The following is a 461373-nucleotide window of genomic DNA, read 5'->3' on the forward strand; positions in this document are numbered from 1 at the left end:
TCCCGCACAGCCTGTTCTCTGGGGATATCGTGGATCACGATCTCGAAGATACCGCCCAGCATGCCACTGGCAATAATGTGGCACAAAGACCGATTCAGGTTGGGAATATCATGTCCCAGACAGCGAAGTGTTTCTACATATTTCAGGGTACTTTCTACTTCAATTTCAACCATATTATGAACAAAATTCTCATATCCGGTACCCTCTGCTCCACAGAGCAGCAGCCTCACAGGTTCCCTGTGCTTACAAATGTAGTCCACCATCCAATGAATGTAAAAATCCGACTCTACACCCATATGCTCCGGCTGTTTTTCCGCCGGAAGCTTTGAAAAAGAAGTATGAGCATCCATATATCTACTCATCAGGATGTCGGCATGAGGTTCTACAATAGAAGAGAACAGTGTTTCTTTACTGGAAAAGTAACCATAAAAAGCTCCTGTGGTTACTCCGGCACGTTTTACAATCTGGCGCAGAGAAGCTCCAAGGAAGCCCTTCTCTGAAAACTCTTCCATAGCAGCCTGCAAAATCCTTTCCAATGTGTCTGGTATTTTTTCCTCCATATTGCCTCCACATAACAGCGTTATATAACAATGTTATAATACAACATATTACTTCCTCTGTCAAGCTAAATAACGTTTTTTAACAATACTTACGAATCGCTATGTTGTACTTTCTATTCCTGCTCTGACAGAAATACCTGTTTAAAATTCCTTTTTTTCCATAATTCTGGAACTTAACCCAAAAGAAATGAACAAAATAATACAAAAAATTACAAACCATATGCCAAGAAATACGGCCATTCCCATAGAGGAGGTTTTATCCAGAACTATTTCCACATCCACACCTATTTTTTTCAAACCTTTGACAATCGCACACCCTGCCAGAAACATTCCGCCCAGAACGATAATCATTGCCATCCGCCCCTTGTCTCCGCCGAATTTCAGTTGAGCAGGCACAGTCACTGCTACAATTAACAGTACAAATCCTAAATAAATAATATAGCTCATTATCCAGTCTGTATTTAATTCTGTCACCCCTGTTACTGCCACGTATACCGCTGCTAAAGCTGTTGTAATACACCAGACCCCTGCTCCTAAAAGAAGTGCGAATACATATTTTTCTGTAACGTAAAGTTTCCTGGAAACAGGCAGTGTAAACAGAAAAGAATATCCATTGTCAAATTCATCATAGCTGATTGTTGTCAGTACAAATATAGTGGCAATAAAAGTAAGAAAGCTCACCATATAAGAGGGGCTCTTCCACAGATATGCAAACACAGTTCCCATAATTGCTATGAGTATTATATAAGTTTTTTGTAATTTTGATATACAGAAATCTTTCAGCAGCAATCCTTTCATATTTTTTCTCCCTTCATCATCATCAATACAACTTCGTCAATATTTGCATTTTCTATCACTATCTTAGGATAATTTTCCATATAGTATTGTTTCTGATCTGTCAACAGACGATATCCAAATATTTCTTTTCTCCTGCGCAGAATATACTGTGCGTCCAGATTACGAAACTGTTCTTCATTTACCTTTAAAACCGCGTACCGATCGAGCAGGACGTCTGTCTCTTCATGCATAACAATCTGTCCGTCCTGCATCAAATACAAATCATCACACAGTCCTTCCAAATCTCCTGAAATATGGGAACTTATCAGAATTGCCCTCTCCGTGTCCTCCTCCATGTATTCTCTTAGAACATCCAGCAGATCTTCTCTTGCTGCAACGTCCAGCCCTGCTGATGGTTCGTCGAGTATCAGCAGCTTCGCTTTGTGTGACAATGCCAGAAGAAGCTTCAGCTTTGCCTTCATTCCTGTGGAAAATGTTTTCACTCTTTTATTCACAGGGAGGTGAAACTGCTCACATTGTTTTAAAAATCTTGTTCTATCAAATTCAGTATACAAAGCATCCATCACTCTGCTTATGTCCTTTACAGACAAATATTCACTAAAGCCCGAATCTGCAAGTACCACCCCAATTTCTGCTTTATCTTTATTCGTCAGCCTTGCACTGTCTTTCCCGAAAACCTCTATTTTGCCCCCATCCGTATGTATCAGACCAAGCGCCGCTTTAAAGGCAGTAGATTTTCCTGCGCCATTAGGTCCCACAAGTCCTGTAACAAAGCCTGGTTTTACCTCCAGAGAACACTGCAGCCTAAACTTTTCATATCTTTTCTCCACACTGTCCATTTTCAGCATATCTTATCCCTCCAATATCAGTTCCATCAGTTCCCATATTTCTTTCTGCGTCAGCCCATATCTTTTCGCCTTTCGGATCACTGCTTCTAATTCTGTTTCAATCTCTTTTCTGTATTCCTCCAGCATTCTTTCTTTATTAGCCTTTGCAACGTAGGTGCCTTTTCCATGTACTGTCACAGTAAATCCTTCTTGTTCCAGAAAGTCATACGCCTTTTTCACAGTAAGTGCACTGATTCTTAATTCTTTTGATAAAGTCCGGACAGATGGCAGGTTATCATTTTCTTGTAGTTCTCCGCTTATGATAAGGGCTTTTATTTGTTCTACAATTTGTTCATAGATTGGTACCATCGATGAACTATTTATTATTATTTTCATACGTTTTCTCCTCCATCTACAAACAGTATATAACAGTTTATAACTGTTGTCAACTGTTATATACTGTTTATTTCCATTTAAAAATTATACATACTTCCGTTTTGCGCATGCGCCTCCCGTTCGGCAGGACTTTTCTTTTAAATGGAGAAAAATGTACAAAAGTGCCGCCCAATCATCAAATCAGATGATCGGGCGGCACCCTCTTCTACTCTTTTTCTCACTATTGTTTTATTCTGTCTCAGAAAACTGGTCTTTTCCAACTCCGCACAGAGGACATAGAAAATCGTCCGGCACGTCCTCCCATTTTGTTCCCGGCTCAATTCCGTTATCCGGATCCCCTGCTGCTTCATCATAAATGTATCCACATACATCACAAATATATTTCTTCATTGTACTATACCTCCATTTTCTTTTTCTGTTCCTCATAATAGCATACTCATTTTATTTTTTCAATGTATTCCCCTATAGTTTATCCATACTTGTCTAATTCTAATAAAATTTTTCTACAAATCATCCGTCAGTGCTGTGGATTTCGCATATGCGGTAGAACGCGCCTCAAAGAAATCTGTTTTTACCATATTCGCATTGGCATACTGCGATACCCACTTCATAGATTCTGGTTCTTTTTCATATCCTGGATATAATACTCCATATCCGAGCGACGTCCATCGCAGATTGCCGAGATACTGAATATATTCTGTAATCATCTTTTTGTTCAATCCGGAAATCTCATCTCCGATCACATAATGTCCCCATGCAATCTCCTGGCGCACGCCCTCTTCAAGAAGCTCCCGCAGTCTTGCTTCCATTGCTGTATCAAATAATTCTGGACACTCTTTTTTTAATTCCAGTATTATATTTCTAAAAAGCCACAGATGCGTATTCTCATCTCGGTTAATATAACGGATTTCCTGAGCCGAACCAGGCATTTTACCATTTCTGGACAGATTATAAAAAAACATAAATCCAGAATAAAAATAAATCCCTTCCAGAATATAATTCGCCATCATCACTTCTAAAAGTGTTCCTGCGTCTTTCTTCTTTTGAAATGCGTTATAGCAGTCCCCAATAAATGTATTTCTCTTAAGCAGATGTTCATCTGTCTTCCACTGATATAAAATATCCATCTTCTCCTCCGGAGAACAGATTGTATCCAGCATATAGGAATAGGACTGTGAATGTACGCACTCCTGAAAGGTCTGTATATTTAAACACAGGTTCACTTCATTTGCCGTAATATATTCTCCCACACAGGGAAGGTTTGCCGTCTGTATAGAGTCCAGAAAAACCAAAAAGGATAAGATTTTGTCATATGCTTTTTTCTCCGCCTCTTGTAGTTTCAGATAATCTTTCGCATCCTGTGCAAGATTGATTTCCTCCGGAATCCAAAAATTATTCATTGCCTGTCTATACCAGGCGGATGCCCAGGAATATTTCAGATTATTATAATCATTTAAATTCGTCGTGTTTCCTCCGATCATACGTCTTTTCCGAATGTCTGTGTCACCTCTGGGATTAAACAGAGGCTTACGCACCAATAGCTTTTCTTTCATATTCTCCTCCTAATAACAAGACAATTCATACATTTCTTTTTCTCTAAAGCCTGCCTACGCAAGCAATATTCAGGAAGAACAGGATTCACATTCCTCAACCTCCAGGGACTTAGACCGTACATAATAGATTGTCTTGACTTTCCTTTCCCAGGCAAGAAGATACAACTCTAAAACCTGCCGCATCGTATACTCATTTGTAATATAGAGATTTACAGACTGTGCCTGGTCTATATGCCTCTGCCTTATACCGCACGCCCGCACTGACCATCTCTGGTCGATCAAATGCGCGTTTTTATAATACCAATACGTCTCCATATTCAACTCCGGCGCTGTCCGAGGAAGCATCGCCCCTTTTTTCTCCTCCAGAAAAAACTTCTTCATCACCGGATCTACTCCGGCTGTCGTCCCTGAAATAATAGAAGTCGAGCTGGTTGGAGCAACCGCCAGAAGATATGCATTCCTCATTCCCTGTTTCTTTACTTTTCCTCTTAACTTCTGCCATTTTTCAGAATCATATCCCCTCTTTTCAAAGTAAGCCCCTGTTTCCCAGTCTGATCCTTTGAAATACCGGTAGCTTCCTTTCTCTGCCGCATAATCACTGCTTGCTTCTATAGCGGCATAGTTCAGTTCCTCAAACAGCCTGTCCACAAACGCAAGGTGTTCCTTTGATTCCCATTTTATCTGATTCTTTGCCAACATATGATGGTATCCGCTTACCCCAAGCCCTATTGCCCTGTAATTTCTGTTTGTAATTTCAGCATAAGGAATAGGGTAGAAATTCAGATCGATTACATTGTCCAGCGCTCTCACCGCTGTACGCACTACCTCCCTGATATATTCTAAATTGTGGACAGGAAGGCGTCCCAGCGTCAATGAGGCGAGATTACAAACAACAAAATCTCCTGCCTTCGTTGTCTGCACCACAACTGTGTCTCCCTCTTCTGTCTGTATTTTCGAATCTATATCAGAAATACCAGACATATTCTGTGCGATTTCTGTACACAGGTTCGAACAGTATATCATTCCTCTATGCGGATTCGGATTGGCGCGGTTTACTATATCCCGATTAAATACAAACGGCGTTCCTGTCTCTGCTGCCGATTTGATAATCAGGCGCACAATATCCTTCAGCCGGATTGTTCTTTTTGTGATCCGCGTATCCTGCACACAGTCCCAGTATTTTTCTTCCCATTCCTCCCCATAATAATCTTCCAGACAGTATCCTTTTACTAAAGAAATGTCATGCGGGCACATCAGATACCAGTCCTGATCCAGATTCTCCTTTGCCAGCCTCCAGAAAAGGTCAGGATAGCACACTGCCGGAAATACATCATGGGCTTTTAGTCTCTCGTCTCCATTATTCGTCCGTATTTGTAAAAACTCCGGCAGATCCCTGTGCCATGCATCTAAATAGACGGCGGCTGCTCCGGATCGTACTCCAAGCTGATCTACCGCAACCGCTGTGTCATTTACAATACGTATCCACCGTATCACGCCGCCTGCCGCACCCTCAAAGCCGCGGATAGAACTGCCTGCCGCACGCACCTTGCCAAAGTACAGCCCCATCCCGCCTCCATATTTGCTTACCTGTGCGAAATTATCTATCGAACGAAAGATTCCCTTTAGGCTGTCCGGCACCACATCAATAAAGCAGGAACTAAGCTGCTGGAAAGGCTTTCTCGCGTTTGACAGTGTAGGCGTAGCCATTGTCACCTCCATTTTGGAAAAAATATCATAAAAACGTTTCACCCAACTCATCCGCTTCTTCTTTTCCCTCATGGCAAGATGCAGAGCAATCCCTAAGAACATTTCCTGCGGGCTTTCCAGAGGTACATGCTGGTGTGTCGATACAACATACCTTTTTAAAAGCAGCTCCAAACCGGAAAATGTAAATAATTTATCTCTTTCTTGCACAATATAGGTCTGTGCTGTAAGAAGCTCTTCGCTGCTGTATGCCTCCAGAATATAGCTGCCGTAAAGCCCCTGCCGGACGAGATAACAAACTTTTTCATAAAAATTGTGAATACCTCGTTTTGTTTCTTCCTCTTTCAGATTGCAGTAAAACTGAAACGCAAGCAGCCTTCCGGCAATTTTTTCCCACTCCGGCGCCTCCTGACTTGTCAGCTCTGTGGCCGCTTTTATAAGCATCTTCAGACGTTCTTTTTCTTGCATTCCCGGCTTTAAAAATCCACTGCACCGTTCTTCTAATACATGTAAAGAATATATATCTCCCGGAAAATCTTGCTTGATTCCCTCCAGCACTTCTGCAATTCCCTCTATATTTAATTCTCTTCCCCATTCATTTATACAATCTGCCATGGACGTCCTCCTGATTTTTTATTACAGCCTAAAAATAAGATATACAGCGATTATATACTAGAATTAGATTATTTTCAACATAGACATACAATATATTGTGTGTTTTTTCTTTTTCCATACAAAATATGACTATTCCGAATAAAAATTCAGCCCTGGAACCATATTTTAAAAATATGGTTCCAAAGCTGATATGCTATCCTTCCTCTCATTTTTTTTGTTCTGAATCTTTTCTCTCCTCACGGAGTCCTAGAATTCCTTCTACCAGAATTTTCACGTCATCAAAAATATAATCAAATGCACCTGCCTGGCACATATTGATAAGAATCATTCCAATCGGCACCGCCAGAATCATACCGATTACACTGCTGATTCTGTATCCGATATACAGCAAAAATAAGGTGACAAGAGGGTTTAATCCCATACTATCTCCCACTAGCTTTGGCTGTAGAAGCTGTCTCACAAGCTGGGTAACGACATAGAATATAACCAGTATCACCGTCGATTTATAATCTCCCATAAAGAATTTATACACTGCCCAGGGAATCATCGCTGTTCCCGTTCCAAAAAATGGAAGAAAATCCAGAAATGCAATTAAAAATGCCACAAGCACAAAATAATTGACCCCCAGAATTGCAAATCCTATCAGCAGTATCACAAAAACTACTGCCATAATCTTAAACTGTGCTTTAAAATAGCCTCCTACAGCATAGCGCAGATTATCCATTACAAGTGACATTCTTTTTGTCACTGATTCAGGAGAAACCTTCTTAAGCCATTGAATTACTTCTTCTCTCTGCACAGTAAAAAAATATGCCGACATCACCGCCACAATAAATGCAATCAAATAAGAAGGCACTTTTTTAGCAAAATTTCCTGCCGCTGTCACAGTCGGCTCACTGACCTTAGAGACTAAGTTTCCCATATACTGGTCGAGATTCGCTGCCATAGCATTCCAGCCGTTTTGTATCCCTTCCGGCAACTTTTCAAACACGCCGGACAAAGTACCTCCAATCTGTTTCAACCCACTTTCTAACTGTGCATACATCTCCGGAAAATTTTTGGCCAGATCTCCAATTTCACTTACCAGACGGCTGATACAAAAATACAGGACAAGCACAATTACTGCAAGCACCAATACAACTATAAGGGCGGAGCCTAATTTTTTTACGATCTTTAATCTTCTCTCCAGCCAATTTACAAGCGGCGCCGCGATTGCAGATATAATCCAGCCTATCACAAAAGGCATTAGAACCCCAATTGCTTTTATCCCGATAATTACAAATGCTGCTGTTGCCAGCAGGCTAAAAACCAAGCTTACTGCAACCTGCCAGTACGGGCGTCTACTTTCCATCCATCTCCACCTCTGCCTTACCTAAATATTCTGTCTCGATCAGTTCCCATATTTCTTCCCTTCCCTGTTTCGTCACAGAAGAAAATGGAATCACCTTTGTCCCTGGTATCAGCGAAAGCCCCTCTTTTACCATCCTTATATGTTTCATAACCTGACTCTTTTTCAGTTTGTCCAGCTTTGTAGCTATAATAATCGGAGCAAAGCCCTGCTCTACAATCCACTGATACATCATTTTGTCATTTGCGGACGGCTCGTGGCGGATATCAATCAAAAGAAATACCGCCATCAGCTGTTTCGCTTCATGCAGATACCGTTCTATCAGTTTTCCCCACTGCCTTTTCTCTTCCTCGGAAACTTTGGCATATCCATATCCCGGCAAATCCACCAGATATACTTCTTCATTGATATTATAAAAATTAATCGTCTGGGTTTTGCCCGGAGTAGCCGAAGTTCTGGCATAAGACTTCCGGTTCATCAAGGCATTAATAAGAGAAGATTTTCCTACGTTCGACTTTCCCGCGAAGGCTATTTCCGGTTTCTTGTTTTCTGGAAGCTTACTTGTAATTCCACAGACCGTCTCCAGATTTATATTTCTAATTACCATGACATCTCCCTATTCTTTTTTCTCTTTTCCTGCGTGCTCCGCTATAAGCGCCTTATCTAAGACCTCGTCCATATTTTCTACTGGTATAATTTGAAGCCCCTTTGTGATCTCCGCAGACAGCTCCTCTATATCTGCCTTGTTTTCCTTCGGAATGAGAACCGTCTTAATTCCCGCATTTTTTGCCGCCAGTAGTTTTTCTTTCAATCCTCCGATCGCAAGCACCCTTCCTCTTAAGGTTACTTCTCCTGTCATTGCCAAATCCGCCCACACTTTTCTTCCGGTAATGGCAGAAATCATAGCTGTCGCCATCGTTATCCCAGCAGAAGGGCCATCTTTAGGAACCGCCCCTTCTGGGATATGTACATGAATATCATGCTTCTCAAAGAAATCCTCTGCAATTTCATACCTCCGGCTAACAGAACGGATATAGCTGATTCCTGTCTGCGCAGACTCCTTCATTACGTCCCCCAGCTGCCCTGTCAGCATAATCTCTCCGCTTCCTGGCATTATATTTACTTCGATCTGCAATGTATCCCCGCCTACGCTTGTCCACGCAAGGCCTCTTACAATGCCGATCTCCGGAGCCGGATTTGCCATCTGATAGATATATTTTTCTTTGCCTAAATATTTATGAATATTTTTTTCTGTCACCGCAATTTTTGTTTTCTTTGTTGTCAGAAGCTCCTTCGCTGTCTTCCTGCAGATATTTCCTATTTCTCTCTCCAGCTGTCTTACGCCTGCCTCCTTTGTATAATTTCTCGCTATTTTCCAGATCGCATGTTTGCTGATAGTAAGCTGTTCCGAGGAGAGCCCATGCTTCTTCATCTGTTTTGGAATCAGGTGTTCCACAGCAATATGGAGCTTTTCATTCTCTGTATAACTGCTGATTTCAATCACTTCCATACGATCTAAAAGCGGTCTTGGAATTGTCTGGAGCGTATTTGCAGTAGTAATAAACAATACTTCTGACAAATCCAGCGGAACCTCTAAATAGTGATCCCTGAATTTACTGTTCTGCTCACTGTCCAATACCTCTAAAAGTGCAGAAAAAGTATCGCCTTTATAGTCTGTACTGACCTTATCAATTTCATCCAGAAGCATCAAAGGATTCTTCACTCCCGCCGAACGGATTCCATTGGCAATCCGTCCCGGCATGGCGCCTACATACGTCTTTCTATGTCCGCGTATCTCTGCCTCATCCCGCACGCCTCCCAGGGAAATTCTCACGTACGGTTTTTTAAGCGCTCTGGCCAGTGACTTCGCGATAGAAGTCTTTCCGGTTCCCGGAGGGCCCACAAGACAAAGAATCGGGCTTTCTCCCTTTTTCGTCAGCGTCCGAACTGCAAGGAATTCTAAGATTCTTTCTTTTACCTGTTCCAGACCGTAATGCTCCTCCTCTAATACTTTCTCTGCATACGCAATGTCATTTGCGTCTTTTACAGACTTATCCCAAGGCATCTCTAAAATTGTCTCAATGTACGTCCGTATAACTCCGCTTTCGGCAGGGGAATTTAAAGAGCTTTTAAACCTGCTGATTTCTTTGTTCAGTTTTTCTTTTATTTCTTTTGGCGCTTTTAACTTCTGCGCCGCCTGTTCAAATTCCTCTGCATCAGACAGCGTCGTATCATCTCCCAGCTCTTCTCTTATCAGTTTTAACTGTTCTCTTAAGATATATTCTCTTTGATGCTTATCTACACGTTCTTTTACTTTCTGCTGTATCTCTTCTTTTATATCCATGATCTGGACTTCATTTACCAGCTTAAATGCAAGCAATTCATATCGTTTCCAGAACTCGGTCTCATTTAAAATATCCTGCTGATCCGTATAGTACAGAGGGATATTGGCAGCAATCTCATCAACCAGCTTTTTTAAGTCCTTGATTTCCAGAATCTGAGCTACGGCTTCTTTGGACATCTTCCCGTTTTTAGCTGCATAATCCACAAACATATCTTTCAGTCCCCGAATCAACGCTTCTCCATTCAAATCCTCCGGCACCGTAATATCTGAATCATCCACTACATCCACCATAGCGCGCAGATAAGGCTCCTCATACTCCATACTGTTTAGAATCCCTCTGGATTCTCCTGCAACCAGCACTCGGACAATGCGCTTCGGCAATTTGATAATCTGCTTGATCGTTCCTACAGTCCCAACCGGAAACACATCCTCCTGTTTTGGATTATCTGTTTCTATCTCTTTTTGTGCCGTCAGAAATATCTTCTGTTCCTCTACCATTGCTTCCTGAATTGCCGCGACAGATTTCTCTCTGCTTACATCAAAGTGAACCACCATTCCCGGCATAATGACCATACCGCGAAGCGCCACCATAGGAAGGCTTCTTGTTTCCTTCTTCATATGATTTCCTCCTCGATTTCTTTATGTATACCAAAAAGGCAGGCACATGGTTTTTCCCCTGCACCCGCCTGAAATATTAAGCACTCTCAGATGTCAGAAACGACCGGCGTTCTTCTCCGTCACACTCATATAGCGGCGCGCCTGTTCCCTTCACAACTTCCTTTGTTATACGGCAGCCTTTGATTGTATCATCAGACGGTACCTTGAACATTGTATCCATCATAATGCTCTCCATAATTGCCCGCAGTCCTCTGGCACCGGTTTTTCTGGCAAGGGTAGTTTCCGCTATCGCGGCCAGTGCATCCTTGTCAAATTCCAATCTTACCCCGTCTAATTCCAATAACTTCTGATACTGCTTTACAATCGCGCTCTTTGGCTCTGTCAATATCCGTATCAACGCTTCCTTATCCAACATATCCAAAGACACTGTAACCGGAAGTCTTCCGACCAATTCCGGAATCAATCCAAATTTTACTAAATCCTGCGGCAATGCCTGATGTAAAAGTACGTCAATATTATATTCATGTTTTGACGCAATCTCTGCATTGAATCCAATAGATTTCCGATCCAGCCTTGTTTCTATGATTTTATCGATACCTTCAAAAGCACCTCCACAGATAAACAAAATATTGGTCGTGTCAATCTGAATTAATTCCTGATGGGGATGTTTTCTCCCTCCCTGGGGCGGAACAGATGCAACTGTCCCTTCGATAATTTTTAAAAGTGCCTGCTGCACCCCTTCGCCGGATACATCACGCGTAATAGAGGGATTTTCTGATTTTCTCGTAATCTTGTCAATCTCGTCAATATAGATAATCCCATGCTCTGCCCTTTCAATATCTCCGTCTGCCGCCTGAATAACCTTCAACAGGATATTTTCTACATCTTCACCGACATATCCCGCCTCTGTAAGCGCCGTTGCATCTGCAATTGCAAACGGAACGTTTAAAATCTTCGCAAGTGTCTGTGCGAGCAGTGTTTTTCCACAGCCGGTCGGTCCCAGCATCAAGATATTACTCTTTTGAAGTTCAACTCCTAAATCCTGCTCTGCCATAATCCGTTTATAATGATTATAGACAGCCACTGAAAGCACCTTTTTCGCTTCGTCCTGTCCGATAACATAATCATCTAAAAATGCCTTTATCTCTTCTGGTGTCAGCAGATTAATGTCGTCAAATTCCCGCCGTTCTCCATAATCAAATTCTTCTTCTATGATTTCAGCACAAACATCGATACATTCATCACATATATACGCGCCGTTCGGCCCGGCTATCAGCTTGCGGACTTGTGCCTGTGTTTTATTACAGAAGGAACATCTCACGATGTCATCATTTGGTTTTCCTGCCATATACTCTCACCTCATACCGCCTTTAATGATTGGCGATTACTTCATCTATTAATCCATATTCCTTTGCTTCATCTGCAGACATAAAGTTGTCGCGCTCTGTGTCTATCTTGATGACTTCCAACGGCTGGCCAGTGTTTGCTGCCAGTATCTCGTTTAACTTCTGACGTGTCCGAAGAATATGTTCTGCGGCAATCTGAATCTCTGTCGCCTGTCCCTGTGCACCGCCAGACGGCTGGTGAATCATAATCTCCGCATTCGGCAGCGCGAACCGTTTTCCTTTCTTTCCTCCGGAAAGCAGAAAAGCTCCCATGCTCGCAGCCATGCCGATACATACTGTGGAGACATCACATTTGATATACTGCATTGTGTCGTAAATAGCAAGCCCTGCGGTCACAGAACCGCCTGGACTGTTGATATAAAGCTGAATATCCTTGTCCGGATCGTCCGCCTCAAGAAAAAGAAGCTGTGCCACAACTACGCTCGCCGACACGTCATTGACTTCCTCCCCAAGAAAAATAATCCGTTCCTTCAATAATCTGGAATAAATATCGTAAGAGCGTTCTCCACGACTTGTCTGTTCAATGACATAAGGTACTAAACTCATCTGTCTTCCTCCTGACTTCTGTATGAATCTAAATCCTGTACAAATTATCAAACCTGTCAAAAAGCGGGAATCTTCTTAAAGCAGAATCGGGATGCCTGTAATCCCAGGCACCCCCTTTCTTTAAAGGTTGTCTTATCCTTCTACCGCTGCTTCTGCAATCAGAGTAACCGCCTCTTGAACCGCAATATCCTCTTTCATTTGTTTCTTTTCGTTTTCACCCATAAATTCTTTGAGCTTATCCACTTCCATCTGATAAGATTCAGCCATCTTCTTCAGTTCTTCTTCTAAGCGTTCTTCTGAGACTTCAATGTTCTCTGCAGCAACGATAGCCTCAAGCACCAGCCTTGTCTTAATTCGTTTCTCTGCCTGTGGTTTCATCTCTTCCATCATCTTTTCTTCTGTCATACCCGTGAACTGGTAATACTGTTCTACAGTCAGCCCCTGCTGCATAATACGTCTTGCAAAGTCATCTGCCATCTGTTTGGTCTGCAGTTCAATCATCGCTTCTGGAATATCCATCTGCGCGTTCTCAATCGCCGCGTCTACAGCTTGATTTTCTTTCTTTTCTTTTCCTTCTCTTTCTTTGCGCTCTTTGATTTTCTTCTTCACTTCTGCCTTATAAGCATCCAGTGTTTCACATTCAGAGACATCAGAAGCAAATTCATCATCCAGCTCCGGCAGTTCCTTCACCTTAATCTCTTGCACCGTACACTTAAATACTGCTGCCTTTCCTGCCAGTTCTTTTGCCTGGTAATCCTCCGGGAATGTCACATTGACTTCCATCTCTTTTCCAATCTCAGCGCCAATCAACTGTTCCTCAAATCCTGGGATAAATGCGCCGGAACCAATTGTCAGAGGATACTTCTCACCTTTTCCTCCTTCAAAAGCTTCCCCGTCAACAAATCCTTCAAAATCAAGAAGTACCTGATCTTTATCCTGTACTGCGCGATCTGTCACTTCCACTGTTCTGGCATTGCGCTCGCGCTCTTTTTCAATCTCTTCATCTACTTCCTTCTGCGTTACTCTTGTAGACACCTTGTCTACCTTCAGCCCCTTGTACTCTCCCAGAGTCACTTCCGGCTTCACTGCTACTTCCGCAGTAAAAATAAACGGCTCACCCTTCTTAAGCTGGACAATGTCGATTTTCGGCTGGGATACAAGCTCCAGCTCACACTCATCATATGCTTTTCCATATGCCTCTGAAATCATATGATTTGCCGCCTCGTCATAGAACACTTCCGGCCCATACATTTTTTCAATCATCTGACGCGGTACTTTCCCTTTACGGAATCCCGGCATGCTGATTTTTTTACGTTCCTTTATATATGCCGCCTGAAGTGCTTTTTCTACTTCTTCTGCAGAAACTTCAATCGTTAGTTTCGCCATATTATGCTCTAATTTTTCTACCTGTAAACTCATTTTTTATTTTCCTCCTTGATTTTATCCAGATATATTCGCAGTCATTGAAACAGTATAGCATAAACAACCGCAAATTTCCAGCGTTTTTTACTCATAAACAATGGCTTTTTTCACTTCCTGCGCCTTTTCCTCTCCATACAAAATCGCAACAAGGCGAAGGCCAAAAGCAATCGCGGTTCCCATTCCCCTTCCTGTAGTAATATTTCCATCTGTCACTGCCGGTTCCTTCACGACTAAAGCTCCGGTTAATGCCGCCTCAAAGGACGGATAAGCGCATGCCTTTCTTCCTTTCAGGAAACCAAGTTTTCCCAGGATGGACGGTGCCGCACAGATTGCAGCAATAGGAAGCTTTCTCTCATAAAAAGACAAAAGTAGTTTCTGAAGCGCCTCATGCTCCTGCAGGTGAATGGTTCCAGGCATCCCTCCGGGAAGTACCAGCATATATGTATTCTCAAACGCTGTCTCCTCAAATAACACATCTGCGAGAACTTCTATCTGATGTGCTCCGCGGACTGTGCGGCTTCCAGTCACCGAAACAGTTTTCACCTCTGCTCCTGCCCGCCGCAGAATATCGACCACTGTAAGCCCCTCTATCTCTTCGAATCCATCCGCAAGAAATACACTGACCTCTTTCATAATCGTTCCTCCTTCATTTTTCTCCGGCTTTCTTACTCTATGCTATCGGAACAAAGTGGGCAATCCCACTTCAACTTCCCTGTCCCTCACTCCTCTTGAAGGGCTTGTCCACTTTGCGCGCCGCCGCAATACCGCAAAGCGGTAAAATTTCCTCATTGCGGCGTGTGCATCCCGCCCAGAGGGCTTTTTGTATAATAGGAAATTTATCGAAATTTCCTATTATAGAACAGAGGGGACGGCACGTCGCCTGTCATACCGTCCCCTCTGCTCCGGCTCCATCTTATTTAGTGTATCAAATGCAGCCTTGAAATGCAACGGTTTCGCCTCTTTCCTTGCCAAAAAAGGCTGTATTATATTATGATAAAGTTGGCAGCCTGCCAGAAAGGAGAATCTCAATGGAAATTGAACGCAAATTTTTAATTGATCCAAATGCGCTTCCCTTCCCTCTTACAGACTATCCATCGCACCGGATCGAGCAAGGATACCTCTGCACAGATCCGGTCGTGCGCATACGAAAGGAAGAAGCCGAATATATTCTCACTTATAAATCGAAGGGGCTTATGGTCCGCAAGGAATACAACCTCCCCTTAACACCGGAAGCTTACCAGCATCTAAAGGCTAAAATCGATGGAAAGCTGATTCAAAAAAAACGCTACTTTATTCCTGCCAAAAACAATCTTACGATTGAGCTAGATGTTTTCGAAGGAAGCCTCTCTCCCTTATGTCTCGCTGAAGTAGAATTTCCAGATACCAAGACAGCCGACGCCTATGTCCCTCCCGCATGGTTTCAGGAGGAAGTAACCTATACTTCCAAATATCACAATAGTAATTTGAGCAAATAGCAACAATATGTGTCTATTCGCATTTTATTTTCATTTTGTCGCATAAATATCCATCCATAGGGAAACTTGTTATAATGATGTGGTACCATGAGATTCCTTATAAATGGAGGTAGCAGTGTGTCAAATATACAGCTTGTAAATAACTTATTGAGACTACGAAAAGCACATAATTATACCCAGCAGCAAATCAGTAAGATGCTGAATATTTCCAGACAGGCTTATTCTAATTACGAAACAAGCAAGCGGACACCAGATTTAGATTCTCTGATACGCCTCTCCCAGATATATCATGTTTCTCTGGATGAGCTGGTCAACCAGTCTTGCTATAAAGACGGCATCATCAACGAACGAAAGGGGCCCTACACTGCTGCTATGGAGATCGAATCTGCAGATACGCTCTATTTGACACAAGAAGAGGTCACTCTCATTGAGCACTATCGTGATGCGTCAGGAGACGACCGCAGACTTGTCAGAAAAGTACTCAATGTAACAGAACAGAACTAAATCAAAAATTTTCTATGCTGTCCGACGGAACCGGACAGCATTTTTACTGTAATATACCTATTACCTCGACTTTTCATCTGAAGGGAAGACAATATGCAGCTGCTTTCTTACCGCATCCATTATTTCCATCTCTATACCAGAAACACACAGAGCGCTCTCATCCGGTGTTTTTGCTTTTATCAGATCACACCATCTTTCAATCTCATATATCATATTATTTTCTGACTTTGCAATACAGATTCTTTCCTCCTCTTTCTTTCTGTAAAGAATCCTTAATACTTTCGGATCGACAAGCCGATCGATAATCATAATTCCATCTTCTCCCTGTATTTCGCACTCTGGCATTCCATCTGTAACCTTAGAATAGGAAAGTTCCGCCAACATTCCCTGGTATCCAGCCAGGATCGTCCCTTCTGCATCCACACCATTTTCCAGAAATACTGCATCTGCACAAATTCTTTCCGGCCGTCCAAAGAGCAAAATAAGAGGATGCACACAGTAAACACCGATGTCCATCAGTGCTCCATTAGAAAGCTCCGGTTTGAACGCGTTTTCTATCTTCCCTGCTTTAAACTTATCGTACCTGGAGGAATACTGACAAAAACGAAAGGCCACCCTTCTGATTTTTCCTAATTTATCCAGGTTTTCCTTTACTGCTTTTATTCCCGGATCATATGCCGGACGCATCGCCTCTAAAAGCACTGCATGGTTTTCCCTGGCGGCCCTTTCCATCTTCATAAACTCTGCATGATTACTGCAAATCGGCTTCTCACATAAAACATGCTTTTTATGTTCCAGCATAAGAACAGCCTGTTCACAGTGTGCGTAATTAGGGCTTGCTATATAGACCGCATCAATATCTTTTGCCTCTGCCAGTTCCGTTAAATTCGTATAAACCTTTTCTGCCCCATGTTTTTCTGCAAATTTTCTGCCTGTACTTTCAGAACGAGAGTACGCGGCAGCATATGTAAGACGTTTATCCTGTTTCGCCGCTTCTAAAAATAAATCTACAATAAAGTTCGTACCGATTGTTGCAAAACGTATCATATCTCCTCCTCCAACATTCCTTTATTTTTCTCTTCCAATACTTGAATTGCTTTTAAAAACATCCAGCATACCGGTGTTTTTATGCCGGTTTCCTCTCCCATACGGACCACAGTGCCTGCAAACATTTCGATTTCTGTTTTTCTTTTTCCTTCCAAATCTTGTAAAGTAGAAGGTTTATTGTAATACGGAATTCTTGTCAGCACTTCCTCCTGCCTGCTTAGTTGTTCGTCTGTCAGAACAATTCCTTTTTTCAGAGCTATTTTCTGAACCTCTTTCATAGCCGCCATACGGATTTCATTCGCCGGCCCACTCTTTGTAAATGCGCCAAACGGAATCCCCAGTAATGCACAGGTTAAGTTTTCTCCAATATTGCAGGCAAATTTATACCAGATACCATGCAGCATATCTTCTCGTATTTCAAACGGTATATCACTCTTTTCAAATAATTCATAAACAGCCTGTACCCGCGGTGTATATGGCTGTCTGTTTTCTTTTTCTCCAAAATATACTTTCCCTCCATGGGGATTAAAATCAGCCTTTCCATCTTTCATCACAATGGAAACCCGCATATACGAATACATGACATGTTCCCACCCATAAACTGCCGCAATCTTTTCTTCACTTTCCACTCCGTTCATCACACAGAGTATCTGTGTACCTGCCCCGACAAACTTCCGAATATCCTGTATCGCCTGGCTAAGCCCTGTATCTTTGACTGCCATAATAATCAAATCTACCTTTTCTCCATACTGTGGTTCGCAAATACGAAAGCGATATGTCTCACGATTGACAGTGATCCCCTGCTTTTCCAGCCTTTCTTTCCTTTCTCCCGCCGCAATCACACAGAACTTTTCTTTCCCCAGATACTGCTCAAGTCTCGGCGCAAAAAAAGAGCCCATCGCTCCCAGCCCAATGAGCGCCACACTTTTTATCTCCATTTTCCTTCCTCCTTTTTTCATATTATACACGAAAATTTCTCTTTCGTATACCTCACTCGGCGAAGCCAGCTATTCGGAATGGAATAGAATACGGGATACTTGTATGATATACCTTATCGGACGAATCCCGCTATCCTGTAACAAATATACTTTCATCTTGTATTTTCGTAACTGTTCAGCCATACAGTGTGCGGAAAGCATAAAATATGCTTGCATGTTTTTGCGAGCGTACATCTGTATGAGCTTAAGCGCCCGTCAATGAGTAAAACGGTGGTGTCAGCCACGATAAGCACGCAGTGCGGTTTTACGAATGGCGCGGACTGAACTGTTACGTATTTCCTAAAATTTATTTCAAAACCTATTTGCTTTATTCTGTTTTTTTGCTATAATAGCTAGGAAAACTTTACATGGAGACGTATCGAAGTGGTCATAACGAGCCGCACTCGAAATGCGGTTGTCCTTTTTGGGCACGTGGGTTCGAATCCCACCGTCTCCGCTATCGAAAAATCCAGTAACCATGCAGGTTTCTGGATTTTTCTTTTCACCCAAATCTATTGACGCAAAATATAACATTAGCTATAATACAAAACAGAAATAATGTTATATTTTTGAGGTGGCATATGCAGATGCTTATTAAACAAATAAGAACCTATTTGAATGTGAGTCAGACCGAGTTTGCAGAGCAGCTGACTGTTACCTTTACAACTGTAAATCGTTGGGAAAATGGGAGTGCTGTACCGAACAAATTAGCGTAGTCCAAAATATATGACTTATGTAAGGAAAATCACAATCAACAATGATGGAGGTGCAATATGGCACTTGGAAATAAATTAGGGCTGACCAGTTCTGCCGACCTTGCCCGTGAGGAAGAGCGAATCAGTAAGAAAAAAGCTGCGGAGCTTTTTGAAAACGGAATTCTTGATAAATTAGAAGCTGGGAAGTTTTCTGCTCTCAAGACAATTCATAAATATCTATTTGACGAAATTTATGACTTTGCCGGAAAAATCAGAACGGTAAACATTGCAAAAGGCAATTTTCGTTTTGCGCCGGTGATGTATTTGGAAGCAGCAGTTGAAAATATTGATAAAATGCCGCAGTCAAACTTTGATGAGATCGTAGAAAAGTATGTAGAAATGAATATCGCCCACCCTTTCCGTGAAGGAAACGGACGCAGCACTCGTATTTGGCTGGATTTGATTTTTAAAGCTGAACTTCACAAGGTCGTTGACTGGAGTAAGGTGGATAAAGAAGATTATTTGCTCGCTATGGAGCGCAGTCCAATTAAGGATATTGAAATCAAACATCTGCTCAAAAATGCCTTGACCGATGACATCAATAGCCGTGAGGTCTATATGAAAGGCATAGATCACAGTTACTATTATGAGGGGTACACGACTTTTAAGACGGAGGAATTGTAAAAAGATTGGAGAGAATGACTATGGCAATTAGTAAAAAACTTGAAATGATCTATCACAATGGACAACCGGACGGCATTCGTTCCATTCGTCGGAATCTTTCCACTATGACAACCTATGTCATTCCAAGACCGCTACTATCAGAAGCCAAAAATATCTCTGGTATCAACCGTCCGGGAATATACTATCTCATTAACGAAGATGACGGAAACAAAATTGTTCAGCTTTATATTGGGCAAACTCGGAATGGTATTGCTCGACTGGACGACCATAATCGTTCCAAAGATTTTTGGAATAAGGCAATAATGTTTCTTGCCGAAAGTAAAACCTTTACACTGGATATGATCAGTGGTCTTGAAAAATTTGCAATCATAAAAGCACAGAAATCCAAACGGTATAAGGTTGAAAATAATGTTGTACCTAAATATGAGATTGACGAGTATGATCTTGCGGCAGTCGAGGAAATCTACGATGAAATCCAGTTTATTATGGCAACACAGGGCTATAAGATGAATGATGCTAAAAGTACTATAAACGAAGTGGATATTCTACATACTACCCGTAACGGAATTACAGCTTTCGGGATATATGACGGTGAAAAATTTGAAGTGCTGGAAGATTCACAAATAAACATAGAGAAACCTGCGCGTTTACAAAGATATAATCGTCAAAGGGCAGAACTTCTATCCCAACAATCTATCGTGGATGTTGACGGTAAATATATTTTGAAAGTAACATTAGATTTTAAAACGCCCAGCGGAGCCAGTGATTTTGTTCTCGGCGGTTCAACAAACGGATGGGTTGAGTGGAAAAATAAAGACGGTAAGACTTTGGATGAGTTGTATAGAAAATAGGAGGATTAGGCTTTATGAAATCTAACTTTGAATTTCTAAACAGATATTGGCCTGTGCTGGCACAATTAGGCGCTAATGCCGAAAACTATTTATATTCAGATCCTAATGCTTGTATCTATAAACTTGGAATGTTTGCAGAACGGCTTGTTCAGGAGATATTGGTATTTGAGCATATAGATGAGCCGCAAATAGATAATACCCACGCTAATCGTATTCGTTTGCTGAAGCGTGCCGGTCTTCTCCCTCATGAGATCGATAATACTCTCTATGTACTTCGCAAAACCCGAAACTCCGCAGTACATGCGGGAACAGATTCTGTAGACGAAGCGAAAACACTTCTTTCTATAACATATAATTTAGCGGTTTGGTTTATGGAGATCTACGGTGACTGGGGATATATTGCTGAAGATTTTGTCATGCCCGAAAAAGTACATCAGGCAGATTTAAAATCCATCATAGAAGATCAGGAAAAAAAGATTGCCGAACTGTTGAAAAAACTTGCGCAGGTAACAACAGCGGTTTCGGGTACAACGCAGAAAGAGCGTGCAAAGCGAGCCGAGACGGTTTCTTCTATGATGCAGTGGAATGAGGCACAGACACGCTGTCTGATAGATGAACAGCTTCGTAAAGCAGGCTGGGAAGCAGATACCACCAATCTGCGTTACAGTAAAGGTACTCGTCCTGTGAAAGGCAGAAATATTGTTATCAGCGAATGGCCTACCAACTCTGCTTTTTGCAAAAATGGATATGCAGATTATGCCTTCTTCATTGGAGAAAAACTTGTCGCTTTAATGGATGCGAAAAAGGTTTCGGAAGATGTTGCCTCCACCATTGATGTGCAGGTAAAAGACTATGCAACACACATCAAAAAAGAACATGCAAAGTATATTATAAATTCTTGGGATGACTATCAAGTGCCTTTCCTATTCGCCTCAAACGGCAGAGCTTTTTTGGAACAGCTTCGGACAAAATCCGGCATATGGTTTTTAGACGCACGAAAATCGTCCAATCAATCCTATCCAATCCGAAATTGGTTCAGCCCCAGCGATCTGGAAGAAAAATTGAGTCAGAATATTGATAAGGCAAATGAAAACTTGGCAACTTATAACGATTCTTTTATGGAAGACTCTACCGGTTTGAGTCTGCGTGATTATCAGATCAAAGCGATCAATAAAACAACCGAAGCAATTATCAGCGGAAAACGTACCGCTTTGCTTGCAATGGCAACAGGTACCGGTAAAACCCGCACCGTGCTTGGTCTGATTTATAAAATGCTTGAATCCAAACGCTTTAAGAGAATCCTCTTCCTTGTTGACCGTGTATCCCTCGGAGAGCAGGCAATGGATACCTTTAAAGATGTCAAGCTGAAAGCTTTAATGACTTTGGATGAAATTTATGAAATTAAAAATATTAATGACAATGAAATCAATCTGGAAACTAAAGTCAGTGTTTCTACTGTACAGGGACTGTTAAAACGAACTATTCTATCTGAAACACCTGATTTAATGCCGGGTGCTTTTGATTTGATTATCGTAGATGAGGCACACAGAGGATATATTCTCGACAGGGAAATGACAGAAGAAGAAATTCTCTACGATAATCAGGCTGATTATATGAGCAAATACAAGCAGGTTATTGAGTATTTTGATGCGGTGAAAGTAGCTTTAACCGCTACCCCTGCCCTACACACCACTGAAATTTTCGGTGAGCCGATTTTTACATACAGCTATCGTGAAGCTGTTATCGACGGCTGGCTTGTCGATAACGACCCGCCTTATATCATTAATACAGATTTTATTGAAAACAAAGCGAGATTCAAAAAGGGCGAAACGCTTGCACAGTATGACCCCAACACAAATGAGCTGATTAACGGCTCTCAATTACAGGACGAGATGGATTTTGACGTTTCGGAATTCAATAGAAAAATTGTCCTCCCCGACCATACACGCAAGGTTTTAGAGGAAATATCCAATTACATAAATCCCGAAAGCGACGAAAAGACATTAATTTTTGCTGTAAATGATAACCACGCTGATCGTATTGTCGATACTCTTCGTGATATTTATAAGCCCTACGGTGTTTCCAATGATGCGATTATGAAAATTACCGGTAAAACCGCCGGCGGCAATAAAAAGAAAATTTTGCAGGTAATCAAACAGTTCAAAAACAATCAGTATCCCAACATTGCCGTTACCGTTGATTTACTGACAACCGGCATTGATGTTCCGGCTATCTGCAACCTTGTATTTATGCGAAAGATCAACAGCCGTATTCTATTTGAACAGATGCTCGGTCGTGCCACACGTTTGTGTCCTGAAATCGGCAAAACGCATTTCAATATTTTCGATGCCGTGCGTGTATATGAGGATTTAGATTCCACTTCCGGAATGAAATCTGTTTCTGTAAAGAAAACAATGCCGGAACTGCTCGAAGATCTGTTCCGCAACAGTGAAGAAAATAAACAGCAGATCAAAGATCGTATTCTTGCAAGACTTCAGCGCAAAAGCTATGCTCTTACACCGGCGCAGAAATACGATATTTCTGAGAGATTAGGCGGTATTGACTTGAAAACCTATGCACACAAACTGAAATCCTGCACACAAGATAAGTTTATCGAGATCTGCAAAAAAGATAGAGACTTTTTACTTTGGGTAGATTCGCTCAAGGGTAAGAAAAAAGGTTACTTCTATTCTGAAAAAGCAGACATCTTGAAGAAAACTACCCGTGGATATGGCAACACGAAAAAGCCGGAAGATTATCTGGACGCTTTTACGAAATATATCAATGAAAACAAAGACAAGATTGAAGCAATCCGAATCGCCTGCACCAAACCCAGTGATATGACTAGAGCACAGCTCAGAGAATTGAAACTCGCTTTGGATAATGAAAATTTCACGGAAACCAGCCTGAACGAAGCCGCCAGCGCCGTTACCAATGCACATATTGTGGCGGATATTATCGCCCATGTTCGTAAAGCTGTGCTGAAAACGCCGCTGTTTAACCACGAGGAGCGTATTGTGGCTGCTTTTGACAAACTGAATGCCGCACATCGTTTCAACAAAATGCAGCTTGACCTTTTGGAAAAAATCAAAACCTATATGCTGCACGAAAGTATTTTGAATACGGAAACCTTTGAAGCCCCGGTATTTAAAATGGAAGGCGGTTTTGTCCGATTCAACAAAAAATTCGGCGGAATACTCATGGAAATCATTCGTGAAATCAACACTTATATTTATGAAGGAGCCGCATAATGAGTACCATCGATATTGTTCAAAAACTATGGAATCTCTGCAATGTTCTGCGTGACGACGGTATTACCTATCACCAGTATGTTACGGAGCTCACCTATATTCTTTTCCTGAAAATGCTGAATGAAACCGGCGAAGAAAACACCCTGAAAGCCGATGTGTTGAAGTCATATCAGAATTCTTTGGAGCAGTATGCCCGCAAAAAAGGCAAAGCAGTTGAACAGCTGCCCGAAGAAGAAAAGGAATCCATAAAGCCGCTGCTTTATGACTACTCTTGGGAGCATCTTACCACCTTGGAAGGCATTGATCTGAAAAACTATTATATGAAACTGCTTTCCGAACTGGGCAGCATCGGTATTCCCAAAATCAGCGATATTTACGCAAAAGCTGTTTCCAGCATTGAAGAACCGAAAAACTTACAGAAAATCATTTTGGAAATCAACAAACTGGACTGGTTCGAGGCAAAGCAGGAGGGCCTCGGCGACCTCTACGAAGGCTTGCTGCAAAAGAATGCCGACGAGAAGAAATCCGGCGCAGGACAGTATTTTACTCCCCGTGTGCTCATTGATGTGATGACCAATCTGATTTCTCCGAAACTCGGCGAAAAATGCTTTGACCCTGCCTGCGGTACATTTGGTTTTATGATTTCCGCCTATCAGCACGCTATTGATGGTATGAACCTTTACTCTCTTTCCGATCAGGAAACAGCGGCTTTTCAGGACTCTTTCTACGGCGTTGAACTGGTACACGATGCACACCGTTTGGCTCTGATGAACGCCTACCTGCACAATGTTCCGGCGCATATTTTCTGCGAGGACTCCCTGTCACCAAGCGCCAAAAGGCTGAAAGGTTTTGATGTGATCTTGACTAACCCGCCCTTCGGAACCAAAAAAGGTGGCGAGCGTACCTCTCGTGATGATATTTCGTTTCAGACATCCAACAAACAGCTGAACTTCTTGCAGGTGATCTACCGCAGTTTAAAAGCGGACGGAAACGCCCGCTGTGCCGTCGTTTTGCCGGATAATGTGCTGTTTGCCGACGGCGACGGAACGAGTGTGCGCCGAGAGCTGATGGATTTTTGCAATCTTCACACGATTCTGCGACTGCCCACTGGTATTTTCTATGCGCAGGGAGTCAAAACCAATGTGCTTTTCTTCACCCGTGGCAAAACCGAAAAGGCCAACACCAAAGAGGTTTGGTTCTATGATCTGCGCACCAATATGCCCTCTTTCGGCAAGACAACGCCACTGAAAAAAGAGCATTTCACCGATTTTGTAAAAGCCTACACCGCCAAAGACCGCCGCGCTGTGGAGGACGAACGCTTCAGCGTATTTACAAGGGAACAAATTGCTGAAAAGGGTGATACCCTTGACCTTGGGCTGATTCGTGACGATTCCGTTTTGGATTATAACGACCTGCCCAACCCGGAGGACAGTGCCACGGAAGCCGCCGCCAATCTGGAAGAAGCGGTCGACCTGTTGATGAGCGTGGTGAAAGAACTGCGGGCGCTGGAGGTGCAGGACTGATGGCAAAAGGAAAGAAAAAAGAAAACCTGACACCCGAAGAACGCTTGCAGGCGGCATTGGTACCGGATTCGGAACGACCATACAAGGTGCCGGAGAATTGGTGTTGGGCATACTGGGGTGCTTGTGGCAATTTTCAGGCTGGAAGTGCTTTTAAAAACGAGTATCAAGGTCTAACTGAATATGAAATTCCCTTTTATAAAGTCGGAAGTTTAAAATATTCGAACTCCGATGGCTTTCTATATGATACCAGTAACACAGTAAGCGAAGAAATACGAAACAAATTAAAAGCGGTACTAATTCCTGAAAACTCTATTATATTTGCGAAAATCGGCGAGGCAATCCGTCTAAATAGGAGAAGTATAAATCCAGTTGCATGCTGTATTGACAACAATCTCATGTCTTTTTACGCAAGGACATGCTTAACAAAATATGTATACTTTTGGAGTCTTGGAATTGATCTTTACAATTATACTAATGCAACAACCGTGCCCTCAATAAGAAAGAGTGATTTAGAAAAGGTCCCCTTTCCGCTGTCACCGTATACTGAACAACAGCGGATTGTTGACCGCATAGAAAGCCTATTTGCCAAGCTGGACGAGGCAAAGCAAAAGACACAGGACGCACTAGACAGCTTTGAAACCCGTAAAGCCGCTATCCTACACAAAGCCTTCACTGGCGAACTCACCACTCAGTGGAGAAAAGAACACGGCTTGGGTATGGAAAGTTGGAATGAGACAATTTTAAAGGATGTTTGCAAAGTAAATCCTAAGAAAATAGATGTAAATGGATTGCCTGATGATTTGGAAGTATCATTTTTCCCGATGGCTTCTCTTTCTGAAACATATGGAGAAATCACAAAACCTCAGACCAGATTACTAAAAGATGTAAAGAACGGTTTTACCAACTTTTCAGAGGGTGATGTCGTATTCGCCAAAATCACTCCATGTATGGAAAATGGCAAATCTGCCATTATTGGAAAATTGGTTAATGGGATTGGATATGGGACGACTGAATTTTACGTGCTGCGTTGTAATGAAAAGCTCTACAATAGATATTTATACCATATGGTTCGAGACACTTCATTTCGCAACAAAGCAAAAGCTGTCATGTCTGGAGCAGTTGGACAACAACGCGTACCAAAATCTTTTATGGAAAACTACCCTTTAAATTTGCCTTCTGTTCCCGAACAAGCCGAAATTGTCCGCATCCTTGACGACCTCCTCGCTAAAGAACAGCAGGCCAAAGACGCCGCTGAAGCAGTGCTGGAGCAAATCGACCTTATCAAAAAATCTATCCTTGCCCGTGCTTTTCGTGGCGAACTTGGCACCAACGACCCTGCCGAGGAAAGTTCTATTGAGCTATTAAAACAAAATTTTTGGGAAACAATAAAAAGTGAAAAAGTTAAACCTAAACAAGTTACTAATAAAAAAGCAAAGGTGATTTTTGTGCGTAAAACAATAATGGAAACACTGTCAAGAGGCATGAGCTTAACTCCTGAAAATCTAAAAAGTGAAACGGGACTTCCGATTGATGATTTCTATGCACAATTGAAAGAACTCGTCAATAATGGCAGTGTGGTAGAGAGAAGAGAGAACGGAGAGTCCTACTTGGAGGTCGCAAATGAGAATAGATAAACTGAAAATTAAAAATTTTAAGAATCTGAAAGATTTTCAAATAGATATAGATGAATCACAATTGACTGCTGTATTTATTGGCCGCAACGGTGCTGGCAAATCAAATCTTTTAGAGGCGATTGTCATCATCTTTCGAGATTTGGATCTCGGAGTAGTTACCAAAGATTTTTCTTATGAAATAATTTATAAATGTTCCAACCATACTGTCGAAATAAAAAATGATGCGACAAAAAGTAAACGAGAGTTTCTTGTAGAGGATAAAAAACTCACCAAAACAGCATTCTATAAACAACGTAGGGACTATTTACCGGAACATGTTTTTGCCTATTACTCTGGTCCAAGTAATCGTTTGGAAAAGCATTTTGCCAAACATCAAAGAAATTTTTACGATGCACTGTTAAATGGAGATAACGAGACGCTCCGCCCGCTGTTTTATGCCCGTTTGATTCACAGCAACTTTGTTTTACTGGCATTCTTCTCTTTTTTTGAAGAGAAAAATCAGAGGTTTTTGAAAGAATATTTTGACATAGAAGCTATCGAATCGGTGCTTTTTGTGCTAAAAAAAGCAGAGTGGGTAAAAGGAAAATCCCATTCTAAAGCAGAGTTTTGGGGAGCTCGTGGAGTCGTACGAGATTTTCTCAACAGTCTGTACGAATATGCTTTGGCTCCTTTAAAAGAAACCGAATCTTTTGAGGAAGGGATAAAAACCGTAAAAAAGGAAGTCACATATCTCTACTTAAAAGATCAAGAAAAACTACAAGCTTTTGCAGAAAAATACGGGAACAATGTTGAATTTTTCAAAAATCTCGAGAGCACATATATTTCTGACCTAATGGAGGAAGTTCGTATTAAAGTCAGGAAAACAGATGGGACGATTATCACATTTAACGAGCTGAGCGAAGGAGAACAACAACTTTTGATGGTACTAGGTTTATTGAAATTTACTCAGTCAAAAGAGTCTTTATTTTTATTAGATGAACCGGATACCCACTTGAACCCTGCCTGGAAATTCGACTATTTGACACTTATCAAAGATGTTGTCGGTCAAAACGAAAGCAGTCAGGTCATCATTTCAACACACGATCCAATCGTGATTGGCGGACTAAAGAAAGAAGCGGTAACGATCTTTGACCGTACAACTGATGGAACTACTGTTAGAATACCGGAAGTAGACCCCAAAGGTATGGGGGTGGCAGGCCTGTTGACCAGTGATCTGTTTGGATTGCCTACAGCGCTTGATGCTGAAACACAAAGCAAATTAGATAGAAAACTACAATTACAATATAAAAAGAATCGTACAGCAGAAGAAAATGAAGAACTTTCTCAATTGGCTCAAGAATTAGAGCAGCTTGGATTTTCGAGAACTACGAGAGATCCTCTGTATGGACAATTTCTTGAACATCTTTATTCTCGGCCAGAGTTTCAAGATAAGCCTATTACAGATGATGATCGAAAGAAAATGACGAAACTGATGGATGATATTTTGGAAGAAATATTAGAGGAAGAAAACAAATGATTTTCATTGATCTATTTAACAATCCTCCTTCGCCGGAACTAATTGCTGAGGGAAAAAAACTTACAAAAGAACTGATGCAGCTTCCGCCGGAACAGCGTAATGATTTTATCGATCGGCATGCAGATTATTGGGGAAAACTAAAAGAACATTATATTAAACTATCACATGGGAAATGTTGGTACACAGAAACTCAAGATATAGCGTCAAACTACCATATGGACCACTTTCGCCCCAAAAAGCAACCAAAAGAATTAAAGAAAAACTGCGGAATTGAAACAGCTACCAGTACGGAGGCATACTGGTGGCTGGCATTTGACTGGAAAAACTATCGTTTAGCCGCACCGGTTCCAAATACAAGTAAGCATTCATATTTTCCTTTGAAAAAGGGCACAAAAGCGATTGCGCAGGGACAAAATATTGACACTGAATGGTGTGGCTTACTTGATCCGACGGATGAATATGATGTATCATTGATTGCATTTGAAACAGACGGAAAAGTTTATCCTGCTTGTACTGATATGAATTGTTGGGATGCACAGCGCGTTACTTTATCAAAACGAGTATATAATTTGAATTATCCGTCTTTGGTGGATAAAAGAATTGAGCTCCAACAAATATGTAAGCGGAAAATTCAAAAAATTAAAAATGCGCAGAAACACTATGCTGAAACACATTCCGCTGAATTTCGAGATATGTTAAAAGACTATGTTCGAGAACTAAAGGCTATGACAAAACCAAACGCAGAATTATCAGCCGTAGCGCGAAATTACATACGAAATGATCCTGAAGAATTTATTCGAAATATTGCAGGTTAATAAAACTCTTATATTATGCCAAACTTTATGTTGAACACTTATATCATACGGAAATAGGAATTATCCACGCATTTACTACTTCAGTAACTTTACTGCTATATTATTCATCTGCCGTACCCACTTCATTGGGTTCTCAGCTTTTGCTGTTCGGTAACACCTTCCATTTCAGCATATTCTTTTACCAACCGAAGAAAGAGTGCCTGTGCTTCCCCCTCTACATCAGCGAGATGAGAACGAAGCTTGCTGGAAGTAAGTAGATTGTAACACAGGATTTTATGGTGTTGTTAAACTTCGGCCAGCTAGCTATGATGAAGCTTGCTTTGAGACACTTATAGTGAACAATGAAAGCCCTCTGGTTGAAAGCGTGCTCTCGCTTCCAGAAGGGCTTTTTTATAATATCAAAGTTCCCTGCAGTATTTGAATAATTTTCTCTGTCAGTTCCAATCAGCATACAATCTGATAGTGTAGATCTTAGCCGGCTTCGTCAAGAAATTCGATGCGAAAACGTACAATGGTACTGTGCTTAGGCTTTCTGGAAGATGATACTGTTTTACTCTTTTTTATTCCTACACAAAAAATCAATTTCCTCTCCAAGCTCAAACTGCTGTATCTTATTCTCTTTAATCAATTCTTCCATATCTACATACTGCACTCTCATATTTTTATGAGAAATCCAATAATACCGCAGGGACTCAGCGCACATAACTGCTGTATATACAGTATAATCATAGGGTGTGGTTTTCGTATCATACGGTGTCACTTCCACAGGATCGCCTACTTCTATCAATCCCAGAGGAAATGCCACATGCTGCAGGATATGAAATAAGTTCGTAACCCCCTCTTCCTCCGTACTTCCTTTTACATAATATTTTTTCAAAAATGCCAGCCTCACAAATCTCGATACAGAAGACCAATCCCCCGGCATCCCCAGCGCTCCTGTTCCAGAAAAACACTGTTTAATCTCCTCTCCATTTATATAAAGTGTTTCTCTATCCTTTTCTTCTATCTGAGAATAATTCAGCAAATTTGTACGGTGCCATTCATATCCCGGACTATTGGTTAAAATTCCCATTGTATTGCGATATATCTTTATTCCATCTCTATCTGGCTCAATGATCACCGTCTTGCCAGATTTATCCGTAAAAATCCAGTGAACATTAGGCAAAGCGCCCAGAATTCTCTCTCCAATTAAAGCAACCTTTGTCTCTATATGCTGTATCACCTCTTCTACGCTGGCACATTCTGCCAAAAAATACATTACGGCAAAGACTGGCTGAAGTGGAATTTTTTCTTTTTTATATTCTCTCTCAAAATGTGCAAACTCACGATAATACAGTTGCCCTCCCATCAACCCCTTTTCGTTTATTCCCTCATATAATACAGGCGAATCTTTCAAAAGTAATGTTCCCACTCCTAAAACAGCATGCCGCGATTCTTGTACAGCATTCTCCTTAAGCTCTCCGTCCTTTTCCTCGCAAGTACAAAATCTCGTCTTTTCAGGCAGGTATGTGAGTCTGCTTCCCTGTGCAATTTTGTTAAAATCGTAATTACGTCCCCATAGGTGCTTGCCGTCTTCTGTTTTCCATGCGATAGCGCTGCACCCTGTTTCAAATTCTGTCCTTTCTGGTTTTTCTGGAATTTTCCTATTCTGTCCTTCTATCATACCCTCTGTGCTCTCCTTTTCTACAGCTTTTCTTTGCCTTTGTTCTTACAAACTCAGACTTTTTTGTTATCATATCCACAAAGGACTTAAATCATGCAAAAAAAGAAAGCAGCTTCTCTGTCCCAATTTTGATTTCCTTTTCTTTCTCTTTTACTGTTGCTACAACGGGAATCTGTGTAAGCTCTTCTATCATCCTCCTGTTGTCCTGGTGCATAGCACTACCGTTAAAATGATTCATTATAATTCCCTTGACTTCCATTTTTCTGTCTTTCAAATATGCTGCTGTCAGCGTCGTTACATTGATAGTTCCAAGTCCTGAATCTGCTACAAGGACGACCGGCAGTTTAAACTCCTTGATTAGATCTTCCAAAAGAATTTTCTTGTCTTTCTCCCATAGAATTGGACAGACAATCCCTCCGCTTCCTTCTACTGTCACATATTCACACTGTTTTTTCACATGCATATAATCCGCATATACTTTGTCAAGTCTTACTGGTTTCTTCTCTAGTCTCGATGCCAAATGAGGGGATACTGCTTGTTTATACATATAAGAGACAAGTGTTTCATCACTCTGGGTAATCCCCGAAAATTGTTTTACATATCCGGCATCGCTTTTTTTCACGCTGACTGCTCCCGAAAGCGCCGCCTTATAATACCCTGCCAAATGTCCCTCACGCTGTAGTTTTTTAACAATCAAACCTGTTATATATGTCTTTCCTACATCTGTACCCGTCGCCGTAATAAATACTCCTTTACCCATATATTCGTTCCGCCTTATATCCTAGTCTATTTATCCGTTCCATATCTGAATCAACCGTGTAACCGGCTGTTGTGAGCATATCTCCCGAAATAACCGCATTTGCCCCGGAACGGAAACACCCTTCCCCTTTGTCTTCTAAAAGACCTCTTCCGCCCGCAAGACGTATTGCTGCCTTCGGCAGAATAAAACGGTACACTGCCACAATCCTTCTCATCTCTTCTACCGTAAGCCTTTTATTTGTCTCATATGGAGTTCCAGGAATCGGATTTAGCATATTAATAGGTACACTTAAAATTTCCAGTTCTTTCAGTGTAAATGCCATGTCAATTCTGTCCTCTTCTGTCTCTCCAAGCCCCATAATCCCACCACTGCATACATCTAAGCCAGCCTCTTTCGCCGCCTGGATCGCTTTTACCTTATCGTCAAATGTATGTGTTGTACAGACATTTGGGAAAAAACGTCTTGATGTTTCTAGATTATTATGTATCCGAGATGCTCCCGCTTCTTTCAGCCTGGAAAACTGTTCCCGACTCAAAAGTCCAAAAGAGACACATACTGAAATATCGGTACGCTTTTTTATTTCACAGATCGATTCACACATACGGTCTACTTCTCTATCAGAAAGCTTTTTCCCGGATGTCACAATGGAATACCGAAGCACTCCTTTTTCTGCATTTTCTACTGCCTGACGCACAATTTCTTCCGTATCCAGCAGCGGGTATTCCTCCGCCTTTGTATGATACCAGCAAGACTGTGCACAATATTTACAATCTTCTGAACATCTGCCACTTTTTCCGTTGACAATCGTACAGATATCAAATCTATTGGAGCAAAAATAGTCCCGCAGTTCATCCGCCGCCTTGCACAAAGGAAGTAGCGGTGCCCTATAAAGTGCCAACGCTTCCTGTTTTTTGATATTTTCACCATGTTTTATCTTTTCTTTTATTTTCTCAATTTCTATCTGTTCTTCTCTATATATCACTGTCTTACACTCCTTTTTTAGCTAATGTACTACTCTTTTTCTATCTTTTAATGCAAACCGTACACTATACTCTAGTATCCTCCCACTGCTCTTTTAAGACGCATCCCAGTTCCTGCTGCAACAAGGCAGAGCACAAAATCTCCCGGCATGTCCAATGGAAAGCAAGATAAAAGTACAACTCCAAGTGTGGCAGGAGTATCTGCATAAAAATTTAGAATCAGATATTTATATAAAATCCCTATCGTATAAGTAACCGTAAATCCTGCCAAGCATGCAAGAAAATACTGTTTGTATGTACAATCTGTTCTCTCACATATCCACCCTGTCACAAAAGCAGCTGCGATGAATCCCAGCAGATAGCCAAAGCTTGGTCTGACAATATATCCAATTCCACCTCCTGCAGCAAAAACAGGAAATCCTATCAGCCCAAGAAGCACATAACACCCTACGGATGCAGCACCTCTTTTTCCGCCCAAAACAATTCCTGACAGCAAAACAAAGAAAAACTGTAAAGTAAAATAATCCATATAAGGGACTGGAACCTGAATAAATGCTCCGATTGCCGTCAATGCAGTAAACATGGCGCACAGCACCATATATTTTGTTGATATTCTCTGTATATGTCTCTCTTCCATATCTTTCTCCTCTCTTTTGTTTATTAAAACTATATCGAACGCCGCTTTAATTGTCAACTATTTTATTATTATAGTTTACAATTTAGTCCCTGTTACTTAAAAAGACACAATTTTTAAGTGACAGGGACTGTGTAATCCAGCTACTAAATTGACATTCTGGTTTTTCTATTTTAATACGAACACAGTACAATAATCTTCTGAGGTGTTGTCTGAGGTGGAATGCTAAATGTCGTAGTAGTATAATACACAAGCAAGTCTGCGTTTTCTGGGAAACAAGTATATCTCTGCCCGTTTACGGTCACAATATTTGTAAATGGTGTAAGATTGAGTTTCAAAGCATTGTCTTGTGCAGTCAGATTTTCGTCAAAATAATTTAGCATTACGTTCTGCTCTCTCCTTAAGGATGTAATCAATTCTGCCTGGTACTGAGGAGGAAAAATTGTCGGTGCAGGCAGGCTGGTATCATAAAACGCCGCTACTCTCATTCCCTTCCTCAATCTTACATTGTCGATCACCTGTGTCTCTGGTGAAATGATAAAATTCACTGTCTCCATATTCGTATCTGTCATCACGGAAACCATTTGGGAGCAGCAATCATTTCCACTCGTAACGCTTTGGATTGTTCCAGTTACTTTCTGGTAATTCTCATATGCCATGCGCAAAACCTCTTTTTTCTTTATGTTATGCATGGGTGCGAAAAAGCGTGCGGATCGGACTCTGTTTGCAAGTAAAAGAAAACGGTGAGAAAAAGTACTGCAACACTTTTTCTCACCGTTTTCTTTTACTATTCTTCTGTATGAATTGCCTCCACTGGACAATTATCTCTAGCTTCTTTTACTGTCTCTTCTATTTCCTCACTGATAGCACCGACAGCTTGTGCTACCTGCTCCTCGTCCATCTCAAATACTTCTGGACAGACAGAAGTACATAGACCACATCCAATACAATTTTCATCTACATACGCCTTCATATGTTTACTCCTTTTCCATAATCTCTATTACAGATAATTATGTGTCAAATCCTTCCAGATTATACATCAGCGTGTAGACTTATCTTTACATTTTTATAGCTCTATCTCTTTTAGGTATGGATTTTGCGCCTCATAAAACTTTTCAGCCTCCACTGCCTCTGCGATAGCAGGATCCAGCGGCATCTTTCCGAGTACCGGAATTTCCAGCTCTGACGCAATTTCATCAATATGGCTCTCTCCAAATACCTTCATTTCTTTTCCGCAGTCTGGACATTTTATATAACTGTAATTCTCCACAATTCCAAGTACCGGAATATTCATCTGTTTCGCCATATTATATGCCTTCTTTACAATCATCTGTACCAGATCTTGCGGGGATGTGACAATCACTACACCATCTACTGGAAGAGATTGAAATACCGTCAATGGCACATCTCCTGTTCCCGGAGGCATATCTACAAACAGATAGTCCAAATCTCCCCACATTACATCTGACCAGAACTGCTTTACCACTCCTGCAATTACCGGTCCTCTCCAGATTACTGGGGCAGACTCATCCTCCATCAAAAGATTTACAGACATAATCCTTGTCTCGTCCTTTGCAATACATGGTAAAATTCCGTCTTCAGTACCGCGCGCCATGCTGTGTACTCCGTACATTTTGGGAATAGACGGTCCCGTAATATCTGCATCCAAGATTCCTACCGTATATCCTTTTTCACGCATCATACGCGCCAGAGACGCTGTCACAAGGGATTTTCCAACTCCACCTTTCCCGCTGATAACCCCAATCACCTTTTTTACCTGCGTATACATATTTGCCGGTACACGGAAATCTTCTTTTTTACTTTCACATGTAGACGCATGTTCACATCCCGCGCACGAAGACTCTGAACATCCTCCATTATTTTGTTCTTCTGCCATCATTTCATACCTTCTCTCTGATTTCTTTTCATTTCTTCTTATACCTTATCGGGCAAAGCCCGCCCTCCCGAAGGGAATGTATTACGGTGTGTCCTTGTAAAGAGAGGGTACGTTTACCTGAACACGCATGATTCTTGTAAACGTAAGGCAGTATACAGTATAACATATTTTCTAAAGAATAACACGCTTTTTATCCATGTTGACCTGTGTTTATGCCTCCTCACGCGTAACAATTTTCAGCCATTTATAGCTTCTGTACCGTAGATATGTAATCGGAAATTTCACAATTTCGTCACTCATCAAAATCATATACACAACCGGAACAGGAAAATGCAATACAAATGCTGCAATAAAGCCAATCAATATCGAGCATCCCCACATTGTTCCTACATCCAGCACAAGGCCAAAACGAGTATCTCCGCCCGAACGGAAAATACCTACTACCATTGTTGTGTTCCAAGCCTGTCCTACAACGAAATAAGACATCACAAAAAACATAAATTTCAGATATTCTTTTGCTGCCGCTGTCAGTGACAGCACCGCTGCTGCAATCGGAGCTGCCGCCAGAATCAAGATTCCCCCCGCAAGTCCCATAAGAACACTAAGCTGAATGAATCTTCTCGCATAGGCTTTTGCATGTTCCATTTTCTTTTCTCCGATTGTCTTTCCCAGATAAATCGCCGCTGCACTGGCAAGCCCAAATGCCACAACCGTTGCAAGCTGCCTGGCTACCTGCGCTACCGAATTCGCCGCCACCGCCGCACTGCCCATATGACCTAAAATAGCGGTATTGGCGGCGGTTCCAAGCCCCCACATAATCTCATTTGCCACCACTGGAAGCGAATATTTCATAAAATCAGAAAACAAAGTTTTATCGGTATGCCAGATATAAGTAACCCTAAGCTTTATCTCTTTGTTAAAGATTTTGGCATACCCTGCCACAAGACATACTTCCAATACTCTCGCACACAGCGTTCCAAGCGCCGCACCTTTTATCCCCATTGCCGGACATCCCAACAAGCCAAAAATAAAGATAGAATTTAACACAACATTACACAAAAGCGAAAGCAAATAGACGACGGTTGCAACAACTACCCGTTCTACACTCCGCATAACATACAAATATCCCTGTGTAATCCCCATCAATACATAAGAGAAAGCAACAATACGCAGATACATAGCTCCCTGCTCTATGACAGTCGGATCATTTGTAAAAATCTGCATCAGTAAATCCGGTATCGAAAGCGCCGCTACGGTAAAAAACGCCGTCACAAGAATTGCCGCCTTCACTGTCATACCCAGAATTTTCTCTATCGCCTTTCTGTCTTTCTTTCCCCAATACTGGGCAGTCAATACAGTTGCTCCCGATGTAAGCCCGAATAAAAACAGCGTCATAATATACTGTATCTGCCCTGCCAGTGAAGCACCTGAAAGCACCTTTTCTCCTACTCTGCCCAGCATAATGACATCTGCCGCTGTCACTCCTACGTTGATCAAATTTTGCAACGCCATTGGAACAACCAGTGCAAAAACATTGCGGTAAAATACCTTCCAGTCTATCCCTAGATAATTTTCCTTCTCTTTTAAAAACATACTTTCCCTCTCATCTGTCTCTTTTCTACATCCGCTATTATATCAGTTTTTTAAAAGAGCTGTAAAGTACACCCAAAAGGGTATACCGTAAATTATTCCCTTCAGGAAGGCTGGCTTTGCCCGATAAGGTATACTCCTAATAGTCTAGTGTTTTTCCCTCGAAACTGCAAAGGTCACGCACACAAGCGCCGCTGCAAATACTAGCTGTATTCCAATTCCCTGCAGAACTTCTGTTCTGACACTGCCGGCAATCGTGCCAAATTCTCCCAATATTCCATTCACCTTTTCATACCAATATACCGGAAGAAACTGTGCCGCTGTCTTAACCCCTTTATTTAAATACTCAAGAGGTACAAATGCCCCACACAGAAAACACATTCCAAGCGTAAGCACATTTACCAGACCACTTAAGGATGTGGAATTTTTGATACACATACCGCACAGGTAGGCAAGAGCAAGTGCAACCGTCACCAGAGCAAGAGAATTCACAAGAAACCAGGCAAAGCCTTCACTTCTTATAAATGGCTGCCCGTACAACACGATTCCAGCGATTGTCACAATTCCCCACAGTACCAGTGACAGTATTCCTGCTGCCAGAAGACCTTCTGCACTCTGCCTGCGTTTTGGTATAGCAGATGCCTGCATTCTGCGAGGCAGCTCTCCTTTTCGAAATCCCAGCAAAATATAGCCCAGCATATAGCAGATGACGCTCAATATAAGGTAGGGCATATACTGGTAATAGAATACATGCTCCGGTGTTTTTCCGTCATTTCCACTCAGATCTGCCAGTGTAACATTCGCTTTATCGACCTCATTCATTTTCTCTGCTGTCTCTTCCTCTGTAAACCCTGCTGCCTTATATACTTTTGCATAATTTAAGAAGCTGTTTATCTGCTGATCTATATAATATCCGGCTGAAGAGTCCGGTACCTTTACGACACGCAGGTTCTCATTTCCAGTAATGCATGTCTTTTCAAACTCTTGTGGTATCCACAGAATATACTCTACATTTCTGTAAAACAAATTTTCCTGCAATACTTCCTTATCATTCTCCAGCGAAAGAATCTCATTTGTCCTGCCCAAGTAGTCTTTCAAGCTCTCTGCAAGCTTCCCCTTGTCCTCATCTACAATTCCAATGGGTATACTTTCCGTCCGGTATCCGGACTTGCTTTCTTCCTCTGCCGAACCCTTTACCTTTTGAAAGATACTGGTAACCGCAAAGAAAATAATAAGATACATTACGAACAGCCATATATTCTTCTTCGCAATTTTCATATATGCCTTAAATACTGTCATAACGTTCCCTCCTCACTAATAAAAATGCTCCCAGCACCATTGCTATACATAAGATACCAAGTAAAATAAGATTCTTTGTATACCGTACAGGATCGTCATATACATTGATGCAGTAAAGTGCATCTGAAATCACTGCCGCCGGATTGATACGGTTGAGAAATGGGACATTACGCTCCACAACATCTTTCATTGTCCCGTTAAACAGCCCTGCAAGAAAACTACATGTCATAGAAACCGCAAGCAGAATTCCAATCTTTACGCCTTCTCCCATCTTCCCGATACTGCTGACAAATATTCCCAGAGAGACACCTAACATACTTCCCAGTAAAGCCACTGGAATCATTTGCAGGAAAGCCCCATCAAACTCCAACTTTAACACGTATCTTAAATAGATGAGTAGAACAAGTACGTTGAAGAAATGCAGCGCAAAGGATACAAGCATTTCTATCAAAATATGCTTTATTTTGTGTACAGGACTTACACTTCTTCGCGCTGCCAACGACGTAAGATTTGCCTGCAGGGACAATGCGGCGCCAAATCCAATAAAACAGCCGTACAGACATGCCATTCCAATCAGCGCATAGAAAAACTGTACCGTTCCATCCATAGTCTTCCCACCTAAAGATACCTGGGAAATCCGTGTGTCAAATTCAGACAGACTCTTTACTGTCGCTTCCATTTTATCAGGATGTGCCTGACTTATATTAAGAAGCACCTGTTTCCCATTCTCGTAATTTTCCAGTAATATCTGAAGGATACTCTGTGAAATCCCGTTTCCCCCTACTGTCAGAGAAATCTCTTTCCCTGCATAAAAAATACCGTCTACTTTTCTTTCTTCCAGCGCTTTTTTTGCCTCTGTTTCTGACATTTCCTCTATATGAACCAGTCTGTTCTCTGCATCTGTCTCATCACTTACTTCACTCAAAAACGTAAGAAACGCCTCTTTCATCTGTTCTTCTTCTAAATTTTCCCCCTTTTGTTCCACTACGGCTACCGGAATCGTTTCAAAATCAGCATCTTCCATATTCCCGATCGCCAGATACATAAATGTAGCAAGAATCAAAGGAAAGAGAAACGGCCAGAATACAATATCGAATTTCCGAAGCTTTGCCTTTCCTATATATTTCATTAAATCCAACATGTTTTCTTCCTCCTTTAATCCCGAAGCTGTTTTCCCGTAATTTCCAAGAATACATCATTCAGTGTAGGAAGCTCTGAAAATACCCGTCCAAAGCTAATCTCTCTCTCCTGTAAAAATGTAAGGAGCCGAATCAGATTATGTTTCGCCTTCGTACAGCGCACTGTCAAAATCTGTTCCTTGTACTCCACGTCAAAGACATGTGGAATTTGTTTGATTTCCTGTATTTGTTCTGCCGTCACAAAAACCGCCTCAATCGTCAGTGTCTCGCCTGTCTTTATCATACTTTTCAGTTCCTCTTTCGTTCCTGCCGCAATGCTTCTGCCGTGATCCATAATTGCAATTTTTGTGCAGATCTGCTCTACCTCTTCCATATAGTGGGATGTATAGATAACCGTGGAGCCTTGGCGATTCAGCTCTTTTATCCCCTCTAAAATCTTATTTCTGCTCTGCGGATCCACTGCCACTGTCGGTTCGTCCATGATAATCAGGCGGGGCTTGTGTGCAATTCCGCAAGCAATATTCAGCCTCCGAAGCAGACCGCCGGAAAGTTTTTTCGGATAAGTTTTACGGTATTCTTTCATACCTACAAACTCAATCGCCTCTTCTACAAGCTGCTTTCTCTTTCCTTTTTCTTTGACATACAAGCCACAAAAATAGTCCACATTGTCATAGACATTCAGTTCATCAAACACTGCAACGTCCTGAAACACAATTCCTATCTGCTTTTTCACTTTATAATTATCCGGCGCCATTTCTTCTCCGAAGATTTTAATACTTCCTCTGTCGTATTTTAAAAGCGACAGCATACAGTTTATCGCTGTGGATTTGCCGCTTCCGTTTGGCCCCAGCAGTCCAAATATCTCTCCTTCTTCCACTTCCAGATTAAAATAGTCCAGAGCAACTAAATTTCCGTACCGTTTTACAAGATTTTTTATTTCAATCATTTTATCTGTGTCTCCTTCCTTTTGCTGTCTTTAAGTATACATAGAGAATACTTTTCTTTGTAGTGTAATCTGTCATCCTTTCCATATGATAAATGTCACATATTCCTTTTTTTCTTTGCTCTTCGTTTTCTTTTATACTATAATAGAAACAGAATATAAAAAGGAGGGCATATTACATCATACTATGAAGCATTTCATAAATCTTTGTTTACTGCTGCTGACAGGTATTTTATGCCTTTTCTTTACAGAGGCGGATCTTTCCTATGTATTTTCTTTTTTAATTGCCCTGGTTTTTTGCTGTCTAAGCCGTATCCTCAGGCCGGACCTTTTACTTTCTGTCCTATGTGTCTGCGGTTTTCTGGCTGTTTTAGTCTGTCCCGATTTTTTCTGTTTTTATCCTGCTTATTTCTATGTGATTTTCCTAAAAAAGTGGTATATACTTACTGTCATGGGCAGCATTATCTTTTTCCTGTTCACAGTGGAACATCCTTTTGCTTATCCAGTCCCTTTGCTGGTTCTTTTCGGCATCCTTTTATCCTTCTGGCTGCAATATCAGGCTGCCTGCTATGACTCTTTAGAAAAGCGTTTTTTGCATACACAGGATGACAGCAGAGAGCGAGACATTTTACTGACGGAAAAGAATCGTTCATTGATGGAAAAACAAAATTATGAAATCTATACCGCGACTTTGCGTGAACGCAACCGGATTGCCAGAGAAATCCATGACAATGTAGGACATCTTCTATCCCGTTCTCTCCTTTTGCTGGGTGCTGTTAAAACTACCAATACCGACGCCCGTTTAAATACCGCTGTCGACTCTTTGGAGGATACACTGAATTCTGCTATGGATTCCATTCGAAGCAGCGTCCATGATCTCCATGATGAAGCAGTCAATTTGGAAGAGGCGATCCAAGCTCTGATAAAGGATTTCACCTTCTGTCCTGTCCATTATATCTACGACTGCGGCAGAGAGGTTCCCAGAGAGATAAAATACAGCTTTATCAGTATTACGAAAGAAGCGCTGTCCAACATTATGCGGCACAGCAATGCTACAAAGGCTTCTGTATTAGTTCGGGAGCATCCTGCCCTCTATCAGCTTTGCATTGAAGATAACGGCTCTGCATGTACGCTTGAAACTGATGGTATCGGAATTGCCAATATGGAAGAACGGGTACATTCTCTGCACGGTAATCTGCATATACTGACAGACAACGGATTTAAAATATTTATTACAGTTCCAAAGGAGATAACAATATGAAATTGATACTGATTGATGACGACTGCCTCGTTGTAAGTGCTTTACAGATGATTCTTGCCGCTGTACCTGAATTTGAAATAGCAGCGACTGCGAATGACGGACGGGAAGCTCTTCACCTGTACAGAGAACACCGTCCAGACGTACTCCTGATGGATATACGCATGAAAGAGGTAAGCGGACTGGAGGCTGCGGCACAGATATTAGATGAATTCCCGAATGCAAAAATCTTGCTTCTGACCACCTTTTCTGATGATGAATATATTGTAAAGGCATTAAAATTAGGGGCGAAGGGATATCTTTTGAAACAAGATTATCAAAATATTGCTCCTGCTATACAGGCAGTCTGCTCAGGACAGACTGTTTTTGGCGATCAGATTGTATCCCGTCTCCCTGATTTGATACAGAGACAGACATCTTTCGATTATGCTTCCTGCGATATCAATGAACGTGAATTAGATATTATCCGGCTGATCGCCGAAGGCTTCAGCAATAAAGAGATTGCCTCCCAATTATATTTAAGCGAAGGCACCGTACGCAATTATTTAAGCACCATTCTGGATAAACTAAACTTACGCGACCGCACACAGGTTGCTGTGTTCTATTATCAAAACAGATAAAAAGAGGGAACGAAGGTTCTTGTAGAACAAAGTGGACAAGCCCACTTCACCCCCCTGCCCCTCACTCTTGAGGAACTTGTCCACTTTGCGCGCCGCCGCAATACCGCAAAGCGGTAAAATTTCCTTATTGCGGCGTGCGCATCCCGCCCGGAGGGCTTTTTGTATAATAGGAAATTTATCAAAATTTCTTATTATACAAAAAAATGCCGCAGCACCATTTCAATAATGGCCTGCGGCATTGTCATGCTTTTATTCCTCAAATGCTTCTTTTACTTTATCCATAAATCCTTTTTTCTTAGGTTTCTTCTCATTTTTCTCTGATACAGACTCATTCTGGTGAAGTGTATTTCCCGTCAGTTCATCAAATCTGCGCAATGCTTCTTTTGCCTCCTGGCTTAACTTCTCCGGCGTCTGAATCACCAATGTTACATAATGATCGCCCCTCACTTGCGCATTTCTAAGAGACGGCACCCCTTTTCCTTTCAAGCGTACCTTCGTATCTGTCTTTGTGCCCGGCTTCACTGTATAGAGTACATCGCCGTCTACCGTTGGAATCCTCACATCCCCTCCTAAAGCTGCCTGTGCGAATGAAATCGGAACTGTGGAGAAAATATGCACATCCTGTCTCTGGAAGATCGGATGTCTGGAGACATTTACTTCCACCAGCAGATCCCCTCTTGGGCCGCCGTTTGCGCCTGGCTCGCCTTTGTCACGGATACGCACACTCTGCCCATTGTCAATTCCTGCCGGAATTGTCACTTTGATCTTTTTCCTGCTGGATGTATAACCTGTTCCCGAACAAGAAGGACATCTCTCCTTGATCACCTTTCCTGAACCGCCACAGTTTGGACATGTCTGTACATTCTGCACCGTACCAAAGAATGACTGGGAAGTATATACCACCTGGCCTTTTCCTCCGCATTTTGGACATGTTTCCGGCGTCGTCCCTGGTTTTGCTCCAGATCCATGACACGACTCACATGGATCTTTTAGTATCAAATCCAACTCTTTCTCACATCCAAAAACAGCTTCCTCAAATGTAATTCGGATACTTTTCCTTATATTTGCTCCTCTCATCGGACCATTGCCCGCCCGGCCGCTTCTTCTGCCGCCGCCAAACAAATCTCCAAAAATATCTCCAAAAATGTCACTGAAATCCGCGCCATTAAAATCAAAACCGCCGAAGCCCCCTGCTCCCCCGGCGCCGCCTTCAAATGCCGCATGCCCGAACTGATCATACTGCCGGCGTTTATCAGGGTCACTGAGCACTGCATACGCTTCTGATGCCTCTTTGAATTTCTTCTCCGCCTCGGCATCTCCCGGATTCATATCCGGATGGTACTTTTTTGCCAGAACGCGGTACGCTTTCTTGATCGCAGCATCATCCGCATCACGGCCTACTCCAAGCACCTCGTAATAATCTCTTTTTGACTCTGCCATAATCCTATACTCTACCTTTCACTCTTTCATTCATCTTGTATATACTCAAGAAAGATTCTGCAAAGCTGCACTCTGGCAGCTTGGCAGAATCTTTTAAGGTGCTCTTAGACTTCCTTATAGTCTCCATCTACAACATCATCACCCTGGAAACCATCTGGCGCCGGACCTGCTTCTGGTGTCGGACCGCCTGCTGCTCCCGCACCTGCACCAGCTCCCGCCTGTTCATACATCTTTGTGAAAAGTTTCTGTGCACTTTCCATCAATTTCTCTTTCGCAGCTTTGATCTCAGCTACCTGTGCATCTGTTGCCTCCTCTGGAGTGGATTTTGCAAGGACGTCCTTTAATGCCTGGCAATCTGCCTCAACCGCCGCTTTATCATTTGCATCCAGCTTATCGCCTACTTCCTTAAGCGCTTTCTCTGTCTGGAATACCATAGCATCTGCTTCGTTTCTTGTATCTATCGCTTCTTTTCTCTTCTTGTCCTGTGCCTCGAATTCTGCAGCCTCTTTCACTGCCTTGTCGATATCCGCATCGGACATATTGGAACCTGCTGTAATTGTAATATGCTGCTCTTTTCCTGTTCCCAAATCTTTTGCAGACACATTTACAATACCGTTTGCATCAATGTCAAATGTAACTTCAATCTGTGGGATTCCACGTGGAGCCGGCGGGATTCCATCTAACCGGAACTGTCCAAGAGACTTATTGTCCTTTGCAAACTGTCTCTCACCCTGTACTACATTGATGTCAACTGCCGTTTGATTGTCTGCCGCTGTAGAGAAAATCTGGCTCTTCTTTGTAGGAATCGTTGTATTTCTCTCAATCAGCCTTGTAGCCACTCCACCCATTGTCTCGATAGACAGTGACAACGGCGTAACATCCAGAAGAAGAATATCCCCTGCACCTGCATCTCCGGCAAGCTTACCGCCCTGTACAGAAGCTCCCAGTGCAACACACTCATCTGGATTTAAGGATTTACTTGGCTCTTTTCCTGTCAGACGTTTTACTTCTTCCTGAACGGCAGGAATACGTGTAGATCCACCTACCAGCAATACCTGCCCTAATTCTGACGCTGTCAGGCCTGCATCGGAGAGCGCTCTTTTAACCGGCTCTGCTGTTTTGTCTACCAGATCCCTTGTCAGTTCATCAAATTTTGCTCTTGTCAGGTTCATGTCAAAGTGCTTCGGCCCTTCTGCCGTTGCTGTAATAAATGGAAGATTGATATTTGTCGTTGTCGCAGAAGAGAGCTCTTTTTTCGCTTTCTCTGCTGCTTCTTTCAGTCTCTGGAGAGCCATCTTATCTGTAGACAAATCTACTCCCTCTTTTGCTTTAAAGTCAGCGAGCATATAGTCTGTAATCTTCTGGTCAAAGTCATCACCGCCAAGCCGGTTATTTCCGGCTGTTGCGAGTACTTCAATAACACCGTCGCCAATCTCGATGATAGATACATCAAATGTTCCACCACCTAAATCATATACCATAATCTTCTGTTCTTTTTCATTGTCCAGTCCGTAAGCAAGTGCTGCCGCTGTAGGCTCGTTGATGATACGTTTTACGTCTAAGCCCGCGATCTTTCCGGCATCTTTTGTAGCCTGACGCTGTGCGTCATTGAAATACGCCGGAACAGTGATAACCGCTTCTGTTACCTTCTCTCCTAAATACCCTTCTGCATCTGCTTTTAACTTCTGCAAAATCATCGCAGAAATTTCCTGCGGAGAATATTTCTTTCCATCAATATCCTCTTTATGATCGGAACCCATCTCCCTTTTGATAGAAGAAATGGTTCTGCTCGCATTGGTTACTGCCTGACGCTTCGCCGGCTCACCAACCAGACGTTCTCCATTCTTTGTAAATGCCACAACAGATGGGGTTGTTCTGGCGCCCTCCGTATTCGCAATAACAGTCGGCTGGCCACCTTCCATAACAGCCACACAGCTGTTTGTCGTACCTAAGTCAATCCCTATTATTTTTCCCATAGTAAATGTCCTCCTTCATTGATTTGTAATCTTCTTTATTCTAATATTTACAGTTAATTTGCTACTTTTACCATACTGTGCCTTACCACGCTGTCTCTGTATGTGTAACCTTTCTGAAATTCTTCTGCAATAATGTTCTCGCCTAATTCTTCATCCTCCACATGCATCACCGCATTATGGAAATCTGGATTAAACTCTTTGCCAACCGCTTCGATCGGCTTCACTTCCATGGACTCTAAAGTCGTCATTAGCTGCTTATAAATCTTTTCCATTCCTTCTGCAAACGGACTTGCTTTTTCATCCTCCGCCACTGCCGCGAGTCCTCTCTCAAAATTGTCCACTACAGGAAGGATTTTTTCAATCACATCCTTTGCGCCAATCTCATACATCTGAGACTTTTCTTTCTCTGTGCGCTTTCTGAAATTATCGAACTCTGCCATCTGACGTGTCAGACGATCGGTAAGCTCTTCAATCTTCTCATCCTTCTTGTCTTTCTTTGGCTTCTTTCCGAACAATTTTTTCTTTTCTGGCTTGTCGTTTTCACAAGCCTCCTCTTCTGGAACCGCCTCTTGGTTTTCTTCCGGCTGTTCTTCTTTTTGTGCTTCTTCTGCAGATGACTTGGGCTCTTTTTCTTTCATATCATCATCTTGTTTGTTCTGTTCTTCATTCGCCTTTGCTTTTGCCTCTTCTACTGCTTCTTTTACCATATCTTCTTTGCTCATCTTTTCATCCACTAATTTTTCACCTTCCTATTCTTTCGGCTCTTTGCTGTAAATCGCATCCAACTCGCTTTGCAGAGTTTTCAGCGTATTCATAACATGCTCGTAATCCATACGCTTCGGACCGATGATACCGATGGTTCCTTTCATACCTTCCCCCAGTTCATATGTCGCTGTCACGACACTACAGTCCTTCATTGTCTTGACAGGTGCCTCATCTCCAATATAAACCTGAATACCATGATTTTCCTCACTGGCAAGCGTCTCCGTCACCAAATCGGCAAGCTGCTGTTTTTCTTCAAAAGCACTGATAATTTCCTGGGCACTCTGCTTATCACTTAATTCTGGATATTTAAAAATATTCGTAGCCCCGCTGGTATAGATCTCCATGTCGTCTTCCACATGAATAATCTCTGCCACCGCATCCAGCACATCACCAATGACCTGGCTGTGAATTCCTGCCTGCTCTTTTAAGCGGGCAATCAGTCCCAGTGTAATCTGGTCAATCGACATGCCGTTAAGTGTTGTATTCAGCAGCATGTTCAGCTTCAGAAGGTTTTCATTACTTAAGCTTTCGCCAACTTCAATAATCTTATTCTTGATTACGTTTCCTCCCATTACAATTACAGCCACAATCTGTTCTTCATCCACTTGGGAAAGCTGGATAAATTTCAATGTATTGCGGTTGTTTACAGGAGCAGATACCAACGTCGCATAATTGGTATTCGCTGCAAGCACCTTCGCCGCCTGCTTCAATACCTGATCGACCTTGTCTGTCTTCTCCAGCATTGTATTTCTCAGCTCCGTAATCTCTTGCTCCTTTTCTTCCATCAGCATATCGACATACAGTCGATACCCTTTGTCAGAAGGAATCCTTCCTGCAGATGTATGGGGCTGGAAGATATAACCCAAATCTTCCAAATCCGCCATCTCATTCCGGATTGTCGCAGAGCTTAAATTCAGCTCTGTATATTTGGAAAGGGTTCGTGAACCAACCGGTTCTCCCGTTTCAAGATAGTTCCGGATGATTGCTTTTAATATCGTCAGTTTTCTTTCATTCAATCCTTCGCCCGTTACCATCTTTCTCTCCTTTCCTAAAGTTTATTAGCACTCTTTAGTTTTGAGTGCTAACACCTTACGTATACTAAGATAGCACTAGGGTTTACGTTTGTCAACACTGTTTATATTTTTTTTAGGAAATATGTGACAGGTCAGCCTTTCTATGGATCCAAAAATTGCTCGAATACATAGTTACTGACGTCTATTCCAAATTCTGTCAGAGAAAGAAAGTCTTTTTTTTCTTCCAGAAGTCCGCGTTCTTTTAATTCCTTAATCTGTACTCCATATACCTGTTCTAATTCTTTTTGAAATTTCCGTGCAAATTCAGAACGCGAAACTCCTTCCATTTTCCTGAGCCCCAAAAACATAAACTCTTCCATCTGCTCTTGTATACGCAAAGTTTCTCTTCCTACTCTCACAGAAGAATACGAAACTTTTCTTTTTTCAAATGCATTTAGATATTCTGACAAGCTCTCTGTATTGGCAAACCGCTGTTCATTTATAAGAGAAGCAGCCCCAAGTCCGAGCCCTAAATACTCTTTTCGTTCCCAGTATCCTAAATTATGCCGGCAGGCATATCCCTCTTTTGCGTAGTTGGAAATCTCATACCGCACATACCCATGCTCTTTTAAAATTTCTTTTGTCTTTTTATAAATCCTGCGGTCTTCCTCCTCACCAGGAAGCGGGGGAACCTCTTTTTTGCCTTCCCTATGTCCGCCCTTTACATACCAGTCATAAAACAAAGTGCCTTCCTCTATCATCAGACTGTACGCTGAGATATGCTCCGGATCCAGCTGCGCAGTTTTTCTAAGTGTCTGTTCCCAGTCGGCAGCAACCTGCCCTGGAATAGCTGAAATCAAATCCACATTGATGTTTGTAAAATCAGCTTCTCTTGCTTTTGTATACGTCTCTAGAAAGTCCTCAAACGTATGTATCCGGCCTAAAAGTTTCAATTCTCGATTGTCGGCAGACTGTAATCCGATACTTAAGCGGTTGATACCTGCATTTTTCCATAATTCCAGCTTTTCACGCGTTACTGTACCTGGATTTACTTCTATCGTAATCTCTGGTTCTTTTGCAAATTCAAAATTTTCATACAGCGCACGAAAAATCCGTACTGTTTCTGTCCCTGCTAAAATGGACGGAGTTCCTCCGCCCATAAATACTGTTGCTACTGTATACTCTTGAAACGCTCTACAGCAGCTTTCTATCTCTCTTATCAATGCATTTACATATCTATCGATTGTCTTATCCTCTGCAGCGTTGGACAGAAAATCACAATATGCACATTTTCTGACACAAAACGGAATATGCAAATACAGTTCTAATTCTTTTTTCATATCAATCATCATCCAACTTTAAGACACTCATAAATGCTTTCTGTGGAATTTCCACATTTCCTACCTGGCGCATACGCTTCTTTCCTTCTTTTTGTTTCTCCAGAAGCTTTTTCTTACGCGAAATATCTCCTCCATAGCATTTTGCAAGGACATCTTTGCGCATCGCGCGTATAGTCTCACGTGCGATAATTTTACTTCCAATCGCCGCTTGAATCGGGATCTCGAAAAGCTGACGCGGGATCTCCTCCTTTAATTTTTCGCACATTTTTCTGCCCCTCTCATATGCACTTCCGCTAAATACAATAAACGACAGAGCATCTACTTCTTCTTTATTAATAAGAATATCTAACTTCACCAGTTCAGAGCGCTCATATCCCAGCATTTCATAATCAAAAGAAGCGTATCCCCTCGACCTGGACTTCAATGCGTCAAAGAAATCATAAATGATCTCATTTAATGGAAGGTGGTAGTGAAGTACCGCACGCTTTTCTTCTATATATTCCATGCCCTGGTATATGCCCCGCCGTTCCTGGCACAGATCCATAATCGCACCGATAAATTCAGATGTAACCATGATCTCGGCTTTTACCATCGGTTCTTCCATATAATCAATCTCGGCGGGATCGGGCAAATTTGTCGGATTTGTCAAATCAATGACCTCTCCATTTGTCTTGTGCACTTTGTATATAACACTCGGCGCCGTCGTTACTAGATCCAGATTATACTCTCTCTCCAGACGTTCCTGAATAATCTCCAGATGCAGAAGCCCTAAAAATCCACAGCGGAACCCGAACCCCAGCGCTACAGAAGTTTCTGCTTCAAATTGCAGAGCCGCGTCATTTAGCTGTAATTTTTCTAAAGCATCCCGCAGATCGGGATATTTTGCTCCATCTGCCGGATATAGCCCGCAGTAAACCATCGGGTTTACTTTTTTATAACCCGGAAGAGGCTCGGCGCATGGCTCTTTCGCATTTGTCACCGTATCTCCTACTCTGGTATCTTTTACATTTTTAAGGCTCGCTGTAATATATCCAACCATCCCCGCGCTTAATTCCTCACATGGAATGAACTGTCCCGCGCCAAAATATCCTACTTCCACCACATCTGCCGTAGCCTTTGTCGCCATCATTTTGATTGGGGTGCCCTTTTTTACAGTGCCTTCTTTGATTCTGCAAAATACAATGACCCCTTTATAGGAATCATACACAGAATCAAAGATCAGAGCCTTAAGAGGCGCCTTCGCATCCCCTTTCGGTGCGGGAATTTTCGTAATGATCTGTTCCAGTACCTCCTCTACATTCATGCCCGTTTTCGCCGATATAAGAGGGGCCTCGTCTGCCTCAATTCCGATAACATCTTCTATCTCCTCTTTTACACGTTCCGGTTCTGCACTTGGTAAATCAACCTTATTAATCACCGGCATCACATCTAAATCGTGATCCAAAGCAAGATATACATTTGCCAGCGTCTGCGCCTCTACCCCCTGCGCTGCATCTACTACCAAAATCGCTCCATCACATGCCGCGAGACTTCGAGATACCTCATAATTAAAGTCTACATGCCCCGGAGTGTCTATCAAATTGAAGATATACTCTTCTCCATCCTTCGCCTTATAAACGGTTCTGACCGCCTGTGCCTTGATCGTAATGCCTCTCTCTCTTTCTAATTCCATATTGTCCAGCACTTGAGACTGCATCTCCCGACTTGTCAAAAGCCCTGTCATCTCAATAATCCGGTCTGCCAGTGTTGATTTTCCATGATCAATATGGGCGATAATACAAAAATTGCGTATTTTATTCTGCTCTATCTCTGACACTTTTATGTTCCTCCTGTCCGCTTCCTTGATTCTATCTGCTTTTTCTCCTTAACTTGCGGCTGCATATTTCACCAAAAATAATTCTACCGCCAAATGATCCGTCAAAAGCCCTGTTTTTACTCTCTGTTCAATCTCCGCCGCATCTTCCATAATCAGACGTAACTCTCTGCTTTTAAAATAGTTTGCCTGCTCCATATATTTTCCTGCTGCAAATGGGTGTAGTCCTGCCTTTGCCGCAATTTCTTTCCTGCTGTATCCTTTGTGAAGCAAATCTTTTACATGAAATAAAATCCGGTATTGTCTTGTTAAAAGAAAGAAAATCCGCATAGGCGGTTCCTTTAAAGCGAGCAATTCATAATATAAGTCCAGCGCCTTTTTCTGTTTCTTTTCCGCAACTGCATTGACCATATCGAAAATATGGTTCGTAATCTGTGTAACACAGACTGCATCGATATCTTCCTTTGTAATACTTTCTCTCTCTAACGTATAACAAAACAGCTTTTCAAGTTCCCGCTGTATGTTCTCCATATCCGTCCCTATTTTATTTAAAAGATATACAATACAGTTTTCTGAAATCTGTTTGTTCTCTTTGCGCACAATCCCTGCAACCCACCGTTTCAAGGTTGCTTCGTCCTGCGCAGAAAGCTCCACAATGCGTCCTTTTGCTTTCACCGCTTTATATAACTTACTGCGCTTGTCCACTTCATTTTCCACAAATACAAAAAAGGTTGTCTGCGGCATCTCTTTTACATATTCTGCCAGCTCTGCTCCTGCACTCTTAAAAAAGCCGGTATTCTCAAATACCAGCAGACGGCGCTCTGAAAAGAAAGGCAATGTCTCTGCTAAATCAATCACCTCTTTTACATCCACGTTCTTACCTTCATAATACGCATAGTTCATCGTATCTCCTTCGGGAAGCATCGCTTTTGTAAATCGTTCCTTATACTGCCTTTTTAAATATCCTTCTTCTCCATAAAGCAAATAGACCTGTTTAAATTGTCCTGTTTTTAAATCTTCATTCAAACTCTTCATAACTTCTCTATTATATATGAATTTCTTCCTGTTTGACAAGAGGGCTGTTTCTTCTGTGCCAAAAAACCGGAAGAAATCCACAAATCAAATGAATTTTCTTCCGGTTTTTACTTTTCTAAAATTAAATATCCTGCTTTATTCTCTATCGCCTTTTTCTTCTAGCGGCATATACTGCCGTTCCCGCCACACACACGCCTGACAAAACTACTACCGCCAATATCGGCATCAGATTCATACTATCTCCTGTTTTTGGTGTAACAGAAGATTCTTTTTTCTCAGACTTTTCTGCCTTGTCTGTATCTGCCGGTTTGTATGACGGATCTTTCTCTCCGCATACCTGACACTTGCCCTCTTTATATTGGTGCTTTCCTGTAGCAGGAATCTCTACAGATTTTTCATCTATATACTCATTTCCCTGGAAAGTTACTTTTGCCGTATAAACAGTTTTCCCGTCTTTTCCGCATGTAGCATCCGTTGTATTCACCGTAACCGTTGCCGTTTCTTCTAAAAAATGTTCTGCATCCTGCGTGCAGACGAACTTTGCAGAAGCGCCAGAATAGTCTTCTGTCCAAGTCCAGATCGGAGTTCCCCATGTATGTTTACATATCGTGACCGTACCCGTTGCCGGTGTATTATTTTCTCCGCCTGCTGCGATAAAATAAGTTTTCCCGTCTTCATTTGTATATACTTCCAGACCAAATGCATCATATCCTTCTCCTAATGTGATGCCCGTACTCTTGTCTTTCATTATACCCTCTGTCAGCGCTCCGCCTGCTGTATTGGATATAGTAACAGAGGAAGCCAGGTAAATACCACCATCCCTTACGTTCCGAAGCGTTGCTTTATCCGCCGCATGGGTAACAGCAGTTACCTTTGTATGTTCTCCTGTAATGGAAAGACTGCCTCTGTTTGCAATAACAGCACTTTCTGTCTTGGCTTCTGCTGTGACTGTTCCACCGGTAATTTCAACGCCATAATATCCCAGTAAAGCTACCTCATCAGAAGAAACCTGCACATCTCCGCCCTGTATTTTAAATACTTTTCCCGCATAACTGCCGGTTTGATCCGTCATCTCCACTTTCGTATCTGCTCCGCTGATAGTAATATCTCCCTCACTATACAAACCGCCGCCGGCTATGTTGCTGTTCAGCGTCGTGTTTTCTATCAGAATACCGCCTGTACCGCAGAAAATTCCATAGGGATCAAACCCTGCGCTTGCCACTGTCAGGTTTGCACTACTGTTTCTTAACGTAACTTTGGATGGCACATCTTCATCATCTACATATGTCTGTGCAAATATGCAGACCTCTCCTGCCTGTATGTCTACATTCGCATTCTCTATCTCTATGTTCCCATTCTGCGTATAGATTCCGTTTTGTTCCGATATGACTTGCAGGGTGATTCCTCCCGTTCCGGTAATCCCTCCTGCAGAATACAAAGCTGGAAAATCACCTGTCACATTCGCCGTTATTGTACCTGGCCCGGATAAGCTTAACTGTTCGCCATTTGTATAAATGTTATTCCCTCCGGCCGTATACAAAGACAAAACAGCGCCCTCTTCCACCTGTATGTTCAGTGTTCCTGCACCCCAGCTATAAAGCGCGCTTGTATTTGTTCTCGCCTCTTCACTTCCTATAGACACCTGTCCTTTTACAAGTACTGTAAAATCATTGTCTGTGTCAATCGCCACTGAACCAGACGCAGAAACATTTTCCAGGGTAAGTGTCCGATTCCCTGTATCCAGCGTTGCCGTTCCCTCTCCGACCGTATTTGCTCCCTCGCTCAGCGTCTGATTTCCTATCTTTACGGTTGTTCCTGCCGCCGAAGCAGTTAAAGGAAACATGACTGCCGTTAAGGCAAGCGTAAGAAGCATAGCCAGTCGTTTTTTCCCTTTTCGCCACATAAAAACCTCCTTCTGATCCCTGTTGAACTCGAAGGAGGCTGCCGCCACACTGATATTGTAATTACCTCTGTCTCCTCCAGAACACAAACTGGATCTTACCCCCCCCCCCCTCAAAAAGGTGAGACGAGAGATAATTTAATTTATATATTTTTCCATTTTAAGATACCATATCTCCACTGATTTTTCAACCAGATTATGCCTTGATCTTCCGTAGAATTAGCCTCGCCTAACAATCCTGGCACACCACGTTATCCACAACTTTCAAAAAGCACCCCAATTATACGAAATCCTGTTCCTTATTGATGAAAAATTAAGCTGTAAAACAAAACCTTGGAAGACATATCTATTTTTTATTACAGTTTGCAAAAACTTAAAGTGTATCCCTCTGCTCACAGAATAAGTAACCGCAAAATTTTTCCCAGCATAAAATGAACTAACCTATTATTTATTTTTTGGAGAGAGTGTAAATGAATTGCTATGGCTGTAATTTTTCAAAAAGAAATCAAGCTTGCCCTTCTACGGGAAACGATAATTTTATCCAATATCCACAAGGTCCAGAAGGCCCTCCCGGACCGCAAGGGCCTATGGGACCTCCCGGACCACGTGGTGAACGCGGTCCCCAAGGAATGAAAGGAGACATGGGCTGTCCCGGGCCAGCCGGTCCAAGAGGTATGGCTGGAATCCAAGGGCCACGCGGTCCCCAGGGCGTACGCGGAGACGTCGGTCCAAAAGGAGACATCGGACCTGTGGGGCCACAAGGTGTTCAAGGAAATCCTGGACCTATGGGACCGAAAGGAGATACTGGACCTGTCGGTCCGAAAGGAGATATTGGCCCTATGGGTCCTATTGGGCCAAAAGGAGAAAAGGGTGACAAAGGAGAGCGCGGAATGCAAGGCGAACAGGGGCCTATGGGGGAACAAGGACCTCAAGGAGAGACCGGCCCACAGGGACCACAGGGCAATATGGGCTGCCCCGGGCCCCAAGGGGAACAAGGACCTATAGGCGCTACCGGTCCGCAGGGAGAAAAAGGCGACACCGGACCTACTGGTGCTACTGGCGCTCAGGGCGCTCAAGGGGAGAAGGGCGACACCGGAGCCACTGGCGCTACTGGACCCGCTGGTACTCAGGGACCTCAAGGAGAAAAAGGCGACACCGGAGCCACTGGACCTACTGGTGCTACTGGCGCTCAAGGAGAGAAGGGCGACACTGGCGCACAGGGACTTCAAGGTGAAAAAGGCGACACCGGACCTGCCGGACCTACTGGTGCTACTGGCGCTCAAGGGGAGAAAGGCGACACCGGAGCCACCGGACCTACTGGGCCCGCTGGTACTCAGGGACTTCAAGGAGAAAAAGGCGACACCGGACCTGCTGGCGAGCAAGGACCTAAAGGGGAAAAGGGTGACACTGGCGCTATCGGACTACAGGGAGAAAAAGGCGATATTGGTGCTACTGGGCCTGCCGGCGAACAAGGACCGCAGGGAGAAAAAGGTGATATTGGGCCTACCGGACCCACCGGACCACTTCCAGCAGTCACTGTAGGGAAAGTCGTATCCGGTACCGATGCAAATGTAATATCAAATCCTAATGCTGCAGGAGTTTCCTTAGATTTTACTCTGCCGATCGGACCTACCGGTCCAACCGGCCCAATCGGTGCAATCGGAGTTACAGGCCCTACTGGGCCAGGTCCCATTGTCACTATAAAAGAAAATACGCCTGTTTCTTATAAGCTTTCCTTCACCAGCAACGGACAGACCACTACGACGCCAAACCTATTTCCTACCTTTACAACTTATGCCTTAAATATGTCTGCTACTAACAGTAGTTTTAACCTTCCTATAGAAAACCTGATTCTCAATTATCTAAAAACTGGTGGGAACACTATTCAGCTATCCGTACGCGCAAAGGATACTGCAACGCCTATCACGGCTGATATTATACGGACAACGATTTATGGTTTGGGCAGTCCGGAAGCACAATATTTTGATAATATTCAAATTACCGGCCAGATTGTTTTGGATGGAACCATCTATGCAGATTCACAGGAACAATACTGGCTCACAGTTCGACAGCAGAATCCCGTTTCTTCCTTATGGTCTACCTGTATAGTACGACTGTTTTCTTCTAAAAACGGCGCCAGAGTTTCCATCTGGCTGCGGTGGATTGAATACAATGTTTCCTACACCGTTCCTACAACTACCTGAAATTAAATTTCAAATGCGTAAAGATATAAAAGGCGGAGGCAGTTTTTATAGCTGCCTCTGCTCAAACAAATGTAACATACTATTCTTTTTTCAATATATATCCGCTTAACTGCATGCCTTCCCCATCGCTTTTTATAGTAATCGCGCCGTTATCCTGGGTAGAATATACTTTGCATCCATACTTCTTCAATCTTTTTACTGTTTCTTCATGCGGATGTCCGTACCGATTGTCTATCCCTGCTGAAACCAGAGCAATTGTCGGCCTTATTTCTTCCAGAAATGCTTCCTGGCTGGAGCCTTTTGAGCCATGATGCGCTACTTTAAGAACAGCATATTTTCCCTGGATCCCTTGCTCAAGAAGCGCTGCTTCACTCTGTACCTCTATATCTCCGGTCAGCAAGACTTTAAATTTCCCATACGAAATATCTAATACCATAGAAGCCGCATTTCCTTTCTCTCCACTATATTCTGTTTCTGGATACATACAGGTAATTGTCATTTTTTCCTCCTTAAGTCTGTTCCCGGTTCCCATAATAACGACCCTTGTGTGATTTTGGACGGCAAGATCTGCTATTTCTTCCAGTCTCTCATCCCAAACTCTTTCAGGAGGGAGAACTAAATTTTTTATCCGTATGCCTAGCGGCTGATTTGCCAGCAGCTCCTCTATCCCATTCACATGATCCTCATCCCCATGGGAAACGAAAACATAATCCAGTGTGTCTGTCGCCCTGGACAATAAATATGGTTCGATTCTATATTTTCCTACAGAAGAGACATCACTGCTGCCTCCATCTATCAGATAGCATTTTCCTTCCGGGCCTCTTATAAAAATACCGTCCCCCTGTCCAACATCCAAGATTGTCATCTCTATTCCTGTACATATACGATAGCTGCATATACAGATAAAAAGAAAGCCAAAAGCTGCTCCGAGAACCCCCGCCGATGCTGCCAGCGCTCTTCGTCTTCTCTGTCTCTTACGTGTATCTGTACTGCTACTTTTCCCTTGTTCTTTCTTACAATAAAACCAGATACAAATACCCAGTATCACACTATAATATAACACTATATACACTTTTTGCGGTCTTCCTGTCACGATACGGTTTCCTGGAAGTCTCTCTGCAAGCGAACATATACGGTCATAAAACCACAGAATTCCTTTGCATATAAACAGCACTTTTTCTCCTGCGCTTTCTGCAAACAAAAGCAATACAGAGCCTGTCAGCCCGGCCGCCATAAAAAAAGGCATCAAAGGAATCACTATGACATTTAAAAGCAAAGAATATATGGGAATTTCAAAGTAAAAATATAACATAGGCGCAATTAAAAACAGATTTACAGCCATACTGGCACAGATTCCCTGTTTTAATTTTTCCCTGCATTTTAGCATTCGTTTTTGTTTGCCTTCTTCTCCTTTTTCTTTTCTGCGCATACAGCTTTCCTCCAACATAGGATTTAAAAGGCCAAGCCCTGCAATCGCCCCGAAAGAGAGCTGAAAAGAGGCATCCATTACAGAAAGAGGAGAGGTTATTGCAAGAACAGCCGCTGTCAAAGAAAGGCTTGTCGCTATGTCATAATTTCTTCCGGTTATCTCTGCCCCCATCCGAATTCCAAACATAAGCAAGGCTCTCCGGCTTGAAATTCCTGCTCCGGTCATCACCGTATAAAAAAAGAGCAACAGTACAGCGCTCCCGCCACATATAAAAAACGGAAATCCAAAACGCCTCTGTATTTTATACAGTCCCATTCCGATAAAGGACATGTGAAGCCCAGAGATCGCAAGAATATGACCGATTCCATTTTTCCGGAAGCTCTCCTTCATTGTTTCGTCAAGCCCGTTCTTTTCCCCAAGTAAAATTGCACTGGTACTGTTTCCATAATACTCTCCCATTATTTGGATCAGCTTATGTTTCCAGCAGTTTTTTAGTTCTGTCAGTTTTTCTTTCATCATTTTTGTCTCTGCACTGACAACTTCTATTTCCTCCGCCCATATGAGAGCATGAATTCCCTGTCTGCGGTAATAGAACTCTTGATCAAAATTCCCTGGATTTCTCGCAGATTCAAAAAACGAGACCGTTCCCTCTATAACTACTTGATTTCCTATTTTCACCTGTTTTCTGGATAGATTTGGTTTGATATAAACCAGAATTTTGGATTCTTTTAAGATTTGATTTTGATAGACTGTCTGTGCTTCTTTTATATAGAGCGCCTGCACATTCGTTTTTTCTTCCCGCTTATATACCGTTCCGCTTACAGTGACACGCTCTTTTGAAGCAATCGTTTTTTCTATCGCAGAAGGGTTCCAGTCTTTTGTAAGCCGAAACCCTCCGGATAACACTGTCAAAGTTCCCAGAAGGAAAAGAGACAGCATGCACAATGGTCTTTTTCGCATCTGATACTACTGTTGTGTCCACTCCATATCTGGTTTGAGAGGATGCTTTAAGTCCACCTGTTCCATATAGACTGCATTGGATTCTCCGTTCACTGTAATCTGAACCTCCGAAGCGGACGTCCCCTCAACAAGGGAATTTACAATCGAATAGATCGTGACTTCTGGCAGCACATCGTATGTACTGTTTAAGAATTCACTGTCAAAATTTACATAGCAGATTCCGTCTTTGATTGTCACTCCTAACAGATTCGCTGATGGATTGATTGTCGGATAAGCCCCGCTTTTTTTTGGTCCCTGCATCAGCTTTTCTACAATCAACTTTTCCCTCGAAATATTACTGCTGTATTTCACATCCATTGTCTGTTCCACCAGCTTATCCCCTTTTTCATTGGCAAAATATAAAGTAAGGGACGCGCTCTGATAGGAACTCGGAGAAGATCCGCTATTCTGTACGAAGTCATCTGCATTCATCATTCCGATTTCCTGCCCCTCACTGTCCTTAAGTTCTTCCCCTTCTACGTGGAACCGTACCCCGCTGATTCCGTCAATCTGTAGAAGGGACTGCACAACAGCCGCCCTCACCAATTTTTCTTCCAATCCGTCTATTTTTAAATAATTTTCGTTAAAATCAACATACAGTATGCTTCCTTTCAGCTCACATGACTGCACCTCTACATCTTTCGGCAGCACCGTCGTATATGCAATTTCCTCTGCCGGCCTTTTTAATTCCTTGAGCACCGCTTGTGCAAGGTCTAACGGCTCCTTCCCTTCCATGCTGTATGTCACCTTGACAAGTCCAGTCCTATCTTCATCCAGACAATAGATAAAGGAATCTCCCTCTTTTACATCCGTACGTTTATTACAGGCGAAAAGCAACACTGTAAAGCTTACACAGAATAGAATTAAAATCATTCTTTTTTTCTTCACCGTTTCCGCCTCCCTTAAGCTCCTGTATAAATCAGAGGAATCCTCACCGTAAATGTCGTCCCCTCTCCTTCACTGCTGTACACCTTTACAGACCCTCTGTGCATAATCACCGCATTGCGCACAATCGAAAGTCCAAGCCCTGTGCCGCCCATCTCTCTGGAATGAGACTTATCTACCCGGTAGAAGCGCTCGAAAATATGTTCCTGATCCTCTTTTGGAATCCCAATTCCAGAATCTGCCACCTTTACATAAAAATATTTATGATCCGCATTCAGGGATACATGAACCCAACCATTTTCATGGTTATATTTCAATGCATTTTCTACCAGATTGGAAACTGCCAGTGACAGCTTCATCTCGTCAGCCTCCGCCACGACCGGACGAAAGCTTTCCAGTACCATCTCTACATTTTTCTTCTCTGCGATTGGCTTAAGGCGCTTTAGAATAAGTTCCAGCATCTCATTGATATTCACAGACGCAATATTCAAGGTTGTCCCCTTTTTATCCATCTTTACGAGGGATAAAAGATCGGTGATAATATCATTTTCCCGATCGATTTCCTTTGCAATATCTCCCATAAATTCCTGGTAAAGCTCTACAGGCACTTCTTTTTGTGCCAGCAGAGAATCTGCCAGCACTTTCATAGAAGTAAGCGGTGTTTTTAACTCATGGGAGACATTGGAGACAAATTCCTCTCTGGAATCGTCCAGCTGTTTTAGTCTTCCCAGCATTTTATTGAATGCTTCACTTAACAGCCTTGTCTCGGTAAATGTGTTCTCGTGCAGCACATCCTCTCCGTATCCTTCTGATACATTCTCAATTGACTTTGTAATCTTATGCAGAGGACGTACCATTCTGTCCGCTATCAACACCCCAAATGCAGCGACGAAAATCATCACCCCTGCGATAATCACAAGACTGTTTGTTTTTAAGATTTTTAAGTTATTTGTAATGGTATCTGTAGATACACTTGCCAGCATAACCCCGGTAATCTCTTTTCCTTTGGAATCCATAATCGGAGAAGTCACTTCAATATACTGATTCCTGCTGTCGTAGTCATTTGTACTGTTCCCTTTCATGCACTCCACGACATTTTTAGAAACAATGGTCTTACCCTCATCTAAATCGTATGTATCCTTGATCACCTTCAAATCACGATTGACGATCATGACCCGACCATTATAAATATTGGTAAGCTGTGTTAAATTGGCATTGATAACTTCGGAAGAAGAATCCTTAAGATAGTTGTAACTGTTCAGTTGATTGCTTAGAATTGTACATTGATTCTGAATCTGCGCGGTTCGCACAGATATCTCCCTTGCTTCATAGGCCCTGGTAATTCCCAGATACGCACCTGCGCATGGCAACAGCCCTGCGCAGAAAATCACTAAGATAATACGAAACCGCAGATTCTTTATAATTTTATCTTTCAGTTTAAAACGAACTTTACCCCTGGAAATAATAACCCACTCCCCACTTTGTATGTACATATTTCGGCTCGCTTGGCTTAATCTCTATTTTCTCTCTTAAACGCCGTATATGTACATCCACCGTTCTTGCATCCCCGGGGTAATCATATCCCCATATCAGATTCAGCAGATTTTCTCTGCTGTACACTTTATTTGGATTCATTGCCAGAAGTTCCAATACATCAAATTCTTTTGCCGTCAGATTGATCTCTCTGTCCCCAATGAACACCCTTCTGCTTTCACAGTCAATACGCATAGCCCCTTTGACAATAACCGGACTGTTCGGCATCTCTTTTTTCTTGGATGTACGGCGCATGATCGCCTTAATCCGCGCCTTCACCTCCAGAATATTAAAGGGCTTTGTAATGTAATCGTCTGCCCCGTATTCCAGTCCCAGTATCTTATCCATATCTTCACTCTTCGCGGTCAGCATCACAACCGGCATATCCGAAAATTCGCGGATCTGCTGGCAGACCTGGAAGCCATCCAGTTTAGGAAGCATGACATCTAGAAGCACCAGATCGTATTCACAATTTTTTGCATACTGCAAAGCCTCCTCCCCATCATAGGCACAGTCTACCTCCATACCGTCCTGCTCAAGGCTGAAGCGAATCCCCTTCACAATTAATTTTTCGTCATCCACTACTAAGATTTTCTTACTCATACTCCTCGTCGCCCTATCTCCCTTAACTATACCGTAATCTCATCTTTTATTTTATTAAATACTCCCTCTTTGATTCCCTCAACCTCCATCACGTCCTCGATATTCTGGAAAGCCCCGTTTTCTTCTCTGTATCTTATGATACTTTGTGCCTTCGCATCACCAATTCCGCTTAAAGTTTTGAGTTCCTCCAATCCAGCCGTATTAATATTTATTTTTCCCTGCACACCATTATCCGAACCTCCTGGTTCTTCCACAACCCCGTCCGCAGCAACTATATCTTCAAACGTTCCATCCGCCAGCTCTTCCTTTGTCGGCACATAGATTCGTTCTCCGTCCACAACTTTACGAGCCTGATTCAAAGCCTCCTGCGCCGCCTCTTCTGTCACGCCGCCGGCACATGCGATTGCTTCATATATACGCGCACTGCTGTCTAATTCATATACTCCTGGAGATATGACTGCTCCACACACATAGACAAATGCCGTATCTTCTTCCTGACCGGCACTTTTCTCTTCTTTCTCGTCCTGTTTGTCTACAGTATCTCCGTCCTTTTCTTCTGCTTTTTCCTCCGAAACTCCTTCTGTCTCTAAAGCCGCTTCTTTCAGGGAATCTTGCTGGCTGCTTTCACAGCCGGATAATAAAACACCTGCGAGCACTCCCGTCAGAACCCGCAGAAGAATTGTATGTTTTCGATTGTCTCGCATAATCTTTCCTTTCAGTCTATATAAACTGTCGGAATACCCCTTTATGTCGGACAATCATATTGTAACGAATTCCTGATTAAATTACAATACATAAATTACATTTTTGTTACATCTTTGTTACACTTAAATTCCCACCAGCTTATTCCCACTGAAAAATTGTAATTCCAATGAGTGCAAGTACAAGCCCTCCTACTTTTCTTAAATCCAGCGGTTCTTTCTCCATGCCAAACAGCCCGAAAAGCTCAATTACATACGCCACAATAAGCTGTGCAATCACAATCAGAAGCGCTGCCTTTGCGGGGCCCAGCGCGCCCATACTCTGGATAACCGTCCAAGTAATTCCAGCCCCTATGACACCGCCCAAAAGCATATACTTTGGCTCTACTTTCGCAATTGCCAAAATACTGTCTCTCCCATTGAACAGCCACAAAAGAAGACAGACTGCAAAGGCGCTTAACTGCACCCACGCATTGCTTACCCACATACCTGTCGTTTTTGTCACCTGCGTATTAAATACCCCCTGTACACTCATCAACGCTCCAGAAAGAAGCGCGATCAAAAAACCAGCCATTAGGTGATACCTCCTTATACTTTCTAAGTTATTCGGATAGTATTTCCCAATGTCTGGCATTTTATCCTCGTCGAAAGAACGGTCTTTCGTCCGAGAATTCTTATTGTAATTTTCTTAAGGCACGCCTTAATTTTTCTATCATTTCGTCAATATGCTTTTCTTCTGCGATTAATGGCGGAAGAAAACGAATTACATTTCCCTGTGCCTGAATCACAAGCAGACCTTCTTCAATCGTCTTTAAATTTATCTCAGAAACCGGACGCGAAAAGACAAGTCCCTGCATAAATCCCTTCCCTCTGCGTCCTGTCACAAACTCAAATTCTCCTGCCACTTCCTCCAATCTTTTTTCCAGATAAGGCGCCGTCTTTTTTACATGTCCGACAATGTCCTCCCTCTCAAAAATCTCTATCACCTTTTTTACCGCCGCACAGGACAGTGGATTTCCACCGTAAGTTGCCCCATGATCCCCCGGCTTCAAAGAAAAATCTGCCACCTCCTGCGTCATTGCAAACGCGCCTACGGGTATTCCGTTTCCAATCGCTTTTGCCATTGTCAGAATGTCCGGCTTTACACCGAAATCCTGCCATGCGAACATGCTGCCTGTCCGCCCCATTCCGCACTGTACCTCATCACAAATCATCAGAATCCCGTTCTCATCACAAATCTTCCGGATACCCTCCATAAATTCCTGTTTGGCCGGATGAATACCGCCTTCCCCCTGCAACGGCTCTAATATAATCGCACAGGTTTTTTCATTTACCAGCGCCTTCACACTGTCTAAATTGTTAAATTCTGCAAACCTTACTCCGGGCAGTACAGGTTCAAAGGGCTCTCTGTACGCTTCATGCCCTGTCACAGAAACAGCGCCAAAGCTTCTCCCATGAAAAGAATGTTCCATAGCAATGAATTCAAAACGGCCTGTCTTTTTCGTATACGCATACCGCCGCGCCGCTTTGAGCGCCCCTTCGTTCGCCTCGCTTCCACTGTTTGTAAAAAACACCCGATCCATACCGGAAATACGATTTAGCTCCTTCGCCGCTTCTCCACAGTTTACATGATAATATAAATTAGAAATATGGCAGATTTTATCTATCTGCGCTTTCAAAGCTTCATGCAGTTCTTTATTATTGTATCCCAGACCGCAGACCGCAAATCCTGCCGCAAAGTCTAAATACTCTTTTCCCTCTGTATCATACAGATACATCCCGTCTCCGTATTCCAGCGCAATCGGAAAACGATTATATACATGAATCAAATTTTCTTCTGCTGCTTGTATCTTACTGTTCACCATGATAATACCTGCTTTCTTTTCCGTGTAATATGGCTGTTCCGATTCCCCTGTTTGTAAAAATCTCCAAAAGGAGGCAGTGTGGAATCCTTCCATCCAGAATATGGACTCTGGACACTCCATTTTCGATGGCGTCCACACAATTTCTAAGCTTTGGAAGCATACCTCCTTCGATATACCCTTCCTCCATCAGTTTTTCTGCCTCTTCCACCCACAGCTCTGAAATCAGCGTTGACGGGTCCTCTGGATCCTTGTATACTCCCTCAATGTCCGTCAGAAAAGCAAGCTTTTCCGCATTCATTGCACGTGCAATCGCACATGCCGCATCATCTGCATTGATATTGTATGTCTGAAATGCATCGTCTAATCCTATCGGGCAAACGATCGGCAGAAAATCCTTTTCCAGCAGATCATACAAAATTTTTGCATTGACTTCTTTTATCTCTCCCACATATCCGATGTCTTTCCCCTGTGCATATTTCTTATCTACCTTCAGTAAAGCCCCGTCTTTTCCGCTGATTCCGATCGCGCGCACGCCAAGCTGTTCTACCATCTGTACCAGACTTTTGTTTACCTTGCCAAGCACCATCTCTGCCACTTCCATAGTGTCCGCATCTGTCACACGCAGACCGTTTATAAACTGTGGTTCCATTCCCACCTTTCCGACCCATTTACTTATCTCTTTTCCTCCGCCGTGAACGATAATGGGCTTGAATCCTACCAGTTTTAAAAGTGTGACATCTTCGATCACCCTCTTCTTCAAGCTCTCGTCCACCATTGCGCTTCCGCCATATTTAACGACGATAATTTTGCGGTTAAAACGCTGAATATAAGGCAGCGCCTCAATAAGTACCTGTGCCTTCTCCAAATACTTCTGCATATTTTCGTTCATGTTTTCTTTCACATATTCTCCCATTCTTCTCACCTCAGCTCCTATAATCTGCATTGATGTCAATATATCCGTGAGTCAAATCACATCCCCATGCAGACGCCCTTTTATCTCCTTCTTTTATATCCGCAGTCACAGTGATCTCCGGAGAGGATAAAATCTCTGTTGCTTTTTCTTCGCTATAATCCACTGCCACACCATTTTTAATAATCGCAATCTTTCCGGCTGCACTTTCAAATACTAAGTCCACCTTCTCCGGATCAAACTCTGCCCCTGCATATCCCATTGCACAAAGGATTCTCCCCCAGTTCGCATCGTGTCCTGCGATTGCCGCTTTTGTCAAATTGGAACACACAACCGCCTTTGCCAGTACTTTCGCCTGTTCCTTTGTCTTCGCTCCTATTACTTTTGCTTCAAAAAGAGCAGTCGCACCTTCTCCATCCCCTGCGATCTTCTTCGCTAGATATTCATTTACATAGTGAAGTGCCTCTTTAAATTTTTCATACGCTTCTGTGTCCAGTTTGATTTTTTCATTCCCCGCCATTCCATTTGCAAGCAGAAGCACCGTATCATTCGTAGACGTATCCCCGTCTACAGAAATCATATTATACGTATCTTCCACATCCGAACGCAGCGCTGCACACATTGCTTTTCTGGAAATTACGGCGTCTGTCGTAAGAAAGGAAAGCATGGTACACATATTGGGATGTATCATGCCGGAGCCTTTCGCCATCCCGCCAATTGTAACTGTCTTCCCGCCAATCTCAATGGTAACTGCGATCTCTTTTTCACAGGTATCTGTAGTCATAATCGCTTTTGCCGCTTCTGTCCCATTCTCGATCGCACTGCCTTTTTTCTTAGAGAGCAGTTGTATTCCTTTTTTGAGTTTTTCTATAGGAAGCTGCATCCCAATAACACCGGTAGAGCCTATCAGTACCCCATCTTTATCGACTCCCAGGATATTCGCTGCCTCTTCTGCGGTCGCCTTGCAATATCCGTATCCTTCTGCTCCGGTACAGGCATTGGCGATTCCGGAATTAATGACAATCGCCTGGGATTTTTGCTTTTCGTCCACGATTTTCTTATCCCACTTCACCGGCGCTGCCTTTACAATATTGGTAGTAAACGTCCCTGCTGTTTTACAGGGCTTTTTACTATATATAAGCGCCATATCTGTCCTGTCCTGATATTTAATCCCCGCTGCTGCCGCTGCCGCCTCGAACCCCTTCGCCGCAGTTACACCACCTTTTATTACTTCCATTTTTCTTTTCCTTTCTTTTTCATCTACATTTTTCTATCCCTTAGCGTCGGTGTGCAAGGGGCAACATGCTCCTTGTACACCGGCGCTATTCTTGCTCATTAAACGCAGTAATATTTTTCTCATTCAATGTAAAATCGTAATAGTTTAAGTCCTTTCGTTCAGTCCAGCCGATAGTATTCCAAAACGCATTCCCTATGTCATTTTTCGTAAATGCTATCAGAGACACCTTGTTGATTTTTTCATCACGCAATGCGTGCATTGCCTGTACTACCATTGCCTTCCCAATGCCGCGTCGCCGATACGCCTCATCTACACACACATGATAGAGACATCCTCTGCGTCCGTCATGCCCACACAGAATACTTCCTACAATCTTTCCATCCTCTACAGCAACGACACTTGTCGTTGGATTTCGTTTCAAAAAGCGCTCTACCCCGATTTTTGAATCATCAATACTGCGAATCCCAAATCCTTTGATTTTTTTCCACAGCGCATATATGCCATCGTAATCTTCTATTTTCATTGCACGTATCATCTTTTATTCTTTCCTTTCCGGAAGCAGCACCTTTGCCCTGCATATTTCACCACTTCCTCGGCTACGGGAACATTGGCACCAGGTCAAGCCCTTCCTTTTCTTCTATACCAAACAGCAGATTCATATTCTGCACTGCCTGCCCTGCTGCTCCCTTTACTAAATTATCTATCGCACCCATCATAATGATACGTCCGGTTCTTTTATCTATCTGAAAACCAATATCTACATAATTGCTTCCTTCCACCCATTTCGTCTCTGGACAGGCGCCTTCTTCCAGTACTCGGATAAAGGTTTCTTTTCCATAGTAATGCTCGTACACAGATGCCACTTCCCCTGCGCTGACTCCTTTTTTCAGGCTCGCATATTCTGTCACAAGAATTCCTCTGTTCATCGGTACAAGATGCGGAGTAAAATTCAGCACTACTTTTTTGCCCGATGCATACCCCAACTGTTCTTCAATCTCCGGAGTATGCCTGTGCGTCGCTACTCCATATGCTTTCATATTTTCATTGACTTCACAGAACAGATTTGCTGTCTTCGCTCCTCGGCCTGCTCCGGACGTCCCTGATTTTGCATCGATGATCAATGTATCCATGTCAATCAAGCCTTCTTTTGACAGCGGATATGCCGTCAGAATCGAGCAAGTGGTGTAGCATCCTGGATTTGCCACAAGACGTGCCTTTTTCACCGCTTCTCTGTTTATCTCACATAAGCCGTAAACTGCCTCCTTAATAAATTGCGGCGATTTATGCTCGATTTTATACCATTCTTCATATGTACTTACATCCTTGATTCTGAAATCCGCACTCAAATCGATAATTTTTGTCTTGGACAAAATTTCTTCACTGACAAGTGAAGCACAGAACCCCTGCGGCGTCGCCGTAAAAATGACATCCGCCTTGTCTGCGAGCTCCTCCATGTTGTCGTCCATACAGGACGCATCCACTATTTGAAACATATTTTTATATACACTGGCATAGGGTTTCTCTATATAGCTTCTGGAGCCGTACCATACAATCTCTGCCTCTTTGTGTCTGCTTAAAATCCGGACAAGCTCGGCGCCTGCATAGCCTGTCGCTCCAATAATTCCTACCTTTATCATTTATAAGCACCCTTTCTTTTTCATATTTTTTAATAATAAACCTCATTTAATAGGAAGTAAAGTGTTTTTCATCAGAAAATCCCTTTCACATTTACGCATAATTATACATCTATTATGTATATTATGCAAGTATTTTCTTTTAAGAAACGGAGTTTCCCACAGAACAAAGTGGACAAGCCCACTTCAACTCCCCGCCCCTTAATCTTGAGGGGCTTGCCCACTTTGCGCCCCGCCGCAATACTGCAAAGCGGTAAAATTTCCTTATTGCGGCGTGCGCATATTGCCCGAAGGGCTTTTATATCATAGGTCAGTCCGAAGGACTTTCCTATGATATAAAAAACAGGAAAACCATTTGTGGCTTTCCTGTTCCGCGGCGCTGTCGTAAAAGCGGATATTATTCAGTTATTCGTTTCTGCCTTTATTTTGTAACAAAGTCATTACGCAAACTGACTGTAATACAAGTCCGCGTAAGCTCCCTTTGCCTTTAACAAATCTTCGTGCGTTCCCTGCTCGATAATATTTCCGTTTTGCATAAACAGGATTAAATCCGCGTCTATAATCGTCGAAAGTCTGTGCGCGATTACAAAGCTCGTTCTGTTCTTCATCAGCTCTTTCATAGCCTTACCGATTTCAATCTCTGTGCGGGTATCTACGCTGGACGTCGCTTCGTCCAGAATGATAACTGCCGGATTGCAAAGAAACACTCTGGCTATAGTCAGAAGCTGCCGCTGACCGATAGAAATATTTTCCGCGTCGTTGCTTAAAACTGTATCATATCCATGCGGCATGGTACGGACAAAGAAATCTACTCTGGCGGCTTTTGCCGCCGCTATGATTTCCTCGCGGGCAGCGCCGGGCTTGCTGTAGGCGATATTTTCCGCAATCGTGCCGCCAAACAGCCATGTATCTTGCAGCACCATTCCAAAATTGCTTCTCAAATTGGAACGGGTCATATCCCTTATGTCGATTCCGTCTAAAATGATTTTTCCGCCGTTTAATTCATAAAACCGCATAAGCAAATTAATAAGCGTTGTCTTTCCGGCTCCTGTGCTGCCGACAATTGCCACCTTCTGCCCCGGTTTTACAGAGAAGTTGATATTGTGCATTAAGATATTATCCTGCGTATATCCAAACCGGACATCCTGGAATTCCACCGTTCCTTTTGCCTGCTCCACAACAGAGGGGAAAGCGGGTTCCGACGAAAGCTCTTCCTCATCTAACAGCTTGTAAATCCGTTCCAGAGAAGCTAAAGCAGACTGCATACTGTTTACCATATAGGCGGCCTCTGTGAGTGGCTCCGAAGCCTGGTTTACATACTGGAAAAACGCCTGAAACACACCGACAGTCAATCTTCCCTCCAGCAGCATTTTTCCCGCGAGTACCGCAATCAGCACTTGACCGAAACGGTTAATCATGCGAATTGCCGGATTGATCGCGTTTATCATAAAGTCCGCTTTTTTGGTAGCCTCTGCCAGTTCTTCAGTTGCCTTATGCATATTTTCAGAGCTGATTTCTTCCTGATTAAATGCTTTTATAATAACCCGGCCGCTGTATGCCTCTTCTACCCGCGCGGTCACATTACTCACGCACTGCTGCCGTTTCATGGCAGATTGCAGTGTTTTTGCCGACACAAAATTAGTAGCTGCCAGCGCTATTCCTGTAAACGCCAGAAAAACAAGCGTCAATAGAATACTAAAACGGAACATCATCACCAGAGAGCCGATTACCATGCCGACGGCTGTAAATAGTTTCAACATTCCCGTTTGCAGGGCCTCCGCTGTTTTATCCAAGTCATTCACTGTCCGGCTAAGAATCGCCCCGGTTTTAGTGCGGTCAAAGAAGGCGAGTGGAAGCCGGTTTAGCTTTTCGCTGATTTCCGTCCTTAGCCGAAGATTAAGGTTTTCCGCAAAACTTGCCATAAGGAACGATTGAAGAGTGTAAAACAGCGCCGTTGCCAGATAGAGCAACAACAAAAATACTATATCCCTGCCTCCCGCCGCCCATGTAACTTGAAATGCCGAGCCGTTTGTAATCGTCTCTTTGATGTTGTTCCAAAGCAAATCTACGATATACGCGCTATACAGCGGCGCAATAATAGAAAGAAACGTATACAGGATGACCGATACAAGCACGACCGCTAACCGCTTATGCTGATCGCCCGTAGAACGCCACAGCCTTCTTATCGTTTGCCACGCATGATCCGGCCTTTCAAAATCCATTTCTTCTGTAAGAACTTGTGCATTGTTATTATTCTCACTCATGGCTTACGGCTCCTTTCATTTGAGATTTTGCAATATCCTGATAAACAGGGCAGGTCTGCATCAGAAAATCGTGATTGCCAATTCCGACAACCCGTCCTTCTTCCAACACAATAATCTGTTCTGCGTTCATAATCGTGCTGATCCGCTGGGCGATAATCAGTACCGCCGCGTCTTTGACTTCATTCGCAAGGGCTTTCCGTAACGCCGCGTCTGTCTTAAAGTCCAGAGCAGAAAAGCTATCGTCAAAAATATAGAGATCGGCTTTCTTTGTCAATGCCCGCGCAATCGAAAGACGCTGCTTCTGCCCGCCCGAAAAGTTTGTGCCGCCCTGTGATACGCGAGAGTAAAGTCCGTCGGAGAGATCGTAAACAAATTCGGACTGCGCAACCGACAAAGCATGCTTCATTTGCTGTTCGGTAGCCCGTTCATTTCCATGCCTCAGATTGTCGGCAATCGTGCCAGAAAACAGCCATGCTTTTTGCGGCACATAGGAGATATGCTCTCTTAATTCTTTCTGCGTCATGCCGCGAATATCCTTTCCATTCATAAGGACAGATCCGGAAGTCACATCATGAAACCGCAAAATTAATTTTGCAATCGTAGACTTTCCACTGCCTGTGCTGCCGATAATCGCAGTCGTTTCCCCTCTTCTGCAGGTAAAATCCAAAGCTTCTAAAGTATTCTCACCCGCGTCCGCAAAGCGAAAGCCTGCATTTTTAAACCGTACAACTTCTTTCGTTTGACCCGGAATATTATCAACAGACGCAGTTCCATCCTGGATCTCCGGCGCAAGATGCAGCACGTCTGAAATTCTCCGAACACAAATCATGGCGCGGGGAATTAAGATCAGCACCATCTGGGCCATAATGATATAAAAAAGAATCATCATGGCATATTGTGTCAGAGCAGTAATATCGCCAATTTCCATAAATCCCGCGCCAATCCGATTTCCGCCCACCCAAAGGATGACAACAATGATAAGGTTAATTGCAAACAGTGCAACGCTCTCCAATCCGGCAAACAGCCGGTTTGCGCTGATTGCCGCCCCGGCATAATCCTCAAAAGATTTTCTCATTCGCTTTTCTTCATACTTTTCTTTATTAAAAGCGCGGATCACTCGTACACCCGTAACATTTTCCCGGAGAACAACATTCATTCGGTCAAGGAATTTTTGCAGCTTATCAAAAATCACCGAGGCTTTACGAGTGACAAAAATCGCCAGAAGCAAAATAAACAGCGTCGCGCCAACCAATAAAACTCCCATCATGGTATCAATCGAAAACGCCATGACAATTCCCATGATACAAACCGCGGGAACAGGCAATACCATCTGTATAAACCATACGACGCCTTGTTGAACGACATTTACATCGTTCAGCGTGCGGGTAATCATAGAGCCGGTTCCGAACTGTTCAAAATCATAAGAAGAAAAGGTAAGCGATTTATCGTAAAGAGCGTTCCGCATATCCCGTCCAATTTTAGAAGAAAGGTCTGCGGCGAGATAACTCCCCAACAGCGCGCCCAGACTGGTAACGATTGTTACGATCAGCATAAGTATTCCGCCGCGGATTAAGTAGTCCATCTTGCCGCCACTCACCCCGACATTTATCATATCTGCTGTGATGGTCGGAATAAGCAGACCGCCCGCAACATCTAAAAACATAACAAGTAATGTAAAGAAGCATCTCCATTTATACGGTTTTATGAACCGCAGAATCGTTTTCATGCTGTGTTTCCTCCTGAATTCAGTAATCTGCCATGGAAAATGTACTCAAAGCTCATTTAATTTTGTCCTCAAGCTTTCCACATAAATATTTGTCAAGCGCAAGAGTTCTTTTTGTTCTGCGTCTTTCAAGGCGGTAAAGGCCGCATTTTCTTTTTGAACGACCGGCACAATATATTTTGCAATAAACTGTTTCCCTGCCTCAGTTAAAAAAATATGTTTATCCCTGCCTGCCCCCTGTTCAAGATAAATATACCCCTCCTGTACCAGCTTCCGAATAGAAGAATTAACCGTCTGTTTATTTGCAAAAAACTCATAACAAATGTCTTTTTGCAGACAGCCGTCGCCTAAATCATAAAGGGTATAAAAGATAGAAAAGGCACTGTCTGAAATTCCCATCTTTGAAGCTACTTTATGATATAGTTCGTCGCACTCTTTGTTAATTTTATTAAAGTCCATCAACAATTTATTTAGTTTTTCCTGCATACCCTTACCTCCTTAGTATGATTTCATACTTGTACGACTGCTATTATAGTATGAAATCATACTCGTGTCAAGTATGTTTTCATACTTAAAATGTGAAAATTTTTTTAACCGAAAAATCAGGTTTTGTCTGTGTACAAAAAAGAAAAAGCCCGCAAAACATAAGTTTTACGGTACTTTCTCTCACTTCTCAAGCCTGCTGTAGCAGGCATCCCATATATACTGTATGGTTTAAATTTTAAAACAACCTCTAATTTCGTATCTGTCCATCTCCGAATATAATATATTTTGTGGTTGTCAAGGCTTCTAATCCCATCGGGCCTCTTGCATGGAGTTTTTGTGTACTGATTCCAATCTCCGCGCCAAATCCAAACTCAAATCCATCTGTAAATCTGGTAGAGGCATTTACATATACTGCCGCCGCGTCAATTTCATCCTGAAATTTTAATGCATGGTTGTAATCCTGTGTTATGATTGACTCTGAATGTCCTGTGTTATACTGATTGATATGCGCAATCGCCGCATCAATAGAATCCACTATTTTGACAGAGATAACTGCATCCAGATATTCTTTTCCCCAGTCCTCTTCATCTGCCGGAACAATGTAACTGCTGGTAAGGCAGGCCCTCTCATCTCCCCGTATTTCTACTCCATGCATTTTCAGGCGCTCTACAACATCCGGCAGTATGTTCATCGCATGTTCATGGATGACAAGAGACTCACATGCATTACACACCCCCATCCTCTGTGTCTTGGCATTTTCGATAATGTCCACTGCCATTTTTCTGTCTGCAGATTCATCCACATAAATATGGCAGTTGCCTGTTCCTGTCTCAATCACCGGAACCGTACTGTTTTCTACTACGTTCGCAATCAACCCGGCGCCGCCTCTTGGAATAAGCACATCGATCAGCCCATGCATTTTCATCATATCTTGCACCACTTCCCTGCTCGTATCCTCCACTAAAAGAATGAGATCCTGGAGCAGCTTCTCTTTTCTAAGTCCTGTCTTAATCGCATGCACAATTGCCTGGTTTGAATAAATCGCATCACTCCCACCTCTTAGTATGACTGCGTTTCCAGTCTTAAAACACAATCCAAACGCATCTGCTGTTACATTCGGACGGGATTCATAGATAATTCCTACTACTCCGATAGGCACTCTCTTCTTCCCTATCCGCAGTCCATTCGGCCTGGTTTTCATAGAAAGAACTTCTCCCACCGGATTTTCCAGGCAAGCTACCTGTCTTAATCCTTCTGCCATATCCTCTATCCGCTTTTCGCTAAGTTTCAGCCTGTCCAGAAGGGACTGTCTTGTCCCCTTCTTGGCAGCCGCTTTTATATCCTTCTCGTTTTCTTCCAAAATAAATTCTTTTTGAATGAGCAGTTCTTCCGCCGCCGATATAAGCCCTGCATTTTTCTGTGCAGTCTTAAGCTTTGCAGCTTCTACAGAAGCTGCTTTGGCACGCTTTGCAAGTGTTTCCATATATTTTTCCATCTTATTTACCTCCCTTTGGGCAGCCTTCCTGGCTTTTTTTGTCCTTTTCTTCTATCTGTTCTTTTGCCGTCTCTTTTTCTTTACTTTCTGCATATACAGCCGGTTTTTCTGCTCCCTTTCTCTGCCGTTTTGCCTGCCTGCGGTACTGTGCTTTTTCCGGCGCTATTTCCGTCTTCATCTCCCGACGGTGCTGCTTTGACAAGAATAACGTCCCCACCTTCTTGCCTGCCATAATATCATTGATTGTATAGATATTATCTCCATTGGCAATCACCATATCCGCGCCGATACCCGTTGCGATTTTTGCGGCTTTAATTTTCGTCGCCATCCCCCCAGTCCCATATTCACTGGAGGCACCCTTCGCCATTTGTTCCAGTTTGCCGTCAATGCCGGACACTGTATGTATAAATCTCGCGTTTGGATTCTTTTTCGGATCATCTGTATATAGCCCTTCTATATCTGACATTAAAATCAACAGATCCGCATCAACCAGTTTTGCCACATAAGCCGCAAGTGTATCATTATCTCCAAAATTTCCATAGGCAAGTTCATCTACTGAAATTGCATCATTTTCGTTTACAATCGGCACCACCTTCATACGGAACAGCTCATCAAACGCTTGTCTGGCATTTCTTCTGCACTCCTTGTTTGTAATCGACTCTTTTGTGAGGAGCACCTGAGCCGTCAGCTGGCTGTATTCATTAAACAACTTTTCATAGATCATCATCAATCTGCCCTGTCCGACTGCTGCGCATGCCTGCTTTGCCGCTTCTGTCTCCGGTTTATGCTCAAGTCCCAGTACGTTTCTGCCGATTCCTACGGCTCCTGATGAGACAACGATCACCTCTTTTCCCTTATTTCTTAAATTAATCAGTATTCTTACAAACTTTTCCAGCTTGTCTAAATTGATGTTCCCTGTCTCATCATATGTGATGGTCGTTGTCCCAACTTTAATTACAATCCTTTTTTTCCCACTCAGTATCTCTTTTCTGTCCATCATAATTTCCTTTCTCACCATACAAATCAATCCTGCAAAATTGCGCAGTGTGCATCTTATACAATAAAAAAGGATGGAAGCATAAAGCTATACTTCTATCCTTTGTGTTCCCTGATTCCAAATGATTTGTACAACTGTATCTTCTTTCGTCGCCTGCGTATTTTGTTTTCTACTATGCCCACACCCCAAAGGGAATATATGTGCACGGCACAAAAACAACACTGTCAGCAAGCGGCAGAGTCCAAAATTATCCATGATGACAAAACTACTCTCTCTTTTATCCATCATTGAAACCCCAATCATTTGTACCTGTTGTTAGTCATTCACTTATGTTTCTATTTTACTCATAAAAGGGTATTTGTCAACTCTTTTTTATTTTACCAAACTCTTTTGAAGGCTCTTTTTGTCTTTCTTTACACTTGAATACGCTCTGCTACTTCATTTCCAATCGCAATCCTTGTATCTCTTGTTCCGATAATCAGACTGTCTGTACATCTCTGGATTACACGTATGGTACTTCCTGCCTCGATCTGATGGCTGCGCATAAATTCTAAAACCTCCGGTACTCCAAACATCCATTTAATCGTATAGCTTTCTCCTGCTTTTGCTTTCGATAATGCCTGCATAGGTATCCCTCCTTTTCTTTATTTTAGAAGTCCCATGCAGGGTTAGTCAATCGCAATTTGGGTTGCCTGCAACCAACATTTTTTAAGTTTAAACTGTCTGACTCTCCTCTGACGGGGACAACTTTTCAAAGATATTTTGTCCATATCTTTTTTTGTTATCCCTTGTAGTTCCTTTTGCCATTATGTGTCTTTTTTTGCACGCTCTTTTCCATACGATAATTGATAAGTACAATTCCTTTTCTTATTACCTGCTGCTCTTTTATGACATGATAGCCTCGCTTTTCAAAAAATTTTTTTGCAGTAATGGAAGCATGCGTTGTAAAATGGGCAGACATACAGTTTTCCTCCAGATAGTCACAAAGCATTGACGCAATCTTCCTTCTCTGAAAGTCTTTGTGGACATATAATCTATCCAGATAACCGTCCGCCGTCATATCTGCAAATCCAACGATATTGCCGTCTAATTCCGCTACGATCGTATCATGCTTTTTAAACGACTCATCCCATGCGTCCAGATCGAAATGACCATCTGCCCATGCGTCTACTTGTTCCTGCGTGTAATCTTTCCGATTTACAGTATGTACAGTATCGTAAAACAACGCAGCTACTTTTTCTATATCTTCTTCACAATATCTGCGAAGTACAATCTTTTCTTTCTGCCGCCGTTCTTTTTCCATCCTGACACAGCCCCTCCTTACAGCCTTTTCGCCGCATACATACCGGCTGCGATTCCAGCAAGGCACAGTCCTACGCTGCAAACAATATACAGCGCACTTAAAAAGTACTGCTTTTCCTGAAGGAGCTGATATGCCTCTAGTGAGAACGTAGAAAATGTTGTAAATCCACCGCAGACTCCTGTTTTTAAAAATAAAAGAAGAGACTGCGGCATGCCTTTTCGTGCGGCGGCTCCTGCAATAAAGCCAATAACAAAAGCGCCGCATACATTTATTGCCAGTGTAAGAACCGGAAATGCTGTTCTACATGGAAGCAGGCTGACAGCATATCGCAGTACAGCCCCCAAAGCGCCTCCCATACCTACAAATATAAATCCTGTCAATGCCATTTCCTTTTTCTCTTTCTATACAAATACAATATAATCTGATTTGCGAGGCTCTGCCGGCACTGCCTCCTCATCTGCATACCCTAATATACAGTTTCCGATTCCTGCATATTGTTCTGCGTCAAGTCCCCATGCCTTCAGCAGTTCTTTTCCCTCCTCTGCTTCGAACATCTCTTTTGCCCTGTGAATCCAGCAAGAACCTACCCCCAGCGCATACGCTGCATTTAACAGGTTCCCCATAACGAGGCTTCCGTCCTCTATATACGTAGGACGACTTTTATCAGCCAGCACAATAAGAACTGTCGGCGCTCCGTAAAAGGTATCCTCTTCTTCGCTGCCTGGCTCGAACCTGGCGTTTAGCTTTGACAGTTTTGAAATCGTCTCTTTGTCCTGGACGACTACGATCTTTGGAGACTGCATTCCCATACCCGTAGGAGCATATGTGCCTGCCTCCAGTATCTTTTCCAGCTCTTCTTTTTTAATCTGCTCTGTTTTATATTTTCTGACGCTTCTTCTGTTCTTCAAATCATATAAAGTAGCTTCCATCTTTTCTTCCTCCTTTTCTATCTTGCCGCCTGATAGATCTTATAAATGTCTTCCCTGTCTAATTTTTTTACACAGCCGATCGTACGTTTTTCATAAAAACTACATTTATCCGCCAATTCCTTTATCTGTTCCTCCGTAAGAGTAACCCCCAGCTCCTGTATCGACACCGGCATATCGATGGAACGATAAAAATCCTCCATCGCCTCAATTCCCTTTTGCGCAGTCTTGGCAACATCTTCCCCCTGCTCCACCTGCATGACATTCTGCGCGAACTGTGCAAAGCGCTCCGGACGTGCATCCATAACATACCGCGCCCAGCTTCCCCATACGGCTGCAAGCCCTGCGCCATGTGCTACATCAAACATTCCGCCTAGCTCATGCTCTAGCTGGTGGCTCGCCCAGTCGCCTCCGTCTGTTCCGCACCCCATGAGCCCATTGTGCGCGAGACTTCCGGCCCACATCACTTCTGCCCGCGCATTATAATTCTCTGGATCTTCTTTCAAAATTTTTGCATTTTTCATAACAGTGCGGATCAGATGTTCACTGAACCCATCCGTCAGCTCCATATTTTCCACCTGATTAAAATACCGTTCCATTGTATGCATCATAATATCCACACATCCACACGCCGTCTGATACGCTGGCAAGGTCATGGTAAGTTCCGGATTCATCACCGCAAACTTTGCACGACAGCAGTCATTATTACAGCCTCTTTTCTTCCATCCGTCCTCATTTGTGATAACAGAGGAATTGCTCATCTCTGAGCCTGCCGCTGCAATGGTCAAAACTACACCGATCGGCAGACAATTCTTTGGTTCCCGTTTTTTCTCATAGAAATCCCATACGTCTCCTTCATTTGTGACTCCGTAGCCAATTGCCTTTGCAGAATCAATCACACTGCCCCCGCCTACGGCGAGGATGAAATCTACCTCTTCCCTCTTGCACAGCGCAATCCCTTCATATACAAGTGACAATCTGGGATTCGGCACAACACCTCCCAATGAGATATAGGAAATTCCGGCTTCGTCCAAAGAAGCATAGATTCTGTCCAGGAGCCCGCTTTTCTTCACACTTCCACTGCCATAATGCACCAGTACTTTCTTGCAGCTATATTCCTTTACAAGAGTACCAATCTGCTTTTCTGTTCCTTTCCCAAAAACAACCTTTGTCGGCGTATAATACAAAAAATTTTCCATACCTATTCCTTCTCCTTTTCTTCATGTATTACATTTATCTGACACGCTTTCATAGCCTGAAGCGCTGTCTCGTGGCTTTTTACCGTCACTCCGGCGCACAGGGACGCATCTACCTGTATCTTAGTCTCCGGCAAAAACGCCTTGATAAGAAGCGCGTTGGAAATCACACAGATATCTGTACAGACTCCCGCCAGCGTAATACAGTCTATTTTGCCGCCTCTTTCTTTTACCCCCTCCAGATACTGTCCAAGTTCTATGCTTCCAAAGGTTGGTTTGTCAAACATTGTCCTCTCAAATACAGCTCTTTTATCTGCTGTACGTTTCTCTGCCTGCTCTTTCATTGCCTGTACAATCTCAGAGTGCAGCTCCCAGCCTTCTGTGCCTTTTACGCAATGTACCACCGGAAGCTTTTTCCCTTCCATCGTATCCAGATAGTCTTCCCCGTGGGTATCTCTTGTCGCCAAGACCAGACCGTCAAAATTTTTAATCTGTTCTGCAAGCTTAGGCACCAGCTCGCATGCTTCTTTCGTTCCCAAAGCACCGTCGATAAAGTCATTTTGCATATCTACCACAATCAATACATTCATATGTCATCCCTCCCTTTTTTCAAATCGTAATAAAAAATATACTGCTGCATTACTCCGGCAAATCCTTTATACCGCGCAAACGGAAATCCTGTTTTATACTCCTGTTCCAGCACTTTATGTATATGAGTATCTACTGGAAATGCGTCCATCTTATGAAGGGCAAACAGGCAAATACAGTCTGCCACCTTTGCCCCGATCCCGCACAGCTTCATCAGTTCCTTTTTCGCATCCGCGTATTTGAGCTCTTCAAGATTTTCCAGCAAGACTTTGCCTTGTGCTACAGCACATGCTGTATCCTTTAAATAGCGACTTCTGTATCCTAACTTCATTGTTCTGAATTCTTCTTCCGAAACTTCGGACAGCCGCCGCGCCGTTGGAAATGTATGGTATATTTTGCCCTCCGGACTTTTTTTCTCCTCCCCGTACCGGCTGCAAAGCGCCTGAATCAAGCGCTTGATTCGCGGAATATTATTCTGCTGTGAAAGAATAAAAGACACAATCATCTCCCATACATCCTGTTTGAGAATCCGGATACCTGATCCAAACTCTGCCGCTTTTTTCAGATATATATCCTGTTTCTCTATAGAATCGATATACTCCTGGTATCTGACCTCTAAATCAAAATAGGTTTTCCAGAATGCTTCATATTCTTTTTTTGTACAATAAAGGTCTGTCTTGTCAGGGTACTGCTTCATCTTCAAATACCTGCCGCCTGCTATGACCTCATAGATGTCCTCCTCTGTTTTATCCAGACGAAAGCACTGTCCTGACTCGCATATTTGTTCAATCCGAAAACAATCATTTGGTAGCTCTATCTTCTGCATATGTATCTGACACTCCTCCTCTGACAGTATACCACAAACGAATCCGATTGTGATATAATAAAACGAATGGATTAAGAAGGAGGAAAATAATGTTTCAAATTGCAGTATGTGAAGACAATCCGGCTGTGCAAAAGCAATTCGAAGAATATTTAGAGGAAGCTGCCGCACATCCGCAGTATGATATTTTTTCTTCCGGCGAGGAGCTGTTGAAATACCAGGATAAAAACGTTTCTTCTTACCAGATCTATTTTCTGGATATATCGCTTCCTGGTATCAATGGAATCGAGACAGCCTCCCAGATACGCAGAAAAAACCCTTATGCACTGCTGATTTTCGTTACAGACTACAAAGAGTATGTATGGCAGGTATTTGAAGTACTTCCTTTTCGTTTTCTTACGAAGCCTGTGGAAAAGTCTTCCTTTTTTGAAGTACTTTATGCGGCATACCGCCATTTAGACAGCCAGAATCAACTGTTTACCTTCCATATCAAGCGCGATGTCTGGCAGATACCATTTTCAGATATTTATTACTTTGAGTCTGCACTCAGGCAAATTGTCCTGGTAACCAGTAAGGAAACTTACCGATTCTATGGAAAAATCAGCGCCCTTGCCGACACACTGGATGAAACCCTCTTTGTTATGCCGCACCATTCTTATCTGGTAAATATGGAATACATCCAGACTGTCACAGATACCTCTATTCTTCTACAGTCCGGACACATGATTCCCATCAGCAGGCGGCTAAAAGCAATGGTGCGTCAAAAACATCTTCACTATCTCAAATGGAGAATTGGAAAATGAATCGTATTCTTATTACGTATCCTCTCTACGACTTTTTCACAGATATATTTCTCTGTACAGTAGAGGGCTGTATACTGATCGAACTGATGAATCGTCTCTATGGAAAAATACAAAAATATAGAAAGACGGCCTACACACTATTTGCCCTGGCTGTCTTGTTCATGCTGGTGGTTACCCATTGGATTTTTCCTTCCTACGGATGTACCTATCTGGTGGTTCCTGCCAGCTTTCTTCTGCTGCCCTTTTATCCTGGCTCCCGACGTAAAAAAGCTTTATTTTCCTTCTGTCTGGCAACAGTGAATCTGCTCTACCTTCTTGCTTTAAACGACATCACAAATGTGCTGCCCAAACTATCCCTGGCACTTTTCTATCTCCTGCTTTATCACATAGGATTATGGGCGCTGCTCTTTCTATGTTTAAAGCTTTGCCGGCAAATTTCCACAGACATCCCTCTGCGGCTTCTTTTGCTTCTGTTTGCCATCCCTCTTTGCACTCTTGTTGCCTCCCCTATACTGCTTATCTTCTTAAGCAGTGCCATTGATACAGACAGGACACTCTCAAGCCTGCTGCATTTTGTACTACAGCTGCTCTTTCTTTCTATCAATCTGCTCACCTTTGAGCTGTACCGCAGATTCAGCCTTTTCACTGTAAAAGAAACAGAGTATGCACTTCTTTCTTCACAGACGCGACTGCAAGAGCAACATTACAGGGAACTAGAGGAAAATTTCAAAGAAATCAGCAGTATACGCCATGATATGAAAAACCATTTCCGCACTGCTGCCCTTCTCTATGAGAACAATCAAAAAGAAGAACTGCTTCAGTATGTATCCGACATTACTGGAAAATTAGAGGAAACAGAAGCCTTGATTCACACTGGAAATTCGCACTTAGATTCCATTCTGAATCTGAAACTAAAAGAATTAAAAAGAGCCGGCATCACCTGTGTATCTGAACTGGCTGTACCTTCCGGACTTATTTTGCCCTTTTCTGACATGGTAGTTATCTTCGGGAACCTTCTGGATAATGCGAAGGCCGCGCTCTTATCTGAGTCCGGTGCAGACAAGCGGCTGACGTTTTCTATTTTGTACCAGAATACCTCCCTTTTTATCCACATAGAAAATCCTGCCCCTTCCCTGACAGAAGTTCCGCCTCTGGGAACCGGTCTTAAAAATGTAAGCCGAACGGTACAAAAATATAACGGTACAATAGAAATTTCCCTGCATAATGGAAATTATATTGCCAATCTTCTTTTATATGGAGTAGAATCTAACAAAAACCCCTAAGCAGGAAAAGGAGTAAATAAATATGCCAAAAATACTGATTATCGAAGATGACACAGACATCAACAATATGATCTATGAATTTTTAATAGAAAACCAGTTTCAGGCCGTACAAGCCTTTTCTGGCACAGAAGGCCGTCTGATCTGGAATCTGCAATCTGATTTCAGTCTGATTATTATGGATTTGATGCTCCCTGGTATTTCAGGGGAGGCGCTTCTTCAGGAAATTCGAAACACCAGCAAGATTCCCGTCATTGTCTTATCTGCCAGAAGCGCGCTTGGAGATAAAGTAGAGCTGCTCGCAGGAGGGGCAGATGATTATCTGACCAAGCCCTTTGAACTAGAAGAGCTGCTCGCCCGTATCCATGTACAGCTCCGGCACAAGGCAGATACTTTTTCTCCCCGTCTTCTGGAATATAAGCAATGGACAATCGACTTAGATTCCCGCCGACTGCTCGCAGGCGGGCAGTCAGTGGAACTGACTGCACATGAATTTGATATTCTGGCTCTGCTCATGCAAAGACCTACAAAGGTATTTACCAAACAGGAAATTTACGAATCTGTCTGGGGAGAGATGTATGCGATTGAAGACAAAACTATCAATGTCCATATTAGTAATATACGTTCTAAGCTAAAAGCATGCTGCGCCGAAGACTATATACAGACCGTATGGGGAATCGGCTTTAAACTTTCTTAAACTTTTCTTTGCGCTTTCTGGAAACTTATGCCGCATAATAGTCTTAACATGCAAAGGAGGATTACAGAATATGAATGTAGTAGAATTATCGTCTATATCTAAAGTCTATGGCAGAAAAAGAGCAGTAGATCATCTAGATATGACTGTACAAAAGGGAGATATTTACGGTTTTATCGGAAGAAATGGAGCCGGAAAATCCACTACCTTGAAAATGATATGCGGACTTGCCGCGCCTACGGCAGGAGACATCCGTTTGTTCGGCAAGACTGTCAAAAATGACACCGTCCGCAAGCGTACCGGAATGTTGATTGAAAATGCCGGACTGTATCCAGGGCTCTCTGCAAGAGAAAACATGCTGCTAAAAGCCAAATGCTTAGGACTTGTCGATGCAGTGCAAAAAACAGAGGAACTATTGTCCTTTACCGGCCTTGCAGACGTCGGAAAGAAAAAGACAAAGCATTTTTCTATGGGAATGAAGCAGCGCCTCGGCATAGCCCTCGCGCTGCTCGGCAATCCAGATCTTCTCATCCTGGATGAACCTATAAACGGACTGGATCCAGAAGGAATACGGGAAATTCGTTCCATGCTGGTAAGCTTAAATGAAGAGCGCGGAATCACCATCATCATCAGTTCCCATATCCTAGGAGAATTAAGCAAGATCGCGTCCCGCTACGGAATCATTAAAGACGGCCAAATGATCCAGCAGCTTCCTGCGGAGGATCTCGCAAAAAACTGTCGGGATTACCTTCTTGTAAAAGTCAGCGACACAAAGTCTGCTTCCGTTCTCTTAGAGGAACAGCTTTCGCTTACTGACTATAAAATATATCCGGACGGGGAAATCCATATTTATGCTCCCTGCGATCCGCAGCTTGTCAGCCAGACTTTCTTAGAAGGTGGTATTTCTATACAGGAATTGTACCGTCATCAGCAGGATTTAGAGTCCTATTTCTTGAATCTGATGGGAGGTGAGGAGCATGTTTGATATGATGCGCATGGATTTCAGAAGAATATTAAAAAGTAAATCTGTCTACATCTGTCTTCTGATTTTACTTGTCACCATCGTCGGTTTCCTTTTTATATTCAAGCTTTCCATCGACGAACAAATGCGTTCTTCTATAGAAGCAGGCGGAGCCGTTTTTATGATGAACGGAGAAGAAATGAACGGGGAGCAGCTTGCCGCTGCATACACCAAAATCCCTGCCATTGATATTCTCTCTACCACAATATTCCGAGGAGGATTCTTTTTCATCATCATTGCAGTCCTGACCTCTTTGTTTATCTGCTCCGATTTTGACAGTGGATTCGCGAAAAATATTTTTTCTCTCAGGAACAGACGATTTACCTATGTACTCAGCAAATGGATTGCCATGCAGAGCGTTTCTCTCGTTTTTATTTTATTTTTAATCGGAGAATTTATACTATTCTGCCATATGTTCGGTCTGCCATTTATGGAGACTCCTTTTGAAGAATACGCAAAATTTACCCTGATTTTCTGGCTGACAGGAGGCGGCTTTTCTGCCATGCTGGCCTTTGTGTCTGTCCTGTTCCGAAATAAGGCTGTCTCTGTCGGCGCTGCGCTGCTCCTTGCCAGCGGTACTGTCCTGACGATTATCGACAGCATCACAACGGCTCTGAAGCTTGATTTTATCCATTATGACTTTACACTCTATGGATGCATACAGGACATTTCCTTCCCTGTCACAGCAGAGAAGCTGTCCCTTTGCCTTGGCGCCGGCTTAGTCTGGACTTTTGTATGGCTGGTTTTGTCCATCTTCATCCTACAGAAAAAAGATATTTAGGAGGTTTTATTTATGCTGCCGGTTCTCACTTTATCGTTACTTTTATTATTGCTCTTTTCTTATCTGGTACGGATCCATCTGCAAATCCGAAAATGGACAGAAGAATTAGAAGAAACCGAAACCGGCAGTAACTTACGCCTCACGCTGAGCGTGCGCACACCAGGCTTCAAACGGCTGTGTCGTGCCTTCAATACGCGCCTTACAAAAGAACAGAAGGCATATGTAAAGCAACAGGCAGCGGGGAAGGAGTTAAAATATACAATTTCCTGTATTTCCCATGATATCCGCACCCCCTTAACCGGCGCTTGCGGATATGTAGAATTGCTAAAGCGTACTTTTGGGTACACTACAACGCATGCCCTTCAGGATAGTGAGTCTCAACGAATAAGGCATGCAAACGATCCGCAGAAAGCAGAATATTATCTGAACATTATACAGAACCGTTTAAAAGATCTGGAAACACTTTTAGATGAACTATTTCTATATACGAAAGTGACACAGGAGGAATATGAGCTTAATTTAACCCCCATTGCCCCCTATCCTATCTTATGCGATCTTCTCGCCTCCTTCTATGACCGTATTGCATGCGCAGGACTTCTTCTGGATCTGCAATATCCGCAGGAGTCTCTGCTTGTATATGGAAATGAGGAGGGGATACGAAGAGTCTTTTCTAATTTATTGAAAAATGCACTCACCTATGGTGAGCAGACCCTCTCTATTGTCCAGGAGGGGGCCTCCCTTACTTTTGCCAATTTCGTCTCCACAGGTATACAAATCGATACAGAACGCCTTTTTGAACGTTTCTATAAGGCGGATACTGCCCGGCACAGTACAGGTTCCGGGCTTGGATTGTCGATTGTAGAACATCTGATGCAAAAAATGGGCGGAAATGTATCCGCCCACCTTTCTGAAAACATATTGAAAATCACAGTTTCTTTCTGTCAAACACCAGCACAGATGCCGTCAGAAGAAGAAGCGACATCAAAACGGTAATGCCCATCTGCCATGCAGTTGTCTCCGTCTGTATATGTCCGTTTAAGATTTCCGTACTGTCCGTTATCAGTCCCACCGGCAAAAATTTTGTCGCTTTTGGAACCATACCAGCAATCATCTGTATCACAACGGCTCCTCCTGTAAAAAGCAGGCAGCCATAAGAGGAGTGGAATAAAACACTTCCTAACATAACCAAGGATAAAAGCAGTACAGAAAACAGCCACATTCCCAAAAGGGCGGCAAACACCCCTTCGATATACACTGCCTCTCCCCAGAAAAACCATGTATATGCGGCACAAATTCCGGCACAGATTAGATAGAGAGCTGTGACAGACAAGCATGCACAAGTAAATTTTGCCAATATCACATATTTTCTCGGCAGCCCTTTTGCCAAAACAGGAATCAGTGTTCCCCTGGTATATTCATTTGACATCACCGTGCTGTACAATATAACCGTCACAAAGAACCCGATCTGGGAAAAATTCTTAAAAAACTGAAGCCAGGCGTCCGCCGCCACTGGATCGGCAAGCTTCATCTCCATTCCGGAGGGCATAAATGCATGGATGATTTCGGGCATATATCTGGCGCTAATCGGGCTAAGGCAGGCCAGCAGAAGAAAGACCATTCCTAAAATTAGAAAACGGTATGTCCGGATTGATTCTATCCACTCTTTTTTAACAAATGCAGTATATCCTTTCATCGTTCTGCCTCCTTGCTGTTTTTCTTCATTGTATTGCCTCCATAAATACCTTCTCCAGAGACGGCTGAATCATTTCCAACCGGATCGGACAGATTTCTTCCTCCTGCATCACTTCCATCCACCGCATGATTTCTCTCTCCGGATGCTCCTCGTATATTGTAATCTGCCTCTCTGTGATCTCTGCTTTGTCCTTTTCAATCCCTGCTTTCTTAAGAAATCTTACCAGATTTTCTTCCTCCAAAAATTCTGCCAGAAGCCCTCTTGTCCCATGTGTTTCTCTTACCTGTTCCAACTCCCCTTCTATAATAATCTTCCCTTCATTTAATATTGCAATCCTGTCGCATATCCTCTCTACATCCGAGAGAACATGGGTAGAAAAAATTACCGTCGTCCTTTCTCTGACAGCCGCCATGATGTCTAAAATTTCCTTTCTTCCCACCGGATCCAACGCCGAAGTTGGTTCGTCGCAGATCAATAGCTTCGGATCATTTAACAGTGCCTGTGCAATTCCCAATCTTTGCTTCATTCCGCGTGAAAACTGTCCTGTTCTCTTTTTTACCCCTGTAAGTCCTGTCATCTCCAGCAGTTCCTTTATTTTCTCTTTTAACTGTACACCGGACATACCGCTGATTCTCCCGCAGAACTGCAAATATTCTTCTGCATTCATATAGCTGTAAAACTCCGGCACATCCGGCAGGTATCCGATATAACGGTTTGTCTTCGTCTCGCCGTATTCCACTTTTTCCTGCATCACATGGATACTACCCTCATCTGGTTTAAGAAGCCCTAGTATCATCTTCATAGTGGTTGTCTTGCCTGCCCCGTTTTTTCCAAGGAATCCGTATATACAATGTTCTGGGACATACATAGATACATCCTCCAGCACCTTGTGACTGCCAAACTGCTTTTTCAGTCCTTCTGCCTCAAGAATATTCATTCTTCCTCTCCCCTTCCAAATGCAAAATACACAACTGGCCCGATAATCTGTATAAACAGTACAATCAATATCCAGACAACTTTATTTCCAAAACGGTAATGGGGGTGTCTGACCACATGTACCAGTGCTGTAATCGCCAGTATCCATTCTATTATAATAATCGGAAGAAGCACCGGAAGGTACTCTAAAATCATTTCTAAATTCATTGTATCTGCCTCCTTGTCTCTCATAAATGTGTTTTCAGTTTTTCTTTTAGGTTTTCAAATTTTTTCTCCCCCTTTAGGCAGTCAAATGCAGGGTTGGAAAGCTCATGGTTCAGGGATTCCTTTATCATCTGTTCTGTCCTGGGAGCATCTTCGCCAAGTGTCAGTTCTTCTATCCATCTGTCGATACAGTCAAAATACGTATCTCCATGCAGTCTAAGCGGATATTCCTGCCGTATCGCACAGGCAACATACTTATCCAGCATATGCAGCGCCTCTTCTTTTTTTCCGCAGACACAGTAATATACTGCTGCCGTCAGATAAAACTTCTCTGTCTCATTAAACTGCAGCTTCTGCATAGAAAATAATTCAATCAGCTTATCATTTCTCTCTATCATTTCTTCCGCCTGCCTGGAATATGCCTTTTCCAGCCTGATCAGTCCGGTTGTATACGCCAGTAAAAGACTCAAGTGCTGATAGGCGCACACCTGCATGATCTCTTTTGCCTTTCCTGTATTGCCCTTCATCTCCCATGCCGCTGCGATACAAAAATATTCCTGACTCAACGGACGAATGGTTTCGTCTGTCATCTCCAGCACCTCCTGTGCATCTCCCATCTGTAGATAGCAAATCAGCTTCATCTCTCTGGCATCCCTTGCAAGATACACATCTGCGGACTCTTTCTCCACCTTATCTGCCAGGCTGATAATATATGCCATTGTCTCCTGCGGATTTTTTGACAGAGTATAATAATTTAAAAGCAGAGCTGCCATCTGGTATAGAAACGGAAAGCAGGCAGCATATTTTTTCATATAGTCCTGTAAATCCTCCATTACCGCCTCAAATGGTTCCTTTGAAAATCTTGCAGACATTTTCCTGTATACAGCGCGTATTTCCTCTTTGGTAAGCTGTGGTTCATAGCCAAGCAAATCATCTACACTCATATTAAAAAGAGCTGCCAGACAAGGAAGAAATGTAATGTCCGGAAAACTAAGTCCCTTCTCCCATTTATTGACTGCCGGCGTGGATATACCCAGATAGGATGCCAGCTCCTCCTGCGTCATGCCTTTTTCCTTTCGCTTTTTCCTGATATTTTCATGTATCTTCATCATTGACCCGCCTCCTTTGTATATGAAAAGAATAGCAGAGGAAAACAGATTTTTATATAGATTCTTTGTTAATTTGCATAATTTTATTTAACCAATAGTTAATTTTTATCTTTGTTGTATTCATAACATTTCCTGAATAAATGTTGTTTTTATGCATTTTAATATGCATATTATACATTTTTGTAACAGTTCAGCCATACAGTGTGCGGGAAGCATAAAACATACTTGCATGTTTTTGCGAGCGTACATCTGTATGAGCTTAAGCGCTCATCAATGAGTAAAACGGTGCGGCAGCCACGATAAGCACGCAGTGCGGTTTTACGAATGGCGCGGGCTGAACTGTTACACATTTTTTCGTAATTTTATATTTCCTATTGCATAATTATAAAATTTAGTGTATAGTATGTGTTAGTTCATTAAGACAAAACAGCAATCCGGTCATTACCGGAATTTTGAAAAAACTGTTTCGTTTAAAAAGATAGATTAGGAGGCAAATGAAATGAGTAAAGAAAAAGTTGTTTTAGCGTATTCCGGTGGTCTTGACACTACTGCCATCATCCCTTGGTTAAAGGAGAATTTCGATTATGAAGTAATCTGCTGCTGTATCGACTGCGGACAGGGAGAAGAATTAGACGGGCTGGAGGAAAGAGCAAAATTATCAGGCGCTTCTAAATTATATATTGAAAATATTGTCGATGAATTCTGTGATGACTATATTATGCCCTGTGTAAAAGCCGGAGCTGTCTATGAAAACAAATATCTGCTCGGCACCTCTATGGCGCGACCGGTCATTGCAAAAAAACTGGTCGAAATTGCGAGAAAAGAAGGCGCTGTTGCCATCTGCCACGGTGCAACCGGAAAAGGAAATGACCAGATTCGTTTTGAACTCGGAATCAAAGCGCTGGCACCTGACATCAAAATCATTGCCCCTTGGCGTATGACAGATGTATGGACTATGCAGTCACGTGAGGAAGAGATCGCATACTGTAAACAGCATGGAATTGACCTTCCCTTCGACGCAAAACACAGCTACAGTCGTGACCGCAATCTATGGCATATCAGCCATGAAGGGTTGGAGCTGGAAGATCCGGCAAATGAACCCAACTATGACGATTTGCTCGTTCTTGGCGTAACACCGGAAAAAGCGCCGGAAGAAGGCGAATATGTAACTATGACCTTTGAGGCAGGTATCCCAAAGACCTTGAACGGCAAAGAAATGAAGGTTTCTGAAATTATTACCGAGCTTAATGCGCTCGGGGGCAAGCATGGAATCGGAATCATCGATATTGTAGAAAACCGCGTCGTAGGAATGAAATCCCGCGGAGTGTACGAGACACCAGGAGGTACAATCCTCATGGCAGCCCATGAACAGTTGGAAGAACTGGTACTCGACCGCGCTACATACGAAGTAAAGAAAGATCTGGGAAATAAATTTGCACAGATTGTATACGAGGGAAAATGGTTCACTCCGCTGCGCGAAGCAATTCAGGCATTTATAGACGTGACGCAGCAGTATGTGACAGGGGAGGTAAAATTCAAGCTGTATAAAGGCAATATTATCAAGGCAGGGGAAACTTCTCCTTACTCTTTGTACAGTGAATCTCTGGCAAGCTTCACAACCGGGGAACTTTACGACCACCATGACGCAGAAGGCTTTATCAATCTGTTCGGACTTCCATTGAAGGTGCGCGCCATGAAAATGCAGGAAAGTAAAAATCAGCAATAAACACAGGCGGGGGAATGCCCCGCCTGCTTTTTTAATAATTATAGCATAGCTGTTATGAAACTTTTCAAACCGCAGTAAACGCCCACAGATTCTGAATCTGATATTTTATTTCATCATACTCCCACAGTTTGCTGCTGCGCTTTTCACTGTTAGAATCATTCACTTTGATTTTTCCGTCTTCTATGCCTGTGAGCACAATAAAATGTCCTGTTGTCGTAAAGTCTCCTGGCCGCATACTGCATATAATCGGATGTCCGTTCTCAAGCTCCGTAAAAATCGTTTCTTCATCGGCTCCAATCTCTTCTCCTGCAACGCCAAATGCATATCCACCCTCTGTCATAAGCTGCCAGCTCGTACCACTCTCTCCTGCATAATACCCGTTATTCTGTGCATACTGTGCCACCTCGCAGGGTGTAATGCTGCTATTTCCTGTCAACCCAGCGGCAACCATAGCAAGCGCCGTAGGGCCGCAGCCGCTGACCGCCAGAACAGTGTCTCCATATCCAGTATATCCCCAACGCTCATCCCACTGTAAAAGCAGAGGGATTTCTCCTTTTGTAATCTCCCCGACATCCTCCGCCGACTCTGTATCTTTTTTCTCTGGATAGTGCAGTACAAAATCGGCTGTCTCTTCATTGCCTGCCAACATATCAAGAAGGTCTTCTGGATATTGTTCAGGATGCTTTAATATTTCCTGTATTCTCTCGTCAGACTTAGCCATTTCTTTTAATTCTTCCAGCGTATCACGATTACTGATTTTGCTTCCTGCTCCTATAGTGGACGCAGTCTCTATCGAATTTCCCTGCAGCCATCTGTCATAGACGACCAGCTTCCCCCATCCGGCAAAAGCAAGCAGAAGTATACATACAAGCAGTATTCTGCCTGTACTCTTTAATCTTCGCTTCCTTCTCTTTTTTCTGTAATATGTTCTTTTGTCCATTTTTTGCCTCCTTCAGTTTGATTATATTCCCCCTTTTTTATATTTTTTATAACCTATTCTTAAGAAATTATGAGGATTTTGCAAGTCTACTCATAGAACAAAGTGGGCAAGCCCACTTCAACTCCTCTGCCCCTCACTCTTGAAGGGCTTGTCCACTTTGCGCGCCGCCGCAATACCGCAAAGCGGTAAAATTTCCTTATTGCGGCGTGCGCATACTGCCCGAAGGGCTTTTTGTATAATAGGAAATTTATCGAAATTTCTATTATGATTCGGGTGTCAAAAGGTAACTTTTGCAAATGCTTCCGGCAATTTTCATAAAAAGATAACTTGCCAGACGACTTTATGCGCGATGGAGATGAAACTCAAAAATCACGGAAGCCTTTGCTGACGTGATTTTCGTATTAAGAGGTTCATCGGAATGCTCCGCGCACCGGAGTCTGAAAAGTTACTTTTTGTGAAAATTGACAACAGAATTTAAATAAGTTACCTTTTGACACCCGAATCTATTATACAAAAAAATAAGGGTGTTTCAAAAGCCATCTGCCAGCTTCTAAAACACCCTTATACTGTTTATGCCTCTTCTCTGTCGTTCGTCAGCTTTGCCTTATCCAGGAGGAAGAACAGAAGTCCCATAAGCATACCTACTACACAGGCAAGCACCATACCAGTAAGCTGAATACTTCCAAACTGTACTTTAATTCCTGACAGTCCGGTTACGAATATTACAGAGGTCATCGCCATATTTCTAGATTTCCCGTAGTCTACCTTGGATTCTACCAGAATCCGGATACCAGAAGTTCCAATCATTCCATACAACAGAAAGGAAATACCTCCTATGACAGGCCCCGGGATGGTATTAATCAGCGTCGTCATCTTTCCAATAAAAGAACAGATAATCGACAACACCGCTGCTCCACCTATCACATAGACGCTATACACTCTCGTCATCGCCATTACCCCGATATTCTCTCCATAAGTCGTCGTTGGAACTGATCCGATAAAACCAGAGAGCATCGTCGAAAAATTATCTGCAAACAAAGAACGATGAAGTCCTGGATTTTTCAAAAGATCTCTGCCTACAATCTTGCTGGTCACAATCTGGTGGCCTATGTGTTCAGACGCGATAACCAGTAGAACCGGAAGAATAATTACAATTGCTTCCCACTTAAATTTCGGAAGAGAAAAATTAGGAACAGCGAATACGGAAGCCGCAGCCACTTCACTAAAATCTACGATTCCGCAGAAAATTGCCGCTGCATATCCTACAATAATCGCGATCAAAATAGGGATAACTGCAAAGAATTTTCTAAACAGAACAGAACCAAGCACAGCTGTCAAAAGCGTCGCAAGAAAAACAATCACATTTTTCATATCTATACTGCTATCTGTCAGCCCTGCATTGGAAGCAGCCGTCCCTGCCAATTCCAGTCCTATTAAAGCGACTACCGGCCCCATCGCGGCTGGCGGCAGCACAACATCAATCCACTTGGAACCGAATTTATAAATAATCAGAGCCAGGATACATCCACAAAATCCAACGGCAACAAAGCCTCCCAGTGCATAGTCATATCCCCATTTTTCGATTACAATACCTGCAGGCGCCAAGAACGCAAAGCTGGAGCCTAAATATGCGGGTGCTTTTCCCTTCGTGATAAAAATAAAGAGCAGTGTTCCGATTCCATTCATAAACAATACCACTGCCGGATTGATTCCAAATACGAATGGAACGAGAACAGATGCCCCGAACATTGCAAACATATGCTGAATACTTAAAGGTACGAGCATTTTAAATGGTACCTTTTCCTCCACCTGGATGATTCTTTTGTTTTCCACTATTTAAGTCCTCCTCTTATCTCATTGTGCCTTAAAACACTTTATCTTTTCTATTTTATCATAATGTCACTTTGATTTCCATACATCATGCAAGATTCTCTTCACATTTTTATACCATATTTTATCCAGCTGCCTTTCTGAAAACCCCTTGTTTTTCATAACCTCCCATACATATCCCATATCCTGGATTCCCGCGATCCCTTCTGGCAGCTCTGTTCTTTCAAATCCGTCAAAGTCCGTTCCAAAAGCGACTGCTTCCTCCCCCGCATGCTGCATCATATACAAAGCATGCTGCGCAATATGTTCAACACTGGCATTCCCTTTTTCTGTCAAAAAGTGAGAATAAAAATTCACTCCTGCCACACCACCACTGTCTCCCAGCCTCCTTAACATTTCATCTGATAAATTTCTTGGATGCGGACACAGTGCGCGTGCATTGGAATGAGATGCCACTATAGGAGCGCGGCTGTATTTAATGCAGTCCCAAAATCCACCGTCAGATAAATGAGACACATCCACTATGATTCCCTTCTCATTCAGTCTCTCTACCACGATTTTTCCAAATGGCTTTAGTCCTCTTTCCATCGTGTTTTTCTTCTTACTGTTCGGATACCCTATACAGTTTTCATAATTCCATGTCAGTGTGATAAGGCGCACACCTTTTTCATATAGGCAATCTATCCTTTCTATTTTTCCGTTTAAAATTCCTCCCTCTTCCACAGTGATAATTCCAGAAATACAGTCGTTCTTTCTGTTTTCCTCCAGTTCCTTTTCATAACGGATACAACGTAAATTTTCTCTCTCTTCTTCATGTATCCGTTCTATCATAGACAATACCGCTTTGAATCCTTTCTCCCATCTGTCCTTCTTGCCATCTGATTTTCCACCATTTACAAAACACGCTAAAAACTGTGCCTGGCTTTCTGCCTTCTGCAGCTTTTCAATATCCACACACAAATGGTTGCGCATAAAGGATTCACATCTGCCTTTTTTATACAGTTCACTGATAGTATCACAATGCATATCGATCAATTTCATTTTCATATACTCCTTTCAGAACGGCAGGCTTCGCCTGACAAGGTATACCCTTTAAGGTATAAATTTCCTTTTTCTTACATACTCTATCATACAACTATGTTTTGAATTTTAAAAATATGTTTTAAGGAGGATTTATGGAACCTAAAATCGGTATTGTTATCTGTGGATTTCAAAATAACCGACAGTTTGTAACCAACTCTTATATTCAGTCTATCCGGTATTCAAAAGGTCTGCCGCTTCTTCTTCCCCTTGTCCGTTCCGATCGCCTTCTTGCAGAATACATTCAGCTATGCGATGGATTTCTCTTCTGCGGAGGCGGAGATATTACACCGCTTCTTTTCGGACAAGAGCCAAGAAATGGCATTGGACAGACAGATATTACTCTGGATTTATTTCAAATCCGCTTAATGAAAAAAATATTAAAAACAAAGAAGCCCCTTTTTGCTATCTGCCGCGGTATGCAAGTGTTCAATGTTGCCTGCGGAGGAACTATCTGCCAGGATACAGCATTGAAGTCCGGTACCATCTTCAATCACATGCAGCATTCCGATTTAAGAAGCGACGTCAGCCATCGCATTACTACCAGATCGGGAAGCCGTTTAAAGCATTGTATCGGTTCCAGCCTCTATGTAAACAGCTTTCATCATCAAGTCATAGAAACAGTAGGACAAGGACTTACCGCATGTGCCCATGCTTCCGATAAAACTATAGAAGCAGTGGAAATTTCAGAACATCCCTTTGCAATCGGTGTACAGTGGCATCCGGAATGTATGTACCGCACTTCGCCTCAGATGCGGGAACTCTTTGGGGAATTTATCTTCCGCGCCGCTTCCTGAAAATTTTTCTTATATGCCAGGCAGATTCTTTTTTATCCCCCTCATAATATGACAGCCTCTGGACATACTAGTTTACGAAAATAAAGAGTTAAAAGGAGGGTGCTTATGTCTGATATTTCTATCCTTGATTTGCAGAATCTCCGTCATCTCATAGGCGGATACTCTACAACCCATTGCAAAATGACAGAATACGCGAAAGACGCGCAGGATCCAGAGGCAAAAAAGCTATTTCAGGATGCCGCTGATTCTGCTATGAAAAACAAACAAGAGCTGATGAAATTTTTATAAGTGAGGTGAACGTAAAATGGATGATAAAACAATGATATCCGATGCGTTGGTCGGAGTAAATGGAGAACTGAAAATGTTTGGAGATATGATTCCTCAAACAGAAAACAAAGAATTAAAGCAGTGTTTAAAGCAGATTCGCAATCAATGCGAAATGTCACAGGAGAAGCTCTATCAGTTTGCCAGAGAGAAAAGCTACTATATTCCTGCTGCAAAAGCTACACAGCAGGAAATAGAACATGTAAAATCTATCCTGACACAGCCTAAAATGCAGTAAATAAAACCGTCACAGTATAAGGACAAACGACGGACTCCATTCTCTTATCAATGGAGTCCGTCGTTTAAAATCCCATTTCTACTCTACCGCCTGTCTTCAAACAGCATAAGCAGCGAAGCCAAAAGAAGCGCAGCGCAGCACAGCCATATACTCTGTATTCCAAGCCAGCTGACAAATCCGGTTCCTGCTGCCGCACCTATAATAAACAACAGGATAATCCCGAAATAGTGCAGGCAGCTTCTTCCTGCCTCTGTATTTCTTTTCACAATGTACAAAAACAGCTTCTCTGTACCGGAACGCAAGTTTCCTGTACACATTGTAGAAGCATAAGGCACTTCTCGTACTTTTTTGAACGTATTCACCTGCAGCGAACATATAAAAGAGATTGTCACATTGATAATTCCGTCTGGACATTCTTTCGGCAAAAAACCAATAAGAAGCAAAAGCCCCGCTTCGAAAAGCAAAATGCAGTGTTCAAACTTTAAGAAGCCATTCTTTTTCAGTTGCTCTCTCAAAAGATTTGTCATAAATACCCCTGCCGCAAAAGCTACAATCGGAATCAGGTAATATCCTGCCTTTGTCCACTGCTTTTGTGCTATATTCACAGCAAGCAGCACTATATTTCCCGTCTGGGCATTCGCAAATACACCTCCCCGCAAAAGATATGTATAGGCGTCCAAAAATCCTCCTACAAGCGCAAGCAGCGCCGCTATTCTAAATGTCTCATGGGATGGAATCCTCTGCTCCATACTCTGTCCTCCTTCAATAACGGATTCGTATAGCACTGTTCAGTCTTTAGAACAAATGTCTATATCATCTTATAATATTGAAGCGCCTTTTTGATACCATCCTGATCCACACAGTCCGTCACATAATCCGCATGCCTCTTTACTCTGTCATTTGCATTTCCCATTGCCACTCCAACTCCTGCAAACTTTAGCATATCAATATCATTTTCTCCATCTCCAAATGCCATGATTTCTTCATTGGAAATACCATATTGCTTCAATAATTCTTCTATCCCTTTTTGCTTTCCTGCACCTTCCGCAATGATGTCATACGCCGCGTCATTCCACTGCGTCGCCCGGCAAAATTTCAACTCTTTTCCTATTTCTCTCATCTCTTCTTCATTCACATATATGCCAAACTGATAGATATTCCCTCCCTTATAGGTGTCCACATTGGGAACCGGACTAGAAATCTCTTTTTGTCTTTTCCTAAGAAGATCATTGACAAAGTTGACATAAATTCTGTCCTTTTCTACAACTGCCACAGGTATTTTCCTGCGTTCAAACACCGTCAGCATAGTATCTGCACCTTCTCGGCAGATTGGTTCATCATAAATAACATTTTCTTCTGCATCCAGACAAAGCTGCCCGTTTAAAATAACATATCCATCAAATTTCAAATCGTTTAATGGCAGTTGTTTTAATTCCAGCATATGCCTGCCTGTCGCAACGATCACTTTTATTTTCTGCTTTCTAAGCTGTTCTAGCGCATTTTTTGTACTCTGCGGCACCTCTCCTTCTTTGTGGGAAATCAATGTTCCATCTATATCAAAAAATACTGCCTTTATCTGTTTTTTCATCGGCGCCTCCTTTCCACTGGTTCTTGCCTCTCTTTAGCGTCGGTGTACAAGAGGCAACACGCCCTTTGTACACCGACGCTATCTTCGCTTTTTTATGTTCCCATTAATGTACTTCTGCCCCGAACGGCATCAGAGCAAGCTTCGCCAGCTTAAACTGCTGTAAACCAAATGGAATTCCCACAATTGTTATACAAAGTACTACGCCAAAAATCGCATGTTCTGCCGCCAAAAGAAGCCCTGATACAAGCAGCCAGATAATATTCAGCAGCAGTGAACCCACTCCGCCTCCATATACAACCTCTTTCCCAAAAGGGAAAAAGCTAAGAGAAGCAATTTTAAAGCATTGCATCCCAACTGGTATTCCCACTATTGTAATGCACCAGAGGCATCCTGCAAGACACCAGCTCAAACCACTGATAGCGCCTCCAAACACAAACCACAATACATTTCCCAGACATCCCATACCGATTCCCCTTTTCTACTACAATATATTTATGGTTAATAATCCTATGTATTCACTCACCATCTACCAGATTTTCTATTTCTTCTTTTATGTTCTCTTTTATAGATTCTACAGCCTCTTGTACTTCTGATTTATTCATCTCATTTCCTTCTTTATCATAATTATGTGCATAAACACATCCGCTTAAAAGACAGAGTACAAGAAGTAAAACAAAACATATTTTTACCTTCTTCATAGCCACCTCCATTATCTGATAAAGCATATTATGTATTTATTCTAACATAGTTACACTGCAAAATCACCTTTAACCAAATTAGCCTGTTGGTTTTTCCGTAGCTAAAAGACTCCCTGTTTATTGTTTACCAGACAAACGAGCATTTTTCTTTTTTATAATATACGACTGTAAACTTTTTTCACACCCATTTTTTTCATAAAACATTTCAGCACCTGGCTGTGCGCCAAAATACAATATAGTTGGAGAAGCTTCCTTTGCCAGTTGAAGAAGTCTGCTTCCAATACCTTGTTTTTGATATTCCGGCAAAACAAGCAACTCCGTAATAGTTCCAAAAAAATAGCCATCTGTAAGTATACGAAGACATCCTACAAGTTTATCAGCGTCATAGGCTGTTATATTGAGGGTTTTAGACAATGCTAATTCCGCTTTTTCAATATCATATTGCCCTTTCCACACCTTGTTCACAAATAAAATAAAAATAGTTGCCTTAAGTCCTTTATCATTGATTTTATATTCCATTCACTCTGTCCCCTCTAACTTCCAATTTATCAAATATTATGTCTTATCCAGTTATCTAAAAACTCAATTTGCTCATTTGTATGAAACCAATGCTCTCCATTCTCCATTATAGTAAGGGTTGCACCAATTTTATCTGCAAACATCGATATCGTACTATAAGAAGTTAAATTATCTTTTGCTCCAAACAAAATATTAGTCGGTATCTTCCAATCAATGGAATTTTCCCTCACATAGCAAAGATACTCCCAAGACAATGTTTCCCCAAACTCTGTCGGTATTTCTTTTCTGTTACAAAGTTCAGCCTCTGTTACACTTGCCCATACCATCATATCGCCAATCAATTTTTCCATATTTACGATCGGAGATATGAACAATGCTTTTTCTATATTCTTATTCTGTAAAGCGTTCATTGCAAAAAATGCACCAATGCTATTTGCAACAAGAATCACCGAGTCACGTTTTCCGCATAATTTATCAAAAAGAATAGGAAACTCCTCTTTCGCTTTCCACGGCGTTTTAGAACAATAGTCCATACCAAATACAGCGTATCCTCTGCAAATTGCTTTGTAATGCTCTGCTTCGTCAGCATTTCCATCTTTTCCGTGTATATATAAAATTGCCTTTTTCAAAATATCACCTCTATAACTTCAGTCCGCTTTATTGCCCGCTATACAAACTGAGATTTATCAAAAAGAACATTCATACAAAAACATTTCCGTCAAATTATTTTCTGCTATCTTTTTATCATAAGAAGAATATACATTTACTTTCGTAAAACCTATCTCTTTTAAATAGGGTTCTATTTCCCCTAGCTCATAAAGGTGTGTTTGAAAATCCATTCTTTCCTGTTGTAACAATTTTGTCCCGTCATACAATTCGTAAATACTTGGAGAATACTGCGTATGTGTTTTTTCGTCATAATAATTTTTCCCTTTAAGAATTAATTCATATCCTTCTTTTGTCTTTACGGATATTGAAGTTTTATAATCTGTATCATTAGGATATTTATCAGCTATTGTATCAACTGCAAAAACAAACTTGCCGTCTCTTTTCAATAAGTCTTTTATTTTATGTAAAATCCTTTTACATAAATCCATATCCGTAAATAATGATACTGAACCGGAAGATATAAAAATATAATCGTATTTTACTGTTGAATCATATTCTAGTATATCTTTTTGAAATACTTTTGCATTGGGTACTTTTTCATCTAATTTCGCAAGCATTTCTGTTGATAAATCTATTCCCGTAATATCGTATCCTCTTTCTAAAAAAGGAATGAAAAATCTACCACTACCACATAAAGGTTCTAAAATTTTCATTCCTTTTTCCGCATAAGAAAGGTAAAATAATAACTCGTCTTGTGGTGCTTCTTTGTGTAAAATCTCATACATTTCTGTACATAGACTACCGTAATAATTTTTAATCATTTCCATATTTATTCCCTCATAAATTCTAATTTTATCAATCGCTATGCAGCCTAAGAGTTATAGAATAGCTTGCAGAATTTCATAAAATTTTTCTTTTGCATATTTCTCCATGAATGGACTATGACCGCACTTTTCTAAAATATAAGTTTTGCATGGAATACCGTTTTCTTCTAACGGTTTCATTACTCCTTCTATAGGGTGAGGGTCACAAACTCCTTGTATTAAAAATAGGTTGCTCTGCATATTTTTAAATGCTGTCAATAACTCTCCATTGGTTCTCAGTTTCGCAGCCTCATTCCAAATTCTGTTATACATTTCATTATCTGCTTTGTCTGCTATGAGTTTTTCACTACTTTCGAGGTAATAATTATCTGATTTTTCTAAAATACTGGGTATCTTTTTCATATCTTCATCAGTAGCCACATTATCTGTCATTCTCTGAAAGATTTTACTTTCTTCGTCCGAAAGATTTTGCGATCTTCGTAAAGATATTTCTCTGACATATTTATCTGCAAGCGGCGGGCAGCCAACTAAGATAATGTTTTTACACATCTTTGGATATTTTCCAGCAAATAAAGCAGCTAACCATGCACCCCATGAGTGACCAATTAACGTCGGTTTTTCTTGACAATATTCTATAATCTGTAAATATAATTCTTCGATCAATTCGGCTATGGAATACTGGGATTGCAATGCTTCAACAATCCCTCTTCCGGTCAGTCTGCTTAATTCTTCTGCACAGTTTTTTAAAGAACCTATTGCGCCAGGGCCACCATGAATTAAAACGGTCTTATACGGTGCTTTTCCATGTAATGTAACCATTTTTATCTTTACCTCAATTTTAATTTATTTACTTTCTCATAATAGCACGCTTTACGATTATTTACACCACTCGTCATAAAAATAACGCAGACAATATCTCTACTATCTGCGTCATTCCTCTCATACTTTCTTGAAATATTTACTCGATTTTCTTTCAGCTTTTGCTCTAAATTTACTTCATAACAATATTCACAATCTTCTTTGGAACGTAAATTTCTTTTACTACGTTTCCTGTCAGTTTATCGGCTACCGCCTCTCTTCCTGCTGCAATTGCCTCTTCCTTAGATGCCTCCGCCGAAATGAGAATAACCGCTTTTGTCTTTCCATTGATCTGCACCGGAATTTCTATTTCATCATCCTTCATTGCAGATTCATCATACGCAGGCCACCCTGCTTTGAATACCGTTGTCTTATGTCCCAGCTTTTCCCACATTTCCTCGGCAAAATGAGGCGCAAACGGGGAAAGAAGCACTGCGATCGTCTCTAATGTCTCTTTGTCGATACCGCCTTCTTTTTTCGCCATCTCTATAAACTTGTTGTTGTATTCCATAAATCCAGAAATAACTGTATTCAGGCTGAAATTCTCCAGTCGGCCTGTAATGTCCGCCACCATCCTGTGACGCTGCTTGATCATCTCTTTCGTTGCCTTCACATCATTCTCCAGGCTGTCCATCAACAGATTCCAAAGACGTTTCAAGAAACGGTTTACTCCGTCAATTCCTCTGTCGTCCCACTCTGCGTCTAACTCCGGCGGCCCTACAAACAACTCATACATACGCAGGGAATCACACCCATAGTCATTTACCAGATCGTCTGGGGAAACTACATTTCCCTTTGACTTACTCATCTTGATTCCATTCTTGCCTGTTATCATGCCTTGGTTAAACAGCTTCTGGAACGGCTCGTCAAAATCAATCACACCGATATCGCACAAAAATTTCGTATAGAATCTGGAATACAGAAGGTGAAGAACGGCATGCTCTACACCGCCGATATACATGTCTACCGGAAGCATTTCGTCAGCCTTTTCTCTCGAAACCAGTTCTTTATCATTGTGATTGTCCACATAGCGCAGGAAATACCAGGAGGAACCTGCCCACTGCGGCATGGTATTCGTCTCTCTTTTCGCAGGCTTGCCGCACACCGGACACTTACAGTTGACCCATTCCTCGATTCCGGCAAGTGGAGATTCCCCTGTCCCTGTCGGCTCATAAGATTCTACATCCGGCAGGCGAAGCGGCAACTCTTCCTCTGGTACCGGAACCGCCCCACAGTCAGGGCAGTGTACAATCGGAATCGGCTCTCCCCAGTAGCGCTGGCGTGAAAATACCCAATCACGCAGCTTATAGTTCACTGTCGCCTTTCCGATCCCCTTTTCTTCAATTATGTGAGGCGCTTCTTTTTTCAGCACAGAAGACTCCATGCCATTCCACTCTCCGGAATGAATCATCGTACCTGAAGCCTCTGTATAAGCCTCCGTCATGTTCTCAATTTCTTTTCCGTCCTTTGCGATAACCTGGATAATCGGAATATCAAATTTCTTTGCAAATTCAAAGTCACGATCATCATGTGCAGGAACACACATAATCGCCCCTGTTCCATAATCTGCAAGTACATAGTCAGAGAGCCAGATTGGCGTCTTTGCTCCGTTTAGCGGATTTATCGCATAGCTTCCTGTAAACACTCCCGTCTTTTCCTTATCCTGCATACGGTCTACATTGGATTTCATGGAAGCATCATAGATATATTTATCCACTGCTTCTTTCGTCTCAGGGGTAGCAAGAGACGCTGCCAGTTCATGTTCCGGCGCAAGAACCATAAAGGTAGCACCGTAGAGTGTATCCGGTCTTGTAGTGTATACTGTAATCTTTTCTTCTCTGCCTTCTACCGGAAAGTCTACCTCTGCACCGTAGGATTTTCCAATCCAGTCCGTCTGCATTTTCTTTACCTTCTCCGGCCAGTCCAGCTTGTCCAGATCATTTAAGAGGCGTTCTGCGTATTTCGTAATACGAAGCATCCACTGGCGCAGGTTTTTCTTCGTCACTTCCGCACCGCACCGTTCACATTTGCCGTTGACAACCTCCTCGTTTGCCAGGCCCGTCTTGCAGGAAGGACACCAGTTAATCGGGAACTCTTTCTCATAAGCAAGCCCTTCCTTGAACATTTTTACAAAAATCCACTGTGTCCACTTATAAAATGCAGGATCTGTCGTATTCACTTCCATATCCCAGTCATAGAGCGCCGCAATCTGGTTAATCTGCTCTTTGATATGGCTTACATTGTCCGCTGTGGATTTCGCCGGATGCACGCCCATTTTAATCGCATAGTTTTCGGCTGGAAGCCCAAACGCATCCCACCCCATTGGATGTACAATATAATACCCTTGCTGCAGCTTATAGCGGCTCCACACATCGGAAATCACATACCCTCTCCAATGTCCTACATGAAGTCCGTTTCCTGACGGATAGGGGAACATGTCCAGACAATAATATTTTTCTTTCTTATTTCCATTCTCATCTGTTTTTGGATTGACTGGATTTTCCTGCCATTTCTCACGCCATTTTTTCTCAACAGCCTTGTGATTATAGACTATTTTCTGTGCCATATGTCTTTCTACCTCCAATTTGATTTTCACATGCTTTTTTGTTTTGACTCAAACTATAAAAAGCCTTCCATCCCTCTTAAGAGACGAAAAGGCTTTTTTCCGTGGTACCACTCTTATTCATTTATCACAGGTTCCATGATAAATGCACTCATTTCTTCTGTAACGGGAAGCTCCGCCCCTGCCTATTTCTCATACGCCATTGACAATACCAATTACATACCGCATTCAGCAGGAGAACTCCGAGGTGAGTTGGGAGTGCCTGTCTCCTGCCTCACACCTGCCGGCAGGTCTCTGATAAAACAGTACGCTCTTACTATTCCTCTTCACTGTTTTTACAATATTCTTTCTCATTATAAGTAGTATGTTAAAATAAGTCAAGTAATTTTCTACGGTTACTTCTTTTCTGTAATTTTCTACGGTTACTTCTTTTCTGTTATTTTTCCTTTAATCTGGAAAAATAATCCCTGGATTCTTTCACTACAACACCGCTTAACGCAAGCAGAGCAATTAAGTTCGGGAATGCCATCAACGCATTGAAAATATCTGCGATATTCCAGACAGCCGCCACTGTCATATAAGGTCCAATAAATACTGCAAGAATATACAACCAGCGGTACGTCTTGACTGCTTTTTTATTTCTATTAAACATATACTCAATACAGCGTTCCCCATAATAGTTCCACCCTAAAATTGTAGTAAATGCAAAAAATACAAGGCACAGCATCAGGCAAAAGGAGGCAACTGCAGGCGGGAACGGCAGTCCTTTTTCAAATGCCGCCATTGTAATCGCCACGCCTTCTAACTCTGGATTCATCCAGGTACCGGCAATTACAATGGAAAGTCCTGTCATTGTACAGATGATAATCGTATCAATAAATGTTCCTGTCATAGAAACTAATCCCTGGCGCGCCGGCTCTTTTGTCATAGCCGCTGCCGCCGCAATCGGAGCGCTTCCAAGACCAGACTCATTAGAAAAAATACCTCTGGCAATTCCCTTCTGCATTGCTACAATCATACTTCCCATTGCTCCACCCGCCAGCGCACTTCCTGTAAATGCAGATTTTACAATAGACACAATTGCTTCCGGCACAAGTGAAATATTGGTAATAATGATTAACAGTGCCAGAGCTACATAGAGTACTGCCATAAACGGAACCACTATCTCCGATACTTTTGCAATTCTCTTAATTCCACCAATTACAACCAAACCTACGCATACTGTGAGAATGATACAGGTAATTACAGTCGCCCAGGAATATTCCTTTCCGAACAACTCAACCGCATAAACCGTCTGTGGGTCAAAAAAGTCCTTTACAGCAGATGCAATACTGTTGACCTGTGTAAAAGTACCAATTCCAAAAAGACCTACACCGGCGCCAAAAAAAGCAAAAATCATGGCAAGCCACTTCCACTTTTTCCCCATGCCATTTTCAATATAATAAAACGGGCCGCCAAGTACATGACCGTCTTTGTCAATCGTCCTGTATTTAATCGCCAATAGCCCTTCCGCATATTTCGTCGCCATTCCGAAAAATGCCGCCACGACCATCCAGAACAGCGCTCCCGGTCCTCCCGCTGCAATCGCAGTTGCAACTCCTGTAATATTTCCGGTTCCGATCGTTGCGGACAATGCTGTACAAAGCGCCCCAAAGCTGGTCACTTCTCCATGTCCGCCTTCTTCATTTTTTACCATGAATTTCAGGGCCTTTTTAAGATGTCTGATCTGCAGAAGCCCTAATCGAACTGTAAGATAGAATCCTGTTGTCAGAATTAGAATGATTAACGGCAACCCCCATATTCTGTCGTCAATCCACGTGATTACTGCGTCAATTTGTGCAAACATTTTTTCTTCCTCCATCCTTTTGCCTGAGAGATTAACAGTCTGTTCAGACTGCGTACACCTTCGGCGCTCTTTTTAAGAGACTCTCCTGAGTTTATTCTTTTGTGCTTTAACACACCATAGTAAAGGATAGCACTCTGTCAAAAGGATTGCAAGTATTTTTTGTCGCTGTACGTCTTTGCCTGGCAAATCACTTTCCAAATGTCCACAAAAAATGAGTCTAACTGTTTTCACTGTCAGACTCATTTTGTCCTTTTTGTTCAGCACATGCTTTCTTATACTAACCAAGAGCCACATCTAATACCATCATCAGTGCAAAGCCAAAAGCCACTCCGATTGTGCTGATATTAGAATGTTTCCCTGTCTGCGCTTCCGGAATTAATTCTTCCACAACAACATAGATCATGGCCCCTGCCGCAAAGGAAAGTAAATATGGCAGGAGTGGAACGATCAAACCAGTCAGAAGAATCGTAATCACCGCCGCTATTGGCTCTACAATCCCCGAAAGTGCCCCATATATAAAGGCTCTTCCTTTTGAAATCCCCTGACTTTTTAAAGGCATAGAGATAATCGCTCCTTCCGGAAAATTCTGGATAGCAATTCCGACAGACAGTGCAAATGCACCTGCCATTGTCATTACACTATTTTCCGTCAAGGCTCCTGCAAAAGTAACTCCTACTGCCATTCCCTCTGGTATATTGTGTAAGGTCACTGCCAGGACAAGCATCGTTGTTTTTTTTAAATGCGCCGGAACGCCTTCTGGTTTTTCATCTGTAAAATGAAGATGTGGAGTAAGCGTATCCAACACCAGCAAAAATCCCATTCCTAAAAGAAAGCCTCCTGCCGCCGGTACCCAGGCAATCCCTCCCTCTTGTTCTGCCATCTCTATCGATGGAATCAGAAGAGACCATACAGATGCTGCAATCATAACCCCTGATGCAAATCCCAGCAAGAGTTTTTGCAGCATCTCATTCATTTCTTTTCTCATAAAAAATACCATTGCCGCGCCAAGAGTGGTCCCGGCAAACGGTATTAAAATCCCAGTCAGAGTATTTATGTTCATATTCCTTCTCTCCCCTTTATTCATCTGTTGAAAAATTTTATCGATATCTTATCATATGCGAAGGGGAAAGATTTTGTCAATGATGAATTTTCGTTTTCTCTTTGTATTATTTCACCAATTCTTTGCCAGCATTCTCGCACTCTGCCAGTGCCTCATCATCTGGCGCCTCATTCGCAATAATACCCTCTTCCCTTACAAGAACTGCTCCTGCATTTTTCATCCTGGAAGCCCAGTCTCTCATCCATTCTCCGTCTCCCCATCCATAGGATCCAAACAGCAGAATTGTTTTTCCGGATACCAACGGCTCCAAAGCTTCAACAAATGGTTCCATTTCACTTTCTTCCAGCTGTTCTGCTCCCATTGAAGGGCAGCCCAGAGCAAATGCGCTCTCCTGTGCAATGACAGCGGCATCCGCAGATCCTACTTCCATGAGATTTGCCTGTCCGCCTGCTTCTTCAATCCCCTTAGCCACCGCCTCAGCCATTGTCTGTGTATTACCTGTTCCACTCCAATATACTACTGATACGCTCATGTTATAATACCTCCGTTATTCTAATACTGAGCAATTTCCCGGATGCTCTTTCCGGTCAGAAATTCATTTACCGCACAGTCCTTTGCACGGTCATATTCATTGAAAATCATTTTTGCTCTTGACAGGTTCTTATATACCTTCCAATAGCCGATCATCAGATATTTCTGTCCTTCATTTTCAATAAAGCCTCTGACATCTTCTACCGGATAACCCAAAAATATTCCTATTTCATGTGGAAACCCCATTCCATTCTCGGAAAATGTGCATACTCTTTCGGACAATCTTAACAGGCAATCTTCCATATTCTGATTTTGATACCCATATTCTTCCAACAGCAGTTTTATATCTGGACGCATCATATATGCTTCCAACTCCTTAGAACGGTAAAAAAGGACAAGGCATTTCCCGTCCATGCTGCATAGTTTCCGATACGAAATATCCATCTCCTGGAATATTTCCTCCAATCCATCATAGAGCGCATCTTCTACAGAAATCACGCAAGAAATTTTCAATCCCTTCAGAAAAGGAGCACACTGAAGTACAATCTGAAATTTCAGACGCAATTTCTGGTTGCTGTTTTTCAGGAAATAGGATAATACTTCCGCAGGCATAAATTCCCTCCTCAATATTGAGAATGATTTTCAATTGATTTCATGTTATCACGTATCAGATTCCTTTTCAATATATGTTTTTGAGAACTTTTCTCATTACATTTCTCCCCTTATTTTCTGTAACAGCTCAGCCATACAGTGTGCGGGAAGCATAAAACATGCCTGCATGTTTTTGCGAGCGTACATCTGTATGAGATGAGCGCCCATCAATGAGTAAAACAGTGGCGGCAGCCACGATAAGCACGCAGTGCGGTTTTACGAATGGCGCGGGCTGAACTGTTACTATTTTCTGTTATTTTATCCTTTTTTTAGTTGTTCCATGTACTGCTTTAGTGTATAATAAACATAAGATATTTGAGAGGTGAGAAGTCTCAAAAATACATACATAAAGGAGAGATTCGCCATGGTAAATTTAATAACAGGCCCAAGAGGCAGCGGAAAAACACAACAAATGATAGACCTTGCTAATGAAAAGGTAAAAACATCCAATGGAAACGTAGTTTTAATTAAAAAAAGCCATAAAGATACTTACACCGTAGATTTTAATATACGTGCAATCCGTATGGCAGATTATAAAGACATTCTAACTCTGGAAGAGTTTGTAGGGTTCCTGTACGGTATGGTAGCTGGCAACCACGATATCGAAGCAATTTTCATTGACAGTGTTCTTAAACAGGCAAATATTACATTAGAAAGTCTGCCTGCTTTTCTTCAGAAGCTGCATAAAATCTCCAACGAAAATAATATCGAATTTTATCTGAGTATCAGTGCAGATAAAAATGAGATTCCAGAAATAAATTCTCCTGATTACAATGTATTAAATTAAATATACTATAAGTTATATATTAAAAGAGGGTATTACAAAATTATTTAATCAAGTAATACCTTCTTTTTGACATTTGCAATACATAATTTCGTATTCTATTACAACTACTTGTATTTAACTTTATATATAAGTATAATAGCTGATAATATCAGTGTTAAAAAATTTGCTATTGATACTGATATATCTTTCACCACAAGTCCATGAATAATCCATAAACACAAACCTGTTACTGATATACAATACATAAGTAAAGATATAGATTTTGTTTCTTTAGTCTGGACTACTCTAACCACCTGAGGAATAAACGCACATGTAGTAAAAATACCTGCAATTATACCCAACATTCTGTATCCCCTTTTCTAATTGCTGTTTTTATTTATAGCTCCATTCTAAAGTCAAGTATATAAGTTTCTTGTTAAACTTTTATAAATTTCTTCTCTTTATTTTAGCTCTGAATTTCATCATAATTTCCGTTTCACTGCTCATTGCACAGAATACTAACAATGCAATCGCAACTGCCGCGTTGTTAAACTGCCCCGGAATCCCCAATGCAACTATACCAAATTTAATTAGCTGGACTGTAAGAGAACCTATAAATACGCCAACAACCAGATTCACTCTTTTTTCCAGCGCATTTGCTACAAAAAAGCAAATAAATGCACTGAAAACCAAATCCATACTACTCATATTCGTAAGCGGGCTCTGCACAAATGACCTTGCAAGCGTCAACGTCCCGTAAAATCCACAGAAAAGCCCTACCAGGACAAATGCACACACTTTGACTTTGTTTACATTAATTCCCTGTTGCTCCGCCACGTTTATGTTATTTGAAATCGCTTTTAGATTAAACCCAAATTTCGTGTATGTATAGACGACATAGGCAATCAGAAAGCAGAACAATGTACAGCCTATTACCACTGGAGTTTCATTTAGTACACCGAATGTACTCTCTACCATTACTCCTCCCCCGCCCCAGGCAAGAGCCGCTATACTCTCCAGTACTAACATACAGCCGACTGTTGCGACAATCGACGGAACTTTTATCCATACATAGATTAAACCCATAATCAGTCCCAGCAAGGTACTTGTTACAATTACGCACACCGCAATCACAGCTGTACCTCCACCTAACCGATTGCCAAGCCCGGCACCAAGTATTACCCCCGCGATTACATTTGCTCCAATGCCAAAATGCCATAACCCTAATTTGCAGGCAAAGGCGGCGCCCCACGCAAGAACTGCCGGCAATGCTGCCTGATACAAAATAGAAAATATCTGTGTACCGCCCATTGCTTTTGGGACAACCATTAATAACAGAACATATAATATAACTGGAATTAAAAGTGCAAAGCCTAAATTTTTTATTTTATAAAGGATATTCTTCTTCATAGCCACTCTTCACCTATATCCCTTTCAGTTATTCAGAAACCGACTGTAAACTGTAACTTTTTACTTCCTCTAAGAATGATTCATAATCCATTGTTGTCAGATTTACAATCTCTTCCGCTGTATAGGTCTTAAATGTATCGAAGTATTCGTTGTACATCTCCGTGTCCTCTGCGTTTTTAAGATAAATATAATTGGAATTTATCTCTGTCGGCGTTTCGGAAAATGGAGTTCCTTCCAACTTATTATATAAATTTATCATGGCATAAACCGGGTCAATCTGCGCACCTGTCGTCAACATTGACAAGTTTCCTGCGTCAAAAGAGGAAACAATATCCGCCGGTGTATCAAAGCTTGTCAGCTTTATATCTGTCGTTTTTAAGTAATTAACCACACCGTCAATTACGCCATTCGATCCTGATGATAAAATTAGCCCGTCAATATCCGGATATGCCACAAGCAGCTGTGCTGTCGAATCCGCCGCGTCTGCTGCACTTGCCGTGGACGACAATGTTGTTGTATAATAATCAATTCCCTCTTCTTCCAAATATTCTATAGCCCCCTGCTGACGGCGGTCTACTACGCCGTTTCCAGCCTCACGGTTTAAAAGTCCGATTGTAGTACATCCATCCTCAACCAATTTATCTATCATATCTACTGCCGCAGCAGCCTCATCCTCTACGACATACCCTGCAAACAAATCGCTGGACATACAGTAATCATATGCCTCTTCATCAATGATGTTTCGGAACATAATCTGCATTGGAATTCCTGCATCCTCACACACCTTCATATATTCGTCAATAGAGGCGTCAACCAATGGCGTCATCAAAATACCGTCTACGCCTGCTGCAATCAAATTTTCAATATCTGTGGTCTGCGCCTCTGCGTCAAAACCACCTGTACGGTATATCACATCTATATTCAATGCCTCTGCAACTGTATCAATTGCCTCTTTTGACGCAGCGCCCAGTCCGTCGTCTGTTGACCATATAATCGCCCCAAGCAGATAATCTGCGTCGGAAGACTCTTTTGTAATTTCTGTATCGGACGTAGTGGATATATCATCTGCACATCCGGCTGCCAAAGCTATTGTCATTACTGTTGCTAAGATGAAAGCCAATTTCTTTTTCATTTTTTCTTCCTTTCTTTATCGTGTTTTATAATATATATGGAACTCCGTCGCGGTCAAAGGTCAAAGTAACAGAAACCAAAAATATAATTCCCTCAATCAAACCGATCATATTCGGATCTGCCCCTAAAACAGTCAGACCATTTTCCAAAAACAAAAGCATAAACACGCCCACAATTACGCTGAATATCTTTTCTTTTGTTCCACCTGTCAATGAAGCTCCTCCGATTACCATCATAAGCAAAAGTGTGACATGAAATCCCGCACCTAACGTTGCTCCTGCCGAACCGGAACGGACCACAATCATCAGCGTTGTAATTCCCATCATGATTCCCGCTGCCAAGTATGCCAAAATTTTATACTTCGTTACATTGATACCAGACGCTTTTGCTGCATTGGGATTTGACCCAATCGCCATTGCCCACTTTCCCAGCTTCGTATAGTGAAACAGAATCACCATAATAATAATCGCTGCCAATGTAATAATATAGAACAAAGTCTTGCTGTACAAACCGCTGAATACGCTGGGAAGGCTTAGCCCTGCCGTCCTTTTTCCAATAATATAATTCGCAATGCCTGTTCCCAAAAATGCCACTGCAAACGAACCAATTACACTGTTTACACCCAGTACAATATTAATTACTCCTATTAAAATCTCGGCGATAACTGCAATCAGCATGATAACCGGAAACAGCATCCAGTCCTGTGCCGCCTCTGACGCCAAAAGTCCCAGCGCACCAGCAAGGCAGATAATTCCATTTAAAGACATGTCCATATTTCCGAGAGACATTGTAAAAATAATCCCCAGACCTGCAATGATATATGTACAAGATTGCAGTAATATGCTCATAATATTACTGATTTTTAGTGTTTGTCCATGACTTAGGAGGGCAAATGCAGCAATTACAACAATCAACGCCGTAACTGGCAAATACGTTCTCACCATATCTTTCGTAATTATTTTCTTTTTTGCTTTCTGCATGATTCCCACCTTCCTAAATCATTTTCTCGATTACGTCATGTTCCGATATATCTGCACTACGCTTGATTTTCCCGGTTATCTTACCATCCTTCATAATAATCAGGTTATCCGACATGCCCAGTAATTCCGGCAGTTCTTCCGATACCATCAGGATAGCCTTACCCTGCGCCTTAAACTCTTCCAGCAGACGGTAAATGGCGGCTTTTACACCAATATCAATTCCACGGGTCGGGCAGTCCATAATTAAAATTTCCACGTCATTTGCCGTATTCTTTGCAATCGCTACCTTTTGTTTGTTCCCACCGCTTAGACTGGAAACTGGAAGTTCTAGTCCGCCTATTTTAATACTTAACATTTCTACCTGTTGTTCAGCAAGGTTCTTCACCGCACCCGGTGTAACCAATATTCCCTTTTTTATCTTATCCATTGACATAAGCGCAATATTATCTTTGATACTCGCCGCCAGCATTAGTCCCTCAAGTTCCCGGTCTTTTGGTACATATCCCACGCCGTTCTTTGCTGCGTCTGTCGAGTTGCGTATCTCAACACCTTTTTGCGGAAGGCTGACACTTCCGGAATCTGGCGTTTTTAAGCCGTACACCACATTGCATAAATCATGCATCCCGCAATCTGTAAGACCGCCAACTCCCAGTATCTCTCCTTTGTGCAATTTCAAGGAAACTCCTTTGAGCGCTGTTCCCAGATGTACATCATCTACTTTCAACATGACGGTATCATGGTCGTAATTATCCTCGTAGTCATTCCGATAATACTTGCCGTCTAAATCCCGCCCAATCATATTCCTTCTCATGGCGTCTATTGTAATATCTTCACCAAATAAAGTCGTCACATAAGAACCGTCCCGCATAACGGTTATATTATCGCAGACATTTTTTAATTCCTCTAAATCGTGGGATATAAAGATAACGCTCCGCCCGCTTTCTTTCATCTCTCTTATAATGCGGTAAATAACTTCACGTCCGTTCTGCGATAAAGCTGTTGTCGTTTCATCCACAATCAAAATCTGCGGATCTTCTTTCATTGCCATACCTGCCTCTACCAGCTTGCGGTCCTCAAAACTCAACTCATCAATCGGATGCGAAGGGTCTACCTCCGCCAGACCAATACTTTCTAAAACCTTTTTCGCCCCGCGGTTCATTTTGCTCCGGTTAATAATTCCCATGCGCCGGAATTGGTCTTCTTTTCCAAGATATATATTTTCCGCAACAGACAGATGGTTGATTGTCCCCTTTTCCTGAAGAAGCATGCACACGCCTGCCGAACGTCCATCCAGCATACTCTTGGGGGCATGCGTCCGGTTATTCATTACCATTGTCCCGCTATCCGGCTTCAGACATCCGGCAATCATAGACGTCACTGTTGACTTTCCGCTTCCATTTTCGCCAATCAGCCCTCTTACCTCTCCGGCATAAATCTCCATGCTCATGTCTACAACTGCTTTTGTAGGACCAAACGATTTATTTAATCCTTCTACTTTCAGAAGAACCTCCTCTGACATTTCTAACACCTCCCTTACATTTCTTTATAGCTTTTCTCCATTACTTGAAATTACCTTCTTATACCACTCAAAAGAATCTTTTTTTATTCTTTTTAAACTACCATTTCCAGAATCGTCCCTGTCCACATATATAAAACCATATCTCTTTTTCATCTCACCTGTTGTAAAGGAAATACAGTCAATACAGCCCCACATTGTATATCCCAGGAGTTCTACACCGTCTTCTTCAACCGCTTTTTTCATCTGTTCAATATGCGCTTTTAAATAAGCAATCCGGTATGTATCATGGCACGAGCCGCCCTCTTCTAATATATCAACCGCCCCAAATCCATTTTCTACAATAAATATCGGCTTTTCATATCTTTCATAAAATAAGTTCAGTGCATATCTAAGTCCTTCCGGGTCGATTGCCCAATTCCAATTTGATTCTTTTACAAATGGATTTTTCACCGTCTTGTCTTCCGAAGGACTGTCTGTATCTACTGTTTCTGTCATATAATAAGAGAAACTAACAAAATCCACACAGCCCTCTTTCAACGCCTTTTTATCTGCCTCTGTCATATCCGGCATACAGTCATCAGCCTCAAACTTTTTTCTGATATAAGCTGGATAGTGCCCTCTGCACTGTACATCACTAAACAGCCACTTTTCCCGCATTTTCTGAACTGCCAGCATTACATTTTCCGGCTTGCTGTTAAGAGGATATACCGGAACCATGCCGATCATATTTCCAATCATAAAGTCTGGATTAATTTCATGTCCTTTTTTTACTGCCAGCGCACTTGCTACAAGCTGATGATGAATGCTTTGATAAAGTACTTTATCCGGATTTTCCTCCTTTCCATATATTACCCCTGCATTCGTCCAGCCATATATAGCATCTCTCTTATAGTGCATTTGGTTATTAATCTCATTGAATGTCAGCCAGTATTTCACTTTATCCCGGTATCTTTGGAAACACACTTCTGCAAAACGAAGGAAAAACTCAATTGTCTTTCTATTAGAAAATCCCCCATACTCTTTCGCAAGATAATACGGCATCTCAAAATGGGAAAGTGTAATCAAAGGTTCTATTCCATATTTCAAAAGTTCATCTAATACGTTATCATAGAATGACAGCCCTTCTTCATTTGGCTCTGCCTCATCTCCCCGCGGGAAAATGCGCGACCATGCAATCGAAGTGCGAAAGCATTTGAATCCCATTTCTGCAAACAGCTTAATGTCTTCTTTATAGTGATGGTAAAAATCAATTCCCTCTTGATTAGGATAGTAAATACCGTCTAAAACGCCGTCTGTAATCTGTCTCGGCGTGGTGTTAGAGCCAGCTGTCATGACATCTGCCACGCTCAATCCTTTTGAAGTCCCTTTCAAACCGCCTTCAAACTGGTGGGCCGACAGTGCGCCTCCCCACAGAAAGTCTTTTCTTAACATGTTTCCTCCTTCAATCTGCTATTCTTTTACTTCCCAAATGTAAAACCTGTTTCCTTCCGAATCCTGAATTACTGCGTAATCTTCACCCTCGAACTGGTATCTGCCCCGGATTACCTTTCCGCCTAAACCGGGCACCTGTTTTAAAATATCATCTATATCTTTTACTTCAACTACAAATGACGGTGCCGGCTCTGCCTCATTCCCTGTCTTTGGAATCAAGTAACCGTATCCCATTGATGCTACGGCTGGTTCCCAGTCCTCCGTACCGGGTCCCGTCGCACAATACATTATCGGTTGTTCCGGATCTGAATGTTCCGTGTTGATAATATCCCAGTCAAATACATCTGTATAAAAATCTTTTAACTCTTGCGGGTCGTCATATCCCATTACCCATCTTCTAATTCTGCCGTGGCCTTTCAGGCTGGAAAAATCTTTTGGAATATGGAAGGATAAATCCATTGGATCTCTGTTTTCTTCCGGAGCAGGTGGGTCAACATGAATTCTTCTTTTTTCAATACTTCCGCACCACGGTTCAACTAAGAACTGTTCTTTTGGTGCTCCACATCCGCTGCAATAGTTCGGTACTTCTGTTTCTTCAAATGCCATTGGAAATCCACATGCAAAACATGTATATATTTTTTTCGCCATCTTCTTTATCCTCACTCTCTATCGTATTCTGTTTCTGGTTCTTCCCATGTACGGCAGGACGGGCATTGCCACAAATATAAAAAGTTTCCTGCCGGATCTTTTAATACCGCCGCAAATTCCCAGCAATAATCTTTATCTACTGGTGTTTTTGCCAAGACGGAAACATTTTTATCTTCCACCAGCGTACCGCCGTGATCTAATATCTTTTGAATTGTTTCTTCCAAAGGACGCCCAAAATGTGCTTCCATCATAAATCCTGGTACTTCCAGTTTTCCAGGCGCCCACGGCACAAACAAATTCATATGTCCCGGAACAGCTCCCTCATAATCCGGCTGTGTCGGGCCTGTCCCGATTAAAATTGTCGGGTGCTCGCTTCCCACGGGAATCCCGCTTGCCGCCTCCGGTGATTCAATCATATCCCACCCGAACAATGTGGTATAAAATTTCTGAAAACGTTTTAAATCCTTATAAAACATGAGGTACACCCTTGCTCTTCCATATAAATCCTTCTGGGGATACTTTTTAGGCGGACGATAAGGATACATGTTTGTCTTTTTCTCTTCCATTTTTGTTTCCTCTCTTTCATTTCTTAGTAGTTCTTTTATAAATCAGGCATTTGTCATGCCAGAATTACCTATACGCTGTATATAGTTGTATGTAGCACCTATCAGATTGCAGTCATTCAGATAACGGCTTTTTACTACTTTTGCCCGCAGTTCCTTGCCAAACTGCATTCCTTCATAATATTTTTCCAATTCTTCATTTAAATCTTCAAAAATACGTCCTGCTAAACTTAATCCTCCGCCTATGGCGATTTTTTCCGGGGAATAACATACCTGTATATTATTTACTACCACCGCTAAGCTTCTTATAAAGTTCTTATAGATCTCCTCTGCATCCGAATCCCCTTCTGAAAGCCATTTAAAAATCTGCACTCCGTCTGCTTTAATTTTCTTCAACTCGTTTTCCGGATGTGCATATGGCATCATTACCTGGGAATCAATTTCCTGTAATAATATTGCTGAATCCTGAACGCCAAAATCTAAATTTTTCGCCTTGCACATGCGGTAAGTCAAACCGTGCATTGCCGCTGACATAAAAGCACATCCCAGTACATTGTGTTCTTCCGGATTCGTCACAAGAAAAGAAACCTCCCCTGCGGCAAAATCCCGCCCGCTATGAATCTTTCCATCTTTGATAATTCCTCCGGCAATCGCTGACCCTAGTATGATTACCGCCCCGTCTTTGCACCCTTCCAGAGCCCCTTTCCAAACTTCTGCCAGCGCCGCGCATTTCCCGTCATTTTCAACTGTAATCGGTAACGGACACACAGGTCTTAATAAATCGACAATATTTTTACTATATAATGGCTTATATGCCCCAGAACCGATTAAAACACCTTCATCTGGATTGATATATCCCGGCAGACTGATTGCAATTCCGTCAATATCCTTTCGATACTGATCATACAATTTTTTTACCGTTTCAACAAATTCCTCTTCCGATTCTAATGGTGCTGGTATCTTTCCCGTCGATTCCATGTCCGCTTCCTGATTGACAACTGCATATTTCACTGAACTTCCACCAAAATCACACGCTAAACATTTCATTTGTCCTATCTCCTTGATAACCTCTTTCTGTTGTTGAGGCTATATTATCAAAATCTCTCGAACAGGTATATTAAAATCTTCTGATTTATGATATAATTTTCATGTGAAGTGCATTTTGTTTAGTTCTTATAAATTTTTGTCAATATTTTTGTGCATATTCACTATTTCAATCGAAAGGGCTACAATAATATGAACGATAAAAAAATTTATTACCAACAATTCCTAAACCGAGAACAGGATGTACGGCACCACAGATATGATGAGGAAATGCGTATTCATGAACAGCTGGCAACTGGGGATGCAAAGGCAATCGAAAAATCTATGTCTATGTTCACAAGTAAATTTGTCGGACATCTTTCAGATGACTTAGTTAAACAGAATAAATATTTATTTATAGCCGCCGTTACTTTAATTACCCGTTTTGCCATTTCAAAGGGAATGGAAGAAGAAGTCGCCTTTATCACTAGCGATTTATACATCCAGCAAATGGATAAATGTGAAGACGTAGATAGTGTGCTGTCTCTTGCCAGAGAAATGTTTACTTTCTTTTCCTGCAAGTTGTCAAACCTTAATAAAAAATGTGTATTTTCACACCACATTATTCTCTGTATTGATTACATTTACTATCACCTTCATGAAAAAATAACGATTGAAATTTTAGCGGAACATGTCGGGCTCAATCCAACATACCTCTCTGATTTATTTAAAAAGGAAATGAACCAGACTATTTCTCAATATATTACTTCCCGCCGTATGGAAGCTGCAAAAAACATGCTGCTTTACTCTGACATCAGTTATGCAGAAATCGCCTCAGTTCTTGCTTTTAGTTCACAAAGCTATTTTACAAAAGTCTTTCGTAAGACCTATGGACTTACTCCCAAAGAATATAAAGACCGATTTTTCAGAACTGAATATTTAGAAGTAGGTTTTCCTGCTCTTATAAATAAAAAACCCTAATAGTAAGGCACATTCTCTCTTTTGCTTCTTACTACTAGGGTAAAATATATTCTTTGATTTTTTCGTTTATTTTACAGGCTCTCCATTCGCGTCTTCTTCTGTCTCTTTCTTCTTAGAATCCTGTATATTTGCCTCTTTGCCGTTCAGGGAAAGCACGGTATTGCTTGTCTCTCCTTCTTTGTATTCCACTGTCACCTCATCGCCGACATTAAATTTAATAATATCGATAAAGTCTACTACCGGTATGTCGAAAATCTCGTCTGAGCCTTCCAACATAATGTAATAATGAGAGTTTCCATCTATGACACTCTGTGCGATCTTGGTGATCTTACCGGATGCGGTCAGTATATCTCTTGTATCCTCTTCCACCTGTTTGATACCGTTCTCATACATAAGCGTCGTATAATTTTCCTCGCACTCACTCACTGTATCTCCGATCGCCACTATCTGATATTTCTGTACATTGACCATCGCATATTTTTTTACCAGTCCTGCATCATCTTTGAGAGCAATAAAATACGTCGGTTCACCAGAGATATTTAAAAGCAATGGAAAAGCTGCTTTATATTTCAGGTTCTGTACCTGTCCTTCAGCCGACGACATCGCTGAAGCCTCCGTCGCACCTTCCACTTCATAGAACTTTGTCTCCATTGTACGCTGATTCATCAGCACAAATCCTACATTAGACTGATCCCCTGTAATAGACGTCACCCCTGTATATACCCAGACATCATCATCAATTGCAAGATAATTATACCCGTCTGTTGTATGCAGACAGTCCTTTTGTCCGAGCACACTGTTGAAAAATCCATGTTTCAGCGTTCCATAGTAATCATACAGCTCTACAAGCAAATCTGCGGAATACGCGCGGTCAATCCACTCTGGTGCATTCTCTATGCTGTAATCCTTTGTTTCACCTGTAATCGCATTGCACAAAACGACTCTTCCGATCGTCTCTCCTCCGAACAATCCGATATTGAACTTCTTAACCGGACATATCCAGTATGGTACACCGTTATCATCGATCTCAAAACTTAGGTCATTAAAAATGTATGTCGGATATTTAAAACGCAAATGCCGGTATATATTTCGATTGAAGTGATCACTCTCTGTATATTTCATTCCTTCATCCAGTTTTACCAGCTCCGTATTCTGCGTTGCCATATCAATTTTAATATATGCAGGAATTCCTTCACTCTGGTTTGTCAGCCATTTAATAATATTCGCATATTTCAGAGGAGATACTCTCACTGGCTGATCCTTATAGTTAATTTGACTGTATAAGTCATCCACTTCAAACTGGGATACCATATCTACCATGCTCCCCATCTTTCTGTTTCCCAGAATCGCCGCGGAATCTCTGTCCAGAAGTGGGATCTGATCAAAGGAGAGTTCTTCAATATCTTTCGAAAATTCTCCATTTTCCACCGTCATTAATTTCTGATATTTTTTTGCATTCACTATAGGAGAGGACAGAAGCGTTCCTACGAGATATACAATCACAACTGCCGCAAGTACTCCCAGAATCGCCTTCAAGCCTTTGGAAGTTTTTAACTCATATCTGCTAAGCCCTTTCCTTTTAATATAATATGCTGCCACAAGTACAATCATAATGATAAGAAATATCCAGAATTCCGTCGAGTGAATATTAATCGCAGGCAGCGCCACGTAATAATAAACTCCCAGCAAAAGCACTACTGCAATCACTGCCATAATCTTTGTTTTTACATTCTTCATTTTTCCTCCTAAATGAAACACGAAAACCGATACTTTTCGCTCTTTCATTTCCTTAAATACATTAAAATTTTCTTCTCCACAAATCTGGGGAGAAAATAAGCAGGTATGGAATTACCTCCAGGCGCCCCACCAGCATATCTATACAGAATACAATCTTAGACAATGGCGAAAACGAATAGAAGTTTTCTATCGGTCCTACCTGGGATATTCCCGGCCCTACATTGTTGATAGTTGTCAGCACTCCGCTGAATGATGTAGCAAAATCAAAATTATCAATGGATACAATCAGTACCGATACTATTAGGATCAGTATATAAGAGATAAAATAAATATATACGCCCTGCATCGTATCCCGTCCAATTTTTTTCCCATTCACCCGCACTACAGTCACAGACTTTGGATGTAGAATCCGCCTTATTTCCTGCCGTACTGTCTTGACGAGTATCAAAAGTCTTGAAACCTTGATTCCACCTCCTGTACTACCCGCACATGCTCCAATTACCATCAGTGCTAGCAGCAGCGTCTTCGACAGCTCCGGCCACACATCATAATTTGCGGTACAAAATCCTGTTGTCGTAATAATAGAGGCGACCTGGAACGACGCATAACGAAATGCCTGAGCCACGCTTCCATAAATATGAAGTATATTCACCGTAATTACCACAATGGAAACTCCAATGATTCCTAGATATGCCTTAAGCTCCTCATTTTTCAGGGCGCTCTTCCATTTTTTCAGGCGAATCAGGAAATACAGATTGAAATTCACTCCAAATAAAATCATAAATATCGTGATAACCCCATCGATATAGGCACTGTCATAATATGCTACACTTGCATTTCTGTTTGAAAAGCCTCCTGTACCTGCAGTGCTAAAAGCATGCAGCAGAGCATCATAAAAACTCATGCCTCCAAACATAAGCAAAATCACCTCTGCCGCAGTTAAGACAAAATACATTTCGTATAATATTTTCGCCGAATGCCGCGCCCTGGGCACCAGCTTGTCCGCTTCTGGTCCTGGAACTTCTGCACGCATCAAATGCATAGAATGATCATCTTCCAGAGATGTCAACATCATTACAAACACGAGTACACCCATACCACCTATCCAGTGCGTCAGGCTCCGCCAAAAAGAAATTCCTTTCGGCAGTATCTCAATGTCCGTAAGTATCGTCGATCCTGTTGTTGTAAACCCCGAAACTGTTTCAAAAAATGCGTCCAGATAATTTGGAATACTTCCAGACAGAAAAAACGGCAGAGCACCAAATAAAGACCAGAGTATCCAGGCAATTCCTACAATCACAAAGCCTTCTTTACCATATATAGTCTTTCCTTCTGGTGGTTTTTTCCCAAAAATAAGAAATAAAATTTCTAAGATCACACTGACAATCAAAAAAGACAGACCGCTTTCCTCTCCATATAGGAAGGAAACCAGTGCAGGAATCAGAAGTACAACGCCCTCCACTCCCAGCATTTTCCCTAAAATATATAGTATCATCCTTCTGTTCATGTGCTCGCACCTACATCAAAATATCCCGAATATCCTGAATCTGTTTTTCCATTGTAACCACAATCACACTGTCTCCTGCCTGGATACAGTCGTCACCGTTCGGAATGATAATCCTGCGCTTTCTAGCGATACACGCAATCAAATTGTTTGATTTCAGTGACAGCTCCTTCAGCGGCACATCCGTATACTCTGTCTTTGATTTTACAATAAATTCCAGTGCTTCCACCTTGCCGTCTACCAGTTGATAGAGTGTTTCTATATTTGCACTTCCCTGAGAATTCTTCCGCGCCCTCACATAACTTAGTATTGCATCTGCTGTCACTGTCTTAGCAGACACGACGCTGTCCAAGCCGAAATCCTCTATCATTTTCGCTCTTCTGTCCTCATTTACCTTAACGATAATTTTATCTACCTTCTGTCCCTTTGCAAAAAGTGACATAATGATATTTTCTTCGTCCATTCCGGTCAATGCAATAAAAGCATCTGCTTCCTCGATCCCCTCTTCAATCAGCAGATCATGATCCGAAGCATCTCCGTTGATTATCGTTGCCTTCGGAAGCATTTCGCTTAAGGTTTCGCACTTCTCCTCTATCTTCTCAATAATCTTCACTTGCATCCCGATCGCGAGCAGCTGTGTAGCGAGATAATAACTTACCCTTCCGCCGCCGCAGATAATGACTTTATTGATCTTTTCCTTATGGCAGCCTGCAAGCTTAAAGAAGTGTTCTATCTCTTTGTGCGATGCAGCGATATGTATCCGATCTCCTTCCTCCAATATGTAATCACCTGACGGAATAAGAACTTCCCCTGCTCTTTCTACTGCGCATACAAGCACCTTGATTTGAAGCTTCGTGTACATACCGGACAATGCCATACCCACCAGCGGACTTCTCTCCGTCAGTACATACTCTATAAGCTCTACCCTCCCTTTTACAAACGTTTCTATTTTACTTGCATCTGGGAAAAGCAGAAGCCTGGAAATCTCTCCTGCCATAATCAATTCTGGGTTAACCACCATGCTCAAATGTAAGTCTTCTTTCAGAATATCAATCTGCTGGTAATACATCGGGTTTCTGACTCGCGCAATCGTATGCTTCGCCCCAAGGCGCCGCGCAATCAGACAGCTTAACATGTTGCATTCGTCCGTAGAAGTACATGCAATGACTAAATCAGCATGCGGAACATCTGCCTCCTTCTGGATAGCAACACTTCCCCCATCACCAGTCACACAGAAAATGTCCAGACGATCAATTGCCGCCTTGAGTTTCTTTTCATTGCTGTCAATCATAACAATGTCGTACTGTTCGGCGGAAAGTGCACGTGCAAGCTTATACCCCACCTTGCCATCTCCGATAATCACAATTTTCATTTGTTTTTCCTCAATTTTCCTTCTCGTTTTGCCTTTTTGTCAACGGCAGAAAAATTATAGCACTTTTATACATAAACTACAATGCTTTTAGCACTTTCTTTGCACACCTCCCGGCAGAAAAAAACAGGAGACCGGCAATGTCCGGCCTCCCGCACTCTTTTTCCTTTCTTCTACTCCTCTGCTGCCCGCGCTGCTATTTCTTTTTCCTGTACATCTGACGGTGCCTGCTCGTATCTCGCAAAGGCATATTCATATGTTCCTCTTCCTCCAGTCATAGAGCGAAGTGTTGTACAGTATCCAAACAGTCCTGTCATTGGAATATCTGCCTCAATCACCTGCTTTCCTCCCGCAACTGGATTCATGCCCAGCACACGTCCGCGGCGCTTATTCAAATCCCCCATTACATCTCCTGTGTAATCATCTGGTACCGTAACCTTCAAGGATGCGATTGGTTCCATCAGCACCGGCCCCGCTTCCATAAATCCCTTCTTAAACGCCTGGCTTGTCGCTGTCTTAAATGCCATTTCCGAAGAATCCACCGGATGATAAGAACCATCGTACAAAATTGCCTTTACTCCCACTACTGGATATCCGGCGAGGGGGCCTTTTTGTACAGAATCTTGAAGTCCCTTTTCCACCGCCGGGAAATAGTTCTTCGGAACTGCTCCTCCAACTACACATTCTTCAAATACAAACGGTTTTTCCAAATCTCCAGAGGGCTCAAATTTCATCTTTACATGTCCATACTGTCCATGTCCGCCGGTCTGTTTTTTATATTTCATATCTACATCAGATTTTTTCCGTATTGTTTCTCTAAATGCTACCTTAGGCGTCTCCAGGGTAATTTCTACTTTATATCTGGCAGCTAACTTACTTGCGGCAATCTCCAGATGCTGATCCCCCATTCCATAGAGCAGCGTCTGTCTGTTTTCACTGTCATTGACTGCCCTTAGTGTCACATCCTCTGCCGTCATTTTGGCAAGCGCCTGCGAAACTTTGTCCTCATCCCCTTTATTCTTTACGCGGTATCTCATATATGTATACGGCACAGAAAAGTCTGTCTTAGCATAGGATACCGGCGTCCCCTTTGTAGATAGCGTATCTCCTGTACGAGTATTGGTAAGTTTTGCAATCGCTCCGATATCGCCCGCAAACAGCTCCGATACCTCCGATGGCTTATTGCCGCACATTGTATAAAGTTTGCCCGGCTTTTCTTCCGAGTCTGTATCTGCGTTATATAAGTTGTCATCCCCTTTGAGTACTCCGGAGCACACCTTCACAAAGGAATACTTTCCGATAAATGGATCCACCATCGTTTTAAACACATATGCTGTCTTCGCCTTCGAGAACTCGTAATTTGCTTCAAAAATATCATTTGTTGTGCGGTTGATACCTGCACAGGTACGCTTATCCGGACTCGGGAAAAACCTTACAATATCGGACAGCAGGTTTGCCACTCCCTGTGCCTGAATGTTAGAGCCCATGGCTACCGGAACAATATCCCCGTCCATTACCTCCGTACGCATTGCAGAACGAATCTCTTCAACAGAAAATTCCTCCCCGTTAAAATATCTCTCCATAAATTCTTCACTTGTCTCTGCCACAGATTCCATAAGTGCATCTCTCAATATCTGAAGATTCGGCAGGCAGTAATCTGGAATCTCGCACTCCTCACGCTGCCCTACGCCTGTATAACGACGTCCCGCATTCTTGATGACATTGATATATCCAACCAGTTTCTCATTCTCACGAATTGGCTGGAAATGCGGCGCAATCTTCTTTCCGTACCGTGCAGTCAGATCCTCGACAACCTGACGAAAGCTCGCGTCATCTACATCCATCTCCGTCACGTAAATCATCCGTGGAAGATTATATTTGTCGCACAGTTCCCAAGCTTTCTCCGTTCCTACCTGCACGCCTGCTTTTCCTGATACAACGATGACTGCTGCGTCTGCCGCGCTGACTGCTTCTTCTACTTCGCCAACGAAATCAAAATATCCTGGTGTATCAAGAATATTAATCTTTGCCTTTTCCCATTCGATTGGAATCAGGCTGGTGCTGATTGAGAAACCGCGCTTTTGTTCTTCTTTGTCAAAATCACTGGTCGTATTGGAATCTGCTATCTTTCCCATACGGCTGGATGCTCCTGATACATACAACATCGCTTCTACAAGACTCGTCTTGCCACTCCCGCCATGTCCGAGCAATACTACGTTTCTAATCTCGTCTGTTCTGTAAACCTTCATGCTGCTGCCTCCTTGTGTGTAGTTTTCTATATGTACAGGGTGTTCCGTTCTTCCTGCACACATATGCTATATGTGTATATTGTACTAAAACCTTACAATAATTACAACTATTTTATTAATTTTTGACAAGTATTTGTCCGGTTGTATCAGTTCAGCCATACAGTGTGCGGGAAGCATAAAACATGCCTGCATGTTTTTGCGAGCGTACATCTGTATGAGCTTAAGCACCCCTCAATGAGTAAAACGGTGGCGGCAGCCACGATAAGCACGCAGTGCGGTTTTACGAATGGCGCGGGCTGTTACGTCCGGTTTTTCTGATAATCATGTTCTGTTTTACATTTGCAGCGTGAAATGATAAAATGTTTTTATATTTGTTCGGGTATGTTGATACCTCCCGACAAGTTATTGTAAATGCAATGATAAATATAACCGGAAAGGATTTTTCGTATGACACCATCATTAGCACCTAAAAAAATCGGATTTATCGGGCTTGGGCTTATCGGGGGATCTATTGCCAAAGCAATACGGCAATACTATCCTGACTGCACCCTGATTGCCTTTGACAAAAACAGAGAGACACTTGCCTTTGCCGTCTCGCAAGGGACTATCCATATCTCCTGTTCTTCCATAGACGATAACTTTAAACACTGTGACTATATCTTTTTGTGCGCTCCGATTGCCTATAATACCGCCTACCTTTCTCAATTAAAAAAATACATGGATGCTACTTGTATTCTCACCGATGTCGGCAGTGTGAAAACCTCGATTCACCAGGAGATTATTTCTCTTGACATGGAAGAATTTTTTATCGGCGGGCATCCTATGGCAGGTTCAGAAAAAAGCGGGTTTGTCAACTCCAGAGCGCATCTGATTGAAAATGCCTACTATATTCTCACTCCATCTGAAAAAGTGGCAGAGGAAAAGATCCTGTCATATCAGACCTTTGTAGAATCTCTAAAGGCGCTTCCTGTTTTGTTAGACTATAAAAAGCATGACTGGATTACCGGAACCATCAGCCATCTTCCGCATATCATTGCTTCTAGTCTTGTAAATTTCGTAAAAGACACAGATACAAAAGAAGAGCTGATGAAAATGCTCGCTGCCGGCGGCTTTAAGGACATCACAAGAATCGCCTCCTCTTCTCCCGTAATGTGGCAGCAAATCTGCCTGAAAAATGGAAAAAATATAGCGAATATTCTTAATCAGTACATCGACGTATTAATACAGGCAAAGGAATGGATAGAAACGGGCGCTGAACAAAACTTATATTCCTTGTTCGAAAGTTCCAGAGATTACCGCGATTCCATGCCGAATACATCAGCAGGGCCAATCAAAAAACAGTTCGCCCTGTACTGCGATATTATCGATGAGGCGGGAGGAATCGCAACCATCGCAACCATACTGGCAAGCAATCATATCAGTATCAAAAATATTGGCATCATACATAACAGGGAATTTGAAGAAGGGGTGCTGCGCATTGAATTTTATGACGAGGATTCTGCAAAAAATGCATGCAAGCTCCTCCAGAAATACCGGTATATTGTATATGAGGTCTGACGCAGCTTTCTTTTTTCAAGCCGGCAGAGCACTCTTATAAAATATACGCTTACAAACAAATATACATTTGAAAGGATATAAAAAATGGAATTATGTAGTATAAACGGACTGAAAGGAACGATTACCGTACCGGGGGACAAATCCATCTCTCACCGCAGTATCATGTTTGGTTCCATTGCAAAAGGATTGACAGAGGTCGAAAACTTTTTAAAGGGTGCGGACTGCCGCGCCACCATTCAGTGTTTCCGTACACTGGGTATTGAAATCGAAGAAAGCAAGTCCTCTGTTCTCGTTCATGGAAAAGGACTCCGCGGGCTTATGCCTCCTGCTCATATTCTGGATGTAGGAAACAGTGGTACAACAACACGCCTTCTGTCTGGTATTCTTGCCGGACAGCCATTTGACTCAAAGCTTTCTGGGGATGCCTCTTTGAACGCCCGCCCCATGAAGCGTATTATGGAACCTCTCACACAGATGGGCGCAAATATCTCAAGTATTCTCAGAAATGACTGTGCTCCACTTTATATTACGCCGGGGAACCTGCACGGGATCCATTACAATTCTCCAGTAGCTTCCGCCCAGGTGAAGTCCTGCATCCTTCTCGCAGGGTTGTACGCCGACAGTGAAACTTCTGTCACAGAGCCAAGTCTTTCCAGAAACCACACAGAACTCATGCTCAAAGAGTTTGGCGCAGATATTCGCTCCACACATGCTTTAAGCAGTACACAGGCAACTGCCTCTATTTTGCCCTGTACAGAGCTCTATGGACAGCATATCCTGGTTCCCGGTGACATCTCTTCCGCTGCATATTTCATTGCTGCCGGACTTTTGGTTCCAGATTCGGAAATTCTGATACAGAATGTAGGAATCAATCCGACAAGAGCCGGACTTTTGAAAGTCTGTGAAGATATGGGCGGAGATATTACTCTGTTAAACGAACGGACACAGGCAGGAGAACCCATCGCGGATATACTGGTGCGTACAAGCGCACTGCACAGCACGACTATTGAAGGGGACATTATCCCCGCGCTGATCGACGAAATTCCTGTTATTGCAGTTATGGCAGCCGCCGCCGAGGGCACCACCATTATCCGAGATGCCGCTGAATTAAAGGTCAAGGAGAGTGACCGCATTGAAACAATAACAGATAATCTGCTCTCTATGGGATGCAATATCACTGCCACAGAAGATGGAATGATCATTCGCGGCGGCCAACCCTTAAAAGGCGCGGTTATCCACACACTTTTCGATCACAGAATCGCAATGGCATTCAGCATTGCTGCTCTTATCGCTGACGGGAACACCAAAATTCTGGACAGTAAGTGTGTAGATGTATCCTATCCGGAATTCTATGATACATTTGAAAAGCTTTTATAAAACATAAGCTTGCGCCGATCGGATAGAGAAAGCTTTCCTTACTTCTCTATCCGCCGCGATACCACAGTTAACTCACAGCGTTGCTGTTCGCTGTCTTTTATCTATGCTTCTGTCTCTAACGCTTCCAGCATCTCTCTGACTGTCTGTCCATATACAGGGTGCCTCTTATACGGTGCGATTTCATGCAAAGGCTGCAGGACGAATGTTCTCTTGTGCATCTCTACATGTGGAATACATAAGTCCTCCTCCTGGCAGACAAGATCATCATAAAAAATAATATCCAAGTCCAGTGTTCTCGGCCCCCAGTGTATCTTTCTTTCCCTTCCGGCCATCTTTTCAATCTCATGTAATCTTGTAAGGAGCTCTCTGGGAGAAAGCAAGGTGGAAAGCTGCAGACATGCGTTTAAAAACATATCCTGATCTATCACTCCATAAGGTGGAGTTTCAATATAAGAGGAAACCCTTTCCACTCTACAGCCTCTTGTCTCATTTAATGCTTCAACCGCTTTGTCCAAATGACTTTTTTTCTCTCCCATGTTAGATCCAAGTGCGATATATGCCGTATGCCAGCTTCTGTCTATCTCAACAGATACCGTCTTAAGCGGCAGTCCAACAGGCGCCCATGGTTTTTTTATCTCTAGCTCTATCCGCTTTAAAAGCGGCGTGTGAAGAAGCAGTTCTTCCGCCAGCCTCTCTGCTGCGCGCTCCAGAAGGCGAAATGTATGTTCCTTCATAAAACGGTCTATGAACTGGCTGATCTCGCCATAGTGGATCGAGGCTGTCAAATCATCCGTCTGCCCCGCCTTTCTTGTATCCGTATAAAGCACAGCAGAAACTAAAAACTTTTGTCCAAGCACATTTTCTTCTGGAAATACGCCATGTTTTGCGAACACTTCCAGCTCCTCTATCTTAATTTTATCCATTGTATCCTCCTAAAATAGCTTCTGTCATCTGTACTGCCCGTTTATTTTTCTTCACATCATGTACTCGGATAAAGGCACAGCGTTTCTGTACAGCAAATACGGTTGTCACAAGAGTCCCTTCCTCCCGTTCATGGGCTGGAAGGTTTAACGTCAGTCCAATGACCGACTTTCTGGAGGTTCCAAGCAATATCGGATAGCCCAGCTTATGCAGGATTTCCAAATGGTGAATGATTTCCAGGTTTCTCTCACAGGTCTTTGCAAATCCTACCCCTGGATCCACGATAATTTTATCTTCTTGAATCCCTGCCTCTTTTGCAAGCCGTATACTTTCTTTTAAATCTTCTGTAATATCCTCCAGGAAATTTTTGTATTTCATGTTTTTCCGGTTATGCATAATACAGCATGGAACCTTGTATTTGGCAAGCAAAGGCGCCATCTTTGCATCTGCCTTCAGCCCCCATATATCATTTACTAAGTCCGCCCCTGCCTCCAACGCCTCCTTCGCCACTTGGCTCTTATACGTGTCTACAGAAACCGGAATGTCGTATTCCTTCTTAATCCTCTCGATGACCGGCACAATACGGCAGATTTCTTCTTCATCTGTAATCCGCGTATGCCCGGGCCGCGTGGATTCTCCTCCTATGTCCAGGATGTCGGCCCCGTCAGCTATCATCTCTTCTACATGCAGCAGCGCCTGATCCATCTGATTGTACTTTCCTCCATCTGAAAAGGAATCCGGTGTAACATTCAGAATTCCCATAATGTATGTTTTGTTCTCTGTGTCAAATATTTTATTTCCGATTTTCATCGTTCTATCTCCTTGTTTTTCTTTGTCTCCGGCCAGTTACACTCTTTCTTTGCCGGACAGACATAACACAGTCTGGATTTTTTGTCGCTTTCATATAACAGCTTCTCGAGAGGCTCCATATTACTGTGTGCTTTTCTATGTCCCTGAACTGCCGTCAGAATCTGACGGATCTCTTCTTCTGTAAAAGTGCATTCTTTGGGCAGACTATGCAGGATTTTCTCCGCAATCTCTGCCGATGCCAGTTCGTGTGGGATCTGCTTTTCATATTGAAGGGATTTCCCTATGTCGTGAAGAAGCGCTGCTGTATAGATCAGCTCTTTTTCTATCCCTAATTGTTCTTCTAGATTACGTATATATGCAATTCGAGCCGTATCCAGAAGATGCTCCATCTGATGCCTGCAAAACCTTCTGTCCGTTTCCAGTTCCAATAGCCTCTCATAGTATTCCTGAAACAAAGGGTGTTCTCTAACTGCATTTACTCTTCTCATAATCCTCGCTCCAGCATATGGAAAAATTGGTTTTCCAGTAACGGGCTGTCAAGGAATATCCCTCTTCTTGCGATCGTGACAGTCTGGCTTCCCGGCTTTTTGATCCCCCGCATGGTCATACACATATGCTCTGCTTCAAGCATAACCAGCACGCCCTTCGGATTCATATACTGCATCAGCGCATCTGCAATCTGTCCGGTAAGCTGTTCCTGTAATTGTAGCCTTCTGGCAAATACCTCTACTGTGCGCGCCAGTTTGCTCAATCCTACTACTTTTCCATCGGGAATATAGGCAATATGCGCTTTCCCATAAAAGGGAAGCAAGTGGTGCTCACAGGTCGAATAGAAGGTAATATCCTTCTCAAGTACCATCTCACTGCTGTCTACGTGAAAAGTCTTTAAAAGATGATCCTTCGCACTTTCTTCCATGCCCGCATAGAGCTCCCTATGCATACGTGCAATTCGATCCGGTGTCTCTAAAAGCCCTTCTCTGTCTGCATCTTCTCCAATTCCTTCCAGCAAAAGCCGGATGCCCTGCTTTATCTTCTCTTCGTCTATCATCTATTTTTCTCTCCTTTTCCTTACGATTTCCAGTACCTCCCCCAGATAGGACAGGGAACCAAACACCAAAATCACATCCTCTTCTTCTGCCTTCGCAAGTGCAGCGTCCACTGCCGCTTCCACACTTTTTTCTGCCCTGACAGATATGCAGTATTTCTTTACTACTTCTGCTAAACACTCTGCTGGAAGCGTTCTCTGAGAGTCCGGCAAATCTACTGTATATACCGAGCAGGCAAAGGGGCACATAATCTGCGCTATCTTTTCATATTCTTTATCCCTAAACACGCCCATAATATAAATTAGACGTCGATTTTTAAAATACCTTTGTATATTTTCGCATAAGCGCTGCGCTGCTTCCTCATTGTGTGCACCATCCACGATCACCAAAGGATGTTCCAATATGCAGGAAAACCTTCCTATCCAGACTGTTTTTTCCATCCCTCGATATACACAGTCCATAGGAATTACATATCCTTTCCTCTTTAGGCTCTCTATAACCTCCAGCACAGTCACCGCATTTTCTATCTGGTGTCTGCCCGCCAGAGAAATACGCAGCTCTTTATATCCTTTATAGGAAAAACGGCTTCCTCGGTAGTTTTCTTCTAAAATTTCCACTGCATTTCTGTCTGCTTCTATAAACGGGCATCCTTTCTTTTCTGCTTCTTTTTGAAGGATAGCTTTCACTTCTTTTTTCTGCCCTGTCGTCACTACTATACAGCCTTTTTTTATAATTCCCGCCTTATTCTGGGCGATCTCCTCCAACGTATCTCCCAGTATTCCCATATGGTCTCGGCTGATAGAAGAAAATACTGCACATACAGGAGCACCTATTACATTGGTCGCGTCCAATAGTCCGCCAAATCCGGTTTCTAAAACGACGAAATCACATTTTCTTTCCCGAAAATACAAAAAAGCCATCGCCGTCTCTATCTCAAAAACTGTAGGATGAGGTTCTCCTACGGCCTTCATTCGGGCAATCGCTTCTTTTATTCTCTGTATAAGTCCTGCAAAGGACTCCTCTGTTATCATTTTTCCATCTATCTGAATCCGTTCCAGATAGGAAACCACCGTCGGTGAAACATAGCGCCCGATTCTGTAACCTGCCTCACTTAAAATGGTTGAAGTGTATGCAAGCACAGAACCTTTTCCATTCGTTCCTGCAATATGTATGAACTCTAAATCATCCTGAGGATTACCAAGTTCACGCAACAGACCGCGGATTGTATCCAAGCCAAGTACACTTCCGTATTTCGACACTTCGTCCAAATATACCCTTGCTTCTTTATAGGTCACGTTATTTTGTTCCTTTCTCTATTTAATCACTGATGTCCATCATACCACTAAATGAAACACCCGGCAAGTATTTCCTTACACTCCTGCAAAAATCCTGTATCAGTTCAGCCCGCGCCATTCGTAAAACCGCACTGCGTGCTTATCATGGCTGCCGCCACCGTTTTACTCATTGATGGGCGCTTAAGCTCATACAGATGTACGCTCGCAAAAACATGCAGGCATGTTTTATGCTTCCCGCACACTGTATGGCTGAACTGTCTGTTACAAAATTCTTAAGAATTTCTTTTCTAAATCTTAACCTCTGTTTTCTATACTCATATATAGCCAGTGTCGATGTACACCAACACTATTTATATCTAAAGGAAAAGGAGACCACCTATGCGATTTTTTATCTACTCACTTCTGTGTATTTTTGTTCCTTGTTTATGCTGTCAGTTTATACTGTGCGTTATAAAAAAGAGACGCCCGCCTTATCTTGCTCTACATCTGATATGGACCTATATCTTTCTCTTTTATCTGTTCATGGTACTGGAGGTAACAGGAATCGGAACAATCTGGGATATCGGAAAATTCGGCGACATCATCCGTCCTGAAGAAATCAACCTGATCCCCTTTTCGGACACTTCCTTTATCACCTGTTTTCTGAATGCTTTTATGTTTATGCCATTTGGATTTTTACTTCCTCTCATTTGGAAGAACTACCATACTCTTACCAATGTGGTACTTGCTGCTTCAGCCTATTCACTTGCTATCGAGCTGTGCCAGCTCTTTAACCGAAGACGGACGGATATTGATGATCTGCTTATGAATACACTGGGTGCGGCGGTTGGCTTCTTCTGCTGGAGACTCTTTGATCTCTGCTTTAAAAAGCGTAGAAAAAAAGCCGTCTCCTTATCCAGATGGGAAGCGGCTTTTTATCTTTCCCTCTCTATAGGAGGCCAGTTTTTCTTTCTAAACTGGTACTGGCTCCTTTAAACAGCATCATAACGATACGCCTGCCCGTTCTCCTTCCTCCTTGTGTTCTGGCTCCTGCCGGATATGCTGGTTTAATTTTTTCATCTCCGGCACGATAAAAAATGCTACAATCACTGCCGAAGCCACATCCGCTATAGGCGCGGAATATAAGATTCCATTTAGCCCCATAAACAATGGAAGTATCAGTATCAGCGGTATCAAAAGCAAAAGCTGTCTCAGCATAGACAAAATGGAGGCCTTAAGAGGCTGTCCTGTCGCCTGAAAATAGTTCGTAGACACAATTTGAAAGCCTGCGCAGAAAATGCCAAACAGATAAATCCGCAGACATTTCACAGCAAAATCTGTAAAATCTGCATTCTCATTCCCGAAGATCCCAATGATTGTCTCCGGCATTGTCTGACAGAAAATCCAACATACAAAAATCAAGAGTGTCGCAAAGGATACCGCTATCTTATATGTCTTTTTGATCCTTTCATACTGCCCTGCACCTCGATTATACCCCAAAATCGGCTGTGCGCCGATTCCAACTCCAACTCCAAAAGCTCCCATGATCATCGCTATCTTCATCACAATTCCCATTGCACTAAGAGCCACGTCTCCGCCGATCTGCGTCTGATCTCCATAGTAAACAAGTGAATTATTCATTACCACCTGCATAATGCATGCAACCGACTGCGTAATTCCAGAGGAAACGCCAAGAGCCAGGAAGCTGGTAATTCGCTTTCTCTTAAGCTTCATATAATTTCGGTGCAGACGCATATGTATCGGCTTTTTTACCTTCATCACAAAATACGCTGTCAACACGACTGCCGATATAATCTGTGATGTAATGGTCGCAATCGCTGCCCCCTTCACACCCCAATGAAAAACAAAAATATAGACTGGATCCAGAATCGTGTTTAACACAGCTCCTATCATCATACCGTACATAGAAAGCCGCGGGTGTCCGTCTGTCCGAGCCAGATTTGACAGCACAATACCAAGCAAGTTAAACGGAGTTCCTATCAGAATAATGGAGGTATAATCCACCGCATAGGGCATAATTTTCTCTGTAGCGCCAAATACAGATAAAATCGGTTTTAAGAAAATCAGCCCGACAGCCATGAGCAAAAGTCCTGTAATAATCGTGAACAAAAATGCATTGCTCAATGTCCTCTCCGCCTCTTCTTCTCGTTTTTCTCCCAGACGGATCGCCGCATACGCACTGCTTCCAGAGCCAATCAATGTCCCAAAGGCAAGGATAATTGTCATAACCGGAAATGCCACTGTTGTTGCTGCGTTTCCAAGATAGCCGACTCCCTGCCCGATAAAAATCTGGTCTACAATATTATAAATAGAGTTAATCAGACAGGATATAATCGCAGGTACAGAAAAGGAAACTAACAGGCTTCCAATTGGTTTATATCCCAGGGGATTTTTCTCTTTTGTCTGTATTGCCTCATTCGCCATATTCTTTTCCTCCTTTTCTCTGCATTTCTTCTTTTCCTTTTTCTTTTGTCCCTTTCTGTCGTGCTTTTTCTTTCAACACCTGACAGGAGGTATGCGCCATCTGTTCCAGTTGGCGAACAAAACGGTCTTCTTCTCCAGGCGCCAAATCAGAAAGCAATGCTTCTTTCCATTCATTTCGCGTCTGATATATCAACTCAACTACCGGCAGTGCCTTCCTCGTCACGTGTAAATGCTTTACCCGCCTATCCATTTTATCTGTTTTGATCACCACATATTCCATATCCACAAGCTTCTGCACTGCTTTTGTGACTGTCCCCTTATCAAAATTGCCTGCCTTCGCCAAATCGTACATGGTGATTCCATCATTTTCCGCAATATATGCCAGAAAATATTGCTGCCCGCACCCTATCGATTCGCCGAGACATATATCCAGATATTTCTGGCTGTTCCTCTGAATTGTTGAAATATGCCGTAAAAAAATTTTCTTATTTTCTTCTATCATTTTATTTTCTCCTGCACTCCCTGGCAAACTAGGCAAAACTGCCTCTCTTAAAAGCCTGTTCAAAACCTTCCTAATCACAACAAAAAGGTTGACTACTCAACCTTTATAAGAATATATTACTCTCTTTTAGTTGCGTAGTCAACCTTTAATAATATTTTACCGTTACTTTTTTCCCCATCTGCTCTGTCACATGAATCAACTGCTCTACCAGATTCATTCTCATACTCAAATCAAAACTCAAATCTGAATTTTTGTGCGCGTCATTGACCGCCATTCCTACAAACAGATGCAGTTCTGTACATTCCTCTATCAATATCTTAGCAAGTCTGGAGGCTCCATTGTTTGCGTCCAGCTCGTCAAAAAACTCTACATCAAATTCGTCTTTTACATACCGCTTTAATAATTTTATCACTTTGCCAAGTGTCAGGACACCTTCTGTCACCAAATCCAGCCCCTCTATGACGGCCATCGGCGGCACATCCGGATCATTATAGTCCACCCTGGTAATGATCTCTTTGTGCAGAATTCGTGCGCAGATGTTGGCGCTTGTTCCCCCGCAGACGATCTTTTTCCCTTCCATATGCATAAAATCATACATCAGCTTCTCGTCGTCTGCCTTTTCCTTAGGCGGTCCTGTAAAGATGTTCACCACTCTTCTCTCGATCACCCTTGCCACCGCCACCGTCGTATCGTCCCCCGGTCTTTCCACGTATAGTTCATCACACGCCTGACTTAAAAGTGCCGCAAGGCGGGAGGCAGACAACGTCTTTTTCGTGCAGCGTAGCGTATACTCTGCCATGCTTTCCCATGTCCAGCCCTGCAAGTTTAATATCTCCCCTGCCCCTGCATAGATAACTCCGTCGCTCATCAATACAAAGCAGTCATTTTTCTTTACCTGAAACCGATATTCGTGAATTTTCTTTCCCTCTATCAAACGTTCTTTGTATGGATATTTCACAATTTTTCCATCTCGGATAAATACACAGCCCGGATTATCAAACTCTACCAGATACGCTTCCCCACTGTGAAAAATCTGTAGAATAGAAAACGTAGCATACGCAACTTTTCTCACTTTGCAGATAGGAAGCGTCTTTGCGATCGTCTCTACACAGGAATCCAAAGTGGCTCCTTCATAAAGCATGGTTCCTAATATTTTTGAAGTCAGGGTGGCAAGTATATTTGCCTTTACTCCGCTTCCCATCCCATCTGCCAGAATCATAATATCTGAATCCGCTGTTTTTAAAACCTCTACCTTATCTCCGCACAGCTCTTCCTGATATTTATTCAGACTTTTCCATGCCACGTCGATACTCACGCTCATATATCAGTCCTCCTCTTCCAAAATGGAATCCCGAAGCTTTGTAAGCGTCACTTTTGTCTCTGCTGTAGTCTCTCCTAAAAGCCCTGCAATTTCCTGCGCCACCATCATCTGCTTTTCGATCACCTTCTGCGCCATTTCCACCGTTTCTACTTTCAGATTATAATGCTGCTCCTTCATTTTTTCTTCCCGCGTCACGTCCTGGAAGGTCACCAGCACAGAATCCAGATTTTCAATATATACGATCGTTTCCTCCGCCGTCATCTTTCCATGTTCTAAACGAATTTTCTTATGGATCACCGGTTCTTTCGTCCGCAATGTCTCTTCAATGTCCTGTGTCTCTATAAATTCAAATATATACCTCTGCACAGCCTCTTCTCTTCCTACTCCTAAGAGCTCCTGTGCCTTTTTATTACAGTCCAGTATTTTCAAATCACTGCCAATGACAAAAATCATGTTCGGCGTCACATCCATCACCACATTTGACATAGATTCTGCCTGATTCAGTGCATATGGCATGCACATAGAAAGCTCTGCCTTCCCCTGGAATACTGCGGTTGCCTTATCTCTGCATGTCGGATATCCGCATGCGCCGCAGTTCAGCTCATCCTCCGGTGTATATTTACCTGTAGATTTTAAAATCTCTCGTATGTCTGCCTCTGTCGGCATCCTGTCTGTCAATCTATTATCCTGGAATTTCTTTTTCAGTTCTTCTGTGCTCATATCCGGCAGCTCTTTCGCGGCTTTATGAGAAACTCCATTTTCAATCTTTACCTTCGCTTTTACATAAGAAGTATTCCATCTGGCTGACGCCGGCCCTTTCGCACATCCTCCCTCGCAGACATTTGCTTCGATAAAGCAGTGGGTCAGTTCCCCCTGCTTTAAACACTCCAGCATTTCCATGCAGTTCTCCAGCCCGTCTACATAGACCTTGTGATATTCGTCCGCCTCTTCCTCTGTCACAACCGACTGCACGATACCCCCGCTGACTGGATACAGGCGGTTGATCTTCGGATCTGGATTTCCCATTGGCTTCTCTTCACACTGATGAATGTCAATTCCTGCTTCCTCCAGCCAGATGGCCAACTCCTCAAAAGTAAGAATCGCATCGATTGCTCCGAATACTCTCTCGTCTCCGATCGCCTCCTGCTTCTTTGCAATACACGGCCCTAAAAACACTACTTTCACATCATTTCCGTATAACTTTTTGATATATCTGCCATGCGCGATCATCGGCGATACTACAGGCGCCATAAGAGGTACACATTCAGGATAATATTTTTCGATCAGATCATTTACACTCGGACAGCAGGTCGTAATAATATTCGGCATTTTATTCTCCCGAATGATTTTCTTATATTCATTTGTCACCATAGCCGCACCCTCTGCAGTCTCTCTGACCTCTGCAAATCCCAGCTTTAAAAGGGCATCCACCACTTGCCCGGGCCTATCGAATTCCAATACTCCCGCATAGGAGGGGGCGATGGAAATAATCGTCTTGAATCCCTGGCGCAGATACCCTTTCACCCGATCCATATCACTTGCAAATGTCTTTGCATTCTGTGGACAGACTTCTAAACAGCGCCCGCAGTTGATGCAGTGATCGATCATAATATGCGCCTGTTCGTCCTTGACTGAAATTGCCTTCACCGCGCAATGGCGGACACATTTGTAGCAATGCCGGCATTTCGCATCCCTGAAGTCTATAACTCTCATATTTTTACCTCTTTTCCTTTTTCTGCCTGATATACACAGGGCGCCGGTTATATAAGCCGGCGCCTGCCAAATGGATCTTTTATCTGCCCGCACTTTTTCGCGGGTGTTTCTTAATTGATGCTTCTTTTTACATAAGTAGTGTGCAAAATGTGGTGCGCCTTCTGGCTTCCAGGTTCTCCCAGATATTCCTCATATACTCTCTGAATAGAAGGATTTTCATGGGACTTGCGCAATGTCTTTGCTGCATCATTATCATACAACACTTTCGCACGGATTGCACGTACATCTGTAAAATTACGTACATCTGCATGTACTTGCGGCTGACCGCCGCCATTTACACATCCGCCCGGACAACACATGATTTCCACAAAATGGTAGTCCGCTTTTCCAGCGCGAATTTTATCCATAATCATTTTTGCATTGCTTAAACCTGAAGCTACGGCAACTTTCACGTCCATTCCTGCCACATGGTACACCGCCTCTTTGATCCCTTCTGTTCCACGCACTTCCATAAACTCTACTTTTTCAAGCTCTTCTCCTGTCAGTTCTTCCACCGCTGTGCGCAGTGCTGCTTCCATTACACCGCCGGTCGCACCAAAGATAACGCCTGCTCCTGTAGATTCCCCGAGTGGATCGTCAAATCCTTCTTCTGGAAGACTTCTAAAATCAATCCCTACTTTTCGAATGAGGCGTGCCAATTCCCTGGTTGTAATGGAAATATCTACATCCGGAACACCTGCTGCATTCTGATCCTCTCTTCCAATTTCAAATTTTTTCGCTGTACATGGCATGACGCTGACGCAAACAATATCTTCCGGTGCGATTCCCATTTTCTCCGCATAGTACGTCTTTGTGATCGCTCCAAACATCTGCTGCGGTGATTTACAACTAGAAAGATGTTCTAACTGATCCGGATAATAGTGCTCACAGTATTTGATCCAACCTGGTGAACAGGAGGTCATCATCGGAAGTACACCTCCATTTTTCACCCTGTCTAAAAATTCATGTGCCTCCTCCATAATTGTAAGATCTGCACTGAAATCTGTATCAAATACTTTGTCAAATCCGATTCTCCTGAGAGCCGCCGCCATTTTTCCTTCTACATCTGTCCCCATTGGGTAGCCGAATTCTTCCCCTAACGCCGCGCGGACAGAAGGCGCCGGCTGCACCACTACGTGCTTTGTCTCATCTGCAATCGCATCTAAGACCGCTTCGATAGAATCCTTTTCATACAGAGCGCCTGTCGGACAGGCAGCAATACACTGCCCGCAGGATACACAGCTTGTTTTTCCCAGCCCCATATCGAACGGAGAACCGATGAAGGTAGCAAATCCACGATTATTTGGCCCAATCACACCTACTGTCTGCACCTTCTCGCAGACTGCCGAACATCTTCTGCACAGAATACATTTATTATTATCCCGAATCATGTGTACCGCACTGTCATCTAATTCATAGTGGGTCATCTCTCCTGCAAAATGCTCTTCGTCTGTTACCCCTAATTCCTGACACAGCTCTTGCAGCTCACATTGACCGCTTCTGACGCAGGACAGACATTTCTTATCATGGTTGGAAAGAAGAAGCTCCAACGTCCTTTTTCTTGATTCTCTAAGAAGAGGCGTATTTGTCTGCACTTCCATTCCTTCATTTACCGGATGCACACACGCCGCAACCAGATTCCGCGCTCCTTTTACTTCTACCACACACATACGGCATGCACCGATCTCATTGATGTCTTTCAAAAAGCAAAGCGTCGGTATTTTAATTCCTGCCCCGCGTGCCGCCTCCAGAATTGTAGAGCCTGCGGGTGCAGTTACATCTAAGCCATTAATTTTCAAATTCACATTTCCCATCTTCTCATGCCTCCATTACTCTTTGTAAATTGCACCGAAACGGCATTTTTCCATACAAGCTCCACATTTCAGACACTTCTCTGGATTGATCATATGCGGTTCTTTTACTTTGCCGATAATCGCATCTGCCGGACAGGTACGCGCGCATAAAGTACATCCTTTACATTTATCCGCGTCTATCTTGTACTGCAGAAGATCCTTACATACGCCTGCCGGACATTTCTTATCCACGATATGTGCAATATATTCATCCCTAAAGTAACGCAAGGTAGAAAGTACAGGATTCGGCGCTGTCTGCCCCAGCGCACACAGTGAATTCGTCTTTAAGTGCTCACAGAGTTCTTCTAGTTTATCCAAATCCTCCATTGTCGCCTGACCTTTTGTAATTTTATCCAGAATTTCCAACATACGTCTTGTACCGATCCGGCATGGCGTACATTTTCCGCACGACTCATCTACAGTAAATTCCAGGAAGAATTTTGCAATGTCCACCATACACGTATCTTCATCCATTACAATCAGACCGCCGGAACCCATCATCGACCCAATCGCAATCAGATTGTCATAATCTATAGGTACATCAAAATGTTCCGCCGGAATACATCCTCCTGACGGCCCTCCCGTCTGCGCCGCCTTGAATTTTTTCCCATTTGGAACACCGCCGCCGATCTCTTCTACGATCTCTCGGAGGGTTGTGCCCATCGGAATTTCCACCAATCCAGTATTATGGATTTTACCGCCCAGGGCAAATACCTTTGTTCCTTTGGACTTCTCGGTTCCCATAGACGCAAACCATTCTGGTCCCTTTACGATAATCTGCGGAATATTTGCATAGGTTTCTACGTTATTTAATATGGTCGGCCTCTGGAACAGACCTTTTAAGGCAGGAAATGGCGGACGGGGACGCGGCTCTCCTCTGTTGCCTTCTATAGAAGTCATAAGAGCCGTCTCCTCTCCGCAGACAAAAGCACCTGCACCAAGTCTCAATTCTATATCAAAATCAAAGCCACTTCCGAAAATGTCTTTTCCAAGCAGTCCGTATTCCCGCGCCTGCCCAATCGCAATCTCCAGGCGTTTTACTGCAATCGGGTATTCCGCGCGCACATAAATGTATCCCTGTGACGCTCCAATTGCATACCCGGCAATTGCCATCGCCTCAAGCACCGCATGCGGATCTCCCTCCAAAATAGAACGATCCATAAATGCTCCTGGATCTCCCTCGTCTGCGTTACAACAGACATATTTTTGTTCCGCGTCATTTGCCGCCGCGAATTTCCATTTTAGTCCGGTCGGAAATCCTGCTCCTCCTCTTCCTCTTAGTCCACTGTCTAAAAGGATCTGAATGACATCCTCCGGCTTTTTCTGCGTCAGCACAATTCCCAAAGCCTCATATCCTCCCGTGCCGATATACTCTTCAATATTCTCCGGATTGATGACGCCGCAGTTTCGAAGAGCTACTCTGTGCTGCTTTTTATAAAAATTCGTCTCATTCAGAGGAAGGATTTTATCTGTCTTTGTCGTCTCATCATAGAGCAGACGTGTCACTACTCTTCCTTTCAACAGATGTTCCGCTACAATCTCCGGTATGTCCTCTTCCTTTACCATTGCATAGAAGGAACCTTCCGGATATACAATCATAATTGGCCCTAAGGCACACAGTCCGAAGCACCCTGTCTGCACAACGCCGACTTCTTCGGAAAGGCCCTGTGCTGCAATTTCTTTTTCCAGTTTTTCTATGATTCTGTGGCTTCCGGAAGAGGTACATCCGGTTCCGCCGCAGACCAGTACGTGTGAACGATACATATGTAATCTGCCTCCTTTCTATTCCGGCTGGCGGGCTTCGCCCGACAAGGTATATTTTGTCACTACCTGGCCGCCTACTAAATGAAGTTTAAATACTTCCATTGCTTTTTCAGGATTCATTTTCACATATGTTACCTTCTCTTTTCCAGGCTCCATTACTTCTACAATCGGTTCATACTGACACAATCCAATGCACCCCGTCTGCGTCACGCTGATTTTCTTTGACAGCCCCTCCTGTTGAACTGCATCAGAAAGCGTGCTAAGAACCGGTCTTGCACCACTCGCAATCCCGCATGTTGCCATGCCGACTACTACTCTTGTCTGATTTTCATTCTCCGCGCGCACTCCTACTTTCCCTTGCATCTTCTCTCTGATTGCGCGTAATTCTTCCAGGCTTTTCATATTTTTCCTCTCTTTCTTTTTCCGTAATCTTTACATCTCAGATATTGACTCCACCGTCTGTCTCTTCTTTATTTACCGCAAGAAATTCTTTTATAAACTCTGAAATCTCTTTCTCGGCAAAGGAAACTCCGTCTCCTATAATCTCGCGCATTTCCCTTGTATCCAGCCTAAACTGTTTGTCTCCATACTGATAGGTATAAACAAACTCCACAGCTTCATTAAAAACAATCAGTGTATGTATGGTGGAGGTGATATCTCCAAGCGGCATCCTGTCAATGTGGGACAGAATAAATACCGCCTCTACAATTGTCCCTTTCCCCTTTTCTGAATCTATTCTGAATGTTCCGCCCGTGCTCTCTGCCGCCTGCTTAAAAAACGGTACCCCAAGGCCTACCCTCCTAGTCTTCCTGGTCGTAAAAAACGGATCCTGAACCTGCTGCACTTGTTCTTTGTCCATTCCGCAGCCGTCGTCTTTTATCACTACCACCAGTTTATTATTATCTGGCCTGACAGATACTGTTATCTCAATCAGCCTTGCTTTCGCACGAACTGAATTTTCCGCCACATCCAAAATATGCATTGCGATCTCTGGCATCATAGCTTATTCATACTTTGCCAGAATGTCGTCTATGTCATCTACCGTCAGACGTCCATAGACTTCCCCATTGATCATCATAACCGGAGCCAGACCGCACGCCCCTACACATCTGCACGCATCCAGAGAGAATTTTCCATCGGGTGTACATTCTCCGCCCACAATTCCAAGTTTTTCCATCAATGCATTATAAATATCTCCGGAACCTTTGACATAACATGCTGTCCCAAGACAGACAGAAATCTGATACTTACCTTTCGGATTTAAAGTGAACTGTGAATAGAACGTTGCAACTCCATAAATTTTTTCCATTGGAATACCCGTCTCATCCGAAATCATCTTTTGAACCTCTATGGGAAGATAGCCGTATATGTCCTGCGCTTTTTGTAAAATTGGCATCAGGGCGCCTTTCTCGTCTTTGAGTTCAGCTATCACTTTCATCAATGATTCTTCTTGTTCTTTTGTTCCGGAAAACGGAACAGTCTCCTTTTTTTCAAGCATTCTTTAACCTCCATTTCTGCATTTAGAGCTACATTGATTATATCTTAACACAATGTATAACAAAGTTCCACCAAATTATTATCTATTTTTTATATAATTTTACTAATAATTTTGAGATTCATTTTCATTTTTCTTGACATATTTTTCCAATCTAAAAGTTTATCAAAGACTATTTTACATGCATTTTACACAATGCGCCGCATTGCTTATTCTGCTTTTCAATGATATACTGAAAGTATTCTATATTTTTATGGAGGACAGTCTATGACGATCAAAGAAATGCAGGACGCCTTAAACGCCAGGCTGCTTTTTGGCGAAGAATTTTTAGATCAGGATGTGCAGTTTATATTTTCCGCCGATATGATGAGCGATGTACTCGCCTTCTGTGGCAAATGTTCTGTACTGCTTACCGGCTTATGCAATCCACAGGTTGTACGGACAGCGGAGATGCTTGATATTGTCTGTATTATTTTTGTTCGTGGCAAAATGCCCGATGAAAATATACTTTCTCTTGCCCGAAACAAAAAAATTGTGCTTCTTACCACGGAACATTTTATGTTTACCGCCTGTGGGATTCTATATGAACACGGGTTGCGGGGAGGTGCCTGACATGAGTGAAAAGCTAACTTTTCAATATGCTATTTCCGGCGATGACTTCACACGTGCCGGTGAAGCCAGTAGCTCCGTTAAAAACAAGTTAAAACAACTCGGTGTCGATGACGCAGCCATCCGAAAAACCGCGATTGCTATGTATGAAGGAGAGATCAATATGGTGATTCATGCCAATGGTGGTACGATCACTGTGGCTATCTCTGACATGGAAATTGAAATGATTCTTGCAGATCAGGGCCCTGGAATCAAAGACATTTCTAAAGCGATGCAGGCAGGTTATTCCACAGCTCCCGAAGAGGTACGTTCCTTAGGATTCGGTGCTGGCATGGGGCTTCCTAATATGAAGAAATTCTCAGACGAATTTCAGATAGAGAGTACCCCAGGCATAGGAACTACCGTCACCATGAAAGTATTTCTATAAAGAAAGGAAGGGTGACAGATGAACAAATTCATCCGTTCTGTGCGCCTTGATGAGGATGCCTGCCAGGGCTGTATCAACTGTATCAAATATTGCCCTACCCAAGCAATCCGCGTGCACAACGGCAAAGCACATATCATAGATAAATTCTGTATCGACTGCGGCAGATGTATCCGCTATTGTCCGCATCATGCTAAAATTCCTGCTTATGACCCCCTCGCCGTTATGAACGACTATAAATACACCGTGGCTCTGCCGGCGCCTTCGCTGTATGCCCAGTATAATAATCTGTCCAATGTAGACATTGTATTAAACGCTTTAATCCGATTAGGCTTCGATGATGTATATGAAGTCAGCGCGGCGGCAGAACTTGTCTCGGAGGTGTCCCGAGCGTACATACAGGCGCATGCCGACGAGGCTCCCTTTATCAGTTCCGCCTGTCCTTCTGTCGTTCGACTGATACGGGTAAAATTTCCCTCTTTGATTTCCCGACTCCTTCCTATTAAACCTCCTGTAGAGGTTGCGGCAGAAATCGCACGCAAGAGGGCAATCCAAAAGACAGGGCTTCCTTCAGAGGATATTGGAATTATCTTTATTTCTCCTTGTCCTTCTAAAGTCTCCTATGCAAAAGCACCTCTTGGAATTGACAAAAGTAACATCGATAAAGTCGTTGCAATCAAGGATGTCTATCCGCTTTTACTTCCCCTTATGAGCCGAGACGAAAGTCAGTTAACGCCACTGGCTGCTTCCGGAAGAATCGGTATCGGGTGGAGCAATGCCGGAGGAGAAGTGGGCGGACTCTTAGTAGACAATTATCTTGCTGCCGATGGTATCGTCAATATCTTAAGAGTATTGGAAGAACTGGAGGATGAGAAAATTCATGGTCTGAAATTCGTTGAATTGAATGCCTGTAATGGTGGCTGCGTAGGTGGAACCCTTACGGTTGAAAATGCATATGTTGCCACCACTAAAACCAAACGTATCCTTAAATATCAGCCGGTATCCCGCAGTCATCTTATTACAACACCGGAAGCAAAGAATCTTTACTGGGATGACAATGTAGAATATGAGCCGGTATTCCGTCTCGGCAATACTTTCAAGGAAAGTCTGGAAATGATGAGTACCGTAGAGGCACTCACCAAAAAATTCCCTGGTTTGGACTGCGGTTCCTGTGGAGCGCCCACCTGTCAGACTCTGGCAGAAGATATCGTACGCGGTGCCGCTACGAGTAATGACTGTATCTATGTGCTAAGAGAACATATTTCCAGCCTGTCAAAAGAAATTGAACACCTGTCAAAAGCGATGCATCTATCGGGAGGCTGTCAGGATGAAAACTCACGACTGCTCTCCGATTATATTCAAAAACTAACCGCCGAGCTTTCTGAATTCGGCGTACCGAAAAAGGAGGAATAATATGGAATTGAAATCCATTCTCACTCTGCCGGAATGTACCCTTCTTGCAAAGGGTAATCCTGACCGAACAGTTTCCAAAGTATTCTGCTGTGATCTCTTAAGCATTGCCATGAGCAAAGCGCCCGCTGATAGTGTCTGGGTCACAGTCATGGGGAATAAGAATACACTCGCTGTAGCTTCTCTGGCTGATGTTGCCTGTATTGTCCTGGCAGAAGGTGTTTCTCTGGACGAGGGAACACTTGCCAAAGCAGAAGAGGAAGGAATCGCCGTATTGTCTACAACACTTCCCGTGTTTGACATCGCACTGGAAATCTATGAGGCAGGGCTTTCGTGAACGGTCTTTATTATGATCTACATCTACACTCTTGCCTCTCTCCCTGCGGGGATGATGATATGACACCTGCCAATATTGTAGGAATGGCAGCCGTAAAAGGGCTGGATGTCATCGCTCTTACAGATCATAATAGCTGTAAGAACTGTCCTGCTGCCATACATCACGGACAACAGTATGGTGTTATTGTGATTCCCGGCATGGAATTGTGTACTATTGAGGAAGTGCATATCATCTGCCTCTTTCCTGAACTAGACGCAGCACTTGCCTTTGACCAGTACGTATACAGCCGTCTTCAGGCAGTAGAAAATGATGAATGTATTTTTGGAAAGCAGCAAGTTATGGACGAACATGACATTGTAGTAGAAACAGTCAAAAATCTATTAATCAATGCTACAAATATCACTTTTGACGAGGCTTTTTTACTTGTAGCTTCTTACGGCGGTATCGCGTACCCAGCCCACATTGACAAACCTTCCACCAGCCTGCTTTCAAATCTTGGCTTTGTTCCGCCTGACAGTACATTTACCTGTGCGGAAATCCATGATTTCAAAAATCTACATACAATCCAAAAACAGCATCCTTATTTTTTAAACTGCCATATGATCAGCAGTTCAGATGCTCATTATCTGGAAGATATCAATGAACCCAGCTACCAGATTTTTCCCGCTTCCTCCAAAATTCCAGATATTCTGCATACCTTATCGGGCAAAGCCTGTCCTCCGAGACAGGCATGAAATGCGAGATGCCCTGGAGGCACTCCATAGATTATGTCGCCTCCAGGGCTATATTCTGTCAATTCCTGCGCTTTATTCTCTTTACTGTTGTGCTAAACATAGCCGTCCGTTCTTTATATTATGCTTGGAAACGGTATCCTACTCCCACTTCCGTGACAATATATTTGGGTTCCGAGGGGTTTTCCTCAATCTTTCGTCTAAGGGTCGCCATGAACACTCTTAAGGTTCCTGCTTCTACCCCTTGCGTATATCCCCATATCTCTTTTAGAATATAGTTCTGCGTCAGTACTTTTCCACGGTTCTCAATTAAAAGAATAAGGATTTTATACTCAATCGGTGTCAGATGTACTTCCGTACCGTTTACCTCCACTGTTCTCTTTGTATAATCCACTACCAGGGCATCCTTGCAAAAAACTGTGTCTTCTTCCTTTCCTCTCTTTTCTTTTCTGCGCATTGCTGCACGAATCCTTGCGAGCAGCTCTCCCATATAGAAAGGTTTTGTAACATAATCGTCCGCCCCTTCATCTAATGCCTGTATTTTTTCTTGCTCTTCCTGCCTTGCCGACACTACAATTACCGGTACATCCGCAATCTCCCGAACATTTCTAAGTACCTCCATCCCATCTCCGTCCGGCAAACCCAGATCTAAAATCACCAAATCTGGACGATTTGCATAGAAAAGACGAATCGCCTCTTTCACAGTCCCTGTAGTGTAATATCCATATCCCTCTTCCTTTAAAGACATAGATAAAAAATTTATAATATATTTATCATCCTCCACAATTAAAATATTCTTCTTCTCTTCCATCCTATTCCACCTGTTCTGCCTTCAGCCAGAAGGTGAACCTCGCTCCCCCTTCTGTTCTATTCTCCGCCCAGATCTTTCCTCCGTGCGCTTCTACAACTTCCTTACAAATCGCAAGTCCAAGCCCAATTCCTCTTTTTTGATCTGTACTGCCTTTTATTCCTACACTGTTCTCCGAAATAGATACAAATTCTCCAAAAATTTTCTCCTCCATACCCTGCACAATTCCTTTTCCGTCATCTTCCACAACAAAATAAACCTTTCCCTTTCTATGAAATACATTCAGGCTGATTTTTCCCCCTTCTTCTGTGTGCTTCATAGCATTGTCCAGAAGGTTCACCAATACCTGTACAATCATTTTTCCATCTGCCTGTACAACAATCACTTCTTTCGGAAGAGAACTGCGAAAATCCCTGTGCTCCTTTAGTCCAATAATGTGCTTCTTTGCTTCATAGACAAGATCATCCACTACCTCCTGACTTTTCTCAATGAACTGTGCTCCGCTTTCTATCTTCGTCATGCTTAAAATATTTTCCATCATCTTATTGAGCCAAATTGCCTGCTCCATTACATCTCTTACCAATTCCTTTTGCCCTGTTTCCTCCTGATCATGTCCGTTTAATATAAGTCCACAGTCCCCAATAATTCCTGTAAGTGGCGTTCTGAAATCATGGGAAATACTACGTAGCATACTACTTTTCATATGCTCCCGTTCCACCTCCAGCCGAGTCTGTTCCTGCTGTGCATAAATCATTTCTCTGTCAAGGGCAATCCCGATTTGGTTTGCTGCTGCTTTTATCAGCATTTCCTGTTCTGGATGTATCCCCTGTCTGTGATTATACACTTTTAGTATCCCCTGCTGCCGCAACATTCCACCAATAGGAAACAGCAGATAATCACCGGCATCTTCTTCCTTTTCTGCGTCTTTTTTCCCTTCTATCTTCGCACTTTCTTCTTTCCCTTCCACTATACATTCATATCCAGTATACTCACGGATATACCTCTGTCCCAGTCGGATAATATTTTCCTTTCCCGTAACATTGATAAATTTCTCTGACATTTCCAGAAGACGCAACGCCGTCTGTTCATTTTTCTGGGAAATAAGAAACTGTTTCTGAAAACGCACAGCAAGACTAGAAGAAATACAGGCAGCAATCAAAAAAAATACGAGCAGCGCCACATCGTTTGGATTCATAATTGCAAACGTATGCACCGGAACTGTAAAAAAATAATTGAACATCATTACACTGACCGCTGCTCCAATAATCCCATATTCATATCCTTCGGTAAAAACGCTGATTAGAAGCACTCCTACCAAAAATACCATCAGCCCATTTTCCTTCTCTATTCCGAACCGATTCAGCAATAGACACACAAGGCTGGCGGACAATACAATCAGCACGCTCCGCAGTATATAGACAAGCCTTTTATAAGCTCCTGTCCTTTGCAGTAATTTTTTTGTCCTTTTCACCTCTGCCTCCTATCTTGCCTCTGATAAATCCTTACATCCTCTTACTCAAATATTTGCCAGTATCCTATCAATATCCTTTTTCAGCCCTACCACCATCAAATGATCGTCCGCCTCCAGTATTCTGTCTGACTGCGGCAGAAGATTTAAATGACCGTCCACCTTGATACCAAGAACACTGACATGATAGGTAGAACGGATCGCGATCTGACGGATACTCTTCCCTACCCAGCTTTTCATTGGAGGAATCTCAAATATCGAATATCCTTCTGTCAGCTCAATATAATCAAATACATGATTCGCACTATGCTTTACTGCCAGCCTTTCTGCTACATCCCTATCCGGATAAATAACCTCGTCTGCACCGTTACGCAACAAAAATTTGGCCTGAATATCACGGTTTGCTTTGCTTACAACATACTTTGCACCCATCTCTTTCAATAAACTTGTGATTTCCAAGCTGCTCTGAAAATTTGATCCGATACATACAAAGCAGATGTCAAAATTTCCGACTCCCAGGCTTTTTAACACATCTTCTTTTGTACAGTCACCCACTTTTGCCATCACAGCATAGGGAAGCAGATCCTGCATGCTCTCCTCATCTTCATCTACAATCATCACTTCATTTCCCAAACGGGACATATTAACACAGAGATGATGTCCAAGTCTTCCCAATCCTATAATTAAAACCGATTTCATTTTTCCTCCTTATCCCCTCTCACTTTCGCTGCATATCTCTTATAAAGAAAGGGGAACTCACCCTATCATAATCTGTTCTGCCGGCTCTCTTACAGGGGCTTCCACCTTGTGCCCGCGTAGAGAGAGCGCAAATGTCATGCTTCCCACTCTTCCGCAGTACATTAGGAAAATCAATGTCAGCTTTGCTACATTTCCCAGTTCCCTTGTAATTCCTGTAGACATTCCTACTGTTCCCATCGCCGATACTACCTCAAAAGCCACATCTGTTGCATCGATCGTGTGTATCGTAACTATAATAAGCACTGCCATAACAGATAGGAACAAATTAATGCTCATCACCGCACTTGCTTTTCGAATCGCTCCATTGTCCAGTCTTCTGTGGAAAATATCACAATCATGCTTCTGTCTGAGATTCGCATGTACATATACAAGCAGCACCGCGAATGTCGTCGTCTTAATACCGCCTGCAGTAGAACCTGGGCTTCCACCGATAAACATCAATATAATAGTAAGTATTTTGCTGCTGTCTGTCAATGCCCCTGTATCTACCGTATTAAATCCAGCAGTTCGGGCTGTTACAGAACCAAACAAAGAACATAATATCTGTTCGTCTACGGGCATCCCTTTTATGGTATTTTCTTGTTCAAATATAAATAGAAGTGCTGCCCCTCCCAAAATCAATACAGCCGTCACAAAAAGCGTAATCTTCGTATGTAGTCTATATTTTCGGAAATGAAATTTATGGATGGAAATATCGTTCCAGACAAAAAAGCCAATTCCTCCGATGATAATAAGTAACATTAGAACTACATTCACAACCCAGTCCCCAGAATAAGTCGTAAAAGAGGAATACGCCGCTTCCTCTCCCATCAGATCAAACCCTGCGTTGCAGAATGCAGAGATAGAATGAAAAACCCCGAAATATACCGCCTTCCCTAATTCCATCGTCTGACTGAATCGCCAGGACAAAATCAAAGCGCCGATTCCTTCAAAAAACAGGGTACCTATAATAATCTTTTTAACAAGCCTGACAATTCCTCCTACTTGCATAATATTGACACTTTCCTGTAGTGTCCCTCTTGTCCAAAGTCCAATTTTTCTGCGCAGGACGATCGCGAAGAAGACGCCGATTGTCATAAAGCCCAGACCACCAATCTGAATCAAGGTCAGTATTACTGTTTGTCCAAACATAGACCAGTGCTGAAAGGTATCTGCAATAACAAGTCCCGTCACACAGGATGCTGATGTTGCAGTAAATAAAGCATCCACCGGAGAGGTAAATATCCCCTCTCTGGTGGATACTGGAAGTATAAGAAGAAACGTTCCTGCCGCAATAATCAGTACATAACCTATAACGATCATTTGTGTCTGTGTCAGTCTCTTTCCTACTCTGCCCATTATGCCACACCTGCCTCGTGCTCCATAAGCAGCAGTTCTAACCTCTGCAGCAGTTCCTCTCGGTGCCAGAACAGATACCCCCCTGCTTGTTTGTAAAGTTTTCTATTCGCTCTCTCATTACAAACTCCAAATGTTTCTGCTTCTGGATACATATTTCGAAACAGATTCAGCACAGAAAGATTATCAATATCTGAATCTCCGGCCGCTATTACATAACGTACATGCTCTAATCCCTGCTCTATATAAACCCCTTCCATCCAGACAGTCTCCACACCAATTTTTTCAAACCAGCCTGTCAGTGCTTTATTTTCCTCCATGCCAAACACAACAGCCGTCCTATGCTTTGCCTCTTCTTCCTTCTTAAGCTCTCGCTCTTCCATTCTCCAATCATCTAATTTATTCATTAGACGCAGTCCATAGAGAATTCCACCCGTCACAATCATCCCAAGTAAAAGATTTGTCAGCATATATATCACCCTCTCAAAAATAAATACTTCTTACTTTTTCTATATTTATCATAGCCGTTTTTCTATTAAGACAGTGATAATATTAACAAACTACATGTTAAGATTATGTTTAGATAGAAAAGAAATCGACTTCACACTGCCACGAGTTCCCAACCAGAAAAATTTGTTTACTTCCGATTGGAAATGCATAACAACGTGAAGTCGATTCTTTTCTGTCTGAAATTATAAACTTAAGCTAGCGAAAGTGTAAGCGAGGGAGGGCGTGTGTTGCAAAAGTGAGGAATTCCGGCGAAGCCCTGACGAACGTTGCAATGCACGCCCTCTTGTGCGAGCCATTTTTGTCAACTTCCGCAGTGCCAGCTCAATTCCGCATACGCTTCATTTCGCTAATCTCTTCTTCATTGTTTTTTCTACTGCGTTTAGTATATTTTCATATCCAGTACATCTACACAGATGACCAGAGAGGTGTTTTCTTAGTTCTTCTCTGGTGTATTCTTTTCCAGATTCCAATATTTCTACCGCGCTCATAATAATCCCTGGTGTACAGAAACCGCACTGTACTGCTGTTTCGTCGATAAATGCCTGCTGAATATCTGAAAGTTCCCCATTCTCTCCTAAAAGCCCTTCCAGTGTACGGATTTCTTTGCCATCTGCCCAGACCGCAAGATAAATGCAGGAATTATAACACTCTCCGTCAATCAATACATTGCATGCTCCACATTCTCCTACTTCACAGCCTTTCTTCACACTGTTCAAATGGTAATCCCCCCGCAGCATATCCGTAAGTGACGCTCGTACATCTACCATTGTCTCTCGTTCTACGCCATTGATCTTACAGCGGACTAGTTTATATTGTATATTTTGTTCTTTGCTCATCCCTGTTCACCTCCCATATATGCCGTATCGACATGCAGAGAGTCTGTATGTTCCGTTTTTAGTTCTGTATATCCGGCTCTTAAGACTGCTTCTTTTAATGCGCGCTTACAGAGAACTTTTGATATATGTTCACGAAACGCCTTGCTTGCTCTCCAACTGTCACGCGGCATTATATCTTCCAGTACAGCCTGGGAGATACTCTCTATGCTGTCCTCTGTGATTTCCTTCCCTCTGCCGGCCTCCTCTGCATGTACGGCACGCATTGGGACAGGCCCTGCCACCCCATAGGCAATCCGCACATCTTCTATGCTCTTTTTGTCGGCTGTCAGTTTTACATTTACGGAGCATCCCAGAGTAGCAATATCCATCGCATTTCTCATCGCATATTTAATGTAATGTCCTGCATAGCCTTCATAAGATTTTTTCTGAATCAAGATGCCCGTTTGTATCTCTGCCGGACGCAAATCCACCTTGCCTGCACGAATATAGAACTCTTGAATCGGGATTCTGCGGCTCCCTTCCGGTCCGGTCAATTCGATCACTGCGTCCCATGCAAAAAGTGTAGAGGCTGAATCCGCTGATGTTACCCCGTTACATGTATTTCCTCCGATTGTTCCAATATTTCGAATCTGCGGCCCTCCTACCATATCTACCGCCTCTCCCAAAACTGGAATGATTCTCTGAATCAGAGGATCTCTTGTAATATGAGAAAAACTCGTCAGAGAACCAATTCGAAGTGTACCATCTTCTTCCAGACAGACACCTTTTAACTCTTCCAGCCCATATATACTGACTAGCTCTACCCCTGCACGCTTTCCCTCTCTTATCTGTACCAACACATCACTCCCGCCGGCAATAATCTGTGCTGCGGGATGTCTCTCAAGCAACTGGATTGCATGCGATATATTTTCCGCCTCATATAATGCTTTTATATCATACATCTGAATCCCCCTCCTTAAATAAGACCTTCTTCTTTGAACCGTTTAAATAAAATATGTGGTGTCAAAGGAATCTCATTTACCGCCACTTTTGTTGCATTTAAAACCGCATTTCGGATTGCCGGAGCAATGGAGCAAGTAGGAGGTTCTCCTAACGCCTTTGTACCATAAGCACTGGTAGGCTCATAATTTTCTATAAATTCCGCCCGCAGGCTGGGGTGATCTAAAAATGTCGACAGTTTATAATCCAAAAGATTATTATTCAGTGGTTTTCCCGTCTTCTCATCGTAAATCAAACGTTCGGTAAGCCCATATCCAATCCCCATACTCATTCCGCCATGCACCTGTGCCTTTGCAAGTGCCGGATTAATCAGCTTTCCACAGTCATGGACATTGAGAATATCAATGACCTCTGCCCTACATGCAGGTATATCTACTTCCACCTCTGCAAAGGTACAGCCAAAGGAATACGCATTATTTTTTATCTGACAACTACTCTCCGCTGTTAAATGTCCATTATTTGTCAGGCTGTACAGCTTTTCCATCGCCAGTTCTTCCATTGTCATCAGTATACTTCCATCTGTCGTCCGAACAATTTTCCCATTTACAATGTCCATGTTTTCTTTTATCTGACGAGTCAGCTCACACGCAGCATCCAAAATCTTTTCCTTTAGAAGCGTAGCCGTCTGCCGGATAGAAAAGCCTGCCATATATGTCTGTCTGGAGGCATATGCCCCTAAACCAAACGGAGTAATGTCTGTATCCTGTACTGTCATAACATGTACATCTTCAAAGGGAATTCCTAGTGTCTCCGCTGCCATCTGGGCAAAAGCAGTATCTGCTCCCTGTCCGATTTCTGTCTCTCCTACTTGTACCTGAATAGAACCATCCTGATTTAAAACCATCCTGCATGCAGACGTTTCCAGAGAAATCGGCCACACGCCTGTATTGTACCAAAATACCGCCATTCCCACGCCGCGTCGTATCTCTCCGGTCTGATTCTTAAATTCCTTTAATTTCTCTTCATATCGGAATGCCTTATTTCCTTTCTCCATACATTCGCGGAATGTATCATAATAGTTGACATTTTTTGAAAAGCCGTCCTTGAATCCCTTCGGCATAATATTCTGAAAACGGAGCTGATAAGAAGGAATTCCCATAGCCTTGGCTACATCCTCCATATGACTTTCCATAGCAAACATTGCCTGCGGAATCCCGTATCCCCTCATAGCGCCTGCCACAGATTTATTTGTAAACACTGTATAGGAATCTCCTTCTATATTCGGACATGGATAAAGCTGTGGGAAACAGTTCATACATTTTGCCCCGATACTGTGTCCATGAGATGCATATGCCCCTTGATCAGAAAAACATTCTATTTTACGGGCCGCAAATGTTCCGTCCTTTCTCACATAGGAGATAATATGTATACGGATCGCATGCCTTACTCTGTTGCATACAAATGTTTCCTCCCTGGAAACATCCAACTTCACCATTCTCCCGCCTACTACCGTACTAAGATATGCGCAGAGTGGCTCATAGAGAATATCCTGCTTGTTTCCAAATCCCCCGCCTATGTAAGGCTTTATTACCCGTACTTTTCCCCAGGGAATCCCAAGCGCCTGCCCTACCACACGACGGCATATGTGGGGAATCTGTGTAGAAGAGACAAGCACAATACGCCCCTGCTCCATATAGGCATAACAGATAAAATTTTCAATATGGCAATGCTGTACCGTAGGAGTCTGGTACCATCCTTCTACTTTTGTAAGTTCTGGTTCTTTTCGAGCCTTTTCATACTCTCCATTTCGTATAGTCGTATGCTTCAAAATATTATTGGGGTATGTATCATGTATCTGCGGGGCGCCTTCTTCCATTGCCTTTTGTACATCCAGCACAAACGGAAGCTCTTCATATTCTACCTTAAGCGCCCTGACCGCCTGCACTGCGGCCACTTCATTTTCTGCGACTACCGCCGCTATATCGTCGCCGTAAAATCGGACATGTTCCGTCAAAAGCAGACGATCCGCCACATCCTGATGTGCCGGATCTGTGGACCAGGGATGTCCGGCTGTAGGAAAATAAATCTTTGGCACATCAAAACAGGTCACAATTTTCACCACGCCTGGTATTTTCTCTGCCTCTTTTGTATCAATGGATTTTACGATTCCGTGTGCAACTGTCGCATGCAGAATTTTTGCCACATACGCTTCCTTGCCGCACAAATCATCTGTATATTTCGCACGCCCTGTCACTTTTTCAAAGGCATCTACTCTTTTTACACTTTTCCCTACTATATGTTCCTGTCTTTCCATACCGTCACCTCCGCAGAACATTTCTCTGACATCTGCCTGTCTCTTTTTCTCGTCTGCCTGCCTCTTATAAAATCTTTCTCCCACCTACATATTTTGCCGCAATTTCACGATCATCTGCAAGATAAATCATACGCTCCAGTCTTTTCTGTATATCCAGGTACTGTGGATGCTTTAACCTGCTGTCATCGAGAACTACAACATCAAACTCATACCCTTCTTCAAAGCTTCCGACCTTTCCAAAGAATTCTCCGCCTCCCTTTGTCGCCATATAAAATACTTCCTCTGCTTTAAGAGGTTTTAAGCTCTCATCTTGTATCCTCCATCTTAACTTAGACGCCTGAATGGCATGTGCCATTGCAGTAAACAGGTTCTCTGTAGTACCTCCCGCCACATCACTTCCAATTCCTACATGCAGTCCTTCCTCTAAAAATCTTCTCACCGGAGCGATTCCAGAGGATACATTCATATTAGATTCTGGACAATGGGCAATGAACACCTTGTTTTCCTTCATCCTCTTTATTTCCCTCTCATCACTGTGCACACAATGTGCCATCACTGTCGGCGCATCTGCTCCGAACAAGCCGAAACGATCGTAGGCGTCACCATAGAATTCCGCCTGCGGGCACAACTCTTTCACCCAAGCAATCTCACTGATATTTTCTGACAGATGAGACTGTACTGGCAGACTGTACCTTAACTGAATTTTTTTCAGATTTTCCATCAGCTCATCTGTACAACTCGGAATAAAACGCGGGGTTAAGATTGGACTTGTGTATTTATATTTCTTATGCTCCACATCCCGTATCCATTCCACTGTTTCAGCAGCAGACTCTTTTGCAGAGCCTTCTCTTAAATAATCCGGACAATTCCTGTCCATGTTGACTTTTCCCACCATCGTACCAAGACCTGCTTCTTCCAGCAGATCCATCAGAAGAAGGGTCGCCTCTCTGTGAACCGTTGCAAAAATACACGCTCTTGTAGTCGCGCTCTTCTTTAAATTTTCTGTAAAAATCTCGTATGCTTTTCGTGCATAATCTAACTCTCTATATTTAGCTTCTTCCGGAAATGTATTGACATTCAGCCATTCCAGAAGTTCCATATCCATTCCCAGTCCCCGGAAGGAATACTGCGGCGCGTGAATATGCAGATCTACCAGTCCTGGAATCAGAAGTTTTCCTTTATAATCTTTGACAGGTATTCCGCCAAGTGTAAATGGAAGCGTGCGATATACCCCTTTTACCTTTCCTTGTTCACACACAAGATATCCGTTTTCACAAATTTCAAATTTGCCGACTTCTTTTGTGTAAATAATATCTCCCTGTAAAATAAAAATAGATTCATTCATCTGTCAAACACTCCTTTTCCAATATTCTATAAGACAGCAGGCACTTAAGCCTGCTTTCACTTATAGTCAGCTGTTACGGCAGCTGGTAGAGACGTTCAACCGATTATGAACCTATATAAGTATCTATTCTTTTTTCTTATCCTATCATTTTTTTCAAATACCGTCAACTATTTCTAACATGACCTCTATCACGCCCCCGCACACCATGCCGGCATCTTCCGCTTCCTCTGCCGTCATATCCACAGGGCAGATTTGAAACTTTGGTTCGTTTATGCGCAGCATTTGAAGCGCTCTTTGCGTGATTTCACTTTCTGCACAGCCTCCTCCAATGGTTCCAATCGCTGTTCCATCCTCGAAAATCAACATTTTCGTTCCCACGCTTCTGGGCGCTGAACCTTTGCGTGAAATAATCGTTGCAAGTACTTTTTTCTGTTGTATCTTTTCTTCTCCTTGTCCTGTCAAAGCGCATAGTATCTCTTTTGGATACCCGCCGCCTTTCTTTTCTTTATTTTTCACCTGTATGACTTCTGCCAGAATGGATACTGCAATTTCCTCCGGTGTCTCCGCGCCTATTTTCAACCCGATCGGTGTATGAACATTTTCTAAATCTATACGCGGGATTCCTTTTTCTTCCAGCTGATTTTTCACAATTGCTGTGCGCCTTTTACTCCCCATCATTCCCACATAGGCCCTTGTCTTATGTAAAATTGCCTCCAGACAGAGCGCATCATACCGATGCCCCCTGGTGACAATAATAAACCATGTGTCCAAATTGCCTGGAATTTTAGAAAGCCCTTCCTCAAAAGGCTCACAGAATACCCTGTCCGCCCCTGCCTGCCTTGCATGATCGGCGAATTTAGGGCGATCCTCCAATACAGTAACAGTAAATCCCAGCATTCTTCCCATCTGAATCACCGGAATAGAGACATGTCCCCCGCCGCAGATGACCAGCTCTGGCGTACGTCCTGCCCGTTCAAGGAAAATACGCACATCCTTTCTTAGCATCTTTTCGTTCTTTTCCTTTTCTGCAAGCAGATACTTTTTTCCCATATCCGGCCCTTCCAATACTGTCTCTATCCAGATGTCACCTTCCTGTTCTGTCATCGCCTCTCTTAATTGTTCATAAAAGCCCGTCATATGTGAGCTCCTTTCTCTCCTATTTTCCAAATCCACAGTTCGGAAACGTACACGTAGGACAGTTCAGGCAAAGCCCTCCTTCTCCTAATCTGTAGAAATCCTCCGCACAGAGACGCTCTCCTGCCGCAAGTCTGGGCAACACCAGGTCAAAAATCGTGCGCCTTGCATACATCACACATCCTGGAAGCCCCACAACCGGAATCTCTCCTGCATAGGCAAGCATGAACATCGCGCCAGGCAGCACCGGTGCCCCATAGGTAATCACTTCATCTGACGCATTTCGGATAGCCAGCGGGGTTCTGTCATCCGGATCCACGCTCATTCCACCTGTACAGACAACCAGCCCTGCTCCCTCTTTTATCCATTCTCGTATCGCATCCGTCACCATGCCTGCGTCATCATTACACAGTGTATTTCCCATGACTTCCATGCCGGCCTCTTCTAATTTTTTCTTTACAACAGGCGTAAACTGATCCTGGATGCGTCCATAATACACTTCACTTCCCGTCGTCACAATACCCGCTTTCATTTTTCTGAAAGGAAGCAGATGAAAGATCGGTTCTCCCGCACAGATCTCTTCTACACGATGCATTTTTTCTTCTTTGATCACAAGAGGCACAACTCTCATCCCTACAATTTTGTCTCCTCTTTTGACCGGAAAATCCCCATGTCGTGAGGCCAACACTATCTCTCCTATGCTGTTTACCTTATTTAACTTCTGCCTGTCAATCTTTAAAAGCCCGTCACACTGTGCCGTCAGTTCAATTTTTCCTTCTTTTACTTCAGAAGGCTCCATATACTCTCCCTGACATACCTTGCGCAGAATTTCCGCCGCCTCATTTTCATGCAGCATCCCCTCTTCCTTTTCCCATACATAGAGATTTTCCTTCCCTACAGAAAGCAGTACGGGTATATCTTCCTCCGTCACAACATGTCCCTTACGAAATACCGCATCTTTTACTACTCCAGGGATAATCTGCGTAATATCATGGCAGAGCACACAGCCCACAGCCTCTTTCGTTTTGATTAATTTCATAGCTTTATTTCTCCCTTTTATCTGGATTCTGTATTTTCCATTCTGTTGGATATTTCTTTTATTTCCTGTAACCAGACAGCCGCGCTGGCATCACTGGGCATTCTCAAATCCCCTCTTGGAGAAAGTGCAACCGTTCCAATCTTTGGCCCGTCAGGGAGACAGGAACGCTTAAACTGCTGAGAGAAAAACCGTTTCACAAAGATTTCCAGCCATTTCAAAATCGTCTCTGTATCATACTCCTGTTCAAATGTGTCCCTAGCCAGACGGAAAATTTTCTTCGGACTGTATCCAAAGCGGAGCATATAATATAAAAAGAAATCATGCAATTCGTAGGGCCCGACTAAGTCCTCCGTACACTGTGCGATATCGCCGTCTTTAGGCGGCAGAAGCTCCGGACTGACCGGAGTATCCAGCACATCATACAGCACTTTCTTTAATCTTTCATCTGTTGTCTCATCTGCGGCATACTTTACCAGATAACGCACTAATGTCTTTGGCACAGAAGCGTTCACGCCATACATAGACATATGATCTCCATTGTAGGTCGCCCACCCAAGCGCCAGCTCTGACATATCTCCTGTTCCGATCACCATGCCTCCTGTCCGGTTGGCAATGTCCATCAAGACTTGGGTTCTCTCCCTCGCCTGCGCATTTTCATACGTAACACTGTGATCGCTTTCTTTTTGTCCAATGTCTCTAAAATGCACGCGCACTGCCTCTGCAATAGGTACCTCTTTCAAAGCAGCGCCCACCTGTTCTGCCATTTTGCAGGCATTCTGATAAGTCCGGTCTGTCGTTCCAAAACATGGCATTGTCACAGCCAGAATTTCTTTTTTATCCTTTTTCAACATCTCAAATGCACGTGCTGTTACAAGCAGGGCAAGCGTAGAATCCAGTCCTCCGGAAAGCCCTACTACTGCAGTCTTTGCTCCTGTATGTGCCAAACGCTTCTTTAATCCCATCGCCTGGATCTCCAAAATCTCTTCACACCGCCTGGAACGAATCTGCTCGTCGGCAGGCACAAACGGCTTTTTCGGAAATTTTCGTGTCAATTCTGCTGCCTCTTTTTCGATAGAAAACGGAATCCGCATAAGCCTTCTTTCTTCGGCAGCTTGAAATGTCGTATTTCTTCTGCGCTCTCCGATTAATCTTTGTATATCAATCTCCGTATAAATCACTTCATTTTTAAAACGCTTTGCCTCCGCAAGCACTGTACCATTTTCCGCAATGATATTGTGCCCGCCGAACACCACATCCGTAGTCGATTCGCCCTCTCCCGCATTTGCGTATACGTAGCCCGCAATCAGCCGCGCAGACTGTCCCTGAATCAGTTCTCTTCTATAAGCATCCTTTCCAATGGTCTCATCACTGGCAGAACAGTTCACTAATATGACAGCGCCTTCTGTCGCCGCCTGAATACTTGGAGGAACCACAGACCAGACATCCTCACAGATTTCCGCAGATACGATCAAGTTTTCTATAGAGTCTGCCTGAAATAAAAGCTGCGGCCCAAACGGAATTTTCTTCCCTTCAAATAAAATTTCCCTTGCGGTTTTGGGGCCCGGAGTAAACTGGCGCATCTCATAAAACTCCCCGTAATTTGGAAGAAACGTTTTCGTCGTCAATCCCAGCAATTCTCCATGGTTTAACGCCGCCGCCACATTATAGATCTTCTCCTCTATTCCCAGTGGAACACCGACAAATACCAGACAGTCCTTGTCCTTTGTAAAAGCTGCAATTTCAAACAACACCTCTTTCGCTTTTTTCAGCAGCACATCCTGGGCAAACAGATCCCCACATGTATATCCTGTAACACACAGCTCTGGAAATACTATGATTTTTGCATGTTCTTCTACTGCCGCTTCGATCGACTCACATATTTTTTTCGTATTATACTCTACATCTGCCACCTTAATGTCCGGCGTTGCTGCCGCTACTTTTATAAATCCGTCTCTCATCTTCTTACCTGCCTATCTGCTTTTCTTCAATAATTCCTTTAGTTCCTCTACTGTGTAGTTGTACGCAGTATTACAGAAATGACACTTTACCTCAATTTCTTTTCCGTCGTCAATCATGGACTGTATCTCTTTTTTACCAATACTGATAATTGCCTTCTCAATCCGCTGTTTTGAACAATTACAGTAAAATTCCGCCGGAAGGGTGTCCGTCACCTCCACATGCAGCCCCTCCAGTACCTTCTCCAGCATTTCTTCCGGCGTATGTCCATTATCCAGCATAGCGGTCACAGACTGAATATTCTGTATATTCTTTTCCAGCTTTTCTAACACAGCCTCTTCTACAAACGGCATCACCTGTACAATAAAACCTCCGGCACACCGCACTGTATTGTCCTTTTCCATCAAAACTCCAAGTCCTACAGAAGACGGAACCTGCTCAGAGGTAGCAAAATAATAGGTCAAATCCTCCGCAATCTCTCCTGTCTGCAAAACCGTCTGTCCACAATAGGGTTCCTTTAATCCCATATCCTTGATGACATTTAAAAATCCTGCTCCCAGTGCTCCGCCTACATCCAGCTTTCCGTTTTTGGGCGGCAGCATTACCTCTGGGTTTACCACATACCCTTTTGCCCTTCCCTGGCTGTCTGCTGTGACTGTCATTCCTCCGATCGGTCCTGCGCACTGTATCTGTAATGTCAATATATCTGTTGGATTTTTCATCATACTTCCCATCATTACGCCGCCTGTCAACAGACGTCCCAACGCCGCCGTCGCCACCGGACTTGTCTGATGTCTCCTGCGTGCTTCTTCTGTCATATTTGTCGTAGATGCAGCAAATGCGCGGATCTGTGTGTCTGCCGCGGCTGCTCTTACAATATAATCTTTCATCTATCTTTATCCTCTCTTTCTATCTCTATTTATATATACTGCTTATTCTCATGTTTTCTTCCCGTACTCCCTGGCAATTACATAAATCCGTTCACTCTGAAGAGTAGGGGAATTCTTTGTAAATGCGTCATATGCTGTAATAAATTTCATTCCTGCTTTTTCGATATATTCTCGCATCTCTTCCAAAGTATATGCTCTCTGGTAATGGATTTCCTGATATTTCTTATATATATTTTCTTTTCCTTCCCGAATAAACAGACTTAAATCATATTCATTGATTTTTTCTTTCTCATAATAGTAATTATCCCAGATAAAACTACAGTCTTCGCGATTTTCCGCAATAGTTCTCTCTCCTAAAATTTCTCTGTATTTATATTCTGTATTGAAATCAAAAATAAAAATTCCTTCTGGGTCTAAATAATTGTTTATCCAGTAAAACATACGTTCCAAATCTGCCGGATCTGTAATATAATTCAAAGAATCACAGACACTTACAGCCGCACGCACCGTTCCATAGAGCTCAAACGTCCGCATGTCCTGCTGCAAGTACAGAATATTGTGCCCGGATTCTAGTTTCTTTTCCATTGCCACTTCCAGCATATCTTCCGAATTGTCTATGCCAATCATATCATATCCACATTCTGCTAAAATCTCTGTCATCGTTCCAGTACCACAGCCGAGATCTACTACAAGCCCTTCCACAACACCATATTCCTGTAAAAGTCCATGCAGATATTCTCCCCACTCCCGGTAAGGAACATTGTCCATAAACTTATCGTAAACCGACGCAAAACTTGTATACGCTTCCACTTGCACGCCTCTCCAACTTCCGGCAGACACTCCTTTCTGCTGTATCTGCCTTATAATAGCCTATATAGTATAACATATCCTCTTGGCACAGCACAATGTCCACATCTCCCGATATACATATATCCGGTTCAGCCGAACGTAATATACATTTTCTATGCTATTATATCATGCTCACATGAGAATTTAATCAAATTCAACGTAATTTCTACACTTTTTAATACCTGTTCTGGTACCGTATACACAAGGAGACTGCGTTTATACCAGGACAAATCCTTCTACAGATTTTCTTATGGACTCCGGAGCTGTTTAAATTTTCTAGCAAAAACATGGTATTCCTTATCCTACTGAATAACCGTCTTTTTTAGACAACAAAAAGGGTCTGGTTTCTGCCAGGCCCTCGAATTTCTCCACTTTCTCGTTCACTGCACTCTAGAAAATTTATTATTCCAAATCTTCTTCTAACAACGCACGTGCAAGTTCCTCATCAATAATCAGCACATTAACAAATGCTCCTTTGATCGCAGCCTGCGTAATATACTTCTTCTTTCTTCCAAAAGCAACTGCAATACACTCTTTTATATCTCTCAATTTATCAAGAGAAATAGATATTGTTCGATCCTGAATATCCGCATCACAAATGTTGCCGTCATTATCTATAAACACACCACAGATATCCCCGACCGCCTTCTTTCTTCTAAGTTCTTCTTTGTCTGCAACGAAATTATACCATGTATCACTCGTACCTGGAAGAAGATCATCTAAAAGTCCTAATCCTACAATTGCAATATCAAGATTATCCAGCTCTTGGAAATGCTTTTTATTGAAAGGTTCTTCCAACAAAAGGTCCCTAAGCACTTTTGTATGCACAAGTAACGGAACATGCATTGCATGAGGTATCCCCCCCAATGCTTTTGCCACTTCAATCGTAAGTACAGATGAACAATTACTCATCTGATGACTCGCATCTCCCGACATTTGTACTACATCAATACTATAGCTGCTAATCGGACGCAATCGATGTATGATTCCTGCAATTGTAGTCCCTGCTGACACACCAATTCGAACATTACTATCTATCACTTCTTTTAAATAGTCTGATGTCGAATCACCTATTGTTTTCAAAATTAACTCATTATCATTTTTATCGCTTACTACACTTACATGTTTTAATTTATATTTTTGCCTCAATTTTTTTTCAAGCTCATATTGGTACGTTGATGTATTCTTGATATGAATTGAAACAATTCCTTCTTCAATACAACTTTTCAATATCCTAGAAACTGTTGTTCTTGATATATTTAAAAGTTTTGCAATTTCTTGCTGAGATAAATTTTGATAATAATATAAATTTGCAACCTTTACTTTTATATCCAGGCTATTTGAGGATATAATTCCCACTGTTGTTTCCTCTCTTTTCTACTTGATTTAAGAAATATCTGTCCAAGTATACACCAGCTGTCATAACATTTTCTTTATTTTTTGATTATACCATAAATTGGGAAAAATAAAAATATTTCTTACCTATCTGGATCTATCAATACTTTAATTGCCGACTGATCTTTCAACAATTCAAATCCTTTCTTAATTTCTGTTAATGGTAATTCATGTGTCACCAAACTTTCGAGATCGAGTTTTCCAACTGCCGCCAACGTAATTACATTTCGCCAGGATGTTGTATTATATCCCATATGGCCTTTAATATCTACAGACTTTACATTCACTTCGTTTAATCCGTATCCGTATGGTCTATCATTCATTCCAATTCTAACAATAACACCATCATTCCGAACAACTTCTATTGCCTGTTTCAAAACTGACGGCGCTCCTGCCGCATCAATAGCAAGCGCAACTCCACTTTTACCACATATTTCAGCAATTTTACCTGCCACGTCTACGCCCTCACTATTTACAATTGTATGTGTTACTCCTAATTTTTTCCCACATTCGAATCTGGTATTTTCATCCGTTGGCATTCCAACCATAATAATATTAGCTGCCCCTGCAATGCTTGCAATTTGTGCGCTAAACAATCCCAATGCACCAGCTCCAAATACCACTACATTCTCTCCTGGAAGAACCTGTCCCTCTTGAACGACCGCCATATAAGCATTTGCTGCCGGTTCTAACAACGGTGCTACTTTCATCGAAATTGAATCTGGTAAATGGAAAATACAATTTTTGTAAACCTCCAAAAGTTCTCCTGGTATTTTCACAAACTGAGTAAATGCACCATCTTCATCGCATCCAAGAGTACGGCGGCTTGCACAGTTCACAAAATTCCCCTTTTCACAAGATGGGCACCGCCCGCATACTGAAGCTGTATTTTCCGATACAACTCGATCTCCAATCTTCCAGTATGCATCAGCTTTAGGTCCCATCTCTGCTATTGTGCCGGCAAACTCATGTCCCATAATAATGGGATAGCTTCCAAGATCTAAAGTTCCGTTATAGAAATGAACATCACCGCCACAAATAGCAGCTGATTCTACCTTAATAATAATATCTTTTTCCCCACACACAGGTTTCTCTACTTCTCGCAGCTCCGTTTTTCCACATTCATATAGTACAAGTCCCCGCATAATCTTTCTCCTCTCTACTACAAAATAGTTTCTTCCGTAAGTTCAACCTTTTCCCTTTTTATTATTTTTTTTACTTCCCATGCTTTTCCTTCAGAATCTAGTACACGGATAAAATGTTTCAATCTGGATCCATAGCCTTCTTCGATTATATTAGCAAATCCGTATGCCCCATTTCCTTCTGTATCAGCATTTTCTATAGCATCGATCGCTGATGCAAACAATTCACAGCCTATATTTACTTTATTGATTCCCATTTTAGCAACTTTAGCAAGACCCTCGTCTCCTGTTCCCGATCCCCCATGCAGTACAAGCGGAAAATTATTTGTTACTTTCTTGATCTCTACTAATCTTTCATAATCGAGATAAGGCATCTGTCCTTTGTTATACGCTCCATGCGCAGTTCCAATTGCAACTGCTAAACAGTCTATTCCTGTTTCTTCGATAAATTTTTTTGCCAATTCTGGTTCTGTAAGTGCAGCATCACGATCCGTGTCGTAATTACTTGCATTGCCTACATGTCCAAGTTCAGCCTCTACTGAGACACCTACAGCATGTGCTACTTTCACCAATTCTTTAACTTGTGCAATATTTTCTTCAAACGGCAGTTCCGAACGATCCACCATAATTGATGAAAAGCCTGCACGAATACATTCAACGGCAGATGGAAAATCTGAACCATGATCATGATTAATAGCAACAGGTACTGTTGCTGACTGCGCTAATTCTTTTAAATAGCGCCCAAATAAATCTACGTCATAATCAAAAATGAGGGGCACTAATAAAATAATTGGGGCATTTAATTCTTCTGCACATTTAATCGCCGTTCGTGCATTAAACTCTGTTTGCACCACCGGTGCAGCCACTGCATAATTTTCCTGATTTGCTCTGTCTAAAATTTCTTTCATTGATACTAACATTGTCTTTTCCTCCAACTTATATTTTTCTATTTGTATGATTTTTGCTGTTCCCACACAGAAACTGCCATATCATATACCTTTTTATATATTTGTATCTGTTCCTTATATATTGCTGTCCTTCTAGGATTAGGATAATAAATACCACCTTCTTTAGGTATCCAAAAATGCGCATCCTCTGCAAAACCTTTCAATGCAATTTCTGCACATACCGCCGCCCCACGGCATCCTACTTCATTCGTTTTGCAAATATGAATGGGACGTCCTAACGCATCTGCAAACATTTGTCTCCAGATTGAGCTTTCACTGCCTCCTCCTACAAGCCAAACATCATCTAACCTACCAACCTTTTTCTCCAGCCGTTCTATCTCTATACACATAGAAATACACACACCTTGAAAAACCGATAAAAGCAATTCCTCACGTGTTGTTCCCATATGAATCCCTGTCCATCCCAACTTCGCTGCACTATTATAAAACGTCCCCATTAGGTAAGGCTGAAAAATCACATTCGTTGGCTCCATTCCACGTAATTTTCTCTCTATTAGAGTAAACACAGATATCCCTAAACTTTCCGCCTCCTTCTTTTCTTCTATAAACATAGTGTCTAATACCCAGTTCACTGTGTTGCAAGCACTTCCAATTGATGTTGTTACTGTTTTCACGCCTTTAAATGCTCCGCCAAACATAAAGAATTTTCCCAAAGATGCAGATTCCTTTAATTTAATTTTCTCATTAACAACTGCTATATTAATCCCTAATGTTCCCATTATAATGGTCAAATGTCCCGGTCGATAACCACCTGCTCCTAAAGAACAAGCAATCATATCATGCGCCCCTACAACTACAGGTGTACCTTCTAAGAGTCCCGTCTCTTGAGCTGCTTGTTCGGTCACACTCCCACATATCTCACTTGCATACAGTATTTCCGGCAACATTTCTTTCACTTCTGAAATTCCAGCCTCATCCAACCCCTCTATAACATATTTCTTTTCTTCTAGATTCACTGGTGCTGGTGTATCCGAAATATCTACATTCACCTTTCCCGTCAGACAATACCTTAAATAATCTTTACACCCAAATATCCACCGTACTTTAGAATACACTTCTGGCTCATTTTTCTTTAACCAGTACATAAATGCAAGTGTCCTTGGCAGATTATTCGGACAAAAAACTTTTTCATGTCGGCTGTCTAAAGAAAGAACACCTGGATAGGCTGGTTTCCCCTCCTTATCTATCATAAAATTTCCGCCGCCTTGTCCAGAAAAGGAAACTGCTATTATTTCTTTTGGATTAACACCACTCTTGTTAAGTACTCCCTTGATTGCACATATTGTCTGTTGCCACATCAGTTCCATATCCTGTTCTGCCCATCCGGGTTGTCTAGCCTGTATTTCCTGGCATTCTTCTGAATTTACAAATGCAACTTCTGCTTCACTGTTGTACAATGCAGCTTTAATCTTGCTCTGCCCTCTGTCAATTGCCAAAATATATTGTTTTCCCATTTGCATACTTCCCATCTTTTTAGTTCATCTGGCAAGAATACGGCTCTTTTTTGAAAAAATGTCTTATCTCATTAAGAGGGCTTTCAAAAGATCTCAAAATAAAATCCCCACCATTACCTGCAACATGCGGAGTTGCAATTACATTTTCTAATGTTAAAAAAGGATGCCCTTCCGGTAATGGTTCGCTGGAAAACACATCAAGACCAGCTCCTGCAATTTTCCCTTCCTTCAGTGCGGCAACCAACGCTTTTTCATCAATCAGACCTGCTCTAGCCGTATTTACTAAATAGGCTGTTGGTTTCATAAGTTCTAACAATTTCTTATTGACCATACCATGATTTTCAGATGTCAGTCTCGCATGGACAGACAGAAAATCCGCCCGTCTAAATAATTCTTCAACGGAATCTACAAGTTCTACCCCCATAGCCTGTGCAATCTCTTTTTTTGCCCATGGATCATAAGAAATTATGTTACATCCAAATCCTTTTAATCTTAAAGCTACTTTCTGTGCAATCACGCCAAACCCAAGAAGACTTACTGTAGAATTTTTCATCATGCCTTCTGTACCCATAACCGCATCTTTCCATACTCCACTTCCTCCCATATTATTTACAGGAAGTTTCCTCATCAAGGCTAACAGTAGGGTAACAGCAAAATCCGCCACGGGTTCAGCCGCCCTTCCCGGAGATGCACATACTACAACTCCATTCTCTTTTGCTGCCTCCATATCTACATTTTCTACACCACTTCTCATTACGCATAAAAGCTTCAATTTTTTGGCTGCCTCAAAAAATTTACGTCCAGCGCCAGAATAATGCATGATAATAATATCTGCATCTTTTATCGACTCTAAAAATTCTGAGTCATATTCCACCCAATTCGGCCCCTCTTTTTCTAATTTTAGATTCGCCTCCCGCATATTCCCCCCTACACCGTTAAGAGCAGCATGATCTTCAGTATATGTAAACTCAACTCCATATTCTTTGAACTCATCCAACATCTGCGGAATTTTCCTTTTCTCTATATCTTCTTTTTTAATCAATCCTTCTGATACAAAAACAATTTTAGTCATCTTCATTCACCTTCCTCGTCCTCTATTTTTTCCGTTCTCTCGCTCTAATTACGACTACCATCACTAATGCAAACAGTAACATTCCTCCTTGCACATAGTTTTTAAGCCATAGGTCACTCGTAATCATTAATAAACCTTGATTAATCAATGCATACAAAACCGCCCCCACTAATGTGCCGGGTACATTGAATACACCAATTTTCCCATATGTTGCTCCTAAAAATACTGTTGTCAATGCCGGTACAAACATATTTTCTCCCAATGTTGGAGATGCTGCATTCATCTGTGAGCCTTGCATAATTCCAGCAAGTGCACAACAGAGTGCAGTAATAACAAAACCTTTAATTTTCTGTATTTTTCCATCAATACCTATATAATCACAAGCTATCGGATTTGCACCCACTGCATACAAATATTTTCCAGCTCGTGTATACTCGGTATAAAATAATACAATAGCTCCAACCATTACCAAAATAACAACCGGCATCGGTATTACCCCAAACAGATATCCCTGCCCTATAAATGTAAATTCTTCCGGCCATTCTGGAAGATTATTTATATTTTTTCCTCCCGTCAAAGCCTTGGCTATCCCTTTTACAAGATAAGACGTCCCTAATGTTGCAATAAACGCTGGAATTCCAATCTTAACATGTAAAAATGAATTATATAAACCTACAATCCCCAGAACAAGTAATGTCAGCAATACTGCCACTATATAGTTTTTTATCAAACCGCCCCCTAAAATCACTGCCATCAAGCACGAAGCCAGTGATACCTGTGATCCTGCCGAAAAATCGAGCTCGCCTGTCGCAAAAATACAAGTTAATCCTACCCCCATAACACCTACAATACACGCACTGCTCAAGATATTAAGTAAATTATCCATTTTTAAAAACGCGGGTGATATTATTCCAAATACTACAACGGTTGCAAGCGTAAAAAGCAAAAGCCAGCGTTTTGCAAATATATTCCTCAAAGAATTTGATGTCAGGTTTCTTTTTTTCTCCATCTTTTACGTCCTCCTTCCATCAGTTATCCAGTTTCACACTTGGCAAACCATCTTCTTTGATAATTGCAATTGCTGCAACTGCAACTGTCAAAAGAATACCTTGTACAATATCCTTTACATAAATCGGATATCCTGCACTAATTACTCCATTCTGGATTACAATCATTAAAATTGCAGCCAGTACTGTTCCCGGTACATTATACTTTCCAATCTGAAGAAATGTAGCACTCAGCATAGTTGCAGCGATGGCCGGCAGCATCAATTCAGCTCCCATTGTCAAAGACACGCTGTTGTTATAAGAAGCTGCAATCATACCTGCAAAACCACAAAGCACACTACTAATCACAAAAGCACATACTCGCATTCCCGGAACTGATATCCCTACGTTATTGGCAGCAGTCGGATTTGAGCCTACTGCATATAAATGTCTGCCAAATCTTGTTTTTTCATAAACAACATGTATCACAATTGCTATTCCCAGAAAAACAATCACTGCTATTGGTAATATTCCACCAATCTTATACTGCATTAAATTAAAATTATCTGGCCATTCTTTAGAATATAATGTTGTTCCGTTATTAAGAAGTTGAGAACAACCATCCAGAATCGTCGCCATTGCTAACGTACACACAAATGTAGGAACACCCAATTTTACAGTAAAAAACGAAAGAAATAACCCAACAATCACAGATGCCACTATTCCTACAAAGAACGCAATCAAAAGATTATTTGATATCTGACTTGCCAGAAATTTTCCAAATACAGCACCTATCATCGTACATTGTGCTCCAATTGAAAAGCTCATTTCTCCTGCTGACATTAAAACCATATTTCCTAACGCTAATACACCTATGATACTGCTTGTAGCAAGAAGGTTCATCACATTGCCCAACATCAGAAATCTAGGTTGTATCAATTGAAATATAACAGCAATTATAATCAACGCAATCAACAGGAATACTCTGGATATTTGCTCTTTCACACCTGTTTTTTTCTTAATATATTTTTTATTCATCTATCCGTTTCCCCCTAACTGCTACGCTAAGAATATCCTGTTTCTGAAACTCCGTTCTTTTGAATCCCTGTATGATATTTCCATCTGCAAAAACATAAATTTTATCACATACATTTAGAAGTTCATCTATTTCAGATGATATAAACAACACACCAATCCGTTTTTCTTCATCCTCCCCATCGGTAAGTTGACGAACTTTTTGATATATTTCAAATTTGGCACCTACATCAATCCCATTTGTCGGTTCATCTAAAATCAGAAGTTTGATATTATCAATCGCAATGGAACGGCCAATAATAATTTTTTGAATATTACCTCCTGACAAGTTAGATATTGCTTGTGACGGACTATTATACTTTACATTGTTTTTCTCTAAAATTTCATCTGCAAATTCATGGCTTTTGGCTTTTTTTACGACTCCAACTCCCTTTCCCGCTAATCCTTTTTTCAAAAACAAATTACATATGTTATCTACAAGTGACAGTGCCTTAAACATACCATCGGCACGTTTTTCTGGAGTCATTATCATTCCTCGTTCAATCATATCCCTTGCATTTCCTTTGGATATATTCTCTCCGTTAAACAAATATGTCTTTTCTGCTTTTCGGAGTCCGTAAAGCATCTCTGCACATTCCGTTCGTCCAGAACCAACCAATCCGTAAAACCCTACAACCTCTCCCTGATGTATCTGAAATCCTAAATTATGTTCTTTCCCATCATAAATAGCTTTTTTTACATCAATAACGACTGGCAGCTTCGAAAAATCTTTTTCTAAAACCGACACACGTCCGTATTTTTTCCCTGTTCTAAGCATAGCTACAATAACCTGAACTTGTGTCAAATTTTCTACTTTATCTGTTAATGTATTACGGCCTTCTGTCAGAACCACTATTCGATCTGAAATCGCAAATAATTCTTCTATTTTATGCGAGATAAAAATGATAGCAATATTCATAGTCTGGCGTACATCTTTTATGAATTTTAAAAACGGTTCTACTTCTCCCTCTCCGAGAGAAGCTGTCGGCTCGTCAAGTATAAGAACTTTTGGTTTATTATAAAAAGCCCTCATTATTTCAATCAACTGCTGCTCTCCGGCACCCAGTTCCTCCGCCGGAACATCTAAAGGAATTTTAAGTTTCAATTTATCTCTAAGTTTCACTGCTTTTTCATACGCCTCTCGTTCACTAAGCAGACCTTTGCCAGGCTCGTTTCCAAGACAAATATTTTGAGCGCCAGTAAGCATTCCTACCAAATTTCGTTCTTGATAAACCATACTTATTCCAGCTTTCATAGACTCTGTCGTATTTCGGAAATTTACTTTTTTGCCTTCAAAATACATATCACCTTCATCGATAGAATAAACACCTGTCAGCATTTTGCAAAATGTACTTTTTCCGGCACCATTCTCCCCGATAATGGAAACGATTTCTTTATTATGAACCTCAAAATTCACATGATCCACTGCCGTAAATTTACCAAACTTTTTTGTTGCATTATCAAAACGAAGAATCGTCTCACTTCCCACTATCATCACCTGCCATTTCGCATCTATTTTCCTACTGTTTCTTCTATTGCATTATCAATTATTTTCATTTCTGCTTCTGTCAGTTCCCAAGATGTACTCTTACAATTCTCTAACGCTTCTTTAACATTTCTTACACCACATAACGAAGTTGTAACAAAGTCTTTCTGAGTATTCCAATTAAGCGAAACCTGTGCCACAGGAACATTTCTGTCTTCTGCAATCTTATCAAGTGTTTTAAGGAGTTCCATAACTTGAGAAAATTTAGGCTCCTTAAAATGTGGATACTGGTATAACTTTCTAATATCATCATCTGGAAGTTCAGGCAAAACTCTAATGGCTCCCGTCAAAAGTCCACTGGCCAAAGAACTATGCGTCATAACACCAATCCCATGCGCCTTTGCCCATTTCAAATTATCTTCCTCTTCACGTGCTATCATCGAATATCCTGACTGAATTGCAGAAATATCAATATACTTTCCCATTTCTTCCATTTCCTTGATTCCAAAATTCGAGATTCCCAAATGCCTTACTTTCCCTTGTTCTTTCCATTTGTTCACACATTCAGCAGTTTCTTCAAATGGAACATTCGCATCCGGAACATGAATCAAAAAGAAATCCACATAATCTGTATCCAGATTTTTTAGAGTTTCTTCAAAACATTTTGAAATCCACTCAGGAGAACAATCCGGATAATTGGGGCCGCTTCCTGATTCCGGATTTCTAAATCCACATTTTGTTGTAATCAAAACTTCATCTCGTCTTCCTTTAATTGCTTCACCAATCACTTTATCAGCTTCGCCCAGTCCATACACCCATGCACTATCAATATGGTTCACACCTTGCTCTAGCATGGCATGAATTGCTTTTATACAATCCTTACGTTCTACAGAACCATATCCGAGCCCTCCCATCGCCCACGTTCCAATTGTCATTGTAGACACTTCAATTCCTGTTTTTCCCATTTTTTTATAACGCATAGTACTTCCTCCTTTAATAAAATTTTCCTTTAAACGGATGTTAACATATGTCCATATAAGTTGTCAATCATTCTTTTTATTTGTATATTTTTTAACATTTATAATTCTATTGACAAACTATTTTATGCATTTTATAATATATCCAAAACAATTAATGATTCATTTGTAAACTTTTATTTAACATTTGTTCTTTCAATAAAGCTTGCATATGGATCACAAAAAAGGAGGAATTACTTATGAAAAAACGATTACTCAGCATTTTACTCACACTGGGGCTGATCACCTCAATGACCGCCTGCAGCAGCGCTTCAAAAAATTCTCAATCTAATACTGCAACTGCAGAAGCCCAATCCTTTGACGACTATGCCCGGCCACAAATTGTTTCAAATGAAGATGTAAGTATTATTTATCTTATTTCCAACCTTACAGATGAAAGCAACAAACGTTGTGAACAACAAGTTGCGATTGAAGCTGCACATCGCGGCTGGGATTATCAAGTGATTAATTATGAGAAGGAAGACAATTTTCGTGAATATTTTCAGAACGCAATCAATCAGCAACCCACGGCTATCATTATAGGAATCACTCAATCTTTTGATTCTTATCAAGATCTCGTAGCCCAGGCAAGAGATGCCGGAATCGGAATATATTCAAATGACAACAGTGTTATCGACGGTGTAATTTCTAACTCTACAATGGATAATGCACTGGCTGCCCGAGAACTTATGGATCAAGTTGTTGCTGATTATCCCGATGGTATTTCCTATGCCGTATTCGAACTTGCAATGTCCGAAGTAATGACACTACGCGCCGACGAAGCAAAAGCTTATTCTGAAACCAATGACAAGCTTACGCTGCTGGATTCTATGGATCTTGCTTCTACCGGAGATCTCAATACCTCCGGATACACAATTGCACAAACGTGGCTGCAGCAATATTCCGATGAATTGCAATTCATCTTCTGCTCCTCTGACACGCCTGCACTATCTGCTGCTGAGGCAGTCACGCAAGCCGGCGATACAACTGGTGAAAAGACATTTCTTGCCGGTGTAGACGGCGGCTCTTCTACATGGAGTTATATTAGAAATGGCTCACCATTAAAATATACATATTCGCAGCCTTTCGAATATTTTTCACATATGACATGTGAAGTAATCAATGACATTCAAGTAAAAGGATTAAATCCCGGCGATGAAGGCTGCGCCATCTCCACAGTGGGTGAATATATAATAGCCCCTGGAATCGTAACCTCTATTGATAACTGTCCTAATCCTGGCGATTCAATTCACTCAGTATTTGATTTTTATGGAGAAGATCCAGATGATAAAGAAGCCTGGTATAACTGGACTGATGGTCCTGGAATTTACGAAGTAACAGAATAATATTTTTCTTATTTATAACGGCATAACCCTAAAAAGCGATAGATGTCACGTCCGCTAGACATGATATCTATCGCTTTTTTAACAACACACTTATTCTTTTGCTAAGTTGGAAAGACAATCTTAATCCTTGGCAGACACCTAAATTTTTCCTGTCAGTGTTTTCTTGCCCTTATTGTCTAAAACACTTGTTCTTACGAGCAGAATAATGGATAGCTTCTCATCGGCATCCGCAATCTTTTCTCCAACCTCGGCGGAATGTTCTTTATCTTTTTCCAGTTTGCACTGCATGCAGGATCGTTTTTTCCGCATCACCGCTACATTCACCTTGTTCAAGGCTTTTAATGTCCGCTTCCTATATTTATTTTTAAAACTTTTTTCTTGACACCTCCTGTCTTCTGCACTACAATGAGTAGGTAGAAATTAAATCATATTATTTCGGTAGGTGAGGTTACCACAGGGATTTGGTTGATTCCTTAAGATTGCTGCCGCGAGATTGTGGAGACACAACGAGTTGGTTAGCAGGCTATGTCGTGAAGGCATAACCTAATGCAATTATTATGCCCTGTGATACTAAAGCTTGAACGGTATAAGTAAGATTGAAGTAGAAGACTTTGCATAGTTCAGGCGATGCATGGTCTTTTTTCTTTACGTTTACATAAGGAGGTGAGGTTATGGATTCTGGCGCCAGTTATCACTCGTGCAGCTTATTTACAACATATATAGAAACAAGAGGTATATATTATGGACAAAGATATTTTTGTAAAGCTTCTCCAGCAGCGTCAGTTCAAAGCTGTGAGAAGTATTTTGGACGTCATGAACGAAGTCGACATAGCCTCCCTTCTTTCCGATTTGGACGACAAAGAACTCGCACTTGCTTTTCGCCTGATTCCAAAGGACAAAGCAGCAGAAGTTTTTTCTAACATGGACGGCACCATGCAGACTTATCTGGTGGAAATGTTCACAGAAAAAGAGTTAAAAGAACTGCTGGATGATCTGTACATGGATGACACCGTTGATATGCTGGAAGAGCTTCCTGCAAATCTGGTAAGCCGGATTCTTGACACAGTAAGCCCGTCTGACAGGCTTATGATCAACGAGCTTTTAAATTATCCAGATGACAGTGCCGGAAGCATTATGACTACGGAATACGTAGATATACGCAAATCTATGACGGTAGCGCAGGCGATGGCGCACATCAAAGAAACGGGTATCCACAAAGAAACCATCTATACTTGTTATGTCACCGAACGCAGACAGCTTATCGGTACCGTATCGGCAAAAGAACTGATGACAGAGGATGACAACACACTGATAGCAGAACTGATGGAAACTGAAATTATTTCCGTTCACACACATACGGATCAAGAAGAGGTCGCACAACTGTTAAGAAAATATGATCTGCTCGCCCTGCCTGTGCTCGACGCGGAAAATTATATGGTAGGAATTGTCACATTTGACGACGCAATGGATGTCATGGTAGAAGAGACAACGGAAGACATTACGAAAATGGCAGCGATGAGTCCCAGTGAAAAGCCGTATTTTGCAACTTCTGTATTTGCACATGCGCGGCACCGCATTCCCTGGCTTCTCGTCCTGATGTTTTCCGCCACCGTGACAGGTACCATCATCACCCGTTATGAAAATGCTTTCAATGCAATTCCTCTGCTTGTCTCCTTTATTCCAATGCTGATGGACACAGGAGGAAATTGCGGTTCTCAAAGCTCGACTTTGGTTATACGCGGAATCGCACTGGATGAGATTCACTTTAAAGACTTATTTAGAGTAATGTTTAAAGAATTCCGTATCTCTGTAATCGTAGGACTCGTCCTTGCCCTCGCCAACGGAGTAAGAATTTTTATCATGTATCAGGATGCAACACTGGCATTCGTAATTGCATGTTCGCTTGCAGCTACCATTGTAGTTGCCAAGCTCATCGGATGCCTTCTTCCCTTGTGCGCCAAACAGATCCATTTGGATCCTGCAATTATGGCTTCTCCGCTTATCACCACACTGGTAGATACATTTTCTATTTTGATTTATTTTAATATTGCAACTGTGTTCTTTCATTTATAAAATCACGAATCCTCGTATAAACGCATACTTCACATAATATAAGCTAATACACACCTTTTCAAACGTAGGAAATATAAATAAACCGCGAAAGTTGTAAATTATTTTACCATGAGGAAATCATAAAATAAGAGTGGGAGGCTTTAAAATTGGAATTTTATGAAGCAGTAGAAAAAAGAAGAATAGTAAGAGAATTTTTGGATAAAGAAGTTGATTTTGAAGTTATTAAAAAAATTTTAGAAGCTGGTAATAAAGCCCCGACATGGAACCATAATCGTAATTGGAGTTTTATTATTTTAAAAACAGATGAAGAAAAAGAATATGCTTTTGAGTATGCCAAAAAAATAGCTGATAAATTTGACGCTGATAAATATTTGAATATTCCAAGACCTTATCCAGTTACACTTGCTCAGAAAATGTATGCATATGCAATGCCAAGACAATTTACAATGTTAAAAAATGCTCCCTATGTAATAATTCCTGTGTTTAAATCAAAAGACTTAAACGGCGAGTATGTATCTAAATTAAATCCATTTTCCACGATTTGGTGTGTCATAGAAAACATATTTTTAGCGGTGGCCGCTGAAGGGCTGGCATGCTCTATGAGGATACCTTTAAATGAAGAACATGATATTGTGAAAGAAAAATTAAAGGTACCGAGAACATATATGATACCTGCGTTTATTGGAATTGGTTATGCTAACCCAAACGAAAAAGAATTAGAGCAGCATTACCCTGAAATCGAGAAACAATTACACTTTGGCAGGTGGAAGTGAAAAATACTGTAATTATAGGGGAAATCGGTATAAGCCGATTTCCCCTGCGCTTCTATTTTGTCTACTGTTATTCAATCACTTTAATCCAACCTTCTGGCGCCTCGATATGTCCCATCTGAATTCCAGTCAATGTGTCATACAGCTTCTGAATTGTCGGCCCCATCTTCTCCATACCACTTGGGAAGCAAATTTCTTTTCCATGGTCAACGACCTTGCCTACCGGAGAGATAACTGCTGCAGTTCCACACAGGCCGCACTCTGCGAATTCTTTCACTTCTTCTAAATAGACATCTCTTTCTTCTACCTCTAGTCCCAGATAATGCTCTGCCACATACAGAAGGGAACGCCTTGTAATAGAAGGAAGAATTGTATCAGAATGAGGAGTTACAACCTTATTGTCTTTTGTAATAAAGATAAAGTTTGCACCGCCAGTCTCTTCTACTTTCGTCCTTGTCGCAGAATCCAGATACATATTCTCATCAAATCCATTCGCATGCGCCGTCACGATTGCATGCAGACTCATTGCATAGTTCAGCCCTGCCTTAATGTGTCCCGTTCCATGCGGCGCGGCGCGGTCAAAATCAGACACACAGATTGTCAGCGGCTTTACGCCTCCTTTGAAATATGGCCCGACTGGGGTTGTAAAAATACGGAACTGATACTCATCTGCCGGCTTTACCCCGATAACCGGATTGATTCCAAACATATACGGCCGGATGTACAGTGTCGCTCCGGAGCCATATGGCGGCACATAAGCCGCATTTGCCTTTACTACCTGCACGACTGCGTCCACAAAACGTTCCGCCGGAAATGGAGGCATTTCTAAGCGTTTTGCAGAATTGACCAGACGTTCTGCATTCAAGTCCGGACGGAATGCCACAATATGTCCATCCTCTGTTGTATACGCCTTCAACCCTTCAAATATCGTCTGTGCGTACTGCAAAACTCCTGCACATTCGTTCATTACAATATTGGCATCTGTTATCAGCGCTCCATCATCCCATTTACCGTCTTTAAAATTTGCAACATACCGTTTATCAGTAGGCATATAACTAAATCCCAGGTTTTCCCAGTCAATCTTTTTTTTCTCCATATAGACTCCTCCATTCCTCTGCACCATGCAGACCTTTCTCCAGCCGTCCGGCTCTTTCGTCTGCTCATTGTTTTCGCCTAGATTATAATACTTCCGGCAAAAAAAATCAAGAGCGCACTCTGTTTTTATCTCTCCATCATACTGATAGATTCAATACCTACGCTTCCACCCCGTACCACTTCAATACTTTTGAATTCTTCTTTCATCAATTTGACAACTGCGTCATTTTTTGTCGCTGTCTGTACAAATTCTACAAGCAGACTGTCTTTTCCATAGTCGATCACCTTTGCCTTGAATGTCTCCGCAATCTGGAATATTTCAATTTTATCCTGGGGAGTACATTTCAGTACTTTGATATAAAGAATTTCTTTCATTCTTACAAAAATATCTGTAAAGTCAATGACTTTGATTACTTCTATCATTCGGTTTAACTGCTTTTTTATCTGCTCAAATGTCTCATCGTCACTGACTGTAGCGATCGTCATTCTAGATACTGTGGGATCCTCTGTCGTACCGACCGTCAGGCTGTCCAAATTATAGGATTTTCCGGAAAACAGTCCGGAAATTTTGGAAAGTACGCCCACCTGATTTTCTACATACAGAGAAATCCATCTTTTTTTCATTCCATCCATCTTTTTTCCTCCTAACAGTCCATAATCATGTCCTTAAGCGTTCCACCCGGCTGAATCATCGGATACACCATTTCCTCCGGATCGATAATAAATTCAATCAAGGTCGGCAGCTTTGTGTTCTTTTTCGCTTCCTCAAACGCCGCTTTGATTTCTTCTTTCTTTGTCACTCGTATTCCCTTTGCCCCGTAGCTTTCTGCCAGTTTTACAAAATCCGGCGTATACGCTGGCATCTCCTGCCCTTCTGTCCTTCTAAAAAGTGCTCCGGAACGTAAATTTGTCATGCCGTAGCGTTTGCCGTAGAAGAGCTTCTGCCACTGCCGTACCATTCCCAAATATTCGTTGTTAAACACGCAGAGAATCAGAGGCAGCTCTTCCAGTACAGCAGTCGCAAACTCCTGGATATTCATCTGCATCCCCCCATCTCCGGAAATCGCAATAACCGGTGTCTTTGGATTTCCAATCTGGGCGCCGATAGCGCCGGGAAAACCGTACCCCATTGTCCCAAGTCCTCCGGACATGATGATCTGTTTTTTCTTCGTAATCTCTACATACTGGCTGGCAAACATCTGATGTTGCCCTACATCCGTTACAATAATCGCTTCTTTAAACTGCCGGTTTATTTCTTCAATAATATCCTGCGGCCCCATCACCGCACGTTTTTTCATTTTCAGCGGATGCTCTTCCTTCCAGGAGGCAATCTGTTTCAGCCATGCTTCTCTTTTGCACCCTTCTACATATTCCTTCATTTTCAAAACCGCTTCCTTCGCATCTGCCACAATTGGAACATCCACATGAATATTTCTGGATATGGACGCTGTATCAATATCGATATGCACAATCTGCGCCTTCGGAGCAAACGCATGCAGCTTCCCCGTAATTCGGTCATTAAAGCGTGCGCCGATAGAGAAGAGAAGATCACACTCATTCACTGCCATGTTCGCCGCATAAGCGCCATGCATCCCTAAGTTTCCTACAAAAAGCGGATGATTTGTAGGAATGGCGCCTCGGCCCATAATCGTCGTGACAACCGGAACCTCTGTCTTCTCCACTACTTCTCTGAAGCTCTCATTTGCATGGGCGATATTCACACCGCCACCTGCCAAAAACAACGGGCGTTTTGCCTTATGCAGCATTTTAATAGCACGTTTCAGCTGTCCGACATGCACATTCGTATTTGGCTTATATCCACGGATGTTTACCTCCGCCGGATACTCCGCACTGCCTGCTTCTCCCATTACGTCCTTCGGCAAATCGATCAGTACCGGCCCCGGACGTCCTGTGCGCGCAATGTAAAATGCTTCCTTTATAATTCTTCCTAAATCTTCCCTATTGCGCACCGTCACGCCATACTTTGTGATACTCCTCGTAATTCCTACGATATCAACTTCCTGGAAGGCGTCGTTTCCAATCAGATGCTTTGCTACTTGTCCGGTAAAACAAACCAACGGCACACTGTCATAGTTCGCCGTTGCAAGTCCGGTCACCAAATTCGTCGCCCCCGGTCCGCTTGTCACCAGGCAGACACCGACTTTTCCTGTCGTCCGCGCATAGGCATCTGCTTCATGGACTAATGCCTGTTCATGCCGCGGCAGAATCACCCGAATATCCTTCTGCTTATACAGTTCATCACTGATGTCAATCGTACAGGCGCCAGGATACCCAAATATTGTATCTACGCCTTCTTCCTTCAATGCTTTCACCAATAATTTGTTTCCTGTTATCTGTCTCATATTTCCCTCCTAACTGAAAAAAACACCCTAAGCTTACAGCTTAGGGCGAATCCATCATCCGTGTTACCACCTAAATTCAGAGAAATCTCTGCACTCTGCCAGTACGGGAATATCTTCCGATACTGTTTCCCTGTAACGTGGGAATAACGTTGAAGTCTACTTGGGAATCCTCCCGTTCAATCCACTGCTCAAAGGCTACTTCCATAATCCTTTCACGAAGATTTCCACCGCCCATCTTCTCTCTTTGCTTCCGGAGATTATGTACTCCTCCTTATCTCTGCATTTTTCTAAACCTTTTCTGTGATAAGATATTTTCATTATAATTTGTATCTTTTCCTTTGTCAACGCTCACTTCTTGATACATTTTAGCAGACTCCTTGATGTATCTTATCCTCTCCTTGCATTTCTGGCAATTCCAAGAACCGAATACACCAGAAATGCCGTCAGATTTACAAGGACTACGCTGGCTCCTGCCGGCGCCGCACAAAAGTAAGACAGTATAAGCCCGATGACAAGACAAATTACAGAAAGAACGCCTGCACTTATAATCACGCTCTTAAAGGTCTTGCATAACCGCATAGAAGTAAGTGCCGGAAATATAATCAGGCTCGATACAAGAAGTGCTCCCATCATCCGCATACCAAGTACAATCGTAACCGCTGTCAGAACCGCTATCATTGTATTATACAGATTCGCGCGCACTCCCGTAGCAAGTGCAAAGGTTTCATCAAAGGTTACTGCGAATATTTTCTGATAGAAAAATACATACAAAACCAATACTGCAACACACAAAATCAGACTCAGTTTTACATCCTGGGCGCTCATGGCGAGGATACTTCCAAACATATAATTGTAGACATCTGTGTTCATCCCTGTCGTCATAGAAATCACCATCACGCCGACAGCAAGCGCCCCTGTGGAAATCATGGCAGTCGCCGCGTCCCCTTTGATTCTGGTGTTGGAACGGATACGAAGCAGCAATATCGCAGCCAATACTACAATGGGAATTGCTACAGAAAGAGGCGCTGCATTTACCGCTGTCGCCACCGCCAGAGCTCCGAATCCTACATGAGATAACCCGTCTCCTATCATAGAATACCGTTTTAAGACAAGGCTGACTCCCAAAAGGGCAGAACACAGCGCTACCAGAGAGCCGACAAGAAATGCCCGCACCATAAACGGATATGAAAGCATCTGTGCTACCGTCTCAAACATAAGCTTCACCTCCCAGGAATGTCTTTCCTGCTCGGCTTTTCTGGTACGCCGCGGCAGTCCCGAAAAACTGTGTGTCTTCGCTTAAATGCAAAACATGGCTCGCATACTCTACAGCACTCTCTACATCATGCGAAACCATCACAACTGCGATCTTTTGTTCTCTGTTGATTTTACATAACAACTGATAAAATTCACCTGTCACGATCGGATCCAGTCCCGTCACCGGTTCGTCTAGCAAAAGCAGCTTTTTTGTCGCGCACAGAGCACGTGCAAGCAGTACCCTTTGTTTCTGTCCTCCTGACAAATCTCGGAAGCACTGGCGGGATAATGCATGAATTCCAAGCATTTCCATCTTTTCATATACTGTACGTCTGTCCTGTGCTGTATAAAAGGGACGAAGTCCCCGACTATTCAGCCTCCCGGACAGCACCACTTCATAAACACTCGCCGGAAAATCTTTCTGCACTTCTGTCTGCTGTGGAAGATACCCAATTTCTGTCTGCCGCAGCCCGTCTCCAAAAACAATCCGCCCTTTTTCCACTGCTTTCAGCCCCAAAATACTTTTTACCAGTGTACTTTTTCCGGAACCATTTTCTCCCACAATGCACAGATAATCCCCGTTAGCTATCTGAAAATTCAAATCCTTTATTACTGTCTGCCCCTCGTAGCCGACGGACACATTTTCACACTTTATCAGCGCCATCTGATTTTCTGCCTCCTTTAGTTCAAAGCCTCTTTCAGCGTCTCTACGTTTTTTTCCATCATGCTGTAATAGGTTTCTCCATTTTCAAAATCTTCTGCCGAAATATTATGGCAGCTGTAGAACGTCTCTACCCTTGTGTCTGTCGCCTCTGCAATTGCATTGGAAATATCTGCATTGCTCAATTCCATTTTCAGTATAACAGGAATCCTTTCTTCCTTTACCTTATCAATCAAAAATGCCATCGTCGCAGCACTTGGCTCTGTGTCCGAAGCACAGCCCGGAAATGCCGCGTAATAAGAAAGTCCATATTCCTCCGCAAAATATCGAAATGGAAACCTGTCCCCAAACAACAGAAGCTTTCGTTTGGACGTCTGTACTACCTGTTGAAACTGTGCATCCAGCTCCCAGAGTTTTTCTTCATAGTCAGATGCATTCTCTTCATAGACAGACGCATTTCTCTCATCTACTTTGACAAGCAGCTCCTTGACAGCCTCTACAATTTGAATGGCATTACGCGGCGACGTCCAGACATGCTCGTCTATCTCATGGACGGAATGGGTCTTTGTTCCTTCTGACTGTATATTTTCTTTTTCCTCCTCGTGGGAATGCTTATGTTCTTCTTTCATTCCCTCCACATGCTCTTCTTCATATGTGTCCACACAGTCTGTCAGCTTTAATGTCTCTCTGTTTTCATCCGGCATGGAGGCAAGAATTTCTTCCACCCATTCATCGTTTTCGCCGCCCACATAGATAAAAATATCACTGTTCTGTACGGCAATAATATCCTGCGGAGTCGGCTCATAAGAATGGGTCTCTTCTCCTGGCTTCATCAGCATCTTAAGCTCTACTTTCTCTCCCGCAATCTCACGTACAAAATCATACTGTGGAAAGATAGTCGTCACGACACTTATCTTCTCCTCTCCCTTTGTTTCTTCTTTTTCCTTTGCTCCGGTATTATCCGCCTGCCATGTACAGCCCTGGCAGAGAATCCCTGCTGCCATGCACCCCAAAAGAAGAAGGGAAGAAAGACGAGCTCCCTTCCTGTTAACTTTGCTGTTCATATTTTGTAAACCTGAATTCCAGATCAAAACAGGTCTGTTCCTCACCTTCCTCTGTCATTTTCCATTCTTTCTTCTCATCTAAATTGGGAAAGAATGTATCCGCTTCAAATTCCTGTTCTATCCTTGTAACATAAACAGCACTGCAAAGCGGAAGTAGCATGCGGTAAACACTCTCTCCTCCAATGACAAATATTTCTTCTTCCTTATATTTTCTTAGTTCTTCTTTTAATTCTTCCTCTGAATGCACAATGACCGCGTCTTTCACCGCGTAGTCCTTATTTTTCGTCAATACAATATTTGTCCTGTTTTTCAACGGCCTGCCGTTTGGGAAGCTCTCCAGCGTCTTTCTCCCCATCACGACCACCTTTCCTGTCGTTTTTTCCCGAAAAAATTTCATATCAGAAGGAATACTTACAAGAAGCCTGTTTTTTTTCCCGATTCCCCAGTTTTTATCTGCTGCTACAATCGCCTGCATCTTTTTCTCCTCTCCTTACTGTCTTCTGTTCTCTGCACTGCTTAAGTATGGCTTTTCCTACACTGCAACCGGTATATTCTTGATCTGCGGGTGAGTCTGGTAATCGTCCAACCGCACATCTTCACAGGTAAACGCATAGAAATCTTTAATTTCTGGATTCAGCCAGAACTTCGGCGCCGGAAGTGGTTCTCTGGCAATCAGTTCTTCGATCATCGGAATATGCCTGTCATAAATATGTGCATCTGCAATCACATGTACAAACTCTCCTACTTTCATGTCGCATACCTGCGCCAGCATATGAAGCAATACGGCATACTGGCATACATTCCAATTATTTGCCGTCAGCACGTCCTGGGAGCGCTGATTCAAGATCCCGTTCAGCGTCAGCCTGTCACTGTCTTTTTCTTTTGTCACATTAAATGTCATACTGTAAGCGCACGGATACAGGTTCATCTCATGCAAATCCTGATGTACATAGAGGTTTGTCATAATACGGCGGCTATATGGATGATTCTTTAAGTCATAAATGACCCGATCTACCTGATCCATCATTCCTTCCTTATACCTATGCTTTACTCCCATCTGATAGCCATATGCTTTACCGATAGATCCGGTCTCATCCGCCCAGCTATCCCAGATATGGCTGTTGAGCTCATGGATATTGTTCGATTTTTTCTGCCATATCCATAGAAGCTCATCCGTACAGCTTTTTATACCCGTCCTTCGAAGCGTAAGCGCGGGAAATTCTTTTGCGAGATCATACCGGTTTACCACTCCGAATTTCTTTATCGTGTATGCCGGAGTACCGTCCTCCCATACCGGTCTTACCTTCTCCCCCTCCGTACTAGTTCCGTTGTCTATGATGTCTCTGCACATCTGAATAAATAGTTTGTCAGCGTAACTCATTTTTCTCCTCCTGTCCTGCCTGGATACTTTTTATAGTTCTGTTTATGGTTCTGCAATATTATATAACATTTTTTCCAGTCCCCGTGTCAAAGCAGCAATTTCCTTTTTTGTCATACCTCTTGTCAGGTTCTTATCCATCTTCTTTCTGTCCGCTTCCATTCTCCTCTGGATGTCATATGCCTTCTCTGTAAGATAAATATTTTTCTTTCTTTTGTCCGCCGTATTGGGAACACATAGAATGAACCCTTTTTCATCCAGCCTTTTCAGTATCCCTGTCACAGTAGGATTTTTCAGGCTCAAATGCCTCTCTACGTCTCTCTGGTTTACTTCATCCTTGCTTGTGTGAAACAGATAATCCAGGACTGCACACTGAGAAGAGGTAATACCGATTGTACGCAGTCTCTCATTTAAATCCTTCTCAAACACATTATTAATCTGTTTTACCATAAATCCAATTGGCTGGTTTCTTCTCTCCATCTGGCGCTCCTTTCTGCCTGAAAGCATCCTGGAAAAGGGCGTTTTATTGTCTCTGACATGCTCTACAGATATGCCCGGATAACACTGCTTACTTCGTAAATGTCATCCAGATCTTCCAATTCTTTTAAAGCATTCTTCATATAACCCTCTTTCACTTTATCTGTTACGATGACCAGTTCTGCCTGGCTCTCCTCTACATATTTTTGTACGACCCGCACGATACTGACCTTATGGTTTCCAAAAATCTGTGCGATGCATGCAAGCACGCCCGGCTGGTTTTTCACCTGCATGCGCAGGAAAAATTTGTTTTTCACCTCTTTAAATTTTTTGATCGGTGTATCTTTATAACAGGTACAGCTGATTCTTCCTGTACAGCCATACTGTATATCCCGCGCCACATCAATGACATCGCCGACAACCGCGCTTGCTGTGGGAAACTCTCCTGCACCTCTTCCATAAAACATAGCGTCATCCACCGCATCTCCATGCACAAATACTGCGTTAAATGAATCCCGAACAGAGGCAAGCGGATGTTCCTTTTTTAATATCATCGGATACACCCCTACTTCGATTCCCTCTTCTGTATCATGCGCTACTCCCAACAGCTTAATCACACAGTCCAAGTCCTTTGCATAGGCAACGTCCTTTTCTGTAATTTCTGTGATTCCTTCCGTATGCACATCTTCAAATACCACCCGCGTGTGAAATGCGATAGACGCCATAATCGCCACTTTTCTTCCGGCGTCCAATCCTTCTATATCTGCCGTCGGATCTGCCTCCGCATATCCCAGCTCCTTTGCTTTTACAAGTGCACTCTCAAAGCTTACATTTTCTTCGAACATTTTCGTCAAAATGTAATTGGTTGTCCCATTTACAATCCCTACCACATCTGTAAGCTCATTCGCCGCAAGGCATTGCTTTAATGGGCGGATAATCGGGATTCCGCCTGCCACTGATGCCTCGAACAGGAAATCTGCTCCACTTTCTTCCGCAGCGTTTAACAGCTCTCTTCCCTGCTGTGCGATCAGATCCTTATTCGCTGTAACCACATGCTTTCCTGCACGCAGCGCTTCTAAGATCATTGTCTTAGCCGGCTCTATACCTCCAATCACTTCAATAACAATCTCAATCTCTTCGTCCTCTATAATCTCCTGCCAGTTGTCTGTCAGAAGAGAAGAATCAATCCCCTCTCTTTTTTTGTCCAGATTGTGCACCATAATTTTGACAATTTCAAGCTGTGTCCCGATTATCTGCTCCATCTCGTCTTTTCTTCTCTGTATCAGCTTATATACTCCTCCGCCGACGGTTCCCAAGCCAAGAAGCGCGGCTTTTATCTTTTTTCGTTCCATATCCTTAAAGTCCTTTCCCAAGTGTTCATTGGCACATATTATAGCATAAAAAATACATTCCCGAAAGCCCTCCTGCTTTTCGTAAATTTTTTTCAAAAAGTTGTTGACATTCTAAAATCCATATAGTATAGTATTTATTGTTCCGGTTGGCGGAAAACAAATGCGACAGTGGCTCAGTTGGTAGAGTACGACCTTGCCAAGGTCGGGGTCGCGGGTTCGAACCCCGTCTGTCGCTCTCATAAAAAACTGCTGATTAAAAAATCAGCGGTTTTTTATTTTATATAATAGGAAATTTCGATAAATTTCCTATTATATAAAAAGCTCTGGCTTTCCCGCATCTTTCCTTTACAGGAGGTCAGTATAACTGACATCTGCGGTGAAAGCCAGATTCTATTTCTTTTCCCTTTTTTCTGCTTCGTTTACGCTTCTTCCTTCGTTCTTTCCAGCCCCAGTTCTTCTAGCTGCTTTTCATCTACAACACTCGGAGCTTCTGTCATCAGACAGGAGGCGTCTTTCACCTTCGGGAACGCGATCACATCACGGATACTGTCTTCCTTCGCCATCAACATGACAAGGCGATCCAGTCCGTATGCGAGTCCTGCGTGCGGCGGAACACCGTATTTGAAGGCATCTAAGAGGAAGCCAAACTGGCTGTGCGCCTGCTCCTTTGTAAAGCCCAGCACTTCAAACATTTTTTCCTGCACATTGTCCTGGAAAATACGGACACTTCCCCCGCCGATTTCATTTCCGTTGAGTACAATGTCATATGCCTTCGCGCGCACTTTTCCAGGTTCCTTATCAAGCAAGTCTAAATCCTCTTCCATCGGCATAGTAAACGGGTGATGCATTGCTGTGTAGCGGTTTTGCTCCTCACTCCACTCCAGAAGCGGAAATTCGGTAATCCAAAGGAATTTATATTCGTTCTTGTCAAGCAGCTCCAACTGCTTTGCCAGTTCCAGACGCAGAGCGCCTAAGCTGTCCCATACTACTTTATTCTTGTCTGCTGCGAACAAGAGCAGATCTCCCGGCTCCCCGTTCATCGCCTGTATAAGACCGTTCATCTCTGCTTCACTTAAAAATTTAGCAAAAGAAGACTTGACAGAGCCATCCTCCTGAATAGCTGCATAGGCGAGTCCCTTTGCGCCGTAATCTTTCACAAAGGACGTCAGCTTATCGATTTTCTTCCGCGGCATTGCCCCCTGTCCTTTTGCATTGATTCCCCGCACGCTTCCTCCGTTTTCAATGGCTCCTGTGAACACGCCGAATCCGCATTCTCTTACTACTTCGGTTACATCTGTCAGCTCCATTCCAAACCGAATATCCGGCTTGTCAGAGCCAAACCGATCCATTGCCTCCTGCCAGGTCATCCGCGGAATCGGAAGTGGGACATCCACATTTAATGTTTCTTTGAATAACTTCGCAAGCATACGTTCATTTACATCAATGACCTCCTCTACATCTACAAACGACAGCTCCATGTCAATCTGTGTAAACTCTGGTTGTCTGTCTGCACGTAAATCCTCATCCCGGAAGCATTTTGCTATCTGGAAATAACGGTCATAACCGGAACACATCAAAAGCTGCTTATAGAGCTGCGGTGACTGCGGCAGCCCATAAAAGCTGCCTGGATGAATCCGGCTCGGAACCAGATAATCCCGCGCCCCTTCCGGTGTACTTTTTCCGAGCATAGGCGTCTCAATCTCCAAAAATCCCTCTTCAGAAAGGAACTGGCGCACCAGGGTCGCCACCTTGCTCCTAAGCATCAGGTTTCTCTGCAAATCTGGTCTTCTTAAATCCAGATACCTGTATTTTAAGCGTACCTCTTCTCTCGTCTTTGCATTCTCTTCAATCGGAAACGGCGGCGTCTCCGATTCTGACAAAATCCTAAGTTGTGAAGGAACCACCTCGATCTCCCCTGTTGAGAGATTCTCATTTACCGCGCCGGAACGTCTTTCTACTGTTCCGACAACCGCCACAACATACTCTGCCTTTAGGCTTGCTGCCTTCTCAAGCAATGCCTTATCCGTCCTTCCCTCTTCAAATACAACCTGTATAATCCCAGAACGATCTCTGACATCTACAAAGACCAGTCCTCCTTTATTTCTATTCTTCTGTACCCATCCCATGATGGTGACTGTCTCCTGTACGTTTGCCGCGGAAAGCTCTCCGCAGCGGTGACTTCTTTTCAGCCCCTGCATTGATTCTGCCATAATTTTCTTTTCCTTTCTGTACTCTTTTCCTATATTTACTGTCCAAAGCTCATCTGCATCTAGTCGAAATTGGAATCTGCGTATACCTCTGTGATGTCTGTATATCCCTGCTCTTTTAACTGTTCTTTCTGGAACTTTTTATTTTTCTTCTGCTTCATAAGCATCACTTGTTTTCCATCTTCACGCTCTTTTTTCGCCATTTCCAGTACTTTTAGCACAGATTCCTTCGGAAGGCTTTTCTCCAGCAGGAATGCTTTCTTCTCTCTTTTAGAAGGCACCTCGTATCCTCGTTCTGACAGGAGCATAACAATCCGTTCAAATCCGATAGAAAATCCAACTGCAGGTGTATCCTGTCCTGTAAATTTACCTATCATCTTATCATAGCGGCCCCCTCCTCCTACAGAACCACCGAACTCATCCATCGCAATCTCAAAAATCGTTCCTGTATAGTAGGACATACCACGCACCAGCGTGGGATCAAAACGAATGGTAAACTCTGCCTCTTTGGCATGCTCCACACTTGTGATAATCATTTCCAGTGAATCCGCCGCTTCATCCTCAAGAAAGCCCTGTAATTTTTCTTTACACCAGCGCACGCCTTCCACATCATTTTTAATCTCTTTAAACAGCTGTAAATACTTCTCCACTGATTCCTTTGCATACCCACATTCCTCTAGCTCTGACGCCACGCCGTCCAATCCAATCTTGTCCATTTTGTCCAGAATAATAAAGACCTTCTCATAATCCTTCTCTTGAAATCCGCTGTATGCCGCCATTGCCTTTAAGAATCTCCGATCGTTAATACGAATGGTAAAATTCTTAAAATCCAGCTTTCCAAGCAGGCAGGTCGTAGCCAGAATCAGTTCGATCTCTGCTAAGTTTGACGGCTCTCCTAAAATATCAATATCACACTGCATAAACTGGCGGAACCTTCCTCTCTGCGGTCGGTCTGCTCTCCATACATTTCCCATCTGCAGCGCTTTAAAGGGTGCAGGCAGATCGTTTGCGTGATTTGCATAATATCTGGAAAGCGGCACCGTCAAATCATACCGAAGACCACCGTCCGTCAAGTCCCCTTCCTCTTTCGCCTCATCTATCTTGAGTTTTTCTCCGCGTTTTAAAATTTTAAAAATAAGCTTTTCATTATCTCCCCCCTGCTTGCTAAGCAGATTTTCCAGATGTTCCACACAGGGTGTCTCAATAGAGGAAAATCCGAACGATTTATATGTCTCCTTGATAAGCCCGATTACATAGTCTCTGATTTCCATCTCTGCAGGCATCCTGTCGCTCATGCCTGTGACTGGTTTCTTTTTTAATGCCATAGCCATTCTCCTTTTCGTTCTATCATTTCATCAATGCGTTCTATATATTCTGTAATGCTTTTCACATTTTCGATACGGATAAGATTGGTTTCTTTGCCGTTTTTCAGTTTCTTTTTTCGGGGCAGTACAAGCTTTGTAGAGGCGCCTGCTCCCGCCGCGAGAATCGTCTGCTTTTCTTCCATAATAAGTATATTGTATATTCCGGCTTTGTCAACCTTTGCATACCCTACATTTTCAAAATTGCCCGCAATATTTTTCTGGCGGTACAAATAATACGGCTCCATGCCCATCTCTCCGGCTGCTCTTGCCGACTCCTCCACCATGCTTTCTATTTCCTGTCCATTCTTTTGTTTTCTTTTTTCCTGTCCAAACTTTGCAGCTCTCTTGATAGCAAGGGCATGTACTGTCAGACTGTCCGGCGAAAGCTCTTTTATCTGCTCCAGTGTATCTTTCATATCTGCCTGCGTTTCTCCTGGAAGACCTGCGATCAAATCCATATTGATGTTATGAAATCCGATCGCGCGCGCCATGTAAAAGCTTTTTTTTATCTCCTCCACCGTATGTCTTCTTCCGACTAGATTCAGTGTTTTCTGCTGCATAGTCTGCGGATTGACCGAAATACGGGTAACCGGATATTGATAGATCGTCTTTAATTTTTCTTCTGTTATACTGTCCGGACGCCCTGCCTCCACTGTATATTCCATCAGATATTTCTCGGAAAAACAACGCTGGATTGTAGATAACAGCCTGTCGAGCTGCAAGGCAGACAAGGTCGTAGGCGTGCCGCCGCCGATATAGACGGTATTTAATCTTTTCGTTCCTGCCATCTTCCCAATCGCCTGTATCTCTTTACACAGGGCATCTACATAGTCGTCTGTACGCTCCTGCCAGAGAGAAATCGGGGAAGAACTAAAGGAACAGTACGAGCAGATACTTGGACAAAATGGGATTCCCACATATAAACTAAATCCGTCCTCATAGTCCAGCTTTTTCAGAAGTGCTTTCTCTCTTCTGGCAATTTTCGCACCGAGACTTGCTTTTTGTTCGCTGATACAATAGGTTTCTGTCAGATATTTTACTATCTCTTCTTCTGAAAGCCCTTTCTCCATTGCCTGCATTGCCAGTTTGGTCGGACGCACGCCTGTAAGCATCCCCCATGCCAGATTCCTTCCTGTCATTTCAGACAAACGAAGGTAAAAATTACGAGTCACACTCCTTTTTCTCTCCTGTATATCCGTTCCGTTTATTTCCTCTTTTCGGATGCAAAAAGAAGAGCCTCCATCCACATTTAGTTTCACAAGAGGCTCTTGTTTCTCATCTACCTTCTGCACAATCTCTTCTTCTGGAAAAAATGCCTTTGCCAGATGATACACATTATACGTATACTTGTTTTCTTTACTGCTTATCTCTATCATATAATTCCTCTGACACCGTTTATTATCCCAAAAACGGATTGTATTGCTTTTCATGTCCGATCGTCGTATCTCTCATATGTCCTGGAAATACAACTGTATCCTCCGGCAGTCCCAATAGTTTTTCCTTCACAGAACGCATAAGCTCGCCGGCGCTTCCGGTTGGAAGATCGGTTCTCCCAACAGATTCATAAAACAGGGTATCACCGCTGAACAGCACCTTTTCCTCTGGCAGATAATAGCAGCATCCTCCGGCAGTATGCCCCGGCGTATACAAAACGCGCAAATTTATCCCCGCAACATTTAACTCCTCCCCATCCTTTACATACTGCGCCTTTGTGTAGGTATAGGCACTTCCATAGGCGGTGGAGGCATTGAAATCGGCATTTTCCAACAGCTCTTTTTCCTTCTCATGTGCATAGACTGGGACTGAAAAATGCTTCAAAAACCAGTCAATTCCCATAATATGGTCAAAATGCCCATGCGTCAGAAGCAGCGCCTTCATCTTGAGCCCTTCCTCAGCGATATATTCCAAAAGTCTCTCTGACGCTCCTGCCATATCGACCACAAATGCCTCTTTTGTCACAGAATGACTCACAACATAGCAATTTGTCCCTACCATTCCTATCACAAAATTTTTTACCTGTATCTTTTCCATTCTCCTACCCCGCTGTTCGCTCAATATCCATTACACCATCCAATTGTCTTAGCTTCTCTGTAACGCGGTTCATCTCTTCGCGTCCATGTACGGTAAAGCCCATATCCAGTGTTGCCGTTCCTTTTTTGCTGGTACGGATATTCATAGACTTTACATCGATCTTTGCCTCTGTAAAAATCCGTGAAATGTCCATAAGCAGCCCCTGCCGATCAGCCGCATACATCTTCAGCTCGGCGAGATACTGCCCGCCGCTTTCCTCTGCGGCATTCTCTTCCCATTCAGCGTCAATCAGGCGCTCCCTCTCTGTATCCGTCAAATGCAGCATGTTGATGCAGTCTGTCCGGTGAATAGACATCCCACGCCCCCTGGTAACAAAGCCGACAATCTCATCCCCTGGCACTGGATTGCAGCATTTAGAGAAGCGCACTGCCATATCGTCAATCCCTTTGACGACAATCCCACTTTTAGACTTCGCAATATGCACCTTCTGGTGATTTGCCTCCGATATTTTTTCCAGAATCGTCTCATCTGTAATTTCTTTTTTGTGGTCTTTTTCATATTCCTCTAAAAGACGGTTCACAACCTGTCCTTCCTTTAGACCTCCATGCCCGATCGCCGCCAGAACAGAATCCCAGTCCTTAAAGCCGTACTTTTTCTGGACAATCTGCTGGTATTTTGGCTTGATGATGTCAGAGCTTACGAGCCCCTTCGCCTTGCAGTAAGAAACAAGCAGCTCTTTTCCCCTGATAATATTTTCTTCCTTGAATTCCCTCTTAAACCATTGGTTAATTTTATTCTTTGCCTGGGTACTCTTGACAATATTCAGCCAGTCCCGACTCGGCCCTTTGGAATTCTGTGAAGTCAGAATCTCAATCCGATCCCCGTTTTGTATTTTATAATCTATATTTACCAGCTTGCCGTTGACGCGCGCTCCCACCATCTTGTTTCCGACGGCGCTGTGAATCGAATAGGCAAAATCAACCGGCGTGGAGCCGTTTGGAAGATTCTTCACATCTCCATTGGGCGTAAAGCAATAGACATCCTCTGCAAACAAATCCAGATCGCCCTTCAAAAGACTTAAAAACTCTCGATTATCGGACATGTCCCTCTGCCATTCCAGTATCTGGCGCAGCCAGCTTAATTTTTCCTCCTCCTGCGCCTTCATACTCTTTGTCGCATCTCCGCCTTCTTTATATTTCCAGTGCGCGGCGATACCGTACTCAGCAGTCTTATGCATCTCTTCTGTACGGATCTGAATCTCAAAAGGCTGTCCGGAAGGTCCCATCAGCGTCGTATGAAGCGACTGATACATATTTGCCTTCGGCATAGCGATATAATCTTTAAAACGCCCCGGTATCGGCGTATACATTTCATGGATCACACCGAGCGCCGCATAGCAGTCTTTGACAGAATCTACAATGATACGCACCGCAAACAGATCATATACCTGATCCAGTGTTTTGTTCTGGTTTACCATTTTCTTATAAATACTGAAAAAATGCTTTACCCTGCCGTATACCTTTGCTTTGATGTGCGCATTTTTCATATGCTTGGACACTTCCGCGACAATCTGCTGGACAAATTCTTCGCGCTCTGTCTTGCGTTCATTCAGCTCTTTTACCAAATTGTAATATACTTCGGGCTGCGAATATTTTAAAGACAAATCATCCAATTCCGTCTTAATCTTCGAAATACCGAGACGCTGCGCGATCGGCGCATAAATATCCATCGTCTCTCTTGCTTTTTCTTTCTGCTTCTGCGGCGTCATAAACTCCAATGTGCGCATATTGTGCAGACGGTCTGCCAGCTTAATGATGATGACACGAATATCCTTCGCCATAGCCAGAAACATTTTGCGCAGGTTTTCTGCCTGCACCTCCAGTTTATCTTTTGCGTAGGACAACTGGCCCAGCTTTGTCACTCCGTCCACAAGAAGTGCTACCTCTTCTCCGAATTCTCTGGTCACATCTTCCAGTGTCATCTCCGTATCTTCTACCGCATCGTGCAGCATTCCCGCTACGATCGTTTCTTTATCCATCTCCAGCTCTGCAAGAATAATTCCTACCCACAGTGGATGAATAATATAGGGTTCTCCTGATTTGCGTGCCTGTCCTTTATGTGCCGCCTTTCCAGCCTGGTATGCCTTTTCTATCATAGTAATGTCTGCCGAAGGGTGGTATTTACGCACCCTTGAGACTAACGCCTGATATAACTGTTCAGGGTCTTGATAATCTTCAGGTGCTTTCACTGCGTGTCCGTCTACCATCTCCAGATTTCTGTTCAACAGCTCGTACTCCAGCGTGCCTGCCATATCAATTCCCCCTTTCTCTGGTAATCCTTTTGTAAACGCAGCGCCGATTACACAGGCACTGCTAGCTTTTAGTATATCATTATTCTAATATTTTTCAAACATTTTATTGGTAATTCACGATCGTTATCTGTTTCGTCTTTTCTCCCCGAAATTCATTGATCGAAGGATAGTATGTAACGGACAGCCTGGCCTTTTCCTGCATCCTCCTAAGACATGCCTTTACCTCGCCAAAATATACGGCGTCTATTCTGTTTCCCTGCATATCTTCTAAAACACACTTGAGCACATTCTGATTTTTCCCAAGAATCCTTGGATGTATGACTCTTAATTCCTTCTCCGCAAACAGAGGCTTTGTATTGCCTTTCCCGAACGGTTCTAAGAGCTTAAGCTCTTCTATCAGTGATTCTGTGACATAGGGAAACGGAAGCCGCATGTCAATCGATACCTTCATCAGCAAATCCTCTTCACTCAAATCTGCCAATTCATTGATCGTCTTTCTAAATGTTTCTATATCCTCCTCTTTCAAGGACACCCCCGCCGCCAGCTTATGTCCGCCGAATTTCGTAAATAAAGAACGGCATTTACACATTTCTTCAAACATATGATAGCTCTCAATCGAACGACCGGAGCCTTTTACCCCCTCTTCTGCCTTCGTCAGCACGAAGGTCGGGCGATAGTACCTCTCTTTAATCCGTCCAGCGATGATCCCCGCAATACTCTCATGGCAGTCCGGCAGATAGACGACCAAAACTTTATCATTCTTAAGCTCGCTCTCTTCAATCTGGGCAACCGCCTGTTCCACGCCTTTTTCTGTCATCTCCTTACGGCTGTCATTTAACGCCTTTAAATCCTCCGCCAGAAGCACTGCCTCCCTATGGGTCTTCGCCTCCAGCAAAGCCAGCGCCCTTTTGGCTGTATCCAGCCTGCCGCTGGCATTGATACAGGGCCCCAGAATAAAACCAATATGATAGGCGCTTAAATGCTCCACCGGCACCCCTGTACAGGCAATCAATGCTTTCAGCCCTTCATTTTTCGTTCTCTTTAACATTTCCAAGCCCTGTTTAACAAAAATCCTATTCTCCCCGATCAAATCCATCACATCTCCGACCGTGGCGATCGCAACGTTTTCCATCAAGTAATCTACATCCTCTGCGTCCCTCGCCATTACATTATACAACGCTTCGATCAGTTTATAAGCGACCGCTGCCCCGCACAATCCTTTGAATGGATACGGACAATCGGATCTGTGTGGATCGACTACGGCATCTGCAGGCGGAAGCAGATACTCCCTTTCCCCGCCAAGCTCTACATACGGAACCTCATGGTGGTCTGTCACAAGAATCGTAAGTCCCCGCTTCTTCCCATACTCAATTTCTTCCTTCGCTGCAATCCCGTTATCACAGGTTATAATGGTATCTATCCCTTCCTCTAGTGCGCGGTCGATCAACATACGGTTTAAGCCGTATCCATCCTTCACGCGGTCTGGAATATCTGTATCTACATCTGCTCCAAGTCCCGTCAAGCCTTCTTTCAGTATATATGTGGCATTTACTCCGTCAATGTCATAATCCCCGATCACACGGATTGCTTCTTTTGCTTTGATTTTCTCAGAGAGGATCTCCACCGCTTTATCCATATCCTTCATCAACATTCCGTCATATAAATCTGCAATCGTCCCATTTAAATAAAAGTCAATCTCTTTTTCTGACACAATCTCTCTGTTTCGTATCAATCTTGCCACAATCGGGGATATATGATACTTTTCTGAAATCTTCTGGAAATCTGCCTTTTTCATGGCAACAAACCATTTTTCCATAAACTGCCTCCTTCAACAAATGCCGAGGTACAAAGAATTGAACTCCTTCATACCCCGGCATCCTGTATTTCCTCCGGCCATCTTTTCGAATGCTGCTTTCCTGCCTATTTCTTTTTGCCGGCTTTCTTTGACGCTGCATCTGCTTTCTTTCCGATGCGCGTTTTCATTACATACCACAGAGAGCCGGTCAGGCACACAGAAGTATAGGCGCCGCAGCCAATCCCCACCATCAATGGAAGCGCAAATTCTTTGATGGAGCTTACGCCCATCACATACAGGATAGCCACCATGACAAAGGTCGTAAACGTTGTATAGATACTGCGCGTCAACGTAGCAGTGATACACCGGTTTACAAGCAATGCGAGATCGTCTTTCCTCTGTGTCTTAAGCTCCTCACGAATCCGGTCAAAAATAACGATTGTTGCATTGATGGAATATCCTACGATTGTCAGCATACATGCGATAAAGGTATTGCCGACAGAAACTCTTCCGATTGCATATACGGCAAGTACTACAAGCACATCATGTATCAGTGCAAGCACTGCACTGGTCGCAAAGCGAATGTCCTTAAACCGGAACCAGATATACAACAGCATACAGATTGTCGCAATGACCACCGCGATAACCGCGTCCGTACGCATCTCGGAGCTTACGGTGGAGCTGATGTTTTCCGAAGTAATCCCTTCTGCTTCATTGACACCGAACTCCTCTGTCATCACCTGGTTAAATGCCTCCCGCTTGTCCAGGGACAACGTCTGTGTCTTAAAGATAACCTGATTTGTCCCCTCTACCTTCTGTACCTGGACGTTCTTATCTCCCGTCACGTCCTCCAGCTTCGGAACTATCTGGCTGTCAATCTCATCCAGCGTATATTCTTTATCAAAGGTTACGGTTGTCGCCGTTCCGCCTTTAAATTCCATGCTGTAATTGAGCGCGCCGTCTCCCTTCCCTGCATGAATTCCCATAAATACAAGCCCTGACAGGCACATAATAATAGAAACAATGAAAAATACCTTTCTCTTTCCGATAAAGTCAATCGGTTTTCTGGCCGGTTTGGGACGCCCGTACACTTTCGCATTCCGAATCCCCGCCGCATACAGAGAATAGATAATCAGCCGCGTAATCACAAGCGCAGTAAACATGGACACTACGACACCAAGCGCCAGTGTCTGTGCAAATCCTCTTACTGTTCCGCTTCCTTTGATCCACAGTACCGCCGCCGCAATCAAGGTTGTAATATTCCCGTCTAAAATCGCGGACATTGCCTTGTGGAAGCCTGCGTGAAGCGCGGATTTCACCGCCTTTCCAGCAGTCAATTCCTCTTTGACACGCGCGAAAATAATCACGTTTGCGTCCACCGCCATACCGATTCCAAGAATAATACCTGCAATTCCCGGCAGGGTGAGCGTAATGTCAAAGGCATTTAAAAGCACCAGAATCAGCTCTGTGTAGATCAACAGCGCCAGACTGGATGCAAGTCCGGGAAGCAGATATACCGCAATCATAAAGATAAACACCACTGCAAGCCCGATCGCCCCTGCCTTTAAGCTGGTGCTCACTGCTTCCTCTCCTAGCTGTGCGCCTACTACATTCGACCGCAGTTCCTGAAGCTCCACATTCAACCCACCGATTCGGATGGTAGATGCCAGATTGTCTGCCTCTTCATAGGTCATGCTTCCCTCAATTACTGCCTGTCCATCCTCAATTACAGCATTGACCCGCGGTACACTGATGAGTTCGCCGTCATAATAGATGGCAATCGTCTCTCCCGCTTCTTTGGCTGCCTTCGTCGCTTCCGCAAACTTTTTTGTTCCTTCTTCATTAAAAGAAAGCTGCACTACATTTGAAGTTGCTGACGTAGTGCTGTCCTGCTGTGTTCCGGCAGAAGCACTTTTCACATCGGAGCCCGTCAGCAAAATAGAACCATCCGCTTCTATTTCTTCGATGGACTTATTCAACACATACGCTCCTGATGCATCCAGCGTATAGTTGTCCGCACCCTCTGCGTCTTTCTCACGGATAAAGTACAGAGAGCCTGGCTGTCCCAGTTCATCCAGAATCGCATTGGCATCTGTAACTCCCGGAATTTCGATACTGATCCGGTCATCTCCCTCCTGATAAACCTGTGCCTCCGTACTGTATTGTTCTACACGTCTCTGCAATTTGTAAATCGTATCAGACATGTCTTCATCAGAAGGCTTATCTCCTTTTACCTGGTAAGTAATGCTTACCCCGCCTTCCAAATCCAATCCAAGATTGATATTCTTCGCCGCGCCGCCAAATTTTCCCAGCCCAAATATCGTCGTATAGCCCAGGAAAACCATAAGCGCCGCGATGATGATCAGGGTTATAATCCCTTTACTTTTCTTCATGCTTTTCCTTCTTCCTTTCTTCATAGTCAGCCAGTGCCGCTTTTATCATAATTGCACATTCCACTCTCTTTCTCTCCATCTCACAGCTTACCTCGTAGGTATCCTGAATGGTATGATGAAATTTATAGGAATTTGCCATGCATCCTCCGCTACAGTAAAATCTGGCAAAGCAGCTCCTGCATTTTTCCTTTGAATACACACTGCAGCCTCTGAATTCTTCTGCAATTTCCGGATGGGTAATCCCGTCCTCTACGTTTCCCATCAGGAATTCTTCATTCCCCACAAATTGATGGCACGGATATAAATCCCCCCAGGGCGTCACCGCGAGATATTCGGTGCCGGAGCCGCAGCCCGACAACCGCTTTGCGACGCAGGGCCCTCCTTCTAAATCCAGCATAAAATGGAAAAACGTAAAGCCCTTTCCCGCTTTTTCTCTCTCCACCATAATTTGGGCAAGTCTGTCATACTCGGCAAATATCTGCGGCAAATCCTCTTTTTGAATCGCATATGGATCTGTGTCGTCGCCTACTACAGGCTCAATGGAAATCTGTTCAAATCCCAATTCTGAAAAATGCAGCACATCCTTTGAAAAATCCAGATTTTCCCTTGTAAATGTCCCGCGGATATAGTACTTCTCCTGGTTTCTGCTGTCGGCAAGCCTCTGAAATTTAGGCACAATCAGCTCATAGCTGCCTTTCCCATTCCTAAACGGGCGCATTTTGTCATTGACTTCTTTTCTTCCGTCAAGGCTTAACACCACATTGTCCATCTCACGGTTCAAAAATTCCTGCACTTCCTCATTTAACAGCACACCGTTTGTCGTCAGGGTAAACCGAAAATGCTTGTCATGGCTTTTTTCCAGCTCCCGACCGTATGCCACAAGCTGCTTTACGACCTTCCAATTCATCAAGGGTTCTCCACCAAAGAAGTCTACTTCCAAATTCCTTCGGTTTCCTGAATTTTCCACCAGGAAATCCAGCGCTTTTTTCCCCACCTCATAGGACATCAGCGCCCTTCTCCCATGATATTCCCCTTCCTCTGCAAAACAATACCTGCACGCGAGATTACAGTCATGGGCGATATGCAGACAGAGCGCTTTTACAACAGTCTTTCTCTTTTTTACTTCTCCAATATACTCTTCATATATGTCTCTGGTGAAAAGCTGTCCTGCCTTTGTCAGCTCTGCCACTGCCTCTACTATTTCTTTTATCTCCTCTTCCGGGTATCTTTCTCCCAGACATTTCTTTAGCTTGTACAATGTATCTGGATTTCTCAAGGTCTGTTCCGTATGATACGGATTTTCCTTTTCCAGAATCTCTATTATCTTATATGCGGGCTCGTCCACCACATGGACGGAACCGCTGTTGACATCTAGTACAATATAATATCCATTATTCTGATACTGATGAATCACGATATGTATCTCTCTTTCATTCTGTAATAACAAACGCTAAGGCAGCGGTAAACGCCGCTGCCTCTTTTTCTTCACTTTTATTCCGCCAAAATTTGCCGGTATGGCCTATTTCTTATGCTCACATGTCTGGTTTCCCACTGTGCAGGATGTCTTACATGCTGACTGACAGGATGTCTGGCACTCACCGCATCCGCCTTTTTTCACTGTATGATTTAATGTCTGCGTATTCAGTGTCTTAATGTGTTTCATCTTCTCTCCTCCTACTTTACGTGTATCTATATACACCTGTTACTTCGTAACATTATACCATACTGTTTTCCGTTTTTAAACCCCCTTTTTCTTTCGTTTCCCACACTGTTAAGGTACCGTTTCTTCCTTTTTTCAATTAGGTAGTCTCTTCCACTACGATAGCATGCCGCCCAGCATACCTCCTCCCGCACACAAAAGGCATGTTGTAATCAGGCTTTGCCATTCTGACTGTAAGGTATGATAGACGCCGAGGGAAATCAGCAGCAGTAGAACAAAATACAATACTCCTAATATAAGCCCCCATGCAAATTTCCGTACCCCTGCAAGCTTTCCTATCAGAAATCCTCCCGCAAATGTAGACAGTATATAGATAACCACAATTCCGGCTGTCACCTTTCCTTCATCGAGATTCAGCTTATATAAAAGCATCGTCAAAATGAACAGTAGTATTCCGGTCACAATATACGCGCATAACAGGGATTTCAGCAGCCAGAGTAATTTCGTCTCTATTCCCCGGCCATTCTTCATCTTTTTTTCCATCTCTCTCCTCCTCGTTTCGCATAAGCTTCTGCTGCCTGCTTCGTTTTGCTACTACATCCTATGCTTGTTCGAGAAGTTTTATGCTACTGCCCCATCTGCTTTCCTAAGAATTCTGCCGCGCTTTGTGCCACTTTACATTCTACGTCCCCAAATTTTCTTTTCTCGTCTTTTCCAAGAAATACAACGGAACCTATCACATCCCCGTTACACAGAATCGGACAGATCACTTCTTCTGCATATTCTTTTGCTCCGGCTGATATTTCTACATACTTAGCGCTTCCTGCCTTTTCTGCAACCTGCGAACGCTGTAAAATAACGTGTTCTAATTCTTTGCTGATATAGGCATCCTGCAATTCTTTTTTTCCACTTCCAGAAACCGCCACTATCTGATCCATATCTGTAATGCAGACCGTACATCCCATTGTCTGCGAAAGGCTCTCACAATACAGCTTTGCAAGCGTGCCAAGCTCCCCAATAGGAGAATATTTTTTCAGTATAATTTCTCCCTCCCGATCTGTAAAAATTTCTAAAGGATCTCCCTCTCGAATTCTTAAAGTTCTTCTTATTTCCTTCGGAATAACCACTCTTCCGAGATCGTCAATCCGCCTTACTATTCCTGTTGCTTTCATAAAAATTCCTCCATTTTACATTCTTACATTTATCCTAATTGCGATGTATGCACCATCAATCGAACACCACCTCTGTCCGAAGGAAGATGGTAACTTTTGCAGATAAATGTAGTATCTGTAAAATGGAGGAAAAATATTCGCAGGTTTTTTAATCCCCGACGAAATGTTCCGAATATATATTGTCAACCTTCCATTTCTTCATATTGCTGTGCAATATTTTTTACATGATCTCCCATTCTTTCAAAGTCTGTTAAGATCTCAGTAAAAATAATTCCTGTCTGCGGCTTACATTTCCCTTTCTTTAACCGCTGCATCTGTTTTTTGAAATATTTGTCTCGTGTATCGTCGATTTTCTGTTCAATCGCAGACGCTTTATTGAGTACAAACCCTACCTGTTCTGCCTGCACATCTTTTATAATATCCAAGGCTTCCAAGCATTGCCTCTTCATTATTTCCAGCTCTTCCAAAACATTTTCCGAAAATTTTAAATCCCATTTTTTCAAGTCGTCCGCATACCCTGCAAGGTTCACAGCATGGTCCCCGATTCTCTCCAGATTACTGATGACTACGTAGAACCCATTCAACTGTTTTGAATCCGAAAACGATTTTTCATTTCCCATCAAAGAGACAATATATTCTGAAATCCCTCTATTCAGATAATCAATATATTCTTCTCGTTCGGTCACCTTTTTTCTCGCTTTGTCATCATAATGAATCAGTACCTCATACGCATCATGGATATTTTTCGCGACCATATCACGCATTCTTCCTACTTCGTCGCGCACCTGTGAAATAGACACTGCAGCCTGTCCGATTGCATAAGTAGAATCAAACGGACGGATATATTTCAGCCTGTATTCTTCGTCCTCCTCCTTCTTGCTGTCCGGTAGGACTTTCACTGCGATTCTTGCCATATAGGTTCCAAATGGAAGTAAAATCAACGTAGTCACGATATTAAAAATCGTATGTACGTTTGCTATCTGCGATACAGGATTTCCTGGTGTCAGCGCCTCCATCCAGGACACAAACGGAGTTACCAAACAGATAATCGTAAACAACACAGAGCCAAAAATATTAAACATCAAATGAATGACTGTCGTTCTTCTGGCATTGACCTTTGTACCGATAGATGCAAGCACCGCAGTAATACAAGTTCCAATATTCTGCCCGAACAAAACATACACCGCACTGGAAAGCGGAATCATTCCCGTACCGGCAAGCGCCTGGAGAATTCCCACAGAGGCGGAGGAAGACTGGATAATTGCTGTAAAGACAGCTCCAATCAGAATACCTACAACTGGATTCTGAAACGTTGTCATAAATTGCAGAAATGTCTCTGAATTCTGAAGCGGCTCCATTGCACTCCCCATCATATCCATTCCCATAAACAAAATACCAAGCCCCGCAAAAATTCCACTGATATGGTGTACCTTTTCACTTTTTACAAACATAATGGCTGCCACGCCGCCGATCGCAAAAACCGGAGCGATCGCCCCCATGTCCAGGGCGATAAGCTGGCCCGTAATCGTTGTACCGATATTTGCCCCCATAATCACCCAGACTGCCTGATTCAATGTCATCAGTCCGGAGTTCACAAATCCTACCACCATCACTGTCGTCGCCGAGGAGGACTGAATAACCGCAGTAATAGCGGCTCCTACAAGCACTCCCTTTATTCTGTTGGAGGTCAGTCTTTCCAAAATGGATTTCATTTTATTTCCCGCCGCGGATTCCAGACCGCTGCTCATCATCTGCATTCCGTATAGAAATAGCGCGAGCCCTCCTAACAGGGACAGTATATCTTTTATTCCCATCTCATTTTCTCCTTTGTTTATCGTATTTATACGCATACTTAGTTCAAGATAACATACGAAAACCAGTCGGACAATCCGACTTTTTATTTTCTTAACAGAATTTTAACATACTTTTTTCTTCTTTACCACTATACGACAAAATCTCTTCCCGTTGTTCTCTTACTTGAAAACATTGCTTTATTCTGCTAGAATTGAGAGAGTGTGAAAGGAACAGAATGTTTCATGTATCAGGAGGGAATATGAGTTTAAAAATTCCGATAGAGACATCTGCAAGACATATTCATCTGTCACAGCAGGATTTTGAAATCTTATTCGGTTCTGGCGCCCGCCCTACATTTGTAAAAGAATTGAGCCAGCCAGGACAATATGCTTGTAAAGAACGTCTCACCGTTGCTGGTCCGAAAGGTCGCTTTGAGAAGGTCATTGTATTAGGCCCCTGCCGTTCCTGTACGCAGGTTGAACTCTCTGTGACAGATACACGACGCTTAGGGATCCCCAGTGTCATACGCCAGTCCGGAGATCTGGAGGGGACACCGGGTTGTCTTTTAGTCGGGCCGAAAGGAAAAGTACAACTGGAAAAAGGCGTCATTGTAGCAAAACGTCACATCCATATGAATCCTGTAGATGCTATGCGTGCACATGTAAAGGACAATGATATTGTATTTGTTATCACAACCAGTTATGAACGCTCTCTTATCTTCTCCGACGTAGTTGTCAGGGTCAGTCCTTCTTTTTCTCTTGCTATGCATGTAGATACTGATGAGGCAAATGCATTTGCAAATGAAGACAATCCTACCGGAGTTATCTTAAAGCTTTTTAATGGACACACTTACAGCCTGCAGACATGGGCGGATGAGCTTCAGGCTGGTATTAACCGCTAAAAGGGCGGTTTATCACAGAATCAGGAGGTTAGTAAAATGAGTAAAATTGATGAAGTCAGAAGCGCTATGGTTGCCGCTATGAAGGCTGGAGACAAAGAGCGAAAAGCGGCACTTTCTTTTCTTCTCTCTGCTTTAAAGAATAAAGCAATCGATAAGCGTGCGGAGCTATCTGCTGAGGAGGAAGCACAGGTTATATTAAAGGAAATTAAGCAGACAAAGGAAACTCTGGATATGACTCCAGCTGACCGCACAGACATCATTGACGAGTGTAAAAAACGTCTCTCAGTTCTTGAAGAATATGCACCGAAAATGATGGGCGAAGAGGAAATCCGCACACTCGTGCAGGAAGTAATTACACAGCTTGGAATCTCAAAGCCTACTGGAAAAGACAAAGGAAAAATTATGAAAGAGCTTATGCCGAAGGTAAAAGGGAAGGCAGATGGAAAACAGGTAAATGAAATCGTAGCTTCCTTCTTAGTTTAAGTATCTTAGAGGGGAGAACCTATCATCTTATGTTTATACTGATATTCAGTCAACTTCTAAAAATGTTTTTTATCATGCTGCTTGCCTTTGTCTGCTACCGGATCCGTCTGGTTGGGCAGGAGGGGAACCGCACTGTATCTGATCTGCTCTTGTTAGTTGTCAATCCTTGTGTCATTTTGACCGCACTGCAGACTGATTATGATACAGAGCTGGTGCATGGGCTTCTTCTCGCCTTTGTCGCCGCAGCCGTTTCAAATATAATCGCCATATTCGCTGCGAATCTCTTCATTCCTGTAAAGAAGAACCCAGATTACTGTATTGAGCGTTTCAGCGTAGTTTATTCGAATTGCGGATTTATTGGAATTCCATTAATTCACAGTGTACTCGGAAACAAAGGTGTATTTTTTCTCACCGCGTATATCACTCTTTTTAACCTCTTTTCCTGGACGCATGGCTTAAGCCTGATGAAAAAGGAATTCAGCTTAAAAGAGCTTAAGGAAGGACTGCTTTCCCCTGTCGTTATTGCAACAGGGGTTGCTTTGATTTTGTTTTTTTCTCAAATCGCACTTCCAGATATTCTTCTAGACTCTATGACTTATATTGCCGACATGAATACACCTCTTGCCATGATGGTCGCAGGCTTCTCTGTGGCGCAGGCAGATTTAAAAAAGCTGTTTACCACTTTAAAAATATACAGGGCTTCCATCTTAAAATTACTGATAGTCCCGCTTCTTACTTTAGCAGCACTTGCCCTATGCAGATTCCCGCATGATGTTGCATATACAATTTTGATTGCTGCGGCATGTCCGACTGCTACAACAGGAACTATGATGGCAATTCGTTTTCGCCAGAATTATACGTACGCATCGGAAATTTTTGCATTTTCTACCATACTTTCTATCTTCACCATCCCTGTTGTTATCTTTCTTGCGGGATTTATGATATAACTCCCGCAAAAAACGGTTATACTGATATGGATTGACACAAATGAACTGACTTATAGAAATGAGACAAATTGTAGTATGAATATATTAATTTTATCCTGTAATACAGGAGAGGGACACAATTATGCCGGCAAGGCGCTCAAAGAATGCATTGTATCACATGGAGGCACAGCTGAACTCGTAGATATTATGCTCCTGGCCGGAAAACGAATTTCCCGTCTGGTTGGCGGCAGCTACGTTGGAATTGTAACACATGCCCCTGGATTCTTTCAGCTTCTCTACAAAGCTGGGACACTGGTAAGCTCAAAGAAAAGGAAATCTCCTGTCTATTATGCAAATACACTGCTTGCACAGCCTCTGAAAAAATATCTCGACGCTCATTCTTATGACGCCATTGTTACAGTCCATCTCTTTGCTGCGGAAACACTTACCTATATGAAACAAAAAGGGATACTCCGCCAAAAAGTGATTGCTGTAGAAACGGATTATACCTGTATTCCATTTTGGGAAGAGACAAACTGCGATGCATACATCATTCCCCACCCTTCTCTTGCACAAGAATTCGAAGAAAAAGGACTCCCTGCATCTAAGTTAAAGCCTTATGGGATCCCCGTCAGAAAGGCATTCTCTGAAAAAGGCAAAAAAAGCTATGCTCGCCGGATCTGCCGGATTCCAGAAGCTGCACACGTATATCTGATTATGAGTGGTAGTATGGGATTCGGTAAAATCCCATTTTTCGTAGCGGAACTTCTTAAAACGCTCTCACCCGATGAATATATTATTGTGATCTGTGGAAATAATAAAAGACTCCGTAAAATATTGCAGAAATCTTTTCACAATTACGATAATATACGGATATTAGGCTATACAGAACACATTTCTGCCTATATGGATGCCAGCGATGTTCTTTTTACAAAGCCTGGCGGACTTACAAGCACGGAAGCAGCGGTAAAGGAAATTCCTATTGTGCACACTCGCCCGATTCCGGGCTGCGAAACTAAAAATCTCGATTTTTTTACTACCCACGGGCTTTCCCTTACTTCTCGGAAATTCTATGGACAGATTCGTGCGGGGCAAAATTTGATCCGAGATGAGGAACTAAAAAAATCTATGTGTGCAGCCCAGAAAAGAGTCATCCCAAAGGATGCCGCAGAAAAAACATATCAGCTTTTACGAAGCTTTACAGAGGCAACAGGAGAATAAATACTATGGCAGGTTATATCTTTTTTATTATCGTCGGTTATCTTTCAGGAAGTATTCTGTATGCATATCTTGTACCAAAATTTTTCTGTAATATGGATATTCGAAGGTTAAGTGAAGATCAGAATCCAGGTACATTTAATGCATTTGCCTGTGCCGGTGCAGGCATTGGCACACTCGTTATTTTTTTAGAGCTTGCCAAAGGATTTTTTCCTGTCTTTTTCGCCGCCCGCTTTCTTCGCCCTCAAGCGCCTCTTTTCTGTTTTGTACTTTCTGCACCAGTTATAGGACATGCCTTTCCTTTTCTCCAGTTCAAAAAAGGGGGAAAGGCCATCGCCGTTTCCTTTGGCTGTCTGCTGGGATTATATCCCTTTCTAACTCCACTTCTTTATCTGATTGTATTCTATCTTTTATTTTCTGCCGTTGTCATCATTCGTCCACATCTGTTCCGCAGTATCATTACTTTCTTTTGTTTTACATTGGCCTGCGCCTGGACAATACCTGTAAGGTCATTTGTCTACGGAACGTTCTGTATCTCTGCGACTGTCATTTTAAAACATCTGATGAAATATAAAAAAGAACCTTTTAGTATTCATTTTTTACAGTGGAATCGCTAATTTTGATATTGTACTGCAGTCTAGAACCTGTTATAATATGTAAAGGATTTTGTAGGAATTCTTTCAAAAAAGGAGAGTGATTGTACTATGTCACCAAAATTTTCATCCACTATGCAGCGCATTGGTTTAAACGGTATGGGATATGCCGTGCTTGGTTCTGTCATGTTTGCCTTTGGGCTAAATGTGTTTATCACTCCACTTTCCCTTTATAACGGTGGATTCATGGGGATTTCCCAGTTAATCCGTACCTTTCTTTTGCAGGTGTTCCATCTGTCTTTCGGGCAGACCGACATCGCCGGTATTATCTATCTGCTGATTAACCTCCCTCTAATTTACCTGGCATGGACAATGGGCAAAAATTTTTTTGTGCGCTCTATCATAACCATCCTGATACAGACCGCTGCCTTGACCTTGATTCCTATTCCTATCCACCCAATCATCGAGGACTATCTGACTGCCTGCATTATCGGAGGCATAATCGCGGGAACGGGTTCTGGACTTATCTTACGCGGCGGAAGCTCTGGCGGCGGACAGGACATACTTGGACTCTATTTTACAAAAAAATTCCACAGTTTTAGCGTAGGAAAGATGTCCCTTATTATCAATATTCTTGTATATGGGATCTGTCTTGCCATGTTCAACATAGAAATCGTCATCTATTCGCTCATTTATGGTGTTGTATATTCTATTGCCTGCGACAGAGTACATATACAGAATATCAACATGAGTGTCATCATCTTTACAAAAAAAGAGGGAATCCCACAGGCAATCATGCAGCAGACCGGACGGGGCGTCACAAACTGGGATGGGGCAGGGGCCTATACAAACGAACATTCCTCTGTCCTCTTTGTTGTCATCTCCAAGCATGAAGTAGCCACCATCAAGCGAATTGTAAAAGAAATAGACCCCAATGCTTTTATGGTATTTAATGAGGGATGTTCTGTCTCTGGAAATTTTATCAAACGGTTGGATCCGTAACTGGTATCTCTTGGAACAAAGTAGACAAGCCCCTCACTCTTGAGGGGCTTGTCTACTTTGCGCGCCGCCGCAATACCGCAAAGCGGTAAAATTTCCTTATTGCGGCGTGCGCATCCCGCCCGGAGGGCTTTTTCTATTTATATCATCCTCTTCGCTTATCTGCTTCCTTTTCTTTTGTATACGCAGACACCTACTGCGCCGGCGGACAGTATGCACAGCATGCCCGCTAAAAGTATCCGGTTATTCTCCTCTCCCGTCTTCGGAGATGACGAAGCTCCCTCTGTACTGTCGGAACCACCTTTTTCAGGCTTCTTCTGTCCTTCCCCGCCTGTATTTGCATCTCCTTTGTCCTTCTCGTCATCCGGTGTTTCCGACGAGCCTCCCTCGTCTGCTCCCATAACGGAAAAGGCCGTCTTTGCCGTCACTGTTTCGGTGGTTTCCCAGCCTCCAGCACTTGCCTTATAGGTCTGGTATGCAAATTGCACTGTAAGCGTATAGTCTCCTGCCCCTAGTTCCTTCGCACTTTCCTCGATTGTAAAAGGGCCTTCCGTCTGCCAGGAACCGTTTCTTACTTCCACGTCCCCTTTCTCTATCATCCATGATACAGGAAGGTAACGCAGATCGTTTTCCTTCGGTGTTGTATTACTCATTCCCGATCCTTTTGCCTCTATGGAGATCACACCGTCTTTTTCAAAAGACTGTCCCTCCGAAATCCCTTCCACTTCATACCATGCACCGTCCAGAGTGATGGGGGAAGCCGTCTGTAAAATAATAGGATTGGACAAAGAGACCTTTCCTCCTACAGCAGCCTCCTGCGTTGACTCTGCTTCTATCAGCGTAGCTTCCTCTCTTTTTCCTTCCAACCATGCTTTACCAGCAAGGACATCAAATATCTGCGGTATATATTGTGCTGTCAGTGTCTGAGCTATAGTATCGTACGGCTGTGGAAGCTTCACCGCGTTCTTATCACCCAAAATCATGTAGCTTCCTGTCTGGCTGACACTGAAATCAAAAGAAAGAGGCTCCCTGAACAAAGACGGGTCTTCCTGAAATTCCACTTTTATATAAGGCACCCGCATTTGCTCTTCTACGTCGATCCATGCCGGAAAAGAAATCTCTTCCACCTGTTCCGCCCCGCTTTGTATCTGAAATGCGGTTTCCCTGCTGCTTGTTCCTCCCGCCATTTCCTGTATACATATATCCATTATATTCATACTCTGCCAGTACACATCGCTTCCGTCAGCATCCTCCAGCAATTCTGTCAAGGAAATATAATACGTGCCTCCCGGACGATACCCTCCCTCGGCCTCCACAAATGATGCAGCTTCCTCGTCGAACTGATATAGTTTCACTGTTTCCGGCACCTGTAGTAATGTTTCCTCCTCGCTTAAAGTAAATTCTACATCATAGCTTTGCTCCTCGGTTTCAGAAGAAGGCTTTACCCAGATCCCCGATCCGTCTGCGAGTTCAACTTTTAATTCCTGCACTGCGCCTTCTGTATCCGCCGCCGAAGCCGGTACGGCAAGCATGCCCACCATACCTGCTGCCACAGCGAAGGCCAGAACAGCTTTTCCTTTTCCCATGCTGTTATCTCCCTTTTGCTTCTCTTTTATACGCCTCTGCAAATCCATCCTTTACACTTTACATGCAACTGATTACAGTATACGCAAGGATCCCACAAAAAGCAAGCCAAATCCTGAAGGTGCCTCCTTCCTCATTCCTGTACTTCTGCTTTTAATACTGTTCCTTCTTTCCGCTTACAATTCCATAATATCCCCTGGATGTTATGATATAGACTAAGATATAGAATACTGCAAAGGCAAGATAACAGATTCCTGTTATGCACAGAAGAAGCTTCTTATCTGTAATTGCAAATAACACAAGTAATTTGGAAATCAACGGGAAAGCAAACGCTACATGAATCCCCGCCATGATAAGCGGAAGGAAAAATACGGTCAGCACCTGCGAATTAATGCTCTGCCGGATTTCCTTTTGTCTCATTCCCACTTTTCTCAATATCGCAAATCTTCCCTGGTCCTCATACCCTTCTGATATTTGCTTATAATACATAATTAGGACAGTGCCAAATATAAAAATGATTCCAAGCAGAATTCCTAAAAAGAACAATCCGCCATATAATCCATAGAAACCGGAACGCTCCTGTTCGACGCCTTCTACTATCACTCCCGGAAATGCCTCGTCCTGCTCCATATACGTATATATCTGCTTTTTGATTTCCTCTGTAATCTCAATCTGCTTCTCCTTGCCACAGTTTAAATCAAATCCATAGTATGTGTGCAGATAGGATTTATTTTTTCCATATACTGCCGCCTGCCCATTATAGAACTGTTTTATCACGTTTTCGTCTTTGACAAATATAAACAGGGAAGACATGACCTGCTGCGCGTCGATTCCATTATTTACAAACTCCGGCACTGTCTTTTTCACCTGCCAGGTGCCTAACCCTTCTAATGTAAGCGTATCATATTCATATCCGTATGACTCCCCACTCTGAGGGGATTTTGTCATATAAATCATCACCTCGTTTTCTTCCAGTGTCTCCGATTTTCCCATTAGACGGTTATAATCTGACAGAGGAATGATAAACAGCTGCCGTATATCTTCAAACAAATCTACTCCTATACCTATATTTTCAGGATTCAGGTATATGGTATCTCCTGCCTGGTACCCTGCTATATCGAGCATCGTATATTGCAGGATATTTTCCGGCTTCTCCTGCTGTTTTTTTAAGATGTCCTCTATTGTCTCCTGTACTTTCTTTTCATACTTCTCTTCCTGGCTATAGGTATCTACCACAATATTCCTCGGGTATCTGCCCCGTAAACCCTCCTCCGCCCCAAGGTACAGACATGCTGTAGAGGAAAGCATAACCAGTACCATAGTAGAAAGGATACAGATAGAAGCAAGCCCCGCCCCGTTTCGTTTCATACGGTATACCATTGAGGAGAGGGAAACAAAGTGGCGCGTCTTATAGTAGTAGCTTTTATTTTTCTGCAGTAATCTGCAAAATACTACAGACCCCGTAATAAATAGGAGATACGTTGCAAAAATAACCATCACGACCGCCACGAAGAACCACACCATTGCCGTAACCGGTTCTTCAATATGCAATGCAAGATAATACGCCCCGACAAGCAGTATCAGTCCAAAGAGTGCAATCACCCAGTTTGCCTTCGGCGGCTTCTCTCCCACACTTTCGCTTTGCAGCAGTTCTACCGGACGCGAACGGTAAATATGCAGCAGCATCCTAAGCATAATCAAAAAGAACACAACCGCAAATAAAATCACTGTCATCCCTATCGCTTTCGGTTCTATATGCATGGAGAAGCCTGCTTCGGCGTCCATAATCCGCACACACAGAAGATCGGCTGCCTTAGATAATAAAAATCCGATCAGAAGTCCCATCACCAGTGATACAAGCGCCGTCAGAATGTTTTCCCATATGAGAATTTTGACCAGATTGCGTTTTCCCATTCCTAGTATGTGGTAAAGTCCAAATTCCTTTTTCCTTCGCCGTATGAGAAAAGAATTCGTATAATACAAGAAAATAAGAGAAAAAATTCCGATTACGCCACACCCGAAGGAAAGGACGGACTGCATTGCATCCCCTCCGGGTATTTTTCTAAATTCTCCACTCTGATTGAGAAAACAGATAATATAAAACATCATCACCATACAAATACATGTCAGAATATATGGGTAATATAGTTTTTTATTTTTTGTAATGCCTGTTACAGCAAGTCTGCAATAGAATCCTTTCTTCATTGTACTTCACCGCCTGTCGCCAGTATTGTAAGGGTATCCGAAATCTTCTGATAGAACTGCTCATCTGTCATTTTCCCTTTATACAGCTGATGGAATACCTCTCCATCCTTTATGAAAAGTACACGTCCCGCCCTGCTTGCGGCTTTCACAGAATGCGTAACCATTAAAATGGTCTGTCCCCTCTGATTGATCTTTGCGAACAGCCCTAACAGCTCATCTGTAGATTTAGAATCCAGCGCCCCAGTAGGTTCATCGGCAAGAATCAGTCTCGGTTCTGCAATCAGTGCACGCGCGACTGCTGCCCTTTGTTTTTGTCCGCCGGACACTTCGTACGGATATTTATTGAGAAGCTCTGCTATCCCCAACTCCTCTGCAATAGGATCCAGTTTCTTTTTCATCTCTTTGTAATGTTTTCCCTCTAATACGAGAGGCAGAAAAATGTTATCCTGAATCGTAAATGTATCGAGCAGATTAAAATCTTGAAACACAAATCCTAATTTTTCTCTCCTAAATTCACAAATTTTCTGATCTTTAATAGAAGAAAGAGGAATCCCTTCTAAAAAAACCTCTCCTCCCGTCGACTTATCCAGCGCTGCGAGAATGTTTAAAAGCGTCGTCTTACCTGAACCACTCTCTCCCATAATAGCGACATATTCTCCTTTTTCTACAGAGAAAGAGACGTTTGAGAGCGCCTGTACCTGATTTCCTCCAAAACGCGGCTTATATATTTTCTTTAGATTTCTGACTTCCAAAATTGCCATTTTTATGTCCTCCTTGTTTGTTGTCAAAGCCAGTATAACAAAACGGCTATAATGTCCGACATCGAATCCTGTGACATTATAGCTGTTTCATGTGACAATTTTGTAATATATACCTTATCGGGCGAAGCCCCCTCCCGAAGGGAATGTATTACGGTGTGCCCTTTAGGGTATACCTTGTCGGGCGAAGCCCGCCCTCCCGAAGGGAATGCATTACGGTGTGCCCTTTAGGGTATACCTTGTCGGGCGAAGCCCGCCCTCCCGAAGGGAATGCATTACGGTGTGCCCTTTAGGGTATACCTTGTCGGGCGAAGCCCGCCCTCCCGAAGGGAATGCATTACGGTGTGCCCTTTAGGGTATACCTTGTCGGGCAAAGCCCGCCAGCCAAAATAGGCACAAAATGCGGGATGCCCGAAGGTATACTTTTTATGATTTTACCTATTTTATTCTGCCTGAAACGGATAAGAATTCAAATCAATCGTAAATCGGCTTCCTTTTCCCGCTACTGAGGAAACACTAAGAGAATGTCCCAATTTTTCTGACGCTTTTTTTACAAGATATAGTCCGATTCCAGTAGACTTCTTATCCATACGTCCATTATAGCCCGTATATCCCTTCTCAAAAATCCGCGGAACATCCTCCGGCGCAATCCCGATTCCGGTATCTTCAACCGTCAGATGCTTTCTGTCATCCACTGTGATGCGCACCTCTCCTTTTGCGGTATACTTTACCGCATTGGATAAAAGCTGTTCCAAAATAAATGACAGCCATTTTTCATCTGTCAGGGCACGTTCGTCTGTCCCACTGTACACAAGCCGTATTTTCTTGCGTATAAACTGTCCAGCATATTTGCGGATGGCTTTTCTTATAATTGTATCCAGCGCATATTCCTGCAGCACAAGATCGGAGGCGTCTTTTCCAAGCCTGGCATAACAAAGCGCCATATCCACATACTGCTCAATACGGAATAATTCTGAACGCATTTCCTGGTTTTCTTTTGTATCCTCTCTCTGCGTGAGAACGCGGAGCACCGCTATAGGCGCCTTTATCTGATGTACCCAAGTGGCATAATAGTCCTGCATATCCTTCTGCGCTTCCACCTGATTTTCTTCGCTTACGCGCCGGTTCTTTTCCATGCGCCCTGCAAGTGCCTGATATTCTCTTTCCAGCGGGCTTTGCACGTCTGGGAGCTGCTCTGTCACATCCTCCTCTTCCCATGCCAGCATTTTCAGTATTTCCCGTTTTCTTTTATAACGGAGATAACCTGGTATTAAAAATAAAAGGCTTACTGCCCCGCTAAGCATTCCCGGATATACGACTGCCCGTATGTCAATCCTATATAGCACAAATACTGCCGCAAAACATAAGAAACAGCCCAATGCCCATACGACAGTATACCGGTGCTCATACAGATAATCAAAAAACATCTCTTATCTCCCTGTCACTTCTATAATATATCCTTCCCCAACTCTGGTTGCAATAAAGTCATTTAGTCCTGCTGCTTCCAGCTTACGACGCAGACGGGCAATATTGACTGTCAGCGTGTTCTCCTCAATATAGTCATCCGTCTCCCATAATTTCGTCATCAGCGTGTCTCGGCTTACCAGTCGCCCTTTTTGTTCCAGCAATGTTTGAAGAATCTTAAATTCATTTTTCGTCAGATTGATTTTCTTTCCATTGTACACAAAGGTCGTGTCATACAGATTCAGCATAGCTCCTCTGTGCTCTAAAACCGGTACTTTTCCAGACAAATCATATGTCCGTCGGAGCACTGCCTGTACTTTCGCCACGAGCACATTCAAATCAAACGGTTTTGCTATGAAATCGTCTCCACCCATGTTCATTGCCATGACAATATTCATATTATCTGCCGCGGACGAGATAAAAATAACCGGCACGTTGGAAATTTTCCTGATTTCACCGCACCAGTAATAACCATTATAAAATGGCAATGTAATATCCAAAAGAATCAAATGTGGATCAAACTCTGCAAAATGTGCCGGCACATTCTGGAAATCCTCCACATATTCCGCCTCATTTCCCCACACTGTCATTTCCCTTTGAATGGCCTGCGCCATCGCCAGGTCATCCTCTATAATCAGAATTCTATACATCTGTTATCCTGCCTTAATTTAATATCTGTATTGCTGTATCTAGATCGCCGCCAATCGAGAAACCTGTCTTTTCATAAAAGCCACTCAAAAGCGCCTCATACTGTTCTCTGCTGGCATACCCGTCCGGAAGCTTTGCATATCCAAGGGGAGCCTTCACCATAGTCACACGCTTTTTGTTAAGCTGCTCTAAAATCTCATTCATACAGACTGTCCCATAGCCTTTTCCTCTTAAGTTTTTGTCAATCAAGTAAAAATCCAGAATCTCCGCTTTAAATTTACTCTCCAAATGATAATGCAGGCAGAAAATCAGCGTACTTTCCTCATATACACTGATCGTCTCCCCTTTATACTTAAACTCCAATATATGTGCACTTTTATCTGCCAGCATAACCCCTCTAAAATATTCATTTCTAATATACAACGGTACTGCCATCCTACCCGCCCCTTATCTTTCCTGTAGTTTCTGCTGCCTGAAAGCATTGCAGCCTGCTGTTCCTTTTTTAAGTTTACCACGTAAGGGTAAGAAACACAATCCAATTCAAGGAAACCTATAATTCAAAGGTATCAGTTCAGCCATACAATGTGCGGGAAGCATAAAACATGCTTGCATGTTTTTGCGAGCGTACATCTGTATGAGATGAGCGCCTATCAATGAGTAAAACGGTGGCGGCAGCCACGATAAGCACGCAGTGCGGTTTTACGAATGGCGCGGGCTGAACTGCCTTAAAAACCTCAAATGTGAAATCCGCCTCTTTGCCGCCGGATGAAAAGCAGTGAAAAAAACTATCAGCACAACCTTCTTTCTGTCATGCTGATAGTTTTTATCAAAAAAGTTCTTTTAGGCTGTCTAGAAAAGGAAGATCACTTTCTTTCACTTCAATAGTCAGTGTGTTTCTTTCTCCGTTCGTCTCTGTTACCTCTACATTTATCTTTGTCCCTCTTTTTACCTCTCCTCCAAAGCTTTCCTTTAGGAACTTAAAAAGCTCCGGATGATTCTCTAGAAATGCCTTTCTCTCACTTAATACTTTCATTACCGTCACTGGATTTATCATCTGTCTTTATCCTCTCTATTCCTGCTCTTTGCTTCCCATCGTCTCACTTACTAGCCGTTTCGCCTCTTCTATTGTTGCCTGATCCGGCTCAATTACATACAATTCTTGTCCCGGCATAGAATACGTTTGTGCGTACATACTGGTTCCACTTACTGTATAAGAGGTAATATTCCACTGCGCCATATCGGAAAGCTGCATCCTTACAAGCGCAGCAATTTGATCCTGCGGCATATTTGTCTCAAAGCTTCCTGCCACCGCATCCATGACAGAACTGTAATTTGCAAGCAGGGAGGAGGACGCACATTTCTGTATCACTGCACGTATGACCTCCATTTGATTTTTTGCCCTCTGGTAATCTCCGTCCTCAAAGCTGTACCTCTCCCTGGCAAATGCCAGCGCCTCGATTCCCGAAAGCTGGTTGTACCCCTGGTGATACTCTTTGATTGGCTCCACAGTAAAATCATAATCCGAGTAGACTTCGATTCCTCCCAGTGCGTCAATGATGTCCATAAATCCAGTAAAATTAATACGCAGATAATAATTGATGTCCACTCCATACAGCCTTTCTAAAGCGTCTATAGATGCATCCACCCCGTAAATCCCTGCATGGGTCAGCTTATCCTTTGCTCCTCCCGTCACAGAATATTCCACATAATAGTCACGGGGCGTAGAAAGTAGCAGAATATTTTTTGTCTCTGTATTTACCACAGCAAGGATATTCACATCACTTCTAGAACGTGCCGACACTCCTCCATAGGTATCAATCCCGCTTAAATACATGATAAAGGTATCCGGTACATTGTCCGGCACTGCCGCTGTCTCTTCCTCTTCTGCTTCATGTGCCACATTCGTAATTTCCCGCAAGTCGGTTCCCGCCCATTCATAGCCTTCCACATCCGCGATAATTCCCAGATACGCGCTGTTTAAAATAATCGCACCCAGCTTTCCTTCCTTCAAATCATCTGCCATGTCAAACACATTGTCATATTCCTGTGTATCCAGTGTATTTCCCAGAGTTTCCTCCAGCTCCTTCACCGTCTTGTCCGTATTCTTTCTGTCAATGGTCGTGCTGATTCCAAAAGAGTAATCCGCCGCGTCCTCGATACTCTGTGCCGGATCTTCCTTCATCACATATACAGACACTATATCTGTCTGCTTATCCGCAGTGGCGACATCCTGAAGCGTTACATTCGTTTTATGGATATAGTAACACCCAAAAATACACCCCGCTGCCAGCAGTACACACAGTATATCCGCCACAATTGAAAGGATAAATTTTTCCTGCATGATGGCAAATATGACCCCAAAGATAGCAAATACCGCCGCTGCGATCACCATGTAAGTTACCGGAAACATGTGTAAGTCTGCGCAGAAGGTAAGGAAGGCAATCGCACAGAGAGCATAGAAGGCTATGAAAAAATAGCCTATTAACTTATACCGTATCCGTTTTGTTCGTTGATTTTTCATCATAGGTTAATCCCTTCTTAATATGAATTGATCTGTGTATCTCTTCCTATTCATCATAATAGTCAATAAATAATCCCTTTAATCCAACCGGATTTATAGATACAATTTCTATATCTGAATAAAATTCATCTATATATTCCTTAAATTCATGCCACATTTCTATCATATACGTGTTGTCAAAAGTTATTTCTGACTCATAAAAAAAACCGGAAGTACAATCACATCCTACTATATATATTTTACGCGGATGGCAGTGTAATATAAATTGTAATGCACAAAAAATAATGCCGTCTGCCTTCAGAGGTTCATTTTCTATATCCAGTGCAATTTTATTCTGATAAAGATCGTATATATAATACGTTTTTGCATTTCCATCAATAATATAATATTTAGGACATCTTCTAACATGTTTAGCGCACTCTGTATTTCTGCAACTCTGTATCCTTTTATCCGGTATGATCCCAAAAAACTTAGTACAAGATTCCTTTCTATAATTTAATATTGCATGTTTCTTCTCTGCATCCATATAAAAATCTTGACAAAATAAATAATTAAATTGTACCTGGGGCAATAGACACGCATTATTTACGCCAACATACACTGCGTCTTTTATCTTTTTATGACGCTTTGCAGTAGGGCCTGCTCCCATTAGAACTACCGTTTTTCCCTTAAAACAGTTTCTATACCCTTGGAAAGATTTTTTATGAATTCTTTGACATTGAATCATATTTTTTAGATTACTTGTCTCATAATATACAGCATCAATGCTTTGTTGTATTTCTGCAAAATTCACCCTATTTACTTCATCATTCATAGGCCTGTCCTAACATAATTTCTTTTTATTTTCTAACATATTACATAGCTCAAAAGCACGGTCTATCGCCTGATCCATATTATAATACTTATACTCAGCAAGCCTTCCACAGATATAAAAGTTGTCAAGAGAATCCGTAATTCTACGGTATTTCAAATATTGTGTTTTATTTTCATCTGTAGGAACCGGATAATATGGTTCCAACTCCTCACTGTCGTTTACTGGAAGAGGATATTCAAGAGCAATTGTAGTTTTATCTTTTTTCTGTTGCGGTGGAAGCTTTTTATATTCCGTAATTCTTGTATATCCTGGTTCCTGTGGATATGCTACAACTGGAGTTTTCTGGTAGCTGTCTATTCCCAATGTTTTCCATTCAAATCTCAGTGAACGATAAGGCAACTTTCCATATTTATAGCCAAATAATTCGTCCAAAGGTCCTGTATAAACTACAGGAATCGCTCCATGTCCCTCAGTATAAATTTTTCCTTTGTCTATATAAAGCTTCTCTGCAGCATTTATACCGCACTTTATTGTTATATTAGGATGCTTTAAAATTTTTTGTACAAATTTAGTAAACCCGCCTTCTGGCATTGCCTGGAAACTATCATCAAAATATCCTGTCTTATAAGAAAATAAAACCGGTACTCGCTGTAATACACTAATGTCTATCTCGTCCGGTGAAATCCCCCATTGTTTTGCTGTATATAATCGGTAGTCATTATCATATAAAAATTTCGCATATTCTTTTACAACTGCATCTGTGCTATTCAGCATTTGAACAATCGTAGCCTTATCAAGAGAGCCATATTCTAAAGCTATATGCTTTTTAATCATTTCTGCCTTTTTTGCTGAAAAAAATGTATCTATTGTAGAAAAATTAAACGGAGAAGGGGTATACTTTCCGTTCATATATACAGAACATTCCAGATAAAAACTATTCCATGGGCACCATCTTTTCACATACTCTTCTACGCGTTTTATACTTGTATGAAATATATGAGGCCCATATTTTTGAACCATAATTCCATTCTTATCATAATAGTCATAGATATTACCAGCTATGTGTCTACGTTTTTCATACATGAGTACTTTCGCATTCTTTTGCTCCGCCAGATAACGCCCGACAACAGCTCCGCTTAAGCCTGTTCCCACCACTAAATAATCATACATTTCATACACTCCGTTTTCTAAAATATGCTATTGTCTTTTCTATCCCTGTTTCAAATGTAACCGCTGGACAGTATCCTGTATCTTTCTGCAATTCTCGGATGTCCACTATGGAATTATCGATTCTTTCTGTTTTATATGGTATTTTCCCAATTCCTAATATTGCTTCAGAATCTATTGATTGCTTCACCATAATAATATATTCCTTCAGCATTCTTGCTTGCCCGCTACCAATCTGGTACATCTTTCCCGCTATTCCTTTTCTGGCTATCAACAGCAATGCACTAATTACATCATCAATATATACATAATCCCACATTTGTTCCAATTTTGTATATTGTGTCTCTTGATGATAAAGTAATGCTTTAATTGTATAAGAAAGAATATTGTCATCTTCTCTTCCCGGACCGTAAATACTAGAAATCACAGTCCAGTTTAGAGAAACATCTTTATATAACCGCGTAAAAAAGTCACAATATATATGAACACTTGCCTTGGTGGCACTGTAAAAGTCACTCGGTATAGGCATTTGGTCGCTACTGATTTTTTTACAATATGCATATTCACTTACAGAACCTGTTATAATAACTTTTTTGCACCTATGTCTTCTTGCAATCTGCATAATATTGAGAGCATAATTAATATTTTTCATCTGAATATGAAATTCATTTTTGTAAGAAGTACTTACTCCCTCCCATGCCAAGTGGAAAATTACGTCAAACTTGACGTCCTTAATTTGGTGTTCTATTTCTTCCACATCATTTAAGTTACCTATAACCGGAATTAAGTGATTATTCTTTGGTATCCTTTCTATTTCATTTTTCATAACTAATGCATATATTTCTACTTCTGCTTCTAAAAGTCTGTTTATCAAATTTTTTCCTATAAACCCAGATGCTCCGGTAATAAAAACTTTTTTCATATTTACTGCTCTCCTGAAGTTTCATTCAAATATGATAGGATTTGTTTAGCCATTATATCTTTTACATCATTTCCATCTAAATAAGCCTGTCCCCATTCTACACTTTTTCTGACAGCCTCATTCACATGCCATTTAGGTTTCCACTTTAAAACCTTTTTTATATGTGAACAGTCTAATTTTAAAAATGATGCCTCGTGGGGAGCATTTTTTTCAGAAATGTTTTCCCAGGAAGCCCCTTTTCCCCAGGAACGGCAAAAAAGTTCTACTAGTTCTCCAGTTGTTACACAATCTTCATCCTCAGGACCTATATTATAGCTTCCTTCATATCGGCTTTTATCTTTATATTGTGCTTCTGCCAGTTTTAGATATGCACATATTGGCTCTAATACGTGCTGATAGGGCCGAACTGAATATGGATTGCGCACCATAATTTTATTTCCTTGTTCCATTGCACGTATACAATCTGGTATAATGCGATCTTTTGAAAAATCTCCTCCACCGATTACATTACCTGCACGGCAAGTTGATACCGCAACTTGTCTGTTGTAGAAAAAAGCTCGTTTATAGGAGCTCGTTACTAGCTCTGAACAGGATTTTGAATTAGAATAGGGATCATATCCGTCTAATATTTCATTTTCACGATATCCCCACTCCCATTCATTATTTTTATATACTTTATCAGTTGTCACATTTACAAAAGATTTTACACTATCATGTCTACGTATTGCCTCCAGAATATTAACTGTTCCAACTACATTTGTCTCATAAGTATAAACTGGATTTATATAACTTTCTCTGACAAGAGGCTGTGCCGCCATGTGTATTACAATTTCTGGCTTATATCTGTCAAACGTTTCATCCAGCACACTTAAATTGCGAATGTCCCCTATAATAGAAGTCATATCCTTTTCTATGTTTGCTATCTCAAACAAATTAGGAGTCTTTTCTGGCAACAGACTATATCCAATCACATCCGCCCCCTGCATTTTCAACAACATACACATCCAACTACCTTTAAATCCAGTATGTCCTGTTACCAATATCTTCTTCCCTCTGTAAAAACTCAAGTTCATTTATCCCACACTTTCCAAGGTGCCTCATCTTTTTCCAGCAATTCCTCTAATAACATTTTATCTCGCATTGTATCCATACATTGCCAAAACCCATCATACTTATACGCCTGAAGCTGTCCTTCTGCTGATAACCGTTCCAACGGTTCTCTTTCAAATGTAGTAAAATCTCCCTCAATATAATTAAATATCTCTGGTTCCAGCACCATGTATCCGCCATTAATCCAGCCACCGTCTTCTTTTCTCTTTTCAGCAAAATGACTTACTACATTATCCTTCCCGATAGATAAAGTACCAAAACGACCCCCTGGCAAAATAGCCGTCATTGTTGCAAGTTTTCCACCCTTTTTGTGATACGCAGTTAAATCTAAAATATTCAAGTCACATACCCCGTCGCCATAGGTAAGCATAAAGGTTTCATTACCAATATAATCTCTTATTCTTCTTATTCTTCCTCCTGTCATTGTATTTAACCCTGTATCCACAATTGTGACTTTCCAAGGTTCTGCTACATTACTGTGAATCTTCTTCTCATTTTGGTGCAAAAAATCAAATGTAATATCTGAACGATGTAAATAATAATTAGCAAAGTATTCTTTGATAACTTGTTGTTTATATCCTGCACATATAATAAACTCATTAAAACCATAATAAGCATACTCTTTCATAATGTGCCATAAAATCGGCTGTCCACCTATCTCAATCATTGGTTTTGGCTTTAAATGAGATTCTTCGCTAATTCGCGTTCCAAATCCCCCTGCCAATATTACTACTTTCATCTCTATCCTCCCATTGCATTTTTTCTTTCTGTTTTTCTTATATTTTATATTGACTTCCCTTCTATTAAGTTTACAGAAGCCTGTAACTTTTCTATTTTTTCCGACAAACCATCAAATTCTTTTTTTAAATATTCTCGTTCTAATTTATTTATTGAATTCTTCATATTTATAATTTCCCGTTTCATCTGCTGATATGAATTCTCTGTATTTTTTATCTCCTCTTTGATAGTTTTCACCTGCAATTGATAATTAACTGTACTTTCATATAAAGCAATATATTTTTTATCATAATGTTTTTGCAAAAACGTTCCAATTTCAGATAACTTTTCAGCTTCTGGAAAATAATACCATGGCAGACTTAATAAATTAAAAACGTTGTATATATTATTTTTCAATTTGTTGTCTATTTTTATTGCTCCAATATTAGGGACACATCTTTTATTTACGTGTAATCTTTCTGTCGGATGCTTTGACGGAAAATAAACTGGCTCATATGTTTCCGGAATATATTTTTCGCCGTTTATTGCACTCATTAATAAACAATTTGTTATCGATCTTTGCATTTCTATGGCTAGTGTATGCATAGCTGTATCATGCAAAACCAGTACCGCATTCTCACTCATATATGGGTAAACCATCAGAAAATCGAGTAGTTCTCCAGGATTCATATGACGGGTATCTAATAATACAAAATCAAACTTTTTATCAAAAGTATCCATATATTCGTATGCTAGTCCACCAGTATATGTCTTCCATTTATCTGTAGATCCTATTTTCCTCTTGGCAAAATAACCCGTTTTTAAGCTTTTGTCTCGGTAATACAGATTACAGCAGTCTATAGAATATAAAACAGCATCTTTTTGATTTTTTATCGCTTCAAGTAGCAGTAATGAGGAACCGCCTGCTGCAATTCCTATCTCCAGCAGGTTTTTAGGATTAAATTTTTTAATTATATAGAATAAAAATTCTGCTTCTGTAGGCGACATTTCTAAAATTTCTTTAAATTCGTTGTCCTGTAATAACTGCTGACATTCTGTATAACCTGTACATTTTGTAATCGTCAGTCCGTCCATTTTTTCTTCCTTTAAAATTACCACTTTCCTGATTTTATAATATATCTATGATATATCTTGCTTATGAAGTTACGCCTGCGCGAATTATATGGAAACAGTCTAACATTCAGCTTTTTTATGTCTTCTGAACTCTCATCTACACTGTCTGTATATGCCGCAACAGTTTGTATTTTTTCTATCTCCTTCTCATGCTTTTGAATTGCTTTTCCAGTTTCTCCTTTAATCAATCTTAACAAGACTACTTCATATAACGGAGCTTTTCTCGCATATTTCCAAAAATAGCGTGCCATGTCTACATCCGGAGTATCCCAAGGCTTTACAGAACCTGGCCAGTGCATAATATATGGATCTTTTCTTGCTTCTAAATATTCCAGATATCTTTCACGAGGTGCATTTTCAATGGTATATTTTTTTCTGGAATAATTATAAGAATTTACATTCCATCTAATATCAATAAATTTAATCTCGCCATCCAGCAAAAGATTCATGCAATCTTGCTCTTGAACATGATATACTTTTTCCTGGAAAAATTTCATAAATTTTTGACATTCATATTTTTCCCGAATTTTTGAGTAGTTCTGCACCATAACCCCTGTATTGATATAGTCAAATGGATTGCTTAAAACACACTCATTAAAATAGTATTCTTGTTCCGTCTTATTCGCTCCATTTAGAAAACCTGCAATTACAATATCTCTGGTTGCTGCAACGCAATACTCTTCCAAATCCGTACTGTATAATTTTGCAATATCTCTATTTACTACTAAGTCCGTGTCTAAAACTACCATCTTTTCATAATTTGTTAATACAAATGGAGCGATAGTTCTATAAAAAATATCTTTTGTAATTCTTTCACTCACGTTGAGCTTATATTTGAATAAATGTCGTTTCAAGTCTACTGGACGTATTTCTAAATTAGAAATATTCTCACACATTTCCTTCAGTATTTTTTTACTTTCATCCGACAGACTGCTTTGCATAACCAAAATATCATAATTATAATATGGCGACATATTCTCTATAATGGACCAAATACAGGTAACTGTATATGGCATATAATATTCACTAGAGACCAACAGTATAGAAATATTATTTTCTGAAAAGGCCGGGCAAATACTTTCTTCCTTAGAGGTATGAATAAAATTCACCAAATTTGCCTCTTTTAAATTATATTTCCCTGTCTGCATCATAAAATATAAATAGCTTTCAATTAGTAAATAGCCTATTTGTTCGAGGTTCACGTTCAGAAGGATACTGGATGTCTTACCTGAGTATTTTCTTGATAAAACATTTAATATGTTGAATACCCATTCTGCTAATTCGTCAAATATATCGTTCCGCAATATAAAACTATAACCATTTATCCAATTATTCCCATTAAAGTATTCTTCTACGGTTCCATATATATTGGGATATAACATTTTGACTATTTTCATGCATTCCTGAATTGTCTGCTTATCCACATTTTGGTTTCTATCTAGAAATAAATGTCTCCTTGCAATCTCTTTACACAGTGCTGCTGCTTCTTTTTTGTAGTTGATTATTCCATCCGCTTTCTTAATGGCATGTTGGTATAATTCCTCATTGTTCAAGCAGTATTTTTCTACAGCCTCTTGATTCAAATACATATAATTTTCTACTGGAGCATGTGACTTTTCTGAAAAAGTAAAGTATTGCGAATCGAGGTATACACCTTTATACTCTGCATCTACATTTTTCCAGGTATAATGGAAAACACACAAATAACCATATCGGTAATAATACTCTTTTAAATCTAGATTGTTTTCGTATATATCAACTGGAATTTTTTTATACATCTCAGATTCTACAGCAAATTCCAAAATTTCTTTCTTTTCTGGAATAGTTATCTTTAAATTATTCATAATTTTTCCCTCTATTTATTTCACTAAATGGAATATATCTTTCGTTCGTAATAAACCGTAAATCTACTTCTTTCCCATATTTTTTTAAAACCTGTAGCACTCCTGTATTAACAGCTTTGTAAATTTTTCTACTGTTAATATTGTCCATATCTGGATTTATATAATTACTATCCTTGTCCATACTATACCCATCAACCCCTGCAATATAAATTCTCTTAACTTTTGATATAATTAATAACCTTATCAACATTAAAACTGCATTGTCACGAACGCAATCTGTCTCATTTAACAAATTTTTATATCCCACTTCAATAGCAGATTCCGCACATTCAACATTCGTGGTAACAATCCATTTCCCTTTAAATTTTTTGTCGAGCTCTTTATATCTGCGTACATTGCTTACAAATATAAAATCTGTATCGTAATACTCATATGCAAAATTTACGCTTATCGACACAAAGTCCTTTTTTTTCGCCCATTCAATTACTGTTTCCTTTTCTTCCTTTACAGACTTTCCCGGAGCAATAATTACAATTTCTTTTCCTTTTAATAAATATTCCAGCGTAAATAGCCCCTCACGCCCAGCCTTCCTATCTAAATACTGAAAATATAAAGACTCTATATATTTTTCATCGTAATTATTTTTCTTTTCCTCGTCCATCAGATAAAACACATCATTTATGTTTTCGACTGTCAATGTCTTTCTATCATCTAAATAACTAGCATAATTAGGATGGCTGTTGTGCTTTGCCGACAAATAATTGGGAAGTGAATATCCCCAAGGAGTCTGCCTATAAAAATGACTTAATACACTGTCTATAATCCTGAGCAGAGGTTCTAGCCTGTATGCCTTCCCAAAATTCTCATTTAAATATTCTGTTATCAATTCCGTATTTAAATTTCCGGCTCCCCGCCCCATTCCATATACACTTGAGTCTATAATCAAACTATGAATAGAATGTACTTCCAACAATGCCTGCGCGTTTGAGTATGCAAGCTGCATATTATTATGTGCATGGTACCCTATTAATATATCTTTATCCAAGTTATTCTCTACCAGATAAAAAAGACGAATTAAATTATTCTTTTTCATTACTCCAAAACTATCCACTATATAAAAAGCATACGGTTTTACTTCATTTGCACAGTGAATCAATTTTAAAAATTCTTCGTCCGTATAATTCATTGAAACCATAGGCTGTATAAATACTTTGTAACCCTTTTCCTTTATTTGGGCACACCATTCAATTGCTTCTTTAACGTCTTTTTTATGGAATGCCACTCTAATCCCATCAATAGATGTACCATCGTACACAGGTAAGGTAGATATATCGAATTGTCCATAATTTACCATTGCAAGATAGAGTTTCGTATTATCTTTTTTCCCAATATATGGAATAATCTGTTCTATATTCTCAAAATTTGTTGCATTATCATCGTATTGAAAATTATTTTTAAGAAAACCACATTCTATAAAATCGATCTTAGCGGAAACGAGGCTGCCAATAATCTTTTTTATGTTTCCTTTTCCAAATTTCCATTCGTTACAATATCCGCCGTCACGTAATGTACAATCTAAAATAAATGAACTTTTTATTTTTAAATTTTCCATACTCTAAATCTCTACCTCCTCTAGGTATTCTTCTGTATAATGGTCTTCAAAAATCCCTCTTAATCCGACTGGATTCAAAGAAATAATTTTTATGTCGGGGTATAATTCATCAATATATATTTTAAATTCTTTCCATATCTTCACCATCCATGAATTGTCAAATGTAATATCCGATTGATAAAAAAATCCAGAAGAACAGTCACAACCTACTATATAAATCTTTTCAGGATGACAATGCAGTATAAACTGCATTGCACTGAATGCAATTCCTCCTGGATGCAGAGGTTCCAGTTCAATGTCATATGCAATATTGCTCATTTGATAGTCGTATACATAATATTCTTCCGCTTTCGCCATATCTACTAAATACCGTGGTGCCCTCCTTACATGCTGAGCTCCTGGTGTCGTTCTACAATGTTCCATACGTCTGTCTGGAATCCTACCAAAAAATTTTTTGCATTTATCTCCTCTATATAGAGCAATATTCTTTCTTTTTTCTTCATCCATATAAAAATCCTGGCAAAACAGATAATCAAACTTGACATTTTCAAGTGCACACGCGTTATTTACTCCTACATAGATAGCTTCTTGTATAGGCTGATGGTACTTTACTGTCGGTCCTGAAGCCACAAGAACAACAGTCCGTCCTAACATAGAGTTTTTATACGGCCCAAAAGTTTGTTTATGTAGTTCCTGACACTGAATCAATGTTTTTACGTTACTAGTCTCAGCATAAATTTTATTTAATTTATTATGCATCTGACCAATTGATTTTAGTACATTTTGTATTTCATTCCTCTGTTCGTTTACGATATTTTCTAGATTTTTCAGCTGTTTATCCTGTTCATAGTTCCAGCCACTTAAATTTTTTCTTTTTAAAATCCGAAGCCCCAAAAAATAGTAGCACTTTTGGTACCTATCTGAAAAAGTACTCCATATTCCCATAAAATACTTTCTTTTTACAGCCCCATCTTTACTATCCTCTCTTTTATATACAGGAATTCCAAATATTTTTCTGGAGCTTCTAACACCTTCTATCATTTCTTTTGTATATATAAAGCCCATAGTTTCTCTCCTTTGTTCCCCTAATTTCCCTGCATATTTTTCACCATTTTATTTACTTTCTTTAAATCATTTAATGTATCTACCGCGACTGTGTCCGAATCGACTTCAATAAATTTTACGCGATATTTATTTTCAATGAACCTCAGTATCTCTATATCTTCAATCGCTTCTATTTTTCCTTTTCCATATTTTTCGCCATACTCACAATAAAATTTAAGTGCCTCTGGCCTAAATCCATATACACATACCTGCTTATAATACGAATAATCAATAGCACCTTTTGGATATGGTGCTGCGCTTCGTGTCAAATATACGCCTTCATTTTCTCTATTGGTTATAACTTTGGGTACTGTAAAATTTACTACATCTACAGGATCTATAATCTGCGTCATAAGATTAGAAACCAAAAGACTGTCATCCTCAAAAAATGGTAAAATTGCTTTTCTTATATTCTCCGGCTCTATAAGCGGTTCATCGCCCTGAATATTGACATATAAATCTGCTTTTATTTTCCGCGCCACTTCTCCTACACGATCTGTCCCTGTCAGATGTCTATCTGACGTCATTACCACATTTATATTATTTGCTTCACAGGCTTCTCTTATACGTTCATCATCTGTAGCTACATAAACTTGATCAAATTCTTTTACTTTTATGCACTGGGTATACACCCACCAAATCATTGGTTTACCACAAATATCTGCCAACGGTTTGCCCGGAAATCGTGAAGATTTATATCTTGCAGGAATCACACCTATTATTTTCATTACTTATTCCTCCTATCACTCAATATTTGTACTGTCCATAAGGCTTTCCATTTCTTTCATAAATTGCCTATTTACATCATTTTCTACGTTAAGCAATGGTGCATATGCGTCTCGTCCCCCAATTTTAAAAATTTTATTTTCTTTCTTTTGAACCTTGTCATACAAAGTAACAAAATCTAGAATTCCTTTCTGTATATCTTCTATCTCTCTTTTATTTCTACTTTCCTTTTTTAGCTCACATTTCCATTCTCCTTTCTCATCAAAATAAAATCCTTTTAGACTCCCATGAGGAGCATCCAACAGCATCTCCCAATAAAGATTATGTCCTTTTCCTGGATCGTGAAACTTCCACAAATCCCTATTTTCTCTTTGAGAATATAAATAACTTACGAGCTTTTCCATCTGAAGAAAGGCCTCTCCTACATCTGGTTCGGTATTATGGCAGGTATTCGTTCCTGCAATGATTCCTATTATCTTACAATTCATTTTCCAAAGTTTATTTACAATATAATCTAAACTAAGTGCTCCACTCCCTGCCCAGCCAATATCTACCGCAACAACTTTATTACAACATTTCAAAATCTCTTCAAAATACTGTTTTCCCGCTTTAAGCTGTTCTTTATAATGTTCCAGTACATAATCCCAATTTTTTAATAGGAACTGTTTTACCTTATCTACATTTTTTTCAGTTAAATTAGTCTGCGGTAACAGTTGACACTCTGTACATAATGTTTTCAGCATGTCATCAAGCTCCATTGATTTCATTATTTCTTCCAATGTATATTCCTGATTTACTTTGTGATACAGAAACCGTCTAAAATAATCATACTTAAAATATTCTGCTGCCATCTTTACCGCAGCCAAACGTGACCAATATACATACTGCACACTCTCTGCTTCATTAGGATATAATTTTTCATATGCCTTCATTAGGATATAACCGTCTCGAGCAAGGAACAGAATCTTATCTATCTGATGTGTTTTTCTATACTCATGGATAAACTGACAATATCCTGTTACAAACAATCCACCATAAATAAACCCATATTCATATTCCCTTGTATATTCATAAAGTCCATTATGGATATGTGTATTTACAATTCCACGATAAATACTTCCTATAATAACAGACATATCCTCTGCTCTATATTGTGCTCCTGCTACATTTACATTTACATAATGGACAGTATCTAATCCCTGCTTTTGTGCATTTTCTATATCTGCTATATAGTTATCTCCTATGTGGATAAAAGAGAGTTTCTTACTTTCTAAATCTTGTCTATTTATCTGATTCTCTATCGTGTTTTTATTCCAACGGTATTCTTCTTGTTTTTTAACCTCTTTATACAGACTCCCTTCACTTTTCGACTTACCCACATCACAGGAAACGTAATACGCATCAAACTGTTCATATCCGCAGCTTTCCAGCAATGCCTTTATCTGTTCTGCATTAAGATACATATCTGATGTAATGATTATTCTTTTATGACTATTTCTGAGTATTTCTACTACTCTGCGCATGTACGGATTTGCAAAACAGTATGTTTTTTCCATTTCTATTTCCCGCTTCATTGCTATCTTCTTATCAATTCCCGCTTCCCTTGAAAATAAATCATAGATTTCTGACAAGTTTACTTCATAGTGATTTTCCTTTTCGTATTTTTCTTCTCTTGCTCTTAATTCCATCTCTATACGGATTCTTCTAAAGTCCATATATCCTAGCTCTTCCCCCAGAATATAAAATAAATCTGCTGGTTCAGAAAAGGGACGTAAAATCAATGTGTCAAACACGTCAAAGGACACAACATCATACTGCTCAAGTCTTCTTGCCAACATTTCAGGGCTTTCTCGTTTTGACAGCGACGATTCACTCCCTTTACTATATAAATGTTTAGCTTCGTAATACGGATATTTTTCTAAAACGTTTAGTTTTTTGTACCGGAATACATGATATATAAGGTTCAGCCAAAACAGATACAACCACGCTCCTATTCTTCCCACTCCTTTTGTACTGTTCCGTCTCCGTTTATATCTTTCCCGTATGCCCGGCACCTTGTTTACAAGGAGCATATAAATCCAGTCTATCTTTCTTGTGCTGTTCATTGTCACCGTTCCTTTTTCAATTTAATTCTTGGTCTTATCCTCGATATCTGTTCTTATACTGTTGTCATCATTCTTGATTCATTTTTTCATATACCTCACATACTTCCTCCGGTGTACCGAATGCGCGCAATCTTCCTTTTTCTATCCACACTGCCTTTGTACAGTTACTTTTTATGACTGAAGTAGAGTGAGATACAATCAGTACAGTGGAACCTCCATTCATCATCTCCTTAATCCTTGCCGAACTCTTCTTCTGGAAAAACATATCCCCTACACTTAGTACTTCATCTAAAATCAGTATTTCCGGCGTATCTCGGATAGTAGCAATGGCAAATCCCAGTCTAGATACCATACCAGAAGAATAATTTCTTACTTTCTCTTCCATAAATCCTTCCAACTCTGCAAATTTTACTATGTCTTCATATTTCTCATCTATAAATTCTTTTGTATACCCGATAATAGCTCCATTAAGATAAACATTTTCCCGTCCGGTCAGTTCAAAGTCAAATCCCGTCCCCAAAGTCAATAGTTGTATCTTGTTCTTGTCTACTATAACCTGTCCCTTTGTCGGAACCAACACGCCAGATATAATCTTTAAAATGGTACTTTTTCCTGAACCATTTGTTCCTATTATTCCTACTACCTCCCCTTTATACACAGTAAAACTTACATCATCCAGAGCTTTAAACAGCTCATAACTTCTCTGTCTTTTAATTGTTCGGATTAATAATTCCTTAATGCTGGTAGCCTCATCCTTTTCCCGTTTAAAGATCATCGTAACGTGCTGCACATCTATTTCTATTTCACTAGTTTTATTTAAGACTTCTTTCTGTCTATCGTTTTCTCTAACCTTTTTTAGAAGATCCGCTTTCTGATAGGCTATTCTCTTTGCCCTATATCTGCGTCTGTTTCTTCTCTTTCGTTCAGAAATACGTATTAGTAGAAAGAGTAATACTGCTAATATAAAAAACAGTCCCGCCAAAATAAGGAACACTATTCTCTGTATATCGTTGCCACCTTCCTCTTTTTCCTCTCTGAGCACCTCAACTTCTTGGTGCCTTGTCTTTTCTTCTTTCGTCGTTCCTTCTCCTGATAGATTCTGCACCCTGTTTACTGTAAGCGTATAAACTGCACGCTTTCCTTCCTCATTCATTGTCGCAATCCGTATTCTGTTTTCTCCTATAACCAGTGACGTATCCGATATTTCCACTGTAGTTGTATCTGAGTCTGTAACTGCCGTAACTTCTACCTTCTCAATATTTTCTGCCACATCTAAGGTATATGACAAAATATCTGGTTGAAACCCTTCAATTATCTTTCCATTAACTAACAGGGAATTTAATGCACACCCCTCTTCCAACGGTACTGTTATAGGAACAGATGTTGATGCTACAGCAGCCGTCTCGCCAGATTCATACTGTACAATTACATTTTCAATAGTAATGGCAGTAGTTCCTGAACAAAGTGGGACGAAATACAGCATCTGGCTTACTTCTATACTTTCTTCTCCTACGATTTCTACTTTTATTCTTCCCTCTTCCTCCAGTTCTCCTCCAGAACTATACTGCAAGATTTCCGGATCATAGGTTACTATCATCTCCATGTAATAGATAGGAGTATCAGAGGAAACATATACACCTATCGGAGATTCTATACCCTGCGTCCATTCATAAGAAGCAGAACCGAAACTAGAGGTCTCTTCTGCCGCCTCTGTTGGTATAATTCCAACGGCAAGACTACTTATGATACTCATTCCTATGATCAGAATCCTTTTTATATTTCTGCCCATAAATCATCCTCACTAAATCTTCTGCATAATCTTATTTCTATTTTTCCGGAAAATATAATAACCTAAAAAATAAATCACCACAGCCCATACAACCATACGAAAAATTTCTTCGAAGGAAGGAAGTCTTCCCTGCATAATAATGCTTCTCATAGAATCTATATAGTTAAAAATAGGGTTTATTTCTATGATTTTTCTAATGATTCCTTCCAGTCTTTCTACAGGATAAAAAATTGCAGAACAATACATCCATAACGTTAATAGAACAGAATAAAGGTGTTTCACATCCCCAAAGAATACATACGCCCATGCTAAAATAAATGAAATCCCCATTGTAAAAACCAGTAAAAAAAACACGATAATCGGAAAGAAAAACATTGTTAAATTTGGTTTTACTTGAAATACAAGAAGCATCACAACATATGCCATCATGGAATATCCTAAATTCACCAGAGCTGTATATATCCTTGCAAGAATAAAAATTTCCATCGGTAGCTTTACCTTAATCAACATCATCTTATTGTCAACTAAAGCAGTCATAGCAGCATTTGTCGCTCCAGTAAACAGTTGCCATAAAATAAAACCTGTCAAATAATATATTGGGTAATTATCAATAGAACGTTTAAATAATTGTGAAAAGATTAAGGAAATAACCGCCATTGATAAAAGCGGGTTCAGTACACTCCACAATATCCCCAGATAGGATCTGGAATACTTTCGTTTAATTTCCCTTGAGGTCAGCTCTCGAATCACAAAAAAATATTGTTTTCTTCTCTCTGCTTTTTCTTTTTTGCCTTGTTCTTTTCTAGGATTCGTTTTTCTCGTTTCTGCCATTTTCTTTTCTCCACATATACATCTGCCTTATATAAAGCAGGTATTTATACATACTGTACTGTATGAGATGGTATCCCGGCCGCTTTGTACAGCGTACTGCGCTTCCTTCATACCACGCGCTTTCTTTTATCTCTTTTTTCCGTATACCCGACAGTGCAAGCGCCTTACTGACCACATGATTTTCCCTCAATTCTCTGCGGTTCATCTTTACAGCCAAGGGACGGTTTCCATATTCCAGCACATCATCACAAAAAGACAGGTTGCCGTATCTTTTAGCCTCCGCCCTCGTCGGCCTTGTCATAAAAAGCTTCAATATCTTTTTTAAACTTTTTTTTGCCTCTTCACAGTCTATATTCTCTAAGCTTTCTGTCTCTTTTGCCGCCTGTCCTATATAGCCTGCCAGGGTTGTTTCCAAGGATTCTAAATATGCCTTTCTTTCCGGCGTAATCTCCCCGTATACCGGCACATACTTTCCTTCTTTTTTCTCGTATCCGAGCGTCATTCCATGGGGCGCGCTGAAAAGGACTTCAAACACATTATTGTTGAAATTTACCTTTTCACGAAGCTGTCCTTCCGGACTAAAATAGAAACAGTGGTACGTATTTCTCTTCACTTTCTTTGGCAGCTCATACAGCCCAAAATAATATCCTTCCAGTTCTTCTGTACGTCCTATATGCCTTAAAGCTTCCTGCAAAGTTTTCTGCATGGAACCTACCCAGCCGCTGTCCACCACCGCATCCGAAACACCATCTAAGAATCCTTCCTGGGTAAGATAGCCCTTAAGCGCCGGCAGCGCTTCCCTGGAATGTTTCCGCATAGCTTCCATAAAGACATCCAAGCTTTGCAGTGCTTTTTTTATCTCCTTTAGCTGCGCATAAGAGACTGCCGTTTTTCCTTCTTTTCCCAGCTCCTTCAATACCGCTTCCTTTTCCCCCTGCTCCAGTCCGGCGCGATTTAAAAGATGTTCCATATCAAGCCCTATGCTGTCCCTGCAGATATACTCCAGGGCATCTCTTTCATTCAAATGAAACATAGGAAGGCGCAGACAGTAGCGGGAGCAGCTTATATACCGGCAGTCCATGTCTAATTTCCATTTTTCCTTATAAACCAATGCTGCTTTATACATAAAATATCCATCTCTTGCCAGGAAATACAGTCTCTTTTTTCCGCTTTTAACAGCTTCTTTTAAAACCCATATGACAAATACATTGAGTACAGGCCCCAGAACATACTTCTCTGATTCTAAAAAGTTCCCCTTTGGCTCTGCACCGCTTTTTTCGTCTGCTGTCCCGAAACTGCCGGAAGGACAATATAATCTCTTTTCCTCTAAATATTTCTTATATAACTTAAGTCTTTCCTCTTCTCTCTGCATCCAGAGTGCCATGCTTTCTCCTCCTGCATATTTGCCGTATGGTTTTTATACCGAGAATCCCGCCTGCCAGAGGTCTGAACACATAAGGTATATGGGCAGGCGTCAAAAGCCCCAGCCTTTGAAATCCCTGATACCGTATCTGCATTTCACGGAAACGGTATTTCATCCTTCTTTTGGCATAGCTTTTCCTGTCTTCCCTGTACAAAAGAAGGGGCTCCTGTATGTTATATCCACAGAGTCCGTCTGCGTGCAGCCGCATAAACAATTCATAGTCCTCACACCTTTTGGTCAGCCGCGAAACAAGATACCCGCCTGCCTGCTCTAAAATCTTTCTTCGGAACATCACGGAAGGGTGGATATACGGTGAATATTTTAAAAAATCCTCTGCTTTTGGCGTTTCCGGCATACTATCTTTTCCCCATATACCGGTGTCATCTATCAGGCCGGCGTTTGTCCCCGCCCATCCATACTCCGGATGCTCCTCCAAAAACTGATATTGCCGTTCTAACCGTTCGGGCAAGGAAATATCGTCGTCATCCATCCGCGCGATATACGTTCCTTTGGCCTGTCTGATACATTGGTTTAAGGCGAAGGCAAGTCCTTTATTTTCCTTATTCCGAATCCACCGGATCCTTGTATCTCTTCTGGAAATCTGATATATTTTTTCTGCATACTGTTCCTTTGAACCATCGTCATATAAAATCATCTCCCATTCTTTAAAGGACTGCTCCTGTATAGACTTGACAGACGCATTCAGCTTCTTTTCATCCGGATTGTACACACCTATGATGACCGATATTTTTTTCTCCATCTTCTATTCCCCGATATATTGCTTCCATCTGACTTCTCGTTTTGTCTGTTGAAAATCTTCTTACAGACTCCCTGCACCAGACGCACATTTCCGCTTTTTCTGTCTCTTCCAGATTTTCTATATATTCCAGCCCCTGTATAAAACTGTCTGTATTCAGGCTTGGACAGACATACCCGTTTTTCTTATGCTTCATATATTCTCGGGTTCCTCTATTATCTGAGGCAACGACCGGAATTCCCATAGAAAGGGCTTCCAGCGCCGCCATCCCAAGTCCTTCGCGCTTTGATGGAAATACAAAACAATCCGCACTCCCCACAACCTTGCGGACATCCATCTGGTACCCGTACAGTTTTACATTTTCGTTAAGTCCCAGCTCTTCTATCCAGCTCTTTATTCTGTTATAAAAAAATCCATCTCCGCAGATTCCATATAGATAATTGGAAATATCCTTTCCTCTCTCTTTCATCTCTTTCAATGCTTCCAGAACTAGACGCTGGTTCTTGTTCTCATTCAGCTCTCCGGCAGTTACAAAGAAAAATTTCCCCTGCGTTCCCAGCTCTCTTCTGTTCTTTTTCTTCTCTTCTTCAAAAAGCGGAGAAAAAAACGCTCTGTCCAGCCCAACGCCGGAAATTTTATACACCCTTCCTCCCTGCTTCAGCCGGAATTTTTTTGCCCTGTCATAGTCCTCCTGATTGATGGTGATTAGGACATCCGTATACTTTGCCAGCAGCCGTTCAACCAGGTAATAGACTGTATTATTAAGCAAGGGAGCTCCTTTATAAAAATGGAAGCCATGTGCCGTATAGATAATCTGTAATCTTCTGTTATGAAAATATCTTCCTGCCAGACGTCCCAGTACGCCTCCCACCGGCGTATGGCAATGAATTGCGGAAATCTGAAAGGTATCAATTATATCTAAAAGCTGCGCAAATGCTTTTTTATTTTCCCGTATCATATAAGGAGATCTTTCAATATCAATATGATGTGTTTTTATCCCCATCCTGCATAAATCTGTTTCATCGAACAGATAATGCTGTTCCCTCATATTTGCAGCGTAATGTACCGTATATCCCAGTTCTTTTAAAATTTCCACATCATCTGTCTCAAACTTTTTTAAAAAACCACTGACCGTAGCCAGAATCAATATATTTTTATTCATAGAATCTAAAACCTCTTCGGGGGAAGGAAAACCGCCTGTTATGGTTCTACCCCCCCCCCCCTAAAAATTTTTTACTTTCTATTTAGTATTTCCTCAAACAGAATAATATATGATATGAAATCACATTCTTATACATTATATGCTTTATATTAGCATATTGTCAACAAAATATGCTTTTATATATCATATTTCAACATATCTAATGCTTTATAATGTCTAACAAGAGGTGATGACGTGTACGAAAAAGAATTTTCCAAAAGATTATCTGAGTTGCGGATCCAAAAAGGTGTATCAGCGCGGGATATGAGTTTATCACTAGGGCAGAATTCCGGCTATATCAACCATATCGAAAACCGGCAGGCACTTCCTTCTATGGCAGTGTTTTTCAATATCTGCGAATATTTCAACCTGACTCCTTCCCAGTTTTTTGATATAAGCTGCCAACAGCCAAGTCTCATCACGGAAATCATGGCAGACTTAAAACATCTGACCCCAGAACAGCTTCATTGTCTCGCAGTTATCATTCACGGAATCGCCGCAAAATAAAAAGACTTTACATTTGGTTCCAGATCCATATCTATTCCAAATATAAAGTCTTTTTATTCCTTATTTTATTTTTTACAGCAAACCAAGATGTTCCAATAAAATTTTTACGCCGAGTACAATTAAAATAATTCCGCCCGCCAGCTCCGCTTTTGCCTTGTATCTTGTTCCGAAAAGATTCCCTATTTTTACACCTGCTGCCGAGATCACAAAGGTTGTCAGCCCAATAAAACAGACTGCCCAGCCAATATGTACATTCAAGAATGCAAATGTAATGCCGATTGCCAGCGCGTCAATGCTCGTCGCTACTGCAAGAACAAACATTGTTTTCATATCAATCGCAGCGTTTGCCCCCTCGCTGTCATCCTCTCTGGAAAACGATTCGCGAACCATATTTACGCCGATAATTACCAACAGTACAAATGCAATCCAGTGATCAATTGCTGTAATTTTGTCTCGAAACTGAAATCCAAGAAAATACCCCACTAGCGGCATAAGTGCCTGAAAGCCTCCAAACCACCCTCCTACTATCAGCATCGCTTTCTTGGACAGCTTTGGCATTGCCAGCCCCTTACAGACAGAAACAGCAAACGCATCCATCGATAATCCCACTGCCAGAATAAATAATTCTGCAATTCCCACTTATGTTTCCTCCTGTGTACCTTATTCTTTCTTAGTTCTTCTGTATTCTTCCGCCAGTTCTTCCCAGTACTGCCTGTCCGCTTCTGTGATTTTGCGGATAACCTTACAGGGGTTTCCCGCCGCTATCACTCCAGAAGGAATATCTTTCGTCACAACAGAGCCTGAGCCAATCACTACGTTGTCTCCTATCGTCACTCCTGGATTCACCACCGTATTGCCGCCAATCCATACACTGTTTCCAATTTTCACTTTTTTTCCAAACTCCAGCTGCGTATTACGCACACCTGCATCTATCGGATGTCCCGCTGTATAGATACAGACTCTTGGAGCCAAAAATACATTATCGCCAATCTCTACATCACACACATCTAAAATAATACAGTCATAATTGGCATAAAAATTTTCTCCCACGGAAATATGGCATCCATAATCACAGCGAAACGGAGGTTCTATCCATATATTCTCTCCTGTCTTTTTGAACAGTTCCTTTATCAACTGAATCCGAAGCTTACTATCCTCCTCCGTAGACTGGTTTAACAGTCTTGTCAACCTTCTGGAACGTTTCGCATCCTTCGCCAGCTCTTTATCATCTGCAATATACAATTTCCCTGCCAGCATTCGTTCTTTCTCTGTCATCTCTTCTCCCTCTTCTGCTCTTTCTTTTGATTTGCAATCTCCTGCCACTCTACATCTGGATGGTGGTACTGCTTTCTTCCTCTTAAAATAGGCATAGAAACGGTATGCGCCTGTTTGGGACACCAATGATAGCATGCATAACATGCAGTACAGCAATTCCCATGTACTGCTTTTCCATTTTTTATCTGAATATTACCCGTCGGGCAAATCTTTTCGCAAATTCCACATCCTGTACATTTCTTATCATCCGGATATGGTTTCATCACTGCGCTGGCCATCCCTTGTCTGTAAAACCAAGAGCCAGTCACAAAGTCTGGTTTCACGCTGCCCGCATAATGTTTTTGCATACCTCTTCTTTTATCTGAAAGAAATTTTTGATTTACGCTTTTTGTGTTTTTCTGAATATCTTTTATAATGCCTTCTAATCTTTCAGGTGCTTTCTTAAGCTTTTCCGTCTCTTTTGCCTTTTTCCCAGGAATGCAGTTCCCTGGCATTGGCAGGTCAAACACAGCAGACAGCTTCGTATGCTTCATCTGAAGAACCTTCTCTAAATTTTTAGCTGCTTTTCCATTTTTTCCACTGCTTGATGTAAACACTGCAAAAATATATTTAGGGTTTTTAAATGACAGCTCCAGCAAAAATGCTTTTACAACCCAGGGGAGATCATTCATATAGACTGGAAACACAAATCCAATCCTATCATCTTCTATCTGTATAGCTTTGTCCGCCGCATATTCCATGATCCCATGACATTCACCCAAAAAACGGTTCGCTATTTTTTTTGCCGCCCAGAGAGTATTACCTGTTCCACTAAAATAAAAAACAATCATTATTTTTTCCTCTTAATAGGAAGCTGCAAATTTACTCCAAAAGGATTGATCACAACCCCCTTTGCCTCTGGTACAAGAATATTAAGAAGCTTATCTGCTTTTATAACCGCAGATTTAAACTTCTGTTCCCTGTTAAATTTCTGAAATTCTATAACATCCGTAAAAATCGGCTGAAATGACGTCCCATCCTGTTGTTTTAACAGAGGAATTTTATTTCCTTCCTGTACTGCCGCAATGTAAGTCCCTCTCTGGAAATTTGAAAGAATCTCCTCTTGAAGTTCCTTCATTTCTTCTGTCAGCTCCGGCTTCTTATGTCTGCGCATTTCCTGCATAAAATAGAGTGACGTCAGATGCAATCCTGGGTTTTCTACCCAGACCTTCCCTTCTGGAAGATGGTTTATGTCTCCCCTCTTTACCAGCTCTTCTAACTGAATCGCTGTTCTTTTCTCTTCCTTATTTTCAAACGCAAGGCAATTTATCCCCATTGTATATAAGCTGGAATAAAATGGAAGTAACTGCTTCTTTCCCACTTTCCCTACATTGACCGGCTGATTTTCATTTCTGTATTTTTCTGCACATTTTTTTGCCGTTTCCAGATCATTAAACAGAAAAATCTTATCGTCGTACGTCTCAGGATCACACACTACAAACGGCATTTTCGTACATGCAGACATAAGCATGTATATTTCTTCTGAGTTACGCAAAACGCTCAATGTCTGTTTCTTTTCCTCTGTTATTACAGTCTCTTTTTGTTCGCTCATAACAAAAACCCTTTCCTTTTCATTCCCCCTGGTACCCATTGGGATTCTGGCTCTGCCATCTCCAGGAATCTTCACACATTTCTTCCAGCCCGCGTTTTGCTTCCCAATGTAATTCTTTTTTTGCCTTTGAGGCATCACAGTAACAAGTTGCAATATCACCCGGACGGCGAGGTTTGATTTCATAAGGAATCTCTTTTTTACATGCCCTTTCAAATGCCTTCACCATATCTAGTACCGAATATCCTTTTCCGGTTCCCAGATTATAGACAGATACCCCCGTCTTTTCTTTTAATTTTTCAACAGCACATACATGCCCGACTGCCAAATCTACTACATGAATATAATCTCGCACACCCGTGCCGTCTGGTGTATTATAATCATCTCCAAATACGCCCAGACATTTTAGCTTTCCGATTGCCACCTGTGAAATATACGGCATAAGATTATTGGGAATTCCTTTCGGATCTTCTCCGATTTTTCCACTCTTATGTGCTCCAATGGGATTAAAATATCGAAGAAGAACCACATTCCATTCTTTATCTGCTGTATGCAGATCTGTCAAAATCTGCTCCAACATCCATTTTGTCCATCCATACGGATTTGTACAGGTTCCCTTTGGACACTCTTCGGTAATGGGTATAAATGCAGGGTCCCCGTATACAGTCGCAGAAGAACTGAAAATAATATTTTTTACATTGTGTTTTCTCATTACATCGCAAAGTGTCAGTGTGCCATTTATATTATTGTCATAATACTCTAAAGGCTTTGCCACAGATTCCCCGACTGCTTTTAACCCCGCAAAATGAATGACTGCTTCTATATCTTCTTTTTCAAAGATTTCATCTAACCCTTCTGCGTCACGGACATCTACTTGATAAAATTTCACTGTTTTCCCTGTAATTTCTTCTATACGCTCTATTACTTTTTCTGAAGCATTATATAAATTATCCACAATTACTGCGTCATATCCTGCATTCAGCAATTCTACGCAAGTATGGCTTCCAATAAATCCGGCTCCACCGGTTACTAAAATAGACATGTTTCTACCTCCTGTCTCGAAATGATTTATTCAGTTATTCTATTCCCATAGCTTCTGTGGATATTTCCCTTCATCTTTTAATGCCTGAAGCGCCGCTGTCACCATTGGCTTGTCCTCCTTATAGGTTACACCGTACCATTTATCTTCTGTATCTAAAACAGTCACTGTCGCACGTCCACTTTCCAGAAGCTCGCTTACTACAGACGGCAGAAAATATTCACATTTCAGAGGATTCTCTTTCAAGCCTTTTTGCAAAAATGCAGGAAATCCTTCTTTTATTTCTTTCATTATACTTTTTGTAAAGCCCCACATATTTAGAGATACCAGTTTATCTCCTTCTACCGGCACCCAGGTTTTTCCGTCATCCTCTGAATAAGCGATTCCGTCTGCACGTTTTTCAATCCGAGTCCTTTCATTGATCTCTACAAGTTCCTGTTCCTCGTTTAACTCACAGATACCACGTGCCACGTATCCATTGTCTGTCATTGTATTTTTCAGGCGGTAGCCTACCATTGTATAGCGGTATTTATCATCATCCTCATGGGTAGTAAGAAATTTATAAATTGTCTCGAAAGCATGCTGTCCATAATAATCATCCGCATTGATTACTGCAAAGGGCCCGTCTATTTCGTCCTGTGCGCTTAATACAGCATGTGCCGTCCCCCAAGGCTTTACCCTGTCTTTTGGCACTTGAAACCCTTCTGGCAGGCTGTAAAGATCCTGGTATACATAAGATACATCCATCACCTTTTCAATCCGTTTTCCGATTGCTTCTTTGAAATCCTCTTCGTTTTCTTTCTTTATAATAAATATCACTTTCTCGAATCCTGCTCTTTTTGCATCAAAAATGGAAAAGTCCATAATAATATGTCCTTCCCTGTCAATCGGGTCAATCTGTTTTAAACCGCCGTATCTACTCCCCATTCCTGCTGCCATAATGATTAAAACCGGCTTCTTCATCGTAATCCTCCTTACACTTATTCTCATGTCAAAGCTTACAGCTCTTAAGCTATACAATCATACAGTAGAATTATAAACGTCATAGGAACCCTTGTCAAATTACAAAACAGGAGGGGTTTTTACTCCCCTCCTGTCGTTTATATTTCTATTGATATTTCTGCTTTTTATTCTGTCACTTTCACATACGGATTCGTTATCCAATTTCCATTCAACATTTCTTCTGCATATGACACGTAGAATTTCAGGTACATAGAATCCAGCACATCTGCGTCCGCCACATATACAAGCGTATATTCCAGCTCTTCTTGATCTGCAAGTGGTCTGTAAAGGCTGCTTTTTATTCGCTCTATCCCATCTGTATAATACATCTGGTCGATATAAATCGGGAAATTCGCCCCGTCTCCGCTTCCCCACTGTAGGGAATACCCTTCATTTGCAGGGATAAATTCAGGTCCATAACAGGAAAGTCCTCCGTCTTCTCTTTCTTCCTTTACAATCAGATCCGGTGCCAAATTCACACTTTCATTGCCCACGCCGGAAACGTTTTTTACCTTCATCTTCACTATGACATACTTAGATGATACTTCCTCTAACTTTGGCTCCTCCTCTGTCTGTCCCTCTGCTGTCATCGCATACGTATACCGAGAATGTGTTTTTAATGTACCGTCCTCATTTACCCATGGCGCAACTTCCTCATAGCTGCAGAAATTTTCGCTGGGATATTCCTCCATATCCAAGCTGTCTGCTATCTGGATGTCCTGTACCGTATACTCTATATTCTCCTCGGGGAACTCCATATTTTCCGTAAGAAATGGATTTCTGATGACATCCCCTGTCTTATAAATATTTTCAGCTGGAATTCCATATTTTATTTTTTCCGCTTTTTCTTTCTCCTGTGTCTCTTTGTCTTCCCTTTGCATTGCGAGTTCTTTTTCTATCTCTTCTTCTGTCGCATAGCTTTCGGTTTCATCCAACACTTCTATTTGCAGTCCTTTGGCAACCTTAAGCAGTTCCTCCTTTTCCAGTGTTGTCTCACTGCTTATCCAAACCATATATCCGTATTCCTCATTCGTAAGAAAAATATTGATTATCTTCTTATCTGCATCCACATAGGGCGCTTTCGCTTCTACAAATATATCCTGTCTCTGTCCGTCTATCTCGATCTCTTCTACATAATCTGACTTAGCAAAAGATTCTCTGTAAACAGAATTGCCTGTTCTCTCTCCCCAGTAGAGTTCTGCCGCATTCACCGGTACAATTGTAATTCCGCTGTCCGTATCATAATTATGCCATTTTCCGCCGTAGGCAGAAGTCTCGTCGCCATATACATATCCCTGCGGCATATAGGTAGGAGTCACCTTAATTTTATGTGCCTCCTTCTGCGCATCCACTTGTATATTATACAGTATTTTCTCTGCATTTTTTGTATCTTCTTTTATATTCACCTTTAAAAATTCATTTGCTGCAAACCCTACAAGCCCCACAGCGGCCACCATAACAGCGGCAACGACAGCCATCTTTCTTATTCTGTATGTCTTCATATACTTCATTGTCACTTTTGAATCCATACTGATTTCCTGATATGCCGCCTGTATTTTCTTTTCCACACACTCTGGAAGCTCCGCCTCTTTTTTCAAAATTTGTTTTATCTCTTTGTCTGAATATTCCTTTTTCATCTATTTACCTCCTCTCTCCTACAGCCTCTAAATGATATACTTGTCCTAATTTTTTTCGTCCTCTGGACAATCTTGTCTTCACTGTATTCTCATCCATTTCCAAGATTTGGGCAATCTCCCTGATTTTGAATCCCTCTCCGTAATAGAGAAGCAGTACAACACGGTATTTGTCATCTAAAGAATTCATTAATTCCTGAAATTCATAATTCTTAAGCTCCATACATTCTTCCCCTTGTTCAGGCAAAATTTCCAGAAGATGTTCCTTTTGATTCTGCCTTATAATATCCTTACAATTGTTTATCAAAATACGAGTCAGCCAAGTTTTAAAGTACTTTGGATTTTTTAATTTTGCGATATTATCATAACAATTCAATATAGTCTGCGATATAGCGTCTGCAATATCCTCATCCTGACGCAGATAACTCCTCGCAACTTTATACATGCTGGATTTACATAGCTCTATCAGCTCTACAAATGCCTGATCATCTCTCCTCTGTGCTCTCTTTACTAAAAATTTCAATCAAAGGTTTCCCCCTTTCTTATCTTGCAGAACCGTATCCTTACAGTATCTGTGTTCCCCTCTATTTGCCGGCGCCGTCTTTACATACATTAGACATCAGAATTTCACAAATAGTTTCACTCTAAAAAAGAAAAGCCGGAATACGCTCCGGCACAATGTTCTATCCTATTCTACTTTTCCAATACGATTTTCTTACCCAAGGACATATACGTAAAGGTTCCCGCTGTCAGCAAAATCCCCTTTTCATCTGTAATATCTACTCTATAGACAAGAAGTTTTTTTCCTTTTTTTATCTCCTTTGCTTCAGCCACTGCCTCCTTAATTCCTATTCCTGCACGCAGATAACGGATATCTGCATCCACTGTCGTCACCTGTTCACCATGTGATGCTGCCGCGGAACCACCTGTAATGTCAGCCAGTGTAAAAAGACAGCCTCCATGCATAGAACCAATCGGATTTAACAGTGCATCTGAGACTATTAATTTCGCGCGGGCATACCCTTCTTTGATTTCTATAATTTCAACACCTACCATATCCCCGAACGCATTCTGAGACATTCTTATTTTCTTTAACAATTCATAATCCATTTCTTGATATTCTCCTTCATTTGCTCTTTGGTGACAGCAATGGCTGTATATAAATTTAAAACCCATATTATTTCTTTTTCCTAATATTAACACACAGAAAATACTCCTGCAAGTAAAGCAGCCTTAGACACTTCCATTCTTTGCCTTAACAGAAAAACGGATGACGTTCCATTTTCTTCGTCATCCGTTTTCCCTCTGTTTCTACACAATTGCAGCGAAAATATCTAACAGTTCTACTGTATTTTTTACATGGAAATCTGCCGCACTTAAAATTTTACTGTCGCCAATTCCAATACAACACATTCCACATGCATGTGCTGCCTCTATTCCGGCTTTTGCATCTTCGACAACAATACATTTCTCATAAGAAATCCCGAGTTTCTTCGCCGCCGTCTGAAATACTTCTGGATGCGGCTTCGCATACTTTATGTCGTTCCCATCTACAATCTCGTCGAACAGTTCCACCATTCCCAGTCTTTCGAGTATCATACCGGCGCTTTTGCTGGCCGACCCCAACGCGATCTTACATCCTTGTATTTTCAACCATTTAATAAGCTCTACAATTCCAGGCAGTATCTCTGAAGGCCTCATATCCACAAGCAGCTCCAGATAATATGCATTTTTCTGTTCTGCAAGTAATCGTTTTCTTTCCTGGGAGCAGTTTTCTATTCCTCCTATCTCCAATATAATATCCAGTGACTCCATGCGGCTTACACCTTTTAACTTTTCATTTTCTTCTATATTAAGATAAAACCCAAGTTCACCGGCTAACCTTTTCCATGCCGCATAATGATATTTTGCTGTATCTACAACTACCCCGTCTAAGTCAAAGATACATCCTCTGATTTTTTTTTCCATTCTTTTGTTTCCTCTGTATCTCTATACAATTCCAAGTTTCTTACAAAGATATATCTCCTATCCCCCACACATACATACAATGGTTCTTTTAGTTCTTGCCCGCTTTCCATAACAATTCTTTTTTCTGAAATAACAAATTGTATTTCTATTTTTCGTAGTGTCAGAATAAATGAAATTTTTTCCCATGTTTCTGGAAGACACGGCTGAATCCATATCTCTGTTCCTGTAAATTGAACACCTGCAAATCCATAAATCAAGCAGTTCCAAATGCCCCCCATAGATGCAGAATGAATTCCATCTACACTGTCATATGGATTATCATTTAAGTCAATAAACAGCGCCTTTTTAAAGAACATGTCTGCTGCCTTTTTATCTCCTATATATGCACTTGCCTGCGCGTGGGCGCAGTAACTTAATGATGAGTCATGAATGGTTCTTTTTTCATAAAACAAAACATTTTTTCTGACAACATCATCTGAAAAAAGCTTTGGGAACAGATTGAAAAGCATTACTACGTCTGCCTGTTTCAACACCTGCATATTTACAACCTCATCCCGTGAATAGTCCAACAGTATAGATTGCTTCACCTGCGTAGTTTTATATTTTTCAATCTCATTGAGGCGAGGTTTTGACAAAAATGTGTCATCCTGTGGAATAATATCACTCTTTCCAGGTTGAGGCAGATATATTTTATTTAAAAATTCTTCAAATTTTTCTAGATATTCTAAAAAATCAGTCTTTTGATTAAGCCTGTTTTGTTCTCCGTGCCCTTCCTTTTTTAGCTGTATTCCATATCTATATGCTGTTCTTACACAAAATTCTGCCATATAGTTTGTATATGCATTGTTATCTATATGTTCTGTATATTCATCTGGTCCTATCACGTCATATATACCGTATCTATGCTTTTCCTTATCCCATTTAGCACAGGACACCCAGAACTTCGCAACTTCAAATATCATTTCATACCCGCACTGTTCCATAAATTTCCTATCGCAGGTTACAGCAAAGTACTGTTCAATCGCATAGATAATATCTGCCGTCACATGATATTCTTTCTTTCCAGACCACACACGGTTCGCTTTACCTGTATGTATATTTAAAGCTGCATACTCCGGTGTTTCTTCTGCTCCTGTCTTTGCCGCCTCCCAGGGAAACATTGCTCCTTTATATCCATATTCCTTTGCCTTTTGTCGTGCCTTTTCCAAACCACGATAGCGAAACGTTAAAAGCTGCCTTGCTTTTTCAGGATATGTATAAATCAGAAATGGCAATACAAAAATTTCTGTGTCCCAGAATACATGCCCTTTATATCCTTCTCCAGTCAGTCCCTTTGCAGCAATGCTGCATTCTGCCATGTCAGGAGGCGTCATTCCGAGAATATGATACTGGCTAAAACGAATTGCCGCCTCTTTTTCCAGACTGAGCCCCTTAATACTGATACCTGTTTTTCTCCAGAAATTTTGCATCTGTTTCCTATGCATGTAGAATTGGTTCTGATACCCCGCGTTTACAAAACCTTCTATATACTGGCGGGCCTGACAATCGTCTGCTTCTCCTTTCTGATATATGTAGACCGCTTTCTCTATCTCTATATCTGTCTCTTCTGTAAAACTGTATATACCATATATACTTCTGCGCTTTAACGTAAAGTCTTTTTTTGCCACAGTCCCCATTTTTGCTGTACATGCTGTTAATACAGTTACTACATTATCTTGTAATTCGCCTCTGCTTTCCATCACTTCTCTGTCATATACTCTTTCTGTAACAGAATGAAAATGAGAAACTCCACTATTTGTAATCTGCCCGTTAATTCCTGTCGTAATTTTTATATTCCTGCTGATTCCATTTCGTATATGTACCCGATAAGACTGCATAAACAGGTGCCTGTTGTCTATTGAGGCAAACCTTTTTACTTCTATTTCTACTAAAATTTCTGAGGAGAGTTCGAATACATAAGAAAGCCTAAGTTCTCCGCTTAAAATATCTATCTTCCTTGTACAAAAGTGTAATTTTGTGCTGTCTGTATGGATTTTTTCTCCGTCGATCTCAATTCCAAACCATGTAATGTCAGGACAATTCACTAACTCTGTCACCTCATTCTCATACGCCTTGTCAAAAACTCCGCATAAAAACATACCTCTGCTCTCTTCAATGGAAAAAAAAGGATGCGCTGCACGTACCCCCATATATCCATTGCACTGTGCAAAAATGGATTCTGTTTTCAACTCATATAACGGCGCATAAGAATTTTCTGTCAGCCACAGTCTGTTTTTCTCTTTCTCTATCTCATAATGTTTCATAGCCGCACACTCCATTCTTTACTCCATCCCCCCGAAGAGAACAGGCAGCCCTGTCTCTGCTGCTTCATACAAAAGACCTATAAGCCTCTGAATATACGTACCCTGTTGTGGTTTTACAAGCAGGGGTTCTCTGCCTAAACATGCTTGCACAAAATTTCTGTCCAGTTCCATGTGCAAATCCTTTTGCCCAATAAAAGGATATGTTTTATCATAGGGGTGCCCCGCTTCTTCCCCATACATTTCTAAAGGAAACAGCTGCGCTCCACATTTATCTCCATACAGTAAAATATTTTTAATGTCCCTCTCTTTCTGGTTCAGGGCAAAAGACGTCTGAATCTCCAGGCTGCGTCCATCTTTAAACTTCACAAATCCAAACAGCGCGTCCTCTATTGTAAATTTTTCCGGCTTCCATTCTCCCATCAACCCACTGTGATAGTTTTTCCCTATACGACTGCTGGAGGTCGCACAGACATACTCTATACGAGGGTAATTCAACAAGTATAATGCGCTGTCTAATACATGCGCTCCTATATCTATCAGAGGCCCTCCTCCTTGTATTTCTCTGTCGATAAAATTTCCCCATCCAGGAATGCCCCGTCTTCTCCTCCACTTCACCTCCACATGGTAGATCTCTCCTAACATGTTCTGTTCTATCGCCCGATGCAGAAATTGTACCTCTTCACTGCTTCGCAGATGAAATCCATAGGATAACAAACATTTCTTTTCGCACGCCTTCTTCTCCATTTGTTCTGCCTCTTCTACTGTAATAGCCGGCGGCTTTTCACAAAACACATGGCATCCTCTGTCTAAAGCCTCCATTACGGTCTGATAATGAAATTTATTTGGAACACAGACTGTTACCGCATCTGGTCTTAGTTCTCTTAACATTTTTGTACTCGAGTCGAAAAAATGCGGAATATGAAATGTATCTGCCACTTTGTGTGCAGCTTCTAACCGGACATCACAGATTCCCACCAATTCTACCTCCGGCATTGATATATAATTGGGAATATGTGTTACCTTTGCTATCTGTCCTGCTCCAATAAGCGCCATTCTTAAATGTTTCATCTATCTGTCTCCTCTAAATATATCGCCGCATAAATTCTACAGATTTTTGATAAGCTTCCAGCGGATTGTCTCCTCTGACTCTTCCTTCATTAATTATCGGACCTTCATATCCAATTTCCTTTAAAGTATTTATATGTCGCTCCCAGTCTATCGAACCACTTCCCGGCTGATACCTGTGATTCTCTGCTATATGCACATGTCCGATATAATTTCTATATTTTCTGATTGAATCGGATATATCATTCTCTTCAATAGACATATGGTAAAAATCAAATGTCGTTTTCACTTTCTTAAACTTCCCTTTTACTATAATATCCACCGCATCCTGCTGCGTGTTAAGCATATGATCTTCATAGCGGTTCAATGGTTCCAGATAAATATACGTACCTGTCTCCTGCGCCGTCTTATCCAGCTCCGACAAAGAGGTAAACAAAGCTTCTCTATCTCCTTCCCTGCTTCTAGGAGACACCAAAGGCGGCAGTCTGTAAGAGAACATTCCCCATGCCGCCGGCACTACAAAGCCATTCCCTCCTACCTCTGCTAAAGCATGCAACATCTTTTTTAAATCTTCCACGCCGTTTTTTCTACGCTCTTCAATAAAATCTCCTATCCAGCCTCTACAGCCGTTGCAGGCAGAACTCACTGGAAGACCAGAAATTTCAATTGCTCTTTTTACTTCTTCTATATTTTCCACAAGAAGTTTTCCATCAATCTCGAAACAGTCAAACCCTATTTCCTTTATAAATAAGAATTTTTCTTTTATTTCAACTGGAAAAAAATCCTTATCCTGTGTTCCCAACAGCATATCCATTCCTCCTCTATTCTGTTCTAGAAAACTCGACACCCATTTTAATACTTTTCTCGGGATGCCTGTCTACATATTCACAAAATCCTTCTGCGCAGTCTTTGAATGGTACCACAGGATCGATGATCTCTTCACAGTTTAAGTAGCCATTCATCAGTAGTTTCCAGCATACATCTTCAATCCGTTTTCGGTTCCAGCGCGGATATTCTGGATTCGGTTCACTGCACGCACGAGAAAAGATAATTTTTCCATAGTTGTAATGTGCTTCCTGTCCCAGCCATAGCCCTGACGGAAAAGGCTTTGCAAATGCTACATAAGCAATCGTCCCATTATATGCAAGCCCTTTTAACGCTGACTGCAGTGCGTGTACGTTCCCACTCGTTTCGATAATTACATCGGCTCCTTCTTTTCCTGTCAGCCGTTTTATCTCTAATCCGGTATCACATGCCGCAGAATCCAGTACATAGTCTGCTCCTGTTTTCAAAGCGATCTCTCTTCGTTTTTTGATCGGATCGATCCCGATCACCGTTTCCGCCCCTATCTTCGCGGCAAACTGCAGCGCGATCAGTCCAATCGCTCCCAATCCAATCACAGCGACACGATCTCCAGGACGTACATCCGCGTCTCGGATTCCGCTGAGTGCAAATTGTGCCGGATCATAGCAGACCGCATTTTTTGCAGAAGCATCTTTACTCATTTTGCGCAGTTTATAATTGTCAACCGCGTTTACAATCTGTGTTTCCTTTATAGAACCGTAAGAACATACTCTGTCGCCGATTTCGTAATCTGTTACCTGGCTTCCCTTCTCAATAATTGTACCTACGAACATATTTCCAAGAGGCAGATCCCCAAATTCAATTCCTCTCGGCTCTCCTTGCTCTCTTTCTCTAAATATCCGCCATTCCTCATCAAATCTACCGTCAATAAACGGGGTAGTTCCACGGAAATCCGCCAGCTCTGTCCCATGTTTCGGCGCTGCAAATTCTACCTTCACTTTTACTTCATTTTCTTTTATATCTCTGTCTGAATATTCCTTCAGTTCAGCCGTTCTGGGCGCTGTCGCCACTAATTTTTTCATTCCTGTTCTCCCTTCGTTTATATATTATTTTTCCGCTGGAAGCTGAAACACATCACCGGTTTCTGCAATCCACTTTTCTAACTTTGTTTTCATTTTCTGCCGCAGTACTTTATATTTATCATTATGTGCAAGATTCACCTGTTCGTAAGGATCTCTGTTCAAATCAAAGAGTACCCAGTCAGTCCCTTCAAAGCAGCCGTACTTGTAGCCTTCCTTTGTCAGAATTCCACGCCATGCTTTATTAACACTGTCATGGTGCCCGGTAGGAACCACAGACTGAAGATAAACGCTGTCCGGATATCCTTTTGCTCTTTCTTTATCTAAAAGCCGGAAGGAAGAATAGTCATACCCTTTCATCCAGTCTGGCTTGCTAATTCCGCAAAGTCCCAATGTAGTTGGAGCAATATCTACATGGTTGATGAATACCTCCTCTACCTTTCCACTTTTTCTGGCAACTTCATGTCCCCCCAGATTTTCTCCCCCAATAATGAATGGAATTTTTATTGCCTCTTCATAGATCGTTGTTTTTCTAAACTGTCCATGTGATCCGTGCATATCGCCATGATCACTGAAGAATATGACATGGGTATCCTCTATTATCTCTAAATCTGTTAATTTTTCTAATATTTTCCCCACATTATTATCTATCTGCTCAATCATTGCATAATATCCTGACAGCTCTTCTGCTGCCTGCTTGCGTATATAATCTACCTCTGGCACATTTTTCCTAAATTGAATCTCCCCCGGGTTGATTTTGGCAAATTTAGGGGAAGCAACATATGGGTTGTGCGGAGGCTGTACAGATAATACCGCAAAAAAAGGAGTCGTTTTATGCTTCTTCTCCTCAAGATACTTTAGAAAAATTCCTGTCAAAGCATCCGTTTCATATCCCTTTACTCGGAACATATCCACTTCTCTTTCCTGTACATGCCCATGTAGCCAGCAATCCAACTGAGCGTTGTTATTCTCATATCCAAGCCATGTCTGAAATCCGCCGCGCCTTTTGCGCGGTACGAAATGAGTTCCCGCGCGTTCTCCGTCCACCGGACCTCCATCTAGATGCCATTTTCCAATATAACATGTGTCATATCCGTTCTCGTTAAAAACATCTGCAATCGTCTGGCGCTGCGGCATCCTCATATCATGCCCTGGAGCGCATTTATGCGGGTATTCACTTGTCAGCATAGAGCCGCGAAAGGGGCAGCACAACGGCATTCCTGAAACTGCATTTGTAAATTCTGCCCCGTTTCTTGCAAGAAAATCAATATTAGGGGTGTGAACATTGACATCTCCGCTGATTCCAAGTGCCTGCGCCCTCAGTTGATCTACCACAATCCAAATTACATTTTTCTTTTTTTCCATCTTCTTACCCTTTCACGCCGCCCTTTCCTTACAACTAAAAGTGAAACCAGCCTTACAGCATTGTACTATACCGCTTTTTTAGTTCTTCTATATTTGACTTTCTCGGTGTGTTTTCCAGCCTTTTTATATATGCATCTAATTGACCGTGTATATGGTACGGTCCATTTTCTTTCATTACGGTCCATAAAGGATCGATCTGATACTGGGATTTTTTCATCATATCGTCTTGCCAGTCCAGAAGTATCTTTGCAGCCTTTTCGCAAAGCTCTGGGCATTTTTCTGCTATATTTTCCAATTCATGTGTACTTTTGCGTACATCAAAAAGCATTTCTCTTTCAAACAGATGATACCCTCCATGGTACGTCCTGATATAGAGATATTCATCAAATCTGACGCTTCTCTGGCATACATGTGCGCATTGACTTATGATAACTCCCTTTTTCCCTGCCTTTTCTCCTGTTCGAATTGTCTTGGCATAACTACTTCCGTCATAATGTCCTTCTGGTATTTCCATATGCTTAAACATAGCCGGCTTATTTTCTATATCTAGTAGTTCTCTTAAAGTAGGCAGCAAATCTATATTACTGTGCAGTTCAAAGTCATGTATACCTTTTAAGCCGCCCGGCCACTTTATAATCATCGGAATGCGTCCTGTTGCTATATCCGCTGTAGCATGCTCTCCATAAATTCCAAATTCTCCTAGATTCTCTCCATGATCGGATGTGACAATTACTGCAAGCTCTTCATCATATAATTGCATCTCTTTCAATAAAGAAAGAATTTTTCCTACATGTTGGTCAGCATAACTGATACCGCAGTCATACTGATCGATAAAATATTTTACGTCTTTGAGATTCTCTAATTTTCCTGGATATCTGGGATAATTAGGATCCGCCTTATCATTCCACATGTAAATTTCATTTGCCCCATGAGGCCCCACATGCTGTAGATGCTCCTGAAACCGTTCTTTATCTATCCAGTTGTCTGGTAAAGGAGTATTTTCAAATGGATTGCCGAATTCCTCCGGTGTTCTGTAAGGTCCGTGTGGATCCCAATAGTGTACATGCAAAAACCAATCTTTTTTCTTTCCATTGCTTTTAAGCCATTCCAGGACTGACGGAGTAACCGCCTCTGCCGATTCGTGCCCCACACCGCCGCAGTTATGACATTCATTTAATCCTGCATTGAACCACCATGCTGTATGTCGTTCTGGGAAGGAACTAAAAGAAATCGTATACAACCCTGCTCTGCGCATCTGCGTAAACAGACTTCCCATACTTCTTACATCCCGAAATTCTCTTTCTGGTCCCCAGGGACGCATATCTGCTGCCGTTCCACCATGTCCTACAACTCCCGTCCTTATTCCGCACTGCCCTGTAATCAAGGCAGCGCGTGAAGGCAGACATGGGGCATCCGAACAGTAATAATTATCGAAGCAGACTCCTTCATCTGCAATGGAATCAATATTAGGCGACGTATTCCTGCCATATCCATAACAGCCCAAATGGTCCGGACGCAGTGTATCAATATCAATAAATAATACCTTCATTTATCCTTTTACTCCTCCATCCAGTCTTCCTCCTGAAATAAACCGTTCCACTAAGGAGAACACAATAATTACCGGAATTGCTGTCAGAAGCGATGCTACCATCATTCTTCCCCAGACATAGTCCTGTGATGTGAACAAGTTTCTCATACCAATAATCAATGTTTGCTTTTCCATAGAAGAAAGGAATGTATTTGCAAACAGGAAATTATTCCATGCCTGCATAAACACATAGGAAAACACGGACATAATTCCTGGTACTGACAACGGCATTACCACTTTAAAAATCACCTGTACTCTATTCAACCCGTCGATGCGTGCCGCTTCTTCGATAGAGTCCGGTATTTTTTGAAAGTAAGAAACCAGCATAGACAGTGCCGCCGGCATACTGGATACCAGACAGGCGAGTATTACAGCAAAACGATTGTCGATTAATCCTATTGAATTAAAAATTTGGAACAATGGTACAATTAGAAGAATACCAGAAAACATGTACACAACTAATGTCACATTGTGTATCTGTCTTTTTCCAAAGAAGTTTAATTTTGCTAAGCTGTATCCTCCCAGGCTACATATAATTACTGATGCAACGGCTGTAATAAACGCTATGAGCAAGCTATTTGACAAGTATCTAAAAAATGGAAATACCATTGGATTTACAATATCCCTGAAATGATGAAGCGTTATTTCACTAGGCCATAATTCAGGCGGATAAGCTACGGATGCTGCATCTGTTTTCAAGGCCGTGGTCAGCATAATGAAGAACGGAAAGAGTGTCACGATCAATATCACTACAACTAATAAGTTTAAGAGTACATTTATTATCCTTCTACGTCTCATTTTTCTTAAACACCACCTTTCGTAACAAGAATACAAGACTCATGACAATTACAAACAATATGACTGTAATTGCTGCCGCCATTCCAAAATCATTAGATGCGAAGGAGGTTTTATATAGATATACCCCTATTACCGGCAGCTGCTGTGTCAACAGGTAAATTTCGTCAAATTTATAAAAATTCCATATCATTCTCAGAGTAGCTATTGTTGCTATTGTTGGCATAATCTCTGGAAGTGTCACATAGCGGAATCGCGCCCACGCGCCTGCTCCGTCAATCTTTGCTGCTTCATACAGCGATGTATCAATTGTCTGTAGTGCTGCCAGTATTGTCATAAATGCATATGGATATAAACGCCAAGTATCAAATATTACTACTGATATGAACGCAAATACAATATTGTCAAACCACGCCGGTGCTGTTTCTAGTATATGAAGAACATCTACGAGCGCATAATTCACAATTCCATACAGTCCATTGAACATATACTTCCATACATAAACCAAAGATACAGCTGGTGTCACAAAGGAAAGCATTACTAAAGCTCTGGCTGCTCCCCTAAAACGGAACTTTCTGTTAAACAGCAGTGCGACTCCAAGACCAAGTGCCGTTGATAAAATAACCGTAGCCGCCACAAACAGAATTGTTACAACTAATACTTTATAAAACTCTTTATCTGTCAAAAGGTCAATATAATTTTCCCATCCTATAAAAATGTCTGGTTTATTCGGATTTAATGCTACATCAAAGAAACTGATTTTTACGTTATATATAATGGGGTACAAAACTACAAATGCAATCAATAATATAACTGGAAGAATTAACAGAAAACCCAGTATATTTTCTTTTTTCTTCATTGTTAATGGAGATTTTTTCTTCCACCGCTTCATCTGTTTTCTCCTTCTATCTGCTTATTTCTTTCTCCATATCCTCCTGTGCAATCTGCATCATTTCGTCCATATCCTGATCCTGTACTAAAATCTGGTTAATTGCTTTACTGATAATCATAGAATTGCTGATTGCTCCAATATGTGAATTGGTTATTCCGTCCTGTGTTCCAAATACGTTGATGTAATTCAAAGCATCTGCTATTTTATCTATCTCTTCACCATATACCTGCAGTACATCAGCATCTCTATACTCTGGATTCTCCGCAACAGATTTCATAACTGGCTGTGGACCTCCCGGTGCAATGTGCAGCACTTTTATATTTACTTCATCTGTCAACATATAAGAAATAAATTTCTTAGCAGCTTCCGTTTCCTCATCAGAAATCGTATTGGAGATTGTGTAAATCGATGGAGATGAGTATACTGATTTCTGTGTATTTTCAGGAACACAATATCCAATTTTTTCACCCATTTCTGCATTATAGAGAGGCGCCAAAATATAGCTTGAATATACGCACATTGCTGTGTTTCCACCTACCATAGCATCACGAATCTGTGTAGTCCCATTAGAGCCTGGAAGAGAATACTGATATAGTTCTTTATAGAATTCCATTGTCTCTTTCATTTCCGGTGAAGTAAACTGTACGTTTCCTTCCTCATCAAATAACTGTGCTCCATTAGAGCCTGCAAATAACTCGAAATTGTTCTGGGCAATTGCTCCCTCTTCTGTTCCAAACATAATTCCATACATTTTGTTATCTGGATCATGGAATGTTTTTGCGGCTGTAAGGATATCCTCCCATGTTTGAGGTGGATTCAGTCCTTTCTCGGCAAAAAGATCTTTGCGGTACCAAATTCCATTCACCCAGGTTGAAATTGGAACCCCTATCATTCCCTCACCGTCCTGTGCATTTAGCAGCGATAATACTTGTTCATAGAAGTTGTCTCTTCCTCTCTCTTCCACAACTTCTTTGTTTGCCTTAGTATTTATCATTTCTTCTCCATCCAACAACTGCATCAGAGATGTAGACCCCGCCACAATAGCAGGCATTTCTCCGGCTGAAATCAAAGTTTTTACTTTGTCTTCAAATCCATCCTCTGATATCGCCGTCTGCTTTACTTCAATATCTGGATTTTCTGCCATAAAGTCCTTTATGATCTCGTCATATACTGCCATTCGATCTTCTTCGGCCTCATCATGCATGAATTCAATTGTTACTTTACCATCTTCTGATTTTCCGGAATCATTTGATGCACCAGCTCCACAACCGGCTAACATAGAAACCGCCATAATCATTACAATAATTCTACTTGCTCTTTTTTTCATGAATCTTTTCCTCCTAAATTATCATTTTATTTTTTGGTTACTATCTACAGCAATATTTTCTCTGCCCTCCCTTCCTGCTTAATTTTCTTCTACTATCGTATCCAAGCACAATCCCATGGTTCTAGCTGTATTTTCCCTTCCACACTTTTTTCAGATATAAGCTCTATTCCATACAATTCACTATTTTCTATATCTATGGCCTCTCCTGAAACGTTCACTAATACATATATCTGTTCACCTGTTTTTACGTTGTTCCGTTTTAATCCCAGCACCTGCGGACAGATTCGGACGACCTCCTGGCCTGCAAGCGGCGAAAATGCACTCTCTTTCTGTCTTATTTTCAGTCGTCGTATGAGCTCTTTAAAAATAATTTTCCTGTTTGTTTCTTTCTCTAGCTGCTCTGCAATATACCCATAATCCAGTTTTTCTCTGTTAATTCTGCGTGCGATACCGGATATACTCTTTCCGTAATAATCATTTCTGGAACCCAGAAGGCTGTGGATATAAATCCCCGGTATCCCCTGCAAAGACAAAAGTATTGTCTCTGCCGCTAGGAATTTTTTCATCCTTTCAGCATCAGATTCATCCGGTCCCGCAAGAGCATCCTGGTAATTGATATTCAATTCATAGGGGCTTCTTGTTCCGTCGCCATTATCTTTGTAGGAAACTGCACCTCCGTTTTTCAAAGTACTGTTCACAAGAATCTGTCTTTGATCATCTGTTAAAATCCCTTCTGTAGGTCTAATTCCTATACCATCATGCGAACTCAAAAAATTAAAAAATGTCACTTGTTTATCCGGTACAGTAAGTCCTTCAAGCCAGTCGGATAAGATCTCCGCATTTCCGGTGAGTAGTGTATAAAGAGTAAGCGGCGGCAGAGGAAACTGATATACCATATCCGCTTCATCTCCTCCTTCCCCAAAATAGTTGACGTTGTCTTCGTGTGGAACATTTGTCTCTGTTACAATCTTTGTTCCCGGTGCATACACCCTGAAAATATCTTTAAACAATTTAATGATCTCGTGTGTCTGCTTTAGGTGCATACAGTTTGTCCCTATTTCTTTCCACATGAATCCAATAGCATCCAGCCGTATATAAGATGCACCTTTTTGTGCATATAAAAGCAAAATATCTATAATTTCGGCAAGAAGTTTCGTAGATTGATAATTCAAATCTATCTGGTCCTCACTAAAGGTTGTCCACACATATTTCTGTCCTCTCGCCGTATCAAACGCCGTAAGCAGAGGAGAGGTTCTCGGGCGGATCACTTTGCTGTAGTCTGCATTCGGATCGCTTGTTATAAAGAATTCCTTATATGGTTCCTTATGTTCCAGATACCCTTTGAACCAGTCGCTTGCTTTCGATACATGGTTGATAACCGCATCAAACATTAAATGATAAGATACTGCTAATTTCTCTATATCTTTCCAGTCTCCTAATTTTGTACTTATTTTTCTATAATCTGTTACAGAAAACCCGTCATCTGAAGTATAGGGATACATAGGAAGTATATGTACGGTATTAATCGCATCCTGCACAAATCTATCCAAGAATTTCCGCAACACTTTCAACGGAGAGTTTTTTTCGTCTACAATCGAATCTCCATAAGTAATCAATATACAGTCCTTTTCAGAAAATGTCCTTTTGTATGGTTTCGTTTCTGCATGATATTGGGATAATTTTCCCTTAATCTCTGCCAGCGCTTTTTCTTCCTTTATACTGTCACCATATATACCCCTTAACCTTTTTTGTATCTTCTTCTCCAACTCTATATTCATTTTTGCTCCTTATGTCAACGTTGTCATTTTTTGCTAAAAAAATTATTTATTACCTTGTTCAGATAATTTATCTGCACTATCTGAACAAGCCTTATATTCTCTGTTCTGCCTACATAGGTACTTATAAAGAGCCTCTCTCCACGATCTTACATGGAAATTTATATTCTTTTGCCTGCATACCGTCTGTTTTCTCGATTCTTTGAATTACATAGTCAATACAGCATTTCGCCATTATCTCAAAATCCTGATTAATTGTACTGATTGGGGGGTAATAATATTCTCCCAATGTGATATTATCAATTCCCAGTACAGCAATGTCTTTTGGGATAGAGAGCCCCTTCTCATAGATACCCCGATACACTCCTAAAGCTCTTTCATCTCCTGAAACAAAGAAAGCCTCAATATCTGATTTTTCAATCACCTCAACTGCTTTTCTATAAGCCTTCTCCAAAGTATCAATTCCCGTATAAATCTTATATTTTCTGTTCTTACTTTCGAACATAGCTTTTTCAAATCCATCCATACGGTGCTGTGTAGATAAAAACTTTCTTTCACCTATAAAAAAGGCTATTTTTTCAAATCCCTTCTCCGTCAAATAATTTCCTCCTGTATATCCCACAGAGAAATTATCCAGACTAACATAAGGAATATTGTCATCCTCAGGCTCCCCAAACACTACATAAGGAATATCATGTTTTTCAAAATAATCAATTCTTGCATCATGCAACACATTTTCTAAAAGAATTGCACCATCTGCGATACCGTTAGCAATCAGATAAAACCCGTCCGTTTCATCTTCCTCAAATTTTTCACTGTTAGATGGAGAAAGAACTATTTTCATCGCACATTTTTTTGCATAAGAAAATAAATATTTCAACATAATATTGTGCCATATGCTTAAATGTTCTTCATGATGTCTCTCTGCAAATACTACAATAATATTGGTACGTGAGCCCTTAAGTCCCCTTGCAAGCATATTTACCTGATACCCTTGTTCTTTCACTGCATTCATTACTTTCTCACGCATCGCATCACTAACATTCGGGCTATTATTCAGCACACGGGATACCGACTTAATGGATACGCCACATGCATTTGCAATATCTACAATCGTAACATTGCTCATTCTGTTTCCTCCTGCCTGTCCGATTTTCGCTTTTGTCCTACGTTGTCATTATATCTGACTCCGTATTGATTTGCAAGTCCCTTTTTAAATATTAGTGAATTTTGTTAATAAAACACAATAAATTTTGTATATTTAGCACAAATCTTTTCTGTAATTTCTTTATCTTTTCCTAAAAGGATTAGGGTGTCAAAAGGTAACTTATTTAAATTCTCTTGTCACTTTTTGTAAAAGTTACCTTTTGACACCCTAATCCTAAAAGAAAAATTTTGCAAAATTTCTTCTGTCCAAATAATTCTTTTATAAACAATAGTCTGATATCTTCGGACAAATGTACAAAAAAACCGCTGTAAGCCTTACATCCCAAGACTTCACAGCGGTTATTTACTGCATATAATCACAAATATGCTTTATTATTTTTCTAAATCCAGCACTACCGGAACGGATTTATATCCGACTCCCATGCGGTCAATTCCCATGTCAATCAATTTTAAGAAATGTTCTCTTGTACGAATGCAGCCGCTTCCCTTTACTTTCGCCCTGCCTTTTAACTGATCCATAATAATTTCAATGACTTCCGGCGCCGCGCCTTTTAGCTCAAATCCTGTGAGGAATCCTGTGCTTGTCTTGACAAAGTCCACACCTGCCTCAACACAGCATTCGCACCCTTTTCTTATCTGCTCTTCATTGAGAGCATCTGTTTCCAAAATCACTTTGATTTCTCTTCCATATTTGTGAACTGCTTCTGCGCACGCTTTTAAATCCTCTGTCACTTTATCGTACAGTCCTTCTTTGAGCCATCCGAAATTTGCAACAATATCCACTTCTTTTACTGTGTCGTACTTCGCTACATTTTCAATCTGCTCTACTCTCGACTGTGTGGAGCTTGTACCGAATGGGAAATCAGTGACCGGACACAGCATCGTATCTGTTCCCTTTACATATGGCTCACATAGTTCCATATATCCAGGATTAATGCAGATAGTCGCACATCCTAGCTTTACCCCGTCTTTTGTCAATGCAATAATTTCTTCCTCTGTAAATTCCGGCTTTAATACAGAATAATCAATATATGCTGCAAGCTCCTTTGTCGTCATTTCACTTGCTTTTTTAACTGGTTTCATTTTCTATATCCTCCTGTATTCGTATGTTTTTAATCCTCTATCTTCACCCATGCCTCTTTTTCTGCTGATTTTACAATTGCTTCACACAGAGCTAGTTCACGGTAACCGTCAGCAAACTGCGGATAATCTGTATCTACAGCTTTCCCCGCACGGATCGCTTCATAGATCTTCCTGATTGTGTGTTTTGAAGTATCGGCAAAACCTTCCGAATGTCCTCCCGGATAGCTGTTATACTCTCTTACTTCAGGGTATAACAAGGAAGGATCCTTCATCATAATCTCATTATTGCCATCCCTGTTTCCTATCCAGAGCTGATTTGGCTCTTCGCTGTCAAATGCAACCGCACATTTACTGCCGTAAATTTCAAAATACAGCCGATTCTTTCTTCCCGCCGCAACCTGATTTACTGTAAAAGAGCCATGTGCGCCATTATTAAATTTAATCAGCACTGTCGCATAATCTTCTGTATCAATCGGAACATCTTCATAGTCGCTAGGCTCCAATGTTTTGCCGGAATATGTCTCCACTGGTTTCAATGGTTTCTTTCTTGTTTTATAAAATGTAGCAAAATCCGCACACACTTTTTCTGTCTTTAAGCCTGTTACAGTTTCTATCGTGTCAAACCAATGTGTTCCAATATCTGCAATCGCCCTGGACTCCCCGCTGAATTGTTTTTCTAATCTCCAGCTATAGTCTGTTTCCTTAAACAGCCAGTCCTGCTGATAGGAACCATTTACTGCAAAAATTGTTCCGAGATCTCCTCTGGCAACCATCTCTTTTACCTGCTGTATTAACGGATATGCACGACAATTCAAGTGCATTGCACAGATAACGTGATTCTTTTTTGCAAGCTCTGTTAATTCTTTTCCTTCTGTTGTATTCATCGCAAGAGGCTTCTCGCAAACTACATGCTTTCCTGCCAGAACAGCTTCCTTCGCAATTTCATAATGAAGATGATTTGGAGTACAGATATGTATTACGTCAATTTCCTTATCTGCAAGGAGTTCCTTATAATCCCCATAAGCTTTCTCAATCCCAAGCTCGTCTGCTTTTTTTCTCGCCAGCTCCGCATTAATTTCAGAAAGTGCAACTACCTCTGTATCCGGCTGTCTCCGAACAGCTTCTACATGTACCGGTCCGATAAAGCCTGTTCCAATTATGCCTACTTTAATCTTATCCATATATTTTCCTCCTTGACTCTACAATGCTTCTTTCATTCTGCTCCAGTCAGCAATAAACTTTTGAAGTTCTTCATAGGAAGCGCTCCTTGCATTCCTTACATAAAATCCAGAATTCGCTACTCCCGTAATAAGTGCTTCTTCATATCCAAGCCCTAACATTCTTCCCAATACGAAACCCGCATTGAAATTGTCCCCTGCTCCTGTTGTAAGCTTCGGGGATTCACAATAAGGACCATCCACAAGGAACTGTCCTTCTTTACCTGCTACGCACGCCTGTTTTACAGGATGAACTACAACCGCAGATATGTGTATATTCTCCCACAAAAATGTAACCGTCTCCAGTACATCCGCAAACTGTGCCTTTTCCTTTCCAAACAGTTCTGCAATTTCATAAGCTTCTTTTTCATTCAGTCCCAAAATTGTTTCAAATTTAGTTTCAAATTGTTCCAGATATTTCAATGCCTCTAAAATATCTTTCTTGTCCCTTTTTTCAGGATCTGCTAAATCTACAAATAAGGTTTTCCTGTCCTGGGTTTCCATCTCTGGAATGACTTCACAGATAATATGTTTCCATATATCTGATGTTCCTACCACTAACGTCCAATTTTCAAAACCGATTAAGTCGCTCTCATCTATGAGCTTTGCAAGAGCTTTTACGCCTATTTTTTCTTTTATATTTTTCCAGTTTACATCTTTTAATGGTTCTAATTTACAACTGATAATTTTTCCGTCCAGAAACTCAATCGCATCTGTATATCCTGGATTACTGATAGAAACCGCTTTGACCTTTTGGGTCAGTTCGTGAAATACTGGATGAACATATTCCTTTCCCAACGCGCCTATATATGTAATATTACATCCATGTGCCGCCAGGGAATTTGCCATAATCGGCCCGTTTCCTCCAAGCTTCCTCTGAACTGGCAGCATCTCTATATTAAAGCTTAATCCTGCCGCATCACAAATTTTCCGGCCATATTCCTCCATATAATTCAGCCGTTCATACCGTTCATTGTCATAGCGTTTTCCCACGACATGTATAACTTCATCCACAAAGCCATCAAACCCCATAAGCATCCGGAGCGCAGCGGGATTTTTTTCTTTTAGCTTTCTTTCAACATCTTGTAATAATCTGTTGTCCGACATATAATTCACCTTTTTATCTTACATATTGGTTCATAAACTGTTTGCAAAGCAAAATAGACTCCAGACGGTCTTCTAGCGTGTCCTCATATGCTCGGTCTTCTACTTCAATAATCACATCCCCTTTGTACTGTACATCATTCAATGCCGCAATTACTTTGCCCCATTCAATGTCTCCCAGCCCCGGCAGCTTCGGCGCATGGTACTCCAGCGGAGGTGCAAAAAGTCCTACTTCATCATATTTTTCCTGATAGAATTTCACATCTTTAATATGGAAATGGAACAATTTATCTTTAAAATTATAAATAGGCTTCAGATAATCCATTCTCTGCAATACCATATGAGACGGATCGTAGTTCAGTCCGAAATTGTCACTTTCGATTGCAGCGAACATCTTTCTCCAAAAAGCTGGATTGCTCGCCAGATTATCTCCTGCCGGCCATTCATCTCTAAAATACATCGGGCAATTTTCAATTCCGATTTTCACACCCTGTTCATCAGCAAATGCGATAATATCCGGCCATACGGATAAAAATTCCTCCCAGTTCTTTTCGTTGTCAGCAGTCCTGTTTTTTCCTATAAATGTATTTACTACTGGAACTCCCAGTTTCTTTGCACCGGTAATGCATGCCTTGATATGCTCAATCGCTATCTTTCTTGTCTCCGGATCGGAAGACAAAGGATTCGGATAATATCCCAATCCGCTAATGGCAACATTTCTGTCCTCCGTATATTTTTTAATATATGCAACTTTTTCATCATCCAGACTGTCCACATCAATATGCGTTACCCCTGCATATCTTCTCGCAGCTTTTCCATATGGCCAGCATGCCAGTTCTACACTGGCAAATCCATTTTCTGCCGCAAAATCAATCACTTGCTCAAACGTAAGTTCTGGTACGATAGAGCTTAAAAATCCAAGTCTCATAATGACACCTCCATATTTTATACTAGAGCCTTCTTAGCGGCTCACTTTTTCACGCACATAGAAAATTAACATCAACAAAAGAATCGCTCCTATTCCAAGCCATTTACCTGCATCCCCCAGTCCATATGAGACAAAAAGGTTCGTAAGTGTCTGAAGAACCATGGCACCGAGCACGACATTTATATAGTTTCCCTCGCCGCCATTTAGAGAGACACCGCCAACTACTACTGCTGCGATACTAGGCATAACATACTGAGATGCCATATCTTTAAACGCCTGTCCTAAATTTCCCAGCAGTAAAAGTCCGACACAGCCTGCTATAATTCCACTCGCCACAAACGCCATTGTACGGATCACCTGGACTTTTAGTCCACAGCGGTAAGATGCAAGTGCATTAAATCCTATACTCTTTAACAACACTCCTATCTTTGTTTTATAGAAAACGATCATTGCAATCACTGTACACACAAGCAAAAGCCAGATAATATTCGGGACTACTCCAATGGAACCTGTCGTAATCGTCTTTAAAACGGGTGAGGGGGAACCGCCTATTCCATATTTTGCAGAATATACATTCACAATTCCCTGGGCCACATTTGCCATTCCCATTGTCACTACAAGAGAAGGGAGCTTTACATAGCTGACCAAAAATCCGTTTATCAGGCCAATACATCCGCCTACTGCAACCGCAATAAGAATCGCTTTCCACAACTGTGCATTGCTTCCCTCCAGAATATGTGCAGACAGTACAGCAACCAAAGTTGCAGTGTATCCCACGGACAAATCAATATCTCCTCCTACACAGATCACCAAGAGCTGGCACAAGGCAAACAGTGCAATATAAGTGGCAAACTTTATCATCTGCATAATAGCATGTACGGATACAAAACTGCCTACTGTTATCTCGCCGATCACATAGAGCAGCACAATAAAGGCCAGTGCGATCAAAGTCTTCTTATACCTTCCTGCCATTACCGTAAAACTTTTTTCTTTCACCACTTAATTCACCTCCCTTTTTTCTGCTGCTTTTGCATTCATCGTCTCATATATGGTAGAAATTGTTATCGCCAGGATAATAATTGCACCGCTTACTAATACCTGATATTCTGCAGGCAATTCCAATATGTAGATCAGTCTGTTTACCAGGCTCATAATCACAGCTCCGATTGCCGCCATATATACTTTTCCCGTTCCGCCGCTTAGTGCAACTCCACCTACCACAACTGCCGCGACAGACTGTAATGTCAGGGGATCTCCGATTCTTGCAGAGCCTGCCTGATTCTGCGCTGCATAGAACAACGCGCATCCATAAATAAACAATGCATTAATAACATAGGTAAGTAACTGCATTTTCGCAGAATTGATCCCACTCTGGTATGCAATATCTCTATCAGAACCTACTGCATATAGGTATCTGCCGAATTTTCTTCTGCTCAATACCACCCACACAATGATCCCTATAATGATGAGAAGTAATCCACTTGGTATCACTGCTCCAAACTGTTTCAGACCCTCCGGCAGACTTTCCACTGACTGGAAATCATAGAAAATCCGCATCCAGTTTACACACTCGCCTCCTGGTGTCGGCATCACAAAAAGCGCTGCTCCCAGCCAGATATAAGAGGTTGCAAATGTAGCAATCAGCGCCGGTACCCGCAAATATCCCACTACGAATCCATTGATAACTCCGATTCCCAAAGCCACCAAAAGCCCGATGAATAATGCCTTAACTCCTGTAATATCGGAATCCGCATGCATGACCGCCGTCAAGGTACACAATATAAGAGACATTGCCGGCCCATTTGACAAGTCCAATCCGCCACCGATGATGACAAATGACTGTCCCATAGCCAGCAGAATCAGCGGAGTCCATGAAATAATATTGTTGCGGATTGTATATGCTTCAAAAAAATTGCCTGACAATGATGCAATCACAGCAACCATAAGGATAAGGAGAATGACCGTTGCTGTCTCTGTTCTGTGCAGCAGCTTTTTAATGCTCTTTACATTCATCTTTCTCCACCTCCTCTTCCTTCGTAAGATTTAAGGATGCCGCTGTGATATTCACATTGTTGATCGCATCACCTGACAGCCTCTTCACAACGCTTCCTTCATACATGATCAGTACATTGTCACAATATCTTACTAATTCATCATTGTCACTGGCATATAAAATCACACTGATGTCTTTTTCTCTTGCCAGTTTTAAAATAAATTGATACATATCGCGCTTTGCACCAATGTCTACTCCTTTTGCCGGATCGGAAAGTAAGAGAACTTTTATATCAAATGGAAGCCATTTGCCGACTACAATTTTCTGCTGATTTCCTCCTGACAGATTATCCGCCTTTGTGTCAATAGAATCTGTCTTAATGGACAGTAGTTTGACAATTTCTTCACATTCTTTCCGGTATTTTTTCTCCGGTATAAAAAAGGGGTGTCTCTTTAATGCAAATTTAGGCATCAGCATATTGTGATAGATCGATTCTTTCATCATTAAGCCTTCTGTCTGACGGTCCCCTGGCACTAAAAATATCCCTTTTCTTATCGTGTTGGCAGGAGTATTTAAACGTATCTTTTCCTTATTCAAATAAACTTCCGCCTGCAAGGTTTTATAATTCCCTGCAAGTGCGAGCATAAGCTCCGTCTGCCCCTGTCCCTGCAGTCCGCCTATGCCAAGTACTTCTCCTTTTTTTACAGAAAACTGAATATCATGCAGGATATTTTCATACTGTAGATTCTTTATTTCCAGCTGAATGTCTTTTGTGTTCTCTGTATGTGTATGGCCAATATCCTCTGTATGAATATCTCCTGTTATCATTTTAACGATTTCTTTTTGGTTTCTTCCATCTACCTCAAAATCAACGCTCCCCACATTATGGCCATTATTGAAAACAACAATGTCGTCGCACACTTCCATAATCTCGTTCATTCGATGAGATGTAAAAATAATAGAAGTTCCCTGTGCCGCCAGTTTTTTCATATATTTGAACAAAGCCTGTGCTTGTGCCTGTTCCAACGCAGCCGTAGGCTCGTCCAAAATTAATAGCTTCGGCTCTTCTGAAATTGCTTTTACAATTTCAACGATCTGTTTTTCACTGGAATTAAGCTGCACAACCTTTCGCTCAATGTCAAATCCTTCTACAAAAGAATCAATCAATTCCTTTGTAATTTTCTTAGCGGACTGATTGTCAAGAAATCCTTTTTTCGTTTTCTCAAAGCTCAATACAACATTCTGCCATACAGTCAAATCTGGAATCAGGCTCAAATTCTGAAATGCCATAATAATGCCGGCTTTTTTCGCCTCTATAGGATTGCGGAAAGAAACCTGCTGTCCATAATATGTAATCGTTCCGCTGTCCGGAAGGTATACGCCGGTGATAATTTTGGAAATTGTACTCTTGCCAGAGCCGTTCGTTCCCAAAAGTCCAGTAATTTTCCCTTCTCTGCATACTATATTGCCGTCGCTTAACGCAGTAACACCGCCAAAACGTTTCACAATATTTTTAGCCTCTAATATTACCATCCGTTTCCCTCCTAAAAGAGTTCCTCTCTCCCGATCATATATATTTCCTGTCATCGTGAGAGAAGAACCCTATCCTTTACTCTTATTTAAATAATTCCAGCGCTTCTTCTTCTGTCAACCACTCATCCAGCTGGTAATCACCGGATTCTTTTTGCAGAATTTCCCATGCTTCATCAAAATTTTCTTCTGTATAGAAAGAACCTACAATATAAGAATATGTATTTCCGTCCAGTTTAGATTCATCCAGTTCTTTTCCTTCAGCCATATTAACAGCCAGTCTCAATGCTGTCGCTGCAACTCCCGGCGGGTTTGGCTGTGCGCATGCCTGGAAATCTGCGCCTTCATCCATCAACTTCTTCCATTCTGTAAAGAATGACAATCCCGGATCTCCTATCATCACTTTCGGAAGCATTCCTGCATCCTGGAAAGCCTGTAGACAGCCATATGCCATACCGTCTTGTGTAAGAACACCGTCAACATCCTGTGTTGTACTTAAAATTTGTGCACATGCTTCCTTCGCTTTTGTCTGATCCCATCCTCCGGATGTTTTCTGTAAAATCTTCATATCCGGATTTTCTTTAAGTACCGCATCTACGCCTTCCTGTCTGGCATTATCTGCTGGATTTCCGTCCAGACCATTGATGTAAATAAGATCCCCTTTTCCGCCAAGAGCCTCTGCCACAAATTCTACGTTTTTCGTCATCCATGCCGTATGATCAAGCACAACATTTAATGCACCCGGAGCATCGCATCCTGTATCTGCAATCACAACTAATTTTCCTGCCTTCTGTGCATCGGCAATCGCTTCATTCAAAGCAGTACTGTCATTTGCATCAACAATGATAATATTTACTTCTGGATCTGATGTAAAATCACGGATGATATTTGCCTGCTCTGTTGCATCTCCGTTTGTTGTGTTGTTTACGATCTTATAATCTTTGATTCTGCCCGCTTCTTTATATTCTTCCGCGACAATTGTAAAATCGTCGATCATCTGGTCTCTCCAGGAAGTACCTGAGGAACCTGTGGAAAATCCTACCACCAAGTCTCCCTCCGGGATAATTTTATATATATCCCCTTCCAGCGACACCTCTGCTTTTGCTCCATCGCCGCTTTCCTTCGTTTCTTCTTTGCCGCCGGAGCTTCCACATCCAACGATAAGAGAAGCAACCATAACAACTGCACACATCACACTTACAACTTTTCTTTTCATAATTCTTTCCTCCTTTACTTTTGTCTTTTAATATGATATGTTGTATTTGTATCATACATTTAATACTTTTACTTGTCAATCATTTTTTGTCATTTTTTTCAATCTATCAAATCCCAATATTTATTTTTTCGTCAAATTGCACATTTAATCTATATTGACATTAATTATTATTAAGATTACATTAGTAATATACTAATAAGTGCAACATCAGGAGGGTATTTATGGATATTAATAAATTCAAAGAGTCATTTCACTTTTCCTATGACAGTACGGTTCCTCTCTATATGCAGCTAGCCTCTTTTTTCAAAATACAAATACAGGCGGAAGAACTACATATTGATGAACAGATGCCTCCAGAAGAAACCTTGTGTAATATCTTAGGCTGCAGCCGGACTACTGTCAGGCAGGCAATGAATCTTCTTGCCAAAGAGCACTATATAACCAGATGCCGCGGCAAAGGTACTTTTGTAACTATTCCCAAAGTAGAAAGAAATATGAATCATCTATATTCTTTCTCTGAGGATATGCGTGCTCTTGGTATGGTTCCTTCCTCTCAAATTTTGAAAGCATCTGTCATACAGTCTCCGCCTTCGTCGGTGAAGGACATCTTGAAAATGCCTGGAAAGCAAACCACTGTTTTCAAATTGCTGCGGTTAAGATGCAGCAATGACGTGCCTTTTCTGATTGAAGAAACCTATATTCCATATTACCTGTGTAATGGCATTGAACAATTTAATTTTGAAGCCTCCTCTCTGTACCATATTTTAACCGACCATTACAAATTAAACCTGCATCACGCCTCTGAAAATATCGAAGCAATTATTCTAAGTGAAAAAGAGGCGGATTTGCTTCAATGTCAAAGTGCGCTGCCTGTAGCTGGCTATCGGATTCACCGTATTTCTAGTCTTGAATCCGGCTTTATATTTGAATATACTTCCTCTGTCACCCGCGCAGACAAGTGCACTTTTCGTATAGATTTGTACAATAACTCTGACCTTGGCGAACACATTCAAAGAGAATATTATTAATCCGAGGATATTCTTTGTTCTGCCAGTCCAAAGGGAAAATCCTTTATCCGTTATACCCCCTGACGTTTTAATACTGCATCGACAAAGGATTTTCCTCTTGCAATATCCCCTGCATCCAGATGTTCAATAATAAGAGGCATGTTCGGGTGGAACTTTGCTAAAAGCTTTACATATAAATCATAATTCAGGCATCCCAGTCCAGCCGCCGGCAGTTCTACGGCGCCAGAACCGCGGAAACAATGCGATTCATCTGCATCAATATCCGCCACTTTTACAGAAGTATCCGTTGCCAGCTTTATATCTTTTGCATGTGCAATCACCATCTTGTCTGCAAGAGCATTAAAAATCCGGTTCAGTTCTCCATCTATATCGTCCATTAAAGCTTCTGTAAAATAATTCGTCGGGTCACAAATCAGCTTTAAGTTCGGCATGTTGATGTCGCTGAAAAGTCTCTGTACCTGCTCAATAGAGCCAATTACATTGTTTACGTAGTTCTCCACGATAAAGGTAGCTCCCACTTCTTTTCCAAACTTTACGATCTCCGCAATCGTTTCTGCTGTTTCCTCATATGCAAGTTCTCCCGCGTTTGCTTCATCCCAGGCCCAATCACTTTCTATATTTTTAGTTCCGGTCTCACTTGCTACATATGGACACCCTAGATCTAACGCTCGTTCCATCATCATTTTTATGTAATCAAGATTTTCCTTCTTCTTTTCTGCATTGTGGTGAATAATATTTGTATATGCAGAGACAGCCACAATAGGAAGGTTTGCGTCGCGGAACTTGTCACGAATCAGATTTGCCTTTTCTTTTGTTAAATATTCTTTTACTGCATCGCAATCTTTAAAAGAAACATCTAACTGTACACATGAAAATCCATCTTTTTTAATCTGTGCAATCGTTTCATCTATTGTCATCGGGTAATATCCTGTAAAAATACCTGTTGCTATCATATGCTTTCTCCTTTTTCCCTTTTAAAACTCTGTATGAAGAGGTAAAATGCGTTTTTCTTCTGCTGCCTTCGGTATGGTACACAAAATATCAATTACATGTCTTGCATGCTCTGGCGGCAGCCCTGTTTCTGTATCATTTTCTATCGCTTCTATCAAATCAGCTATGCTGTCTGCCTGTTCAAATTCCTTATCTGGATACATCTGTGGAAGTGGATCCATCCAGCCCCTTGCTTTCTTTTCTGGATCATCCAGGTACAACCGTACCCCATCCCCTTCTCCGATCCGCAGTTCTCCAAGTATCGTTACCGTCCCAAGTGTTCCATATACTTCCAACATATTTACGGTAGAAGCCTTCTGGCAAAAGCCCGTATCTATAATTCCAATGCAGCCGTCTCCCCAGTTCAGAGTGATCAGATAATTGTCCGGAAGCATATCCGTCTTTATCTTTTTCCCGTCAAACGCTCCAGAGCGTACCGTTCTCTCTGGTTCAGATATTGCCGCCATACATCCCACTTCCTTTGCCGGCCGATCCATGACTGCCGTTGCCATTGTAATTCCATGAACACCCATGTCATATAACGCCCCTGCCCCTGGTTTAAAAAACCAGGATGGATCTGCATCTCTATACTGGAAATATTCTGGCCCTCCATGGGAGGCATGTACACGGATCATTGTCACCTTTCCGATTGTCCCGTTTGCAATAATCTCACGCACCTTTTTAATGTCGGGCCGAAGAAGATGAATCGGAGAGGCTGAATATTTCACATGCGCTTCCTTCGCTGCCTCTATCTGTTCTGTAACCTGTTCTACAGACAGCCCTACCGGTTTTTGTGAATAGAGATGTTTTCCGGCTTTCAGCGCCTTCATATTAATCTCGTGATGTGCCGGTATGGAGGCTATATCCATCAAAATATCAAATTCACATTTTTCCAGCAGCTCGTCGTAATCACTGTACCATTGCGGAATCGCGAATTTCTCCGCACATTCTTTTGCACGTGCAGCATTAATATCACAAACAGCTGCCAATTCTGCTTTCGGCATCTTTTTTATCTGTGGAATGTAAATATCCTGTGCAATCATGCCACATCCCATAATTGCTATTTTCCATTTTTTCATACCGCATCCTCCAATTTCTCATTTTTGATCCTTTATCTAATGTTTTCTTCTCTCATCTGTACGCCAATCATTTTGGTATCCACTCAACAGATCCACAAAACGCTTCGCTGTCAGATGCGGGCGAGTAATTGCACTTCCAACAACTACAGCATGTGCTCCCAGATAAATACATTTCATAGCATCTTCGGGTGTATAGATATGCCCTTCCATCATCACATACGCTTCGTCTTTCAAGTCTCGGCACATTTTTGCAAACTCTCGTAAATCCGGCATCTCAATTTCTTTTGTTTCTTTTGTATAGCCATATAAAGTAGGGCCTACAATATCCGCCCCCATTTCAACGGCTCTCTTTGCCTCCCTATAATTTGAAACATCGGCAAATAGGATCGCATCTGGCAATGCTTTTTTTACTTCTGGAAAAAGTTCATAAGCTTTTCGTCCATTAATCTCTTGTTCTGTACAGTCTAATGCAACAATTTCTGCTCCTGCTTCATAGACTTCTATCGCTGCTTCTACGGTTGGCGTAATAAACACATCTGTATCTGCGTTCCAAATCTTGTACAATCCGATAATCGGCAAATCCACAGCCTTGTGGATCGCGCGTATCTGCTCTGGTGAATTTGCCCGAATCCCGACGGCTCCGGCCCATTTTGCCGCCTCTGCCATTTTCACCGGCATTTCTTCACTATAAATAGGATCGTCCGGCTGCGCTTGGCAGGAAACAATCAGACCGTTTTTAAAGGATTCCAAAATTGCTCTTTTTCTTTCATCCTTCGTCTTCATAAAACACTGTCTCCTTATTCAACTTTGTATGTTGAAATCATCATACCACCGCAGTCGGACGTTGTCAATCATTTTTTATCTTTTTATATCATTTATTATCATTTTTAAACTATTTTTCTCATATATCCGCTTTCACCATAGTAATGTTATCCGGAAGGGCCGTATCCGTCTGGAATTCATTACAGTAGATTTTGTCAAATTTCGAAAAATCACATAATTTTAAGAACCCGTTCGCCTCAAATTTATGCGCGTCTATCAGCAGGTAATTATTATCTGACTGCTCCATAGCAATCTTTTTCATAATCAAACTCTCTGTCTCCGCCATATAAGCTGCCTTTTGCTCCAAATTGGCAGCCACACAGCTGATAAAGCTTTTGTCAAAATGGAATTGACGCAGCATATCCTGTGCCATTGCTCCGACATTCATATTAAAATAAGGTGAATACTCCCCGCCAATCATAAATATCTTCGCCGCCGGATTCGCAAGCTTTTCTAAAATCAACGTGTTATACGTAACAATATGCACATTTTTCTTGACTAGCTCTGCTACTAACGGAATCATGGTTGTCCCTCCGTCGATAAAAACGCACTCCCCTTCTTTTACAGTTTTGGCAACATAACGTGCAACCAGTTCTTTTTCTTTCATATGAACAGAAATTTTTCTGTTCATAGTAAGCTCTGCACTTACATCATTCTGCGAATCCTCTCCAATGGTTGCGCCCCCCTGTACACGCTTTAACTTTCCTTCCGCTTCCAGCTTTTCAAAATCACGCCGTATTGTTATCTCTGCCATATTCAGCTCTTTCGCAATTTCCCTCAGATTAATAATCCCTTTTTCTTTAAGCGCATTTAAAATATACCTTTTTCTTTCTAACGCAATCATATCCTACTCCTATTTCATTTTTTCAACAACAACCTTCTCTCTATCATATTTTATCATATTTTATCATCAATGTGCAAAAAAAAATTAAACTTATTGAAATTATATCTATTTTTTCTGTAGTACAGGGTACGTGGAACAAATCAATTCCATCTCTCCTTTGAACTCTGACGTTCCATAACCTGCCGGTATGATAAAATGATCTCCTTTTTTAATATGCATGTTATTTATCCTCCCAGATCCTTCCACCACACTCACAATCAAAAACGGGAACCTCTGCTCTATTTGGAAAGAATCTGAAACATATATCCTAAAAACCTTGTAATAAGCATTTTCTCCCAGGATTTCCTCCTGGTTTTTGCAAATAGCTTCCGCCCTGTAAATACTTGTTTCTGTGCTCTCTGCCGGTACCTTTATAACGTCAAGAGCCTTTTGTGTATGCAATTCTCTTGGTTTCCCGTCTTTCTTCCTTCCATAGTCATACACTCGGTAAGTAATATCTGAATTTTCCTGAATCTCAAGAAGTGTAATCCCTCCTTTTATCGCATGGAGAGTCCCCGCATCAATCTTTATAAAATCGCCTTTTTTGATCGGAACTCTCCTAAATAAACTCATCCACCTGCCTTCCTCAATCATCTGCCTTAATTCCTGTCTACTTACTGCATTATGCCCTACAATCAGGTAGGAATCTTTCTCACACTCCAGAATATACCAACATTCATTTTTACCTGGACTTCCCTCTTCGTGTTCTTCTGCATAGACATCATCAGGGTGTACCTGTATGCTCAAATCTTTCCGCGCCTTTATCACTTTCACCAAAAGCGGGAAGTATTCTTTTTTTATATTTCCGAATAGTTCCGGAGCTTCTTTCCATAATGCCGATAATGTTTTTCCTCTCCAGCTTTCATTTTTTATTCTGCAATCCCCTTTTTCATTGGCACTTATCACCCATTGTTCTTCTCCCCATATCATTTTCTTAAGTTCTGTTTCTAAAAATATTAATTCTCTCATACTTTTCCTCTTCTTTCAAAAATAGTGAACAAAGTGGGCAAGCCCACTTTGCGCGCCGCCGCAATACCGCAAAGCGGTAAAATTTCCTTATTGCGGCGTGCGCATCCTGCCCGGAGGGCTTTTTGTATAATAGGAAATTTATCGAAATTTCCTATTATATAAAAATAAACAGGGGGATTGGATTATCCCCCTATTTTAATACATAACCCCATTTCTTCCCCTATGGACCGGTACCTTATCAGTTCATCCGGTCTTAAGCTTTCTCTGCAGTCAAAGGGATATTCTTTTCCAAGTTGCTTATATTTTGTTATCCCTAGCGTATGATACGGCAGAAGATCTGCCTTTTTCACATGGTTGTCTACTAAAAACTGGAAGATTTCCAGCATCTCTTTTTCTGTATGGTTCAAATTTGGAATCACTGGTATACGTGCCGTCACTCTGTCTGGCCCACATTTTGCAACATATGTAAAATTGTTCAGAACCACAGACAGTTCTCCCCCTGTGTATCGTTTCATCTTGTCTGCATCTAATGTTTTTATGTCAAATAAAAACAACTCTATCGCTTGTACCGCTTTTTTTATATATGCTTCCGGTACATACCCGCAGGTTTCTACCGCCGTATGGATTCCAGCTCTTCTCAGCCTGTCTGTTAGTACGGCAATTTCTTCGATATGGAGCAGTGCCTCCCCTCCTGAAAAGGTCACTCCTCCGCCTGTTTTTTCATAATAAATACTGTCCCTGACTACAATGTCATATATCTCATCCGGCGTCATTTGCTTTCCACTTATACTCAATGCCTCATTTGGACAAGCTTCCGCACATTTCCAGCATACAATACACTTTTCCCGACACACACGTGCTTTCCCTTCGCGTATTGTAATTGCATGCTGCGGGCAATTCTTTACACAGCTTCCGCATCCCACACACTTTTGTTCTAAAAACATCAAATGTTTTCCTTCCGTCTGTGCTTCTGGGTTTGCGCACCACTGGCACCGCAGTGGACAACTTTGAAGGAAAACCGTCGTTCTGATACCTGGCCCGTCGTGGATCGCAAAGCGTTCGATATTCGACACAGGAAGCGTTCTCCTATTCATCACACGCCCGCCTCTCCGTAAAGTGAACGACTCAACAGTTCTTCCTGAACACTTCGATCCAGATGGATAAATACCGCTGAATATCCGGCGACACGCACGATTAAATCAGGATATTTTTCTGGGTGTATCATTGCATCTTCCAAGGCTCCCTTGTCCACTACTGTTACCATCAGATGGCACCCGCCTTTTTCAAAGTATGCCTTAAACATTGCTTCAATCAGAGCCTTATTTTTATTAAACATGCTCTTCTCAAATTTAATATTCTGTACAGAACCTGCATGGTATTTTGCATCAAATGTAGTCAGTGAATTCAACATCGCTGTCGGCCCGTTTTTGTCTGCTCCACCCTGCGGATTGTTTGCAGGATTCATATATACTCCCGACAGTCTTCCATCCGGAGATGCAGACGTCCTGATTCCCCATTCTGTGTTTAAAGAATTGTTGCTGATTACGATCAAAAAATACTGCATCCCTATTTCAATTCCGCGGTTACGTATGCCTTTAGATACGTACTCATACAGACTATTTGCCATACCGTCTGCCGTTTCCAGATCGTTTCCATACTTATCGCAGTTAAGGCAAGCTTTTCTTATGTCCTCGTACCCACAGTAGTCAGCCAACACAGCTTCTTCTATTTCTCTTAAGGTATAGTGTTTTGTGTCAAATACAAGGTGTTTGATTGCCCACAATGAATCCGAAGCATTTATATTTCCATATGTTTCACAGGTTCCTCCCAGGTATCTGACTCCTCCGTCTAATAAAGCCTTTCCCCTTTCAATGCAGTCGTCCATAAGTATACTTGTGAACAAAAAGCTGACCTGTTCATTCATCACGCCATAGGAACGATATTGCGCCTGCACAGACAAATCCATATAATAGTCCAGAACTTCTTTATAGCCGTCATAAAATTCCTCAAAGCTTTGTATCTCTTCCAGTTTCTTTGGAGCTACTTCCCCTAATTTGTATTTGCCGTCCACAGGGTCAATTCCTTCGTTCATATAGATGTTTAAAAGCTTCAACAAATTAATGCAGATATTCGGTGTTCCCGTACTTTGTCCCCATAGTACAAATTCTGTACACCCAAACGGAACATACCTCTTTGCAGTTTCTTCACTTACACGCATTCCATAGGCCACCGCCGGAACATTCACCTCATCATTGTAAAGAGTAGGATACGTTGCGCCTGCGCCGAGAGCATCCAATGCTTCTTTCCATATTTCTTCTGTGGTATCCTGCGTAAGACGCAGTGTAAACTGTGGCTCTACATACCGGCAGTCCTTGCACACCTTCATCGCTATATGTAAAAAACGCTCCGCTTCTTTCGGGTGTTTTCTTCCTTTTCCTCCGACAATTACACGCCCGTTTACTGTTGTACGTCGATTCTCAATCATCGTCCAAAGGGATTTTATATACGCATATGCCTCCTGCTCTGTCATGCGTCCGCTATCCAGATCCGCTGCGAGGTAAGGCCCCAAAAAATCGTCCAGTCGTCCGTAATTAATCACTCCTGCGAGCAGCGCATACAGCCAGAATAATTGTAAAGCCTCATGGAAAGTAGAGGGTTTGTCTTCCCGTATTTTCTCTAAGCCCTCTTTTATCCGCCAAAGCTCCTGTTTCCTCTTACTGTCAGTTTCTTTTAACTCTTCTATCTGCTTCTGCGCCTGCTCCCTTAAAGCATCTGCACTGACCGTCACAAGCTCCAGACATTCCAGACTGGCTTTATAAAATTCATTGTCTGGTGCACCTGTCAGTTTTTCTGAAATAATTCTCTTTAATCCGCCCACACCATTTTCTAACAATTTGGGGTAATCCAGCATCATTCCAGACAGTCGCGCCGTTGCAATCAACGGATATTCTACATCAATAAAACGTCCAATGGTCGTCTCCGTCAAAACCTCCCTACAATACTGTGTCTTTAAATCATGCTCAAGCCAATATTGATATAGATTTTCCACCCTGTCATAGTACGTTTCCCCCTGCTTCTTTATCTCCTCTTGAAATTTTCGCAGTTTATTGAATACACAGTAATGTCCCACCCCGCCGATTGAGGTTACAGTTCCAAATCCAATCGGCAGAAAATCCAATCTTCCTGCAAACAAATCCTGCTTCTCAATGGTTCGGAACATCTGCGGAAAGATAACCTTTAAACATTCCACTTCTCTTCTCTCTTTCGAAGCCCCGCTGAACTTTTTATGCACAGCGGTATATTCCTCCATTATTTCCAACTGTCTGACTAAACTTTTTTCACATGGAATTTTCTCGCTTACTTCCACATTCTGGCTTCCTTCTACATCAAATTTCACCATTTCTACGCCACCACCTTCTATTTCTGATTTCTATTCATACCATACTTCTCCAGCATTGCTGCTCCAATAAGCCCCGCGTCATTTCCACACTCCGCAATTTTAATATCCGGAACACCGATTTCGCTTCCTGCATATGTATTCACAAGCAGTCTTTCCTGCAGCGGCCTGCGCAAAATTTCTCCTGCATTTGCCACGCCGCCTCCTAATATAATAATTTCCGGCCGGAAAATGACTACAAAACTAGATATTGCACAGGACAAATAATCTATATATTGTTCAATCACCTGTCTCGCAGTATCGTCGCCTTGTTTCATTGCGTCAAACACCGTTTTTGCCTCCAGTTTGGAAATGTCGCCGTCACACAATCCAACCATCAAAGATTCTGGCTCTCTCTCCAACGCCTCCTTTGCCTGCCTGATCAAGGCAGTAGCAGAGCAATATGCCTCTGCACATCCATGTTGTCCACATGTACACGCGGCACCATTGTAGACAAGCTTTGTGTGTCCTAACTCTGCCCCCATCATATCGGCGCCCGCATATATTTTTTTATTCAAGATAATGCCTCCCCCAAGTCCTGTACCCAGAGTCAGCATCAAGACATTTTCATATCCTTTTGCTCCGCCTGCCAGGGTTTCTCCCAGAGCTGCACAATTCGCATCATTTTCAATATAAATGGGAAGTGGAATATGTCGTTCTAAGTAAGAATAAATGGGTGCGTTTTTCCACCCAAAACAATTTGCATGGACTAATAGGTTCGTTCTAGGATTTACATAGCTTGGCATGCCAATTCCCCAGGAAGTAAAATCAGATATATCCAACCCCGCTTTCTTTACCACCTCTAACGAAACGTTTGCCATATCTGCTGTGATCTCTTCTATACTTCTTCCTGCACCCGCAGGAACACTTGTTTTTTCGATCACTCTGTAGTTTTCGTCTATAATTCCCGCTGCAAAATTTGTTCCCCCAACGTCTAAGCCAAGATAATACTTCATATTTTTTCCTCCTGTCGTACAGTAATTACTGTCTTCTTATGTAAAACAATATTCTCCAATATAGATTTTTTCAATACTGTGTAATGCGGAAAAATTTATTCATATTGCTTTTTTTGTCTGATATAGATATACTATTTTCAAGGAGTACTATTCATAAAAATAAGTGAAATGTTTGGGGGAATTCTATGATTTGGAAAGAAATTGGAGTAAAAGAAGGTTCTTATATGTGCTTTTTTAACCCTTCTGATACTTTTAAGAAATACTATTATTATATGGTAAGCTGTGGATACTACCAGTGTGACGGACAATATAACATTAAAAATGAGGGAACACGGCCGCCTCTTTTCTTTTTTATTATAAATGGTTCTCTCGAACTAATTTATAATGGAAAACATTATACTGCTCACGCTAACGACATTGTTCTGATCAACTGCTATAAGCCTCAGCAGTATTACTGTACTGATAATTGTGAATTTTTGTTTTTTCATTTTGATGGAAAATATGCCACGAATCTGGCAGATCATTTAATCGAGCAGAATGGAAGACCTGTTTTTACTCTAAAAAATGCCGGTGATATCTATCATAATATCAATGAACCGATTATGAAGCTATGCTATCAGGAACAAGCATCCGATGCGTTTCTCTCCTCTGTCGTATATAGTACTTTATGTCTTATACAATCCTCAAATGATACACTCCCCGCCTCCATATCTCCTTATTCAGATATGGCCGCAAAAACGATTGAATATATTAAAAATCATATAGAACAGCATTTTACTCTACAGCAGTTGGCAGACTATGCACATTTAAGTCCTTACTATTTTTCACATATATTTAAAAAAGAAACTGGGTATTCACCGTTGGAATTTGTCTCGATTACAAAAATTGACTATGCTAAGCTCATTTTAAGAACGACTTCTGTCTCTGTATCTGAGATTGCAGAATTTCTAGGCTACAGTTCTTCTGCCAGCTTTATCAACGCTTTTAAAGCACGGCGCGGTATCTCGCCCAAAAAGTATCGAGATCAGATAACTTTTCATAAGAAAGCCTAGGAAGCCATTGAAATTCATTTATATACTCTAAAAGAACAAAATAGGCAAGCCCTTCAAGAGTGAGGGGCTTGTACACTTTGCGCGCCGCCGCAATACCGAAAAGCGGTAAAATAAAAACAGCCGTCATACAATGACTGTGTGCATAAGAAAGAACTGAAGAAGAGGAGTGTTGCTATATCTCAGCAACACTCCTCTTCTTCCTCTCATTCCACTATACCTTCAAAACTACATATAAAAGAAATCATCATCCAACCTATCACCTGCTTGGTTATGCCCTCGACCTATTAGTAACAGTCAGCTCCACATGTTACCATGCTTCCACCTCTGCCCTATCTACCTCGTCGTCTTCAAGGGGTCTTACTAGCTTTTGCTATGGGATATCTCTTCTTGAGGGGGGCTTCACGCTTAGATGCCTTCAGCGTTTATCCCTTCCCGGCTTGGCTACTCTGCTATGCCCTTGGCAGAACAACAGATTCACCAGCGGCCAGTCCATCCCGGTCCTCTCGTACTAAGGACAGCTCCTCTCAAATATCCTACGCCCACGCCGGATAGGGACCGAACTGTCTCACGACGTTCTGAACCCAGCTCGCGTACCGCTTTAATGGGCGAACAGCCCAACCCTTGGGACCTACTTCAGCCCCAGGATGCGATGAGCCGACATCGAGGTGCCAAACCACTCCGTCGATGTGAACTCTTGGGAGTGATAAGCCTGTTATCCCCAGGGTAGCTTTTATCCGTTGAGCGATGGCAATCCCACTTTATACCACCGGATCACTAAGTCCTACTTTCGTACCTGCTCCACCCGTCGGTGTCGCAGTCAAGCTCCCTTCTGCCTTTACACTCTCCGAATGGTTTCCGACCATTCTGAGGGAACCTTTGAGCGCCTCCGATACCCTTTCGGAGGCGACCGCCCCAGTCAAACTCCCCACCTGACATTGTCCCCCAGCCGGTTCACGGCTGCTGGTTAGAAACCCAATACTGCAAGGGTGGTATCCCAACAGCGACTCCATGGTAACTGGCGTTACCATTTCCTTGTCTCCCACCTATCCTGTACATGCAATACCGAATCCCAGTATCAAGCTGGAGTAAAGCTCCATGGGGTCTTTCCGTCCTGGCGCAGGTAACCAGCATCTTCACTGGTATTTCAATTTCACCGGGTGCATTGTTGAGACAGTGCCCAAATCATTACGCCTTTCGTGCGGGTCGGAACTTACCCGACAAGGAATTTCGCTACCTTAGGACCGTTATAGTTACGGCCGCCGTTTACTGGGGCTTAAGTTCAAAGCTTCGTGTTGCCACTAACCTCTCCCCTTAACCTTCCAGCACCGGGCAGGCGTCAGCCCATATACCTCACCTTTCGGTTTTGCATAGACCTGTGTTTTTGCTAAACAGTTGCTTGGGCCAATTCTCTGCGGCCAGTCTTACCTGGCACTCCTTCTCCCGAAGTTACGGAGTCATTTTGCCGAGTTCCTTAACAATGCTTCTCCCGTCGGCCTTAGGATTCTCTCCTCATCCACCTGTGTCGGTTTACGGTACGGGTATCTTACAAACAATAGCGGCTTTTCTTGGCAGCTAGCTCACACGCTTCGCTACTCTTAGTTCGCTCCACTTCACGTCTTCGGATTGTGCACCGGATTTGCCTTATGCACTCCTACCTCGCTTGTACCGGGCTTTCCATTCCCGGCTCGTGCTCTCTCTCTGCGTCCCCACAGTTCTGTTATAAGATAGTACAGGAATTTCAACCTGTTGTCCATCGGCTACGTCTTTCGACCTCACCTTAGGCCCCGACTTACCCAGAGCAGATCAGCTTTACTCTGGAAACCTTAGATATTCGGCCGGAAGGATTCTCACCTTCCTCTCGCTACTCATTCCGGCATTCTCTCTTCTTAACAATCCACTGCTCCTTCCGGTACAGCTTCTTCTCGTTAAGAATGCTCCTCTACCAATATACATTCATATATTCCTAAGCTTCGGTAGTGTGTTTTAGCCCCGGACATTTTCGGCGCAGGACCTCTCGACTAGTGAGCTATTACGCACTCTTTTAATGTATGGCTGCTTCTAAGCCAACATCCTAGTTGTCTTTGAAATCCCACATCCTTTTCCACTTAACACACATTTTGGGACCTTAGCTGCAGGTCTGGGCTCTTTCCCTTTCGACCACCCAACTTATCTCGGATAGTCTGACTCCCATGCACCATCTACACGGCATTCGGAGTTTGATATCCCTTGGTAAGCTTTGACGCCCCCTTAGGAATTCAGTGCTCTACCTCCGTAAGACTTGCATGAGGCTAGCCCTAAAGCTATTTCGAGGAGAACCAGCTATCTCCGGGTTCGATTGGAATTTCTCCCCTATCCACACCTCATCCCCACCCTTTTCAACGGATGTGGGTTCGGTCCTCCATTGCCTTTTACGGCAACTTCAACCTGGACATGGATAGATCACCCGGTTTCGGGTCTGCTCCGTCTGACTTAACCGCCCTTTTCAGACTTGGTTTCCCTTCGGCTCCACACCTTTTAGTGCTTAACCTCGCCAGACGACGCAACTCGCCGGACCGTTCTACAAAAAGTACGCGGTTGCGCATTTAAAGCGCTTCCACAGCTTGTAAACATATGGTTTCAGGTTCTCTTTCACTCCCCTCCCGGGGTCCTTTTCACCTTTCCTTCACAGTACTATGCGCTATCGGTCACTAAGGAGTATTTAGCCTTACGGGGTGGTCCCCGCATATTCAGTCAAGGTTTCTCGTGTCTCGACCTACTCTGGATTCCGCCTTGTCATCTTAAGTTTCGCTTACGGGGCTTTCACCCTCTCTGGCTGGCTTTCCCAAAACCATTCTGCTACTCTTGATGAATCAATTATGCGGTCCGAACCCCAGGATGCACGCACCCTGGTTTGGGCTCTTCCGATTTCGCTCGCCGCTACTTTCGGAATCACTGTTGTTTTCTCTTCCTCCGGCTACTTAGATGTTTCAGTTCACCGGGTTCCCTTCCTTACCCTATGGATTCACGTAAGGATACTTGAGGTTTTCTCAAGTGGGTTCCCCCATTCGGATATCTCCGGATCGATGGGTATTTGCCCCTCCCCGAAGCTTTTCGCAGCTTATCACGTCCTTCATCGGCTCTTAGTGCCTAGGCATCCACCATACGCTCTTATTAGCATAACCAACTGACTCCCATTCACGGGAATGAATGGTCATCCACACGTGTATAGCGTTACACGCGTTGGTTCTAGGTCAATTTAGTTTTCCGTCTGTTTTCTTCAGACTCTGGTAATGTTCTCTTACATTTACCTCGGATGTCTTTTCGATATTTCTATCTCTTTCTTCTTTTATATGCAGTTTTCAAGGTACATTTAGATGTGTGACAAACCCTTAGGTTTTAAACCTTCACATCTTATCAGCTGACTGATTTTTTATCAGTCATTAGAAACCAGAACCTTTTCTGCTCTCTAATCACTGGTAAAAAACCTTCGTGACAGTTTCTTTATCTATTTAAACAGCACTTCCCTGCTGATTGGGTTGGCTTTGATAAGTTGTTGCTTATCCTTGCCTGTATCTATGCTTAAAGACTTCACGTGTTCTTTTCACGTATGCGTCCGGTTATTTCTTCAGAATCCCTATTTCCTTTGGTTTCTGAAGTTTCCTTTGCTTTGTCTTTTTTCTTTTTTAAATTTGGCGGCCACCTACTCTCCCACACCGTCTCCAGTGCAGTACCATCGGCCGTCTGCGGCTTAACCATCGTGTTCGGGATGGGTACGGGTGTTTCCCACAAACGCATCGCCACCAAAAAATCTTAAGTTCTTGGTGAGGTCTTTTCGAGCTTAGAACTAGGCTTGTTCTCCGCGCTTCCCTCTCCTTGAACCCTCAACAATAGACAACTGCTCCTTCATCGCTTTGCTATGCTCTGCGATGTGCCTTCTCACTAACCTCGCCTTCCGGCTCGCTAAGTGTTCTGTGCATACTTCTTCTTCCTTAGAAAGGAGGTGATCCAGCCGCACCTTCCGATACGGCTACCTTGTTACGACTTCACCCCAGTTATCCGTCCCGCCTTCGGCAGCTCCCTCCTTTCGGTTGGGTCACTGACTTCGGGCGTTACTGACTCCCATGGTGTGACGGGCGGTGTGTACAAGACCCGGGAACGTATTCACCGCGACATTCTGATTCGCGATTACTAGCGATTCCAGCTTCATGTAGTCGAGTTGCAGACTACAATCCGAACTGAGACGTTATTTTTGGGATTTGCTCCACTTCACAGTCTCGCCTCCCTTTGTTTACGCCATTGTAGCACGTGTGTAGCCCTGCCCATAAGGGGCATGATGATTTGACGTCATCCCCACCTTCCTCCAGGTTATCCCTGGCAGTCTCTCTAGAGTCCCCAGCTTTACCTGCTGGCTACTAAAGATAAGGGTTGCGCTCGTTGCGGGACTTAACCCAACATCTCACGACACGAGCTGACGACAACCATGCACCACCTGTCTCGAATGTCCCGAAGGAAAAACGACATTACTCGCTCGTCATTCGGATGTCAAGGGCAGGTAAGGTTCTTCGCGTTGCTTCGAATTAAACCACATGCTCCACCGCTTGTGCGGGTCCCCGTCAATTCCTTTGAGTTTCATTCTTGCGAACGTACTCCCCAGGTGGACTACTTATTGCGTTGGCTGCGGCACCGAATGGCTTTGCCACCCGACACCTAGTAGTCATCGTTTACGGCGTGGACTACCAGGGTATCTAATCCTGTTTGCTCCCCACGCTTTCGAGCCTCAACGTCAGTCACTGTCCAGTAAGCCGCCTTCGCCACTGGTGTTCCTCCTAATATCTACGCATTTCACCGCTACACTAGGAATTCCACTTACCTCTCCAGCACTCTAGATTAACAGTTTCCAAAGCAGTCCCGGGGTTGAGCCCCGGGCTTTCACTCCAGACTTGCTTATCCGTCTACGCTCCCTTTACACCCAGTAAATCCGGATAACGCTTGCACCATACGTATTACCGCGGCTGCTGGCACGTATTTAGCCGGTGCTTCTTAGTCAGGTACCGTCATTTTCTTCCCTGCTGATAGAGCTTTACATACCGAAATACTTCTTCGCTCACGCGGCGTCGCTGCATCAGGGTTTCCCCCATTGTGCAATATTCCCCACTGCTGCCTCCCGTAGGAGTTTGGGCCGTGTCTCAGTCCCAATGTGGCCGGTCACCCTCTCAGGTCGGCTACTGATCGTTGCCTTGGTGAGCCCTTACCTCACCAACTAGCTAATCAGACGCGGGTCCATCTCATACCACCTCAGTTTTTCACACTTGACCATGCGGTCCTGTGCGCTTATGCGGTATTAGCAGTCATTTCTAACTGTTATCCCCCTGTATGAGGCAGGTTACCCACGCGTTACTCACCCGTCCGCCGCTAAGTCACTTCGCTCTTCCTCCCGAAAGATTCATAGCAATGTGCTTCGCTCGACTTGCATGTGTTAGGCACGCCGCCAGCGTTCATCCTGAGCCAGGATCAAACTCTCGCATGTAGAACTTAGGCTTTGTCTTTAAAAGCCTTATGTTCGTTTGCGCTCCCCATGCTCTTAGCGAGGTCCCTCACGAGCTTAGTGCTGTGGGAGCCTCCTCTTTCTCATGGAAAACATTTGTCCAGTTCAGAATTAACCTCTAGCTAATTCTTATCCTTTTACTGTTCTTGGTTCGTCTGTATTCCATACAGACCGTTCGAAAATTTCTCTCTTAGAATTTTCAAGGATTGTTGTCTATTGTTCAGTTCTCAAGGTGCTTCTCGTTCTCGCTCTCTAGCGACAACTTCTTTATATTACCAAAGCCGTTATCACTTGTCAAGAACTTTTTTCTTCCTTTTTCGCTGCCTTCTTCTTTTCTCTCGACAGCTTCCTTAGACTATCATATCATTCCTTGTCTGTCAAGCCTATTTTTACCTTTTTTTCCACTTTTTTACTTTTTAATCTTCATCTCTATTTTATCTCCCTATTTTTTCTACTTATTTGCATTTGTGCACACTGACATACTAGCCTGAAAAGTAATTGACACAGGTAGGAAAAGTAAGCTTATCTCTGTCCTGCATAAAGCTAATAATTGATTTTTTCTGATAGAACCGCTATAATATTCATAATTTATTTAAACTAATTTTATAATGTTGAAAATAAAAAAGGGGTATGAAAATCCGGAGGAAAATTATAACATGCACTTTTTCCAATCGTTATGATATTCATCCCATCTATAAAATGAATGTGAGGAAACTATATGCATTTTATCCATAATGAAAATCAAATAGTACTTTATTCTGACAATGAAGAATTACTTGCAGAAATTACTTTTCCCTATATAGACAAGGACACCGTCAATATCAACCATACATTTGTAGATGCTTCTCTACGCGGACAAGGAATTGCCGGAAAACTCATGTTAGAAGTTGTCGCGGAACTTGAGCTTCGTCAATTGAAGGCTGTCCCTACTTGTTCTTATGCAGAAGGTTGGTTTGAAAAGCACACAGAATACCGTTATCTTCTTAAATGAAAACTTTCTATAATGAAATAAAAAATTGCTCTGTACAAATAAGGTTTATATTTGCACAGAGCAATTTTTTATCTCTTCATCTTGTATTTATCAATTCAAATATTAATTATTTTAATTTTTATATCAAAAATATTAATTTTAATATTGATTTTCTTAATATATTGTATTATATTTATTTTAACAGGAAGGAAGTGAGAAGATGCAAAAAATTATCAGTCGTTGTCCGGTATGTAATGAAGAAATGCATGTAACCCAGTTAAAGTGTTCCCATTGTGAAACGGTCATAGAAAACAATTTTCAATTAAGTAAATTTGATTATTTGACAACAGAGGAACTTCATTTTACTGAAACTTTTCTAAAATGCAGAGGTAACATAAAAGAAGTTGAGAAAGAATTAGAAATTTCATATCCTACTGTGCGTACAAAGCTGAATTCTATAATAAAGAAGCTTGGATTTGAAGATACCGTCGCACAGGACGAAGAACTACAACATCGTGAAACTGTTCTAAAAGCTTTAGAACGAGGTGAACTTACTGTCGAGGAGGCAATACGCAAATTAAAGTAACTTTATTCCTAATATTATCATTTATAAAACAGAAAGGAGATATAATTATGGATGAAAAGCTAAGAATTCTAAAAATGGTGGAGGATAAAACAATTACAGCAAAAGAGGCCGCAAGCTTGATGGATGCACTAGGCATAGAGGAAACGGAACAAGCGTATGTTTCTTCTCCTTCGTATGATAAAAAAATGTTCCGTATCATTGTAGACAGTGTCAATGGAGATAAGGTAAACATTCAATTTCCAGTAAATGCTGTAAGGCGTCTATTAAAAGTGACAGGAAAACTTCCTATTCCAGAGAAAGAGTTAGAAGGGTTTGACCTAAATGAAATGCTATCCGCCGTATCTGAATGTCTAGATGCAGAGATAAATGGCGACTTTGTCAATGTGACTGGTGCAGACGGAACTGTCGTAAGAATCTATGTGGAATAACAATTGTCTTTATATCTTTATTAAAAAATGAACAGGGGTACACTCAATGAAAATACATATAAAAACACCGGATGGACACAACATTAAAATGCCTGTTCCCGTTGGTTGCGCCGCTTTTTTCATACAGAGGCTTCCAGACAGCCTTTTCAAAAATGTGCAAAATAAAGTTTGCTATCCTTTTAATACTTTACTCACAAAAGAAACCATATCACTTATGCTCTCTCAATGCACAGATATTATAAAAGAAAACAAAGGTCTGGAAGTCATTCATGTAGAAGCGAAAGATGGTACTTATGTTTCAGTCCAATTCTAATTTTTATAAAGTTCCTCTCCTGCCCAGAGCGCTTTTTCCTGCAATCCTATCCTCTTCTACGGCAGGCAATTCCTCGTGTAGCTTTGACATATTTTCTCGTCTATTATAGGTTTCTATATCTATGGCCATCAGCCCCGTACCGTTCTTAGTTAAAAAACTAGCTTCTGCGGTCTTTCTGCACATATCGGCAATCTCATTGTCATCTGTATGATTGCTTAATATTCTATTCATATTATATTTTCATACAAGCAAGTCCACCAAATTGGAACAAAGTGGGCAAGCCCACTTCAACTCCCCTGCCCCTCACTCTTGAGGGAATTAGGGGTTTCTTTTTGTTACGTTTTCCTTCATAATAGTTTTATGAATATCTTACAAACTATCTTTGCAGACTATTATGAAGAAATGATTTATATTTTACATCCCCGTATCTCTGTTATTGAGAATGTTGAAAAGATGATTCACTGCGGTGACCCTTCTTTCGGCGGCGCAATGTACCACTGTCCCCACTGCGCAGAATGGAAGTTCGTTCCCTTTCGCTGCCACAGCCGCTTTTGCCCTACCTGCGGCAACATGTATTCCATCCACCGTACCACTTCTATGTCTTTTAAGCTCCTTGCCTGCACTCACCGCCATTGTGTCTTCACTATCCCTGAACAGCTTCGCCCTTTCTTCCTCCACAACCGTTCTCTTCTTAACTGCCTTTTTTCCGCAGTCCAAAGTGTTATCTTCCGCTTATTTTCTAAGGTGAATACATCCAAAAATTTTACTCCCGGTTTTATTTGCGTCCTTCATACTTTCGGTCGTGACCTGAAATGGAATCCACATATTCATTGTCTTGTTACCCAAGGCGGGCTTAGCCACGATAATTTTTGGCGCAAACTCTCTCATTTCAACTTCTCTTTTCTGCGCAGCGCCTTTTGTACCGCACTCCTCAATTCACTTCATCAGCAGCTTGGTCCCTCTTTTAAAAAAATGAAAGCTTTTTGCTATCAACACTGCAGGAACGGCTTTTATGTTTATGCCAAACCCAATCTTTGCAACCCCTATGCTGTCTCCAAATATATCGGTCGCTATCTCGGTCGCCCTCCCATTGCCACTTCCCGCATTGATGCTTACAATGGCGATTCCGTCACCTTTCATTACAACCGCCATGAGGATGAAAAACTTGTTGTTGAAACACTCCCTGCCTTGGACTTTATCTCCCGCCTGATTCAGCACATCCCAGAAAAGCACTTTAAAATGATTCGCTACTATGGTCTTTATGCAAGGCACCGCGAATCAGACAAACTCCTTTTCCGGGCTATTTCCCAAAAAGCCCGTCCTTTTCTCCTTAGCTTCAACAAATGGCGCTGCTCCATCATAGCCTCTTTCGGCTATGACCCTTTAAAGTGTCCTAAATGTGGCAAAACCATGCTCCTCCTTGAAATTTACTACAACCATCATCCTGTTTCTCTGCAAGAATTATACGAAAAAGCAATGCGAAAGTACCTGCCCCGTTCTCCTGCTAAAAGTAAATTTCTTTTATCTCCTTTTCATTCGTGATACAATCAGAATATCAAGTATGAAACGGAGGCAGCATTCCCATGAAACCCATAAGTGAGCATGAACTTGCAGAGAAACTCAGGAAGCAATACATCGAATCTCCTCCGGAAGGTATGACCCCTTATGATATTAAATACATGAGCGACAGTGACCTTCTGGATATGGATTATTTTCTACATGAATTTGATGACGATGACGATTTTGAAGAAGAAGATTTTTATCTTTTCTAATATCGTCTATTTCCCATGCCCATTTTTTTAGTGGACTATTTTTTCTCTTTTTCTAAAAGGGAGAACTTTCCTAATATTGAACAAAGTGGGCAAGCCCACTTTGCGCGCCGCCGCAATACCGCAAAGCGGTAAAATTTCCTTATTGCGGCGTGCGCATCCCGCCCGGAGGGCTTTTTGTATAATAGGAAATTTATCGAAATTTCCTATTATACAAAAATAAGGGGAAATCGGTTAATGCCGATTTCGACCGATTATAAAAAGAAATAGAGGTATCCCGCAGGAATGCGTGCCTTACGGCACTGGCATATTTTGCGGGGTATCTCTATTTCTAAGATTCATAAGTATTTTTGAACGCACAAAATAAAGGGTGTCTATCGAATTGTCGCGCTTTTCATTATGCTGCGTTTTCTTCCTTTTTCCCTTCAAATTTCTTGAGCTTATTGCATTGGAATCGATGGTATTTATTCATATTTCTACCAATCGCATAGAGCATAAACTCTTTATACACTTTTTCTGCTGAACGATGATGGAATCGTCGAAAGCCATCATTTTCCTTGATGTCTCCAAAGTGTCCTTCCGTTTGAATCGAACGTATCTGACGATTTAGAATCCCTTTCTCACTCTGGATATTTGCATGAGAGTGTTCTTTTAATTCTTCCCAACGTTCATTTATCTTCATAACCTTATTTTTATCGGCATCTTTTTCCGGGTTATATTTGTAAAGGCATTTTGCTTTGTATTCGCAGTCACTACAATCGGCACATCCGTACACTTCAAGAGTCTGTGTATAGCCGCCCATGTCTTTTTCTTCTGTGCGGATATGTCTTAATTCTCTTCCGTCATGACAGATATAGTAATGCTCATCTTCAAATATCTGCATTGTCATGTTATGGTATTTTCCTATGTTTTCCTTATAGGCACGGGTCTTTCTTTGTTCATGCTCCTGCAGCTTGATATAGCTTTCGATGTTGTGTTCTTTTAGAAACAGTAAGTTTTTCTCGCTGCAATAGCCACTATCTGCAGTGACTTCCTTTACTGTTTCACCAAATGCATAGATATGTTTTTGGACAACGGGAATCAGGGGATTGTAATCGGTTCTGTCATTACTTACATAACCATGAATGATAAAGTAATTCTCCACAGCAATCTGAACATTGTAGGCTGGTTTTAACTGGCCATTCATCATGTGATCCTCTTTCATTCGCATGAAAGTTGCTTCTAAATCTGTTTTCGAATAGCTGTTACGGTCGTTCCCCATAATCTCAAAACTCTCTTTATATGCCATAAGTTTTTTACCACAGGTTTCTAATTCTTCGTAAAGCTGCTGAATCCTGGACTTTTTCCTGCCTTTTCCATAAACGAACGCAATCCCTTCTCCCTCTGCGATCGCCGATAAGTTCTTTTGCAATTTTAACAAGTCCAGTGGGGAACAGTTGTCTATTTCAAGAATACGATTGTTTGACAGTTTTTTATGTTTTGTAAGTTTTCGCCTGCGATTCTTTTCGATTACTTCACGCACTTTGTCCATGCCTTCGATAATGAACATCTGCGCATTTCCTAATTTGTATTTTCTGCCATATCCGCTTTCTTCTAATAGTACATTGTACTTTGTGTAAAGAGAGTCAATACTCTCCAGCAGTCCTGCCAGATGATAGTTGAGCGTTCCTCGCCACACAAAAGTGTAACGGTTTGCATTTGCTTCTATCTTTGTTCCGTCGATAAAGAGAGATTCTAACGTAATCAGGCCTTCCTTTTTTAAACGTCGTAGTAATTGATAATTCAGGTCATCCAGGATTTCAGCTGTCAGCTTTTTATTTATGAAATCATAAAAGGCATCCCGTTTTGGCTGTTCGTCCTGCGTCAGCCAGATGAATGCCAGGTCTCTTTGACATAGTTCAACGATGCGGTCAATCTCACGAATCCCCCGCATGTTTGCATATGTGAGAACTCCATATTTCATGATTGGGTTAAACCCGCGTTTCCCCTTATCTGAATACTGCGCTAATAAAGCAGTAAAATCCATTTCCTCCATTACTTTTTTTAGGGTAAAGACCGGATCGTCGTCAGGTAAACTCAATTCATAAAATTTAAAGTTCATTTTCTGTTGCCCTAATTCAAAAAATTCGTTATAATAATCTTGTTTTTGCATAGTTACATTATAACATGTAACGGAGAGAAGATGGTTATCGTTAGCCATCTTTTTCTCTTTTATAGGGATAATTTTAGGGAAGGCAGTGACTCGGACAAGTCACTGCCTTCCCTATTCATCGCTATCTATTAACCGATAGCCCCTTATAATTATTCAGATATAAACATCAACGTCCAAATCTTCGCCTATTTTCGTGCAATAGCTGCCTGTGCTGCTGCCAGTCGCGCGATCGGCACTCTAAACGGTGAGCAAGATACATAATCCAGTCCAATACTGTCACAGAATTCTACCGAACTCGGATCTCCACCATGCTCGCCGCAGATACCTACATGCAGGTTCGGATTAACCGGTTTTCCTAACTCGATCGCCATCTTCATCAGTTTGCCAACACCAACCTGGTCAAGCTTAGCAAATGGATCGTTTTCAAAAATCTTCGCATCATAGTATGCTTCTAAGAACTTACCGGCATCATCACGAGAGAATCCGTATGTCATCTGTGTAAGGTCATTTGTACCGAAGCAGAAGAAATCGGCTTCTTTCGCAATTTCATCCGCTGTAAGTGCAGCTCTTGGAATCTCAATCATTGTACCCACTTCATATTTCAGATCGCTTCCTGCTGCCGCAATTTCAGCGTCTGCTGTCTCAACTACGAATTTCTTCACATATTTTAACTCTTTGATGTCTCCAACAAGTGGAATCATAATTTCTGGTTTTACATTCCAGTCCGGATGTGCCTTCTGTACATTGATTGCAGCGCGGATAACCGCTTTTGTCTGCATCTTTGCAATTTCAGGATATGTTACTGCAAGACGGCATCCACGATGTCCCATCATTGGGTTAAATTCATGCAGGCTGTCAATGATTGCTTTAATCTGCTCTACAGTCTTGCCCTGTGCATCTGCCAGCTTCTTAATATCTTCTTCCTCTGTCGGAACAAACTCATGCAACGGCGGATCCAGGAAACGGATAGTAACCGGATTGCCCTCCAATGCTTCGTACAGCTTCTCAAAATCTCCCTGCTGTTCTGGAAGGATCTTGTCCAGTGCCGCTTCTCTTTCTTCCTCTGTCTCGGAGCAAATCATTTCACGGAACGCATCGATTCTATCTCCCTCAAAGAACATATGCTCTGTACGGCAAAGGCCAATTCCCTCTGCGCCCAGCTCACGTGCTTTCTTAGCATCTGCCGGAGTATCTGCATTGGTGCGGACTTTCATTGTTCTATATTTGTCAGCCCATCCCATAATTCTTCCGAATTCACCTGCAATCGTTGCATCTACTGTCGGAATGATTCCGTCATAAATATTTCCGGTAGAACCATCCAGAGAAATTGCATCTCCTTCATGGTACTCTTTTCCGGCAAGTGTAAACTTCTTATTTGCTTCATCCATTACAATATCGCCGCACCCTGATACACAGCATGTACCCATTCCACGTGCAACAACTGCCGCATGAGAAGTCATACCACCACGTACAGTCAAGATACCCTGTGCAGATTTCATTCCTGTAATATCTTCCGGTGATGTCTCCAGACGTACCAAAACAACTTTTTCTCCTCTTGCAGCCCATTCTACTGCATCATCTGCCGTAAATACAATTTTACCGCAAGCAGCTCCTGGGGAAGCACCAAGTGCTTTTGCCATCGGTGTCGCTGCTTTTAGAGCTGCAGCGTCAAACTGTGGGTGAAGCAGAGAATCCAAATTTCTCGGATCGATCATTGCAACTGCTTCTTCCTCTGTTCTCATACCTTCATCCACGAGGTCGCACGCAATTTTCAGAGCTGCCTTTGCAGTTCTCTTACCGTTACGTGTCTGAAGCATATACAGTTTACCATGCTCTACAGTAAACTCCATATCCTGCATGTCTCTATAATGTGTCTCCAGAGTCTTGCACACTTCTTTAAACTGTGCAAATGCTTCTGGGAATTTTTCTTCCATCTCAGAAATATGCATCGGAGTGCGGACACCTGCAACAACGTCCTCTCCCTGTGCATTTGTCAAGAACTCTCCAAAGAGTCCGTTCTCTCCTGTAGCAGGGTCTCTTGTAAATGCAACACCTGTACCACAGTCATCTCCCATGTTACCGAACGCCATCATCTGTACATTGACAGCAGTTCCCCATGAATACGGAATATCATTATCACGGCGGTATACATTGGCTCTTGGGTTATCCCATGAACGGAATACAGCCTTTACAGCTCCCATTAACTGCTCTTTCGCATCAGACGGGAAATCTGCACCGATTTTTTCTTTATATTCAGCCTTGAACTGTCCTGCCAGTGTTTTCAGATCTTCTGCTGTCAGCTCAACATCCTGTGTAACGCCCTTCTTCTCTTTCATCTCGTCGATGAGCTCTTCGAAGTATTTTTTTCCTACTTCCATAACAACATCTGAATACATCTGAATGAATCTTCTGTAGCAATCCCATGCCCAGCGTGCGTTTCCTGATGCTTCTGCCAGAGTCTCTACAACTTCTTCATTCAATCCCAGATTCAGGATAGTATCCATCATACCTGGCATAGAAGCTCTTGCACCGGAGCGAACAGAAACAAGCAGAGGATTTGTCTTATCTCCAAATTTCTTTCCTGTAATTCCTTCCAGCTTTTCGATGGCTTCCATAATCTGTGCCATGATTTCATCATTGATTTTTCTGCCATCCTCATAATACTGTGTACAAGCCTCTGTAGTTACTGTGAATCCCTGCGGTACCGGGAGTCCTAAATTTGTCATTTCTGCGAGGTTTGCGCCTTTTCCGCCAAGAAGGTTTCTCATTGTAGCGTCACCTTCTGTGAACATATAAACCCATTTTGCCATGTTCGAATGACCTCCTAAATAAAATTTTACAAATAATTTTGCATTAAGTCGCATATAATATTCTAATTGTTTTACCCTTTGTCGTCAAGCGTTTTATTGGTAAATATACACAATCTTTATTCCTTTTTTCATTTCTCTTTTCCCAAAAAACAAAGCCCTCGGCAGTGCAGCTTTTTGCACATGCCGAGGGTTGATTTTGCATAAATATTCGTTTCTTTCTCTAGTCCAGTTTTAAAAATGCCCTATAGCCTTTTACTGCCTCATAAATATCTGCTTTGCTCGTCACCTCATAAGGCGCATGCATATTCAGTACCGCCACGCCGCTGTCTATGACTTCCATCCCGTAGTTCGCCATAATATACGCAATGGTTCCACCGCCGCCTATATCCACTCTCCCTAACTCGGAAAACTGATACGCAACTCCTGCCTCGTCCATGACACGCCTAAGCTCTCCCAAATATTCTGCATTTGCATCGTTTGAGCCTGATTTCCCCCTACTTCCGGTAAATTTATTAAAAGTCAGTCCATTTGCGAAAAATGCAGAACTCCTCTTTTCAAACGCCTCTGCAAACATCGGATCATATGCCGCACTGACATCCGAAGAGAGCATTTTCGATCTGGCAAGTGCACGGCGGACTTTCAGCTCTGATTCTCCTTCTGTCAGTGCAACCAGTTCCGCTACTGTATTTTCAAAAAATTTGGAATGCATCCCTGTAGCTCCTACACTCCCTATCTCCTCCTTGTCTACAAGCAGACAGCATCCTGTGCGCTTAGCCTGCTCTACATCCAGCATGGCAAACAAGGACGTAAACGCACACACTCTGTCATCCTGTCCGTAGGACAACACCATACTTCTGTCTATTCCGCAGTCCCTTGCCTTCCCTGCAGGAACAATTTCCAGCTCTGCAGAATAGAAGTCTTCCTCTTCCATCTCATATTTTTCTTTCAGTATCTCCATCACATGCTTTTTCACAGCGTCTTTTTCTGCCTTATCAAGCCCTTCCGCCTGTTCAATCGGCCGATTTCCAATTAAAAGATCTAGTTTTTCTCCCTCAATTACTTTGGAAGCCTTCTTTTCCATCTGCTCCTGTGCCAGATGGATCAGCAGATCTGTAATTACAAATACCGGATCTGACTCTTCTTCTCCCACCGTCACTTTCACAGTACTTCCATCCTTTTTCACAATGACTCCATGCAGGGAAAGCGGCTGTGCTACCCACTGGTATTTTTTAATTCCTCCGTAATAATGAGTATCCAGATAGGCAAGCCCTTCATTTTCATAGAGTGGATTCTGCTTTACATCAATGCGGGGGGAATCGATATGCGCCCCTAAAATATTCATCCCTTCCGAAATTGGTTTTTCCCCTATGCGGAAAAGTGCAATCATTTTTGACATGCATACTGCATATACCTTGTCCCCAGCTTTTAGAGACGTTCCTTTTGCCAGTATCGCTTCAATGTTTCTGTACCCTGCGCGCTCTGCCATATCTACGGCCAAAGCAACACATTCTCTCTCTGTTTTCCCCTGATTTAAGCATACTTTATAGCGTTCATTGATTTCATTTAACTCCTGAATCTGATTTTCATTATAAGTTGCCCATACATTTTTTGCTTCCATCTCTTCTGTCATCCTTTCTTTGTATCATCTTCCCCTTAAAGCGATATTTCTATGCAGCCGCTTTCCAATTGCGTGCAGTGTGCATCCCCAGAGGTTTTTATTGTATAGGGAACGAGACTTCCTATGCAATGAAAAAGAGGGGAGATACCCTCTTTTTTCAGAATATCCCCCATTTACCACTCGAATTTTTTCTCGAAGTATGCTTTTAAATCTTCTATTTTCACTCTCTCCTGTTCCATTGTATCACGGTCACGTACAGTAACCGCGCCGTCCTGTTCGGACTCAAAATCATATGTCACACAGAACGGAGTTCCAATTTCATCCTGACGGCGGTACCGTTTACCAATATTTCCCCTGTCGTCAAATTCACAGTTGTATGTCTTTGACAACAGCTCATACACTTTTAAAGCGCCCTCGTTGAGTTTTTTAGAAAGTGGCAGAACCCCTACCTTCACCGGCGCTAAGGCTGGGTGAAAATGAAGAACCGTACGTACATCCCCGCCTTCTAATTCTTCCTCGTCATAAGCGCTGCAAAGGAACGCAAGAACCATGCGGTCTGCTCCTAACGATGGTTCAATCACATAAGGAACATATTTTTCCTTCTTCTCATCATCAAAATACGTCAGATCCTGTTTGGACACTTCCATATGGCGGGATAGATCATAATCCGTACGATCCGCAATCCCCCATAATTCTCCCCATCCAAATGGGAATAAGAATTCTACATCTGTAGTCGCTTTACTATAGAAGGACAATTCTTCCTTCTCATGATCGCGGTAACGGACCTCCTCCTCTTTTAGTCCAAGTGTACTTAACCAGTTTAAGCAAAAGCTCTTCCAGTAATTGAACCATTCCAGATCTGTATCCGGCTCGCAGAAAAATTCCAGTTCCATCTGCTCAAATTCCCTTGTACGGAATGTAAAGTTTCCCGGCGTTATCTCGTTGCGGAAAGATTTTCCTATCTGTGCAATTCCAAAAGGAATTTTCTTTCTGGAGGTACGCTGTACATTCTTAAAGTTCACAAAAATTCCCTGTGCCGTCTCCGGACGGAGGTATACAATATTCTTTGCATCCTCTGTAACCCCCTGGAATGTCTTAAACATCAGGTTAAATTCACGTATATCTGTAAAATTGTGCTTTCCACAGGAAGGACACTTGATACCATGCTCTTCAATATATGCTGTCATCTGCTCTTTCGACCATGCATCTACACTTCCTTCAAGTTCTATACTGTTTTCCGCCGCGTAATCCTCAATCAGTTTATCTGCACGAAACCTTTCTTTGCACTCCTTACAGTCCATAAGCGGATCGCTAAAGCCTCCCAAATGTCCCGAAGCCACCCAGGTCTGCGGATTCATTAAAATTGCACAGTCCACTCCTACATTGTATGGACTCTCCTGCACAAATTTTTTCCACCAGGCTTTCTTTACATTATTTTTCAGTTCTACACCAAGATTGCCGTAATCCCATGTATTGGCAAGTCCTCCGTAAATCTCGGAGCCTGGATATACAAACCCTCTCGATTTTGCCAGAGCTACAATCTTATCCATTGTCTTTTCCACCATTATACTATTCCTCACATTCTCTTATTCATCTACACACAGGGTATAAAGGAAATTCCTCATACACCCGTCTTCGTGCCGGTTTCCGGCATTATAAACTGCTAATTATTATAACGGGTCGCTTTCCTTTTGTAAAGTGAAAGCAGCAGCTGAATTTACTTACAATTTAATTACAGTAAAGTATCTAGTATCTCTAAGGATTTGAATTTTTTATCTATGTATATAGCGCAATAATGTTCCATGATTTTCCCAAGTTGATTCAACACCTTTTCAGATACTGTAAATGTATATAATTTCTCGATTTTACTGCTTTCTATATATTGCATGCTATATAAAGTGGAGTTATCTGGTACAATCTTATCTATCACATCTTGACCGCATTTCCTGCACACAAGCCCGCCCTTTTTTGCACTGAACTCCATATTTTTTTCCTGACTGCCGCAGCCTACACACTGAAAGACCTGCGGTCCCTCCCCGTTTATGCTCACCGCTTTCAATTCAAATATATATCGGACAAGCCGATTTGGAATATGTGGATTCGATATCGCCTTCAAGGTCTGATAGAGAAGTTTTAACATGTCCCTCTCATCATTTCGTTCTCGTGTATAATAATTGGCAAACTCCAAAAAATAAAACCCATAATATGCTCCTGTAATATCTTCTCTTAGCTCTGCGAAATAATTGGATATATTGGCAGACTGTATTGTATAGGAGGTTCTGCCCTCATACATCACAAATTCTCCGAAGCTAAAAGGATTCACAGCGCCAATAAGGGGGCTGTTCGGTCGTCTCGCCCCCTTTGCAAATGCAGAAATCTTCCCGTGTTCTTTTGTCAGAAGCACAACTCTTTTGTCATATTCACCAACTGGCGCTGCGGACAGCACCATTCCTGTCAAAACAATCTGATTCACTCTCTATGCCCCATTTATAAGTATTTCTCGTCTCATTTGCTGCTTCTTTTCTCTGTTCCTGTCTATAGAGGAGATAATCCTCTACTTTCCCCGTCAGCATAAATTGCTTCCAGTATCTTTCTTCCATCGGCTCACCTCTTCATATGTGTTACTGTTAGGTTCCCCGATTCATACGCAGGCTATACCACGCAAAAACTACCAGTCTTTTTTGCGCAAAATGCCTTGACAGCTTCAAATTTCTTCTTGTCTGTAACCAAAATTTTTCATTAGGAAATCACTGTCACGCCAGTTTTTCTGTACTTTTACCCACAGTTTCAAATTCACTTGACAACAAAGCAGTTTTTCTATTTCATAGCGCGCGGCAGTTCCGATTTTTTTCAGCATGCTCCCCTGCTTTCCTATAATAATTCCTTTATGGGACTCCCGTTCACAGATGATTGTCGCGTCGATGTGCATCACTTTCTTCTGCTTTTTCATTCTGTCGATTGCCACAGCGATTCCATGCGGAATTTCCTCCTCCAGGCAATGCAGTGCCTTTTCCCTAATCAATTCTGCCACAATCTGACGCTCCGGCTGATCGGTCACTGTCTCATCGTCATAGAACTGCGGCCCACTGGGAAGATATTGAAAGATCACCTTTACCAATTCATCCGTATTCTTCCCGTTTCTTGCAGATACCGGCACGATCTCCGCAAACTCCAGCTCCCTGCGGTATGTATCGATCGCCTGCAGTACCTCCTCTGGTTTTACCATATCTATCTTGTTGATAACGAGAATAACCGGCGTATGCACTTTTTTCAGCTGCGCGATAATGTGCTGTTCTCCTGCCCCTATAAAGCTGGTCGGCTCTACAAGCCACAGTATAACATCCACCTCTCCCAGCGTATGCTCCGCTACATTTACCATATATTCTCCCAGCTTATTCTTCGCTTTATGTATACCAGGCGTATCTACAAATATAATCTGTCCTTCCTCCGTCGTCAGAACTGTCTGGATTCTGTTTCGGGTCGTCTGGGGCTTATTTGAGGTAATCGCGATCTTCTGTCCGATCAGATAATTCATCAATGTAGATTTTCCTACATTTGGCCTGCCAATCAGCGTCACAAATCCTGATTTGAAATTTCCCTTCATTCCTGCTCCTTTTCTACTCAAAATCCGCCTGTTCAAGCTTTCCTTGAACAGGCAGACTTACTTAAAATAATGTCTTTATTTCCATAAATAGCTCTTTTGCCGCCTCTATTTTGTCTTCTCCGCCGATCACACAGAGCATGTCAGCATTTAAAAGAGCCTGTACTACCCCCGCCAGCGCACGGATATCCTCCTGATCTGCTGTAAGAATTTCTTCTCTTTCCCGACGAATCATATCCTCTGACACATGATTCATATACAGATTCATAGAACGTTCCCCTTTCGCCGCAGGCGTCATAGGACGATCGATATTGCTGATTGTCCCGATAATATATTTGTCCATATCTCTTTCACTGACAGTGAAATTCTTCAGATACTCCACAACTCCCTCGTAGACCTTTATCGTCTCTTTTAAATTGGGATCTCTGTAAGAAACAAGATACCCCTCGCCTATCCGGTTAAAGTTGCTCATACAGCCATAAGCGCCGCCCTTTACCCGAATATTCTGCCACAGATAATCATAGCTTAAAATCACTTTCAGAATCTGCAGCGCTCCGCTGTACTGGGCTCCCTCATCTATAAAATTTCCTACCCGCGCCACATATTGTACTTTTGAAGAGGTTTTAAATCCTTCATTTTTCTTTTTCACATGAAGAACACAATTTCCTTCTCTTTTTCTGTCCCCTTTATATAAGGTATGCTCTATTTTCTCAAATGCCTGTATAACCGGCTCTATTTTGCCCTCTGATGCAGTATAGCTAATCATCAAATTGTCCGATCGGAAAAGTCTTTCTGCAATGTCTTTCAAATTGTGAATCAACTCTCCCTTTCTTTCTTCAAAATGCTCTTCTATCTCTTTGACAACTTCATAAAATCCGATTCCGTCTGTATCATCTTTAAATTTCGCCATAGGCGACCCATAAGACAGAGCACGCAAGGCTGCTGTCGTATGACCGGATGCCTGGAAGGACATAGCAAGCCTGGATTTGAGCATTGCAAGAATTTCTTTCAGGCGCTTTTCGTCGTCCAGCTTTGACTCCATCAGAATCTCCCGCATCATAGAAAACAAAACGTCCATCTGCGAATAAAGTGCCTTGCCCTTCATCTCGAATGTTGCTTTAAATGCTTTTTCTTTTACTTTCACAGCGTCTGCGTACAGCTCCAGCGATGTTCCAATTCCGCCTGTATGCACATTGATTTCGTTAAATAATTCTCCGTATTCATAATGGCTTGTATCAATAATACCAAGTACACTTTGCAGAATCCCTACATACGGTAAGAGCTCTTCTTCTATTTCTGACAGGTCAAACATCAGTGTCACGTAGCCGATTCCATTCGTCTCTACCTTATGATATACCAGCGGAACCTCTCCGGCTTTTCTCTCTTCGTTATATATCGGAGCAATTTCTCTGGTAATATCCTCCCTTTTCAGCACTGGTATCTTTGCCAAATCTTCCGGCGCGGATTCTTCCTCCTGATAGTTCACAAGCGCGGCAGTATCCGACACAAGCTTTTCAATTTCCTGATCGCTTAAGCCCTCTTTATAAGCTTTCAGCCTTTCTCTCAGTTCCTTTTCCATACGCGCTGTGCGCCCTCTCTCTGGTTTGATTACAACAATCGACGCATGCGTATTTTCCAGAAGGTATGTTTTTATCAATTCCTCGAAATATCCCGTTTTTATCTGCTCTTTCAAAAAATGAAAGGTTGGGATCGCCTGCATATGGATAAATGGCTTTGTATCGTCATACAGCCAGCTGTCGAACAGCTGAAGCCCATACATAAGCCCCTTCGGATAATTCCCGAAGTCTGCCTCTCGGAAACGAAATTCATGGTAGTTGATGCCCGCCTCCAATGCCTTTTTATCCATTCCATTTTCCACAATCTTTTTCAGTGTATCTTCGATCACTTCCACAAATTTTTGTTTCTGTTCCAAGTTCGCGTTTTTTGATATTACGGAAAAAATCGGCTGATAAATCCCATTGTCATAGGAGCCCATGATGTCCTTGCCGATTCCTGCATCTAAAAGAGCCTTCTTAAGTGGTGCACCCGGTGCAGATAAAAGTGCATAATCTAGTATCTGGAATGCAAGATATAATTTTTCATCCAGTGAGGTTCCAATTACTTTATTGTAAGAAAGATATGTGTTATCCGCTTCTGACTCTTCACTGGAAATTGAGTATTCCATCTCCACTTCTTTGACCTTGTCAAAAGGAGCCTGGTATCGGATTTCTGAATCCACTTCCTTAGCATCAAAAGCCGAAAGATAGTTTTCGTCCAGCCACTTTAGTTTTTCTTCCATATCCATATTTCCATAGAGATAGATATAACTGTTAGAAGGATGATAATACTTTCTATGGAAATCCAAAAATTGCTCATATGTCAATTCTGGAATTACCTCCGGATCTCCGCCAGATTCATTTGCATAAGAGGTATCCGGAAAGAGTGAATTTAAAATCATACGGTCCAGCACACCCTCCGGAGATGAGAAGGCTCCCTTCATCTCATTATATACAACTCCATTATAGGAAAGCTGCCCATCCGCACTGTCCAGCTTATAGCTCCAGCCCTCCTGGCGGAAAATCTCATCATGTTCATAGATATTCGGATAGAACACTGCGTCCATGTAGACGTGCATCAGATTTTGAAAATCCTTGTCATTGCAGCTCGCTACAGGATATACTGTTTTGTCTGGATAGGTCATGGCATTTAAAAACGTATTCAAAGACCCCTTCACCAGCTCTACAAACGGATCCTTCACCGGAAAATCCCTGGAACCACACAGAACGGAATGTTCCATGATATGCGGCACTCCGGTGCTGTCTGACGGCGGTGTGCGAAATCCTATCGCAAACACTTTGTTTTCATCTTCATTCTCCATTAGCAAGACTCTTGCCCTGCTCTTTTTGTGTCTCAAAAGCACACCCTTTGACTTCAAATCGGATAAGTCTGCTTCCTGGATTACTTCATATGCTGACAACTCATATATACTCATCTGCTTTTTCTCTCCTTGTCCTATTCTCTTTTCTGTTAACAGAATAACCAAAATCTTAGATTTTGAAACGCTTCCTCGTTTTTTATACGTTATACCCTAAAGGGCATACCGTAATACATTTCCTTTGGGAGGGCGGGCTTCGCCCGATAAGGTATACCCTAAAAGGTATGTATTATTATAGCATTTTGTCTAAATCCTGAAAAGAGGCGCCGCTGTCTTTTGATGCTATTATGTCAGAGCCTGTGCCGGCAATATCCTTTATAAGTATATCCCCTGTTTTTACTGGGGCTGTGACTATCATACCTTTTAAAATTTTCATACATTCCATTATTTTTTCTTTCGGAATTTCCCGATTTGTCCGAACCGGCACAAGAGGATACGCTCCTCCTTTTACCCGCACAGTCGTCGTCAAACTTCTCATTGGATGAAAAAGTTCTTTTATAGCATACTCCTTTCCTCTTTTACAATGGTTTCCCAAGACACATGTCTTTCCATTCTCTGCAAATACCTTGAGCCTGCAGCCAAGCGGACAACAGATACAGACAAGCTCTTTTTCTTTTCCCATATCTCATGCCTCCTTTATCTGGATTTGCAAGACGGACATATTTGGATACTTCTCTGCTTCATCGCTTTTTAAGCATATCTCTGCCATCTCTCCTGGGGTAAGCACTCTTACTTTTTTTCGTGTTAAGAGCTGCCCGTCTGCCAGTAGTTCCACATAACAATTTTCAAATACAGCGGTTACTCGGAAACGTATGGCAATCTCCTTTTCCAGCCTCTGTATGTCGATAAAGGAAGGGACTGTATAGCGGATGCCTGTCCCTGCACACACAATCATACAATCTTCCCAGGCTTTTCTTACATCCTTTTGTCCGCCGCGTCCTTCTCTTACATATGCAGCCGCATGTTTTCCTGCATTTTCTGCTTCCTGGGAAACAAAGTCCACCAGATCATGCACATGTAAGACATTCCCACATGCAAAAATTCCGTCTGTACTTGTCTGAAAGCTCTCATCTGAAACAGGCCCGTTTGTAACGGGATTTAACACAACTTTCGCCTGTTTAGACAATTCATTCTCTGGTATCAGCCCTACAGAAAGCAACAGTGTATCACAGACATATTCCTCTTCTGTTCCAGGAATCGGCCGTCCGTTTTCATCTACCTGAGAAAGCGTGACCCCCTCCAGCCGTTCTTTGCCTCTGACGGCAGTCACCGTATGCTTTAGCTTCAGAGGAATCCCATAGTCGTCCAGACACTGCACAATGTTTCTCTTTAGTCCTCCGCTAAAGGGCAGAAGCTCTGCTACAACCTGCACATGTGCCCCTTCCAGCGTCATTCTCCGCGCCATAATCAGACCTATATCGCCAGAACCTAATATTACCACTTCTTTTCCAGGCAGTTGCCCCTCTATATTCACCAACCTTTGTGCAGTCCCTGCTGTATAAATCCCTGCCGGACGAAACCCTGGAATATTAAGCGCACCTCTGGGACGCTCTCTGCACCCCATTGCAAGAATGACTGCATCTGCTTTTAGTGTGCAGACCCCTCTTCTAGAATTCACTACTGTCACTTCTCTCTCTGGGGAAATATCTGTCACCATTGTCTCCAGCCAATATTCTATTTTCAACTCCTGCACTTGCTTTATAAATCGAGCAGCATATTCCGGCCCCGTAAGCTCTTCCTGAAAGGTGTGGAGGCCAAACCCGTTATGGATACACTGATTTAAAATACCACCCAGCTCTCTATCCCTCTCCAGAATCAAAATCCTGTCCACACCTTCTCGTTTTGCCGCCGCAGCCGCCGCAAGTCCTGCCGGGCCTCCGCCCACAATGATAATCTCATATTGTTCCATCTTCATTTCTCCCCTATCACCATTCGGGACTTGCCGCCCTTTTTCGTTATTTCTTCCCACGCAATATTCTGTTCACGTGCCAAAATCTCCATCACCTTTGGAGTACAAAAGCCTGCCTGACATCTTCCCATGCCCGCGCGGGTTCTTCTTTTTACACCGTCCAAAGACTTGGCCCCGAGGGGGCGGTGTATGGCATCGAGTATTTCCCCTTCTGAAATCTTTTCACATCGACAGATCATATTTCCATAGGCGGGCTCTTTCTGAATCAGCTCGTTCCTTTCTTTTAAAGAAAGTTTTTCTGGATTCAGAATCCCTTTTCTTGTCTTTTGAAACTTTTCATTTTCTTTTAGTTTTAATTTATTTCTTACTATCTTTGCCACCATCTGTCCAATTGCCGGAGCGCTGGTAAGTCCTGGGGACTCAATTCCCGCGCAGTCTATAAATCCAGGGGCATCCTCTACCTCCTGAACAAGAAATTCATGTCCATCCTCATGGGCACGCAGACCTGCAAAACTGGTAATCACTGCTTTTGTGGGAATATGTTCTACCGTAAGACGTGCTTTCTCCTGCACTGCCCAAAGTCCCTCTGCTGTAGTATCCACCCCGTCTCTGTCTTCTATATCCAGTGCGGTAGGGCCACACAGCAGATTTCCATGCACAGTTGGGGTTACAAGCACACCCTTCCCCAATTTTCCAGGCAATGCAAATATTGTACGCGTAACATGCTCTCCTGCCTCTTTATCATAGAGCAGATACTCCCCCTTTCGAGGGGTAATATGTATTTTTTGCCTGCTTACCATATTGTGAAAAACATCTGCATAGACGCCCGCCGCATTGATAACCGTTTTTGTCTCATAAATTTTTCCTGTACCAGTTGTCAGCTTCCAGCCATCTTTCATTCGTTCTATCTGCTTTACCTCCTGTTCAAGGTAAAATTCCACTCCGTTTATGCAGGCGTTTTCTGCCAGTGCTATCGTAAGCCCAAAGGGACAGACAATCCCTCCCTCCGGTGCGTAGAGGGCGCACACCGCTTCCTCTGAAATATGTGGTTCTAAGGAAAGCAGCTCCTCCCTCTCAAGAATCCGCAGATGTTTTACTCCATTTTTGATTCCTCGCTCATATAGCTCTGCCAGTCTGTCTCTGTCCGCACGATCTGTACATACCACAAGAGAACCATTTCTCTTAAAAGGAAAGTCCAGTTCCCGAGAAAGTTCCTCCATCATACGGTTTCCCTGCACATTCAGCTTTGCCATCAAAGTCCCCGGCCGCGCGTCAAACCCTGCATGCACAATCCCACTGTTTGCCTTAGATGTTCCACTGCAGACATCCTCTTCCTTTTCCAGCACGCACGCCTTTATTTCATATCGAGACAGTTCACGCGCCACCGCACAGCCTGTCACTCCAGCGCCAATGATCACTGTGTCATACATCTTTTTTCTCCTTCCCGTCTTTTTCTTTCAGAAATATTTCTACTGCTTTATTAAAGGCTTCTGGGTTTCTTTTAGCTACAAAATGGTTTCCTTCGATCAAGACTAATTCTGCGTCAGAAAGATTTTCGTATATCTGTCGGGTGTGTTCCTCCTTAATCATGTCCTTCGTCCCTGCAATCACCAATGTCCGTACTTTTACCTTTTTTAATTCTGACGGCTCAATATTTGGATCGTGTACCATAAGCCCGAGCATTTCTGCATTAGCTGCTGCCCTGCTGCTTACTCTGGCGAAAAGAGAGGCCATCCTATATCCCACAATAATTGGAATCTGCACTGTCGGCTTTACTCCGTCTCCCTTTAGATTCGCTCCGTTTAAAATCAATTTTTTTACATACTCCGGATAACGCATTGCAAAAATAAGCGCAATGTTTGCACCGTCTGAAAACCCTAATATATTTGCTTTCTTGATTTTCTTCTCTTCCATAAAATCATGCAAATCCTCTGCGAACTGCCGTATGCAAAAATTAGCAGTTCCTCTCGCAGACTTTCCATGCCCGCGCGTATCTAATGCAATCGCACAGTAGCTTTTCTTGAAATATGCTATCTGTTCATCAAAATACGTGCTGTCCTCTCCATTTCCATGCAGCAGAATCAACGGTTCTCCGCTGCCTTCTTCACGGTAAAAAAGTTTTATCTCCATTTGTTCTATTCTTCCTTCGCCCATCCATATGCATATTTGACCGCTTTCTTCCATCCGGCAAGCATACTTTTTCGTCTCTTGGCTTCTATCTCGGGCTCAAATGTCCGGTCAACCGCCCAGTTCGCTTTTACCTCCTCCTTATCCTTCCAGTATCCTACAGCGATTCCTGCAAGGTAAGCGGCTCCCATTGCTGTCGTCTCCACACACTGGGGGCGCTTTACAGGCGCATAGGAAAGGTTTGCCTGCGTTTGCATAAGAAAATTGTTTGCACTTGCCCCGCCATCCACCTTCAATGCGGCAAGGCGGATTCCAGATTCCTCCTCCATCACTTCTAAAACATCATTCACTTGGTAGGCAAGGGATTCCAAAGTAGCGCGTATGATATGGTATTTATTGACGCCCCTTGTAATCCCTACGATTGTTCCGCGGGCATACTGATCCCAGTAAGGCGCTCCAAGCCCTGTAAAGGCTGGTACCACATAACAACCATTCGTATCCTTTACCTTCTGCGCCATATATTCCGAATCCTGTGAGGAGTCCAAAAGGCGCATCTCGTCCCGCAGCCATTGTATCGCTGCTCCAGCAACAAAAATAGAACCTTCCAGAGCATAATTGACTTTTCCATCCAGTCCCCAGGCGATAGTTGTCACCAGTCCCTTTTCTGAAAAAACAGGTTTTTCTCCTGTATTCATAAGCAAAAAGCATCCGGTACCATACGTGTTCTTTGCTTCTCCCTTTTCAAAACAAGTCTGCCCAAACAATGCTGCCTGCTGATCTCCTGCCGCACCCGCAATCGGTATCGGCGCCCCAAAAAAGCTTGCATCCGCCTCTCCGTATATGCAGCTTGATGGCTTTACTTCTGGGAGCATACATACCGGTATATTCAGCTCTTTCAAAATCTCTGCGTCCCACGTCAGGCTATGAATATTAAAAAGCATTGTCCTGGAAGCGTTCGAATAGTCCGTTACATGCACTGTCCCTTTTGTCAGCTTCCATATCAGCCACGTCTCCACAGTGCCGAACAAAAGCTCTCCGCGTTCCGCGCGTTCCCGCGCCCCTTCTGTATGATCCAATATCCATTTTATCTTTGTACCGGAAAAATAAGCGTCAAGCACCAGCCCTGTCTTTTTTCTAAATTTCTCTGTCAGCCCTTTTGCCTTCAGGCTGTCGCAATATGCAGATGTCCTTCTGCATTGCCAGACAATCGCATTTCCTATAGGTTTTCCTGATGTCTTGTCCCAGACAATTGTAGTCTCCCGCTGATTCGTAATTCCAATCGCCGCAATATCTGCCGCTGTGGCATGAATATTCGCCATCGCGGTCATCGCTACTTCCAGCTGCGTAGACCATATTTCTTCTGGATCGTGCTCCACCCACCCAGGTTTTGGGAAATACTGTGTGAACTCCTTTTGTGCCACACTGCATATCTCCCCTTTCTCATTAAATAAAATACAGCGGTTGCTTGTTGTTCCTGAATCCAATGCCATCACATATTTTCTCATAATTTCCTCCCTGTGGACTTCTGCTTTTTTCCTTCTTTCATTATATGGAAAATACCTGTAATTTACAACACTTATCCCACCTTATACACATTCCTTCTTCTCCATATATCTGACGCCACATTTCTCGGCAGTCGCACTCTTGTCTATTTTTGTCCAGATAGTATATAATATAAAGAACGATTACAGCCTATCGGAAATATTGATTATCAGAGGAGATTACCATGCGTACTACAAATGACACTCTGCTGCCCTGCTCACCCGTACAGATTCTTACAGAAAAACAGTTCTGTGAAAAATATCCTTTGGCCTCCCGCCGTATTTTCTTAAATGAGGGACTTGTCCATGCCCGTTTCTGCAAAGCAGAACAGTTAAGCAACGGTGTTGCAGGCACATTTGCCATACCAGATAAAAAGAAGCCCGTAAACGGCAAATTCACATTCGGCTATTATCTGACCTCAAAACTTTTGATTTTTATCGATGATTCTGGAAATGTACAAGATTTTATAAAAGAGATGAGAGACCTGCCGCTTACCGATGCTTCCTCTCCCTGCCTCTTTTTATTTGATTTTCTAGAATTCCTTTTGAAAGATGATATGATATATCTTCTGGATTATGAAGAAAAGCTGACAGATTTAGAAGAACAGCTATTAAACAAAAATCTCTCTGACTTTAATCGTACGATCCTCTTTGTCCGCAAAGAATTATCCGCATTCAGCGCATATTATGAACAGCTCTCTGATTTAGGAGAGACCTTCCAAAAGCTGGCTGCTGAAAAAGAACAGCAGAGAGAACGTCTGCTGTTCGGCCTTTTTTCCGACAAAGCAGACCGCCTTCACTCTACTGTTCAGATGTTAAAAGAATATTCTATCCAGTTAAAAGAAATGCATCAGACACAGATCGATCTGCGCCAGAATGAAATTATGAAAGTTCTAACTATTGTCACAACTGTCTTTATGCCACTCACTCTCGTCACCGGATGGTACGGGATGAATTTCTATAATATGCCGGAGCTGTCTTACCGGTATGGATATCGTATTATATGTATTGTATGCCTTGTTATTCTTTTCATAGAGCTTTGGATATTCATCATAAAAAAATGGTTCAAATAACTCCTTTTTGCAGCATAATATTTGCATAAAGAGCAGACTCAGATGTGGCAATAACCGCATATGCTTTTTTAGCCTCCTCATAGAATGCAAAACGTTCTATGTTTCCAACAGTTGTCTCTCCTCTGTCGTCATACTTTCGTATCATTTCTTTATACACATCCCATATAGGAGTTTCCACTGTATCTCCCTGCATTACTTCCATAAGGCTGACAGGCTTTTCCACATAGGTATCCAGTGGAAAAACCTGTAGGATTGCCTCTAAAAGCTCCGGAATGTTATGCCCGTCACATCTTATGACAACTGCATTTTTCCCAATCGACTCCACTGGAAAATTCCCGTCGGCGATGACCAGCCTGTCACTATGCCCCATTTCGCAAAGTACTTTCAAAAGCTCTGGTGATAAAATTCTGGGTATCCCTTTTAACATTTCATTTCCTCCTTGTTTTGGCTTATTTCTGTTCGGCAAGGGCTGCCGACTTTTTTTGAAAAATAAGGGTGCAGAAGCTCCGCACCCTTATAAAATATACCTGTTCCTTTTCTTTGTCTGCCAATATGTAGATACGCCTATTCATACAAGCAGGCAGCAATTTCTTCATCATCAATATTATCGGCTGTATACCACAGAGCTCCTGTATCCACATCTGATACTTCTTCCCCGTTAGCTGCCTTTACTGCCAGTTCTACTGCCTGATATCCAATCTGTACTGGATTCTGTGTGATAGAGCCTGCAAAAATACCATTTCTTACAGCGTCTAATTGAATCTTACCAGCATCAAATCCCACGCCAATGATTTTGTCAGCACCCAGTTTATCAAGACTCTCATTTGCTGTTATGATATTCTTTGCTGCAAACTCATTAGAGCCATAGATTGCAACAAGATCTGCCTTATTGAGCAATGTATTTGCTACTGTTACGCAGGCTGCGTCTTCTACTGTAGCAGGAATACCTACTTCAAGCACGACTTTTGCTCCGTCTACTTTATTGTTATATTTGTCGTGTCCTTCTACAGAAGCTTTATCTTCTCCGATAAGGCTTACCATTTTATCAATAAAACCAGCTGTTCTGTCGATGATAGATCCGGAGGTCGCATCCTGAGAAACCACACCGATTCTTACAGTCTCAGAAGGATCTGTCACTTTATCCTTGATCAATTCATACATATTCTCTGCTGCCATCTCGCCTGCCGCATAGTTGTCTGTAGCCGCATTGGCAACGATCGTATCATTTCCCGGTACTCCGGAGTCAAAGCCAACCACCGGTATATTCTGGGAAGCCGCCGTATCTAAGGCTCCCTTTACAGATTCCGGATCCAGAGAAGCAAGAACAATCGCGCTTGGCTTTTTGTTGATCGCGTTATTTAACTGTTCTACCTGCTCTGCTACCGCAGACTCGTCCTTCGGTCCTACAAAGTTCATCTTCGCCCCGTATTTCTCTGCCGCCTGTTCAGCGCCGGAATTTACCGCTTTCCAGAAATCATGCTGAAATCCTTTCGCGACTACCTCGATTGTCACATCTGAGCCCGATGAAGAACCGCTGTCAGATCCAGATGTTCCCGCGTCTTTCTGATCTTTGGAGCCACATCCAATTGCCAGAGATGCCACCATTGCCGTGCATAATAATACACTCAAAATTTTTTTCTTCATAGAAAATCCTCCCTTTTCATTTTTGTTTTCTTGCTGCTATCTGAATATCTGCCTTGCAGATACCGATGCCTTTTTTATACGGACGCTGCTTTCCTTCTGTTCAATACATCTGCGAATACCGCGAATATCAGGACGAACCCTGTGATAAACAACTGGTAATGCGGCTGCAGTCCTACAAACGGAAGCCCTGTCTTTAAAACTGCCATGATAAACACACCGATCAAGGTACCGGAAATAGAACCATTTCCTCCCGAAAGAGAAGTTCCTCCAATTACCACGCCCGCGATTGCATCCAACTCGAATCCGTTTCCGGTTCCCGGCATAAGCGTGGAATACACCGCCGCGTAGGAGATTCCCGCAAGTGCCGCGAAAAATCCACTGAATGTATACGCCAGAGTTTCCCATTTTACTACATTGACACCAGAAAGCCTTGTTGCTTCCTTGTTGCTTCCAAGCGCAAGTATATACCGCCCTGGTCTTGTCTTATTTAAAATTACAGCCATCAGAACCGCCATAATAATCAGTAGAATAAACCCTGTTGGAATTCCCGCCGGAAGGCTTGCTGTCTTAAACTTAAAAATATTGTGGAACCAGGCTCCCGCCACATCTCCCTGAGGGAACGTAACTGTCGCAGTCCCTGTTACAATAGAACCAAATCCACGCGTAATCATCATGGTGCCGAGTGTGGCGATAAACGCCGGCAGTCCCATCACAGATACCATTAATCCGTTCGCCACGCCGATCAGAGTACCAATTACTAAAATAATGATCAGCACCGCCGCCATCGGAACACCCTTTTCAAACAGCGTTCCACCAATCAGAGAACAGCAGATGCAGACTGTACCAATAGAAAGGTCAATTCCGCCGGTAATAATGACAAATGTAACGCCAATCGCCATAAAGCCTATGTAATAAGATGAGTCAAAAATACTTACCAGCGTACTATACTGGAAAAAGTTATCTCCAAAGATACTAAAGAAGATATACAGCAGTATCAATGCAAGCACTGCAACCATCTTCTGTGTTTTTAATGTTTTTTTCATTTTCTTTCTTCCTCCCTATTCTCTCATTGTCGCCGCATGCATAATATTTTCCTGTGTCGCCTCAGAAATATCTAATTCTCCTGTTTTGCGGCCCTCACACATTACTACAATTCTGTCGCTCATACGAAGGATCTCCGTCAGCTCTGACGAAATCATAATGATGGATTTTCCTTCTTTTACCAGTTCATTCATAAGTGAATAAATTTCACTTTTTGCCCCTACGTCGATTCCGCGCGTAGGTTCATCGAAAATAAGGATGTCGCTGTCCCTTGTCAGCCATTTTGCGATAACAACCTTCTGTTGATTTCCTCCAGATAAGTTCTTTACAAACTGACGCACAGACGGGGTTTTTGTCTTTAGCGCGTCTACGTAATTCTGAGCCGCCTTCTCTTCTTTTTTCTTGTCAATAAAGATACCGGACATGAAATTTTCTAGAGATGCCATTGTCGTATTTTCTGTCAGTGTCTTCTCTACAATAACACCATATCGCTTTCTATCTTCCGACAGATATCCGATTCCATGCTTTACCGCATCCTTCGGGCTTTTGATCGTCACTTTTCTGCCATGTACATAGATGTCTCCGCCCTCAATCTTGTCCGCGCCAAAGATTGCCCGCGCGGTTTCCGTTCTTCCCGCACCCATGAGACCGGAAAACCCGAGAATCTCTCCTTTGCGAAGTTCAAAGCTTACATCCTTTACCATCTTTCCCGCGCGCAGATGTTCCACTTTCAGTACCACCTCCGCGTCCGCCGGAACATTGCTGACCTCTTTCGGATCTTCATATACGACACGTCCTACCATCATACTGATGATGTCGTCTTTCGTACACTCCTTAGATACCAGCGTTCCTACGTATTCTCCATCCCGCATGACAGTCACTCTGTCTGTAATTCTTTTGATTTCATCCATACGGTGCGATATGTATATGATCCCAAGGTCTTTTTTCCGCAGATCATCAATAATCTTAAATAATTCATTAATCTCCGTCTCTGTCAGCGCCGCTGTCGGTTCGTCAAATACAATGATTCTGGCATCTGTCGAAATCGCCTTTGCAATTTCGCACATCTGCTGTTTTCCGACTGTCAGACGTCCCATTGTCTCTTTTGGATCAATATCAATATGCAGCATATCAAACAGACGTTTAGCTTCCTCCGCCATCTTTCCGTCATTGATAAGCTTCCCATTCATTTTTTCGCGTCCGATAAATATATTTTGTGCTACCGTCAAATGGTTCATCATATTTAGCTCCTGGTGCACAATCACCACGCCTGCCTGCTGTGCTTCTTTCGGATTTTTGTATTCCACTTCTTTTCCATCATATATAATCGTCCCGCTGTCTTTACTGTAAATACCTGTCAGGATTTTCATCAGCGTGGATTTGCCCGCGCCGTTTTCTCCCATCAGGGCATGCACTTCCCCTTTTCTCAATTCTAACTGTGCATTTTTCAGCGCATGTACTCCAACGAAAGATTTATCAATATCTTTCATCGTCAAAATCACTTCTCCCACTTTCTCACCTTCCATTCTTCTTCCCTGTTACTTACTTTTGTTATATTTATTATAATTTTCGCCCAACATGGCTTGAATAGAATATCTTACAAAAAAAGGTAAATATCTTCCTTAAATAGAAAGATATTTACCTTTTTATAGTAAAATATTCACTTTTAAATTTCACTTATCTCCTGTGTACACCGGAAAAAGTAGTTTCTGATTTTCTTTTGTATAAATCGTTTCTCTTGTCACCAGTTTACAGCCTGAGTCTACGTATGTTTCGTATTTTTTCCCCTTTTCTGTTTCCATTCCTATTTTAATTCCAAGATAGCCCATATCAAACGCACGCTGGATTACCAACCCTTCGATCAATCCAGATTCCAGCATTTGAATTTCTTCCTTTGAATTATCAAATCCTACAATTTTTACCTTTTCTTTTAATCCCATATCCTTTATGAGCCTTGCCGCGCCTACCGTAGCATACTCATTTGTTCCTATTATCACTGTGATTTCCGGATGTGCTTTCAGCATTTTCTTTGTCTCATCATACGCAATGCTGTAATTGGATTCTCCATAGACTGTCTGTACAATCTCTCTTCCGTCCTCTTCTAAAACCTTTTGTACGCCTTTTTCCCGTTCCTTTGCCGTAGAACTCCCCTTCACATGGCTTACGATTCCAATTTTTTCTTCTGGACTGCAGATGGATAACGCATACTCTCCCAATTCTCGCCCTGCTTCATAATTATCTGTAGATACAGTACAATCCGCAATATCCTCCGACAATTTGGAGTCGATCAGTACCAGTGTAATGCCCGCCTCCTTGATCTTTTTTGCTTCCGGCAGTATCTGTTTTTCATCCGCAGGTGCCAGCGCGATTACATCCGGTTCCTTTTCTATCGCTTCTCTGATCAGTTTTTTTTGCCTGTCTACATCTTTCTCTCGTACAGGCGCCATCCATTCATATTCTGCCCCATACTCGTCTGCAGCCATCTGTGCCCCTTCCACAAGTGAATTCCAAAAATCAATATCATCCTGAGTCTTTGAGACAAAAATCACCTTCAGAGCTTTCTCCTGCCGAGTACTGACGTACAGTGCCACTCCTAATATAAGCAAAAGCAGCAGGGCGATTATTTTCTTCTTTGCTATCTTTCTAATTCTCTCCATCTGCTGCCTCCTCTCCTGCCGGAATCCTTACATAAACAGTCGTACCTGCACCCTTACTACTCCTGTAAAGCAGCCCATATTCCGTTCCGTAATAAAGCTGTAAACGGTTCTGCACATTATATACGCCAATGCCGCCAATTCCCGGCTTATATATTTTTTTATCAAAAATATGTTGCAATTCTTCCTCTGTCATACCTATCCCGTTGTCCTGTATCTCAATTACCACGTCTTTTTCTTTATAATAGCCTCTGATAGTTATTTTTCCAGAACCTTCTATATATTTAATTCCATGATAAATCGCATTCTCCACCAGCGGTTGCAGTGTCAGCTTCACAATTTTTTCCTTTTCCACTTCCTCTTCCAGCTTAATATCAAAAGAAAGTTTATCCTTATAGCGCATCGATTGAATGGTGAGATATGTCTCAATATATCCCATCTCCTGCTTAATCGGGACAAATTCTTCCTCATTCCCTATGCTTTGCCTGAACAGACGGGATAATGCAGAAGTCATACGCACAACCTCCTCGTTGTATTTCCCACTTTCTGCCATCCAGATAATAGAATCCAATGTATTATAAAGGAAATGCGGATTAATTTGCGCCTGCAGCGCCCGCATTTCTGCTTTCCTTTTTTCTTTTTGTTCCTTTACATTTTGTTTCATTAAGCTTTGTATTTCCTGCACCATTATATGAAAAGACTCTCCCAGTCCTCTGATTTCTGCCTGCCCGCCTTTTTCTGTCATCAGTGCACTTTCAAAATGACCTTTTTCTACTTCTCTCATAGCGGCATCCAGAGATACAATCGGCCTGGTGATCGTCCTTGACAGAAGCCGAGCCAAGAACAGTCCGACTGCCAGGAAGAACAGCGCCAAAAACATATAAATCCTTTTTAGTTCCTGTCCTTCTTTTAGAAGCTCCGACATATAGGATACACCTACCACTATCCACCCTGTATCTTCAGAAGCAAATGCCGTATAAAGCTTCCTCTCCCTGCCTGTTCCCGACACGAAACTGCCTTGATTGCCTTCTGTTTCCCTTTTGAGCACTTCTTCTATAAGCTCTGTCTTAAGCCCACTGTAAAGTAGCTGTTGCTGCGGATGATAAATGATTTCCCCTTTTTTATCGAGAACATAGATGTACCCCTTTTTCCCCAAGCTTACAGAGCTACATAAGCTATCTATCGTTGCATAATTCATATCGATCAAAAATACGCCTTCTACTTCTTTTGTATCCTGGTTTTCAATTCCCCTGCTCAATGTAATTACCCAGTCATATTGGTTATATATCATGTTCTGTACATGCGAGGGAGTAATATAAATTGCTTCTTTTTCTTCCTTGACCGCCTTGTACCATTCCTGCTCTGAAAGGGATATATACGGATTCAGCGTAGACGCGCCCCGATTAATCACACTTTTCCCGTTGTCTCCGAGCACCGCAATGTTACGGATATCCTTTCTTGTGTTTAGAATTGTGCGGAACTGATCTGTGATGCGCATGCAGCTTTCCTCCCTGACATTTTCCGGCAGCCTTTCCTGGAATAAATACTTCTGTATGTCCCTGCTGCTGTATACCATGGAAGAAATATCTTTCATATAATTCATGTAAGAATCCATATCATTGTTAACTTGCCGGATCAACTGTTCGGTATATTCTTCCGAGTTCTTTATAACACTATGCTCTGTAAAACCAAGCGCCAATATAAAAAATGCAATGGAGGATACCAGAATCAAAAGCGTAAATACACCCATAACCGCTGTTTGTATTTTCATCTCCTGCAATTTCGTTTGTATCCAATGCCGCACTGTTTTTTCATATTTTATTCCTTTTTGCATACTCTTTTGGCGTCATCCCTTCATTTCTTTTAAAAATGCTTCCAAAATAATGAGCGTCACTATATCCTACTTTTTCAGCAATCTCATAGGACTTCAATTCTGTCGTGCAAAGAAGCTGTTTTGCTCTTTCCAGCCTCACCTTTGTCAGAGCTTCTATAAATGTTTCTCCCGTCTGTGCTTTAAACAAAGCGCTGAAATAGCTTGTGCTAATCGCAAGTGCTTTACTGACAGAATTCAAAGAAAGGGAAGTATCCTGATAATTCCCGTCAATATATTCCATTGCCCGTTCTGCCAGACTTTTTCCTAATTCTTCCCTATTCTTTGAAATGCTTTCTGTGACTTCCAGACAGAACTTAAGCAGTAGCTCCTCCATTTGCTCCGCCCTGCCCTGATCTACAATCTCCTCAAAGAGTGGTTTTTCCCATAGCATCATATTTTTCTCATCTATTCCCGCCTCATCCGCAAATAGACTAATTCTTGTCGTCAAGCTCTGCACATACATCCCTGTGCGCACTTTTGTCATATAAAGCCTGCGCATATCCTGAAAAAATTTTTTTACCTCCGCGCTTACACCCTCTCTGTCGTTTCTCTTCATCCGACTGATCATTTGTCTGGCGAGTTCTCCCGTATCCACCTCCGCCTTAGCATCACGGTTTATAAATTCCTTACCAAATATAAGTTCATTGTCATCAAACAGAAACGCATATTCTGATGCGCGTTTGACGTTCTCATAAGACTGCCCCAGATGCGCCAGATCCCAGACGCATTTCCCTGCAAGTATCATCACAGGCTCACTGAAAAACTTTTCCACATGTATCCGGATCACCTCTGAAATCCTCTGGATTTCCGTTTCTACCTGATAAGTACTTTCTCCGCAGAATATCAGTGTAGTTATATTACTGATGTCCTGAAATACCTCACAGCACGTCTCTTCTCTAACCAATTCTTCTATCACGTTATAGAGTACAAACAGAAGAATATCTGCAGGATCCTCCTGCCGGATATATTTTATCTGCACCACAGAAAAACATTCCCCCTCCAGGTGAATATCATAGAGGCCTATTCTTTCTTTCATATCCTGGTGTGCATCTTTCTCTCGGATCAATCGGCTTAAAAACCGTTCCTTAAAATATCCTTTGTTCTGCTCAAATGCTTCCCTCACTTTTTTCTGCTTTTCTGCATCCGCACGTTCTTTTGCAATTTCCTCATGCAGCTTTAAAAGCACCTCTTTCAATTCCCTGGCTGTCACAGGTTTCAGTATATATGCTCCAACCTGATATTGGATCGCTTCTTTGGCGTATGCAAAATTATCATATCCACTGATAATTGCCACTTTACATTGCGGGCAGTTCTCCTGCACATACTTTGCCACGTCCAGTCCGTCTGCATATGGCATGCATATATCGGTTAGGACAAGATCCGGCTGCTTCTCTTCGATTACCTTGATCGCTTCACGTCCGTTTTCGCACACCGCGCACAGGCAAAAGCCCGCGCTTTCCCAGTCCATACTTTCACTGAGTACCTCTCGTATCAGAGCCTCGTCATCCGCCAGTAAAACTTTATACAATATTTTCCCTCTTTTCTATGTCCATTTTTCATTTTACAGTTCAAACAGGTACAAGACGAATCTTTGCTATGCCTTATTTTCTTTTTCTATTATGGCATATAATTTACTTAAATGGAAAGAAAACTTCTGCACAGGTTTCTGTTTCATAACTGCGCAGAAGTTTCTATTCTGATGTTTCTAACTATACCAATATCTTTTTAAATCTCTCATACGCCTCGTCCCAGTCCTTTTTTCTATATGGGGTATATCGCTTTATATCCTGAGAACCACGTATGATTTCCCGTGCTTCCTGTAAGGAAGCAATATCGCCTGCGGCAAGTAACTGCAGAGCCACGTTTCCGAGTACCGTCGCTTCCACCGGACCGGCACTGACCACGCATCCGCACGCATCTGCCGTACATTGGCACAGCAGTGCGCTCTGCGTCCCCCCGCCAACCATATATATAGTCTGGTAATCCTTTTCGGTGCAGCTTCGAATCTCTTCCATTGCATGGCGGTATTTCATTGCCAAACTCTCATTGATACAACGCACAATCTCTCCTGGTGTTTCGGGAATATTCTGCCTCGTCTTCCGGCAAAATTTCCGTATCCTTTCCGGTAGATTTCCGGCAGGCGTAAATTCCGGTGCGTCCGGATCGATAAAGCATTTTAGAGGAGGTGCCGCTTTCGCCATCTCTTCCAATTCACCGAAGCTGAATTCTACTCCTTCTCTTATCCACTGTCTGCGGCTTTCCTGCACACACCAGAGTCCAATAATATTTTTGAGGAAAGATATTTTTCCTCCATACCCGCCTTCATTTGTCACATTATAATGCCTGGATTTCTCATTGATGATTGGCTCTGAAAGCTCCGTTCCAAGCAAAGACCAGGTTCCGCAGCTCAAAAAGATAAAATCCTCTTCTTCTGCCGGTACGGCTGCAAGAGCGCACTGCGTATCATGTCCCGCAACGGCGATAACCTCTGTTTTACCTACGGAAAGTTCTTCACATATTTCTTCCGTAAGGCTCCCGACTTTCGTCCCCGTAGGAACGATCTCTGGAAAAATCCTCTCAGGAAAATCAAAAGCATGTATGACCTCATCTGACCAGGTTCTTTTTCCCGCATTCAGCAGCTGTGTAGTGGAGGCTATGGAATACTCCGCCTTTTTCTCCCCCGTCAGAAAATAATTAAATAAGTCCGGCATCAAAAGTAGCTTATCCGCTTTCTTAAGCAGATCTTCTCTGTTTTCCATAAGAGAAAGCAGTTGAAAGACTGTATTTATTTCCATAAACTGATTGCCAGTAATGTGGTAGAACTTCTCCTTGTCTATTCGCCCGAAGCTCTTCTCCAACATCCCTTGCGTTCTTTTATCCCGATAGTGTACCGGATTTTCCAGAAGTCTCCCTTCCTTGTCAATCAGCCCGAAGTCAACTCCCCATGTGTCGATTCCAATACTTTCTATTTTTCCGCATTTTTTTGCCTTTATCAATCCTTGCTTAATTTCAAAAAACAGCCGTAAGACATCCCAATACATCGTACCATTTAAGATGACCGGATCATTAGAAAAACGATGCAACTCTTCAATCTCTATCTTCTTCCCGTCAAACGTACCGCACATTGCTCTTCCGCCGGAAGCTCCAAAATCAAACGCTAACACTTTCTTTTCCATATCGTCCTCTCTTATTTATAAAGCGGTCCATATGCAGCACACGCCCTGTAATCCTGTCCCTCTTTATCCATTCCAAACGCATTCCATGCAGACGGGCGGAAAATCTTCTCCTCCGGTACATTGTGCATTGCAACTGGTATTCTGAGCATAGAACACATCGTGATTAAATCTGCTCCGATATGGCCATAAGAAATAGCGCCATGATTTGCCCCCCAGTTATTCATCACGTCATACGCTGTCTTAAATGCCCCGTCTTTTCCGTTACATCTGGGTGCAAACCACGTACAAGGCCATGTATAGTCTGTACGTTTCCAGAGTTTGTCTGAAACCTCCTCCGGAAGATGTACCGTCCACCCTTCCGCGATCTGCAGCATTGGCCCTAGACCTTTGACAAGATTCAGACGAATCATAGTCACCGGCATCTCCGCACGTGTCGCAAAGCGGCTGGAATAACCGCCCCCGCGGAAATATCCGTTGTCCGCCGGATTCCATGTAGTGGCTGCCATAATCGCCTTTTGGTCTTCCTCTGTGACATTCCACCACTCTTTCATCACTGCGTTCCCATTCTCATCCTTTGCTTCTCCGCAGGCGTCCAGACAAGCAGCTCCAGAATTGATCAGATGAATAAACCCGCCTGCTTCCTTCGCGATTCCTTCGAGTTCATAGCCTGTGGCATTCTTTACTGCCTCTGGACTCCAATATGTACGCACATCTGCGAATATCTGTGCACGGTTTGTCAGCAGCTTCATAAATAACATTCCCAGGCCATTTAAGACATCATTCTCTGTCGCAAGAATATACGGTTCTCTTGCCCCGTTCCAATCGAAAGATGTATTTAGCATCGCCTCAGCAAAATCGGCGTTTGGATAAAAATCTGTCCATTGTCTCTGTCCCTGAAATCCTGCCGCGATCGCATTGTGCCCGATTGCCTCTTCAGAGAATTTCTCCGGCAGTTTTTTATTTCCATTCATAAGATCTTTGATAATGACCGCCATTTTCACTACGAATGCAAACTGCTCTTCTTTCTTTTCCGAGGATGCCTGTAACTCCTCCGGATTTTTATCAAATCCGATCTTACAGGTTTCTTTTGCCCATTTCAATGCCTTTTCAAATTCTTCTTTATCATAGATTCCTTCCGTCATCCTGCGGATGATCTCTACCTCGTCTACTGATTCTACCCGCATCCCAAGATAGGATTCGATAAAGTCAGAATCTATAATTGACCCGCCTATTCCCATGCAGATAGAACCGATCTGCAGGTAGGATTTCCCGCGCATGGAAGCTGCCGCAACTGCTGCCCGCCCGAATCTAAGCAGTTTTTCCTTTACATCCAAAGGAATCTCCGTCTCCTCTGCATTCTGTACGTCGTGTCCATAGATTCCAAATGCCGGCAGCCCTTTCTGCGCATGCGTCGCCAAAACAGATGCAAGATATACCGCACCTGGTCTTTCTGTGCCGTTAAAGCCCCATACCGCTTTGATTGTATTCGGATCCATATCCATAGTCTCTGAACCGTAGCACCAGCATGGCGTTACTGTCAGCGTAATATCCACACCTTCTTTTCTGAATTTATCTGCACATGCTGCGCTCTCACCGACACGTCCGATCGTAGAGTCCGCGATCACGACTTTTACTGCTTCTCCATTTGAATACTTCAAATTATCTCTGAAAAGTTTTGCCGCAGACTGCGCCATATTCATTGTCTGTTCTTCCAGAGAACCTCTCACATCCAATGCTCCGCGGCGTCCGTCTATCGTAGGACGAATACCAATTACAGGATAACCTCCGATCAATCTACTCTCTGCCATTTCTACATCCTCCTTCTTCTTTTATCCTTTCACAATGCGTTTTCCACACGAAAGGGTATACCCACAGGGCATATACCGCATTATACCCAGGTGCATATAAATTGTTATATTTTTCTTTATTATAACCCTGACAATTCAGTAATTCTTGTGATATAATAGAAAAAAATATAATTATATTCACTTTTTGTTTCTACATTTTATATAGGAGAAAATGAAATATGAAATATATTAAATATAGAGAAGATAAAAAGCATGGAACTTTTGATTTTCCGATTGAGTTTTATCATGTCACTGCAAGCCATCCGCGTTATGAAATGTCTTATCATTGGCATATTGAATATGAAATTATACGTATTCTCAAGGGTGAGTTCTTGATGACACTCAATGAATCCACATTCACAGCCCAGGAGGGAGATCTCATTTTTGTACAAAGCGGAGCGTTGCACGGAGGAATACCGAAGCACTGTGTCTATGAATGTATTGTCTTTAACCTCGGTATTCTTTTATCTCCTAATCATATCGGGGAAACATTTTTAAAAAAAATAGAAAATAGTTCTATTCAAATATACCACCACATTAGTAACTGCGACGAAGAGTTGAAAGAGATCATAAAGTTTCTTTTTGAAGCTATGAGGGGCAAATCTGAAGGCTATAAATTGACCGTCATCGGAGCTTTATATCAATTCTTTGGTTATGTCTTCAGTCATCATTATTATAAGCCTATCGGAAACGTATCGGCAAAGAACAACAGGCGGATCGAACAGCTAAAAAAGGTTCTCGAAATGATCGAGACCTCCTATGATCAATGTCTGACTCTGGATATATTAGCAAAGGAAGCCGGCATGAACGCAAAATACTTCTGTCGTTTCTTCCATGAAATGACGCACCGCACTCCGATTGATTATCTGAATTATTACCGGATCGAGCAGGCCTGTTTGAAACTCGTCACTTCCAGTGACTCTATCACAGAAGTGGCATTTAGCTGTGGATTCAATGATATTAGCTATTTTATTAAGACCTTTAAAAAATATAAGGGCATCACTCCAAAAAAATACCTGAGCGCCTCCTTTTAAACGCTCAGGTATTTTAATTGTTATTCTCCAAAAGTCAACACTATCTTGCGGATAGACGGATCCTTTGTATCTACGAAATCAAACGCTTCCTGCGCCTTCTCAAACGGATATGTATGAGAAATTGTTCCTGTCAGATCTAATTTTCCTTCCCGTATCAAGTCAATTGCAGTCTGGAATTTCTTATTCTGAAGCCTTGATCCTCTCACATCCAGCTCTTTCGATGTGATAACAAACTGATTCACCTCTGTAGGTGCCACTGAAAATCCCATTGTCATCACACGCCCTGCATTTCCCGTTGCATTTAAAAGCGTTAAAAGAGAATCCTTCGTGCAGGCTGCGTCAATCGAAACTGTCGGCCCATATCCTTCTGTCAATTCACGCGCTTTTCTAACCACATCCTCGCTTGCGATATGGATTGCATAGTCGGCGCCGTTTTGCAATGCCTCCTGCAGCTTTTCCTCCACAATGTCTGCAACGATAATTTTAGCGCCGCTTAATCTGGCGATTTTCAAAATTGTGCTTCCAAGAGCACCGCAGCCTAAAATAAGCAGCGTATCTTCCGCACACAATTCTGCCCTGGAGCAGCTCTGTATGGCAATCGTTGTCGGTTCAATCATAACCGCCTCCGTATCGGTAAGCCCCTCCGGCAAAATATAACAGTCGTGTTCCGGTACTGCCATATATTCCCTGTATCCTCCATCAATATGTACCCCGCGTACCTTCAGGCTACCGCATACATTTCCTCTCCCTTTGCGGCATGCATAGCAGTACCCGCAGCTTACAACCTGATCTACAATCACTCTGTCTCCTGGCTTTAAATGTTTGATATTCGCCCCTACTTCCTCTACGACTCCAACCATTTCGTGACCAATGACGCGCGGATATGTAGCAGCGGCGTTAGTCCCGTGATAAATCCCTACATCAGAGCCGCAGATGCCCGCAGCTTTCATTTTCACCAGCACATTGTCCTGTTCTGTAATCACTGGCTTTTCCATCTCAATCATTTTCAATTCATTCGGTTTTACAATCTGAATCCCTTTCATGCGTCTTCCTCCTCACATACTATCTTTTAGATACATAAATGTGCCTAACTTTTCTTGGCATCACTGGAAACCGACGCTACCAGTATCAGAACAAGGACTGCCCCCTGAATCAGCCTTTGCATTCCTACTGACAGACTTGCTGCATTTAAGAATGTCGTAAGCAGATACATCATCAATGCACCTAAACATACACCGGCGACATTGGATTTTCCGCCGGATGCCGCTGTTCCTCCTACAAATGCCGCTGCAATGGATGGCAGGAAGTAAGTTGTTCCCATATCCTGAAATGCCCCGCCATTGAAGGCCCCGCACAGAGTACCAGAAAGCCCGCACAAGGCGCCGCCTAATACAAATGCGAGAATCACGACTCTTTTGACATTGATGCCTGCATATCCTGCTGCCACTCTTTTCTGCCCCACCGCATGGAGCTGTTTCCCATATTTTGTCTTATAGAGAAGCAGCGCAAGCAGAACTGCAACAAGAATACAGATAACTGTCAGCATAGAAAATCCGCCTGCATGAAGATTAATAAAATCCACAAATCCGGCATCTGGCAGTGTTTTCATTCCCGGAGCCAGGACAAGTACAATCGTAAAGATAATATATCCCGTAGCCAAAGTTGTCACCATTGCCGGAACTTTTAAGTAAATATTGATCAGCCCGTTTACCAGGCCGCACAGTGCACCCACCGCCACTGCCGCCACGATCCCAAGAAGTACGTTGTACTGCATTAGATCACAGGATATATATGCAGCCAGTGTCAGGATATATTGCTGTGACAGATCAATTGCACCTTCTCCACTCGTTACAACTACCATCTGTCCCAACGCCAAAAGCAGAGCGAACGAACATAACTTAGCGCTGGAAAACACCTGTGCGACACTAAATTTCCCGGATACAGCTGAAATCGCAATCCACAAAAGGATGGAACCGAGAAGCGGCCATATAAACGCATACTTCGTCATTATCTTTTTCATTTTTATCTTCCCTCCTTTTTATGGGTAACCAATTTGATTGCCAGCACGACAATCAAAATCAGGCCTGTCACTGCTGTCTGGTAATTCGAATCTACCCTGAATGATGTCAGAATTGTTGTGATAAAAGACATAGCGATTCCGCCGCATACCACGCCGATCGGTGCCACAATTCCTCCCGCCATCTCACATCCGCCAAGAATAACTGTCGCAATAGACATCATACAGTATGTCGCGGATGAATTCGCATCTGCTCCCATACAAACCGCCGTATATGCCATACCAGCCAGTACAACCATCAATCCGGCAAGCGCATAATTAGCCATTTTCGCCTGTAGATAAGACCAGCCGGAACGCTCTACTGCCAGAGGGTTATTGCCGATTCCTCTTAAAATCATTCCGTATTTCGCGCGGAAAAGTACATACCAGCAGAAAATTCCTGCGAGTACACACAACACAATCGGCATTGGAACAATCGGAAATTCAAACTTGTAAATCGCAAGCAGCCACTCAGGGCAGGTTCCGCCTGGAGATGGCGCAATCACTAAGGCAATTCCCCACCATACAAATTGCGCACCTAATGTTACGACAATCGCAGGAATATTGCGCACATGGATCAATGCTCCCATCAGCGCATATGCGGCGATAAAGATCACCAGACTTACGATACCAAACAAGGGATTGCCTGTCAGTATGATACCGACCAGTACATTGACCAGCGCGATAGAATATCCATTTCCCATATCTACGTCGCCCGCTGTGACTATGAACATCTGCCCTAGAGCAGCAAATACAAGAGGTACAGCCGATGAAACCAACATGCGCAGCCCCATATAGGAGAGAATACGTGGATTCATCGCTGCATTTGCCAGAATCATAATGATCATAGCGGCAACCGGAAGCAATACCCGAGATGTCAAAATCCTATGTGCGATTCCCTCTTTTTTCTCTTCTGTTGCTTTCTTATGTTTTACATCCTTAAAAGAAGCCTTTACAATATTTGCAACTGTGATTTCTTCTTTCTTTAATTCTTCGGTAATCTCACCTTCATGCATAATATAAGCACGGTCGCAGATCTCAATTTCCGCGTCTTCTGTAGAATAGAGAATTACCGCTTTCCCTGCTTTTTTTGCCTCTTCAAGAAGACTATAGATTTCCTGCTTTGTCTCTATATCTACTCCCGCTGTCGGATCATTTAAAATAATCAACTCGGCGCCTGACGCGATTCCTCTGGCAATCAACGCTTTCTGCTGGTTTCCTCCACTAAGTGACATAATCGGGCTGTGAATTCCTTCAGCCTTAAATTTCAGTTTGTCATACCATGTCTGCGCCAGCTCTTCTGATTTCTTCTTATCCAAAAACAGACCCTTTTTCACCTGATCCAGATTTCCAATAATCGTATTGTCAAAAATATCCCAGAGATGGAAGATTCCTTCCTTTGCCCGATCCCCGCTGACATACGATACAGATGTATTTAAAATTACACCTTTCTTCTCTTTTCCCTTATATTTTTTCGAATCATAGAGAAGATTTAAAAGCGTTGTCTGTCCCGAACCCACCAAGCCGGAAATTCCTACGATCTCGCCTCTGTTTACATACATATTGATATTGTACAGACCTTTTCCAGTGAAGTCCTTAATCTGCGCCGCCATCTTAACATCCTGTACATTTTCCGTTGCACTGCTTTTTAACACTGCCTTTTTTGCGCCGGTGCCTCCAAGCATTTCTACAAGCTGTTCTGTTGTAATCTCAGCAGGATCACACTCCCCTGAGTTCGCGCCATTTCTCATCATTACAATACGGTCAGATACTTTCCGTATTTCATCCAGCTTATGAGAAATATAGATGACTGCCGTTCCCTTTGCGCTTAATTCCTCCACCACTTTATGAAGCTGTTCTGCCTTGTCTGTAGACAGTGCGGAGGTCGGTTCGTCCAGAACCAATACCTTTAAATTATCTGTCATCAACGTCTTACAGATCTCTACTATCTGTCTCTCAGCGAGTGTCAGACGTTCTACCGGCTTCATCACATCAATATGATTATTGGGAAAGTATTTCTCCAGAAGTTCTTTTGCTTCCTTCTTTGCCCTTTTTCTCCAGCCTGGTTTTGTGACAATACTATGTTCCACATTCAGCATTGCGAAGTTTTCATACACACTTAGGTTTGTACACAGGGACAAGTCCTGATATGCACAGGAGATACCAATTTCCTTCGCCTCTTTTGTCGTATATTTCGCCATCTCTTTGCCTTCTACAATGATTTTCCCTGCTGTGGGAGGAAGCACTCCGGTCAGCACCTTCATCATAGTAGATTTTCCTGCTCCATTTGGACCAACCAGCCCAATTACTTCTCCTGTAAATATCTGAAGATTGATTTTCTTAAGTGCCTTTGTAATTCCAAAAAACTTGTCAATCTCCAGCAATTCTATATAAGGAGTCTGTGTTTCTGCTCTTTTCACTTTTTTAAATGCTCCTTTCTATTTGACCGGTGTCAGTGCAATCACCCTTATCGGAGATGCAGAACCGTCCTTTATCTTATTTGCCAGACCAACTACATAAGAAAATACCGGAAGCTTATGTAAATTCGTCAGGTTTTCTATAATCGGCACTCCATTACCAAGCAGAATCAGATGACAGGGATATGTTTCACTTCCGAACGGATCCAGTGCAAGTGCATCTGTTCCTACAGAGGCAACTCCTTTATCCAGAAGATACTGTGCCGCATCCTCTCCCAGCCCCGGCCAGTCTTTTAAAAATCCTTCCGCCGCTTTGCCTATTCCGTATTTTTCTTCCCACCCGAAATACAAAAGGATAACATCTCCTTTTTGGATCTCTCCATTTTTTTCCTCAAATTTTTTTAGCATATCCAGTGTATATACTCCGCATGGCTCCAAAAACGAAGCGTCTATCCTGACTCCTCTTCCTATCACTGCTCTGACGTCTACCTCTTCAATAGATGCTCCACCTTTTATAAAGTGTTTCGGCGCATCCAGATGTGTACCCGTATGTTCTCCGAAGCTAAGCTGTCTATGTAGAGAAACCGCCCCTTCGTCATATGTCTCATACACAATGCTTCCAAATCTTGCATGTGTCGGCCAAACGGGCATCCCTGGCTCCAATGTATAGCTTAAGTCGACAATATTGGAAGAATCCATTACTTGCTGCATTAAAGATATGATTTGTTCTTTCACGAAATATCCCTCTTTTCCATGTCAATTCTTTTTCATTGCCTGCCGCCGGATAATGACAGAAATATACACAAATAACTGTTCCTGCAAAAAAGCATACTCCGGCAGAATAGAAACAGCCAGACCCTTCTACTGCCCTGTCGCGGCCTGGCTGTTCTTCTCACTATTTATTCTCGTTATCGGTACTTCACTATTTATATAAGTTCTCTCTTACCCACTCGCGGTCATATGTCGGAGTTCCTATTTCTTCATCTCCCATATCTTTGTAGTTCTGTACTTCGTCCTTTGTCACTACTGCAAACGGATGTATCATTTCATTCGGAATTTCATATTCACCGCTTAAAATGTCACATGCTACATATACTCCAGTAGCTCCGTCCCAAGGATTGGAGGAAACAGAAATTGTATCATATCCCTCTGGTGCTTCATTTGCCCACCACTTCAAGAAATAACCGCGGTTGTCGCCGCCGATAACCGGAAGTTCCATTCCAGCTGCCTCAAATGCCTGTACGGCTGCGTAAGAATCTCCTCCCTGTGTTACAACTCCGTCAACCTCATCCAGCGTCGGAAGAACAGAAGCTAATTCTGACTGTGCCTTAGAACCTGTCCAGTCTGTATAGACCTCTGCGACAACTTCAATCTCCGGATAATTTTCTAATGTCTTCATCACGCCTTCGTGTGCAATATTGTCAAACTCTGCTCCTGCAGTTCCTCTCAGCTCGATAATCTTGCCTTTTCCGCCGATTGCCTCACATACATATTCTGTCAATGTCCCCATCTGATCCACTGTATCAAAGTTAATCTGATAGCACAGTTCTGCATCCGATTCTACTGGGCCGTCATTGATAATGATACATGGGATTCCGGCATCAGATGCCTCCTGAATCGCCCCTGTCAGTGCAGTAGCGGAAATTGGATCGATAATAATTGCGTCCATTCCCTCCAGAATAAAGTTTTCAATCTGCTGTACCTGTTTGGAAGCATCGTTATTTGCTTCTACAATTGTAAATTCAGAAATCTCTCCAGACTCTTTTAATTCATCCGCCGCCTCCTGCGCATATGCTTCCATCTGCTGACGGTAGGAGTTTCCATTAAAACTGTTTGTCAGACCGATTTTATAACCGCCCTTGCTCTTTTCGCCTGCATCTTTCTTGTCGTCTGAACCTGAACTCTCACATCCTGCCATGCTCATTACCATCGCCGCTGCCAGAAGTGCCGCTAATACTCTACTTCTTTTTTTCATAACTAAATCCTCCTTTTGAAACTATTGTGGAACATCCTCCACACTTGTATACTAGTATCTTACCCCCCCCCCCGATATATTTTGTCAACTCATTCCGTTATACTTTTACATTTCCCATTTCTTTTCTCTATTTTGCACAATTTTTATCTTCTTTGCTCTGGAAATGCATTTTGATTTTCTGTCATATTACACAAAAAAATTCTGTCAAGATTTCTTTTTTCCTTTTGAAATCCTGACAGAATTTTTTATCTTTATAAGGTATCACTTAATGCCGTCTTTTATTTTTCCTTAAAAAATTGCTGATATTTCTCTTTTACAACCGCTTCATCAATTTCATGTCTCGTCAGATGTCGTTCCATAGCGATTCTTCCCCGTTTTGCATCCTTTCTGCGAATTGCGTCCAGAATCTCCATATGGTCATCTATTACATACTGCTGATCCACAGTTTTTGTACGGAGCGTACGCAAACGGTCAAAATGTAGCATCATATTACTCATCAATTTATAAATATGTGGTTTATTTGTCATTCTAAACAGTTCTTTATGGAATTGATTATCTAGATCTAACAGCTCTCCCGGCTCATTATTATTCAGATAAAATTGCTGCAGCTTCACATTCTTTTCCAGTATTTGTAGATTTTCTTCTTCTATGTCCTGACATGCCAGACAGATAACCGCTTTCTCCAGAGTGATACGCATAAACTGCGCTTCTTCTACCATTTCCCAGTCAATCAGTGAAACATAACTCCCCTTCTGCGGATAAATCTCAACAATTTTGCTTTTGCTCAATTCGATCAGAGCTTCTCTCACTGGTGTTCGTGAAATTCCCAGTTCTGCTGCCAGCTCGTTTTCACTGATTCTGCTTCCTGGTTCTAATTCCAACATCACAATATTCTCTTTGAGTACACGCAGCACATATTCCCTTCCAGTTTCCCTTCCATATCTTTTCTTTACAATCATCGCTTTACCAAACCTTTATTTTCTAGATTGGATCTGGGTACTAGAAAGGAGATGTCTGTCATCCAGATCCGAATTGTATACCACTTTATGTTGCAAGCTAGTATACAAGTTATATATCTAGTATAATGGCTTATGAGATATATTGTCAATATAAAAAGAAATTCCTCAACTGTATACAACAATTAAGGAATTTCTCTTTACGCTGCCGCTGACTTTTCCTTTATGGATAAGCAGTCAAGCCACAGTGATTATTCTTCTCCGTACAGAGTCACCAGTTTTTTCAGATAAGCATATCTCTCCATTGCTTCTTTCTCATTCTGAGCGAAGAGCTTTTCAGCTTTTTCAGGATTTGCTCTCTTCAATGCATTGTAACGAACTTCTCCGTCAAGGAATGCCTGGTATTCTTCCTGTTTCGGTTCTTTGCTGTCAAGGAAGAACTTATTGCCTTCTGCGGCAGGGTTAAACCGGAAGTTGTTCCAGTATCCACACTCTACTGCAAGCTGTTCCTCTGTCTGCGCCTTACTCATGCCCTTCTTAATACCATGGTTGATACATGGAGCATATGCGATAATCAGAGATGGTCCCGGATAAGCCTCTGCCTCTGCGATCGCTTTCACTGTCTGATTGAAATCAGCACCCATAGCAATCTGTGCAACGTATACATAACCATAGCTCATTGCGATGCCTGCAAGGTCTTTCTTCTTAATCTCTTTTCCGCCGGCTGCGAACTGTGCCGTAGCACCTGTCTTTGTAGCCTTAGAAGACTGTCCGCCTGTATTGGAGTAAACCTCTGTATCAAATACCATGATATTGATGTCTTTGCCGCTTGCAAGTACATGGTCAACGCCGCCGAATCCAATATCATAAGCCCAGCCGTCACCGCCGAATATCCACTGTGATTTCTTAGAAAGGAAATCTTTGTTCTTCAGCAGCTCTGTCTTTTCTTCCATATCACATCCACAGCTTTCCAGCGCAGCTACCAGCTTATCTGTTGCTGTTCCGTTTGTCGCTCCACATGCAAATGTATCCAGGTATTCTTGTGCGGCTGCCTTTACATCAGCGTTTTCTGCAGATTCCGCAAGTTTTGCAACTTTGCCTTTCAGTCTTGCTCTAATTGTATTCTGTGCCAGAAGCATACCATATCCAAACTCTGCATTGTCCTCAAACAAAGAGTTACACCAAGCTGGCCCTTTTCCTTCCGGAGTTACCGTATATGGTGTGGACGGTGAAGAGTTGCCCCAGATAGAAGAACATCCTGTTGCATTTGCAATGTACATTCTGTCACCAAACAACTGTGTAATCAATTTTGCATAAGGAGTCTCGCCGCAGCCTGCACATGCTCCTGAGAATTCAAGCAACGGCTGTTTGAACTGACTTCCTTTTACTGTCGTTTCTTTGAATTTTGTAACAACTTCTGGTTTTACCGGAATTTCGCGTCCATAGTCGAAGAAATCCTGTTTTCCGGCATTTGCTTCCATGTTCCCCATAACAAGCGCTTTCTCGCCCTTCTTACCTGGGCATACATTTGCACAAGATCCACATCCTGTACAGTCATAAGCAGAAACTGTGATAGAGAATTTCATTCCTGGCATACCGATCATATCGATAGTTTCCATTCCTTCCGGAGCCTTGGAAAGTTCTTCCTCTGTCAATGCCACCGGACGGATAACAGCGTGTGGACATACATATGCACAGCGGTTACACTGGATACAATTCTCTGGTTTCCAGATCGGAATATCTACCGCAATTCCACGTTTCTCATATGCGGAGGAACCAGACGGTGTGGAACCATCTACATACTCATTGAAAGCGGATACCGGCAATGAATTTCCTTCCTGGGAATTTACTTTTGCCTGAATATTCTTAACGAAATCTACAACGTCTTTTCTTCCGTTTTCATCTACGTGCGGTGTTGCAAGTCCTTCGTCAGCCGCGTCTTTCCAGCTTTCTGGAACGGCAACCTCTACAACCTGTTTCGCACCTGCGTCAATCGCATCATAGTTCATCTGTACAATCTTGTCACCTTTTCTGCCATACGTAGCTTTCGCAGCTTTCTTCATCAGATCGATCGCTTCTTCTTCCGGAATAATAGAAGCAAGCTTAAAGAATGCAGACTGCAGCACCGTATTGATACGTCCGCCAAGTCCGATTTCCTTTCCGATCTTGATACCGTCGATTGTATAGAATTTAATATTGTGTTTTGCAATATATGCTTTTACCTGTCCTGGAAGATGTTTCTCAAGTCCTTCCATATCCCATGGACAGTTCAAAAGGAATGTACCGCCGTCAACTAACTCCTGCACCATATTATACTTGTCCACATAAGACGGATTATGACATGCAACAAAGTTTGCCTGGTGGATCAGGTATGTGGATTTGATCGGAAGTTTTCCGAAACGCAGGTGAGACATTGTGACACCGCCGGACTTCTTGGAGTCATAGTCAAAGTAAGCCTGTGCGTACATATCTGTGTTGTCACCGATAATCTTGATGGAGTTCTTGTTTGCACCGACTGTTCCATCTGCTCCAAGTCCCCAGAATTTACAGTTGATTGTTCCTTCTGGAGTCGTAACAAGCGGCTCGTCCGCTTTCAAAGACAGATTTGTCACATCATCCACGATACCGATCGTGAATTTCTGTTTCTCATCATTGTGGTATACTGCAACAATCTGAGCCGGAGTCGTATCTTTTGATCCCAGTCCATAGCGTCCTGTATATACCGGAACTGCATCGAATTTTGTGCCTTTGAGGGCTGCAACGACATCCAGATACAGAGGCTCGCCAAGTGCTCCTGGTTCTTTTGTTCTGTCAAGAACAGAAATTTTCTTCACAGAATCCGGAATTGCAGAGATCAGAGCTTCTGCGCAAAACGGTCTGTACAGACGTACCTTCACAACGCCCACTTTCTCTCCGGCTGCTGTCAGGTAGTCAATTGTCTCTTCGATCGTATCACAGACAGAACCCATTGCAATAATCACATGCTCTGCGTCTGCTGCTCCATAGTAGTTGAACAGCTTATAATCTGTTCCGATCTTCTCATTTACTTTATCCATGTATTTTTGAACGATTGCCGGCATAGCATCATAATATGGATTACATGCCTCTCTTGCCTGGAAGAAAATATCCGGATTTTGAGCAGAACCTCTCTGGCATGGATGGTTCGGGTTCAGTGCATGTGCACGGAATTCATCAATTGCATCCATATTTACGATCTCTTTCAAGTCTTCATAATCCCAAGTCTCAATTTTCTGAATCTCATGGGATGTTCTGAATCCGTCAAAGAAGTTGATAAACGGAAGTTTTCCTTCCAATGCTGCGCAATGTGCAACCGGTGTTAAGTCCATAACCTCCTGTACACTGGATTCACACAGCATAGCCGCGCCAGTCTGACGACAGGCGTAAACATCAGAGTGATCTCCAAAAATAGACAGCGCATGGCTTGCAAGTGCACGCGCAGATACGTTGAACACACCTGGAAGCTGTTCACCTGCTACTTTATATAAGTTTGGGATCATCAGAAGCAATCCCTGTGAAGCTGTAAATGTTGTTGTCAGAGCTCCTGCTGATAAAGAACCGTGTACAGCACCTGCCGCACCTGCCTCTGACTGCATCTCTGTAACTTCTACAGTCTGCCCAAAGATATTCTCTCTACCTTCAGTAGCCCATTCGTCAATGTGTTCTGGCATAACAGATGATGGTGTAATCGGATAGATCGCCGCAACTTCTGTGTACGCATAGGAAACGTGGGCGGCAGCCTGATTACCATCCATGGTCTTCATTTTTCTTGCCATTTTGTTGTTCCTCCTTATAATTTACATTGTAAAGTTAATATTTTCACATGTACTGTAATTATATCCCGAAAAATAGCAAAAGTCTATAGAACACACTCTATTTTTTGTTTATTTTCAGGTACATTTTCCATTCTATTTAGCCTCTTTTCAATGGCAGATATTTACTGATACAAAAACATTTCTGTAATACAGCAATCATCATATTTATTTCCATCTCTGACGTCAGTAATCGTCACTTTACACTCACTAATTTCTACTGTTTCTCCAAAGTCAATATATATCATCCCGTCGAAAGGATTTTCGCTGTGGAAGGGAAGTTCCCTGTCTACATAAGAAAAATCCATAGATTCTTCTCCGTATTCTATATGAAACGCTATCGGCGCTCCATTTTTTGCATACAAATCTGCACTGGCACAAAATCCTGGCAAAACTGCAAGCCCTCTTACCGCCTGTTTCTGACTGCTTGTAAAAAGGATACTTTCATTTGTTCCGTTTCCTGCCACACCGTCCGCCCAACATGTAGAAGCATCCAGATCCGTCAAATTTTCTGTCTCATAATTATATCCACTTTCTTTTAGGACAGAGGACGCAGAAACTGTAAAATCCGCCATATAAATTTCTTCTCCCGCATACGTCAGCCCTGTCGCGATACCTGTTGGTTCTGGCTCCGGCAGTTCTTTTTCTTCTGCTTTTTCTGTCTCTTCACGTTCTTCTCTTTTTGCCGCTTCCTTCTCTTCCTGTTTTTCTTTTTCTTCCTTTTCTTCCTTCTTTGCCTCTATCTCTTCTTGTTTTTTTGCTTCCTGCTGCGCTTCTTCTTCCTTCTTTTTCAGGAAAAATATAGCGAATGCTGCCGCCAGTATAAGAATGGCGATCAGAAGAACCGCCAGGGCAGCTATTAGCCCTGCCTTCCCTTTTTTCCTTTTGTCCGGCTTCTTTCCACCCTGTTGCTCCCCTTTGTATTCCTTCATATCAGAATGACCTTGGATTTCTGTTTCCTCCGGAGTCCTTGCATACTCTCTTTCTTCCGCCGATACTTTCTGTCCACAGTTTGGACAGAACTGCTCTCCTTCTTCTATCTTTTTCCCACAATTTTCACAAAACATTTTCCACCTCTCCCATATTCCTATTTTTTTAATCCCTGTATACCACCTCTTCATGCATGACTTGCCTTGGATGTAATATACAGGGACTATTTTGGTTTCTTACCTACTTCTTAAATTTGAATATCCGTTCTTTTGTTTTAGGAGGTTTCTTTCCCTCTATTTTCTCCGGCATGGGTTCATATCTTTTCTCCGTTTTCAGAAACGGCATCCTCTTATGGTTTTTCCTAAGATACAAGAGTGCCACGCCAGTACCGATTACAATCAGCCCTGCCAGAAGCTGGGATACCGCGATGCCAAGCCCTGGAAGGAGCAGTTGATCCGTCCTGAGCCCTTCTATCCACACCCTGCCCAGTCCGTAGCCAAATAAATACAGCAGAAAGAGTTCTCCTTCATACTTTTTGTGTTTCCGGTATGCAAACAAAAAAATCAGCAGCGCCATGCACCAGAAAGACTCATAAAGAAACGTAGGATGTACCTGAATATAGCTTACGCCGTCTATCTGCTGCACAGCCCTTCGCATCTGCTCTGTCACATCCGAAGAACGAACCGCGTCTAACGGCAGTCTCATCGCAAACAGACTGTCCGTATATTCTCCAAACGCCTCCCTGTTAAAAAAATTCCCCCATCTTCCAAGCATCTGCCCGTTTAGCAGTGCCATTGCAATTGTGTCAAATATCTGCGGCGCCGACAGATGCTTTACCTTAGCCAGCACAAGAACACTAATCACTGCCGCGATCACGCCGCCGTAAATAGCGAGCCCGCCTTCCCGCAGATTAAATATATCCAACAGATTGTCCTTGTACATATCCCAGGAGAATATCACATAGTAAATTCTGGCTCCGGCAATTCCGGCTATCACTCCAATAATCCCCATATCCAGATAGTCTTCTGGGTTCTGTCTCGTCCTTTTGGCCTCGGAAGTGGCAATCAAAAATCCCAACAGAATTGCCAGCCCAATTATGATTCCATAATATGCAATCTCAAATCCAAAGACACGGACACTTTTTCCCACATGCTCCAGGTAGATACCAAGATGTGGGAAACTAATGTCATAATGCATAATTATGCTCCTCTCTTTCTATATTGTCCCCGCCCCGTCTTACTCGTGTCATCCATAAAGCCGCAGTTCTTGTTTACTGCGACTTTTGTGCCTGTTCAAAGTATGGCAAAGCTGGTACTATACATTAAATCTGAACAGCATAATATCCCCGTCCTGTACTACATAGTCTTTCCCTTCTAGTCTTACCAGCCCTTTCTCCCGCGCTGCTGCGTAAGTTTTACATGCCATCAGATCCGCATAGCTTACTACCTCCGCACGGATAAATCCTCTTTCGAAGTCCGAATGAATTTTTCCCGCTGCCTGTGGCGCCTTCGTTCCCTTCGTGATTGTCCATGCACGTACTTCCGGTTCTCCCGCCGTCAGATAGCTGATAAGTCCCAAGAGATGATAGCTCGCTTTAATCAGTTTTTCCAGACCTGACTCTTCTAAACCCAAGTCCTCCAAAAACATCTTCTTTTCCTCGTCCTCTAATTCTGCAATTTCCTGTTCAATCTGCGCACATATAACAAATACTTCGCATTGTTCTCGCTTGGCATACTCGCGCACTGCCGCAACCTTGGTATTATTCGCCCCATCATCTGCCAGGTCATCCTCCGCCACATTTGCCGCAAAGATGACAGGCTTAGCAGTCAGCAGATTATATCCTGCCATCCACTCCTTTTCTTCCTCGTCATCTGTCTCAAAAGTTTTCGCCATCTTATTTTCTTCCAGATGTGCCTTAATCCGATTCAAAAGCTCCAGCTCTTTTGCTGCCGTCTTATCATTTCGGGAGAGTTTTACTGTTTTTGCAATCCTTCTTTCTAATATTTCCAAATCTGAAAAAATCAATTCCAGATTAATCGTCTCTATGTCACGCAGAGGATCGATACTCCCGTCTACATGGACAATATTGCTGTCCTCAAAACATCTCACAACATGGACAATAGCATCCACCTCTCTGATATTCGCCAAAAACTGATTGCCCAGCCCTTCACCCTTGGAGGCTCCCTTCACCAAACCCGCAATATCTACAAATTCTATCGCAGCGGGAATAATCTTCTTCGTATGGTACATCTCCCCCAACACATCTAAACGTTTATCCGGCACTGTCACAACCCCTACATTGGGATCAATCGTACAGAATGGATAATTTGCTGATTCTGCCCCTGCCTTTGTCAGGGAATTAAACAGCGTGCTCTTTCCTACATTTGGCAGTCCTACGATACCTAATTTCATTTCTCTATCTACCTCCTTAAAAACACTTGAAAATCAAGCATTTTTCGAATTTTATATTTTTTTCGCGTACCAATTTGCGTACCAAATTTTAAACTATTTTTAACTTTTCCTCAATGTTTTCTATTTCTTTTTTCTTTTCATCGTCCGTTATATGTACGTACAAATTCATGGTGATACCAATATTAGAATGTCCTAATATCATTTGCAGTGTCTTAGGTTTCATTCCCGACTCAATACATCTTGTGGCAAATGTGTGTCGTAAAACATGCATCGAAAATCTTGGTATTCCAGCCTTGTCACAGTAATAAAAAAGTTTCGTGTCATAAGCACTATTTTTAGTAGGCGTTCCGTCTCTGCACAAAAATACTGTATCGGAAAATTCAATCGGAATTATTTTTAAAGATTTTAGTTTTTCCTTTTGATTTTTCAAAATAGTTATCGCCTCTTGCGTCAGCGGAATATCGCGAATACCATTTTTTGTTTTTGGGTCTCCGGTCATCCATTGACCTATATTATACCGATATTCCATTGTTCTTTTAACGTGAAGAACCTTATTTTTAAAATCTACATCCGACCATCGTAGCCCTATCATCTCTCCTGTCCTAAGTCCGGTCTGCAAGATAAGGGCGTACTGGTTATAATTACTAGTGCCATGAACTGTTTCTAAAAATACTCTTTGTTCTTCAATAGTCAACGCTCTTTTTTCTTTAGATTTTCGACCACTTGTACATTTAACGCTTTTAGTTACTGGATTTTTTACAAGCAATTCATTTTCGATCGCACTATCAAATATCATCCACATCACAAGCCGACTATGCTCAATTACGGAATTTGCATACCTCTCAGCCATCTGATTAAGAACATTCTGACAATGCAAAGGTTTTACATCTTTCAACAACATATCACCAATCAAAGGATTTATATTCTTTTCATATCGTTCTTCATAATTACGCCTTGTATTATATCGAATATTGTCTCCTTTCACATTGTCAATCCAGTAATGATACCACGCACTGACTGTTGGCTCTTTACCTTGCAAAACATTTCCATGCTCATCCTCAAATCGGGCATCCGCCAACCATTGCCTGCACTCTCTTAATTTGTCAAACTCTCTCTTTATTCGCTTGCCACTCCGGCTTGTATATCTTGCAATATACTTTTGGTTTTTTGTCTGGCAAATACCGACGCCCAACTCCTTTCCTTTCAAATCCTTTCCCATAAATAGGCTCCTTTCTCTTAGAAAAAGCCTTATACAGTAATCTACATATTACCACATAAGGCTTTATAAGTCTATATTTCGATCTTTTCACCTATGTATTTCTCAAACTCTTTTCTGCGTATCAAACGTTTTCTTCCTATATAGATGACAAAAGGACAGTTGGGAGAATTTGATATCTCCCTTAGTTTATTTATTCCTATATTACTGTACTCGGATGCTTCTTCTAATGTTAGGTTCATTTTCTCCCAAATAGGAACTTTATTTTTCACGTTTCCGCACACCCTTTCTATTTTTTCCTTAATCAAGGATAATTTTCTGCCTGCCGTAGCTGTAGAATAGCCTATGCAGACCGCAATTTCTTCATAGCTCTTTCCGCTTCGCAAGCTATCAATTATTTTGACTTCTTCACTGGTAAAACTACAAAGGTCTTTTAATTCTTCAAGTTCTGGCTTAGTCAATTCGGACAAATACTTTCCCAATCTCATAAGCCCTGTTCCTTTCCTTATTCTGATATATAATTTTCAATGTCATCTACAAAAACGTGATAACAATTTCCCCTTTTGTTTTCTAATGTAACAACATTTTCGTCAAGGTCAATGATTTCGCCCTCCACTATTTTATTATTTTTTAATTTCAGTTTTACATTGTCAAACAAATCAAATCTTGTTTTCAACAATCCTATGTACAAACTTCTTTCTATACTTGCTGACATCTGTTTTCCTCCACCTTAACGCCTTTCCGTTTCAGCCATTTCTCCGCGCTTTCCCGGCGCATTTGCTCTCCCTGCGCGCGTATTAGCTTGACCGCCGCTGGCTTATTCTTCTGTTTCTTCATCTGTGTATCTCCCGTTCATTCTGTTCACCCTCCATTATCTCTTTAACGCATTCTGAACAATAACAACCTTCATATCCCTCTATCTTGTAAAGGAAACACATCCAGTATCTATTCCATATTCCGTAATCGTTGCACCTTTTACAACTTCCCTGTCCTTCTCCTTTGCATTGCGTGATTTTAAGTTTGCTCATTCAATCTCACCTTTCTTTTTTTGATTTCTTCTTCGATTAAATTTTGATTTCTGCATGCTTCACTGAATGTTTTTACATACGATGCGGCTCTGCTTGCTGCGCAATGGCAAAATATTTGATATGCTTCATCTTCTCTGGATTTTTCAAGTTCTAAAAATTTGTTAAGTTCAGTGTCGGAATATTTGTTTAATCGTTTTATTGTAAAATTCATTCAATCCCGCCTTTCTCGACAATCTCCGCTATTTTCTCATCACCCTCAACGCAGTATTTTTCAAAAAGATAATCTTCCAATTCCTCAATTATTTTTTTCTTGTTAAATGTATTTTTGCGCACAGAGCCGCGATTCTTACAGGATCATTTTCTACCCTGCCCTTTATTAGTTCATCTGTGTCAATCAGTCTCATCTTCTTCGCTCATATCTATCCTCTGTCCGCATTTCGGACAATATTCATAGTTATCATAATCAACCTCGTATCTCTCGCCGCAGGAAGGACAAATCCATGTATCGTATATTATTTTTCCATCCTTGTCGCACCCATCCCCTTCATAGTCTGGATTTTTCGGTTTCTGCTTCTCCACCGCCGCGCGGCACTCTTCCACGGTTCCGATTTTTTTATACTTTGCCAGTTGTATGATATTCTTGATAAATCCTACGCTTATTCCACTTTCATCAACATCCTCTTCCGCTTCGCTTATAACTGCCAACAAGTCCTTGATTTCCTCCACGGTGCCAATCTCCCGATAATGTTGAATTTCTTCGAGGGCTTTGATTGCCATGCAAAATGCAACTATGTCTTGCGCTTGTATATAATACTTTGTACGATTCTCTAATATTTCAATCGCTTCTTTCTCTGTCATTTCTTTCTCCTCCTTAATCTATGTCCTTGTGACTGGAATTGGATAGCCATCTGGAAGGGCTTTGAACAATTTTCGTTGTGCGTCCAGTGCGCGAAGTTGGACATTTACAAAGGCATTTCCCTGGCAGGTTTTTAATTCCCGTTCAATATCTTCAATACTTGCCAATATTTCCGTTCTAAATTTAGGCGTTAAAGGTTTTATCGCTTCTTTCTCTGTCATTCCTCTACACCTCCTCGACAATCCGTTCAAGTTCTGCCATATAAGCCAACGCTTGCATTTTATTTCCCATAGTAATATGGCTATTAGCACTGGCAATAATGTTAATCACCTTTTCCTTGTCAAAAGCAGTCGGCATATTCTGCAGCATTTTTATAGCCTTATCCAGCTCATTTCTTCCGCTGTGACTTCCTCCATTGGCCTGAAATCTATCATACTCAGCAATCACTAATTCTATTGCCGCTTTCCGGCTGATTAAATCATCACTCATTTGTTCCCTCTCCTTTTCTCCCGATTCTCCCGGTCGGTATGGCTCTGGTTTCCTTCGCCAATATAGCGGGGGATTGCTTTTCAGAAATTGATACGTACCCATTCTGTCTATTCCTACAAATTCAGAACCGTTATAAAGTCCTTCCATTATGCCTTCATTTTTCAGTTGAATCAAAATGGTTCTACAATCAATCTCCGGTGGCTCCTCGCACGGTATCCAGCCGTCATTCATGTGCTTACGGATAATCTTTATGACATCTTCGACAGCAATCAGGGGTTTCGTGTAGCTCGCAAACTGTATATTTCCTATCTCCTCTACCTCTTCCAGAATCTTCTTTAATTCCTGCATATTAATCCTCCTCGTATAGTTTCTTTCCGCACTTTGGACAATACGTGATAGGTACTGCCCACTTCTTTGAAAGAAATTCTTTTTGTTCTTCCGTCATATTTTTGCAGAATATCCAGTGGAAGTTTTTCTTTTTGTATTCTGATATTATCATTGGAACTACACCAAGAAATTCGATCCGAGTTGATAGTTTATCGTCAAACCTACTGCCATCATCATATATTTTATCTGTTAGAGGTTTTTTACCTTCGCAGTATTCGCACATGTCAGTCCTCCTTTTCAAGTATATATTCCAGATCTTCTCCTATTTTGTTGCACATAACAACTTTCCATCCTTCTGCAAGTGCCTTTTGTAAATGTTCAAATCGTGATGGCTCATACCATTCCCATGTGCTTGTCGGTGCTGTTCTTACTACTTTCTGCATGTCAGTCCTACCTCTCTTTCATACTCCTTTATCATATCCGCAAGTTTTTGAATTCTTTTCGGTTCTGCCTTTATATCATACTCAAGCTCTCGTTCATCTTTCTTACGGAAATATTTGCAATATTGTTCATGTTCAATATACTTCGTCCGCATTGTACGATCGCAAACAAGCGTATTCTTTACCATTCGGAGACAATGCTTTGCATATTCATAATTATTTTCAGTCACGCGTTCTGGAAGCGCCCACCGCATACTTTTTTCGCACATCTTACACTTTACTTTTCTACTCATTTCAGTCCTCCCGCTTCAAACGCTGTCCACACTTCGAACAGAAATTATCTTTTTCATGCACCGGTTCATTGCAAATAGGGCAGCTATAACATTTAACTCCGTGAAATTCTTCTACCGTAATACTTTCTGCTGTATTCTGCAGCTTCAGCTCCCGCACCTCCTGCGGTGTGAGGCCGGTGTTCTCATATGCTGCAAGTGTGTCCACCAATTCTTGTTTCTTATTCGGTGACCAGTATCCCGTCTTTATCCCGTTATTTCTCTCATGTGTTAATCTCTCCATCTTCGCTTTCCTACCCTTCCAACAGAAATTGTTTTTCTTCCAGTTTTTCAAATACCGTCTGCCCCTGTACTTCAATATAAGGCAGAAAAATTTCTTCAAATCTTACCATATCAATATCCAACAGCGCCATCTGTGCTTCCACCCAGTCTTTTAAAATCCTCCATGCGACTCTTTCTGCCTGCTGCCATGTATCCTTTATCTGCTTACGCGGATTTTCTTTCTTTTCCTTTTTGAGTATCATAAAGCAGGAATCTACTTTGACTGGAAGCCTCACCGGTATCTGCTGCGCCCCTGTATCAATTAAAAATGACAAGCCTGTCACAGATTCACCTTCGTAATTTTTCATAATAGATTTTGCCCCATGTTTCATTAGGATGTATTCAATTTCTGATACAGTCTTAAATGCGTCTATCGTTGTCGTATAATTTAAAATTGCCATCTTCGCTCTCCCTCCTTTTGTTCTGCTGTCTTATTCCATTATCCTCGTTCAACACCTATATCAAAAATATTCAGTTGCGCCTTTTCTGCTTCAAGCCTTTTTCTTGCTTTTTCATACATTCTCTTGTCTTTCTCAAATCCTACATACTGTATTCCTGCCTCATAGTATGCAATCAGACTGCTTGCGCTCCCTACATGAGTATCCAGCACTTTCCATCCTGGTTTTATATACTTTCTCACTATCCATCTGTATAGATTTACCGGTTTTTGTGTAGGGTGTATCCGCTGTTCATTCAGTTTCTTATTCCCCTGCTGAATCCATCCTTCTTCAATGCTTTTTCCCTGCATCATCCCATTCCACATATACCGAAATAACCTCACCGAATTATGCAGACTGCAGGATGCTATCTCGCAATCAGAGAATGAATTCTTTTCATTGCACTTATCCCACACAATACGTCCTGCTGGAAAATGCCAGTCAAAATAATTACATCCAAAAATAATCTGTTGCTTTGACACTCTTTCAAGCTCCTTAAAATATCCCGGGCCTGGCACTTCCCATTCTTCGGATTTTTCATAAACGCGCTGCACTCCTATCGGGCTAGTCTTCCGTCCGTAAAATCCACGTTTTTCCGGTCCGCTAAAATACGGTGGATCAACAATGGCCAGATCAAAAAATTTATCCGGGAACTCTTTCATGCCATCCATGCAGTCCATGTTGTGAAATCCAAAATCAAGCATTTCCTGGATTAACTCCTTTCTCTCCCTGCCCGCAGGAAGATATATTACTTTGATTCTCCTTCAATGAGTTCTCTCAAATCATCAATCACATCCGCATATAGCATTGCTTTTGCTCCATACATTCCCATCTGCCAATATCCATACGCAGATAAATCTTCTTTCCTGCCCTCATACTCCTTTTCTTTCTTCTCATTCCTCTTCATCTGACGCTCATAGCTGTGTATCAGCTTTTCTATTCTTTGTCTGATAGATCTATCCAATTTTGTCACCTCAGTCTTGAATTTTCTTTATCCTGTCTCCTTCTGTATACTTTTTACAATCTGCTGCATCCCCGCCTCTTTCCTTGTTTGTTAGTATGTAGTAGTCGCAACCTTTATGTCCTTTTGCACGATACTGGCAGCTTCTACATGCATGCCGGTCAGCATTCCATCCCGGAGTCCCCTGTGGAAGGGCAGCACATTTCTTTTCTGTTCTTTCTATCCATGAGTATAATGTTGAATACTTTATTCCCGTAACCATAGATACATGCTTAATAGACGCTCCTTGTTTTAACAATCTCTTTGCTTTTTCTTTATTTTTATACCAATCCGTGTCTGTTTTTATCATTTTCTTGCCCTTCTCTCAAGTAATTATTTATTTTATTTCAATCCCACACTCTTCTTTTAGTACAGTAGTAAAATCGCTTACACTTTCGACATATCCTTCATTGTATGCTTCAAGTTGTTTGTTGTACTCATCCAAAAATTTACTTAATCTCTTTTCTCCATATCCAAATTTATCGTGCAGCACCATCAATGATATAATTAAATTTGCTTTTCCTGCTGCCGAAATAAGCATATTATCTTTTCTTTGCTGTGTCAGTCTAGCTAGTGCTGGGTTCATCCTTTTGCGTTTTATCATCTGTAATTACCTTTCTATTTTTATTATATTTCGATTTCCAGCCATTCTTTTTGTGCTTTATATCGCTTTAAGTATGTATCTCGGTTTACTTCATACCGTCCTCTTCCAATATCTTCATCTATCTGTGCTAAAAGCATTTTTACAGAGCATATTTCCGCATTGTCGCTTCCTCCTGTAATGTTGTTTAAATTTTCAAGATTTGTCATTTTCCTTTCACCTGCTTTTTTCTCTTCCGTTTTGTTCCAGCGTACATAAACGCCGCCATGTTCCCCTGTTTAAATCCGGCTGACTGTTTTCTTCTGTTTCCGCTGAAGCTATGCTTTATTTCCTGCGCCATGATTCCCTCCTAAAAGTTTGCTTTCCAAATCGTCCATGTCATAGTTGCGCCGTTCAAAATTGTTGTTGTTTTTCACAACAGGACTTTTACTCTGCGTTGCCGGTCTTTGTCCTCCCCTGTCCTGCACTTTTGACAGCCAACTATTCACAAACCGCTTAACCCCTCGCCGTGTTTTTCGTTTTTCCCGGTTGCTCAAACTCCATGCCCTCATGTCACGGAACGCCTGTCTCACGTCCACGGCGGGATACAGCCTGACATATTCGTTATAATCGTCAATAGGACAGCTCCACTCCGTTCCGTCATTTAGCGGGATAGCCTCCACGTCAGCAAGCGAGAGCGAAGTTTTTCGCTCCAAGCAAGAAGTATTATTATATTCTTCCTTTCTTTCCTTTTTTCCTTCTTCTATTGTTGGGAATGGTTTGGGAATAGTTTGGGATTTGTTTGGGAATTGGTTGGTAACTTCTTGATAAACACCATAGTTATTTACCGTAATTACGGTATATTTGTTTGTGGTTTGTTTGGTAACTTCTCCTGTTTCTATTAGGTGCTTTAAAGCTGTTCTGACTTCATCTTCCGTTAAATTTAATTCAGAAGATAATTTCTTTATAGAAGTTATGAATGATCCGCGACCAACAATTTTCCCTTCAAATTTCCCGTCCTTCCAATTTGCTTTCAAGAGACAGTGCAAAAACAAATTTTTTGTATGTTCGTTTTTATACCATTCCCAATCCAAAATCTTCCGATTGATTTTTATGTAATTACCATCCATCGTTCCTCCATCAGTTCATTTCTTCAAGTTCTGTCTTTTCTTTATTCATTCCAAGAATCATTTCCAACACGGACAGGGAGTACTAATCCGATAATCTCTTCGTATCTCACAAATGCAATCATCTTGTAATCGCCACCAGTGTCCACTGAATAAGTATCGCAACCATCAAACAGTTTGATATACTTCGTGTCCAACCAAATTTTGACACCCAAATCGCTTTCATAAAGCCGGACTGTTCGTTTATCAAGGAAAAGCGCTCTCTTTGAAAGCCTTGCCTTTACTAACTTTTTCTTCAATTTTTCTCTATCATAGTTTCGGAGAAATTTTTCTCCTACTTGTCTCAATTTGCTTATATCAATAAGACAATCATCTTTTGGTATATATACAATCATGTAACCATCTGTTATCATCACAGTATTATCATTTTCCTCTGCAAGATAATTCCGTGTTTTGATTGCCTCAATCTGTATTTTGTTTTCCACTAACATATCGTTTCCCTTTCATTCATAATTATTTTCATCAATCAAACCATTGAATTTTTCCATAGCCTTGATCGACACTTTATTCCCCGCCTTTTCAGGTTTTATCGCCACAGTCAAGTGTTTGTCTATGATGTGCGATAGCTCACGGGCAAGGGTCTTTTTCCCTTGCTTTATGCCGTCATGGTAGCCTTTCTGGGGGCGAAACTCATTGATTTTCTCTTTCCCTTCTCCCTGACCGCCAGATGTTTTGTTGTATCGGCACTGATAGCCCTGTCTTGTATATGCGAGAATCCAATACTGTTCCATTTCATCAAGTTTGTCTTCTGGATAATTGAGAAACGCTATTCGCCACCCAAAAGGATTTCCCGAAGAATAGAAACCTCGCTTCTTCAAACTCAAATCTATATGCTGATATCCAACAAGGTGCTGCGCAAGCCTTGTTAAAATGTGTTTGGCTTGTCCTATGTAAAAATAGGATATTTCATCTTCATCTGTTCTCAATAGAAAATAAATGCCGCTATCCTCGTTCAGATCGGGATTGATTTCAAGCAAGCGTTTCTTGTTCTGCTGCTCTATGGCTTTTGCTTTTGCAATATTCTTTCTTTTATCCATTCCACAACACCTACCTAACCAAATTCTCAATATTCACACTAAAGCCATCAAACTTCTTGTTCCGCAAGTATTCCTCAGTGCTGAAGAATAGCAAGCGACCATTTTCCCTATCTACTGCCATACTCACTTCATTTTCAATTAAATTTTGCCGAAGTATTTGCAATGACAGGTCAATCATCTGTTTTGTTTCTTCTTTCATACTTCATTCCCCCAACAATCCCAGCCCTTATATTGTTGCCTTGCAAATAATTCTATTCGCGGAACATCTCCGCAAAGTTGCACAATACGCTCTCGCACTTCATCTGGCTTTTTGCTGTGTTCTTCAATTCTACTCAATACAATGCTATGTACCCCTGCATTTATTCTTTTCGGTTTTCCCTTCGTTGCAAGTAAACAAATTTCTGCATTTGCCCTTGTCCAACGTCCCATTCCCATAAACAAACTATCTGATTTTCGATTCTTCTTTATCCATGTAAATGCACATGTTTTATATTCAAAGCCCCATTTTTTAATAACTTCAAAACATTCGTTCAACTTTGGCATTGTAATCCAAAGAAAAAGAATAGCATCATCCGCAGTTATTTTAGTGATTGGCAATCTCGCAATATCAGAAATTTTCATAACGGGATATTTGCAACAAGCTCCTCTATTTCCTGCCAATGCTTTGTCTTTGTAACTCCACGGCGGATCCGCATAAATTATATTGTACTTTTTATCTGTATTAAAAATATCTACTTTCATTTTCTGTTTTGGAGTAAACTATAGTTTTAAGCGCGCGCAAACCTCTTTTTTCCTCCAAATTTTATTTTTTAATTAAATGGTAATTCCTCATCAATACCATCTGGGATATTTGCGAAACCATCGTCCGTCGACGCGGAGCCATACGGTGACGGCTGCTCTTGCGCCCTGCGGTTTCGCTCCTGTTCTGCTAAACTCTCTGCAAATTCCTGTTCCTCCACGATCACCTCTGTCGTGTAAACCTTCACGCCATCCTTGTTCGTGTAGTTTCTCGTCTGGATACGACCGGAGACAGAAATTCTCATACCCTGACGGAAGTATTTCTCCGCAAACTCCGCAGCTCTCCCAAATACTGTACACTGAATGAAGTCTGCCGTTGGCTCTCCGTCTCTTTTGAATTTCCTATCCACGGCCAGCGTATACTTCGCCACGGCTGTATTATTCGCTCCGCCATATCTAACCTCTGGATCGCGCACAAGACGTCCAACTAAAACTGCTTTATTGATAAGTCATTCCACCTTTCTACATAAACAGAAGTTCCGAATCTGGAAATCTATAGTTGCGTTCCATCGACACAAAGGAGGCGTTGCTTTCTTCAAGAAATTCGACAACATCATTTAATGCAGGACGTTCTTCAAATTCCCTTTCCTTAATTACTTTTTTCTGAACACCCGTGTCAAGAATCGCCCGTAAAACCCAGTATTCTTCTATTTCTTTTTCCGTTTTAACCTCTACTTTATACTTCATTTTCAATTTCCTCTCCTTCACTTAATTTTCTTCCGCAAACAGGGCAGTAATTTATTTCCACATTTTCATATAACGCATTATTTTTATATGGATATTTGTTAAATCCATAAAATTTAAATTCACCATTGTGCCTAATCAATTTAATCGTGTCTGCTCCACCCCTATTTCCGATATTCGGATTCTCTCTAGCCATATCTTCGTGAATATCATGGTAACAGCAATCGTCATTCATAAACTTGTCTTCCCAATAGCTTTTTATAAATTCGCAAAATTCGCACATATCATTCCCTTTCTGCCAACTCTTATGGCTCAAATCCTCCCTAAAAATTCCAGAAATTCTTTTGACGGTTTCGGCGGTTCAAACTTCAGCTTTCGACCGCAGTAAGGACAGAAATTGTATTCTTCCGTAACATGCATACCACAATCCTTATCAGGACACCGCCATTCATTGAACTGTTCGCCGTGAACCGTCCAATATCCGATGTACTCTGCGTTCTTTGTTCTGATTTTCATAATTGCTCTCCTTATTGTTTTGTCGCATTCATTAATAACGTAAACAAGCATATCAGCAAAGCTGATATAAGCATTGGAATCACGTCTCCATATTTAATTCTATAAATAACACATGCAATCCAAACGATGAATGAAACAATCCATAATGCATAGAAAATTTTATAAATTAAACGCATCCTTATCCTCCTCAAAACGGACATAAACTTTTTTTCAGTTCCCACTCTTTTCCTGCCGCCGCATAATCGACGTATATGGCGTTTCCCGCTACCTTCTGTACCTCTGTGACACATTTATCGCCTCGGCATGTTTCACCGCCCATATGACAAAGCAGAACGCTTCTCAGGTCTTTTGTGCGGTTCTTCTCTACAAATGTTTTGCAGGTATCGAGCGAACAATGACCCTTGACTTTATGCTCAAAATTCGGCAAATCCTTATCGACAAGCTCCTGCTCATAATTGCACTCGATAATCATGTGGTTAATCCACTGTTTCTTGAATATGTACGGACAATATTCAAAGTCCGTCATGTAAAGTATCTTCTGCCCCTCCGCCTTGATTAAAAATCCATTGTTCCATGTTCCATTGTGCGGTAAATCGAAAGAAGTCACGTCAAAACTTCCCATCGTCGCATGTGATCGTTTTACTTCGCCTGCCTGGAAGGGCGCTACGATATGTGCCCCCATTTTGTAAAAGTCATTTAGTGCTTTGCTGTGATCGAGATGGACATGGCTACATAAAACACCAGATATCCTCCTAATATCAAAGTTCAGTCCTTTCTTAATCTCCATGATCGGCAGACCGCAATCTAAAATGAGTGTTTCTTTCTCGGTCGAAAGCAGATAGCAATTTCCTTGTTTGGAACCAGAGCCGAGGCATTTAAGTTTCAACATCTTTACATCTCCTAACTTTCTCGCATATTTCTTCCAACTGTTCATCCGACATTTCATAGAAATCTACATCCAAATCACAAAATCTCCAAGGAAACGGACAATGTTCATATTCTGGCGTCAACTCTTTGCCGAGTTCATCAAAATCAACATTGCATCTTTTTTCGCAAATCTTCCTAAGAGTTTTGAGAAATTTAATGTCATTCATCTTCTAGCTCCACATCCTCGTCTGCCGGAAACTGAAATACTCTGCACTCAATTACTGGATTGTTAGGAACGGTTTGAATAAATCCATTGTTCTTCATTGATTCTCTAATTTTTTCTTCGAGTTCTTGCGACAAATCAATATCTTCTACCACATAATCAGAAGCGCAAAGGAAAAGTTCGCCAGAATATGCAAGTCTACACATCTCCATCGCCTTTTCGGCCTTTTCCGGCGATGTGTAATTGGCAAGAATACCCCTCTTGCTTGCGTCTCCGCAAAGCCGATACCATATCTCATTTTCGTCACGATGTATAATTATTTGTTCGTATGGAAAATCAAAGTTTCCTGACTGGCTAATCACTCGCATTTTTCACCCTCCTACTGTGCCATAAACGGCGGGAGCTCCTGCTCTGCCTTCTGCGGTTTTTGCTCCGGTTCTTCGTATTCCTCGTCAAAGTCGATTTGATTCGCATTTTCCGAAATTTCACTTTCTACAACCTTTGCTGTATCAAGTTTAACGTCCGAAACTTCGCTCATTTCTTCCTGTGTATACATCCCCTGAAAGTTGTCTGGAAATGCTTCTCTAAGAGCCTGAACCACAGCTACTTTCCGTATCATAGTCGCCGGCCTTTTCGACCACTGACTATTCACTTCTCCGTTTTTCTTGCGCCCTATGTATTCTTCGAGATTTACAGATGCATACTCAGGAGATTCATGCCCTTTGATAAACACTTTAGCCCATCCGCCAACTAACTGCTCTGTCGGAAGAACAAGCGTCCCCTCTCGCTCAATAACCGTTCCGTCTTTGGCAAGCACAATAACTCCTGCTTGCTTTCCTGCATATTCTGGCGTTGCTTTCGCTCTTTTCGTAAAAACATCCTTTCCCGTTACAATCGTTGCCGGGTCATTACTCCCAAATTTAATAAGGTATGCTTCTCTTAAAAATGGATTTAAGTGCTGATATCTGCAAAGTGAGAGAAACATCATAACTTCCTGATCGCTAACTTGACCACCGCCGCTAACAAGATATTTTTTAATTGTTGTCGGAGACAATTTCACCATTTCTCCATTAGCTTCATACTCCACAACGCCCTTATTTTCCTGTACCGCTACTTCTTTCTTCTCTGCCATTTATTTGTCCTCCAACTCATATTGATAATCAAGATTACTTATAAAATTTTTGATTTCCCCATTTTCTATAACAACAAATTCTGTTGCAAGTTCTGAAAAGTCTTTCAAACTGCTCGGTTCATATTCGTCCGTTTCTTCGTTGTATGTTTCAAACCATCTTTCTACGCCATCATCGACAGACGTATTTTTGAAGATAAAATAGGGATATGCGTTTTCGTCAATGGAACGAATCGTATCAGATATTTCTGTAAATCTTTCGATAATATGCTCTCGTTCCAAAGCGCCTACATTATCTTCTTCATTCTTGTGGTACTCTTTATGCGTTTTGATAAATTCCAAAATGCTATTAGCTATACATTCTTTGTCTTTTGTAAAATACACGCATTGATTTGACATTTCCCAACAAATTCGCTCACATGTATTATCTGAGTGGTTCATAAAATCATTGATTTGTTTCCATACATTGTTGCCGTCAAGTCCAATAACGGACTGTACTAATCCGAATTTCTTAGGCAAATACTTTTCAGATAAAATGTGCCATATAATAGGAGAAAACCACCATGAATTTTTAAATTCTGCCAGCACTTCTCCGTGAAACTTTTTATCCATTACCCATAAACTGCTATAACTCATATTTCCTCCACTTTCCCATCAATCTTTTTCAGCTTGTCCCGGAACGGAAGAACCTCTTCCTCTGGAACATTTATCTGTGTCACAACCGCCTGTGCCTTTCCGATCTGCACCGTATCGCCCGGCTTCACCAGAACGTTACTACAAAAAGCGTATTCTCTGCCGGTCATCTTGCCATCTTTCAGGTATCTTGCTTTAATCAGTATCATTCGAAACACCTCACATTTAATTCTTCATCATCCGTCACCTTCAAAGCGATAATCTGGCAATCCGTAATGTTCAAAGCCTTGTTCAGATTGTCCGTATCGAGTGCCTCCGTGTCATCCAGAAAGATTAAAGTCTGTATTCCTTCTAATTTCTGTATCGAATTACAGATGTCCAGTTTCCCAATCAGCTTTTTCGCCTTATTTGAGGAAATGTCCAGAAGCGACATGCCATCTATCTTCGGTATGCAACAAGATTTATAGCCTCCGTTTTTTGCATATTCAAACAATTGCCACTCCACGATATTGAATAGGGAATTAACCTCAGCCGACAACGCATTGTTCTTCGCCTTGTCCAGTTCATCGAGCAAATACAGCACCTTTTCAGCGTCAGCCTTACTCTGCTCAAGATCAAGTTTCTTCTGCCGTAATTCTTCAAGGCGTTCCTCGTCCTTAGACTTGTCAGCCATAGCAATCTTCCGTTCTGTCTCAGACAACTTCTGTCTCAAATCTTCTTCCTCGGCTTTCAACTGCTGACGGATAGCCTGTGCTGAAGTTCCCTTATTTAATGCCTGCTCTTTCTCCGCGATTTGCGCTGTGATAGACTTATATTCCTCGGTGTTGGAAATGTCTGCTACCAATGGAATAGTTTTTATATATTCTTCTGTTTGAAGAATCTCCTTTTCCCATGTCCTCTCCGATGGTTCATTGTTTGCAAGGATGAGTTTAAATCCTTCCAGTTCTTTCTCCTGTTCTTCAATAAGCCCTTTAAGTTCAAAGCCTCTTTTTTCAATACTCTCAACTTCTTCTTTCTTGCGTCGTTCAAATTCAGCTTTTAACTGTTCCTGCTTATCTGCCGGATATGCCTGTCCACAATACGGGCAAATTAGCGTAGCCTCGTCAAATTCCCTCTTTTTTGCCTCATCCCATTTTTTAGTCTGTTCATCACGTTCTGTCTTATATGTATTGATCGTTCGCTCAATCTGCTCAATCTTCCCCTTTGCCATAGAAATAGTATTCGTGGTATCATCAAGCCTTTTGTTTAAACTAATTAAATGCCCTTTAAGTCCAGAACGTTTTTCTTCTAACTCCTTGTTTGCTTTCTGTTGTAACCCGTTCAACTGGAATTTCAGCTCCAGGACGCCGTCAGATAATGCCTGCCACTCTTCCAACTGCTTCTCCGTATCGTCTTGTTTTGTTCGGTTCTCCGCAATCTGTTCTTTCAGGCTGTTCCTCAAAAGTTCCAGTTCCGCCACGTCAATTTCGCTGTCAGCGGTCACGTCACGCTCTTTCTCTTTAATCTGGCCATCAAGAACAGGAATTTCTTTCGTAACCCGTGACTTTGTGGCTTTGTTCGTAGCCTCTAATTCTTCGCGGGTATACTGTTCTAACAGCGGGACAAGTTCTGCCAGTTCCACAGATGTTTTAGCCATATCTAAATCAATCACATTCTTAATCTTGCTGAATATGTACTCACGAACCTCTCCCGGCTTCTTTTCCAGAAAGGCGTTGATATTGGAACACATGAGCAGCGTTTTCATATCCATACCAAAATAACTGTTGAAGTCCCTCAATGTTTTTGGCACATCATTGATGAAATAGCTGTTATCGTCCTTGTAGGAAATTCCATCCTTCCCAATTGTCCGTTTCTGTACCTTTCGGGCGGTCACTTCCTTGCCGTCCATATCGAATACCGCTGTAACCTCAACGTCCATATCGTTTACTGGCTGTCTGTTGACTTCTCGGCGCACTTTCGGATTATCATTAAGCTGATAATCGCAATTGAACATCAGCCAGAGATACGCCGTCACCACGCTTGTCTTTCCTTTTCCATTCTTTCCGCTGATGATCGTCCTGTCCGCAAAATCAAATATCCTGTCATGGTAAGTCATAAAGTTTACTAGACGGAGTAATTTTAATTTAAGCGTCTGCATTTGTTTTTACCTCCTCAAAAAATTCACTTATGTTAAACCATTCATCTTTCATAAGATTGCCGATTGTATCAACGCATGAACCCAATCCATTATTAACTACCCTTATGTATTTTCCGTTTAAATCTTCCCAGTTTCTCACTCCCACAACACGCATAATCTCTGTTAAACACTCCATTGACTTTGCACTTGCCACACGCCTTTTCTTTATTTTGTCGTATGTATCAAGTGCATATCCACCGAATACACATCCGCAAGCACCGAATTCTAGTGTCAAACCAAATGTAAGTATGCCGTGGTCTTCATATCCCAAATTAACGTTGGTAATCTGTGCATTTACAATTTTTCCGTCCATAACATATCCTCCAATTCCATCTGTTCAAATTCGGCTTTCATCAGCCGTTCGGTTTTCACTTTGCTTTCCTTTCTCTTGCTTATCTCTGCCCGGCAATCATCACACACGCCCTGTTCTAAATCGCCGGGGTCGCAGAGGCAGTGGCAGATACGACAGCTACGCATTGTGTACCTCGTCGCCTATCGGTTCGTTCATCATTTCTTTGTCCTTGTTCTTCGTATACTGCCAGTGCGCGCTGACCGCTTCGGCTAATGCTCTGCCTGCGTTTGCATTATCTAAAGCCTTTGAGAGTTTTTCCGTGTTGTAAAACACGTCGTCTGGTTCTGCCGTTTCTGCACACACTTCCCAATTTGGAATAGCCACGAACCAGCCATTAATATGACTCCCATAAATAATCAAATAGTTATATCCGTTCCAGTCCACACTAATCTCATGTGTTTCTCCTACTGTAAATTCGCCTACAATCTCAGCACTCTTGATTTCTTTCTTTTTCATTGACTTTTCCTTTCCCCATGCCGTAAAATAAGCATAGAAGTAGCTTTATTAGTTGCTTTTGCGCTGTTCTGATTGGTGGTCGTGGCAGCGCATTTTTAATGTCCAAAGAATATGTAACACACAGGCATCCCTATAAAAACTCCACATACCAGCACTGTAAACAGCGCCCAGTCTTTCCATGACATTTCTTTTTGCTTTTTACGTCGAATCCTCGGCTGTTCCGGTACGATCAGCGACGTTCTCTCCACCGAAATCAGCTCTATTTGTTTTTTCGGTATTATCTCCCTCATTCCGATTTCCCCTTCTTTTCTTTGTTCTCGTAAACTTGTCAAGAACTTCCACTTGCTTCGTTCCCTTCTTGACAATATATAAATAGAACTCCGTTTCCTTTACCAGCGACCACTCCTTTGCATTATAGTTATGAGCAGAAACACATTCTTTCTGCTCCCTAGTCAGCCTTTTCCCCTGTTTCATTGTCCTGCCCTCTGTGATTTTTTCTTTCTTTCCATACTGTCCACGCCGTTCCGACTAAAATAAATCCCACCTCTGCTAAAATCGTGGCAAGTACGCCACACCAAAATTCAGGTATATACATTTCTTAGTCCTCCCTCAATTCTTTCAAAAATTTCTTTGCCAATACAGAAACTCCAAGTTCAAACACCGCATCATCAAACCCTTCGTCAAGGTCGGATAATGTCCGTATTTCCTTTTCCAGTTCCTTTTTATCGTGCAAGAACTCTACGTTCACCTGCCCGTTTACGATTCTTGAATTAAATACTGCCATTGCTTCTCTCTTCTTCATATTTACTCACCTTTCTATCAATGGATAAATATCATGTTCTTTAAGCGTTTCATAAAGAAACAGCCTTCCTTTTTGCGTCCACTCAGTCTGCATTTTGACATCCGGCCTTCCGCCTGAACGTATAATGTCAATAGTTTTGCTGTGAACATAATCGTTTCCAAGATATGGTCTATACAAAATCCACTGGTCTCCCACCTTGTGTTGGATATGTAAATCTCTCAGAAGTTTGTTGAATGCCTTTGCAGACATTCCATAATCTTGCGCTATCTGGGTAACAAGTACAGTAGATTTACTTTTGAGAATGACATCCACATAGTCAGCCTTTGGAGCAAGTTCCCCGATAGTCTTGTTCATTTCATGCACCGTGTTCTCAAGCTCCTTGTTCTTCTCCTTCTCTGCTTTCAACTCAGTTGCCACCTTGATAAGCAAGTCTGGATTGTTCACCAGCTCGTCAACCGCATACATGCCGTGCTTGCGAATTGATGGAAGCACATCATTGACAACCCAATCTTCAAATTTTTCAGCAGACGGTAATTTTGAGCGCATAATTAATCGGTACATATCTCCTTCATTTATGTAGGAAATATTCTGAACCCCACTAGATGTAGGGGTGTCACGTTTCGTTACTCCCTTACAATGGTCTGAAACTGCTTTTCTTGGATTGCTATATCCAAGTGCTTTTGCAACGTCAGAAGCCACGAACCAAATCTCATTTCCTATTGTCATAGTTCTAACGCTACCAAACTCTTTGCTTTCAAAAATCTGTAATTCGTTCATTCTCTCTCCTATTTTAAAGTTAAATATTTTGAACTTTTATTGTAAAAAAATATTCCTGAATATCATCTTCCGACAAATCAAGCAAGCCTATAGCTTTGAGTATATCAGGCTGTTTCCACGGAATTTTTCCATTTATTTTTTTCGATAATGTACGTTCAGACCATTCCATTGCTTTAGCGAACTCAATTTGACTTCCATACTTTTCTACAATACGTCCTCTTAATTTGTTATAATCAAAAGCCATTTTCCTTCCTCCTTTCTAGTTCAAATATTTGAACTATACTTACAATAACACCCTTCTCTTTTAATGTCAATATATAAGTTCATTTTTTTTAACTTTATTTGTTTTTTATATTGAACTTTTGTTCAAAGCGTGCTATATTCTTGTTGAAAGGAGGCGGTCATATTGAAAAGGGCAACCACATCAGAAAGACTTAAATTTATAATGGAAAAGCGTAATCTTAAGCAAGTAGATATTTTAAATTTATCTCTTCCTTATTGCGCTAAGTATGATGTAAAAATGAATAAATCTGACATAAGCCAATATGTTTCGGGAAAAGTAGAGCCAAGCCAAGATAAATTGGTAGTTTTAGGAATGGCTTTAAATGTTACAGAAGCGTGGTTAATGGGATTTGATGTTCCTATGGAACGAAAAGATTCACCAGAACAGGCGATAAAAGATTTTGATTTTTACTATAGATATTCGTTATTGAACGAGCGCGATAAAAAAGTTGTATTAGATATGATTGATTCTATGCTTTCAACACAGAGAAGTGGGAATTAACCCCACTTCTCCAAAAATAATGTTAGAAATGTATATAAATATCTCAAAGTTCCTTCGTCTTTTACTTTTTTCAATAATTCAATGATCCTTTCTCTATAATACTCTTTCGGCCTTAACGGACTTGATTCAACATTCTTCTCCATAATTCCCTCCACGCACAAAATATTTATCGATATTCGACAAGATTTTACTTCTTCACCCCACAAAATATAGTAAAATTCTACATGAGGGAAGAAAAGCAAAATACCTTTTCTTCCCTTACCAGAACTTGAAGTTGTCCTGTTTTAAGGACAGTTTAATCTTATCATAATGGGGAAGGGGGCATATGCACTTCAATACATAATAATTATAATTTTATGAGTTCCAGTGCGTAGATTGGTTTTTAATGACACAAAAAATTTTAACAGAATTAAGAGAACACATGTTAAAAGAGATGGACCGTAAACATTTAGATATGACAGAAATGGCAATTCAGTGCAATATGTCCTATCGCAATTTACAATCTATCTTATACGGGGAACGCAAGGACGTTAAACTGTCCACAGTCACTAAAATTTGCGAAGTTCTTCATTTTCATATTTTTATTACTGACGATAAAACAGACAGATGTATAGAAAAAATAGATAAAATAAATGAAAAACACAAACAATCTGTATATGACTATGTGGATTATGTGTATGATACGGGGAAAAACTAGGGGCGAATTTTACACGCCCCTATAATCAAACTACAACAAAATATATCCCAATTAAGGATGAAGGTGGAAAATACAGCGTTTCCTTCTGACCGTACATGCTCTCTGGGTCTTCTACGCCTTGACGCTGACAAAGATAAACAGAGCCGTTCTCGCTGTAATATTTTCCGTATTCATATTCAAATCCACTGGTTGATACGCTATCAGGCACCGGAATTGGGTCTTCGTATGTACCATTATGTCCTTCAATAATCTGTCTCCATAATGTCGGGTCTGCTCCTGGATACCAATTTGACTGTTTATCATGTTCTTTCTGCAAAGCCCAAAGTCCATCACCGTAATTCCGCCGCAAATCATCTGGATTAGACATGCTGTAATGATAGCCTTCCGCGTCATTGTCCCAATATTTATATAACCCTTTAGTGGCCAAAGCCTGTTCATCAGTATTGCTAACCGCATTGATTTGAGCCTGCATTTTAATTGCACCCATCGCACTTATGCTGTTACTCAGTAATTCAATTCCTTTTTTAACCTGCTCATTATAACTTACAAGATAATCACCTTTTAACTCGTTTCCATAAACTATCCTATCTACAACGTCTTTTGTAGTCGAATTATCGACCATTTTAATCATTTGTTCCGCATAACTTTCTTTTTCTATCCTATTTTTTTCTTGCTCGCGGTACAAGGACGCCACCTGTGCTTGATTTAATTCTACGCTTACGCCATCGGAATCTTTTAATAATGCTACATTGCCGGAATTAAGCGTATCTTCATAAGCATTTCGAATATTCATTTTGTCCGAGGACGTGTAGCTAAACTGATGGTCGGAAAACTTTTTCCCAGTTACAATATCGCTTTCAGACATGCTTTTTATCTCTGATTTCTTCTCTTCTTTTATTTCTTCTAATGTCTGCTCTGGTGGTTCTGGTGTCGGCTCTGGCGCGACATATACACTTCCGTCGTTTGACAACTGATAACCGTTGTATTCTTCTATCACATCGTCATTTCGATAAATGGTCGTAAAATCGTGATAGAAATTTGCTCCGATGTCTACCTCACAAGCCTCATCAAGGAATAAATTGAATCCTGCCGTAGATACTTCTTTTTCTGAATCAAATTTTAAGGTTACAATATTTCCATTCGGAATAACTTTTGCTTTATATACTTTTTCACTTTTCAAAAATTTTAAATATGCCATAATTCCCTCCAAGACTGTTAAAATAATTGGAATTTATCAAACGCAACTCCAAACGCTCCAGCATACCCATCCTGTCCATTTCCGACTTCATTGTCGAACTGCCACGGATAATAACCACCACCGATCGGAGCAACTCTGTACTGTGCTTTTTGATAGCCGTATGTATTTATAATGTCAGCTGGTGTATTATAATATACTTCTACTGCATCAATCACAATACCATTGTCACCAGCCCATCCATTATTAATATCGTTCCAATTACATCCAGTTACATATGGATACCATCCGCCGCCTTTAACATGTACCCGATATTTCACAGACCCCTTGTTTACTTTAATTGCAATTCCAGCGATTGTCCGTCCTGGAAGCCCTGCATAATCAGACAGGTTGCTCACAAATGGCAAAATTGTTCCATCTGTCAACTTTACAGCATAGGTAAATACAACTCCTGCATCTCCAGAACTACTAGAAGAGCTTTCTCCTCCAGATTGTGCCGGCGGGGTATATGAACCTCCTCCAGATACAGTCTGTCCTGCAATTCCCTTTGCAATCAGTTCCGCAATGCCAGATGGCCCCAAACTGTTATATAAATCGACATCATGGCTGTTATCGCAAAATAACGTTTCCACAATCATTGCTGGCATAGCGGAAGCATTTAAGTCATGGTAACCTGTATTATATTTTCTCCCTCGGTTTTGAAATCCTTTTTTTGCAAAATTATTGCAGATATTATCTGCGATGCTATTCATTGTCCCATTGCTTCCGTCATACAGCCACACTTCTGTCCCGTTTCCCGCACCTCCGGAAGCATTCATATGAATAGTAATATATACATCACAACCATTTGAATTCGCTTTATTTGTTCCTTCCGAAAGCTCACTGTTTACATCATACGCATTAGAATTACAATCTATTACTGTATGACCCTGCGACTGTAACTTCGGTACTAACGCATTATAAATTTTCCTTACTTCGGCCTGTTCATCCAAAATTCCCATGGCTCCTTTGCAGTTTGGGCTATGCCCACCTCTTAATCCTATTTTCATATATTTTCTCCTTTCTGAGCAACTTTGCGCATGAAAAAAGAGCTTTAAGCTCTGGTTTATAAGTTACTGTTGAAAATATTTTGTCAGTTAAATGATAATTACATTGTCGAAGAAGGCGAAAATGACAACGGCCACTATCGAAAATGGAGTAACGGCACGCTTGAGATGTGGGGAGGCTATCGCGGCACATTTTCTATTCCTTCTGGAAACGTACAAGGCAATATTTATTACTCTGCTAATAGAACAATACCATTTCCTATTGAATCAAAAACATCTGCACGTATTGTAGCTACCGTTTATTCAAATGGAATACAATGGTTAAAAATCTCGACATCCAACACAAACAAAACAGGTTTTGATGTGGTTATAATGCAGCCGACAGGTGCAAATCCTACGGCAAATGTAAACTGGAGCGCGATTGGAACATGGAAGTAATTATTTCCATGTTCCAATAACGTGCCAGTTATAGACTACACCAAGATCGCTAACAGATGCGTTAGCGGCCATTCGGAAGCCTACTGATGATTTATTGCTATATGCTGCACCTGTAGCCCATATAATTCCAGAGCTTTCTACGTACACATTGGATACGACTGATGTTATAGATTCAACTGGTAGTGTAATATCAATAACATTACTATAATACGGTGCGCTATTTCCATTTTGTATCCAGACTTCCGCCCGCTTGCGTCCCCACATTTCAAGTGTACCATTAGCCCACTTTCGATAATACCCATTATCATTTTCACCAGATTCCACAATAGAATTATCATTTAACTAACAAAACCTCTCTTGAAAATTTTAATAGTTACATAAATCATTGCATAACAAAAACACCCGACTGTGCCGGATGTAAAAATCTTTATATTTTTTACATTGTTATGCGCTAAGATATATTTTGTGATGATGTCTTATTGAATCTTCGTCTTTCGTCCAATACATCATCGTTGTGTTTGTGCTTGCGTGTCCGGCGATTTCGGCCGCTTCTTGCAACGGCATACCCCTATTTAATCCGTTAGTGAGGGCTGTTCTCCGGAATTTATGTGGATATGCCTTTATTTCTATGCGTTTTGCTGTCCTGGTTATCATCCTTTCAACACCGTCTTTTTGCAATCTACTATATGGTTTTTTCACGGAAACAAATAATGCCGGATTATCATCGGTTCTGCTCTGCAGGTATTCCCGCAAGTATAAATTCGCCCTGTCATTCAGATATACTCTCCTTTCCTTCTTTCCTTTTCCAAAAACTATTAGATCTTTTGTAGAAAACTTTATATCTTCTCTATTTAGTTTTGTCAATTCGCTCACACGCACGGCTGTACTATATAGAAATTCTATTATCGCCTTATCTCGCAGCGTTTTGCAGGCACGTAATAACATTTCCCGTTCTTCATCCGTATACACCTTTTTAATTTTTTTCTCTACTTTGATTTCCTCCACCATTATCACAGGGTTTTTTCTTATTCTGTCCCTGTCTCTCAGCCACGAAAAGAAGCTGCTGTATACTGCCCGAACGTTTTTCAATGTCTGATTTTTCACCTGCCGCAAGCGTTTATATGCCCTCATATATTCGCTAATGTCCCCCGCTGTCACCTCTGCCACTGCTTTATTGATATATGACAGCAGCCGTGTTAATTCGTACCTATATCGTTCTACCGTGTCCGACGTCAATCCTCCCAGCGCTTTTGACATCAGAAAATCGTCCATGTCCGTCTTCCATGACCTGTCTACGACCCGCATCCCTGTCTCTTCCACCAATTTGCAGCCCGCAAAGACAATATTCAGCGCTGTTTTTAGCTCCCGTAACTGTTCATCCCGTAACACCGTCTGCATGCGCCGCAGCACTTCCAAAATTTTGTGTTCCATCTGCCACACTCCTTTTTACTTTCAGTGTAGCAGAACATAGAATTTTATATTGCAAAGCTCTGTTGCTTTGTCAGTTAAATGATAATTACATTGTCGAAGAAGGCGAAAATGACAACGGCCACTATCGAAAATGGAGTAACGGCACGCTTGAGATGTGGGGAGGCTATCGCGGCACATTTTCTATTCCTTCTGGAAACGTACAAGGCAATATTTATTACTCTGCTAATAGAACAATACCATTTCCTATTGAATCAAAAACATCTGCACGTATTGTAGCTACCGTTTATTCAAATGGAATACAATGGTTAAAAATCTCGACATCCAACACAAACAAAACAGGTTTTGATGTGGTTATAATGCAGCCGACAGGTGCAAATCCTACGGCAAATGTAAACTGGAGCGCGATTGGAACATGGAAGTAATTATTTCCATGTTCCAATAACGTGCCAGTTATAGACTACACCAAGATCGCTAACAGATGCGTTAGCGGCCATTCGGAAGCCTACTGATGATTTATTGCTATATGCTGCACCTGTAGCCCATATAATTCCAGAGCTTTCTACGTACACATTGGATACGACTGATGTTATAGATTCAACTGGTAGTGTAATATCAATAACATTACTATAATACGGTGCGCTATTTCCATTTTGTATCCAGACTTCCGCCCGCTTGCGTCCCCACATTTCAAGTGTACCATTAGCCCACTTTCGATAATACCCATTATCATTTTCACCAGATTCCACAATAGAATTATCATTTAACTGCTTAACTGCCAACGCCCCCGCCATCTTTCCTGGTGTAACATTTGCTGCTATATCATCTAAATCATCGATAATATCAGCTATATCAGCGGAGTTATTCACTCCTGTATTAGTCGCATTTATCTGTGCTGCGCCAAAATTACTTCCTACTTGCGTGTAATCTGTCACATCTTCTAAAGAATATGTACCGTCCGCATTTTCAATTAATCTATATCTTCTCTTGCCGTCCATCGACGGGTCGAGAATATCGTCTTCAAAATTTACTGGTAATGTTTGTTTTGCCATTGTTTTCCCTCCTTATTATTCTACTTTTTGCCAATACACCGGATATTCTATTGGACTCCACGTACACACCTGACCTTCCGGAGCAGTGCAAATGTACTTTTCGCCTTCAAAGGTTACTTTATTGTCTTTGTAGTACCATTTCCCCGATACATACTCCAAATATTCCCCTGGCTCTTCCGGTTCCATTCCTCCAGTTTCCAGTTTCGCAACACGTTTATCCAGTTCTTTCAGTTTATTTAATACATCTATGCTCATTTGCGCGTTCGCTTTTTCTCTAGCAAGGTCAATCAACTCTGTTTTTTGTTCGTCTGTAATATCCCCTTGCAGCCATATGGTATCGATCTTTTTAGCATATCAGACAGTTCATATCTGCCTGACGTGATTACGTTTTTGATAATCTCATACATGTTTTAACTCCTTTTCAGTAATTCTGTATTAGTGTTTGTAAGTTTCTCTTCCAACTCCACAAATTTCTTGTCTATATAGTTCTTTGTATCAGCTACATATTCCACTTCCATGCCCGCATTACTGTCATTTTGAATCCTAGTTGTCGGGTAGTAGGTTTTCATCTCTGCAAACGACGGAAGTTGTTCTTCTGTTAAATCAATTTCAATCGGCGTTTCTAACTGTGCATATACAATAATTTCCTTGTCTTTCAGCCATTCTTTTAACAACTGTACAGATTCTTCGTGTTGCGTTTCTTCTGTCGCGCCTAAAATATTATTTTGAATATTAAAATCTATGCCTTCTTTTTCTACAATGCCAATACTGTCCTTGTTATCATTCCATGAAGATTCACCTTCGTTCGCATAACAAATAAATCTGTTCGATAGAATATAACTGGTTTGTATAAAATTGTACTCAGTGTTATATCTATAATGTTGATGGCTTCTGTTTGTTACATAAGGGTTCATACTATTTATAACACTATCCGCATTTATAACAAAAGACTTAACATATTGTACATATTTACGTCTTGTAAAATCAATGAAATTGCATACCCACTGTTGTCTATTTCCATCTGTGTAATTTCCTCCTCGCAGAACAGGAATACCATACAGGCCACCTGAAATCTGAACAGAGAATACATCACTTTGTTCCTCATTACTATCTGAAATAACAATACTAACAGTCCCAGATTCACCTACATTTTTAATCTCCGACGGTTGTTCTGGACTAGGGGAAGGTTTACCGCCTGTGTATGGCTCCCAAGGAAGAGCACTGGAACCAGCATTTAACATGGGAATTATTATAAAATCACTGTATTCTTTGATTTCATCAATCCGTAATCTTACATCAAGTTTGTCACCTTCAATCAATGCAAAAGACGGAATATCTTCGGAATTTACAAGGGTACCGTCATTAATTGAATATATCAATCTAATATGTGAATCCATGCCACTTTTTTGTGCTGATAAATAACACATTCCAGATTTTTCTGCAATATATGTTGCGATTATTTGATTATATGCATTATCTATCGGCGTTCCATTTATAGTAATTACTCCGCTTTTGGCATTAATCTGTAAATCACTACCATCAAAATCTCCGTCTTGAATTTCTAATAATTGTGCACCTGTAGTGGTCTGTTGTTCGGATTTCCCAAACAGTCTCAAATTTTTAAACTTTGCCGCTGCACTATCTTGCAATAATATGTTTTCTCCCTTGGCAGTTTCCACAATCACGTTTGCTTTTACTTCGTATAGTTCCTGAAGTTTTTTACCAGTTGCTTTTGCGTCTGCGGCCTCTCCTTCTTTGGTAAGCGTCACGTCTACAGGCGTTACTGGGATAGGATTATCAGACATATACTGATTCACAGCTATTTGTACCTGTTCATCTGTTGCGTCTGCACCGTTCTTTCCATTCTCTCCTGTGTCGCCTTTCTCTCCTTTCGGAATTGCAAAATCTAAGACGGCAGCATTTTCCGTCCCACTATTGGTTACACTCACTTCACTACCTGCCGCACCTGTTGTTACCGTTCCAACGCGAATTGTCGCCGCTTTTCCTGTTTCTCCTTGTTCTCCACGTTCGCCCTGCATGCCTTGTGGAATCACAAAGTTAAAAATCGCGTCTTGCTCTGTGCCGCTGTTTGTAACCACGGCGGGAGTGTTTGGTTCCCCTGTTGTAACATTGCCAATCGCTATAGTAGCGTTCTTTCCGTCTGCGCCATCCTTTCCGTCTTTTCCATCTGCGCCCTTTTCTCCCGTATCACCTGTATCGCCTTTATCTCCCTTTTCGCCGTCAAACTTTCCTGCATCCGCATCTTCACGAACAGATTCTGCTATCTCTTTTGTTTCCTGCATAATTGCAATTATCTGTTCATACTGACTCGGAGTAGGGTCGGAAGAAAGCTCGCCCGAATACAGTGTGTCGTTTAAAGAAAATGTCTCTGTACCTGTCGTAATCCTATAATTTTCTTTTTCTCCGACAACCGATACAATAATGCTTGCTTTCCCTATCAAGACTTCCGGCGGAACATAGCAAAATCCATCGTCTGTTAAAAACCGCTTACGTTCCTTCCCCTTCATGGAATTTTTGAAGAAGGCTGTTTTTGCACAGCCTTCCCATTCTTCTCCTTGAAACTTGAACTCGCACCCTACATAGTTCAGAGAACGCTCTACCAAATATCCCTCGTTTAATTTAGTAAGTCTTTGTCCTGACACCTGAAAATTTAATATAAACACTTTCTCACCTCGCTTATTTTATTCCGCCTTTTTCCTTTCCTAGCCGAACAGGCAAACGATACATATTAGGCTCTTGCGCGCTTTCTTTAACAGCTACACTTATTTTTAGTTGTTCGCCTACCTTTACTAAATTTTTTGACAGCTTTACTTGTGTTATCACTACACTCATAGAACCACCGCCTAATCCGTAACTTCTACTGAAATTTTGAATATTTGTCCAACATTAACAACTTCAGGAATTGTAATTGCTGATATAACAGGAGCTTTAGTATCTAACGTCACTGTTCTGGTTACTGTTGAACTTTTCCCTGCTGCATCTATTGCTTTTACAAGAATTGTATTTGCCCCCTCCGAAAGCGTTAATGTTGTGCTAAACACACCGTTACTGCCTACACTAACATCCTGTTCTGCTCCATTATTCAATTTAACTGAAACCGTTATCTCTGGACTTGTCACGTCTTTCGCTGTTCCCGAAACCGTAACTAACTTATTATTTGTAATAAGATTATTGACCGGAGAAGTAACGGAAAGCTCTGGAGGTACAGTATCAACAATAAAGGACACGCTTCTTTGTACGCCTATGTTTCCATCATAATCAGACGCATCACATTTAATTGTATTTGTTCCATCAGGCAAATCGGCGGTAATTGCATATGTACATTTATATCCTTTTGTGATAGCTGTCTTGGTGATTCCATCTTGGATTTTTCCGCCATTATTGATTATGATTCCTATTGACTCTGGATTCACGCCAGAATCATCATCTGTCACCTGCCATGTAACAGTCGGCCTATTGTTCGTTGTTCTTTCATCTTCCGTAGGACTGGAAATTGTAATTACAGGCTTCGTCGTTTCTTTTACCTGTAATTTACAGTTATCCCCCAAAGTAGAATTGGTATCATTTACTATATCAGTATTTCCTGCATCGTCCGTCGCTTTTATCGTAATAGGATAGTAATGTCCGCTGTTTACGTTATAGGAACTTTTATTTGGCGCTGTGATTGTTGCCTCATATAATTTCGTTTCACTATTGTATGTAAGATTGTAAGTTTGCCCGTTAATAGTAGCTTGTACCGCTTTTACTGCCATTAAATTCTCACCTCTCTAAATATCCCTAATCTAAATGGAAGCCGTCTTAATCCGGCTTCCTGATTGTCAAGGATTGTCTTTATTGATAATATAGCGTTTTCAATACGGTTTAATTCGTTATAGTCGATAAATACCCCGTTTGAATAAAAAGTTTGAGATTCGCCGAAGTTTTGTATAAATGCATTGCTGTTAATAATTTCTAAATTTCGTTCAAACAAATTGAACTGGTCTGCATAAAAATATTGCTCATAAGATATGTAATCGTCTCCCATGTCTTGAACGTCAAAATGTTTATACAGTTCAACTGCTTTTTCATGTAAATACTCCAGATTATTTTTAATTCGATTATAATCTATGTAATTGAACCTATCTGTCTGTTTCCAATTAATCCTGGGCGCGCTCCATTTTGAAACATAAATATCATCATTTGCAATCGCAATATTTCCTGCATCATCACGCGCTGTTATATCTACTTGGTGGTTCCCTGCCTCTCTTGGAGCCGTCAGATTTCCAGAATAAGTATTTTCCCCCTCATTATTTAAGTCTGTGCTGTCTCCTGACAAATTTGCGATTACCTTCGTTACTGCCATGACATAGCCACCTTTCTTGCTTTCATATTACCGGACCATGCTCCACTAAAACTTATGTCATTCTGATAAGTTCGTATTAATGCATCATCTCTATTTTTTAATTCAAGATAAAACAAATCATTAGCGTCTGTGCGCGGATCTCCACGCCATGTTATATCGTATTCAACATCTCCAAGATAATAGGCTGCAAGCCATTCTTCTAAATCTTTTGCATGTTGTTCAGTGCTAACGAGAGGATTACTCCATTCAATTTCTTGTCCATTCACATTGTGATTTACTTTTAAATATGTTTCATCTGCAACATACTCATACCCTTCAATCATTAATTCAATTTCTATTTCTTTTGTGACCTTCGAAAATTTCAAACGTACAAAATAGTTGCTTGATTCAAGAATCTCTACCGAAATACTATCATTATCTTTTATAGATGCTTTAAATCCATAAGAAGGAATTGCAAAATACACAACATGTTCCATATCTTCTGTTAATGTAATTTTCTCCGAAAGAAGTTCTCTAAATCCTTCTTCTGATTCACGATAATTTGTCTTTTTCACAGATATAGTTTTTATTTTTTCCTGTCTCGTCCCTGTAGGATTCGACTGCAAATCCATTGTTCTTGTCAGCCTATAATCCGTAACATCATTAATTAGCACATTATCAACGGTTATTCTTGTATTTGGATAACCCTTTGTAAACTCTATTTCCATCCTGTTAAATTGTTCAAACTGTTCATCAGAAAGATATACCAATTCTGGTTTTTCAACTGTGACAGTTTCAACCAGAACATCCGCATAATATGTCCTTATTACAAATTCTTGTGGCGCAACATTTCTAAAATTAATTAATAACCCGAAAGCATCAAAGCCCGATTCGAGGCTTATTGTTATTACTGGATTTTCCACAAAATTTCCAGCTTCATCCGCTATGCTATTACTAATATACCCTGTTTCCTTATATTCTCCCTCACCCTCTCGCGGCAAAAAGAAAAGACTTCCATCCACAAGAGAAAAGTCATTACTTGCAATCGCATAAGCAGCCTTTTTATTGCTTTTCAACAAATTTTTAATGCTGCTGTATTCTGTTTTGTTATTTACTGAAACTAACATATCCGGCACGAATGAAGATTTCATGTGTATTCGATTCTGCCTGTCCTCATACAACACACATCGTCCTGCATTTGCAATAATCTGCAATGCCTCAGAATATTTTACATCTGGAATAGGATTGTATACTGTAATCTTCTTTAAATAAGAGTCTATGTAATACTGCCGTTCATCTGTTATTCCTGCGCTCTGCAAAACCTCTATTGCAAGGTCATATAAAGTAATCCCGTCTGGTCTATACTGGCCTCCATAATAAGTGTCATCCAACTGATAAAATCTATCTGTAGCCGTAAATTTAGCCTCCACATCATTTGCAGACCAAGTATTCAAATATCCTGTAGTTTCTGGCAGCCACTCTATATCTCCACTTCCAGTTACATCATATCCAAATGCCATCTTCATTTCCTGTCCAATTTCCATATATGCAATCGCACTCTCTGGATTGTCTGGACTATAATATAAGTCTTGATTTTCTATTGTAACACTTATATCTTTGCTTGGTATTGTTTCGGTAATCGGAGATATATAGTCTTTAATGCTACAATTCATAACTTTATCATTTGTAAATGTATTCGCAATCCCAAAAGTCATTTGATGGATTCTTAAACGCCCTTGTCCATTTACCATCATACTTGGCCGTATAATTATAAACGATGTACCATCAAAAGCATCTTCAGTAACAAATAGCTGCTTATCATTTGTATAGCTTTTTATCCCCAAATCTGTCTCAACTGTGAACTGAATAGGATAATACTCGCCAAAATCAATGGTCAGTCCTTTAATATCAAGTCCCGTCACGCCTCCAAAAGAAATATAAACGACGCCCAATAATTCCTCTGTTACAATTCCGTTATTATAGAATGTATATCCTTCATCTTGTTCCGGCAAGAAATACATCGTTCCATCCACATGCGAAAAATCTTGCTCCGCTGTAGCATACACTTTACTTACCGTATATCCATCAAAAGCTTTCTTTTCATCTGCATAATATGTCAATTTTGTTTCTTCGTCCAATACAGCGCTATTTTGCGCATCCGAATTTACAACCCCTATCGTAACTTTGATATATCCACGATTGCGATTAGGCTTTTTCATGGCTTCTATGTATTCTTTGCTTGCCAACTGCATAATCCATCACTCCAGTCCAGCATCTATCAGATTAAACTTGCAATTCTCATATTGCGTAACAATATGCCTGCTTTTGTCTACCCACAATGGCGTTGCCGTTCTATCGCCAGGATACATAGTAACAGTGACCGGCAATCCTGTTCGATAATCCTCAAACGTAACCGGAATATAAAAAGGCTCAACCGCTTTTAGCATCCTCTGCCAAACTGCCGCGTCAAGCCCTACCCATTCCATATTATCTAGTTTAAACTGGTCACGCCCTACTCTTTGGCCAACAACGGCATTATTCGCATTGCGTCCGCTATTTACTGTTGTTGTGATCGTATAACTAAATCCCCGACGTGGACACGGAAAATCATATCCATTTACATTTAAAAACGCCGAAAGCCCACTTCCGACAACCCTTGTTTTTCCAAAAGCCATCTGCACCATCTCCTATTAAAAAAAGAACGCATATTTTTAAATAGCGTTCTCTTGTCGTCTGTTTTATTAAAATTTCTTTTTACAATTCACGGCAAATAGTTGTATAGTCCAATATTTTACAATTTTTTAGAATATGCTTTATCTTAAATCAAAAATAATCGATTTTTTATTTTAAAAAAGCACCTATCCGTAGATAAGTGCCCTGCCATTCCTATACTTTATTTAATTTGCTATCAACTCTCAAAAAACTCTTTTATATCTTCTCGTTTAATAACAGTTCCTTCTCCTCTGCAATACGCTTTCATCCACGGACTCTGGTTAAGTGTCAATTTTAATAATGTAGTTGTTGAGTATGGGGATAATCCATCTATTATATTGTTAATATGCTTCCTATCTTCTTCACAAATTACTGTTTCATCAAATTTCCTCCTATGAAATCCTATATTCTTATAATCAATATACAAATAAGTATCTATATATGGGATATATCCTCCTCCATAGCTCTTAAATTCATAGTAGACCTCCGGTACTACCGGCCCAAAATTCCACGCCTGAATTTCCTCACGAAAACAAGGGAATCCCTCTTTATCGGATAAATAATCCGCCTGTATAAAATATAAAAGTTTTTGAAGCTTCAGATTCGAAATTTCATACTTCTTTTTATTGCAATAATTAATTGCATATCTTGCAACATCCATTACTTTATATGTCATTTCCCTGCTCCCATATGTCATATTTGAAATATCTGTTTTTTATTTGCAACAATTAAGCGGCAGATTAGATTTCTCCACCGCTTAATCATCACGTTCAGCTTATTTACAGTTCTTTTCGAAAATGCGCATTGTCTTATTTTTCTTCAAGTTCTTTTCCGTTCCATAGGACAAATTCAAGTTCTGGCTTATGTATCTTTCGCCCTACGGCGGTAATCTTGCCCCTCGCATAACCGCGCCTACAAGTCTAACGTCTGCTGTGCGTTCACATTATTAATCTGCTCTAAAAGGAAGAACGGCGGCTCGTATTTCCTTATTATCTCTACCGCCTGTTCGCATTGGCTGCGCTTAAGACTTTTATACGTTTTAACGCCGAAGTTGTATTTCAGATTCGCATAAATATTGTTATACGCTTTCTGCCTTATGCCTCTATTCTTGTAAGCATTACTTTGCTTTCCGCCCAGCACTGACACGCCTTTCTTTTTCACCGCTTCTGTTATGCGGTCAGCTTCTATCGGCAAAATTGGTAAGTCCATCTTAAAGGCTTCTAAATCCGCCTTTACCGTGTCGATTTCCTCTTTCAGCTCTACATGCCCCTGCGCCAGTAGTGCAATCTTTCCATCCGTAGTCTGCGGAAGTTGTGGTTGTTTCGGCATAAACGCTTCTGCCAGAATATCCTTTGCCCGTAGCTGGTAGTCAAGGAGCTTTTTTGAAAATTCTGGTCTTTCTTCCCTTGTCTTTTGCGTAATGCTGATTTTCGCAAGCCACAACGGAATAAAATCATTTCTTATACAGAAAACATCTTGCACTCCCTGATTTGTTGGAAGGGGGATCTGATTAGACCCACCTTCTCCAAACACCATATCTTTCTTGATGTTCTTAATCTGTCTCTTCATTTGCCCTTCAGTCATGTCAAGAGCGTTACATACCCATCTGACTCCAACCCAAACATTCGCGTCTTTATCTTTCGCCGCCATAATAGAATCGCCGAGTACATCAACATTCTTTACAATCAGATTATTCATGCTGCTACGCCCCCTCTCATTGTCATATAGTTTTTGAGGGTAGCATATACGCCTTTTAAAATAAAAACATCTTTTTCTCGCTGTTCTTCTTCGCCGCCTATCATTTCTGATAACGGGACGTCAAGTGCATTTGCCACTCTTATCAACGTAGACAGTTTGATGTCTTTTCTTTCACCGTAAAGTATTGATTGAAAAGTGCGATAACTCATATCGCACCGTATAGCCGTCTCTGCTATATTCCATCCTCTTTTCTCCATCGTCACCAAGATATATGTCCTTATATTCTGCAAGCATTTCTCTGTTGTTATCTCACGCATTATTCCGCACCACCTTTCCCACTCTCAAAATGTTTCATCACTCGGTCTTTTAATTCTTTCTGACCGTCCAGATGCCCCATTCTGTAAGCGTAGATGATTGCCTGCGTCTTTCCCATGTAAGCGTTATCCGCAAGATTTACAAGCATTAAATACTCCCGTAAATCCCATATATCCTCGCCATGATAGTCCGCTGTGCGCTTGTCAAATTCCTCCTTGATTTTCTGGATTTCCAGTTCCTTTTCAGATTTTCCCATAAAAAAATCTCCTTTCAGTGTTTGACAACAACACCAAAGGAGGATATAATTACTATATCAGCACCTTTGATGTGTTGTGAGTTAGAGTAGTCGCTTACCGCCAAGTATTCCGACTACTCTTTTTCTTTTAATTCTTTATAGACCTTATCAACACCAATCCTGACAATTTCAGCCATTGATTTTCCTGTTTTTTTAGAACAATACTCAAGTTTTTTAATATCGTCCTCCGAAAATCGTATAGGCATTTGTTTAGTCTTAGGATTGTCGGTCGGTCTGCCTGTTCTAGGCGACAATGTATCATCTCCTTTCTTTTGTATATGCAAAAGTATAATATACCGATATACAAAAGTCAAGAGGTTTTTAAAAAAAAGTGGAGTAGTTATACTCCACTAATCACTTTAACAAAACGCACATTATATTTATAATGGTGAATATGTTCCCATACATTTAAAACCTTCTATAAATAAATATGATGTATCATACGTATAATCTTCCCCATTTCTTTCATATGAAAATTGAACACAGAACATATATGTTTCGTCATCTAAATTGAATGTACCAGAAACTTCTGCTTTTTCTTCCTTTATCAAAACGTGTATATTATCCTGATATTCGCTATAATAATCAGGAAATGAACAGAATGTTTTTAAATTAGAATTTACAATATCTTTTGCTATTTGGTACATATGCAGCGAAGTATTTTCCTCGTATGGCGTCTTATCTCTAAAACTCGGGTCGTATTCTGTAATATTTCCAGTTTCAAGCTCTGTATACTCTAGGCCCGTATTATGCCATGTTGTACCTACAGATATATTTTGTTCTGGTTCATAAAGCGTTGTTGTTGGGAGCGTATCTCCTACAACGCTATTTGTAATAACATATTTGTAATTAAACCAGTCCTCTTCAATCATATCTTTATACAGTTCTTCTCTATTTGAAAGAAATTCCTCTAGATCATCTTCGTATCCATTGATGACACAAGTAATATATAATATCTTTTCTTCATTTGCGATTTCTGTTTCTGCAAAACTAAATTTTGTTTCATCTGTATCAATGTCCTCTAACTGTTTTTTAACTTTTATTAAATCCGAATTATTTTCTTCAATTAACTCATCTTTCCCTTTAATATCCTTATCATATTTTGTTTGCGTCTCTCCCGAAGAGCACCCTGTCATCATAACTACGCACAATACAGCGAATAAACATACCTTTTTCATTCTCATCCCTCCCGCACTATGATACCCCAATCATACCATACTGGAGGGCTTTTGTCGATTGGTGGTAAGAAAATAGAGAGGCATTTCTGCCCCTCTATTATCCTGTAAAACTATATCCCATTCTGCTTCTTCCTCTTGTATTTGCCTGTGCGATTTCCCTATCTCCTATATTTACGCTCAAGTCTTTATCCGCTGTTTCTCTTGTATTCTGTGCAATCTGCTGTAAATATGGAGCAAGAATTTCCGCAACTGCTTCTTTCACGCCTTCCTTTATTCCCTGCTGAATATTCTCATTATTTGCAACTGCCGTCTTTCCATTTGAGAACTGTCCAACAAGCTCATTGTGATTTGCCATAAATAGGCCGTCCTCTGGGAAGCCACCAACTGAATAAGCCGGAATTAAATCCGACCAGTTAATCGTACCGATACCGGCCGCATATCCATGCCCTTTCCATCCGTTGGCCAGACTACCGTATCTTGATAACGTGTACCGGATTGCCGCGAGCATATTTGATAGAGGGTCCCAAATATTTGTGTCATACCCTGGATATGCATATGATTTAAAAGTAGGGTCAATAACTTGCATCAGTCCTTTAGATGGCGTACCGTTTTGAGCGTTAATATCCCAATCATTGATAGCGTTAGGATTTCCGCCTGATTCTGTTTGCATCTGATATAATAACAAATCTAAATTTGATTCCGAAAATTGCCCTGTCATTCTCAAAGCAGTTTCCGCCAGTTTTCTCCACTGTTCTACTCCGGCTGATGGATTATATTTTACAACTAGCATTTCATCAAAAATCTTCTGAACATAACCTACAGCATTGTCTACTAATGTCTTTGCGCTGTATGCCGCCATGTCTCCGAATATTCCTTTCCATCCAGAAACATTTGTATATTTATCCGTCGCAATCTGCAAAATTCCTTTTGGGTCATTCAAATAGTCAAGAACGCTTCCCTTGTATCCGCTAATTGATTTCCAAGCACCTCCAAAAAAATCACCAATTCCTTTTGCAAATTTCGGTATACCATTCAAAAATGCTTTTGTTTCATCCGCAGGCATAATCTTTGTGCCTTTTGCCAAGGGGAGCATAACATTACGTCCTTCTGGAATAAATGCTTTTCCATTCGGCGGCACTATAAGCTCTTTGTATGTATTACCTTTTTGGTCATTTACTATCCCAAAAGTATCCTGCCCTATTCCGTCTGTTCCATTTGCAAAAGTCGGTGCTGTCCACAAACTAATAGATTTTCCTGCCCCTACTTCATTAAGAAGCCAGTTCATGCCTCTTATTACACCGTTAATAGCTTCTTTTATCGGGTCTACAATCTTATTCGCAATTCCTTTGAAAAATCCACTAATACCGCTAAACGCAGAAGTTATGGCATTATAAGCACTTTCAAAAGCACTCTTAAAAAAGGCTTTTACGTCCTTAAATACATTTTTAACGCTATCCCATTTTTCATGGAAATATAAATCAATAGTTCTAAATGGTTCTTCTGTATTTTTTTGCGCATTCGTAAAAACCTGTCGGAAGAAGTCTGGAAGTGTCAACAATACTTCTTTAATTGAATTAGAAGCAGTCTGAAAAATACGTGTCATATTATCAGGGATCGTTGAAATAATACTGTTTATAAATTTTACAAATATAGCTACATTAATTTGTGAATTTAATATCGCATCATTTAATCCATTAATTAACCCCATTCCTGCATATACGCCTATATCATACATAGCTTTTGATGGCGAATTTATTATAAAGCCCTTTTTCGCACCTTCTAGGGTACTATTGGCTAAACCAATGCCCGCCTGTGTAATATCATAATCTTTTGTCCCCATTCCATCTAGCAAACCCTGACTCGCATCAATTCCTACAGTTTTTAATTGTGAATATATTCCTTCTCTTTCATCCTCTGTAGCTCCACTAATTTGTGATAAAAGATTAATTGCACTTTCCCTTGTATCATATTCCATACTATCCAGCGCACTCAATAGCCCCTCATTTACTGTCCCAACACCAAGACTGTTAAACTGATCTATAAGAGGTTGCCTTTCTGACTCGGAAGCACTCTGGATCTGGCTCAATAAACTAATTGCTTGTTCCTGAACATCTGGTTCTGATTGTGACAATGCCGAAATAATTCCATCATTTACGATTCCAACACCAAGTGACTGAAAAGAGTATACTAATTGATTTTCTGAAAGTGCCTTTCCAGACTCCATCTGTGCTAAAAGCTGGATTGTAGATTGTTGCACCGAAGCTCCTTGTCCTGCAAGTGTTTTTATAAGTCCCTCATCTACTAGAGTTATACCCATTTGTTGGAATATAGACAATAATTCATCCTGTTTCGCAGCTTGTCCATTCGCAATTTGCATAAACATATCTAAAGTAGACGCTAGCACCGATGGTTCCATTTCCGTAAATGAACCCACAATCGAATCTGGTAATGAGTATCCGATTGTGCTAAAAACCGTTGCTAGTTCTGTAGCTTTTATATCGGCTCCATTCTGAATAGCTGTGAATACGTCCAATACACTTTGCTGAATCTCTGGACTTTGTTCTGATAAATTGTCAATAAATCCCTCTGTTATAGATATTCCCAAATTTGAAAAAGTTCCCACCAGAGAAGCTAGCGTTTCAGCAGAGAGAGAAGCCGATCCAGAAACTGTCTGTAATGCTTCGGGCAGTTCTTCTCCTACAATTTGTGCTGCCATTCTCGTATCAATTCCCAAATCTTCTGCTTTTTCTAATACTGCTTCATAAGCCCCTTGTGCTGTAGCTCCAGAATCTTTTGCATCCCAAAATGCATTATTTAATTGCGTAATTCCATCTAAAGACAATCCTGCTTGGTTTGCAATTTTACTTACTGCAATTTCTAGTCCTTCATATGCTTCTTCCATGTCTATAGAGTCTAAATTTATGCTTTCCGATGTATTTTTAGATACAGTTCCAAGACCTTCAATAGACGTAGAAAGAATATCTATCATTTCTTTTGTAGTAGAACCATTGCTTTCTACCGTTGCAAGAGCTCGACTTGCATCATCAGACGATACTCCGATACCTTCTAATGCTTTTTTGTACAAAGCCCCTGTCTCTTCTGCACTCATACCAGCACTTTCGCACTGTTCTTTTAAGGCAAATAATTCCTCGGCCTCATCTGCTGTAATGGCTTTAGCGTCAACAAGTGCTCCTGTCATATCGCTAAAAGCGGCGCCCATCTCTGTAAGTTCTCCATTTCCACCTTGCAGTTTTTCTACTGCTTTTGCAAATTCTCGTACAGCTATTGTTGCTCCACCAATGGCTATAGTAATTTGTCCGGCAGTTGAACTTAAAGCTGTCATTAAGACGTTTTTTAATGTGGCAAACCCACTGGAACTTGTTATTTGCGTTGCCGCCGTTGCTGCTCCACTGGAAGCAGAAGTTGTAAATAAATTTTGAAAAGAACTGCTTAAAATTTCAAAAACTGTATTTCCTGTAAAAAATTTTGCTATGGAATTAACAAATGGCAATAACTTCATTGCAATTTCAAAATTGATAATCGCTTGAACAAATTTTCCGGCTGATGTTTCGCCTAATCCTTGCCACAATTCAGAAAATACTTTTGATAATACAATTACAAGTTGTGACAAATGTTGTGCCCAATCTATTTCAGATAAAAATTGTGCAATGCCTCCTGCAAATTCACTCCAATTTATTTTAGATGATATGTCTAAAAGAGTCGCAAAAAAATTATCCATAAAATCTTCTAGTGCTCTTCCATTTTCAGACCAATTTGTCTTTGAAATAAAAGTGTTAATTCCATTTATTACATTATCCGCAAATTGTTCCCATGAAAATGTCTTAGAAAAATTAAGTACTATATCAAAAGCACCATTTAAACCATTTGCAAATGTTTGACCTATCGTTGAAAATCTGATGCTTTCAAAAACTCCATTTAATGATTCAGCAATACTTTTTCCAAGTTTAGACCAACCTGTTATTCCAGCCCCTTTTTTTCGTGATAGTTTAGTTACAACACCAGACAGTACATCCCACGAAATCATAAAATAGTTTCCGATTGCTTTTCCTAATTGTTTCCAGTTTATAGATTCTATTGCGCCCTCTATCCCCTTTGAAATGTTTTTTCCAAGAGCATAAAAGTTAATTCCACCTGGCCCATTTATCTGATTAAATGTATTTACAATAGTATTTATTCCTTCTCCAATAGTTTGACCCATTAAGTCCCAGTTAATATTATCAACTATACTATTAAATGTTTCAGTAAAAGCATTGGCAAAATATGTTATTCGAGGCCCTACGTTATCCCAATTAATTGCATCATAGATTTTTTGCATACCAATATTAATTCCATCTGCAATTATTTTCCCGAGTTTTCTCCAATCTTCTGCTAAGGCTGCTTCTCTTAAACGCTTAGCAAATTCAGCAACACTTCCTTCAACTTTGACAGTTTCAAACATATCAGAAGGAGCCAAATCTATGCCATTTCCACCAATTCCGCTTCCAGAACTGCCACTATTACTATTTGATGTATCAGAAGTTTGTGGTTGAACGTTAAGTTCATCAATTCCTAATGTATATGATTGAAATTCTTTTGCTGCCTTAGTCGCATCATTTATTCCATCCGCCGCATCTTTCGCGCCACTTCCTGTTTCTGTTAAAGAGGCACCATAATCTTGCCAGACTTTTTTCGACTGTACGACTACCCCTTTTCCAGTCAATGCCGCCATAAATCTCCCAACCGCATTTAATGCTGAAGAAATCATTTCTATGAATATTTGTATATATGGCGCCACTATATTAATAATCGGCGCAAAGGCTACTGTCCACGAATTTTTTAAATAAGTAAGCGCAGATACCATAGATGAAATACTATAGTTATATTCAGCACTATACTGCGTAAGGTTGTCTGAACCTTCTTTTATTGCGCGCTGAACTGCGCTAATTCCTTGAAACACAAAAGAGAAGGCCACAGACGAACCAATCATTCGCCCAAATGACATTCCATTTACTTGCTTTTGCGTTCCAACTAAAGCGTTTTTTAATTTTTCAGCCATTTTAATTACTGACTTTAATATTTTAGAAGCCAATTTCCCAAATTTTGAAAAAGCATTTTCTACACTACGCAGGTTTTTCTGTATATTTTTTAGATTAAAAGATAATCTTTGAGCCTCATTCTCTTCTTGGGCTGAACGGCTCATTTCCTTGTCGTATTTCTTTTTTGCCGCTGTTACTTTTGCAAGATTTTTAGCCACTTCGTCATATTCTGTGTCACCTTGTTTAAAGCCTTGTGAAGCCAAATTGGACAGTTCTGCTTTCAATCGCTTTATTTGTGCTTCGTATGTATTAACAGAAGTTGGATTAAATGCTTCTTCTAAGTTATTTAACTTAATGGACGCTTCTGCCGCTGTTCCTCCAAATTTCTTTAAAACATCATCAAAATTTTTTAACCCCTCTGCTTCTTCACCAAATACCATCCGCATAGCTTCAGGATTGTAATTAAGAGAGTTTGGGGATACAAACTCCTTTCTTGATACTTCAGATTCCGAACTTATATTATTTTCTCCTCGAGTTATCGTAAATTTAGGTGCCGCACTTTTTATTTTACCAATAGCTTCTCGATATATTTCAGCTTGATTAGTTGCCTTCTGAATATCATAAACAAGGCTTTCCCATGATTTCCCCAGCTTTTCTGTGCCTTCTAATGATATTTTCTTTTCAAGTCGATCATTTAATCGCTTTACTGTTTTTTCTGTTTGTTCAGCCTCTTTCTCTAAATCCGATAATCCGATATTTGACAAATCAAGATTTCTTCCCGCATTTTGAAATTTATCAAATAAGTCATCAAGGGATTTTGCGGCTTTCTCTATCTCTTTCGTCTTTACTTTAGGAGTAACTGACTGCTTTGAAATAATTCTTGCCTTTTCCGTTATAGAGTCCAATTGCTTTTTTGTATCTTCAAAACCTTTTAAATCAATCTTCCCTAATTTCCCTAAATTTGAAGAAAATGTGAGAACATTCTTCAAAGATTCTGTTATATCATTCAATTTGCTTTGAACTTTATCAAGATATTCCAAAGAACTCTTTGCAGATGTTTCTATTTTTATTTCAAGACTATCTATTTCTGCCATTTTCTCACACTCCTTACTATTTCAAGGCATAATAAAAGCACCTACCGAAGTAGATGCTAAAATGCAAATTATTTTTTATTTACTTATCCATTTATATCCGTATGCCGTCCTGCCGGACTTATCTATCACCTTGTGTATAGCTTTATAATTTACCCCTAACGCTTTTCCTGCGTCAGATATTCTTTCAAACGTATTTATTGCTTCCCCTGTGTCTTTATCTATTTGAATAATAAATCTTCCTTTTTTGTTAAGTTTATATTTTTTTATATCTTTAATCGGAAATTCTTCTTCATAAACAAATATAAAACCTCCAGCTCTTTTATATTTCCCGATTAGTACTCCACTTATGGTGCTTCTGCTAATTCCTGTTTCTTCCGCCGCTTTACAAACACTATCGAATCTTTTAACGAAGTTTCCTCTATCATCACATTGAATTATTTTCTTTTTTCTTGCATTTTCTGGTTTTATATATTCTTTTGCACCATTTTTCATATATTCATCTTCAAACATAAACATATGATTTTTGCAAGTTAAAAGTTTTCCCTTACAGCAAAGAAGAACATTTACATTATTATATCCATCCTTTTCAGCGTCTCCTGCGCTTCTGTATCTCTTGACAAATTCACCGTTAAGGGTTAGGCAAACCACAGCTCTCGCATTATGACCGCCAACGCCACCCATATTCATATTATAACCATATGGAGAATACGTTCTCCATTCTTGAATATATTTCTTTTCTAATTCAATCGCTTGTTCTTCTGATTCTGTAGTTTCAATAATTTCAAATTCAAAATTATCTATGCCATACTCTTTAATTTTTTGATGAAATAGACAATCTTCTCTTTCATAACATCTAAGATGTTCCCAAACTCTAGACCTGAAATCACATGTTTTCCCAATATATAGTTTTCCATTTGCTTTATTTACAGCTTTATATATATAGTATGTTCGCATTAAATCACCTCATTGCTATTATAACATTTTTTATCTTAGATTCAATGCTTTTAATAAACAGACAGCAGGATTTGACTCGCCGCTGTCCTTACATAATTTTTGTTTCAGGCAATCCTCTTGCCTTATCATTCGCAATCCATCGTTCCATAGCGAGGATTTCTTTTTCCATTTCTCGCTTTTCCCGTTCTTCTTCAGTCAATCCCGCATATTCTAAGAATTTTGATAACACTGGTTCTTTGACATATTCCGATTTTGCTTTCTTGCCATTTAGAGCCCTGTCAATCGCTACCGTTACGGCTGACATCGTATATTGATTGGAAAGCCAATTCATATAATCCTGTTGCTTTATACGCTCTCCATACCCTTTCATCATGGATTTAATGATTCTCGGATTCAGAGTCCAGAACTCGCTCCAAGAAACACCGATTATATTCGCTTTAGGAAACCACTCGTTTTCAAAAAACTCTCTCTGCGAACGGTACAATGGCGCTATTTCTTCTTCGGCTTCTCCGCTGCAACTTCTGCTTCCTCTGTCTCGCCCTCTGCATCCTCCGTCTCCTCTTTCTTGTTGAGACTGCGAAAAAAATCAGACGCGTTCATTTCATTAGAAATAATCTCCATAATTTTAGTAAAATCACCGCCAGAGATTATGTGTTTCTCCATTTCTTGTCCGGCAAACTGCGCTCCACGGCCAGAGCAGATAGCAAAATATGCCCTTACCATGGACATGGGTTTTCTCTGAATATCACCCATGGAAACGCCCATATCCTCTAAATCGCATACCGTATTAAAAGTAAAAGGTTTTGCGTTGTATTCTTTCCCATTAACTTCAAATGTTTTCATAGTCATTACCCTCCATTTACAAGGAGGGGACACCCCGTAGGGTGCCCCACTCGTTTACTTATTTTTTTCTTCCTTTGCTTTTAAAAGTTGCTCTGCTGAATTTAAACGTAATAACGTCCCTGCTATCAACAGCCACCGTAAATGTATCCGATTTTGTTACGTGGAAAACATTATTGGCTTCAAACAGAATGTCCTCTTTCGTTGGAACACCATTCTTTTTAAATGTCATTGTCGTTCCACTTTTCTTGAGTGTGAACGGGAAGAAATAGCCCTCCTGCTCGTCCGGTTCTGAACCATTAAATCCCGTATAATCAGTAACATATTTGAATGTTCCTTTTACAGTACCGTCCTCTAGCACTTCCATTCCATTTTCCACCATGTCCCCAACGGTCTTACCATATAGCTCCTGACCTGCCGCCGGTATCTCTATGTCAGGAGATGTTATTCCCCCCACCTTTGTTACTGCAAATGTCCCATCTTCGTTATCTACCACTTTGTAATCGTCTGTACATTCTACGGCAGATGTATTCGGAATAATTGTCGCCGACATTTCAAGGATTTCGTCTGTTCCTCCCACATCTGAAGGTGTCGCCGTTGCCTGCCCGATATATGCGTATTTTGCAACGCCTCCAATGCCATCCGTTCCATATAACTGCATAATTTTGAGTTTCTTCCCAGAAAGTTTGTTAATTGCTTGCAGATATGTTTTCTCAAGGTTTCCTGTCACTTCTTTTGAATCAGAAGTTTTAATACCCATTTCAAATGTCTGAGTATCATCTTCAAGCGTGGTACTCTCCACTGTATTCGGCGCAGATGCCGGAGCAGGAATTGACTTTGCTCTCACTAACAAATTGTACGTCCCTGCAAAATCAATCGCCTCATTTACATCTCCATCAAATTCTGCGAAAATTATTCTAGCTAAATAGCTTGTTGAAGCCATAAAACTTCACTCCTTTCTACCGCTTAACTGTTTGCGGTCAGCGAATACCTCTTTCGGTATCCGGCATAAAAATAAGAGCCAATCGGCTCTCTGATTTACTTGTTACAATATGTCGTTCTCGCCAATCATTCGGCGAAAGCGTGCTACACTTCTGTATACGCTTGTAGTGTTTTGGAACTCCGGCATAGCGATAATGGAAAATCGCATTTTCTTCATAATTTTCACGATCTGATCCATGACATCTTGTGCTTCGGACTGCTTTGTATTGGTGCTGACCTCAATCTGATAGGTGACAAGTGCCGCGTTAAGGTTTTCTCCCGACAAATCCTCGCCCTGCTCCATACTTCCCATCTGGTGAACATACACCGTAGGAAACTTCGGATTAGTGTCTGCGCGGTCGGAATTGGTGAATTTAAGGTTCGGATACTTCTTCTTCGCCTTTTCGGGAAACTGCGTTTTTATCCGTGTGAATATCTGCGAATCTAACATATCAAGCATTTAGTCCACCGCCTCGTAATTTTTTGCAAAGACATCAGGTTTACATGGGTAAAACTCGCCGTTTACACCTTTGATGATATAATCGCCAACTCTTGCCGTCATAGTTCCCACAAGTGTATTGATTTTGGCGAAAAAATAATGTTCTGTATCTCCAAACGCCCTAAATTCTCCGCTTGTAAATTCAATTAGTGCAGATACTCTTTTGTCATCATCAAGAAACTGCAACGCTTCAATCACAACGGGTTTCTTTCTATATCTCATGCCCCGAACACCTCCCTTGCAATCTTCGGAATCTCTCTCATAAGCTCCATAGATGTTTCATACATGAATGGACGGCTCGGCATACCTTGCGTAAAATACCATTTTCCGTCGCGCGGATAAAACCATCCGTATTGCCCCGGGCTTATTTCAAAAATTGTTTCGCCCGAATTATAGTCCCACGCAACTCCTTCTGGAAATGGATAAGGATAAGCGCCCTCCTGTCCGAGTTGTCCCGTACCAAATTCAACGAACGCAACGTGTCTAGAATCAGCAACAATAAAAAAGACAACCGTGTTTTTACCACCGCCGCCTTTCTGTGTATGTATGCTGTTTAACAACTCGCCTGTGAATATCGCGTCCAGTCTCGTCACGTTAACTTTTGCTATCTGTACACCACGGTCGGCCAATTCCTGCACAAACCGCTGGCACTTTCCCTCAAGTGACTTCTGGTAGTCCTTCAACTGCTCTTGAAGTGCTTTAATTCCGCTAGGCGAAAGCGTTGCCTTAAATACCTTTTTTGCCATAAAACCACCTATAATTTTCTGATTGTTTTTCCGCTATCGTTTAGCAAATAAACTTCCTTGTCCATATCAAATACATAAGTGACATCTTTGTTCTTGTCAGAAAGCATTACTACTTTCACACATCCACACTCATAAATGGGCTTGTCAGAAATATAAGTAAGGTTAGCACCATTCGTTTCTTTTCTTATCTCGCAGTCTATTTTTTGTGAAATCTCTTGAATTAGCCTTAGTTCTTCAACACTGTCGTTTCCACAAATTTTTTCTTTAGTAATCTTTACTACCGTAGCAGTAATCAAGTCTGCGTCGGCATAAGACCAATTATTTTTAAATCCTTTAAATTGTAGTATCATTTTTCTATCTACCTTCCTATCTCTCTTTTACAAAATATCCAGTTCTTGAAACACCTTGAAGATTTTCGGAGACTGTATAGCGAACCAGTCTACCATTTCCTCATTCCTAGCCCATGATTTTTCACAAGGGTTTGCCGATGCTTGTAAGCCACTTTCATTTAAAAACGCATGGATTATTTCGTGCCTTAGCGTTTCGCTGATGAGAAGTTTCTTTTCCTTTTTTGTGTAATCCCCGAAATTTTCCTTATCATCAGTATCTACAACAACAATCAGCGGCTCGTCATCACAACAATAGCCGCTAAAATTGTTTTCTTTCAAAACTTTATCTTTTGAAGTTTTGCGAAATTTAATTTTGTATTCAGTTCCAAGAATGTTTACTGTCTTGCTATCCATACCGCACCTACTTTACAATCCGCTTGAGCAATACCTTTGTAAAATTAAGGCTGTCAGAAACGCGTTTAATGGCATAATCCGCGGACTTATCATCGACTATGGTATTATTCTCGTCCTTGTACTTTACGGGGCTTGTATGCCACAATATAGACGTTTCAGTAAGTGGTACAGCGCCTTTCTCAAGGATAAGTACCGCGTCAAAATCGCTGACATCCAGTCCGTACTCTTTCGCCTCTGCCTCGCCACCTGACATCGAAATGTTTGCCTCAAAGTCAATAGGTATATTATATATAGTTTCCATTTCACCAGTTCGTAATGGAATTTTATTGCCGTTTTCATCTAAGTAGTAAATAATATTCCCATCACTGTCCTCGTAATGGTCATAGATAATATTCCCGTCCTCATCACGGACATATCCTTCTATTTCTTTCCCGTACAAGGCGTATTTCATTGGTTGCATGTTTTTTCTAAGCAGTCTCATCAGTTTTTCCTACCTGCTTAATAATCTGATTCACATATGTACTTAATCCGGCAACAAGAACGCCTTGTATAATCGCCGTAAATATAGCCATTGCAATTTCCTGCGCCGTTCCGAATGTACAGGTTGCCAGTACCCACACAGCACACAGCCCAATTCCTATCGCACCGAGAATTAGTGGGATATACTTGTCAGACACTTTCTCGGTCTTTTTCAGTCCCATTCCGATAAAATACAGAACAAACGCTACAATAATAAGTTCCGGCTGTACATAGTTCATAATCTGTTCCATTTTACATTCCTCCTATTCCAATTTTATAAAATACGAATCCTATGATAATTCCGATAATAGTAGTCGCGATATATCCCGTAATCTTCCGCCACTTTTCTCCATCTCGCCCCTCTAAAGTTTCCAGGCGCTCTCCCTGACTTTTCTGTTCTTTTGCCATCGTCTCCATGGATACGGCAAGACGTTCTACTGATTGAGCTAAATCTTGAATTTTTTCTACCGTTTTTTCAATATCTGTAATCCTATAATGGATTCGCTTATGTTCATCTGCCATACGTTTTGCAAACTCGTCATGTTCTGCTCGTGTAATTGGTGTGTCCAATTTCCGTACCTCCAAATTCTGTTTTTGTACAGCTACCCTCCACCTCTAATGCCATACGCCCTGCGCCTTTCGGCACGCACAATCTTCTATAAAATCTTTACAAACGGGATTACTTCCGCAAGTATCTTCTCCCGGTCAATCCAGTTTCGAGATGTTCCATTTTCACTAGATGATGTCTGGAACTCACCGCCTTCTTTGTTGTAGTCATACAACACCAGATTTACAATAACGCTTTCAAAACGCTTCATGTCTTTCTCAATCTGTTCTTCGCTATAGCTTTCAGGGTAATTCCTGCATGAGCGCACATCATCCATAGCTTGTGAAATAAGCTGTTCTAAAACCGGATTATCCTCTGGTTTGTCAAACACGATCTTTTCATTTTCTGTGCCTTTTTCATCAATATGAAATTGTCGCAACCGGATTTTTACCTGTTCAAATATCGTGTATGACATAGCCTCTCCTCCTACAGCCCAAGCACCTCAACCAATTTCTTTTTGAGTTCTGCTCCCGTCATGCTTTCACCGTTTGTAATCCCGTAAATTTTTGCTGTCTCTCTTAATTCAGACACATTCATTCGCTGAATTTCTGTTTTGGTATACAGACTTTTTTTATTAGGCTCCACTTCGCTTTGAGAAGAAATATGCGGAGAAATTTCTTCCTCCGCATCAACGGGGACTTCTTCTCCCGCCTGATAGTACCTACCGCTGTAATTCACCATATGGTCGTACTTCATAAGACAGCCCCCTATTTTACTTTAATTACAAAGATTGTGTCCATACCCTCGAAAGAAGGAAGCACAATCTGGGAAGCTGTCGTGGTTACAGTAAATGACGGTTTGTATTCATTCTGAATTGCAACCGCAACGCCGTTTGCAAGAACCGAAATATCTACGGGCGCTTTAGGAATATTCATAAAGTTACCGATAGTGGTAAGTTCTTCCGGCGTAGTGCCTCTCCATGTATTTCCAAGTTGTCCGCTACCAAGAATAGTAACGTAGTCATCAGGATAAAACTGTTCCTGATTACCCTCGTAATCTTCATACATCTTATCGTACGGAATCCACTCAAGGCGAAGTTTTCTTTTTACGACATCTTCTACCGCCGCATCATCAACAAAATTAATAGCCTGTCCTGAAATAGAAACAAGCGCACTTTTTACCTGCTCATTTTCAAGCAGATAATCAAATGTCTTGCTTGTACTAAGAACTGTTGTTGCTGTCACGCCAATGCTTGCCAGATATTTTATCGCAGTTCTAAGGTCAGTCAGCGGCTTCGCCGTTGTCGGCTTATCCCATATTGCTGTGCCTTCCAGTGCAAGATAATTCGTTTTCTTCCATGAACCATCAGGATCATAATCGTATGTATGCACCATATTATCTGCCATCGGGATGGAAATTTTCATCTCCCCATTAACCGGCGCAAGCAAGTTCATTCTCATGCACTCTGCTGAGATGTCTGCCCCTTCAACCAGTACCTCCGCATCATTATACAGAGAGTCAATAACCGGCTGTAAAAATGGATCGTTGCTGTCTTTAATTCTTGAAATTTCCATAAGGTCATGTTCTTTGACAATCATGCTTTCACGGAAAAGAGGCATTTCCTCTTTTGTCATCTGCGCCTGTCCTCTCGGACGGATAGGCGGTACAGCGTCAAAATTGGACGGCTTTAAAGCAACCCCAAGTCCTCTGTGTGTCTTAATCCACGGCAAATCAATTCCCATTTTTTTCTTATTCGGGAAAAATGCTTCGCCTAAAAACGGAATTTTGTTACTTGCGGCTTCTGTGAAATATGCCGCAATCGCTTGTGTATTGAAAATATCCGATAAAATCATAATTTTTCTTCCTTTCTTCTCATTTTTGCAAATAAAAAACCGTGCTTTAGCACGGCCTTTTAGCTATTTTGAATTTTTATGATCCTCCACCAGAAGTAGTGGCTGTAGCCGCAACAATTGGCTCTTCAAATCTGATGCGGTTGCCAGCATTTACCATCGCTGTTACCAGAGCACCATCATATGTTAAGCCACTGTTTGTCTGCGCTCTTCCGGTATGTACATAAGCTTCTGTAAGTATTGTTCCCTGTGGTCTACTCTCGCGTACATCCATAAGTAAAATCCCCACAGCACCTGTCCATGGCGTTACCGATACTGGCGCCCCATCTTTGTTAATTGGTGTACCCGCTTTAACAACCTTTTCTCCGGTATCATCCTCTGCGCTTACACTTGTAAAATCAATCGTCATAGGCACACCTTTAAAGGGCGGCCTATTCAAAATTTCTGCGCCACATCCAAAAGTGACATTTTCAACACGCATATCTCCTCTTGCCATTTTCTTTACCTCCTATAATTATTTAAAATGCTTTCATTTGCGGCTCCTGCTCTTTTCGCTGAAGCAATTGCCATTTCTTTTCCAATATTAGAATCGCTGCCTTCTCCCCCTTGCCCTCCTGGGTTAGTCGCTTTCTTGGCAATCTCCTGCTCTTTTGCGGCTGCCGCTGCCGCTTCTTTATTAGAAATAATCTGACCAAGAATTTCATAGTCAAAACTTCCGTCATCTTTTACAATCTGACTTGCCTGTTCTGCATCAACCTTAAATTTTTCCATTGCAAGACTTCTCTGCGTTCTGATTGCGTCAATACGCTCCAGTTCAGCAATTCGGTTGTTTGCCTTTTCCAACTCTGCCCTTGTCTTTTCATCTTCAGACAGCTTTTCAGAGTTGATTCGGTCAAGCTCTTCTTGTAATTCTTTCGCTTTCTGCGCATCGGTTTTGTATTTCTCAGCCCTGCTCTTTTCTGTTTTAGTCTCTTCTGTTACAGTGTCTAAATATTTTGTTACCTGTTCCTCCGTAGGTTCAGAAATTCCTAAATCAATTAACTTCTTTTTTGCCTGTTCTCTTGTCATATTATCTCCTTCCTTATTCAATCCGCACACTTTGTTACGTCAGTTCGCTCTGCACTCGGATTGTACTGATTTACGCTCACAGTTTCGCTAATTTTATATAGAAAAAGGCAACCGCCGATTATTCCTCGGTAGTTGCCTGTTTTCCCTCATTATTAAATTATCGTTAATCTATAATTGCTTTTTCAAAAGGTATTCCTCTTGCCATTCTTGCCTTCACTTTTTCATACGAAAACCCTATATCCTCACTCCATTGTTTTAAAGATTTTCTTTCTCCATTATGGCTTATGTAGTGATTTCTTCTTGTATTATTCATTTGTTCTATATCTGTCGCCCACCTACAATTTGATGGACTATAATCTCCGTTTGGATTTATTCTATCTATACTTAAATCATCTTCATATCCATTTGCAACCGCCCAATCATAGAATTTCTGAAAATCATCAAGCCACTCTTTGCAAATCCCAATACCTCTACCGCCGTAATCTTTATAATTCGAGCAATTAGGATTGTAACATCGTGTTTTCATCCCTGTATAAATATGATATATACGAGTCTTCGATTTATCGTGTGTTACAGCAAATCTTCCATTTCGTACCACATCCTTATTATAACATCCACAACTTTTCGTATGTCCGTTTTTTAACTGATCTGCTCTAACAATCACTTCGCTTCCACAATCGCATCGACATTTCCAAAATGTACGCTTTTTATCTTTTGAAAAATGAGAAAAATCAATCACCTTTAATCTGCCATACCGAGTTCCCTTCAAATCTATTGATAAAGATTTTCCTTTGTTTAACTCTGTAATTTTCTCCAGTGCTATGCAACCGCAACTTTGTGTCTTTCCACTCCTTAGACGATATGTCGTGGTTATCGTTTCACCGCCACAATCACAATAACATTTCCATTGTGCTTTTCCGCTTGGTAAGTTTTTATCTCTTTCAACCACCGTCAATCTTCCAAAACGTTGGCCTATTAAATTTGCCACTTTAGTCATCAAGCTCACCTCCCTGTTTAATTTTATTATATCATAGTTGCTAGTTACCTGCAAGTTACCAGCAAGTTACTTGACAGCAATTCTGAAAATGATATAATAAATATATTATACTAGGAGGTGTTGTTATGCCAACAGGTCAAATCGCAAAAAATAAAACAAAAACAACTATCGTAATTGAAAAAGAATTAAAAGCAAAGCTTGAAAAAATTGCTCAAAAAGAAAACCGTTCTTTTAACAATCTTATTACGAGTGTTATGTCTGACTTTGCAGAGAAGTACTTTCAACAGTAGATTTTTTCTCTTGCTGATTATTTATGTTATCTAAAATTTCTTCTGCTTTTCTCTGTTCTTCCTCTAGCCCCAATTCATTTATTTTGTCATCTATCGTTTTATACAGAGCATCTAAATACGGCTTACTATTCAAATAAACTTTTTCAGCATCATTCCATAAGCCGCATGTACGGATGCAAACAAGCGGATTTATTCCCGATTGTAGCAACATTTGTAATACTTGTGCCTTGACTTGCATATTATCCTGCGGACTGTGCGGTATATTAACATCAAAATCTGCTGTTGTAATTTTCAAGTCTTTCCCCGACACTCGCAAAATGTTTAGTACAACTTCTGCCAGACGCTTCTCAGCTTCTATTACATAGGCATCTTTTAATTTTGCTCTGTTTTTCGCAAAATCCCATCCTGCTCTCAACTGAACAGCGCCCATTGTTGAGCCTCCGTCACTTCCATCCTGCTTTGTCGGAATCGCCAGAATACTTAAAGCATTGTCCCACAAGTCCTCTTTTGCCACTTGGCTTTGCGTCTGGTCAAGAGAATTTGTCATCACATCAACATCTGCTTTATTTTCCGATCCGTTATTGGACTTTACGACAAGCGCGCCCTCCATCTTCATTTTTCTAAATTCTTCTGAATCAATTTCGCAATTAACAAACTTAATCCATGCTTGTATAAATTGTTCAATCCCGTCCATCCGATTGCTCTGCATTGTATTTATGCTGTCAAGCAAAGTAATTACAATCTCAATATCGGAAAGGCGGTCATAATTATTAGGGATTTCTACAATGGGAATACCGCCAAACGCATGAAGTTTAATTTTTTCCAGTTTTCCATTTTTAATTTTAAATTCCTTATTCTCCGAAAAACAAAGATAGTATTGCTGGCCGTCCATGTCTTTTAATTCCTGCACCGCTAAAATCGGTTCTTCTGTATATGAAGAATAAATTACAAAAGTATTCATCGGAGTCGGAACGGTAATTCGGAATGGTTTTTCCCCGTGTCCGGTTCTTTGCGCCGCCAAGAATGAAGTTCCTGTAGCAGACTTCCATTCTCCTTGCGTTACATTTCTTTGATATTTAAAAGCATTGTGCATATAGTTGTTTAGTTCGTCTATTTTGTCGTTTATCGTCTCGTCCTTACTCCTGCTTACATACTGTATTGCTTCTCCGTAGGTTTGCGCCACATTAAACTGCACGATTTCATAAGCGTGATTTTCCACAACCTTATTAACAATATCATCTCTAATCAGCTTTATACGGTACAGAATTGGCTGATCTCCGTTTTTATATGTCCAAAGATATTTTGCAATTTTCCTGTTGAAGTTAAACGCTCCTGTATTATCTGCGACAATCTTTAAAACATTTTCTTCTGAAACTTCCTCTACATCAGCATATGCAATTTTTCTTCCATATCTGCCTTTTACAAGGTCTTGCAAATACATTGTATTCATATATTTCTCCTAAATAAAATTCATGCTTCTCTTTCTCTAAATTCGGAATTTCTCCACTATAAAAAAGTTTTTCCAGAACTACAATTACGTTTTGGAATATCTTTTCTTTCAACTTCTCCTGTATCGACATGATACACAATCCGCTTATTACATTTTCGGCAACGGAAAATCACATTGATCGTCGAACGCCCGTCCCATGTGCCAACCTTGCGTCCACATTTAGGACAATATATTGTTTTTGGTATATAAATCTTCATATGCTCTCTTTTCCGCACGAAAAAAGCACCGCCATTTCTGACGATGCCTTTTCGTACTTTAGTGAGGAATAAGTGAATGAACGAAAAACTTGTTTGGTGTTTTTCCAATTATGATAATATCATAAAAAATCGTAACATATGTAACAACTTTAACCTTTTTCCATGAATCTTTGAAACGCCATTTTGACACTTCCTTCTGTATTACCGCCGCCAATACGATCTGCCACTTTATTCCACGATAAATTTTCAAGAAATCTCAGATTGATAATTCTTCTCATTCTGCTATCACCAATACCTGTTATAAACTCCTCCACTTCGTTTGTTTTCTTTAATAAATCAAATTCCAATAATTCAAGCGTTGATTTTCTTTGGCTTAATAGTAACCTTTTCACCATTAAGTCTGTTTTTTTCTTCTCATACTCTGGAAAAGGAACTCCTTCAATGTTAAAGCTCTGTTCTCCGCCCAGGCCGCCTCGAACCTTGTCTTTCACCAGTTCGCCGCTTTCTATTCTAGTAATAACTTTTTCCAATGTGTCTATTTCTTTATTAAGTTTTTCAATCTTCTCCCTGATTTCTTTAATTTCTTCCTGCAAATCGCTATACTGAATTAAAATTTCTTTTGAAATCATATACCCCTCCACTAATAACCATACTTGTGACTTCTAAATGGATTTTTGGTCGCTTCTGCCCGTGCCGGTCTTTTTTTATTTCCATAAATCATATCGCATAACTGCGCTGTGGAATCCACGCCATCGTCATGCTTCATTTTCCCCTCATAAGTGCAGGAAAGAATGTTTTGAAAATACTTTCTGTATTCTTTCGTTTGAAACTTCATATCAACAAAATACAGTTTTCTTATATCTGGAGCATGATTTTTAATCCTGTCCAATTTTGCGTTCTGATTGTCCGCAGGGTCATGCGTTGTATTTATCGGATAACCGTCAGCCTGCCAGATTTCCTCGCAGCTTACGCGATAAGCAGAAGTAGTTTTTGTCTCTTCAAAATGCACTTCTGCTGTTTTCTTCGGGAATTTATCTAAATGGTCTTCCATTCTGCTTGTGACTTCTGGGATTGTAATTTCTTTATCTCCATCGTTATAAACCACGTCCACTATGTAATGTTCTCCATTGATTTCATAGCATATAGGCATTGAAACAAAGTCTCCGCCTCCGTATGCTGGGTCGTTCGCCGCAAAAATCCTATCTGGCCTTATCCCCTCAATTTCTGCCGGATTAAAGAACCTCATGTTATCAACATTAAACATCTGCCCTTTTCGTTCAATCGGTTCTTGCTGATACTGCGCGAACCATGAAGCCATATCGTCATTATTCTCAAACGATACCATTCTTCTTTTATAATCAAGAGTCGTATATCCTAGCTTGTAAGGATAATCAAAATTGCTTTCCCCATTTTCATTCAATGCAGGAATTATTATTTCTCTATGACGTATTCCTTCATAATCCGGGTCGTTTAACAATAATTCAAGTCTGCGCCCTTGAACGTCTCTCGGCGCCCACCTCGTACCAATGCCCAGTAATTTCGCCTTTCCCGGCTTTATTCTCGGCATGAAGTTATTGTCAAATTTCCCCCATACCGTATTCTGCCTATCTTCACTTAACGCTTCATCAATTCCGCTAAATAAGTCATCATATACGCCTAATCCATCGCAATCACATGCGCCATTCAAAGTTCCGTAAATAGAACGCATTGTAAATGTCGGATAGGTTTTCTTTCTATTTATGTCAATGGTAAGGTCTTTTCCGTCTGTCAAGCCATCTATTCTATTATCGGGATAGATTTCCTTATATGTGTATGTAGGATCGGTAATCATTTCTTTTATGCCGTCATAAAATCCGCCTGTTATTTTATCCGAATATGCCGAATAAAGATTAGCCCGTTCAGGACGATTTGAACCAAACCACAGTTTTCCCATTTTGACTATTTGTGTCTTTCCTATTCGCCCCGGACAAAATACCATCCCTTCATCCAGTTTATCGTCATACAAATCTTGGATTAACTGCGCCACTTGTCTTAACGGATTCACCCTCGGAAGATAAAAGCGTTCCCATGGTGGTCTATTTTTTTCCATGTAAATCATAAAACTCTCAAACAGATAGTGAGATTCTAAATGAAATAACCTGAAATATTTTTCAAGTATGTCATATGGGTCTGTTTCATTTTTGAAATGATAATAATCCAAACCCCACACAGTTCCACCCGTCTGCCGCGCCACAAAACTTTCAATAAGCTGTTTAGATCGCCCTGAAACGGTCAGCCCATACGGAACATCTTTCTCCTGAAGAATTGCGACTTCTGCCGCCATGCTCATAGCGTCTATTACGGCCTCGTCAACGCCTTTTCTCTCTATGTAGTTTTCATATTCTTGGATTTTGTCTGTTAAATATTTTGAAGCCATAAAGAAATGGTGCACCACCTTTCAAATAAAAAAGTAATGCACCATTTTGCATGATACGTTCCATCCATCACTGGAACGCCTTAGATATATTATTCGTTTAGTAATTTTATCGCTCTCTTAACATCTTTTCTGGTCAATCCATGCTTATATGACGTTTGCACCAGTCTGTCCATGTAGGGTTTCATATCATTTCCATCATCAAGGATAACAAAACTCTCGATTTCTTCTCCCTGCCATTCATTCAGCCATTGATATATCTCCGCGCCTCTATACCCGTGTTTTGTAATCGGCGTTTTAGAGAAAAGTTCCATTCCATTTTCTCTTAACTTTTCAACCAAACCTTTAAAACTTTCGTCTGGATTATCCCACCAATAACGCCAATCGGAAGAAAGTACAAGTTTTGCGCCTGTCGTTTCAACAATTTCTTTCAATAATTTGATTCTGTTGTCATTTACAAAATAAACCCCGCCGATTTTTTCTTTACAACCGTCAAAATTCAACACGCCGTCTACATCAAGAAATATTACTTTCATCCTAGAACATCCACCCCTCATAACAAATTTCCGTTCCGTCTGGAAATTCCGCGCTAAATGTAAACATTCCTATCGTGCATATATATGGTATTAGCAGGATAAGAGAAACTATCGGTTTAATAATCATCATCTCGATACCACCTTCTTGCTTATCTCCGCTACGGACACGCCACTTGCGGACCTCCGCAGCTCACAGTCCTTTCCTTTTGCAAGGATTTTCGCCATCTCGCCTGCTTTCTCTATAATCTGCGTCTTTAACTCTCTCTCCGTCGCCATCGCCTTTACTTCCTTTCTCCACCGCGTTTATGTACATCTCGCGCTCTATGCTCTGTATTACTTCTGATATGCTCATTTATCTCTATCCTTTTCACTTGATTTCATTTTTTGCCTCAACTTCTTCGCCTCATTATCTTCTCCGTCGCCTGTATAATCCGCATAACACAATTCATCTTTTCCAGAAAACTCAAGTAATTCAGCCGCTTCTATAAGCTCTTGATATTCAAATGTCGTATCTGCTAAATCTACATTTTCTTCACCGCCACCACACAGCCTTTCAAAGTCCTCTGGCAAATATCCTATTGTCTTATTATTCCACGCCCCACTAGCACTGGCTTCCATATGGCAAACGATATATTTCTTGCCTTTGTATTCAAAAGTTATATTGTATTCATTATAAAGTTCATCATTGTCATCATAATATCGAACGCTTTTTAATATTTCCATTTTAATCTTCAATTCCACCCATCACTAAATCCGAGTTTATAAGATTTAACAATCAATTTCAATTTCTTCTTCGCTTTACTTTTAGACGTTGCGCTAGTTATTTCTATTTCTTTCGCATTATTACAATGCAAATCAGAATAATCGTAATAAGAAACCGAATAGTAGTTTTTAGATTTTTTGATTATGAGAAACTCTCTACATTTCACTTTCTCACTAAACACGACTGATAAACTCATAAACTATTGCTCCATTCATCAAACGTACTCATATTTCAGATTTCTCTTCCTCTTTTTTATTTCCTATCTGGTTTTTGCTCCAGAGCTTTTTATAGTGGTTTTCATTCCTCCACTTAATGACTCCAGCCGGATTCGAACCGACGCTACACCCATGAAAGGGGCGTGTCTTAGCCACTTGACTATGGAGCCATAAGCCGGTCATCCCGGCTTGCATTGATGTTTTTCGTGCCATGCGTGGCACTATCGGATGTCGTTTTTACATCTATCGCTTAATCCGCAAGACCTGATGACACTGTTATAACCCGTGCTAGGTGCTGTTTAACCGGTAGGCCCATCCGGCTCAATGTGATAAGACTAGTGGAGAGGTGGGATTTGATACCCACAAAGTAATATTCATTGTACCGTGCGCGTGGATGGTCTTTAATCCATCTCTGCTGTTTCTAAGCATCTCTATTTAATTGGTACATCATTACTCGCGCCTACGTCTACTTCCGTCACTATCCACTGCCCATTTTCTGTCTGCAAGGACTGTGCAGTTTTTCTTTTCCTTGGCACAGACTGCGATATAAGCCCGGCGTCCCGCAAATCATATTGTGTTTTCAATATGACCGTTGTCATATAGTTGACACGACTTATATATCGGCCTATACAACGAATCGTGTTACCGATTTGTTGACCATCTGAGCTGTTGCTATTTTTCATAGATTGATCTAGTTTCTGTTTGCCATTCCGCGAATTGGTTTCTGCACAAGTCTTTCTATGAAACTCCTGTCTTGAATTTTACAACCGCCAGACATTTGAAAGAGGTTGATCTTGGCGTGCCGGAATCGAACCGGCCATCTCTGCCCCCGTCCTTTCGGATATTTACCACGTTTCCGTGCGGATGAGCGTTTCTCTCCATTGAAACTTACGCCAAAAATATTTAAAGTGCATGAAACCATTTTTACCATTTGTATTTTCTTTTTAATTCAAGATACTTTTTCATGGCAGCTTTCATTTCTGGATATGTAAGACCTACGCAATTACTAAAGCCTTCAGAATTTACTCCCTCAACGTAGCTTTGAATGAGGTGTTTTCCACTTTCTTTATACACAATGTCCAATGCTTGAATATAGCCGTATTTTTTGTCTTTTCTGCGATAATTAGCTCCATATTCGCTATCGCTATTCACTTTCTCAAATCCGAGTTTTTCAAGGATTTTGTCTGCATTTTTAAACATTTTTTGTTCCCTCCTGTTTTTGTGCTAAATATTACTTCTCGCAAGCCATATGTGCCTTATTCCTCCCCAGCAATCCGCTTCACAATCTTCTCTGCCAGTTCGTTCGACCAGAGTTCAATTCCCTCCGGTATTTCTCCAATTGCTGACTCAACACTATCTACGAATGATTTATAAAAATCTCCATGCTGTTTCAGTTCCTTTGTGATTATCCAGCCGCATTCTCATAACTCTATTCAATTCTTTCCCGTCGATTAAAAATTTTGTTCCATATAAAATTTCTTTATCATTCTTTATCTGCACTCTTGGCATTTTTCTGTTCCTCCGTATACTCAATCCATCCCGTCTTCGCTGCATTTTTAAACATTTTGGATAAACTCGTACACAAAGCAAAGTAAAGAGGAACCGCCATGAGTGCAAACCAAATGTCATGTGTATCAAGCATACATTTAATTGCAAAACTTTCAAAATACAATGATATACAAAACATGAGCGCAAATAATACCATTTCGATTTTATACATTGTTTTCTTACTCATCATAATTCCTCCAACTGCTGTTTTGCCAACAGCTCTCGTTTATCATTCTTATGCGTCCGGTTGCTCCTTGCAATCCAGTCTTTACCGTGATTTCTTTCGCTTCCGAAAATCAGCCGACCATCTGTATATTGCTTACGGTGCTCTTTTCCATGTTGAATTAACTTATCTAGGGACATATTATTTAGTTCCTCTTATTTCTGCCAATCTTTCTTTAAAACCCTCCACTGTCTTGTTTATATATTCGCTTTTTTTCTCCATTATCTCTATTTGTTTCATAAGCCACTGTTCCTCGTTGCTTGTTTTTCCATCATACGCATCTCTTATCTCCATCACAAGAAATTGTCTTCCTTTTGCACAGTCTTCTTTTTGTATTCTTGTAAAATCCTTGCTCAATTCATGTAGGCTTTCGTAGAATCCTTTCGTTACCATCGTGCCTCCAAATTCCAGCAATTCTACTAAAACATACTTATATTTTTTCGTAAGTTCAAACACATTCATTTGCGTCACCCCAAATCTGAATCAACTGATAGCGGTTGCTGTTCAAAATCTCATACGTCATCAGTTCGTTTATCTGTGTTGCTATTTTATTCCCTTGTTTTAACTGTTCTTCTGTCATGCGGATTCCTCCTTGTCATAAAGTTCTATTTGCATATGGCATACTACCCGGTTTATATGTAATCTTATTATCCATTATTGATGTATCATTTCTGTTTGAATAACCACATGGACAAGTCCAAATTACGCGACCTCCATCATATGCGCGCTCTATATGTGACTGCATATATCTACCACAATACGGGCATCTGTTCATTGATGATTCCTCCTTGTTGGATAGGGGCTTTTTGTTTGCCAAAAATATCGACCTAAATTTGGATAGCTTTGTATCTTTCACTATTCAAAACCTCGTACATCATTTCAACTGGCGTTTTATCTATGCAACCAATCAGATTTTTAAAGGTACTAGCGGATTGGCCAGAAACTAACTGTACGCCTTTTCTCGATTTATCAGCTAAAAATACATCATGCCTGCTATCCACATTCCAGAACACCACATTTGGAATTTTATATCCATGCTCTTCATAAATTCTTGAAACATAATCATAAAAATTCTCACCGTGTCCCTGCCTCGTACAACAATCAATCTCCATGTCAGAAATGATAATCAGTGACTTTGGCATTTCTTCTTGCAAGCACTGATTTTTGACCGCCACATCAAGAATTTTCATCAACGCCGCTTCAAGGTCGGTATTCATTCCCCAATCCGCTTTATGAATAAAATTGATTTTTTGAGTAATGTTTTGCCCCTTAATCTCAACAAATTGGGGATTGCCCGAAAATGTCATAAAAAGATTATGATATGCCCCTTTATTCCTTTCTGCAAAATACATGGCCAGTCCGATAGAAGTTGCCATTGGCCTGCCACTCATAGAGCCTGAAACATCTGCCATAACTATCGCGTTCACGTTACCCTCAACATAATTGGGAAGATTATCCCATTGTGTTTCTAAAACCTTACTATCTTCGCCGCGATACAAGATTTTTTCAACAATGTCATATGGATAAAGTGTTGAGGAATTGATTTTTGCTTCTCCAGACTGTACTTTGTCCAAATATTCCTTAAACCTATCTTCATCGTGACGAGAAAAGGCATTTCGATAGTTCATCATCGCTCTAGATGGAACCGCAGGATAATTTATGCTATCCCACTCTTTCGCTGACATTCTCTGTTCCACTACGTCAATATGTTTTCTCAGTCGATTACAAAGACGTTTGTAATCATAAACCGACATTCCCAACTGTTTTGCCGTATAAATTCCAAGTTTTCTTGTATTCGGGCTTGAAGCATCTGCTTTTTTGAGCCATTTTGCAAGTAGAGAACACGGTTTTTCATTCTCCATCAATACTTGGTCTTTTAAAAGCTGATACTTTACATCGTCCCACACATTATCCTCTAATTTTGTTCCGACAAGAGAATAAATGTCATCCCAGCGCCCATATTCTGATATTTTGTCTATATTCTTTTTTAATTCCTTTGTGTGCTTATCTGCTATGTACGGAAGAAGAACACGGAATACTCGTCTTTCACCAAGTCCTCCGCGAATATCCCTAGCATAAAACAGGCAACGCATAGCGCCGAGCGCATCTTCCTGAAATGCCAGTTCAAATTTTTTGATAATTTCATCATCAGAACGATCTCTCATAGCTCCGATCGTTGCAAACATATCCAACAGGGCTGAATCTGTCGTATTTTTTGCGTCTGCCCCATTCTCCGTCTTTGTCCACTTGCTTTCTTCTCTCATTACATTTGAAAAATTCATAATTTCTCCTTTCATTACGCCTTTCCCTTGACCATTAGGGCATATCCCCCACGGATACGATTGGAGTCGAACCAATATGCTTCTTTAAGCAAATAAATTGCTGTTGGCGTTACATAGGTTTGGGTTTCTTTACAGTTCGCATTTTACCGGAATTGAACCGGCTCCTTTTTGTTTTGCAGACAAATTGTTTACCATTCATATTGCTGTATGCGAACCTTTTTCATTACCGCATATGGTTTTAAGATTAACAGTCTCATCCAATATTGCTGTGGCGGTAACTCTTTTTATTTTTTTGAAAAAATTTTAAAAACACGCTATATACATATAGCCTTATGAATTGCTCGAATTACTTCCGCGTCATAAAGCGCATTGTGTTTATCGCCTTTCACGATTTCATCTTCCCCACATAGGTCATTCATAATCTGCTCTCGGCTCATGTCGAACGCTTCATGGTCTGAATCTCCAAAATGTCGTGCAATATCCTGATTTATGTCGTGGCACACCGCTGAAATGTTCTCCGGAAGATCGAGAGCCGTTCCGCCATACGTCAGCAGGTCAATCAGAAGAACAAAATCATAATGACATACGTCGGAAATGAACTGAATTGTGTTAAATTGAGAAAGCCATTCATTCATTTCTTGATAGATGTATCTCTTATCTCCCCTCGCAATTCTTAGTGCCGGATCTTCATCTGTATCTGACACGCCAACTCCCATACCACCTAATTTTAAATTTTTAATTACATTTTGTTTTATCCAATCACCGCATTGGCTCTCGTCATAATCCGTAAACTCCGCATAAAACTTTCTCCCGTCCTCAGATACAATCCCTATGCTGATTAACGTTGTGTCCTTGCGAAGTCCGGTGAACTCTGTGTCAAAGTAAAGATTCATGTTGTTCCTCCTTTTATGGCTAAAGCCCTTTTTATTTTTGAGGAATTTTAGAAAGCACCCTCTAACCCGCGTCAAATATTACCTCTAATTCCGGTAAATGCCTTTCTGGATTTTCTTTACAAAGTTCATGTTCCCAAAAACCATGTTGTTTATCGTACTCTCTGTCAAATTCTAATTTTGGTCTAAAGTCTCCATCACCATCAGAATAAAAACCAACTATGGCTGAATGACCGATATTCCCACATGACTCCATGTATTTCAGCATAGAACAAAAATCATTTACCCATCTTTCATTCATCGTCGCTGTTATTTTAAGCGTTACTTCTTTTGGCATAACATAACTCCTTTTTATTTTTGAGATTGTTTGGGGGACTAAGTTAAGGGTGATACGCCTTTTCTCATAAACCCCCACGCCCTTCTTTCTTTTGGTTCCTTCTCTCTCAACGATCCCAACGTTTACTCCATCCAGTTTTCAATCTATACGACAAATGCACATTTGTTTTATATATATCGTCAATATATTGTATTTAAGCTATTTCAAACTACTATATATTGATTTCCTGCATTTTAGATTAAAATAAATCAATCTTTCGCCTGCTCTATCTGGCCTAGTTTCGGAAGTTCTGCGGCTGTTATGGCTGTCTTGTTCGCCTGTTCTTTGCTTACGCCGGGGAGATTCCAGCCGTTCCGCCTGTTAAGTCTTGCAAGGAATATTGTTTGATTGCCTCGGCAGTTTGCGCCTTTCTGGTAGGTGCTTTCCTCTTCATCCTGTCTCAATTTTTGCATAAATTCAAGGTGCGTCGTACTTAGTTCTGTCCTATACTCTCCTCTATGATTCATTTTCCACTCTGCTATATCCTTAATTTCTTCCCCGGTATCAACGGAATAATATTTATTACTCCTATACTCTTTCTTCTCCCAGTTATACAATGTCTGTGTAGTTATCCCTGTTAATTTACTAAATCCATCTATTGTTATCTCTTTGTCATACAGATAACAGAGGTATGAATATATATTATATATACTGTCTATCTGCTCTATATCTTTATAATCTATAATACTATTTTTGTTGTTATATCTAACCATATCGGCATTAGCTTTAAATACATTACGATTAATAAACATGAGTGCGGCCGTCCATCTCTGCTGGCTTTCTTTGCTCATGTCCTCAATGCTGTTATCCTCGCAGAACATGGATAAGTAAAGCTGTATGTCATTTTCAAATATTTCTGCCGCCTGTTGATTCTGTCCGATCGTCTCCATGCTCTGCACCTCCTAATCTCTTGAAAAATAAAAACGCCCACAGAAAAGACCGATTAAAGTCTAATCTGTGAGCGTGCTACCTGTTTTTATGTTTGCCGTCCTTGCTCGTTCCGCCTTCCCCCTTCGTTGTTGCGTTTCTCCTCGCACGGCGTCTGGCGCAGCTCTGGGGGTCGGTTAAGTTGTTGCGTTTAGTATAACCGCCAAAACTCAAGTTGTCAAGTGATGGATTTTATGTTTCTTTTGTACATATACGACTGTAAGGAGTATATGTATTTTCTTTTATTCTTCCCTTCTTCTTTTTATATATAGTATATCATAGTTAATATATTATAGTGTTCGGGATTTGTTTGGGAATTGATTGGGGAAGTGCTCGGGAAGTTGTTCGGGATTTTAATTTTGCAGATTGTAGCAACACCTTATTTTACAAGGCTTTCCATTGCTTTTTTTGTTTGGGAATCTGTTCGGGGTTTTGCTTGGTAAAAAATTGCACAAAAAAATTCGTCACTTTGCACAAAAACGGAAATAAAAAAGGCAGACCGAAAAGCCTGCCAAGCACAGACGGAACCGGCAAAAAAATAAACGGGATTTCCCCGCCTATTTTCTGAATAAATCGGAATGCGTCCCCGTTCTGGCAAGTTCCAAGCAGTCGCCATTATATCGATAAATCAACAACCAGTCCGGCAATATATGGCATTCTTTAAACCCTGTATAATTCCCCGTCAAATTATGATCTTTGTATTTTTCTTCCAATGGTTTAGGGATGCGCAAAGTTTCAATAATATCTTGTAACAATTTAAGATTGCAATTTCTTTTCTGACATACCTTTAAATCTTTCTTGAATTTTCCAGTATAATTTAATTTGTACATCTCTAGCCCTCCAGAATCGTTTTAAAAAAATCCTCTGTTGAGCCGCTGAAATGTTCACCCTCTCCGCGTTCTAATTCCTCCATAGCGGCTATTGTTTCATCGTTAGGAATATTCTCCCCGGCTGTTACTCCCTGCAAATATGCTATAACATATTGTATTTTATAATCCGGTACGTTGTCTAATAATTGCTGCGCTCTTTCTCTGTCACTCATTTTTTAATACCTCCCGTTCTATTTTTTCATTTACTGCGGATATTATAAAGCCGTTTACGCTTTTCGCTCCAGTTTGTAAGATTTTTTCTTTTGTGCCTTTTGGGAATCTTGTTAGAACTTTGTCATAGTTTTCGCGCTCATATTTTGCCGTTGCTCTCTTTTGTGCCTCTGTCACTGGCATTTATAGCACCCCCTTTTCTATATCGTATCTATATATTATAGTAGCGTTATATATCTTTCTTGTCAAGTCTATTTTGATTATATGTTATCGTTATACAAAATATACAATTTTTTATATATAGTATCGTTATATATTTGTGTAAATTCCCGTCTTGTTTTATATATCGTAGCGTTATATAATATAGCCATAAGGAACAGAAACACAAATAATCAGGAGGACAAAACAATGTTATCAGAAAAAAATTTTTATCAGAGTAGTGACGGCGTTTATATTATCGGAAAAAAGACAGAAAAAACCGTTACATTTTTACCGGTCAAAAGCGAGCCGATAGGATCTGGAGATGTTTCTAGCGCATTTTTGTATGACACAAAACACAAGGCGACTAGAGAAATTGACGAAAGCCGGGAGCCGATACGCTTCAAATTAAAAAACAATTTTTCTGCTAGAGGCTTGGCGAGTTTTTACGAAAACAAAAAGGGGCGAATAATAGAAATGTGCGAACTTGACAGCGATATCATTACAATCGAACGCAACTATGGATAAATAGCCGAAACGCCCGCGAGGGCGTCCGGGAAAGATGGCAACTTTTCCGCTGACGATGGTAAACCAACAAGAAGGAGGGTAAAAACATGTGTATAATTATTCAATTTCCAAGTAATAAAATCAACCATACAAACGGCTACAATAATTTAGTTGCATTTTTCGAAGTGTGCGACAGTGTAGAGAGCTGCAACTTCTATCTTGAGGCGGCCGAAGAACTGCACAACAACGGAAACATTACAGAAAGCGAACTTTACACACTCCGCCGGATCGGGAGACAAAAACGGTTAAAACTGGCGGAGCCACCAAAGCAGGAACCAAAAAAAGCTGAGGCCGTGGGGACTTATCTTTATACTCCAGAAATGGGAGAGCAAAAGCCGGAAGGTTGCCAGATTGAAGCGGGTCTATGTTATTACGGCGGTCACTACTGGTTGAAAACTTCACTTGAATTAAAGGGACGAGGAATTAAAGAGGACGCGCCAGCAAGAGATGGAAAGCGAAATTATACGGTAACAAAAAAAGCATTTGAAAAGTTAAAAACTCAATATGCTATTAGTTACGAAAGTTATTTAGATTAGCCGAAACGGGGAGTTTTCCCCGTCCGCAACGATTCGCCCCGTTGCGCTGATGATGGCAGGCGAACAAAAAAGAAAGGTTAAAAGGTGAGGATATGAACAAAATGCATATAACAACAGTAGAAAGAGTTGATGCAGAGCACCACAGAAGCCCGATCATTATACATGACGGTTGGCAATGGTATTTTGCAGAATTTAACGACTGGGAACAGCTGCAGGCATTTCTCGATTTTGCAGGACTTGAAATCAAATTAGAAGAAGAAAAGCCATATTCTAAGCCGGAGTGCGGAATGTGGAGAAGATACAGCGTAAACAGAGAATTAGAGGATTCAAAGGGCGGCGGTTTTTGGAAATTGTCCGATTTGCCTGAAGGTGTAAAAAAGATAAAAGGACATTCAAATGGATCTATTGTTGATTGTTATATTCTGAATGACGGGGAAACGCTCCATATATACCGTCCTAACCCGAACGCAAAAGAAGTATATAGCCCACTGTCGGTAGACGAACATATAAAATACATGAAAGAGCATGGAGGATTTTAGAACTTCATTGCGGGGGATGCGCGCCGGAGCGCCTCCCGCCGCTGACGGAAAAAGCGGGAAGAAATGGAATGATATATATATTCTCATCAATTCCGTAGGGCCTTCTTGTTATAGATTCAGAAATGCAAATATAGAAGTCCGAAACGGGCAATTAGTATTAGGCATGTAAATTTTGGGCGTTCTGGCGAATTGTGCCGGGTTCAATTCCCGGCAGCGTCTTTATATCCTAGCCCCCAGGGAAAAGGGGAGAAAGCGAAAAATGAAAGTCGAATTGTGTTGTAGGGTTTACAGTAAAAAAACAGGGGATGAAGTTTTTCACGGTTTTAAATCTCTAACTAAAATTTTCGGCAGCATGGAGGATTTTTATAATTATATGCTATTTAGATATGGATTTGATACAAAATTTTATAATTTTGTTATCAGCGGTCACGACATAGGATAATAACCGACTTTCCCGGCATTGCGTCGGGATCGTTTGCATGATAAAATTAAAATACGGAGGCTTAAAAATGGAAATCAAAAAAAATGGAAACAATGTAAACATTTATGACGAAAAAAAACTGATTTTACATATTGATAAACAAGGCGATATTTATACGGCTATAAATGACAGTGTGAGAATATCGGCAAGAATCAAGAAGATAAGCGATACAGAAACAGAATTTTCTAATGTATCGCTAAAAAGGATCAATTCATCTGGGAAAATGGTAAAAAACACATCTCAAAAATGGACGCGCCACTACGGCATGGCTCGAAAATATATGTTTTGACTATGGGCTGCTTTAGGCGGGTTTCTCCGCCTTTATTTTTTAAGTGTGTCAAACAAATAAAAGGCAAAACAGTCTTGCGCATTGGGAGCAACAGTGTTATTTTAAATATAGCAACGCTGTATTTTACGTTTTAAGGCGTTTTTGTCACTTGTACTTTGAGCCAATGCGAAAACCACAGGTATATAATACATCCATGCCGAACGCTTATACTTTCAAACTATGTGCGTTGATTTTTTGACAGGACTTCGCAAAAATCGGAACAGAATTTTCAGGATTTCAAAACTGAAATTTTCGGCTGAAAATCGAGGATACGGGGGGTTCAAATTTTGTCGGAATTATTTTCAAAAATCGGCAGGAAATTTTTCAAAAATTGATTTTCAAATTTTCAGTTAATTTCTGAAGGTAGGGGGGTACATTTTTCTAGCGGATTTAACACAAGGAGGGATTTCTTTTGACCAACATAGATGCAGAGAAATGGGAACGGTGGAAGAAAGCAGATAAAGAGGGGCGGCTTTTCGAGTTTCCGTGTGCACTAGGTGATATTTTATACATGGAAAGCAGAAAAGAAATTGTACCATTTGAAGTTTATGCTATAAGGAAATACAAAAATAGAACAGAAATTGTTTTTTACTATGCTGGAGAAAATGAGTTGCTAGACAACTGGTCGATTACATTTAGCAGTGACGATATCGGAAAAAGAATCTTCTACACCCGCGAAGAAGCCGCGGCTGAGATGAAGTTTGAGTAAAAAATGAAAGTCCAAAATCCCCGTCTCAAAACCAAAGGGACGGGGGTACTTTTTGCTATCATATTTAAAATTATGCCACCATTACAAATCTTCTCAAAATATCATCAGCCACTTCAAACACATCGCGCCCATATGTAGAAAGGAAATCCGCTATGATTTCTTCCGTCTCAATCGGGATATGCAATCCATAACTGAAAGAAAAGACATGACACAATTCATGGCATAATACCTTGTCAAACATTCCGTATGATAATCTGTTGTTTATGTAGACAGTTCTATCATTATTATCAGTCACACCTAAAGTAATTGTATTGTCTGACCGTCTTAACATAGGGCTATGAGGCTCCACAAGGCTCAAATTCCATTCAATATTATTTACTCGAAACATAATTATCACCCCATTTAAAAAGGGGCTTAAACAGCCCCCTAAACACTTTACATTTTTTGAACCAATGTAGTTAGTTTGGTCTTGGCGAGAGTGCGCTCCTCTGGAGACATATCTTTGATTAAATCAGCCATATCAGCACCTAAATCAGACATGTACTTTTCCAAGTCTTTCATTTTGGCCTGCTTGCTCTCTGGGCTGTTGTCGTTATGCATTTCTTTAGTCTCCATGTAAGACCTTCGGCTCATTCCAGAGCGCCCTTCTCTCTCGTCTCTTTCATAATCGCCGTCATAATATCTTCTGCCCGCCGCCGTGGAATTTGCCTTCTCCATTCTTCCCGGTCTCGGCATAGTGCCTTTTGACGTATAGTACATCCGCCCCATATCTCTGTCCATATCGCGGTAATACTCCGGGTCGTGGTCATGGTACATCTCCGGCGTCATGTGGTAGTACGGATATTCCTCATAGCCGCGTCGACTCCCCCGCCCTTTTGGTGCAAATCTTCCGTTTTTGTATCTCCAGTGGTCGTAATATCTTCTCCCGTCATCTTCTCCGTATTCTTCCACAAAGCGTTTCTGCATGTATTTTTCTACCTCTTCGTCTTCCTCTTCTGCTTTTTGCATTGCCACGCCGATACGGGCATAGTATTCAGCCATGGTAACATCCTTGAGCATATCTGTAACCTGTCCCATTTCTTCGGTATTGATATTCTCAATCCCTTTGTCAAACTCGCATTTGATACATTCGGCAAGTTTTTCCTCAATACATCTAATATTTTTGATATGCATACTTGCCACCTCCTTATGCGATTCGCTCAACAATGAGCGTCAGATTTTCGACTTCGATCGTCTGCGCGTTCGGATTGGTTACAGCCAGATTGACAGAGCATTTACCAGCGCAAATGATTTCTTCAAAGGAAACATTAAAGAACTCTCCTACCGCCGCCGGTGTAACTGTTGCAATAGAACTCTGAAGAACTTCTCCGTTTAAAGACAAGCCTAATGAAATCGCCCCTACTGTTCCACCTGTCGGAATTGCAATATTCGCTTTGCCATATACTCTATATCTTGCCGGGTTGCAATCATTGCCGCTATTGGCTACACATACAAGTCCAGAGCCTGAACGATGATGTACACACCTGCTTCGCACTACATCTTCTGATAAAACTGCATTTTGCCTTTCTGCCACCTGCTGAATATAAATATTAGTAAATTGTGCCATTTTTTCATTCTCCTTTACAAAAAACAGAGGATAGACGTATCTATCCCCTGTAATTATAGTAGTTTCATTACGAACATCCCATAGGGAAGATACTATTTAGCATCCGCAACTTGTGTTACAACCGCATCCATAAGCATACGGGTACGGAGCCGGAACAGTATATGCCGGAACCGGCATCGGGTTAATCCTGCGGATAAGCTCGGACGTCTGAGCGTCAGACATAGCCGCCAGATAAGAGTTCTGCGCTGTCTGGCTTGCCTGGAATTTCAAGGACTGGTTCTCTGCTGTAAGTGTAGAAATTTTGTCATTTGTCAGGAAGTCAAGGATAGCTCTTGTACCTGCGTTCTGACTATCGATGATGTCACGGGTATTCGTGTTCATTGCGTTCTGAAGGTTGCAGGTATTTGTGGCCATGTTATAATTTACGCCATCGATAGCGCGCTGCGTCTGGCAGCAGCAGTCCTGAAGCTGATAACCGAGATTAGCTATCTGCGTCTGAACTCCATTAAAACCATTGCACAACTCCATATCTGTTCCATGGAAACCATTTGTGATAGCGTTGTTCAGTGCATATGTACTATCACAAATGCCCTGCTGTACGCCTCTAATGCCGCTTTGAATATCATTTAACATAAAGCTCTCATTGATGTCGGCACGGGTTGCCCATCCCTGAAAGCCTGGAGAATTTGCTCCGCCGTTATTGCCGCCAAATCCCCAGCCGCCATTGCCCCAGCCGAAAATCATTGCGAAGATAATCAATGCCCACCAGCCATCGCCGCCAAACATCCCATCATTTCTGTTATTTCCTGTCACCGCCGCAATATCGGCAAGACTAGGTGAATTGCCTGAAAACATATCGTTTTCCTCCTTTAGAATTTATTTCATAAAGGGGAACCCAGGTTAATGTGCGCACACCCCGATATGCCTATTTCATACCAAACTGTTGCATAATCTTTTGTTTCATTTCGTCTGCGGTCGTTCCCTGTTCTTTGCAAAGATTCTCCGCCATACTTTTAAGCCCTTTCGTATCACCTTTTTTCAACATATCCATAGCATTTTTCGCCATTGGATTTTGGTTGATTCTAGGATCATTCATCATTTGATTAAGTATCATTTGCATAGGATTCATTAAGAATCAGCCTCCTTCTTAGTCCTAGAAGTCGTAGATTTATTCGTAGAATTAGTCATAGACTTTTCTAATCGATCGAACCTCTCTGCTAATTCCTCTCTGAGCGACCTCATATCCTCATACAGCCCGCTTAAATCAATATGCGGAGTATTTGCCGCCTCGCTTTCTTTCGTCTCTAAAACGGGCTTATAAACGATTGTCTGTATTGTTCCGTCTGCTTTCCAAGACTTCGCGTATATTTCCGAAAAATCTCGTTTTGGAAATACTGCAACATTCCCGTCCATAGGAACGTCATTTGCTGTAATCAAATCTGCGCTGTCAACAACTTTTCCATTCAGCTCCATTATCTGCTGTTGAATCTGAGGAGCCTGCTGTCCATATTGCGAATATGCCTGTTCCATCTGCGGATAACGCTGCTGAACTGGGGCATACGGCACAGAATTAAAATTCTGTTTATACGCCGGAGCCGGGTTCTGATAGTAATTCTGCCAAGTTTGCATAAGGTCTTTCCTCCTTCATTTCTTCGATCACTTCCTCAAACGCTTTTACCGCTGTCGCCTGTGTTCCGATCGGTATTTTCTGCATTTCTGGATGAGAAAAAATCTTCTCTAAAAATTCGTCTGTGAACATAGGAAATTACCTCCTTATGCTTAAATTTTTGCATAAAAAAAGAGAGTGAAAATATCACTTTCCACTCAACTTTCTATCACTGTATAAGGCTTTTTCTATTAAATTTTGCGTACCAATCAGCGTACCACCGCTACCTGAAACTAGTTTGTTAAGTTATCCAAATGCGTACCAATCGAGTACCAATTTTCCATAAATCTATAAAGATTTATGTAGAATTATGTGAATTTCAAATTGCTTTGAATTATTGTAAAATCAATACTTTAAAGACTTATAAAAGGTTTCGTAGAATTATGTGAAAACGAGCGATTTTCTACGATACCTAATTTCATTTTATGCTTTACCTATCCAGAAAGCCTTAATTTTACTGGCTTTCTGCCTTTCTCTATTTTTTGTCTACGCCCTTTTTTCATATTAGGCTGGCGCAGCTTGTTCAAACTGGCGTATTGCTCGTATTTGTAACGCTCCCGATAATTTCTTTTCGTGTTCGGGGCAAGGTCACAAACAATGTTTCCTATCCAATAAGCCAACCACTTATCTACTGTTATATACGGACTCCTTTTTCACACAAAAAAAGAGTCCAACGCAACTATAGAGTATAGCATAAGGGCTCCATTTTTTCAATCGTAACCGACATAACTACATCATATTTTGCGCGGTCAACTTTGTAGATTATCACAAGTACAATTACAACAAGCGTAGCTATTATGGCATACGAAATATGAGCGACAGACTGTGCCGGAAAAGCGGCTTATCCGTCTTTGTGCCGGTATGAAAAGCTCCAAGCGCAGAAAAGACAAAGGGTACGTATTACGGTAGAAATGACAAAGGCCTTATGATATAATCAAAAAACAGAAAACATGAACGGAGCTATAATTATGGACGATTTAACATATACTACTTCCATGATACAGGAAATTAAGGAATTACTATCCGGCGCACGTCAGCGCGTCGCCGTACAAGTAAATAATGAATTGTTATCTACTTACTGGAATATCGGACGTATTATCGTGGAGCATGAACAGGAGAGCAGAGAACGTGCAGCATACGGGAAATAAACTTTAAAAGAGTTATCCAGAGAATTAACGAAAGAATTTGGGAAAGGCTTTTCGCGTTCCAATTTACAGAATATGCGGGCATTTTATCTTGCTTATCCAATTTGCCAGACACTGTCTGGCAAATTGAGCTGGTCACATTATTGTGAACTTCTTTCGATTTCGGATATAGATAAACGTAGCTTTTACGAAAAAGAAACAATTAACTCCGGGTGGTCGATACGGGAAATGAAACGCCAGATTTCAACCTCTCTCTATGAGCGTTTGCTGCTTTCTGACGGAAAAGCCAATAAAGAAAAGATACTTGCCCTTGCAGAAAAAGGGATTGAAATGGCGCAGCCTGCGGATATGATAAAAGACCCGTATGTTTTTGAATTTTTAGGATTGCCGGAAAATAAATTGTTTATGGAAAGCGACCTTGAAAAAGCCCTTGTAGAACAAATTGAAAAATTCTTGTTGGAATTAGGACGCGGATTTATGTTCGTTGGAACTCAACAACGCGTAACTCTGAATAATACGCATTACTATGTGGATATGGTTTTCTATAACAAAATTCTCCGCGCTTATGTTCTAATAGAATTAAAAACCGTAAAACTCATGCCGGAAGCAATTGGACAACTAAATATGTATCTGAACTATTATGCAGCAGAGGTAAACGACGAACACGATAACCCACCTATCGGTATCATTCTTTGTACGGATAAAGACAGTGTCGCCGCTGAATATGCGTTAGGCGGACTTGCAAATAATATTTTTGCTTCCCGGTATGTTTCTTATATTCCGAACAAAGAACAGCTTATCGCCCAAGTAGAAGCTGTATTGCAGGAATGGCACAAAGGCAAAAAATAAGTACAAAAAAGCTGGAGCGCGGACAGTCAGTAAAGACCATCCGCGCTCCGGTTCTCTTATGGGTACAGCCAAGCAATGTTACACAGTAGGATGCCATTTTTAATACTTTTGATATTCTGCTGTATCGGCTATACTGTTTTTAATCCCGCGTCTCCATCAGGATAAGTGTTCCATAAGCAAAGGAAATTTCTACCTCATCCGCTTCAAATTCATTGCTTACACACAGACTGTCATAGGGCATCAGCGTATGTCCCCTAAGAGGATATTTCGCTCCGGAAATGTTGACTCCTTCCACAGTTCCTCCCAGAGAGAACACAGAAAAATAAGGGCCAAACGCCTCTTCTTTTTTCAGGCAGATTTCATCCTTTAAAAGCCGTATCTGGTTATGACTGTCGAGAAGTCTCGCATCTGCCCCCGCATCCAGGGCAATTTTCAGACTCTGGACATTCGCCCATATATGATCGATTCTTGTTCCCGTTCCTCCCAGTATCACAATCTCTTTTCTCCGCAGATCCATACAGAGCCTTAGTGCAATCTCTGTGTCAGACGCATCCTTTACCGGATTGAATTCTCTGATAGGAACATTCGTCTCTTCTTTGTAGTAATTTACAACGTCTGAAGGAGCGCTGTCAAAATCTCCTACAATATAGTTCGGGCAAATATCGTGTTCATATAAAAAGTCAAGCCCCTTGTCCACCCCGATAATAAATTCTGTCTCTTCACTGTTTAAAACAGAAAGCGCAAATTCTTCCTCTATTCTTCCACCACTTACAATGACTGTCCGTCTACTCATATTGCTTTAATATCTCCATAAATTTTGCTGTATTTTCTCTGATGTCTCCTTTAAACACACCGGAGCCCGATACAATGACATCGGCACCCGCCTGCAAAACTTCTCCCACGTTTTGATGGTAAATCCCACCGTCCACTTCAATCGCCGCGTCTGGATTCTTTTCTTCCAGAAGCCCTCTCAATTCCTGTATCTTGTTTAGAGAATAGGGAATAAAAGACTGTCCGCCAAATCCCGGCTCTACAGACATAATCAAAAACATTTCTGCTTCCTTTAAAAATGGATGCAGCATGTATACCGGTGTATTTGGTTTGATAGATATGCCGGCCTTCATTCCGTACTTATGGATCTCCTCTAATGTCCTGTGCAGATCTTCACATGCCTCATAGTGAACCGTAAGAAAATCTGCTCCCGCCTCCTTGAATGCTTTGACATACCGGATTGGCTCTGTCACCATCAGATGCACGTCCATCACCTGCTCTGTAACTCCGCGAATAGAAGAAAGCACTGGCATGCCAAAAGAAATACTCGGCACAAAATCTCCGTCCATCACGTCAAAATGAATATACTGTGCCCCTGCCTCTGCCGTCTGTCTTAACTGTTCTCCCAGTATTTTAAAATCCGCTGACAAAATAGACGGCGCTAAAATTTTTTGCATTTATCTAATACCTCCTTTTCTCTTTCAATTCCTGATATATCTCTGTGTAATCTTTATACCGTATTTTGTGAATTTTTCCTTCTTCCACCGCCGCCTTTACCGCACAGTCTGGCTCATGGATATGATCGCAGCCATGAAACTTACATGTTCCCTCATACTGCGCAAATTCCTTGAAATAATATTTCAGCTCTTCTTTTTCCAATTCATCGACATACAAAGAGCTAAAGCCCGGTGTATCCATGATATAGGAACCTTCTTCTATCACGATCAGCTCCGAATGTCTGGTTGTATGCTTTCCACGTGCAATCTTTTGGCTGATTCTCCCTGTCTCCATCTTCACCTCTGATTGCATCAGGTTAATCAGAGAAGACTTTCCCACGCCGGAAGGCCCTGCCACTGCTGTTGTCTTCCCCTTTAAGAACGCTTTCAGCCGATCCATATTTTCTTCTTTCTTTGCACTTGTAAACAATACCGGATATCCGCATGCCTCATATACTTCCTTTAGTTCTGCAACTTGCGTATCCTGTGCAATGTCCTTTTTGTTAAAGCACAGCACTGCCGGTATGCCTTTATAGTCCATCATAACCAGGAAGCGATCCAGAAGATGAAAATGTGGGCTGGGCTCTGTCACAGCAAATACAACCAAAGCTTGGTCAATATTGGCGACTGCCGGTCGCACCAGCTCATTTTTGCGCGGCAGGATTTCTATAATGCTGCCTTCTTTTTCTGTATCGCTGAGCACTTCAATTTCAACTTCGTCTCCTACCAGCGGCTTTTTTTTATCTTTTCTGAAAATCCCCTTTGCTTTACACTCATAAACACCGGATTCTACTACGTCAACGTAGTAGAATCCGGCAATTCCTTTTATTATTTTTCCCTGCATCTTATCTTACCTTGCTGTCACTGCGTAGTTTCATCCGAACCGTCTCCGCCTGTCCCCGGATCCGTCTGTTCCGGCCCCTTGCTCACTACGAAGTCTATATATGTCCCCTCGTCCACACTTCCACTGACAGCCTGCCGGATGACAATACCCTGTCCGAAATCGTTACTGTACTCATACGTAATCTGTCCCACTTTCAGACCTGCACTCTCCAGCATCTGCCGCGCATCTGCCTCTGAATAACCGGCAATCGTCGGAACCGACACTTTCTTTGTCTGCGGCCCTTTACTGATAACATAATCTACATTGGAGCCTTTATCCACCTTTTTGTCCGCCTTTGTTCCCTGTGAAATGACCTGTCCTGCCTCATATTTATCGCTGTATTCTTCGGTCACATTTCCGGGATTTAATCCTGCGTTGTACAGCGCGTTCGCCGCGTCCTCTGACCACATTCCCACTATGTTAGGCACAGTGGCAGGCTCTGCCCCAAGGCTTACATACATCTTTACTGTAGAGCCCTCTTTTACTTCTGTTCCCGCGGCAGGATCCGTAGAAATCACCTTTCCTTCCTCCACAGTATCATCATACTGACCTTCGGAGGTTACTACGAGATTTGCCTTTTCTAATGCTTTCTGCGCAGCATCTTCATCCTTTCCAACCACGTCCGGCACAGAAATTGTCTCTGCTTTCTTGCCTGTGCTGACCACTACTTTTACTTCTGTATTTTTCGCTACTTTCTTCCCTTTTCCTGGATCCTGACTGATAATCTCGCCTTTCTCATATTTCTCTGACTCTTTCCGTTCGGAGACAACCATACCCAGCTTCTTTTTATTCAGCGCTTCTTTTGCTTCCTCTTCTGTCATTCCTGTGACATCCGGCACTGTTACTTTTGAGGAAGTTGTCTGTGTCGTGCCTGCGCCTCCTTTAAAAAGCCCTGCCGCGTTCGCGATCATAAAAATCACAGCGAGAGCGATCACCGCAGCCGCCACTATCATCAAAATTTTCATGATCTTCTTCGTATTCGGATCTACATTATTTTTCTTACGATTCTTTTCGTACCTGCTGTCCTCGTCGTCCTCTTCCTCATCATCATAGTCTTCATCGTCATACTCCTCGTCATCATAAGGACGTCCCTGCACACGATCCAGCTCTTCTGTAGACATCACAACCGTTCTGTCGCCTGTATTGCCGTAAATGCCTGAATAGACAAAATCTCCTTCCGGATCAACCAAAGAACGCTTCAGATCCAAAATCAAATCTTCACAGTTTAAATATCTGTTTTCTGGGTTTTTCTGCGTACATTTTAAAATGATACATTCCAGGCTGTAGGGAATATCCGGCACTTCCTCTGCCGGGGACGGCACTTCCTCCTGCAAATGCTTAATCGCAACAGAAACCGTAGAATCCCCGTCAAACGGCACATGTCCCGTAATCATTTCATACATAGTGATTCCGGCAGAATAGATGTCGCTCTTCTCATCTACAATACCGCCCCGCGCCTGTTCCGGAGAAGTATAATGTACCGATCCCATCACACTGGCGCTGATCGTATTTGTAGAAGTCGTCGCTCGCGCGATTCCGAAATCTGTTACTTTTACCTTCCCGTCTTTGGAAATAATAATATTCTGGGGTTTGATGTCCCTGTGAACGATATGCTGGTTGTGAGCTGCCTGAATACCTGTCACCATCTGAATCGAGATGCTGATGGTTTCCTTCGCTGAAAGCTGTCCCTTCTTTTCAATATAATCTTTCAGCGTGATTCCTTCTACCAGTTCCATGACCATATAATAAAGGCCCCGATCCTGTCCTACGTCATACACATTGACTACGTTCGGATGCATCAGCCCCGCCGCAGCCTGTGCTTCGCTTAAAAATTTCTGGATAAACACTTCATCCGTACGGAAATCACTTTTCAGCACTTTAATCGCTACATATCGGTTCAGCTTGTGGTCTTTTCCTTTATACACATCCGCCATTCCGCCGGAACCAATACGGCCCAGTATTTCATACCGTTTTCCTAAAAATACTCCTTCTTTAATCATATACTCACCTCATCTGCGAACGGTTCCACCAATACAATTCCAATATTGTCTGTACCGCCGTTTTCTTTTGCAGCTTCTACCAGAGACTGCGCCGCTTCTACGATGTCTCTTCCACCCTGTACAATATGGAAGAGCTCCTCATCCTCCACCATATTGCTCAATCCGTCTGTACACATCAAGATGATGTCCCCCTTTTTCAGACGGTGCTCGTAAAAGTCTACCTCCACATCTGCCTTCGCCCCGATTGCCCTTGTGATAATATTTTTGTCTGGGTGATGCTTTGCCTCTTCCGGCTTAATTCCCCCCAGACGCACCATCTCTTCCACAAGAGAATGGTCCTTTGTCAGCTGCTGGATTCCCTGGTTAATCAGATATAAACGACTGTCCCCGACATTGGCAAAATACATCATCTGTCCCTCGATTGTTGCCGCAACAATTGTTGTCCCCATTCCTTTGAGGTGTGTATCCGAAGAAGCTTTCTTGATAATTTCTTTATTTGCTTTTTTAATCGCCTGTACAAGCGCCTTTTCTACATCTTCCTCATCGCTTTGCTTTAACTCCCGCTGCAAAACCTCTACTGTGTATTTGGATGCATAATCTCCCGCCTGATGTCCTCCCATTCCGTCTGCCACCACAAATAAATTGTGCAGGGTACCAAGCGGTTTGTCCGTCGTATAGACATAATCTTGATTTACCTGTCTTACCATTCCTACGTCAGTAATGGAAAATGTCTTCATAAATCTTCTCCTTTAATTATTCTGCCAATTTCTCCTCTTTTTTGCAGATACATGTCTGCGGCTGCTATCTGGAGGAAGGGGTATACCGCCTGCGAAGCTGTCCGCAGGCCCCGTCAATATCTGCGCCCATTTCCCTTCTTATAGTAACATTTATCCCATTTTTTTCAAGTTTATTTTTGAAATTCAAGGTATTTTTACTGTCCGGACGCTGAAACTTATGCTCCTGAATCGGATTTACCGGAATTAAGTTCAGATGGCAGTTCCTGGGCTTCAAAATCTGAATCAGCTCTTTTGCATCCTGGTCTGTGTCATTGACATCATGGACAAGGCTGTATTCAAAAGTGATTCTTCTGCCCGTTTTTTCAAAGTATATATCACAGGCATGTAATACCTCTTTCAGATCATACTTATTTGCCACAGGCATAAGTATCTTCCTTTTTTCCTGTGTAGAGCCATGCAGGGACAGTGCAAGCGTAATCTGTAAGGACTCCTCTGCCAGCTTAAGAATCTGCGGTACCAGACCGCAGGTAGATACGGTAACATTCCGCTGACTGATATGCAGCCCATGTGTATCGGTGAGAATTTGGAGGAAGCGCAAAAAATTCTCATAATTATCGAGTGGTTCTCCAGTGCCCATCACTACTACATTGGACACCCTCTCACCAGTCATTTTCTGAATCTGGTAAACTTGACCCAGCATTTCTGACGGATACAGGTTCCTGACGAGTCCTCCGATTGTGGAAGCACAAAAACGACACCCCATCCGGCATCCTACCTGTGAAGAAATACAGACGGAGTTCCCATGCTTATAACGCATAAGAACACTTTCCACCATATTGCCGTCATACAGTTCGAAAAGGAATTTATTCGTTCCGTCTAATTTTGATTCCTGTCTCTTGAACATCCGGACAGGAAGGATGACATATTCTGCATTCAGCTTTTCTCTTAATCCCTTAGACAAATTTGTCATTTCATCAAATGTGTCTGCAAGCTTTACATGCATCCATTCGTAGATCTGTTTTGCACGAAACTTCTTTTCCCCAAGTCTCTCTATTTCTGTCTGCAGTTGTTCATATGTATATGCACGAATTTCTTTTTTCATATCCTGTCACTTTCTTTTTTACGCACCAGCCTGGCAATAAAAAAACCATCGCTGTCATGGATGCCTGGGAGAAGCTGAAGCCATCCTTCACCGCTTACACTTTCCTTCAATTCTTCACACAAGTCTTCTTTTATATTCTCCAGTACAAAATCGGGATGGTTTTTCAGAAACCAGCGAATATTTTCCTCATTTTCCTCTCTGTGTATGGTACAGGTGCTGTATAGGAGAGTTCCCCCTGGTCTCACGTAATTCTGCACAGTACTTAATATATTTCTCTGCAGAAGAACCAGCTCTTCCATTCCCTCCCTGGTGATTTTATATTTTAAGTCTGTCTTTTTTCCAAGTACTCCCAAACCAGAACAGGGCAGATCGGCGAGTACAATATCCGCCTTTCCTCTCTCCTTTTCATCTAGTATTGTCGCATCCTTACAGACTGCCTTTATATTTTTCAAGCCTGTACGCGCAATATTTTCTTCTATCAATTCTGTCTTGTACACCGTCAGATCCCTGGCTTCTACAAAGCCAGTGTTACAAAGCTTTTCCGCCATGTGAAGCGCCTTACCTCCCGGGGCCGCGCAGACATCCAATATTCTGTCATTTCTCTTTACCCTCGCGGCCTCCACTGCAAGCATAGAGCTTATATCCTGTACAAGAAACCATCCTTTACAAAAGCAGTCCAGATTTTTAAGGTGATCGTAACCCGATATGCGAAACGCATACGGTAGATATGGATGTTCCTTTACATGCACCCCCTCCTTCATAAGCGCTTCCTTTAGCATTGACGGGGATACCTTCTCTTGATTACAGCGGATCGTAACCGGAATTTCCCGTTGAAAGGAGGCGGCAATTTTCTCTATTGTTGCTGTGTCTATGTCCCTGCTCCACATATCCAAAATCCACTCTGGCATAGAGTATTTTACAGAGAATGCTCTGGTTCCTTCTTTCGGATACTCTACCTTATCTATATTTCTCGCCACATTTCGAAGCACTCCGTTTACAAATCCTTTTAGGTTTGCAAATCCTTTCTTCACTGCCAGCTTCACAGCTTCATTGCAGACCGCCGCATCCGGAATACTGTCCATATATTTCAGCTGGTATACAGCACTCCTTAATATCGCGCGGATCACCGGTTTCATTTTCTTTACTTTTACTTTTGAAAAGCAATCCAGTATATAATCTATCTCTATCAAATGTTCCAGCGTCCCTTCTGTCACGCGAGTAATAAAGGCACGCTCTTTTTTCTCCATATACTGGTACTTTTCAAGAGTTCTGCGAAGCACAATGTGACTGTATTCTCCTTCTTCTGTCACTTCTAAAAGAATTCCAAACACCAGCTCCCTCTCACTTACCGGCTTAGTCATGGTTCCTTCTTCCTCCTGTCAAAATCAATAGACGAAGAAGCTGCAAAATCATTGCAGCTGCACTCGCCACATAGGTAAGCGCCGCTGCGCTTAATACTTTCTTCGTCGCATCCACCTCATCCGGATACAACATACCGGAGGTTTCCAACACTCTGACTGCCCGACTGGAGGCATTGAACTCTACTGGAAGCGTTATAAGCTGGAACAAAACAGCAGCCGAAAACAGGTAAATTCCCAGATTGATCAGAATAGAGGACATGTTCCCATTTATAAAAAGCCCAATCAGAATCAACGGCCACGCCGCCATAGAACCAATATTTGCAACCGGAACCAGAGAGCCTCTGATCTTCAGGGGTGTATATCCAACCGCATGCTGTACCGCGTGTCCACATTCATGCGCCGCTACGCCAATAGCCGCCACAGAAGAAGAATTGTATGTCGCATCAGAAAGTCCCAGCGTCTTATTCCTGGGATCATAGTGGTCTGTCAGATTTCCCGGAATATGATGTACCGTTACATCATAGATTCCATTCATATGCAAAATCCGTTCTGCCGCCTCTTTTCCTGTCATGCCCGTATGACTTCGCATACGGGAATATTTCGCATATACCCGATTTACCCGAGAGGAAGCGATAATACAAATCACTGCTCCGATAAGCACTAACATATACGTAGGGTCTAGATAATATCCGTAAAACATAGTTTCTCCTCCTTGAAATTTATACCGGCATGCATAAGCCTTAGCTTACGCGTGGAACACCGTTCCTGCTTCAATTGTATACCCCCGTAGAAAAGCCTCCGTCTCCATTCTCTTTTTTCCTGGAATCTGTAGTTCATAGACAGCAAGTATTCCGTCGGCAGTCTGTACACAGACACAGTCCTTTCTTACCGCTGTCACTGTTCCCGGAACTGCCCTTTCGTTTTTATCCTTCTCCTCTGGTTCTACCTTTGCTCTCCAGATTTTCAATACTTTATCCTGCCAGTGTGTATATGCGCTGGGCCAGGAATTTAGCCCTCTCACCAGCCGTTCTATCAAAACTGCGGGCTGGTTCCAGTCGATATTTCCCATCCTCTTATCCAGCATCTTCGCATAGGCAGTCGGACTTTCTCCCTGTTTTTTAAATACCGCGGTTCCTTCCTCTATCCTTTTTAATGTCTCTACACAAAGCTTTGCTCCTGCCGCGGCAAGTTTATCGTGCAGACTCTCTCCTGTCTCATTTTCATCAACCGGCACCTCTGTCTTTAGAATCATGTCTCCGGTATCCAGTCCTTCGTCCATCTGCATTGTCGTAACCCCCGTCACACTCTCTCCATTTATGATCGCCCACTGGATAGGAGCTGCTCCCCTGTATTTTGGAAGCAAAGATGCATGAACATTGATACATCCATACGGTGTAAGGGTCAAAATTTCTTTCGGCAATATTTGCCCAAATGCGACCACAACCATCACATCCGCAGCATACTTTTTTAATTCTTCCACACATTCTTTCTTTCGAATCTTTTCTGGCTGAAAGACAGGAATCTGGTACTTCTGCGCCGCCTCCTTTACAGGCGAAAACTGCACCTCTTTTCCACGCCCTTTTTGTCGGTCAGGCTGTGTCACTGCAAGGCAGATCTCATGTCCCGCCTCTATAAGCGCTTCGAATGTCCCCACCGAAAAATCCGGTGTTCCCATAAAAATAATCCGCATCTATTCTTCCTCCTTGGTTTCCTCCTCACTGTACGACACATCGTGCAGCCCGTCCTGCGTCTTGTCTACATACAGTTCCCCTTTTAAATGATCGATTTCATGGCAGAATGCCCTTGCAAGCAGGCCTTCCCCTTCCATCTCAAAGGGTTCCATATTTTCATCAAGAGCGCGCACTTTTACACGCTCCGGACGTGTCACGATCCCCCACTTTCCAGGCACACTTAAGCATCCCTCTTCTCCCGTCTGCTCCCCAGATGTTTCTATAATCTCTGGATTTACAAGCACAATCGGTCCTTCTCCCACATCGATAACCACAATTTTCTTCAGGACGCCAACCTGCGGTGCTGCAAGGCCTACCCCCATCTTCTCATACATGGTATCCAGCATATCTTCAATGAGTATCTTTGTGCGGAATGTCATCTTTGCAACCTCTTTACATGGTTTTGTTAATATTTCATCTCCTATTTCACGTACTTCCCTGATTGCCATAATTGCCTCCTGTTTTTCTTATAGATGCATCGGATTGAAATCAAACTGAATCCGCATCTTAGCAAATCCAGAATTCACTTCAATATATTGCTCTAGTCTGTTTTTTATCCCTACCAGTGTATCATATCTTTTTGCTTTTATATAGAGTACTCTTCGATATACATCGTTGATTTTTCCGATTCCAGGGCTTGCAGGCCCAATTATCTGTATTTCTCCTGCCCCCAAAAAACGCGTGACAAATTCCTTTAAATATTTGCATCCTGTCTCTAATATAGCCTCTTCTTTGCCGCTTGCCAGTACAGCCAGCAGATTCTCTGCCGGCGGATACCCCATCCATTTACGATACTGAATTTCCTCTGCATAAAAGGTTTCATAGTCCTGCGCTGCCGCTGTCTCTACAGCATAATGCTCAGGGCTGTATGTCTGAATCACTGCTTCTCCTTCTATATCGCCTCTTCCAGAACGTCCCACCGCCTGTGTCAGAAGCTGAAATGTACGTTCTCCGGCGCGGTAATCATCTGCATATAAAGACATGTCTGCCGCCAAAATTCCCACCAGTGTCACATCTGAAAAGTCGTGTCCCTTTACAATCATCTGGGTACCCACTAAAATATCTGCCTCTTTGTCTGCAAATGCAGATAAAATCTTTTCATGCCCGTCTTTTCCGCGTGTTGTATCCATATCCATCCGAAGGGTGCGTGCCTGCGGAAACCTACGCTTTACCATCTCTTCAATCTGCTGTGTCCCCGCTTTAAATTCCCCCACATGCCGCGATCCGCATACAGGGCAGGCAGACGCTTTCGGCTCCTCATATCCACAGTAATGACATACAAGCCTTCCATTCCTGTGCAGAGACAGTGACACGTCACAATGGGGACACTTTATCACATGTCCGCACTCCCGACAGGAGAGAAAGCCCGCGTATCCTCTGCGGTTTAAAAACAACAGGATCTGCTCCTTTCTTCTCAGCCTTTCTTCCATCATCTCTTGCAGCTTTCTGCTTAAAATAGAACGATTTCCACTTTTTAATTCCTCCCGCATATCGACAACGCTTACTTTTGCCAGCTTCTGCATGCCGCTTCTGTTCTTCATTTCCAACAGCGTATAGTTTCCCTGCCTTGCGCGGTACATTGCCTCCATAGAAGGGGTTGCACTTCCCAAAACTACACTCGCTTGTTCCATACTTGCCCTTTGAATCGCCGTCTCTCGTGCATGGTAGCGCGGCACCTGTTCGCTTTTATACGTATTCTCATGCTCCTCATCTATGACGATCAACCCTAAATTTGGCAACGGAGTAAACAATGCAGAACGCGGCCCTATCATCACATCTACTTCCCCATCTTTGGCCCGCAGCATCTGATCATAACGTTCACCCGCAGACATCCGCGAATTCATAATGGATACCCGATCTCCAAAACAGCTATAGAACCGCAGCACTGTCTGATATGTCAGGGCAATTTCTGGTATCAGTACAATCGCCTGCCTGCCCTGCCTCACTACAAGCTGTATCATTTCCATGTATACTTCTGTCTTACCACTTCCAGTAACCCCATAGAGCAGATACGTTTTATAGAATTGTCTTTCATAGTCTTGCCGAAAAGTGTCAATCGCATGCTTTTGTTCCGGCGTAAATGTAATTTCTTTCCTCTGCTGCGTCTTTCCTTTTACAGGATTGCGGTATATCTGTTCGGACTCTAAAGCGATCACCTTTTGCTCTTCCAGCGCCCGTATCACAGGCATTGTAATACTTAGCTTCTTGTTGACCAATTCATACTCCAACACCGGATGATCCAAGAGTGCAGCCAACAGCCTCGCACGCGCTCTCTGATTTTTTTCCAGATAAAAGGCCAGTCTTTGCTCTCCTGTCTCTTTGTCCAGGAGGAGCCGCACCTGCCTTTTCACCTTTGCATTTTCCTTTTGCTTGATGGGAAGTACCGTCTTTAATGCCTGAATCATCGTTCCGCCGTACTGCTCCTTCATCCATGCCGCAAGAGCAATCAGTTTTGCCTCAATCGCCACGCCGTCCTTGGAGATTTCCTGGATTTCTTTTATTTTGGACACATCATAGTCGCTGTGCTCGGAAAAGCCCGTCACGTACCCTTTTGTAATCCGGTTTCCTTTTCCGAACGGAATCCATACTTCCATACCAATAGAAAGTTCCCCTTCCATTCGGGAGGGGACTTTGTATTGAAAAATTTTATCCAGCTTTTCGTGTGTAATATCCACAATAATATTGGCAAACATGTATCTGCCTCACCTACTTTTTCTCTTCTTTTCTTTCTTCTAATACTTCCTGAATCAAAATACGCTCATCCATCGGGTATTTCACACCCTTGATTTCCTGATAATCTTCATGCCCCTTTCCTGCAAGGACAATGACATCCCCTGTCTGTCCATGTTCAATGACATAGCGGATTGCCTCTTTCCGGTCACAGATCTCTATATATTTTCCTTTCGTCCTTGCAATTCCCTTTTTAATGTCATCTATAATTGCCTGTGGCTCTTCAAATCTTGGATTGTCAGATGTAATCACTGTCAGATCTGCAAGTCGTCCTGATACTTCTCCCATTTCATATCTGCGATCCTTCGATCGGTTTCCTCCACATCCGAACACACAGACTAGTCTCTGCGGATGATATTCCTTCAGCGTTGTCAACAGGCTCTCCAGGCTCATTGCGTTGTGTGCATAGTCGATCATCAATGTAAAATCCTCTGAGACTTTCACCATCTCAATCCTGCCTTTGACCTTCGCTTGCTTCAGTGCTCTTTTAATCTTATCCGCCGGCACGTCAAAATGACGGCACACCGCAATTGCTGTCAAAGAATTATAAACACTGAATGTCCCCGGAATATCGATCTCTACATCCATATCCATAACTCCTGAAGCATGGTATGCCACCCCCAGGTAGCCCGGCCTGGTTACGAGATGCACATCCATAGCACGCAGATCTGCTTTCTTGGAAAATCCAAATGTCTCCGTCCGGCAAGTGGCATTTTGAAAAACGTCTTCAAAATATTTATCGTCCACATTTGCAATTCCAATTCTGCACTGCTTAAACAACAACCCCTTGCACCTTTTATAGTCTTCAAAATCCTTATGTTCATTGGGCCCGATATGATCTTTTCCCAGATTCGTAAAAATCCCTATCTCAAACGGAATCCCTGCGGTTCTATGAAGCATCAAACCTTGGGAGGACACTTCCATTACAACACTGTCGCAGCCTTCCTTGAGCATCCTGGCAAAATACTGGTGGATCGTATAAGACTCCGGTGTTGTATTCGCTGCCGGAATCCTTTCCTCACCGATGATCGCCTCAATGGTTCCGATTAACCCTACCTTATGTCCTACCTCCTCTAAAATCGATTTGATCAGATAGGTCGTAGTAGTCTTTCCCTTTGTCCCTGTGATTCCGATGATTTTCAGCTTCTCTGCAGGATAACCAAAATATGCTGCTGACATTAAGGCAAGGGCATACCGGGAATCGCTGACCTTTATCACCGTCATCCCCTCCGGCGCGTCCACCTTTCTTTGCACAATCACTGCCGCTGCTTTCTTATCTGCCACTTCCTTTACATACGCATGCCCGTCAGATACTGCTCCACTGATACATACAAAAACAGAGCCTGCCTCTACTTTCCGAGAATCATTGACAAGCGTTGTCACCTCCGTCTCATCACTTCCCTGGATCACTTCATATTCCAAACGTTCTAGTAACTCATTTAGTTTCATTCTTTACTCCTCCTCAGGAAACCTCTGCCTCTTTATCAGGCCGGATTTGTCTCAATACGTTTTATTATAACAGCATTTATGTTATTTGTCTGCCCCAGGAACATTTTCGTATCAGGAATACAGATACATATGAAACCGCCGCAATTCCGATAATTAGAAGCGGAATCGCTGCCCACGCCGTAAAATCCCCAGGCTCCATATATTTTTTATAATTGTCCAGAAAGAGGATATGGATTAGATAGATACCAAATGAGCAGGAACAAATACGGTCGATCCAGCTTTTAAGTCTTCCCTCTGGTTCAAACCGGCATTTTTTAAACCGAATTGCCCAGAGAAAGAACGCTGCTGAACCGGCTACTATAAACGGACAGCCATATTCTAAAACCTTCTCGCAATGTTCCCCTGTCTGTACTGTCATTCCGGCAGTTATGCCGAATACAGCAGCCATGTTTGCCGCAAATATAAGAAATGCCGTCCTCTGCCCAAGTCGAATATGCTTTCTATACCGATAGATATAATATCCGATAAATACATAATACATATAGACTTTATCTCCGATTAACGGCAAATCATAGTAAGCCTCCTCGTGGACAAGCGAAGAGACATAATTGAAGATTGTCGTCACACTGATCACTGCCAGAAATGCGTATTCCAGCTTTATTCCCATAAACCGGCACATAACCTGCAAAAAAGGAATCACCAGGTAAATGGGAATCATCGCATACAAATACCACAGATGCGGTTCCGCAGGCACATACAAAATATCACCCAAATCATACGGGGTTTTCATATAAAATGTGTTCCACAGGTAATAGACAATGCTCCACACCACCAAAGCCACCACAAACCGCAAAAGCCTCCTGACATGTTTTTCAAGCGGCTCTTCCCTTCCCAGAAGAAGCGCTCCGGTAATCATAAAAAAGCATGGAACACTCACCCGTGCCACTGTATCTAATACCAGAGAAAAATAGTATTCCCCGGCAGAAATTTCTCCATACGCACGGCAAAAATAATTCGTTACATGAATGGCAATCACAAAAAGAAAGGAAACCATTCGGATGAACTCCAGATTATAATCCCTTTTTCTTATCTTCGGCTTTTCCTTCATTTCTTTTTTTCCTCTTGCTTCCCTTTCTCAAAAATGTACCCTTGACGACCGCACCTTTTCCAAAGCGTGCATTTAGCTCTTCTACGGCCGCGTTTAGTTTCTTATGCTTCTCATCCGTAGGTTTGGGCATCTCTACATCAAATATGGTAATCTGTTCCGGCTCTGTTTCATCTACCAGCTTTGCTGTTCGGATTCCAAGAAGCCTTACCGGTTCTCCGTTCCATACCTCTTTAAACAGACGGAGCGCTGTTTCATATAAAATTTGAGGTTTATTTGTCGGTCTGTCTAACTGCATTTGATGAGAAATCGTCTGAAAATCATAGTATTTGATTTCCATACTTACCATATATGCTTTCTGTCCCGCTTTTTTCAGCCTCATTCCCACACTGTCCGCCAGTCTGTCAAAAACCTGCTGTATCTCTTCTAAGGTTCTCGCGTCCTCTGACAGAGTCGTTGAATTTCCGATTCCTTTTGCCTCTGTCTGCTCTGACTGCACCAGGGAGTGATCGATGCCGTTGGCAAATTCCCAGAGCATTTTCCCATGACTTTTTAAATGCAGCGCTATCAGCTTTGGATCCGCCTGCGCTAAATCCCCTATCGTCTGAATTTCCAGCTTTTTTAACGTCTCTACACTGGAATGTCCCGCCATATATAATTCCCCGATTGGCAGCGGCCACATTTTCACCTGAATTTCTTCTGGAAATAATGTATGTACTTTATCTGGTTTCTCAAAATCCGATGCCATTTTCGCCAACAGCTTGTTTGTAGAGATTCCAATGTTCACTGTGAATCCAAATTTTTCCCGTATTCCATTCTTTATCTCAAAGGCAGCATCTACACAGGAAGGATACTTTCCTGCTATAGATGTAAAATCCATGTAGCACTCATCTATGCTGACCTGTTCTATCTCCTTTGTATATGTCTTAAGATATGTGATCAGACGCCGGCTTTTTTCCTTGTACATCGCGCGATCTGGCGCTTCCATCACCAGGTTTGGACACTTACGAAAGGCATTCGCAACGGGTTCCCCCGTGCGGATGCCATATCGTTTTGCAGGCAGAGACTTCGCAAGCACTACACCTCGGCGTGCTTTCTGATCGCCGCCGATAATCGCCGGTATCGTACGTAAGTCCTGCTTTGCACCACTTTTCAATTGCTCTACTGCCGTCCAGCTTAAATAGGCCGAGTTGACGTCAATATGGAAAATGGTAGGTCTCATGCAATAACCTGTCCTTTCACCCTCGCCTCTAGTTTTCCGTCAGAAGCATCTATTATGATAGTATCCTCTCTTCCTACATTCCCTGCAAGAATCAATCTTGCTGCCAGTGTCTCTACGTTTTTCTGCAGGTATCTCTTAAGCGGTCTTGCCCCGTACATCGGATCATATCCGCCTTCTACGACAAAACTCTTCGCAGCCTCTGTCAGTTCTATTCTTAGTTCTTTCTCCTGAAGACGTCTGTTGACATCCGCTATTAACAAATCAATGATCGCACGAATATTTGTTTTCGTCAATGGTTTGAACATGATTATTTCATCCAATCTGTTTAAAAATTCCGGTCTGAAATGTCCTCTCAAATCGTGCATTACCATCTCTTGGCTGCGTTCCTCTATCGTTCCGTCTTCCCGAATTCCTTCCAACAAATATCCTGCACCGATATTGGAGGTCATAATCAGTATCGTATTCTTAAAGTCTACTGTGCGTCCCTGTGAATCTGTAATACGCCCGTCGTCCAACACTTGAAGCAGTACATTAAATACATCCGGATGTGCCTTTTCAATCTCGTCAAACAATACAACGGAATATGGTTTTCTTCTGACTGCTTCCGTAAGCTGTCCTCCCTCGTCATATCCTACATATCCCGGAGGCGCTCCGATAAGTCGGGATACAGAATACTTTTCCATATACTCGCTCATATCAATGCGAACCATATTGTTCTCGTCATCAAACAAATCTGCGGCAAGCGCTTTGGCAAGCTCTGTTTTTCCAACCCCCGTAGGGCCTAGAAACAAGAAAGAACCGATTGGTTTAGAAGGGTCTTTGATCCCTGCCTTAGAACGGATAATCGCCTCTGTCACCAATTCCACGCCTTCCTCCTGTCCGATCACACGCTTGTGCAGCTCCTCTGCAAGATGGAGTGTTTTATTTCTCTCACTTTCGTTTAATTTTGCTACCGGAATTCCTGTCCATCTGGATATGATTCTTGCAATTTCTTCCTCTGTAACAGCTTCGTGAACCAGACTTAAATCCTTTGCCTTTACCTTTTCTTCCTCGTCCTCCAACTGTTTTTGAAGCTGTGGAAGCTTTCCATACTGAAGCTCTGCCGCCTTGTTCAAATCATATTCCCGCTGTGCCTTTTGTATTTCCTTATTTACCTGCTCTATTTCTTCGCGAATTTTCTGCACCCGTTCAACGGAGGTCTTTTCATTTTCCCACTGTACCTTCTTTCCCGCATACTCTTCTTTTAGTTCAGACAGTTCTTCCTGAAGATGCTCCAGCCGTTCTCTGCTTAAGCGATCCTCTTCTTTTTTCAATGCCTCTTCCTCAATCTCCAGTTGCATAACCCGTCTTCTAAGTTCGTCCAGCTCTGTAGGCATGGAATCCAGCTCCGTCTTTATCAGCGCACACGCCTCATCTACTAGGTCGATCGCTTTATCCGGCAGGAAACGATCGGATATATACCGGTTCGATAGGGTTGCCGCAGCTACCAATGCACTGTCTGTAATCTTCACTCCATGAAATACTTCATAACGTTCTTTTAACCCGCGCAGAATCGATATTGCATCTTCCACAGTAGGCTCCTCTACCATGACAGGCTGGAAACGGCGTTCCAACGCCGCGTCTTTTTCAATATACTGTCTGTATTCGTCCAGCGTTGTCGCACCGATACAGTGTAATTCTCCCCGCGCAAGCATTGGCTTTAGCATATTTCCTGCATCCATTGCACCGTCTGTTTTTCCTGCTCCTACGATTGTATGCAGCTCATCGATAAACAGAATAATTTTTCCGTCGCTGTTCTTTACTTCCTCTAATACTGCCTTTAATCGCTCTTCAAATTCTCCGCGGTATTTTGCCCCTGCTACCAGCGCTCCCATATCCAGGGAAAAAATCGTCTTCTCCTTAAGGCCCTCCGGAACATCCCCACTGACAATTCTCTGTGCAAGTCCTTCTACTACTGCTGTTTTGCCGACACCCGGCTCCCCTATCAAGACAGGGTTATTCTTTGTCTTACGCGAGAGGATTCGGACTACATTACGGATTTCTTCATCCCTTCCTATGACTGGATCCAATTTCTGGTCCCGCGCCCGTTCCACCAGATCTTGCCCGTATTTATTCAATGTGTCATACGTCGCTTCTGGATTATCACTGGTCACCTTCTGGTTTCCGCGCACAGTAGAAAGCGCCTGCAAAAAGCCCTCTCTGCTGATCCCAAACTCTCTGAAAAGTGGTTTTACGTCTCTGCCTGCATATTTCAGCAGGGATAAAAACAAATGCTCAACAGATACATATTCATCTCCCATCTGCTTCGCCTCATCTTCTGCGTGTATCAGGACATTGTTCAAATCCTGGCCTACAAATACCTGTCCTCCCTGTACTTTTGGACGTTTGCGCAGCAACTCCTCCGTCCGGTTGACAAACAGAGACCCTTGAATACTCATTTTCTCAAGCAGTTTTAAAATAAGACTGTCATCCTGCGTGACAAGAGCATACAAAAGATGTTCCTGTGCAAGCTCCTGGTTTCCATATTCATAAGCCAATTTCTCGCAGGACTGCACCGCCTGCATAGAATTCTGCGTAAATTTATTTATGTTCATAGCAAATCCTCCTTTACTATTCGTTTCATTGTTCTATAAGTAATATAGCAATGATTGTTAGCACTGTCAAGCATCGAGTGCTAATTTTAGATATTGTTTATACTTTATTATACTTATTCCTTGATAATCTTAAAATCGCATAAAGATTGTATTCCTTCTATTGACATCTGACAACCCTAATATTAATATTGGGTTGTCAATACTTGAATATATAAGGAGCGCTATTATGAGAATTTCAAAAAACATCCCCATCTATGGCCGCGTCGCCTACGATATTGCCTCACAGATTGCGAACGGAAAGCTGGTGGAGGGGCAGCGCTTTTCCGGACGTTCTTTGATGGGTTCCCAATATGGGGTATCTTCTGAGACAATCCGGCGTGCCATGAATTTACTTTCTAATATGAATATAATCGAAATTCAACAAAATGTAGGCGCGACCGTTATATCTCGGCAGAATGCACTTGTCTATGTGGAGCAATACAAGGTAGACAACGATTTAAGAGCCTTGAAATCCCAGCTAAAAGAGTTGACTTCCCAAAGAGATCAGCTAAACCGAGATATTTATGATACCTTCTTAAAAATCATGGATTTAGAGGAACGTTTTAAGGACAGTGAGCAGCTTAAGACCTATGAATTTACTGTTCGTGCAGACAGCAAGGCAGCCGGAAAGACACTCGCTGACATACAATTCAGGCAGAGCACCGGCGGTACAGTTGTCGCTATCCGAAGAGACGGGAAGGTACAGCTCTCCCCTGATTCAGAAACTACGCTGTATATCGGCGATGTTCTTGTCGTAGCATGCAATGTAGCCAGCATCAGCTATATCACAGAACTCGTCGGCTGATTCTAATTTTTACTATATTATGTACAGGAGGACTTTTATTTATGAAAAAGATTTTATCTCTTACCGTCGCCTCCATACTGCTGTCGGGCACTTTTTTCTCCATTGTTCCCGCTGTTCAAACAGAGGCGGCAGAGACAAAAGAAAAACAGGAGATTGTTTTTGCCGATGTAGGCTGGGATTCTGTGAAGCTCAACAACGCCATTGCAGGGCTGATCGCCGAAGAGGTCTTTGGATATACCTGGGTGGAAGTACCCGGTTCTACCCCTATCACCCATGAAGCATTGATGAAAAATGAAATCGATGTAAATATGGAGGAATGGACAAATAATATTCCGACCTATCAAAGCGATCTGGAGGACGGCACTTTTACAGAGCTTGGAATCAATTTTGACGATAATTACCAGGGATTGTATATCCCTAAGTATGTAGCTGATAAATATCCAGATCTCAAAACCGTTCAGGATCTGGAAAAATATCCGGAACTCTTTCCAGATCCGGAAGATACCTCCAAAGGAATCATCTATGGCGGAATTCCTGGCTGGGAAGCTACTGAAATTATGCAAAAGAAGATAGATGCCTACGGTCTGGATCAGTATTATAACTACCTCGTTCCAGGCAGCAATGCCGCCTTAGACTCTACAATTACTTCCGCCTGGGACAAAGAAGAGCCTTTTGTCGCATATTACTGGGAGCCCACATGGCTCATGGGAAAATATGATCTGGTTTTGCTTGAAGACAGCCCCTATGATCCCAATACTTATCACGACGGTATCGGTGCGTACCCTGCTGTGACTGTAACCGTAGCTGCAAGTAATGAATTTGCCAAATCCAATCCCGAATTTTGTGAATTTTTATCTAACTATCACACCGGTTCCGAACTCATCAGCGAGGGACTTGCCTATATGCAGAAAAACGATCCGGATGACCATGAAGCGGCCGCAAAATATCTTTTAAAGCAGCATCCCGAATTGATAGAAGAATGGCTCACTTCAGAACAGGCAGAACTGCTCAATGCCTGCTTAGCGAAAGACTCCAAAAGCGGTGATAGCTCCGATTGGCTCTTTCATTTTCCAGTCGTATTCAGCCCGGATACAGCAGCAATCGACAGCGCCGTGCGTGAATTTGCTGTCGCGGCAGATTCCGTGCTCCAGGCAGTCCAAAACGTTCTCGGAGGCCTGGTGAATTTGTTTAAATGGCTGCTGTCACATATCCCTTGGTTCTTGCTTCTCCTCCTTGTCTTTTTACTTGGATGGAGGGTTCGCCGCCGGATACGCAGCGGAATTCTATATGCGGCCATATTAAGTCTGGTCGGCATAGTAGGTTACTGGGATGAGATGCTGCTGACGCTTTCTATTGTACTGGCAAGCGTTGTGATCGCTCTCCTGCTGGGTCTCCCTGTAGGTATCCTGATCTCTAATTCTCAAAGAGCAAACCGGATTGTACGTCCTATTCTGGATACAATGCAGACTATGCCTGTATTCGTCTACTTGATTCCGGCGCTTCTTCTGTTCGGCATGGGCAATGCATCCGCAGTGATCGCAACAGTGATCTATGCGATTGTGCCTGTCATCCGTTTAACCAGCCTGGGAATTCGCCAGGTAGACAAAGAAGTCGTCGAGGCTGCGCGTTCCTTTGGCTCAACCAGGTGGCAGACTCTGTTTAAAGTACAGATACCGCAGGCAGTTCCTACAATTATGACCGGCGTGAATCAAACGTTAATGATGGCTATGGCAATGGTCGTTACTTGTTCTATGATCGGCGCTCGTGGTCTTGGCATGGAGGTGTTAAACGCAGTCAACCGTATCGAAATCGGACGCGGGCTTATTGCCGGCAGCTGTGTTGTTATCCTCGCCGTCGTGTTAGATCGTCTTACACAGGGCTGGTTCAACAAAAATAGTGACAATACAGACAACGGAAATGAAGAGTAAAAGCTGGAGGAGAATATATGGATAGGAATGAAAATGTAATCGAAGTGCACCATGTAAGCAAATTATATGGATTAAATAAAACAGAAGCTGTGCGGCTTATGGAGGCGGGCAGTCAAAAGAAAGAGGTGCAGAAAAAAACAGGGGTATCTGTGGCATTGTGGGATATTAATCTGGAAATTCCCCGCGGACAGATCTTCGTTATCATAGGTCTGTCTGGCTCTGGAAAATCTACACTCGTCCGGTGTTTTAACCGGCTGAATAAACCTACCTCCGGTTCTGTCTGCTTCAACGGAAGGGATCTTTCTAAGCTTTCCAAAAAAGAGCTGCTTACATTTCGCCGCAACAATATTTCTATGGTTTTTCAGTCCTTCGGACTGATGAGTCATCGGGATGTTCTGGGAAATGTCGCCTATGGTCTTGAAGTCAAAGGAGTTTCCAAGGCCGAGCGCGAAAAAAAGGCAATGGAAGTCATCTCAATGGTCGGTCTATCCGGCTGGGAGCATCAGTCCTGCAAAAATCTTTCCGGCGGTATGCGCCAGCGTGTCGGTATCGCACGCGCACTTGCCAATGACCCAGATGTACTTTTGATGGATGAGCCGTTTTCTGCACTGGATCCTCTCGTTCGGCAGGATATGCAGTTTGAACTTCTTCAAATACAGCGTAAGCTTAAAAAAACAGTGATATTTATTACCCATGATATTGATGAAGCGTTTAAGCTTGGAGACACTGTGGCAATTATGAAAGATGGAAAATTAGTCCAGGTTGACACTCCGGAGCAGATGAGTGAACACCCTGCCAATGAATATGTAGAAGCCTTTATCAATAATGCAGATAAGTCTCATGTGCTCTGTGTCCACAACATCATGATCACACCAAAGGCATTGATCCAGACAGATGATGGGCCAGAACACGCCATTCGTGTAATGAATAAAAATGAACTGTCTACCGTATATGTCGTAGATAAGGATCTGCGCCTTGCCGGAGTTCTCACCATCAATGACGCTCTGCGCGCCAGAAAGGAGCATCTCCTCATCACAGATATTATGGAAAAGGAAATACCCGTAGTAGATACCGATACCCTGGTAGCAGATATTATGGCCTTGGCTGCCTCGGCGCATTACCCAATCGCCGCTGTAGGAAAAGACGGGCAACTCAAGGGTATTGTGACAAAGGCAAAGGTATTGTCCTCATTGGCGTAACTTATTTTTCTCTAAAGCAACAGGCCTGTGCACGTAATCCGTACACAGGCCTGCCGTCTTTTTTCTGACTTCGTCCCGAATCTGTATTTGATTCTTTATAGCCTTTCACTACTATCATTCATAAACTTATACTCCGCCACAGAACGGTCAAATCCTTTGATATGTCTATATAGCCATTCAATCACATTTTTATTTACCTGCTCTACAAAAGCGTCCGACGGCCCTTCTTCCTCTTCCAGCATATTATAAAGCTCCTTTACGACATTTCTCAATTTATCATGCTCTTTCTTATGTTCTGCGATTCCCGGATACTGAATAGACTCCTGCAGCTTTTCCTCCTCTCCAAAGTGGAATTCTGTATAATCTGCGAGATAATCCAGTGTCTTTACTGCCACCAGCTTGTCTTTTGTAGTCTCACAGCTATCCAGAAGCTTATTGATTTTGTCAATCAGTTCCTTGTGCTGTGAATCAATCATTTCATTTCCTGTTACTAAGCTTTCATCAAATTCTGCTCTCATAAATATTACCTCCTAAACTTCTCCGTTTTTAAATTTCATTATCATTTCATTGGTCAGGCTATCCCGTGAGCTTTTTACCGGAATATCTTCCCGTTCAAACCATTCTGCCAGAGCCAGCTCCTCTTTGTCAAGTATAATTGTATCTTCTCCGTCCAAATCACAGTAAAATCCCATTAGCAGTGTATCTGTGAAAGACCAGGGCTGGCTCTTATAATAGCGGATATTTTTTACCTTTAGCCCCACCTCTTCCATAACTTCCCTCTTAACTGTCTCCTCCACAGTTTCACCAATCTCTGTATATCCGGCCAAAAGCGCGTATTTTCTGAATGCTCTGTCTGCATATTTTGATAGTAGGATTCGGTTTTTGTCCGTCACTCCGATGATGACCGCCGGACATATTTTCGGGAATTCCATATTCCGACATTCCTCACAGTAGACCATTCTTTCCTTCTTGTCCATTTTCATAAGATGTCCGCATCTTCCACAATACTTATGTGATTGATACCAGTTAAAAAGCTGAAATCCTGTAATCCCTGCAAACGCACGATACTGTGGTTCTCCCGTTCTAAAGATCTCTGTATTCTCGAGGGTAAAATCGGACAGCCGTTCTCTGCTGATTCCTTTTACGAGATAATACCGTTCCTTGTCAATTGTAAATAAATATATGTAATCCTGATATATATCTTCATTTAAACGTTCTAAGTCTCGAAACCTTGGAAATTCTATTCCTTCCCTTGTCTTCCTTAATAATACCGTATGTTCCTCATAATACAGTGCGATGCTGTCCCTTTCAGGAGGAACAGGTCTGTATTGATTGTCATAGCTGTGCGGTGCAATGTCTTGTATCATTTGTCCGTCTCCTGTTTTCTTTTTATTTCTGTATTCTGCCTTTTCAAGCCTGCCTTATTATTATACCGCCCAGTCCCAAAAATACAAGTATCCGAACACAATGAAAAAAGAATACTCCCGAGAAAGATAAACACATCTCCCAGATTAAACGTAATATTTCCGCTTCCTTTTTTACCGTTCACAGCTATATAATCTACAACATATCCGCGCGCCCACCTGTCCAGCGTATTGCTCCACGCACCCCCTGCCAGAAGGGTCAGGCCTGCTTTTTCACAGAGCTGTCCCTTCTTCTCAAAGGTAAATACCTGGCGAAAAGCAAGTACCAAGCAAAGAAACAAAGAAAGGATACGCACAACATCTGGACGGCTGTCAAACAAATTCATACACGCCCCTTTATTGTGTGCTTTTCTGACAATTATCCTTCTGCCAAGCTTTTTTTCTTCCTGATCTTCTACATGCTTTTCTACATAATTTTTTATTATCTGATCTGCCGCAGCCAGCAGTCCTGCTGCCCCTGCTCCTTTAATTATCCCCGCCATCTTGCCTCCTCCTGGCAGAAAAACTCCTCTTACTGCTTATTTTCCTGTATCTTTTTCAGCTTTATCTGCTACATCAGACGCTTTTCTTGCTACCTTTTCTGCCGTATCTGCAACCTTCTCCGCTGCCTTGTGCACCATATCCACCGTTTTTTCCACTGCCTTATCCGCTGTATCGGCCGTCTTCTGTGCCGCCTTATCTGCCGCATCTGCCGTTTTTTGTACCGCCTTGTCCATCGCTTCGGCTGTCTTATGCGCCGCCTTATCTGCTGCGTCTGCTGTCTTCTGTGCTGCCTTTCCCGCTGCATCTGCTGTTCTTTGCGCTGCCTTGTCCACTGCCTCTGCTGTTCTCTGCGCTGTCTTTCCCGTCATATCTGCTGCCTCCTGTGCTGTTTCTGCTGCTTTTTCTTTTACTTTCTCCGAAAATTCTCCTTCTGCCTCTTTTTCTATCTTTTCTCCACAATATGGGCAAAATGACATCTCCTTTGCTGCCATCCTGCCACACGCATGACATTTTACTGCTCCTCTTACTTCCACGATTTTATGCTGGTATTCTCTTATACTGTCCTCCCTGTTTTCAATCGCTTCACAGTAAGCTGCCACCTCTTCTTCTACTTTCTTATTTTTCCTATAAAGGCGGTATATTATGTTTCCAATCTCTGTCAAATCTTTTTCATTCTCCCGTTCCAGAGAACGGATCTGATTTCTCAAACGCTGTATCTCCACCGCCTCACCGGCCTTATTCGCCACCGTTTCTGCTGTTTCACCAATCCTTTTTCCTAAATCCTCAAAAAAATCTTTCATGCTGTCGTCTCCCTTCATTTCACAGTCTGTCTTATCCAACATACAGACCGTCTTTTTCAATATATACCGCTTTGAACTTATATACATTATACCCCACTATCTGTCAACTTCAACCATATCATTTCCGAATTTACATTTTTATAATATTTTCTCTTCTTTCGCATATATTATCACAAAGTCTATTTACGAAGAGGTCTCCATGACAAATGAAACAAAATGTAAGGAATGGATTCTTTCTGAAGATTACCGAGATTTTATTATAAATGAAAACCGCACTCCCTTTTTAGAAAATATTGCACAGAACCCTGTCTGTGAACAGTATGCCGGCTTTGACTACCGCTGCATCTATCTGCCTGCACTCCAGGCAGGAACTCTTACCAGCAAGCAGTTTTCTTATAACTCGATTCCTAAATGTTACGCTCCGCTTAGCATGGACACACTCAATCAGGCTGGAATTCTTCCCATCCAAAATTATCCCACCTTGCAATTAAAAGGAAATGGCATTTTGATCGGTTTTATAGACAGCGGAATTGATTATACAAACACTGTATTCAGAAATCTGGACGGTTCTACCCGTATTGCCGCAATCTGGGATCAGACAATCCAAACCGGCACTCCGCCCGATGGATTTTTATATGGCTCTGAATACACACAGAATGACCTCAATGATGCGCTCGCTCTAGACAATCCCCTTTCCGTTGTTCCTACCAGAGATGAAATCGGTCATGGCACATTTCTCGCCAGTCTCGCAGCAGGTTCTGCCGAACCCTCCCGCCAATTTTTAGGCGCAGCTCCTGAATCTACATTGGCCGTAGTCAAATTAAAACCCGCAAAGCAATACTTAAAGGAATATTATTATATCCCCGATGATACGATATGCTATCAGGAAAACGATATTATGCTTGCCCTGAAATATCTAAACGACCTGGCTGATTCTTTGGGTATGCCTCTTGTTCTTTGCATCGCACTCGGCACCAGTATGGGCGGACATATCGGCTCTCTTCCCCTGTCGACACTGATTGATGACTACAGCAGCTCCGCCAACCGAATTCCCGTAATAGGAGTAGGAAATGAGGCAGACAAAAGACATCATTATTACAATGAAATACTGGATAATAAAGATACAAAAACCGTAGAAATAAGAGTCGGGGAAAATGTCTCTGGATTTACAATGGAGCTGTGGACAGAAATCCCGAATTTTCTGTCCATCTCCCTGATTTCTCCCTCCGGAGAATCCACTTCTACGCTTCCTGTTCGGGTAAATGAAATTACAGAATTAAACTTTCTGTTTGAGCGCACTACCGTAAATATTGACTATCGGATTCTCGTAGAGCAGACAAATTCAGAACTTATTTCTTTTCGTTTTACAGCGCCTGCTCCTGGAATCTGGAAATTGGTTGTAGAACCTCTGCGCGTTATAGATGGCCGTTTCCATATCTGGCTCCCACTTACTGAATTTATAAGCGGAGAGGTGTACTTCTTAAATCCAGATCCTTACTATACGCTGACCAATCCGGCTAATACCTCAAAGCCTGTCATTGTCTCCTATTATAATGGTACAACAAACGGTCTTGCCTTATCCTCAGGAAGAGGATATACCCGTACCAATCTTATCAATCCCAGCATCACCGCGCCCGGGATTGAAGTCGAAGGTGCCCTGCCTGACGGCCGATTTGCTGTCCGTTCCGGTTCCAGCATTGCGACAGCTATAACCGCAGGGAGCACTGCCCTGCTATTGGAATGGATTCTATTTCACCTGGGGAACCCCAGTATTGACTCTTATCAGATAAAGAGTCTGATGATTCTCGGCGCCGTCCGTCCTGCCGGCATGGACTATCCAAACCGTGAATGGGGATACGGACAGTTAAACCTGTACAATTCTCTTGAAGAAATGAGGCAGCTATGATCGATAAAGGGGAGATAAAAATCTCCCCTCATAAATACCTCTTTTATTTCTTTGAAAATAAATGTTTTATAAATACATATAATACGATGACAAACGCTATCAAATATCCCAGTGCTCCGAGCGCCGGAATCCCCCATATTTTCGGAGTCATGTCCGTCGTACAAATAATACTGGAACTGATTAGCAGAGCCATCACCCACAATCCCATCACTATGTTTCTTACCAGACGCCGCAAAAGCTCTGACAAATCCTCGGCAGCATGGAGATCCAGATTTACCCGTGTCTGCCCTTTCATATGCCCGCGCAGAATATCCGCTGTCAGGGAAGGAATATCCATCGCCTTTCTCAAAGATTTATAAAAGCTTTTTCCACCGCTTTTTAATTCCTTCTTCAAATCCAGATTTTTAAAAAAGCTTCCTGCAATTCGTGCAGACGCAATGTCCACCATATTAATCTCCGGAGCAATGTCTGCCAAAACCCCTTCCATATGCGTCAATCCTCTTGCCAGCATTGTCAGTCCATGGGGCATTCTGATTTTATTTTCCTTCATAACATCCATTAAGTCTGTCATAACTTCTGCAACATTGATGCTTCCCATATCCGTATTTCCGTATTTTAGAAGCAGTCCGTCGATGTCTTCATACAATCTGCTTAGATCTGGTTTCTCTTTAAACTCTCCCAGTGCGAGTACCGCTTCTTGAATGAGTTCAATTTCGTGCAGGCCTACCCCCTGCACTGCTTTTCCAATCATTTCTCTGTCATGTTCCGTCAGCCTGCCCATCATTCCCATATCGAGCCAGATGATTTTCCCATCTCTGATTTTTACATTTCCAGAATGAGGATCCGCATGGAAAAAGCCATCTTCCATTACCTGCTTAATATAATTATCTACCAACTTGGTTCCGATTTCCTTTAAATCATACCCATACTTAAGCAGCCGTTCCTTATCGTCTATGCCACAGCCTTCAATATATTCCATTACGAGAACATAAGACGTCGTGTATTCCTGGTACAGCACCGGAGTTCCCACAAAGGCGACATCTCTGTTGTTCCTGGCGAACTCTTCCATATTAGAAGCTTCCTTCAGAAAGTTCATCTCCTCGCGTGCCACTGCCCACAGCTCATCCAAAACCATATCTAAGTCTGCCAGGCCTTTCACGCTGACCGGCGGCATCAGATTCACCGCTTTGTGAAGCAGTGCAATATCCCGCGCCATCTTCTCATAGATCCCCTGTCTTTGCACCTTTACTACAACATCTCTGCCAGATTTTAAAACTGCCTTGTGTGCCTGTGCAATAGACGCAGAACCTAATGGTCGCTCCTCAATGCAGGAAAATATTTTCTGCCACGGGACCCCGTAAGATTTCTCCAATATTTCTGCTACCTCTTCGAACGGCATCGGAGAAACCTCCGTACGAAGTCTTGTCAGTTCCTCACAATATGCCTTTGGAAGAATATCAGAATGCATGGACATAATCTGTCCGATTTTAATAAATGTAGGCCCTAGATCTTCTAATATAAGCCGTAATTTTTCAGGCGTGATTCCCCTCGTTATCTCATGTTTCCTAAGTACCCCTGTAATTTCCTTAAGACGCAGGGAATACATGCCAGGTTCCTTTTTACTCATTCACTTTTTCCTTGTCCCGCACTTTCTTTGTCCGCGCCTTTTGTATCTGTTTTTTCTCTTTTTTGAATCTCTTCTTTCAGTGCTTTTATCTGCTCCGGTGTCATTTTGTCGAGGATCTCGTCCATTTCCTTTATTGCAGAACTCTTTTCTTCTGCATGGACATTCTCTTGCATCGTTTTCTTTATATTATGCTTCAGCTCCTCATTCAATACTTTGCCCTGTTCTACTGTCAACTCTCCCTTTTTTACCATCTCATCGAGCAGATCCTTAGATTTCTCGGCAGTGACTGCCACAGCTCCAATTCCTGCCAATAAAATTTTTTTAACATTTTCTCCTAATTTTTCCATTCTGTTCTCCTCTCCCACTTCAAACTAATGTGTTTCTTTTCTATTTTGTTCTTTCCTCTTATGTTCTGCCAAGGCTCCCTGTCAGCCCCGTATATTTCTGCCGGCTAAAACATAGAAAACAACTTAGGAACAAAAATCATACACCCCACAGCAGCAGCCATAATCGCCGCAATCAAAACAGCGCCTGCCGCCGTATCTTTTGCGACTTTCGCCAATGGCTTTTTCTCTTCTGTCACGAGATCCACAACTGCCTCGACTGCTGTATTGACAAGCTCAAGCGCCAGAATCATGCCAAATAAAATGAAGCAAATACACCACTCTGTCACAGATATATGAAGCAGTGTTCCCGCAAGAATTACCAATAACATTGCCACACAGTGCAGCTTCATATTTCGTTCCTTTGCAATCCCTGAAAAAATCCCTTCAAAAGCATATCCAAAGCTCTTATACAAGGGGGATTTTTCGCCTTTTCTCACATTTTCCACCTTCTCACTTTGTGTTTTCCTTACCCGTATTCTATCAGACATTCTCACGAAAGTAAACAAGCCAGAGGCGGCATAAGATATTCCTTCTTATGCCGCCTCTCTCATACAATTCTATCTTTTCTTATTGTCTTCACCGCGGATTTCCGCCGCATTCTCGTAGTAACTCGTCACACGTTCACTTTCAGGCACAAGCTGCTCTGGAGCCGGAGCTGTTCCCGGCGCAAATACAACTTTTAAAAGAATCGGAGTAATAATCGTCGTGATAACCACTACAATAATCACCGGCCCTAAAAATTCTGGACTCATAAGTCCTATAGAATCTCCTTTACTTGCAACAATCAATGCAACTTCCCCACGGGAGATCATTCCAACTCCTATTCGTTTTACCTGGTAATTTTTATAACCGCACAGCTTTGCTCCCAGACCACATCCGACTATCTTCGTCAAGATTGCAACAATCGTAAGTGTGACCGCAAATCCGATAATTGCCCCTGACATTTCCGGCAGTACAACCTTCAGACCAATACTTGCAAAGAAGACTGGGGAAAGAAGAAGATACGAAAGTGTGTCAAACTTACTTTCCAGATAATTTGCGCGGCGCACATTTGATATAATCAACCCTGCGATAAATGCTCCGGTAATGTCTGCTACACCAAAAACCTCTTCTGCTATATACGCCATAAGGAGGCAAAATACAAACGCTACAATGGTATGTCTGTGCAGTTCCTTCTTCGCATCATCCACCCATTTTTTATATAATTTGTAAAACAGAAACCCGATAATTCCTGAAAAGGCAAAAAATCCGACTATTTTCAACAGTACAACCGCCAGGCTCACGCTCGAGTCTGCAAGGCTTGTCACAATTGTCAAAGCAATGATGCCGAGTATATCATCTATAATCGCAGCTCCTAATATCGCATTTCCCGAATGTGTCTTTAATTTTCCAAGTTCCTTCAGTGTCTCTACACTGATGCTGACAGAAGTCGCCGTCAGTATTACCCCTATGAAAATATTCTGAAGAAATACACTGACATCTGCTGTCGATGCGATCATGTCCGGTCGGTTAAAAAACCATGCTACTCCAAATCCTCCGAGCAACGGAACAATAACACCACAAAGTGCTATCACAAAAGAAGCTTTTCCGCTTGCTTTCAGTTCCTTGATATCTGTTTCCATTCCGGCGCTGAACATCAGGACAATAACTCCGATCTCTGCCACTGACTTAATAAAAGAAGTCTCTGTAAGAACTCCAAAACCTGCCGGCCCCAAGACCAGACCTGCCAGAAGCGCTCCCACTACCTGCGGCATCTGCACTCTTCGCGTCAGAATTCCCAGAAATTTTGTACAAAGTAAAATAATTGCCAGATCTAATAAATAACCGTAACTGCTCATTCCTCTTCCCTCGCTCTTTCTGTACAATTTATCTCGAACAGATTAAGAATACTCCTTTTACTCCATTTTTTCAAGGTTTAATCTTATGAAACTTTATACAAAATCAAGTCTCCAAATGGAAATGAAAAAAGCAGTAATACACTTCTTTTGACGCCGCTTGCTTCCTCGTTAAATTTATACTTCTTCTGCCAATTTTTGAATGGTTTCTAAATCTTCTTCCAGCAGCTTAGCAATCTCTTCTGGAGAGTAGCCTTTTTTCATCTTCTTTAGAATCAACTCTTTTAATTTTTTTTGCTCTCCTTGCTTTTCTCCCAGCTTTAATCCCCTCTCCATTCCTTGTTCCATAGCGCTGCTCATCTGTGAATGATAGTCCCTAAGCGCTTTCTCTCTCGCTTCATATTCCAGCCTTGCTCTTTCATCTGCACTTAATTTCTCCAACGCCTCATAGGCTTCTCCCAGATATTTGTCTGTCTTTGCCATATATGCAAGCTCCTCTCTATTCCTCCCGCCTAAAAACCGCATCCACCGGATAATCCCTTCTTCATTTTGTTCCTCTTTAGGAATCTTCTTTAATTCTAAGATTTGAATTTCCAGCAGATCTGTATATCTTTCTGCCGTTTTTTCGTCACAGAAAGAAATTGTACGGCAGCATTCTTTGTCTTTCTCAAAATAGATAAAGTCTAAAATGCTGACATGGATGCATTTTTTAAGTTTTTTGTAGGGCTCTCCGCTTTTTAACTGGCTGGAAAACATTTTTGACAGATAAAACAAAATCCGCGCATCCCAATACGCAAAATATGCTACCTGCATTTCTATGTCCATCTGCGTCCCATTTTCCAGGCTCACCCTTACATCCAGAATTCCCAGCTTGTCGTCTGCATAATCCTGGGAGAGGGCAGAGGGAAGAAGGAAGGTTTCTTTAATTTCTTCTGGCTTGACCTTTAGAAGCGCTGCGATAAATCCCTGCCTTACCTGTTTGTTTTCCATGAGATTCTTAAAGCAAATGTCTACAGTGGGAAGCATAATAAATGTGTCGTTTTCGTGTGTCATACAGTCTCTCCTTTCCTGTATAGGAAACAGATACATCTGGAAAGGAGGTCTGTTTATTATTTATCTTAGCACAGTTTATTCCCTGCATACAAGAGGTCGCCTGCATAGAACAAGACATACTAAATAACTATAAAAATATAAGACGAATTCCTCTCTAAGTATCCCATTTCCATTGTCTTTTGTTTTTGGGGAACCGGCTTAGAAAATAAGCATAGAACAGTGGACTTCTCCACCGTATACAAATCCAGCGGACAGAAGCCGCCTTAGAATAAGATCAAAATAACATATATATCTTCCATTTTCAAGAAAACTTTTTATAAATTTAACGAAGCAACAAGCAGTGCGAAAAGAACAGAAGGGCCCTGCGTCATGCTTGCATGTAAGCAGGGGACTTTCGGTTTCTTTTCATTCGGCGACTGCCGATAGCGAAATGAAGCGTATGCGGAATTGAGCTGGCACTGCGGACGCTAACAAAAATAGTTCGCGCAAGAGGGCGTGTATTGCAACGTTCGTCAGGGCTTTGCCGAAATTCCTCACTTTTGCAACACACGCCCTCTTGCGCTTACACTTTCGCCAGCTTAAGTTTATAATTTCAGACAGAAAAGAACCGACTTCACGCTGCTACAGACTCCCAGTCAGAAGTTTTCCTTCGTCTATAGGAAGGTGGCGCCCTAACTGAAATTCATAAAAAAGAGAACGGCTTCACGTTGTTATAGCCCTCCAATTAGAAGTATCTATACTACTCCCGATTGGAAATACATAGCAGCGTGAAGCCGATTTTTTACGTCTGGAAATATAAACTTAAGCTGGCGAAAGTGTGAGTGTGAAAGAGAGGCTTTGCGTGAGTGAGGAATTTCGGCGAAGCCCTGACGAACGATGCAAAGCCTCTCTTTCACACGACCCTTTTGTCGCTTAAATTTTATATTTCGTCAATTAAATTTATACTTAATTTAATCTTGGCACTTCTTGTCCTCTTAGTTCTATAATGGGCCCTCCGGTTCCTTCTATATATTCTCTTGTAATAGTCACTTGCCCGATACTGTCATCCTTTGGTATCTCATACATAATGTCCAGCATAAATTCTTCTATAATTGCGCGCAGCGCACGGGCTCCTGTATCTTTCTCCATCGCTTTTTCGGCGATTGCCTCCAAAGCTCCGTCATCAAACTTCAGATTTACTTCATCAAGCGCCAAAAGCTTCTGATACTGCTTCAATATCGCGTTTTTCGGTTCTCTTAATATCTTTACAAGCATATCCTTATCCAAACCTTTTAAAGTAAAGATAATAGGCAGACGTCCTATAAATTCTGGAATCATTCCAAATTTACGCAGATCTTCCACTGTAACTTTAGACAAAAGCTCTTTATCATGCTCAAATTTATCCTTCAGTTCAGAATTAAAGCCCATGGATGTCTTTTTAGACAGTCTCTCTTTTATGATTTCTTCTAAATCCGGAAACGCACCACCACAGATGAATAAAATATTTTTTGTATTGACTGTCGTCAGCGGCACCATTGCATTCTTGCTGTTCGCACCCACCGGCACTTCTACTTCGCTTCCTTCCAAAAGCTTTAGCATTCCCTGCTGTACAGATTCTCCGCTTACATCTCTCTGGTTCGAATTTCTCTTTTTCGCAATCTTATCAATCTCATCAATGAAGATAATGCCCTGTTCTGCCCTTTCTACGTCATTGTCCGCAGCAGCCAGTAATTTAGAAACAACACTCTCAATGTCATCCCCTATGTATCCTGCCTCTGTAAGCGAAGTCGCATCTGTAATCGCAAGCGGCACATCCAAAAGCTTTGCCAGTGTTTTTACAAGATAGGTCTTTCCGCTTCCTGTCGGTCCAATCATCAGCATATTGGATTTTTCAATTTCAATATCATCCATTGTATCTGTAGCAACCCGTTTATAATGATTATATACAGCTACTGACATCGCCTTCTTTGCATACTCTTGTCCCACCACATACTCGTCCAGCCTTGCTTTAATTTTATGCGGGGCAGGAATATCTTTGATGTCTAATTTATGATATTCCTTTGTCTTTTCTTTTTTCTTCTTTATCTTTTGGCTCTTCGGAATCGTATTTTCCAAGTCCGACATATTTAAAAACTGTACTCCCGGAATATGCATCAGCCTATTTAGATCCACTGACCCATTTGTCATTGCATCAAAACTCTTCTGCATACAATCCGGACATACGGTGATATTATTCGGCAGCTCTACCATCTTCCCAGTCACACTCTCTGGTCTATGGCAGATAAAACAGATTTTCTCGTACTCATCTTCTTTTTCTTTTTTCTCTTCTGTTTTTATTACTTCTGTCTTTTCTTCTGAAACTGTGTCTGGAGTAGTTTCCTTCTCTTTTTTTTCTTCGTCTATGATAACAAAATCCTTGTCTGACATCGTCTTTTCCTTCCTTGCCCTCTATGAATATTTTCTGCGCACACTCATATACTGTACGCAGATATGCCTTCATACGTATTTTTGCTGCTTTATCTATCTCAAGATACAGCTAACCTGTCTCCCATTATAATACACATGCTGCGTATATACAAATGAACTTTTTCTAAACCTCTCTCCTTATTCTTCCAGCATTTTCAGAAATTCTTCCTCAGAAATAATCGGAATTCCCAGTTCTTTTGCTTTCTTATTCTTAGAAGAAACAGACTCTACATCATTGTTAATCAGATAATTCGTCTTGGACGTCACCGTACCTGTCACCTTCCCGCCCTTTTTTTCAATCTGTTCCTTTATCTCCCTGCGATTTGAAAAATGCTTTACCGTACCTGTCACAACAAAATTCATATTTTCAAATGTCTGCTTTTCTGCCTGCTCTGCCTCTTCTGGTATCTCCACTTCCAAAAGCAGACGCCTGAATAAATCTTTATTCTCTTTATCGGAAAAATATTCTACAAATACATGCGCAATTACGCCTCCGATTCCAGAAATCTCGTCCAACTCTTCCTCTGTGGCATTGATAAGACGTTCCGGCTGATTATCAAATGCCTTGCAGATCATCTTGGCGTTAGCCAATCCGATATTGGGAATTCCCAGACTGTATACCAGTTTTGCAAGGGTTGTCTGCCGCGCCTGCTCTACATTACGGATTAAATTATCATAAGATTTTTCCCCAAAGCCCTCCATATTTTTGATCTGTTCCTCATATCGATCCAGATGGAAGATATCCGTAAAGTCCTTCACAAATCCATTGATAATAAACTTCTCTAAGGTTGCCTGAGACATGCCTTCAATATTCATCGCATCTCGGCTTACAAACAATACAAAAGATTTTAAATGCTTTGCCTGGCATTTCGGGTTCGTGCAAAACAATGCTTTTGTCTCATTTTCCATAGAAATCTTTGTCTTTCCACCGCATACCGGACAGACCTTCGGCACATCCTTCACTCCGCTGCGCGTCAGATTCTCTGCAATCTGCGGAATGATCATATTCGCCTTATACACCTTAATACGATCCCCAATTCCTAATTCCAGTTCTTCCATGATACTGATGTTATGCACGCTGGCCCGACTGACCGTCGTACCTTCCAGCTCTACCGGCTCAAAAATCGCAACTGGATTTAAAAGTCCGGTGCGGGAAGGGCTCCACTCAATCTCCCTAAGTGTCGTCTCCCTTATCTCATCCGCCCACTTAAATGCAATAGAATCTCTCGGGAATTTCGCCGTCGCTCCCAGACCTTGTCCATAGGCAATATCATCATAGATAAGTACTAAACCATCGGAAGGGATCTCATTTTCTTTGATATGACTTTCAAACCACTTCACTTCTTCTTCAACGGTACTGTTCGTAACAAGGTGATTTTCTACTACAGAAAACCCTTGCTCTTTCAACCATTCCATCTGATAGAAACGAGAATTCTTAAAATCGACTCCCTCCGCCTGCACAAGACTGAACGCATAAAACTGTACGTTCCTTTTTGCTGTAATTTCATTATTTAATTGTCTTACAGAACCACTACATAAATTTCTTGGATTTTTATATTTCGCGTCTACATCCTCGATCTCATCATTGATTTTTTCAAAATCGCGGTAACTGATAACCGCCTCTCCCCTGAGGATCAGCTCACCCTTATAAGGAATATGAAGCGGAAGATTTACAAACACCTTCGCATTATTAGTAATGACCTCTCCAACTTCTCCATTTCCTCTTGTAACTGCCTTCAAAAGGCTTCCCTCCCGATACGTCAGCACGATCGTCAGTCCGTCCAGCTTCCAGGAAAGTACCGCCTTTTTATCCCCCAGAAATTCTCTTAGCTGCTCTGTCTCCTTCGTTTTATCCAGAGACAGCATAGGTCGCTCATGCTGCTCTTTGGGCAGTTCGCTAAGTACTTCATACCCTACATGAATGGTAGGACTGGACGAAATTGTCGTTCCCAATTCACGTTCCAGTCCTGCTAATTCATCATATAATCTATCATATTCAAAATTGCTCATAATTTCGGTGTCTTCCTGCTCATACGCACGCCGCGCTCTGTTTAACAGTTCTACCAATTCAAGCATTCTTTCTTTTTTCTTCTCCACCAATGTCCCTCCTGCCTGTCTGAATTAAGCCTGCTCTTCTACGTTCTATTTATTTTGTACCGGTTCATTTGAAGAACCTTTAAGCAATTCATACAGCTCATTTAATTCTCTGTCTGTCAGCAGCCTGTATTCTCCCTCTTTTAGCTTTCCTACATGGATATTCATTACCCGCACTCTGAACAAATCTTTTACTTTATATCCCAATGTTTCACACATTCGCCGTATCTGCCTGTTCAACCCCTGAGTCAACACAATAGAAAATGTATATTTGCCGATCTGCTTTACTTTGCATGGTCTTGTTACGGTGTCTAATATATGCACACCTCTCTCCATTTCATTTAGAAATTCTGGCGTAATCTCCTTATCTACCGTCACCTTATATTCCTTCTCGTGAAAATTTCCCGCACGCATCATTTTATTGATAATGTCTCCGTTATTTGTCATCAGAAGCAGGCCCCTTGAATCCTTGTCCAGCCTTCCGATATATGTTACGCGAACCGGATAATTTAAAAACCGGACAATACTGTTGCGTTCTCTCTTTTCCTCTGTACATACAATTCCTGCAGGCTTATTTACCGCCAACACGATCATCTCGTCCTGCCTGGAAACTATTTTTTTTCCTACCTTCACTGTCTGCCCTGGAACAATCTTCATTCCCGTCACAGCACGTTCCCCGTCTACACTTACGCGACCACCTTCAATCAATTTGTCCGCCTCGCGTCTGGAACATACTCCTGCTTCACTTAAATATTTATTCAGACGAACAGGTTCTTTTTTCCTATGAAATTCTTCTTTAATTCGATTACTCACCTGTAAACACTCCACTTATACTATTGTCTGTGAAGAACGTATTCCCACTATATAAAAACATTACATCCGTTATCCGATAATTATCCATAATATCCTGAATATTGCCACCGTAGTACCTTGGATCTACAAGGATAATTTCTCTGAAATAGGGTGTCAGAAACTGTACAAAGCAGTTTGCGAAAGAATCCTTTACAAGCAGCAGCCTTCTATCGCTTGCAGACACCGTTTTAATGTCAATAACGGAGGAATTTCCGCCTAAATATACTCCATACTTGTCTCTTGTCTCTAATTTGGAAGAATCATAAATCGATGTAGTTCTACGCTGCTCGTCCACATAATTTACAATGACATCATTGTCCTCGTCCTTTGGGACATAGATATCAATCGTTTCTTTTACATTCAGGTTTACTCCACTTTTTGAAGCAAGTGTACCATTAAAACTGTCTGTCACCGGATGTGCAACAAATCCACTCGAAAATTCCTCATTGATATCCAGTGCCTTTGCTGCCTCCTGGAAGGTATAAAATGCCCCCAGCGCCGTCCAATGTGGATCGGTCTTGTAATATATTTTTTCCGATTTATGCTTATCTAATACAGAAACCGCGTCTACCCAGGTCACAGAATCACCCAAGTCCTTTTTTACCTGATTGATAAGCTGTGTCTGATCCTCCACTGAAGCAAATGCCGGCAGCTTATCATTTAAAACGTTTGCTGCATCTGGAACAAGGAGCATAGAAACAGAAATATCCGGATAGGCTTTCGTAAATGTCTGAATTGCCTCTATGTTCGCACGAAGGTTTTCTTTGTCCGGTACCTCTATTCTCTCCATAAGCTGATTGCTTTTCCCGATTAACACACCATTCTCTTCCTTGCTTCCACCAAGACGATCGAAGAAAACCTTTACACTTCTCCAAGCATTACGGCCTACAAACTGATCCGACAGGTAACTTTCATAGCTCTCCATAAAGTTCCCGTTGGTTACACTACTCCAGTTCAGCTTCGGCTTATTAGTCAGCATCCTGTTTTCTTCCTCTGACATTTCATTATCTGGAACCAAAATATTCAGAATCATAATAAAAAACAGACACAGGATAAATATGAGCCCTATTAAGTTTTCTATTCTGCCTTTCTTTTTTCTGTTCTTTTCACTCATACTCTCACCTAAAATCTAAAGTATAAAAACGGATTAAATGTGTCAGTCACCAAAAACGCCACGGAAAGGAAAAACATTCCGATATACACGATCACCGCGGCAGCCATTCTCACACGTACATGCACAAACGCGCCGATTATCCGATTTATGATACGCATTCCCAATGCTGTACATCCAATAAACGCCAGTAAATACAACAACCAGTGCGTAAGCAGCAAAAATACAGCCTGCCCGTCTATAAATCCTGAAGCTCCGATCCCGAACATCATTCCCAGATATTCAAACGCATATCCCAGACTCGGACTAAAGAAAAATACCCAGCCGATTAAAACCAACACCATTGCGTAAACATGTCGTGCCGCACTGGGGAGCCGATCTAAAACAGAGCCCCACACATATTTTTCTAAAACCAGAAGAACACCATAGTATACTCCCCACAGGAAAAAGTTCCATGCTGCTCCATGCCACAGTCCGGTCAGCATCCATACAATCAACAGATTCAGTATATGGCGTGACGCGCTGCAGCGGTTCCCGCCAAGCGGGATATAGACATATTCCCGAAACCATGTGCTTAGAGAAATATGCCACCGTCTCCAAAACTCGGTTATACTCCTGGAAATATAAGGATAATTGAAGTTCCTGCGAAATTCAAATCCAAACATTTTTCCTAATCCTACCGCCATATCTGAATATCCACTGAAATCAAAATAGATTTGAAGCGCATAGGAGATACAGCCTAACCAGGCAGTCATCACACTGAAGCTGCCAATTTGCATCGCCGCTATTTCTTCAAAAATCTGCCCAACCATATTGGCAATCATTACTTTCTTGGCAAGACCGCGAATAAAATACAGCGCTCCCTGTCCCAGCTTTCTCCCTGAAACTGTACGGCTTTCCAACTGCTCTTCAATATCTACATAGCGGACAATCGGCCCTGCTATCAGCTGCGGAAACATACTGATATAAAGTGCAAAATATAAAATATTTTTCTGTGGTTTTACGTTTCCCCAATATACGTCTACAATGTACGACAGCGCCTGAAATGTATAAAATGAAATTCCAATCGGAAGAGGCAGTTCCCTATAAGGTATATCGACTGGGAGTACTGCGTTAATACTATCCATCAAAAAACCGTAATACTTAAAAAATCCAAGCAAAAGAAGATTCATTGCCACCGTAAAAACCAAACTACGTTTCGCTTTCCCTATATCTTCTTTTTTTGCTTCTATATCCTGCCCACAGAAGTAATTCAGCAAAATAGAAAGTACCATCAGAATAATATAAACCGGCTCTCCCCAGGCATAGAAAAAAATGCTTGCGAAAAGCATCACAATGTTTCTAAAATTTTTAGGAACAATATAATAAACTGCCATCGTTATAGGCAGAAACATAAACAAAAATGTAATACTGCTGAATAACATCCTCTGTTTCCTCTCACTTTGTCTTATAGGCTCTTGTTAAATGCCTCTTTGTATTCCTGCGCTTTGGGAGCAATGGCCAAAAAAACATAGTTTCCCCTCACACTGCGCTGCGCGTCGTCGAGAAGCTTTACTTCCTCCGGAACGTATCCGTCAAATTCTTTTTTCTTTGCCGCAAGATACTCGTCTATTGCGTCTGACACATCCTGTACCTGGTCATTTTCTTTTACCTTTATTACCAGAACCTCCTCTGCAGACATAGCAGACTCTGAAGAGTATAAAAGCACTCCTTCATAATCTGCACTGTTCAATCCATAATATCGTTTCAGATCCTGCCCGTCCATTTTCGTAAGATTCGCAGTATCCAATGACTGTTCTACCTCTTTCGCCACCTCTTCAAAGGGTCTGTTACTGCCGCTTGTATACACCATAAGCAAAACAATATATACAAGAATAACTGCCAATACAATATACTTCATTATTTGGTTGATTCCTGGTCTGTCTGTTCTCATAAGGACGCCACCTCCGCCATACGGTCAGCCCATATTGGATAAAACTCCGGCTTAAAATGCACACCGTCCTCTTCGTAATATTGAGATGATACCAGCTGCGTATTGTCAATGTAAGCAATCTGCTGCTCATCACACAGCTTAGATAAGTCCTGGTTGTACTCTTCCAGATTCTTAAATGCCGGCTCTTTTTCAATTTCCTGTTCCTGGACAGGGAAAATCGAATTCACAAATATCTTTGTATCCGGCAGTTCCTCTTCCAGCTTATCAAGCAGCACAGAATACTGCTCTATAAATTCTTCTGTGTCCCCCTGTGTAGCAATAATATCATTCATCCCATAAGCAAGAAAAATAACCTGTGGATTCAACTTGACAACCTGTTCTATCTGTTCGTCTAACTCATCTAGTTCCACCCCAATCTTTGAAACCACACTGGATGCATTTAAAACATCATATTCTGTAAATCCTTCTGTAATCGAATCTCCCATCACAACTGCGCTGGAAAAAATCTCTTTTGGACTTCGTGTATCCTCCTGTGTATTTTGTTTTGCTTCCAGCTGCTGAATCTTCGTCTCTATCGTTTTGATATCTGCCGATTCCGCTTTCTTTATAATCTCCATTCCCTCGGTTGTATCCACCTTTGTAGAGGTGACATGCGTAATTACCTCTGCCAGTATAAATATGACAATCAGAAGCGCAATAATGATGATACAAATATAAACGCCTCTTCTTCTATGTTTTTTCATCTGCAATCCCTTTTCTTATATTTAAGCATACATATTTAATCATACTTTTTTTATATACAAAAGTCAATGTCTGACTGTCATAAAAACGCCTCGGCCGCATTACCAGCCAAGGCGTTTTCTCATCATTGACTTTCTTTTTCCTTTTTGTTAAGCTCTCGAATCAAAAGAGCTGTCCTATCCCAGTGTTCCTTCACCAAAACAGACGCTGAATATTCATCTTTCATTTCTAAAGCCTGAATGATTTTTTCATGCTCTCTAACGGAACCTTCCAATGGTGTATCTCTGAAAAATCCATATTCCAATCTCTGTATATGTATCCATAATACATCACAGAAATCCATAATATACTCATTTCCCGCCGCCTCCAAAATACAACGGTGAAATTCTTTGTCCGCTTTTAATATTGGCATCGGCTTGTCCTGTTCTTTGACACACTCTGTAAATACGTCACTGAGCGTTTTCAAACGCCTGATATGTGCAGGAGTGATTTTCTCAACAGCAAGTTTAATCGCTAACTGCTGCAGTATCGCCATTGGCAGATACCATTTCTCAATATCCTCTGTCTCAATCTCTGTAACAAGCGTCGCTTTACCCGGATAGGATTTCACCAATTTCTGCGCTTCCAGAAGCTGCAATGCCTCCCTGACCGGTGTTCTACTTATATTAAAGTACTCAGCAATCTCTACATCTGAAACCTTCTCTCCCGGCTTGAACTGACCTTCAATAATCCAATCCTTCACAGTCTCATATACCTTCTGCTTAGCGGAAGTTCTCTCAAAAGGTATTTCCTGATTTGGCAATGGCATATTAGCACCCCGCTTTCTATACTAGAATCATACCAGAATTTTCCCCTACAATCCAGGCTTTTTAAAATTTTCATTCTATAATACTCCCAGCTGTATTTCCCCCTATATGTAGCAGTACCTTTAAACCACCTACATTGACATGCTTATCTTCTCAATGTTAAAATAAAAGAAATTATTTTACATAAAAGCGAGGATCGTATATGTCTAATTTCTTACAGGATTTAAGTACGCATTACAATATATTTACACGTTCTCAAAAAATCATCGCTGATTATCTTACTGAAAATTTAAATGATATCGCTTTTTGTACTTTGGAAGAGCTTGCCGAAAAAATAGATGTCAGTACGACTACGATAATCCGTTTTTCCAGAGCTCTTGGGTATACCGGTTATTCAGAAATGCAAAAAGATATCCAAAATAATATCCAGACAAAAGTAGGGCTGCCGGAACGTCTGTCCAGTCAGAAATTTTATCCGGACAACACACTGCTCTCTGATTCTTTTCAGAATGATATTCACAATATTCAGCATACAATGGCAACCCAGAACAACGAAGATTTGCAAGCGGTGATCCATCTTATTTCCAACGCGCCCAATGTCTATATTCTTGGGATGAGAAGTTCTTTTTCCATCTCTTATTATCTTGCCTCTCGGTTAAGCGAAATCCGCGAGAATGTCCGTCTCATCCAGTCTGTCGGAATGCTCTACCCAGAGGAAATTGTCAGCGCAAAAGAGGGCGATGTCTGTATTGCATATTTATTTCCGCGTTATTCTAAATTAAGTACCACCATTCTCTCCTGGCTGAAAAATGAAGGAGTAAAAATCATTTTGTTTACCAGTCAAAACTATAGCGCTGTTCAAGGATACGGTGATATTATTCTCCCTTGTTCTATCGCCAGCCTGACTTATAAAAACTCTTATGCCGCACCGTTGAGTCTTTCTAATTATCTGATTACTGCAATTACACAGAAAAACTTCGATGAGTCGCAGAGGCTTCTGAAAAAGACAGAATCGATACTCAACCAGGGATTTTATCTGGGATTGTAAAATCTATAGATACGCCTGCAATTAGGAATCACCAGCTCCGGCAAATGCTGTTTCTGGTGATTCCTAAATTTAAACATTCTGTATTTTGACGTAAATCAAAGTTATCTTAACAAAAAAGAAAAGCTCTCCATCTAATACCTTTTACAAAAGCATATACTTTCTATTTTCCTGCAATTTCCACGCAAATTGCCACATATCCTTCTAAAGCTTTTTTCATTAACTCTATATTAATCCTGTCTTTTGGAGAATGACAATATATCTCTTCAGCAGGCGAATACCCAATCGTGGGAATATTCAAGACTTTGGCAATATATGCGGCATCTGTTCCAAAATCCCAGAAATATGTCTTTGGATATTGCCCTACTTCTGACAAAGCTTTCAGTGTTCTTTGTACGTATCCATTTTCTATGTCCGTAATAAAACAAGGCTTATTCAATTCCGCAGATTCCTGAACTTCCGTATAACTTGTATGCTCCAAGCTACGTACACGCACCTCGTACTTTGCCGATGGATCTGCCATCTCCAGTTTTTCTGCAATTTCACGGAATCTGGCAAGGATAGAATCTACGGTTTCATTTACTGTAAATCGATAGTCAATATTGACCGTACAGCTGTCCGGTACTACACAGTTAAATCCCGGATGACATTCTATATTAATAATAGAAAGGGAAGCTCGAAATGTGCCATCTTCTGGCATGTTTTCTGATAGTTTGTCAATTTCCTCAATCATAGGAGCCATTTTTGAAACTGAGTTTATTCCTAACCATGGAGCGCTGGAATGGCTGTTTTTTCCCTTGGAGATTACTTGCACTTCCAGTCTGCCTCTATGCCCAAGTGCAATTCCCATACTAGTCGATTCTCCAGAAATGCAGTATGCTATTTTTCTGTCTTTCAGACCGTCCTCCCACATTCGAACCGCACCCCACATATCCCCAGGTTCTTCTTCTACAACAAACGTAAAAATCAAATCTCTTGTCAGTTTGATTTCTAACTTTTTCAACAAAGCGGCTGCATAAATCTGTGTGGCAATCGTCCCTTTCGTATCACTGGCACCTCTCCCATGAATATAGCCGTCTGCAATTATCCCTCCAAAGGGATCATACTCCCAAGCGGTTAAATCTCCCGGATCTACCTGATCCATATGGCAGTTAAACAATATGGCATCTTCTGTACCGTCTCCCTTTAAAATACCAATAACATTTCCGGTACGATCCCGAAATACTTCGTCAAAGTCAAGTTTCTTCAACTCTTCAAGAATTGCATCCGCTGTTTCTTTTTCATGTCCGGTGTCGCTTCTTCTCTGGATCAACTTTTGAGCAAACTGTATCATAGAATCAGAGATCTCCTCTACTTCCTTATTTAATATTGTTTTTTCTATCTTCATATTGATTCCTCTTCTAAAACATCCACGTTAATCTACTTCAAACCCCATTCTATACGTAATTTTACTTGAAACCTCATAAACTTGCAAAACAGAATCCAAGTCTACGTATTCGTTCGCCTGATGATAATTCACTCCTACCGGACCATACGACATACAATTAATATTCCCTGTTTCCGCCGCGATTACTCCAGTATCTGTATATCCCGTAAATACTGGCGTTTTTGCATATACACCGGTAACGCCTTTGACAACTTCCTGTAATTCACGCAGAAGAACAGAACTATCATCTTGCAGAATATACGGTCTTTTTGCAATCACATTATAGGACCCTTTAAGTCCGGGAACTTTTTCACATGCCTCCTGTATCGCGTCTTCTACCAGTTTTAGTGACCCTTCTGTCGTAAGCGGAGGCGCGAGACGCATATCGATCGTAATGCTGCATTTTTCAGCTACCACGTTCGTATTATACCCTCCATTGATAGTACCAAAGCATACAGAACTCTGTCCAAATTCTTCATCTACAGGGAGAGCGTCTATTCTTTTCTTAATACCACGAACAACTTCGGACATTCCTACTATCGCGTCTATTCCGGTCCAGGGCATAGAACCATGCGCAGGTGCACCTTCCACATGTATTTCAAACCATGTCTTCCCCTTATGTTTTACGTAAATATCGCCACAGCTAGGTTCATGATCTAATGCATAACTGTTTTTTGTTGCATATCCGCTTTTTAATGCCTGCATAGCTCCTTTCATGATACAGCCTTCTTCGTCTGCTGTTGCGATAAAAATAATATCTCTTTTTGGTTTTTTATCCTGCTTTACCGCATCGCGGAACGCAAGCATGCCTGCCGCTAACCCTGCTTTCATGTCTCCTGCGCCTCTGCCATACATGCGATTTCCTACAATTTCAGGCTCAAAGGGATCTGTTTTCCACCCTTCCCCTGCCGGTACGACGTCCATATGATGGATTGTAATAAAAGCAGGATCATGGATTTCTCCTTCCAGTTTACATACAACATTAAATCTGTCTAGCTCAAATTCATCTTTTATTACAGGGAGTCCTGTTTCTTTTTCCATCCAGTTAGCAACAAAATCGCCGATTTCTTTTTCATATTTTCCAACATTTGTACTTTCTATTTTTACTAATTCTGTTAATAATTGTACAATTTCTTGTGACATATAATCCATATCTTCAGCCTCCATAAAGCTAAAATTTTATTTGTTTAAATTGTTCCCTGTACCTTTAAAAGAACTTCCGCTATCAAAGCAGACCAGAAAAATGTACCAAATATTACGACACATCCTACAAGGATTGCTTTCCATCCAATTTTTGTAAACGCGCGCCAGTCTCTTCCTACTGTAAGACCGGAATATGCCAGAATCGGAGTAACCACTGCCATCAACTGGATTTTACTTGTATATTCAACCACAAAACCTGACAAAGGGCACCATGGCATGGAAACCAGAATCCCTACAATAGATACATGTAGAAAAGAGGGGAATCTTTTGCCAATAAATTTACTTATTACAATCCCCACCAAGGCAATCACAATCAGTATCAATATCCCGGGGATTGACTCCAGAGGCATAAGATGCTCATATCCGGCCCAATTTCCTAAAACGCTGATTATCCCACTAATAATCAGTGCTCCGGCACATTGAATGAGATAATTTTTTGATAATTTTGTATTCTCTTCCATACTCTTATTCCCCCTTTTCCGCCTGTATTTTTTCTTTTCTTCCTCTTCCTATTACCGGATACAGCTTCTTATATAAGAATTCCGCCAACGGCAAACCGATAAATACATTTAGGTATATTGCTATAGCTGTAGAAATCAAATTTGACATAGAGGCAAACGCGGTAATTTTATCTGCCATAGCGGGATAGATTTCTATAAGTGTTCCTATCCCTGCCGTGGACATGGCTGCACTTCCTACACCACACGCCATTGCAACCGAATACACATGGAATATGCCTGTAGTAGAAAGGATACTGGCGAATAACCCTATCAATACCGTACCAAAAATAGTCCCGACTACGTACATAGCGATAACACCACGAAATTCAGCTCCTCTTCCATATTTCTGTTCAATGACGGCAATCCCTGATTCCCTGGACGCCGCATATGTAAGTCCAATTGTCTCTCTTTTCATTCCAAGCAAAAGAGCCAGAGGGAGGGCCATTACACAGGTAAATGCGTCACCTACATTCTGTGTAAGCAGCGGAAGACTAGCAGAAAACATGTCTTGAATCGTAGGTCCTACATTGCAGCCTAATTTTGCGCCTAAAATCAGACAGGTCATCGTTAACATAAACCCTCCGCTTTTACTTTGAGCTTCACCTATCCATTTTACAGGTTTTAATAGATATAAAACAGTAACCAGCACCATTGCATATAGAAGCGGCAACAGCGAGACTTTAATTATAGATGTTATAGGAATTGTAATTGTTCCTATTCTATCCGAAATCATACAGCAAATCAGAATTGTAATATGCAGCCTCCAGTCCTTTAAAAACTTTATATTTTCGCCCATAAACTCCCTCCATTCCTTTTAGAGAAAAAGTACATAAAAAAGTTCCTCCCATGTAGTTATTTCTGATATGGGTCATCCCATAAAGTCAGCATAGTTCCAATGCCATTTTCAACAGCGGTCTTATACAAGTCATAGCCAAGTCCGACATCAAAAGTAGCCATACCGCAGGCAACAAACGTAACTCTCTCAGAATCGTTTTGTCTGCCGGGCTTTTCCCCGAGAATAACTTCACCAATACTGGTCGAATCTGCCAATGACGGCATCTTGCCAGCATCAATCAGAGTATAAATAGGGCCACCGATTACCCCTTTGTAATATCCGGCAATGTCGCCGGACTCAACAGCTTCCTGGACATAAGCTTCATGTAAGCGTACATTGTCATAAATCAGTTTGGTACTCATCCAGAAAGAATCATCTGTCTGCATAGGGCCTGTAATGAGTACTGTCACCCCCTCCTTCATCCATTCATCTTTGACATACAGAGGTTTTAATCTGGAAGCAGCTACAGTTATTACATCAGCTTCTTTGACGGCGGCTTCTAAGTCAAGAATCACTTCGCCGTCAATTCCAAGTTCCTGTTTTTCCCAATCGAGAAATTTTTTAGCGGCAGCTTCAAAAATGTCATAGCAGATAACTTTTTTCAGATTTGGAAGCTGCGTAGCGATGGAACGTAAGCAGGAACGGTTAATCTGCCCGCAGCCTAAAACAGTGATGACTTGAGAATCCTTTCTTGCTAAGTGTCTGGCAGCAACGCCCGGAACAGCTCCTGTACGTGCCGCACTGAGCAAATTAGCGGACATAAATGCGAGAGGCTCACCGGTATCTTTGTCATTCAAGGTCACTGTGAGAACAGACCTTGGGAGACCTTTTTTAGGATTTTCTGCATTGGAGCCATACCATTTATTCCCGCAAACGTCAAATCTCCCCCCTAAGTAAGCAGGCATAGCGACAAACCTTCTGTCTGGGCCTGCCACAGGCATATTCGGAAATGGACTTTCTTTTGGGAAAACAAGGCCCAGTCCATGGCTATTGTGATTGCTTCCCCCCATAAGATAATCCCCTTTACTTAATAGAGTAAAAACCTCTTCTGCATTATCAATACATTTTTCTGCATTAAGAACACCTGCTTCTATTGTGTCTTTTTCTGATAGATAAAGAAATTCTGTTTTATGTGCCATTTATTTTCTCCTTTCATCTTTTACTACAGCACTTACTTATAAGTATCTGTTACATTTTACGCACATTTTTCATTTAACTTTTTGTTCCTAATGTTTTATTTAATACATTTATACTATTATAATATATTGCATATGTCAATATATTCGGTATATTTATTATCTTTTCATTTATTTTCACAATATTTTTGTATGTTTTTTGGTATTTTTCACTATTTATTTTTTATTTCACCTTTCTTTATTGACATATTTAATATATCGCATTATCATAAAAGTACATTTTAATACATTTTTATTTTTTATTTCTCTCTTAATGTTCTATTTAATACTATTCATATTGGAAGTAAAGGGGATTTTTATTATGAATAAAATCAAAAATTATGATACCCTTGTTTCTCATGGAGACGTTGCATCCAGAAAAATTGTACTGGATATTACTAACCGCACACTTGCACGCTTAGATGCGTATCAACGTATTAAAAGTATTATGCATTTGGAAGGTAATATATTGCATATCGGTTCAAAATCCTGGGATCTCTCTATGAAAAAGCATGTGTATCTTTTAGGAGCAGGGAAAGCATGTAATCATATGGCAATGGCAGTCGACGAAATCCTTGGCGACCGATTGACCAAAGGCATTGCCATAGTAAAGGTAGCAGAAGAAACAGACCATTTCCAAAATACAGACGTCTACGTCGGCGGACATCCACTGCCAAATCAGGCGGGTTATGAAGCTTGTTTGAAAATTCTGGATCTGGTAGACCATTCTGGCCCTGATGATTTGTTTATCGTCGTTATAAGCGGAGGCAGTTCCGCACTTATGAGCTGTCCTATTGAAGGTATCACTCTGGAGGATGAGATCAAGACAACCGACGTCATGCTCAAATCTGGGGCCGGCATTTATGAAATCAATGCAATCCGCCGCCATATCTCTGCAATGAACGGAGGTATGCTTGCAAAACGGATTCAAAATGTAGGTGCTGAGCTTATCGGTTTTGGTATCAGTGATGCCGTAGGTAATCCCGCTACCGAGAATATTGGTATTCCTTATGAAAAATATGCCAGCACACCAATGGGGCCTGACAAAACAACCCTGGAAGATGCGCGCAGAGTCATTCGAGATTATAATGTAGCGGATCGACTCCCCAAAAGCGTTGTCGACTATTTGATGCATGTAGGTCCGGAAGGAGAAACTCCGAAAGCATTTCCGGATAATACTTATTATTTATTAAACACACTGCCGGATTCCTGTATCTATGCAAAAGAAATTGCTGAAGAAATGGGTATCCCCGCTGTCATCCTCACTTCATTCCTGGAAGGTGAGAGCAAGGACGCTGGTTCTTTCTTTGCCTCTATAGCCAGAGAAGTCCAGGCATACGGGAATCCCATCGCACCCCCTTGTGTCATTTTAAGTTCAGGAGAGACAACGACACAGATATTAGATAATCGTCTCATAACCGGACATGGCGGGCCTGGACAGGAACTGACTTTAAGCTTCGCTATTCTCGCTTCCAAAACAAAAGGAGCCTGTATGCTTTCTATCGATTCAGAAGGAACAGATGGCACTACACCGGTAGCGGGAGGTATCTGCGATTCTACCAGTTATCAGACGGCGCTGGAAAAAGGTGTGGATGTGTACGGCGCTTTACGCGGGCATGCATGTTATGAAGCCTTGTCGGAGATGAACGATGCTGTATTTACCGGAAACACCGGTACGAACCTGTGCGATTTCAATGTACTATATATTCCAAAATTGGAGGACTGACACTATGAATTCTAAAATCAAATCTGTCCATGCGCGCCAGATTGTAGACTGCAAATGCCGTCCTATGGTAGAAGTAGACGTGGTAACAGAGGATGGCTGTTTGGGGCGGGGATGTGCTCCTACCGGTTCTTCTGTTGGTATGTTCGAATCCTGCGTACTGCGTGACAACAATCCAGAGGAATATCATGGATTAAGTGTACATAAGGCTGTGGACAATGTAAACAATATCATTGCGCCGGCGCTGATCGGCAAAGATGTAACCCGTCAAAAAGAGCTCGATCAGATTATGATTGATTTGGACGGAACACCGGAGAAAAGGAATTTGGGTGGAAATGCAGTCTACTCTACTTCCATCGCTCTTTTTCGGGCTGCTGCAAAGGCTTCTCATCAAACTTTGTATAATTATATTGCAGGCGGCTCTATACAAACTGTACCTGTACCAAGCTTTAATGTCATTAACGGCGGGCATTATGAAAATCTGACGCAGCCCTTTAATGAATTTATCATTATGCCATACGGAGCGTCCACTATTTACGAAGCCGTTGAAATGGGAATCAACACTTTTCAGGAGCTGGAAAAGGTCATTACAAATTATCTGGGACATAAACCTGTTGTAGCGCCTTCCTATGGTTATGCCTCCCCAAGCGAGGATCCGGAAGTCAACTTAAATCTGATGTCCGAAGCCATTGAAAACTGCGGATATACTGGAAAAATCGGCTTTGCCTTTGACTGCGCTTCCAGTGAAATGTATGATCGCCAAACCAATACCTATCTTCTGAAAGGGCAACGCGTGTCAGCAGACACTTTGATTTCTTATGCTAAAAAACTGACTGAAAAATTTCCTTTCGTATTCATCGAAGATTTATTGGATGAAGAGGACTGGGAAGCTTATCCAAAAGCGCATAAAGAAATTACTCGCACAAATCTCTTGGGAGATGATTTTATTGTCACAAATTTAGAAAGACTAAAAAGAGCTTATGAATGTAATGCCCTGGACGGTTTTATCCTAAAGCCCAATCAAGTCGGAACTATCACAGAAGCTCTGAACACTTATGAATTTGCAAAAGCGCATAATCTAATTGCTACTCCTTCCGGAAGAGCCGGAGGAGTCATCGGAGATGTTGTCATGGATCTTGCTGTAGGACTACAGGTGGGATTCATCAAAAACGGTGCTCCTCGATCAGGAGAACGCATCGATAAACTAAATTTTCTTATGCGCGCCTGCGATCTGACACCAGGGTGCAGGCTTGCAGATATTACCCCCTTATTAAAATTTTAAGCCATTGTGTTTACTTCCTATATTTGAATAGCTGTATTATGTATACCCAAAGCATCTCCTTTCATTCACCCTGCTTTGGGTATACACCAGAGAAAATCTTTTCTTAAATATTCAAATATTTTTATTTTTGCAATATATTG

463 protein-coding genes, 4 tRNA genes, 3 rRNA genes, 2 pseudogenes, 3 riboswitches and 2 other annotated features (1 of these 477 cut by a window edge) are annotated in these 461373 nt (G+C 41.7%); of the genes and pseudogenes, 74 read left to right on the forward strand and 398 right to left on the reverse strand.

From position 1 onward, the window contains the following. The 14 genes from ACZ5C4_RS11470 to ACZ5C4_RS11535 form a co-directional block, all read right to left on the reverse strand. Positions 1-560, reverse strand: the 5' portion of a protein-coding gene (locus ACZ5C4_RS11470) for a TetR/AcrR family transcriptional regulator (RefSeq protein ID WP_464521104.1). 58 nt of this gene lie to the left of the window's left edge; only the first 560 of its 618 coding nucleotides appear in the window; the start codon lies at positions 558-560; its stop codon lies off the left edge, out of view. A gap of 141 nt (positions 561-701) precedes the next feature. Further along, the gene (locus ACZ5C4_RS11475; protein WP_464521105.1) at positions 702-1358 is read right to left on the reverse strand and encodes an ABC-2 transporter permease; all 657 of its coding nucleotides are present in this window, start codon (positions 1356-1358) and stop codon (positions 702-704) included. Next, complete coding sequence (locus ACZ5C4_RS11480) at positions 1355-2206, reverse strand: ATP-binding cassette domain-containing protein (RefSeq protein ID WP_464521106.1); 852 nt, start codon at positions 2204-2206, stop codon at positions 1355-1357. Before ACZ5C4_RS11480 ends, ACZ5C4_RS11475 begins: the two co-directional genes overlap by 4 nt. 3 nt (positions 2207-2209) lie before the next feature. Continuing rightward, positions 2210-2581 carry a GntR family transcriptional regulator gene (locus tag ACZ5C4_RS11485; protein WP_464521107.1) on the reverse strand — a complete coding sequence of 124 codons (372 nt, stop codon included), beginning with the start codon at positions 2579-2581 and terminating at the stop codon, positions 2210-2212. A 228-nt stretch (positions 2582-2809) separates the two neighbouring features. Beyond that, positions 2810-2971 (reverse strand): rubredoxin, encoded by a 162-nt coding sequence (gene rd / locus ACZ5C4_RS11490; protein WP_186874182.1) that lies wholly within the window; start codon positions 2969-2971, stop codon positions 2810-2812. Between the two features lie 113 nt (positions 2972-3084). After that, positions 3085-4134, reverse strand: coding sequence for a ribonucleotide-diphosphate reductase subunit beta (locus tag ACZ5C4_RS11495; RefSeq protein ID WP_464521108.1), 1050 nt, complete (start codon positions 4132-4134; stop codon positions 3085-3087). A 69-nt stretch (positions 4135-4203) separates the two neighbouring features. Further along, positions 4204-6453 carry a ribonucleoside-diphosphate reductase subunit alpha gene (locus ACZ5C4_RS11500; RefSeq protein ID WP_464521109.1) on the reverse strand — a complete coding sequence of 750 codons (2250 nt, stop codon included), beginning with the start codon at positions 6451-6453 and terminating at the stop codon, positions 4204-4206. 205 nt (positions 6454-6658) lie between these two features. Continuing rightward, entirely contained in the window at positions 6659-7804 is a 1146-nt protein-coding gene (gene ytvI / locus ACZ5C4_RS11505; protein WP_464521110.1) for a sporulation integral membrane protein YtvI, read from the reverse strand. After that, complete coding sequence (gene yihA, locus ACZ5C4_RS11510; RefSeq protein ID WP_464521111.1) at positions 7794-8408, reverse strand: ribosome biogenesis GTP-binding protein YihA/YsxC; 615 nt, start codon at positions 8406-8408, stop codon at positions 7794-7796. Before yihA ends, ytvI begins: the two co-directional genes overlap by 11 nt. A gap of 9 nt (positions 8409-8417) precedes the next feature. Then, the gene (lon, locus tag ACZ5C4_RS11515; protein ID WP_464521112.1) at positions 8418-10763 is read right to left on the reverse strand and encodes an endopeptidase La; all 2346 of its coding nucleotides are present in this window, start codon (positions 10761-10763) and stop codon (positions 8418-8420) included. A gap of 76 nt (positions 10764-10839) precedes the next feature. Next, entirely contained in the window at positions 10840-12111 is a 1272-nt protein-coding gene (gene clpX, locus ACZ5C4_RS11520; protein ID WP_464521113.1) for an ATP-dependent Clp protease ATP-binding subunit ClpX, read from the reverse strand. Between the two features lie 22 nt (positions 12112-12133). Continuing rightward, positions 12134-12715: an ATP-dependent Clp endopeptidase proteolytic subunit ClpP gene (clpP, locus tag ACZ5C4_RS11525; protein WP_186874175.1), complete on the reverse strand. Its 582-nt coding sequence runs from the start codon at positions 12713-12715 to the stop codon at positions 12134-12136. 132 nt (positions 12716-12847) lie between these two features. Then, positions 12848-14134 (reverse strand): trigger factor, encoded by a 1287-nt coding sequence (tig, locus tag ACZ5C4_RS11530; protein ID WP_464521114.1) that lies wholly within the window; start codon positions 14132-14134, stop codon positions 12848-12850. Between the two features lie 87 nt (positions 14135-14221). Then, positions 14222-14770: a DJ-1 family glyoxalase III gene (locus ACZ5C4_RS11535; RefSeq protein ID WP_464521115.1), complete on the reverse strand. Its 549-nt coding sequence runs from the start codon at positions 14768-14770 to the stop codon at positions 14222-14224. Between the two features lie 395 nt (positions 14771-15165). Here ACZ5C4_RS11535 and ACZ5C4_RS11540 point away from each other — a divergent pair, with 395 nt between their 5' ends. Both ACZ5C4_RS11540 and ACZ5C4_RS11545 read left to right on the forward strand, forming a co-directional pair. Continuing rightward, a complete protein-coding gene (locus ACZ5C4_RS11540; protein WP_464521116.1) occupies positions 15166-15612 on the forward strand; it encodes a CYTH domain-containing protein in 447 nt (148 codons plus the stop codon). A 117-nt stretch (positions 15613-15729) separates the two neighbouring features. Then, the gene (locus ACZ5C4_RS11545) at positions 15730-16116 is read left to right on the forward strand and encodes a helix-turn-helix transcriptional regulator (RefSeq protein ID WP_186874171.1); all 387 of its coding nucleotides are present in this window, start codon (positions 15730-15732) and stop codon (positions 16114-16116) included. 60 nt (positions 16117-16176) lie between these two features. Here ACZ5C4_RS11545 and ACZ5C4_RS11550 read toward each other — a convergent pair whose 3' ends face one another. Continuing rightward, the gene (locus ACZ5C4_RS11550; RefSeq protein ID WP_464521117.1) at positions 16177-17163 is read right to left on the reverse strand and encodes a Gfo/Idh/MocA family protein; all 987 of its coding nucleotides are present in this window, start codon (positions 17161-17163) and stop codon (positions 16177-16179) included. Continuing rightward, the gene (locus ACZ5C4_RS11555) at positions 17160-18101 is read right to left on the reverse strand and encodes a ketopantoate reductase family protein (RefSeq protein WP_464521118.1); all 942 of its coding nucleotides are present in this window, start codon (positions 18099-18101) and stop codon (positions 17160-17162) included. The genes ACZ5C4_RS11550 and ACZ5C4_RS11555 overlap by 4 nt, the downstream gene beginning before the upstream one ends. A gap of 409 nt (positions 18102-18510) precedes the next feature. Here ACZ5C4_RS11555 and ACZ5C4_RS11560 point away from each other — a divergent pair. The 9 genes from ACZ5C4_RS11560 to ACZ5C4_RS11600 all read left to right on the forward strand — a co-directional run bounded on the left by ACZ5C4_RS11560 (position 18511) and on the right by ACZ5C4_RS11600 (position 29109). Beyond that, positions 18511-18597 (forward strand) — tRNA-Ser (locus tag ACZ5C4_RS11560). 130 nt (positions 18598-18727) lie between these two features. After that, positions 18728-18856 carry a helix-turn-helix domain-containing protein gene (locus tag ACZ5C4_RS11565; RefSeq protein ID WP_464521119.1) on the forward strand — a complete coding sequence of 43 codons (129 nt, stop codon included), beginning with the start codon at positions 18728-18730 and terminating at the stop codon, positions 18854-18856. Positions 18857-18913: 57 nt separating this feature from the next. Next, positions 18914-19519 (forward strand): protein adenylyltransferase Fic, encoded by a 606-nt coding sequence (gene fic / locus ACZ5C4_RS11570; RefSeq protein ID WP_464521120.1) that lies wholly within the window; start codon positions 18914-18916, stop codon positions 19517-19519. Positions 19520-19539: 20 nt separating this feature from the next. Continuing rightward, positions 19540-20370, forward strand: a complete 831-nt coding sequence (locus ACZ5C4_RS11575; RefSeq protein WP_464521121.1) for a GIY-YIG nuclease family protein — start codon at positions 19540-19542, stop codon at positions 20368-20370. Between the two features lie 14 nt (positions 20371-20384). Then, entirely contained in the window at positions 20385-23621 is a 3237-nt protein-coding gene (hsdR, locus tag ACZ5C4_RS11580) for a type I restriction-modification system endonuclease (RefSeq protein ID WP_464521122.1), read from the forward strand. Continuing rightward, positions 23621-25144, forward strand: coding sequence for a class I SAM-dependent DNA methyltransferase (locus ACZ5C4_RS11585; protein ID WP_464521123.1), 1524 nt, complete (start codon positions 23621-23623; stop codon positions 25142-25144). The genes hsdR and ACZ5C4_RS11585 overlap by 1 nt, the downstream gene beginning before the upstream one ends. Beyond that, positions 25144-26778: a restriction endonuclease subunit S gene (locus tag ACZ5C4_RS11590; protein WP_464521124.1), complete on the forward strand. Its 1635-nt coding sequence runs from the start codon at positions 25144-25146 to the stop codon at positions 26776-26778. Before ACZ5C4_RS11585 ends, ACZ5C4_RS11590 begins: the two co-directional genes overlap by 1 nt. Continuing rightward, positions 26765-28294 (forward strand): AAA family ATPase, encoded by a 1530-nt coding sequence (locus ACZ5C4_RS11595; protein WP_464521125.1) that lies wholly within the window; start codon positions 26765-26767, stop codon positions 28292-28294. Before ACZ5C4_RS11590 ends, ACZ5C4_RS11595 begins: the two co-directional genes overlap by 14 nt. Beyond that, positions 28291-29109: an HNH endonuclease family protein gene (locus ACZ5C4_RS11600; protein ID WP_464521126.1), complete on the forward strand. Its 819-nt coding sequence runs from the start codon at positions 28291-28293 to the stop codon at positions 29107-29109. The genes ACZ5C4_RS11595 and ACZ5C4_RS11600 overlap by 4 nt, the downstream gene beginning before the upstream one ends. A gap of 122 nt (positions 29110-29231) precedes the next feature. Here ACZ5C4_RS11600 and ACZ5C4_RS11605 read toward each other — a convergent pair whose 3' ends face one another. The 12 genes from ACZ5C4_RS11605 to ACZ5C4_RS11660 form a co-directional block, all read right to left on the reverse strand. Continuing rightward, complete coding sequence (locus ACZ5C4_RS11605; protein ID WP_464522341.1) at positions 29232-29381, reverse strand: TnpV protein; 150 nt, start codon at positions 29379-29381, stop codon at positions 29232-29234. A 278-nt stretch (positions 29382-29659) separates the two neighbouring features. Further along, positions 29660-30772, reverse strand: coding sequence for a linear amide C-N hydrolase (locus ACZ5C4_RS11610; RefSeq protein ID WP_464521127.1), 1113 nt, complete (start codon positions 30770-30772; stop codon positions 29660-29662). Between the two features lie 91 nt (positions 30773-30863). Continuing rightward, positions 30864-31532 carry a dethiobiotin synthase gene (gene bioD / locus ACZ5C4_RS11615; protein WP_464521128.1) on the reverse strand — a complete coding sequence of 223 codons (669 nt, stop codon included), beginning with the start codon at positions 31530-31532 and terminating at the stop codon, positions 30864-30866. Further along, positions 31525-32514, reverse strand: coding sequence for a biotin synthase BioB (gene bioB / locus ACZ5C4_RS11620; RefSeq protein WP_464521129.1), 990 nt, complete (start codon positions 32512-32514; stop codon positions 31525-31527). The genes bioD and bioB overlap by 8 nt, the downstream gene beginning before the upstream one ends. A gap of 71 nt (positions 32515-32585) precedes the next feature. Continuing rightward, a complete protein-coding gene (locus ACZ5C4_RS11625) occupies positions 32586-33149 on the reverse strand; it encodes a biotin transporter BioY (RefSeq protein ID WP_464521130.1) in 564 nt (187 codons plus the stop codon). A 170-nt stretch (positions 33150-33319) separates the two neighbouring features. Continuing rightward, positions 33320-33805: a hypothetical protein gene (locus tag ACZ5C4_RS11630; protein WP_464521131.1), complete on the reverse strand. Its 486-nt coding sequence runs from the start codon at positions 33803-33805 to the stop codon at positions 33320-33322. 128 nt (positions 33806-33933) lie between these two features. Continuing rightward, on the reverse strand, positions 33934-34119 hold the full coding sequence (locus ACZ5C4_RS11635) for a ferredoxin (RefSeq protein ID WP_186874156.1): 186 nt from the start codon (positions 34117-34119) through the stop codon (positions 33934-33936). A gap of 93 nt (positions 34120-34212) precedes the next feature. After that, the gene (locus ACZ5C4_RS11640) at positions 34213-35043 is read right to left on the reverse strand and encodes a P-loop NTPase (RefSeq protein WP_464522342.1); all 831 of its coding nucleotides are present in this window, start codon (positions 35041-35043) and stop codon (positions 34213-34215) included. 210 nt (positions 35044-35253) lie between these two features. Beyond that, positions 35254-36636, reverse strand: coding sequence for an MATE family efflux transporter (locus tag ACZ5C4_RS11645; RefSeq protein ID WP_464521132.1), 1383 nt, complete (start codon positions 36634-36636; stop codon positions 35254-35256). Positions 36637-36780: 144 nt separating this feature from the next. Continuing rightward, on the reverse strand, positions 36781-37932 hold the full coding sequence (locus ACZ5C4_RS11650; protein WP_464521133.1) for an ABC transporter permease: 1152 nt from the start codon (positions 37930-37932) through the stop codon (positions 36781-36783). Then, positions 37919-39073: an ABC transporter permease gene (locus ACZ5C4_RS11655; protein ID WP_464521134.1), complete on the reverse strand. Its 1155-nt coding sequence runs from the start codon at positions 39071-39073 to the stop codon at positions 37919-37921. The genes ACZ5C4_RS11650 and ACZ5C4_RS11655 overlap by 14 nt, the downstream gene beginning before the upstream one ends. A gap of 14 nt (positions 39074-39087) precedes the next feature. Further along, on the reverse strand, positions 39088-40017 hold the full coding sequence (locus tag ACZ5C4_RS11660) for an ABC transporter ATP-binding protein (RefSeq protein ID WP_464521135.1): 930 nt from the start codon (positions 40015-40017) through the stop codon (positions 39088-39090). Positions 40018-40465: 448 nt separating this feature from the next. Here ACZ5C4_RS11660 and ACZ5C4_RS11665 point away from each other — a divergent pair, with 448 nt between their 5' ends. Then, positions 40466-41275 (forward strand): sensor histidine kinase, encoded by an 810-nt coding sequence (locus ACZ5C4_RS11665; protein ID WP_464521136.1) that lies wholly within the window; start codon positions 40466-40468, stop codon positions 41273-41275. Next, positions 41272-41892: a response regulator gene (locus tag ACZ5C4_RS11670; RefSeq protein ID WP_464521137.1), complete on the forward strand. Its 621-nt coding sequence runs from the start codon at positions 41272-41274 to the stop codon at positions 41890-41892. Before ACZ5C4_RS11665 ends, ACZ5C4_RS11670 begins: the two co-directional genes overlap by 4 nt. A gap of 249 nt (positions 41893-42141) precedes the next feature. On the opposite strand, the gene dnaJ is transcribed toward ACZ5C4_RS11670, so the two are convergent. From dnaJ to ACZ5C4_RS11710, 8 genes are all read right to left on the reverse strand, one after another. Then, a complete protein-coding gene (gene dnaJ / locus ACZ5C4_RS11675) occupies positions 42142-43332 on the reverse strand; it encodes a molecular chaperone DnaJ (RefSeq protein ID WP_464521138.1) in 1191 nt (396 codons plus the stop codon). 104 nt (positions 43333-43436) lie between these two features. Beyond that, a complete protein-coding gene (gene dnaK / locus ACZ5C4_RS11680; protein WP_186874148.1) occupies positions 43437-45308 on the reverse strand; it encodes a molecular chaperone DnaK in 1872 nt (623 codons plus the stop codon). A 53-nt stretch (positions 45309-45361) separates the two neighbouring features. Further along, positions 45362-46030 (reverse strand): nucleotide exchange factor GrpE, encoded by a 669-nt coding sequence (gene grpE, locus ACZ5C4_RS11685; protein ID WP_464522343.1) that lies wholly within the window; start codon positions 46028-46030, stop codon positions 45362-45364. A gap of 27 nt (positions 46031-46057) precedes the next feature. Beyond that, positions 46058-47107, reverse strand: a complete 1050-nt coding sequence (gene hrcA / locus ACZ5C4_RS11690; RefSeq protein ID WP_186874147.1) for a heat-inducible transcriptional repressor HrcA — start codon at positions 47105-47107, stop codon at positions 46058-46060. 140 nt (positions 47108-47247) lie between these two features. After that, a complete protein-coding gene (gene hemW, locus ACZ5C4_RS11695; protein WP_464521139.1) occupies positions 47248-48426 on the reverse strand; it encodes a radical SAM family heme chaperone HemW in 1179 nt (392 codons plus the stop codon). Between the two features lies 1 nt (position 48427). Continuing rightward, a complete protein-coding gene (gene lepA / locus ACZ5C4_RS11700; RefSeq protein ID WP_464521140.1) occupies positions 48428-50242 on the reverse strand; it encodes a translation elongation factor 4 in 1815 nt (604 codons plus the stop codon). 48 nt (positions 50243-50290) lie between these two features. Beyond that, positions 50291-51274 carry a DNA polymerase III subunit delta gene (holA, locus tag ACZ5C4_RS11705; RefSeq protein ID WP_464521141.1) on the reverse strand — a complete coding sequence of 328 codons (984 nt, stop codon included), beginning with the start codon at positions 51272-51274 and terminating at the stop codon, positions 50291-50293. A 142-nt stretch (positions 51275-51416) separates the two neighbouring features. Beyond that, the gene (locus tag ACZ5C4_RS11710) at positions 51417-53177 is read right to left on the reverse strand and encodes an autotransporter outer membrane beta-barrel domain-containing protein (protein ID WP_464521142.1); all 1761 of its coding nucleotides are present in this window, start codon (positions 53175-53177) and stop codon (positions 51417-51419) included. Positions 53178-53959: 782 nt separating this feature from the next. Here ACZ5C4_RS11710 and ACZ5C4_RS11715 point away from each other — a divergent pair. Next, positions 53960-55378 carry a collagen-like domain-containing protein gene (locus ACZ5C4_RS11715; protein ID WP_464521143.1) on the forward strand — a complete coding sequence of 473 codons (1419 nt, stop codon included), beginning with the start codon at positions 53960-53962 and terminating at the stop codon, positions 55376-55378. Between the two features lie 79 nt (positions 55379-55457). Here ACZ5C4_RS11715 and ACZ5C4_RS11720 read toward each other — a convergent pair whose 3' ends face one another. The 24 genes from ACZ5C4_RS11720 to ACZ5C4_RS11835 form a co-directional block, all read right to left on the reverse strand. Then, positions 55458-57767, reverse strand: a complete 2310-nt coding sequence (locus tag ACZ5C4_RS11720) for a DNA internalization-related competence protein ComEC/Rec2 (RefSeq protein WP_464521144.1) — start codon at positions 57765-57767, stop codon at positions 55458-55460. Between the two features lie 6 nt (positions 57768-57773). Beyond that, on the reverse strand, positions 57774-58694 hold the full coding sequence (locus ACZ5C4_RS11725; protein WP_464521145.1) for a GerMN domain-containing protein: 921 nt from the start codon (positions 58692-58694) through the stop codon (positions 57774-57776). Positions 58695-58708: 14 nt separating this feature from the next. Then, on the reverse strand, positions 58709-60184 hold the full coding sequence (locus ACZ5C4_RS11730) for a sensor histidine kinase (RefSeq protein ID WP_464521146.1): 1476 nt from the start codon (positions 60182-60184) through the stop codon (positions 58709-58711). Continuing rightward, positions 60141-60827: a response regulator transcription factor gene (locus ACZ5C4_RS11735; RefSeq protein ID WP_186874141.1), complete on the reverse strand. Its 687-nt coding sequence runs from the start codon at positions 60825-60827 to the stop codon at positions 60141-60143. Before ACZ5C4_RS11735 ends, ACZ5C4_RS11730 begins: the two co-directional genes overlap by 44 nt. 26 nt (positions 60828-60853) lie before the next feature. After that, positions 60854-61531 carry a helix-hairpin-helix domain-containing protein gene (locus tag ACZ5C4_RS11740; protein ID WP_464521147.1) on the reverse strand — a complete coding sequence of 226 codons (678 nt, stop codon included), beginning with the start codon at positions 61529-61531 and terminating at the stop codon, positions 60854-60856. Positions 61532-61670: 139 nt separating this feature from the next. Next, entirely contained in the window at positions 61671-62102 is a 432-nt protein-coding gene (locus ACZ5C4_RS11745) for a DMT family transporter (protein ID WP_464521148.1), read from the reverse strand. Between the two features lie 100 nt (positions 62103-62202). Further along, complete coding sequence (locus tag ACZ5C4_RS11750; RefSeq protein WP_464521149.1) at positions 62203-63393, reverse strand: aspartate aminotransferase family protein; 1191 nt, start codon at positions 63391-63393, stop codon at positions 62203-62205. Beyond that, entirely contained in the window at positions 63380-64282 is a 903-nt protein-coding gene (gene argB / locus ACZ5C4_RS11755; protein ID WP_464522344.1) for an acetylglutamate kinase, read from the reverse strand. The genes ACZ5C4_RS11750 and argB overlap by 14 nt, the downstream gene beginning before the upstream one ends. Positions 64283-64316: 34 nt before the next feature. Beyond that, positions 64317-65540, reverse strand: coding sequence for a bifunctional glutamate N-acetyltransferase/amino-acid acetyltransferase ArgJ (argJ, locus tag ACZ5C4_RS11760; protein WP_464521150.1), 1224 nt, complete (start codon positions 65538-65540; stop codon positions 64317-64319). Positions 65541-65625: 85 nt separating this feature from the next. Continuing rightward, on the reverse strand, positions 65626-66075 hold the full coding sequence (locus tag ACZ5C4_RS11765; RefSeq protein WP_464521151.1) for a GNAT family N-acetyltransferase: 450 nt from the start codon (positions 66073-66075) through the stop codon (positions 65626-65628). A gap of 61 nt (positions 66076-66136) precedes the next feature. After that, the gene (argC, locus tag ACZ5C4_RS11770; protein ID WP_464521152.1) at positions 66137-67177 is read right to left on the reverse strand and encodes an N-acetyl-gamma-glutamyl-phosphate reductase; all 1041 of its coding nucleotides are present in this window, start codon (positions 67175-67177) and stop codon (positions 66137-66139) included. Positions 67178-67614: 437 nt separating this feature from the next. Beyond that, a complete protein-coding gene (locus ACZ5C4_RS11775) occupies positions 67615-69438 on the reverse strand; it encodes an ABC transporter ATP-binding protein (protein WP_464521153.1) in 1824 nt (607 codons plus the stop codon). Then, positions 69431-71164, reverse strand: coding sequence for an ABC transporter ATP-binding protein (locus tag ACZ5C4_RS11780; protein ID WP_464521154.1), 1734 nt, complete (start codon positions 71162-71164; stop codon positions 69431-69433). Before ACZ5C4_RS11780 ends, ACZ5C4_RS11775 begins: the two co-directional genes overlap by 8 nt. Before the next feature lie 45 nt (positions 71165-71209). After that, positions 71210-71647 carry a MarR family winged helix-turn-helix transcriptional regulator gene (locus ACZ5C4_RS11785; RefSeq protein WP_464521155.1) on the reverse strand — a complete coding sequence of 146 codons (438 nt, stop codon included), beginning with the start codon at positions 71645-71647 and terminating at the stop codon, positions 71210-71212. A gap of 247 nt (positions 71648-71894) precedes the next feature. After that, positions 71895-73142, reverse strand: a complete 1248-nt coding sequence (locus tag ACZ5C4_RS11790; RefSeq protein WP_464521156.1) for a glutamate-5-semialdehyde dehydrogenase — start codon at positions 73140-73142, stop codon at positions 71895-71897. A gap of 1 nt (position 73143) precedes the next feature. Beyond that, complete coding sequence (gene proB / locus ACZ5C4_RS11795) at positions 73144-74139, reverse strand: glutamate 5-kinase (protein ID WP_464522345.1); 996 nt, start codon at positions 74137-74139, stop codon at positions 73144-73146. An 87-nt stretch (positions 74140-74226) separates the two neighbouring features. Further along, positions 74227-74442 (reverse strand): hypothetical protein, encoded by a 216-nt coding sequence (locus ACZ5C4_RS11800; protein ID WP_464521157.1) that lies wholly within the window; start codon positions 74440-74442, stop codon positions 74227-74229. Between the two features lie 110 nt (positions 74443-74552). Then, positions 74553-74765: a FeoA family protein gene (locus ACZ5C4_RS11805; RefSeq protein ID WP_186874128.1), complete on the reverse strand. Its 213-nt coding sequence runs from the start codon at positions 74763-74765 to the stop codon at positions 74553-74555. Positions 74766-74920: 155 nt separating this feature from the next. Then, a complete protein-coding gene (locus ACZ5C4_RS11810) occupies positions 74921-75442 on the reverse strand; it encodes a GNAT family N-acetyltransferase (protein WP_464521158.1) in 522 nt (173 codons plus the stop codon). A gap of 17 nt (positions 75443-75459) precedes the next feature. Further along, positions 75460-75828 (reverse strand): fluoride efflux transporter CrcB, encoded by a 369-nt coding sequence (gene crcB / locus ACZ5C4_RS11815; RefSeq protein WP_464521159.1) that lies wholly within the window; start codon positions 75826-75828, stop codon positions 75460-75462. Positions 75829-75843: 15 nt separating this feature from the next. Beyond that, entirely contained in the window at positions 75844-76371 is a 528-nt protein-coding gene (locus ACZ5C4_RS11820) for a nitroreductase (protein ID WP_464521160.1), read from the reverse strand. A 17-nt stretch (positions 76372-76388) separates the two neighbouring features. Then, positions 76389-77567 (reverse strand): iron-containing alcohol dehydrogenase, encoded by a 1179-nt coding sequence (locus ACZ5C4_RS11825; protein ID WP_464521161.1) that lies wholly within the window; start codon positions 77565-77567, stop codon positions 76389-76391. 2 nt (positions 77568-77569) lie between these two features. Then, positions 77570-78154 carry a cysteine hydrolase family protein gene (locus ACZ5C4_RS11830; protein ID WP_464521162.1) on the reverse strand — a complete coding sequence of 195 codons (585 nt, stop codon included), beginning with the start codon at positions 78152-78154 and terminating at the stop codon, positions 77570-77572. Further along, positions 78151-78978: a DNA-3-methyladenine glycosylase family protein gene (locus tag ACZ5C4_RS11835; RefSeq protein WP_464521163.1), complete on the reverse strand. Its 828-nt coding sequence runs from the start codon at positions 78976-78978 to the stop codon at positions 78151-78153. The genes ACZ5C4_RS11830 and ACZ5C4_RS11835 overlap by 4 nt, the downstream gene beginning before the upstream one ends. Before the next feature lie 89 nt (positions 78979-79067). On the opposite strand from ACZ5C4_RS11835, the gene ACZ5C4_RS11840 reads away from it, so the two are divergent. The 6 genes from ACZ5C4_RS11840 (at position 79068) to ACZ5C4_RS11865 (ending at position 84547) form a co-directional block, all read left to right on the forward strand. Continuing rightward, positions 79068-79778: a LytR/AlgR family response regulator transcription factor gene (locus tag ACZ5C4_RS11840; RefSeq protein WP_464521164.1), complete on the forward strand. Its 711-nt coding sequence runs from the start codon at positions 79068-79070 to the stop codon at positions 79776-79778. After that, positions 79775-81061: a sensor histidine kinase gene (locus ACZ5C4_RS11845; RefSeq protein ID WP_464521165.1), complete on the forward strand. Its 1287-nt coding sequence runs from the start codon at positions 79775-79777 to the stop codon at positions 81059-81061. The genes ACZ5C4_RS11840 and ACZ5C4_RS11845 overlap by 4 nt, the downstream gene beginning before the upstream one ends. A 22-nt stretch (positions 81062-81083) precedes the next feature. Further along, positions 81084-81755, forward strand: a complete 672-nt coding sequence (locus ACZ5C4_RS11850; protein ID WP_464521166.1) for a response regulator transcription factor — start codon at positions 81084-81086, stop codon at positions 81753-81755. Positions 81756-81825: 70 nt separating this feature from the next. Beyond that, a complete protein-coding gene (locus ACZ5C4_RS11855) occupies positions 81826-82737 on the forward strand; it encodes an ABC transporter ATP-binding protein (RefSeq protein WP_464521167.1) in 912 nt (303 codons plus the stop codon). Beyond that, positions 82730-83554, forward strand: a complete 825-nt coding sequence (locus tag ACZ5C4_RS11860; protein ID WP_464521168.1) for an ABC transporter permease — start codon at positions 82730-82732, stop codon at positions 83552-83554. Before ACZ5C4_RS11855 ends, ACZ5C4_RS11860 begins: the two co-directional genes overlap by 8 nt. A gap of 12 nt (positions 83555-83566) precedes the next feature. Then, positions 83567-84547, forward strand: a complete 981-nt coding sequence (locus tag ACZ5C4_RS11865; RefSeq protein WP_464521169.1) for a sensor histidine kinase — start codon at positions 83567-83569, stop codon at positions 84545-84547. Here ACZ5C4_RS11865 and ACZ5C4_RS11870 read toward each other — a convergent pair. Genes ACZ5C4_RS11870 through ACZ5C4_RS11885 form a run of 4 tightly spaced genes read right to left on the reverse strand, consistent with a single transcriptional unit; the run spans position 84480 to position 87499 of the window. Continuing rightward, positions 84480-85247, reverse strand: a complete 768-nt coding sequence (locus ACZ5C4_RS11870) for an ABC transporter permease (protein ID WP_464521170.1) — start codon at positions 85245-85247, stop codon at positions 84480-84482. The genes ACZ5C4_RS11865 and ACZ5C4_RS11870 overlap by 68 nt on opposite strands. Positions 85248-85272: 25 nt before the next feature. Then, positions 85273-86184, reverse strand: coding sequence for an ABC transporter ATP-binding protein (locus tag ACZ5C4_RS11875; RefSeq protein ID WP_464521171.1), 912 nt, complete (start codon positions 86182-86184; stop codon positions 85273-85275). After that, the gene (locus ACZ5C4_RS11880) at positions 86181-86390 is read right to left on the reverse strand and encodes a PLD nuclease N-terminal domain-containing protein (RefSeq protein WP_186874113.1); all 210 of its coding nucleotides are present in this window, start codon (positions 86388-86390) and stop codon (positions 86181-86183) included. Before ACZ5C4_RS11880 ends, ACZ5C4_RS11875 begins: the two co-directional genes overlap by 4 nt. 20 nt (positions 86391-86410) lie before the next feature. Continuing rightward, positions 86411-87499 (reverse strand): helix-turn-helix domain-containing protein, encoded by a 1089-nt coding sequence (locus tag ACZ5C4_RS11885; RefSeq protein WP_464521172.1) that lies wholly within the window; start codon positions 87497-87499, stop codon positions 86411-86413. Between the two features lie 496 nt (positions 87500-87995). On the opposite strand from ACZ5C4_RS11885, the gene ACZ5C4_RS11890 reads away from it, so the two are divergent. After that, positions 87996-89222: an argininosuccinate synthase gene (locus ACZ5C4_RS11890; protein WP_464521173.1), complete on the forward strand. Its 1227-nt coding sequence runs from the start codon at positions 87996-87998 to the stop codon at positions 89220-89222. 64 nt (positions 89223-89286) lie between these two features. On the opposite strand, the gene ACZ5C4_RS11895 is transcribed toward ACZ5C4_RS11890, so the two are convergent. The 3 genes from ACZ5C4_RS11895 to ACZ5C4_RS11905 form a co-directional block, all read right to left on the reverse strand. After that, positions 89287-90162: a C39 family peptidase gene (locus ACZ5C4_RS11895; protein ID WP_464521174.1), complete on the reverse strand. Its 876-nt coding sequence runs from the start codon at positions 90160-90162 to the stop codon at positions 89287-89289. Positions 90163-90732: 570 nt separating this feature from the next. Next, a complete protein-coding gene (gene uraA, locus ACZ5C4_RS11900) occupies positions 90733-91995 on the reverse strand; it encodes a uracil permease (protein WP_464521175.1) in 1263 nt (420 codons plus the stop codon). Positions 91996-92061: 66 nt separating this feature from the next. Continuing rightward, positions 92062-93033, reverse strand: coding sequence for a dipeptidase (locus ACZ5C4_RS11905; protein WP_464521176.1), 972 nt, complete (start codon positions 93031-93033; stop codon positions 92062-92064). Positions 93034-93167: 134 nt separating this feature from the next. Here ACZ5C4_RS11905 and ACZ5C4_RS11910 point away from each other — a divergent pair, with 134 nt between their 5' ends. The 3 genes from ACZ5C4_RS11910 to ACZ5C4_RS11920 all read left to right on the forward strand — a co-directional run bounded on the left by ACZ5C4_RS11910 (position 93168) and on the right by ACZ5C4_RS11920 (position 94431). Further along, a complete protein-coding gene (locus ACZ5C4_RS11910) occupies positions 93168-93869 on the forward strand; it encodes a gamma-glutamyl-gamma-aminobutyrate hydrolase family protein (protein WP_464521177.1) in 702 nt (233 codons plus the stop codon). 105 nt (positions 93870-93974) lie between these two features. Continuing rightward, positions 93975-94157 (forward strand): hypothetical protein, encoded by a 183-nt coding sequence (locus ACZ5C4_RS11915; RefSeq protein WP_186874107.1) that lies wholly within the window; start codon positions 93975-93977, stop codon positions 94155-94157. A 16-nt stretch (positions 94158-94173) separates the two neighbouring features. Beyond that, positions 94174-94431, forward strand: a complete 258-nt coding sequence (locus ACZ5C4_RS11920; RefSeq protein ID WP_464521178.1) for a spore coat protein — start codon at positions 94174-94176, stop codon at positions 94429-94431. Between the two features lie 83 nt (positions 94432-94514). Here ACZ5C4_RS11920 and ACZ5C4_RS11925 read toward each other — a convergent pair whose 3' ends face one another. The 13 genes from ACZ5C4_RS11925 to ACZ5C4_RS11985 form a co-directional block, all read right to left on the reverse strand. Beyond that, positions 94515-95180, reverse strand: coding sequence for a YoaK family protein (locus ACZ5C4_RS11925; protein ID WP_464521179.1), 666 nt, complete (start codon positions 95178-95180; stop codon positions 94515-94517). A 59-nt stretch (positions 95181-95239) separates the two neighbouring features. After that, on the reverse strand, positions 95240-96019 hold the full coding sequence (locus ACZ5C4_RS11930; protein ID WP_464521180.1) for an HAD family hydrolase: 780 nt from the start codon (positions 96017-96019) through the stop codon (positions 95240-95242). A gap of 103 nt (positions 96020-96122) precedes the next feature. Next, on the reverse strand, positions 96123-96482 hold the full coding sequence (locus ACZ5C4_RS11935) for a YccF domain-containing protein (protein ID WP_464521181.1): 360 nt from the start codon (positions 96480-96482) through the stop codon (positions 96123-96125). Positions 96483-96534: 52 nt separating this feature from the next. Beyond that, positions 96535-96717: a hypothetical protein gene (locus tag ACZ5C4_RS11940; RefSeq protein ID WP_464521182.1), complete on the reverse strand. Its 183-nt coding sequence runs from the start codon at positions 96715-96717 to the stop codon at positions 96535-96537. Between the two features lie 117 nt (positions 96718-96834). Continuing rightward, the gene (locus tag ACZ5C4_RS11945) at positions 96835-97236 is read right to left on the reverse strand and encodes a GNAT family N-acetyltransferase (RefSeq protein WP_464521183.1); all 402 of its coding nucleotides are present in this window, start codon (positions 97234-97236) and stop codon (positions 96835-96837) included. 29 nt (positions 97237-97265) lie between these two features. Then, a complete protein-coding gene (locus ACZ5C4_RS11950; RefSeq protein ID WP_464521184.1) occupies positions 97266-97865 on the reverse strand; it encodes an alpha/beta hydrolase in 600 nt (199 codons plus the stop codon). Between the two features lie 57 nt (positions 97866-97922). Next, positions 97923-98672 carry a class I SAM-dependent methyltransferase gene (locus ACZ5C4_RS11955; protein WP_464521185.1) on the reverse strand — a complete coding sequence of 250 codons (750 nt, stop codon included), beginning with the start codon at positions 98670-98672 and terminating at the stop codon, positions 97923-97925. Between the two features lie 51 nt (positions 98673-98723). After that, the gene (locus ACZ5C4_RS11960; protein WP_464521186.1) at positions 98724-99488 is read right to left on the reverse strand and encodes an alpha/beta hydrolase; all 765 of its coding nucleotides are present in this window, start codon (positions 99486-99488) and stop codon (positions 98724-98726) included. A gap of 172 nt (positions 99489-99660) precedes the next feature. Further along, positions 99661-102093: a leucine--tRNA ligase gene (gene leuS / locus ACZ5C4_RS11965; RefSeq protein WP_464521187.1), complete on the reverse strand. Its 2433-nt coding sequence runs from the start codon at positions 102091-102093 to the stop codon at positions 99661-99663. Between the two features lie 76 nt (positions 102094-102169). Further along, positions 102170-102429: a binding site (T-box leader), on the reverse strand. A 97-nt stretch (positions 102430-102526) separates the two neighbouring features. Continuing rightward, positions 102527-103936 (reverse strand): alanine/glycine:cation symporter family protein, encoded by a 1410-nt coding sequence (locus ACZ5C4_RS11970; RefSeq protein ID WP_464521188.1) that lies wholly within the window; start codon positions 103934-103936, stop codon positions 102527-102529. A gap of 1 nt (position 103937) precedes the next feature. Next, a riboswitch (glycine riboswitch) is annotated at positions 103938-104034 on the reverse strand. Between the two features lie 179 nt (positions 104035-104213). Further along, positions 104214-104996: a ZIP family metal transporter gene (locus tag ACZ5C4_RS11975; RefSeq protein ID WP_464521189.1), complete on the reverse strand. Its 783-nt coding sequence runs from the start codon at positions 104994-104996 to the stop codon at positions 104214-104216. Positions 104997-105102: 106 nt separating this feature from the next. Next, on the reverse strand, positions 105103-105528 hold the full coding sequence (locus ACZ5C4_RS11980) for a flavodoxin (RefSeq protein ID WP_464521190.1): 426 nt from the start codon (positions 105526-105528) through the stop codon (positions 105103-105105). Positions 105529-105548: 20 nt separating this feature from the next. After that, a complete protein-coding gene (locus ACZ5C4_RS11985) occupies positions 105549-106139 on the reverse strand; it encodes a DUF3793 family protein (RefSeq protein ID WP_464521191.1) in 591 nt (196 codons plus the stop codon). A gap of 403 nt (positions 106140-106542) precedes the next feature. Between ACZ5C4_RS11985 and ACZ5C4_RS11990 the strand changes: the two genes are divergently transcribed. Further along, a complete protein-coding gene (locus tag ACZ5C4_RS11990) occupies positions 106543-106965 on the forward strand; it encodes a hypothetical protein (RefSeq protein WP_186874092.1) in 423 nt (140 codons plus the stop codon). 104 nt (positions 106966-107069) lie between these two features. On the opposite strand, the gene ACZ5C4_RS11995 is transcribed toward ACZ5C4_RS11990, so the two are convergent. The 9 genes from ACZ5C4_RS11995 to ACZ5C4_RS12035 all read right to left on the reverse strand — a co-directional run bounded on the left by ACZ5C4_RS11995 (position 107070) and on the right by ACZ5C4_RS12035 (position 115673). After that, a complete protein-coding gene (locus ACZ5C4_RS11995; RefSeq protein WP_464521192.1) occupies positions 107070-107309 on the reverse strand; it encodes a SemiSWEET transporter in 240 nt (79 codons plus the stop codon). A gap of 79 nt (positions 107310-107388) precedes the next feature. Then, positions 107389-108354, reverse strand: a complete 966-nt coding sequence (locus ACZ5C4_RS12000) for an ABC transporter permease (protein ID WP_464521193.1) — start codon at positions 108352-108354, stop codon at positions 107389-107391. Between the two features lie 28 nt (positions 108355-108382). Further along, complete coding sequence (locus ACZ5C4_RS12005; protein ID WP_464521194.1) at positions 108383-109486, reverse strand: sugar ABC transporter substrate-binding protein; 1104 nt, start codon at positions 109484-109486, stop codon at positions 108383-108385. Positions 109487-109511: 25 nt separating this feature from the next. Further along, on the reverse strand, positions 109512-110465 hold the full coding sequence (locus tag ACZ5C4_RS12010) for an ABC transporter permease (protein ID WP_464521195.1): 954 nt from the start codon (positions 110463-110465) through the stop codon (positions 109512-109514). Between the two features lie 13 nt (positions 110466-110478). Beyond that, positions 110479-111984: a sugar ABC transporter ATP-binding protein gene (locus ACZ5C4_RS12015; RefSeq protein ID WP_464521196.1), complete on the reverse strand. Its 1506-nt coding sequence runs from the start codon at positions 111982-111984 to the stop codon at positions 110479-110481. Between the two features lie 24 nt (positions 111985-112008). After that, positions 112009-113415 carry a 6-phospho-beta-glucosidase gene (locus ACZ5C4_RS12020; protein ID WP_464521197.1) on the reverse strand — a complete coding sequence of 469 codons (1407 nt, stop codon included), beginning with the start codon at positions 113413-113415 and terminating at the stop codon, positions 112009-112011. An 18-nt stretch (positions 113416-113433) separates the two neighbouring features. Then, positions 113434-114063 (reverse strand): VOC family protein, encoded by a 630-nt coding sequence (locus ACZ5C4_RS12025; protein ID WP_464521198.1) that lies wholly within the window; start codon positions 114061-114063, stop codon positions 113434-113436. A gap of 11 nt (positions 114064-114074) precedes the next feature. Next, positions 114075-114629 (reverse strand): VOC family protein, encoded by a 555-nt coding sequence (locus ACZ5C4_RS12030; RefSeq protein WP_464521199.1) that lies wholly within the window; start codon positions 114627-114629, stop codon positions 114075-114077. Positions 114630-114671: 42 nt separating this feature from the next. Next, positions 114672-115673, reverse strand: coding sequence for an ROK family protein (locus ACZ5C4_RS12035; protein WP_464521200.1), 1002 nt, complete (start codon positions 115671-115673; stop codon positions 114672-114674). A gap of 189 nt (positions 115674-115862) precedes the next feature. On the opposite strand from ACZ5C4_RS12035, the gene ACZ5C4_RS12040 reads away from it, so the two are divergent. After that, entirely contained in the window at positions 115863-116630 is a 768-nt protein-coding gene (locus ACZ5C4_RS12040; protein WP_464521201.1) for an AraC family transcriptional regulator, read from the forward strand. 66 nt (positions 116631-116696) lie between these two features. Here ACZ5C4_RS12040 and ACZ5C4_RS12045 read toward each other — a convergent pair whose 3' ends face one another. From ACZ5C4_RS12045 to ACZ5C4_RS12060, 4 genes are all read right to left on the reverse strand, one after another. Next, a complete protein-coding gene (locus tag ACZ5C4_RS12045; protein WP_464521202.1) occupies positions 116697-118367 on the reverse strand; it encodes a CvpA family protein in 1671 nt (556 codons plus the stop codon). A 61-nt stretch (positions 118368-118428) separates the two neighbouring features. After that, entirely contained in the window at positions 118429-119874 is a 1446-nt protein-coding gene (locus ACZ5C4_RS12050) for a TrkH family potassium uptake protein (protein WP_464521203.1), read from the reverse strand. 10 nt (positions 119875-119884) lie between these two features. Continuing rightward, on the reverse strand, positions 119885-121243 hold the full coding sequence (gene trkA / locus ACZ5C4_RS12055; protein WP_464521204.1) for a Trk system potassium transporter TrkA: 1359 nt from the start codon (positions 121241-121243) through the stop codon (positions 119885-119887). A 170-nt stretch (positions 121244-121413) separates the two neighbouring features. Then, entirely contained in the window at positions 121414-123489 is a 2076-nt protein-coding gene (locus tag ACZ5C4_RS12060; protein ID WP_464521205.1) for an elongation factor G, read from the reverse strand. Between the two features lie 447 nt (positions 123490-123936). Here ACZ5C4_RS12060 and ACZ5C4_RS12065 point away from each other — a divergent pair, with 447 nt between their 5' ends. Together ACZ5C4_RS12065 and aroA are read left to right on the forward strand one after the other, a co-directional pair. Next, complete coding sequence (locus tag ACZ5C4_RS12065; RefSeq protein ID WP_464521206.1) at positions 123937-125046, forward strand: prephenate dehydrogenase/arogenate dehydrogenase family protein; 1110 nt, start codon at positions 123937-123939, stop codon at positions 125044-125046. Positions 125047-125130: 84 nt separating this feature from the next. After that, positions 125131-126423: a 3-phosphoshikimate 1-carboxyvinyltransferase gene (gene aroA / locus ACZ5C4_RS12070; RefSeq protein ID WP_464521207.1), complete on the forward strand. Its 1293-nt coding sequence runs from the start codon at positions 125131-125133 to the stop codon at positions 126421-126423. A 101-nt stretch (positions 126424-126524) separates the two neighbouring features. Here the strand turns inward: aroA and folK are convergent, their stop codons facing one another. From folK to ACZ5C4_RS12095, 5 genes are read right to left on the reverse strand one after another with little or no spacing between them, the layout of a single operon-like run. Further along, the gene (gene folK / locus ACZ5C4_RS12075; RefSeq protein ID WP_464521208.1) at positions 126525-127346 is read right to left on the reverse strand and encodes a 2-amino-4-hydroxy-6-hydroxymethyldihydropteridine diphosphokinase; all 822 of its coding nucleotides are present in this window, start codon (positions 127344-127346) and stop codon (positions 126525-126527) included. Next, positions 127339-128154, reverse strand: coding sequence for a dihydropteroate synthase (folP, locus tag ACZ5C4_RS12080; protein WP_464521209.1), 816 nt, complete (start codon positions 128152-128154; stop codon positions 127339-127341). The genes folK and folP overlap by 8 nt, the downstream gene beginning before the upstream one ends. After that, positions 128151-128642 carry an HD domain-containing protein gene (locus ACZ5C4_RS12085; protein ID WP_464521210.1) on the reverse strand — a complete coding sequence of 164 codons (492 nt, stop codon included), beginning with the start codon at positions 128640-128642 and terminating at the stop codon, positions 128151-128153. Before ACZ5C4_RS12085 ends, folP begins: the two co-directional genes overlap by 4 nt. After that, a complete protein-coding gene (gene folE / locus ACZ5C4_RS12090) occupies positions 128639-129202 on the reverse strand; it encodes a GTP cyclohydrolase I FolE (RefSeq protein ID WP_464521211.1) in 564 nt (187 codons plus the stop codon). Before folE ends, ACZ5C4_RS12085 begins: the two co-directional genes overlap by 4 nt. Beyond that, entirely contained in the window at positions 129203-130495 is a 1293-nt protein-coding gene (locus tag ACZ5C4_RS12095) for a bifunctional folylpolyglutamate synthase/dihydrofolate synthase (protein WP_464521212.1), read from the reverse strand. Between the two features lie 378 nt (positions 130496-130873). Between ACZ5C4_RS12095 and ACZ5C4_RS12100 the strand changes: the two genes are divergently transcribed. Beyond that, entirely contained in the window at positions 130874-131470 is a 597-nt protein-coding gene (locus tag ACZ5C4_RS12100; RefSeq protein WP_464521213.1) for a VanZ family protein, read from the forward strand. Positions 131471-131476: 6 nt separating this feature from the next. On the opposite strand, the gene ACZ5C4_RS12105 is transcribed toward ACZ5C4_RS12100, so the two are convergent. The 9 genes from ACZ5C4_RS12105 to ACZ5C4_RS12145 all read right to left on the reverse strand — a co-directional run bounded on the left by ACZ5C4_RS12105 (position 131477) and on the right by ACZ5C4_RS12145 (position 141609). Beyond that, positions 131477-132919 (reverse strand): MATE family efflux transporter, encoded by a 1443-nt coding sequence (locus ACZ5C4_RS12105; RefSeq protein ID WP_464521214.1) that lies wholly within the window; start codon positions 132917-132919, stop codon positions 131477-131479. Continuing rightward, positions 132909-133421, reverse strand: coding sequence for a MarR family winged helix-turn-helix transcriptional regulator (locus tag ACZ5C4_RS12110; RefSeq protein ID WP_464521215.1), 513 nt, complete (start codon positions 133419-133421; stop codon positions 132909-132911). The genes ACZ5C4_RS12105 and ACZ5C4_RS12110 overlap by 11 nt, the downstream gene beginning before the upstream one ends. 145 nt (positions 133422-133566) lie before the next feature. Beyond that, positions 133567-134742, reverse strand: coding sequence for a SpoIIE family protein phosphatase (locus ACZ5C4_RS12115; RefSeq protein ID WP_464521216.1), 1176 nt, complete (start codon positions 134740-134742; stop codon positions 133567-133569). A 3-nt stretch (positions 134743-134745) separates the two neighbouring features. Then, on the reverse strand, positions 134746-136455 hold the full coding sequence (locus tag ACZ5C4_RS12120; protein WP_464521217.1) for a [Fe-Fe] hydrogenase large subunit C-terminal domain-containing protein: 1710 nt from the start codon (positions 136453-136455) through the stop codon (positions 134746-134748). A gap of 110 nt (positions 136456-136565) precedes the next feature. Then, positions 136566-138308 (reverse strand): NADH-dependent [FeFe] hydrogenase, group A6, encoded by a 1743-nt coding sequence (locus ACZ5C4_RS12125; protein ID WP_464521218.1) that lies wholly within the window; start codon positions 138306-138308, stop codon positions 136566-136568. Positions 138309-138323: 15 nt separating this feature from the next. Further along, positions 138324-140111, reverse strand: a complete 1788-nt coding sequence (nuoF, locus tag ACZ5C4_RS12130; protein WP_464521219.1) for an NADH-quinone oxidoreductase subunit NuoF — start codon at positions 140109-140111, stop codon at positions 138324-138326. A gap of 18 nt (positions 140112-140129) precedes the next feature. Further along, positions 140130-140513 (reverse strand): (2Fe-2S) ferredoxin domain-containing protein, encoded by a 384-nt coding sequence (locus ACZ5C4_RS12135; protein ID WP_464521220.1) that lies wholly within the window; start codon positions 140511-140513, stop codon positions 140130-140132. Between the two features lie 37 nt (positions 140514-140550). Further along, a complete protein-coding gene (locus tag ACZ5C4_RS12140; protein WP_464521221.1) occupies positions 140551-141111 on the reverse strand; it encodes an ATP-binding protein in 561 nt (186 codons plus the stop codon). Positions 141112-141114: 3 nt separating this feature from the next. Continuing rightward, on the reverse strand, positions 141115-141609 hold the full coding sequence (locus tag ACZ5C4_RS12145; RefSeq protein WP_464521222.1) for an NADH-quinone oxidoreductase subunit NuoE family protein: 495 nt from the start codon (positions 141607-141609) through the stop codon (positions 141115-141117). A 264-nt stretch (positions 141610-141873) separates the two neighbouring features. Here ACZ5C4_RS12145 and ACZ5C4_RS12150 point away from each other — a divergent pair, with 264 nt between their 5' ends. From ACZ5C4_RS12150 to ACZ5C4_RS12170, 5 genes are read left to right on the forward strand one after another with little or no spacing between them, the layout of a single operon-like run. Continuing rightward, positions 141874-142218: a DRTGG domain-containing protein gene (locus ACZ5C4_RS12150; protein ID WP_186874070.1), complete on the forward strand. Its 345-nt coding sequence runs from the start codon at positions 141874-141876 to the stop codon at positions 142216-142218. Position 142219: 1 nt separating this feature from the next. Next, complete coding sequence (locus ACZ5C4_RS12155) at positions 142220-142642, forward strand: ATP-binding protein (protein WP_464521223.1); 423 nt, start codon at positions 142220-142222, stop codon at positions 142640-142642. A gap of 18 nt (positions 142643-142660) precedes the next feature. Beyond that, positions 142661-144052 (forward strand): [Fe-Fe] hydrogenase large subunit C-terminal domain-containing protein, encoded by a 1392-nt coding sequence (locus ACZ5C4_RS12160; protein ID WP_464521224.1) that lies wholly within the window; start codon positions 142661-142663, stop codon positions 144050-144052. Between the two features lies 1 nt (position 144053). Beyond that, positions 144054-144386, forward strand: a complete 333-nt coding sequence (locus ACZ5C4_RS12165) for a hypothetical protein (protein WP_464521225.1) — start codon at positions 144054-144056, stop codon at positions 144384-144386. Beyond that, on the forward strand, positions 144383-145120 hold the full coding sequence (locus ACZ5C4_RS12170) for a PHP domain-containing protein (protein WP_464521226.1): 738 nt from the start codon (positions 144383-144385) through the stop codon (positions 145118-145120). Before ACZ5C4_RS12165 ends, ACZ5C4_RS12170 begins: the two co-directional genes overlap by 4 nt. 118 nt (positions 145121-145238) lie before the next feature. Here the strand turns inward: ACZ5C4_RS12170 and ACZ5C4_RS12175 are convergent, their stop codons facing one another. The 23 genes from ACZ5C4_RS12175 to ACZ5C4_RS12285 all read right to left on the reverse strand — a co-directional run bounded on the left by ACZ5C4_RS12175 (position 145239) and on the right by ACZ5C4_RS12285 (position 171856). Continuing rightward, on the reverse strand, positions 145239-145928 hold the full coding sequence (locus ACZ5C4_RS12175; protein ID WP_464521227.1) for a response regulator: 690 nt from the start codon (positions 145926-145928) through the stop codon (positions 145239-145241). A gap of 1 nt (position 145929) precedes the next feature. After that, positions 145930-147396 (reverse strand): sensor histidine kinase, encoded by a 1467-nt coding sequence (locus ACZ5C4_RS12180; RefSeq protein WP_464521228.1) that lies wholly within the window; start codon positions 147394-147396, stop codon positions 145930-145932. 45 nt (positions 147397-147441) lie between these two features. Continuing rightward, complete coding sequence (locus ACZ5C4_RS12185) at positions 147442-148092, reverse strand: potassium channel family protein (RefSeq protein ID WP_464521229.1); 651 nt, start codon at positions 148090-148092, stop codon at positions 147442-147444. 57 nt (positions 148093-148149) lie between these two features. Next, entirely contained in the window at positions 148150-149490 is a 1341-nt protein-coding gene (locus tag ACZ5C4_RS12190) for a TrkH family potassium uptake protein (protein ID WP_464521230.1), read from the reverse strand. Continuing rightward, complete coding sequence (locus tag ACZ5C4_RS12195; protein ID WP_464521231.1) at positions 149490-149957, reverse strand: Rossmann-fold NAD(P)-binding domain-containing protein; 468 nt, start codon at positions 149955-149957, stop codon at positions 149490-149492. The genes ACZ5C4_RS12190 and ACZ5C4_RS12195 overlap by 1 nt, the downstream gene beginning before the upstream one ends. Before the next feature lie 378 nt (positions 149958-150335). Next, the gene (gene xdhC / locus ACZ5C4_RS12200) at positions 150336-150833 is read right to left on the reverse strand and encodes a xanthine dehydrogenase subunit XdhC (protein ID WP_464521232.1); all 498 of its coding nucleotides are present in this window, start codon (positions 150831-150833) and stop codon (positions 150336-150338) included. Next, entirely contained in the window at positions 150830-151774 is a 945-nt protein-coding gene (gene xdhB, locus ACZ5C4_RS12205) for a xanthine dehydrogenase subunit XdhB (RefSeq protein WP_464521233.1), read from the reverse strand. The genes xdhC and xdhB overlap by 4 nt, the downstream gene beginning before the upstream one ends. A 14-nt stretch (positions 151775-151788) precedes the next feature. Next, the gene (gene xdhA, locus ACZ5C4_RS12210; RefSeq protein ID WP_464522346.1) at positions 151789-154086 is read right to left on the reverse strand and encodes a xanthine dehydrogenase subunit XdhA; all 2298 of its coding nucleotides are present in this window, start codon (positions 154084-154086) and stop codon (positions 151789-151791) included. A gap of 64 nt (positions 154087-154150) precedes the next feature. Then, a complete protein-coding gene (locus tag ACZ5C4_RS12215; RefSeq protein WP_464521234.1) occupies positions 154151-155431 on the reverse strand; it encodes an amidohydrolase family protein in 1281 nt (426 codons plus the stop codon). A 43-nt stretch (positions 155432-155474) separates the two neighbouring features. Then, a riboswitch (purine riboswitch) is annotated at positions 155475-155570 on the reverse strand. A gap of 14 nt (positions 155571-155584) precedes the next feature. Then, the gene (locus ACZ5C4_RS12220; RefSeq protein ID WP_464521235.1) at positions 155585-156568 is read right to left on the reverse strand and encodes an XdhC family protein; all 984 of its coding nucleotides are present in this window, start codon (positions 156566-156568) and stop codon (positions 155585-155587) included. A 19-nt stretch (positions 156569-156587) separates the two neighbouring features. Next, a complete protein-coding gene (locus ACZ5C4_RS12225) occupies positions 156588-157604 on the reverse strand; it encodes a molybdopterin-binding protein (protein WP_464521236.1) in 1017 nt (338 codons plus the stop codon). A 17-nt stretch (positions 157605-157621) separates the two neighbouring features. After that, on the reverse strand, positions 157622-159562 hold the full coding sequence (locus ACZ5C4_RS12230) for an NAD(+) synthase (RefSeq protein WP_464521237.1): 1941 nt from the start codon (positions 159560-159562) through the stop codon (positions 157622-157624). A gap of 12 nt (positions 159563-159574) precedes the next feature. Next, positions 159575-160450, reverse strand: a complete 876-nt coding sequence (gene hslO / locus ACZ5C4_RS12235) for an Hsp33 family molecular chaperone HslO (RefSeq protein WP_464521238.1) — start codon at positions 160448-160450, stop codon at positions 159575-159577. 48 nt (positions 160451-160498) lie between these two features. After that, positions 160499-161260 (reverse strand): class I SAM-dependent DNA methyltransferase, encoded by a 762-nt coding sequence (locus ACZ5C4_RS12240; RefSeq protein WP_464521239.1) that lies wholly within the window; start codon positions 161258-161260, stop codon positions 160499-160501. 441 nt (positions 161261-161701) lie between these two features. Continuing rightward, complete coding sequence (locus ACZ5C4_RS12245) at positions 161702-162658, reverse strand: sugar-binding transcriptional regulator (protein WP_464521240.1); 957 nt, start codon at positions 162656-162658, stop codon at positions 161702-161704. Between the two features lie 119 nt (positions 162659-162777). Then, complete coding sequence (locus tag ACZ5C4_RS12250) at positions 162778-163839, reverse strand: zinc-dependent alcohol dehydrogenase (protein ID WP_464521241.1); 1062 nt, start codon at positions 163837-163839, stop codon at positions 162778-162780. A gap of 17 nt (positions 163840-163856) precedes the next feature. After that, on the reverse strand, positions 163857-164756 hold the full coding sequence (locus ACZ5C4_RS12255) for a class II fructose-bisphosphate aldolase (protein ID WP_464521242.1): 900 nt from the start codon (positions 164754-164756) through the stop codon (positions 163857-163859). Positions 164757-164782: 26 nt separating this feature from the next. After that, positions 164783-166258, reverse strand: a complete 1476-nt coding sequence (locus tag ACZ5C4_RS12260; RefSeq protein ID WP_464521243.1) for an FGGY-family carbohydrate kinase — start codon at positions 166256-166258, stop codon at positions 164783-164785. Between the two features lie 19 nt (positions 166259-166277). Further along, positions 166278-167336, reverse strand: coding sequence for a 2-hydroxyacid dehydrogenase (locus tag ACZ5C4_RS12265; RefSeq protein ID WP_464521244.1), 1059 nt, complete (start codon positions 167334-167336; stop codon positions 166278-166280). A 16-nt stretch (positions 167337-167352) separates the two neighbouring features. Then, positions 167353-168339, reverse strand: coding sequence for an ABC transporter permease (locus ACZ5C4_RS12270; protein WP_464521245.1), 987 nt, complete (start codon positions 168337-168339; stop codon positions 167353-167355). Positions 168340-168358: 19 nt separating this feature from the next. Continuing rightward, the gene (locus ACZ5C4_RS12275; protein WP_464521246.1) at positions 168359-169354 is read right to left on the reverse strand and encodes an ABC transporter permease; all 996 of its coding nucleotides are present in this window, start codon (positions 169352-169354) and stop codon (positions 168359-168361) included. Next, positions 169347-170885: a sugar ABC transporter ATP-binding protein gene (locus ACZ5C4_RS12280; RefSeq protein WP_464522347.1), complete on the reverse strand. Its 1539-nt coding sequence runs from the start codon at positions 170883-170885 to the stop codon at positions 169347-169349. Before ACZ5C4_RS12280 ends, ACZ5C4_RS12275 begins: the two co-directional genes overlap by 8 nt. A gap of 17 nt (positions 170886-170902) precedes the next feature. Then, positions 170903-171856: an aldo/keto reductase gene (locus ACZ5C4_RS12285; protein WP_464521247.1), complete on the reverse strand. Its 954-nt coding sequence runs from the start codon at positions 171854-171856 to the stop codon at positions 170903-170905. A 236-nt stretch (positions 171857-172092) separates the two neighbouring features. Here ACZ5C4_RS12285 and ACZ5C4_RS12290 point away from each other — a divergent pair, with 236 nt between their 5' ends. Continuing rightward, complete coding sequence (locus ACZ5C4_RS12290) at positions 172093-173238, forward strand: sugar ABC transporter substrate-binding protein (protein WP_464521248.1); 1146 nt, start codon at positions 172093-172095, stop codon at positions 173236-173238. Positions 173239-173376: 138 nt separating this feature from the next. Here the strand turns inward: ACZ5C4_RS12290 and ACZ5C4_RS12295 are convergent, their stop codons facing one another. After that, complete coding sequence (locus ACZ5C4_RS12295) at positions 173377-173547, reverse strand: hypothetical protein (protein ID WP_464521249.1); 171 nt, start codon at positions 173545-173547, stop codon at positions 173377-173379. 118 nt (positions 173548-173665) lie between these two features. Then, positions 173666-173835: riboswitch (M-box (ykoK) riboswitch) on the forward strand. A gap of 144 nt (positions 173836-173979) precedes the next feature. Here ACZ5C4_RS12295 and mgtE point away from each other — a divergent pair. Next, positions 173980-175311 (forward strand): magnesium transporter, encoded by a 1332-nt coding sequence (mgtE, locus tag ACZ5C4_RS12300; RefSeq protein ID WP_464521250.1) that lies wholly within the window; start codon positions 173980-173982, stop codon positions 175309-175311. A gap of 146 nt (positions 175312-175457) precedes the next feature. Beyond that, positions 175458-176084 (forward strand): nitroreductase family protein, encoded by a 627-nt coding sequence (locus ACZ5C4_RS12305; RefSeq protein WP_464521251.1) that lies wholly within the window; start codon positions 175458-175460, stop codon positions 176082-176084. A 67-nt stretch (positions 176085-176151) separates the two neighbouring features. Here ACZ5C4_RS12305 and ACZ5C4_RS12310 read toward each other — a convergent pair whose 3' ends face one another. From ACZ5C4_RS12310 to ACZ5C4_RS12355, 10 genes are all read right to left on the reverse strand, one after another. Continuing rightward, on the reverse strand, positions 176152-177177 hold the full coding sequence (locus tag ACZ5C4_RS12310) for a branched-chain amino acid aminotransferase (protein ID WP_464521252.1): 1026 nt from the start codon (positions 177175-177177) through the stop codon (positions 176152-176154). Between the two features lie 125 nt (positions 177178-177302). Further along, positions 177303-177809 carry an acetolactate synthase small subunit gene (gene ilvN, locus ACZ5C4_RS12315; protein ID WP_186874049.1) on the reverse strand — a complete coding sequence of 169 codons (507 nt, stop codon included), beginning with the start codon at positions 177807-177809 and terminating at the stop codon, positions 177303-177305. An 11-nt stretch (positions 177810-177820) separates the two neighbouring features. Continuing rightward, the gene (gene ilvB, locus ACZ5C4_RS12320) at positions 177821-179539 is read right to left on the reverse strand and encodes a biosynthetic-type acetolactate synthase large subunit (protein WP_464521253.1); all 1719 of its coding nucleotides are present in this window, start codon (positions 179537-179539) and stop codon (positions 177821-177823) included. 38 nt (positions 179540-179577) lie between these two features. After that, positions 179578-179826 (reverse strand) — a binding site (T-box leader). 100 nt (positions 179827-179926) lie between these two features. Further along, positions 179927-180754, reverse strand: a complete 828-nt coding sequence (locus ACZ5C4_RS12325; RefSeq protein WP_464521254.1) for a metal ABC transporter permease — start codon at positions 180752-180754, stop codon at positions 179927-179929. After that, positions 180747-181457: a metal ABC transporter ATP-binding protein gene (locus ACZ5C4_RS12330; protein ID WP_464521255.1), complete on the reverse strand. Its 711-nt coding sequence runs from the start codon at positions 181455-181457 to the stop codon at positions 180747-180749. The genes ACZ5C4_RS12325 and ACZ5C4_RS12330 overlap by 8 nt, the downstream gene beginning before the upstream one ends. A 17-nt stretch (positions 181458-181474) precedes the next feature. Next, positions 181475-182518 carry a metal ABC transporter substrate-binding protein gene (locus ACZ5C4_RS12335; RefSeq protein ID WP_464521256.1) on the reverse strand — a complete coding sequence of 348 codons (1044 nt, stop codon included), beginning with the start codon at positions 182516-182518 and terminating at the stop codon, positions 181475-181477. Next, positions 182502-182993 (reverse strand): dihydrofolate reductase, encoded by a 492-nt coding sequence (locus ACZ5C4_RS12340; protein ID WP_464521257.1) that lies wholly within the window; start codon positions 182991-182993, stop codon positions 182502-182504. Before ACZ5C4_RS12340 ends, ACZ5C4_RS12335 begins: the two co-directional genes overlap by 17 nt. A gap of 57 nt (positions 182994-183050) precedes the next feature. After that, the gene (gene thyA / locus ACZ5C4_RS12345) at positions 183051-183899 is read right to left on the reverse strand and encodes a thymidylate synthase (protein ID WP_464521258.1); all 849 of its coding nucleotides are present in this window, start codon (positions 183897-183899) and stop codon (positions 183051-183053) included. Between the two features lie 42 nt (positions 183900-183941). Further along, complete coding sequence (locus ACZ5C4_RS12350) at positions 183942-184376, reverse strand: MarR family winged helix-turn-helix transcriptional regulator (protein ID WP_464521259.1); 435 nt, start codon at positions 184374-184376, stop codon at positions 183942-183944. A gap of 62 nt (positions 184377-184438) precedes the next feature. Then, entirely contained in the window at positions 184439-185725 is a 1287-nt protein-coding gene (locus tag ACZ5C4_RS12355) for a homoserine dehydrogenase (protein ID WP_464521260.1), read from the reverse strand. A gap of 162 nt (positions 185726-185887) precedes the next feature. Here ACZ5C4_RS12355 and ACZ5C4_RS12360 point away from each other — a divergent pair. Further along, positions 185888-185960 (forward strand) — tRNA-Gly (locus ACZ5C4_RS12360). Between the two features lie 184 nt (positions 185961-186144). Here the strand turns inward: ACZ5C4_RS12360 and aspS are convergent. The 12 genes from aspS to ACZ5C4_RS12420 all read right to left on the reverse strand — a co-directional run bounded on the left by aspS (position 186145) and on the right by ACZ5C4_RS12420 (position 202472). Continuing rightward, positions 186145-187935, reverse strand: coding sequence for an aspartate--tRNA ligase (gene aspS / locus ACZ5C4_RS12365; RefSeq protein WP_464521261.1), 1791 nt, complete (start codon positions 187933-187935; stop codon positions 186145-186147). A 59-nt stretch (positions 187936-187994) separates the two neighbouring features. After that, positions 187995-189257 carry a histidine--tRNA ligase gene (hisS, locus tag ACZ5C4_RS12370; RefSeq protein WP_464521262.1) on the reverse strand — a complete coding sequence of 421 codons (1263 nt, stop codon included), beginning with the start codon at positions 189255-189257 and terminating at the stop codon, positions 187995-187997. Beyond that, positions 189248-190672: a coproporphyrinogen dehydrogenase HemZ gene (gene hemZ / locus ACZ5C4_RS12375; RefSeq protein ID WP_464521263.1), complete on the reverse strand. Its 1425-nt coding sequence runs from the start codon at positions 190670-190672 to the stop codon at positions 189248-189250. The genes hisS and hemZ overlap by 10 nt, the downstream gene beginning before the upstream one ends. A 22-nt stretch (positions 190673-190694) precedes the next feature. Then, the gene (locus ACZ5C4_RS12380; protein WP_464522348.1) at positions 190695-191318 is read right to left on the reverse strand and encodes an MBL fold metallo-hydrolase; all 624 of its coding nucleotides are present in this window, start codon (positions 191316-191318) and stop codon (positions 190695-190697) included. Between the two features lie 13 nt (positions 191319-191331). Then, positions 191332-193638 (reverse strand): RelA/SpoT family protein, encoded by a 2307-nt coding sequence (locus ACZ5C4_RS12385; RefSeq protein WP_464521264.1) that lies wholly within the window; start codon positions 193636-193638, stop codon positions 191332-191334. A gap of 103 nt (positions 193639-193741) precedes the next feature. After that, positions 193742-195454, reverse strand: a complete 1713-nt coding sequence (gene recJ, locus ACZ5C4_RS12390; RefSeq protein WP_464521265.1) for a single-stranded-DNA-specific exonuclease RecJ — start codon at positions 195452-195454, stop codon at positions 193742-193744. 104 nt (positions 195455-195558) lie between these two features. Next, positions 195559-197826 (reverse strand): protein translocase subunit SecD, encoded by a 2268-nt coding sequence (gene secD, locus ACZ5C4_RS12395; RefSeq protein ID WP_464521266.1) that lies wholly within the window; start codon positions 197824-197826, stop codon positions 195559-195561. Beyond that, entirely contained in the window at positions 197813-199240 is a 1428-nt protein-coding gene (gene scfB, locus ACZ5C4_RS12400) for a thioether cross-link-forming SCIFF peptide maturase (protein ID WP_464521267.1), read from the reverse strand. Before scfB ends, secD begins: the two co-directional genes overlap by 14 nt. Before the next feature lie 105 nt (positions 199241-199345). After that, on the reverse strand, positions 199346-199489 hold the full coding sequence (gene scfA, locus ACZ5C4_RS12405) for a six-cysteine ranthipeptide SCIFF (protein WP_059070209.1): 144 nt from the start codon (positions 199487-199489) through the stop codon (positions 199346-199348). Positions 199490-199642: 153 nt separating this feature from the next. After that, the gene (locus ACZ5C4_RS12410) at positions 199643-200029 is read right to left on the reverse strand and encodes a TIGR04086 family membrane protein (RefSeq protein ID WP_464521268.1); all 387 of its coding nucleotides are present in this window, start codon (positions 200027-200029) and stop codon (positions 199643-199645) included. A gap of 83 nt (positions 200030-200112) precedes the next feature. Beyond that, entirely contained in the window at positions 200113-200658 is a 546-nt protein-coding gene (spoVT, locus tag ACZ5C4_RS12415) for a stage V sporulation protein T (RefSeq protein WP_464521269.1), read from the reverse strand. Between the two features lie 182 nt (positions 200659-200840). Continuing rightward, positions 200841-202472, reverse strand: coding sequence for a Na/Pi cotransporter family protein (locus ACZ5C4_RS12420; protein ID WP_464521270.1), 1632 nt, complete (start codon positions 202470-202472; stop codon positions 200841-200843). A gap of 239 nt (positions 202473-202711) precedes the next feature. Here ACZ5C4_RS12420 and pduL point away from each other — a divergent pair, with 239 nt between their 5' ends. From pduL to ACZ5C4_RS12450, 6 genes are all read left to right on the forward strand, one after another. Further along, positions 202712-203353: a phosphate propanoyltransferase gene (pduL, locus tag ACZ5C4_RS12425; RefSeq protein ID WP_464521271.1), complete on the forward strand. Its 642-nt coding sequence runs from the start codon at positions 202712-202714 to the stop codon at positions 203351-203353. A gap of 36 nt (positions 203354-203389) precedes the next feature. Further along, the gene (locus ACZ5C4_RS12430; protein WP_464521272.1) at positions 203390-203836 is read left to right on the forward strand and encodes a GatB/YqeY domain-containing protein; all 447 of its coding nucleotides are present in this window, start codon (positions 203390-203392) and stop codon (positions 203834-203836) included. Between the two features lie 29 nt (positions 203837-203865). Further along, on the forward strand, positions 203866-204783 hold the full coding sequence (locus ACZ5C4_RS12435) for an AEC family transporter (protein WP_464521273.1): 918 nt from the start codon (positions 203866-203868) through the stop codon (positions 204781-204783). Positions 204784-204858: 75 nt separating this feature from the next. Then, positions 204859-205983 carry an MGDG synthase family glycosyltransferase gene (locus ACZ5C4_RS12440; protein ID WP_464521274.1) on the forward strand — a complete coding sequence of 375 codons (1125 nt, stop codon included), beginning with the start codon at positions 204859-204861 and terminating at the stop codon, positions 205981-205983. A 5-nt stretch (positions 205984-205988) separates the two neighbouring features. After that, entirely contained in the window at positions 205989-206597 is a 609-nt protein-coding gene (locus ACZ5C4_RS12445) for a glycerol-3-phosphate acyltransferase (RefSeq protein ID WP_186874026.1), read from the forward strand. 87 nt (positions 206598-206684) lie between these two features. Then, positions 206685-207575: a YitT family protein gene (locus tag ACZ5C4_RS12450; protein ID WP_464521275.1), complete on the forward strand. Its 891-nt coding sequence runs from the start codon at positions 206685-206687 to the stop codon at positions 207573-207575. A gap of 155 nt (positions 207576-207730) precedes the next feature. Here the strand turns inward: ACZ5C4_RS12450 and ACZ5C4_RS12455 are convergent, their stop codons facing one another. The 24 genes from ACZ5C4_RS12455 to ACZ5C4_RS12570 all read right to left on the reverse strand — a co-directional run bounded on the left by ACZ5C4_RS12455 (position 207731) and on the right by ACZ5C4_RS12570 (position 235969). Next, positions 207731-209158 (reverse strand): LPXTG cell wall anchor domain-containing protein, encoded by a 1428-nt coding sequence (locus tag ACZ5C4_RS12455; RefSeq protein ID WP_464521276.1) that lies wholly within the window; start codon positions 209156-209158, stop codon positions 207731-207733. A 151-nt stretch (positions 209159-209309) separates the two neighbouring features. Next, complete coding sequence (locus ACZ5C4_RS12460; RefSeq protein WP_464521277.1) at positions 209310-211361, reverse strand: ABC transporter permease; 2052 nt, start codon at positions 211359-211361, stop codon at positions 209310-209312. Then, positions 211358-212122 carry an ABC transporter ATP-binding protein gene (locus tag ACZ5C4_RS12465; protein ID WP_464521278.1) on the reverse strand — a complete coding sequence of 255 codons (765 nt, stop codon included), beginning with the start codon at positions 212120-212122 and terminating at the stop codon, positions 211358-211360. The genes ACZ5C4_RS12460 and ACZ5C4_RS12465 overlap by 4 nt, the downstream gene beginning before the upstream one ends. A 440-nt stretch (positions 212123-212562) precedes the next feature. Next, entirely contained in the window at positions 212563-213546 is a 984-nt protein-coding gene (locus tag ACZ5C4_RS12470; RefSeq protein ID WP_464521279.1) for a sensor histidine kinase, read from the reverse strand. A 3-nt stretch (positions 213547-213549) separates the two neighbouring features. Next, entirely contained in the window at positions 213550-214233 is a 684-nt protein-coding gene (locus ACZ5C4_RS12475; RefSeq protein WP_186874021.1) for a response regulator transcription factor, read from the reverse strand. Between the two features lie 13 nt (positions 214234-214246). After that, entirely contained in the window at positions 214247-214666 is a 420-nt protein-coding gene (locus ACZ5C4_RS12480) for a GNAT family protein (RefSeq protein ID WP_464521280.1), read from the reverse strand. 391 nt (positions 214667-215057) lie between these two features. Beyond that, positions 215058-215285 (reverse strand): hypothetical protein, encoded by a 228-nt coding sequence (locus ACZ5C4_RS12485; RefSeq protein ID WP_464521281.1) that lies wholly within the window; start codon positions 215283-215285, stop codon positions 215058-215060. Positions 215286-215300: 15 nt separating this feature from the next. Continuing rightward, entirely contained in the window at positions 215301-216755 is a 1455-nt protein-coding gene (locus ACZ5C4_RS12490; protein ID WP_464521282.1) for an LCP family protein, read from the reverse strand. Between the two features lie 43 nt (positions 216756-216798). Next, a complete protein-coding gene (locus ACZ5C4_RS12495) occupies positions 216799-217566 on the reverse strand; it encodes a hypothetical protein (protein ID WP_464521283.1) in 768 nt (255 codons plus the stop codon). A 9-nt stretch (positions 217567-217575) separates the two neighbouring features. Further along, on the reverse strand, positions 217576-218736 hold the full coding sequence (glf, locus tag ACZ5C4_RS12500) for a UDP-galactopyranose mutase (RefSeq protein WP_464521284.1): 1161 nt from the start codon (positions 218734-218736) through the stop codon (positions 217576-217578). Between the two features lies 1 nt (position 218737). Continuing rightward, positions 218738-219655, reverse strand: a complete 918-nt coding sequence (locus ACZ5C4_RS12505; protein WP_464521285.1) for an NAD-dependent epimerase/dehydratase family protein — start codon at positions 219653-219655, stop codon at positions 218738-218740. A gap of 2 nt (positions 219656-219657) precedes the next feature. Further along, entirely contained in the window at positions 219658-220728 is a 1071-nt protein-coding gene (gene rfbG / locus ACZ5C4_RS12510; protein WP_464521286.1) for a CDP-glucose 4,6-dehydratase, read from the reverse strand. Then, positions 220725-221504 (reverse strand): glucose-1-phosphate cytidylyltransferase, encoded by a 780-nt coding sequence (gene rfbF / locus ACZ5C4_RS12515; protein ID WP_464521287.1) that lies wholly within the window; start codon positions 221502-221504, stop codon positions 220725-220727. The genes rfbG and rfbF overlap by 4 nt, the downstream gene beginning before the upstream one ends. Positions 221505-221548: 44 nt before the next feature. After that, entirely contained in the window at positions 221549-222577 is a 1029-nt protein-coding gene (locus ACZ5C4_RS12520) for an O-methyltransferase (RefSeq protein ID WP_464521288.1), read from the reverse strand. A 17-nt stretch (positions 222578-222594) separates the two neighbouring features. Beyond that, positions 222595-224460: a glycosyltransferase gene (locus ACZ5C4_RS12525; protein WP_464521289.1), complete on the reverse strand. Its 1866-nt coding sequence runs from the start codon at positions 224458-224460 to the stop codon at positions 222595-222597. Then, complete coding sequence (locus ACZ5C4_RS12530; protein ID WP_464521290.1) at positions 224453-226072, reverse strand: aldolase catalytic domain-containing protein; 1620 nt, start codon at positions 226070-226072, stop codon at positions 224453-224455. Before ACZ5C4_RS12530 ends, ACZ5C4_RS12525 begins: the two co-directional genes overlap by 8 nt. Positions 226073-226075: 3 nt before the next feature. Beyond that, positions 226076-227137: a hypothetical protein gene (locus ACZ5C4_RS12535; protein WP_464521291.1), complete on the reverse strand. Its 1062-nt coding sequence runs from the start codon at positions 227135-227137 to the stop codon at positions 226076-226078. A gap of 20 nt (positions 227138-227157) precedes the next feature. Next, positions 227158-227904 carry a 3-deoxy-manno-octulosonate cytidylyltransferase gene (locus tag ACZ5C4_RS12540; protein WP_464521292.1) on the reverse strand — a complete coding sequence of 249 codons (747 nt, stop codon included), beginning with the start codon at positions 227902-227904 and terminating at the stop codon, positions 227158-227160. Between the two features lie 15 nt (positions 227905-227919). Beyond that, positions 227920-230007 (reverse strand): HAD family hydrolase, encoded by a 2088-nt coding sequence (locus ACZ5C4_RS12545; protein ID WP_464521293.1) that lies wholly within the window; start codon positions 230005-230007, stop codon positions 227920-227922. Positions 230008-230074: 67 nt separating this feature from the next. After that, entirely contained in the window at positions 230075-231796 is a 1722-nt protein-coding gene (locus ACZ5C4_RS12550) for an ATP-binding cassette domain-containing protein (protein ID WP_464521294.1), read from the reverse strand. Positions 231797-231808: 12 nt separating this feature from the next. After that, positions 231809-232627 (reverse strand): ABC transporter permease, encoded by an 819-nt coding sequence (locus tag ACZ5C4_RS12555; RefSeq protein ID WP_464521295.1) that lies wholly within the window; start codon positions 232625-232627, stop codon positions 231809-231811. Then, on the reverse strand, positions 232599-234011 hold the full coding sequence (locus tag ACZ5C4_RS12560; RefSeq protein ID WP_464521296.1) for a hypothetical protein: 1413 nt from the start codon (positions 234009-234011) through the stop codon (positions 232599-232601). The genes ACZ5C4_RS12555 and ACZ5C4_RS12560 overlap by 29 nt, the downstream gene beginning before the upstream one ends. Next, positions 233974-234810 (reverse strand): glycosyltransferase, encoded by an 837-nt coding sequence (locus ACZ5C4_RS12565; RefSeq protein WP_464521297.1) that lies wholly within the window; start codon positions 234808-234810, stop codon positions 233974-233976. The genes ACZ5C4_RS12560 and ACZ5C4_RS12565 overlap by 38 nt, the downstream gene beginning before the upstream one ends. Then, positions 234764-235969 (reverse strand): glycosyltransferase family 4 protein, encoded by a 1206-nt coding sequence (locus ACZ5C4_RS12570; RefSeq protein WP_464521298.1) that lies wholly within the window; start codon positions 235967-235969, stop codon positions 234764-234766. The genes ACZ5C4_RS12565 and ACZ5C4_RS12570 overlap by 47 nt, the downstream gene beginning before the upstream one ends. A gap of 234 nt (positions 235970-236203) precedes the next feature. On the opposite strand from ACZ5C4_RS12570, the gene ACZ5C4_RS12575 reads away from it, so the two are divergent. Next, entirely contained in the window at positions 236204-236515 is a 312-nt protein-coding gene (locus ACZ5C4_RS12575) for a helix-turn-helix domain-containing protein (protein ID WP_464521299.1), read from the forward strand. A gap of 72 nt (positions 236516-236587) precedes the next feature. On the opposite strand, the gene ACZ5C4_RS12580 is transcribed toward ACZ5C4_RS12575, so the two are convergent. The 29 genes from ACZ5C4_RS12580 to ACZ5C4_RS12720 form a co-directional block, all read right to left on the reverse strand. Beyond that, entirely contained in the window at positions 236588-237154 is a 567-nt protein-coding gene (locus tag ACZ5C4_RS12580) for a manganese efflux pump MntP (RefSeq protein WP_464521300.1), read from the reverse strand. A gap of 21 nt (positions 237155-237175) precedes the next feature. Beyond that, positions 237176-237790, reverse strand: a complete 615-nt coding sequence (locus ACZ5C4_RS12585; protein WP_464521301.1) for a sugar O-acetyltransferase — start codon at positions 237788-237790, stop codon at positions 237176-237178. Further along, entirely contained in the window at positions 237787-238620 is an 834-nt protein-coding gene (locus ACZ5C4_RS12590) for an EFR1 family ferrodoxin (RefSeq protein ID WP_464521302.1), read from the reverse strand. Before ACZ5C4_RS12590 ends, ACZ5C4_RS12585 begins: the two co-directional genes overlap by 4 nt. Further along, a complete protein-coding gene (locus tag ACZ5C4_RS12595) occupies positions 238620-239381 on the reverse strand; it encodes an SseB family protein (RefSeq protein WP_464521303.1) in 762 nt (253 codons plus the stop codon). The genes ACZ5C4_RS12590 and ACZ5C4_RS12595 overlap by 1 nt, the downstream gene beginning before the upstream one ends. Positions 239382-239400: 19 nt before the next feature. Beyond that, a complete protein-coding gene (galE, locus tag ACZ5C4_RS12600) occupies positions 239401-240420 on the reverse strand; it encodes a UDP-glucose 4-epimerase GalE (protein WP_464521304.1) in 1020 nt (339 codons plus the stop codon). Positions 240421-240459: 39 nt separating this feature from the next. Beyond that, a complete protein-coding gene (locus ACZ5C4_RS12605; protein ID WP_464521305.1) occupies positions 240460-241380 on the reverse strand; it encodes a nucleotidyltransferase family protein in 921 nt (306 codons plus the stop codon). Between the two features lie 164 nt (positions 241381-241544). Continuing rightward, on the reverse strand, positions 241545-243056 hold the full coding sequence (locus tag ACZ5C4_RS12610; protein WP_464521306.1) for a DUF4367 domain-containing protein: 1512 nt from the start codon (positions 243054-243056) through the stop codon (positions 241545-241547). A 4-nt stretch (positions 243057-243060) separates the two neighbouring features. After that, complete coding sequence (locus tag ACZ5C4_RS12615) at positions 243061-243576, reverse strand: sigma-70 family RNA polymerase sigma factor (protein WP_464521307.1); 516 nt, start codon at positions 243574-243576, stop codon at positions 243061-243063. A gap of 170 nt (positions 243577-243746) precedes the next feature. Next, entirely contained in the window at positions 243747-244163 is a 417-nt protein-coding gene (locus tag ACZ5C4_RS12620; protein WP_464521308.1) for a PaaI family thioesterase, read from the reverse strand. A gap of 201 nt (positions 244164-244364) precedes the next feature. Continuing rightward, complete coding sequence (gene pgmB, locus ACZ5C4_RS12625; RefSeq protein ID WP_464521309.1) at positions 244365-245021, reverse strand: beta-phosphoglucomutase; 657 nt, start codon at positions 245019-245021, stop codon at positions 244365-244367. After that, the gene (locus tag ACZ5C4_RS12630) at positions 244985-247324 is read right to left on the reverse strand and encodes a glycosyl hydrolase family 65 domain-containing protein (protein ID WP_464521310.1); all 2340 of its coding nucleotides are present in this window, start codon (positions 247322-247324) and stop codon (positions 244985-244987) included. Before ACZ5C4_RS12630 ends, pgmB begins: the two co-directional genes overlap by 37 nt. Positions 247325-247342: 18 nt before the next feature. Continuing rightward, a complete protein-coding gene (locus ACZ5C4_RS12635; RefSeq protein WP_464521311.1) occupies positions 247343-248392 on the reverse strand; it encodes a Gfo/Idh/MocA family protein in 1050 nt (349 codons plus the stop codon). Positions 248393-248405: 13 nt separating this feature from the next. Next, the gene (locus tag ACZ5C4_RS12640) at positions 248406-249197 is read right to left on the reverse strand and encodes a sugar phosphate isomerase/epimerase family protein (RefSeq protein ID WP_464521312.1); all 792 of its coding nucleotides are present in this window, start codon (positions 249195-249197) and stop codon (positions 248406-248408) included. Positions 249198-249210: 13 nt separating this feature from the next. Then, the gene (locus tag ACZ5C4_RS12645) at positions 249211-250275 is read right to left on the reverse strand and encodes a zinc-dependent alcohol dehydrogenase (RefSeq protein WP_464521313.1); all 1065 of its coding nucleotides are present in this window, start codon (positions 250273-250275) and stop codon (positions 249211-249213) included. 24 nt (positions 250276-250299) lie between these two features. Continuing rightward, positions 250300-251637: a sulfatase family protein gene (locus ACZ5C4_RS12650; RefSeq protein WP_464521314.1), complete on the reverse strand. Its 1338-nt coding sequence runs from the start codon at positions 251635-251637 to the stop codon at positions 250300-250302. Between the two features lie 52 nt (positions 251638-251689). Continuing rightward, positions 251690-253186 carry a sulfatase gene (locus ACZ5C4_RS12655; protein ID WP_464521315.1) on the reverse strand — a complete coding sequence of 499 codons (1497 nt, stop codon included), beginning with the start codon at positions 253184-253186 and terminating at the stop codon, positions 251690-251692. Next, the gene (locus ACZ5C4_RS12660) at positions 253187-254023 is read right to left on the reverse strand and encodes a carbohydrate ABC transporter permease (RefSeq protein ID WP_464521316.1); all 837 of its coding nucleotides are present in this window, start codon (positions 254021-254023) and stop codon (positions 253187-253189) included. It lies immediately after the preceding gene. Continuing rightward, entirely contained in the window at positions 254013-254912 is a 900-nt protein-coding gene (locus ACZ5C4_RS12665; RefSeq protein ID WP_464521317.1) for a carbohydrate ABC transporter permease, read from the reverse strand. The genes ACZ5C4_RS12660 and ACZ5C4_RS12665 overlap by 11 nt, the downstream gene beginning before the upstream one ends. Positions 254913-254925: 13 nt before the next feature. Then, positions 254926-256239 carry an ABC transporter substrate-binding protein gene (locus ACZ5C4_RS12670; RefSeq protein ID WP_464521318.1) on the reverse strand — a complete coding sequence of 438 codons (1314 nt, stop codon included), beginning with the start codon at positions 256237-256239 and terminating at the stop codon, positions 254926-254928. A gap of 92 nt (positions 256240-256331) precedes the next feature. Then, on the reverse strand, positions 256332-258017 hold the full coding sequence (locus ACZ5C4_RS12675; protein WP_464521319.1) for a sugar phosphorylase: 1686 nt from the start codon (positions 258015-258017) through the stop codon (positions 256332-256334). Positions 258018-258138: 121 nt separating this feature from the next. Further along, positions 258139-259143: a LacI family DNA-binding transcriptional regulator gene (locus ACZ5C4_RS12680; protein WP_464521320.1), complete on the reverse strand. Its 1005-nt coding sequence runs from the start codon at positions 259141-259143 to the stop codon at positions 258139-258141. Positions 259144-259553: 410 nt separating this feature from the next. Then, the gene (gene deoC / locus ACZ5C4_RS12685) at positions 259554-260264 is read right to left on the reverse strand and encodes a deoxyribose-phosphate aldolase (RefSeq protein WP_464521321.1); all 711 of its coding nucleotides are present in this window, start codon (positions 260262-260264) and stop codon (positions 259554-259556) included. A gap of 29 nt (positions 260265-260293) precedes the next feature. Beyond that, positions 260294-261445 carry a Gfo/Idh/MocA family protein gene (locus ACZ5C4_RS12690; RefSeq protein ID WP_464521322.1) on the reverse strand — a complete coding sequence of 384 codons (1152 nt, stop codon included), beginning with the start codon at positions 261443-261445 and terminating at the stop codon, positions 260294-260296. Positions 261446-261463: 18 nt separating this feature from the next. Continuing rightward, the gene (locus ACZ5C4_RS12695) at positions 261464-262588 is read right to left on the reverse strand and encodes a PfkB family carbohydrate kinase (protein WP_464521323.1); all 1125 of its coding nucleotides are present in this window, start codon (positions 262586-262588) and stop codon (positions 261464-261466) included. 13 nt (positions 262589-262601) lie between these two features. Further along, positions 262602-263513 carry a sugar phosphate isomerase/epimerase family protein gene (locus tag ACZ5C4_RS12700; RefSeq protein WP_186877246.1) on the reverse strand — a complete coding sequence of 304 codons (912 nt, stop codon included), beginning with the start codon at positions 263511-263513 and terminating at the stop codon, positions 262602-262604. A gap of 33 nt (positions 263514-263546) precedes the next feature. Further along, a complete protein-coding gene (locus ACZ5C4_RS12705) occupies positions 263547-264512 on the reverse strand; it encodes an ABC transporter permease (protein ID WP_464521324.1) in 966 nt (321 codons plus the stop codon). After that, positions 264513-265526, reverse strand: a complete 1014-nt coding sequence (locus ACZ5C4_RS12710; RefSeq protein ID WP_464521325.1) for an ABC transporter permease — start codon at positions 265524-265526, stop codon at positions 264513-264515. After that, on the reverse strand, positions 265507-267039 hold the full coding sequence (locus ACZ5C4_RS12715; protein ID WP_464521326.1) for a sugar ABC transporter ATP-binding protein: 1533 nt from the start codon (positions 267037-267039) through the stop codon (positions 265507-265509). Before ACZ5C4_RS12715 ends, ACZ5C4_RS12710 begins: the two co-directional genes overlap by 20 nt. An 82-nt stretch (positions 267040-267121) precedes the next feature. Further along, positions 267122-268252 (reverse strand): substrate-binding domain-containing protein, encoded by a 1131-nt coding sequence (locus tag ACZ5C4_RS12720; RefSeq protein ID WP_464521327.1) that lies wholly within the window; start codon positions 268250-268252, stop codon positions 267122-267124. A 221-nt stretch (positions 268253-268473) separates the two neighbouring features. On the opposite strand from ACZ5C4_RS12720, the gene ACZ5C4_RS12725 reads away from it, so the two are divergent. Next, the gene (locus ACZ5C4_RS12725; protein ID WP_464521328.1) at positions 268474-269280 is read left to right on the forward strand and encodes a GntR family transcriptional regulator; all 807 of its coding nucleotides are present in this window, start codon (positions 268474-268476) and stop codon (positions 269278-269280) included. Between the two features lie 50 nt (positions 269281-269330). Here ACZ5C4_RS12725 and ACZ5C4_RS12730 read toward each other — a convergent pair whose 3' ends face one another. The 8 genes from ACZ5C4_RS12730 to ACZ5C4_RS12765 all read right to left on the reverse strand — a co-directional run bounded on the left by ACZ5C4_RS12730 (position 269331) and on the right by ACZ5C4_RS12765 (position 278415). Beyond that, positions 269331-270233, reverse strand: a complete 903-nt coding sequence (locus ACZ5C4_RS12730; protein ID WP_464521329.1) for a sugar phosphate isomerase/epimerase family protein — start codon at positions 270231-270233, stop codon at positions 269331-269333. Between the two features lie 21 nt (positions 270234-270254). Next, positions 270255-271349, reverse strand: a complete 1095-nt coding sequence (locus tag ACZ5C4_RS12735) for a Gfo/Idh/MocA family protein (RefSeq protein ID WP_464521330.1) — start codon at positions 271347-271349, stop codon at positions 270255-270257. Positions 271350-271385: 36 nt separating this feature from the next. Beyond that, a complete protein-coding gene (locus ACZ5C4_RS12740) occupies positions 271386-272132 on the reverse strand; it encodes an N-acetylmannosamine-6-phosphate 2-epimerase (protein WP_464521331.1) in 747 nt (248 codons plus the stop codon). Positions 272133-272250: 118 nt separating this feature from the next. Next, positions 272251-273015, reverse strand: a complete 765-nt coding sequence (locus ACZ5C4_RS12745; RefSeq protein WP_464521332.1) for a DeoR/GlpR family DNA-binding transcription regulator — start codon at positions 273013-273015, stop codon at positions 272251-272253. Positions 273016-273120: 105 nt separating this feature from the next. Then, entirely contained in the window at positions 273121-274023 is a 903-nt protein-coding gene (locus tag ACZ5C4_RS12750; protein ID WP_464521333.1) for a type I phosphomannose isomerase catalytic subunit, read from the reverse strand. Between the two features lie 182 nt (positions 274024-274205). Beyond that, positions 274206-275117, reverse strand: coding sequence for a glycyl-radical enzyme activating protein (locus ACZ5C4_RS12755; protein WP_464521334.1), 912 nt, complete (start codon positions 275115-275117; stop codon positions 274206-274208). Then, positions 275117-277423, reverse strand: a complete 2307-nt coding sequence (locus ACZ5C4_RS12760) for a pyruvate formate lyase family protein (protein WP_464521335.1) — start codon at positions 277421-277423, stop codon at positions 275117-275119. The genes ACZ5C4_RS12755 and ACZ5C4_RS12760 overlap by 1 nt, the downstream gene beginning before the upstream one ends. Positions 277424-277440: 17 nt before the next feature. Then, the gene (locus ACZ5C4_RS12765) at positions 277441-278415 is read right to left on the reverse strand and encodes an ROK family protein (RefSeq protein WP_464521336.1); all 975 of its coding nucleotides are present in this window, start codon (positions 278413-278415) and stop codon (positions 277441-277443) included. 185 nt (positions 278416-278600) lie between these two features. On the opposite strand from ACZ5C4_RS12765, the gene ACZ5C4_RS12770 reads away from it, so the two are divergent. Then, positions 278601-279467, forward strand: coding sequence for a helix-turn-helix transcriptional regulator (locus ACZ5C4_RS12770; RefSeq protein ID WP_464521337.1), 867 nt, complete (start codon positions 278601-278603; stop codon positions 279465-279467). A 264-nt stretch (positions 279468-279731) separates the two neighbouring features. Here ACZ5C4_RS12770 and ACZ5C4_RS12775 read toward each other — a convergent pair. The 3 genes from ACZ5C4_RS12775 to ACZ5C4_RS12785 form a co-directional block, all read right to left on the reverse strand. After that, positions 279732-282628: ribosomal RNA gene (locus ACZ5C4_RS12775) — 23S ribosomal RNA — on the reverse strand. Between the two features lie 505 nt (positions 282629-283133). Further along, positions 283134-283251 (reverse strand): 5S ribosomal RNA (rrf, locus tag ACZ5C4_RS12780). A gap of 188 nt (positions 283252-283439) precedes the next feature. Then, positions 283440-284973: ribosomal RNA gene (locus ACZ5C4_RS12785) — 16S ribosomal RNA — on the reverse strand. The 16S, 23S and 5S rRNA genes sit together here, the layout of an rRNA operon. 736 nt (positions 284974-285709) lie before the next feature. Here ACZ5C4_RS12785 and ACZ5C4_RS12790 point away from each other — a divergent pair. From ACZ5C4_RS12790 to ACZ5C4_RS12805, 4 genes are all read left to right on the forward strand, one after another. Continuing rightward, positions 285710-285982 carry a GNAT family N-acetyltransferase gene (locus tag ACZ5C4_RS12790; protein WP_464521338.1) on the forward strand — a complete coding sequence of 91 codons (273 nt, stop codon included), beginning with the start codon at positions 285710-285712 and terminating at the stop codon, positions 285980-285982. A gap of 199 nt (positions 285983-286181) precedes the next feature. Continuing rightward, positions 286182-286547, forward strand: coding sequence for a DUF2089 domain-containing protein (locus ACZ5C4_RS12795; RefSeq protein WP_186876799.1), 366 nt, complete (start codon positions 286182-286184; stop codon positions 286545-286547). A 47-nt stretch (positions 286548-286594) separates the two neighbouring features. Continuing rightward, entirely contained in the window at positions 286595-286975 is a 381-nt protein-coding gene (locus tag ACZ5C4_RS12800) for an SHOCT-like domain-containing protein (protein ID WP_464521339.1), read from the forward strand. Positions 286976-287021: 46 nt separating this feature from the next. Next, positions 287022-287288: a hypothetical protein gene (locus ACZ5C4_RS12805; protein WP_464521340.1), complete on the forward strand. Its 267-nt coding sequence runs from the start codon at positions 287022-287024 to the stop codon at positions 287286-287288. Between the two features lie 3 nt (positions 287289-287291). On the opposite strand, the gene ACZ5C4_RS12810 is transcribed toward ACZ5C4_RS12805, so the two are convergent. Continuing rightward, positions 287292-287519: a hypothetical protein gene (locus tag ACZ5C4_RS12810; RefSeq protein WP_464521341.1), complete on the reverse strand. Its 228-nt coding sequence runs from the start codon at positions 287517-287519 to the stop codon at positions 287292-287294. 129 nt (positions 287520-287648) lie between these two features. On the opposite strand from ACZ5C4_RS12810, the gene ACZ5C4_RS12815 reads away from it, so the two are divergent. After that, a complete protein-coding gene (locus ACZ5C4_RS12815) occupies positions 287649-288830 on the forward strand; it encodes an IS91 family transposase (protein ID WP_464521342.1) in 1182 nt (393 codons plus the stop codon). A 41-nt stretch (positions 288831-288871) separates the two neighbouring features. Next, positions 288872-289060 carry a hypothetical protein gene (locus ACZ5C4_RS12820; RefSeq protein WP_186877231.1) on the forward strand — a complete coding sequence of 63 codons (189 nt, stop codon included), beginning with the start codon at positions 288872-288874 and terminating at the stop codon, positions 289058-289060. Positions 289061-289454: 394 nt separating this feature from the next. On the opposite strand, the gene ACZ5C4_RS12825 is transcribed toward ACZ5C4_RS12820, so the two are convergent. The 13 genes from ACZ5C4_RS12825 to glpK all read right to left on the reverse strand — a co-directional run bounded on the left by ACZ5C4_RS12825 (position 289455) and on the right by glpK (position 307714). Then, entirely contained in the window at positions 289455-291209 is a 1755-nt protein-coding gene (locus ACZ5C4_RS12825) for an IS1182 family transposase (protein ID WP_464522314.1), read from the reverse strand. A 185-nt stretch (positions 291210-291394) separates the two neighbouring features. After that, on the reverse strand, positions 291395-294019 hold the full coding sequence (gene ppdK, locus ACZ5C4_RS12830; protein ID WP_186876802.1) for a pyruvate, phosphate dikinase: 2625 nt from the start codon (positions 294017-294019) through the stop codon (positions 291395-291397). 220 nt (positions 294020-294239) lie between these two features. Then, entirely contained in the window at positions 294240-295637 is a 1398-nt protein-coding gene (locus ACZ5C4_RS12835) for an aminopeptidase (RefSeq protein ID WP_464521343.1), read from the reverse strand. A gap of 173 nt (positions 295638-295810) precedes the next feature. Continuing rightward, positions 295811-297199, reverse strand: coding sequence for a glycine--tRNA ligase (locus tag ACZ5C4_RS12840; RefSeq protein WP_464522349.1), 1389 nt, complete (start codon positions 297197-297199; stop codon positions 295811-295813). 170 nt (positions 297200-297369) lie between these two features. Further along, the gene (recO, locus tag ACZ5C4_RS12845) at positions 297370-298110 is read right to left on the reverse strand and encodes a DNA repair protein RecO (RefSeq protein WP_464521344.1); all 741 of its coding nucleotides are present in this window, start codon (positions 298108-298110) and stop codon (positions 297370-297372) included. After that, positions 298058-298237 carry a hypothetical protein gene (locus tag ACZ5C4_RS12850; RefSeq protein ID WP_464521345.1) on the reverse strand — a complete coding sequence of 60 codons (180 nt, stop codon included), beginning with the start codon at positions 298235-298237 and terminating at the stop codon, positions 298058-298060. Before ACZ5C4_RS12850 ends, recO begins: the two co-directional genes overlap by 53 nt. A 104-nt stretch (positions 298238-298341) precedes the next feature. Next, the gene (gene era, locus ACZ5C4_RS12855) at positions 298342-299241 is read right to left on the reverse strand and encodes a GTPase Era (RefSeq protein ID WP_464522350.1); all 900 of its coding nucleotides are present in this window, start codon (positions 299239-299241) and stop codon (positions 298342-298344) included. A 61-nt stretch (positions 299242-299302) separates the two neighbouring features. Beyond that, the gene (locus ACZ5C4_RS12860; RefSeq protein WP_464521346.1) at positions 299303-302230 is read right to left on the reverse strand and encodes an insulinase family protein; all 2928 of its coding nucleotides are present in this window, start codon (positions 302228-302230) and stop codon (positions 299303-299305) included. A 175-nt stretch (positions 302231-302405) separates the two neighbouring features. Further along, entirely contained in the window at positions 302406-302795 is a 390-nt protein-coding gene (locus tag ACZ5C4_RS12865) for a DUF1667 domain-containing protein (RefSeq protein WP_464521347.1), read from the reverse strand. Between the two features lie 3 nt (positions 302796-302798). After that, entirely contained in the window at positions 302799-304082 is a 1284-nt protein-coding gene (locus tag ACZ5C4_RS12870) for an NAD(P)/FAD-dependent oxidoreductase (protein ID WP_464521348.1), read from the reverse strand. A gap of 2 nt (positions 304083-304084) precedes the next feature. After that, entirely contained in the window at positions 304085-305512 is a 1428-nt protein-coding gene (locus ACZ5C4_RS12875) for an FAD-dependent oxidoreductase (protein ID WP_464521349.1), read from the reverse strand. After that, complete coding sequence (locus ACZ5C4_RS12880; RefSeq protein WP_464521350.1) at positions 305505-306212, reverse strand: alpha/beta fold hydrolase; 708 nt, start codon at positions 306210-306212, stop codon at positions 305505-305507. The genes ACZ5C4_RS12875 and ACZ5C4_RS12880 overlap by 8 nt, the downstream gene beginning before the upstream one ends. Before the next feature lie 5 nt (positions 306213-306217). Further along, positions 306218-307714: a glycerol kinase GlpK gene (gene glpK / locus ACZ5C4_RS12885; protein WP_464521351.1), complete on the reverse strand. Its 1497-nt coding sequence runs from the start codon at positions 307712-307714 to the stop codon at positions 306218-306220. Between the two features lie 221 nt (positions 307715-307935). Here glpK and ACZ5C4_RS12890 point away from each other — a divergent pair, with 221 nt between their 5' ends. Next, positions 307936-308823: a magnesium transporter CorA family protein gene (locus ACZ5C4_RS12890; RefSeq protein WP_464521352.1), complete on the forward strand. Its 888-nt coding sequence runs from the start codon at positions 307936-307938 to the stop codon at positions 308821-308823. Here ACZ5C4_RS12890 and ACZ5C4_RS12895 read toward each other — a convergent pair. The 9 genes from ACZ5C4_RS12895 to ACZ5C4_RS12935 all read right to left on the reverse strand — a co-directional run bounded on the left by ACZ5C4_RS12895 (position 308816) and on the right by ACZ5C4_RS12935 (position 321019). After that, on the reverse strand, positions 308816-309250 hold the full coding sequence (locus ACZ5C4_RS12895; protein WP_464521353.1) for an RbsD/FucU family protein: 435 nt from the start codon (positions 309248-309250) through the stop codon (positions 308816-308818). The two genes, ACZ5C4_RS12890 and ACZ5C4_RS12895, sit on opposite strands and share 8 nt — an antisense overlap. A gap of 137 nt (positions 309251-309387) precedes the next feature. After that, the gene (locus ACZ5C4_RS12900; RefSeq protein WP_464521354.1) at positions 309388-310467 is read right to left on the reverse strand and encodes a substrate-binding domain-containing protein; all 1080 of its coding nucleotides are present in this window, start codon (positions 310465-310467) and stop codon (positions 309388-309390) included. A 74-nt stretch (positions 310468-310541) separates the two neighbouring features. Beyond that, positions 310542-311510 (reverse strand): ABC transporter permease, encoded by a 969-nt coding sequence (locus ACZ5C4_RS12905; RefSeq protein ID WP_186876815.1) that lies wholly within the window; start codon positions 311508-311510, stop codon positions 310542-310544. 15 nt (positions 311511-311525) lie between these two features. Then, positions 311526-313019, reverse strand: a complete 1494-nt coding sequence (locus tag ACZ5C4_RS12910) for a sugar ABC transporter ATP-binding protein (protein WP_464522351.1) — start codon at positions 313017-313019, stop codon at positions 311526-311528. Positions 313020-313181: 162 nt separating this feature from the next. Next, the gene (locus ACZ5C4_RS12915; protein WP_464521355.1) at positions 313182-314165 is read right to left on the reverse strand and encodes a substrate-binding domain-containing protein; all 984 of its coding nucleotides are present in this window, start codon (positions 314163-314165) and stop codon (positions 313182-313184) included. Then, on the reverse strand, positions 314152-315933 hold the full coding sequence (locus tag ACZ5C4_RS12920) for a cache domain-containing sensor histidine kinase (protein WP_464521356.1): 1782 nt from the start codon (positions 315931-315933) through the stop codon (positions 314152-314154). The genes ACZ5C4_RS12915 and ACZ5C4_RS12920 overlap by 14 nt, the downstream gene beginning before the upstream one ends. A 40-nt stretch (positions 315934-315973) precedes the next feature. Beyond that, complete coding sequence (locus tag ACZ5C4_RS12925; protein ID WP_464521357.1) at positions 315974-317563, reverse strand: response regulator transcription factor; 1590 nt, start codon at positions 317561-317563, stop codon at positions 315974-315976. Positions 317564-317744: 181 nt separating this feature from the next. Further along, entirely contained in the window at positions 317745-319211 is a 1467-nt protein-coding gene (locus ACZ5C4_RS12930; RefSeq protein WP_464521358.1) for a rhamnulokinase, read from the reverse strand. Between the two features lie 11 nt (positions 319212-319222). Then, the gene (locus ACZ5C4_RS12935) at positions 319223-321019 is read right to left on the reverse strand and encodes an L-fucose isomerase (RefSeq protein ID WP_464521359.1); all 1797 of its coding nucleotides are present in this window, start codon (positions 321017-321019) and stop codon (positions 319223-319225) included. Between the two features lie 218 nt (positions 321020-321237). Here ACZ5C4_RS12935 and ACZ5C4_RS12940 point away from each other — a divergent pair, with 218 nt between their 5' ends. Next, the gene (locus ACZ5C4_RS12940) at positions 321238-322092 is read left to right on the forward strand and encodes an AraC family transcriptional regulator (RefSeq protein WP_464521360.1); all 855 of its coding nucleotides are present in this window, start codon (positions 321238-321240) and stop codon (positions 322090-322092) included. A 20-nt stretch (positions 322093-322112) separates the two neighbouring features. Here the strand turns inward: ACZ5C4_RS12940 and ACZ5C4_RS12945 are convergent, their stop codons facing one another. From ACZ5C4_RS12945 to ACZ5C4_RS13210, 54 genes are all read right to left on the reverse strand, one after another. After that, positions 322113-323135 carry a zinc-binding alcohol dehydrogenase family protein gene (locus ACZ5C4_RS12945; protein WP_464521361.1) on the reverse strand — a complete coding sequence of 341 codons (1023 nt, stop codon included), beginning with the start codon at positions 323133-323135 and terminating at the stop codon, positions 322113-322115. Between the two features lie 44 nt (positions 323136-323179). After that, entirely contained in the window at positions 323180-324112 is a 933-nt protein-coding gene (locus tag ACZ5C4_RS12950) for an ABC transporter permease (protein ID WP_464521362.1), read from the reverse strand. A 2-nt stretch (positions 324113-324114) separates the two neighbouring features. Further along, positions 324115-326568 carry an ATP-binding cassette domain-containing protein gene (locus ACZ5C4_RS12955; RefSeq protein ID WP_464521363.1) on the reverse strand — a complete coding sequence of 818 codons (2454 nt, stop codon included), beginning with the start codon at positions 326566-326568 and terminating at the stop codon, positions 324115-324117. An 18-nt stretch (positions 326569-326586) separates the two neighbouring features. Then, a complete protein-coding gene (locus ACZ5C4_RS12960) occupies positions 326587-327300 on the reverse strand; it encodes a cyclase family protein (protein WP_464521364.1) in 714 nt (237 codons plus the stop codon). A gap of 187 nt (positions 327301-327487) precedes the next feature. Continuing rightward, positions 327488-328540: a substrate-binding domain-containing protein gene (locus ACZ5C4_RS12965; protein ID WP_464521365.1), complete on the reverse strand. Its 1053-nt coding sequence runs from the start codon at positions 328538-328540 to the stop codon at positions 327488-327490. A gap of 278 nt (positions 328541-328818) precedes the next feature. Continuing rightward, on the reverse strand, positions 328819-329499 hold the full coding sequence (locus tag ACZ5C4_RS12970) for a GntR family transcriptional regulator (RefSeq protein ID WP_186876827.1): 681 nt from the start codon (positions 329497-329499) through the stop codon (positions 328819-328821). A gap of 248 nt (positions 329500-329747) precedes the next feature. Next, complete coding sequence (nifJ, locus tag ACZ5C4_RS12975; RefSeq protein WP_464521366.1) at positions 329748-333290, reverse strand: pyruvate:ferredoxin (flavodoxin) oxidoreductase; 3543 nt, start codon at positions 333288-333290, stop codon at positions 329748-329750. Between the two features lie 161 nt (positions 333291-333451). Next, positions 333452-334393, reverse strand: coding sequence for a zinc ribbon domain-containing protein (locus ACZ5C4_RS12980; RefSeq protein WP_464521367.1), 942 nt, complete (start codon positions 334391-334393; stop codon positions 333452-333454). Between the two features lie 103 nt (positions 334394-334496). Continuing rightward, complete coding sequence (gene lgt / locus ACZ5C4_RS12985; RefSeq protein WP_464521368.1) at positions 334497-335453, reverse strand: prolipoprotein diacylglyceryl transferase; 957 nt, start codon at positions 335451-335453, stop codon at positions 334497-334499. Between the two features lie 117 nt (positions 335454-335570). Beyond that, positions 335571-336668, reverse strand: coding sequence for a redox-regulated ATPase YchF (gene ychF, locus ACZ5C4_RS12990; protein ID WP_464521369.1), 1098 nt, complete (start codon positions 336666-336668; stop codon positions 335571-335573). A gap of 88 nt (positions 336669-336756) precedes the next feature. Continuing rightward, entirely contained in the window at positions 336757-337887 is a 1131-nt protein-coding gene (locus ACZ5C4_RS12995) for a tyrosine-type recombinase/integrase (protein WP_464521370.1), read from the reverse strand. Positions 337888-337958: 71 nt separating this feature from the next. Beyond that, entirely contained in the window at positions 337959-338372 is a 414-nt protein-coding gene (locus tag ACZ5C4_RS13000) for an excisionase (protein ID WP_464521371.1), read from the reverse strand. 17 nt (positions 338373-338389) lie between these two features. Next, complete coding sequence (locus ACZ5C4_RS13005) at positions 338390-338599, reverse strand: hypothetical protein (RefSeq protein ID WP_464521372.1); 210 nt, start codon at positions 338597-338599, stop codon at positions 338390-338392. After that, positions 338584-338721, reverse strand: coding sequence for a hypothetical protein (locus ACZ5C4_RS13010; RefSeq protein ID WP_464521373.1), 138 nt, complete (start codon positions 338719-338721; stop codon positions 338584-338586). The genes ACZ5C4_RS13005 and ACZ5C4_RS13010 overlap by 16 nt, the downstream gene beginning before the upstream one ends. 177 nt (positions 338722-338898) lie before the next feature. After that, positions 338899-339123, reverse strand: coding sequence for a hypothetical protein (locus ACZ5C4_RS13015; RefSeq protein WP_464521374.1), 225 nt, complete (start codon positions 339121-339123; stop codon positions 338899-338901). A 179-nt stretch (positions 339124-339302) separates the two neighbouring features. Beyond that, complete coding sequence (locus ACZ5C4_RS13020; RefSeq protein ID WP_464521375.1) at positions 339303-339770, reverse strand: hypothetical protein; 468 nt, start codon at positions 339768-339770, stop codon at positions 339303-339305. A gap of 18 nt (positions 339771-339788) precedes the next feature. Continuing rightward, on the reverse strand, positions 339789-339989 hold the full coding sequence (locus ACZ5C4_RS13025; protein ID WP_464521032.1) for a hypothetical protein: 201 nt from the start codon (positions 339987-339989) through the stop codon (positions 339789-339791). Between the two features lie 4 nt (positions 339990-339993). Further along, on the reverse strand, positions 339994-340605 hold the full coding sequence (locus ACZ5C4_RS13030) for a hypothetical protein (RefSeq protein ID WP_464521376.1): 612 nt from the start codon (positions 340603-340605) through the stop codon (positions 339994-339996). Position 340606: 1 nt separating this feature from the next. Continuing rightward, a complete protein-coding gene (locus ACZ5C4_RS13035; protein WP_464521377.1) occupies positions 340607-340867 on the reverse strand; it encodes a hypothetical protein in 261 nt (86 codons plus the stop codon). Position 340868: 1 nt separating this feature from the next. Continuing rightward, complete coding sequence (locus tag ACZ5C4_RS13040) at positions 340869-341027, reverse strand: hypothetical protein (protein WP_464521038.1); 159 nt, start codon at positions 341025-341027, stop codon at positions 340869-340871. Beyond that, entirely contained in the window at positions 341015-341317 is a 303-nt protein-coding gene (locus tag ACZ5C4_RS13045; protein WP_464521039.1) for a hypothetical protein, read from the reverse strand. Before ACZ5C4_RS13045 ends, ACZ5C4_RS13040 begins: the two co-directional genes overlap by 13 nt. Position 341318: 1 nt before the next feature. Further along, positions 341319-341597: a zinc ribbon domain-containing protein gene (locus ACZ5C4_RS13050; protein WP_464521378.1), complete on the reverse strand. Its 279-nt coding sequence runs from the start codon at positions 341595-341597 to the stop codon at positions 341319-341321. A 10-nt stretch (positions 341598-341607) separates the two neighbouring features. Beyond that, a complete protein-coding gene (locus tag ACZ5C4_RS13055) occupies positions 341608-342036 on the reverse strand; it encodes a hypothetical protein (protein ID WP_464521379.1) in 429 nt (142 codons plus the stop codon). 38 nt (positions 342037-342074) lie between these two features. After that, positions 342075-342776 (reverse strand): DNA methyltransferase, encoded by a 702-nt coding sequence (locus ACZ5C4_RS13060; RefSeq protein ID WP_464521380.1) that lies wholly within the window; start codon positions 342774-342776, stop codon positions 342075-342077. 44 nt (positions 342777-342820) lie between these two features. Beyond that, complete coding sequence (locus ACZ5C4_RS13065) at positions 342821-343036, reverse strand: hypothetical protein (protein WP_464521381.1); 216 nt, start codon at positions 343034-343036, stop codon at positions 342821-342823. Positions 343037-343046: 10 nt separating this feature from the next. Beyond that, on the reverse strand, positions 343047-343382 hold the full coding sequence (locus ACZ5C4_RS13070; protein ID WP_464521382.1) for a hypothetical protein: 336 nt from the start codon (positions 343380-343382) through the stop codon (positions 343047-343049). Positions 343383-343409: 27 nt separating this feature from the next. Continuing rightward, positions 343410-343676, reverse strand: coding sequence for a hypothetical protein (locus ACZ5C4_RS13075; protein ID WP_464521383.1), 267 nt, complete (start codon positions 343674-343676; stop codon positions 343410-343412). A 23-nt stretch (positions 343677-343699) separates the two neighbouring features. Beyond that, positions 343700-343882 (reverse strand): hypothetical protein, encoded by a 183-nt coding sequence (locus tag ACZ5C4_RS13080; RefSeq protein WP_464521384.1) that lies wholly within the window; start codon positions 343880-343882, stop codon positions 343700-343702. Further along, complete coding sequence (locus ACZ5C4_RS13085; RefSeq protein ID WP_464521385.1) at positions 343879-344013, reverse strand: hypothetical protein; 135 nt, start codon at positions 344011-344013, stop codon at positions 343879-343881. Before ACZ5C4_RS13085 ends, ACZ5C4_RS13080 begins: the two co-directional genes overlap by 4 nt. Further along, positions 343991-344782 carry a hypothetical protein gene (locus tag ACZ5C4_RS13090; protein ID WP_464521386.1) on the reverse strand — a complete coding sequence of 264 codons (792 nt, stop codon included), beginning with the start codon at positions 344780-344782 and terminating at the stop codon, positions 343991-343993. The genes ACZ5C4_RS13085 and ACZ5C4_RS13090 overlap by 23 nt, the downstream gene beginning before the upstream one ends. Positions 344783-344823: 41 nt before the next feature. Then, complete coding sequence (locus ACZ5C4_RS13095) at positions 344824-345270, reverse strand: hypothetical protein (protein ID WP_464521387.1); 447 nt, start codon at positions 345268-345270, stop codon at positions 344824-344826. 12 nt (positions 345271-345282) lie between these two features. Beyond that, entirely contained in the window at positions 345283-345876 is a 594-nt protein-coding gene (locus ACZ5C4_RS13100) for a GIY-YIG nuclease family protein (protein ID WP_464521388.1), read from the reverse strand. 10 nt (positions 345877-345886) lie between these two features. Beyond that, positions 345887-346075 carry a hypothetical protein gene (locus tag ACZ5C4_RS13105; protein ID WP_464521389.1) on the reverse strand — a complete coding sequence of 63 codons (189 nt, stop codon included), beginning with the start codon at positions 346073-346075 and terminating at the stop codon, positions 345887-345889. Beyond that, the gene (locus ACZ5C4_RS13110) at positions 346072-346617 is read right to left on the reverse strand and encodes an MT-A70 family methyltransferase (protein WP_464521390.1); all 546 of its coding nucleotides are present in this window, start codon (positions 346615-346617) and stop codon (positions 346072-346074) included. The genes ACZ5C4_RS13105 and ACZ5C4_RS13110 overlap by 4 nt, the downstream gene beginning before the upstream one ends. Positions 346618-346685: 68 nt before the next feature. Further along, positions 346686-347120 (reverse strand): single-stranded DNA-binding protein, encoded by a 435-nt coding sequence (locus tag ACZ5C4_RS13115; protein WP_464522352.1) that lies wholly within the window; start codon positions 347118-347120, stop codon positions 346686-346688. A gap of 16 nt (positions 347121-347136) precedes the next feature. Then, positions 347137-347361, reverse strand: coding sequence for a hypothetical protein (locus ACZ5C4_RS13120; protein WP_464521391.1), 225 nt, complete (start codon positions 347359-347361; stop codon positions 347137-347139). Further along, complete coding sequence (locus ACZ5C4_RS13125; RefSeq protein ID WP_464521392.1) at positions 347351-347593, reverse strand: hypothetical protein; 243 nt, start codon at positions 347591-347593, stop codon at positions 347351-347353. The genes ACZ5C4_RS13120 and ACZ5C4_RS13125 overlap by 11 nt, the downstream gene beginning before the upstream one ends. 77 nt (positions 347594-347670) lie before the next feature. Beyond that, positions 347671-347874 carry a zinc-ribbon domain-containing protein gene (locus ACZ5C4_RS13130; protein ID WP_464521393.1) on the reverse strand — a complete coding sequence of 68 codons (204 nt, stop codon included), beginning with the start codon at positions 347872-347874 and terminating at the stop codon, positions 347671-347673. Positions 347875-348061: 187 nt separating this feature from the next. Continuing rightward, positions 348062-348763, reverse strand: a complete 702-nt coding sequence (locus ACZ5C4_RS13135; protein ID WP_464521394.1) for an MBL fold metallo-hydrolase — start codon at positions 348761-348763, stop codon at positions 348062-348064. After that, positions 348750-348968 (reverse strand): hypothetical protein, encoded by a 219-nt coding sequence (locus ACZ5C4_RS13140; protein WP_464521395.1) that lies wholly within the window; start codon positions 348966-348968, stop codon positions 348750-348752. Before ACZ5C4_RS13140 ends, ACZ5C4_RS13135 begins: the two co-directional genes overlap by 14 nt. Further along, complete coding sequence (locus ACZ5C4_RS13145) at positions 348961-349332, reverse strand: hypothetical protein (protein ID WP_464521396.1); 372 nt, start codon at positions 349330-349332, stop codon at positions 348961-348963. The genes ACZ5C4_RS13140 and ACZ5C4_RS13145 overlap by 8 nt, the downstream gene beginning before the upstream one ends. Before the next feature lie 11 nt (positions 349333-349343). Continuing rightward, positions 349344-350096 (reverse strand): phage recombination protein Bet, encoded by a 753-nt coding sequence (gene bet / locus ACZ5C4_RS13150; protein WP_464521397.1) that lies wholly within the window; start codon positions 350094-350096, stop codon positions 349344-349346. Then, on the reverse strand, positions 350097-350729 hold the full coding sequence (locus tag ACZ5C4_RS13155; RefSeq protein ID WP_464521398.1) for a hypothetical protein: 633 nt from the start codon (positions 350727-350729) through the stop codon (positions 350097-350099). After that, entirely contained in the window at positions 350726-350935 is a 210-nt protein-coding gene (locus ACZ5C4_RS13160; RefSeq protein ID WP_464521399.1) for a hypothetical protein, read from the reverse strand. Before ACZ5C4_RS13160 ends, ACZ5C4_RS13155 begins: the two co-directional genes overlap by 4 nt. Then, positions 350932-352863 (reverse strand): coiled-coil domain-containing protein, encoded by a 1932-nt coding sequence (locus ACZ5C4_RS13165; protein ID WP_464521400.1) that lies wholly within the window; start codon positions 352861-352863, stop codon positions 350932-350934. Before ACZ5C4_RS13165 ends, ACZ5C4_RS13160 begins: the two co-directional genes overlap by 4 nt. Next, positions 352850-353215 carry a hypothetical protein gene (locus ACZ5C4_RS13170; RefSeq protein WP_464521401.1) on the reverse strand — a complete coding sequence of 122 codons (366 nt, stop codon included), beginning with the start codon at positions 353213-353215 and terminating at the stop codon, positions 352850-352852. Before ACZ5C4_RS13170 ends, ACZ5C4_RS13165 begins: the two co-directional genes overlap by 14 nt. Further along, positions 353197-353379: a hypothetical protein gene (locus ACZ5C4_RS13175; RefSeq protein WP_464521402.1), complete on the reverse strand. Its 183-nt coding sequence runs from the start codon at positions 353377-353379 to the stop codon at positions 353197-353199. Before ACZ5C4_RS13175 ends, ACZ5C4_RS13170 begins: the two co-directional genes overlap by 19 nt. Next, positions 353372-353710, reverse strand: a complete 339-nt coding sequence (locus ACZ5C4_RS13180) for a DUF6618 family protein (RefSeq protein WP_464521403.1) — start codon at positions 353708-353710, stop codon at positions 353372-353374. The genes ACZ5C4_RS13175 and ACZ5C4_RS13180 overlap by 8 nt, the downstream gene beginning before the upstream one ends. A gap of 95 nt (positions 353711-353805) precedes the next feature. Further along, entirely contained in the window at positions 353806-354000 is a 195-nt protein-coding gene (locus ACZ5C4_RS13185) for a hypothetical protein (protein ID WP_464522377.1), read from the reverse strand. Further along, positions 353909-354184, reverse strand: coding sequence for a DUF6906 family protein (locus ACZ5C4_RS13190; RefSeq protein WP_464521404.1), 276 nt, complete (start codon positions 354182-354184; stop codon positions 353909-353911). The genes ACZ5C4_RS13185 and ACZ5C4_RS13190 overlap by 92 nt, the downstream gene beginning before the upstream one ends. Beyond that, positions 354159-354305, reverse strand: coding sequence for a hypothetical protein (locus ACZ5C4_RS13195; protein WP_464521405.1), 147 nt, complete (start codon positions 354303-354305; stop codon positions 354159-354161). Before ACZ5C4_RS13195 ends, ACZ5C4_RS13190 begins: the two co-directional genes overlap by 26 nt. A gap of 3 nt (positions 354306-354308) precedes the next feature. Then, positions 354309-354512, reverse strand: coding sequence for a hypothetical protein (locus ACZ5C4_RS13200; protein ID WP_464521406.1), 204 nt, complete (start codon positions 354510-354512; stop codon positions 354309-354311). Positions 354513-354518: 6 nt separating this feature from the next. Further along, a complete protein-coding gene (locus tag ACZ5C4_RS13205) occupies positions 354519-355289 on the reverse strand; it encodes a phage antirepressor (RefSeq protein WP_464521407.1) in 771 nt (256 codons plus the stop codon). 19 nt (positions 355290-355308) lie between these two features. Beyond that, a complete protein-coding gene (locus tag ACZ5C4_RS13210; protein ID WP_464521408.1) occupies positions 355309-355533 on the reverse strand; it encodes a DUF739 family protein in 225 nt (74 codons plus the stop codon). Positions 355534-355695: 162 nt separating this feature from the next. On the opposite strand from ACZ5C4_RS13210, the gene ACZ5C4_RS13215 reads away from it, so the two are divergent. Continuing rightward, positions 355696-356073: a transcriptional regulator gene (locus ACZ5C4_RS13215; protein ID WP_464521409.1), complete on the forward strand. Its 378-nt coding sequence runs from the start codon at positions 355696-355698 to the stop codon at positions 356071-356073. Here ACZ5C4_RS13215 and ACZ5C4_RS13220 read toward each other — a convergent pair. Further along, positions 356070-356216: a hypothetical protein gene (locus ACZ5C4_RS13220; RefSeq protein WP_464521410.1), complete on the reverse strand. Its 147-nt coding sequence runs from the start codon at positions 356214-356216 to the stop codon at positions 356070-356072. The genes ACZ5C4_RS13215 and ACZ5C4_RS13220 overlap by 4 nt on opposite strands. 278 nt (positions 356217-356494) lie before the next feature. On the opposite strand from ACZ5C4_RS13220, the gene ACZ5C4_RS13225 reads away from it, so the two are divergent. After that, a complete protein-coding gene (locus ACZ5C4_RS13225; protein ID WP_464521411.1) occupies positions 356495-356770 on the forward strand; it encodes a helix-turn-helix domain-containing protein in 276 nt (91 codons plus the stop codon). A gap of 25 nt (positions 356771-356795) precedes the next feature. Here the strand turns inward: ACZ5C4_RS13225 and ACZ5C4_RS13230 are convergent, their stop codons facing one another. Beyond that, the gene (locus tag ACZ5C4_RS13230) at positions 356796-357968 is read right to left on the reverse strand and encodes a hypothetical protein (RefSeq protein ID WP_464521412.1); all 1173 of its coding nucleotides are present in this window, start codon (positions 357966-357968) and stop codon (positions 356796-356798) included. A 17-nt stretch (positions 357969-357985) separates the two neighbouring features. Then, a complete protein-coding gene (locus ACZ5C4_RS13235) occupies positions 357986-359014 on the reverse strand; it encodes an N-acetylmuramoyl-L-alanine amidase (protein WP_464521413.1) in 1029 nt (342 codons plus the stop codon). Positions 359015-359083: 69 nt separating this feature from the next. Here ACZ5C4_RS13235 and ACZ5C4_RS13240 point away from each other — a divergent pair, with 69 nt between their 5' ends. Next, the gene (locus ACZ5C4_RS13240; protein WP_464521414.1) at positions 359084-359449 is read left to right on the forward strand and encodes a hypothetical protein; all 366 of its coding nucleotides are present in this window, start codon (positions 359084-359086) and stop codon (positions 359447-359449) included. Here the strand turns inward: ACZ5C4_RS13240 and ACZ5C4_RS13245 are convergent, their stop codons facing one another. Both ACZ5C4_RS13245 and ACZ5C4_RS13250 read right to left on the reverse strand, forming a co-directional pair. Next, positions 359450-359713 carry a hypothetical protein gene (locus ACZ5C4_RS13245; RefSeq protein ID WP_464521010.1) on the reverse strand — a complete coding sequence of 88 codons (264 nt, stop codon included), beginning with the start codon at positions 359711-359713 and terminating at the stop codon, positions 359450-359452. It lies immediately after the preceding gene. Between the two features lie 180 nt (positions 359714-359893). Continuing rightward, on the reverse strand, positions 359894-360880 hold the full coding sequence (locus ACZ5C4_RS13250; protein WP_464521415.1) for a tyrosine-type recombinase/integrase: 987 nt from the start codon (positions 360878-360880) through the stop codon (positions 359894-359896). A 62-nt stretch (positions 360881-360942) separates the two neighbouring features. Here ACZ5C4_RS13250 and ACZ5C4_RS13255 point away from each other — a divergent pair, with 62 nt between their 5' ends. Then, positions 360943-361302 (forward strand): hypothetical protein, encoded by a 360-nt coding sequence (locus tag ACZ5C4_RS13255; protein WP_464521416.1) that lies wholly within the window; start codon positions 360943-360945, stop codon positions 361300-361302. Here ACZ5C4_RS13255 and ACZ5C4_RS13260 read toward each other — a convergent pair whose 3' ends face one another. The 33 genes from ACZ5C4_RS13260 to ACZ5C4_RS13420 form a co-directional block, all read right to left on the reverse strand. After that, the gene (locus ACZ5C4_RS13260; RefSeq protein WP_464521417.1) at positions 361303-361929 is read right to left on the reverse strand and encodes a hypothetical protein; all 627 of its coding nucleotides are present in this window, start codon (positions 361927-361929) and stop codon (positions 361303-361305) included. It lies immediately after the preceding gene. 15 nt (positions 361930-361944) lie between these two features. Beyond that, complete coding sequence (locus ACZ5C4_RS13265) at positions 361945-362184, reverse strand: hypothetical protein (RefSeq protein WP_464521418.1); 240 nt, start codon at positions 362182-362184, stop codon at positions 361945-361947. 155 nt (positions 362185-362339) lie between these two features. Further along, positions 362340-364613 (reverse strand): hypothetical protein, encoded by a 2274-nt coding sequence (locus ACZ5C4_RS13270; RefSeq protein WP_464521419.1) that lies wholly within the window; start codon positions 364611-364613, stop codon positions 362340-362342. Between the two features lie 13 nt (positions 364614-364626). Next, positions 364627-364782 carry a hypothetical protein gene (locus tag ACZ5C4_RS13275; RefSeq protein ID WP_464521420.1) on the reverse strand — a complete coding sequence of 52 codons (156 nt, stop codon included), beginning with the start codon at positions 364780-364782 and terminating at the stop codon, positions 364627-364629. A gap of 11 nt (positions 364783-364793) precedes the next feature. Next, positions 364794-365702 (reverse strand): Ig-like domain-containing protein, encoded by a 909-nt coding sequence (locus ACZ5C4_RS13280; RefSeq protein ID WP_464521421.1) that lies wholly within the window; start codon positions 365700-365702, stop codon positions 364794-364796. Continuing rightward, positions 365702-366292: a hypothetical protein gene (locus tag ACZ5C4_RS13285; protein WP_464521422.1), complete on the reverse strand. Its 591-nt coding sequence runs from the start codon at positions 366290-366292 to the stop codon at positions 365702-365704. The genes ACZ5C4_RS13280 and ACZ5C4_RS13285 overlap by 1 nt, the downstream gene beginning before the upstream one ends. Next, the gene (locus ACZ5C4_RS13290) at positions 366283-368523 is read right to left on the reverse strand and encodes a hypothetical protein (RefSeq protein ID WP_464521423.1); all 2241 of its coding nucleotides are present in this window, start codon (positions 368521-368523) and stop codon (positions 366283-366285) included. Before ACZ5C4_RS13290 ends, ACZ5C4_RS13285 begins: the two co-directional genes overlap by 10 nt. A 6-nt stretch (positions 368524-368529) precedes the next feature. Next, positions 368530-368946: a hypothetical protein gene (locus ACZ5C4_RS13295; RefSeq protein ID WP_464521424.1), complete on the reverse strand. Its 417-nt coding sequence runs from the start codon at positions 368944-368946 to the stop codon at positions 368530-368532. Positions 368947-369179: 233 nt separating this feature from the next. Continuing rightward, positions 369180-369659, reverse strand: coding sequence for a Panacea domain-containing protein (locus tag ACZ5C4_RS13300; RefSeq protein WP_464521425.1), 480 nt, complete (start codon positions 369657-369659; stop codon positions 369180-369182). A 236-nt stretch (positions 369660-369895) separates the two neighbouring features. After that, the gene (locus ACZ5C4_RS13305) at positions 369896-370681 is read right to left on the reverse strand and encodes an ORF6C domain-containing protein (RefSeq protein ID WP_464521426.1); all 786 of its coding nucleotides are present in this window, start codon (positions 370679-370681) and stop codon (positions 369896-369898) included. Further along, positions 370678-370998 carry a helix-turn-helix domain-containing protein gene (locus tag ACZ5C4_RS13310; RefSeq protein WP_464521427.1) on the reverse strand — a complete coding sequence of 107 codons (321 nt, stop codon included), beginning with the start codon at positions 370996-370998 and terminating at the stop codon, positions 370678-370680. The genes ACZ5C4_RS13305 and ACZ5C4_RS13310 overlap by 4 nt, the downstream gene beginning before the upstream one ends. Beyond that, positions 370998-371252: a hypothetical protein gene (locus ACZ5C4_RS13315; protein WP_464521428.1), complete on the reverse strand. Its 255-nt coding sequence runs from the start codon at positions 371250-371252 to the stop codon at positions 370998-371000. The genes ACZ5C4_RS13310 and ACZ5C4_RS13315 overlap by 1 nt, the downstream gene beginning before the upstream one ends. Before the next feature lie 113 nt (positions 371253-371365). Next, complete coding sequence (locus ACZ5C4_RS13320; protein WP_464521429.1) at positions 371366-371545, reverse strand: hypothetical protein; 180 nt, start codon at positions 371543-371545, stop codon at positions 371366-371368. Between the two features lie 126 nt (positions 371546-371671). Further along, entirely contained in the window at positions 371672-372469 is a 798-nt protein-coding gene (locus ACZ5C4_RS13325; RefSeq protein ID WP_464521430.1) for a hypothetical protein, read from the reverse strand. 97 nt (positions 372470-372566) lie between these two features. After that, a complete protein-coding gene (locus ACZ5C4_RS13330) occupies positions 372567-378599 on the reverse strand; it encodes a transglycosylase SLT domain-containing protein (RefSeq protein WP_464521431.1) in 6033 nt (2010 codons plus the stop codon). 75 nt (positions 378600-378674) lie between these two features. Beyond that, positions 378675-379553, reverse strand: coding sequence for an NUMOD1 domain-containing DNA-binding protein (locus ACZ5C4_RS13335; RefSeq protein ID WP_464521432.1), 879 nt, complete (start codon positions 379551-379553; stop codon positions 378675-378677). 88 nt (positions 379554-379641) lie between these two features. After that, a complete protein-coding gene (locus tag ACZ5C4_RS13340; protein ID WP_464521433.1) occupies positions 379642-380037 on the reverse strand; it encodes a hypothetical protein in 396 nt (131 codons plus the stop codon). Between the two features lie 5 nt (positions 380038-380042). After that, positions 380043-380396 carry a hypothetical protein gene (locus ACZ5C4_RS13345; protein ID WP_464521434.1) on the reverse strand — a complete coding sequence of 118 codons (354 nt, stop codon included), beginning with the start codon at positions 380394-380396 and terminating at the stop codon, positions 380043-380045. Positions 380397-380454: 58 nt separating this feature from the next. Further along, positions 380455-381336, reverse strand: coding sequence for a hypothetical protein (locus ACZ5C4_RS13350; protein ID WP_464521435.1), 882 nt, complete (start codon positions 381334-381336; stop codon positions 380455-380457). 102 nt (positions 381337-381438) lie between these two features. Next, positions 381439-381834 carry a tail completion protein gp17 gene (gene gp17, locus ACZ5C4_RS13355; RefSeq protein WP_464521436.1) on the reverse strand — a complete coding sequence of 132 codons (396 nt, stop codon included), beginning with the start codon at positions 381832-381834 and terminating at the stop codon, positions 381439-381441. After that, positions 381835-382095: a hypothetical protein gene (locus tag ACZ5C4_RS13360; protein ID WP_464521437.1), complete on the reverse strand. Its 261-nt coding sequence runs from the start codon at positions 382093-382095 to the stop codon at positions 381835-381837. It lies immediately after the preceding gene. Next, complete coding sequence (locus ACZ5C4_RS13365) at positions 382092-382619, reverse strand: HK97 gp10 family phage protein (protein WP_464521438.1); 528 nt, start codon at positions 382617-382619, stop codon at positions 382092-382094. The genes ACZ5C4_RS13360 and ACZ5C4_RS13365 overlap by 4 nt, the downstream gene beginning before the upstream one ends. Before the next feature lie 8 nt (positions 382620-382627). Continuing rightward, positions 382628-382969, reverse strand: coding sequence for a hypothetical protein (locus ACZ5C4_RS13370; RefSeq protein WP_464521439.1), 342 nt, complete (start codon positions 382967-382969; stop codon positions 382628-382630). A 27-nt stretch (positions 382970-382996) separates the two neighbouring features. Beyond that, the gene (locus tag ACZ5C4_RS13375; protein ID WP_464521440.1) at positions 382997-383362 is read right to left on the reverse strand and encodes a hypothetical protein; all 366 of its coding nucleotides are present in this window, start codon (positions 383360-383362) and stop codon (positions 382997-382999) included. A 7-nt stretch (positions 383363-383369) separates the two neighbouring features. Beyond that, positions 383370-383843, reverse strand: coding sequence for a hypothetical protein (locus ACZ5C4_RS13380; RefSeq protein WP_464521441.1), 474 nt, complete (start codon positions 383841-383843; stop codon positions 383370-383372). After that, positions 383830-384132, reverse strand: coding sequence for a phage holin family protein (locus ACZ5C4_RS13385; RefSeq protein WP_464521442.1), 303 nt, complete (start codon positions 384130-384132; stop codon positions 383830-383832). Before ACZ5C4_RS13385 ends, ACZ5C4_RS13380 begins: the two co-directional genes overlap by 14 nt. A 1-nt stretch (position 384133) precedes the next feature. Continuing rightward, positions 384134-384451: a hypothetical protein gene (locus ACZ5C4_RS13390; RefSeq protein ID WP_464521443.1), complete on the reverse strand. Its 318-nt coding sequence runs from the start codon at positions 384449-384451 to the stop codon at positions 384134-384136. A gap of 86 nt (positions 384452-384537) precedes the next feature. After that, a complete protein-coding gene (locus ACZ5C4_RS13395; protein WP_464521444.1) occupies positions 384538-384903 on the reverse strand; it encodes a hypothetical protein in 366 nt (121 codons plus the stop codon). Between the two features lie 11 nt (positions 384904-384914). Next, positions 384915-385184, reverse strand: a complete 270-nt coding sequence (locus ACZ5C4_RS13400; protein ID WP_464521445.1) for a hypothetical protein — start codon at positions 385182-385184, stop codon at positions 384915-384917. A gap of 11 nt (positions 385185-385195) precedes the next feature. Next, on the reverse strand, positions 385196-386281 hold the full coding sequence (locus ACZ5C4_RS13405) for a major capsid protein (RefSeq protein WP_464521446.1): 1086 nt from the start codon (positions 386279-386281) through the stop codon (positions 385196-385198). Between the two features lie 76 nt (positions 386282-386357). Next, complete coding sequence (locus ACZ5C4_RS13410) at positions 386358-386774, reverse strand: hypothetical protein (protein ID WP_464521447.1); 417 nt, start codon at positions 386772-386774, stop codon at positions 386358-386360. A 5-nt stretch (positions 386775-386779) separates the two neighbouring features. After that, positions 386780-387346: a hypothetical protein gene (locus tag ACZ5C4_RS13415; RefSeq protein ID WP_464521448.1), complete on the reverse strand. Its 567-nt coding sequence runs from the start codon at positions 387344-387346 to the stop codon at positions 386780-386782. 163 nt (positions 387347-387509) lie between these two features. Beyond that, the gene (locus tag ACZ5C4_RS13420) at positions 387510-388343 is read right to left on the reverse strand and encodes a hypothetical protein (protein WP_464521449.1); all 834 of its coding nucleotides are present in this window, start codon (positions 388341-388343) and stop codon (positions 387510-387512) included. Positions 388344-388468: 125 nt separating this feature from the next. Here ACZ5C4_RS13420 and ACZ5C4_RS13425 point away from each other — a divergent pair, with 125 nt between their 5' ends. Further along, on the forward strand, positions 388469-388633 hold the full coding sequence (locus ACZ5C4_RS13425; RefSeq protein WP_464521450.1) for a hypothetical protein: 165 nt from the start codon (positions 388469-388471) through the stop codon (positions 388631-388633). Here the strand turns inward: ACZ5C4_RS13425 and ACZ5C4_RS13430 are convergent. The 22 genes from ACZ5C4_RS13430 to ACZ5C4_RS13535 form a co-directional block, all read right to left on the reverse strand. After that, positions 388596-390083: a phage portal protein gene (locus ACZ5C4_RS13430; protein ID WP_464521451.1), complete on the reverse strand. Its 1488-nt coding sequence runs from the start codon at positions 390081-390083 to the stop codon at positions 388596-388598. The two genes, ACZ5C4_RS13425 and ACZ5C4_RS13430, sit on opposite strands and share 38 nt — an antisense overlap. A gap of 406 nt (positions 390084-390489) precedes the next feature. Then, positions 390490-390969 carry a hypothetical protein gene (locus ACZ5C4_RS13435; RefSeq protein WP_464521452.1) on the reverse strand — a complete coding sequence of 160 codons (480 nt, stop codon included), beginning with the start codon at positions 390967-390969 and terminating at the stop codon, positions 390490-390492. 11 nt (positions 390970-390980) lie between these two features. Further along, positions 390981-392756 (reverse strand): hypothetical protein, encoded by a 1776-nt coding sequence (locus tag ACZ5C4_RS13440; RefSeq protein WP_464521453.1) that lies wholly within the window; start codon positions 392754-392756, stop codon positions 390981-390983. An 89-nt stretch (positions 392757-392845) separates the two neighbouring features. Continuing rightward, positions 392846-393289, reverse strand: coding sequence for an HAD domain-containing protein (locus ACZ5C4_RS13445; RefSeq protein WP_464521454.1), 444 nt, complete (start codon positions 393287-393289; stop codon positions 392846-392848). A gap of 1 nt (position 393290) precedes the next feature. Continuing rightward, on the reverse strand, positions 393291-393419 hold the full coding sequence (locus ACZ5C4_RS13450; protein ID WP_464521455.1) for a hypothetical protein: 129 nt from the start codon (positions 393417-393419) through the stop codon (positions 393291-393293). Continuing rightward, on the reverse strand, positions 393416-393565 hold the full coding sequence (locus tag ACZ5C4_RS13455) for a hypothetical protein (protein ID WP_464521456.1): 150 nt from the start codon (positions 393563-393565) through the stop codon (positions 393416-393418). The genes ACZ5C4_RS13450 and ACZ5C4_RS13455 overlap by 4 nt, the downstream gene beginning before the upstream one ends. Before the next feature lie 72 nt (positions 393566-393637). Continuing rightward, positions 393638-394012: a hypothetical protein gene (locus ACZ5C4_RS13460; RefSeq protein WP_464521457.1), complete on the reverse strand. Its 375-nt coding sequence runs from the start codon at positions 394010-394012 to the stop codon at positions 393638-393640. Between the two features lie 353 nt (positions 394013-394365). Continuing rightward, a tRNA-Glu gene (locus tag ACZ5C4_RS13465) sits at positions 394366-394437 on the reverse strand. Positions 394438-395191: 754 nt separating this feature from the next. After that, positions 395192-395467, reverse strand: a complete 276-nt coding sequence (locus ACZ5C4_RS13470) for a hypothetical protein (RefSeq protein ID WP_464521458.1) — start codon at positions 395465-395467, stop codon at positions 395192-395194. A gap of 168 nt (positions 395468-395635) precedes the next feature. Then, complete coding sequence (locus ACZ5C4_RS13475) at positions 395636-395776, reverse strand: hypothetical protein (RefSeq protein WP_464521459.1); 141 nt, start codon at positions 395774-395776, stop codon at positions 395636-395638. Further along, a complete protein-coding gene (locus ACZ5C4_RS13480; RefSeq protein ID WP_464521460.1) occupies positions 395751-396002 on the reverse strand; it encodes a hypothetical protein in 252 nt (83 codons plus the stop codon). The genes ACZ5C4_RS13475 and ACZ5C4_RS13480 overlap by 26 nt, the downstream gene beginning before the upstream one ends. Beyond that, a complete protein-coding gene (locus tag ACZ5C4_RS13485) occupies positions 396002-396178 on the reverse strand; it encodes a hypothetical protein (protein ID WP_464521461.1) in 177 nt (58 codons plus the stop codon). Before ACZ5C4_RS13485 ends, ACZ5C4_RS13480 begins: the two co-directional genes overlap by 1 nt. Position 396179: 1 nt before the next feature. Continuing rightward, a complete protein-coding gene (locus ACZ5C4_RS13490; protein ID WP_464521462.1) occupies positions 396180-396500 on the reverse strand; it encodes a hypothetical protein in 321 nt (106 codons plus the stop codon). Continuing rightward, positions 396487-396618: a hypothetical protein gene (locus ACZ5C4_RS13495; protein WP_464521463.1), complete on the reverse strand. Its 132-nt coding sequence runs from the start codon at positions 396616-396618 to the stop codon at positions 396487-396489. The genes ACZ5C4_RS13490 and ACZ5C4_RS13495 overlap by 14 nt, the downstream gene beginning before the upstream one ends. A gap of 247 nt (positions 396619-396865) precedes the next feature. Next, positions 396866-398320, reverse strand: coding sequence for a DUF2828 family protein (locus ACZ5C4_RS13500; protein ID WP_464521464.1), 1455 nt, complete (start codon positions 398318-398320; stop codon positions 396866-396868). Between the two features lie 137 nt (positions 398321-398457). Next, positions 398458-398524 (reverse strand) — tRNA-Cys (locus tag ACZ5C4_RS13505). 110 nt (positions 398525-398634) lie between these two features. Continuing rightward, entirely contained in the window at positions 398635-399213 is a 579-nt protein-coding gene (locus ACZ5C4_RS13510; RefSeq protein ID WP_464521465.1) for a 3'-5' exoribonuclease domain-containing protein, read from the reverse strand. A 61-nt stretch (positions 399214-399274) separates the two neighbouring features. Beyond that, positions 399275-399547: a hypothetical protein gene (locus ACZ5C4_RS13515; RefSeq protein ID WP_464521466.1), complete on the reverse strand. Its 273-nt coding sequence runs from the start codon at positions 399545-399547 to the stop codon at positions 399275-399277. A 248-nt stretch (positions 399548-399795) separates the two neighbouring features. Continuing rightward, on the reverse strand, positions 399796-400476 hold the full coding sequence (locus ACZ5C4_RS13520; RefSeq protein ID WP_464521467.1) for a hypothetical protein: 681 nt from the start codon (positions 400474-400476) through the stop codon (positions 399796-399798). Positions 400477-401070: 594 nt separating this feature from the next. Continuing rightward, positions 401071-401343: a type II toxin-antitoxin system YafQ family toxin gene (locus ACZ5C4_RS13525; protein WP_464521468.1), complete on the reverse strand. Its 273-nt coding sequence runs from the start codon at positions 401341-401343 to the stop codon at positions 401071-401073. Between the two features lie 2 nt (positions 401344-401345). Next, on the reverse strand, positions 401346-401555 hold the full coding sequence (locus ACZ5C4_RS13530; protein ID WP_464521469.1) for a hypothetical protein: 210 nt from the start codon (positions 401553-401555) through the stop codon (positions 401346-401348). Next, positions 401548-401736: a hypothetical protein gene (locus ACZ5C4_RS13535; RefSeq protein WP_464521470.1), complete on the reverse strand. Its 189-nt coding sequence runs from the start codon at positions 401734-401736 to the stop codon at positions 401548-401550. Before ACZ5C4_RS13535 ends, ACZ5C4_RS13530 begins: the two co-directional genes overlap by 8 nt. A gap of 225 nt (positions 401737-401961) precedes the next feature. On the opposite strand from ACZ5C4_RS13535, the gene ACZ5C4_RS13540 reads away from it, so the two are divergent. The 5 genes from ACZ5C4_RS13540 (at position 401962) to ACZ5C4_RS13560 (ending at position 404911) form a co-directional block, all read left to right on the forward strand. After that, on the forward strand, positions 401962-402279 hold the full coding sequence (locus ACZ5C4_RS13540; protein WP_464521471.1) for a hypothetical protein: 318 nt from the start codon (positions 401962-401964) through the stop codon (positions 402277-402279). A gap of 86 nt (positions 402280-402365) precedes the next feature. Further along, positions 402366-402854 carry a hypothetical protein gene (locus ACZ5C4_RS13545; protein WP_464521472.1) on the forward strand — a complete coding sequence of 163 codons (489 nt, stop codon included), beginning with the start codon at positions 402366-402368 and terminating at the stop codon, positions 402852-402854. A 92-nt stretch (positions 402855-402946) separates the two neighbouring features. Further along, positions 402947-403393, forward strand: coding sequence for a hypothetical protein (locus tag ACZ5C4_RS13550; RefSeq protein ID WP_464521473.1), 447 nt, complete (start codon positions 402947-402949; stop codon positions 403391-403393). A gap of 509 nt (positions 403394-403902) precedes the next feature. Beyond that, complete coding sequence (locus ACZ5C4_RS13555; protein ID WP_464521474.1) at positions 403903-404163, forward strand: hypothetical protein; 261 nt, start codon at positions 403903-403905, stop codon at positions 404161-404163. 451 nt (positions 404164-404614) lie between these two features. Next, on the forward strand, positions 404615-404911 hold the full coding sequence (locus ACZ5C4_RS13560; protein ID WP_464521475.1) for a hypothetical protein: 297 nt from the start codon (positions 404615-404617) through the stop codon (positions 404909-404911). Positions 404912-404981: 70 nt separating this feature from the next. Here ACZ5C4_RS13560 and ACZ5C4_RS13565 read toward each other — a convergent pair whose 3' ends face one another. The 7 genes from ACZ5C4_RS13565 to ACZ5C4_RS13595 all read right to left on the reverse strand — a co-directional run bounded on the left by ACZ5C4_RS13565 (position 404982) and on the right by ACZ5C4_RS13595 (position 408276). Next, entirely contained in the window at positions 404982-405299 is a 318-nt protein-coding gene (locus tag ACZ5C4_RS13565) for a hypothetical protein (protein WP_464521476.1), read from the reverse strand. Positions 405300-405346: 47 nt separating this feature from the next. Beyond that, positions 405347-406084, reverse strand: a complete 738-nt coding sequence (locus tag ACZ5C4_RS13570) for a hypothetical protein (protein WP_464521477.1) — start codon at positions 406082-406084, stop codon at positions 405347-405349. A 13-nt stretch (positions 406085-406097) separates the two neighbouring features. Continuing rightward, positions 406098-406517 (reverse strand): hypothetical protein, encoded by a 420-nt coding sequence (locus ACZ5C4_RS13575; RefSeq protein WP_464521478.1) that lies wholly within the window; start codon positions 406515-406517, stop codon positions 406098-406100. Between the two features lie 96 nt (positions 406518-406613). Continuing rightward, positions 406614-407372: a hypothetical protein gene (locus ACZ5C4_RS13580; RefSeq protein WP_464521479.1), complete on the reverse strand. Its 759-nt coding sequence runs from the start codon at positions 407370-407372 to the stop codon at positions 406614-406616. Positions 407373-407442: 70 nt separating this feature from the next. After that, complete coding sequence (locus tag ACZ5C4_RS13585; RefSeq protein ID WP_464521480.1) at positions 407443-407646, reverse strand: hypothetical protein; 204 nt, start codon at positions 407644-407646, stop codon at positions 407443-407445. Next, on the reverse strand, positions 407646-408146 hold the full coding sequence (locus tag ACZ5C4_RS13590; RefSeq protein ID WP_464521481.1) for a hypothetical protein: 501 nt from the start codon (positions 408144-408146) through the stop codon (positions 407646-407648). Before ACZ5C4_RS13590 ends, ACZ5C4_RS13585 begins: the two co-directional genes overlap by 1 nt. Then, a complete protein-coding gene (locus tag ACZ5C4_RS13595) occupies positions 408100-408276 on the reverse strand; it encodes a hypothetical protein (RefSeq protein ID WP_464521482.1) in 177 nt (58 codons plus the stop codon). The genes ACZ5C4_RS13590 and ACZ5C4_RS13595 overlap by 47 nt, the downstream gene beginning before the upstream one ends. Before the next feature lie 631 nt (positions 408277-408907). On the opposite strand from ACZ5C4_RS13595, the pseudogene ACZ5C4_RS13600 reads away from it, so the two are divergent. After that, positions 408908-409042, forward strand: a pseudogene (locus ACZ5C4_RS13600) (relaxase/mobilization nuclease domain-containing protein); the annotation flags it as partial. Between the two features lie 109 nt (positions 409043-409151). Beyond that, positions 409152-410177: pseudogene (locus ACZ5C4_RS13605) on the forward strand (PDDEXK nuclease domain-containing protein). A 139-nt stretch (positions 410178-410316) separates the two neighbouring features. Here the strand turns inward: ACZ5C4_RS13605 and ACZ5C4_RS13610 are convergent. The 15 genes from ACZ5C4_RS13610 to clpB form a co-directional block, all read right to left on the reverse strand. Next, complete coding sequence (locus ACZ5C4_RS13610; RefSeq protein ID WP_464521483.1) at positions 410317-410970, reverse strand: thiamine diphosphokinase; 654 nt, start codon at positions 410968-410970, stop codon at positions 410317-410319. Then, positions 410963-411625 (reverse strand): ribulose-phosphate 3-epimerase, encoded by a 663-nt coding sequence (rpe, locus tag ACZ5C4_RS13615; RefSeq protein ID WP_464521484.1) that lies wholly within the window; start codon positions 411623-411625, stop codon positions 410963-410965. Before rpe ends, ACZ5C4_RS13610 begins: the two co-directional genes overlap by 8 nt. Positions 411626-411629: 4 nt before the next feature. Further along, on the reverse strand, positions 411630-412508 hold the full coding sequence (gene rsgA, locus ACZ5C4_RS13620) for a ribosome small subunit-dependent GTPase A (protein ID WP_464521485.1): 879 nt from the start codon (positions 412506-412508) through the stop codon (positions 411630-411632). Between the two features lie 17 nt (positions 412509-412525). Further along, on the reverse strand, positions 412526-414547 hold the full coding sequence (gene pknB, locus ACZ5C4_RS13625; RefSeq protein ID WP_464521486.1) for a Stk1 family PASTA domain-containing Ser/Thr kinase: 2022 nt from the start codon (positions 414545-414547) through the stop codon (positions 412526-412528). After that, complete coding sequence (locus ACZ5C4_RS13630) at positions 414544-415284, reverse strand: Stp1/IreP family PP2C-type Ser/Thr phosphatase (RefSeq protein ID WP_186876837.1); 741 nt, start codon at positions 415282-415284, stop codon at positions 414544-414546. The genes pknB and ACZ5C4_RS13630 overlap by 4 nt, the downstream gene beginning before the upstream one ends. 64 nt (positions 415285-415348) lie before the next feature. Beyond that, positions 415349-416386, reverse strand: a complete 1038-nt coding sequence (rlmN, locus tag ACZ5C4_RS13635; RefSeq protein ID WP_464521487.1) for a dual-specificity RNA methyltransferase RlmN — start codon at positions 416384-416386, stop codon at positions 415349-415351. After that, positions 416383-417747 carry a 16S rRNA (cytosine(967)-C(5))-methyltransferase RsmB gene (gene rsmB, locus ACZ5C4_RS13640; protein WP_464521488.1) on the reverse strand — a complete coding sequence of 455 codons (1365 nt, stop codon included), beginning with the start codon at positions 417745-417747 and terminating at the stop codon, positions 416383-416385. Before rsmB ends, rlmN begins: the two co-directional genes overlap by 4 nt. Further along, entirely contained in the window at positions 417740-418447 is a 708-nt protein-coding gene (locus ACZ5C4_RS13645) for a zinc metallopeptidase (RefSeq protein WP_464521489.1), read from the reverse strand. Before ACZ5C4_RS13645 ends, rsmB begins: the two co-directional genes overlap by 8 nt. 45 nt (positions 418448-418492) lie before the next feature. Further along, positions 418493-419437, reverse strand: a complete 945-nt coding sequence (gene fmt, locus ACZ5C4_RS13650; RefSeq protein WP_464521490.1) for a methionyl-tRNA formyltransferase — start codon at positions 419435-419437, stop codon at positions 418493-418495. Further along, positions 419438-419926 (reverse strand): peptide deformylase, encoded by a 489-nt coding sequence (def, locus tag ACZ5C4_RS13655; protein ID WP_464521491.1) that lies wholly within the window; start codon positions 419924-419926, stop codon positions 419438-419440. Between the two features lie 18 nt (positions 419927-419944). Then, positions 419945-422170, reverse strand: a complete 2226-nt coding sequence (gene priA / locus ACZ5C4_RS13660; RefSeq protein WP_464521492.1) for a replication restart helicase PriA — start codon at positions 422168-422170, stop codon at positions 419945-419947. Between the two features lie 13 nt (positions 422171-422183). Next, on the reverse strand, positions 422184-423656 hold the full coding sequence (locus ACZ5C4_RS13665; RefSeq protein ID WP_464521493.1) for a UDP-N-acetylmuramoyl-L-alanyl-D-glutamate--2,6-diaminopimelate ligase: 1473 nt from the start codon (positions 423654-423656) through the stop codon (positions 422184-422186). A 76-nt stretch (positions 423657-423732) separates the two neighbouring features. Beyond that, positions 423733-424764, reverse strand: a complete 1032-nt coding sequence (locus ACZ5C4_RS13670; protein ID WP_464521494.1) for an acyltransferase — start codon at positions 424762-424764, stop codon at positions 423733-423735. Beyond that, on the reverse strand, positions 424727-425983 hold the full coding sequence (locus ACZ5C4_RS13675; protein WP_464521495.1) for a DNA polymerase Y family protein: 1257 nt from the start codon (positions 425981-425983) through the stop codon (positions 424727-424729). The genes ACZ5C4_RS13670 and ACZ5C4_RS13675 overlap by 38 nt, the downstream gene beginning before the upstream one ends. Next, complete coding sequence (gene clpB / locus ACZ5C4_RS13680) at positions 425980-428577, reverse strand: ATP-dependent chaperone ClpB (protein WP_186876847.1); 2598 nt, start codon at positions 428575-428577, stop codon at positions 425980-425982. The genes ACZ5C4_RS13675 and clpB overlap by 4 nt, the downstream gene beginning before the upstream one ends. 226 nt (positions 428578-428803) lie before the next feature. Between clpB and ACZ5C4_RS13685 the strand changes: the two genes are divergently transcribed. From ACZ5C4_RS13685 to ACZ5C4_RS13695, 3 genes are read left to right on the forward strand one after another with little or no spacing between them, the layout of a single operon-like run. Beyond that, a complete protein-coding gene (locus tag ACZ5C4_RS13685; RefSeq protein ID WP_464521496.1) occupies positions 428804-429421 on the forward strand; it encodes a GntR family transcriptional regulator in 618 nt (205 codons plus the stop codon). A 41-nt stretch (positions 429422-429462) separates the two neighbouring features. Continuing rightward, positions 429463-431349 carry a glycine betaine ABC transporter substrate-binding protein gene (locus ACZ5C4_RS13690; RefSeq protein ID WP_464521497.1) on the forward strand — a complete coding sequence of 629 codons (1887 nt, stop codon included), beginning with the start codon at positions 429463-429465 and terminating at the stop codon, positions 431347-431349. Between the two features lie 17 nt (positions 431350-431366). Further along, entirely contained in the window at positions 431367-432548 is a 1182-nt protein-coding gene (locus tag ACZ5C4_RS13695; RefSeq protein WP_464521498.1) for a quaternary amine ABC transporter ATP-binding protein, read from the forward strand. A gap of 95 nt (positions 432549-432643) precedes the next feature. Here ACZ5C4_RS13695 and ACZ5C4_RS13700 read toward each other — a convergent pair whose 3' ends face one another. From ACZ5C4_RS13700 to ACZ5C4_RS13715, 4 genes are read right to left on the reverse strand one after another with little or no spacing between them, the layout of a single operon-like run. After that, entirely contained in the window at positions 432644-433066 is a 423-nt protein-coding gene (locus tag ACZ5C4_RS13700; protein WP_464521499.1) for a bacteriohemerythrin, read from the reverse strand. 12 nt (positions 433067-433078) lie between these two features. Continuing rightward, positions 433079-433915 carry an NAD(+) diphosphatase gene (nudC, locus tag ACZ5C4_RS13705; RefSeq protein WP_464521500.1) on the reverse strand — a complete coding sequence of 279 codons (837 nt, stop codon included), beginning with the start codon at positions 433913-433915 and terminating at the stop codon, positions 433079-433081. Beyond that, a complete protein-coding gene (locus ACZ5C4_RS13710) occupies positions 433912-434454 on the reverse strand; it encodes a signal peptidase II (RefSeq protein WP_464521501.1) in 543 nt (180 codons plus the stop codon). Before ACZ5C4_RS13710 ends, nudC begins: the two co-directional genes overlap by 4 nt. 36 nt (positions 434455-434490) lie before the next feature. Next, positions 434491-435297, reverse strand: coding sequence for a zinc ribbon domain-containing protein (locus ACZ5C4_RS13715; RefSeq protein WP_464521502.1), 807 nt, complete (start codon positions 435295-435297; stop codon positions 434491-434493). Between the two features lie 157 nt (positions 435298-435454). Here ACZ5C4_RS13715 and ACZ5C4_RS13720 point away from each other — a divergent pair, with 157 nt between their 5' ends. Continuing rightward, complete coding sequence (locus ACZ5C4_RS13720; protein ID WP_464521503.1) at positions 435455-437161, forward strand: S8 family peptidase; 1707 nt, start codon at positions 435455-435457, stop codon at positions 437159-437161. Positions 437162-437204: 43 nt separating this feature from the next. On the opposite strand, the gene ACZ5C4_RS13725 is transcribed toward ACZ5C4_RS13720, so the two are convergent. The 13 genes from ACZ5C4_RS13725 to ACZ5C4_RS13785 all read right to left on the reverse strand — a co-directional run bounded on the left by ACZ5C4_RS13725 (position 437205) and on the right by ACZ5C4_RS13785 (position 452046). Continuing rightward, positions 437205-438788 carry an ABC1 kinase family protein gene (locus tag ACZ5C4_RS13725; RefSeq protein WP_464521504.1) on the reverse strand — a complete coding sequence of 528 codons (1584 nt, stop codon included), beginning with the start codon at positions 438786-438788 and terminating at the stop codon, positions 437205-437207. Beyond that, a complete protein-coding gene (locus ACZ5C4_RS13730; RefSeq protein WP_464521505.1) occupies positions 438785-439135 on the reverse strand; it encodes a hypothetical protein in 351 nt (116 codons plus the stop codon). Before ACZ5C4_RS13730 ends, ACZ5C4_RS13725 begins: the two co-directional genes overlap by 4 nt. A 104-nt stretch (positions 439136-439239) precedes the next feature. Next, positions 439240-439662: a diacylglycerol kinase family protein gene (locus ACZ5C4_RS13735; protein WP_464521506.1), complete on the reverse strand. Its 423-nt coding sequence runs from the start codon at positions 439660-439662 to the stop codon at positions 439240-439242. 69 nt (positions 439663-439731) lie between these two features. Then, the gene (locus tag ACZ5C4_RS13740; protein WP_464521507.1) at positions 439732-441012 is read right to left on the reverse strand and encodes a cation:proton antiporter; all 1281 of its coding nucleotides are present in this window, start codon (positions 441010-441012) and stop codon (positions 439732-439734) included. Between the two features lie 174 nt (positions 441013-441186). Beyond that, complete coding sequence (locus tag ACZ5C4_RS13745) at positions 441187-442062, reverse strand: Rpn family recombination-promoting nuclease/putative transposase (RefSeq protein ID WP_464521508.1); 876 nt, start codon at positions 442060-442062, stop codon at positions 441187-441189. Positions 442063-443007: 945 nt separating this feature from the next. Beyond that, positions 443008-444468: an ATP-dependent Clp protease ATP-binding subunit ClpX gene (gene clpX / locus ACZ5C4_RS13750; protein WP_186876860.1), complete on the reverse strand. Its 1461-nt coding sequence runs from the start codon at positions 444466-444468 to the stop codon at positions 443008-443010. Positions 444469-444645: 177 nt separating this feature from the next. After that, positions 444646-446604, reverse strand: a complete 1959-nt coding sequence (gene ligA, locus ACZ5C4_RS13755) for an NAD-dependent DNA ligase LigA (protein ID WP_464521509.1) — start codon at positions 446602-446604, stop codon at positions 444646-444648. 45 nt (positions 446605-446649) lie between these two features. Beyond that, entirely contained in the window at positions 446650-447414 is a 765-nt protein-coding gene (locus ACZ5C4_RS13760) for a pseudouridine synthase (protein ID WP_464521510.1), read from the reverse strand. Further along, on the reverse strand, positions 447407-448567 hold the full coding sequence (locus ACZ5C4_RS13765) for a DHHW family protein (protein ID WP_464521511.1): 1161 nt from the start codon (positions 448565-448567) through the stop codon (positions 447407-447409). Before ACZ5C4_RS13765 ends, ACZ5C4_RS13760 begins: the two co-directional genes overlap by 8 nt. A gap of 8 nt (positions 448568-448575) precedes the next feature. Next, positions 448576-449988 carry an MBOAT family O-acyltransferase gene (locus ACZ5C4_RS13770; RefSeq protein WP_464521512.1) on the reverse strand — a complete coding sequence of 471 codons (1413 nt, stop codon included), beginning with the start codon at positions 449986-449988 and terminating at the stop codon, positions 448576-448578. Positions 449989-450011: 23 nt separating this feature from the next. After that, a complete protein-coding gene (locus ACZ5C4_RS13775; RefSeq protein ID WP_464521513.1) occupies positions 450012-450497 on the reverse strand; it encodes a DUF4358 domain-containing protein in 486 nt (161 codons plus the stop codon). Beyond that, positions 450494-451240: a GDSL-type esterase/lipase family protein gene (locus ACZ5C4_RS13780; RefSeq protein WP_464521514.1), complete on the reverse strand. Its 747-nt coding sequence runs from the start codon at positions 451238-451240 to the stop codon at positions 450494-450496. Before ACZ5C4_RS13780 ends, ACZ5C4_RS13775 begins: the two co-directional genes overlap by 4 nt. Positions 451241-451362: 122 nt before the next feature. Then, a complete protein-coding gene (locus ACZ5C4_RS13785; protein WP_464521515.1) occupies positions 451363-452046 on the reverse strand; it encodes a GntR family transcriptional regulator in 684 nt (227 codons plus the stop codon). Positions 452047-452246: 200 nt separating this feature from the next. Between ACZ5C4_RS13785 and ACZ5C4_RS13790 the strand changes: the two genes are divergently transcribed. Next, the gene (locus tag ACZ5C4_RS13790) at positions 452247-453092 is read left to right on the forward strand and encodes a MurR/RpiR family transcriptional regulator (RefSeq protein WP_464521516.1); all 846 of its coding nucleotides are present in this window, start codon (positions 452247-452249) and stop codon (positions 453090-453092) included. Positions 453093-453252: 160 nt separating this feature from the next. On the opposite strand, the gene ACZ5C4_RS13795 is transcribed toward ACZ5C4_RS13790, so the two are convergent. From ACZ5C4_RS13795 to ACZ5C4_RS13815, 5 genes are read right to left on the reverse strand one after another with little or no spacing between them, the layout of a single operon-like run. Then, positions 453253-454476 carry a M20/M25/M40 family metallo-hydrolase gene (locus ACZ5C4_RS13795; protein WP_464521517.1) on the reverse strand — a complete coding sequence of 408 codons (1224 nt, stop codon included), beginning with the start codon at positions 454474-454476 and terminating at the stop codon, positions 453253-453255. A gap of 27 nt (positions 454477-454503) precedes the next feature. Then, positions 454504-455667: a M20 family metallopeptidase gene (locus tag ACZ5C4_RS13800; protein WP_464521518.1), complete on the reverse strand. Its 1164-nt coding sequence runs from the start codon at positions 455665-455667 to the stop codon at positions 454504-454506. 35 nt (positions 455668-455702) lie between these two features. Continuing rightward, a complete protein-coding gene (locus ACZ5C4_RS13805) occupies positions 455703-456179 on the reverse strand; it encodes a hypothetical protein (RefSeq protein WP_464521519.1) in 477 nt (158 codons plus the stop codon). Positions 456180-456183: 4 nt separating this feature from the next. Continuing rightward, complete coding sequence (locus ACZ5C4_RS13810) at positions 456184-457014, reverse strand: DUF3100 domain-containing protein (protein WP_464521520.1); 831 nt, start codon at positions 457012-457014, stop codon at positions 456184-456186. Positions 457015-457070: 56 nt separating this feature from the next. Next, positions 457071-458192, reverse strand: a complete 1122-nt coding sequence (locus tag ACZ5C4_RS13815; RefSeq protein WP_464521521.1) for a tyramine oxidase subunit B — start codon at positions 458190-458192, stop codon at positions 457071-457073. Between the two features lie 358 nt (positions 458193-458550). On the opposite strand from ACZ5C4_RS13815, the gene ACZ5C4_RS13820 reads away from it, so the two are divergent. Beyond that, positions 458551-459954 carry a glycerate kinase type-2 family protein gene (locus ACZ5C4_RS13820; RefSeq protein ID WP_464521522.1) on the forward strand — a complete coding sequence of 468 codons (1404 nt, stop codon included), beginning with the start codon at positions 458551-458553 and terminating at the stop codon, positions 459952-459954. Positions 459955-459958: 4 nt separating this feature from the next. Next, the gene (gene eno / locus ACZ5C4_RS13825; protein WP_464521523.1) at positions 459959-461233 is read left to right on the forward strand and encodes a phosphopyruvate hydratase; all 1275 of its coding nucleotides are present in this window, start codon (positions 459959-459961) and stop codon (positions 461231-461233) included. Positions 461234-461373: the final 140 nt, after the last annotated feature.

The organism is Mediterraneibacter flintii (genome assembly GCF_055387595.1).

Excerpts from the sequence above, each read along its gene's own strand:
- ACZ5C4_RS13695 (WP_464521498.1), top strand. The coding sequence starts at position 431,367 with ATGGATAGGAATGAAAATGTAATCGAAGTGCACCATGTAAGCAAATTA.
- ACZ5C4_RS13690 (WP_464521497.1), top strand. The coding sequence starts at position 429,463 with ATGAAAAAGATTTTATCTCTTACCGTCGCCTCCATACTGCTGTCGGGC.
- ACZ5C4_RS11785 (WP_464521155.1), bottom strand. The coding sequence starts at position 71,647 with ATGCAGGAAAAACTAAATAAATTGTTGATGGACTTTAATAAAATTAAC.
- ACZ5C4_RS12540 (WP_464521292.1), bottom strand. The coding sequence starts at position 227,904 with ATGAAAATAATAGGTGTGATTCCTGCAAGATATAAATCTTCACGATTT.
- ACZ5C4_RS12185 (WP_464521229.1), bottom strand. The coding sequence starts at position 148,092 with ATGAAATCGGTTTTAATTATAGGATTGGGAAGACTTGGACATCATCTC.
- ACZ5C4_RS13025 (WP_464521032.1), bottom strand. The coding sequence starts at position 339,989 with ATGACAGAGAAAGAAGCGATAAAACCTTTAACGCCTAAATTTAGAACG.
- ACZ5C4_RS12765 (WP_464521336.1), bottom strand. The coding sequence starts at position 278,415 with ATGAAGTATTATCTTGGCTTAGACGTTGGGGGAACAAATTTTGCAGCG.
- ACZ5C4_RS11870 (WP_464521170.1), bottom strand. The coding sequence starts at position 85,247 with ATGAAAGGATATACTGCATTTGTTAAAAAAGAGTGGATAGAATCAATC.
- ACZ5C4_RS12675 (WP_464521319.1), bottom strand. The coding sequence starts at position 258,017 with ATGAATATAGAGTTGGAGAAGAAGATACAAAAAAGGTTAAGGGGTATA.
- ACZ5C4_RS11555 (WP_464521118.1), bottom strand. The coding sequence starts at position 18,101 with ATGGAGATAAAAAGTGTGGCGCTCATTGGGCTGGGAGCGATGGGCTCT.
- ACZ5C4_RS12325 (WP_464521254.1), bottom strand. The coding sequence starts at position 180,754 with ATGTTTGAGACGGTAGCACAGATGCTTTCATATCCGTTTATGGTGCGG.
- hslO (WP_464521238.1), bottom strand. The coding sequence starts at position 160,450 with ATGAAAGATTATATTGTAAGAGCAGCCGCGGCAGACACACAGATCCGC.
- ACZ5C4_RS12795 (WP_186876799.1), top strand. The coding sequence starts at position 286,182 with ATGCAAAAAATTATCAGTCGTTGTCCGGTATGTAATGAAGAAATGCAT.
- ACZ5C4_RS13540 (WP_464521471.1), top strand. The coding sequence starts at position 401,962 with ATGTTATCAGAAAAAAATTTTTATCAGAGTAGTGACGGCGTTTATATT.
- ACZ5C4_RS12915 (WP_464521355.1), bottom strand. The coding sequence starts at position 314,165 with ATGGAGAGAATTAGAAAGATAGCAAAGAAGAAAATAATCGCCCTGCTG.
- def (WP_464521491.1), bottom strand. The coding sequence starts at position 419,926 with ATGGCAATCAGGGAAGTACGTGAAATAGGAGATGAAATATTAACAAAA.
- ACZ5C4_RS12800 (WP_464521339.1), top strand. The coding sequence starts at position 286,595 with ATGGATGAAAAGCTAAGAATTCTAAAAATGGTGGAGGATAAAACAATT.
- ACZ5C4_RS12850 (WP_464521345.1), bottom strand. The coding sequence starts at position 298,237 with ATGGAAGAAAGATACTGGAAGCAATTTATGCTGACGGGGAAAGTAGAG.
- nudC (WP_464521500.1), bottom strand. The coding sequence starts at position 433,915 with ATGATACAAGACATTGCACCGCACAGCTATGACAATCAATACAGACCT.
- ACZ5C4_RS11720 (WP_464521144.1), bottom strand. The coding sequence starts at position 57,767 with ATGCGAAAAAGACCATTGTGCATGCTGTCTCTTTTCCTTCTGGGAACT.
- ACZ5C4_RS12645 (WP_464521313.1), bottom strand. The coding sequence starts at position 250,275 with ATGAAAAAATTAGTGGCGACAGCGCCCAGAACGGCTGAACTGAAGGAA.
- ACZ5C4_RS13035 (WP_464521377.1), bottom strand. The coding sequence starts at position 340,867 with ATGTGCGAATACTGCGAAGGTAAAAAACCTCTAACAGATAAAATATAT.
- folK (WP_464521208.1), bottom strand. The coding sequence starts at position 127,346 with ATGGATAAAATTAAGATAGAGGAGCTGGAAGTGTTCGCAAAACATGGC.
- ACZ5C4_RS12290 (WP_464521248.1), top strand. The coding sequence starts at position 172,093 with ATGAAAAAACGATTACTCAGCATTTTACTCACACTGGGGCTGATCACC.
- ACZ5C4_RS12770 (WP_464521337.1), top strand. The coding sequence starts at position 278,601 with ATGATTTGGAAAGAAATTGGAGTAAAAGAAGGTTCTTATATGTGCTTT.
- ACZ5C4_RS12030 (WP_464521199.1), bottom strand. The coding sequence starts at position 114,629 with ATGGAAGAGAAAAAGACAAACATGTATCCTTATCGTCCGCCTAAAAAG.
- rsmB (WP_464521488.1), bottom strand. The coding sequence starts at position 417,747 with ATGACTAAGCCGGTAAGTGAGAGGGAGCTGGTGTTTGGAATTCTTTTA.
- ACZ5C4_RS13060 (WP_464521380.1), bottom strand. The coding sequence starts at position 342,776 with ATGCTTGATTTTGGATTTCACAACATGGACTGCATGGATGGCATGAAA.
- ACZ5C4_RS13045 (WP_464521039.1), bottom strand. The coding sequence starts at position 341,317 with ATGAGTAGAAAAGTAAAGTGTAAGATGTGCGAAAAAAGTATGCGGTGG.
- ytvI (WP_464521110.1), bottom strand. The coding sequence starts at position 7,804 with ATGGAAAGTAGACGCCCGTACTGGCAGGTTGCAGTAAGCTTGGTTTTT.
- ACZ5C4_RS11855 (WP_464521167.1), top strand. The coding sequence starts at position 81,826 with ATGAATGTAGTAGAATTATCGTCTATATCTAAAGTCTATGGCAGAAAA.
- ACZ5C4_RS12715 (WP_464521326.1), bottom strand. The coding sequence starts at position 267,039 with ATGGTAATATTAGAGGCTAAAAATATTGTGAAACGTTTTGGCGGTGTT.
- ACZ5C4_RS13480 (WP_464521460.1), bottom strand. The coding sequence starts at position 396,002 with ATGAGTAAGAAAACAATGTATAAAATCGAAATGGTATTATTTGCGCTC.
- hsdR (WP_464521122.1), top strand. The coding sequence starts at position 20,385 with ATGAAATCTAACTTTGAATTTCTAAACAGATATTGGCCTGTGCTGGCA.
- ACZ5C4_RS12605 (WP_464521305.1), bottom strand. The coding sequence starts at position 241,380 with ATGAAGAAGCCGGTTTTAATCATTATGGCAGCAGGAATGGGGAGTAGA.
- ACZ5C4_RS13580 (WP_464521479.1), bottom strand. The coding sequence starts at position 407,372 with ATGTTTTCAGGCAATTCACCTAGTCTTGCCGATATTGCGGCGGTGACA.
- ACZ5C4_RS12140 (WP_464521221.1), bottom strand. The coding sequence starts at position 141,111 with ATGATGCCAGAGATCGCAATGCATATTTTGGATGTGGCGGAAAATTCA.
- ACZ5C4_RS13095 (WP_464521387.1), bottom strand. The coding sequence starts at position 345,270 with ATGTTAGTGGAAAACAAAATACAGATTGAGGCAATCAAAACACGGAAT.
- ACZ5C4_RS12995 (WP_464521370.1), bottom strand. The coding sequence starts at position 337,887 with ATGGGAAAGGATTTGAAAGGAAAGGAGTTGGGCGTCGGTATTTGCCAG.
- ACZ5C4_RS12480 (WP_464521280.1), bottom strand. The coding sequence starts at position 214,666 with ATGGCAGTACCGTTGTATATTAGAAATGAATATTTTAGAGGGGTTATG.
- ACZ5C4_RS12650 (WP_464521314.1), bottom strand. The coding sequence starts at position 251,637 with ATGGAAAAAAAGAAAAATGTAATTTGGATTGTGGTAGATCAACTGAGG.
- ACZ5C4_RS13555 (WP_464521474.1), top strand. The coding sequence starts at position 403,903 with ATGGAAATCAAAAAAAATGGAAACAATGTAAACATTTATGACGAAAAA.
- ACZ5C4_RS12620 (WP_464521308.1), bottom strand. The coding sequence starts at position 244,163 with ATGGATTATGAATTGTTAAAGAAAATAAGAATGTCTCAGAATGCGTTC.
- ACZ5C4_RS12105 (WP_464521214.1), bottom strand. The coding sequence starts at position 132,919 with ATGGCGAATGAGGCAATACAGACAAAAGAGAAAAATCCCCTGGGATAT.
- ACZ5C4_RS12495 (WP_464521283.1), bottom strand. The coding sequence starts at position 217,566 with ATGAATGATGAAGTAAATAGGGTGAATTTTGCAGAAATACAACAAAGC.
- ACZ5C4_RS11825 (WP_464521161.1), bottom strand. The coding sequence starts at position 77,567 with ATGGAAAATTTTTTGTATTATACGCCGACAAAGGTTGTTTTTGGGAAA.
- ACZ5C4_RS12020 (WP_464521197.1), bottom strand. The coding sequence starts at position 113,415 with ATGTTAAGAAAAGACTTTCTGTGGGGAGGCGCACTGTCGGCCCACCAG.
- glpK (WP_464521351.1), bottom strand. The coding sequence starts at position 307,714 with ATGAGAAAATATGTGATGGCATTGGATTCAGGAACAACAAGCAACCGC.
- xdhA (WP_464522346.1), bottom strand. The coding sequence starts at position 154,086 with ATGGAAAGACAGGAACATATAGTAGGGAAAAGTGTAAAAAGAGTAGAT.
- ACZ5C4_RS13805 (WP_464521519.1), bottom strand. The coding sequence starts at position 456,179 with ATGGAAGAGAATACAAAATTATCAAAAAATTATCTCATTCAATGTGCC.
- ACZ5C4_RS12385 (WP_464521264.1), bottom strand. The coding sequence starts at position 193,638 with ATGGCAGGCACGCTGGAGTACGAGCTGTTGAACAGAAATCTGGAGATG.
- dnaJ (WP_464521138.1), bottom strand. The coding sequence starts at position 43,332 with ATGGCAGAGTCAAAAAGAGATTATTACGAGGTGCTTGGAGTAGGCCGT.
- ACZ5C4_RS12520 (WP_464521288.1), bottom strand. The coding sequence starts at position 222,577 with ATGGACGGACTGACGATTACAAAATGTACAGGTTATACAGAATGTCAG.
- ACZ5C4_RS12230 (WP_464521237.1), bottom strand. The coding sequence starts at position 159,562 with ATGAGAGACGGATTTATAAAAGTAGCGGCAGCAACGCCGGACATTAAG.
- ACZ5C4_RS13080 (WP_464521384.1), bottom strand. The coding sequence starts at position 343,882 with ATGACAAATCTTGAAAATTTAAACAACATTACAGGAGGAAGCGACAAT.
- yihA (WP_464521111.1), bottom strand. The coding sequence starts at position 8,408 with ATGGTAATTAGAAATATAAATCTGGAGACGGTCTGTGGAATTACAAGT.
- ACZ5C4_RS12835 (WP_464521343.1), bottom strand. The coding sequence starts at position 295,637 with ATGGAAGCAAAAAATGTATGGGCAACTTATAATGAAAATCAGATTCAG.
- ACZ5C4_RS12660 (WP_464521316.1), bottom strand. The coding sequence starts at position 254,023 with ATGAGACGTAGAAGGATAATAAATGTACTCTTAAACTTATTAGTTGTA.
- ACZ5C4_RS11540 (WP_464521116.1), top strand. The coding sequence starts at position 15,166 with ATGGAAATTGAACGCAAATTTTTAATTGATCCAAATGCGCTTCCCTTC.
- ACZ5C4_RS11640 (WP_464522342.1), bottom strand. The coding sequence starts at position 35,043 with ATGGCAGAAGAACAAAATAATGGAGGATGTTCAGAGTCTTCGTGCGCG.
- ACZ5C4_RS13265 (WP_464521418.1), bottom strand. The coding sequence starts at position 362,184 with ATGAGCATAGATGTATTAAATAAACTGAAAGAACTGGATAAACGTGTT.
- ACZ5C4_RS12060 (WP_464521205.1), bottom strand. The coding sequence starts at position 123,489 with ATGAAGGTTTACAGAACAGACGAGATTAGAAACGTAGTATTGCTCGGA.
- spoVT (WP_464521269.1), bottom strand. The coding sequence starts at position 200,658 with ATGAAAGCAACAGGAATAGTAAGGCGGATTGACGATCTCGGAAGAGTG.
- secD (WP_464521266.1), bottom strand. The coding sequence starts at position 197,826 with ATGAAGAAAAGTAAAGGGATTATAACCCTGATCATCATCGCGGCGCTT.
- ACZ5C4_RS13790 (WP_464521516.1), top strand. The coding sequence starts at position 452,247 with ATGTCTAATTTCTTACAGGATTTAAGTACGCATTACAATATATTTACA.
- ACZ5C4_RS12900 (WP_464521354.1), bottom strand. The coding sequence starts at position 310,467 with ATGAAGAAAAAAATTTTGAGTGTATTATTATGCACGGCAATGGTGGCA.
- ACZ5C4_RS12505 (WP_464521285.1), bottom strand. The coding sequence starts at position 219,655 with ATGAAAAAAGTTTTTATTACCGGAGCATCTGGGTTTATAGGAAAAAAT.
- ACZ5C4_RS12270 (WP_464521245.1), bottom strand. The coding sequence starts at position 168,339 with ATGGAGAAAAAAAGAAACCTGACATCAAATTCTTTGAGGAATATATTT.
- ACZ5C4_RS13710 (WP_464521501.1), bottom strand. The coding sequence starts at position 434,454 with ATGGCGGGGATAATTAAAGGAGCAGGGGCAGCAGGACTGCTGGCTGCG.
- ACZ5C4_RS11660 (WP_464521135.1), bottom strand. The coding sequence starts at position 40,017 with ATGATTGAAATAAAAAATCTTGTAAAACGGTACGGAAATTTAGTTGCT.
- ACZ5C4_RS12025 (WP_464521198.1), bottom strand. The coding sequence starts at position 114,063 with ATGGCGAAAAAAATATATACATGTTTTGCATGTGGATTTCCAATGGCA.
- hrcA (WP_186874147.1), bottom strand. The coding sequence starts at position 47,107 with ATGGTAACGGGCGAAGGATTGAATGAAAGAAAACTGACGATATTAAAA.
- ACZ5C4_RS13415 (WP_464521448.1), bottom strand. The coding sequence starts at position 387,346 with ATGACAAGAGAACAGGCAAAAAAGAAGTTAATTGATTTAGGAATTTCT.
- ACZ5C4_RS12225 (WP_464521236.1), bottom strand. The coding sequence starts at position 157,604 with ATGAAATTAATCAAAACGAAAGAGGCTGTGGGCTGTGTGCTCTGCCAT.
- pknB (WP_464521486.1), bottom strand. The coding sequence starts at position 414,547 with ATGATTAAAGAAGGAGTATTTTTAGGAAAACGGTATGAAATACTGGGC.
- ACZ5C4_RS11480 (WP_464521106.1), bottom strand. The coding sequence starts at position 2,206 with ATGCTGAAAATGGACAGTGTGGAGAAAAGATATGAAAAGTTTAGGCTG.
- ACZ5C4_RS12330 (WP_464521255.1), bottom strand. The coding sequence starts at position 181,457 with ATGGCGCTGATAAAGTGTGAAAATGTGTCCGTCGGCTACGAGGGGCAG.
- ACZ5C4_RS12585 (WP_464521301.1), bottom strand. The coding sequence starts at position 237,790 with ATGACAGAGAAAGAACGAATGCTGGCAGGGAAATTGTATATTGCAGAT.
- ACZ5C4_RS12865 (WP_464521347.1), bottom strand. The coding sequence starts at position 302,795 with ATGGGAAAAGAAAAAGAGCTTGTCTGTATCTGTTGTCCGCTTGGCTGC.
- ACZ5C4_RS12565 (WP_464521297.1), bottom strand. The coding sequence starts at position 234,810 with ATGGAGAAAAAAATATCGGTCATCATAGGTGTGTACAATCCGGATGAA.
- ACZ5C4_RS13130 (WP_464521393.1), bottom strand. The coding sequence starts at position 347,874 with ATGAAAATCAGAACAAAGAACGCAGAGTACATCGGATATTGGACGGTT.
- ACZ5C4_RS12815 (WP_464521342.1), top strand. The coding sequence starts at position 287,649 with ATGAATATCTTACAAACTATCTTTGCAGACTATTATGAAGAAATGATT.
- ACZ5C4_RS12145 (WP_464521222.1), bottom strand. The coding sequence starts at position 141,609 with ATGCTTGAAAAAAAGGAGACTGTTCCGTTTTCCGGAACAAAAGAACAA.
- ACZ5C4_RS12945 (WP_464521361.1), bottom strand. The coding sequence starts at position 323,135 with ATGAAAGGGATTCAGATTGTAAAACCGAATGAATTGAAAATGATTGAG.
- ACZ5C4_RS13770 (WP_464521512.1), bottom strand. The coding sequence starts at position 449,988 with ATGTTATTCAGCAGTATTACATTTTTGTTTATGTTTCTGCCTATAACG.
- ACZ5C4_RS13370 (WP_464521439.1), bottom strand. The coding sequence starts at position 382,969 with ATGATACTACAATTTAAAGGATTTAAAAATAATTGGTCTTATGCCGAC.
- ACZ5C4_RS13200 (WP_464521406.1), bottom strand. The coding sequence starts at position 354,512 with ATGAAGAAGAGAGAAGCAATGGCAGTATTTAATTCAAGAATCGTAAAC.
- priA (WP_464521492.1), bottom strand. The coding sequence starts at position 422,170 with ATGTTTGCCAATATTATTGTGGATATTACACACGAAAAGCTGGATAAA.
- ACZ5C4_RS11885 (WP_464521172.1), bottom strand. The coding sequence starts at position 87,499 with ATGATGAAGATACATGAAAATATCAGGAAAAAGCGAAAGGAAAAAGGC.
- ACZ5C4_RS12155 (WP_464521223.1), top strand. The coding sequence starts at position 142,220 with ATGAGTGAAAAGCTAACTTTTCAATATGCTATTTCCGGCGATGACTTC.
- ACZ5C4_RS12335 (WP_464521256.1), bottom strand. The coding sequence starts at position 182,518 with ATGAACAGCAAAGTTAACAGGAAGGGAGCTCGTCTTTCTTCCCTTCTT.
- ACZ5C4_RS12870 (WP_464521348.1), bottom strand. The coding sequence starts at position 304,082 with ATGGAACAATATGAGATTATCATTGTGGGCGGAGGCCCGGCAGGACTT.
- ACZ5C4_RS11940 (WP_464521182.1), bottom strand. The coding sequence starts at position 96,717 with ATGAAGAAGGTAAAAATATGTTTTGTTTTACTTCTTGTACTCTGTCTT.
- ACZ5C4_RS13425 (WP_464521450.1), top strand. The coding sequence starts at position 388,469 with ATGCCAACAGGTCAAATCGCAAAAAATAAAACAAAAACAACTATCGTA.
- ACZ5C4_RS11670 (WP_464521137.1), top strand. The coding sequence starts at position 41,272 with ATGAAATTGATACTGATTGATGACGACTGCCTCGTTGTAAGTGCTTTA.
- ACZ5C4_RS13275 (WP_464521420.1), bottom strand. The coding sequence starts at position 364,782 with ATGAGTGTAGTGATAACACAAGTAAAGCTGTCAAAAAATTTAGTAAAG.
- ACZ5C4_RS13455 (WP_464521456.1), bottom strand. The coding sequence starts at position 393,565 with ATGGCGACGGAGAGAGAGTTAAAGACGCAGATTATAGAGAAAGCAGGC.
- ACZ5C4_RS13610 (WP_464521483.1), bottom strand. The coding sequence starts at position 410,970 with ATGAGTAGACGGACAGTCATTGTAAGTGGTGGAAGAATAGAGGAAGAA.
- ACZ5C4_RS12045 (WP_464521202.1), bottom strand. The coding sequence starts at position 118,367 with ATGAAGAATGTAAAAACAAAGATTATGGCAGTGATTGCAGTAGTGCTT.
- ACZ5C4_RS11790 (WP_464521156.1), bottom strand. The coding sequence starts at position 73,142 with ATGGAAAAATATATGGAAACACTTGCAAAGCGTGCCAAAGCAGCTTCT.
- ACZ5C4_RS12195 (WP_464521231.1), bottom strand. The coding sequence starts at position 149,957 with ATGCTGACAAATCTTTTACTTGGGATGATTGTGACGGGTGGAATTCTC.
- ACZ5C4_RS12545 (WP_464521293.1), bottom strand. The coding sequence starts at position 230,007 with ATGAACAGCACAAGAAAGATAGACTGGATTTATATGCTCCTTGTAAAC.
- ACZ5C4_RS13675 (WP_464521495.1), bottom strand. The coding sequence starts at position 425,983 with ATGAGACCTACCATTTTCCATATTGACGTCAACTCGGCCTATTTAAGC.
- ACZ5C4_RS13420 (WP_464521449.1), bottom strand. The coding sequence starts at position 388,343 with ATGACTAAAGTGGCAAATTTAATAGGCCAACGTTTTGGAAGATTGACG.
- ACZ5C4_RS13335 (WP_464521432.1), bottom strand. The coding sequence starts at position 379,553 with ATGCGAACATACTATATATATAAAGCTGTAAATAAAGCAAATGGAAAA.
- clpB (WP_186876847.1), bottom strand. The coding sequence starts at position 428,577 with ATGAACATAAATAAATTTACGCAGAATTCTATGCAGGCGGTGCAGTCC.
- bet (WP_464521397.1), bottom strand. The coding sequence starts at position 350,096 with ATGGCAGAGAAGAAAGAAGTAGCGGTACAGGAAAATAAGGGCGTTGTG.
- ACZ5C4_RS12825 (WP_464522314.1), bottom strand. The coding sequence starts at position 291,209 with ATGCAAAAACAAGATTATTATAACGAATTTTTTGAATTAGGGCAACAG.
- ACZ5C4_RS13230 (WP_464521412.1), bottom strand. The coding sequence starts at position 357,968 with ATGGCATATTTAAAATTTTTGAAAAGTGAAAAAGTATATAAAGCAAAA.
- ACZ5C4_RS11985 (WP_464521191.1), bottom strand. The coding sequence starts at position 106,139 with ATGCCTGCGGAAGTATTATCCTATTTCCTGAAAAACAGCAACCAGAAA.
- ACZ5C4_RS13195 (WP_464521405.1), bottom strand. The coding sequence starts at position 354,305 with ATGTATATACCTGAATTTTGGTGTGGCGTACTTGCCACGATTTTAGCA.
- ACZ5C4_RS12490 (WP_464521282.1), bottom strand. The coding sequence starts at position 216,755 with ATGATGAAAAATCAACGAACAAAACGGATACGGTATAAGTTAATAGGC.
- ACZ5C4_RS13565 (WP_464521476.1), bottom strand. The coding sequence starts at position 405,299 with ATGTTTCGAGTAAATAATATTGAATGGAATTTGAGCCTTGTGGAGCCT.
- recJ (WP_464521265.1), bottom strand. The coding sequence starts at position 195,454 with ATGGAAAAATGGTTTGTTGCCATGAAAAAGGCAGATTTCCAGAAGATT.
- ACZ5C4_RS13105 (WP_464521389.1), bottom strand. The coding sequence starts at position 346,075 with ATGAAAGAAGAAACAAAACAGATGATTGACCTGTCATTGCAAATACTT.
- ACZ5C4_RS12680 (WP_464521320.1), bottom strand. The coding sequence starts at position 259,143 with ATGAGCAATGTTACGATTGTAGATATTGCAAATGCATGTGGCGTATCC.
- ACZ5C4_RS11990 (WP_186874092.1), top strand. The coding sequence starts at position 106,543 with ATGGTAAATTTAATAACAGGCCCAAGAGGCAGCGGAAAAACACAACAA.
- ACZ5C4_RS11895 (WP_464521174.1), bottom strand. The coding sequence starts at position 90,162 with ATGGACAAAAGAACATATTACAGAAAAAAGAGAAGGAAGCGAAGATTA.
- rsgA (WP_464521485.1), bottom strand. The coding sequence starts at position 412,508 with ATGCAGGGAAAAATAATAAAAGGAATTGCCGGATTCTACTACGTTGAC.
- dnaK (WP_186874148.1), bottom strand. The coding sequence starts at position 45,308 with ATGGGAAAAATAATAGGGATTGACTTAGGTACGACAAACAGCTGTGTG.
- ACZ5C4_RS12350 (WP_464521259.1), bottom strand. The coding sequence starts at position 184,376 with ATGGAGAGAAGAAACCAGCCAATTGGATTTATGGTAAAACAGATTAAT.
- ACZ5C4_RS11925 (WP_464521179.1), bottom strand. The coding sequence starts at position 95,180 with ATGGAGCAGAGGATTCCATCCCATGAGACATTTAGAATAGCGGCGCTG.
- ACZ5C4_RS11590 (WP_464521124.1), top strand. The coding sequence starts at position 25,144 with ATGGCAAAAGGAAAGAAAAAAGAAAACCTGACACCCGAAGAACGCTTG.
- ACZ5C4_RS11780 (WP_464521154.1), bottom strand. The coding sequence starts at position 71,164 with ATGAAAACGATTCTGCGGTTCATAAAACCGTATAAATGGAGATGCTTC.
- ACZ5C4_RS13250 (WP_464521415.1), bottom strand. The coding sequence starts at position 360,880 with ATGGAACACAAAATTTTGGAAGTGCTGCGGCGCATGCAGACGGTGTTA.
- ACZ5C4_RS12455 (WP_464521276.1), bottom strand. The coding sequence starts at position 209,158 with ATGGGAAAAGGAAAAGCTGTTCTGGCCTTCGCTGTGGCAGCAGGTATG.
- ACZ5C4_RS13190 (WP_464521404.1), bottom strand. The coding sequence starts at position 354,184 with ATGAAACAGGGGAAAAGGCTGACTAGGGAGCAGAAAGAATGTGTTTCT.
- ACZ5C4_RS11805 (WP_186874128.1), bottom strand. The coding sequence starts at position 74,765 with ATGCAGGCATTATCGAAAGCAAAAGCAGGAGAAAGCTATACGATTAAA.
- ACZ5C4_RS12040 (WP_464521201.1), top strand. The coding sequence starts at position 115,863 with ATGAACGATAAAAAAATTTATTACCAACAATTCCTAAACCGAGAACAG.
- ACZ5C4_RS13205 (WP_464521407.1), bottom strand. The coding sequence starts at position 355,289 with ATGAACGAATTACAGATTTTTGAAAGCAAAGAGTTTGGTAGCGTTAGA.
- ACZ5C4_RS11865 (WP_464521169.1), top strand. The coding sequence starts at position 83,567 with ATGCTGCCGGTTCTCACTTTATCGTTACTTTTATTATTGCTCTTTTCT.
- ACZ5C4_RS13305 (WP_464521426.1), bottom strand. The coding sequence starts at position 370,681 with ATGAATAATCTGATTGTAAAGAATGTTGATGTACTCGGCGATTCTATT.
- ACZ5C4_RS12905 (WP_186876815.1), bottom strand. The coding sequence starts at position 311,510 with ATGAAAAAAACATTAAAAACACAGAAGATGGTTGCAGTGCTTGCATTG.
- hemW (WP_464521139.1), bottom strand. The coding sequence starts at position 48,426 with ATGAAAAAAGAATTAGAACTGTATTTGCATATTCCGTTTTGTGTCAGA.
- ACZ5C4_RS12750 (WP_464521333.1), bottom strand. The coding sequence starts at position 274,023 with ATGAGAGAATTAATATTTTTAGAAACAGAACTTAAGAAAATGATATGG.
- ACZ5C4_RS13155 (WP_464521398.1), bottom strand. The coding sequence starts at position 350,729 with ATGAGTTATAGCAGTTTATGGGTAATGGATAAAAAGTTTCACGGAGAA.
- ACZ5C4_RS12555 (WP_464521295.1), bottom strand. The coding sequence starts at position 232,627 with ATGGCAGAAACGAGAAAAACGAATCCTAGAAAAGAACAAGGCAAAAAA.
- ACZ5C4_RS13475 (WP_464521459.1), bottom strand. The coding sequence starts at position 395,776 with ATGCCAAGAGTGCAGATAAAGAATGATAAAGAAATTTTATATGGAACA.
- galE (WP_464521304.1), bottom strand. The coding sequence starts at position 240,420 with ATGTCTATTTTAGTAACCGGTGGAGCCGGATTTATTGGAAGCCATACT.
- ACZ5C4_RS13495 (WP_464521463.1), bottom strand. The coding sequence starts at position 396,618 with ATGACAGAAGAACAGTTAAAACAAGGGAATAAAATAGCAACACAGATA.
- ACZ5C4_RS12735 (WP_464521330.1), bottom strand. The coding sequence starts at position 271,349 with ATGAAAAAATGGAAAATAGCAATTATGGGATGTGGCATGATTGCACAG.
- ACZ5C4_RS13700 (WP_464521499.1), bottom strand. The coding sequence starts at position 433,066 with ATGAGAGCAGAATTTGATGAAAGCTTAGTAACAGGAAATGAAATGATT.
- ACZ5C4_RS13435 (WP_464521452.1), bottom strand. The coding sequence starts at position 390,969 with ATGATTTCAAAAGAAATTTTAATTCAGTATAGCGATTTGCAGGAAGAA.
- ACZ5C4_RS12190 (WP_464521230.1), bottom strand. The coding sequence starts at position 149,490 with ATGGGCAGAGTAGGAAAGAGACTGACACAGACACAAATGATCGTTATA.
- ACZ5C4_RS11810 (WP_464521158.1), bottom strand. The coding sequence starts at position 75,442 with ATGGAAAAAGAACGGCGGCAGAAAGAAAAGATTGTACTTCGCAGATAT.
- ACZ5C4_RS12150 (WP_186874070.1), top strand. The coding sequence starts at position 141,874 with ATGACGATCAAAGAAATGCAGGACGCCTTAAACGCCAGGCTGCTTTTT.
- ACZ5C4_RS12050 (WP_464521203.1), bottom strand. The coding sequence starts at position 119,874 with ATGAACAGAAGGATGATACTATATATTTTAGGGAAAATGCTGGGAGTG.
- ACZ5C4_RS13525 (WP_464521468.1), bottom strand. The coding sequence starts at position 401,343 with ATGTACAAATTAAATTATACTGGAAAATTCAAGAAAGATTTAAAGGTA.
- ACZ5C4_RS12965 (WP_464521365.1), bottom strand. The coding sequence starts at position 328,540 with ATGAAAAAAAGAAGTAGAGTATTAGCGGCACTTCTGGCAGCGGCGATG.
- ACZ5C4_RS12410 (WP_464521268.1), bottom strand. The coding sequence starts at position 200,029 with ATGGAAAAAAAGATGAAGAATGGCCGGGGAATAGAGACGAAATTACTC.
- ACZ5C4_RS12010 (WP_464521195.1), bottom strand. The coding sequence starts at position 110,465 with ATGCAGAAAGCAAAAAAGAAAATAATTACGAAAGATATGGTGAGAACG.
- ACZ5C4_RS11955 (WP_464521185.1), bottom strand. The coding sequence starts at position 98,672 with ATGGAAATGATTAAAAATTATTACGGTAGTCTATGTACAGAAATGTAT.
- ACZ5C4_RS11750 (WP_464521149.1), bottom strand. The coding sequence starts at position 63,393 with ATGGTGAACAGTAAGATACAAGCAGCAGAAGAAAATTTGATTCATGTA.
- ilvN (WP_186874049.1), bottom strand. The coding sequence starts at position 177,809 with ATGGATGGAATGAAAAAAAGATGGATTTCTCTGTATGTAGAAAATCAG.
- ACZ5C4_RS13285 (WP_464521422.1), bottom strand. The coding sequence starts at position 366,292 with ATGGCAGTAACGAAGGTAATCGCAAATTTGTCAGGAGACAGCACAGAC.
- ACZ5C4_RS13500 (WP_464521464.1), bottom strand. The coding sequence starts at position 398,320 with ATGAATTTTTCAAATGTAATGAGAGAAGAAAGCAAGTGGACAAAGACG.
- ACZ5C4_RS13360 (WP_464521437.1), bottom strand. The coding sequence starts at position 382,095 with ATGAGATATAGAAAGAAACCCGTTGTGATTGAAGCGTTGCAGTTTCTT.
- ACZ5C4_RS13410 (WP_464521447.1), bottom strand. The coding sequence starts at position 386,774 with ATGGCAAGAGGAGATATGCGTGTTGAAAATGTCACTTTTGGATGTGGC.
- ACZ5C4_RS13170 (WP_464521401.1), bottom strand. The coding sequence starts at position 353,215 with ATGGACGGAAAAATTGTAAATGCACAGATTACCAACGTTAATTTGGGA.
- ACZ5C4_RS13070 (WP_464521382.1), bottom strand. The coding sequence starts at position 343,382 with ATGATAAAAACAGACACGGATTGGTATAAAAATAAAGAAAAAGCAAAG.
- ACZ5C4_RS13345 (WP_464521434.1), bottom strand. The coding sequence starts at position 380,396 with ATGAAAACATTTGAAGTTAATGGGAAAGAATACAACGCAAAACCTTTT.
- proB (WP_464522345.1), bottom strand. The coding sequence starts at position 74,139 with ATGGACAGAAAAGAGATACTGAGTGGGAAAAAAAGGATTGTAATTAAA.
- ACZ5C4_RS11715 (WP_464521143.1), top strand. The coding sequence starts at position 53,960 with ATGGGACCGAAAGGAGATACTGGACCTGTCGGTCCGAAAGGAGATATT.
- ACZ5C4_RS11830 (WP_464521162.1), bottom strand. The coding sequence starts at position 78,154 with ATGAATGTATTGATTGTGGTAGATATGCAAAATGACTTTATCGACGGT.
- pduL (WP_464521271.1), top strand. The coding sequence starts at position 202,712 with ATGAGTTTAAAAATTCCGATAGAGACATCTGCAAGACATATTCATCTG.
- ACZ5C4_RS13375 (WP_464521440.1), bottom strand. The coding sequence starts at position 383,362 with ATGGATAGCAAGACAGTAAACATTCTTGGAACTGAATACAAAATTAAA.
- ACZ5C4_RS12450 (WP_464521275.1), top strand. The coding sequence starts at position 206,685 with ATGTCACCAAAATTTTCATCCACTATGCAGCGCATTGGTTTAAACGGT.
- ACZ5C4_RS13585 (WP_464521480.1), bottom strand. The coding sequence starts at position 407,646 with ATGAATCCTATGCAAATGATACTTAATCAAATGATGAATGATCCTAGA.
- ACZ5C4_RS13365 (WP_464521438.1), bottom strand. The coding sequence starts at position 382,619 with ATGGCAAAAAAGGTATTTAAGGCAACGCTTTCGCCTAGCGGAATTAAA.
- ACZ5C4_RS12460 (WP_464521277.1), bottom strand. The coding sequence starts at position 211,361 with ATGAAGAAAGGATTCTATTGCAGACTTGCTGTAACAGGCATTACAAAA.
- ACZ5C4_RS13000 (WP_464521371.1), bottom strand. The coding sequence starts at position 338,372 with ATGAGATTGGGAAAGTATTTGTCCGAATTGACTAAGCCAGAACTTGAA.
- ACZ5C4_RS13630 (WP_186876837.1), bottom strand. The coding sequence starts at position 415,284 with ATGAAGACATTTTCCATTACTGACGTAGGAATGGTAAGACAGGTAAAT.
- ACZ5C4_RS13720 (WP_464521503.1), top strand. The coding sequence starts at position 435,455 with ATGACAAATGAAACAAAATGTAAGGAATGGATTCTTTCTGAAGATTAC.
- ACZ5C4_RS12175 (WP_464521227.1), bottom strand. The coding sequence starts at position 145,928 with ATGGAAGAGAAGAAGAATATTTTAATTGTGGAGGATGATAAATATATT.
- ACZ5C4_RS13050 (WP_464521378.1), bottom strand. The coding sequence starts at position 341,597 with ATGGAGAGATTAACACATGAGAGAAATAACGGGATAAAGACGGGATAC.
- crcB (WP_464521159.1), bottom strand. The coding sequence starts at position 75,828 with ATGGCATTGACAGGATTTATATTTGTAGGTATGGGAGGCGCTTTGGGG.
- ACZ5C4_RS12730 (WP_464521329.1), bottom strand. The coding sequence starts at position 270,233 with ATGATAGCAACAGGTATTTTTACAGGATATTACCCGATGACAATAGAT.
- ACZ5C4_RS11635 (WP_186874156.1), bottom strand. The coding sequence starts at position 34,119 with ATGAAGGCGTATGTAGATGAAAATTGTATTGGATGTGGTCTATGTACT.
- ACZ5C4_RS13595 (WP_464521482.1), bottom strand. The coding sequence starts at position 408,276 with ATGTTCACAGACGAATTTTTAGAGAAGATTTTTTCTCATCCAGAAATG.
- ACZ5C4_RS13815 (WP_464521521.1), bottom strand. The coding sequence starts at position 458,192 with ATGGCACATAAAACAGAATTTCTTTATCTATCAGAAAAAGACACAATA.
- ACZ5C4_RS12475 (WP_186874021.1), bottom strand. The coding sequence starts at position 214,233 with ATGTATAGAATTCTGATTATAGAGGATGACCTGGCGATGGCGCAGGCC.
- ACZ5C4_RS11980 (WP_464521190.1), bottom strand. The coding sequence starts at position 105,528 with ATGAGCGTATCAGTAGTATATTGGAGTGGAACAGGTAATACACAGACA.
- ACZ5C4_RS13575 (WP_464521478.1), bottom strand. The coding sequence starts at position 406,517 with ATGGCACAATTTACTAATATTTATATTCAGCAGGTGGCAGAAAGGCAA.
- ACZ5C4_RS12000 (WP_464521193.1), bottom strand. The coding sequence starts at position 108,354 with ATGAAGAAGAATATCCTTTATAAAATAAAAAATTTAGGCTTTGCACTT.
- ACZ5C4_RS13395 (WP_464521444.1), bottom strand. The coding sequence starts at position 384,903 with ATGTCATACACGATATTTGAACAGGTAAAAATCCGGTTGCGACAATTT.
- rfbF (WP_464521287.1), bottom strand. The coding sequence starts at position 221,504 with ATGAAAGTAGTAATATTGGCAGGGGGATTTGGAACGCGAATTAGCGAA.
- ACZ5C4_RS12710 (WP_464521325.1), bottom strand. The coding sequence starts at position 265,526 with ATGAATGTAAAGAGCATTAAAAAGCTGCTGCACAGAACAGAGACAGCA.
- ACZ5C4_RS12110 (WP_464521215.1), bottom strand. The coding sequence starts at position 133,421 with ATGATAGAAGAAAATAAGAAAATTTTTTTACGGCATATTTCAACAATT.
- ACZ5C4_RS13165 (WP_464521400.1), bottom strand. The coding sequence starts at position 352,863 with ATGCAGACGCTTAAATTAAAATTACTCCGTCTAGTAAACTTTATGACT.
- ACZ5C4_RS13715 (WP_464521502.1), bottom strand. The coding sequence starts at position 435,297 with ATGTTGGATAAGACAGACTGTGAAATGAAGGGAGACGACAGCATGAAA.
- nuoF (WP_464521219.1), bottom strand. The coding sequence starts at position 140,111 with ATGTATCGTTCACACGTACTGGTCTGCGGCGGAACCGGATGTACCTCT.
- ACZ5C4_RS11930 (WP_464521180.1), bottom strand. The coding sequence starts at position 96,019 with ATGAAAAAACAGATAAAGGCAGTATTTTTTGATATAGATGGAACATTG.
- ACZ5C4_RS13015 (WP_464521374.1), bottom strand. The coding sequence starts at position 339,123 with ATGAATTTTACAATAAAACGATTAAACAAATATTCCGACACTGAACTT.
- ACZ5C4_RS13350 (WP_464521435.1), bottom strand. The coding sequence starts at position 381,336 with ATGGCTTCAACAAGCTATTTAGCTAGAATAATTTTCGCAGAATTTGAT.
- aspS (WP_464521261.1), bottom strand. The coding sequence starts at position 187,935 with ATGGCAGAATCAATGCAGGGGCTGAAAAGAAGTCACCGCTGCGGAGAG.
- ACZ5C4_RS12015 (WP_464521196.1), bottom strand. The coding sequence starts at position 111,984 with ATGTCAGAGGAGGTTCTTCTGAAAGTAGAAGGATTAAATAAATCGTTT.
- ACZ5C4_RS12470 (WP_464521279.1), bottom strand. The coding sequence starts at position 213,546 with ATGTTTTTTGATTATCTGTATGAGCACCGGTATACTGTCGTATGGGCA.
- ACZ5C4_RS11845 (WP_464521165.1), top strand. The coding sequence starts at position 79,775 with ATGAATCGTATTCTTATTACGTATCCTCTCTACGACTTTTTCACAGAT.
- ACZ5C4_RS13470 (WP_464521458.1), bottom strand. The coding sequence starts at position 395,467 with ATGTTTAAAAATGCAGACAAAATCCTTGAAAAACTCGGATTTGAGAAA.
- ACZ5C4_RS13740 (WP_464521507.1), bottom strand. The coding sequence starts at position 441,012 with ATGAGCAGTTACGGTTATTTATTAGATCTGGCAATTATTTTACTTTGT.
- ACZ5C4_RS12550 (WP_464521294.1), bottom strand. The coding sequence starts at position 231,796 with ATGGGCAGAAATATAAAAAGGATTCTGATCATAGGAATGAGTATCATA.
- ACZ5C4_RS11585 (WP_464521123.1), top strand. The coding sequence starts at position 23,621 with ATGAGTACCATCGATATTGTTCAAAAACTATGGAATCTCTGCAATGTT.
- ACZ5C4_RS12570 (WP_464521298.1), bottom strand. The coding sequence starts at position 235,969 with ATGAATAAAAATATATTGATTCTGGCTACGGTCAGTGGTTTTTTAAAA.
- ACZ5C4_RS13670 (WP_464521494.1), bottom strand. The coding sequence starts at position 424,764 with ATGAAGGAAAAGCCGAAGATAAGAAAAAGGGATTATAATCTGGAGTTC.
- ACZ5C4_RS12805 (WP_464521340.1), top strand. The coding sequence starts at position 287,022 with ATGAAAATACATATAAAAACACCGGATGGACACAACATTAAAATGCCT.
- ACZ5C4_RS12930 (WP_464521358.1), bottom strand. The coding sequence starts at position 319,211 with ATGGAAAAGAAAGTGTTAGCGTTTGATTTTGGAGCTTCCGGCGGAAGA.
- ACZ5C4_RS13140 (WP_464521395.1), bottom strand. The coding sequence starts at position 348,968 with ATGAATGACATTAAATTTCTCAAAACTCTTAGGAAGATTTGCGAAAAA.
- ACZ5C4_RS11665 (WP_464521136.1), top strand. The coding sequence starts at position 40,466 with ATGGGCAGCATTATCTTTTTCCTGTTCACAGTGGAACATCCTTTTGCT.
- ACZ5C4_RS11495 (WP_464521108.1), bottom strand. The coding sequence starts at position 4,134 with ATGAAAGAAAAGCTATTGGTGCGTAAGCCTCTGTTTAATCCCAGAGGT.
- ACZ5C4_RS11535 (WP_464521115.1), bottom strand. The coding sequence starts at position 14,770 with ATGAAAGAGGTCAGTGTATTTCTTGCGGATGGATTCGAAGAGATAGAG.
- thyA (WP_464521258.1), bottom strand. The coding sequence starts at position 183,899 with ATGAGTTACGCTGACAAACTATTTATTCAGATGTGCAGAGACATCATA.
- eno (WP_464521523.1), top strand. The coding sequence starts at position 459,959 with ATGAATTCTAAAATCAAATCTGTCCATGCGCGCCAGATTGTAGACTGC.
- fic (WP_464521120.1), top strand. The coding sequence starts at position 18,914 with ATGGCACTTGGAAATAAATTAGGGCTGACCAGTTCTGCCGACCTTGCC.
- ACZ5C4_RS13510 (WP_464521465.1), bottom strand. The coding sequence starts at position 399,213 with ATGAATCTTTACTTTGACACAGAGTTCACCGGACTTCGCAAGGACACA.
- ACZ5C4_RS12950 (WP_464521362.1), bottom strand. The coding sequence starts at position 324,112 with ATGAAAAAGATAATGACGAAGTATGCGTTTATATGGCCGCTTCTCGGT.
- trkA (WP_464521204.1), bottom strand. The coding sequence starts at position 121,243 with ATGAAAATTGTGATTATCGGAGATGGCAAGGTGGGGTATAAGCTTGCA.
- ACZ5C4_RS11850 (WP_464521166.1), top strand. The coding sequence starts at position 81,084 with ATGCCAAAAATACTGATTATCGAAGATGACACAGACATCAACAATATG.
- ACZ5C4_RS12085 (WP_464521210.1), bottom strand. The coding sequence starts at position 128,642 with ATGAGAAGAGTAAATGCAGTTAGAGAACACCCTTTGTTTCAGGAATAC.
- ACZ5C4_RS12635 (WP_464521311.1), bottom strand. The coding sequence starts at position 248,392 with ATGAAACATTTAAGAATGGCGCTTATTGGAGCAGGACAGATAGCAAAG.
- ACZ5C4_RS13180 (WP_464521403.1), bottom strand. The coding sequence starts at position 353,710 with ATGAAAAAGAAAGAAATCAAGAGTGCTGAGATTGTAGGCGAATTTACA.
- ACZ5C4_RS13010 (WP_464521373.1), bottom strand. The coding sequence starts at position 338,721 with ATGAAGAAACAGAAGAATAAGCCAGCGGCGGTCAAGCTAATACGCGCG.
- ACZ5C4_RS13590 (WP_464521481.1), bottom strand. The coding sequence starts at position 408,146 with ATGCAAACTTGGCAGAATTACTATCAGAACCCGGCTCCGGCGTATAAA.
- mgtE (WP_464521250.1), top strand. The coding sequence starts at position 173,980 with ATGGACAAAGATATTTTTGTAAAGCTTCTCCAGCAGCGTCAGTTCAAA.
- ACZ5C4_RS12530 (WP_464521290.1), bottom strand. The coding sequence starts at position 226,072 with ATGGAAAATTTAAAAATAAAAAGTTCATTTATTTTAGATTGTACATTA.
- aroA (WP_464521207.1), top strand. The coding sequence starts at position 125,131 with ATGGAATTATGTAGTATAAACGGACTGAAAGGAACGATTACCGTACCG.
- ACZ5C4_RS12485 (WP_464521281.1), bottom strand. The coding sequence starts at position 215,285 with ATGATAAATCCAGTGACGGTAATGAAAGTATTAAGTGAGAGAAAGGCA.
- ACZ5C4_RS12695 (WP_464521323.1), bottom strand. The coding sequence starts at position 262,588 with ATGTCGGACAACAGATTATTACAAGATGTTGAAAGAAAGCTAAAAGAA.
- ACZ5C4_RS11655 (WP_464521134.1), bottom strand. The coding sequence starts at position 39,073 with ATGTTGGATTTAATGAAATATATAGGAAAGGCAAAGCTTCGGAAATTC.
- nifJ (WP_464521366.1), bottom strand. The coding sequence starts at position 333,290 with ATGGCAAGAAAAATGAAGACCATGGATGGTAATCAGGCTGCCGCCCAC.
- ACZ5C4_RS11975 (WP_464521189.1), bottom strand. The coding sequence starts at position 104,996 with ATGAACATAAATACTCTGACTGGGATTTTAATACCGTTTGCCGGGACC.
- ACZ5C4_RS11935 (WP_464521181.1), bottom strand. The coding sequence starts at position 96,482 with ATGGGATGTCTGGGAAATGTATTGTGGTTTGTGTTTGGAGGCGCTATC.
- ACZ5C4_RS13110 (WP_464521390.1), bottom strand. The coding sequence starts at position 346,617 with ATGAAAGTAGATATTTTTAATACAGATAAAAAGTACAATATAATTTAT.
- ACZ5C4_RS13295 (WP_464521424.1), bottom strand. The coding sequence starts at position 368,946 with ATGGCTTTTGGAAAAACAAGGGTTGTCGGAAGTGGGCTTTCGGCGTTT.
- ACZ5C4_RS12065 (WP_464521206.1), top strand. The coding sequence starts at position 123,937 with ATGACACCATCATTAGCACCTAAAAAAATCGGATTTATCGGGCTTGGG.
- ACZ5C4_RS12165 (WP_464521225.1), top strand. The coding sequence starts at position 144,054 with ATGGAATTGAAATCCATTCTCACTCTGCCGGAATGTACCCTTCTTGCA.
- ACZ5C4_RS12215 (WP_464521234.1), bottom strand. The coding sequence starts at position 155,431 with ATGAATGAATCTATTTTTATTTTACAGGGAGATATTATTTACACAAAA.
- ACZ5C4_RS13245 (WP_464521010.1), bottom strand. The coding sequence starts at position 359,713 with ATGTGGGGACGCAAGCGGGCGGAAGTCTGGATACAAAATGGAAATAGC.
- ACZ5C4_RS11860 (WP_464521168.1), top strand. The coding sequence starts at position 82,730 with ATGTTTGATATGATGCGCATGGATTTCAGAAGAATATTAAAAAGTAAA.
- ACZ5C4_RS13725 (WP_464521504.1), bottom strand. The coding sequence starts at position 438,788 with ATGAGTAAAAAGGAACCTGGCATGTATTCCCTGCGTCTTAAGGAAATT.
- ACZ5C4_RS11735 (WP_186874141.1), bottom strand. The coding sequence starts at position 60,827 with ATGAGTAAGAAAATCTTAGTAGTGGATGACGAAAAATTAATTGTGAAG.
- ACZ5C4_RS13765 (WP_464521511.1), bottom strand. The coding sequence starts at position 448,567 with ATGAGTGAAAAGAACAGAAAAAAGAAAGGCAGAATAGAAAACTTAATA.
- ACZ5C4_RS12790 (WP_464521338.1), top strand. The coding sequence starts at position 285,710 with ATGCATTTTATCCATAATGAAAATCAAATAGTACTTTATTCTGACAAT.
- ACZ5C4_RS11550 (WP_464521117.1), bottom strand. The coding sequence starts at position 17,163 with ATGATACGTTTTGCAACAATCGGTACGAACTTTATTGTAGATTTATTT.
- ACZ5C4_RS13380 (WP_464521441.1), bottom strand. The coding sequence starts at position 383,843 with ATGAGACTGCTTAGAAAAAACATGCAACCAATGAAATACGCCTTGTAC.
- ACZ5C4_RS11840 (WP_464521164.1), top strand. The coding sequence starts at position 79,068 with ATGTTTCAAATTGCAGTATGTGAAGACAATCCGGCTGTGCAAAAGCAA.
- ACZ5C4_RS12890 (WP_464521352.1), top strand. The coding sequence starts at position 307,936 with ATGCGTACTACAAATGACACTCTGCTGCCCTGCTCACCCGTACAGATT.
- ACZ5C4_RS12590 (WP_464521302.1), bottom strand. The coding sequence starts at position 238,620 with ATGATTGTTTTTTATTTTAGTGGAACAGGTAATACTCTCTGGGCGGCA.
- ACZ5C4_RS12880 (WP_464521350.1), bottom strand. The coding sequence starts at position 306,212 with ATGGAGATAAAACTTTTTTACCGTGAAGAAGGCAGCGGAGAACCGTTG.
- ACZ5C4_RS13280 (WP_464521421.1), bottom strand. The coding sequence starts at position 365,702 with ATGGCAGTAAAAGCGGTACAAGCTACTATTAACGGGCAAACTTACAAT.
- ACZ5C4_RS13145 (WP_464521396.1), bottom strand. The coding sequence starts at position 349,332 with ATGCGAGTGATTAGCCAGTCAGGAAACTTTGATTTTCCATACGAACAA.
- ACZ5C4_RS13515 (WP_464521466.1), bottom strand. The coding sequence starts at position 399,547 with ATGCCAAAAGAAGTAACGCTTAAAATAACAGCGACGATGAATGAAAGA.
- ACZ5C4_RS13685 (WP_464521496.1), top strand. The coding sequence starts at position 428,804 with ATGAGAATTTCAAAAAACATCCCCATCTATGGCCGCGTCGCCTACGAT.
- ACZ5C4_RS12120 (WP_464521217.1), bottom strand. The coding sequence starts at position 136,455 with ATGAGAGTTATAGACTTCAGGGATGCGAAATGCCGGCATTGCTACAAA.
- ACZ5C4_RS13220 (WP_464521410.1), bottom strand. The coding sequence starts at position 356,216 with ATGGAGAAGAATGTTGAATCAAGTCCGTTAAGGCCGAAAGAGTATTAT.
- ACZ5C4_RS11730 (WP_464521146.1), bottom strand. The coding sequence starts at position 60,184 with ATGTACATACAAAGTGGGGAGTGGGTTATTATTTCCAGGGGTAAAGTT.
- ACZ5C4_RS12535 (WP_464521291.1), bottom strand. The coding sequence starts at position 227,137 with ATGGGCTTTATATATACAAAAGAAATGATAGAAGGTGTTAGAAGCTCC.
- ACZ5C4_RS12920 (WP_464521356.1), bottom strand. The coding sequence starts at position 315,933 with ATGAAAATACAAACAGCGGTTATGGGTGTATTTACGCTTTTGATTCTG.
- ACZ5C4_RS13225 (WP_464521411.1), top strand. The coding sequence starts at position 356,495 with ATGTTAAAAGAGATGGACCGTAAACATTTAGATATGACAGAAATGGCA.
- ACZ5C4_RS13745 (WP_464521508.1), bottom strand. The coding sequence starts at position 442,062 with ATGACACACGAAAACGACACATTTATTATGCTTCCCACTGTAGACATT.
- ACZ5C4_RS12860 (WP_464521346.1), bottom strand. The coding sequence starts at position 302,230 with ATGAGTATATATGAGTTGTCAGCATATGAAGTAATCCAGGAAGCAGAC.
- ACZ5C4_RS12525 (WP_464521289.1), bottom strand. The coding sequence starts at position 224,460 with ATGAATAATTTAAAGATAACTATTCCAGAAAAGAAAGAAATTTTGGAA.
- rd (WP_186874182.1), bottom strand. The coding sequence starts at position 2,971 with ATGAAGAAATATATTTGTGATGTATGTGGATACATTTATGATGAAGCA.
- ACZ5C4_RS12280 (WP_464522347.1), bottom strand. The coding sequence starts at position 170,885 with ATGATAGTGGGAAGTGAGACGATTCTTCGTTTTGATAATGCAACAAAA.
- ACZ5C4_RS13450 (WP_464521455.1), bottom strand. The coding sequence starts at position 393,419 with ATGATGATTATTAAACCGATAGTTTCTCTTATCCTGCTAATACCATAT.
- folP (WP_464521209.1), bottom strand. The coding sequence starts at position 128,154 with ATGAAAATCGGAAATAAAATATTTGACACAGAGAACAAAACATACATT.
- ACZ5C4_RS11970 (WP_464521188.1), bottom strand. The coding sequence starts at position 103,936 with ATGTTTGCACAAATTGACGCAGTAATCACGTGGATTGACGACAGAATA.
- ACZ5C4_RS13665 (WP_464521493.1), bottom strand. The coding sequence starts at position 423,656 with ATGAAACTAAATGAGTTACTAGAACGTTTGGAATATGAAGTGATCCAG.
- ACZ5C4_RS13030 (WP_464521376.1), bottom strand. The coding sequence starts at position 340,605 with ATGCAGGAATTAAAGAAGATTCTGGAAGAGGTAGAGGAGATAGGAAAT.
- ACZ5C4_RS13490 (WP_464521462.1), bottom strand. The coding sequence starts at position 396,500 with ATGAATGTGTTTGAACTTACGAAAAAATATAAGTATGTTTTAGTAGAA.
- ACZ5C4_RS12655 (WP_464521315.1), bottom strand. The coding sequence starts at position 253,186 with ATGAAGGTATTATTTATTGATATTGATACACTGCGTCCGGACCATTTG.
- ACZ5C4_RS12005 (WP_464521194.1), bottom strand. The coding sequence starts at position 109,486 with ATGAAAAAGAAATTGGCTTTCATCTTAGCAACAGTAATGACAATAGCT.
- ACZ5C4_RS12310 (WP_464521252.1), bottom strand. The coding sequence starts at position 177,177 with ATGGAGAAAAAAAAGATTGACTGGGAAAACCTGGGATTTAGTTATATG.
- argC (WP_464521152.1), bottom strand. The coding sequence starts at position 67,177 with ATGATAAAGGTAGGAATTATTGGAGCGACAGGCTATGCAGGCGCCGAG.
- ACZ5C4_RS13795 (WP_464521517.1), bottom strand. The coding sequence starts at position 454,476 with ATGAAGATAGAAAAAACAATATTAAATAAGGAAGTAGAGGAGATCTCT.
- folE (WP_464521211.1), bottom strand. The coding sequence starts at position 129,202 with ATGATAGACGAAGAGAAGATAAAGCAGGGCATCCGGCTTTTGCTGGAA.
- ACZ5C4_RS12745 (WP_464521332.1), bottom strand. The coding sequence starts at position 273,015 with ATGATTGCGTTAGAAAGAAAAAGGTATATTTTAAATGCGCTTAAAGAA.
- ACZ5C4_RS12135 (WP_464521220.1), bottom strand. The coding sequence starts at position 140,513 with ATGAAAAGCCTGGAAGAATTACGCGCAATCAGAGAGAAGATGCAAGGG.
- ACZ5C4_RS13160 (WP_464521399.1), bottom strand. The coding sequence starts at position 350,935 with ATGATACTGATTAAAGCAAGATACCTGAAAGATGGCAAGATGACCGGC.
- ACZ5C4_RS13430 (WP_464521451.1), bottom strand. The coding sequence starts at position 390,083 with ATGAATACAATGTATTTGCAAGACCTTGTAAAAGGCAGATATGGAAGA.
- ACZ5C4_RS11945 (WP_464521183.1), bottom strand. The coding sequence starts at position 97,236 with ATGGAATATAAAATCAATGATAAAGGACTTAAGGCAACTATTTTTATT.
- ACZ5C4_RS13440 (WP_464521453.1), bottom strand. The coding sequence starts at position 392,756 with ATGGCTTCAAAATATTTAACAGACAAAATCCAAGAATATGAAAACTAC.
- ACZ5C4_RS11765 (WP_464521151.1), bottom strand. The coding sequence starts at position 66,075 with ATGATACGTGCAATGAAAATAGAAGATTACGATGGCATATATGCGCTG.
- pgmB (WP_464521309.1), bottom strand. The coding sequence starts at position 245,021 with ATGGAAAAAAAAATCAGAGGATGTATCTTTGACTTAGACGGGGTAGTT.
- grpE (WP_464522343.1), bottom strand. The coding sequence starts at position 46,030 with ATGAGCAAAGAAGATATGGTAAAAGAAGCAGTAGAAGAGGCAAAAGCA.
- ACZ5C4_RS11915 (WP_186874107.1), top strand. The coding sequence starts at position 93,975 with ATGTCTGATATTTCTATCCTTGATTTGCAGAATCTCCGTCATCTCATA.
- ACZ5C4_RS12560 (WP_464521296.1), bottom strand. The coding sequence starts at position 234,011 with ATGGCACTCTGGATGCAGAGAGAAGAGGAAAGACTTAAGTTATATAAG.
- ACZ5C4_RS11875 (WP_464521171.1), bottom strand. The coding sequence starts at position 86,184 with ATGAATATTCTTGAGGCAGAAGGACTGAAAAAGCAGTTTGGCAGTCAC.
- ACZ5C4_RS11960 (WP_464521186.1), bottom strand. The coding sequence starts at position 99,488 with ATGGTTACATTACATGGAAAAGCACCGTATAAGACCGTTTTAATTCAT.
- ACZ5C4_RS13120 (WP_464521391.1), bottom strand. The coding sequence starts at position 347,361 with ATGAAGTATAAAGTAGAGGTTAAAACGGAAAAAGAAATAGAAGAATAC.
- ACZ5C4_RS12595 (WP_464521303.1), bottom strand. The coding sequence starts at position 239,381 with ATGAGCGAACAAAAAGAGACTGTAATAACAGAGGAAAAGAAACAGACA.
- clpP (WP_186874175.1), bottom strand. The coding sequence starts at position 12,715 with ATGAGTTTAGTACCTTATGTCATTGAACAGACAAGTCGTGGAGAACGC.
- ACZ5C4_RS11610 (WP_464521127.1), bottom strand. The coding sequence starts at position 30,772 with ATGATAGAAGGACAGAATAGGAAAATTCCAGAAAAACCAGAAAGGACA.
- ACZ5C4_RS11800 (WP_464521157.1), bottom strand. The coding sequence starts at position 74,442 with ATGATTGGGGTTTCAATGATGGATAAAAGAGAGAGTAGTTTTGTCATC.
- ACZ5C4_RS13800 (WP_464521518.1), bottom strand. The coding sequence starts at position 455,667 with ATGGATTATATGTCACAAGAAATTGTACAATTATTAACAGAATTAGTA.
- ACZ5C4_RS13645 (WP_464521489.1), bottom strand. The coding sequence starts at position 418,447 with ATGTTTTACGGATATTATCTAGACCCTACGTATATGTTAGTGCTTATC.
- holA (WP_464521141.1), bottom strand. The coding sequence starts at position 51,274 with ATGAAGAGTTTGAATGAAGATTTAAAAACAGGACAATTTAAACAGGTC.
- ACZ5C4_RS13315 (WP_464521428.1), bottom strand. The coding sequence starts at position 371,252 with ATGGGAAAATCTGAAAAGGAACTGGAAATCCAGAAAATCAAGGAGGAA.
- ACZ5C4_RS11745 (WP_464521148.1), bottom strand. The coding sequence starts at position 62,102 with ATGGCTGGTTTTTTGATCGCGCTTCTTTCTGGAGCGTTGATGAGTGTA.
- ACZ5C4_RS11565 (WP_464521119.1), top strand. The coding sequence starts at position 18,728 with ATGCTTATTAAACAAATAAGAACCTATTTGAATGTGAGTCAGACCGAG.
- ACZ5C4_RS11920 (WP_464521178.1), top strand. The coding sequence starts at position 94,174 with ATGGATGATAAAACAATGATATCCGATGCGTTGGTCGGAGTAAATGGA.
- ACZ5C4_RS13730 (WP_464521505.1), bottom strand. The coding sequence starts at position 439,135 with ATGGAAAAATTAGGAGAAAATGTTAAAAAAATTTTATTGGCAGGAATT.
- ACZ5C4_RS13185 (WP_464522377.1), bottom strand. The coding sequence starts at position 354,000 with ATGAGGGAGATAATACCGAAAAAACAAATAGAGCTGATTTCGGTGGAG.
- ACZ5C4_RS13405 (WP_464521446.1), bottom strand. The coding sequence starts at position 386,281 with ATGATTTTATCGGATATTTTCAATACACAAGCGATTGCGGCATATTTC.
- ACZ5C4_RS12340 (WP_464521257.1), bottom strand. The coding sequence starts at position 182,993 with ATGCAGGCGATTGTAGCAGCAGATAAAAACTGGGGAATCGGGAAAAAA.
- ACZ5C4_RS13545 (WP_464521472.1), top strand. The coding sequence starts at position 402,366 with ATGTGTATAATTATTCAATTTCCAAGTAATAAAATCAACCATACAAAC.
- ACZ5C4_RS13325 (WP_464521430.1), bottom strand. The coding sequence starts at position 372,469 with ATGAAAAAGGTATGTTTATTCGCTGTATTGTGCGTAGTTATGATGACA.
- ACZ5C4_RS12760 (WP_464521335.1), bottom strand. The coding sequence starts at position 277,423 with ATGGTGAAATTTGATGTAGAAGGAAGCCAGAATGTGGAAGTAAGCGAG.
- hisS (WP_464521262.1), bottom strand. The coding sequence starts at position 189,257 with ATGGCATTAAAAAAGAAACCAGTCACAGGCATGAGCGACAGGATGCCT.
- leuS (WP_464521187.1), bottom strand. The coding sequence starts at position 102,093 with ATGGCACAGAAAATAGTCTATAATCACAAGGCTGTTGAGAAAAAATGG.
- argJ (WP_464521150.1), bottom strand. The coding sequence starts at position 65,540 with ATGGAAGTAATAAAAGGTGGTGTAACTGCGGCGAAGGGGTTCGAGGCG.
- ACZ5C4_RS12630 (WP_464521310.1), bottom strand. The coding sequence starts at position 247,324 with ATGAAACATTATGAGATAGAGAAAGAGAAAAACAGACTGTGGCTGACA.
- ACZ5C4_RS11575 (WP_464521121.1), top strand. The coding sequence starts at position 19,540 with ATGGCAATTAGTAAAAAACTTGAAATGATCTATCACAATGGACAACCG.
- ACZ5C4_RS12755 (WP_464521334.1), bottom strand. The coding sequence starts at position 275,117 with ATGAATAGGAGAACGCTTCCTGTGTCGAATATCGAACGCTTTGCGATC.
- ACZ5C4_RS11625 (WP_464521130.1), bottom strand. The coding sequence starts at position 33,149 with ATGGAAGAGAGACATATACAGAGAATATCAACAAAATATATGGTGCTG.
- rfbG (WP_464521286.1), bottom strand. The coding sequence starts at position 220,728 with ATGAACTTGAGTTTTTACAGAGGGAAGAAGATATTGGTAACAGGACAT.
- ACZ5C4_RS11910 (WP_464521177.1), top strand. The coding sequence starts at position 93,168 with ATGGAACCTAAAATCGGTATTGTTATCTGTGGATTTCAAAATAACCGA.
- ilvB (WP_464521253.1), bottom strand. The coding sequence starts at position 179,539 with ATGAGACAGATAACAGGAAACAAATTATTGGTGAAAGCATTGAAGGAA.
- ACZ5C4_RS13090 (WP_464521386.1), bottom strand. The coding sequence starts at position 344,782 with ATGGATGGTAATTACATAAAAATCAATCGGAAGATTTTGGATTGGGAA.
- ACZ5C4_RS12125 (WP_464521218.1), bottom strand. The coding sequence starts at position 138,308 with ATGGGAAATGTGAATTTGAAAATTAATGGCTTAGATGTAACTGCACCC.
- ACZ5C4_RS13290 (WP_464521423.1), bottom strand. The coding sequence starts at position 368,523 with ATGCAGTTGGCAAGCAAAGAATACATAGAAGCCATGAAAAAGCCTAAT.
- ACZ5C4_RS12465 (WP_464521278.1), bottom strand. The coding sequence starts at position 212,122 with ATGGCAATTTTGGAAGTCAGAAATCTAAAGAAAATATATAAGCCGCGT.
- ACZ5C4_RS13235 (WP_464521413.1), bottom strand. The coding sequence starts at position 359,014 with ATGAAAATAGGATTAAGAGGTGGGCATAGCCCAAACTGCAAAGGAGCC.
- rlmN (WP_464521487.1), bottom strand. The coding sequence starts at position 416,386 with ATGAAAAAAGAAATTCGTGCATATACATATGAACAACTGCAGACAGAA.
- ACZ5C4_RS12970 (WP_186876827.1), bottom strand. The coding sequence starts at position 329,499 with ATGATTGTAAAGAAAAGATATGGAAGGGAAACTGGAAGGGAATATGTG.
- ACZ5C4_RS12810 (WP_464521341.1), bottom strand. The coding sequence starts at position 287,519 with ATGAATAGAATATTAAGCAATCATACAGATGACAATGAGATTGCCGAT.
- lon (WP_464521112.1), bottom strand. The coding sequence starts at position 10,763 with ATGAAGAAGGAAACAAGAAGCCTTCCTATGGTGGCGCTTCGCGGTATG.
- ACZ5C4_RS13085 (WP_464521385.1), bottom strand. The coding sequence starts at position 344,013 with ATGGCGCAGGAAATAAAGCATAGCTTCAGCGGAAACAGAAGAAAACAG.
- ACZ5C4_RS13385 (WP_464521442.1), bottom strand. The coding sequence starts at position 384,132 with ATGGAACAGATTATGAACTATGTACAGCCGGAACTTATTATTGTAGCG.
- ACZ5C4_RS12435 (WP_464521273.1), top strand. The coding sequence starts at position 203,866 with ATGTTTATACTGATATTCAGTCAACTTCTAAAAATGTTTTTTATCATG.
- ACZ5C4_RS12100 (WP_464521213.1), top strand. The coding sequence starts at position 130,874 with ATGCGATTTTTTATCTACTCACTTCTGTGTATTTTTGTTCCTTGTTTA.
- ACZ5C4_RS11880 (WP_186874113.1), bottom strand. The coding sequence starts at position 86,390 with ATGAATTTAGAAATGATTTTAGAGTACCTTCCGGTGCTTCTTCCGATT.
- clpX (WP_464521113.1), bottom strand. The coding sequence starts at position 12,111 with ATGGCAGGAAAACCAAATGATGACATCGTGAGATGTTCCTTCTGTAAT.
- ACZ5C4_RS11740 (WP_464521147.1), bottom strand. The coding sequence starts at position 61,531 with ATGCGAGACAATCGAAAACATACAATTCTTCTGCGGGTTCTGACGGGA.
- ACZ5C4_RS12935 (WP_464521359.1), bottom strand. The coding sequence starts at position 321,019 with ATGGCAGAGAGTAGATTGATCGGAGGTTATCCTGTAATTGGTATTCGT.
- ACZ5C4_RS11595 (WP_464521125.1), top strand. The coding sequence starts at position 26,765 with ATGAGAATAGATAAACTGAAAATTAAAAATTTTAAGAATCTGAAAGAT.
- ACZ5C4_RS13535 (WP_464521470.1), bottom strand. The coding sequence starts at position 401,736 with ATGCCAGTGACAGAGGCACAAAAGAGAGCAACGGCAAAATATGAGCGC.
- ACZ5C4_RS13570 (WP_464521477.1), bottom strand. The coding sequence starts at position 406,084 with ATGCATATCAAAAATATTAGATGTATTGAGGAAAAACTTGCCGAATGT.
- ACZ5C4_RS13175 (WP_464521402.1), bottom strand. The coding sequence starts at position 353,379 with ATGCGTAGCTGTCGTATCTGCCACTGCCTCTGCGACCCCGGCGATTTA.
- ychF (WP_464521369.1), bottom strand. The coding sequence starts at position 336,668 with ATGAAATTAGGTATCGTAGGACTGCCAAATGTAGGAAAGAGCACGCTG.
- ACZ5C4_RS11600 (WP_464521126.1), top strand. The coding sequence starts at position 28,291 with ATGATTTTCATTGATCTATTTAACAATCCTCCTTCGCCGGAACTAATT.
- ACZ5C4_RS11650 (WP_464521133.1), bottom strand. The coding sequence starts at position 37,932 with ATGACAGTATTTAAGGCATATATGAAAATTGCGAAGAAGAATATATGG.
- ACZ5C4_RS12285 (WP_464521247.1), bottom strand. The coding sequence starts at position 171,856 with ATGCGTTATAAAAAAATGGGAAAAACAGGAATTGAAGTGTCTACAATG.
- glf (WP_464521284.1), bottom strand. The coding sequence starts at position 218,736 with ATGTATGATTATTTAGTGGTGGGAACAGGCTTAAGCGGAGCTGTTGTC.
- ACZ5C4_RS12115 (WP_464521216.1), bottom strand. The coding sequence starts at position 134,742 with ATGAGCGTGAGTATCGACGTGGCATGGAAAAGTCTGAATAAATATCAG.
- ACZ5C4_RS12355 (WP_464521260.1), bottom strand. The coding sequence starts at position 185,725 with ATGGAACGAAAAAAGATAAAAGCCGCGCTTCTTGGCTTGGGAACCGTC.
- ACZ5C4_RS12260 (WP_464521243.1), bottom strand. The coding sequence starts at position 166,258 with ATGGGAAAACAATATATTTTGGCAATTGACAGAGGGCAGAGCAAGATT.
- ACZ5C4_RS13785 (WP_464521515.1), bottom strand. The coding sequence starts at position 452,046 with ATGCCATTGCCAAATCAGGAAATACCTTTTGAGAGAACTTCCGCTAAG.
- ACZ5C4_RS13260 (WP_464521417.1), bottom strand. The coding sequence starts at position 361,929 with ATGGCAAAACAAACATTACCAGTAAATTTTGAAGACGATATTCTCGAC.
- ACZ5C4_RS13005 (WP_464521372.1), bottom strand. The coding sequence starts at position 338,599 with ATGTCAGCAAGTATAGAAAGAAGTTTGTACATAGGATTGTTGAAAACA.
- ACZ5C4_RS11630 (WP_464521131.1), bottom strand. The coding sequence starts at position 33,805 with ATGGCATATGAGAATTACCAGAAAGTAACTGGAACAATCCAAAGCGTT.
- xdhC (WP_464521232.1), bottom strand. The coding sequence starts at position 150,833 with ATGAGCAAAGAACAAAATATACAATATAAACTAGTCCGCTGTAAGATC.
- ACZ5C4_RS12440 (WP_464521274.1), top strand. The coding sequence starts at position 204,859 with ATGAATATATTAATTTTATCCTGTAATACAGGAGAGGGACACAATTAT.
- ACZ5C4_RS11710 (WP_464521142.1), bottom strand. The coding sequence starts at position 53,177 with ATGTGGCGAAAAGGGAAAAAACGACTGGCTATGCTTCTTACGCTTGCC.
- ACZ5C4_RS13135 (WP_464521394.1), bottom strand. The coding sequence starts at position 348,763 with ATGTTGAAACTTAAATGCCTCGGCTCTGGTTCCAAACAAGGAAATTGC.
- gp17 (WP_464521436.1), bottom strand. The coding sequence starts at position 381,834 with ATGCTTGATATGTTAGATTCGCAGATATTCACACGGATAAAAACGCAG.
- ACZ5C4_RS12250 (WP_464521241.1), bottom strand. The coding sequence starts at position 163,839 with ATGCGGGGACTTGTACTATATGAATGTGGAAAAACGGAGCTGCGAGAA.
- ACZ5C4_RS13210 (WP_464521408.1), bottom strand. The coding sequence starts at position 355,533 with ATGGCTTTTGATTATAACAAATTAAGAGGACGTATTGTAGAAAAGTAT.
- ACZ5C4_RS12420 (WP_464521270.1), bottom strand. The coding sequence starts at position 202,472 with ATGGGAATAAAAGATATACTGTCCCTGTTAGGAGGGCTCGCGCTATTT.
- ACZ5C4_RS11835 (WP_464521163.1), bottom strand. The coding sequence starts at position 78,978 with ATGCAGAAGATAGAGCTACCAAATGATTGTTTTCGGATTGAACAAATA.
- ACZ5C4_RS12640 (WP_464521312.1), bottom strand. The coding sequence starts at position 249,197 with ATGCTGTTGGGAACACAGGATAAGGATTTTTTTCCAGTTGAAATAAAA.
- ACZ5C4_RS12265 (WP_464521244.1), bottom strand. The coding sequence starts at position 167,336 with ATGAAGATGACTAAAATTGTTTTTGTATCAGAAGGATTGATTAAAAAA.
- ACZ5C4_RS11645 (WP_464521132.1), bottom strand. The coding sequence starts at position 36,636 with ATGTTTTTAAAAGAGAAGGAAAATTATCTAGGGATAGACTGGAAGGTA.
- tig (WP_464521114.1), bottom strand. The coding sequence starts at position 14,134 with ATGAGTTTACAGGTAGAAAAATTAGAGCATAATATGGCGAAACTAACG.
- ACZ5C4_RS12430 (WP_464521272.1), top strand. The coding sequence starts at position 203,390 with ATGAGTAAAATTGATGAAGTCAGAAGCGCTATGGTTGCCGCTATGAAG.
- hemZ (WP_464521263.1), bottom strand. The coding sequence starts at position 190,672 with ATGATAGAGATAAGCAGTAAAGAAAACAAGTATACGTATAATGTGTAT.
- ACZ5C4_RS13520 (WP_464521467.1), bottom strand. The coding sequence starts at position 400,476 with ATGGAGACGATCGGACAGAATCAACAGGCGGCAGAAATATTTGAAAAT.
- rpe (WP_464521484.1), bottom strand. The coding sequence starts at position 411,625 with ATGCAAAAAATTTTAGCGCCGTCTATTTTGTCAGCGGATTTTAAAATA.
- ACZ5C4_RS12445 (WP_186874026.1), top strand. The coding sequence starts at position 205,989 with ATGGCAGGTTATATCTTTTTTATTATCGTCGGTTATCTTTCAGGAAGT.
- ACZ5C4_RS12295 (WP_464521249.1), bottom strand. The coding sequence starts at position 173,547 with ATGCGGAAAAAACGATCCTGCATGCAGTGCAAACTGGAAAAAGATAAA.
- ACZ5C4_RS12895 (WP_464521353.1), bottom strand. The coding sequence starts at position 309,250 with ATGTTAAAAGGGATACCCAGAATTTTATCACCAGAGCTTTTGAAAGTA.
- ACZ5C4_RS12690 (WP_464521322.1), bottom strand. The coding sequence starts at position 261,445 with ATGGATAAGATTAAAGTAGGCATAATTGGAACAGGCTTTATCGGACCG.
- ACZ5C4_RS13445 (WP_464521454.1), bottom strand. The coding sequence starts at position 393,289 with ATGAAAGTAATATTTCTTGATGTAGACGGCGTGTTGAATTTTGACGGT.
- ACZ5C4_RS12820 (WP_186877231.1), top strand. The coding sequence starts at position 288,872 with ATGAAACCCATAAGTGAGCATGAACTTGCAGAGAAACTCAGGAAGCAA.
- ACZ5C4_RS11500 (WP_464521109.1), bottom strand. The coding sequence starts at position 6,453 with ATGGCAGATTGTATAAATGAATGGGGAAGAGAATTAAATATAGAGGGA.
- ACZ5C4_RS13125 (WP_464521392.1), bottom strand. The coding sequence starts at position 347,593 with ATGAATGACGATTGCTGTTACCATGATATTCACGAAGATATGGCTAGA.
- ACZ5C4_RS12980 (WP_464521367.1), bottom strand. The coding sequence starts at position 334,393 with ATGTTTTGTGAAAATTGTGGGAAAAAGATAGAAGAAGGAGAGCAGTTC.
- ACZ5C4_RS12255 (WP_464521242.1), bottom strand. The coding sequence starts at position 164,756 with ATGTTAGTATCAATGAAAGAAATTTTAGACAGAGCAAATCAGGAAAAT.
- argB (WP_464522344.1), bottom strand. The coding sequence starts at position 64,282 with ATGAACGAAAATATGCAGAAGTATTTGGAGAAGGCACAGGTACTTATT.
- ACZ5C4_RS12160 (WP_464521224.1), top strand. The coding sequence starts at position 142,661 with ATGAACAAATTCATCCGTTCTGTGCGCCTTGATGAGGATGCCTGCCAG.
- ppdK (WP_186876802.1), bottom strand. The coding sequence starts at position 294,019 with ATGGCAAAATGGGTTTATATGTTCACAGAAGGTGACGCTACAATGAGA.
- ACZ5C4_RS13040 (WP_464521038.1), bottom strand. The coding sequence starts at position 341,027 with ATGCAGAAAGTAGTAAGAACAGCACCGACAAGCACATGGGAATGGTAT.
- ACZ5C4_RS13485 (WP_464521461.1), bottom strand. The coding sequence starts at position 396,178 with ATGTCCCTAGATAAGTTAATTCAACATGGAAAAGAGCACCGTAAGCAA.
- ACZ5C4_RS13330 (WP_464521431.1), bottom strand. The coding sequence starts at position 378,599 with ATGGCAGAAATAGATAGTCTTGAAATAAAAATAGAAACATCTGCAAAG.
- ACZ5C4_RS13460 (WP_464521457.1), bottom strand. The coding sequence starts at position 394,012 with ATGGAAATATTAAAAAGCGTTCGATATTATGATGACAATGATGAACTT.
- era (WP_464522350.1), bottom strand. The coding sequence starts at position 299,241 with ATGAAGGGAAATTTCAAATCAGGATTTGTGACGCTGATTGGCAGGCCA.
- ACZ5C4_RS12220 (WP_464521235.1), bottom strand. The coding sequence starts at position 156,568 with ATGACGGGCTTTTATGAACAATTAAGAGAGGCGATGACAGAACAGGAA.
- ACZ5C4_RS13530 (WP_464521469.1), bottom strand. The coding sequence starts at position 401,555 with ATGAGTGACAGAGAAAGAGCGCAGCAATTATTAGACAACGTACCGGAT.
- ACZ5C4_RS13300 (WP_464521425.1), bottom strand. The coding sequence starts at position 369,659 with ATGACATATAAAGTAATGGATGTTGCAAGATATGCAATTAATTATTGC.
- ACZ5C4_RS12700 (WP_186877246.1), bottom strand. The coding sequence starts at position 263,513 with ATGAGACTTGGATTTTTAAGCTCTATCGTACCAGAACTTACGTTTGAG.
- ACZ5C4_RS13055 (WP_464521379.1), bottom strand. The coding sequence starts at position 342,036 with ATGGCAATTTTAAATTATACGACAACGATAGACGCATTTAAGACTGTA.
- ACZ5C4_RS11485 (WP_464521107.1), bottom strand. The coding sequence starts at position 2,581 with ATGAAAATAATAATAAATAGTTCATCGATGGTACCAATCTATGAACAA.
- bioD (WP_464521128.1), bottom strand. The coding sequence starts at position 31,532 with ATGGGTAAAGGAGTATTTATTACGGCGACGGGTACAGATGTAGGAAAG.
- ACZ5C4_RS13550 (WP_464521473.1), top strand. The coding sequence starts at position 402,947 with ATGAACAAAATGCATATAACAACAGTAGAAAGAGTTGATGCAGAGCAC.
- clpX (WP_186876860.1), bottom strand. The coding sequence starts at position 444,468 with ATGTCAGACAAGGATTTTGTTATCATAGACGAAGAAAAAAAAGAGAAG.
- ACZ5C4_RS13400 (WP_464521445.1), bottom strand. The coding sequence starts at position 385,184 with ATGAAGTACGACCATATGGTGAATTACAGCGGTAGGTACTATCAGGCG.
- ACZ5C4_RS13735 (WP_464521506.1), bottom strand. The coding sequence starts at position 439,662 with ATGTCTGATAGAATACGGGTAAGGAAAACACAAAGTGAGAAGGTGGAA.
- ACZ5C4_RS11995 (WP_464521192.1), bottom strand. The coding sequence starts at position 107,309 with ATGTTGGGTATAATTGCAGGTATTTTTACTACATGTGCGTTTATTCCT.
- ACZ5C4_RS11890 (WP_464521173.1), top strand. The coding sequence starts at position 87,996 with ATGAGTAAAGAAAAAGTTGTTTTAGCGTATTCCGGTGGTCTTGACACT.
- ACZ5C4_RS12940 (WP_464521360.1), top strand. The coding sequence starts at position 321,238 with ATGAAATATATTAAATATAGAGAAGATAAAAAGCATGGAACTTTTGAT.
- ACZ5C4_RS13310 (WP_464521427.1), bottom strand. The coding sequence starts at position 370,998 with ATGCGTGAGATAACAACAGAGAAATGCTTGCAGAATATAAGGACATAT.
- ACZ5C4_RS12725 (WP_464521328.1), top strand. The coding sequence starts at position 268,474 with ATGGATATTAATAAATTCAAAGAGTCATTTCACTTTTCCTATGACAGT.
- ACZ5C4_RS13810 (WP_464521520.1), bottom strand. The coding sequence starts at position 457,014 with ATGGGCGAAAATATAAAGTTTTTAAAGGACTGGAGGCTGCATATTACA.
- ACZ5C4_RS13820 (WP_464521522.1), top strand. The coding sequence starts at position 458,551 with ATGAATAAAATCAAAAATTATGATACCCTTGTTTCTCATGGAGACGTT.
- ACZ5C4_RS12610 (WP_464521306.1), bottom strand. The coding sequence starts at position 243,056 with ATGAAAAAGGAATATTCAGACAAAGAGATAAAACAAATTTTGAAAAAA.
- fmt (WP_464521490.1), bottom strand. The coding sequence starts at position 419,437 with ATGCGGATTATTTTTATGGGAACACCGGATTTTTCGGTGGGGACATTC.
- ACZ5C4_RS13780 (WP_464521514.1), bottom strand. The coding sequence starts at position 451,240 with ATGAAAAAACATAGAAGAAGAGGCGTTTATATTTGTATCATCATTATT.
- lgt (WP_464521368.1), bottom strand. The coding sequence starts at position 335,453 with ATGCATTATGACATTAGTTTCCCACATCTTGGTATCTACCTGGAGCAT.
- ACZ5C4_RS12665 (WP_464521317.1), bottom strand. The coding sequence starts at position 254,912 with ATGAAGCGGTGGAAGAAAAAATCTCCATTAACAATGAAGAAAAAAGAA.
- ACZ5C4_RS13020 (WP_464521375.1), bottom strand. The coding sequence starts at position 339,770 with ATGACAGAGAAAGAAGCGATTGAAATATTAGAGAATCGTACAAAGTAT.
- ACZ5C4_RS11905 (WP_464521176.1), bottom strand. The coding sequence starts at position 93,033 with ATGAAATTGATCGATATGCATTGTGATACTATCAGTGAACTGTATAAA.
- ACZ5C4_RS12035 (WP_464521200.1), bottom strand. The coding sequence starts at position 115,673 with ATGAAATGTTTAGCGTGTGATTTTGGTGGAAGTTCAGTGAAATATGCA.
- ACZ5C4_RS13100 (WP_464521388.1), bottom strand. The coding sequence starts at position 345,876 with ATGGATAAAAGAAAGAATATTGCAAAAGCAAAAGCCATAGAGCAGCAG.
- ACZ5C4_RS11475 (WP_464521105.1), bottom strand. The coding sequence starts at position 1,358 with ATGAAAGGATTGCTGCTGAAAGATTTCTGTATATCAAAATTACAAAAA.
- deoC (WP_464521321.1), bottom strand. The coding sequence starts at position 260,264 with ATGAAACCAGTTAAAAAAGCAAGTGAAATGACGACAAAGGAGCTTGCA.
- scfA (WP_059070209.1), bottom strand. The coding sequence starts at position 199,489 with ATGAAACACATTAAGACACTGAATACGCAGACATTAAATCATACAGTG.
- ACZ5C4_RS12875 (WP_464521349.1), bottom strand. The coding sequence starts at position 305,512 with ATGTATGACACAGTGATCATTGGCGCTGGAGTGACAGGCTGTGCGGTG.
- ACZ5C4_RS12740 (WP_464521331.1), bottom strand. The coding sequence starts at position 272,132 with ATGAAGACGAAGGATGAAAGAAAAAGAGCAATTTTGGAATCCTTTAAA.
- ACZ5C4_RS13775 (WP_464521513.1), bottom strand. The coding sequence starts at position 450,497 with ATGAGAACAGACAGACCAGGAATCAACCAAATAATGAAGTATATTGTA.
- ACZ5C4_RS11820 (WP_464521160.1), bottom strand. The coding sequence starts at position 76,371 with ATGGAAGCTACTTTATATGATTTGAAGAACAGAAGAAGCGTCAGAAAA.
- ACZ5C4_RS12275 (WP_464521246.1), bottom strand. The coding sequence starts at position 169,354 with ATGAATAAAAAATATATTAAGAAAAAAACAGGTGTGAAAGAGCAAATA.
- ACZ5C4_RS12720 (WP_464521327.1), bottom strand. The coding sequence starts at position 268,252 with ATGAAAAGAAAAGTTGTAAGTGTGATGTGTGCAGTTGTTATGGTTGCT.
- ACZ5C4_RS11775 (WP_464521153.1), bottom strand. The coding sequence starts at position 69,438 with ATGAGTGAGAATAATAACAATGCACAAGTTCTTACAGAAGAAATGGAT.
- ACZ5C4_RS13075 (WP_464521383.1), bottom strand. The coding sequence starts at position 343,676 with ATGATAAAACGCAAAAGGATGAACCCAGCACTAGCTAGACTGACACAG.
- xdhB (WP_464521233.1), bottom strand. The coding sequence starts at position 151,774 with ATGTATGATATAAAAGCATTATATGAGGCGGAAAATATATCGCATGCA.
- ACZ5C4_RS12670 (WP_464521318.1), bottom strand. The coding sequence starts at position 256,239 with ATGAAAAAAAGAGCAAGTAGAATTATTGTAATGATTATGGCGGTTTCT.